We start from the raw sequence: 449,068 nt of genomic DNA, 5'->3' as shown, positions 1-449,068 counted from the left end.
GAGGTCTCAAAAACGCAAATGATAATTTTATACGCTTATGCACTGAATATATTGAAATAATGATTCGATGGATTGACATCCAAATATCCTATAATCAGATAGTTACAAAATATCTTCGGCTTTAGTAGACAAATGGCAACTGACTTATACGCTGGATTTACAAATCCCATTGCAGGCGAAACATTCCGCTGCATTTCATTTTCCAAAGAAGCATTTACGATTGACTGGGTAGTTCAGCCCGAGGGTTATGTTCCGTTTGAACACATTCATATCAATCAGGCCGAAATATTTCACGTCAAAAGCGGCGAAATGCGCATTCTGATTGACGGACAGGAACATATTGTCAAGACCGGCGACTCGATTACCGTCTCAAAAGGCAAGCGACACATCGCTTTCAACAACAAACCCGAAGTGATGAACTGCATCGTAGAATACCGCCCTGGGCTCGACAATTTCAAATTTTTCCAATGCTTTGGTGGGCTGACTTTGGATGAAGATTACAATAAAAAAGGCCAGATTAACATTCCCAAAATGTGTTACTTTACCAAGAAAATGAACGCGCAGTGCATCACCCGACCGACAAGTATTCCCGCACCCGTATTCCAAATGGTGATAAATCTATTTTTTGTGGTGGGAACAGTGTTAGGATGGAATAAACTTTATACAAAATACACTGGCGATTATTGACTTGATTTATAAACGCTATGAATTTAAGACGAATCAATGCAAACAAAAGAAATAGAGACTTTTTGCCCCACAAACATCCAAGATTGGCGACAATGGTTGCAAGAAAATCATCGTTCAAAACAGTCGATTTGGCTTGTTTATCATAAAAAAAAATCTGGCATGCCAAGCATCACTTGGAGCGAAGCCGTCGACCAAGCACTTTGTTTTGGCTGGATAGACAGCACTTCAAAACCCATTGATGATGAGAAGTTTATGCAGTTTTTCTGCAAACGAAAACCCAAAAGTGTTTGGTCAAAAATAAACAAGGAAAAGGTGCTGCGGTTGACAGAGGCAGGACTCATGACGCAGGCAGGTTTTGAGAGTATTGAAACCGCAAAACTAAACGGTTCTTGGAATATTTTGGATGAGGTGGAAGAACTCACGATACCCCAAGATTTGACCGACGAACTCAAAATGAAACCCGTGGCGGAGGAGTTTTTTTTGAGTTTGAGCAAATCAGTCAGAAAAAGCATCTTACAATGGCTTGTACTTGCCAAACGACCCGAAACCCGCCAAAATAGAATCACCGAAATTGCCGAACTTGCCGCCCAAAAGTTAAAGCCCAAACAGTTTAGATAATAAAACGAATACGGATTCGGGAATGTCTTTAGTAAAATGAGTGATGAGAGGTAAATGGCCATTTTTTGGCAAATTTCCGCACAAACGGAACTGACACCGCCCCAAAACAAGTTACCTTTCTTTTCAACAACTTACTTTTACACATGACTTCACTCGATATCGCAAAACAGTATTACGACAGTTTTAACCGTAAAAATTGGCAAGGAATGTTGGATTTATTGGCCCCTAACGTGCGCCATGAACCCAATCAGGCCGACGAGCCACGTATCGGCATTGAGAAATTTACGGAGTTTTTGCAAGGCATGGACGACGCCTACGAAGAAACCCTGACCGACATGGTTTTCTTCAGTGAGCCCAACAATACACGCGTGGCGGTGGAGTTTGTGGTAAACGGAATTTACAAAAAAGGCGACGAAGGCTTTCCCGTGGCCCACGGACAATCTTACGTGTTGCCTGCGGCGGCATTTTTGGAAATAAAAGAAGGAAAAATCACCCGCGTAACGACCTACTATAACCTCACGATTTGGATAAAATTGGTTTCGTAAGGAAGGGATTCACGCTAAGTTGCTTTGACGCAAAGATTATTCAGAACGGTTTTTTAACCCAAAAATGTCCCAAAATCTTACATTTATAGCCAAACGTGGCCCTGAAATTGCTTCTGTGATTGAGGACTTAGGTAAGCTGCGCATTGCCGTTTTTCACGATTATCCTTATTTGTACGAAGGCACACTCGACTACGAAAAGGAATATTTGCAGATTTATACCAAAGCACCTCGCTCCTTTCTGTTTGCGGTTTATGATGGAACGAAAATGGTAGGAGCTACCACCTGCATTCCCTTGACTGACGAAACTGCCGACGTTCGGTTGCCTTTTGAAAAAGCGGGTTTTGACATCAATACCATCTTTTATTTTGGCGAAAGTATCCTCTTACCCGCCTACCGTGGACTGGGCTTGGGGCATCGCTTCTTTGACGAGCGCGAAGCCCACGCCCGTAGCTTTGGCACTTATAAAATGACCTGTTTTTGTGCGGTAGAGCGCGCAGAAGACCACCCCTCAAAACCGCAGAGCTACCGACCCAACGACGTTTTTTGGACCAAACGCGGCTATCAAAAAGAGCCTGCTTTGCAAAGCACCTTTGAGTGGCCCGACATGGGTCAAACGCAGTCAACACCCAAGAAAATGATTTACTGGTGCCGTCCGTTAAATCCTCAACCTTGATTGTTTTTCTATGAAGAACCTAACCGTTGCCGCTGCGCAATATCCCATTACGGAACATAAAACATTTGAGGATTGGCAAAAACACACGGAGCGATGGGTAGCAGAGGCTGTAGCAAAAAAAGCGCAATTGTTGCTCTTTCCAGAATACGGTTCTATGGAGTTGGTGAGCATTTTCGGTCCTGAAATTCGGGTCGATATTCGTCGGCAAGTGTTGGAATTAGATTCACTGAAGGCAGATTTTTGCGCTGTTTTTGCGGCCTTAGCCCGAAAGTACCAAGTGATAATTGTGGCCCCGAGCCTGCCCGTAGTCGAAGAAAACCGCCCCCACAACCGCGTATTTGTCTTCTCGCCCGACGGATTAGCGGGCTACCAAGACAAGTTTTTTATGACGCGCTTCGAAGACGAAGAATGGGGCATCCAAACTGCGCCCAAAATCCTGACGCTGTTTGAAGCAGATTGGGGAAGTTTCGGCATTCAGGTTTGTTATGATGTTGAATTTGGACTAGGCTCCCACCTTCTGTGCGCGGCGGGCGCTTCTTTGATTCTCGCACCGAGCTGCACCGAAACTCTTCGCGGCGCCACCCGGGTACACGTGGGCGCTCGGGCCCGGGCGTTGGAAAACCAAGCCTATACGGTTGTTTCTCAAACCGTTGACAATGCTCCTTGGTCACCTGCCGTCGACATTAACTTCGGCTACGCCGCGTATTATTGCACCCCCGACCAAAACTTTCCCGAAGAAGGAATCCTCCAAACCATGACGCCCCAAAAGGTGGGCTGGCTGGTTGAAACCCTTGATTTTGACAAGATAGAAACCGTCAGGCGGGAGGGGCAGGTGTTCAATTTTAAAGACCACCAACGTCTTCAAAGCGCATTTTTAGCCGAGAAAGTCACCATTCACAAAGTGAGAGTTTAATACTTTCACTTTGTGAATTATATCGTTTATACTGCCCACAAATAGCGGCAAAAAAATCGAATTTATCACTTTCCCTCTAACCGATTGACCATTAAATAAAAGCCCTCCGCTTCATAAAGTAAGAGCCGTAAAAAGTTGTTAGCTTTGGCTTTAGATTATTCAATCCGTCTAACGGTCAACCCTTTATGAAACGTAGAACATTCCTCAGCTTAGGTGCCACGGCCAGCACCGCTACCCTTGTTGCCAACCCTTCACTTACCCAAGCCATTCGTACCAAACCCACCCGCATCATTGTCTTGGGAGCAGGATTTTCGGGGCTTTCGGCGGCCTTAAAGCTCCACGATGCCAACATGGATTTTGTGGTACTCGAATCCCGCAACCGCGTGGGTGGACGGGTATTTACGCACGTGCTCGACGACGCCAATAACCTCCGCGTAGAACTCGGTGCCGAATGGGTGGGGCGCTCACATGAGGAAGTACAAAAACTCTGCAAACGCTTTGATATTGAACTATTTAATAATCAATTTGAAACCGATTTGCTCTTTCGTGGCAGTTACCAACCCAGCGACCAATGGGAGTACAGCGAAGAATGGAAAAAACGTTTTGAGGAAATTTTGAAAAACTTCAAGAACCTTTCTGACGCCCAACAACGTGAACTTGACAACATGGATTGGTGGCGTTTTTTGGTCAATAATGGCATTCCCGAAAACGATTTGTTTCTTCGCGAGCTGCTCGACAGCACCGATTTTGGCGAAAGTATCCGCCACGTTTCGGGGTTTTCGGCCTTATCGGAATACGCCGAGTCGAGCAAAAAAAATGAAATGGACTTCAAAATGAAAGGCGGAAACGGCACCTTGGCCCGCAAAATCACAGAACACATCGGCAGCGATAAGGTAAAACTCGGCTACCATGTAGAAGCCATCGAACAAAAAAACGGTAAAGTGAAAGTCACCTGTACCAACGGCGAAACCTTTGAAGGCGACCGACTTATCTGCACAATTCCGACCTTTTCGTTGGCAAAAATCAAATTTACGCCCGCGTTGCCCAAAGAAAAAATCAACGCCATCAACGCTTTGCAGTACGCCCGAATCAACAAACATGCGGTGCTGTTTAGCGAGCGTTTTTGGGGACGAGAAGATTTTGACCTCATCACCGACACCTCCGCTCACTATTTTTACCACGCCACCAAAAACCAACCCGCCAAATCAGGGGCGCTTATTTCGTACAGCATCGGCGAAAAAGCCGATGTTTTTGGCTGGAATGACGACCACCTGCGCAAACAAATGGTGTTGGAAAGCCTCCGCCCGCTGGCCCGCGCCGAAGATTATTTTCGCAAAGAAGTCAATTATTATTGGGGCAGCGACCGCTATTCCAAAGGAAGTTATGCCGTGTATGGCAAAGGTCAGTGGTTTAGTATCCGACCAATATTGGCCGCCAAATTCATCAATATCCATTTTGCAGGTGAGCACGTCGCTGATTGGCAGGGATTTATGGAAGGCGCCGTAGCCACGGGAGCCGAAGCCGCCGAGGCTGCATTGGCTTAATTTTTAGGTATTTTTTTTTCACTCCTCCCCGCCCGTTGCGTTTTATTGAATCCAACAAGCGGGGAGAATTTTTAATTAGGGAACAGACAAAAATTCAAAAAAATCATTCATAGCAAGCATAAATAAACAAACGTTCATTTATATTTGTGTTTAAATGAGAACACGGGACGAAAATAAAGAGCAGCTTGTTCGCCAAAAAGCCTTAGAATTAATTGTAAATCAAGGCCTTGAAGGGTTTAGTATGCAAAAACTCGCAAAAGCGGCGGCGGTTTCCCCAGCTACGCTTTACATTTATTACAAAGACAAAGAAGACCTGATTACCCAAATAGGAATTGAAATCGGCAAAAAATTTAGCGCGACAATTTTGCAAAATTTTGATCCCACACTGCCCTTTGCCGAGGGGCTTCGTATTCAGTGGCGCAACCGCGCAAAGTACGCCATTGAAAATCGACTGGAAACTGAATTTTATCAACAAATGCGAAGTTCTTCTTTCAGAGATAAAGTGATGGGAAGTTTTATGGGCGAATTCAAAACGGCGATGGGACAGTTTGTCCATAATTCGGTGCAACGGGGAGAACTTAGCCCCATGCCCATCGAAGTGTTTTGGTCAGTTGCTTACGCGCCGCTTTATAATTTGATTCAATTTCACAATGAAGGCCACAGTTTGGGGGGTAAACGTTTTGAATTTTCTGAAGAGACCATGAACCAGACTTTTGAATTGGTGCTTAAAGCGTTGAAGCCCTAAAAATTTAACCAAAAATTAATGCCTTTTTTCCCAAAAAACGGAAACGTTTTGGTGTTATCAAAAAAGTTTTTGAATGTACAAAAACGCTGATTCATGCAACAACTCCTTCAAATTCTAGTCTTCAAAACAACCGTCAAAACCCCGCAAGACCGGGCAACTTTAGCACCTTTTATGGCTACCTTGGAACAGATAAACCGCTGGACGGTCGATTGCGAAGATTGTGATTGTGTGCTTCGTGTAGAAGCCGACGGCGTTTCCCCACGGAAAATCATTGAATTGGCGCAGCAAGCTGGATTTGAATGTGTTGAGTTGAGGGATTAATCGCCCTTCCTTTTATACCCTTTTCATTTATTTATAACAGCCGTTAAATATTACTCGCTTTTTTATAAAAACACCCATGAAGCAAGCAAACGTTACCCCATTCACCTCCTATCAAAAATCGGTGATTGCCCTGTTAGCCATAACCCAATTTACGATTGTTCTTGATTTTATGGTCATGTCGCCCTTGGGCGATTTGCTCATGAAATCGTTGGTCATCACTCCTTCACAGTTTGGTTTGGTCGTCTCAAGTTATGCCTTCAGCGCAGGTATTTCGGGACTGCTAACGGCAGGCTTTGCCGATAAATTTGACCGCAAACGACTGCTTTTATTTTTTTACATCGGCTTTATCATCGGTACGCTTTTTTGCGGTTTGGCACCCACCTACGAAGCCCTCGTAGCAGCGCGCATTTTCACGGGTATTTTTGGGGGGGTTATCGGCTCCATCAGCATGGCCATCATTACCGACATATTTTCGCTCGAACAGCGCGGTCGGGTGATGGGATTCGTCCAGATGGGTTTTGGGGCCAGTCAAGTATTGGGCATTCCCATCAGCCTCTATCTAGCCACGCTTTGGGGCTGGCAATCGCCATTTTTGTTGATTGTCGGGTTCAGTATAGTTTTGGCCCTCATTATCATGCAGGTGTTGAAGCCCATTACCCAGCACCTCGAACTCAAAACCGAGCGTAAGGCACTTGCCCACTTAGTTCACACCATTACCCAAAGGCATTATCAAACGGCGTTTTTAGCCACGGCGCTGCTTTCCATCGGCGGTTTTATGATGATGCCCTTCGGAAGCGCGTATGCCGTCAACAACTTGGAAGTCAGCCAACAGCAATTACCCATTATTTTTATGGTTTCGGGCATCAGTTCGCTCATTGTTATGCCCATGATTGGGCGACTGAGCGATAAATTCAGCAAATTTAAACTCTTCGCGTTTGCTTCCGTTTGGATGGTCGTGATGGTGCTGATTTATACCAATCTACCCGTGGTTCCGTTGTGGGTGATTATTATTTTCAACGTATTGATGATGATGGGAATCATGAGCCGGATGGTGCCCGCCACCACGCTCACCAGCGCCATACCAAAGATGCAAGACCGGGGAGCGTTTATGAGCATCAACTCCTCGCTGCAACAAATTGCGGGTGGAATCGCCTCGTTTGTGGCGGGTTTGATTGTGGTCCAAAAAGACAATTTCAGTCCACTGCAAAACTACGATGTGTTAGGAATTGTGGTATCAGTCGTTTCTCTTTCTTGCATTTATATGGTTTATCGGGTAAACAAATTGGCCAAGAAGACCGCGACCTCAGCCCCCAAAGAGCAACCCGTCTGAGGCGATTTTTGCTTCAAACAAGGCACTATTACATTTTTTGGCATCGAAGGTTTGATTTTTAATGACAAAAGGGAAATAATTTTGTAGAATTGCGGTTACCAATTTGGTCAACATTTTTTTAAACAACCCAATATTCACTATTCTCATCAAAACCATGGCAGCAATCAAAAGAATTTCTAATGCCGTTTGGAAAGGTACCGGACTGGAAGGCAGCGGAACCCTTAGTTCAACAAGTGGCGTTCTGAACGAAACTCCTTATTCATTTGCGGCCCGCTTTGTAAGCGAAGACGGCAAAGCAGGCACCAACCCCGAAGAACTCATCGGTGCTGCCCACGCGGGTTGCTTTTCAATGGCCCTCAGCTTTCAATTGACGGGTGCGGGCTTCCCTCCTACCCAATTGGCGACCAAAGCCACCGTTGAAATGGAAAAAGGCGATGCTGGTTTTCGGGTATCGGCCATCAAACTTGCCGTAGAAGGAACCGTTCCGGGCATATCAGAAGAAAAATTCCTTGAATTGGCGGGCGTTGCCAAAGCCAACTGTCCTATTTCACAGGCGTTAGCGGCGGTGCCCATCACCTTAGACGCAAAGTTGGTGTAATTTCAAAGTATTGAATCCACAAAAAGGGTGGTCTCAGAATTTTGAGGCCACCCTTTTTTATCAAAATGAGGGAATTCTAAACGTTTTTTTTGACTTTTCAGAAAACGAGGTTGTGAGCAACCTCCAAGCAGGTTTTAAGAAACCTGCTTCACGCGTGTCTGCGGTTTCTCAAACACCGCATGAGCAATAATGTTAGGCAGATGTCGTGGCGATTCTCAAAACCAACGTTATTGCTCCGGCAACAGTTTCCCCGGATTCATCAGATTTTGGGGGTCGATGGCATGCTTGATGGCCCGCATCATATCGAGTGAGTCGCCGTGTTCAAGGGCCATGTATTGTAATTTTCCCACGCCGATACCATGCTCCCCCGTGCAAGTGCCGCCCATCGCCAACGCCCGACGTACCAAGCGTTCATTCAGGGCTTTGGCCCGCTCAAACTCCTCTTTATCATCGGGATTTATAAGAATCGTGAGGTGAAAATTACCATCGCCCACGTGCCCAAGAATGGGGGCCATGATGCCCGTTTTTTCAATGTCGTGCTGGGTATCTACGATGCACTTTGCGAGTTGAGAAATGGGCACGCATACGTCTGTCGACATCAGTTTTGCGCCGGGCCGCAACGCCATGGCAGAGGGTGCCGCGTCGGTTCGGGCGCGCCACAATCGCTTGCGTCGGGCTTCGTCTTTTTCCCACACAAAGTCCGCGGCTCCAAAAGAATGGGCATATTCTTCTACTTTTTGGATTTGGCCTTCTACTTCCGCCACCGCGCCGTGAAACTCCAGAAACAGCGTCGGAACCTCCTCATAATCAAGCGATGAATACCGATTAATGGCCCGCATCATGGCGGCATCCAACAGTTCAATTTTGGCAATGGGCACACCTTTCTGGATCGTTTTGATGGCCGTGGCTACCGCCGCTTCAACCGTCGGGAATGCACAAACCGCCGCGTAGATGGTTTCAGGCTCGCTGTGCAGTTTTAAAATAAGCTCCGTAATGACGCCCAACGTACCCTCAGCTCCGACCAAAAGACGCGTCAAATCGTAGCCCGCCGACGATTTTTTTGCTTTACTGCCCGTTTTGATGATTTTGCCATCGGGAAGCACGGCCGTTAGCGCCAATACGTTATCTTTCATGGTTCCGTAGCGAACGGCATTCGTGCCCGACGCCCGCGTGCTTGCCATTCCGCCCAAGGTCGCGTTTACCCCCGGCCCAATGGGAAAAAAGAATCCCGTGCCTTCGAGCAACTCATCCAGTTGATTGCGCCTTACACCCGCCTGCACGAGTACGTACATATCATCTTTATTGACTTCCAGTACTTGGTTCATTCCCCGCAGGTCGATGCAAATACCGCCTCTCAACGCCAATACGTGGCCCTCAATAGAAGTTCCCGCACCAAACGGAACAATCGGAACGCCATACTTAGCACAGATAGACACAATACCAGATACCTCTTCGGTGGTGTTGGGAAACACCACGACATCTGGTGGCATACATTCATGGTAGCTGTATCCTGCGCCGTGCGCTTCACGAACGTCCGCATTGACACTGAGTCGCTCGCCTAGAAGCGCGGTGAGTTCTTGCAAAAAAGGAGGGTTATTCACGTAAAAAACTTAAAAGAATTATTTATCAAACTGAAGTTTTGCCAATAAATCGTTGGTAACACCTTCGGTATACATGCCATAACCACTCACCAAAAGCCCTTTAATTTGGTGATTTTCGGACGAGATGGCGTACAAAACCGCCTCATCTGCAGGATCGGTTGGGCCTTCGAATCGAAAAAATTCATCAATTTTAAACTCGTCGGTAAACACTTTAAATTGCCCTTTACGGCATTCCAGACAATCTTCTTTCAGGTTGAAATCTTCTACATAGCCTTCTTGACGAAGGGCTTCCATGGTCTCAGAAAGTGTATCGTAGGCTTGCATGTTGCGTATATTTTAAGGATGCGTTAAATCTTGGTATTCAGGATGTTCCTCAATATATTTTTTAAAAAAAGGGCAATAGATTTTTACAGGCCATTGTTCTTTTCTAATGGTATCAAGGACAAACACGGCCAATTGAGCCGCCAATCCCCTGCCACGCAATGCGTGCGGAACGAAGGTATGAAGAATGTAAATCGTTCCTTGTTTCCATTGATATTCCACAAAGGCCATTTCTCCGTCAACTTCTGCTTCAAAACGATGACGTTCAACGTTATTGATGATATTCATGCGGTACTTTTTAGGCTTTCACTAACTCTACGACCGTAATTTCGGGTAGAATACCCACCCGCCCAGGATAACCAATGTATCCAAACCCGCGATTTACGTACAAATGCTGGTCGCCTTCGGTGTACAACCCGCCCCATTGCTTATAACGATATTGCACCGGGCTCCACTGAAAACCACCGATTTCGACGCCAAACTGCATCCCATGGGTGTGCCCCGCAAAGGCCACGTCAATGTCTTTATACGTCGGTGTTACCTGTCCGTTCCAATGGCTTGGGTCATGTGAAAGTAATAATTTTACGGGAAAATCTTCGGTATTTTCGTAGGCATTTTTGAGGTTACCATATTTGGCAAAACCACCCATACCCCAGTTTTGAATACCCAAAAGGCCGATTTGCTCATTGCCAACTTTGATGGCCCGGTGCTCGTCCAAAAGCAAATCCCAGCCCATCAGGCGGTGAGCTTCCTTCAAATCCTGTAGGTTTCGGTGCTTGGCTTCGGCGCTTGTCCATTGGTAATAATCACCATAATCGTGGTTTCCCAAGACCGAAAATGTCCCCAAGGGTGCTTTGATTTTTTTGAAAATATCAATGTAATCCTTCACTTCATCGGCGGTATTGTTGACCAAATCGCCAGTGAAAAAAAACAAATCGGGTTTCTCGGCCATGAGCATTTCAACACCCCCTTTTACGGCCGTTTTATTGAAAAAACTGCCCGAGTGAATATCCGAAAGCTGACCTATTTTGATACCTTCAAACGCCTTAGGAAGGTTTTTGACGGGAATGCGTACCCGACGAATGCGGTAATCATGCGCTCCCGAAATAATGCCATAGGTAAACCCTGCCATTGTTGTGCCCGCAACGGCCAGGGCCGTTTTCATCAAAAATTCCGAACGAGGAATCGCATCGGCTTGAGGGGCCGACGTAGGCGATTGGACATTGGGGGAACCGTTGGTAAAGAAGCTCGTCACCCATTTTCCAAACCGAATGACATCGTCAATCAAAAGAATAAACAGGGCGAAGAATTTGGCAAAATAGGGAATCAATAAAGCGGTCCAGATGAATTGACGCGTCATACGACTGAGGGAATCGGGCGGCACCAAAAATTGGGTCACAACCCAAACCACTAAACTGACGGCAGGAATGGCCCAATAAATGCCGTGAATGAGGCGGCGTGTGTCAGCAGAACTGTCGCGGGTGAGGGTTCTGACGGCTTGGAAAACGTAATAATCCAACAAAAAGAAAATGCCAATGGTGATAAGGATGGCTGGAAGTCGATTCATAATATCTGTGAGAATGGGTTTCAGTTTGTAACAAAATACCGACCTAAAAAGTGTACCATGGAAGTAGATTTGTGGGAAACGGCATTTTTTTAGGATGAAGTCACTATTTTTGGCCATCATCTATTTTTTACCCCCTTATGATTGATATTCAATTGTTAGATACAACGTTGTCAACCCAAACTTGTTTTGATTATGTTTTGTCCGACGAAGCAGGCGGAATTGTAACGTTTGTGGGTACGGTACGCAATCACACCAAAGGCAAGCGTGTATTGCGTTTAGAATTTGAAGCTTATGCCCCGATGGCGGTCAAAGAAATGACAAAAATTGCGGAAGAAGCCGTTCGTCGTTGGCCAGTGTTAAAGATTTCCATTCACCACCGCGTGGGCGTATTAGACATCGGCGAAATCCCAGTTGTTATTGCCGTTGCCTGCGCCCACCGAAACGCCGCTTTTGAAGCTTGTCAGTTTGCAATAGATACCCTCAAGGAGACCGTTCCCATCTGGAAAAAAGAGTTTTTTGAGGACGGAGAAGTCTGGGTTGCGGCGCATCCTTAAAAGCTCAAATGATGAACCGCAAAACAGAAAAATTGTAAACTGCAAAATGGCAAAGTGATAAAAACCTGCAAAACGGCAAAGTGATAAACCGCAAAACAGAAAAATCATAAACCACAAAATGTAAAAATGTAAATGTAATCCCACACCTATGAGCACCAAAGACGTAATGATATGGCGGTCAAATCGCGCAGGCACCCATTATGTGGCCGACACCGTTGTGGTGGAAGAGCCTGTGGAAATTCGCATCCGATTTCGGGATTCCAATGATAAATGGGGCGAACGTCCGCTTTCGATTACCATGCGCACCCCAGGCGATGACCAAGCGTTGGCGGTGGGTTTTATGTTTACAGAAGGAATGTTGCTGGAAAATCAGTTAGACAAAGTAACGATTGGACTCGAAAATACCGTCACCGTTCACTTTAAACCCGACGTGCGGCCTGAGTTGGAAAAACTTCAACGCAATTTTTACGCTACTTCCAGCTGCGGGGTTTGCGGAAAATCATCACTAGATTCCTTGGGATACACCTACGAGAATCTGCAATGGGCGGAGAATCTTCCGTCTTTGTCAACCGAATTGATTGCGTCGTTGCCCCAAAAACTCACTGAATATCAATCACTTTTTGACGAAACGGGCGGCATTCATGCCGCTGGACTATTTGATTGGGAAGGTAATCTTATGCTTTCGGCCGAAGACGTTGGGCGGCACAATGCCGTGGATAAAATAGCAGGGAAAGCCTTGATAAATCAATCACTTCCTTTCAATCAACATATTTTAGTGCTGAGCGGGCGCGCTTGTTTTGAGCTATTACATAAGGCATTGGCGCTAAATATCCCTGTGGTGGTGGCAGTAGGTGCGCCTTCTAGCTTGGCCATCGAAACCGCCGAGCGTTTCGGCCAAACCCTCATCGGTTTTGCCCGAGATGGGCGTTTTAATGTGTATTCGGGGCCTGAGCGCCTAGAATTACAGAATGAAACCAGGGCTATAATTTAAGTTTATTATACTTTTTCGTTCACAATTGGCAAGACAATGACGACTTCTGTAAACTCCCCTTCTTTAGAAGTGATGTTTATTTTCCCTTTGTGAATTTCAATAATATCTTTACTCATAAACAATCCTAAACCTGTCCCAGCAGAGGTTGGTTTTGTGGTAAAAAATGGATTAAAAAGTCTCTCCAAATCCCTTGGTGGAATCCCTTTACCATTATCCCTTATTTTAAAAAAAAGTTCACTTTCATTCAGCTCTGTTGATATTCTAATTTCTGGCACAAAACCCTTTACAGTTTTATATTTTTCATCAAGTATATAAAGTGAGTTATCAACAATATTTGAAATGGCTTGAGAGAATTCTGAAGGTAAAACTTCCGTAAAAATTTCTTGGCTTTTCAAATCAAATATTAATTCAACTTCAAATTGTTGATTTGCATTTTTGAATTTTTGACAAACCTCATTCACACATTTTATTACTGTGTCGTTCAAATTTATTTTTACGTACTCACTTGATTTTTCTTTAAGTAAATTCTGCATATCTTTTACAATTCTAGCAGTACTTTTGCCATGATCATTGATTTTAACCATACTATTTTCAATTAAATTTAACAAATCAATAGAGTCTGTTTTTATTTCTTCTTCAACACTAGTTATTTCTTTTTCAAAAATCCCTTTAAGTTCATGAGTTAGTAAAATCGAAGATTCTGAAAAATTATTTATATAATTAAGAGGATTTAAAATTCGATCGACAATACCTTTGGTCAATTGCCCCACCGAAGCAAACTTTTCCTGTCGTATCAATTCTTCTTGGGTCAGGTAAAGGTTATGAAGTGCCATCTCTAATTCATTTTTTTGCGTATTTATCAGGCTATTTTTTTCATTCAACAATAGATTCGCTTTGTTTATACGGAAATAAAATATAACCATTGCCGAAAGCAGAAGAGCCGCCGAGATAGAGATAATGACAAAAATATTTCGTTGGCTTTTCTGTTTTACTACTTCTCCTGCTTGTTTAATTATTTCAATATTTTTTTGTTCTACCTGATAATCAGCCTCCAATTGAGTAAGTTGGTTTTTGGAATCGGCCGTAAAAAGGCTATCCTTAATTGTGTAATATTTATTTAAATAATCTATTTGAGGTTCAAAATCTTTCATTTTACCGTACATATCCGACAGGTTATGATAATTTTCCATCACAATATATGGGATACCTGCTTCTGCCGAGATAGAAATACTTTTATCAAAAGATGCTTTAGCCAATGAATAACTTCCGTTTTGAGCATAAGTGGCTGCAATGTTATTGTATAGAGAAGCCAGCGTTATTGGATTTGGTTTATTTTTTTCAAAATAATTTTTGACGCGATAAAAACAATCAAGAGCTTCCTTTGTCTTATTTTGATGTTTATAGTTGAGTCCGATATTAGAAAGAATTGAAGTAGCTCTATCTTCATCTTTTAAACTTATGGCAATTTTATACGCTTTTTGATGAAACTCCAACGCTTTAGCATATTGCCCCATTCTATCATTTAATATACCTCTTGAATCTAACAAATCAGCCAATTGTTCAGAATCTTTAAGCCTTTCTACCAACTCTTGAGCTTTATCTTGATATTCATTTACTCTTTTAAAATCATTAAACTGACCATACACATTTGCAATTTGCATAAAAGTATTTGCAAGTTCTGAAACACTTTTATGGTCTTCATACAACCTTGCGGCTTTTAATAAATATTCTAAAGATTTGTTATAATCCCCTTTTATCAAATAACAATATCCAATCGTATAATTGTAATCCGCAACCAAATATTTCTTATTATGTGTTTCTGACAGTGCTAAGGCATTTTTGAAATATTCAATTGCTTTTCCAGCATTATTATCCATATAATAATACCCTATTTCAGCATACATCGCAATCCTATTCGTATCTACTTTTTCAACGCTAAGTTGTTTTAGAAGACTATCCACTTGATTTCTTTGTGCAACTCCAACGTTCCACACAAGCGTTAAGATTAAGCTCAGTAATAGTCTCTTCATTTTTAGGGTTTTTTATAACAGAGCAATCTTACAAAGAAATTCTGTTATCTCTGTAGTATTTACAATAAATAACCCAAATTATTACATTCTTGCAATATTTCTTTCCAATTATTTCAAATTCAGTACTTTGTCTTATGGGCAGGGTTTTTCTCATAAAAATTAAATCACTGTAAATCAACACTTTAATATTGAACCTAAATTGGTTGCTTGTCATTAAAATAGCTAGATGAATTACAAAATCTAAGTTTTGGCTATAATAAATCCTAAAAGTACCCGTGTTATTTGGGGGTTACGAGCACTCTGTCATTTTTATGAGAAAGCCCTGATCTTATGGGTAATAAGTAAAAACGATTAATGTCTATACACTCCCGTTTCACCCCCGTCTGATTTCTGCTTCACCCCCGTTTCTCTACGCTTCGCCCCCGTTTGGGTTTTTCGACCGACTTGTTTGTGTGAATTTTGAAATGAAAACAACCACAAACAAGTCATGAAAACAACTATTCATTCTCTTTTGATGGCCCTCAGCCTATTAACAGCCCTTTTTCTTCCTTACACTTCGTCCGCACAGTCATCTGCTACGCAAACCGTACGCGGCAAGATTACCGATGCTGCCTCAAAAGCGCCCGTAGTGGGCGCTACGGTGGTGGTAGTGGGAAGCACTCCCCTCAACGGCACAACCACCGATGCCGACGGCAATTTTCGTTTGTCGGGCGTATCAACTGGCCGCATCGCGCTGAAAATCACCTTCATTGGTTACGAAGACATCTTTGCCAAAGACATCATCGTGAACGCGGGCAAAGAAGTCGTTTTGGATTTCCCCATGACGGAGAGTTTTACGAAACTCAACGAAGTAACCGTAAGCTATAAACGCAGCGAAGACAACAAAGTGGCCAACAACGAAATGGCCACCGTGAGTGCGCGTCCGTTTAGTCCTGCCGAAACCCTCAAATACGCAGGTAGCCTCGGCGACCCCTCGCGTATGGCGGCCAATTTTGCGGGCGTAAGCGGTGCCAACGACGCCCGCAACGACATTGTGGTGCGCGGAAATTCCCCCGCGTCGCTGCTCTGGCGGCTCGACGGCGTCAACATCCCCAACCCCAATCACTTCGGCTCGTTGGGGACTTCGGGCGGGCCGGTTTCGATGCTGAATACCAATTTGTTGGCAAAATCCGATTTTCTAACGGGGGCGTTTCCCGCCGAATACGCCAACGCGCTCGGCTCAGTCTTTGATTTACGCCTACGCAAAGGCAACGACGAAAAACACGAATTTCTTACCCAAATCGGCTTCAACGGCGTGGAGGTCGGCGCCGAAGGGCCTTACAGCAAAAAATCAAAGGCGTCGTATTTGGTCAATTATCGTTACTCACTTTTTGGGTTAATGTCCAACATTGGATTTGAAATAGCAGGAACCCCTTATTACCAAGATTTTACGTTCAAAACCGATATTCCGGTTGAAAAAAAAGGAAACCTAAGTTTTTGGACCATCGGCGGTAAAAGCAACGTCACGTTTTTGGGCAAAGACGTAGATACTGAAAAAGGCGACGCCTACGGCGACGAAAACAACAACACCCGCGTCAATTTCGAATCAGGCGTAGCGGCGCTGTCGTACGAACACCGTTTTTCGGACAAAACCTACGGTAAAATCACGCTTTCAGGTTCGCGCTCCACCCAGAATTTCAAGGGAGATACCGTACTTTATAAGGCGGGCGTCAAAGAAGTTTTGCAAGAAATTCAGAACGAAGAAGCGCTGTTTACCAACGAAAAGCTCTCTGTTAATGCCTCTGTAAACCATAAAATCAACGCCAAAAATAAACTATCGGGTGGTTTCATCGTCGATTTGAATCGCTTTGATTTGCTCAACCGAGCACTTTATCCAGCGGTAATTTCGCGAAGAAATACCCAAGGAGAGACCATGCTCTCTCAGGCATATATCCAGTGGAAACACCGTTTCAGCCAAAATCTAACCTTAAATGCGGGTTTGACAGGTTTGCACTATGAACTCAACAACAAAAACGCCGTGGAGCCGCGTCTGGGTTTGAGTTATGTGCTCAATGAGCGTAGCACGCTGAATTTGGCCTACGGCCTACACAGCAACCTCCAGCCACTCCTGCTGTATTTTTACCAATCTCCTAACTCAAATGGGGGGTATAGCCTATCCAACAAGGACTTAGGTTTTACGCGGAGCCATCATATTGTATTGGGATACGAACGAAATCTCTCCGAAAACATTCGTTTAAAAGTAGAAACCTATTATCAATCACTGTTTAATGTGCCAGTGCAAAGTACGCCCGGCTTTTATTCGGTATTGGTGGAAGGGGCTGATTTTGCGCCCATTGACCAAGGCAATTTGGTCAACAAAGGCACGGGACGTAACTACGGCGTCGAAATCACCCTCGAAAAATACTTTTCCAACAACTATTATTTCTTGCTGACGGGGTCGTTGTTTGATTCAAAATACAAAGGCAGTGATGGTATCGAGCGCAATACCCCTTTCAACGGCCACTTCGTACTGAATGCGCTGGCAGGAAAGGAAATTCCGTTGGGACAAAACAGCTCGTTAAGCATCAATTGGAAACTCACCACCGCTGGAGGTCGCTACGTTCGCCCCATCAATTTAGGCGCTTCGGCCGACGCCCAAACGACGATTTATGATGATGAGAGCGCGTTTTTACAACAACAAAACGGCTACTTCCGTACCGACCTTAAAATTGGCTACAAACTCAACCGCAAGCACGCTACGCACGAAATTGCCATTGATTTACAGAACTTTACCAATAGTCAAAACATATTCCAACAAGCCTATAATCCCCGTACCAATCGGATTGGCACGGCCTATCAGCAAGGCTTCCTTCCGATTCCCTTTTATCGTTTGACATTTTAACACTTTAAACTTGACTTTCCAAGACTTGAAGTCTTGGAAAGTCTTCTAAAAAAGTAGAAAAGCTACAACCAACCCAACCATGAGCGCTAAAAAAACAATTGCCGTCGTAGGCGCCACGGGGCGCTTGGCACAACCCGTGATTCGACAACTACTGTGGCACGGCTATCAGGTACGGGCCGTTGTGAGAAATATTGAGAACGCAAAAAAAATACTGCCCGATTCGGTCGCATTCGTGCAAGGAGATGTTGCGGACACAACCAGCCTTATGCAGGCTTTTAAAGGAGTTGATTACGTCTACATCAACCTCAATGCCGATGATGTGCAACCCAATCAAGCGTTTTATGCCGAGCGAGAAGGCATTCAAAACATCGTAAAAGCCTGCCAACTCAATGGTATTCAGCAGATTCTAAAAATAAGTGCTTTGGGCGCGTATCCGTTTATTGAGCACCACAAAGATATTTTACAGAATAAAATTCGGCGGCAGGGGCATCGTTTTATTGAGCAATCAAACATCCCATTCACCATTTTTCATCCCACGTGGTTTTTGGACAGCCTATTCTGGGCCATTAAAAAAAACAATTTTCAATGGATAGGCAAGCCCGTCGATTTTTACTGGATCAACTCCGAGGATTATGCCGTACAAGTCATAGAAGCCATCGGAAATCCACAGGCATTTGATACGCATTACGCCGTGCAAGGAACAGAAAAAATGAATTACAAACAGGTCTTTGAACGGCTGAAAACTTCCTTCAACCCACGACTAAAAATGCAGGTACTACCCCTTTGGATGGTCAAAATAATGGGAATTTTCTCACCTAAAATGAGCCACTTGGCTGAGTTATTTGGCTTTTATGAACAAACCAACGAGGCATTTTACGCGCAAAAAACCTGGGTAGACCTGGGCAAACCGCGTACTTCTCCCGAAGAATTTGCCCAGCAATTCGGGGAAGAGAAAAGTTTGTATCTTTGATAAAAAAATAGCCGTTTATGGAACCTGTCGTACTCAACGACCGCAAAGCAAGGCTCATTGGTATCCCGCTGCTCAGCCTATTCATTCCCCTTATCACCCACAGCGACGTTTTTTTAGCGGTTGATGTGAATGGAATATTTCATTGGCTCAGCACCTGCTTTCTCAACACTTTTTTGCTTTGGGAAGGCAATCGTTACATTTTTATTAAATCGCGGCAGTTTTTTCCACAATACAACCAGACCACCCAACGTCTTGTCTATCAAACCCTTGCGAGTATCGCATATACGCTTTTGACCACCATTGTTGTTGATTATTTTTTTTGTAATCAATTACTTGGCTGGGAGGAGCGAACGCCATTTTTAATCGGTTTCAGAATCAGCCTCATTCCCACCTTGGTAGTGACGCTCATTTACGAAAGCGTATTTTTCTTTCAGGCGTGGCAGAAAAATGTTAAAAAAACGGAATCCCTCGCCCGCGAGAATGTTCAATCCCAGCTCGAAGCGCTCAAAAATCAGCTAGACCCCCATTTCCTTTTCAACAGCATGAATACGTTGGCCGCGCTCATCGATGACGAAAACGCCCCCGCCCAAAAATACCTCGACCAACTCTCGGATGTCTACCGGTATGTGCTGGTAAGTAGGGAGAAGTCAACGGTCACGCTGGAAGAGGAAATGGCTTTTTTGGATGCGTACATTTACCTCAACAAAACACGTTTTCGGGAAAATCTGCTGGTAGAAGCGCAAGTTGACGAGGCCGCCTACCAAAAACAAGTGGCGCCATTGAGCCTTCAGATGTTGCTGGAAAACGCCATCAAACACAACATCATTTCAAAAGAGAATCCACTCACTATTAAGATTTTACAGGAGAATAATTATCTAAGTGTTGCCAACAATTTACAGGAGAAAAAGACATTTGAAAAATCAACCAAAGTAGGACTGCAAAACATCATCAACCGGTATCGTTTGCTCACCGACCAACAGGTTGAGATTCATAAAAGTGAATGGAATTTTACCGTACGTATCCCCTTGCTTCCATGAAGGCCCTAATTATCGAAGACGAATACCCTGCTGCCGAACGCCTTACCAAAATGATTCAAAAAACCGACAGCAGCATTGAGGTGCTGGAGGTATTGGAAAGTATTGAGGCCGCCAAACGATGGTTTTCCAGCCATGAGGCGCCCGATTTGATTTTCTCCGACATTCAGCTCTCCGACGGCTTAAGTTTTGTGATATTTGACGAAATACCCATCAATAGCCCCATTATCTTCACCACCTCGTACGACGAATATGCCATCAAGGCCTTCAAAGTCAAGAGTATTGATTATTTGCTTAAACCTATAAAACCGCAGGAACTCAGCGCCGCCATTGAAAAATACCGCGCGCTCACGGGCGCAAACGCTCTCCATGACTACGGCCAAAAAATTCAGTCCTTACTCGATATTATTCCGTCGGCAGGCCGAAAGTACAAAAACCGTTTTTTGGTCAAACAACACGATCAATTTGTCCCGATTCACCGACACGAAATCGCTTATTTTTTTACGGCCAACGAAATGGTTTGTTTGATTTGTAATGACAATCGGCAATTTTTGATTGATTACACCCTCGAAGAACTGGAAAAAATGCTCGACCCCAGTCATTTTTTCCGCCTCAATCGACAATTCATTGCGGCCCTTTCGGCCGTCAAAAAAATTCATGCTTACTTCAACGGAAAGCTCAAACTCGACCTTCATCCCGAGCCCTTGCACGAAATCCTCGTCAGTCGCGAGAAAGCATCCTCATTTAAAGACTGGATAGAGGGCTAGAAAATAAATATTAGGCTTGAGCCTTTTGATATTTATTTTGATATTTATATGGAGTAATACCATACACTTTCTGAAACATTTTGTTGAACTTAATGGGATGGGCATAACCAATACGGTGAGAGACCGTACTTGCTGTTTGCCCTTCGCGTAATAAACTAGCGGCATATTCCATTTTGTGTTCCATGTAAACCTGATAAAAAGGTTTCCCAAAACGTTCTTTAAATAGTTTATTAAACTGGGCAATACTTATCCCTGCTTCTGCTGCAATCGCCTCCAATTTCGGGGGTATTTTTTCAACTCCTTCCACAATATATTTCCGATAGGCATCTTCTGCCACACATAAATCGGTCACAATCAATATATTATTCAATTGCTCTGTATGTAAATTTGGTAAGGTGTCCATGACGGTCTCCGTCTGAGGTCCTGTCACTGTAAACGCAATTTGGTGACTTAACAGGTAGGGCAAAATGATGTTTATATCATTAACGTTCAGTGAAATACTGATTTGGGGAGAAATGTATAGCTGATTGTGGCTTTTGGGGATCATATTTTCAAATTTTAAATGGAGAAGACACGTCTTAGCCTTTGTTTTAACTTGTCTTAGCCTTTGTTTTAACTTTTGGGGCCGAATTAGGTGTGTAAGAAGTACACAAGTGTAATCACAAAATTACACAATCTATTGATTTTCATTAAAATCAGGATATATTCGGTGGGGTAATGGATATAAGTTTACTTCGTACATCAAATATCTGCTATTTATTAATGAGTACACATTACGGTTCAAAGAGTACCCGTTTAGCTTTTTGAGATACTATGTTAATTATTCTAACTGATTTACTCCACGCAAATAACCGCAGCTAAACAAATTATAAAGCCCTCATAATTTACCGAATACATCCTTTACCATACCGATTATGTATAAATCAAAGGTTTTTGATTCACAGACAAAGTTACTATAGGTATATATTTTAGTCTTACCAATAAAACATCTAAAAGTTTACAGGTGGACTTACGCAATATCCTAATCGTCAATAACGATCCGATTTACGCGCTACAATTAAAAGAATTATTGTCTGGCCTTGGTTATACCGTAGTTGGTCATGTGAATACCTATCAAAAAATCCTTGATTTTATCAGTATCAACTATGTAGACTTATTAATCATCGATATTATGTTGGATAATGCCCCTATCGGTTTGGAACTCACCGAAGCATTAACTCTCCAAAACCTCCCTATTATTTTATTGACCAACCAAGACTCAAGTGAAGTATACCAAAAAGTGGCCACTTTTAGTCATATTTTGTACCTAGTAAAACCTTTTCACATCCACACACTCGATAGTATTATACGGATGTTGGCACAACACCCCACCCAAGAGCCTCAATTCATTCAAGGGAATTCACGCGGCGACTTCATTGCCATCAAAGACATCCTTTTTTTAGAAGTAGAACATACCTATACTTTTATACAAACAACAGCTCGTAGGTATGCTTTCAAAAAATCATTGACCCAACTCAAGTCGCTACTCCCAACGAATCGTTTTCTGCAAGTACATCGTAGTTTTTTGGTCAACAAAAAATTCATCGGAAAAATAGACATTGAAAAGAACATCGTTGAAATTGGCGGCTACACACTACCGCTAAGTCGCCGTATGAAACACGAACTCCTATCAAAAGGTGCGATTAAAAATTTACTAACTTAAATACTCTCTTCGTATTAGCCCGCAACTTTGCCTTACCCTACCAAATTTACTGAAGCTATATCTACGCCACATACTTCACAATCAGCCGTTTGGCAATCGGCAATAAAGTTTCCTGCACGGGATAGTCGGCGGGAGATTCGATGAGATAGGTAGCGGGGTTGGGCAGTTCACGTCGTTTTTTGATGAGTGTTAGCTTGAGGTTTTCAAAGGTTGTTGAAATACTTTTTCGAACGGTTTCGAGGTAGGTTGTTTGCACGCCCCTTTGTTCGCGGTGCTCAAAAAGCCGAATTTGGTAGTGATAAATGTCCGTTTCATGGCGGCGGGCACGGTACAGAAAAAGATACCCTTCTTTCAAATGCAGAGGCACAAGCCCCACGGGGGCAAACGTCAACTGGGCTTCAATATCGGCATACTGACTTCGCCCCTCTGTCAGCGTTTGCTGAAAAAGTGGCAGAGAATACTCTAAAATGCTGTCAATTTCGGAGAGTTGCTGACTTTCCTGAAATTTTTCATAAACAAATCGTTTTTTTTTGAAATCTACCCCAGTCACCTTTTTGGGAAAAGAAGCAACGATTTCGCTTTTCATATTTTTAAGTTGAGAGGCGGTTTCAAAGTGGGTCTGGACATCAGGCAAGTCTGGGAAAAGCCTTGCCTGACTAAAATTACCCTTAACATCCTGTAAATAAGCCAATAATAAGTACTTTTTATACTCAAAATCAATCCATCCTTCGGTAAGCCAATCTGTCGTTAAGGTTGCCATATACGTTCTTTTTAATATTGGTAAATCAGTAACAAGTTGTTAGTACTAAACCAAAAGCCCTGAGAAGAGTGTATTTTTCTAAATACTCAGTACTACAATCTAGCTATTCAAATCAAAATCCAATTTAGTAAAAAAACGAATACTGCCAAATAAACCACAACAAAAAGTTAGATACTGCCAATGATTATTCCGAACATGACAGACTTTACCCCTCAAAACCCCAAAAAACTGCAAAAATGGCAGAGAATTGTACTAATTAGTTGCTGGCATAGAAAATGATACCTTTGCCCTCGAAAAACTTATTAATAAGTTCCATAAATTTTAAACCAATTAAAACCCCTGATAACTATGTCAGCAGTTGCAGAAAAAGTAAATGTTAAGCCGTTGGCAGATCGCGTGCTAGTACAAGCCGCCCCTGCCGAAGAGAAAACCGCTTTTGGTATCATTATCCCCGACACTGCAAAGGAGAAGCCTCAACGTGGTACGGTAGTAGCAGTAGGTCCCGGCAAAAAAGATGAGCCCCTTTCCGTTAAAGTAGGCGATACAATTCTTTACGGCAAATATGCAGGTACTGAAATTACCGTAGAAGGTCAAGAATACCTTATTATGCGCGAATCTGACATTTTTGCGATTATCTAAGTTAGACGTTAATAGTTATCTGTTTGCATTGATTAACAAAATTTGGTTAATCTCCAGATAACTCATTACAGTTAACTAATAACAAATCAACCATTAACAATTAACTTATTTACAAGACATGGCTAAGAAAATATTTTTCGATATCGAAGCACGTGACAAAATTAAAAAAGGCGTAGACACTCTTGCCAACGCCGTTAAGGTAACGCTTGGACCTAAAGGCCGTAACGTTATCATTGACAAAAAATTCGGTTCACCTGCCATCACCAAAGATGGTGTAACGGTAGCGAAAGAAATTGAATTGAAAGATGCAATGGAAAACATGGGTGCTCAACTCGTGAAAGAAGTTGCTTCTAAAACGGCTGATGCTGCTGGTGACGGTACTACTACCGCTACTGTATTGGCACAAGCTATCTACACTATCGGTTCTAAAAACGTAGCTGCTGGCGCAAATCCAATGGATTTGAAACGCGGTATCGACAAAGCGGTTTTGGCCGTAACTGCCAATCTTGCTGAACAAGCTGAAAGCGTAGGCGATGATTTCAACAAAATCGCTCAGGTGGCTACTATCTCTGCCAACCATGACGAAGAAATCGGTAAAATGATTGCCGACGCCATGAAAAAAGTAGGTACTGAAGGCGTAATTACGGTAGAAGAAGCACGCGGAACCGAAACCGAAGTTAAAACGGTAGAAGGTATGCAGTTTGACCGTGGTTATCTTTCTCCATACTTCGTGACCAACGCGGAGAAAATGGAAGCCGAAATGGAGAAACCTTTCATCTTGATTTCTGAAAAGAAAGTTTCTTCAATGAAAGAATTGCTTCCTGTATTGGAAGGCGTAGCACAAACAGGTCGTCCGTTATTGATCATCGCTGAAGATGTTGACGGCGAAGCGTTGGCTACTTTGGTTGTGAACAAAATCCGTGGTGCATTGAAAGTATGTGCCGTGAAAGCCCCAGGCTTCGGCGACCGTCGTAAGGCTATGTTGGAAGACATCGCTATTCTGACGGGTGGTACAGTAATCGCCGAAGAGCGCGGTTTCAAATTAGAAAACGCTGATCTTCAGTACTTGGGTCACTGCGAAAAAATCATCATTGACAAAGATAACACAACGATTGTGAACGGTTCCGGCGATGCTGAGCAAATCAAAGCGCGCGTTAACCAAATCAAATCACAAATCGAAAATACAACTTCAGATTACGACCGCGAGAAATTGCAAGAGCGTCTGGCTAAATTGTCAGGCGGGGTAGCGATTCTTTACATCGGTGCGGCTACGGAAGTTGAAATGAAAGAGAAAAAAGACCGCGTTGATGACGCCCTCCACGCAACCCGCGCTGCCATCGAAGAAGGTATCGTAACGGGTGGTGGTGTAGCCCTTATCCGTGCCATCGATGCATTGGATAACCTGCAAGGTATCAACGAAGACGAAACTACGGGTATCAACATCATCCGTCAGGCGTTGGAATCACCACTTCGTACCATCGTGGCAAACGCCGGTGGTGAAGCTTCAGTGGTTATCAACAAAGTGAAAGAAATCAAAGGTGGATTTGGCTACAACGCTAAAAATGACACCTACGAAGACCTTTTCGCAGCAGGTATCATTGACCCCAAGAAAGTAACTCGTTTGGCTTTGGAAAACGCAGCCTCAATCGCAGGTCTGTTGTTGACAACCGAATGTGTTATCGCTGACGAACCAGAAGAAAATGCTGGTGCGGGCGCAGGTGGCCACGGACACGGCGGCGGTATGGGCGGCATGATGTAATCAATCATCATTTCCCGATGCAGTTTTACACAAAAGCCCTCATTCAACTTGAGGGCTTTTGTTTTTTCAATCACCTGCAACAACTCCTGTCGTTATATAAGTAAGACTTTAGGAGGGTATTTTACCCAATACTTAACAGCCAACTTCAAACGCTATTGTGATACACTCATACCTTAAAAGAGTGGCATGATTTTTTCTGATAATAGATATGAAAATCAATTCAAAGGTTTGCAGTTTTGCACTTTTTGGGAGAAGCGCCCATTTTAAAAAAGTAATGCTTACCTTTGTCATCTTTTATAACATTAGTCTTTCACCAATCTTATTACAACAAATTGAGCGTTATTCCACTCTATTCAGAGCCACCAAACTCCCCGACCGTCCATCTATATTTCTTCCTTCCTAGAGATATTCATTCATTTTAACTTATCGCGGGAAGCATCTCCTTTCTTTACAAGAAATTTTCATATATTTAATTTTCCAAACTTTACTGTCAAATTGACAGCCTGCCCTATGAATCTCGACCCAAACGAATTATATACACGATTAATGTTAGCCGAGTCTGATTTAGACAGTCTTGAAATCTTACCACTTGGCAGCCCTGACGGCGACGATGAACCCATCGAAATGCCAGAGGAATTGCCAATTTTACCCCTGCGCAACACAGTATTGTTTCCCGGAATGGTCATTCCTGTCACCGTTGGGCGGCAGAAATCTATTCGATTAGTAAAGAAAGCCTACAAAGGCGACCGCATCATTGGCGTCATTGCACAGCAAAACCAAGACAAAGCCGAGCCTACCAGCAGCGATTTGTTTGGCATCGGCACCATGGGCTACATCATCAAGATGATTACCTTGCCCGATGGAAACACCACCATTATTTTGCAAGGACGTCAACGTTTTCGCGTCAAAGATTACGTCCGCGAAGACCCCTATATGATTGCGAAAGTAAGCGCCATTGAAGATTTTTTCCCCAATCAAAACAAGAAAGAATCCAAAGCACTTATTCAAACACTGCGCGATTCGGCCCATAAAATCTTAAGACTCAACCCCGATATTCCGCAAGAGGCCCGCATTGCACTCGACAACATCGAAAGTCCCACGTTTTTGACGCATTTTCTGTCTTCCAATCTCAATGCCGAGGTGTCAGACAAGCAGGATTTGCTCGAAAAACCAACGATTCCGGAGCAAGCCACCAAATTGCTGGAATTGATGATGCGCGAAATCCAGATGCTTGAACTCAAACGCGACATTCAGTCGAAGGCGAGCTCTGACATTGACCAACAACAGCGTGATTATTTCTTACGGCAACAAATAAAAGTATTACAAGACGAGCTTGGTATGGAAACACCCGAGCGAGAGTTGGAAGATATTCGCCTCCGGGCCGCCAAGAAAAAATGGCCCGAATCGGTCAAAAAACATTTTGAGAAAGAATCTCAGAAACTACAGCGTATCAACCCAATGGCTCCCGACTACCCGGTCACACTCAATTACTTAGAGTTGATGGTAGACTTGCCGTGGGGAGAATTTACGAAGGATAATTTTGACCTTAAACGCGCCCAAAAGGTACTCGATGCCGACCACTTTGGACTCGAAAAAGTAAAAGAGCGCATCATCGAATACCTCGCCGTTCTGAAGTTAAAGAACAGCCTAAAAGCACCCATTCTGTGCCTTTATGGCCCTCCCGGGGTTGGGAAGACCTCCCTCGGAAAATCTGTGGCTAAAGCACTCGGACGCAAGTATATTCGGATGGCGTTGGGTGGTTTGCACGACGAAGCCGAAATTCGCGGACACCGTAAAACCTACATCGGTGCCATGCCCGGAAAGGTCATCCAAAACATCAAAAAATCGGGTTCATCCAATCCCGTTTTTATTCTCGACGAGATTGACAAAGTGGGTTCAGATTTTAGAGGTGACCCAGCATCGGCGTTGCTCGAAGTGCTTGACCCTGAACAAAACAATGCCTTCTCTGACAACTACTTAGAAGTTGAATACGACCTTTCGAAGGTGTTGTTTATAGCCACGGCCAACTCGCTCGAAACCATTCACCCCGCCCTGCGCGACCGCATGGAAATCATCGAGTTGACGGGTTATACGGTAGAAGAAAAATTGCAAATTGCCAAGAAATATCTTGTACCGAAACAACGCAAAGACCACGGCTTAGAAACCAAGGCATTTAGCGTGGAAGACAAAGCCATCATCAAAATTATCGAGCATTATACCCGCGAATCAGGGGTTCGGAATTTGGAGCAAAAAATCGGCGCGTTGGTTCGTAAAGTGGCAAAATCCATTGCTTTGGAAGAAGAATATCCCAAACCCATCAAATCAGAGCACATAGAAAAGCTGCTGGGTGCCGAGATTTTTGACAAGGATTTGTACCAAGACAATGACACCGCTGGTGTGGTAACAGGCTTGGCGTGGACATCTGTGGGCGGCGAAATTCTCTTTATTGAATCTAGCCTAAGTCGTGGCAAGGGTGGGTTGACCCTTTCAGGGCAACTGGGCGATGTAATGAAAGAGTCGGCTATCACGGCCCTTTCCTACCTCAAAGCACATTCCGATGCCTTAGACATTGATTACCGGGTATTTAACCACTACGATTTGCACATTCACATTCCAGCAGGGGCAGTGCCGAAAGACGGGCCTTCGGCGGGGATTACGATGCTGACGTCGATTGCTTCCATTTTCACCCAGCGTCGGGTGAAACCTCAACTCGCCATGACGGGGGAGATTACGCTACGTGGCAAGGTGTTGCCCGTGGGTGGAATCAAAGAAAAGATTTTGGCGGCGGCGCGCGCAGGAGTGACCGAAATCATCATGTGCCACAAAAACCGTAAGGATGTGGAAGAAATCAATGGGAATTACGTAAAAACGCTAAAATTCCACTACGTTGAAAACGTGGATGAAGTGCTCGCCATTGCCTTATTGCCCGAGAAGGTCAAGAAATCTACCCCCTTTATTTTTCCTGACGACACCCAAAAGCAACCAGTGCACGAAGCCGTGAATTGAAATATTTAGAGGAAGAGTAACATACTAAAAGAGGTCGTGACTGTTTAGCCACGACCTCTTTTAGTATGTTATGGACTAGTCTCCGACCCTAACTCGTTATACTAAATAAGCTTCAACGGGGCTTTCGGCATGAATACGTGAGTTGTCAAGAAATTGCTCAAGCCGATTCATGGCAATGGTCAATTCATCAACACTCGGCAAAGTTACAATACGAAAATGGTCGGGTTTTATGTAGTTAAAACCCGTTCCTGCCACAACCAACACTTTTTGTTCTACTAGTAATTGATACACAAAGTCTTCGTCATTCTTGAAGTCAAATTTGCGCAGGTCAATTTTGGGGAAAACATACAAGGCCCCTTTGGGCTTCACGCAGCTAATACCCGGAATAGCCGTGAGTCGATTGTAAATCAGTTCCATCTGCTTGTACAAGCGGCCCGTAGGCAACACCAAATCTTTGATGCTTTGGTAGCCGCCCAAGGCGGTTTGAATGGCGTATTGGGTAGGAACGTTGGCGCATAAACGCATACTTGCCAAAAAAGTCAATCCTTCAATGTAAGATTTTGCTTTGTGTTTTGCACCGCTTAAAATCAACCAACCACCGCGAAAGCCTGCTGAACGATAATTTTTGGAAAGCCCGCCAAACGTAACGCAAAGAGTATCCTGCACCATGGTGGCAACAGGATAATGAACCGCTCCGTCGTAAAGAATTTTATCGTAAATCTCGTCCGAAAAAAGTATCAGGCGGTGGCGTTCAGCGATTTCTGCGATTCGGCGTACTACATCCTTTTCGTAGACCGCTCCTGTTGGATTATTGGGGTTTATCATCACAATCCCTTTGGTGCGCGGGGTAATTTTGCTTTCCAAATCATCTAAATCAGGATTCCAATCACTTTGTTCATCACAAATATAATGAACAGGTTTTCCACCACTCAAGGCCACCGAAGTAGTCCAAAGGGGATAATCGGGCGAAGGAACCAGAATTTCATCGCCTTCGTTTAGCAAAGCCTGCATCGACATCACAATCAACTCACTGACCCCGTTGCCGATGTACACATCATTGATATCAACGCCTTTGATTCCCTGTGTTTGCGTATAATGCATCACCGCTTTCCGCGCCGCAAACAAACCCCGTGAATCTACATATCCCTGCGCATTGCGAATGTTGAGGATAATATCGTGAATAATTTCGTCGGGCGCGTCAAAGCCAAACGGGGCCGGATTGCCGATATTAAGATTAATAATCTTATACCCTTGACTTTCAAGCTCAAGGGCTTTTTCGTACACCGGGCCTCGAATATCATACCGCAGATGCTCAAGGCGTTTACTTTTCAGGATTTGCATAATCAGTAGTAGTCAGGAATCAGTAGCGAGTAGTGCATTGTACTCACTACCTCGAATTATCGTCGCCGATTGTTCTTGTTGCTTCTAAACTTATCGCGGTCACGGTCGCGATCTCGGTTGCGATTGTTATTAGGATTATTGTTGTTGTTGTTATTATTACGGTTGTTGCCCGTGTTGCCACTTCGTTCGCGGTTGGGGTTATTGCTGTTGAAACTTCCGCGATTATTTTGGAGATTTCGTTGGTAACGCTCCACGTTGGTTCCTTTGTCGCGCGGGGCAGATTCTACCAATCCGTTTTGGCGCAGATACGCCAACTCCTCTTTCAAACGCCCGCCAGAGACCTCATCCAACTGCGTAAATACGATATTATCGTCGGGGTTGTCTTTGTTCCAAGTGTTATAAAACGTCCGCATCTGACGAATCAGGTACGAAATAAAAGCCAGTTTTTCTTCTTTATCCTCGCAGTCGATCGCTTTTTGTACGAGCAAAAGCAAATTTTTTCCGTACTGTTTATACCGAATATTCGACTGGTTGTAGGGTACACGCAGGGGTTTTTTGCCCACCGCTTCGGGCGAAGGCGGGGCAAAAGGACTATCTACATCTAACTTAAAATTGGTCATGATGTACAGATCATCCCACAGTTTTTGGGAATAATCCTGACCATCACGCATATTAGGGTGAATTTGCCGCATTAATTCGACCAAGATGTGGGCATAAAGATTACGCTTTTCGCGGTCTTGCAGGTCGACGAGATAGTCAGCTAATTTTTGGACGTTGCTTCCGTATTCTTTCAATGGAGTCAATATTTAATAACAAAGCAAAGTTACGAAAAATCAAGATACTTTGGCAAAATGAGTCGCTCGTCGTAATTTTGAAACTTCGTTTTTTTTCAATTAATAAAAAAAGCGTTTAAAAACCAACGGATAACCAATCACTCCTTCCAATGAGTAAAAAAGTAGATGTCAGTATTGCGTTTTATGGAAAGCCTTATCAGGCAATTGTTACCATTAAAACATTAATGAAGTACAGTGGTCAGCACATTGACAAAATTTATCTTTCTCGCGAACGTCTCCAACCGCACAACGACTACATCGGCATCTTCAAAATTATTGATTATTTCCGTAACTCCGACGTAAAGTTAGTCATTCAACATCCTCATTATTTCTTAGGACTTGGGGTATCTGATTATGAGCGCGCCAAAACCGACATGCGTTATCGCCAAAGCATCATGTACCAGTACCCGCTCGAGATGACCGACAAGAAGTACCTCTGCGTCATGCACAACGATATGTTATTTTATGGTGACATGATTGGTGATATGCTGAAAGAATTTGAAAAAGGGCCCGAAAACCTCACCGGGGTAGGCTCCATCGGACAGTGTTGGAGTTGCCCAGCTGGGCCAGATTGGGGCAATAAATGTAATTCTAAAAAGTTTGAAGAATACGTTCCGACGCAGGAAGAGGCCATTGCCCTGGCCGAAAAATACCCGACCCCCCGCCAAGACATCCAATTGAGAGTACTCAAAGCAGGGCGCGTTCATATCCTGCCCGAATGTCGGCTCAACGAATATTGCGCCATGATTGACGTCGATAAATACCGCAAGGAAACCCTCCCTCAGGGAGACATCGGCTGCTACGGCGGCGGATGGCGCGGCGTTGATACGGCCACGGTTTGGTCGCACGATATGTACAGTCGTGGCTATACGTTCCAGCATTTAACCCTCGAAGATTATACTCGTCACGCCGCATTTGATACAACAGGCAGTGGCACAAAGGCCAATTCTAGCTCAGAAACCTACTGGAATGCCGAGAAAAATGCCGAGAAATACATCGTCGAGAACTACGGCCCGATTAATTTCAGCCCTTACCTCACATTGGCCAACACCTACGATGCTTTTAAACGCAAAGCGTGGCTGGGTCTGATTCATTCGGTGGGCTTTGCCAAAAAATTGGTAGGAAAGCAGTAGTTTGTTTCATAATAGCGCACGCAAAGACGCAGGACAGTCAGGCTTTTTTTGGGCCGCTTCCCGTCTTTGCGTGATTTTTTTATATTTTTAGGTTTCCTAACCTTCTCCCGCCCCATGGCCCTTAATTACATCTGGATTGGATTTTTTCTTATTTCTTTTACAGTTGCTTTGATTAAATTCATTTTTTCAGGCGATACTGAAATCTTCAAGTTGATTGTCGAAGGCATGTTTGATTCTGCTAAGGTCGCCGTGATGGACATTGCGCTACCTTTGGCTGGAGTGATGACCTTCTTTTTAGGATTGCTTAATATCGGAGAAAAGGCGGGTGCTATCAATTTTCTTGCCCGAATCATTGGCCCATTTTTCCATCAGCTTTTTCCAGAAGTACCTAAAAACCACCCTGCTAACGGCCAGATGATTATGAATTTTTCGGCCAATATGCTGGGGCTTGACAATGCCGCAACGCCTTTTGGTTTGCGCGCCATGCAAAGTCTTCAAGACCTAAACCCTACCAAAGAGACCGCCAGTAATGCCCAAATCATGTTTTTGGTCTTACACACGTCGGGATTGACCATTATTCCGCTGGGTGTGATGGCCCAACGCTCCATCTTGGGTGCGCAAGACCCGTCCGACATTTTAATTCCGTGTCTGATTGCTACCTACATCGCCACAGTCGCCAGCATCATTATCACTGGATTTTGGCAGCGTATCAACCTTTTCAATCGAATCTTTATTGGCTGGATAGGCTCGATAACCGCGATATTAGGGCTGCTTTTGTGGTATTTATCTACGCAAACGAAAGAACAGCTCGAAATCATTTCAAAAGTGGGCGGTAATTTGATTTTGTTACTCATCGTGGTAACATTCTTGCTCGGAGGGCTCCGCAAAAAAATAGACTTGTTTGGCACTTTTGTTGATGGCGCTAAAGCTGGTTTTGAAACATCGGTCAAAATCATTCCTTACCTTGTCGGAATGTTGGTGGCCATCAGTACTTTCCGAAATGCGGGCGTAATGAACTACTTGGTAGAAGGCTTAAAATACCTGATTGCGTTGACTGGCATGAACACCGATTTTTCTGATTCATTGCCCGTAGCATTGATGCGCCCCATCAGTGGCAGTGCATCGAGGGCGCTGATGATCGACAGCATGAAGCAGTTTGGTGCAGACTCATTCGTGGGACGATTGTCGTGTATGTTTCAAAGCTCTGCCGATACCACTTTCTACATTGTTGCGCTGTATTTTGGCTCAGTAGGCATCAAGAAAACCCGCTATGCCATTGTTGCGGGACTAATTGCCGACTTTATAGGAGTAACTGCGGCAATTTTGCTCGCCTATTTGTTTTTTCACTGATTTACATCAAATACGAAGGTAAACTTAACGTTGATTTCTTCCTTGATAGACGTTCCCAAAAGCGAAGGAATGAGAATATTGTATTCTTTGAGATTAACAGGAAATGCCCCTTCTACTTTCATTTTATTTCCCTTGAGAGAGGTCTGAGCATTAACACTGATTTTTTTGCTGACCCCATGAAAAGATAAATTGCCAACAATGGTCATTTTACCCGCGTTTGCCACGATAGAATCTCCCGTAAAACTAACCCTCGGAAATAGCAATGCTTCTATTTTTTCCATTGCATTGGAGTCACGATTGGAATTCCGGCTGTCAAAACTAACCACTTTTGCCGAAGCCGCAACCGTCATAATCTCCTGTTTGTCAGGATTATAATTTATTACGCATACCACTGAGTTCGATTTGGCCGTCCAGTTGTGCAATGGATGAAAACCCTCATAACTTACCGAGGACTGGCTGGGAAGCGCAAATAATTTTACGTTTGAAAAAGTCGTTTTTTCTCCAAAGTACCAGAAAAAACCAATTAAAATAGCAATGAGCTTCATACACTTTTACTTAAATTTTAGACTTACTACACTCACAGTCATTGCCGCAAATGTGGTATATGCGGCGGCCCGATGGTAGGGTTTTAGGGAAGGATTATCGGATATTTTACGGGCCAATACGTTGGTAGCAATCATGCCCGAAAGATGTAAAATGGCCAAACCACGGTGAAGCTTCACGCCACTGAATCCCTTTCGACGTACCATTGGTGGAGGCGCCGTAAGTGAAAGCAGCGCCGCCGTAGTGTAGGTGATATTGATTCCCAAAGCCATATTTTCATGGGAATTTTTGAGTGAGGAAGAATAATTGCGGTACAACTTGGCCCCCAGAAACCCCTGCCCCACCATGCCTGCCAATGTCGTAAGCCCCACAAATCGGTGAATTTTCAGCATATTTCGCCTGATTTTGAGCTCACTCTGCCTGTTTTGAATGGTCAGTGGTCGCCAATTTCGGACTAACCCTCTACTTCCCCACACTGCTCGTTGTGTGAAGAGCATTTTGGAAGGTAGTAAATCTGGTAATTGATTTACGCCAATATCGGCTAGAAGGGTGTCTGTTTGGGTTAGTTGTGCCCAGCAAAAACTATAAGTGCCCAAGGTGAGCCAAAGCCCAAAAACGATAATTTTCATCAATGACGTTTAGGTATATATTTCTATCTACCATTTACGAAAAAGATGGATATTTAGATTTGAGGGCTATTTTTTTATTGATAAAGATGAAGAGTTGTTGTCAACTATCGTTAATATAACCACTAAGAGAAGATTGGGTGATGAGGTAACGGTAACTTCCATAACCTCATCACTTTGTATTTTAGCAGGCAATTTTTCCGACGCGCGTAGCGTGGCGTCCACCTTCAAATTCGGTATTCAAAAATATAGTAACGCACTCAAACGCCGTTTCTTCGGCAATAAACCGTGCGGGTAGACAGATGATGTTTGCATCATTGTGCTGACGAGCCAGCGCCGCCAGCGGTGTATCCCATACCAATGCCGCCCGAATTCCTTGGTGTTTATTGGCCGTAATGGCCACGCCTTGTCCGCTTCCGCAGACCAATACCCCCGCGTCAAATTCTCCTTTTTCGACCGCCAAAGCCACTGGATGCGCAAAATCGGCATAGTCGGCTGAGTCGGCGCTGTAAGTTCCAAAGTCTTTTACTTCATACCCTTGCTCTTTCAGCCACGCTGCCAGCGGTTCTTTTAAGGAAAATCCGGCGTGGTCGCCACCAATTGCAATTTTTTTAGCCATAACCTGAACTAGAATTAAAATTATTTTCGTTATTGTTTCCCGTTACCGCAAAGGTACAAAACCTTGGGTAACCGACTTGAATAATTTCACAACCCGTCTCCGTGTTTTTGGGTTTTCTGTTTAGGAACTACAAAAATTGAAAGACCCTTTAAAAAAGTTAAAGCCATGTCAGAAACTGAATTATTGAACGAAGAAGATCGCATTCGCGAAGCATTTGAAGACAAAAACTGGAATGAAATAAAAACCGCCGATTCATGGGTAATTTTCAAAGTCTTGGCCGAATTTGTAGAAGGATTTGATAAGTTAGCAAAAATCGGCCCGTGTGTCTCCATTTTCGGTTCTGCCCGTACCAAACCCGACCATGAGTATTACAAAATCGCCGAAGAAATCGCCGCCAAACTCGTACGTCACGGCTACGGGGTTATCACGGGCGGCGGCCCCGGGATTATGGAAGCAGGAAGCAAGGGGGCTTTTGAACAGGGCGGAAAATCGGTAGGTTTAAATATCATTCTCCCCTTTGAACAGCACAGTAACCTGTACATTGACCCCGACAAAAACATCAACTTCGATTTCTTTTTTGTCAGAAAAGTAATGTTTGTCAAATACTCTCAGGGTTTTGTGGTCATGCCGGGTGGATTTGGCACCTTGGATGAGCTTTTTGAAGCACTAACGCTCATTCAAACCAAAAAAATCGGCCGTTTCCCCATCGTGATGGTCGGAAAAGCCTATTGGTCGGGGCTGCTTGACTGGATTAAAACCACCATGCTCGAAACCGAACGCAACATCAATCCTGAAGACCTCAAACTGTTTAGTCTGGTCGACACCGCCGAGGAAGCCGTGCGCGTTATTGATGAGTTTTACGCTAAATATTTGCTGAAACCCAACTTTTAGCCGTTGCTTCAAAACCCGTATTTTGACCCTTGAAAACACCTGCAAAGGTTGTTTTCAGGGGTTTGTTTTTTTCTGCCCTTTGTAACCGTTATTATTGTAAAACAAACCCAAACACTTCCCCAGAAGTGTTGATTACCCAACGATTTAAACGCAACTGCCATGGGAAAACTTCATCCTTCCATCCACCAATCGCATCAAGAATTCATTCAAAAACAACACCTATTTTTTGTCAGTACGGCACCACTCAACCCCGACGGACACATCAATCTGTCGCCCAAGGGTTTGGATTGTTTTCGGGTTCTGTCTGAAAATAAAGTGGCCTACATGGATTTAATCAGCAGCGGTAATGAAACCTCTGCCCACACGCTCGAAAACGGTCGCATTACGTTTATGTTTTGTTCTTTTGATGCCAATCCACTCATTTTGAGGCTATATGGCAAAGGATTTACCGTTTTACCTTCCTCAGAAGATTGGGCAACTTACGCCCCCCATTTTACCATTTACCCAAGTACGCGCCAGATCATTGTGGCCGATATTAACTTGGTACAAACCTCGTGCGGGTTTGGCGTACCCGTATTTGAGTACAAAGGAGAGCGAAGCATTCATTTTGATTGGGCCGAGAAAAAAGGGGAAAGCGGCTTGGCCGAATACATACAAAAAAATAATTTAACCAGCCTCGACGGCCTTCCCTCTAATCTCGGCTTGGCCCAAAAATAAGTCGTCAATCAAATACTACGATGAAAAAGGTACGATTCCAGCTTTTGCTATTAACCTTGTCTTTAGGGATCATGGCCCTTTTTACCCATACCGTTCCCAAGAAAAAACAAGCCCTCAAGCGCTACCTGTACGTGGCGACGCCAGGCATACGAAATTACCTCGAATACGGCGGACATGGTTTAGTGGTCTTTGATATTGACAATAATTATCGGTTTGTCAAACGCATTCCTACGGCGGGACTGGATGCAGAAGGCAAGCCCATAAACGTTAAAGGAATTTGTGCGAGTTTGGCCACCAACAGCATCTATATCAGCACAATCACCACCTTGCAATGCATAGATTTAACGACCGAAAAAGTAAAATGGGAACGTAAATACGACGAAGGCTGCGACCGCATGGCCATCTCTCCGGACGGCAAAACGATTTATCTGCCCACGTTTGAAAAAGATTATTGGGCGGTGGTAGATGCCGCCACGGGCGATGTAAAACAGAAGATTGTGCTCAATTCAGGCGCCCACAACACCGTTTTCGGATTGAACGGGAAAGAGGTGTATTTGGCGGGCTTACGCTCGCCTTACTTGACAGTGGTAAATGCCCAAAAACCCACCGAAACCCGTCAAGTTGGCCCATTTAGCGCGTCTATTCGTCCTTTTACGGTCAATGGAAAACAAACGTTGTGTTTTGTGAACGTCAACGATTTGCTGGGTTTTGAAATCGGCGACCTCAAAACGGGCAAAATGCTGCACCGCGTTGAAGTCAGCGGGGTGCAGAAAGGGCCCGTCAAACGCCACGGATGCCCCAGCCACGGCGTCGGCCTTACACCCGACGAAAAAGAAGTTTGGGTCGTGGACGGTGCCAACCAGAAAGTCCACTTTTTTGATGCAACGGTTATGCCTTCCCGCCAAATCGGGAGCTTGTCGCTGCGTGACCAACCGGGCTGGATTACGTTCAGTCTGGACGGAAAACACGCCTACCCTTCCACTGGAGAAATCATCGACGTAGCTACCCACAAAATCATCACAACGCTCCAAGGAGAGAACGGACAGGGAGTGCACAGCGAAAAAATGATTGAAGTGCACTTCAACGGTCAAAAACCCGTACAGTTAGGCGACCAATTTGGTTTGGGGCGTGTACGTTAGTTAATCATTCAGGCTCATCAAATACAGTTGTTCCACTTTGGCCCGCGCCCAAGGCGTTTTTCGGAGAAATGCTAAGCTAGATTTAATACTTGGGTCGTATTGAAAACAACGAATATTGACGTACTCACTCATGGTTTCCCACCCATAATGAGCAACCAGGTGATTCAGCATCATTTCAAGGGTGATGCCATGAAGGGGATTATTGGCTTGCGGATTTTGCATGGAACAAAGATAGAAACGGAGCACCCACATCGGTACACTGGCCTCCGTTTTTTTTCATTTTTCAATCGTTAACGCACCATATTTTACAAAAGCATAACGGGAGCTTCATCTTGAAGACACGCAAAACGCGTTGTTTTACGGGCAAAAAGAACGCTATGAAATCAACATTAAAGCATAACTTTACCTCCTCAAATGAGCATTGGAAACGCAAATGGAGCTGGCGCCAAAACCACGCAGTAGTCCGCCCCAAACCCAAAAGTGACACGTACGACACGCAGGAGTTTCGCAACACTCCCTTTCCTGACGGGGTTACTTTTTAGGAAAAATACAGTAAAAATACCCTCAAGGTGTTTTCTATCATTGATTCTAACCATTTTTATGAAACGTTTTATTTTACCAGTCCTTATCGCTGTCTTTGTCAGTCTACAAAGCCATAGCCAAATTACGTACACCTCCGCCAATGCACACTCGCACAATGATTATGCACAGGCCAATCCTTTTTTTGGTGCTTACAACCTCCAATGCGGCGCCATCGAAGCCGATGTTTTCCTCAAAGACGGTGAACTGATGGTGGCACATCATCCCGATGAAATCAAGCCTGAGCGCACCTTTCATGCCTTGTATTTGCAGCCGCTCGCCGCGCAGCATCGGGAAGGAAAAATATATTCCTTACAATTATTGATTGACCTCAAAACCACCGCTGGCCCAACCCTAGAAACGTTGGTCAATCACCTAAACCGTTTCCCTTACGTTTTTGGTGACAACAAATCCGTTAAAGTGGTCATCAGCGGCAACATGCCTTCACCCAGTGATTTTGGAAAATACCCCTCTTGGGTTTCGTTTGATGGGCGATTTGAAGAAACTTATTCTGACGCCGCCTTGGCCCGCGTGCCTTTGTTCAGCGCCCCGTTCAGTACCGTTTCTCGTTGGACAGGGGTTGGTTTATTTCCCAAAGAAGACCGCGAAAAGTTGGTTGAGTTGGTGAATCGTGCCCATCAAAAAGGAAAAAAAATACGTTTCTGGGGAACGCCTGACAATGAGGCCGTTTGGAAAGAACTGATGGCGGTAGGCGTTGATTGGATTGGAACCGATGCACCGCAGACGCTGACAAATTATTTTAAAAGTACAAAACCTGCCGACAGTCAATACACCAATACAGTTCCCGCTTACACGCCTTACCAACCCTCCTATAAAAGTGACGGCATCAATAAAACGCCCAAAAACATCATTTTTTTGATTGGCGATGGCATGGGTCTTGCCCAAATGCACACTGGATTGATTGCCAATCACGGACAGCTCCACATGGCGTTGTTTAAACATCTTGGTTTAATGCAAACCCAACCTGCCGAATCGTTCATTACCGACTCGGCGGCGGCGGGCACCGCATTGGCCACGGGATACAAAACCAAAAACGGCACCATAGGCATGGATGCCACCTTGGTAGCGCGGCCTTCGCTGACCGTAACCGCTAAACAAAAAGGAAAGAAATGTGCCGTTATTTCGTCGGGGCCCATCACCGATGCAACCCCTGCGGTCTTTTATGCCCATCAGCCCAAGCGCAGTATGCAGGAAGAAATAGCCGCCGATTTCCTGAAAGAGCCTTTGGATATTTTGGCGGGTGGCGGGAGCAAGTACTTTTTTGAGCGCAAAGACAAAGCCAATTTGGGAGATTCGCTCAAAACGCGTCAGTATGATGTCATCCGCAAATACGCCGAAATAGCTAACCAGAATAAAGCTGAAAAATTCGTCGTTTTGGACGACCAAGCCACATTGTCAATTGAAAAAGGGCGTGGCAATTTTCTGCCATTAACGGTAAAAGAAAGCATCAGCCACTTCCAGAAAACGGCAAAAAAGGGCTTTTTCATCATGGCTGAAGGAGCACAAATCGACTACGCCGGTCACGCCAACAATACGGGTTATGTAGCCAATGAGGTGCTGGATTTTGACCAGGCGGTAGGTGAAGCGCTACGTTTTGCCGATGAAGACGGCCAAACGCTCGTCATTGTCACCGCCGACCACGAAACGGGGGCCATGAGTATTACGGGCGGTAGTGAGTCAGAAGGAATGATTAAAGGAAATTTTGGTTCTAAAGGCCACTCTGCCATCATGGTTCCAGTGTATGCCTACGGCCCGCAATCCCAGCAATTTGGTGGAATTTATCAGAATACCGAACTTTCCAACCGCATTCGTCAATTGCTGGAAGAATCAAAATAAAGTTAAGTAGTTAGCGAAACAACTTCGCATCTGCCCAAAAAGTGCCGAAAGGAACCAACGAAGCAAAAAAAGCCAGCACCGATTTTTTTATCGGCCAGCTGTATTCGACGGCGGCCATCACAACGTACAGAATATACAACACAAACAGCACTCCGTGGGCCATGCCAGTGATTTTTACGGCCATTGGCTGGCCCGCCATGTATTTTAAAGGCATGGCAATGAAAAGAAGTACTAGAAAAGAAATACCTTCTAAAAAGCCGATGATTCGAAGACGTCCAATGGTGTTTTTAAGCAAATGCATCATTATGGTGGGCTATTTTTTGACTTGATTCAGTAGTTTTACGAGATAATGGGTACTGTTTTTCACTCCTTCATAAGCATAGGGAATCGCTTCTTTGAGACTCATGGGCCGGGGCAAAATAGAAGTGGCGTACGAAATTCCCAGATGCGTTAGGTCGGCAGGTGACACCATCAACGCCCCGCATAGCGCCGCTACAGGAATGCCGCGCTTTTGAGCAGCCCCAGCAATTCCTGCGATGAGTTTTCCCTGCAATGTTTGTTCATCAATTTTTCCTTCACCCGTCAACACCAAATCGGTATCGGTCAAATGTGATTCAAAATGGGTCTGTTCCATTACGATTTTAACCCCTTCTTTCAGGACGGCATTTAGGAAAAATAACGCTCCAAACCCCAAACCACCCGCCGCTCCCGTACCAGCAACGTGGGCTATATCTACCTCGAAATCACGCTTTACGACCCATGCCAAATGCTGCAATCCGAGTTCTAGTTGCGCTACCATCACCGCATCTGCCCCCTTTTGAGGCGCATATACGTGCGCCGCGCCGTCTGGGCCAAAAAGCGGTGCCGTCACATCACAGGCGACTTCAACCGTTATTTCAGGTAAATGCTGGGGCTGTTTTATTTGTTGGATTTTGACTAAACTTTCGCCATTGGGAGGCAAAGCAATGCCATTGGCGTCCAAAAACTCCCACCCTAAAGCCGCTGCCATGCCAATGCCTCCGTCGGTAGTAGCGCTGCCACCAATGCCGAGAATTATATGACGCGCCCCATTTTCTGAAGCCTCCAGAATAAGTTGACCAGAACCAAATGTTGTAGTTTTGAGGGGATTACGTTCGTCGGCGTGAAGTAAGCGCAACCCCGAAGCAGTGGCCATTTCAATGTAAGCCGTTTGGCCATCGGCAGCAAGTCCGTAATCTGCTTCAATACGGCGACCCAACGGATCAGAGACAAAAGCAGTGTGCATTTTGCCCCCCGCATTAAGCGTCAGAATTTCGGCGGTTCCTTCTCCCCCGTCCGCCATAGGAAGCATCACGATTTCAGCTTCGGGAATCACTTCACGAATGCCATCACTCATGGCCTGACATACCTCATAAGCCGTCAAGGAACCACGGAATTTGTCGGGTGCGAGTAAGAATTTCATAGTGGATGGGAAATAAGCAGAAGTGAGAAGTTAGTAGCGAGACATTACCCCTACTCACTCCTGAATTCTCACTCCTCACTTCTAAAATAATATACTTTCGTCGTCGGTTACTTTGGGACGTAAATAGGTATTTATCGTGTCAATTTTTACACCCCCGCATCCGATGTTTACATCCATTCCGTCGGGTTTATTGAATCGGTCGCGGCGATACGGAGAGCGGTCATTGCCCGCCAAATCAGGGTCGGCGTACACTTTTTGCATGTATAATCCCCACGCAGGCATGGCTATCCGCGCCCCCTGCCCAAGTGCCATTGAGGTAAAGTGAACGTGGTTATCTTCTCCACCTACCCAAACGCCCGTGACCAAATTAGGAGTAACCCCCATAAACCAGCCATCAGTATAATCGGAAGTCGTTCCCGTTTTGGCAGCAATCTCGTTATTATCGGCCAGTTTGTACTGCGTCCGCAGGCGTTGCGCCGTTCCCCAAGGATCTTCCACGGCACCACGCATTACAAACAACATTTGGTAGGCAATGCTTGGGCTAATTACTTCTTTTTCGTTTGGTGGAAACTCCGCCAACAAGCGTCCGTCTTTATCTTCAATGCGGGTTACAAAACGTGGGTCAACGTGTTTGCCGCTGTTGGCAAAAGTGCAATACGCATTCACCATTTCGTACACCGATACGTCAGGCGTTCCCAAACAAATCGTTACATCATTTTCGGGCAACGGGCTCGTAATCCCCAGTTTATGAGCATATTCCACCACTTTCTTGGGGCCGACTCTACTCATCAAATACGCACTGATGGAGTTAACCGATTTTGCCAGTGCCTGCCGCAATGTCAGCATTTGCCCCGAAAAAGACCCTGTTGAGTTCCTGGGACACCAATCTCCAATACAAACCTGATGGTCCATAATGGTTTCGCAGGGAGTGACGTAGTTTCCGTCAATGGCGGAGCAATACACAAATGGTTTAAAAGTGGAGCCTGGTTGGCGCTTGCCCTGATATACTTGGTCGTACTTAAAGTGCTTATAATTGATTCCACCAACCCATGCTTTCACGTCGCCGTTGCGCGGATCCATCGAGACCATTCCGATGCGCAAAAACTTGTTGTAGTACTTAATAGAATCCAACGGACTCATAATAGTATCCCGATCGCCGCGCCAAGAAAACACCTTCATTTTGATGGGTTTGCGCAATTCTGCCCAAATTTTCTCTTCATCATCGCCAAAACTGCGTTTCAGTTCACGATAGCGCCAACTGCGTTTTACCGCCCTTCTCTCAAAATTGGGGTCAGGCACATAGCCTCCGTTTGTGCCTTTCACCACCCACGGATTCATTTTAAGTTCTTTGAAATGATTGAAAAACTTAGCCTGCTGGTCTTTCATGTGTTGCTCGGCGGCCTGCTCGGCATAGTCCTGCATCCGGGAGTCAATGGTTGTATATATACGTAGTCCATCGGTGTACAAATCATACTCCGTCCCATTTTCTTGATTATACTGGGCAAGCCACGTCTTCATCCAATCGCGCAATACTTCTCTGAAATAAGGAGCAGGACCAGTGTTGTGGTTTTCAATGTTAAAATTCAGGCCAAGGGGTTTCAGTTTATTCACATAAAATGCTTCCTGCGTCAGAAAACCGTATTTCACCATTTGGCCCATTACCACATTCCTGCGCTCTAATGCTCTTTCTTTAAATACACGCGGGTTGTAGCGGGAAGGGTTTTGCAACATACCTACCAATAACGCGGCCTCGGTCAAATTCAAATTCCAGGGCTCTTTCCGAAAATACGTCCTTGACGCCGTCTTAATCCCGTCGGCATTGTTACCAAATGAAACGGTGTTGAGGTACATCGTCATGATTTCCTGTTTGGTATAATTTCGCTCCAGCCTTACCGACAAAATCCATTCTTTGGTTTTTGCAATGACGGTTTTGATGAGGGGAAGATCTCCCAAAGCTCCTTTATATTTGTCACTCCGGGTTTGAAACAGGTTCTTGGCCAATTGTTGGGTCAGCGTACTTCCACCGCCCGTGGTTCCCTGCTCGCTTGAAGCAACGCCTTTCAAAACCCGAAACATCGAGCGGGGGTCAATGCCTGAGTGTTTTACAAAACGAGCATCTTCGGTCGCAATCAGCGCTTTAACGATGTTAGGCGAAAGCTGGTCAAACTCAACTGGTGTACGATTTTCAATAAAATACTTAGAAAGAGTCTGCCCATCGGCCGAAAGAATTTCGGAAGCAACCTGACTTTCAGGGTTTTCGATGGCTTTCAAATCGGGCATTCCGCCAAAAAGCCAAAAGAAATTAAAATAAACGGCGCTTATGTATAATACAGCCCCTCCAATCACAACACTGGCCAATTGCCAAAACAAAATAATGGATTTGCGATACTTTCCTTTCAAAAATGCCATATTGAAGTAATTCGTTAATCGTTATCGGTCAACTTTTGTCCCATTTTTCAAAAATTGAAGTACAAATTTTTCCAATTGAAATGAAGTTCAGGTTGTGTTTTCAACTTCAAAATGGACAGGTGGATAACTATTGCTTTAAACGCAATAATAAGGATTTTTTCAGGAACATCGGGTAACCTGATAGACTTATTAGCCATTTTTCTTGATAGATGTGGATTGTTGGGCTTCCAAAACCTCCCGAACACGAGGCAGCAACGGACTGGTTGGAAAATCTTTAATAAAGCTATTCAGCGCTTTGAGGTAGGCTTCGCGCCCTTGAAGTTTGCCGAGCAAATAAATTCGAAGCAATGCATATTTATCTTCAATTTTACTTCCTGAATAAGTCACAATCGCCATTTCCAATTGGGCATAAGCTTCTGAAAAATTGGCGTTTTGGTATAATCCCAGTATTTTCTCATAATCTTTTATTGCTTCCAATTCTAAATTGCCCGTAGCGGCAATACTCCCGTTGGCCTTGGTCAATAACCGGGTGTAGGAAGAGTTGGGAAACTCCGCCAACAGCTTGGTTTTCCAACTGTCCTGATTATTTTTTTGGTCGGTCAAAAAGAGTAAATAGTAAATTTCGGGTTTATAATTTGTCGCAGGAAAACGTTCTAAAGTGGTCATAAACGTCTTGACAGCGTTTTCGGGCTCAATTAAACTAAACTTATAAATTTTCCCTAATTTATAATAAGCATCTTCCATGCGTTGATTGGAGGCGTCAAGTTCCTGCTTTTTCAGGGGAATATTGCGGTACAACGCATCCTTTTTTGCTTTCCACTCGGGCGAGTCTTTGGTTAATTTTGTAATATCTCCCCCACCCACTGTTACAGGGTTTTGTCCGTTTGCCACAGGTGTAATATTGTCCGTTTGGGTCAATAACGTAGCCACTTTTGAGCTTCGCCGCCAATCATCCTCCAACGTCCGATTTCCCCAACGCTGCTTAAATTCCAATTTTCCCTGATTCAATGCCACGGGGTCGTACAAAACAAAGCGGTCGGCAGGGTCTCCGTTGAAATTCAACGCATTGGCATTCAGCGTTCTGGCCTGCTCCACCAGCTTTTGAGCTTCTTTTACTTTTCGTTCTTGTTCTTCAATTTCTTTTTCGATTACACCATCCAAAAACTTATCCAAAGTCGCGGGATTCATCTGCGAAAGCCGCTGCAAACTGTCTTCAGTCCGAATCGTGGTGAGCTGTTTTACAAACTCGTCCAACACATCTTTTCGCTCCGTAATCTTTTGAAATTGGGGGGACGTATGGGGCAAAAGTGCCAATGAGCTGTCAAAATAGGCTTTGGCTAATTCATAATTCTGGAGTTTGTCGTAGTATACCTTTGCCATTTCGAGGTAGGTATAGGGCACTTGGGTAGTATTGGTGGTGGTTTGACGAATGGACTCCTCAAAAAAACGAATGGCCTGAGGGTAGTTTTTCTTACGCGTTTCAATCACACCCATTGAGTAGTAGAGGCGGTCGCGCAGGTCGCTGTTTTTACGGTCATTGAGCATCCGCTTAAATCCGCCTTCGGTCGATACATCGTTGGAAGTAAGGGCTTCGTTTTGCAAGGAATTCATGCTTGCAAAAAAACTCAAATCGTACGAAGGTCGATTGCGAAATACTTCTTTGTAATGCACATTGGCGGCCTGCGGTTTTTCCAGAAAATCGTACATCTGAGCGGCGGAAAAATGAATGCGCGCCGTTTCTTCGCCTTTGGGCAACAAATCAAAGGTTTCTTCCAAAATCGCCAACGCCAAAATATATTCCTGCTTTTGTTGGTGAAGGTAGGCCTTGACCAAATAGTAATCGCGCGTATTTTTATCGTTTAAGGGCTGGCTACGCAAAAATTCCGCCACGCTGAGCGCACTGTTATAATCCTTGGTTTCGACGTAGGCCCGCATCAACCAAATCAGGCCCTCGTGTTTATCTTCTTCGTCGCGCCCTTTGGCGTTGACGTAGCGGAGCGTTTCGATGCCGTCCGTAAATTGGCCCTTGTACAAACGTGCCTTACCAATCAGTACGTAAGCATTGTCTACCCATTTGCTGTTTTGGTGGCGGTCGGGCACCAACGACGCTTTTTTGATGACATCTTGCAGCAAATCACCCACAGGTTGCGCTTCGAGCGAATCAAGTACGGGAAGAATCGGGAGAATTTGATTGTAGTCTTCCTTACGATTTCGGCACATGGCAATCTCCGCTTCGCGCATTTTGTCGCGGGCAATGACGTAGGCATTAAATTTAGCGTTGAGGTTATGATACCCCACACTCAGTCTTCCAGTACTGTACTGCGAGCAGCCCGTCACAAACGACGTAATTCCCAACAGCAGAAGCAGTTGGAGCTTTGTAGAATAGGTTAGAAGTTGGTTGACTCGCATTAAACGACTCGCTTTCAGGCGTTTGCTTACAAATTATGTGGAAAATTCCCGTAAAAATAACGTTTTAGTTGTATGAAAAGTATGCAAGCATGATGCCAAACGTATTTTTATCGGGTGCATTTACACTCAAAAAACAACATTAATGGGCACAATAGCAAAGTCCCGCCCTTTTTTTAATCATTAGATTTGCGGCGAAGAGACCAACCAACGCCTTATGTGCTTATCTGTTTGAGGCCAATAAAGGGCCTAAGCCACCGAAAAGAGCATCTTTTTCGATTATATATTTTATCTTAATTTATAATATTTTACAGATATATAGTCTATTTAATATTAATTATTTAGACTATTATTTATTATTTAGAGCTTAAAAGGCGTTTCGTTCTACATTCAAACCAAACAATAATTAATTTTGTGCGTTGAATTTATTAACCAACAAACAACGGTTATATAATGGTAGAGAACCCTATCAATCCCGACAAAGTAGCTGAAAACCCCGGACTCATGGCGTATGCCCACTCGGTAGGCGGCGCAGTCATTAAGCCCGAAGATATGGGCAAAGTCAAAGGCAAGGCAGTGTTGGCCATGCGTCAACAAACCGAAAGGCAGCTCGGACAGATTTACCAACAAATGGCAACGCTGGCCCAACAAGCCAAGGAGTTGCGTCAGCGCGTAGATGTATCGGAACGGATTTATGCCGCCCACATGAATTTTGAGCCAGTGCTGAACGAGGTTTATTATGTGTATGAAAAAGAAGACGGCAGCGACGTGCTTTCCATGATTGCACCGGGCGAATGGGGCCGTTCGTATAAATACAGTCGCTATATTGCTAAAGTTACGATGCTTGCCGACCACACATGGCACGTCGAATACAATGAAAATCAATCATAATCAATTGATTACAAAGAATACACAGCTCCTAAAGTTATCAATAAATTAAAATCTCCGTTAGCTATTCTCATGGTTAATCTGGGGTACGCAAAAGGAAGACTTTACTTTCTTTTACGTATCCCAGATTTCAGCAAGTTTCCGAAATTTCCGTAAACAATTGAGTGATAAATACTCTGAGTCGCCAATAGGGTTTACAAACCCCAACCCATAAAAATCCTCTCCTGAGTGCATTCGGTGAGAGGATTTTTTGTGTAAAAACTTTAAATATTGCAACATAATGGCCTCATAATTGCGTATTATCAATAAAAAAGTCAAAAATAATTGTCATAGCGGCTAAACTTTTTTATTTTCAACAAGCGTTTGTCATCATAGACAAACCATGAACCAAATCCCCCACCTGTGATTAGACGATTACGCTTCTTTCCTATACATTGTTGTACGTTAGTCTGTTTCGTACTCTTATGGTCACTTAAAGGCGTCAGTCAGACAACTTACACCATTTCTGGCCGCATCACCGATGCCCAAACTGGTGACCCTGTGCCCTTCGCAGGGGTGGCAATCAAAGGAAAAACTGCGGGAGTTACCACCAATTTTGAAGGATTTTATACGCTAAAAACCACCCAAATAGGCGATTCATTGATGGTTTCGTCGATGAGTTATCGACCCAAAACCAAAGCCATTCGCAAAGATTCGATTTCACAAGTTATCAATTTTCAGCTCGAATCTTCCGAAATCAAACTTCAGGAAGTAAAGATTTACGCGGGCGAAAATCCTGCGTATAACATTCTACGGCAAGTAGTCAAACAAAAGCCCGCGCACAATCCCAACCGCCTCAATGCCTACGAATACGAAAGCTACAATAAGATTGAAGTGGACGTAGATAACCTTTCGCAGCGTTTTAAAAAGCGCAAAGCCATTCGAAAGATTACGGAAGCGGTAGATAAATTTGAAAAGATTGCGGGCGAAGATGGTCGGCCCGTGATTCCGATTTATCTGTCCGAATCCATTTCCAATTATTACTTTCGAGAAGACCCGCGCAAAAAGAAAGAACAAATTCTTAAAACCAAGATTTCGGGCATCGCCGTCACCGACGGAAGCCTGATTTCTCAGCTCATTGGGTCGTCGTTTCAGCAGTATAATTTTTATCAAAACTGGCTGAGTGTGGTCGAAAAAGATTTTCATTCTCCGATTGCCGACGGCTGGAAAAACACCTACGAATACTTTTTGGTCGATACTACTTTTGTGGGTGGGTATTGGTGTTATCAGATTGATTATGAACCAAAACGCCCCCAAGACCTTGCTTTCAACGGCACCATTTGGATTGATACCCTCTCGCACGCACTCGTGCAGGTGGACGCCAGCGTGGGCAAACGCGCCAACATCAACTTTATTGAACGCATCAAAATCCAGCAAGAATACGAACAAATCGGCGACAGCACTTGGATGCCCATCAAATCTCGGGTGCTGATTGACGTAGCCGAATTGACTGACTCTACGGCGGGAATGTTGGTAAAATTTTATACTTCCAATCGAAACGTGACGGTCAACAAACCCCGTCCTCCCAAGTTTTATGACTATCCGCTGGAACTTTCGGAAGACTATAAAGAATATCCTGAAGACTACTGGGACAAAGTTCGTCATGAACCGCTGACGGCAGGCGAGCAAACGGCCTATCAGCTCATTGACTCCGTTAAGCAGGTTCCAGTGGTACGTACCTACGTAGAAGTCCTCAATATGGCCGTCAATGGATATAAACGAATTCCGAAGGTCAACATTGACGTCGGGCCTTTTTTGTATTTATACGCCAACAACGTGGTGGAAGGAAACCGTATCCGCATCGGTGGCAAAACCAACCCCGATTTCAGTCGCAAATGGATATTGAGCGGACACGCGGCCTACGGCACTTTGGACCAAAAATGGAAGTATAATTTTAGCGTTGACTACATCTTTAGCCGCAAACCCTGGACCATCGGCGGCATCAGTCATAGTTATGATTTAGAGCGCATCGGGCTTTCGTCGGAGGCCATCGGCAACAACGCCCTATTTGGCGCCATGACCCGCTGGGGTTCGTACCGTCGCGGGTATTTTGAAGGGGTCAGTTCTGCTTACGTCAAACGCGAGCTTTTCAGAGGATTGACCCAAACCGTGGGGTTGCGTCATCGTTCGTTTGAGCCCATGTACGCCTTTGCCTACCGAACCACCCCCGGCATGGGCGACCGTTCACCCACCCAAAGCAATTACCAAAACTCGGAGTTATTTTTTGAAACCCGTTGGGGCAAAGATGAGGTGTTTATCTACAACGAAAACGAACGACTCACCCTCGGCACGCAGCGGTGGCCACTGGTGATTTTTCGCTATCAAATGGGGCTTCGTAACCTCATGAACAGTGATTTTAGTTACCACCGACTATCCCTAAATGTAAAACAAAGTTTTCGGGTGGGAATATGGGGCCGTTCCAATTATAACGTTACGTTAGGATATATTCCTTCAACGCTCCCCTACCCTATGCTCTATACGCCGCTGGGCAACGAATCCCTTTTTTACGTCGAAAATGCCTTCAACCTCATGAATTACTTTGAATTTGTGAGCGATAAGTACATCCAACTGCGGTATGAGCATAATTTTGAAGGGTTGCTTTTCAACCGAATTCCTGCCATCAAACGCTTAAAATGGCGTTTTTTAGCCAATGCCAAGGTACTTTACGGAAGCGTACGGTCCGCCAATATGAGTCTCCTAGCTCCCACAGATGCGCAGGGGCGACCCGTGCTGGGTTTCAGTACATTGGGCAAAGAACCCTACGTTGAAGTAGGCTACGCCATCGACAATATTTTTAAAGTACTGCGGGTTGACGCCATTCACCGCCTGACCTACCGCCAAAATCCGGGCATCACACCCTTTGCCGTTAAGTTTTCATTCTGGTTCAATATCTAAATTGCGCTTAGATACTCAATCATTTTTAAACGCAATTTATCGTCAGGCAATCGACCGAACCCCGCCCCCATGTTATCCACGACATGCTTAGGATTTGAAGTACCAGGAATAACGCAATTGACGGCCTCGTTGGCCAAAATATACTTCAAAAAATACTGACCCCAGCTCTGAATATCATTTTCAGCCGCCCACTCGGGCAGTTTCTTCCCCTTGACCGCGTTGAACAACGAACCCGATTCAAACGGCTCATTGATTATCACCGCTACCCCTTTTTCACGGGCTTCATTTAGCAACCTTTTCTCGGCATTTCGCTCCCGAATAGAAAAATTGAACTGCACAAAGTCAATCTTCTCCGACTTCAAAACTCGCTCCAGTGTTTCGTGGGCAGAAGCCGTGTAGTGCGTAATACCAATGTACCGAATTTTGCCTTCGTCTTTCCACTTGTACAATGTTTGCAAGTGGGTTTTGTAATCAACCAAATTATGAACCTGCATCAAATCAAGGGTTTTTCGACGCATTTTGGCCATTGAGTCATTCATTTCCCGAATCCCCGCTTCCTTTCCCGTTGTCCACACTTTAGTGGCATAAAAGAGATTGGGGTTAATGGCGGGTGGCGCGGCAAGCTCTCCTATGACCGCTTCGGCACGTCCGTACATCGGTGACGAGTCAATCAACCTGCCCCCTTTTTCAATCATCAGGGTCAGGACTTCGGTGAGTTGGCGGCGTTCTTCTTCCGACAGTCCGACGTCAAACTGCTGCCAAGTACCCAATCCCACGATGGGCAGCGGTTCGCCCGACGATGGTATTTTTCGTTTAATCATGTTTTGTTCTTCGCTTGAAAACTGAAAAGAAGGCAACAACCACATTCCAGCGCCAAAAACACCGAGGGTATTGAGCGCAGCACGTCTTGATTTGATTACAGAATCCATCGTATTGCTTTTATTAATGATTGTTCTGCACTTTTATCGCTCTAAATTCGCACTTTACCGCGACTATTTCAAGCCCCAAGCCTTCTCTGTCACTTCGGACTAAAAAAACAACAGTTCAGGGATATGTCCATTTGTTGTCTCAAGTGGAATTAAGATTTTTGGGAAGAAAACACAATTACACCACATGAAACCACTACGCCACTTAACGCTTGCCAACTTGTTGATGGGGTTGGTCTTCGTCACGGCCCACGCCCAAAAACCAATTCAAAAACTCATTGATACCGAAAAACAATTTGCGGCTTTTACGTCAACGCATTCAATCAAAGAAGGTTTCCTCATGTTTCTTGATAGCATAGGTGTGGTGTTTAATCGAGGAAAAGTGCTCAACGGGATAGACTTTTACCAAAAAGCTCCTGCCAAATCTCCCGTCTTGTTTTGGGAGCCTTCGTTTTCGGTCATCAGCGCCTCTGGCGATTTAGGCTTGAATACTGGGCCGTATACCGTCAGGGCAACACCCAAAGATTCGGTCATTGCACGCGGCAATTTTTCTTCGATTTGGAAGAAAAATAACGCTGGTGAATTTAAACTTTTGATAGATTTGGGGAATTCATATACCGAAACGCACGCGCCAGTTTCGACCATAAACGAAATCACCCTCCAACAATCCTTTGCGAATGCTAACTACGACGAAATAATGACTCTGGAAGAAGCTATCAATCAGGCGATTGCAACCAAAGGATGGCGTAGTCTTTCGCCCTATCTACATCCTTCTGCGCATTTCAATTTGCCCGCAAAAAGCCCCGTTATTACGCAAAAACGGGTGTTCGAAGAACTTTCAGAATTGTCGAATCAAGCCACATTAAAGGCACTAAATGGCGGAATCTCAAAAGCTGGGGATTTTGCCTACGTGTATGGAAGCATAACCCATTCCGCCAAAACGACCAGCTATTTGCGGGTATGGATAAAGGATAAAAATGACTGGAAATTGATTCTGTTAACCCTAGATTAAATTACATTTCTCGCGGAAGAACAACTTTTTCAATGACAAAACTCAACGATAAATGGCTCAGAATCATCGGCGTACCTATCATTACGCTGGTGGCATTGGTGATTTACCACGAAGGAAATGCTTTTCACCGAATTGACCTTCATTCAGAAATCATCCATTCAGTCTTTGCCATCATCGTACTTTGGGAATTAAATCGAATGGTCATTATCACGTCCAGAAATAAGTATCCGGGCATCAAACTTACCCGTACCCGAATCGCCTTTTTGTTGTTTTGGACGTTCATCATTACCATCGGCATTCGATTTACATTCTCGTTGTTTTACAGTACAACTAAGTTTTGGGGATATCATTTTACACCGCAACGGTATATTTTCAACATTATTTTTGGTCTGGTAATGCTATTGCCGATTTTAGCCATTTACGAGGCAATTTATTTGTACAAACAATGGTGGAAAACCTATTATGAAGCGGAGCGCCTCAAAAAAGAAAACCTGCAAACGCAGTTGGATTCGCTCAAATCCCAAATTCAGCCCCATTTTTTGTTTAACAACCTGAGTACCCTGTCGTCGTTGGTGGCCGAAGACCCCAAAAAAGCGGAGCGATTTATCGAAGAATTGTCGTCGGTGTATCGGTATTTATTGCAAAACAACGACCAACCGCTCACCACGCTCGAAAACGAATTAAACTTTATTGATGCCTATTTTCATTTGCTCCAAACGCGCTTCGGCAACGGACTCCGATTGATAAAAGACATACCTGCCGCCAAGCTGTCTTATTTGATTCCACCGCTTACGTTACAATTATTGGTCGAAAATGCCGTAAAACACAATGCAATTTTGAGTCACCAACCCCTAAAAATCACCATTTACGCCGACGACGCTAATGACTTATTTGTGGTCAACAACTTACAGGTCAAATCCAAAAGTCTGCCTTCTGATAAAACGGGGTTAGCCAATATTTCATCTAAGTATAGTCTGCTCGGCCAACCCCACGTGGTTGTTCGCCAAACGGAACATATTTTTCAGGTAAAAGTCCCACTCATCAACCCTTCAAACCCCTCTGTGTCGTACGGAGGTGCATAACATGAACATTTTAATTGTAGAAGACGAAGAACTAACCGCCAGAAAATTGCAGCGACTGGTGCTGGAGGTTGAGCCTACCGCCGTTATTTTGGGCATTCTGACCAGTATCGAAGATACCGTAGCGTGGCTTCAAGACCATCCCGCGCCCGATTTACTCCTGCTAGATATTGAATTGGCCGACGGGCAAAGTTTTGAAATTTTCAATCACGTAACCGTCCAAAGTCCCGTTATCTTTACTACCGCCTACGACGAGTTTGCTCTTAAAGCCTTCAAGGTCAACAGCATAGACTACTTACTCAAACCCATCAAGGCCGAAGAGTTGAGTAGGGCATTAAACAAATTGAATTATCTCAAAGAAACTTTTTTGAAGGAGCCGAGCGAAATCCAGCTTTCCATCAAAAAACTGCTTTCTAACATGGCTCCCGCGCCAGCCCCCGTGTATCGGGAGCGGTTTTTGATTAAACAAGGCCAGAAAATGTTCTCCCTGACCACCAAAGAAATTGCTTATTTCTACACCCGAAACAAAATGAGCTTTGCCAAATCGTTTGAAGGACGCGATTACTTGGTGGATTATACGTTGGATGAAATTTTCGGAGAACTGAATCCTCGTCATTTTTTTCGGTTAAATCGTCAAATCATTGCTTCTGCCAATGCCATCGAAAAAGTACATTTGTACTTCAACAGCAAACTTAAAATCCAATTGACGCCCGCATTTGACGAAGAAGCGATTGTGGGGCGGGAAAAAGCCAGCGACTTTAAAACTTGGCTCGGCGAATAGTAAAAAACACAGCCGAAGCGAATGCCTCGGCTGTGTCGACTCAATCATTGATTATTCAAACCCACCAATAATATATACTCTAAAATGAGTTTGGTATCAGGAATTAAGTTTAAGATCGAATAGTTTGTTGATATTGACCACTTTACTCTCTCCAATCCAGCGACACCATTTACTCAGATTATTCTTCTTTAAGCACTGCACTACGGCAGCTTTATTGTTAATTAACTGCCTGCAAACGAGCCAGTTTAGAAAACGATTGCTCTTTGTACTTACCCGTCAGCGTAAGCGAAACAATCGAACCAGCCTTTGGAGCAGCTACGCCAAACTCAGCCCAAGTTTTGGTCACCAAGGCCCGACCGTTGGCATCGGTTGTCAAGTCAGCAATTTTAACCCCGGCACGTGTTGTAAGCGACAACGCTAGGCCAGTTACTGGAATAGAATCTATTCCTTTTTTATAGTCAAGAATATTTGTTTTGTCCAATTCAAGAATGCGAACACTTACGGTAGCAGTACCCGTTGCTTTTGAGGTAACGGTCGGCTCAGTGGTAAAACCGCCGCCATCTCCGATGGCATTATCAAACACCAACAGAACGGGTGCAACCACGCGGTCTACAAATGGATCATCCACTTTACAAGAGGCTGCGGCAAAGGCCACGGCAACAAAAAGGAATATTTTTGCAGTCTTCATAATTTCATTAGGTTTTAGTGTTGGTTGATTAAGTGCAAAAGCAACAATGGTAAATTGAGCCAATTATATTTTTAGGCTTTTGAAAACTTCATGATTGATTTTCCAATCAAGTTGGGAACTACCCCAATACCCATAAAAAGGAGTCCAGTCATAATGAGTGTAGGTAAATCGGCAAAAAATGTACCTGCTGATAAAATTCCAAGAATCAGTAATGTTGAAAATGGCAATGAAAATGCCAGAACCAATACGGCCAATTCGGCATCAAACGTGCGGCGTTCTTTGGGTAAGCCCGAAGCTTCTTCGCGCAAATTGAACGCTGAAATGTGGGCAAAAGGCCAAAAACTGGCTGAACTCAAAGGAATTGCTACCGCCAACAGCACCATGGTGGGTTCTTTTATTCCCAGTACGGCAATCACTGCGGCACTGAACAACATAGTAATACCCGCTCTAAACATCAACATAGAGCTAATCAATCTTTTCTTTTTTTGTTTCAACTGAACCGCCAATCCGATGAATATCAGTACCAATGGCGTCATCATGGCACTGGTTTTGTCAAACATATCGGCAATAATGACGGGCAATGATTTAAAACTCACACCAAAGCTCAACAAAATAAGGGCCGAAGCAATGATGATGTTGATGGGTTCTTTGGCCAAATTGAGCAAAAGAGCCTTGATTTTGTCGCTGATATTTGTCTCTTCTGTTTTGGCATTTTTAAGAAACATATTCAAGGCAATCACGTACAAAAATATCAAGACAAAGAACTTATTTCCAACATCGCCCAACGCCGCCATTGCCACGCTTTCCTGACCCAAAAACTCCGCAATGAACGGGAAGCAAGACAAACCCGGGGCCAACGAGGGAAGCAACATGATGAGCGTACGACCAGTAGAGCTGTTTTTTTCGACGCCAAAAAACGTCAAAGCAACGGGGGTAATAAAATACATAAAAAAGTTAAAAACCAAGGTCAATGCGGGAACGATAATCAGCTTAGAATCAACGTTTACCTTCATTAACGCAATAAAAATGGTGGAAGGAAGGGCTACGGAAAGCACCATTTCCTTGATTCCGTCGGTTTGTTGTTTGTTTTTAAATTTGGAACGCAAAATCAAACCCAAAACAATCAATAACAATAACGTAAATGCTTTTTGTAGAGCGTCACTCATAATTTCAGGGAGTAGTGAGGAATCAGTAGTGGGGAGTCAGTAGCGAGAATGAAATCATTTCCTACTGACTCCTGCCTAATCACTCCTAATTAACTAATAGCTTCTAATGCGCTGACGAACTGCTTAATTTCGTCCATTGTACCCATACTTACACGGCACCAGGGTTTTCCCTGAATCTCATAACCGCGCACCATGATTCCTTTGGCCATCATTTTTTGGAGCATTTCTTTGCCCGGCATGTTGATGGGGAATATCACAAAGTTGGTGTAAGAAGTTACGTACTTATACCCCATACGGTCGAGATTTTTGCAGAGGTACGTTTTTACTTCGTGGTTGAGCTTACGGGTTGTATCCTGAAACTCATTGTCGTCCATACTTGCTACGGCCGCGGCAATCGAGGTTTGGGTAATACCCATCCCGCCACGCGTGATTTTCTGAATCTGATCAAGCGTTGAAGGCAAAGCAGCCACGTATCCTACGCGCAAACCTGCCATACCCATGATTTTCGAGAAAGTACGGGCAATGATGACGTTTTTCTTCTGGCTAAGCAAGGATACCATGCTTTGGGTATCGGCACCCACGGCTAGTTCAAGATAAGCTTCGTCCACAAAAATGGGTACTCTGTCGGCTACACGTGAACAAAAATCCAACAATTCTTTGCCCGATGTGATGCTTCCCATTGGGTTGTTAGGATTACAGATATAAACAAGCTTGGTGTCTTTGTCGATCGCCGCCTCCATGGCTTTCAGGTCATGCGACCAGTCGCCTTTGCAAGGAACGGCTTTCCAAGAAGCACCCGTAGCTTCGGCTACTTTTACCAACGACATATAGGTTGGGTCGGCCGAAACGACGTTTCCACCTTTAGCAAACAATACAAGGGCTACTTTCTCCAACAAATCGGATGACCCAGGGCCCATCATGATGTGGTCAGGAGTTACGCCTTCTTTCTTCGCGATTTTGTCTACGAGGTTTTCCAGCTCTTTCCACGAATAACGGCTACCCGTTGCCACCGATTCAGATACAGCTTTGCGAGCGCTCATTGGCGGGCCGTAAGGGTTTTCATTGGCATTGATACGAATCATGGTGGGAGGAGTCTTTGGAGGATTTTCCAAGAATGTCTCCCGCAATAAAGGACTGTGAAAAATGTTACCATTTGCATCTACGCGAGAAGGAACGTTGGCAAATGCACCGATAGCGGGCATGGCGGCAATCCCTCCGAGGGTCATAAAACCTGATTTTAAAAGACTGCGGCGGTCAATTTTCTGGCTCATTGGTTTGAATGTTTGTGTGTATTTGTTAAAGATTAAATGTCAATGTGAAATTACGATTATTTCTCTGCCCACCAAAGCTTCGTTTTCATGTTGTCGGCACCGCCATTGAGGGCAATTCCTTTGTCTAAACTTGCCTTGTTGAGGGAGTACTCACTTCCAGGATACGGTAAACGGGTAGGTAATACGCCATCGTTTTCAAATACGGCGCGTGGGTCTTTGGCAGGCAATACCGGAAAACCCGTACGACGGTACTCCGTCCATGCCTCAATACCGACACCATAAAGCGCTAACCATTTCTGATCCAACACTTTCTCGCGGGTTACTTCGCCCACCGTCGCAAAATAGGTTGCGGGTACAGTGAGTCCAAATTGCTCAAAAGAAGCAGTAATTCCCGCCTCAAAATAACCTTTGGCAGTCCCTGTGGTGATGTCGCCGTCAAGCACTGCTTCGGCCAAAATAAGGTTCACTTCCGAAGCCGTCATGAGTACGCTTGGAGCATCAATGCGGGTAAAGGCCGTTCCAACTCCTGAGCTTGTTGCGAGATAAGTAGTAGCAATGGCGTCGGGTAAACCGTTTGAATGTCCTACGTATTTGCCACCTACAGGTGTTGCGTATACCGTGATGCGGGTATCGTTTAGGCTGTTCATTTTATCGGCCAAGGTGCTGCTAATGTTCCAGTCAGTACGGCTTTCTTGTATCAACACTTGGTGCCATTCGTTGTTGCTTGGCAAAACAGAAGTACTGCGCAAAACCGTATTGTCGGCATTGGCCGTAATGATGGGAAATTTAACGGGGTCGCTAAGAATCTCCCGCATAATGGCCCGCGACTCTGCTGGTTTTTTGGCCGCCTGACGGTTGGCCAAACGTAATCTCAGTGAATTAGCAAAACGCTTCCAACGCATGATGTTACCGTTGTGAACAATGTCGCCAAGGATAGCAGGACCAGCGGGGTTCAATTTTTCGTTGGCAATTTTTAAGTCATTCAACAGACCTTCATACACTTTTTCCTGTGAGTCGTAGGCAGGTGAATAGTTAGGTTCAGCCGACGTTCCTTTCAATGCATCATTGTAAGGAATCGCGCCCCACATATCGGTCATGACCGAAAACAACCACGAACGCATCACGAGCGCCACGCCTTCATAATTGGCATTTGGAGCCGTTCCTTCGGGCCCAGTTTCGGTAATGATACGCTGATAATTTACCAAACCATCATTAAAGAATCCCTGCCAGTTATTGTTTTGCATAGCGGGAGAAATACCGTAGTTATCTCCTTCATTTGAATAAATATTGCGCGACAAATACTGCATCCAGAGCATGGCTCCGTCGAGATTAAGGCGCTCAAAACGCGTTCTTCCTCCCCAATAACGGTCAATCGAGCGCTCAAGGGCATAAGGCAACAGGTACTGGGCGCTGATTTTGGTGGGGTTGTTGGGGTCCACGTTCATCTCGTCGAACTCACTCGTACACGAGGTTGCCGTAAGAATCAATGCCAAAGAAAGTAGTATGTATTTTTTCATAGTATAAGTCTTTTTGATTAAACCTTGATGAACGTTAAGGCAAGGCCCGTAAGGCCCTGCCTTAACGGATGCTAGAATCCAAAAGTCAAGTTAAATCCTAAACTCCGTGAGTTGGGCAACTCTCCATAAGCAAAGCCCTGACGGTTTCCACCGAAACGGTCTACTTCTGGATCAATGTGGGTGTGGTTGCTGAACAAAATCGCCAGGTTGCGACCTACCACCGAGAACTTCACGGTACGAATCATGTATTTTTTCAACAATGCTTCAGGAATGCTGTATCCTAGCGTCATTTCGCGCAGTTTCACGTAGCTTCCGTCGTAGATAACGGCTTCGTGATAGCGGCGTGGGTTGTTATAACCATACAATTGGTTGGCAGCTACGATGATGTCGTTTGGCGCATAAACAGCCGAACCATCAGCGTTTGTGCTTACCACTTTCACGCCTTTTCCGATGATACCCTCTTCACGACCCACGGCCGTTTCTTCGTACTGACCCGTCCAACGGGCGGTTCCAGTGCCTTCGTCGAAGAAGTCACCGCCAATGCGTACATCGACCAAAGCTGAGAGTGAAACGCCTTTGTAAGTGAAGGTGTTGCTCAAACCACCCGTCCATTTTGGCTGAATATTACCCAAAATACGTGGCGTAGTGGAAACAACTGGCAAGCCGTTGCTGTAGATAATCTGACCATCGGGGCTGCGTTCAAATCCAATACCGAATAGAGTTCCATAAGCCTCTCCTACACGTGCCTCGGAGTTAAGACCGCGTTGCTGGTGCAAAATCAAAGTGGTTAGTCCGTCGGCCAAGGCAATTACTTTGTTTCGGTTACGGGCGTAATTGACCGCAACATCCCAAGTGAAGCCGTTGGCTGCTTTGAAAGGAGTACCGCTCAATACAATTTCTAATCCTTTGTTTTCTATTTCTCCTGCATTAAGAATACGGTTGTTGTATCCACTTGCTTTTGAAATTTCTACCCCAAGGATTTGATTGCGTGAAGTTTGGTTGTAGTAAGTAAGGTCTAAGCCAACTTTGCCGCGCAAAAAGCGCAAATCCATCCCAAATTCAATACCTGTCGTAATTTCAGGCTTCAGGCCCGAGTTTGGAATGGTGACATTTTCGTAATACTGTGGGGTAGAGCCGTTCCACGCACCACCCGAACGATACACCTGATTCAGCTGGTAAGGACGGGCGTCGTTTCCAACTTGCGCCCAGCTAGCACGTACTTTACCGAAAGTCAAGATAGAACTCTGAATGTTAAGCAAATCGGTAAAAACCGCACTTACCGAAGCCGAAGGATAGAAATAAGAACGAGCATCGGCTGGAAGCGTACTTGACCAGTCATTGCGGGCCGTCAAGTCTAGGAATAATGCGTTGCGCCAGCCCACTTGAAAAGTGCCAAAAAGTGACTGCATTTCGGTTTTTTCAATCCGGCTTTCTACCGTATTAAGGCTTGGTACAGAGTTTGAAAGGTTGTATAGACCATCAACCACTAACTCCCCTACCCGAGTAAAGTTACGCTTGTAGTAATTTTGACGAAGAATTCCTCCGAATTGTGACGTAATTGAAATGTCTTTTGCAACCGTTTTATTAAACGTCAAGATAGCGTCTGAGTTGGTTTCTTGCGCCCGCAATACTTCTTCTGAATATTGACCCGGTGTACGGTTTCCGTTACGAACGCGCTCAAAGTTGATAATATTGATACGCGTATCCGACCAGAAATCCGTTCCCGAACGGGCCATCAGGCTCAAAAAGGGCGTAATTTTATAGTTTAAGGCAATGTTACCTACCAAACGGTCCTTCACGTTGCCTAATGGCAACTTATCGTTTACGAAGAAAGGGTTGGTAAAGAAGGTGTGCTGCCAGTTTGGCGGATCGCTATCTGGCAAACGGCCAGGAAGTGCGCGCTGAATGTGCGTAGCCGTATAACCTTCGTAGTCTTTGTGTTGCTCCCACGATACGTGGCGGTGCGACCAAATAAACTGCTGACCTTCTTGATACCCACGGTTTTTAGAACCCGATTTGATGTATTCAGCTGAAAGCGTTACGTTAAGTTTAGGGGTAAAGTTGTAGCCCGTATTGAGTTTGAAGTTATTGCGGTAAAAATCGTTGCTACGCATAATCCCTTCTTGGCCCATACGACCAATTGAAAGGCGAAAATTACCTTTATCGTTTCCGCCCGAAAGCGCGACGTTGTTGGTACGCGTCTGACCTGTTTCCCAGTATTCTTCCCAGTTGTTGGGCTGAGGAGTAAGTGGTGCCACTTGAGTACCAGACCACCAATGACGAACCAACCGGCCGTCTAAAGGTGCGCCCCAGCTTTCGTCCGTTCCATCTGTACCAAACAAAGGAGCTGTAGGACCGTAAGCCGCGCGGTACTGAGGGATTGCATCGCCCGTGATGGCACCCGACCAACCGTCTGAATACCAAGTGCGGTAGCCATTTCCACCGCCGTACATATCCTGAAAATCAGGCTTTACCAAAGGGCGTTCGAAGGTAATGTTAGAGTTTACTTCCACGCCAATTCCTTTTGTACCAGCACCGTTTTTGGTAGTAATCAAAATAACCCCGTTGGCCGCCCGTGAGCCGTATAGCGCGGCGGCGTTTGGTCCTTTCAATACGCTGATGTCTTTGATGTTGTCAGGACTTACTTCCGACAGACCACCACCGAATTGCTTTTCGCCGCTGGTCATGGAAGTAGACGTACTTTGATCGATGGGTACCCCGTCAATAACAACCAAAGGCTGGTTATTTCCTGATACCGAAGACGCGCCCCGAATCTGTACCGTTGAGCCGCTACCCGGTCCACCGTTACTCTGAACACGTACCCCAGCCACTCGACCGGCGAGGTTATTCACAATGTTGTTGGAGCGTGCCTCCACAAGCTGAGAACCTTTTACTTCTTGTACCGTGTATCCTAAGGCTTTCTTTTCTTTTTCAATACCAAAAGCAGTCACGACAACTTCCTGAAGGGCTTTTACATCAGGCAGCATTTCGATACTCACGGTAGAGCGAGCGCCCACGGGTACTTCTTGTATTCCATAACCGATAAAACTGAATACCAATACAGCATTGTCATCAGGAACCGCTATTTTGAAAGCACCTGTTCCATCGGTGGCAACACCCGTCCGTGAACCTTTGAGAAGAACGTTTACCCCTGGCAAAACACCTTCATCTTTGGAGGTTACTGTACCTGTGACCATCCGCTGGGCGTATCCTGCCCAGCTTATTGCCAACAGAGCAGAAAATAGTAGAAGTCTTTTCATCTGGTAATAGTTTGGTTGATTAGTGTTAGTAATAATTGCACTTCACGCTACGCACCGACCGTACCGAATTTGCCGGTACAGGCCGCATAAGCACCCACAATCGTTACAGTCGGGCAAGCGTGGCCAAGCAAGAGGACATTCCCTCCTTTATCGTCTAAGAAATCAATAACAGCAAGTTGATGAGCAGTTACGTTCTTTTTAAATATGACAGTTTTTTAAATGTGTTTAGGTTAAGATTTGGCGGCAGCTTTTGAAGGCAGACACCGTTTCGAGCTAAGAGTTATTCTTCTTTAGAGTTCTTTTCTCGGATTAATATTCCTCTACAAGTGCGGCTAAAGAAGAATATCAATAAGTAGTAAATTGTACTTTTTTTGTAATTATGATTCGAAAGTATGTCGTTGATTACAAATTACCAAACGTATACTCCATATTTTTTTGTTTTTCTTTAATTTTATGAGAAAAAAACAATTATTTCTTAGATTATACAAAATATTATTCCAGTTTTTAGACAAAACACCCTACTTAATTAAATTACTCATGAAAATTACTTACTTTTAATTTTTAAAGCAAAATGAATAAATTTTGATTAATTCATTTTATTTAGTTCTATTTTTATGTATTTTTGTTCATAATATTGATTTTTACTGTATTTTTTGTTTATTTATCTATCATAAAAATATCGTCAAAAATTATCTTTTTCCAATTTTTAACGATTATCAATAAGATAAACCAAGCTGAAACAATTACACTTTATCTTTATATCAAATTGCTTATCGTTGCCAAGCGAGAACAATCATTTTCCTCCCTGCAAACAAACCGTTCATCTTATCCATTACTCCTATGTCATCAAATCTCAATCGTCGTGATTGGCTCAAGTCAGGATTACTTGCTTCTGCCGGCTTAACTATCGGACAGGCAAATCCCGTCAACGCCGCCCCTGTTTTTACCCAGGGAATCTTGGATGTTTATGCAGAGCGTGAACTCGAATTGGCGCACGAAGCGATGCTGGCGGCAGCTCCGCAAATCAAAGCCCGACTTTCCTCCAACGAAAATCCGTGGGGGCCTTCTACGGCGGCTATTAAGGCCATTTCCGACACCGCTCCTAAGTCTTTTCTTTATGCAGGACCAGTTACGATGGAATTGCGGAAAGCAATTGCAGAAATGAATGGCGTTTCTCCCGACCAAGTATTGTTGGGTGCCGGCTCTTCCGAACTCCTCATGGCAAGTCTATTGATGGCAGGGGCGAAGGGAAAAGTGATGATGGCCGAAACTTGCTACATCTCGGGCCGCGACGCCCGTGAAGACGGCGCCACCATGCCTACCATAAAAGTCCCGTTGACCAAAGACTACCAATATGATTTGGACGCCATGGACACGCGCTTAAGTGCGGATACAAGTTTGATTTATATCTGTAATCCAAACAACCCTACGGGAGTAATGCTGCCTTCGGCTAAGCTGAGCTCATTCTGTGACGCTGCTTCGCCAAAATCAACTGTATTAGTCGATGAAGCCTACATTGACTATGCCCCCAACCCCGCCACCGACAGTATGGTTGAGCACGTTCGCAAAGGTCAGAATGTTTTAATCCTAAGAACACTGTCAAAACTCCACGGCTTTGCAGGGCTTAGAATCGGCTACGCGCTCGGTCAACCCGCTACCTTGAAAGAATTACGCAAGTATTGTTCGGGAGGCTTTACCGTTTCAACCACATCGGCAGCGGCGGCTATTGCGAGCTTCAAAGACAAGGCATTTCAGGAAATGGTTTTGAAAAATACCGCAGAGTCGAAAAAATTCCTTTATGATACGCTCAAGTCGATGGATTACACATATTTACCTTCATCGGCCAACTTTGTTTTGTTCCCCATCAAAGTGAAAGGGCAGGTATTGCTTCAAAAAATGATGGCTGAAGGGGTAAGTGTGCGCAGTTGGTTTTTTGACCAACAGAACTGGTGCCGCGTTAGTATTGGTACAATGGACGAAATGAAAGCATTTAAAGAGGCATTTGCCAAATCTGTCAGCTAATCCCTCTGCGATGAAATTTATTATTATTTTATACCTGGCGGCTTGTACAAGTGTATTTGCCCAAAGCAACATGCGCGCCATTACGCTGGACGAATACGCCAAAGTCAAAGCACTTCCCCTTAAAAGTGTGGAGAAACATACGTACATCCGCGAAAAAGGCTACGTTTTTGACCGCCCCGAAGGAGCCGACGGACTGTTTGAATTCAATTTAAAAGACGGTATCGACCGAAAAATTTATCTGTATAAAATTTCGGAAGGAGCCGCCATGAACGGGATTGGGACATTAGCCGTTTTTAGCGCCCAAGGTAAGCAAATCAAATTGTACATCCCCAATCAGCTTGCCCCCAAAGAGGTTTGGAATCAATACATGAGCGATTTAAAGGTTGGAAATACCCTGGCAAATGGCTTTGCGGTTTGTGTAGCCTACATGTTGTCTCAACTCAAAACCGAAAATGCTTCTGACTCCACTTCGACCGAAGAGAAAGACCCCAACGATTTTTGTTTTCCCGCCGAAACCTTCGTCAATTTAGCCGATGGGAGCGAAAAGCCTATCTCCTCAATTGCGGAAGGTGATATGTTATCGGGTATTTTTCAAGGAAAAGTAACCCGCGTTGAAACGCACGAAGGCAGTTTTCAACTCACTCGACTGCTCATCAAGCCGCACGGACAAGCATGGGTAAGTGCCAAAGTGCGCGATGGTTTGATTGCACTTGAAGCAACCGCCACACACCCGTTTCTTACCTTAACGGGTCGAAAAAAAATCAGCCAACTCCAAGTTGGTGATTGGGTTTTTGTGAGGGATGCCGTGTCGGGGCGTTTTGTGACGGCCGAAATTAGCGTTATTCAACACGCAGTGCGTACCGTAACTCACGTCTACAATTTACGTACTGAAAGCGGGACGTATGAAACCGAAAGTATCATTGCACTCGATAAAAACTGATTACACTAAACCCTTCTATTATAAATGCAAGCCCCGCCACCGTGCGGGGTTTTTGTTTGCCTTCTGGGAGGGCAATAGCCTCTTCTTACGTATTAAAATACTTTTTCGTTTAATTTCCGTAGGTTTGAGTGTACCATTTTTTTCTAATATTTTGCCGTTTGAAAATCCCAACGGGTTTATCTGTCCGGTTATCTTCATTACCAATAACACTCAACCATGAGAATTGCTTTATTTCTTTGTTTTTTTGCTTTTATTACCACCGTCCACAGTCAACCCTCTGGGTTTCAAAGTCAACTGAAAGTGAAAGGCGCCAACGGCGACCTTGTAGGAATGGTAGGAGTGGTTTTTGATCAAGTGGGGCAAATGTACACTTGGGAAAAAAACGGAAAAGTTTGGGCCATACGCTTCGATGCCAACGGAAACGCCCAAAAATACCTGCTACTCGACATCAACTATGAAGTACTGAGTAACAACGACTTAGGACTCGTTTCGGTCGTTCTCCATCCTGACTTCCTCACCAACGGTTATCTATATTTAATGTATGCCGTCAACCGAACTTATTTATTAACGGGAATGAACGGAAATGATGGCTCCGACCAAACAGGTTCAATCGTTCGCATAACGCGCTACAAAGCCAATATCAACGCCGCCCCGAGCTTTACGGCACTTGTCAACAACAGTCGTGTGGTGCTTCTAGGCACAACTCCTTCCGATGGCATTCCCATCATTTGGAATAACCACGGAGGGGGTTGTATGGTTTTTGGTGAGGACGGCACCCTGATGATTTCGACAGGCGACGGTGCCTTCGCTGGAGTATATGACCGAGGAAACGAAGGCAACTACCAACAAGCCATTGATGCGGGGGTGATTACCCAAGCCCACAATATTGGTGCCTATCGCTCTCAGGTTGACAATTCCCACAACGGAAAAATCTTACGAATTGACCCCGAAACAGGCAACGGCATTCCTTCCAATCCATTGTATAACCCAAGTACCCCACGAGCCGCCATCTCAAGAATGTGGGCAAAAGGATTACGGAATCCTTTCCGGATGACATTGGTCCCCAATTCTGGTAGTCACAATCCAGAAGACGGCGACCCCGGTGTGCTGGTCGTAGGAGATGTGGGTAATTTTTCAAGGGAAGAAATTAATACCGTAACGGCCCCGAACCAAAACTTTGGATGGCCGCTTTATGAAGGACTAGAGCGGATAAATACCCCTTGGAACGACCCTAACTACGCTCCTACCACGCACCGAAAGCCGATTTTGGAATACCGCTCGCTCACAACCGACGCCAATGTGTATCTTAATCAAACGACTAAAGTTCAGATAGGCTCGGCACAGTTTCCCTACACCGGCCCTACTTTTTCGGGAGCCTCCACCATGGGGGGCGTCTTCTACACGGGCACTAAATATCCAGCCGATTACCAAAATGCCTTGTTTATGGCCGATTACGATGGAAAATGGATACGAGTATTAAAACTGAATGCCAACCATGACCCCGTCAGCATTAGCCACTTTATGACCGCTTCCCAAAAAATAGTTCATTTGGCCTATAACGAGGTAGACGAAAGTATCTATTATATTACCGGGGTATCTGAAAGCACCAACCCCTGCGACGAAGTCAGAAAGCTGCATTATAGCTCCTCAAACCTCCCACCCGTAGCCAAGATTGAGACCGATGTCAACAGCGGTTTAGCGCCTTTGCCCGTTGCGTTTACTGCTTTAAAATCCTATGACCCCGAAGGGACTTCCCTTACCTACGAATGGCGCATCAACGACGCGCCCCCCTTCAGCACGGGATTGGCGCCGCATTATTTATTTAATCCTCCCACCAACGGACGACAGAAATACAAAGTAAAATTAACCGTGAGAGATACAAATGGCACGGGACTCAGCAGCAGCGACTCTACCTACATCTATGTCAACAGTACTCCGCCAGTCATCAATAGCATTAGCCTTGATACCATCAGCGGGGTTTCTGCGTCGGTAGACTACCCTTTGACTTTATCGGCAGTGGTTTCTGATGGGCAAAGCCCCACGGATAGCCTCCAGCTGAGTTGGACGGTTGCGTTGGTCCACAACGGGCACGAGCACCGAAACCCCACTCAAGTTGGAAATGCAATCAATACTGTACTCGATGGCACCCCATGTGAGGTCGGAGATGCCACTTATTTCTACCGAATTTATTTAACCGTTACTGATCCCGATGGTTTATCTACTAACTATCATAAAGATATTCCCGTCAACTGTGCGGGCATGCCTCAAATCATTAGCTTCACCGACATTGATGATCAATCAATAAGCCTCAACACAAGCAGCAATGTCTCATTATCGGCTACGACAAGCTCAGGCCTCAGCCCCATCCATTTTTTTAGTAGTTCAGGACCCGCTTACATTATCGGCAACATTTTGACGCTCACGGGAGCGCCTGGCCAAGTGACCGTTAGGGCCGTGCAACACGGAGATGCCAATTATCGACCCGCCATACCTGTGGAGCAAACTTTTGAGGTAAATAGAAGCATTACACCTTATTCCATTCAATTTACGAGCATTGGTACAAAAGCGGCCTCTTCGCCTCCATTCATACTTTCGGCAAGCAGCAGCCCTACCAACGAAACCATCGAGTACCTGCTTATTTCGGGCCCCGCAACCCTTTCTGGCAACACCGTAACGCTCACCGGGCAGGGAGGAACAGTCAGAATAAGAGCCTTTTTTAAAGGAAGTTATTCAAAAAATGGGAAATTTGTTGAACAGACCTTCGAAGTTGTTTGCCCAACGCAGTATGCCCTTAATAGTCCAATCACCAACGGTCAAAGTGTATCTTTAGAAGCTTCTGAGTCGATTACGGCCGTCAATACGATTGCGTCGGGTGCCACAGTGGCCTACCAAGCAGGAAACGCTGTTTATCTCAATGCGGGCTTCAAAGCCGAACAGGGAAGTACATTTCAAGTACAAATTGCGGGATGCAGGCCCATCACTCCTTCTGCTACCAGTTCACAGAAATAAATCATAGCTACTTATAAACACGCAAGCCTGTCAAATGACTTGACAGGCTTGCGTGTATGAATAAAAATGTCCTACTAAAAGAATTTAGCGCGGTTATCAACCACTTTGGCATTTTCACGAACGGCTTCGTTTACTAAGAAACTCGCCTGGAAACTTTTCGATTGTAGATTGGCTTTATACATTGAGTAATCCCCGATGGCAGGCGCTGGAGTGCTAGAAACTTGCTCCATGATAAATACGCCATTTTCGCCCGTAAATACTTTCGTTTTTTTGCCAGGTTTCAATCCAAAACCTTTTCCTAATGCGATTGGGTCAAGGCCCGCACTGGTCAGGAAGCCCGTGGCCAGCGAAATATCATTGGCGTTTTCAACCAAGGCACCTGCGCCGTATTTTTGAGCAATGGCTTCAAGCGTTGGGGCTTGAATACCACTCAATTTTTTAGTGATTTGCTCCGCTTTGATTTGATTACGTACTTTCAGCGTCAATTCGTCACGGAAATCGTTAATTGTTGGGCTGTCTTTGTCTGACTTTCCAGTCAAAATGGCCACAACATATTGCTCATCTGTTTCAAAAACAGGAGATGCCTGATTTTCGTTGGTATCATCGTTGAACGCCCAACGTACAATCTCACGCGCATTTTGCATGGTGTTGATGTTAGTTGCCGACTCTGGAATACGGTTAGCTGTCTGTACAATCAATGACTTCTCTTTCTTCACCGACTCGTCAAAGGCCGCTTTTGATTTTGACTCAATCGAGAACTGGTCTGCTTTAGCATAGATTGCATCTCTCGTGGTTTGGCTAGGAGTCATGGTTTTGCCAATGGCCGCGATTTTGTACAACACATTGGTTTTGGGTTCCGTTACCTTAATAATGTGGAATCCAAAATCGGTTTCTACCAATCGTCCAATCAGGCCAGTACCACTCATTGAGAACACTGCATCGCTAAATGGTTTCACCATGGCTCCTTGACGGAAGTAACCGAGGTCTCCACCGCGCTGGGCTGAGCTTTGGTCAGCGCTATTGGCCGCGGCCAATTGTTCAAAATTAGCTCCTCCTTGCAATTGCTTCAACAAATCAGCGGCTTTTGTACGTGCTTCTGCTTTCGCCGAATCGCTTGTACCTTGGGCACGAATCAAAATGTGACTTGCTTTTGCGGTGTAGGCAGTATCCAATTTTGTACCGCCGTACTTATAGATAAAGTAAGTATTTCCTTCGCGATAAGGACCGTTTACACTTCCAGGAATAAAGCTCTTAACGGCGCCTTTCAATTGATCGGTCATTTCAGAAAGCGACCAATATAATTTTGTAGGAACGTCAGAGTTGATGCGGGCGTAAGTAGAGTCATTGGGAGCAGTAGCTAAACCACGCGCCAATTCCTTAATTCTATTGTATAACTCCGTACTGTCGTCTTTGGTAGGAACAATCGGAAACGTTACGTATTGAATCGTGCGTGAATCGAAGCCTTTGTATTCATCTTTGTGCTTGGCAAGATAATCTTCCAATTGTGTATCCGTCACTTTCACGGTTGTATCAGTTACTGAATAAAACGGTACAAACAAATACTTCAGCGTTGCTTTGGTAGTTTGAGCTTGGTATTCTTTTTCAGCTTCGGCGCGCGTTACGTAAGTTCCTACGCGAAACAGGTTTTCATATTTTTGACGAACACGGTCTTGGGCTAGGCTTTTTTCAAAATTTTGCCACGCCTGTTGTTGCTCAGGAGGCAAATTTTTAAGGTTTTTCAAATAACTGATGACCGATGTTTTGTCAAAAACACCCGTTTGCGGATTGGTGAATGACTGTTGGATGGCGGGACTTACGTTGTTTCCCTGAACCATATCTACCAGTTCATCATTGCTTACTTTTAATCCCAATTCATCGTACTCTTTTTTGTACGCAAAATCAACAATGTATTGATTCCATACCTGTTCCCGCAGTGATTGTTGTTCGGCTTCAGAAGCTGCGCGACCGCTCTGTGCTTCAAAAGCCTGACGGGCTTGGTCTAATTTGAGTTGAAAATCTTTGTAGTCGATGGTTTCTCCTGCAATTTCACCTACTGCTTGACTGTTGCCCCCAAACATACTTTGGGCTCCTAAAATGTCACCTCCAACAATAAAGAGGATTAAACTAACGGCAATGATCAAAACGGCTACACCTGATCGTTCCCTGATTTTGTTGATTAACGCCATAGTTGCGTGCGCGTTATTTGAGTTAAAAGTTAATTGTTATAGTTAAGTTGTCATTTAGGAAATGAATGCTTCCCGAAAATTGACCCGCAAAATAACATCATTTACCTAAACAATCCAACTGCTGATTGATTCTTTGTCAATTTTCATGCCAAGGATTAGGGCACAAACCAGAGCTTTTTGGTCAATGGAATCTGATTCTCGCCCTGTATCCTCAAGAAGTACATGCCCGGGGCCAAAGAAGGGAATTTGAGGGCCATAGGGCCAATCAACTCAGGAACAGACTCCTCATACACCTGTTTCCCCTCGGCGTTGATCAATTGGAGTCGGGCATTTTTAACGTCTTTATATGTTTCAATGGAAAAGACCCCATCACGGCTCGGGTTGGGATACACGCTCAATCCATTGTTTGCAAAATCAAAAACAAAGCTGTACACAAAAGACGGTAAGGAAGCACACGTATTTGATGCATCTAAATCATAAAAAGCAACAACTGTATAATTGCCTGTTTGCGAAGGCTTTAATATATTCTGGGTAGTCACTGTATTCTGCGAACCTCCTTCTTGATTCCATCGAAAATTAATATTGGGCAGATAATCTCCTTCGGCCGCTATCGCAAAAGGCCCAGCTTTGGTTATGACTGGACGGGCAGGCACGGGATTTACTTCTACCGCAACTTCTTTTGAAGGAAGCGATTTGCATCCCCATGTATCAGTCACTCGAGCAGTGTAACGACCAGAAGTTGTTACTGTCAGTTTTTGGGTTGAATATTGCTCATTCCAAACGGTTGACAAAAAAGAATCTGTCGATAATGTCACCTTGCTTCCTTCACAAAAACGCAGTACACCATCGGCTAAAATGGTGGGGGTGGTAGGTAAGGGATTGACCGTGACCGTCAAGGTTTTGGAATAGGCAGAAGCACAATTGTATTGATTGACCGCCCGAACCGCATAATCACCTGGTTGTTTTATGACAATGGTACCCGTTTTTTGTCCACTGTTCCACTCCAATACCGTACTGGTTGAAACAACGCTGTTCTCCTCTACGGCCAACGTTACGCTTTGGTCGGCACAGAAAGTCAATGGTCCCTTGGCCGTCACCGACGGAATCGACGGGACGGGATTAACGGTCGCTTTTACGCTGCCCGAAAAATCAGACCAGCAGCCTTTATCATCCTTGATTTGAACGGAATAGTTTGCCCCATCCCCTACGACAATGCTTTGAGAAGTTGCGCCATTGCTCCATCGGTAACCCGCTGCCTGCGGCGTAGAAAACGAGACATTTCCTCCTTCGCAAAACACCAAATTACCATTGGTAAGTATGGATGGAGTCGATGGTTTTGGTAGCGCACGGCGGGTATTGTCGCCCACGCTGACGGAGCTTGAGTACATAAAATGGCCAAAAGAATCCTTCACTTTTACCCGATAAACGCCGTTGTTAGCCAATATTGTATTGTTTCGTTCGCCGTTACTCCAGCTTACTTCCGTAAAATTTCCCTCCGCAATGAGCTTAACCCGACTATCATCGGTACAAGCTACTTTAATAACCGGCAACAATAAAGGCGCGATGGGATTGGATTGGTTAAAAAAATTGGAATTGAGGCTTTGGTTCCACTGCTGTGCAAGGGTGGTTAGGGCATTGCCCTGCATGTGCACTCCATCGGGCCGGGGAATCTGAATGTTATCAGTTGCGGGTCCTTCAAATACATTAGAAGTAGAATTAATGACGGTGTTCTGGGCATTAATTACCGCCTTGGAAGCATACATATTATAAGAAACTTTCGAAACTACCCAGCTGATGTTTTGACCCGCATCGTTGCGGCTTTGCCCAATTACCTGTTGTAGATTTGAGACTATTTCAGATTCCGAGAGGTTGAATTGTGTATCTGATTCGCCCTGATGCCACAACACCGCCCGCACCCCCGTAAGCGAGGTAAATTGGCGTAATACCACTTTAAACTGTGAATAAGGCAGCTGATTTATATAAACTCCGCCCGTGTAGGGGTTGGAAGCATAGCCAGTCGAGCTTTCGCGCCATGACCTGCTGGTGGTGCCCTCCAAAGCCACATTATAAAATAGCACAGGCACATTGAAACGACTAACCAATAAATCTCCCAATACGCCCCAAGACCACGCAGAGTATCCATACGGGGCAATATAACTATCGGCATTTAAGTGAGAAAAAGTCGGTTCGGGAAGTTCATTGGGGTCAAATGAGGCATTGAGGTAATTAAAACAGCTCACCCGATCGTCGTTGGCGGCAGGTGCTCCGTAGTTTTGGATGCCGCGCGCGTTTGATTGTCCCGCAATCAAAAACACTTCTCCAATCCCAATTCGTTCTACTTCGGTACTGTCCGTTACTTTTCCATTTCTAATAACTCTGACTTTCAATTTATACCAACCGCCTCCGCCCGAAATGGTCCCTGAATAAATGCCTCCTACGGGGGCTTTCTCCACAATTTGCCAGTTGGTCGCCGTTCCCTGTCCCGCCACAAAAGGAACCAAAGCGGCTTCGACTTGATCGGGAATGCTCTCTTGGTACGTACCACTGACCACAAACGTGGCTGAGTTGTTCGATGAACGTTGGAATACAAGACGCGAGGTAGGGAAACTAATTCCTACTTGCGAAAACACGGGAATGATAGCAAAGACAGGAAAAAATGTAGAAAACAGGCAACAACGTACTATACTCTTTTTCAGGCAATTGCGAACTCTTAACATCCTACACCGGGTAGTTATTTTCAAAATAAAAGTTTCAAATTTACGAAATCAGCTTGGGAGTACAAGCTTCATAGGCACAAATACCCCTAAAATGATGTTTGTGTTGCACAAATAAGGGTACGAATTGAAATAACCTGGGGACTAAAACACATAATACCTCCTAAAAAGACGAAGCCTCTCGTTGGGGAGGCTTCGTCTTTTTAGGAAAAGTAGAGATTAGAAATGGGAAAAACCTATCGGGACACGTAGCGCTTACCGTTGGAATATTTAAAATCAACGCTGCCGTCAAAATCGGTTTTGTCGAAAGAAGCACCCGCGTTAAAGTCTGCGTATTTAAAATCGGCATTTCGCTGAAAACGGCTGCCCGCGAAATTTACTTTTTCCTCAAATTCGGCGTATTTGAAGTCAGCATAATCGCGAAAACGTACCTCCTGAAAATCGGCTCGGCGGGAAAAATCAGCGTATTTAAAATTGGCGTAGTCTTCAAATCGGATGTTGGTGTAGAGGGCATCCTGCCGAAATCTGGCGTATTTAAAATTGGCTTGCTCAGCAAATTTGCTACCAGCGAAGTTGGCCACTTTTGAAAAAGTTGAATACTTAAATTCACTGCCGTTTTCAAAAGTACAGTTTTCAAAGACGGCATTTTCACGAAAATCAGCCGAGTACGTAGTGCCGCCGTCACTATTAACTTCAATGTTGAATATTTTGGTGCGGCTGCCATTTTCTTCAAGGCGTTTGTACGCAATTACATCGCCTTTAAACGTGCAATTCCGAAACACCACTGGCACTTCTACCGTTGTTTTTATCTCTTCCCAGCCTTTTTCTTTTTTGATTTTTCGGTTAGAAAGTTCCGTAAAGTCCAAATCTCCAGTAATAACCACTCCGTCGTACTGAACCGACTGGTGTTTGTCAATGGCTTGAAAAATTTCACGGGCTGAGACTTGTTTTTGGGCGTAAAGCGCCGTGGCAGAGAAGGCGGCCAACAAAAATAATGATAAACGTTTCATAGCTGTATAGGCTGTTTTAGGTTGAATAATTGGTTATGAAGGATAGATGCAAAAAAGAAAACCTAGGTTGCACCGCTTTCCATTAATTTTCAAATAAAAGACCGTTTTCCGCAAACCAATATCCCGCAGTACCCGTCGAAAGGGGTTTCCAACGATTTAAATCAAACATACCAGCCCCTTCTGGCGTAGCGGCAATTTTAACCACACTGACAGCTTGCTTTTTTTGGTTCCACGTCAGTTTTTTGCCTTCTTCGCAAGTTTCAGGTTTTCGAGCATCGCCCAATAGAAAATAAGCCGCCTGACTGCCAAATACGCGGACAATGCCTTTCTCATCAATGCAAACGGACGTTTTTTCGTCCACACCAATGCCTTTTGGCTTTTTTATTCCATCGGTTTTCATGCGGGCCAAAAACGCCAGATGCCGCCCGTGTCGACTGCGGTTGCTATAATGCGTATCGGTAATGATATTTTTAAGTACTGGAATATCAATAAATCCACCGTTGAGCAAGGTCATTTTGGAATCAAAAGGATTAGTGAGCGCTTCTACCGAATTGATGCCGTCGTTGAGGGCTGCAAAGCTTACGCCTCCCAAAACGGCACACCCCGCGCTGGTTCCGCCCACGGGCGCTTTTTTGACGTGAATCAGGTAGTTGATGGCGTCTTCTACGGGCGTATCCTGCCAAAATTTCACGTAATTCCCTTGGTCGCCGCCCGCAATAAACAGCAATTCCGCCTGCCGAATCCGTGCGGCAGTGCTGGGATGGAGGGCCAATTCGCGCGAATTAATCAGCAATGTCTCCACCGAATTAACGCCGCCCAATCCATAAATAAAATCGTTGTAACCCGTCGTACCGCTTGCCCTGATTATGACCACATCTCCGCCTTTGGCGCGCTCAATCATCCACCTGAGCGCCTCTTTTACATCGGTACTCCCTCCTCCCAATACATAGCCGTTGATGGTGGGGACTTGTACGTCGGTCGTATCGCCAGTGATGCCAATCGACGCTAAAGCAGCACTTGGGGGAGTCTGCGCCCCCGAAATTTGGACAAAATTTATCCCTAACAAAAGAAAAAAAGCAAATTTCAGCCGCATCAAAAATTGGGTTAGAGTATATAAATTTAGGGTAACTATTGAGCAGTAATGATAAGAAATAAAAGGCTCAAATTGTGGTTAAATTTGTTTAAAACAAGAAAAATCAGACCTTTGGGTCCTCAAATTACTCCTTTGAAACCACGCTCTTTATGCGAATCTTTCGTTCCTCAATTTATATTCTATCAGTATATTTATTGATTATTAGTTGTGTCCGTCAAAAAATAACGACGAACAAAGACAGCGTTCACTTATTATTAGGCAATCCGACCAACGCGCAGGCAAGTGAATCAGCTCCCGATAACTACCTGATTGTGAAACCCCAATATGCTTTGTCTTACAATCGCGCCAAGGGGCACGCCAACTGGGTGGCATGGGAGTTATCGCAAAAATGGCTTGGCAGCAGCGACCGTCAAAATGATTTTCGCCCCGACCCTGTTTTACCCGCTTCTTGGTACAAAGTTACGCCAAATGATTATAGCAATTCAGGATTTGATCGGGGTCACTTATGTCCTTCTGCCGACCGTACCAATTCTGTCGACAACAATTCAAGCACTTTTGTGATGACCAATATGATTCCGCAAGCGCCTGAACTGAACCGCGAAGCGTGGGCGTATCTGGAAGAATATTGCCGCGAACTGGTGGCGCAAAAATACCGCCTTTTTATTGTTTGCGGCACCTACGGCACGGGCGGCGAAGGCAGCAAAGGAACATTAAATAAGCTAGACAACTCCGTCAATGTACCCGCTAGGGTATACAAAGTCATCACGATTTTACCCGAAAACGGAACCGTCAACGACATCAACGCCAATACGCCCGTCATTGCGGTTGATTTTCCCAACAAAACAAGTGCACTACAAAATGCGGGTTGGTTTCGATTTATCACCACGACCGCCGATATTGAGAAAAAAACGGGACTTACTTTTTTTGCCAACGCGCCCAAATCCACGCAAGCGAGCCTCCAAACCAAACGCTTTGACTTCACCAACGCTCCACTTAACGTAGACACCAAATGCCGTCAATACAACGGTCGGCAGCTCTATATCGGCAAGAGCGGCGGGTGTTACTATATCAATTCCAACGGAAATAAATCGTACGTTGAACGCAACCTATGTAACTGTCAATAAGCATATTAGACTCACTCTCCCCAAGCCGTAATCAACAGATTGCGGGGGCCGCCGTTGTCGCGGTGTTCGCAGAGATAAATCCCCTGCCACATTCCCAAGGCCAAGCGCCCGTTTTGGATAGGTAGCAATACTGAACTGCCCAACAAAGCGGCTTTCAGGTGCGCAGGCATATCATCATCGCCTTCATAATTATGCAGGTAATCGGGGTCATTTTCGGGAACTGCTTTATTGAAAAAAGTCTCAAAATCTTGGCGTACGGTCGGGTCGGCATTTTCGTTGAGGGTCAGCGAAGCCGAAGTATGTTGGATAAATACCTGACACATACCAACTTTCAGCTCCCTTAATTGCGGCAGCGCCTGCAACACCTCCGCCGTAATCAAATGAAAACCTCTTTTTCGTGCTTTTAAGCGTAGGGATTGTTGAATGAATTTCATAAAATCTTCACCATTTCAAGCCAAAACAAATACCAACATGATTTAAACTACCAGAGATTATTAATATGATATAAGACCTACAACAACTGTATCAACAATATTTATAGATGCCATTTACGTAGGTCTTTGCGTTATAGCGACAAAATCACATATAGCTAGTTAAACGGCATTTTTTACCTTTTCTCAAATACAAATCTCACTAATAGGCAGGCAACACCTACTTGCCAAAATCTATATTCATTTGCTTCTCTACAAATAGGGATAAAAAAAATCAAAATAGCATATTAATACGTTTTTAAATCCCCAAAAACGCAAAATTTATCAGTAAATACGACCAGAAAAAGACTTTTTGCAAATTATTAATAGCCCAAAAGAAATGAAATCAAGTATTTATTATACCTAATAAAACAACAACAGGATATTTATTGGGTATACTTATACCCAAATATACACCATAAAATATGCCTTCAAAATCAAACTCATCGGAGAGAGTAAAGGGGAAAATTGACGTATTTATTCTAAAGTTCAATATCCTATTTTGTGGAATTGTCCTCTTTATCTCAGGAATTGTAGACTTACAACACAGCTGCGAATACAGCGGTTCTTTCTTATGTATTGCAGGATTGGCCTTGCACCCTACCCCGTGGAAATCCTTAAACGATAAACTTAAATGGAAAACCAGTAGACGTATTCAACTTACGTTGATTACAGGTTTAATCATTTTCAGAATCATCGCTCATCTCATGCATTTGTACCCAAAAAACCGATGATGCCAACAATCCCATCCACAAGCGTATTATTTTCAAGGTAATTCACCAATAAAAAGCATCTAAAATCCTGTAAAATACAGCTTTAGATGCTTTTTAATCAATCAACTTTAAGGTTACTTTCCGATACAAAACTTACTGAAAATATTGGCCAACAAATCGTCGTTGACGATTTGGCCCGTAATTTCTCCTAAATGGTGCAACGCCACGCGAATATCCTGCGCCAAAAAATCGCCCGTGATTCCCATTTCCAATCCATTGAGCGCATCAGTCAGGGCTTGTTGGGTCTTGACCAGATGTTCGTAATGACGTAGGTTCGTTACGACCGTATCAGAGGCGGCATTGGCCAAATAATTTGAAGCCACCAAGGCTTCCTTGAGGGCTTCGATACCTTCGCCTGTTTTGGCGGAGATAGTAACCTCACCCCTATCCCCTCTCCTTTCTGGAAAGGCAGATTTAAAGCCCTCTCCAGTAAGGACGGGGCCGTCCCACGGAGGGTTGGGGGTGGTTAAATCCGCCTTATTCCTCACCCAAATCACCTTTTTTTTCTCCTCCAATCCTTCAGCTAGTGTTTCTACCTCCGCCAGTGTCTCATCACTATCAAACAACATCAACACAATGTCAGCTTGATTCATCGCTCGCTTAGAGCGCTCAATACCAATGGATTCTACAATATCTTCGGTTTCGCGGATGCCTGCTGTGTCGATGATGCGGAACTTGATACCGTTGACATAAAGCACATCCTCTATCACGTCGCGCGTGGTGCCTGCGATGGCCGTTACGATGGCTTTTTCTTCGTTCAACAGGGCGTTGAGCAAGGTAGATTTGCCCACATTGGGTGCCCCGATGATGGCCACGGGCACACCCTCTTTGAGCGCATTGCCGAAATCAAACGACTCAATCAACGGCGCGATGGCCGTTTGCAAACTGATAATCAGTCGTTTGAGGTCGTCACGGTTGGCAAACTCCACATCTTCTTCGCCAAAATCCAGTTCGAGTTCTACCATGGAGGCGAAGTGAATCAATTCTTCACGAAGTGAGGTTAATTTCTTGGAAAAACCGCCCCGCAATTGGTTTAACGCCGTGCGGTGACTCACCGCCGAATCGGCCGCAATGAGGTCGGCAACGGCTTCGGCCTGCACCAAATCAAACTGACCGTTGAGAAATGCCCGCTGGGTAAACTCCCCTGGGCCCGCCAAACGCGCCCCCGAACGAACCAACAGTTTTAGAATCTGGCGAATGATGTAGTCGGAGCCGTGGCAGGATATTTCAACGGTATCTTCTTTGGTAAACGATTTGGGCGACTTAAAAACCGCTACCAGCACTTCATCGACGATGGTTTCACCGTCGCGGATGGTGCCAAAATGTAGCGTATGCGTTTCTACTTTTCGGAGATCTTTTCCCTTAAAAATTTGGTTTACTACCTCAAATGTCCCTTCTCCCGACACGCGTATCACCCCGATGGCACCCACGCCCGAGGCCGTGGCCAAGGCGCAGATAGGTTCTTGTTGTAGCATGTTTAAAACGTACTTAGTCGTTTAAAAATAAACAACAGTTTTTTAGTCGCTCCATTGTACTCGTTGGTGTCCAATGAGTTAAGCAACTCCCAACCTTCTTCGCCCATCTTGTTCAATTGGGTTTCGATGTCTGCCGCGTCCAGTTTTGTACCCCAAAAGCCCCCCGGCTTAAATTCAATTACTTTATATTCAAATTTTGGCATGGCCTTTTCTTTTGATAAAAATGCTTTCTAACTAGGGCAAAGATACGCTTTTAGGCTTTCTTGGCCTAAAAGCGTAGCCCAAAGCTATCCCTGCCGAAAGGCCCGGCATGGTGCCGTAGTTCCCCGGTTGATTGGGTCGAAGATTAAAAAAATCACGTCTGAGCAAGTTCAGGGTTGTTCCATCTAAATTATTTTTCACCCTTAATCCTCTCACTCCCAAGCCCGCATAGATTTCTATCACCATTTTCTTTTGGGTAATCAAAACGTAGCCTAATTTAAAATGCCCCGCCGAAACCAACCGACGCGTATGTATGACGGCTTCCTCAAAATAGGCACAGCCTCCCCACGTATTGCAATCACGGCCTACTGCCTGTAGTTGGTCGGTCAGCACATTTTTATGAAAGTATTCAAGAGCCGCAAAAAAGCCACCGTTGGGTGAAGACATATCGTTGAAATAATACCGAATTTGACTGCGAAAACGCCACGTCTGTCGGTTGGGGTATTGGTCACGTTCGTAAGAATAGACATTGAAAGAATTATGCCCCCACCCTATTTCCTGCTGAACGCTCCAACGTTTGGGCAACGGCACTTCTAGCCCCAAAGTAAAGGTATTGTCGGGATCAATCAACGTACTCGGAATTGTTTTTAGAATAGCTTTCGGCAACGGAATAACCTGCGCATAAAGCGTTGAAATTGAGGCAATTATTCCCACAAAAAGAAATAAACAGCATTTCACAAAAAAGGAATTTTCTTCCCATTTCAGCCCTTTTCTAACTTTATATTTAATCATGGCTCAATGGAAATTTTGCTCAGCAATTCCAATTTTTCTCCTTTTTGGTAACGGTATTGGTAGAAGCCTCCGTCGCCCGTTACGAGCAAAGTTTTAGTGAGTGGAATCACGTCGAAGGATTTAACATCTTTGAGCGTTTCTTTCAGAACGGGCTGTTCTGGTTTTGAAATATCAAACACTTTCAGTCCATTATCTCCCTCACAAACAAACAGTTGTGTTCCATCCACCCCAAGTCCATACGGACTTTCCATCGGTTGGGTATGCACCAAACGGGGATTCTTCAAATCTGACACATCGACCACATCCAATGAACTCAACGACGTAAACTGACGGCAATTTACGCCTCCTCTCAGTGTTACGTAAGCATACTTTTCCTGAACCACCACGGGGTCACAGCTCTGAACGTGGGTATAACGCGAAAGCAGCGAAGGGCTATTTGGTTGTCGATTGTCAAAAATATACATACCGTCGCTGGCCCCGATGAAGAGATTATCTTTGTACGGAAAAATAGTTTCTAACCCAACGTTCAACATTACGTAATTTTTGGCCACAGGGCTGTCGGGCACGCTGATGTCATATACTTGCAATTTATCCGGCAAAACGCAATACAGGGCATTGCCGACAATGGCAAAACGAGCCATCGAACCGCCAACACCCGACTGGCTATTGGGAGAAATATCGGCACTATTATCAGTAGAACAAGCCAAAACTAAACTCCAAATCGCCGCAACAACGGTGGCGTACAGTACCTTTTTCATGGTCGTATCGTTTTTTTAGCGAAAACACTTTGGACGCTTCATTGTCACTTTTTCCCAACCCATCACCATTCCCTTGGTTTGGTCCACACATTCAAAATAAGCGTTGAGATAAGGGGGATAAGATTGCGCAGGAAAAGCATTTTCGATTCGTTTGACCAACCGAACATTGGTGGGGTCGGCAATGTTGAGCACCACAAAATCCCGCCCGTTATCGGCGTACATCAGGTTCCCTTTTACGGCAATGTCCACATTACCAGGAATTTTAATAAACGAAATCTTTTGGGGAGCGGCGGGGTCAGCGTTGTTGAGCAAATGAACGCCTTTGCCCTGCTCATTGATAAAAAGATAGCTCCCTTTTACATAAATCTTCCCCGGCCGACGGAGCGCCTGCGGCGCTTCGGTGGTTACATTTCGCATTTCGTCGGCGCTAAGATAAACGGGTCGGTAGCCCTCTCCCTTAAATTCTGGGGCACCAGGCGGGGCAATGTCATCGCTCACCTCCGAGACACAACCCAGCAACACAAAGAGACTGATAGTCAGAAGAATAAAACTTGACTTCATGGTGTTTATTGGTTAATTCAAGCTGAACAAAAACGTATTTTACCCTATTTTTTCAATCAATCCCGATTGAAGATTGATTCTCCAACTTTCACCCGTTACTACTTTATCTTCTACGTCGCGGTACTCGATGGAGAGATTTTCTTGCTCAAATTTCAACCACGCAAAACCATTGTAGCCCACGCCAATCCGACGGATATTTTTCCTTCTTCGTTGGTCATAAAAAAGAATGGAATCAGTATCTACGCGCGGCGCGTCTATCTCGACCGGCATCCCGCCGTGTCCGATGCAACGACCATGAATGGGCAACCCTCCCACCTTCCGTTCTCGGTAACCAACCAGCCGGTGCTCATGCCCCCACATCCATAACACAGGACGTAAAAACTCACCAAACAGTTGTCTGATTTGCCGCGCTGGACGCGGAAAAGATTTTCTAAAATCCGAAAAGGGGGGATGATGGCTCAAAAAAATGATGCCGCGACGGTCGTCGGGGTTGTCGAGATGCAGTTGATTTTTTAGCCAATTGACTTGTTCTTTCCGTAAATGGCAATCTGGCGGCGAAAGAATCTCGACAAAAGGGCGTTCCACCGAAGTATAGCCTGTATCCAAGCCAATCACTCGCCAATAATCATTTTCAAGGCAGAAAAAGCCCGCTTTCTGTTCTCGAATTACGGAGGCGTCTGACGGGCTCCCTATCAAAGGATTGTTAGAAGTAGCCAACCCGTCTGACGGTTTTAAACCGTCGGACGGGTTCATCTCAAGTTTCAACCCGTCGGACACCGCATTGGCTTCGCGCACGCCCATCGTCGGCAAAAGCATTTTATAAAACGCCGCTCCGTTTGAATACATTTCGTGGTTGCCAGCCAGGGCTAGGCTTCCCCATTTGCCACGGGGCCACGACGCTTTGGGGCTGATAAAATTATCGTGTACTTCCGATGGCGCACCCACAAAATAAATATCCCCTAAGTGAATCGAATAATCTGGTTTATGGAAGGCAACGACCGCGCCCACGCGGTCAGATTCGGGCGTATCAGAAGCCCAATCAGAGAGCAACGCAATCTGGGTCGTTTCGTTTGCGACCTTCATTTTGTAAACCCCCGTGTCGTTGCTGGTGGGGTAATATTGATACGGATGACGGGGGCCAAAACGACTTTTGAGGTAATGATAGGCAAAACCAAAGATATTCAGCCATAAAAAATCGGTCAGCTTTCGCCCCGCCTCGGCCTCCTCAAGGGCACTTTGAAATTGGGCGTTTTGGGTACGCAGGTGGTTTTCCAGCTCAGAATGACCTACATCAACGTACTCTTTTAAATCTCGTTTGGGGGTATCAGGCATCTGACTTGTTTTAAAGTCAGCGAATTAAACAAAAAAATGCTAAAATCAAACCTTTAAAATCGTAAACTCCACCCGCCTATTTTTTTTACGGGTCTCTTCAATTTCATTGCTTGCTACGGGTTTGGTAGAGCCCCATCCTTTCACTTGAAGGCGATTTTCGGCAATGCCTTTGCTTACCAAATACTTTTTCACTTCATTCACTCGGTTTTCAGAGAGCTCCATGTTAAGCTTAAAATCGCCTTGATTGTCAGTATGGCCCTCAATGAGCAGCTCCATATTGGCATATTTGACCATCATTTCGGCAATACGGTCTAAGTCGGGCATGGCTTCGGTCAGCAACTCAAATTTACTTTGCTCAAACATGATTCCATTCGGCGTAATTTTCTTGCCTTCTTTGATAGGAACCAACAAAATATTCCGTTTTATATCGCGAAAACGCTTGTCTTTCGATAAATCTACAATCTCATCCAACGGAAAAAATCCATCCTTCACCGCACTCAAACGATACGACTGCTGAACTGGCAAGATAAGTTTATATTCTCCCGTTTCGGGGTCGTATTCCACTTTAGAAACGTTGGTATTGTCTTTTAATAAATTGGTCAAAATTTCGGTCGTAACTGGTTTTCGGGTATCGGCGTCAATCACGCTGCCCGAAATAATCGCTACCGGTTCTGGACGAATGGCGTTGTAAACCTTAAAACGAAACAAATCCTCCCCGCCCATTGAGTTTTGCATGGAGCTTACATAGGCATATTCTCCCGAAGCAGGAATGCTCAAAAAACCATCCCATTGGGGGGTATTAATGGCGGGCCCCAAGTTTTCGGGCTGACTCCATTTGGTCCACGATTCATCCAAACGGCGCGTCATAAAAATATCCCCACCCCCATAACCCGCATGGCCGTAAGACGTAAAATAGAGCGTTTTGTTATCGGTTGCAATAAAGGGGGCACTTTCTACGTCAGCGGTGTTGATGATTGAACCCATGTTGAGGGGCTTACTCCACGAACCATCGCCTTTGACGAAACTAACGTACAAATCACGGTCGCCGTTGGTATCCTGACGCTTGACCGACATCACCAACACATTTCCTTTGGGCGAAAGTGTAAACTCGGTATTGTTCTTTTTATCAAGGTTATAAATATCCTCAATCTTACATTCAACGGGCATCGTCCAGCCCGTTTTTGTGCGGGTAGATTTAGACAAACCAAACGTCATCGTACCATCTGGACGATACACGTTCATGAGGTACAGCGTTTTTCCGTCGGGCGAAATACTCACAATGGCGTTGTTGTCGGCATTGTTGATAGGCGCACCCATGTTTTGCGCTTCATTCCATTGGTCACCCTGCCGCGTAGAAAACCATACATCCTGGTTTTCAGCACCTCCTACATTTTTTTCGTATTTGCCTCTTGTAAAAAAAATGGTTTTTCCGTCGGGCGAAATGATGGGAGCCACTTCTTGCGCTTTGGTGTTTACACCGATGCCCAAATTCTCTTTGATGATTTCTTTGGGCGCATCTTTGAAAACATTGATTTTTGACTCAAAAGGCTTGTTACTTAACGTCAAACCAATGGCATCTATCTGATTATAGCCTTTGACCCGGGCAGGATTGAGAGACACTTTAACGGAGCTAATCCGCATCGTAGAATCAGGAACGTTTACGACCAAAACCCGACCTACTTCAGAGGCGGCGGCCCCAGAGTTTGTCCACACCGAAACCTCCTTTCCTGCCTCGTCATAAGCATATACCTGCGTAATACAGCCTTGGTTGAAATTTTCGACAATAAGGATTTGGCGTGCTTTTTGTGGCTTCTCAAAAGCCACCTTAATCCACTCTTCTACGTTGGAATCGGCGTTGTAAGGAGACCACGCACAGGCGCTTTCTCCGAAGGGAGGGATAGTATTTGGCGCTCCCAAAGCTTGGACGGCCCTGTACTCTTGCCCGTAGGTTTCTTTACGAAATTCGGATGAAAACCCCACTAACTTGTTGGCCCACTGAACTTCCTGCGCCTGACTCGTGCAAACCGAAGCTAGAACACACCACCACCATCCGATATGTTTGGCCATCATGAAGAGTTGAGAAATAAATTTATGGAGTAATAATGTTGTAAAAATAATCAAAAATCGTTCCGGAAACAGACCCAATCTTCATAAAACCATTCATTTATTGAGCTTTTGGGGATATATTTATCCAATGTTTACTACTTTCTTCCCACATTGCCCAATAACAACAGCCAATCTTCGTCGAGTGTGGGCGGAATAAGCTCTCGAACCCCCTGGGGTTTAAAATACCCGCCAATGAACCGATTATTGGTGCGCGGACTTATCCATAACGCCCTGATATTGCTTCCGTTAATTTTTTCTACGTTCACTTTAATCGTCCTACTAGAAGGCAGATAAATCATGGCCATACGGTTATTGGGTAGTATAGATACCACCCCATAATCATCACTGCCGTACGTGCCGCGTCCTTCTACCAAGAGGTTCGAAGTAGTATCGGGCCGAAAAAGATACCAAGGCAATCCGTTCATTATTTTTTGAAATAAATTCATCTGGGCCACGCCCGGCAAGTCAAGTTTTTGGCGCCAGTCCTCCCCAAAAGCCCACACCGAACTTCCGTAACATTGACCGCTTCCTCCCCCCAAAAGTGACCAATACGCCTGCCGACGTATCATCAGGGCATTGCCCGCATTTTCATCTTCGTACTGCGATTCCCCCAAGATAAACGCTTTTCGCGGCAACTTTTGGGTTTCTTTCAAAGCCACCTCGTAAACGTGCGGCATATCAGAAGTCCACACACCTTGCTTGCCCCGAAAATACGTATAGACCATGCTGAAATCAAGCCACTTTTCGGCAGGAAACACATCGGTACTTGAATGAGAACTTGCCGCGTGATAAGTCATCAACTGGGTGGGCGCGGTTTCTTTGATGCCCTCGGCCATGGCCCGTTGCACTGCCTCCTCGCGTAGCGGATCACGGTCGCCGCCCATAATCCAGAGAATATTGGAATGGTTGCCAAATCGACGACCAAGGTACCGACCAAAATCGCGACACTTGTCGGTTCCGTTGGCGGTCTGTACCTCAAACCAATTCGTACCGCAACAGCCCAGCCAAGCTGGCACAATCGCCACCAACAACTGCATCCGAGCCGCCATTTTTACGATGTCGTCAACGTACGCGAAGTATCTTTCATTCGGAGTAGAAAAATCCCCCTTTCGTGCAAATGGAGCCTCTCCGTAAGCATTCGCTTGATTGGACTCAGGCGGCAACAATTGCACAAAAATAGTATTAAAGTGCTTAGAATGACGGTGTTCTAAATAAAAACGCGCTTCTTCCAATTTCAATTTATGGAACAATGTCCAGCCTGCATCGGCGTTCATCAGGAAAGCCTGACCGTTACGATTTGTCAGGTAACGCCCATCACGGCTGATTTTTAAGGGAAAAGCATTTGGGGTAACGCTAACGGCTGGAACGGGCTTGGATTTTTTGGTAACTCGCCGTTTTTTTTGGGCAAACAGGGAAGGAATCAACAACACTAAAAGCAATACTGTAAATAACGAATGTCTCATGGGGTAACAATAACAGGTTAGGGAGCGCCAAAACTACTAAAAAGCGGCTATTTCTACAAAAGAGCCGCTTTTTAGGCTGCTATTGGACATATTTTTCGAGTTTTTCGCCCCTTCCTATTTCATTTTGCCGCCATTCTTATCGCCCCATCCAAACGAATAACCTCACCATTAAGCATCTGATTTTCAATGATATGCTTGGCGAGTGCCGCGTATTCATGCGGCTTACCTAGCCGAGACGGAAACGGAACCTGCTGCCCCAACGACGCTTTTACCTCATCAGCCATTCCCATTAGCAGCGGCGTTTCAAAAATACCCGGTGCAATGGTCATTATCCGAATTCCCAACTTGGCAAACTCGCGCGCGATGGGCAGCGTCATTGCCACAATTCCACCTTTCGAGGCAGAATACGCCGCTTGCCCGATTTGGCCATCGAAGGCCGCCACCGATGCCGTATTGATGATGATTCCGCGCTCGCCGCTTTCTTCGGGCTCATTGTGCTGCATCACCGCCGCCGCCAAACGAATCACGTTGAAAGTCCCGATGAGATTGATGGAGATGACGTTGGTAAAACGCTCCAGCGAATGGGGGCCGTTTTTGCCCACAACTCGCTCGGCGGGGCCGATTCCTGCGCAGTTGATTACGCCATCCAGTCCGCCAAAAGCATCGATTGCCGTATCAATGGCATTTTGGACGCTTTCGGGGTTGGTCACATCGGTATGAACAAACAGCGCGTTTTCGCCCAGCTCCGCCTCTGTTTGTTCGCCCACTGTGGTGTTTACGTCGGCCAATACCGCGTTACCTCCGTCTTCAACAATCATTTTGGCCGTGGCCGCTCCCAAACCAGAAGCGCCCCCCGTAATCAAAAATGTTTTCTCCTGAATTTTCATTGTTGCTGATGTTAAAACTTCTGGAATACAATTTAGTACAAATCTCTTAACCCATCATGCAAGCGTTTTGTTAAACCTTATAAAGTGGCTTTAAAAATGCCCTACAAAACCTCATACACCTGAATCAATACTTTATCGGGTTTACGCACACCCGTGGCCACAAAAACCGACTGCGTGAGCCAAGCGTAGCGGGGATCGGCGGTTTCAAACACAGGAATGGAACGAAAATAGTACTGCGACGGCAATACTTCTTCACCCGCCGCGAGTCGTTTCATTACCGCCGCAGGGCCTCGTCTAAGTCCCTGATTGACAATTGTTATCAATGCTCCATCGTCGGTTTTCAGCACATAACGCGCGTCTACTTCAGCTACTTCATCGGTTCGAATCAACTGCCAATCGTAGCCTCCTGCCTGAATAGTTCCTTTTATTTTTGCCCCTTCAAACGTCCCCCCTTTGATGGGTATCATCCGACGATTGCCCTTGGGCGTATCTCCCAACACCTGTATTTCTGCCACTTCTACCCGCAGCTCAAAAGCGAATTTCAATTCCATTCTTTATGATTTTTGGTTAAGGGTTTGAATATCAAACCCCGCAATCTGTTTGTAACGATTCATTACTTCTTCCAACTCCGCTTGCGGTATTTGGTCTTCCGAAAAACCGTTGGGAAAACGTTCTTCCATGCGGTCCATGATTTCGTCGGGACCTTTGGCGCGGTTTTGCAACACCACTTTTGCCGTAGCAGGCACGCGCTCATCGTTGTACGCCATTAACGCTTCCGTGGGATTTTGCGTATTTTTCAAACATTCCGCCAAATAATCGGCATCCAAAATCGCCTGCGACGCCCCGTTGGAACCAATCGGGTACATGGGATGGGCGGCATCGCCGAGCAAGGTTACGCGGCCAAACGTCCAGCGTTCCAAGGGATTTCGGTCCGACATCGGAAATTCGTACACGACTTTGGCTCCCGCAATCATGGCGGGTACATCAAGCCAGTCAAAGGTCCAATCTTGGTATTTATTGACCAATCGCAGCTGGTCTGCGGGGCGATTCCAATCCCTTACTTCTAGTTTTTGTTGCTCGTTTGCACGCACATTCGCCACCCAATTGATGAGTTTATTTCCCTCCGCATCAGGCTCAGGATGAATGGGATACGCCACTATTTTTTGGGCATTATGCCCCACCATCACCATCGTTGTCCCGTTCAGAAACGGCTTCATCCGCGTGGTGCCCCGGTACAAGATATTGGAAGAATACACCGGCGGGCCTTCGTTGGGATACAGTTGTTGCCGCACCACCGAATTGATTCCATCCGCTCCAATCAGCAAATCGCCCCGCTCCTGCCCGATGTTTTGTCCCGTTTCTTTGTTTACAAAATGCGCGATGACTTCCCCTTCGTTTTGTTCGAAAGAGGCCAAATGATGGTTGGTCAGGAGTGCCTCACTGCCCAAAACCCGCGTGGCTTCTTCAAAAAGCAATTGTTGCAACCTACCGCGATGGACTGAAAATTGGGGCCATTTATACCCCGCAAACCGCCCGCGTGGCTCGCTCCAAAAAGGCTGTCCAAATTTATTAAAATAGGCCAAATCGGTCGTTTCAATGGCATTTTGGGCAATAATGGATTGCAGGCCAAGGTGGGTAAGCACCCGAACCGAATGCGGCAGCAAATTGATACCAACCCCCAGCGGTTTTACTTCTTTGACCGATTCAAAGACTTTTACTTCCAGCCCGAGCTTGTGTAGGCAAAGGGCGGTGGTCAACCCACCAATGCCCCCGCCAATGATTAGTACTTTCATATTTTTTTTAAACCGAATATTAAATAAAATCACGCAAAGTCACTAAGACGCAGAGATTTAAAAGAAAATGCTGGTGCGCTCGGTTGCTCACAACCGAGCACGAGGGTTGCTCACAACCCAACGCAAAGCGCTTCAAACACTCCAAAATTTATGCTCAAACGCTTAAAAGCTGACAAGTTACTTCAAATCTGGAAATCATATTGCCCTAAAAACAAAAACCGCGTAAGGACTCACCCCACGCGGTTTGACTATTGAATGCCAGAAATTATCTAAACTCGTCGTTAATCATGGCCAATACTCCCGCTCCCGGACACAAATCCTCTTCTTTTAGACTGTTCAGCGGACGCTTATCTGACTTGATGATTTCGTGTAAATCCTTGCTGTCGGGGTCGACGTACACCAATCCCGTCAGGATTTCACCTTCGGCTTTGGCTTGTTGCAAACGACTCATCGCCGCCTGACGGTCGCGCGGATCCCAGCCGTCGGCGAGCTTGTGCAACTGCACCGACGAACCGTCGTGGAGTTCGACGTCTACCGAACTTCCGCTGTCGTACGAGACGGTAATCTCTTCTTTTTCAGGGACGTACCCAATTTCGGCCAACGCCTCAATGTGATCGCGCACGTAATCGTACGACTTGGTAGAACCCACGTTGTTATTGAAAGTCACGCAAGGAGAAAGCACGTCAATGAGCGCAAAGCCATTGTGTGAAAGCGCCGCTTTGATGAGCGGTACGAGCTGGGTTTTGTCGCCCGAAAAGCTGCGCGCCACGAACGTAGCACCCAACTCCAGCGCCATACCCACCAAATCAATGCCTTCAAACGGATTGACGGAACCGCTTTTGCTGACCGAGCCCGCATCGGCTGTGGCCGAATCTTGTCCCTTGGTCAGACCGTAGCAACCGTTGTTCATTACGATGTACAACATGTTGAGGTTACGACGGATGGCGTGCACAAACTGCCCCATCCCAATCGAAGCCGTGTCGCCGTCGCCCGATACACCGAGGTAAATCAGGTCGCGGTTGGCCATGTTGGCCCCCGTAGCCACCGACGGCATCCGCCCGTGGACGGAGTTGAACCCGTGCGAGTTGTTGAGGAAATAGTTTGGTGTTTTGGACGAACACCCGATGCCCGACAGTTTGGCCACGCGGTGCGGTTCAATCGACATCTCGTAGCACGCCTGCACGATGGAGCCACTGATGGAATCATGCCCACAGCCCGCGCAAAGCGTCGAAATCACCCCTTCATAATCTGTTTTAGTGAAGCCTACCGCGTTTTTGGGCAGGTCGGGGTGACGAAATTTTGGTTTTATATACGTCATTACCGTTAAATGTGTTTACTCGTTTAAAAAGTTTTCAATTTCAGTTCGTAAAATCGGAATATACTGTATTACAATTCCACTTTACTTTTAGGCTCGAAGCCTATTGATAGGGTGCGCGCTACTGCGGTGATTTTAGTTCATAATTTGTACTTCTTCCTCCTGCAGCCTCTTTTTGCAACACTTCCTTATTTATTAAATCATTAATATCCCTAATTGCCGTATCTTTTGAGCATTTTGCCATCTTAGCCCATTTCATTGAGGTCAGCTTGCCTTCAAATCCATCCAATAATTTGTTTAAAATCTTCTTTTGTCTTTCATTAATAATGGTTTTTGAATGCGTGTTCCAAAAATCAGCTTTAAACATTACTCGTATCAAAAGGTTATCGGTGGCTTTTAAAGCATTGATCAGGCAGCTTAAAAACCATTTTATCCACTCGGTTATGTCAAGGTCTCCTTTTTGCGTCCTTTCAAGATTTTCGTAGTATTCTTTTCTTTCTAACCTAATTTGAGCGGACATACTATAAAATCTTTGCGTGCTTTTATCCGATTGAGCTAACAACATATCGGTCAGGGCTCTGGTAATTCGACCATTTCCATCTTGAAATGGATGAATTGTTACAAACCAAAGGTGAGCAATTGCCGCTTTTATCACTAAATCAATTTTATTTTCTTCATTAAACCATTCTAAAAATCGGCTCATTTCTATCTCAATCAAATCAGCATCCGGGGCTTGAAAATGAACTTTCTCTCTTCCCGCCGCACCAGATACAACTTGCATTTTGCCCAGGGTATCTTTCCGCCAATCAGCAACCGTTATTTTGAATATTCCACTTCTTCCGGTTGGGAATAATCCTGCGTGCCAATCAAAAAGTCGCTCTTTCGTTAACGGTTTGAAACAATTATGGGTGGCATCAATCATCATATCAACCATTCCGTCAACATATCTATCTGACGTTATTGTACCAGCCAAATTCATCCCCAATCTTTGGGCAATTGAAGAACGAACTTGCTCGGGATTCAACAGTTCTCCTTCAATTTCTGCCGATTTCAATACGTCCGAAGTCAAGGTTTCAAGTAAGGCTTCATCACGTAATTCAAAACCCAGAGATTCCATTTTACCAATTAATCGACCTTGTAGATTTCTCGCTTCACTCAGCAGCGTAATTAAGTCATCACTATGCCAAGTAAAATGTGGCCAATTATATTGTTGATGTATGAACAAACTCATTCGTCTTATAATTTGCAACGAATATACCCCTTAATCGTTGCAAACCAAAGTTATCGTTGCATTTTTTGCGTTGAATAAGCCGATTATTCGTTGCTCGGTCCTGCTTGCACGTAAAGTTTCTCCGCATCAAACAGGGTAATTTACTCTATACTATGCGCCTGTTTCATCTTATTTTAGGCTTGAAGCCTGTTAATAGTTGTCACTCGCGAGACGCGAGCGACTGCGAGAAGGTTATTTGACGTCATATTCTAAATTCCCTTTTGCAAGATTATGAGCCTCACAAAGTACTTGTAGATTATCTAATAATGTTTCACCTCCTTTTGACCAAGGTTGAATATGATCAAAATGAATATTATCACCGGTTACTGTAATGCCACATAATCTACACTTATTTCCATCTCTCATTAAAACTTGCACTTTCAACCTCTCACTTGGTTGTCTTTTGGTTATATGCTTAAAAACAATTTCAGTATTCGGTTTTTTCTCAAAAATATATGCTTCATTTTCAACTTTTTGCTCGCCATCAATATTAATATATTCAACAAAAGCTTCAAGTGCTTTTAACCAAGAACCAAACCGTTTCTCATATGGTCTTGTTGAGTATTTAGAAAGTGGTCGTTTTAATTCTTTATACAGCGGTTGTCGTCCAAGGTGCAGCCAAACTTTTTCTATATTTTCAAATAGGTCTAAATCTGAAATATCCCGTTGAACTTTTATTTGTAACTCTGCTTTTTCTAAAGCTTTACTCCAGTTTCCAAATCGTTTTTGATAGGTCCCAAAACTATATTTTCCATTCTCCTCGTACTCAAGTGTTGTAATTTTCTCTTTACCAAGTTTTAATGCAACCTTTTTGAGATCGTCCAGCAATTCTTGCTCAGATATATTTCTATTGTATGTCTTTAGTTCAAATTTCATTGCCAAACTATCTGTTATCTTGTGATTGCCAATAACGGTTCAAATATTGGAGTTTCAGAAAAAATCAGACAACGCCAAGCCAATCTATTACAGAAGTGAAATTAAATTTAGCTATTCATAGGATTAGAAATCCCTAATTAGTATTGTTCCGGACGCTGGCCGCTGCCAATTTAAATTCGCAACAGACTACGCTACAACTTTATCGCTTCCAAATGCTTGGCAATTCCGTTACGAATCGCATCGGCCGTAATGGGCATTCCGTCGTAGTTTAAGACTTTGATTAGTTTCTTTGGGTTGATTTCCAATTCATTAATCAACAGTGTACGGAACTGCGCGTCGCGGTTTTGCTCAATCACAAATACTTGGTCGTGGGCTTCGATAAACGCCTCCACGGAAGCATGGAACGGAAAGGCCGTGGCGCGCATGGCGTCCAACGTAATCCCTTCTTCTTGTTTCAACAAATCGAGCGCTTCCAAGGCCGCGTAGGTCGTGGTACCGAAGAAAATCATGCCGATGTTGCTTTCGTTTTGGGCCTGATAAAACTCCGGCAACGGTAGGATTTCCTTGGCCGTATCCCATTTCTTAGACAAACGATCCAGCACCTGCGCATTTTTCACGCCGTCTTCGGTGTAGCGCGCATATTCGTCGTGGGAAGTTCCCCGAGTAAAAAATGAGCCCTTGGTGGGGTGCGTGGCCGGGAGCGTCCGGTACGGAATGCCGTCGCCGTCCACGTCCAAGTAACGGCCAAACTGATTGCCCATGGCGCTCAAAGCGTCCAAATCTTCGGCGGTATACACTTTACCCCGGTCGTAGCGACGGGCATCATCCCACTTTAGGGGCGCGGATAAGTGTTCATTCATGCCCAAATCAAGGTCGGTCATGACAATGATGGGCGTTTGGAGGCGTTCGGCCAAGTCGAAGGCATCAGCCATAAAGTCAAAACATTCGGACGGATTGCTCGGAATCAACAGTACGTGTTTGGTATCTCCGTGCGAAGCATAGGCCGCCAACAGCAAATCCGATTGCTGCGTCCGCGTGGGCATCCCCGTAGAAGGCCCGCCGCGCTGCACATCCACCAATACGGCGGGGATTTCGGCAAAATACGCCAGTCCCAAAAACTCATTCATCAGCGAAAGCCCCGGACCGCTGGTAGCCGTAAAGGCCCGGGCGCCGTTCCAGTTGGCTCCCAACACCATACCAAAGGCCGCCAATTCGTCTTCGGCCTGCACGATTGCCACTTTTTTAAGGCCCGTTTCGGGGTCAACGCGCAAACGATTAGAATACTTAGCAAATGCCTCTACCAACGACGTAGAGGGCGTAATGGGATACCAACCCGCTACCGTAGCTCCCGCGTACACGGCCCCGATTCCGCAAGCGGTATTGCCGTCGATGACGATGGCATCACCCACCAAGTCGCGACGCTCCACGCGCAGTCCCAACGGATGCTCGTAGTTTTCTTTGATGTAGGTTACACCCGCCATCATGGCCTGCACGTTGGGCTCAATGAGTTTGGGCTTTTTCTTGAATTCATCGGCAATGATGCCTTTCACCACCTCCAACTCAATGTCCAACAGGGCCGCCAAAGCGCCCACGTAAATCATATTTTTGAACAACTGCCGCTGACGAGCGTCAGAGTAGAGCCGCATACAAATCCCAATCATCGGAATACCGATGTAATTGACGTCTTCGCGGATAAAATCTTTGTGCAGGTTTTTGGTATTGTCGTACAAAAAATACCCGCCCGGTTTTACCGAAACTACGTCTTGTTTCATGCTTTGCGGGTTGACACACAGCATGATATCTACTCCTTCGCGGCGGCCCAAATAGCCCTTTTCGCTAACTCTCACTTCATACCATGTTGGTAATCCCTGAATATTGGAAGGAAAAATATTTTTGGCGGTCATAGGGACGCCCATTCGAAAAATGGACATCGCAAACATATTATTGGCACTGGCCGAACCCGTCCCGTTGACGTTGGCAAACCGTACTACTAAGTCGTTAATTGTGGCTTGTTGTTGCATTGATTGTAAGGTTGAACCTCTCCCCCTACCCCCAATAAGGGGAATTGAACCCTCTCCTAAAAGGAGAGGGCAGGGTGAGGTTAAATAGTTTCTAAAACACTCGTTTGACAGCCTGCTTTGGTTACTGAATACAAATATTTCTGCATATCCCACGCTGACGTAGGGCAACGCTCGGCGCACAAGCCGCAGTGAAGACACACATCTTCATCTTTGACCATCACTCGACCCGTTTTGAGCGTATCTGAAACGTACAAATCTTGGGATAAATTATCGGCGGGAACCAGAAGCCGCGAACGCAAATCTTCTTCTTCGCCATTGACGGTGAACGTGATACACGACGTGGGACACACATCCATGCAGGCATCACATTCAATACATTTATTTTCGGTAAATACCGTTTGAACATCACAGTTGAGGCAACGCTGGGCTTCTTTAAAACCCGTGTCGGGGCTAAAGCCCAATTCCACTTCTTTTTTACGGTCTTTCAGGGTCAACGCTTTGTCGGCGTGCGGCACCTTAAAACGCTCATCGTCGGAGACGGGGCTATCGTAAATCCACTCGTGAATCCCCATTTTCTGACTGATCAGATTGGTATACGGAGATGGACGGTCATGGACAGATTTTTCACTGCAAAACAAATCAATCGAAACCGCCGCCGAATGTCCCTGCGCTACGGCCGTGATGACGTTTTTGGGGCCCATGGCCGAGTCGCCACCGAAGAATACGTTTGGAATTGAGGATTGGAAGGTTTTTTCATCCAATACCGGCAAGCCCCATTCGTTAAACTGCAAGCCCAAATCGCGTTCAATCCACGGAAATGAGTTTTCTTGTCCGATGGCCACCAACACATCATCGGCTTCGATAAATACATCAGGCTCACCCGTTGAGACGAGTTTGCGGCGGCCGTTTTCGTATTTTGCCTCCACTTTCTCAAACATCATTCCTTTGAGTTGGCCTTCTTCCACCACAAACGATTTCGGAACGTGACATTCGAGAATCGGAATATCTTCGTGCAACGCATCCTCGATTTCCCATGGCGATGCTTTCATTTCTTTGAACGGACTGCGCACCACCACTTTTACTTCTTCTCCCCCCAAGCGGCGAGAGGTGCGACAGCAATCCATGGCCGTGTTTCCACCACCTAAAACGATTACTTTTTTGCCGATTTTGGCCGTATGCTCAAACGCCACACTCGCCAACCACTCAATCCCGATATGGACGTGGGCTTTGGCATCCCAACGGCCCGGCAAGTCGGCCAAATCTTTTCCTTTGGGCGCGCCAGTACCCACAAATACGGCATCATACCCTTGGTCCAAAACATCCCGAAGGCTGTTTACGCGGGTATTGAAATGCGTATGGATGCCCAAATCAAGCACAAAACCTACTTCTTCGTTCAACACGCTATCGGGCAAACGAAACGAGGGAATTTGACTGCGCATCATCCCTCCACCCATTGGTTGGTCATCATACAGATGGACTTCATAGCCCAACGGAGCCAAGTCACGGGCCACCGTCAGCGAAGCGGGACCACCACCGATGAGGGCAATTTTTTTACCGTTTGGTATAAAAGGGCCTTGGGGCATAAAGCTCGTTACATCCCCTTTGTTATCAGCCGCAACGCGTTTAAGGCGACAAATCGCCACCGGCTCTTCTTCCACGCGCCCGCGTCGGCAGGCGGGTTCACAAGGGCGGTCGCAGGTACGACCCAAAACACCAGGAAAAACATTGGATTCCCAGTTGACCATGTAGGCCTCGGTGTAGCGTTCGGCCGCAATGAGCCGAATGTACTCGGGTACAGGTGTATGCGCCGGACACGCGTATTGACAGTCCACAACCTTGTGGAAATATTCCGGGTTTTTAATGTCAGTCGGTTTCAAGGAGATACGTTTTGAATAATCAATGTACGCAAGTTAATCAACAATAAACAAAAGTTAAAGAAGATACATAAACGTTTTTGGAGGGAGGAAGGCAAACGATTTGATGGGTATTTTCATTAGTTAATTGTGCTTAATTTGCTATTTTTTGGCAATTACTGTATTTTGTTTGGTATATCAAAGTCCATGTTATCCAAATATTACTTGAAGGTTACGTGATTTTTTCAATGGTATTTTACGGAATTTCAAAACTGTAGGCTACATGAGAAGAAAATGACAAATTTTGCCTTTGTAAAGTAATAGCCCGTAAAAACGAAGTACTGCTTCGTACACCATTTTTAAAACACGCTGTATTCCTTTACAGAAGGCAATCATCTTTTGAACCAATAAACCATACGAATGAACAAGCACGCAATTTCCTTATTTTTAGCATTTTGGGCACTCTCTTTTTCTTATTTTTCTAAGGCCCAATCCTTTCATAACAACAAAATCGTGGCCCACCGAGGAGCTTGGAAAAACACGGGAGCCCCCCAAAACTCCATTGCATCGTTGGAGAATGCCATCAAACTGGGTTGTGTCGGCTCAGAATTTGACGTTAGAATGACCAAAGATGAAGTGTTGGTCATCAATCATGACGCACATTACGAAGGAATGGACATCGAAAAAACCGATTATGCCGAACTTATCAAAAAACCCTTGAAAAACGGTGAGCAGCTTCCGACGCTGGAAGAATACCTGAAAGCGGGTAAAAAACAAACCAAAACCATGCTCGTGACCGAAATCAAACCCTCGCCCGCGGGCAAAGAGCGCGCCATGATTTTGGCCGAAAAAGTGGTCAAAACCGTTGAAAAGTTAAAGGCCCAAAAATGGGTAGTGTACATCAGTTTTGACTACGACATCCTGAAGAAAGTACGGGAATTAGACAAAAACGCCAAGCTGCAATACCTCAACGGAAATATCTCAGCGGCTCAACTTCAAGCCGACAACATCGGTGGGCTAGATTATCACTTCAGCGTTTTGCAAAAAGACGAACAATGGATTGCCAACGCCAAAAAACTAGGCGTTGCCACCAACGCCTGGACCGTCAATGACACCTTGGTAATGGATTATTTTTTGGTGCGGGATATTGACTACTTAACGACCGACGAGCCCGAAAAAGCCTTGGTACGGGGTGCACGTTTTGCCAAAGAAAAACGCAAATTGGTCTGGAGTGACGAATTTAATTATACAGGGTTGCCCGATGCGTCCAAATGGGGTTATGAAGTCGGCGGAAAAGGTTGGGGAAACAATGAGTTGGAATATTACACCAACGCCGATACTTCTAATGCGCTCGTTAAAAACGGCGTTCTTTCCATCACGGCCCGCAAAAACAAATTTGAAAACCGAGACTATACTTCTGCCCGACTCCTAACCAAAGGAAAAGCCGAATGGACTTACGGTCGCATCGAAGTACGGGCAAAATTGCCCAAAGGGCGCGGCACATGGCCTGCCATCTGGATGTTGGGCAGCAACATCGAAACCGCCGGTTGGCCAAAATGTGGTGAAATCGACATCATGGAGCACGTCGGCTATGACCCCGATACGCTCGTGGGCACCATCCACACCCAAGCCTACAACCACGTGAAGGGAACCCAAAAATCAAAGAAGATTTTCATTAAAAATCCCTACACCGAATTTCACGTTTACGCCATTGATTGGACGCCCGAGAAAATGGATTTTCTGTTGGATGGCAACGTCTATTTGAGTATTCCCAACGAACACAAAACCGTCAATGAATGGCCCTTTGATAAGCCCGAGTACTTGTTGCTCAATGTAGCCGTGGGCGGCAATTGGGGCGGTGCAAAGGGCATTGACGAAAGCGTTTTCCCCGCCAAGATGGAAGTAGATTATGTACGAGTGTTTCAATAATCAAAAACGCTCATCCCTCCAAAAACTGAAACGACCTTTAATTAACACAAAATGAATCGAATCCTGCTGAGCGCCGTTGCCGTCCTCCTTACCATTTCCTTTCAAGCTTGTAAAACATTCAAAGGGAGTGAGAAATCCACCATTGAGCAAGCCATGGTCAGGGCCATGCAGTGGCAGGAAGCCAACCCGATTTTCGCGAAAGCACCCACCGACTGGACAAACGGGGCTTATTATGCGGGCGTGATGCGCGCCCACAAATCGACGCGAAATCCTGCATTTTTGACCACTCTGGTTGAAATGGGCAAACGTAACCAATGGAAAACCTACGACCGGTATTTCCACGCCGACGATGTGGCCATTTCCCAATCTTATTTGTACCTGAACTCCATCGGCAACAAAGACGTAAACCTTGTCCCTACCGAAAAGTGGATTCATGAGCACCTCTTTGAGCCGCAGGATTGGAAAGTGAGCAAAGGAAATGCCGAACAAAGAATATTATGGTGGTGGTGCGATGCCTTGTTTATGGCCCCACCCGTGCTTACCCGGTACGCCATCCTGAAAAATGACCAAAAATACCTCGACGAAATGCACCGCTATTATATGGAAACGTATGAGCTGCTCTTTGACAAAGAAGAAAAACTGTTTGCCCGAGATACCCGTTTTGTGATAACAGGTGCCGCTACGGACAAACGGGAAACCAACGGAAACAAAATTTTCTGGTCACGAGGCAACGGATGGGTATTGGGTGGATTGGCCTTGATTTTGGAAGATATGCCCAAGAACTACAAACACCGGGAATTTTACGAAAACCTCTTCAAAACGATGGCGGCGCGGGTCAAAGAACTTCAGCCAAGCGACGGCCTTTGGCGCACGAGTTTACTGTCGCCAGAGTCCTTTGCCCACGGTGAAGCGAGCGGCAGCGGGTTCTTTACTTTTGGGTTGGCGTGGGGCATCAATAATGGGTTGTTGGAAGCAAAAACCTACCAACCCGCCGTCGAAAAATCGTGGAAAGCCCTGAAAGAATGTCAACAGGAAAGCGGGAAAATCGGTTGGGTACAAAACATCGGTTATGACCCAAAACCCGCTGACAAAGACAGTTGGCAGAATTTCGGCACGGGTGCTTTCCTGATGGCGGGCAGCGAAATGCTAAAACTGAAATAAGCGTTTATCGGTATCAGAAAACCCAGTCGCTTTACGACGTTTTCTGATACCGATGAGGTCGCGTTCTGTCAATGAAACAATATAAAATCTTCACAAAGTTTAATTTTTTCCTAATTTTGTTGAATTTTATCTAAAATTCAACCCGTATTTGTAGTGATAAACTCCTCACTCACCGACGAAATCCTCTGGCAGCGCCTCAAAATAGGCGATGAATTGGCTTTCTCTGCCCTGTTTGAGCGGTACTATCGTTCATTAATCAACTACGGAAATTCGTTGAGTTCTTACCCCGAACGGGTGCAAGATTGCGTTCAGGATGTGTTTGTAAACCTTTGGCTTTATCGCAACACGCTGAGCGACAACGTGGTGGTCAAGGCCTACCTTCTCTCAAGCGTCAGGAAGCGCATAGCACGGCTACACGAGCGTGATACTATTTTTCGACAAACCGCGCCCTTGGATGCTGTGCAATTTTCGTTGGATTTTTCCATCGAAGACCAACTGATTGCCGACGAAGAAACCTCGGCCCAGGTTTCGCAACTCAACCGCCTGATAAACGCCTTGCCTCCCCGGCAAAAAGAAGCGCTTTATCTGCGTTATCATCAAGGACTAACGATTGAGCAAATCGGCGAAATGCTCGACATCAATCACCAGTCGGTTTCCAATCTTCTGCACCGTTGTATCCAACACCTCCGCAAAGAATGGAAGGGTGATTTAACGCTCCTTTTTGTGCTCTTTTCGAGAATACTTTAAATTTTTCAAAAAAAAGTACCACGTTAGTGAGTATCGGCCCCAAAGCCTGTCCTCTCTGCATATGAAACACTATTTCAGATGCAGCAGCGCAACCATTATAAAAAGATTGAAGATTTTTTGGCCGATGAATCGTTCCAAAAATGGGTTAGGGAAGGGAAAGAACGTGAAAATTGGGAAGAATGGACGGTAGAAAACCCCCAACGGGCCAAACTTGTGGCCGAAGCTCGGTTGTGGGTATTGGCCACCCGAGTGCCTGAACCAACCTTTTCTTCGGCCGAAATCAGTGCTGCATTACAGGCATCTCGTGACAAAATAAAATCCATTGAAAAAGAACCTACCGTGCATTCGATTCCGCTTTGGCGTCGTGCTGGGTGGCGTAGTATCGCGGCGGTTTTGGTGCTGGGACTTGCGTTAGGATGGTTGTTTAAGCGCCAAACATTGACGCAGGATACACTTACTTACACCGCACTCATCAACCAAGATACCCAAGGACTGATTGAACAGGCCAACAACACCCATAAGCCACAGTTGATTACCCTTTCTGATGGTAGCTCGGTACTGCTTCAGCCCAAAAGCAAGCTCAGCTATCCAAAAAGCTTTGAAGGCGACGAACGCAAAGTGTATTTGTCGGGCGAAGGCTTTTTTGAAATCAGCAAAAATCCGAAGAAACCCTTTTTCGTTTTTGCCAATGAGATTGTCACCAAGGTTATCGGGACGAGTTTTAGGGTGAAAGCCTACACCGACCAACCCAGCGTAGAAGTGGTGGTCAGGACGGGAAAAGTAAACGTCAGCTCCAACCAAGCCATCACGCAGTTGAACAACGAAACGGTGCAGTTGTTGCCCAATCAGGGAGTCCGGTTTGCACGGAAAAAGCTTATTTTCGAAAAAATAACGGATTTAACCCGCGAAAAGCCTGATGCACAATCAGTTACTACCATCGAACAACTGAGTTTTGAATTTTCGGACGTACCCGTTGCCCAAATCCTGAAAACCATTGAACAGGCGTATTTGGTGGAGATTGACTATCCGCAGGAGAAATTGAAAGACTGCTATCTTACGACTTCCCTCAGCGACCAACCTCTGCCCGAAAAACTCAAGATTATTTGTGAGAGTTTGGGCAACACGACCCGTTATGAAATGAACGGCAACCGAATCACTATTTTATCAGAAGGATGTAACTAACCCCGACATTTGCTGCCTATGACCTAAAAATACCCCTGCTTGCCCACAAAAAAGCGTCGAAATGCTGCTACATTTTCGACGCCCGAGCTTCCCCTAACGTGTTCCGTTGACATGCCCTCTGCTAAGGGCACGGGGAGGATTTTGCCAATACCTCCGTAAAAAGTATTAACTAAAAACAAGTCAAAAGTATGAAAAAAACATTGACCAACAAACGATTACTATATCGAATTGTGCAAACGTCACTCCTACAACTCACCTTGGCCATCGTGTTTTCGAGCATTGCAATGGCCACCCCAGTAAAGGGTCAAAGTATGCTTGACCGAAAGGTAAGTGTGAATGTTTCGGATATAGCTTTGGAAAAAGTACTGCTCCAACTCGAAAAGGAGGCACAGGTGAAATTTTCCTTCAATTCGAGAGCCTTACAACTCGACCGTCCGGTAAGCATCAATGCCACCAACGAACCATTGTCGAGCGTGCTCACTCGCCTACTAAAACCCCTAAAAATCAAACATATACAGGTCAGCAATCGCATTGTTTTACGAAAAGAAAACGCCTCTACGACAGGACTTTGGGAAAATGAACCGCCCACAAAATCGTTGGAATATCAACAGACCGAATCAATCGTGACGGGAACTGTAACCGACGAAAATGGGCAGGGATTGCCGGGCGTCAGCGTGCTCATCAAAGGCACCCAACGCGGTACAACCACCGACGCCGTCGGAAAGTACAAACTGGCGCTGTCGGACAATAATGAGGTACTGGTTTTTTCATTTGTGGGCTACCTTTCCCAAGAAATAAAAATCGGCAGCCAAACTACGCTCAATGTCTCTCTAAAACTAGACACCAAAGCCCTCGAAGAAGTGGTGGTCGTTGGGTACGGCGTTCAACGAAAAAAAGACCTGACCGGAGCGGTGTCGACCATCAACAGCGAGATGTTTAAGGAGCGCAAAGAAACCCAAGTGGCACAAGCCCTCCAAGGGGCTATGTCGGGCGTGACGGTGACCCGCAACGGCGCCAACGGTGCCATGGGAGGCGCAACCATAAGAATAAGAGGAGTTACTACGATCGGCGATTCAAACCCATTGGTCATCGTGGATGGCGTCCCCGTGAGCGATGTTAACCAAGTCAACCCCAACGACATTGAAAACCTGTCGGTGTTGAAGGATGCGGCTTCGGCCTCTATTTATGGTTCACGGGCCGCTTCCGGCGTAATTTTGATTACGACCAAACGCGCCAAGACCGATCAGGCATCCATTCAGTACAGCTACGAAAATGGATTTGACACGCCCACGCAGTTGCCCGATTATATGCGTGCGCAGCGTTATATGGAACTGGTCAACGAACTCCGCTGGAACGATGCGGGCAACGGTGCCAACCGCTTTCCCACTTTTAGCCAAGATTTATTGACGGATTATAACCAAAAACACCTTTCTGACCCCGACAGATACCCCGATACGGATTGGATGGCTTTGACTTTGAACAAAATCGCTCCCAGAGAAGCCCACAGTATCAGTGTCATTGGCGGGTCTAAATTTGTTAAGTCCAATGCCTCAGTACGTTATGAGAAAGTAGGCGGTTTTTATGACAACAAAAATTACAATCGGATTTTTGTTCGGTCAAACAACGATTTTACCATCAATAAACTGATTGGCGGAACGGTCGATTTTAACTTCAAAAGAACCAATGCCTTAGACCCTACGGCCAGTGACCCGTTGTACCGTACCCGGATTTCTTCACCTATTTATCCCGCAATCTGGGCCGATGGCCGCATTGCCGACGGAAAAGCGGGCGAAAACGTGTATGCCAAGGTTAAATACGGCGGCACCGATCGCAACACTTACAATCAAGTCGGGGGGCGGTTGGCGCTTGACCTCAAACCCATTGAAGGCTTGAAACTATCGGGAATCATCGCGCCGATATTTGACTTTAATAACCAAAAACGATTCAACAAAAAGGTAGATATTTACGCTGCCAACGACCCCAACCAATACGTCGTATCGTTGATTGGTGGCGGTCTTACCACGCGCTTAGATGAAAACCGTACCACCAATTACAGCATCACCACGCAGCTTTTGGCCAACTACCTCAAAACCATTGGAAATCACGATTTTACGGCATTGGCAGGCTACGAAAATTACTACTTCAAAGGTGAGTCAATGGGCGCTTCTCGTGACCAGTACCTTTTTGATACGTACCCTTATCTGAACCAAGGCCCAGCCGCCTTCCGAGACAATTTCGGGACGGCTTTTGAAACCGCCTACCGCTCTTATTTCGGACGTCTGACGTATAGCTACAAAGACAAATATTTGATTCAGGCCAATGTCCGCCGCGATGGCTCTTCACGATTCAATGCTAACTACCGTTGGGGAACGTTTCCTTCAGTATCGGCGGGTTGGGTGATTAGCGAAGAAGATTTTTTCAAAAGACAGAACCTGGTTTCCTTCCTCAAACTACGGGCTTCGTGGGGTACGCTCGGCAATGAGCGCATCGGAAATTACCCGTCGGTCGGAATCATGAATTTTAGTAATGCCTTATTTTATCAAAACAACCTCGTAACAGCGCAACAAACCGCCGCCCAAGTGCAGTATGCCATTCAGGATATTTCTTGGGAAAAAACAGCTTCTACCGACTTGGGACTTGACGCCTATTTCTTAAAAAACCGCCTACGCCTCACCGCCGATGTGTATTACAAAGAAACCAAAGACATGCTGCTGGCGCTCCAGATTCCGATTTTTGTTGGCTTCGAAAACCCCAACCAAAACACAGGTGTGATGACCACAAAAGGCATTGACCTTGACTTGGGCTGGACCGACAACATCGGTAAGTTGAGGTATTCGGCCTCACTTAATCTCTCTCAATTCCAGTCGGTTATGGGCGATTTGGGCGGTACGGAGTTTATCGGTGACCGAATCAAAAGAAAAGGCAGTCAGTTTGACGAATGGTACGGCTACCGCTCAGAAGGAATTTACCAAACCCAAGAAGATGTCAACAACTCTCCCAAACTCAATACCAACGTAAAAGTGGGCGACATGAAATACACCGACATCAGCGGCCCCAACGGCGTGCCCGACGGGAGAATCTCCCCCGAATACGACCGCGTACTGCTCGGCAGCTCGCAGCCCCAATGGATGTATGGCGGCAACTTCAAGTTGGATTACAACGGTTTTGATTTAGGCGTTACTTTTCAGGGCATTGGTTATCAGAACACATCGCTGCTTTCGTATACCGACTACAACGCCGAAAACTGGGGCGTATTTCCAGTCTATATGGACGGAAGCACTTGGAGTATGAACAATACGGCTGATCAAAATTTGGCCGCCAAATACCCCCGATTTACCGAAACCAACAAAGGGCTGAACCGCGCATTATCCGATTTTTGGTTGTTTAATGGCGGGTATTTTCGTCTAAAAAACATCACGTTGGGCTACACGATTCCCCAGAATATTTCTCGGAAAATCATGTCAAACAACATCCGTTTTTACATCAATGCCACCGATGTTTTCTCGCTCAACAAATATCCTAAAGGCTGGGACCCCGAAGGAATGGGCATTGTTTCGACGGTTTTGGGAGGTTTTACGATTGGTTTTTAATATAATTCTCTGACTCACAATGAAAAATAAGATATACAGCGCAGTCCTAAGCTTACTACTGTTGGCTTCCTGCCAAAATTCACTGGACCTCTATCCACTTGCTGAACCGTCGGCCGAAAAGTGGTATTCCAACGAAACCGAGATTCAGTTGGCACTCAACGACCTCTATCGCATTGATTTTTGGCCATGGGATGAAGACGGAATGAGCATCAATTATCTTTCTGATGATGGCTTTTATCGCCAAACCCTTACACCCATCAAATCGGGGACGGTGACGAGTCAGTGGGCGTTTTCGACCACCCTTTGGCGCAATTCTTACAAGGCCATTGCGCGTGCCAACAGAGCCATTGTGGCCCTAAACAGCGCGGAGACAAAGGCCAAAGTAAACCAAGCTAAATTGGATATTTACTTGGCCGAGGCGCGTTTTCATCGCGCATCACAATATGCCAGGCTGGTCAATAAATTTGGCGATGTAGTTTACAGCGACGATGTTATCAGCATCGAAGATGCGTACACCAAAGGCCGTACCGACAAAAAAACGGTCATCACAAAAATCTACGAAGATTTCGATTTTGCCATTGCCAACTTACCGACCAGTTATGCCGCGTCGGCCGTGAAGCGCGCCACCAAAGGCGTTGCCATGGCCTTAAAAGCACGCTTTGCCCTTTACGAAAAAGACTACAAAGTAGCCAGTGATGCCGCCAAAGCCTGCATGGACTTAAACCAGTACGCATTGCACTCCGACTACAGCAATTTGTTTTTGCAAAGCACCAAAAACGCAAAAGAGATTATCTTTTCGATTCCGCGTTCCTTAGAGTTGAAAGTGAGCACAGGCCCTACCTCCGACATTATTAGTCGTAATTCGGGAGGCTTTGCGGCCGCCAATCCTACCTGGGATTTGTTTTGCGCTTACCTCTGTACCGACGGGAAAACCATCGATAAGTCGCCCCTGTATGACCCCCGCAACCCCTTCAAAAATCGTGACCCGCGTTGCACCGCTACCATCGTTGAGTTTGGGCAGCCGCACTTAGGATTTATTTATGACCCGCACCCCAACGCCCTGCAAGTAACCCGTATCAGTACCAACACCAAAGTCACCAACAACGACAATCGCGCCAACGCGCAATTTGCGTCTTTCAATGGGTTGATTTGGAAAAAAGGCGTTGACGATTCGTGGCTGCTCAATGGTCGTTTGATTGAGCCTGAGCAGATTATCGTCCGTTATGCCGATGTGTTGTTGATGTATGCCGAAGCTAAGATTGAACAAAATCAAATTGACAAATCTGTACTCGACGCCATCAATTCCGTGCGGGCAAGGGCCTACAAAGCAGCACTTTCGGCCACCACTGCTTACCCCGCCATAACCACTACCAACCAAGCCGAGCTACGTCGTGAACTACGCCTAGAGCGCCGTATGGAATTGGCTTTTGAAGGGCTTCGCTACATGGACATTGTCCGTTGGGGCATTGCGGGCAAAGTGCTCAACCGCCCCATTTACGGGATGCTAGACCCCGTAGATTTGCGCACAAAAGTGGTGAATCAAAATCTCTGGTTTTTTGCGGGTACTCCCACCATTGATCAGGACGGTACGCCAGACTTTAGCGAAATGGCAAAAACGGGTCTCATCAAAAATCTAGTACCCACCGCTTGGAACGACCGCCAGTATTTGTGGCCAATCCCAACTTCGGAAATCCAAATCAATCCCAACATGAAGCAAAACGACGGGTATTAGGCTCATTATTTACAGTCAATATCCGTAGGTTAGAACTCAACATTTAACTAAATAAGGAATTCAAAGTTTACAATGAAGACATATAAAACCGCCTTTATTTGGGCAGGAATGGCAATGGGGCTAATGCTGATTTGCTCACCCACCCACGCCCAACCCAAGCCCTCCTACCCTCAATTTAGTGGGATTTACCCCCACCTCGCCTATTACAACAACGAAGGTGAGTGCGGAACTGGCGCTGTTGTGCCTTGGGCTGACCGCCTTTGGGTGATTACCTACGGCCCGCATTTGCCCTTTGGTTCATCGGATAAACTCTACGAAATCACGCCCAGCTTGCAGCGAACCATTCGGCCCGAAAGCACCGGGGGAACGCCCGCCAACCGCATGATTCATACCGAAAGCAATCAGTTGTTTATCGGCCCCTACGCCATCAACGCCCAACGCAACGTGCGCACCATTCCATATAAAGAAGCACCTGGTCGCTACACGGGATTGGCGCGGGGATTGACCGACCCGCAAAGCAAAATTCTGATTGCTACCATGGAGGAAGGATTTTACGAAATGGACGTAAACACCTTAAAAACCAAACTATTGTACCAAGACGGAAACGTCAAGGAAAAGAAAGGTGAGGATACCTCCAACAACCACAATGGACTACTGCTTCCCGGCGCACACGGCAAGGGCGTTTATTCTGGACAGGGAGTAATGGTCTATTCCAACAACGGCGAATCAGGCCCGCAGGCGCTGAAACAATTTGACATTGAAGCGGGCGTATTGGCCGAATGGAACGGCAAAGACTGGAAGGTGGTTCGTCGCAATCAGTTTGTGGAAGTAACGGGCCCGGGGGGCATTTATGGCAATAAAAACCCCGATACTGACCCAATTTGGGCTACGGGCTGGGACCACAAATCGGTTTTATTGGGCGTGCGTGATGGTGGGAAATGGTCTTTTTTCAGACTACCCAAAACCAGCCACAGCTACGACGGTGCCCACGGCTGGAACACCGAATGGCCCCGCATCCGCGACATCGGCACCACCGACAAACCCGATTATCTGATGACCATGCACGGAATGTTTTGGCGTTTCCCCCAAACATTTACGTCCAAAAACACCGCTGGTATTCGTCCGCGCTCGGCTTACTTAAAAGTCATTGGTGACTACGCTCGTTGGAACAATCAACTGGTTTTTGGTTGCGACGACTCCGCCCAAAAAGAGTTTTTGAACAAACGCAAAACCAAAGGAAACATCGAAGGCCCGGGGCAGTCGAATTCCAATCTTTGGTTCACTTCGTTCAATACACCTGACGAATTAGGGCCCAACACCGCGCAGGGAGCCGTTTGGCTTGCCGAAAAAATCGAGGCCAATGCCGTATCAGAACCTTTCTTATTTGCGGGATGGAACAAACGCATGGCTTGGATTCATAACGCAGGTAATCAGAGCGTTAGCTTTAGTTTTGAAACAGATACCGACGGAAAAGGCAATTGGAAATCGTTGCGTACGATCGAAGCGGGAGCAGGTCAGAGCGTTGCCGTGACTTTTAACGCCAATGAAACAGGGGAATGGATTCGGGTAAAGAGCAGCCATGCCACCACCGCAACCGTCAATTTTAACTACAGCGACGGCTCCCGTTTTCAGGTAACAGCCGACAAAATGTTTAACGGATTAACCAACATTCGTTCTGCAAATTACTCGGGAGGACTTATGTACGGTTTGGGTGAAAATCGCCGCGCGATGGGCCTTCTGGCGGGTCAATTCTCAAACGGAAAATTCACAGAAAACGGCTACTACGAATTGGACAGCGCCATGAATTTGGTCAAAAAAGAGGACGCAAAAACGGCACAGTTTATCCGCGACAAGTTTGCCATTCCGAAAGACGTAATTTCAGTTGATGAAGCCTCGGTACTTATCGTTGACGACAGTGGCAGAAGATGGCGTCTGCCCAAAGGCAATGACGCATTCACCAGCAAAACCAACAGCGCTTCGCTTCGCATTTGCCGAGAAGTAGCCACCGAGCGCGATTTGCTGAATGCCCACGGGACATTCTACGAACTGCCCGCCGAAAATGCCGACGGTTTTGCTAAAATCAGGCCCGTAGCTTCTCACTCGCTTAGCGTGCACGATTATGCATCGTACCGTGGCTTATTGGTCATGACAGGCCTCGACAACCAAACGGCTGCCAATGAGCACATTATCGCCTCAAACGACGGAAAAGCCAAAGTATGGGCAGGCACCATCGACGACCTTTGGAAATTAGGAAAACCCACCGGTCAGGGCGGCCCGTGGAAAAACAGTCAAGTAACCGCTCGCACTCCTTCAGATGCGTATTTGATTGGATTTTACGACAAAAAAAGCCTCAAACTTTCGCACAATGCAAATCAGGCAGTTACATTCAGCATTCAGGCAGAAGCCATCGGCCACGGCCCTTGGATGAACTTTAAACAAGTGACGGTAAAGCCCGGCGAAACTTTTGAGTACACTTTCCCTGATGCATTTCAAGCCCGGTGGGTACGTTTTACGGCCGATAAAAATTGCGAAGCTACCGCGTGGTTAACGTATCAATAGTTGAAGTTTTTGTAAAAAAGATAGGTAATGAACAGCATCAATCCCCGGCGGGCTTCCGTCGGGGATTTGTTTTTCTATGCTGTGGCCCGTGACTTACAACTGCCCACCATAGCAAATTGCTTCTTATTGGAGTTTTTTACATTTTTCTAAAAAAATATTTCAGAATGAAGGGTATTTTTTGGCAAACCTTGTACCTGTACTTATAACATATTTTATGATTTGTTTGAGAATAAATAGTAATATGACAAGCAGATAACGAAGCGTTTGCAAAAAATATGAAGAGAAGCTCCCAAAACAACACCGACGAAACAACCCTTTGGATTGCTTTCAAAAAGGGCGACGTGCGGGCTTTTGAGCAGTTGTACAACCGCTATTTTGAGGTATTGGCCAACTACGGCTATCGGTACTGCACTGATAAACAACAGCTCGAAGATGCCATTCAAGACGTTTTTGTGGATCTATGGCGACGCAGGCAACATCTGGCCGACGTGGAAAGCGTGAAATTCTACCTGTTTCGGGCTTTGCGCCATCAGGTAATCCGAAACACCCGAAACGACCTGCTCGAAACGTCCGAAGACATCAACGATTTCCTCGATTTTTTGGTAGCATTTTCTTCAGAACAACAATCCATTGAACAAGAAACCCAGACTACCCAAACGCAGGCCGTTGCCAAGGCCATTTCTCAGCTAAGCCAACGCCAGCAGGAAGCCATCAATCTGCGTTTTTATCACGGCATGAGCCTCGACCAAATGACTCAACTCATGAGCCTCAGCAAGCAGTCGGTCAGCAATCTACTTTTTAAGGCATACAGCGTGTTGCGCCTCACTATCAAAGGAATACACCCAATTTTGCTACTGTTTTTACAAATATCCCACCTTATTAATTAACCACCTTTTTAGTTTTCACTCACATGAACTATGACAATTTTCAACGCAACGATTTCCTGCACAACGACTCGTTTGTGCGGTGGGTATTGTTTCAGGAAGAAGACCCTTTTTGGCAGGCGTTTATGAAGAAACATCCTGCTAAAGCCGACGAAATAACACAGGCCCAACAACTGATTTTGGCCGTACAAAAGGCCGAAGGACAAATTACTCCTGCACTCAATCAAAAAGGAGTTTGGACCAATATCGCAGCCATCATTTCCGAAGGAGAAGAAATAAAAGCACCAACTGGATTGGTACGTCGCTTTTGGCAAACAACGGGTTTTAGGTGGGCAGCGGGTTTGGTCTTGTTGGCAGGAGCAGCGTGGCTTTGGACCACAAAGCAGCCCGACCACCAAGTCAGTTATCAAGATTTAATAGCCGTTGTCGAAGAAAAAAGCCCCCGTCAGGAAGTGACAAACAACGGCCAAACCACCAAAAAAATACGCCTCGAAGATGGTACAATGGTACATTTGGAAAAGGGAAGCCGTCTGAGTTTTCCCGTACATTTTGAAACCAAACGCCGCGAAGTTGTACTGAGCGGAGAAGCGTTTTTTGACGTAGCCGAAAATCCTGCCAAACCGTTTTATGTATATGCCAACGAATTGATTACCAAAGTATTGGGTACAAGTTTTAGGGTATCGGCCGTAGAAAATGGCAAGCAAGTAACGGTAAAAGTAAAAACGGGCAGGGTATCGGTATTTAAACAAAATCGCGTAGATATTGCCGACCCCGAAACCAAGGGATTGCTCTTGCTGCCCAATCAGCAGGCCGTTTTTAACCGAACAAACGAACTGTTAAACCGTAGTTTGGTGGAAGTACCTATACCCATTATAATGCAAAAACCTTTGATAAAAAGGCAATTTGATGAAGTGAAGGTAGCCGAAGTATTTGAAGAACTGGAAAAATTATTTGGCGTTGAAATCCGCTACAATGAAGACGCGCTTTCCGACTGTATTTTAACCACCACCATTAGCGATGATTCTCTTTACGACCAGCTCGAAGTGATTTGTAAGACCATCGGCGCTGCTTACAAAGAGATTGATGCCCAGATCATTATCGAATCAAAAGGATGTCGATGATGTAGATGCCTCGTTCCTCGGAACGGTGCGCCGCTGCGATGACAAAGAACTCTAAACCTGACAACTATGTAAACCCAAAATCCCTTAACCTCCAAAATCAAAAAAAGAGGAAAGATGCTGTCACATCTTTCCCTTGTTGAATCCGCCGGTGTGTACGAAGCACCGCGTTTTCGTGTCTTGCCTTTTCCAAAACAAAAACAATCAAATCTATGTCAAATTTCTTTACCAGAAAAGAGATTTTCTACCTTATGAAAATCACCCTCACCCCGTTGCTGCTCGTTTGTCTGCTGACTACCCTCAGTTTTGCGGAAAATACCTTTGGCCAAGAACGGCTGCAGGAAAAAATTACGCTCAATCTGAAAAACACAGACCTCAAAACGGTACTTAAAAACATTGAGCGAAAAACGAACGTTGTTTTTTCTTACCAAAAGGGCGTACTCGCCTACGACGACAAGCTGACCATTGACATCAAAGACGAAACCTTAGAGTCGGTATTGCAGCGTATTCTCACCCCGCGACAAATCAGCTACCAAGTCATCAAAGCCAACAAGATTGTTTTGATGCGACGTGTTTCGGGCAACCTACCCGAAGAAGCCGAACCCAAACTCGTTCCCACTACCCTCGACCTTAAATTAGACCAAACAATTACAGGCACCGTCACCGACGAAAACGGGGCAGGATTGCCTGGCGTGAGCATTTTGGTGAAAGGTACCCAACGTGGAACAACTACAAACGCTGAGGGGAAATTTAAGGTAGATGTACCAAACAGCGATGCCGTGCTGGTTTTCTCTTACGTGGGATATTTGCCGCAGGAGGTAGTGGTAGGCAATCAATCACAACTTTCAATTTCTTTAAAAGTAGATACCAAAGCTTTAGAGGAAATTATTGTAGTAGGTTATGGAACTCAAAAAAAGCGGGATCTGACGGGGGCTATTTCCAGTATATCCAGCCGGGATATTGCCGAAACCCCCTCTTCCAATTTCCTACAGAACGCTCAGGGTCGTCTGGCCGGAGTGGATATTGTACGCACCAACGGAAATCCGGGCTCTGCTCCTACCATCCGTATTCGCGGAAATCGCTCCATCAACGCCAGCAACAATCCGCTCTATGTCATTGACGGAATCCCGACGGATGTGAGCATCAACGACTTCAACCCCAACGATATTGAGTCCATGGAGGTACTAAAAGATGCCAGTGCCGTAGCCATATACGGATCTCGCGGAGCCAATGGAGTTATTTTGATTACTACTAAAAAAGGTAAAGAGGGGAAGGCCGTCATCAGCTACGAGAGCTACTACGGTATCAAGAAAGCCCAGAAAAACCTGAACCTAATGAACGGTAAGCAATTTGCACAATACTCCAGAGTTTCCCGGGGGATTGATGCCAATGATGCGAGCAAGGACAATACATTCTTCAGCACATTGGAAAGTGATAACTTGAAAAATGGCGTGGAAGCCGACTGGCTGGATCTCATCCTGCGCGACGGGCAACAGCAGCAGCACCAGATTTCGGCCAGCGGGGGTAACCAGAGTACCACCTACTATCTGTCGGGAGCTTTTTATGACGAAAAGGGCATCATGCAGGCCAGCGACTACCGGCGTTACTCGTTTCGGGCCAATATCGAAACCAAACTCTCTGAGCGGCTGCGCGTGGGAGTAAGTTCTACAGTAGCCAGCGATTTGCAGAATGTCATGTCCAACGGCCCCTATACAAATGCCTTGCAGTTTTCTCCTCTGGTGCAGCCTTACGATACCGATGGTAACTTCATCGCCTATCCCAATCCCCGCGAAGGTTTGCTCGCCAGTCCTCTGCTACAGTACCAGCCCGGACAGTACACAGACGAACGCAAAAAGTACCGGATATTCGCCAACATCTTCGCAGAATATACTTTCACCAAAGGGCTTACCTACCGTCTGAATTACGGACCTGATTTTAGTACTTCTCGTCAGGGGCAGTATGGAGGTACCCTGGCCGGAAGCGCCAATACCGCCTCAGTGTCTAACCAGCAAAACTTCGCCTATACCCTCGAAAACGTTCTGTCGTTCAACCGTAAATTCAAAGAGCATTCCCTCAATATAGTAGGGCTTTTCAGCACCCAAACCAACCGTTTCGAATCGTCGGGAGCCTCTGCACGCAACATTCCGATAGAATCTTCCCTTTTTTATAATTTAAACAGTGCCGAAACCGTCACGGGTATCAATAGCTCTCTTACCCAATGGGGACTTGTATCTTACATGGGTCGAATCAATTATAGCTTTAAAGACAAGTACTTACTCACCCTGACCGGACGAGCCGATGGTTCTTCGCGCCTTTCTCAAAAAAACAAGTGGGCCTTTTTTCCTTCTATATCGGCAGGTTGGGTGATTTCTGACGAAGCCTTTATGAGTAATATGAAGGCGCTTTCCTTTCTCAAACTTCGAGCAGGATACGGTTCCGTGGGCAATACCTCCATCTCACCTTATCAGACCCTTGGCGGGCTGGAACGCTCGGTGTATGCTTTTGGCAACGACCCGGCTTTCGGTTATGCCCTGAATGTGATCCCGAATCCTGATCTGCGCTGGGAGATTTCCAGTACCCTTAACTTAGGAATGGACTTTGGCCTATTAAACGACCGCTTAACGGGCTCGCTGGAAGTTTACAAAACCAATACCACCGACCTGCTACTGAACCGATTGATTCCTATTACTTCGGGCTATGAATCTATTTTACAGAACATCGGTGCCACCAGCAATCAGGGCTGGGAACTGTCGTTGAATGGGAATATTTTTCATTCGGCCAATGGGTTGAAGTGGGATGCAAATTTGAATATATTTAGCAATAAAGAAAAAATCGTTGATCTGTTTAACGGAAAGGATGATGTAGGAAACCAATGGTTCATCGGTCAACCCATCAGTGTGTTTTATAATTTCAAACAGCAAGGAATTTGGCAAACCGGCGAAGCCGATGAAGCCAACAAAGCAAAGCAGAAGCCTGGTGATATCAAGATTGCAGATGTGAATGGACGGGATGCGGGCGGCAATCTGACGAATCAGCCCGATGGTGCCATCAATGCCGACGACCGAACCGTACTCGGCTCTACAGTCCCCAAATGGAGTGGCGGATTGACCAATCGAATAAGCTACAAGGGTATTGACCTTTCGTTCCTAGTCTATGCCCGGCAGGGGCAATACATCCGTAGTGACTTCCATTACCTGGGCGGCAACAACTGGCAGGGACGCTACAATGCCATCAATTTTGATTACTGGACTGCCAACAACCCCGTCAATAAAATACCCCGTCCCAATGCCGCAGCAGCCCCCTTGTACTCGGATGCAGTGAGATTTTTTGATGGTTCTTTTATCAAAATCCGGAATATTAGCTTGGGATATACTCTTCCAAAAGCGATCACATCAAAGGCTCGTATTAGCAGCCTCCGCTTTTACGCTACGGCCGACAATGCCCTAATCTTCTCACCCTATAAACTGGTTGACCCCGAAACAGCCAATGGAATCGTAGGAGGCAGCTCTCCAATGACTTCTGCCACCTATGTTTTTGGCATGAACCTTAAATTCTAATCTACTTACTGATATGAAAAAGATCTCTACTATAATCAGCTTATTATTGATAGCAGGAGTACTTATCTCCTGTAACGATCTCCTTGTAGAAAACCCCGTAGGATTGGCCACTGCCGATAGCTACTACTCAACCCCGAAAGGCATTGAGGATGGCCTGAAAGCCACATATACTCCCTTACGGAATTTCTACGGACGCGAGCATTCGTTTTTCCTCACCGTAACCGGCACTGACATGTACACCAATGGTTTTGGGGGAGCTACCAATAACCCAGACTACAATAACTATTCTCCCAATTTCCTGGGCTCCAGTGCCTATGTCAAAACCATTTGGGATAATTTTTATGTGGGTATCAATCAGGCCAATGCCGTAATCGGCCGGGCACCCAAAGTAGCCGGCCTCAACGCTGTTCAACGGAATCGCATTATCGGCGAAGCTCGCTTTCTTCGAGCACTTTATTATTTTCATCTGGTAGAGCAGTATGGTGATATCCACTTTACACTCGAAGAAACACAAGGCGTAGAAACCGAAGCCAAGCGTACATCGGTTGCCACTGTGTATCAGCAGGGTATAATTCCGGATTTACAATTTGCCGTAGCCAATCTACCCGCCAAAGCACAGGCCTACGGACAGGCTACCAAACATGCCGCCGAGGGATTGCTGGCCCGGGTGCAGCTTACCTTAGGCAATTGGGCGGAAGCCGAAAAAATGGCCGCCGCCGTGATTAATAGCAACAACCATTCGTTGGTAAAAAACTACAGCGATCTATGGGACATCACCAAGGAGCTGAATACCGAGGTAATCTGGTCAGTACAATATACCGACAACCCACTGACGAATGGTCCAGGAAACCAAGGACACCTCTATTTTCAGTTTGATTATACGCTCAACCCCGCCATGACCCGTGATGTGGCGAATGGGCGACCTTTTCAACGATTCATGCCCACTAACTATACCCTCAATCTTTTCGATCTGAGTAAGGACAGCCGTTTTGATGGTACTTTCAAAACCGTGTGGATTGCTAATACCAAAGCTACCATCAATGGCAAGACCGTTCAACCTGGCGACACTGCCATCAAGATCGTGATGCGCCCTGTAGCTGATGCGGTACAAAAAGCCGCTCCCTACTGGCTGATTGATTACAACAATAAATGGGTTGGCAGCGTAACTGACCAATTGGAAATAGGTGGCTCAAGCCGTCGTCAGTTTCCTACCCTAAAAAAATACCTCGACCCCCTTCGTGTCAGCGTCAATGCAGAAGACGGGCGGCGTGACTTCATGGTGCTTCGTCTGGCCGAAATGTACCTAATAGCCGGAGAGGCGGCCTTTCGTCAGGGTAACCTGACCAAATCGGCCGAGTACGTCAATGTGGTACGTACGCGCGCCGCTCTCCCTGGCAAAGTAGCCGAGATGCAAATCAAATCGGCTGATCTTAATGAAGATTTTTTTATGGATGAGCGCGGCCGCGAGTTGGCCGGTGAAATGCTCCGTTGGTATGACCTAAAGCGATCTGGCAAATTTTTGGAACGCCTGAAAAAATTCAACCTGGATGCCGCAGCCAATGTAAAGGAAATGCACTTGGTAAGGCCAATTCCACAAACCCAGATTGACCGCGTAACCAATCCGGGCGATTTCCCGCAAAACCCAGGGTATTAAATATATTGGCTTAGGTTAAACTAAAGAAAGTAGAATATTTAAACTCATTTTTGGGATGAAAAAGGCTCTTATTCTGTTCTTAGGACTTTTTTGTTGCGCATCTTTTGGCCAAAACAAGCAAACAAGACCCAATTTTGTAATCATTCTCGCTGATGACTTAGGGTTTAGTGACATTGGGTGTTACGGTGCTGAAATTCAGACGCCTAATCTGGACAAATTGGCAGCCAAAGGCGTGAAATTTACACAATTTTATAACGCCGCCCGTTGTTGTCCCAGTCGAGCGTCACTATTGACGGGTATGTATCCTCACCAAGCAGGTATGGGTACGATGGTCGTCAGTAAAGTAAAAGACCGTAGCCAAGAAAACTCCACGCAAGGCTGGTTGAGCAGGCAGACGGTAACGATGGCTGAAGTGTTAAAAACGGTAGGGTACCAAACCTTCATGTCGGGCAAATGGCATGTGGGCGAAGAACGACCTGATTGGCCTTTGCAGCGTGGTTTTGAGCAATATTTTGGTTTGATTAGCGGGGCCAATAGTTACTATGAATTGCTACCAAATCGTTTGGTGTTGGAAAACAACAAACCTTATAAAATCCCTGACAGTTTCTATTTGACTGATGCTATTTCTGATAAAGCTATTGGTTATATTGAACAAAGTAAAGGGGCTCAAAAACCATTCTTCCTATATGTAGCCTACACCGCACCGCATTGGCCGCTCCACGCTCCTGCGGAAGAAATAGCCAAATATCGGGGCAAATACCTAAAAGGCTGGGACAAATTACGCGAAGAAAGGCTCGAAAAACAGCGAGAATTGGGACTTTTTCCTAAAAACTTCCCTTTATCGCCCAAAGAAGCCGACATCTCAGACTGGGAAAAGACCATAAACAAAGACGAATGGGACTTGAAAATGGCTACTTATGCTGCTATGGTCACCAGAATGGACGCAGGAATTGGGAAAATTATTGAAAAGTTAAAGGCCAATGGGCAGTTTGAAAATACTGTTGTTATGTTTTTGTCCGACAATGGCGCCTGTTCCGAAATCTTAGACAACCGTGCCAAACGAGATTTAGGGGATGAAAGCTACGAAATATCGCTAAGAAAAGAAGCGGGAGAAAAGGGCTCTTACACAACCTACGGCAAAGAATGGGCCGCCTTGGGAAATACGCCATTTCGGCTCTACAAACAGTTTACCCACGAGGGAGGCATCGCAACTCCTATGATTGTGCATTACCCAAAGCTTATCAAAAAACCACTCCAAACCAATCAGATAGGGCACATTATGGACATTATGCCCACTTGTTTGGCGTTGGCCAAGGCCGAATATCCTACCACTTACAACCAAAACGCTATTAAACCTTTAGAAGGGAGTAGTTTAGTGCCCATTTTAGAAGGGAAAACGCGTAAACCTCATTCCTATTTAGCTTGGGAACATTTTGATTGTCGGGCGGTCAGACAAGGAAAATGGAAGATAGTTTGGTCAAAAGATGTAAAGAAATGGGAACTTTATGATGTAGAAAATGACCGAACCGAGCTGACTGATTTGGCCATACAATACCCCAAAAAAGTGGAAGAAATGAAAGTTTTTTACCAAGAATGGAGTGCAAAAGTAGGTGTTAAAAATGGAGACAAGTAGTTTTTACCAACAAAAAGCAGAAAATTCATGTTGAAAACGGGACTATTGTTGAGTAGTACACTTACAGCACTATTGCTTCTATTGAGCAGTGTTTCTTTCCGAAAATCACAACCACCCAATATACTGTTTATTTGTGTGGACGACCTTCGCCCCGATTTGGGGTGCTATGGCAACAACCACATCAAAAGCCCTAACATTGACAAACTGGCCGATGAAGGCTATTTGTTTGATAACCATTATGTTACTGTGCCTACTTGCGGGGCATCTCGGCATAGCCTCCTGACGGGGCAATTGCCCAAAACAACACAACATTTGGGCAATGATGCATCGGCAGTCTTTTTGTCTGGCAAACCTGAAACAGAAATTCCTGAAACGTTTATTCATTTACTGAAACGCAATAATTATTACACAGTTGGTATGGGGAAAATAAGCCATCATCCTGATGGTCATGTGTATGGTTATTTAGATACTCCCAAAGAAGCACCGCTCGAACTGCCCCATAGTTGGAATGAAATGCTTTTGGATGTGGGCAAATGGGGAACGGGTCACAACGCGTTTTTTGGGTATGCCGATGGTACAAATAGAAATGCCCTCAAAGGTAAAGTGAAGCCATACGAATCGGCGGTTGTAGAAGATGAAGGCTACCCCGATGGTCTTACTGCTAAACTCGCCATTCAGAAAATTTCAGAACTTAAAAATAATGACAAGCCTTTCTTTTTAGCAGTTGGTTTCTTTAAGCCCCACTTGCCTTTTAATGCCCCTAAAAAATATTGGGACATGTACGATACAAACAAAATCCCCCTCTCCCCCTCTCCTAATATTCCTGAAAATGTAAACAAAGCAAGTTTGCACCCGAGCGGTGAGTTTAATAGTTATCAATTGGGCGATGAAAAAGTTTCCTTAGACCGGCCTGTATCAGACCAATATGCTCGAAAACTCCGACATGGGTATTTTGCCTGCGTAAGTTATGTAGATGCTCAAATTGGAAAAGTATTACAGGAATTGGAAAAACAGGGCTTGGCCGACAATACAATCGTTGTCTTGTGGGGAGACCATGGATGGCACTTGGGCGATCAGCGGGTTTGGGGCAAACATACTTGTTTTGAAACAGCCCTAAGAAGTGTGTTAATTATCAAACATCCTAAGATGAAGCAAGGTGTAAAGGTGAACGACATCGTAAGTACAGTAGACATTTATCCCACCCTAATGGATTTTTGCGGTATTATTTCGCCAAAGGATATTTCGGGACATAGCCTTAAAGAAAGGCTTATGAAAAAGCAACCTGTTAATGGCAAAAATGTAGCCTACAGTTATTACAACAAAGGAATAACTGTACGAACCCAAAGGTACCGCTTGACGCAATATTTTAGAGATGCCCAACCGACGATTGAACTCTACGACCATATAAACGACCCCAACGAAACCAAAAACATTGCCTCTTCCAATCCATTGATAGTAAACAAGCTAAAACCATTATTAGAAAAAGGAAACACGGGCTTGTATCAGCGTTAGGGGTCAAACTGTTTATTCCACTACGCCGTTGCTCGGCTCTGCCGACTCACGACCCGAGCCATTCTGTCAATCGCGTATAAATTGGCCTTCACGTAAATCGTGAAGGCCACACGACTTTGGATTTCGGGGGTCATATTTTTAGTTACTTTCAATATTCCTTGCTTTCTCCTCCGTGTATATCTGTCAAATCCGTACAATCCGTGTTCTATGGGAGGTTGACCTATACTTTGCACAAATTTTTTACAGTAACTAAAATTCTTAGGAATGAGGTAACAATAAGGTAGTACGGAAGATGCGAGTGACTAACGCGGCTACTTCCTTTCCAACACCACCACATTCTCCACGTGATGTGTATGCGGAAACATATCGACGGGGCGTACGCGCTGCACGGTGTATTTCTCGTCCAACCACGCCAAATCGCGCGCCTGTGTGGCGGAGTTACAGCTTACGTACACGATTTTGGTCGGCTCCATATTCAGCAAGGTCCGCACTACTGGCTCGTCCATACCCGCGCGCGGCGGGTCAGTAATGACGACATCGGGGTGGCCGTTTTGGGCCACAAATTCTTCGTTCAACACGTTTTTCATGTCGCCCGCATAAAAGCGCGTGTTCTCAATGCCATTGATGGCTGAATTTATTTTGGCATCTTCAATGGCCTCAGGAACGTACTCTACCCCTATCACGGCCTTGGCCTGCCGCGCCACAAAATTGGCGATGGTGCCCGTGCCTGTGTACAAGTCATACACGTGCTCATTGCCCGTCAACTGCGCAAAATCCCGCGCGATTTTGTACAATTCATACGCTTGGTCGGAGTTGGTTTGATAAAAAGATTTGGGGCCAACCCTAAACGTCAGGCCTTCCATCTGTTCTTCAATGTACGGTTTACCAGCGTAGAGAATGGCCGTTTGGTCGTAGTAAGAATCGTTGCCTTTGGTATTGATGATGTATTGTAGCGAAGTGATTTGCGGGAAAGTTTCGGCCACGAAAGCCATTGTCACGTCAATATCTTCCTGATTCGGCTCCGCAAACTGCACAATCACCATCACGTCGCCCGTATTTGCAGTTCGGATAATGACATTACGTACAAATCCTACATTGTGTTTTTGGTCATAAAAACGAAACCCTTTCGAAAGCGCAAACGTCCGCAGTTGGTTGCGAATATCGTTGGAAGGGTCGGGTTGAAGAAAGCATTTTTCAATGTCCAAAATACGGTCAAACCGTTTGGGAATGTGAAACCCCAGCGCATTGCGTTCTAGTTCAACACCCTTCGCAATTTCTTCGTTGGTAAACCAACGCAAATTCGAAAAAGTATACTCCAGTTTATTACGGTAAAAAGTGGTCTTCTCAGAGGGGAAAATCGGCTCAATTTCAGGAAGTGGTACCTTGGCGATGCGGTGTAGGTGGTCGCTGACCTGCTGCCACTTAAATTGAAGTTGTTCTTTATAGCCAATGTGCTGCCACTTACAGCCTCCGCAGGTGCCGAAGTATTCACAAAACGGCTCAGTTCGCTTATCCGACAATGAATGCGTTTTGATAACCCGTGCTTCGTAGAACTTTTTTTTCTTAAAACTTAGAATTTCAACATCAACTACATCGCCAGGAGCCACGTTGCCTTCCACAAAAACAACCGCGCCTTCTAGCTTTCCAATGCATTTTCCTTCGGATGCAAAATCTTCAATGAGTAAATTAGATACGACTTGTCTATTTTTTTTGTAATTTTTCATCCAATTTGATTCGTTACGTTATCCATAAATCTTTACATTGATTCCTTTCTACTCATCAAGCAACGCAACGGTGTTTTTTTGCGTAAGAGTTTGAAACAATTCGGCAAAAATACAACGAGAAGTTAAGCCCTAAAACCTTATGAAAAAAATTCTACTTCGCGCATTGTGGATATTGGTGCTTTTTCCGCTCACTTCGTGGGCGTCGCATATTGTGGGAGGCGAAATTGAATTTTATCCAACCAACCGTTCAGCCAACCGTTTTTACATTGGACTTAATTTTTATTTTGACCAAGCCAACGGTCGTACTGGTGCCGAAACATCCACGGTAATTCTGTATTTTTACCGTAAATCAGACAACGCGCCCATGGGTAATATTGAACTTCCACAAACCGCCCGCAAGCTCATTAATTACACCAACCCTACATGTAGCAATGCCAATACTGATTTACGGACATTACTGCTCCGATATTCTTCCGAAATCGTTATTAATACCCAAAATTTCAACGACCCAAAGGGCTATTACATCGTGTGGGAACGCTGTTGCCGTAATAACATCATCACCAACATCACAAATCCAGCCAGCACAGGAGAGACTTTTTACACGGAGTTCCCCGCGTTGGTCCAAGATAATCTTCCCTACGTCAATTCATCTCCCAAGTTCGGTGAGCTAAAAGGGGATTACATCTGCCTGAATCGCCCTTTTGTTTTCGATTTTAGCGGCACCGATGCCGATGGCGACAGCCTCGTTTATTCCCTTTCCAAGCCCTGGGCGGGGTACGCTGGCCCCAACAATCCGGAGCCAATTGCGCGCGGAGCCAGCAGCTACCCCGAAGTAAACTGGGCTCCGGGTATCACCAACCAAAACATGATTCCTGGTCCACGACCGTTAACCATCAACCGCCAAACAGGCGTACTGAGCGTCACCGCCGACCAAGCGGGGCTGTACGTATTTGCGGTGCTGGTAGAAGAATACCGCAAAGGGGTAAAAATTGGTGCAACGCGGCGGGAGTTTCAGCTGAAAGCCGTCGACTGTCCCCTCAACCGAACGCCCGTAGCCCTCTATCGCGAAACGGGCAAAAGAGCCTTTTACAAAGAAGGAGAAACCCTAACCATCAAAAAAGATCAGGCTAAATGCCTAGACATCATGCTGACCGACGGTGACCCTAACCAAAGGCTGTCCATCAAAACCGTAGGTATTAACTTTGACGACAAGTCGGTCGTTGCCAACCCCGTTTCTTTTATTACCACTTCCGCAACTGATACCCTAAAAGCACAGATTTGTTTTGAAAAATGCGTGGAAAGCCGAAATAACCAACCTGTTATTTTGGAGGTGATTGTGAGCGATGACGGCTGTCCGCAACCCCTAACCGATACCTTACGAATTCGGGTTTTTATCGAAGGCTCGACCAACAATAATCCCGACGTAACCACCGATTTGAGCAACAACCGCGCCACCATTCCGCAAGGCACTACCCTTAATTTCAAAGTAACGGGCATTGACCTCGACAATGATGATTTGGTCTTGGAAGCCAAAGGGCGGGATTTTCAGCTAACAGCAGCGGGGATGACCTTTAGCAACGCCACAGGCAAGGGAAGCGTAACGCAGCCTTTTACTTGGACTCCACCTTGTAACGCCACCAATCGAGAGTATATCGTTGACTTTATCGTCACGGATGTGGCCTGTAATAAGCAAGTAAAAGATACCGTCAGTGTACGACTGCAATCCACCGCCAAGCCCAACAACGCCCCCGATGTGTCGACGAGTTTGACGGGCCGACAACCCATTGATGTGCCGCTACCTTCAGTAGATGCCGAAGTCTTAGGATTTGACGTGTTTGGTGATGACCTCGACAAGACCGACCAACTCAAGCTATATGCCCAACCCAAAGGTTTTACGCTTGCCCAGTACGGGATGAAGTTTAGTGATAAAACGGGCGTGCCCCGCTTGGCTTCACGCTTTGAATGGGAGCCTACCTGCGCCCAATACACCGAGCTGTCGGGCAAAGAATTAACCCTCAACTTCATTACGGAAGACAACAGTTGCGGCCCCATAAAAACCGATACGGTAGCGGTAGTGTTACGATTTGGTGACTTGCCCAGCATTGAAAGTCTTGACAAAAACATTCCGAACGTGATTACCCCCAACAACGATGGCAAAAACGATTGTTTCTTTTTGGAAAGTCTTTCCGTCGCCACCTGCGGGCCGCAGTTTTTGCAGGTTGATATTTACAGCCGTTGGGGGAAACTTATTTTCACTTCTACCGACCGCAAATTCAAATGGTGCGCCGAAGGTGTGCCCACGGGACAATATTATTACGGCCTGAAATTTACCGATCGTACCTTCAAAGGAACGATGACCGTCATTAAGTAAGGTTTCAATAAATACTCAGTATCTTGTCAATCAGCAGGTCTGCCGTAAAATCGTGGGTTTCTTCTGGATAAAAATAGTAGCGGTATTTTAGACGCAGAAGGTTGAGTTTAAAGCAAAGAATTTCACCCTGTTCTTTGGGAACCACCCGGTCTTTGCCGCCATAAAAGAGCATCGTAAGCGGTGGGGCTTTGTGATTAACAATAAAGAAAGGGCTTGCTTTTTGGTATTCTTCGGGCGAATCTGAGAAGGTTTTCCCGATTAATTGTTGAATTGGGAGTTCGAGCCCCGCTTCCCGGAGCGGCTCGGAAGTTAGGTCGGTTGGGGCCGCAATGCCCACCACTCCTTTGAGCTTTACACCAGAAAAATTGGAATAGGCATAGTTTAAGGCCAAATGTCCACCCGCGCTCACCCCGCCAATCACAAACCCCTCTTGGGTGATGTTATACTTATCGGCATTTTTCCGCAAATACTCAACCAATAATTGGATGTCTGCCATTTGCTGTTCCAACCGAATGCCTTTACTACTCGTAAGACGATAATTGGCATTGACGATGGTTAAATTTTTGTTTCGACCTTTGAGTCCCATCACGCTGGGAATCAGAAACGACTTATCTCCGGACCCCCACGCGCCTCCGTGCAACAATATCAATACTTCCGAAGGGCGCTCTCCCGTTGTCACAGGGGCATATATATCGCATTTTTGAACTGGATCTGCACCGTAAGCTTGATTGAAATACTCTTTATATCCGGTCACTTCCTCTTCAATGGCTGGAGTAACTTCTGATAATTTACACCCTCCCAAGGCTACAATCAACCAGCCTGCTAATGCTAATGTATACTTACGCATCTTTTTTAGAAATTTAATAAAAACAATACTACCTAATTGGCCTTATTTCTTCAAAAGAAACTTATTTAGTGGTTAAAGATACGATTTTGAATAATTGGTACATATACGATTTTAAACACTGTTTGGATTCATGGACCCCAAAAGTTAGTCATTTATAAAATTAGAGGGTTAAAAACGTTCAATTTTATAAAATCGCGGTAATTTTACGCCCTTTAGCGCTTTTATCAGCAAAAAGATTTTACACCTCATGTTTTCACTTACCGATAAAGTAGCCCTCATAACGGGCGGTGCCAGTGGTATTGGACTGGCAATCAGTCAACTTTTTGCCCAACAAGGCGCCCACGTCCATATTCTTGAACTGAACGAAGCGCTCGCGCAAAGTGTGGCCACTGAACTCCAAAATGAAGGGTTTAAGGCCCAAGCCCACGGGCTGGATGTCTCCAAACAGGCCGATGTTATTGCCACAATTGATGCCATTTCCCAACAACATCCCATTGATATTTTAGTCAATAACGCAGGAATCGCCCACATCGGTAAAGCGCATACCACCACCGAAACTGACTTTGACCGCATCATGGACGTCAATGTAAAAGGCATGTACAATTGCCTTTTTGCTACCATTCCCCATTTCTTGTCCAAAGGGGCCGGCGTTATTTTGAATACCGCCTCAGTAGCAGCATCTGTAGGGATTCCCGATCGTTTTGCGTACTCGACCGGCAAGGGGGCCGTCATTGCCATGACACTCTCGGTGGCCAAAGATTATTTACACAACAATATCCGCTGTAATTGCCTCTCTCCTGCCCGCGTACATACGCCTTTTGTCGATGGCTTTATTGCCAAAAACTACCCCGGACAAGAAGAAGAAATGTTTGAGAAACTGTCTAAAACGCAGCCCATTGGACGAATGGCCAAACCCAAAGAAATTGCCGCGTTGGCCCTTTACCTTTGTTCAGACGAAGCGGGTTTCATTACAGGATGCGATTATTTAATCGACGGTGGATTTGTAAAATTGAATAATTAAAGTGACGGGAAGAGTGGCGTGGAAAATGAGTGATCTATCAACCGATAAAAAACAATTGAAGAGCAAAAAATGGTTAGCGACTTGTTGGAAATCGGTGTGTTTACTCATCATCACGCTGTCGGTACGGGCGCAGGAGGTAAACCTACCGCAGGCTGATTCGTTGTTTTTGAGCGGTCGGCAGGCAGAAGCAAAGGTACTGTACGAAAAACACCTTTCGCAGGTCGTCAACACGACCACTATTCCCATCCCGATTTATTATAAATTGGCTTTCATCAGCGAAAAGCAAAACGACTATGCGCGGGCGCTTTATTATCTAAGCATGATTTATAATAAACAGCCCCGTCAAAACATCTTAAACAAAATCAACGAAATTGCGGCCAATCACAACCTGACGGGTTATGAAGTGGATGATTTCAGTTTTGTTTTCCTTTTCTTTCGTAAGTACTCCCTCTACTTCAATTTATTTTTGTTGATTGTGGCCATTTATGCATTTTGGGCTTTAAATCAAAAAAGAGTCAGGGGGGAGTCCATCCGAAGTCGCCATAAATTTGTGGTGATTGCCTACTTGATTGCCCTGCTTTTGCTGCTCAATCTCCCTGATTCTTACCAGATTGCCATCATCAACAAAGGCCAAACTTACCTGCGGGATGCCCCCTCCTCTGCGGCTCCAGTCACATTGTCGATTGCCCAGGGAAACAAAGTAACGGTCATCGGCGAAACCGACGAATGGCTTCGTATTTGGTGGAACCAACAGCCGCTTTACGTTCGCAAATTAGACGTTTGGCGGGTACGTTGAAGGATTTTTATGCACAAATTTTTGTATATTCTGAGATAAACCTATATTATTGCAATTAAACAAACAAATCAGCAAATTCCATGAAGAGATTGACGCAAGCTTTACCCGTTTTTTTCGCCCTGTTCACGGTAGGCGTTATGGTTGGCTGTAAAGACGAAGGTCCACACACAAATCCTGAAGTTAAATTTGAAGCGACGTTGACCGGTGCTAATGAGGTTCCCCCTGTTACAAGCAGTGCTACAGGAAGGATGGAAGGGATTTACAACAAAGAAACCAAAACCCTTACTTATACCATTACGTATTCTGGCCTTACCCCGACTGCTGGTCACTTCCACAGCGGAAACAGTTGGGAAACTGGTGGCGTTATCCATACTTTTAGCGCAGTAACCACATCACCTATTTCTGGTAGATGGGAGGGATTAAACCAACAACAGGAAAACCTGCTTTTCTCAGGTCTATTTTACGCAAATCTTCACACGGTTGCTAACAAAGGCGGAGAAATTCGCGGTCAGGTAAATATGTCTGACTTTGTAGCCTGGAAGGCAAGCCGTCAATAACATTTCAGAAAAGACTTAAACGACTTTTCACAAAAAAGCTGCCGAGAGGCAGCTTTTTTTATTTCGTCACTTCACCAACTAACAAAAAAATAAGCGGGGCATTTGCCCCGCTTATCCAATGGTTTATCTTCGATTAACGAATTAGTTACCAGCTACTTGTGCACGAATGATATTCAATGCAGCACCTGCTTTAAACCACTCGATTTGTTGCTCGTTGTAGGTATGATTGACCACTACTTCGTCCTTGGTTCCATCGGCGTGGTTGAATACCAACGTCAACGGCTTTCCAGGAGCGAAATCTGTCAATCCTAAAATATCAACGCTGTCATCTTCTTGGATTTTGTCATAATCAGACTTATCAGCAAAAGTCAACCCCAACATTCCTTGTTTTTTCAGGTTGGTTTCGTGGATACGGGCAAACGATTTTACCAATACCGCACGTACTCCCAAGTGACGAGGCTCCATGGCCGCGTGCTCACGTGAAGAGCCTTCGCCGTAGTTTTCATCACCAACCACGATTGAACCGATGCCTGCTGCTTTATAGGCGCGTTGGGTAGCGGGTACTGGGCCATACTCACCCGTCAATTGGTTTTTAACGTTATCCGTTTTCTCGTTAAAGAAGTTTACGGCTCCAATCAGAAGGTTATTTGAAATATTATCTAAGTGACCGCGGTACTTCAACCACGGACCAGCCATCGAAATGTGGTCAGTAGTACACTTTCCTTTGGCCTTAATCAACACTTTCAAACCTTTGAGGTCGGTACCTTCCCAAGCTGCAAACGGGTCAAGCAATTGAAGACGATTCGATGTCGGCGAAACTGCTACTGAAATACCGCTACCGTCTTCGGCAGGGGCTTGGTAGCCAGCATCTTCTACGTCAAAACCACGTGGTGGCAATTCGTCTCCGCTTGGGTCGTCGAGTCTTACTTCTTCTCCCAATTCGTTGATGAGGGTATCAGTCAGGGGGTTAAACGTCAAATCACCCGCAATGGCCAAGGCCGTCACCAATTCAGGCGAACCTACGAATGCCAGGGTATTTGGATTTCCGTCGGCACGTTTGGCGAAGTTACGGTTGAACGAGTGAACGATGGTGTTGCGTTCTTGCTTTTCGGCACCCACCCGCGCCCACATCCCGATGCAGGGACCGCAGGCATTGGCAAATACTTTACCGCCAATTTCGTCAAAAGTGGCCAAGAAGCCATCTCTTTCTACCGTGTAGCGCACTTGCTCAGAGCCGGGAGTGATGGTAAATTCAGCTTTGGTTTTAAGGTGTTTGGCCGCTACCTGACGCGCCAATGAAGCCGAACGAGCAATGTCTTCGTACGAAGAGTTGGTGCATGAACCAATCAAACCTACCTCAATTTTGGTTGGCCAACCGTTGGCCAAAGCCGCTTCTTTCATTTTTGAAATCGGCGTTGCCAAGTCAGGCGTAAAGGGTCCATTCAAATGCGGCTCCAGTTCGCTGAGGTTGATTTCAATAACTTGGTCAAAATATTTTTCGGGTTCAGCGTATACTCCAGCATCTGCCGTAAGGTGTTCTTTCACCGTATTGGCAATGTCGGCTACGGCATCACGCCCCGTTGAACGCAAGTAACGCTCCATCGACTCGTCGTACGCAAAGGTGGAAGTCGTGGCTCCGATTTCAGCACCCATGTTACAGATCGTTCCTTTACCAGTACATGACATCGAAGTAGCTCCTTCGCCAAAATATTCCACAATAGCACCTGTTCCACCTTTAACGGTCAGAATACCCGCTACTTTCAGGATTACGTCTTTTGGCGACGTCCAGCCGCTCAATTTACCCGTTAGTTTTACGCCGATTAATTTAGGAAATTTAAGCTCCCACGGCAAGCCAGCCATTACGTCGCAAGCGTCTGCGCCACCCACTCCAATGGCAATCATTCCCAATCCACCCGCGTTTACGGTGTGTGAGTCGGTTCCGATCATCATACCGCCCGGAAAAGCGTAGTTTTCAAGCACCACTTGGTGAATGATACCCGCTCCGGGTTTCCAGAAGCCAATGCCGTATTTATTGGAAACAGAAGAAAGGAAATCGTATACTTCCTGATTTTCAACCACTGCTTTACTCAAATCTTCCGACGAACCAACCTGGGCCGTAATTAAGTGGTCACAGTGTACGGTTGAAGGAACCGCTACTTTAGGACGACCCGCCTGCATAAACTGCAACAACGCCATTTGAGCCGTTGCATCCTGCATAGCTACGCGGTCGGGACCAAAATCAACGTATGATTTTCCACGCTCATAAACGGTGGTTGCGTCTCCTTGCGTAAGGTGAGCATACAGAATTTTTTCTGTATACGTAAGCGGACGGCCTACCACTTTACGAGCAGCCTCTACTCGTTCGCCGAGCTTAGCATAGAGGCTTTGCATCATATCTAAATCAAATAATGCCATAGTATATGAAATTGATGAGTTAATTTACAGGCATAAAACTACAAACTGTAAAGCAAAATACCCTAAAAATCTTGCTAAATAGTTGTAGAAAACCTTCTACAACCTAAGGAAGCACCTAAGAATCGGGTTTTACTTGTTTTTCAATCGTTGTTCTACCCTGCTGTCTATAATAACCAACATCAATCCATATACAATCGTTTTTTATTGGCAAATTCTCACAAACTTTCGCTCATTGGTTTCACCTTCTTTGCCCACGATTATCCCCAGTATCAATTCTTTAGTGGTTAATTTTACCACCCGCGTTTTGTTTTCCCAAGCCACCCCGCCAAGAACTTGCTCCCCCAACGAAATCTCTTTTCCGTCAAACTTAAAATCTGTCATTAATCGGGCGGGTAATGCTGGCGCTACGCCGTTGGTTCCCGAAAGATTATTTGTCACTTTTAGCTGACCATCACCCGTAAACTCCAATAAATACGAATTTTCAGGGGCTTTTTTCCAAGAAGAATCGGCAATAACGGGACAACAGCCCCCAAAATAACGGAACTCCGTCATCGTCCATTTGCCAGTTAAAATCGGCTGATCAGAAATACATCCCGCCGCCTCTGGGGCCAGTAAGGCATCTGAAGTGGATTGGCAACGAATATTAATCAAAGCCACCAGTCCGAACAAAATTATTTTTTTCATTGTGTCAACGCATTCTGCTTAAATAGTACAGACAGCAAAAGAAAAGGCTGCCAAAACCATGACGCTGACATCAAGCCAAAGGTTGGAATGGTCTATTTATTCCACCAACCACTTATTTTGTACATTGTATTTTGCTTCCAATACAATCTTATAAAACTTTGAAGGAATTTTTGTTATATCTATCACGGCTTTTTCGTTGACGACGGGCACTTCGTCCATGAGCAAATAGCGGTCTTTCTTACCTTGCTCAAATTCGTTGGTGGTGGTTAACCATATTTTTACGGATCCTTCCTTTTCTACCGTTTTCCACGTCAACTCCAACTGATTTCCCTCTCTTTTCAAGGTTGAATTTACGAGCGACAGTTTGCCCGTCAGAGGGGTTCCGTCCACTTCAAATGCCTGTATTTTAGGAATCGAAACGCCCAAATGCCGGGCAATAGATGGCATAATATCCACCACGGCAGGCAGCGTTTCGGCTCCCGTTTTTCCCTGAAAATATGCATTAAGGTCTTTGGCATTGGTCACAATCCAAGTGCTCCGCTCCCGGTCCGACTGTCCTCCGTGGTTTTTGCCGCTTGCGGCGTCGCGTCCGTGGTCGGTGGTGATAAACAGTTGCCATTCTTCCCCAAAATTCTGCTCACGGTACTGAATGGCCTTCCACAAACGCCCCATCTGGTTGTCCATTAGCCGAACGGCGTTGGTAAAACGGTCGCTGTCACCGAATTTATGCCCCATGTCGTCGGTATACTCCAAGTAAACCCACGAAAGGTCAGGAGCTTCGTTTTGGAGGTATAGGGTGGCTTCGTCAACCACTTTTTCGTCAATTTGATGGATGTATTCGGCTTCTTTATCGTGCGGAAAATGAAGCGTATCCAATTCAAATCCGTCAAAGAAATAGTCTAGTTGCAATTGGTTGGTTTGGGGCAACCCTTCCCCAATTAGTTTTGTGCGATTGTCGAGCCAAGTTGAAAAAACGGCTGTTTTCTTGTGAGGATACTGCGCTTCAAAAAACCGAAAAATAGTCCAATAATGATAATTAGGGTCTTTGATGTTATTGTCCCACACGTTGTGTTTGTTTACCCACGTTCCCGTCAACAGGCTATTGTACCCCACCGCCGAGATGGTGGGAGTTTGAGAATAGGTATTTTTTTTGCCGCCTACGTACGCTCGCGTATAGCCTCCCGTTTTGGCAATAGACGTCAGATTTGGCAACTTTGACTTTTCAATGACATCCGCCGCAATTCCATCGACGATAACAAAAATCGCTTTTTTCTTCTCCGTTTGGGCTTGAATTGGCTGCAAAAAACAAATCCCAAATAAGACGAAAAATAACGAGACTAAAACAACTCTCATACTTCTGATTCAGAAAGGGTTATGGTTGGTTCGACCGTCGAACTTTCGGTTGATTCGGCCTTAGCTTCGGCAAAAAGCTTCGCTTTCATTACTTCTTCCAACGTTACGTGAAAGAATTCTTTATGAATATCAAACGATTCTTCGTTCCCCTTTTCGGCGCATTTTACGTAATGCCCATCCTCCAATAGCTCGTACGAATTGACATTATCACGAAGATTGTAGTCTAAAATATTGATTGCCTGCTGCTTCACGCGGGGATTAACAAAGGCAAACATGGATTCAATCCGGCGGTCAAAGGAGCGCACCATGGCGTCGGCACTGCCTCCGTATATCTTGGGGTTTCCGTTATTATGGAAATAAAAAATCCGGGTGTGTTCCAGAAAATCACCCACGATAGAACGCACCGTAATGTTTTCACTCAACCCCTGCCGCCCCGGACGAAGACAACAAATGCCCCGTACAATCAGCCGAATTGGCACTCCTGCCTGTGAGGCTTTGTAAAGTTCTTCAATGGTTGTTTTATCTTCCAACGAATTGATTTTAAAGCAAATACCACTCGCTAAACCGTTGGCGGCATTGGTAGCTTCTTGCTGAATCAACTTGATGATTTGCTTGCGCATGTCGCGCGGAGCGGTGAGTAAATATTGGTAATCATTGGGCAAAGAATGTCCCGTGATGACGTTAAAAAACTCGGTGATGTCGCGGTTGTAGACTTCATCGCAGGTCAGAAGTCCAATATCCGTATATAGCTTGGCCGTTTCTTCGTTGTAATTTCCACTGGCCAAGTGTGAATAACTAATGACGCCCTGTTCTTCGGCCCGTACAATTTGGAGCAGTTTGGTATGGGTTTTGAAACGGCTGATTCCGTAAATAACGAAGCACCCCGCTTTTTGCAGGCGCTGGGCTTCTCGCATGTTATTTTCTTCGTCAAAGCGGGCTTTCACCTCAAAAAGCACCGAGACGTGTTTGCCGTTTTCGGCCGCTTTAAGCAATGCCTCCGTGATGCGTGATTTTTTGGCCAAACGATAAATGGTCAATTTAATCGCCAACACTTTGGGGTCGTCAGCGGCTTCTTCCAAAAGCTCTAATACGGGCTCAAAATTATTGTAAGGGTGGTGCAGAAGTATATCCCCTTCTTTGATGGTTTCAAAAATATCCTCCATCTCTTCGCGAGTTACCCCCAAAGGCGGTACGGGTGCGGGCGGGGTTGGAACCAATTCGGCAAACTCTGGGTGTTTGATTATTTGCCACAAACAAGTAAAATCCAAGAGATGTCGGCAGGTAAAAACGTTATAATCATCTATTTCCCAACGTTTTTTCAATAAATTGAGCAGCCATTCTGAGATATTTGGCTCTACTTCCATACGTACCACTCGCCCCAACCGACGCGTTTTGAGCTTTTGCTTTACTTCGTCCAAAAAGTCAGTTTCAACGTCATCGTTATCATCAATGGAAAAATCACCGTTTCGCACGATTCTGAATAAATGCATGTCCAAAATCTCGACATTACGGTACAGTTTCCGCAACTCATGCCGCATGATTTCTTCAATGGGAATAAATACCGTTTCCCCATTTTTTCGTTCAATCGTGTACAAACGTTTTAAATTGGCGGGAATCTGAACAAATGAAATTTTACGATTTTCTTCATCTTCCTTCACCGATTCGGTAGCCCGAGTTACGACGGCGAAAATCAGGGTTTTGGCCAACAGAATGGGAAAAGTATGCGTATAGTCAAACAGCATGGGCGTAAGCATCGGATAAATCGTACGGTCAAAGTACTTCCCAACTTCTTCCTGCTCAGGCGCTTCCAAATCATCCCACCGTCCTATTTTTAATTTTTGTTCTCCAAAAAGGGGTAATAAATCGTTTTCAAAAACCTCGTCCTGTTCCTGTGTAAACTTGTGAATGGCCGAAAATAGTGCTTTCCGAAACGGTATTTCTCTTAATCCCGAATAATCCACCCGTTCTTTTCCATAGTCAAGATAATTGTACAAACTCCCCACCCTAATGGTAAAAAATTCATCCAGGTTTGAATCTGAAATCGCCAGAAATTTCATCCGCTCAAATACCGTCCGACGGGCACTGCGTGCCTGGTCCAACACCCGGTAATTGAATTGTAGCCAGCTAAGGTCGCGGCTGATAAAATTGCTTTGCTCAATGGTCTGGCTAAGGCGTTCGGCCGAGCGGGCAAAGCGATCTCCATCGTAAGGAACTTCCCCTTCTTTCACTTCTTTACGGTCGCGAATAAAAGAGAACAAAGAAGAAAAACCACTTTTGCGATTATCGTTAGAATGCTGAGAACTAGGCATAAGAAATTCGGAATTTAAAACAATCTATTAACTGAGATAACCAATGGAATATATATTTATTCAATGCGTAAACGTGGTGATTATTGTTCAGAAAGAGCGTTTTCTGCAAAAACAGCTCTCTTTTCATTCATCCCATGGGTCACGTAAAGAAATAAGGTCAAAGGTACTTTATAAAACAATTGAGCCACTCGTCCCGGGGGCAGAGTGGCTCAATTTAACGGTTTGTTAACACTAACAATTAGACGTCCACTCTCGCATATTTAGCATTACGTTCTATAAACTCACGACGAGGGGCTACTTCGTCGCCCATCAGCATTGAGAACAGGTGGTCTGCTTCGGCCGCCGAATCAATGCTCACCTGCTTCAAACTGCGGCGCGTAGGATCCATGGTCGTTTCCCAGAGCTGCTCAGGGTTCATTTCTCCCAAACCTTTATAGCGCTGAATGTATACACTGTCTTCTTTACCTCCGCCAATTTCCATTACGGCTTGTTCGCGTTGGGTTTCCGTCCAGCAGTATCGCTCTTCTTTGCCCTTCTTCACCAGATATAAAGGCGGCTGTGCTATGTACACGTACCCGCTATCAATGAGGTCTTTCATGTACCGGAAGAAAAACGTCAAAATCAACGTACGGATGTGGCTTCCGTCCACGTCAGCATCGGTCATGATGATCACTTTATGGTAGCGGAGCTTGTCCATATTGAGGGCGCGCTCGTCGCCATCTTTGCCAAACACAACTCCCAAAGCGGTAATCATGTTTTTGATTTCGTCGTTTTCGTATATTTTGTATTCCTGCGCTTTTTCTACGTTCAGGATTTTACCGCGAAGCGGTAAGATGGCCTGAAAAGCACGGTTACGGCCTTGTTTGGCCGAGCCTCCTGCCGAGTCCCCTTCCACGAGGTACAATTCGCAGCCCGCAGGGTCAGTTTCGGAGCAGTCAGCCAACTTTCCGGGTAAGCCTGTGCCTCCCAATACCGTTTTGCGTTGCACCATTTCACGGGCTTTGCGGGCGGCAATACGGGCTTTGGCGGCGAGGATTACTTTATCAACGATGGTACGCGCCTCTTTGGGGTTTTCCTGCAAGAAGTTGTCGAGCATTTCGCTCACCACTTGGCTTACCGCCCCTGCCACGTCGGAGTTACCCAACTTGGTTTTGGTTTGTCCTTCAAACTGCGGCTCTTGCACTTTTACCGAGATGACCGCCGTCAGACCTTCGCGGAAGTCATCGCCGCTGATTTCAATTTTCTCTTTGGCCAGTATTCCCGACTTTTCGGCGTAGTTTTTCAGCGTCCTTGTCAGCGCCATACGGAAGCCCGATACGTGGGTACCGCCTTCGATGGTGTTGATGTTGTTGACGTAAGAAACCACATTTTCAGAATACGACGTGTTATAAATCATCGCTACTTCTACTGGCACCGCCCCTTTGTCATTTTCCATGTAAATGGGGGTCGGGATGAGGTGGTCGCGGGTGTTGTCCAGATACGTCACAAATTCAACCAAACCACCCTGCGAATGAAATTCTTCGGAGCGGGGCTGACCGTTTTCGTCAGTATCTCTCAAATCAGTAAGCGTCAGCGTGATTCCTTTGTTCAGGAATGATAGTTCGCGGATGCGGTTGGCAACGGTCTCGTATTTATATTCCGAAACCGTGAAGATGGTATCATCGGGTAAAAAGTGAATAAATGTACCCGTATCTTCGGCGGCACCAATCTCCCGAACGGGATAAAGAGGTTTCCCTATTTTATATTCCTGTTCGAATATTTTTCCTTCGCGGTGAATCTCTACGCGAAGGTATTGAGACAGCGCGTTGACGCAGGACACCCCCACACCGTGCAAACCACCAGACACTTTGTAGGTGTCTTTATCAAATTTACCTCCTGCGTGGAGTACGGTCATAACGACCTCAAGGGCCGACTTTTTCTCCTTGGACATGATTCCCGTCGGGATTCCCCGTCCGTTGTCCTTCACCGTTACGGAATTGTCGGTATTAATCACTACCTCAATCCGATCACAATACCCCGCCAGCGCTTCGTCAATGGAGTTGTCAACAACCTCCCAAATAAGGTGGTGAAGGCCTTTTACGCCGATGTCACCAATGTACATTGCGGGACGCTTCCGCACCGCCTCCAGACCCTCAAGAACTTGAATGTTTTCGGCTGAATAATTACTTTTGTCTACTTGTTCCGGAATTTCAATCGTTTCGTTTGCCATATTTTGGAATTAGTAACGAATAGGGTGCTACCACTGTAAATATTTCAATTTTTTAACGCGTAAAGATACAAGAATCTGGGCAAAAATCCTAAATTTTACTGGTTTAAGGCAACCTATACGTTTGAACTGACTGGTGGTTAATTCCGAACAATAAATAGGGACCCACGGCACGTATAGAACGCACCTCTCCTTGGATGTTTAAACCTGATTTTTCCTGATTGGCATAACGAAAATCGTGGTTGCCTGCGTTTAGAAACACCTGTCCTTTACTGGCGTCAATTTTCCCCAAACGAACGCGGGTCCGGTCCAAATTGCCGCCCAAAATTACGTCTGGATTTCCATTTTTGTCGATGTCTACCACCTCAATACCGTATACAGGAGCGTATTGGGCTTCAATTGGCAAAGGTTTGAAAACGAATTGGCCACGCTCGTTCCACAGGATTCCCGTGCGTAATTCTTGCGCATCAGATTGGCGCGCCGACTTCAACAAATCATCACCCAACATTTCAGACAGGGTGGCGTTGGCGTAAGTCACATAACTAGAATATTTCTTTTTGAGGGCGGGGATTTGGTCCAACAATTCATCACGGCCTGCATATGGGTATTCTTTTCCATTCTCGGTAACCGCTACCAACGGCAACATTCCGCCATTTCCTGAAAAATCGTTAAAGTACAATTTTAGCTGGTCGCCCGACGTAACGTGGTATTGGGTATTGAGGCCCATGTTTCCAATCACAAAATCATCGTCTCCATCGTTGTCTAAATCCGCTTTTGTGAGTGCATAAGACAGCTGAGAAGTGAGCGATTTCGTCGCTTCTTTAGCTTCATTCCATTTTCCGTTTTGATTTAGATACGCCGTGGGTTTCATCCACTCACCCGCAAGGAGTAAATCAGGCTTTTTGTCACCATTTACATCAGCAAAAGCCGCTCCCGTTACCAATGACGAATGTGAAAAAGTACGCACTGCCGAAAAATTCCCTTTGCCATCATTTTGTAGTAAAACCGACTTTTGCGCCTCGGGATACCTGCCGGGTGTGCAATGCGCCCCGATGAACAAATCTTGGTCGCCATCGGCGTCAATATCTGCCGCTACCACGACCGATGCGTTGATGCGTAACTGGCTCAATTCGTCTGACAGTTTTGCTCGTACAAATTTTCCTTTTTGATTAAAATACAAACGAGGTTGCAGGAGCGAATCCACGGGCGTTAAGGCGTAGCCCGCACTGACTACCGCCAAATCTAAATCGGTATCGCCGTCGGCGTCAAAAAATACCGCACTCGCATCCTCAAACGCGGCATCTTTTTGAAAATCTACCTGTGACGAGTTGACAAAACCCGTGGTCGTTTGGACAAACAATCCTCCTGCCTGCCCACGTCCGCCACCGATGTACACATCCTCACGGCCATCGCCGTTTATGTCTCCTTTGGCCATGCAGGGTCCAACTCCCGAAAGCATTTGCGGCAACAACGTCTGAATTTTAAAATCATTGACCAACGGAATCGAATGGGCAAAAAGGGACGACGAAACTGGCGTGAGCAGTGGCCGCTGAGCGGTGAAAGCAGAGAGGCCCGCAGTGGGCAAAATGGCGTCTGCATAATCCGTGATAAGGCGTTGGTTGATTTTAGGGGCTTTGACCGAAAATGATTTTCCATCGGCCCAAGTGACGCTCAATGAATCAATCTCTGTTGTTTTCCCCAGCCCAAAATGCAGCGGCACGTACATCGCCGACTGGAACCCCCGAACAGGCTGAAACTCCTGCGTCTGCGCCAAATTTTTGGAATACACGCGTACTTTTGCGCCGATTTTCAAGGCTTCGTTGGGCGCTTTGAGTAGCACTTGAAGATAGTTTTGCGGACTTTTCTGCTGTCCGTTGTTTTGATAAATAAAGACTTTTTCGCTCACATTGTTTGTCACCAAGTCCAAGTCTCCGTCGTTGTCCAAATCAGCATAAACTGCCCCGTTAGATTGCCCTGGTTGCTCAAACCCCCATTCTTTTATTTTGTTGTCAAAGCCACCCGCCCACGTTCCTTGCTCCGTAAAACCTTTATTTTTGAAGATATAATTAGGCTCATTGATGGGGGGCATTTTGGCAATTACGTCCATCGTTTCAGGATTTTTACCCGTTTGTCCGATTTCAGTCTGTAGGTCTGCCGAGTATTTCAAAAACTCCATGTTGGTATAATCTCGAGCGTATCCATTGGTGATAAAAAGGTCGTTGAATCCGTCATTGTCAAAGTCTGCAAACAGCGCCGACCAACTCCAATCCGTATTGGAAATCCCCGCCAATTGCCCGATTTCAGAAAATCCGACTCCTCCCCCTAACTGAGGGCCAGTATTCAACTGCAACATGTTCCGCATCGTCTGCTGGTGAAAGCCCGCCCGAATAAGGGATTGGTATTTATCGTAATTATCATCTCCCGCTGTGAGTTTGATGCGTTCGTTTTGGGCGGGCAGCATGTCCAGCGTCACAATGTCCATCCATCCGTCGTTGTTGACATCGGCGGCATCGGTGCCCATCGAATAGAGAGAAGTGTGTCCCATTGCTTCCCGAATAGACTCTTTAAAGCCTTTTCCCTGCTGGTTAATGTATAAATAATCGTTCTCGTTGTAGTCGTTAGATACGTATAAATCCAGCCATCCATCGTTGTTTAAATCCGTCACATTCAGCCCTAAACCAAAGCTTAATACGTTGTTAATCAAGCCCATTTCGCGTGATACATCCACGAATTTTTCCGCGTCATTTCTCATCAATTTACTCCCGTAACGGGTATCGGTTTGCTCTCGGTATTGCGCAATCAAATTGCTAAAACCCGCGTATTCTTGCACCGAATGGTTCAACAAAAAGCAGTCTAAATCTCCGTCTTTATCGTAATCAAAAAACGCGGTCTGCGTGGTGTATGAAGGGTCATCGAGACCATATTCAGCCGCTTTTTCAACAAAACTTACCCCATTTTCGACTTTGCCTTGATTGATATACAATAGATTACGACGCAAATTCGGGTCTTCGGCCCCAGAGCGAGAAACGTAAATATCCAGCCAGCCGTCGTTGTTTATGTCAACGACCGACACGCCCGTTTTCCACCCGCTGTGTTTGATTCCTGCGGCTTCGGTAATGTCTTCGAAAGTGATACCTTCGCCTTTTTTCGTCAAATTCAGGTACAATTTATCGGCCACCATATTTCCCGTAAAATACAGGTCAACAAGGCCGTCGTTGTTAAAATCACCCGCCGCCACTCCCCCACCATTATAGAAATAACCGTAGCCTAGTACATTGTTATCGGCGTCTTCTTCCACAAAATTATTGAAGGTCACCCCCGTATCGTCGGCATCTAAGCGGGTAAACAGGGTATCAGAATCGGGACGGCATGATGCCACAATCGACCCCAAGGCAAGCACAAAAAAGCATTTAAAAGTAGACATCTACGTAAATTTCAAGTAGTTACGAAAGTTAAAAAACAAACCTTGGGGAATATTTTATCGGTGCTTGTCACGAATTTTAGCTTATTCAAACAGTTTCAGTAAATCAAATTCTTTGGATGAAAGACCTTTGCTCAATTTCAATAAATCGACCGCGTCGGGTTCTCTATTTTTAAGTTTTTGATTCATAAACTTTTTCAAATAATTCGTCAGGCGGTTGTCTGGGTCGTAAGGTTCTCCCGAGCCCAGATTTTCGGGCCATGTTTCGGCCTGTTCCAGATAGCGTTGTGCTTCTTTGTATTTTTTTCGGTTGGACAATTCGGCGGCGTATCGAATATTGGCCTCACGAAACAACGCATGAGCTCCTGCTGCGCCTTCATTAGGCAAAATATTCAAGGATTGCATCAGCCCAATGCAGTCTTTGTAGCGCTCCAATTTCAGGAGCAACCGCGCCCGTTGTTGCCCCAAAATATACACTTCGTGGTCGGGCAACTCTGATTGTAGATTGGCAGACTTTCCAAGTTTCAAAAACTTGGAAAGTCTTGACTCATTGATATCCAATGCTTTTTTCAATTGCCCGTTGGCGGCGTAGAAATCTGACAGCGCTTTTACGACGCGCCAGTTGTGGGGTTCCAGTTTGTAGGCGTTTTCCAAGGCTCTTTGTACTATAACTCTTTGGTCTTTAAACACTTCGGCTTTTGTTAAATAAAATGGTACATAATCAGAGACCGGAGTTACATCAAAGTCTCTAAAAGTGTACTTCACATCCATAAAATTAAGTGCCCAATTATACAGATTGCGATAATACTCCATTTTCCAATTTGAACTTGATAGGGGAAGTACCGCAGTATCCTCATAACGAAAAGGGAAAACCCCTTTGGGTGACATTTTACCTGCTTCCTGAATCATCCGTCTTGCCTCCTCCCCTTTATTTATTTGGTTTAATAATCCGCTTTTCCATAAAAGCACCATGACTTCTTGTGGTGCCATTTCCAGCACCTTAAGTCCTTCTTCAAACAAACCTAATTTATCATACCAGATGGCGATTTCGAGAAAAGTCTCATGAGGTAATTCACTTCGGATGAGGCTCCGAAACTGCTCTTTATCTTCTTCCGTTTTGGTAATTAAATACTGTTCAAAGCGGGCAAAATGGTTTAGCGGATCTTCATTCAACAATTGTTTACTTAATTTCAATGCTTTTGCATTCTGCCCGGTCTTTCTGGCCGTAACAATCTCTAACTGAAGGGCATCTGCATTATGGCTATTGGCCTCAATCGCCTGTTGAACGTAGAGCGCAGCTTTTAACAAATCATTACTGCGAATAGCCCTGATAGCCGATTGAGTTAAAGCAGGCGAACGGTAAGAGGCATCCATAGCCGCTACTCCTAAGACATCATAAGCCCTGGCATTATCAGCCATAATTCCCCTAAGATAATTTGCTTTAGGATGATACGCATTTACTGAAAGTGCCCTTGAAATAAGCTCAGGGGTCATGGTAGGATGCCCTTTTCTGCACATATAGATTTCTGCTAAATCGGCTAAGGCATCCACATGGTATTTATTTTTTTCCAACACCTTATTGAAATACGTTGCTGCTTCTTCATATTTTCGCTGATTCATCAAATCTTTTCCGCGCATATACAACCCATATTCGGAATTCCAATCAAAATCTTTTGGTGCTTCCAATGGACGGCGAGTGGCAGTTGGTTGTCCATCAGCAATAATTTCATTTCCCAGACGAATCGCAAGTTTCTCGGTATCCCCTGTCCACTTTACCGAATCACGCACCATTTCGAGCGGTTTTAAAGCCATTTTTTTTGCAAAAACAAGCGTATTCCCTTCCAGTACTTTCAATGTATCCTGCACTGTCGAGACTGCGCAATAATCCAGTTTAAGCCAACCATCCTGCACGCGCAGATTCATCGCACCCTGCGGCGTGGCGTGGGTCAGGCCACGGGTATTTTTGACGGGAAACCAGTATTCCGTCCAACTGTCATGCGTGTAGGGCATGAATGACACGTGCTTAAAAGGACTGTACATACTGCCTTCGGAAGCCTGATTGAACAACCGCCCCGATTGTAATTCCACATACTGCCCGTCGGTATCGGTCAGGAGTTTTTCCCAGATCATACCCTGGCGCGAAAGGCCCCAAATCCATATTTTTTTGCCCAATTTCTCGTGGTAAGGCGAATATCGGGCAAAACCCATGTTGTCGTTGTGCCAAAAACCGCCGAAAAAATCGGTGTTCTTTCCCAACACATGATAAGATTTATAAGAACCGAAGTTGTTTTGTTCGTAAAAATTCAGGTTTCTGCCCAACGAATCACGCGGCCACGTGCCCGCCTCACCGTTGTGACCGATGTAATTTGTACCCGGAAAAACAAATTCAAGATTACCAGCGGCTTTGAAACCCGCATTCATCCAATGATAATAACTTGTTTCAAAGGGTGTTGCGTTGTACCAATGCGATTTGGTCGTAAAGTAGGCTTTGTCTTTCGGCAAATTTACTTCTACCATCCAGCGCGTGCGGGCTGACCAATCCCAAGCACCCAAAAAGCAACTGACGCTGCCATCATCATTAGTTCGGGTAAAATAATCGACGGGTGCCGAGACCGTAGCCGCGTGACCAATATCCCCGAAGTTGATTTCTATCCCACCCGACGTCCACGCCCCGCGCATGGCCACGTCTCTGAATTTGACCACGTGGTTGAAATAGATAAAAGGGTAGTTGGTTGATTTCTCATACGCCCCCCAAATCTTCCCACCGATTTCGGGGGTGATGTATACTTTGATGTAGTCGTTTTCCAGTTCAATAAACTTCCATTCTTTCATCACGGGTTGGGAGGTGTAGCCATCATACCTAAAATAAGGATACACCCGCCCTGGCTGGGGCACGGGGTCAGGGTCCGAAAACGGATAAGTGGTAAGGGTTTGCGTTGTTTCACGAACAACCGCATTTTGGGCCTTTGGAGCTTGGATTAATACCAAAAACAGGCCAATAAACAACCCATGTTTTAGGGATAAAAAATGAACCTGACTCATTGGTATCTACGAGGTTATTGGAGAATGCAAGATAAAATTTCGGCTTGGTTTATGCCGTTTTTTTTGAGTAAAATTGTCAAAAAAAGAAAACGCTATGGTTGTTATTGCCACCAAACGCCGCCCAAAAATCCTTAAAATTCCCGCGCATCTCGTCTATGAGGAGCTTGACGGGCAAGTCCTGCCTTATCGTGGCTATTTAGAGGTATTATCAGAAAAAAAAACATTCGAAGAAATTAAGGGCAGCAGTTCATTGCAGGCAGTTCTTGTCTATTTAATTGGTCTTTATATTGGGGTTCGTATCAATCGAAAAAAATATTTAGTAGCCTCCAATGAGTCAGGGCTGCATGTAAATTCGGAGAGTAATCTAGCCAACGATATTGCCGTTTTTGAAAAAGAGAAAATTACGTTGACCGATAAATACTTTGACGTAGCCCCCAAAATTGTCGTTGAGGTCGACATTAAAATAGCTCTGGAAGGAACTGGCCTCACGAGTGACCTAGAGTACATGTTGAACAAATCGCAGAAAATGCTTGATTTTGGTGTCGAAAAAGTCATTTGGATCACCACCCAAACCAAGAAGATTTTTGTCATTACTCCCAATGCGCCTTGGTATTTAGTCAATTACGATGAAAACATTCCGTTATTAGATGATTGCATCCTGAATCTTGCCCAACTGCTCCGGGACGAAGAAATTGAGTATTAAACCAAAAACGGGCGATTTCTCGCCCGTTTCGGTCATTTATCTTCACACAAATCATTAAGGTTTATCCCACCACAAACGGGTCGTTGATTTATCCGCGCCACCCAATTTGGATACGCCAGAATCAACGCCAGCCTTGTTGGTGCTGATCTCGCCCGCTACAAACGGTGCTCTGCGTACAATACTGCCCACTGGCACCTCAGGGTCATCTGAATTTACCCGAGGATACAATTTAGGGAATCCTGAACGACGGTATTCGGCCCAAGCTTCAAAACCGTACGGAAACAATGCCAACCATTTTTGGGTCAATATTTGCTCACGCTGCTTGGCGGCAGTGGCTTCCCATTTTACGGGAATGTCGGTCATGCCGGGGCTTTTTACCACATCATTTAAGGCGACGGGCGTAGAAGTGCCAGCGGTGTAAGCGGCAATCGCAGCAGCGTCGGTGATTCCCCACTGGGTCATCGAAAGCGTAATTCCTTTTTCATACAAATCTTTGGCCGTTCCACCCATGCTCCAGCCATTCAGCGCCCCTTCGGCGCGGAGGAAATGAGCTTCGGAAGCAAACATAATACCCCAAGGCTGCGTAAAACGCGCGGCATCCTGAAAAGCAGGCGCTACGTTTGAATTGGCTCCCGGCGCATTTTCGGGCAAGCCCAATTGCACCTGCGAATACCCATTACGCAATCCTTTGTAGGTATCGCCCGACACAGGACTAAAAAACTTGCTAATCCGTGGGTCTTTGTAGCCTTTCAGCGTACTTTCCATGGCCGCACTCATCCGGAACTCATTCCATGCCGTGATACCACCGAGCGGGTTGGGTGAGTTGGCCGTTACTTTGATGAAAGCATCATCGGCGTTTGTTTCCAATGTACCCGCAGCAACGGCAGCTTCTGCTTCCGTTTTAGCCAAGGCAGGGTCTACTTTTGACATGCGAATGGCCAAACGCAAACGCATGGTGTTGGCAAATTTAATCCAACGATCCACATTGCCGCCATACATTTGGTCGTTGTTCCCCAAAATGGTTTTGCCTTTGGATTTTTGCAGTTCAGTCACCGCCGCTTTGAGCGTAGTCAGGAAGTCTTTGTAGATAAACTCCTGGCTATCATACTCCACAACTTTTTCGCCGCTGCCCACTTTTGAGTACGGAATCGCGCCCCAATAATCGGTCATGGGGAGATACATCTGTACTTTCCAGATGGAAGCCATCGCAAAAATGGCCGCATCTTCGGCCTGCCCGCCAGGCTTGGTCGCATCCAAAACCACCAAAAGCGGCGGAATTTGCTGTCCGTAGAAGTTGTTCCAAGCACCATTCAGCCAGTTGCCCACCATCACGTTTCGGTCAGAAGGGAAGTTGATGGCAACGTTGGCGTAGTATTGCGCGTGCAAATCGGCAAACAAACTTTCCATCAACTGAAAAGGCCCACGGTCGCCAAATACGCCGCGCCACTGTGCCGCCGCAAAGGCATTTCCTACGGCCGACTTATCAATGGAAGTCAGCTTTGTTTTATCGGTATTGAGCGTTTCAAACTTATCAGTACAGGCATAAAACCCAACCGAAGCCGTCAGCAGCATACCAACCGGAATGACAAGTTTTTTGAAAATTTTCATTTTGTCTCTATTTGTAATGTTAAACAATGTTTGATCCCAAAAATTAAACGTCAATGGTTAGAAAGAGAGGTTCAAATTGACACCAAATGTACGCGTTGAAGGCATCGAGAAGGATTCCAAACCAACCGTGGTATTTTGGGCGCCAGCGGTGAGTTCAGGGTCAAAACCTTTTGCTTTGTTTAGGAAGAAAAACAGGTTACGACCCACCAACGAAAGCGAAGCTCCTTGGAAAGGTGTTTTCTGCAACAAACCCGATGGTAAGTTATAGCTCAAGGCTACTTCTCTCAAACGAATGTTGGAGGCACTGTACGTAAACACCTCACCGGCAGGGGTGTTACGTCCGCCTACTTTCAACCAATAACGCTCGGCAGTAGTGGCAATATTGTTGGCAGAGCCGTCTGCTTTTACGCCTGGGAAGGTGTAGCTGTCGCGCCCAGCGAGGGTTTCTTCGGTTACCCCGTCGGCATAAATTACGGCATTGGTAAATGAAGTTACCACGCCACCCATACGAGCGCTGATGAGGAAGTTCAAGGCCAGATTTTTGTAGGTAATCCGGTTGCTCAAACCACCCGTCCAATCAGGGCGTGAGTTTCCTAAATACACGGTCGTACCAGCCGTAATTTGCGGTAAACCATCGGTGCCGACAATCACTTGTCCTGACGCATTCCGAACGTATCCACGGCTGAACACCTGACCCAATGGCTGGCCTTCAATCGCGCGGATGTTGTTCATAAAGTCATTGGTCAAGTTCAATTCTTTCAATTCAGGGGTCAACTCCACCAATTTGTTGACGTTTTTCGCGTAGTTCAAGTCAATGTCCCAACGGAAATCTCCCGCCTGTACGGGCGTAGCGTTGAGGGTAAGTTCCACTCCTTTATTGTTAACCAAACCTGCGTTGATAAACTCCGATGACCAACCCGAAGCTGGAGGAATGGCCACTTGGAACAACTGGTTTTTAGAATCACTGTTGTACCAACCTAAGTCAAACCCGAAACGGTTGTTGAGGAATTTCATCTGCAAACCAAACTCAAGCGCGGTGGTCAACTCAGGTTTCAGATTAGGGAATGGTTTGATTCCGTCGCGAGTGATAAATCCATTGGGACCGCCAGGCAAAAACGAATAGGTTTGATTGAGCAAGTATGGACGGGCGTCGTTGCCCGTTTGGGCAAAGGAGCCCCGAACTTTTGCAAACGAAATGGCCTCAGGCATCGTAATCATGTTTGACAGAATGGCCGAAAATCCAACCCCGGGGAAAAAATACGATTGGCTTTCTTTGGGCAAGGTCGAAGACCAGTCGTTACGGGCCGTCAGGGTTACGGTAAGGGCATTTTTAAACGTTACATCAGCCGTGGCGAAGATACCCTGCTTTTCGGTTTCGTTGATACCGCGTGTGGTTTGGGTATTGCGGGCGTTGGTGGTGATGAACAAGTTCTCGCGGTTCAAACCACCGTTGGATGTGTTCTGATCCAATTGGTTACGGCGCTGAATACTTCCCCCCACGGTGGCATTTACGGCAATGAAATCCGAGAATTTCTTGTCGTACATGGCAAACAAATCATAGTTTTGCTCGCTTACTTCGCGCCAGTTGGTTTGATAATCACCGTTGTCAGCGATGGTATAGGTGTTATTGTACCATTTTCCTTCAAACTTATCCACGTAGCGGTCTATCCCGCCCCGCGCCATGATTTTGAGGGCCGAGGTTAACTTATAGGTCAACGAAGTAAAGCCCGTGATACGGTCGCGATTATCGGCCGCAATGACGCGGTTTTTAATCCAGTAAGGGTTTTGTCCACCGTTTGAGCCCGGATTCCAGAAGTTCTGGCGAAGATTACCAGTTACGGGATCAATGTATTCAAATTGTTGCGCTTGCTCCAACGAAATGTTGCGCGGCATCCGCAGAATATGGCGCTGCAAGTTGGCAAACGCCTCTCCCGTTTGTTGACGATTGTCAATTTTTTCGCTCAGATAGGTGATTTTAGTATCGAGTGAAAGGCGTTCGCCAATTTGATTTGAGATACGCAGGTTGAGGTTGTTACGCTTCAACTTGTTGTTGTCAACAATACCCGTTGCTCCTACGTTTGTGTAAGAAAAATAGGTCTGGGTCTTTTCACTTCCTCCCGAAAACGCGATGGAGTTGGAGATTTGAGAACCCGTCGAGTAGAAATCCTTGTAACTTCCAGGATTGGCATTCATGTTGTACGTTTTGGAAGCATTGGCAGGATCAGGCCCCCAAAGAGCCACCGATTGTCCAGTCATTTTGGGTCCCCAGCTGAATTCACTGGCGCGGTTATAAACACCCGCACTTCCTTGACCGTATTCATCCTGAAACTTTTGCAAAACCATGGCCTGCTCTGCTTGAAAAGAGCTGTTGATGGTTACGCCGAATCCTTTGCGAACGGCTCCTTTTTTAGTACTAATAATCAAGGCACCGTTGGCAGCGCGGCTACCGTAAAGGGCCGTGGCCGAAGCTCCGCTCAGTACGTTGATAGACTCAATATCATCGGGGTTAACGCTGGAAAGTCCGTCCCCTCCGTCGCGACCGCCGTTGGCATTGCCGGGACTGAAGTTTGAGTTGTCCATCGGCACCCCGTCAATCACAATCAGGGCTTGGTTGTTACCAGTGATAGAACGATCACCGCGTAAAACAACCCGCGAAGAACCACCCACGCCCGAAGAAGAACGAACGATGTCGAGGTTGGCTACTCTACCCGCCAGAGAGTTGGCTACGTTTAATTCACGGGCTTTGGAGATATTGGCTACTTGCACCGTTTGGGTAGCATAGCTCAATACTTTCTGATCTTTGGAGATACCCAACGCCGTCACCACCACTTCGCTGAGGGTCCGGGCATCGGTTTCCATTTGAACGTTAATGACTGTTGCCGCACCCAATTCCACTTCCTTGGTCAAATAACCAACCGATGAAAACACCAGTGTTCCAGAAGCAGGAACCGACAATTTAAAGGCACCCTCACCGTCGGAATTTGTTCCGCGATTGGTGCCTTTGAGAAGAACATTCACGCCGGGCAGGGCTTGCCCGGTTTCGTCTTTGATAGTACCTGACAGGGTTCTGTCCTGCGCTATCAATTGCCCTATACCGACCAATGCCGATAAAAGGCTCATAAATAGAGCTTTACGCATACAATAAATTGGATTAGTTTAATTACTCAAACGCAAATTATAGGTAATTTTTAAATTTCCATTAAGTTATATGCACTATTTATTAATTTTTTTTAATATGTCATTTATACACTTAAAATTTGGACATATCAAATGCTTACAATCATGTTTTATCGCGATAACAACTTTTTATAAAATATTGTTTTGCCAAGCTTGCTTCAGGCACCGCAGCCAATTTTGGTGAAAGATGTTTTTTAAATCATCCTCCCCATATCCCCGTTGACGAAGCAAATCTTGGTACAATTGCAGGTCGGCGATGGTATCTAAATCATAAGGCGATTGCTCTCGACCAAACATTCCGTCCAAATCTGTTCCAAATGCAACGTGCAGGCTATTGCCTGTCAACTGGCAGATATGATCCCAATGGTCTACCAGTTTTGACATCGTTACCCCAAACGCTTTTGGGTCTGATTGTCGCTGCAAAAAACCCGGGGCCATCATCCAAGCATCCAACGCACCGCCAATGACCGCACCGCGCTCAGCCAGCCGCAAAATTTGCTCATCGGTAAGCTGTCGCTGATGCGGCACCAACGCCCGGCAATTATGGTGGCTTGCCCAAACAGGGCCTTTAAAAAGGGCTAAAGCTTCATCGAAACCCTTATCGGTGAGGTGGGTAGCATCCAGAATCATTCCCAGTGCATCCATTTCACGCAGCAAATCTTTGCCCGCAGCCGTCAACCCGTCGGTTGTACCCGTCCCCGACGCATACCGACCAGAGCCGTACCAAGCTGGACCAATGGCTCGTAAGCCATAACCGTAGGCTTTTTCCAGATACGAAAGGTTAATGAGCGAATCGGCCCCTTCCAACGAAAGAATAAATCCCACGGGCTTTTTATCGTTGGGGAGTTCGGTATTTTCCCAAAGTACAATGTGCGAATCTAGCTCTGTGGCATTGGTTATCTGAACCATTTCCCCCAAATCAACCATGGCCTGATACCACGCCACCTGCGCCTGGGTCATGGCCCAAGCCTGCGCGGGCGAATACCATCCGTCAAAGGCACTTCCACGTTGGGTAACCCGCGCCAATTGGGTAGCCACCACCAAACCCACGTTGCCCTTTCTCAAGTCAGGCAGCGAAACCGTGCCTTTGCCCCGATCGCGTTTGTCCGAAAGATTTTTTTCAATTTCGCGCTCCCGAAGTTCCTGTACCGTACAGGTATAGTCGCGGTTCCATTCAACGGCATTCATCGCCATGTCTAAGTGGGCATCAATAATCAGCATAAATGGGTAGTGAGTATTAAGTGTTTAGTTAAGTTTAAAGTCTTCATTATTAAGCATTTGCAACGACTCAATCAAGTAACCCCACTGATTTTGAATGGAGGATGGCTTCGTCGGTGTGTTTAAAAAGGCAGGTATATATGCTTTTATCCTGAATCGAATCTAGGACTGTTCGGGTAAAATCTTCCTTTTCGGGGCTTATATTTCTGATGTAGAGGGCAATGATTCTTTCGGGATATTTATTGGCCAACAGCGCATAAATCTCGGGGTCTTTTTGAGAATTATCGCCCAACAACACAAATCTTTGTTTGGGAAAAGCCTCAAAAATCCGCACCACCCGCATCAATTTCCCTTGGTGCTTCGTGGCCCCCGTTTGCAGCAACTCGTACCATCTTTTTATTTTATTGAGCAAAAAAGCTCCTTTTGGCAATCCATTGTGTTTGAAAAATTCATTCAAATCATCGTACAGATTCCACTCACTACTGGATACGTAGAAAAAAGGGTTAGGTAAATCAGGCTCCGTGTGCGCAAATGCGAGGAGTTTGTAAAATCGTACTACATCGGCAAATGTTTTACGGCTGCGGGGGTTTTTGGTAAACATTACCCTTAATTTTTTTCCCGTATCGGCCGAGTGTGAAACCAGTACCGTATCGTCAATGTCGGATATAAATCCGTATTGCGTAGAGTGTGGCACGAAAATTTTACCTTCACCCGTGGCCGTGAGTTGCCCTTGTTCGTTGAGTAAGTGTACTTTTAAAAGGTGCCACCCCGCGTCTACATTGGCCGTCGATTGCCATTCAAATTTAAAAAAACCGTCTTTTTCGGTAGTGGTGTAAAATTTTTGTTTGCCCCATTCTAATTGCACTCGGACTCCCGGAACGGGTGTAACAAAAAATAATTTTATCAAATGGAGTACATTCTTTAAAACATTGGTAGTGTACCTGCGTCGAACTACTTTTTTGCCCGACAGCACATGACCATACAAAATCATATTTTCTTGGTGGCCATATCCGTGATAAACCTTCACAGATACGTCAGAATTATTTACTTTGTGTTCCATCTTCAGCAATTTACTAAATTATAGCAGTTCATCGCAACTTTTATCCACCCATGACAACCCCCGAAAGCTACAAAATATTTTTTATCCTCAACCCCGGTTCTGGGCGCAACACCAGAGATTGGGCGCAGGAAATAACCAACTTTTTTGCCCCCCTGAATCACACGATTGAATTGTATAAACTCACCAAAAGCGCCAATATCGCCAAAATAAAGGATAAAATAGAGCAGTTTTCTCCCCAACGGGTAGTGGCGGTTGGGGGAGATGGCACCATCAAATTAGCGGCCGAATGTATTTTACACACCAACATCTCATTGGGCATTTTGCCCGCAGGCTCCGCCAATGGACTAGCGTACGAATTGGGAATCACCGACAATCCCGCGCAGGCATTGGAGGTGTTGATTACGGGAATCACTAAGACGATTCACACGACGGTCATTAATGGCGAGCTGTGCCTTCACCTCAGTGACATTGGCCTGAACGCCTACGCCATGAAAAAGTTTAAACTTCAGAAGGTACGCGGAATGTGGGGGTATTTGATTGCTTCCCTGAAGGTTTTGTGGCAAAACCCAAAGATGGAAGTTGAACTCCAAATTGACCAAAAAGCCATTAAAATGAAAGCCGCCATGATTGTCATTGCCAACGCGACCAAATACGGTACAGGGGCGCTTATCAACCCAGTCGGTACGTTGGAAGATGAATTATTTGAAGTGGTGGTGATTAAAAAACTAGCGGTACGAGAATTGTTTAAGATGGTCTTTTTTCACGCTTCTTATAATTCTGAAACCGTAGAAATCTTCCAAACTGACGCATTGAGAATGAAGTCCGCCAAAAAAGTCCATTTTCAGGTAGATGGAGAATATTTGGGTAAGGTAAACGAAGTAAAAGCCATTCTTATTCCGAGCGCTTTTAAGATGATTGTGCCAGCACCTGCCGTTGTGTGAGGGCAAACAAAAAGGGCGGGGCAAGCGGAACGCCTCCGCAACCTCGCCCCTATGGAATTAATCTTCGGGAAAGGGGATGAAAACAAATCCCGCAAAATCTCCCTGAATGACGAACAAACAGCAATATTCGTCGGGATTGCGGTAGTTTTCTTTAAACATTTCTACCGCTTCGGGACCGACTAATCCTCGCTGCGTAAACTCATCCAAAAAAGAAGCCCGGTACGACCATTCGTTATCCAGTTCGTTTTGGGCAATCAATAAAATCCCTAAATCAAGGTTGTTTTGTACCGCCACAAAAATGGGATTTTCGGAAAATCCTCTTTTGCGAATCTGGTACGAAGCCTCTTTTAATTGGTCGGAAATTTTAACAAAATCCTGCGATATCAATCCCAAAAGCCGTCGATTGACTTCTGGCGAATTGGCATCGTCCATTAACGTGTTTTCGTTACTGTTATTAATCATAATTTTTCAGAAGTGAGGAGCGAGTAGTGAGAATGGAATTATTCTCACTACTCGCTCCTCATTTTACATTCTTGCGGCCAGCAACAGACTTAAATCTTTGTGGCGCATGTTGAATTTTTTGGCAATAATCGGATTGGTGAGCATACCACCGTGGCAGTAAACACCCTTGCTAAACCAACGATTTGCGTACATCATTTGTTCAATACCACCCGTATTTCCTGCCCGTAGCAGCATGGGCAAGAACACATTACTCAACGCCATGCTCGCCGTATGTGCTACCCGCGACGCGATGTTGGGAACACAATAATGAATTACATCGTGAGCCCGATAAATGGGGTCTTTGTGGGTCGTAATGCGCGAAGTTTCGATGCAGCCGCCCTGGTCAATGGATACGTCAATAATGACCGAATTGGGCTTCATCCTTGACACCATCTCTTCGGTAACGATGCTTGGGCTGTAGCCGTCGTTGGGGCGCAGCGCGCCAATCACCACATCGGCCCGCTGAATGGCCTCCGCCAGCGTATCTGTCTCAATGATTGAGGTATAAATATTTTGACCAATGGCGTATTTGAGGCGCTGAAGGCGGTAAATATGTTGGTCAAAAATCTTAATTTCTGCCCCCAAAGCCAAGGCAGTACGAGCGGCGTATTCGGCCACGGTTCCTGCCCCGATAACGACCACCTTGGTGGGTGGTACGCCCGTAATTCCGCCCATAATAATTCCGCGCCCGTTGTTGGCACTGCTGAGGTATTCGGCCGCAATCAACATGACGGTACTCCCGACAATCTCGCTCAACGACCGAATGACGGGCAATCCGCCTACTTTATCTTCGATGTATTCGTAACTAATGCCAGTGATGTGCTTTTCGTTCAAAAATTCAAAATACGAACGTTCTCGCGTGGGCAAATTGAGGGCTGAAATAATCTTTTGACCGTTTTTGAGGTGCGTAAATTCTTGCTCAACCAAAGGCTCAATTTTCAAAATCAGGTCCGATGTATAAACTTCCTGCGGCGAATACGCAATCTGAGCGCCTGCTTCGCTGTACTCGTGGTCGGGAAATTGAGCGCCTTCTCCCGCTCCTTTTTCTACCACTACCTGATGCCCGTTGCGCACCAAAATAGCAACCGCTTCGGGCGTTAGGGCAATCCGATTTTCCTGCAATGACACCTCCTTTGGCAGTCCGATCAACAAACTTTGTTGACCCACTTTGACGGGTGCCAGTGCTTCCTGTGGGTAAAGAGCGGTTTGTTGAGCCAATTCTCCAAAACCTGTCATTTCTGTAAAAAGTGTTTAATCGTTCGTGTCTGTGTTGTTATCGGTAACTATTATTTCCCGCTTCCCGTTCACGGTTTCTTTGATAGAAATGGTAACAAATCGGTCGGGGAGCAAGTCGGCAATTTTATCGGGCCATTCAATCAAACACAAATTGCCCGAATCGAGGTATTCTTCCAATCCAATGTCGTAGGCTTCGGCGGTGTTTTTTAACCGATAACAGTCGAAATGATAAATAGCCTCTCCGCTCGTGGTAAGGTATTCATTTACAATGGAAAAAGTAGGACTTTGTACGGTATTTACGACCCCTAAATGCTGGCAAATAGCTTTGATGAGCGTGGTTTTTCCCGCCCCCATTTGGCCTTTAAACAACCACACTGGGCTTGTCTGGCAGGCTTGAATGAGCCGCTGCGCCACTTGGCTTATACCCTGTAAATCAAACGGTTCTATCTGAAGCATACGATGATACGACTCGGTTATTTTGTCAAACGAAGGCTAAATAACCCCTTTCGTTTTCAACTCTTTGGACAGTTCTTCCATCAACAGTCGATGTGCTTCTGGATTGGGGTGCCCATCGTGTTGCAATTGGTATTTCTTTGACGGATAAGGAAACAAATTTCTAAAATCAATGACCTTAATGCCCCGCTCTTTCAGCAACCCAAGCATGGGGGAATCTTTTTTCAGCGCATCTGGGTACAAAACCACATAAAAATCGTCATTTTTAAACTGTTTTTTGTATTCTTCTTGCGATTTTTTGATGAGATTGGCGGTAAGTTCATAATCTTTTGGACGGTATGCAAACGGAAAATCCATGGCAAAATGCTGACGGACTTTGCTTTTGAAAACCATCATCCCAAAGCGGTATTTGAGCGGATGAACAAAACGATACACCCCATTGGTTTGCATCGAAGATTCATCAATATCTGGAAAATATCCATCGTACATGCCAATCCAACCCGCCGACGGAATGGCTCGGTTGACGTGGTCTTCAATATAGGTATAAACGGCAAAACCCTGCTTTTGAGTCACTTGTTTGGTCACGTCTTGATGCTGCAAACGGGCCAGCATGTGGCGTGGTGAGTACCCAAAAAAACCGTAATTGTACGCCTGAAAAGCCGAGTTGTTTCTCTGAAAATAATAGGGCATGGTTTCGTTGTCGGCCACCGCGTCGCCGTAGGTGAACGAACATCCAAAAAACAACGCATAGCGATTGCGTTGGGCGTTGAGGCTATCGGCAAAGGGAGTAATGCGCCGCGAAAACGAGTCTACGTGCATCACCACATCTATCACTGGCTTGCCATTCAGCGTTTTGACCCATTTAAAGTTGTGGTTCGGGATGGGTTTTCGACCCAAGAATTCATCAAACGCGTAGCTCGAATCATACGCAGGGCCCGCATATTGGGGCTGGTTGGCGGCGGGGGCTTTTTGGCCCGCATCATGAATCCACCCCACGACGGTTTCTATCCCGTAAATCACAAAAAATACGCTGGTCAATGACAGCAAAATATTTTGAACCACGGGGGGACTTTGCCGAATCAACAAATAAAGACTGACCAATCCGACAGCCCACGCCACCACCCGAAAACCAATGAGCCTTAAATCATAATCAAACCAAATACCGTCGCCGTTGCCAACAAAAAATTCAATGGCAATGACCGAAAGAATCAATAGGATAACAATGGATATGAAATAGCCGAGTCGGGCAAAGAGCGTGGTATTCTTCTGAAAAAAACGCATTCGTCGAAAGCTGTTCTAGTTTTGAGAGGCCAAAGGTAAAACTTTTTGCCCAATTTATCAGGAATTCCACCAACACACACCGCTTGCTATGGCGAGCATTTGTGGAGGCAATCAAGAAGAAGCGGCTACCCGACTCCCTAAAAAAAGAAGCTACCGATACAGTAACTTTTGAAAGATTTACCCTTCATTTTTGGAGAATGCTTTCGTTATTTGCAAATCTGTTTTAGACCCCCTTACGTTACTCAAAACCTGTTATTATGTCTACTCCTTTAAATGTTGGTTTAATTGGCTTCGGGCTATCGGGGCGTTATTTTCACGCACCGTTTTTGAAAGTCAACCCTCATTTCAAATTGACCAAAGTGGTAACGCGCAACGCCGCCTCGGTGCACGAATTCGACCCTTCCATTGAGGTCATCAGCAGCGCCGAAGCCCTTTTGGCCGACGATTCCATCGACGTTGTGTTTGTCTGTACCCCCAACGACCTCCATTTTCCCTACGCCAAGGCCGCTTTGGAAGCGGGCAAACACGTAGTCATTGAAAAACCATTCACCAACACAACCGCCGAAGCCGATGAACTGATTGCGCTGGCCGAACAGAAAAAACGGGTGGTAACCGCCTATCAAAACCGCCGTTGGGATGCTGATTTTTTGACCATCCAAAAACTGCTCAACGACGGAACCTTGGGAGAAGTGATTGAATTTGAAGGACATTTTGACCGTTTTCGCCCCGAAGTAGCGCAGGGTACATGGAAAGAAGTAGCCGCCGCAGGGGCTGGGACGCTGTACAATTTAGGGCCTCACCTGATTGACCAGGCATTGGTGTTGTTTGGCACTCCCCAAAAAGTAACCGCCACCATCAAAATCGTTCGCTCAGGTGGAGAAACCGACGATTATTTTGACATCCGGATGGATTATGCCGACAAAAGCGTCATTCTCAAAGCTAGTTTAATGGTTTTTGAAAATAACTTACGCTATGTCATTCACGGGACAAAGGGGAGTTTTATCAAATACGGGCTTGACATTCAAGAAGATACATTGCGAAAAAACATTCTACCCAACACCGAAAACTGGGGAGAAGAACCAGAAAACCAGTGGGGAACGATTTACACCGAAGCAGGGAAAGCAACGGTTCAAACGCTACCCGGCCACTACACTCCTTTTTATGACAACATCTATGAAGCCATTGCCGAAGGCAAAGATCTGATTGTGAAGCCGCAACACGCTCGTAATACCACCCGCGTGATGGAGTTGGCTATAGAGAGCAGTCGATTGGGAAAAACGATGAATTTTGAAGGATAAATGAGCAGCGTGGTGCAGGTTGTGAGCAACCTGCACCACGCTCCTACAACCTGCACCACGCTCCTACAACCTGCACCACTGTTTTATCAGCCGTTGTCCGAAAACTCAGGATAGAGCATCATGCCACCATCTACGTAGAGGGTTTCTCCCGTGATATAATCAGAATCGTCGGAGGCCAGCCAAATAGCGGCCTTCGCCACGTCTTCGGGTTGGCCAATGCGACGGTACGGAATAAGATTCATTAATTCTTTCATGTTTTGCTCCGACGACCACACACTTTTGTTGATGGGCGTCTGAATAGCCCCTGGACTGATAGCGTTAACGCGGATTTTGAGCGGTGCAAGCTCCTGCGCAATGGATTTCATAAACATCAACACTCCTCCTTTTGAGGCGGCGTAGTTGATGTGGCCCGCCCACGGAATCATGTCGTGTACCGAACTCATGCAGATAATTTTGCCAATCGCTCCCGTGGTGGTTTTTCCTTCCGCTTGAGCCACAAAATGTCGGGCGGCTTCGCGGGCGCACAAAAACTGGCCCGTCAGATTGGTATTTATGACGTTGTTCCATTGGTCAAGGGTCATGTTCAGGAAAGGAGCATCGTCCTGAATTCCGCTGTTGGCCACTAAAATATCCACTTGGCCAAATGCTTCAATGGCCTTTTCAAACATTTTGAGCACGTCGGCTTCTTTGCCCACATTGGCTTTGACCGCGATGGCATCGCCGCCTTCGGCTTTTATTTGTTTGACAACCTCCAAGGCTTTTGCCCGACTGCTGTTGTAATTGACAATCACGTTGGCACCTTCTTTTCCGAAGGCAACGGCAATGGCACGGCCAATTCCCGAACTAGAGCCGGTAATAATGGCGGTTTGATGAGCTAATTTCATGCGAATAATGGAGAAGGAATTGAGTTGTTTGTCAATTTTAATCAATTTTGAGAAAAAGTCATGCCACCACAGTCATTTGTTTTTTTGAAGGAATGAGAAAAACGTATTTTTTGTACGGGCTTGGATTGGGTCTCCTGCTGATTGTGCTCAAACTCATCGAGTACCAGTTTTTGGTGCGAATGCACATTTTTGAAATATACGGGGGATTGATTGCGGTCTTATTCATGGGAATCGGGATTTGGGCGGGGCTTAAATTCACCCACAAAGCCCCCGCTCCCATCATTGTTCAGGTACCGCCCGCGTTTGATGAAAATAAAATCAAGGAATTGGGAATCAGCAAACGGGAGTTGGAAGTGTTGGAATTGATTACGCAGGGATTGACCAATCAAGAAATTGCGGATAAACTGTTTGTATCGCTCAACACCGTCAAAACACATTCTGCACGCTTGTTTGAAAAGTTGGACGTAAACAGCCGCACCAAAGCCATCAACCGCGCCAAAGAATTGGGAATATTAAGGGTAAACTAAAGAATGATTTAAGGCCATTTCTGAAAAATCACCCAAAAGTATGACCGTTCGTTCTTGGCTTCTACCTTACTTTTGCTCAGGGTTTACAACAATCGCCCCGTTTAGCATTCACCTTTTCAAAACTGCCAATTATGCAAAAGACAATTATTCGGTTCGGGCTTATTTCGGGCGCTGTTTCTTCCGTTTTACTGGTTTTATTAACCACCATTGGCCGGGCCATTGGGTTTAAAACCTTCGCGGATTACGGCGTTTGGTTTGGATTTACATCCATTATTCTCTCTTTAACGTTGGTTTATTTCGGCATCAAATCATACCGCGACCAACACAGCGAAGGACGAATTACGTTTGGAAAAGCCTTTCAAATCGGCATTTCAGTGACGGTCATTTCTTGCGTTTGTTACGCAATTACATGGTTGATTTTTTACTTCAATTTCTTTCCTACTTTCATGGAAGATTTTGGGGCCTATCATCTCCAAAAAATGAAAGAAGACGGTAAAAGTGCGGCTGAAATCGCCCAACAAGCCACCGAAATTGCCAAGGCCAACGCCCAGTATCAAAACCCATTTTACAATTTTGCCGTCACCTTCATGGAGCCGTTTCCAGTAGGTTTACTCATGACGCTAGTATCAGCACTGGCGCTGAAAAAGAAGTAAATGAAGATACTTTTACATTGCGTTTCCAGTTTAAAATTCTACGGTTTTTCGGTTTTAATTTTACGTTTCAATCACGCTTTCTGGCCCAATTTCATCAATGGAGCGGCAACCCGCCAATGCCATTGTCAAATCAAAATCTGCGAGATAATTGGCAAGAACTTGTTGTACGCCTTCGCTGCCCCCCAAAGCCAACCCGTACACGTAAGGCCGCCCCAAACAAACGGCAGTAGCGCCGAGCGCCAAAGCCTTAAAAATATCGGCCCCGCCGCGCACGCCACTGTCCAACAGCAAAGGAATTCGACCTTGGACGACTTCGGCGATGCGCGGCAACATATCCATCGTGCCCACGGCCCCGTCCACTTGGCGGCCACCGTGGTTGGAAATGACCAAACCGTTGATACCATGATCCAAGGCTTTGAGGGCGTCGTCGGGATGAAGAATACCTTTGAGCAAAATGGGCAGTTTAGTTATCGAGCGCAGATAGGCCAGGTTTTCCCACGTGAGCGAAGGGCGCGTATAAATATCAATAAATTTTTTGACCGCCTTGCGCGGATTGCCCGATTTGGCATTTTCTAAAAAGCTCCCCGGATAATGTCGGACAACGTTCCACAAAGTGCGTATGGCGTCGTACGTTATCTTGGGTTTGGGCGCAGGTGCTGGGTCTGGCTCTTCCAACAATCGCCGAAAAACGGGGTCGGAAGTATATTGGGCAATGCCCATTCCACGCAGAAAAGGCAGATACGCCAACTCCAAATCTTGGGTGCGCCAGCCCAGAAGGGTCGTATCCAAAGTGACCACAATTGCTTCACAACCAGAACTTTCGGCGCGCCGAACAAAACTCGCCACCAATTCATCCGACTTGCTCCAATACAACTGAAACCACCGCGTTTGGTCGCCCATTGCCGCCGCGCAGACTTCCATAGGTACCGATGCCTGATTGGAAAAAATATAGGGTATGCCCGTGGCAGCGGCGGCTTTGGCTACGGCCAAATCTGCCGCTGGATGCGCCATTTCCAGCACACCAATGGGAGCCAATAATAGGGGATAAGGATGTTTTTTACCGAATAATTCAATGCTCGTATCCCGCGCCGACACATCGCGCAACATACGTGGAATGATGCGCCACCGCTCAAACGCCCGACGATTTTGGCGCATGGTATCCCCGTGGCCCGCTCCCCCCACAATATACGCCGCCGCCTGCGGCGACAAGGCTTTTATCGCTTTGTTTTCCAACCCCTGAGCGTCAACGGGAATAGAAGACACGATTCCTGAGGCTCCTTCAAAGTATATTTTTTTTTGGCGTTCAAAGGCGTTCATAAGGCAGGGTCAATCAGTTGGTATTTTAGGTTCAGGAAAACAAAAAAGGTAATCGGCATTGTACCGATTACCCCCAAATTTGAGATAGAACTATCAATAAGGTATTCCCGCTTTTTTGTAGATAAAGTGCATCAGCCACGCGGGGCCAATCATCAAAAATTGTAAATCTTTAAAAAAAGAAGGCTTTTTCCCTTCCACTTTATGCCCCCAAAATTGACCAATCCAAGCAATCACAAAAATGCCCAACGAAACCTGCCACAGCGTCCAACCTTGATTTTCAACCTGTTGGGCTAGAAAAAGGCACAAACTCGTAAACAGAATCAAACCAACCGCTAAGGTAACCGATAGGCGTATGTAATAAATCGTCACCAATGCCAGTACGAGCATTGCTACATTGAGCGGTAGATTTTCGGCAATCAAAATGGGCAGTTTAATACTATAAAGCAATCCTACCACGCTAAAAAAAATGGCAGGTACACAAATCCAGTGCACCAGTTTATTGGTAGGATTCTGATGGCTTTCGCCGTATTCATTCAGCCAAGCATCAATGGTTCTCATAATTGTAAAAAGGTTGGTTTGATAAAGCGAAATCACAAACAAATCTCCTTAAAATTATATAAATAACCACAAAATGACAAACTAAAGTCTCAACCAACCCTTGTCAATGTGTGAACTATTCGTCTTCTTCCTCTTCTTCCGCCCCAACTAGCGCGTACTCATAATCTCCGTCGATGGCGTATTCGTCGCAGAGTGCGTCCAAATCTGCCAAGAAATCTTCGTATACATCCGTCAGAATTTCAAAGTTGGTGATTTCGAGGTACTCTACCCCGTCCTCATCTTCGATGGTTTCGTAGTCAAAATAAAACTCATCTTCTTCGCTCACGTATTCCTGACAAAGGGCTTCTAGTTGAACCGCAAAATCTTCGGGGTCTTCGACTTGAATGTAGAAATCCGTCAGGTAGGTCCGGTCTTCATCGTAGAAATTGGATTCTTCGCTTTCATCGGAAATATCCTCGCTGAAATCCAAATTTTCTACTGCTTTGACAATCCAAGAATCGTGTCCGTTGTAATCTTCGTGCATGACATAATCGTACGGAATGTAGCAATAACCACCGTCGCCCCATCTTTCGCCCCATGAATTACGGACGATAAACATTTTATCAGGGTCTGAATAACCCACACAAAGCATGGCGTGCCAACCGTGCGTTTCCCGAACCTCGTCCGAAGCTCTGGGCATGATTACACGGCCTTTGTTGCGATTTGCACTATCAAAAGACTTAAAGGTATTGAGCGCAAACGCAATCGGATACCCTTCGGCCAAGGTTTGCCGCCAGAGGTCTAGGTCGGTTTTGATAAATTCGGCCTCCACAATTCTAAAATTAGAACCGTGATTGTAGGAATCCTCATCGGGTTCTTCCGTAATCCGGTCATTGTCGTTGGGCCAATAATCTTCGGAGCAAGCACCGTATTCTTTTAGTCCTTCGATGGCATTGACCATCATTGAGCCATTGTCTTCGTCTTGTTCACCCGCAAAATACCGAGCATTATAATAAATAAACAAGCGACTTACATCCGAAGAATCGCCGAGGGTACGCTTGGCCAAATACTCGTATGCTCCCGCAAAGGAGTTAGCTACGCAACTGTTTCCCACCTGCATTTCGACCGAAGTCATAAATTTTCGCAAGTCGACTTTGGGCGGGAGATTAAGATTTTTTTTGATTTTCTTTTGGGTTACATCGTCTGGCATTTTGCCAATACGATAACCACCTATTCGGTCAGCCATTGCAATAAAAAGTTAAAGGTTTAGGGCACAGGGTTTTTCATATTGCGAATAAAACAAAAAGAGCTGAATCTTTCGAATCAGCCCCCAAATAACTAACAAAAAGGTATATTTTTTCAGTAACTTATCTCAATGAATGATGATTAATCGTTTTTTAATCTCCTCATTGCCAACTTTTACCCGTATCCAATACAAACCGGGAGTAGCCTCTGCTTGATAATACCCAGCACGCCCCTGCAAAGGCCATGAACGGCCTGTGGCGTCAAGCATCTCTACTACAACCTGCTGGCTCTGCGGCGGTAGCGTCAATTGAAACCTGCCATTCGTGGGATTGGGGTAAACATTTACCAAATCAGTCAACGTAGGTTCTACACTAAGCGGTTGTAAAATCGTAACTCCCAAGGTTTGGGAAGTATTACGACAGCCGTCTTTGGTCACTCTTACGGCGTAGTTTCCGTTTTCTCCCGCTTCATACATTGAGCTGGTTTCTCCCATAATTTCTATTCCATCCTTCAACCATTGATACGTTAACCCAGCCCCTTCGTTGGCCTTCAATCTGGCCTTTAGTGGGGCATAAATTGGTCCAGTCACTTCTGGTGTAACGACGGCTTCCACGGCAGGTTTTATTTCAACGACAGGTGATAAAGATGACACAGCGCAGACCGTATCCCGTACCAAAACGCGGTAGGTTCCCGTCGCGGAGGCATCCAAAGTAGACTGGGAGGCATCGGGTAGGATTTGCCCATTGCGCTGCCATTGGTAGGATAAAAATTGGAGAGAATCGGGATTCGCAATCAAAGGCAACTTTTGTCCTTCGCAAAGGGCCGATGCCGTCGATTGAAGCGTGGCAGTAAGATTCTCGTAGCAGGGCCGTGTGATTTTAGTGACGGAGGTGACGTGCGAAAAGTTATCCCAATTGCCCATCGTCGCATCTGGATTCAGGGTAACCAATAGTTGGGCAATCAGGTATTCGCCTTTCTGGTCGTTGGAGGGATACGTACCCGCCAGCATACGAGCCTGCCGGGTGGGGTCTTGTACTGGTAGCTTAACAGGCAACGCCCAAATCAACCGCCCAGTCGTTGAAAATTTTGAAATACGGTACGTGTTGACCACATCCAAACCAGCCAATTTCAAAAAGCTGGCCGCATTTGCATTCTTCTCAGAAATGGTTTCGGTCAAAAGCAGCGCTCCGTCACGGTCAAAACTTAAAATGGCATAAGAAGTAGGCCGTTCTACCGTCCAAGCGAGTTCCCCTTCGGGATTGACCGCGTAGACTTTCTGGGGCGTGGTAAAATAAATCCATCCCTGATTATTTTCGACAAAATGAATGATTTTATCGGAGAAAATTGGGCTTCCACTCGGTGTCAGCAAAAACAGTTTATAATCGTTGTAGTAATGCGTATAACCCAGGATTCTACCGTTGGAATAAACCTTTAATTTGTTCAAATAGGCGGGGCCAGAAAACCGCCATTTTAACTGGCCAGTACTATCAAATTTGATGAGTTCCGGAAGGGCATAGTTTTTACGAAAAAGCAAAAAACCGTTGTCAGGCGTGCTTTGGAAGGCAACGTTATTGAGGTTATAGAAAGGCGGTAATTTAAGGGAAAGCGTCTCGGCTTTTTTTCCTTCCCTATCAAATTTGAGAAGACTTCCCGTCGAATCTTTTACCGTCAACACTACGAGGCGAGATTGTGCATCCTGACCCACAATTTTGGTCGCATAAACGCTTGAATCGGCCAAAACACTCCATTTTTCGCGCCCGGTACTATCTACCAACACGAGATTTTTGGCGGCAGCCAAAAGGAGAGAAAAGTCTGTTTTAGAACGAATTTCTTTCTTAGCAATGTAGGCCGCAGTCTTATCATTCCCCAAAAAAGGCACATCAGATGCCATGGGTTTATACGTAGAATCCTGCCAACGAAACAACTCTGAACGCATCGCATATTTCCACGCTACTTGCCCATTTCTGCCAACACTTACGATGCTGTCGGGGATAAAAGCCCCATTTTCATGCAACGAAATCAGGAATTCTCCGTTGGAATTGGGCGTCAGTGCCCCCACCTTCAGAGGGTTTTCGGCACGTTTAAAAACGGTTTTTACATCGCTGTTGGGGTCATAAATGATTGTGGTATAATAAATTTTATTGGTTTGAGGCTCAGTGATGTTCCCAGTTTCTACAAAATATCCATTGATAAAAGGCTGATAATCAAAATTATTATTCAGTAAGTAGCGGTTATCCTTTTTAAAAGTACTATCCACAAAAATGGTCCGATTCACGACCGTTGTACTGCATTTGAGGACACATTGTCGATACGGAAAACTAAACATGATTGAACCATTGGGCGTTTGATGACTAAAAGGCCACCCAATGGCCAGTTCACCATTCAACGAAGTGCCGACTGGTTTCTCCCACAGTTTATTGGAGATTAATTGCGCCTGTACACACGCGCCCCAACCGCTGAGTGTCCATAAAAACAATAATTTTTTCATTGCTGTTCTCTGATTTATGGCATAATTCCCAAACTTACTTTCAAACCGAAATTGTACGGATTGACGCGCAATAAGCCGTTTGCCGTGGTTTTGCTTAATACGCTGTACGAGGCCGTTGGCTCTACCGTCATCCAAACCCGAGGGGTAAGCAATTTCTGCATGCCTACCGAGATATGCCCCCACACATAAGGTTGCCATTCGGCCATCTCCATCGCTGCTTCGGTACCAAAGCTTACAAAATACCTTTGTCGGCCATTGGCGGCCAATTGGTATTGACGGTCGGCACGAATTCCTGCCAAATGCCATTCTCTCATTTCTTCTGCCTGCTCTGTTTGCCAGCTCACTGTTGGTTGAGGGGTGAGCGTGCTTAGTTTGTATTCGTTGGTACTCAAAGTATATTGCATTCGCTGACGCATCTGCGTATAACTCAGCCCCAAACGCCAAGCTGAACGGTCATGCAATAACGTCAATTCCGTCCCAATGCGCAAACCAGTTCGGCTGCCATTTAAAGGATGTTCTGAGTGAATCTGCTGGATTTGCGCAGTTGCTTCAGGCAACACATACATGCGCTGATAAGTGGCCAAAGGCATCACACTGATTGACCACAGTTTGATTGCAGAAGTAGATTTGACGGGCGATTGTAGCACATTTACCTGTGGGCTTCCCGATATGACCGTCAGTGCTTTCATTTCGTTGCCTTTCAGTAATTCGGGCTGAAACCGATGTGGCATTGCTACCGCGGCAAAAGTTGTCTTTTCGGGCACAGGCAAAGCCTGAATTAGGTTATTTTGTTCTTTTTCAGACTCAGTTAAAATACTTGCAGCGGTTGTTTTTTCAGTAAACGATGCCCGTGCTGGCTTATTTATAGCTATTTTACCATTTTCAACCCCTTGTTTAACAACTAATTGTAATTGACTGGGTATTTTTAGAGATTGAAGTTCGGAAGCACCATTCTGTATTTTTGTTATCCCCTGCGCCCACTTACTGTGCACCGGTGCGTGGCAGATACCGGCACAAAATACTCCTATCAAGGCCCCCGTAATGATTCTGGGCCAAACAGTATTTCGGGGGGCAGTCAGCAACCCTGCCTCAATACGTTGCCAAGCGTGCGGGTTGGGTTCGGACTCAAAATCCTTAAACATTCCCCCCAACAATTCCTTTAACTCATCGTCGTCCTTCATATTGGTCTATAAAGTTATTGCCCAAAGGCCCATTGCTTTCAATTTTTGTTTCAGGATTTCCCGCGCTCTGGCCAACTGCGATTTTGACGTTCCTTCGGCAATGCCGAGCATCTCCGCAATTTCCCGGTGGGTATATCCATCAATATAATACAGGTTGGCCACCAAACGGTAGCCATTAGGCATTTGATTGATCACGTTCAGTACTTCTTCCTGCGTCAATTGAGCATATACATTCGGAGTTTCACTCCAGTCTTCCAAAATGGCCTCATAGTTCACCTGTTCACTCTCATGTTGGTGTTGACGGTAGTAATCAATGGCAGTTCGTACCACAGCCGATTTTACCCAATACGCTACTGATTCGGGATTTTGCAGGGAGCCAATGTTTTGGAAAATCTTCAGGAAAGCTTCCTGAAAAATATCTTCCGCTTCGGCAACAGTTCGCGTATAACGACGACAAATACCCATCATACGCCCTTTATACAAATTGTAAAAGGCGTTTTGGGCCTGACGGTCGTTGCGCTGACAGGCTTTTACTAAATCTATCTCTTTTTGAGATGCGGCCAAAATGGTAAACGTTTATGCTCTATAGCTGATTTGTAACTACATTTTACTTCACTCTTACCCTGATTTTTTGTATTGGTACAGCCATTTGCCGCTTCCATCAAAAAGAGCCACGTAGGTATCTGCGTTTATTTTCACTTCAACCACATATTTTTCGGGGATATTTTTATCGGTCTGCTGCAACTTTCGGCCTTTACTCCATTGCCATCCACTCCATTGACTGTCAAGGTATTGTCGCACAGCAACGGGAACATCATTGGCGCTGATGACCGATGTTTTGAGTACGTATGTGGTGCCCGTTCGGTAATCTGCCAATGCCCGAAAAAGCTCCTGACTGGCATTTTTTCCGCGTGTTGTCCATTGGGCTTCTTTGCCAAACTGTCGTTCTCTCACGCTGTATTCCCATGTCCATCCGGGGGCCTGAGTCGTCATCAAAGCATTGAGTTGAGCGGGGGTCTCATTTTGGGCGGTCACTTCATAGCTTATTTCTTTTTCCAACGGGGCAATCCATTCCAACACTTTGCCATCCGCCGCCAGCAGGATTTCAGTACTTGTAACGGATTTGTTGGTCAGTTGGTAGTTGGTCAATACGATTTTGGCCGTTTGGTCTTCGTACACATACACCACTACGTGCGCCCCGGCAAATTGATTTTGGGCAAAGAACTGACGAATGTGGGCGGGAATCCGCGCATCTTCCCTGATCTGCTCGGTGGTGGTAAGATAAAGGTTGGTTGTGCGACCAGGAGAAGCGGCGGGTACATCGGTTTCCAACACGTTATTGCTGTTAAAACGAAGCTTTCTAATTTGACCGTCTTTCATTTTTACCTCTACCAAAAAGCCCGCCGGTGTTTGCGCATCCCGCTGAATCACCGATGCCGATTCAATAAATCCTTCCTGCGCAATCCGATTGGCCTCGTTCCGAACAGCGACCGGCAGTTGTTGAGGTTTTCCAACCAACCGATTCTCGAAAAGAATTTCGCCGCTATCGTCTATCAACAGTAAATTTCGGTGCATGACCGACGGGAAATCAGCTTGCCATAATTCGCCGTTGGCCATTCGGATAAGATTTACATCAGACATGTTGGGATTGATGGCCCGAACGGATTCCACCACGGCCTGCGGTATCTGAGGCTCTTCAGGGATAATCGTATCTTTATTGACAACCGCGTCGCAAGACCAAAGTCCTCCTAAAATTCCGATTGCTATGTAACGTTTCAATGACATTGTGAAAACTTTTTAAACAATTGACCCGCTGTTTTTGGTACATGGCAGGGTGCTGAATCTATAGACGAAAGTAACCAGTCGTTGGGTTGTCTGCACCGGCAAAAAGGTTGATTATTTTTATAAAAGTCAGCCAAAATCACCAAAACACTATTGAATTTCTCATTTTTCAAGGGTTGCATTCACGAAATTTGTCCGCTCCAAACCATACAACCCTTTTGTTGCATCCCCCGTCTATGCTATTGTGTTCCTCTTTTATTCATTCGAAAAGTACGACATAAGTACTTTTTAAACCATTGAATTTTAATTTATCCAATGAAAAAAACAGCCATTTTATTCTATTTAGTTTGGGGCATCATGACAATGTTGTATGCGCAAAAAAAGAAAATTTACGAATTGGACCTTAACTTCAAAAGTCCCGATTTTATTGGAGAACAGGTACTTCTCAGAACGTACAATCTCACCGCTCCTGTTGTTTTACCCGACGGCAAAATAATTGTTTTCAACGATAATCGATTTGACTATATCAACGAAAAGCCGGCATCGGGAAACGTCTTTCGACTCAATAGGGATGGTAGTTATGATGAAACTTTCCAAGCAACCTTGATCCAGCAGATAGGTCTCTACCCTGTTTTCAAAGTATTTCCGGATGGAAGACTGATAGCTGTTTTAGACAAAGGCAGTTCGGGCGTTATGTTAAAAATAGTCAGCTTCAACAACAAAGGGATAGACACTGTTTATACTAATCAGTTCCCCTATTATGTTGACAACTACGCAATACAATCAGACGGAAAAATCATCCTCTTCAACTGGAAGATGGGATTATTCCGCTTGTTGAGTGATGGAACTCCGGATAATACCTTTCTTTTCCAAAAAGAACCGGGCGATACTTACGAGGGTGAATCAAACAATCGGTATGCAAGCTTGGCATCCGATGATAAAATACAGGTGGGGATTGTCCAAGATAACACCGTTAAAATAAGGATTTATGGCAAGGATGGCCAATTAGAAAAGAAGTTTAACCTTCGACAGAATGGGGCTGATTTTTCTACCGTCGATAGGCAGGTAATGCAGGTATCTTTTTTTCCTGATGGGAAAATTTTTGCCAAAGCCCGGACGTGGGCTTATAACACTAACAGTTATGTCTTTTCCTATTTCATCTTTAGTGCCGACGGCAGTTTGGAGAAAAGCAACCCTTTCCCTACGGCAGAAACAGATGAGTATTCAAATATTATTCTGCTGGCCGATGGCAATATCATTGAGCCCAACCGGAAAATGCCTTACAAAATCATTACGAGTACCAATGAAGCCAAGCCATTGATAAAAGACAGTGCATTGCGGCCTATTTATGGCAGGTATATTCTCACGCCCCTCGCCAATGATCAATTCCTGCTGTCCAATTATGTAGAAGGCCTTGTTTGGATTGACGGTTCAGGAAATGTGCTACAAAAATCAAATGTCCGTCTTGCCCAATCTAAAGTAAATGGCGTTCGAGCACTTTTGAAAAATGACCAAATTTTGGTGGATATTCAGAATGATTTCAATGCTGATCTATATCGACTCAATAAGGATGGAAGTATTGATAGCACAATTGTGTACCCATCAAAAAAACCTACGCTGCCGGCCATCTATACACAGGGCTTTTTCGATACGCTCCAACACTATGGCGGTTCGAGCAACATTGCATTTGCCTATGCTAAAAACAAAGATGTTTATCCTTTGAGTGACGGCTCTTTTATTCTCAATCGGGAAACCGAGCGCAACGGCATTTTTGAATATTTTTCCAATACTTATCGCATCAGGGCCGACGGCAGTATCGACAACCGATTTCTAAGAGACAGCGCAGCAACGGTTCCTTTGCCCAATAATTTATTTTTGGTAAAACAGTGGAATCTTCATCCCAACACTGAAAACGGAAGATTTATCATCAACAATGAAGGCCAAAGGGTAAATCCTCAAAACATTTTTCACCAGATTATATTGATAAACAGTTTTGTTTCTTACTGGCAACTACCGGATGGCAAAATTCTTATTTTACAAAGATTGAACGATAAACCTATTTTTTCCCGTCTTTTGGCCGATGGCACACTGGATACTTCTTTTAAGCATATTTCAACGGATACAGACTACTCCAGTGGTTTAAAAGCGATTCAGGCTAACAATAAACTGTTGATTGTAACCAATCAAAAACTTGGAAGGTTTAATCATGACGGGCTTCCCGACCGTACATTTAAACCTGCTTTGCATGTATCATTCCCCTTGACTATCCATGAACAAAAAGACCAAAAAATCTTGGTTTTTGGAAGGTTCGGCGATGATGGCCATACCGAATTCCTGAGATTAAATGCTGATGGTTCTTTGGATACGACATTTATCCTCTCAAAAGAGATCGATCCGAAACTCATCAGCAGTATTTACCCCGTGTCTGACCAAGAAATTCTCCTAGTCTATAAAGGGCGAATAGTGCGTTTGATGCTCGACTGCGCCTCACTCCAACCGCAAATAAATGCCTCAAAAACACAGGCTTGCGCCAACGAAAGCGTTAAACTAAGTATTGAGCCAGTGCAGGGATTGAATTATCAATGGCATAAAGACAACAAAGAATTAACGTCAGCGGGCTCCAATGTATCTGTAAGTACTTCTGTGGCGGGCAGTTATAAAGTAGTGGCAAAGGATGCGACCTGCGGTACGCTCACTTCCGAGGAAGTCAAGGTCACTTTCAGTCCGCTTCCGGAGGCGCGGCTTGCAAAGATTACGCCTTTGGTGGGGACAAATCCTGCGGCGGGCGTATTTTCCGTAATTTTAGAGGCCAATACAGGAACAGATTTAAGCTACCAATGGCAAAAAGACAATGAAGATATTAAGGAGGCAACGGGCATCAGCTATGAAGCGAAGGATTCGGGCAGTTATGCGGTAAAAGTGTTCAACGGAGGATGCAGTAAACGCTCAGAAGCCTTGTTTATCAATATCACCCCTGCTGTGGTACTGGGAAGCGAACAACAGGAATCAAAAAATGGAATCAGTGTTTTTCCCAACCCCAACAATGGTCTGTTTAGACTGGGTTTGCCCACTGAGCTAACAGAGGGGAAAGTCGAATTATTTGATGTCATGGGTAGGGCCTTGCCGTTCCATCAAAATGCAGACGAGTTTCAAGCCACCCATTTAAACAAAGGAACTTATATACTAAGGGTAAGCAAAGGCTTGAAAACGATGACTACTAAGGTCGTAATTGAATAACGATTGAGGTTTTCGCCATTCATAAACGCATCATCAAACGTTAAAAAAGTGCTCTCTTTCTGTGATTGAAAGAGAGCACTTTCTATTTATCGTGCTGTCCAGCCGCCATCCACGGTAAGCATGGAGCCTACCATGTAAGTGGCGGCATCGCTCGCTAGAAAAATGGCCGCCCCTTGAATCTCACGGAGTAGCCCCCAACGCCCCAAGGCCGTTGCGCCCACCACAAATTTTTTAGACTCTTCCGTATCCGCAATCGGAACATTCATTTCGGTCAAAAATGGCCCCGGACAAATGGCATTGACATTGATATTGAAAGGCGCCAACTCCAACGCAAGCGCCCGGGTCATTTGCACCACCGCGCCCTTGCTCGAAGTATAAGGTGTACGATTGGCCAGCCCCACGATTCCCAACGTACTGGCCATATTGATAATGCTGCCACGCTTGTTTTGTTTCATGTACGGAACCACCGCCCGGCAGCACAACCACGTACCGTTGACGTTGACATCCATTACTTTTTTAAAATCTTCGGGTGTTACTTCGTCAATGGCTCCCCTAATATTGATGCCTGCACTGTTGATTAGAATATCAATACGACCAAAGGCGTCCATCGCCGCTTTGGCCATGGCTTCGGTTTGGGCCAAATCGGTCGTATCAGCGCTGAAAGAGAGGGCTTTGACCCCAAACTCCTGACTAATTTCAAGGGCTGTCTGAGCACCTTCTTCTGCATTTCGGTTGACAATCATCACGTTGGCCCCCGCCGAGGCGAGTCCAGCGGCCATCGCCTGTCCTAGTCCTTTCGAACCTCCAGTAATAATGGCGGCTTTTCCTGTCAGGTCAAATTGTTTGATTCCGGGGAATTTTTCTCTATCCATTTGGGTGCAATTCAGGGGTAATTTTATCGGTTATTTAAGGCCTAATTTTTCTTTACTGTATTTCAAACTTTCCAATATATTATTTTCTTCCACCGCCAGCCTCTCCTCGGGCGTTAGTTGTGATACCCTCGGCAACGCCGAAGCATACTTGTTTTTTTTGACCATCTGAAGCGTTTGGGCAAATTCCGCCCCTGAAATCCCGTCGAACGTGGCCCAATAATCCGAATTCAAACACGGAATCATCAGCGGGTCGCGGGTAATCATTTCTAAACTGAACGTGACATTGGGGTTGTGTTGCTGACAAATGCCTACCAGTTTGGGCAAATCCAATATACCTTTCCCCAGCGGCACTTCCGACAACAAAAACCCTTCGGCGTATTCTTCCACGGCCATGTCTTTGATGTGCGTACTGAAAAGATACGGAGCCAACGCCTGCACTACTTCGGTGGGGTCTTCCAACAAGGCAATGTTGTTGCCAAAATCTAAGGTTGCGCCAATCCATTCGCTGTTGATTTGCTTCAACGCCGTCACCAGTTCCTTCGCCCGCCAATCTTTGTGGTTTTCAACCGCTAATTTGACTTTGTATTTGCGGAGAATCGGCTCGGCCAATTGCAGAGACCCCAACGAGCTTTTCTTAAAATCTTGAAAGGCCGCCGCCGAATGAAACACCTCATAGCGCCGCCCACCCGAACAGACCGTACGCAGGATTTGTGCGCCCGCTTCCCGGGCATTTTTTACTTCATTCTCAAACGTAGCCACATCTTCTGGCTTTTTTGGCAAACCAATGGAGCCTTCTACGTAAAGTCCTAATTTTTCCCTTCGGTCACGGACCTTTTGGGCAAAATCAAGACTCCAATCTTTTACCACCACCTGTATGCCCCCCGCGCCTATTTGATGGCAATGCTCCAGCAAATCAACGGCATTTTGAAATCCTGGGTATTTAGCACTTTGAGCCTTTGAGTTCCATCGGCTCGCGTACGAATGCACCACGATACCCATACGAGTAGAGGCCATTGGCAAAGGAAATTCAGGCAACGAAAGCGCCGTGAAACCCAAAGCAGTCTTTTGTATAAATTGACGTCTTTTCATTGTTATTGGTCACGATTTGTAAATGACGAGGGATTTTAAAACCCTTAACTCTTACTTCTGATTTCTTACCTCCTTTTCCCATCTCAACTTCTCGCTCCTCACTCCTCCTACTTTGTATCCACCAAATACTGATTCAATTCTTTGGCCGTCCAAGGCACTACTCTTCCTTGCGAAGTGTGTCGAGTTTTACCAACAATTCCCTTGCTTACAGGCCCGGCATTGTTGCCCCATTCATTGCGGATATACATCAGTATGGCCATAATGGCCCCATCGTCCATCGTAGAATGCGAAGGCATAACGGGCAGAATATCAGGGACATCGTAAAGTTTTCCTGCCACATCAAGTGGGCCTTCCATGCCGTGCAATACAATAAGTGCCAGCCGTTTTTCATCGCCCAACACCCACGAAGATTCTACCAGCGGTGGCCCAAAACGGCTAAGTCCCGCCCCGTCACTGCCGTGGCAACCCGCGCAGGTAGTGAGATAATGTTGACGCCCCAGCGCAAACTGTTGCTGCTGTTCATCATTCAATAAACTCTGCTGAACTTGGCTCGCCTGAGCTACGTGGCCGGGCCATTCAAACAACGCCGAAGCAGTTTGCAGTCGCGTTTTTTGGAGAGGCTCCCAGTCGGTACGGGCAAACAACGCAGGCGCCGACGAAAGTTGAATGGGTTTAAGTTTGCGGTTTTTACCCTGAATAACCATCGCGGTAAGCATCGTTTTTTGCTGCCACCCAAACGACGCTTTGTCGACATCTAGCATCGCTAAAAGCGCTGTCATCTCCTTGGCATCCCGTTTACGAACAACCGCCGTCGTCAGCATTTCTAAAAATATTTCTTTCTCTGGTTGCGACGTTTGCCATTGGGGTGATTTCAACAATGATGCTAAAAAGGCAAATTCACGGTTGTATAAACTACTCATGACTGCATCGCGCACCAGCGGAAAAGTGATATTTATTGTTAAAATTCTCGCCAACAAGGATTGAGCCGCGTCGGGTTCAAGAACGTACGCAGAAAGGGCCATTTGAAGTACCTGTTCGGGGGCCGCGTTCTCCTCCACCTGCCCGATAATTTGCTGTAATTTCACGCGCACCGCCGCGTCTCTTTTGGCAAAAGGCTCCAATAAACGAAGCGCATTGGCGCTGACAAGGGGATTTTTATCCCCTAATAATGTAAAAAGAAGGTCGGCAGAAGTTGAATGTAGGCCTTCGAGCGTCCATAAAGCATGAAAACGACCTAATTGATTGGCTCCGTTTAGCACCAAATCGGTCAATAACGGAATGCTTTGTTTATCATTTCGCTCAACGAGCAAACGTTGCGCCATGTCTCGTTGCCACCCGTCGGGTTGCGACAGGGCTGCTACCAACTCCGCCGAAGATGCCTTCGATAACTTACGCGGCTTGGTGGGTTTCCAGTCGGCTGGAACGATCCGCCAAATACGCCCCCGATTGATGGGTTGCACCAATTTTCGGGTGAGGGTTTGCTCTTTTAAATAGGGAGTTACGTAGGCCCCGTGCTGAATGAGTCCTCGGTACATATCTGCCACGTACAAGGCTCCGTCGGGTCCAGTCGTCAAAGCTACGGGGCGAAAACGTTCGTCGGTCGAAGCCAGAAATTCTTTGCCCGGGTGCGGGTCGCGGGCCGATACCATAAAACCCGTTTTGTCTACTGCATTGCGTTTGATGAGATTTCCCGCAGGCTCACACACAAATACATTTCCGTTGTATTCTTTTGGGAAAACACCACCCCTGAGCACCAACGGAGAACACGCGGCTGTAAACTCTAGCAATCGTCCCGAAGCGTCTAATGTTCCAGGAATATACCCCCGATTGACGGCGGGATTGGGGCGTATGGGATAAATCCGACGGTCAATCGTAAACCCGTGGTCAATACCAGTAGTAGGTGTGTGGTTTTTATTGCGCGAAAGATAATTGGGCGGCACCAAATCCCCGTGCAACTGCGACCAGTTATAATTATAGTAAAGGCGGCCTTCGTCATCGTGGCTCATGCCCCATTGCCCCCGAAACTCGGTACTATCGCGCCGCCATTTGCCGTCTTCAAGCCGGTACCGTAGGCGCGATTTGGCGTTGTAAATCCAGTTGTCAGTGTTGAGCATCAGCCCATTGTCTGTATGTTCGGGCAAGCCATTGCGGGCGTAGGTTGAATCAAGGAGTATTTTAGATTCCGCTTTTAGGTTTCCGTCCAAATCCTGTGCCAACCAAAGGGCATTATTGGCGGCCACAAGCGCACCGCCTTTGACCAACGCTATGGCCCGGGGCATCACCAATCCATCCAAAAAAACGGTACTGTGGTCCATCGTTCCGTCGCCGTTTTTATCTTCGAGCACCGAAATTCGCCCCACGGGTTTTTCCTCCCCTTCTCCGTCGATGGTGGGCATAAATCCCCTCATTTCGACCACCCAAAGCCGGCCGTCTTCATCAAAAGTAACCACCACGGGTGCCTGAATCATTGGTTCGGCAGCCACTAATTGTATTTTAAATCCTGGTTCGAGCTGAAAGGTCAGTTTCTCTTCGGCAGGCGTTTTGGCGGGAGAAGGCCCGTCCTTTTGGTTGGTTGACAACAGGGCAAATAAACTCAAAGCCCCTGCCAATCCGATACACGCGACTCCGCCGGAACACGCTTTGAATGCCTTGTATAATTTAGCTTTGAAGTTAAAACGAGTCATTAGAAAGGTGTTTTTTTGTAGCTAACCTTGCTATTGACTTTACAAGAATAAATTGAACAATTTTTACTGAATCAATTTTAACAAGTGAAAAGCAATAAGTGTGACGGGGCAAAACGCATGCTTACATTCACCGATGCAAAACGAATAAAAAAAGCCGATTCTTTCGAATCGGCTCCCTACAGAAATCATGTAGTTATTATTACCAACGTTTCTTGAAATCGTTGTCACGGCCACCACCGCCACCGCCATAGCCGCCACGGCTTCCGCCGCCACTGCCACCACGATTGCCGCCGCCGCCAAAACCGCCACCGCCACCAGTGCGTGGACGATCTTCACGGGGACGTGCTTCGTTTACAACGAGCACTTTACCCATAAAATCAAATTCATTCAACTGTGAAATGGCTTGCTTAGCCTCGTCGTCATTAGGCATTTCGACAAAAGCGAAACCCCGGCTCTTACCCGTAAACTTGTCCATGATAATGCGGGCAGAAGATACCTCGCCAAATTCCTCGAATAATTCGCGTAATTCGTCATCGTTCGCCTTGAACGGGACGTTTGCTACATAAATGTTCATTTGTTTGATCAGTAAAAACGTTTGGTGCGCTACGGACGGCCTTCGATCTAAACTCCGTCCGACAGATGACAAGTACGCAGCAATGCGGTCGAGAGAAACAGAGAAACTTCCAATAGCGAGACAAAGGTAAAAACTAATTTTCTCATTTTTTACATCCCTTCCAAGGATTTTACAGAAATTTCTCAGAAAAGCGCAACCCCAAAGTGATTTTTTCCGTACATAGTTTTTGTAAGACTGAGGGAGCTTAGGCTTATAGGGCATGTTTGCCTTTATTATTTGAGGAACGCACACGCGCAAGTCGGGGACAGCAACTGCCGTCCTCGACTTTTTTTGTTTTTAGGGGAAATAAATAATGGATTTTCTGCCATTATTTATTGATTTAAAACCCGCAAACCCGCGTTTTTAAACCCCTCTATTCTGTCTTCTGCCTGCTCATCGGTCACCAATACATTCACCAATTGAAGCGGTGCAAAGGTCAGGTATCGGTTTCGGCCCAACTTCGTAGAATCACACAACAGGTAAGTTATAAGGGCATTGGAGGCCATCGCTTTGGTCATTTCTGCCTCTTTTTCGCTTCCAGCACTCAGGCCGTTTTGGGCTGAAATGCCATCAACCCCCAGAAAGGCTTTGTTGGCACGGTAACGTTGAATGTGCTCAGTAGCAATGACTCCGTGCACTGCCTGACGTTCATTATCCAATTCTCCACCAATCAAATTGATGGAAACTTCTGTATTCATCAGCTCATACACCACGGGCAATGAATTAGTAATGACCTTTATTTTTTTGTTTTTGATGAACGGGCAAAGCCGAAAAACGGTGCTGCCACAATCCATAAAAATCACGTCTCCGTCGTTGATTTCGGCCGCTGCCAAACGGCAGATATGCTCTTTTTTTTCGGCATTGACTCCTGATTTTTGTACAAAACTGACAGGTGGGTTCACCAGACTCAATTTCATGGCTCCGCCGTGAGTACGGTAAATGAGTCCATCGGCCGCCATTTGCCCCAAATCGCGTCGTATCGTAATCTCTGAAGTATCAATCAATTGCGCCAATTCCTTGACCTCTGCCTCTCCTTTTTCTTCAACGATTTTTAAAATGATTTGCTTTCTGCTTTGATAACTCATCTTAACTTATTTATTTTGCTCAAAAATAATCAAATTCATTCAAAAACAATCAAATTAACAGACATGAATAACCCAAACGTTAAAATCATTGAAGAAAAACTGCTTTCAGACAATTGGTATACCCTCAAAAAAATCACCTTTGACTATCGCAATCCTGCTGGAAAATGGGCCCAACAATCACGGGAGGCCTACGACCGCGGCAACGGCGCCGTGATTCTTCTTTACAACCGTGAAAACCAAAGCGTGATTCTTACCCAACAATTCAGAATGCCTACCTACGTCAACGGCAACGCAACGGGAATGTTAATTGAGGCTTGTGCTGGATTGCTCGACAAAGATAACGCCGAAGATTGTATTAGAAGAGAGACCGAAGAAGAAACGGGCTACCGAATTACGCAGGTAAAGAAAATTTTTGAAGCCTACATGTCGCCCGGGTCAGTGACCGAAATTCTTTACTTTTTCGTGGCCGAATACCACAAAGACATGAAAGTCAACGAGGGCGGCGGAGCCGAACATGAGCAGGAAAACATACAGGTGTTGGAGCTTCCTTTCCAGCAGGCGCTCAAAATGATGGAAACGGGCGAAATCAAAGACGGAAAAACAATCATGCTCCTCCAATACGCTAAAATAAACCAACTCCTCTGATGCCTACTCCCCAAATGATATTGATTGCTGGCCCTTACCGCTCTGGTACCAGTGACAATCCTGACCTCATTGAAAAAAATGTTCAGTTGATGACCGAAATCGCGTTGCAGGTGTATCAATTGGGTCATTTGCCTGTTTTGGGCGAATGGTTTGCATTGCCTCTCATCCAAAAAGCAGGCTCTAAACAACTCGGTGATGCGGTTTTCAATGCGATTTTTCACCCAGTAGCGGTTCAGTTAATTGATTTTTGCAGTGCGGTTTTGCGCGTTGGTGGGCCTTCTCAGGGTGCCGACGAGATGGTCAACACTGGTAAAGCAAAAGGAAAAATCATTTACCGAACTTTGTCCGAAATTCCCCGAATTTCTTAAGGCTCCACCACGGGCCGATGATACAACGCCAAACCTGCGATGGGTGTTTCCATGATATGACCCACGACAATGCCTTTTTCGGCAGCGGCGCGGCGCAGAATATCGCTGTAATAAAAAGATACCGAGCCCACAAAATGAGCTTTATACTTTTGATAATCAGGAAGTTTGCAGACGTATTTGGTCAAAAATTCAATAAACGCATCATACACCAATTTGTAAGCAAACGGATGGCTGCGGTTGTCGAATAAAAACTTAGAAAAAGTAGCAAAGTAGCGATTAGGAAACGGTTTTTTGTACGCATTTTCCAGCACAATTTCACGATTCAGCCCGTAGCGCTTGGCGAATTTTTGGGCCAAGTCTTCGGGCATTTCTTTCTGTAAAAACGCCGTTACGAGGGTTTTGCCCAAATATCCGCCGCTGCCTTCATCGCCAAGCCAAAAGCCCAGCGAGGGGATTTTATCGGCAATGTCGCGCCCATTGTACAAACAGTTGTTGGAGCCCGTACCCAAGATACAGGCAATGCCCGCTTCGTGGCCGCAGAGTCCACGCGCCGCGCCGAGCATATCACTATCTACTTCGATGGTTTGGGCTGTTGGAAAAACCGCCTGTAAACCACGTCGAACAATGGCACAAGGCTCTTCTCCTGCGCAACCCGTGCCGTAAAAATGAATTTCGGACACTTCGCCGTTGACCGCAGGAAGTAAGTTTTGGGTCAATTCGGCCGCAATGGATTCAGAAGTTTGGTAATACGGGCTCAACCCTATCGTTTTTGCCTGTTGAATTCCTCCTTGTGGGTTGATGATGCGCCAATCGGTTTTGGTCGCGCCGCTGTCTGCTATTAAAATCATAATTTTTCTATCACTCCCTTTTTTTCGCTGCCATTTTTTGTCATTCCGTAGGAATCTATTTCAATCGGTGTTTTTTTAGGTAGAAACCAATAGTCTTCTTCGTAAAATTATACTGAATAAAGCAAACGATTTGGAACACGGATGACACTGATATTCTAACACGGATTTTCACGGATAAATGAAAAATCTTCGGCAGGAATGGTTTTCATTTTACCTTCTTCTACCAGTTTTAACTCTTCAAACCCCTGCTTAATATTTTTCAACGTTTTTTTTGTGAAGGCGTAAGTTGAGCCTCAAGCGGGGATTCCTGCTTCACTTTCACAAATTTAAGATTACGAACCAACTGCATAAAAAATTCGTATTGTTGGTCAGGTACTTGAATGGTTATTTGACGCATAGCCGTAAGTGTTTCGACAAAGTTAGGTAATTTCGTCTTTTCGTTAGTGATGTATGAACACCGTATTGAACAAAAAAGTCCGTTTTGAGGAATTAAACCTGATTGATTATCAGCAGGCCTGGGACTATCAGGAGAAGCTTTTGGCCGAAAATGTAGGTATCAAAGCCCACAATCGGAATGCCCCCGTTGACCAACAACGCAGCACCACCAATCACCTGCTTTTCTGTCAGCATCCGCATGTCTACACGCTGGGCAAAAGCGGACATCCCGATAATTTATTGGTTGACGCAACCCAATTGGCTGAAATACAGGCCACTTACTATAAAATCAATCGTGGTGGCGATATTACTTACCACGGCCCCGGCCAACTGGTAGGCTATCCGATTCTAGACTTAGAGAATTTCTTTACCGACATTCACCGCTACATGCGTACGCTGGAAGAAGCCATCATTCTGACCTGCGCCGATTACGGACTTTCAGCAGGAAGAATTGATGGGCTGACGGGCGTGTGGCTGGATTTTGAAACGCTGCAAAACCCGCGCAAGATATGCGCAATGGGCGTAAAATGCAGCCGTTGGGTCACGATGCATGGTTTTGCGTTCAATGTCAACACCGATTTATCGTATTTTGGGCACATCGTTCCCTGCGGCATCACCGACAAAGCCGTGACTTCCCTGCAACAAGAACTCGGCCGCGAACTCCCCATGGCTGAAGTAGAAGAAAAAGTAAAAGGGCATTTAGTGGATTTGTTTGCGATGGAGTTAGAAGACTAGTAAATTTTATACCAACAAAGGTCACGGCGGTTAATACAAAAGTTTCGATTGCGGAATATTTCAAAATATACCGCAATCAGCAATAAAACTCGAAAACAAAGTGGCTGATTATCAAAAAGATAGTTCATGGTACTTTTACTTAAAGCAGGTACAAAACTTATCAAACGGTCAGCAGCCACAAAAAAACATCCCCAAGCAAAGTGTATTTTCAACTTCGCTTGGGGATGTTTTCGTCATTGAAAATCATCTTATGCATTTACTGTTTTTATCCAGTTCAATACATATTCGGCTACTTCTTCCCAGCCTTTTTCGCCTGCAATAAAGTGGCTTCTTCCTGCAAACTCCTTAAAATCGGTGGTGCTATTGCTATCCTTGTACGAACCTGCAATCTGCTTTGTAAAGGAGGATGAAAAGATATTGTCTTTTTCTCCTCCAATAAATAACAATGGATTGTGGGGCTTTTTGAAATCAATTTTGGCAAACGATGTAAGAAGCGTATCACGCGCAATTTTTCTGCTTTCGGGTACGGCAATTTTGTCAAACAACAAATCACTTTCTTCCTTGGTGTAATTATTGAAAAAAGCGCGGTGATACCACTCTCTGCTTCCCAAATAAGCTTGATTGCCTTTGAAGAAATTGACCACGGGCAGTACAATTTTGACGGTGGCCCAAGGTGCCAATACGTTTTTTGGAGGCGCTCCGTCGATACTTACTCCCGCAACGGCTTTGTCCATTTCGATCAATTTTTGAACGACCAAGCCGGCCAATGAGTGCCCCACCACGATTGGTTTTTCGGGCAATGTGTCAATCAATTTTACGATGTTCATCACCACATCTTCAAATCCTGTTTGGGTGAGGTCGGGGTGGATATTGCTGCGAAGTTGGGCAGGAGTACCTTCGTGGCCGGGGTTGGCAGGCGTATATACTTTATAGCCCTGCGATTCAAAATACGTTTTCCATTGCGCCCAGCTTGTGTTGTTTACAAAGAGTCCGTGAATAAGTACGATTGTTTTTGTCGATTTCATTGTCGTAAGTGGTTTGTTTTGATGATACAAAGGTGCCACTCACCCACGGCAATAATTTTAACCCAAGTTAAAATCGAACTATTTGCGAGAAAGTCTTTTTCGGATACGGCTCAATGAAGGGCCTTGGATGCCCAAATACGAAGAAATATGGTACAACGGCACGTTGTTGAAAATATCTGGGTGGTCGTGTATCAAATCGAGGTAGCGTTGTTCGGGCGATTTGAACAAAAATCCCTCCAGTCGAGTCATGGTTACATTAAAGGCTTCCTGCGCCAAAAGCCTTCCAAAGGTTTCCCATTGGTGCGATTGTCGATAAAGCGATATTAAATCAATGATATTGATGTAAACGATTGTGGCGTCGGTCAGGGCTTGGGTGTGGTAATCGCAGGGAATTTGATTGATAAAACTCTTGAAAGTGACCAAGAAGCCATGGGAGGAATACAAAAAAACATTTTTCTCCTCACCCGTTTCTTCATTGACGGTATAAGAACGGAAAGTACCCGAGGTGACAAACCCTAAATCCTTACAAATGTTTCGATGAACGTTGTAAAACTCGCCTTTTTTGTACGTTTTATGTTTCCAATACGCGGCCGATAGTTCAAAATCCTCGGCACTCAGGCCAGCAAATTCTTGAAGGGCATATTTCAATTTGTCGATTTCGGTCATTGCTGTTTTTCTTTGTGAATGGGTATCACAAGATAGCAAAATACTTCTAAAATAGTGGCCTGTGGAGACACAAGGCCACTATGATTACTTAAATACAGCTATATTTGAAGGCTACGAGGCAGAGTGCTTAGCACTCACCATGTTGCAAACACTATGATTATTTTGGGTTCGGAGTGGGTTTGGGAAGGCTTCGAAAAACGGAGATTGTTGTTCACAAAAAAACAGCCCTGCCGCGCGCAGGGTCAGTATGTAAACTACACAGAAGCAGTTGTTTGAAGAGGGAGCTTCTGGAGCACTTACCGTGTTGCAAACACTATGATTATTTTGAGTTCGGAGTCTGCCTTTGGAAGACTCCGAACAACGGGAGCTTTGTAAAGTCTAATGAATATCATCTTGCTCCCAACTTTCATAAGAGAATGTGCATTTGAAATAGTGACTTCTGAAGACACAATGCTATGGTGACTACTCAAATACGGCGATATTTAAAGGTTGAGAGTTAGAGTCTTTGGCACTCACCGTGTTGCAAACACTTTGTTTATTTTTGGTTCGGAGTGGCCTTCGGAACACTCCGAACAACGGGGGGCCGGTTACAAAAAAACAGCCCCACCTTGCGGCAGGGCTGTTTTTTGCTTCTTGGGGTTATGCTTAGGTGCTCATCGTTTGCCAAACACTATGATTATTTGGGTTCGGAGTGGCCTTCGGAACACTCCGAACAACGGGGCCTACTTTAAGTCATAATTTCTTTCGCCTGTATAATTATCTTTGAGCTCAACTGTTTGAAGCATTACATGGCCATCTTCAACTTTACGGATTTCATCTCTTAATTCATCTAATTGTAAAGTGGTGTACAAAACAACGAAAACATCTGGGAAAACATCTATATTTTTTTTTATTTTTAAGCATTTTCTGCCCATTAATTTACGGAGCTCATCTACATCAATTTCACATTCAGCTCGAAAACAATATTCTTTGATTTCGGCAACATTGACTTGGCTTATTTCAGCGATAAACTTCATTTCTCTATCAGCAAAGTCCTCTAAACATAAAAAGGCTTTTTCAATTGTTTCAATTGTTTCGGGAATCCCTAAGCCAGATTTATTCCTAAACTCATTAACAGACTCTAAACCTAACTCGGAATTAAATATTAGAGAGCATAATAACTGATGTAGTGACCTATAATCGTATTTTAGCTTTTCTTGTTTTTTGGTCTCATCATAGTCGGCAAGAGATTTAATATAGAGAATATCAATGATTTTAATTTGACCATTTGAAGTTAACATTACATTCTTGTCATGTAAATCGCCATGTATAAGGCCTTGATTATGAATATGTTTAAGCCCTTCAATTATTTTGTTTCCAATAGATAAACATTCTTCCTTATTTATCTTTTTGGAATAAATATTATCTATCGTTTGACCATCAATATATTCCATAAGAATACACTGTACTGGCTCATTTTCATTTGGTATAAATATATTTTCTATTGAGTACACCTCTACTACGTTGGCATGTTTTGCTCTAACCAATGCTTTTGCATGCTGTAAAGCTGTTGATATACCTTGACTGGCCTCTCTGATAGTTTTAATAGCTACTCTGCGGCCTAATTCATCAATTCCAAAATAAATATCTCCAAATCCGCCATTATCTGCGAAAACAATATCGTTGATTATCATTGATTTTAATTAAATATTATCTTTTACTACTATTTTGTGGTTCATTACTCCAACATTCAAAAAAGAAGTTGGAATACTTAAGAAACTATTTATGTTACCATAAAATGAGATAAATAGAAATCAAAAATGTTAATGTGTTGATTAATAGTTTGTTGTGGAAAATTTCCCCCATTTTATAATATTAAAACAATACAAACTATGCAATTTTAATAATTTACGGTTTTGCTTGAAAGATATCACTAAAAATGTAACATCACACATGAAAATAAACTACTTTATGTCACTTTTACATGAAATATTTATCTAAAGGTCATTTCCCATATAAAAAACAGCCCCACCTCGCGGCAGGGCTGTTCTGGTATCTATAAAGTGTGTCAACTGTAAACTGTTGACTGTAAACTAATTACTTCACTTCTTCAAAGTTCACAAACTCACCTTCTTCTTTGCCTGGGTTTGGTTGCTGGCCCGCGTTGGGGTCTTGCGCTCCTGGCTGGGCACCTGCGCCCTCTGCGCCAGCGGCGTAGATTTCTTGCGAGGCGGCGTTCCATGCTTCCGTGATTTTGGTCATGGCGGCATCGATGGCGGCTACGTTGCGGGTGCTGTGCGCGGTACGAAGTTCTTCGAGTGCTCCTTCGATGGCCGATTTGTTGCCTGCCGAAAGTTTGTCACCATATTCTTTCAATTGTTTTTCAGTGCTGAAAATCATCGAATCGGCAGCGTTCACTTTCTCGATTTCTTCACGGGCGGCTTTGTCGGCGGCTTCGTTGGCTTTGGCTTCTTCACGCATACGCTGGATGTCGGCGTCTGACAAACCGCTGGAAGCTTCGATACGAATCTTCTGCTCTTTGCCAGTGCCTTTGTCTTTGGCGGTTACGTTCAGGATACCGTTGGCGTCTACGTCGAAAGTCACTTCAACTTGTGGAATACCGCGCGGTGCGGGTGGAATACCGTCTAAGTGGAAACGGCCGAGGGTACGGTTTTGGGTCGCCATCGGGCGCTCTCCTTGCAATACGTGCAACTCTACTGAAGGTTGGTTGTCGGACGCCGTCGAGAACGTTTCTGATTTCTTGGAAGGAATCGTCGTGTTGGCTTCGATGAGCTTGGTGAATACCCCACCGAGGGTTTCGATACCCAACGACAACGGGATCACGTCGAGCAACAGCACGTCTTTCACTTCACCCGTCAATACACCACCCTGAATCGCAGCACCAATCGCCACGGCTTCGTCGGGGTTAACGCTCTTGGATGGTTTTCTGCCGAAGAATTTTTCTACTTCTTCCTGCACCCGAGGAATACGGGTCGAGCCACCTACTAGGATTACTTCTTCAATTTCCGAAATCTTCAAGCCTGAATTGCTCAATGCGCGCTTGCAGGGTTCCATCATGCGTTGGAACAGACGGTCGGCCAATTGTTCAAACTTCGCCTTGGTCAACGAGCGCACCAAGTGCTTAGGAATACCGTTGACGGGGAAGATATATGGTAAGTTGATTTCTGATTGGGTCGAGCTTGAAAGTTCGATTTTGGCTTTCTCGGCGGCTTCTTTCAAGCGTTGGAGCGCCATGGCGTCCTGACGCAGGTCGATGCCTTCGTCTTTCTTAAATTCGTCGGCCAGCCAGTCGATGATTACTTGGTCAAAGTCATCACCCCCAAGGTGCGTGTCACCGTCGGTCGATTTTACTTCAAATACGCCATCGCCGAGTTCGAGGATAGATACGTCAAACGTACCACCACCTAAGTCAAATACGGCAATTTTAACGTCTTTTCCTTGCTTGTCAAGGCCGTAAGCCAAGGCAGCGGCGGTAGGCTCGTTGATGATACGTTTTACATCCAGACCCGCAATGATACCCGCTTCTTTGGTGGCCTGACGTTCGGCGTCGTTGAAGTACGCAGGTACCGTAATCACGGCTTCGGTTACGGTTTGTCCGAGATAATCTTCGGCGGTTTGCTTCATTTTGGTCAAAATGTGCGCCGAAATTTGCTGCGGAGTATAGAGGTTTTCACCGATACGAACGCGGGGAGTGTTGTTGGCACCCTGCTCAACGGTGTAGGCTACGGTTTTCATTTCGCCGCTTACTTCGTTGAAGCGTTTCCCCATGAATCGTTTGATTGACGAAATGGTGTTGTTAGGATTGGTAATGGCTTGACGCTTGGCAGGAGCACCTACTTTACGTTCGCCGTTACCATTGTCCATAAAAGCGACTACAGAAGGGGTGGTACGCGCGCCCTCGCTGTTTGCGATTACGACGGGTTCGTTACCTTCCATAACAGCCACGCAAGAGTTGGTAGTACCTAAGTCAATTCCAATTATTTTTCCCATGTCTTTGTAAATTATTAAGCGGTTGGCCGCTGTTGTGAATGAATAGGAGATTGAATGTTTACTTTTTCAATCTGTACGGTCATCATTACACAATGAACGTGCCGGCCAAAATTTGGGGCTTAAAAGTGACAATTTGGCAGAAAGTCAAACCGCATTTCCGACGACTTTGGCAATTTTTGGGAAACTCGAACGACCAATCGGCAGAGAATGCTGGGTTGTTTTGGTGTCAAACTATTTTTAAGGCCCGTTCCACTCCTTTCTGAAACAGCCGCCCGATGGGCAGTTCGGTGCCGCCAATCTCGATATGGGAGGAAGTGTAGGTTTTTATTTTGTCGATGGCGACCAGATAAGAGCGGTGAATCCTGACGAAATGGCTTTCAGGTAGTATTTCTTCCAACGAACTGATGGCCTGTTTTACAACCAATGAATTTGAATTGGTGGTGGTGATTTTGACGTAATCTTTCAGACTTTCCACGTACAAAATGTCGTTGGTAAAGACTTTTATCATTTTTCGGTCGGCGCGAAAGTACAAAAAAGCGTCTTTATTGGGCTGATATGCCATTTTTTCGGGGTCGATGCCGCCGTTGCTGTCAGACTTTGTCAGTTTGGCTACGGCCTTTAAAAAACGGTCGAAAGAAATGGGTTTGAGCAGATAATCCGTAACGTCCAAGTCAAAACCATCTACGGCGTACTCGCGGTAGGCGGTAGTGAAGATGATTTTGGGGGGATGCCGCAGGCTGCGTACAAAATCGGTTCCGAGCAGTTGGGGCATTTTGATGTCCAGAAACAGCACGTCAATTTGTTTATCCTGCAACAGGCTAAAAGCTTGGATTGCGTTTTCGCATTTACCCACCAGTTCCAAATTTTCGACCAATCTGACGTATGATTCGAGTACCGCTAAAGCCTCGGGCTCATCGTCGACCAACAGGCAATTCAGTTTCATGGTTGTAGGGGTTTAGGGTGAGTGTGTTCGTTGAGGCTGATTTCAAGCTTTACCAAAAACAATTCTTCTTCGGGCAGTATTTTTAGGGTATAGTGCTGAGGATAAAGCAAATCAAGCCGTTTAATGACGTTTTGAAATGCGGGTTCGGGTGTGATATGGGGCGGTGTGCCGTGGATGATTTTAAACTTCAACCGCCCGCCCGTTACCCATAAATCAATACTTACCCAAGCCTGTTCCAGCGATTTATCTTCTTTAAAAGCGTTTTCCACGAAAGGAAGCAACAACAGGGGCGCAATGTATTTTCCGTCGATTTCGCCCGCGAAGTTGAGCGAGACATCTATGTTGTTTTGCGCATGGGTTTTGGCCAAAAACACGTAGTTGTGAATCATCTCAATTTCTTTTTGGAGCAACACTTCCTCCTTTTGGCTTTCGTAGAGGAGGTAGCTCAGAAAATGGGAAAGATTCAGCACCACTTCAGGCGATTTTATCGACTTTCGGAGCGTCAGTGTGTGGAGGTGACACAGGGTATTGAAGAGAAAATCGGGGTTAATTTGGGTTTTAAGTAACTGTAGTTCGGCCGTTATTTTTTCGGTGGCAAGGCGTTCGCTTTCGGCCTGCATTTGCAGCCAAAGTTGGAGTATTTTGAGTCCGCCTGCAAACATGCCGATGAAAACAAAATAGTAAGCCAGCTGCTGCTGGAAGACCGATTCTTCAAAAATACAGCTACAAAAAGGTCGCGTAGGTTGCCCAACCAAGAGAGGGTGAATGGTACTTTGATAAAGTTCTCTAAAAATCAGGGTAAACAAGGCCATCAAATAAATTAACCCAATGAGCATCGCTACGCCCATAACAAATTTTCGATTGACAAAAAAAGGCAGAACTACGTAGAGGAAAAGGTAAGTATAGAGGAGAAAAACGGGGAATTGGGAAAAAAGTAAACCATTAAAGATTTCTTGCCAAGTGAAATCGTCGCTACCAGGGGAGATGAGTTGGAGCAACAAAATAAATGTAAAAATACTACCCCAAAAAAGGCCATGTCGGAAGAGGCGACTTTGTTGAAATAACGTTTGCATAGACGTTGATTGGTAGCAATGTTACAACAGTTTAGGTAAGGGCTATCTGGAGCCACACGGTAAATTTTTCTTTTTGACAATCCACTTTTAACTCGTACTGCTGTCGGTAAATTAAATCTAATCTTTTTTTGACGTTTTTCAGGCCGATGCCGCCAACATTGTGGTTGTGAGGTTCATTAATGTAGTCATTCTTGCTGTTTACAAGTTCAAAAAACAGGAACTTCTCTTTGACAATCAGATGAAGGTCAATGTATGCTTGGCTAACCTGTTCGGCGGCTCCGTGCTTAAAGGCGTTTTCAACAAAAGGAATCAACAGCAAAGGCGCGATTTTCTGGCCGGCCAAATCACCCAAAAACTGGGTATTGATGGTCAGCCTTGGCCCGTAGCGCAGGCGTTCGAGTGCGATATAGTCTTGGAGAGCGGCTATTTCTTTGGTCAGAAACACTTCTGGGGCATTGCATTCATAAATCATATAGTGGAGTAAGCCCGAGAGTTTGAGTACGATTTCGGGGGCTTTGTTCGACTGTTTTTGCGTGAGCGAATAAAGGTTATTGAGCGTGTTGAATAAAAAATGCGGGTGTACCTGCGATTTGAGGAGTTGCAGTTCAATGGTGCGGGTTTCGCGGGTGAGTTGTTGGTTGGCGCGTTCCTTTTGGTACTGGTAGCGCAGTATTTTAGGAATAGCGGCCACAAAAGCAATCGCGTTGGTCAGCATATAACTATTAACGGTGAAGGCTACACGGTAGGTTGAATGTTCGGGAACGGGCATGGCACGGGTTCGGAAAGGAATAAAGACAAAATAGCGAAAGAGGAAATTACCCAAAAGCCCTAGTAATAGCCAGATAATCAGAAGCATAAGCGCGGTTTTGTAGCGCTTTTTGAAAAACCAAGGAATAATGCCGTACAACAACAAATAGGCAACGGCTATTTGATAAGGCATCCACACCAAGGTATTTTGAATACTTAGCATCAATGGGAAATTATGGTTATAACCGACCCCAATGCAGATGATGGCATTAAAAATAATCCAGAAAGATGCGTGCCTCAGTAACCAATTTTGCCAAGAGTGACTCGGACTATCTTCTAATAAATTCATGGGAATCTATCGCCTTAAGCGTTTGGAGGGCTGAATAAATCAGGGCAAAACCAACGGATATGAAAGGGAATTTAATGAAAAAGCAATGAAACATCAACGATACACTTCAATTATCGCCAAACGACGCTTTTTGGTCGCTAAACGGCATTGACCATCGCTTAAAGTTGTTCGTAATTCTCAACAAGTCTTGTAGCGATAAATATCCCAACTTGGGCGAAAAAGTTGGTGGCAAATTAGGATATTTTGCAATTTAAGGTACTCAATTTTTAAAAAAATCAACTTACCCTGCCATGAAAACGCTCTGCCAAGTAATTGCAACTTTGCTTGTTTTAGGTGTGTCGGCCATTGCCCAGGCCCAGGAATCGCCCAAGTGGGCTGGTATTGAAACACCCACCTTTCAGACCCTCACAACGTCGGTGGAAGGGACCTCCATTATAAAGGTCCACGTCAATAAAGACTTAGCTAGTACCGTGAGAATCATCATGGTTGACCATTCGGGGACGGTGCTGGCCAGCCAAAAAATGAGCAAGTATGAATACCAAAAACTGGTTCGTTTTGATTTGAGTCAATTGCCAGCAGGAAAATACAGCATCGTGGTGTGCGACCGAGAACATACCGCAACGAAGACCTTCCGAAAAGAAGTAACGACCTTGGGTATCCCACTTACGGCCCAGAATTTAGTAGCCGCACATTAATTTTCATCATAGGTTTGGTAGTACAGCAAGGCTTGCTGAATATCTCAGCAAGCCTTCTACTTCATTATATAAAATGTCACTTAATCTTCACTTTGGTGGCGCCATACCCAAACTTTTCCTTTTGGGCATCCTCAAAAAACTTCACGTTTTTGTGTTTGCTCATGCGCCGGTGCAGCTCAGTGCGGAGTATGCCGTTGCCTACGCCGTGGATGAAAGTAATTTCATCCATGCCACTGGCGATGGCTTTTTCGAGTTGTTGCTCAAAAGTTTTTAGCTGAATTTCAACCATTTGCGAATTGCTCAGCGTCATAAAATCGCGGGTAAGCTTTTCGATGTGCAAATCAATCACCGACGCTGGGCGCTCTACTTTTGTTGGAAGCGGCGCATCAGGCTCGTTTTTCTCAAACATCTTTTCTTTCAGCGCCTGCGCGTTCAGCGGTTGCTCAGATTTTTCCTTTTCGTCGCTATCGAGTTGATACAGATACGCGTCTTTGTCGAGGAGCGGAGCTTTGCGTTTATTTTTAAAAAACGTGTTGGCCCGAAACTTCACCCGCTTGCTAAACGGCGCACGCTCGGGGGCAAAACCGACGGTATAATACAGGCAATTGAACACAAACGTGCCCCATTCGTCAAAGTCCTTGATTAACAAATCTTGCACTTTTACGCTGGTTTTGGCTTTCATCACCCCGCCCGAAAGACCGCGTTGGTGGCGCTCGGTGGGCATCGTAAGTGCGTAGGGAAGGTCCCAGTCGGTATTGTTGACCAAATGCAACGCAATTTCGCGGTCGTTGAGCGGTACAAACGCCATAAAAATACCTTTTTCAGCCTTGATGCCCGTCGGTCGTGATTCTGATGACTTTTCGACAGTCGGACTGACTTTTTGTCCGCGAAAAAACTGGCCTTCTACCGCCGACACCACGGCCAGCTCACGTTTGAGCACGGGCAAACGGAACCCCTCTTCAATTTCAATCTCCACCACATCGTTTTGCAAAAAACGCGTAATGATGCCTTCCTCTTTGGAATGGACTAATCTGACTTTATCGCCTATGTTCATTTGGGTATGGTACGTTGTCTAAGTCCGTCATCGTCAATGACGGTAAAGTGAAATTCAAATGTATAAAAACCGTTCTTGTCCAGCTCTAATAAGATTTGAGCGGGAGTTTCTGGCAAAAAATGGGGAAGTCTGAAGGTTGGGAAATTTTCATCTGCGAGCCACTTCATGAAGCTTGTTTCATAGGATAAGTCGGTAAATACAATAAGCCGTCTTTGGCCATTTGAAGCATAAACACATACACCGCTAACAAAGACTCATGCGACAGACGGGGGTAATTTTCAAGAAGCATCTGTTCCGACCAGCCGTCACTTAATCGTTCAAGAATAAATTCAATGGACAGTCTGGTTCCTTTGATGACAGGTTTGCCGTTTAGAATCTGCGGGTCTGCGTGTATGTATTCTTGCCAGTTCATGGGATTGCGGGCTTTTTGCAAATTTATCTAAATTTTAAGAGATTACTGTCATTGCACTACTGACGCAGTCGCAATGTGCCTTCTCCTTCATAGAGAACCACTTCATCCTCTAATAGTTCCCGAATGGTGTCAATGGCGGCCTGCTCGTTTTTAATCCCAAACGATGCCACCAACTGTTGTGGTGTAAGCGGGCTTAAATTCAGCAACCGTAAAATCTCCGCTTTGAGCTTGCCGTTTTCGGGATTGGCGGGTGTTTTTTTCTTTTTGGCCAAACAATTATCACAAATTCCGCAGCGTTCGTCGGTGTGTTCTCCAAAATACTGTTGCAACAACTGCGTGCGGCAGCGGGTAGAATGCTGCACATAATTGGCAACGGCCTCGATGCGCTCAAGGTCGGCCCGGTGTTTTTCTTGAATCGCCAAGGCGTTGATGGGCAGCATATCAGCGTCGTAGCGGGGCGTCAGGAAGCTTAATTGTGGCTTGTCGCGCTGCTTTTCGTACACCAAAACGCCCAAATCATGCAAGTTCTGCAACATTTTCACCACGTCGGGTTCCATGATGTAGTGTTTTTGTCCGATAACGGTTTCGGAAATGTTGACAAACTGCGTGAAAATTTCGCCGCCGTATATTCGTAGCAGCAATTTAATGAAACTATCGTACTGCGGATACTTGAGTTGAAGGTCATACAGCGCGCGGTGGTCGACCACAATGTGAATCTTGGACGAGCTGTTGTACGCGTCGCTCAATTGCAAAAAACCTTCTTCTTCCAGCAATTTGATGGCGTAGTGCGTTTCGGAAGCAGGCAAGCCAAACGTTCCCGTAAAAGTCTGTAAATCAAAGTCAAAATACTCCAGTTCTCCGCCACCCACGGGCACGCGGTAAAAATTGGCCAACGCCTGATACACGCGCCGAACGAGCTCAATAGGCGGGTATTTTTGCTCCACATTGCGCACAAGTTCGTTTAGGTCTTTGGGCGAATACAGCGCCACGGCGTAGGCTTTTTGGCCATCGCGTCCAGCGCGCCCCGCTTCTTGGTAATAAGCTTCGAGGTTGTCGGGTAGGTCGATGTGAATCACCACCCGCACGTCGGGTTTGTCGATGCCCATGCCAAAGGCATTGGTGGCCACCATGACCCGCACGCGGTTACGAATCCAAGCCTCCTGTTTTTCGCCGCGCTGTTTGGTGGTGATGCCCGCGTGGTAAAATTCCGCCCTAATGCCTTGTCGGTTCAGCCAATCCGCCACTTCTTTGGTGCGACGGCGGTTGCGCACGTAAATAATCGCCGAACCGGGCACATTCTGCAAAATCCGGACGAGACGAGAGTCTTTGTTTTCTTCAAAAAAAGCCGAATATGACAGATTGGAACGCGCAAACGTTGCCTGAAAAACGGCAGGTTCGCGCATTTGTAGTTTTTCACAAATATCCACCTTCACAGGCTCGGTGGCCGAGGCGGTCAAGGCGATAATGGGCACGCCCGGAATCAGGGCGTGAAATTCGGCAATTTGCAGGTAAGAAGGTCGAAAGTCGTATCCCCATTGTGAGATACAATGCGCTTCGTCGATGGCGAGCAGGTTGATTTTCATCATCTTGGCCCGCGCCAAAAAAATATCGGCCCGGAGCCGCTCGGGCGAAACGTACAAAAATTTGGTGGTTCCGTGGATGCAGTTGTCGAGCACGATGTCGATTTCGTGCCAGTTCATGCCCGAATAAATGGCGGCGGCCCTGATGTTATGCCGCCGCAGTTGCTCCACCTGATCTTTCATGAGGGCAATCAACGGCGTCACCACAATGCAAACGCCCTCCATGGCCAAGGCAGGAATCTGAAAGCACAGCGACTTGCCGCCGCCCGTAGGCAGCAGGGCCAAGGTATCGCGCTTGGCCAGCACAGACTGAATAATTTCTTCCTGTAAAGGGCGAAATTGGTCGTATCCCCAGTATTGTTTAAGAATCTCGTGAATCATGGACAGGTACTCAAATGAAACGCAAAGGTAATGGTTGGGGAAGTAAATAAAATTTTATAATGTTGCAGATGGGTAAGCCCCTTGGTGATGTTTTCACCATAGCCTTTAGGCTAAGGGGAAAAGGTATAACGGACCAAATGCGAAAGTTGTGGAGCAACTTGGATTAAGCATATAACTGAGTTAGCCGATGTAGGAAGAATTACATGTTTCTTACCCCTCTAAACTGAATGCTTTGATTTTGGCACAGCCCGTCGCACGGTTGACTAATTTAAAAGATTATACCTTAAACGTCAATCGTAGTCCTGATTTCTATAAGTGCTTTTTTAGCTTCCCCCAACTTTTCCGACTGACCCAGTATCAACACGACCGCCCCCGACCCTCTCCTTGTAAGGTAGAAAATAAAAAAGCCAAGCTTGAGACCTGACTTTTTGGTGTGGGAGTTGAGAGATTCGAACGGCAGCGGCACGGTACGCCGCCCAGCGGCCCCGCCCCCGAACCTCTCCTTGTAAGGCAGAAAAAAAAAGCCAAGCTTGAGGCTTGACTTTTTTGTGTGGGAGTTGAGGGATTCGAACCCCCGACCCTCTGCTTGTAAGGCAGATGCTCTGAACCAGCTGAGCTAAACTCCCTTCTTATAATTGAAGGACTACTATTTTATTTTTTGTGTGGGAGTTGAGGGATTCGAACCCCCGACCCTCTGCTTGTAAGGCAGATGCTCTGAACCAGCTGAGCTAAACTCCCCTTTTGAACGCTTTTTGACTCGTTGTCCGCGTTTGGGAGTGCAAATATGGTGGCTTCAAAACACATTTCCAACTATTTTTTTTAGTTTTTTTAAGCTTATTTTCAATCTCCCTGACACTCAGCGCAGTTATGAAACATAAAAAGTAAGCCAGCCTTCAATTAACTACGCATTCGTTCTGACAAATGATTATTTTCGGTAAACGGTCGTGGGCGCTGCTTGGGCTGCCGCATAAATAGTCACATCGGCAATGGTAACGTGTGCTGGCGCATTGACGGCGTACAAAATTGTATCGGCAATATCTTCCGCACGCAAGGGCTCAAACCCTTCATAGACTTTAGCCGCCCGACTTTCATCCCCCTTGAATCGAACAAGCGAAAACTCTGTTTCAACCGCCCCAGGTGCGATGTTTGTTATTTTAATTCCGTGCTGGGTCAAATCAAGACGCATACCTTCGCTAATGGCTTCTACCGCTTTTTTGGAAGCACAGTAGACCGCTCCGTTGGCGTAGGTTTGCTTACCAGCCACCGAACTGATATTTATTATATGACCTTTGCCACGTTCAATCATACCTGAAATCACCGCCTTTGATACGTACAAAAGTCCTTTTACATTTCCATCCATCATCGCGTCCCAATCACTAAAATCACCGCCCTGTATCGGCGACATTCCATGTGCATTACCTGCATTATTGACCAAAATATCAATAGACTGAAAATCAGCAGGAAGAGAAGCAATGGCTTTCATTACGTCGGCACTATCACGGACGTCAAAAAGGAGTGTAGTGGTTTTCACCTGCTTACCCAATGCTTCTGCTAGTTCAGTTAATCGTTCTTGACGGCGACCGCACAAAATCAAGTTAATACCCGCCTTTGCAAAAGCGAAAGCGGTGGCTTTTCCGATGCCCGAGGTGGCACCCGTAATAAGAGCTATACGTGACATGAATATAAGAAGTAGAAGTTGATAAAGGCCAAAAATGGCCACAAACCATTTAAAATACAAATAGAAACCCCTTTTGTTAACACCTCAATCTTCGGTGGAAAGAAGCAAATCAATAAGAGTATTTAAAATATCCTTCGAAAAAGGTGTTTGCAAGTAGGCAATTTTGTGGGAAGATGAGGCTGACTGAATGGTTCTTTCATTCGCATCATTAATCAAAATTATGGGTAAGTGTGTACCTTTTGTCTCTATATAAAACCCCATTTGAGAGTAATGGCATAAAATTAGATTAGGCTCTTCCCTAAAGCTCTCAGCTAAACCTGTTGAGTCATCCGAAGCAAATAAAACCTCGAATCCTGATTCCTTGACCATTTCTTCTATGGCACTAATTTCCTTCAGCTTCTCCTTTACTAAAAGGATTCTAGCATTCAACCTCCTCATTTTTTGGGTAAAGGGTAAAGTGGTAGCTTTTAAGTGCTCTGTATCAGATGTAAAGATACGTCATTGCATTGGATTATTTATATGTTACTACATTTAAATAATGTAAAGGATAAGAAAAGCCCCTATCTTACAGAAGACAGGGGCTTTTTCTAATAAAATGACAATAGACGAAAACAACCTTTTATTTATTAGGCTGAGGTGTATAACGTAAATACGGCTTTACAATATTCAGCCCTTTGGTAAATTTCTTTTGGGCGTCTTCGGTCGAAACCGCAGGCACAACGATTACATCCTCACCGTCTTTCCAGTCGGCGGGCGTAGCTACCTGATAATTGGCGGTTAATTGTAGCGAATCTATTACCCGAAGTATTTCATTAAAATTACGTCCCGTTGAGGCAGGGTAAGTAAGCGTCAGTTTTATTTTTTTATCGGGTCCAATCACAAATACTGAGCGTACAGTTGCTTTCTCACTGGCATTGGGGTGAATCATGTCATACAACGTTGCCACATTGCGGTCGCCATCGGCTATAATCGGAAAGTTTACAACGGTGGAGTTCACTTCGTTGATATCGGGCACCCAACGATTATGAGATTCCAAATCATCTACGCTAACCGCAATAACTTTAACATTGCGCTTTTCGAATTCACCTTTCAGAAGAGCCGTTCTGCCTAATTCTGTAGTACAAACGGGCGTAAAATCAGCAGGGTGCGAAAAAAGAAGCCCCCACGAATCACCAAGCCATTGGTGAAAACTAACGTGACCTTGTGTTGTGTCTGCTTCGAAATCCGGAGCTACATCGCCTAATCTTAGTGACATATTCTTGAATGATTTTTGGTTGAACAATTGTTTTTACTTAATCTCTATGGATTTAATATGTTAACTTACACTTTGGTTGGCATTTAAGGAGCCATACATATTTTATTCAGTACAAAAGGAATACAACGAGTAAATCGAATTTGTTCCACGTTTTTGTTTTTTAAACTAAACTTTAGTTATAAAGCGTTTTTATGACAAGTTTTACGGATATTTTTTAGAAAAATGCGTTGCAACAGGCTATATTGCCCTTTTTTATGCCTTTTAACATTCATTCCAGCCTACCTGTCGTTTGGTTCAGAGCACCATTCTGTGGTGCCAGAAGACACACTAAAACCTCACTTAGGTATATTTTCTAGAATCTTTGACGTGCAAAAAGACTCCATCAAGCGTAGGCCAAAGCTTACTTATACGCTAAATTGGGACGCTAGAAGCTCATTTGTTGACAAAAAACTGGTCAATATCTGGGGTGTAAATACGGGAATTTCTTTTGGAAGGAATCGCAATGAACTTACATTTGGATATTACTGGCTTACATTTAATTCTTTTTTAAGATTGATTGATTTGCGAAAAAATGCCTCCCGGCTCATCAATTTGGGATATTATACCAAAACAGATTTATACTATTTTAATCTGATGTATTGGCCCAATATTATTGAAAACAACCGATGGCGTTTTAGTATTCCCGTAGAGCTGGGCATCGGAGCCACCCAAAGCACCGCCAACAAACTATTGAGCGACCTCTTTATTTGGCGAAGAAAAGACTTCTTTATGCCTGCCCAAATCGGCCTTTATGCCAAATGGAAAGCCACCCGCTGGGTTGGGTTAAGTGTACAAGGAGGGTATCGCTATGCGATTTATCAACAAAATTTACCTACCAATTATAACGGTGCTTATTATAGTTTTGGATTTACGCTGGAAAGTGCTTTGTTTAAAGATACCTTTCATTTGGCAAAGCAATCGTTGAAAAAACGTAAGGCAAAAAAGAACAAACCCAAAGAACAATCCCTTTAAACGAATATGAAAAAAATTGTTACGTTCGGTCAAATCATGATGCGGTTGTCACCGCCGGGATTCACACGCTTTGTACAAGCCCATCAGTTTGATATAACGTATGCCGGTGGCGAAGCCAATGTAGGGATTGCCACCGCCCAGTGGGGCGTAGAGGCGGTGCACGTAACGCGTTTTCCAGATAACGATATGGGGCGCGCGGCCATTATGTATCTTCGCAAATATGGACTCAATACTTCCGAAATTCATTGGGGAGGCGACCGGCTGCCTGTTTATTACGTCGAAAACGGGGCCAATGCCCGGGCAAGTCAGGTAATCTACGACCGCATGAACGACTCTTTTTGTACGCTTGATGAGCGAGAGTTTGACTGGGAGCGTATTCTTAAAGGAGCTGATTGGTTTCATTTTACGGGCATTACGCCCGCTTTGTCTAAAAGCGCGGCACATGCTTGCCTACAAGCCGTTCAAACGGCGCGTAAATTGGGAGTAAAAGTTTCGGCAGATGTAAACTACCGCAAAGGGCTCTGGCAATGGGGCAAAACACCCAAAGAAGTAATGCCCGAATTGGTCGAGTATTGCGACCTGATTGTTTGTGGAAATTCTAATGCCGACGAATTGTTTGATATTTATCCCAAAGCGGGCGACAAAAACAGCTGGGTCTCAACGATGAAACAAGTCATGGAACGTTTTCCAAACCTAAAATTGGCATTGGATACCAAACGACAATCCATCAGCGCTTCGCACAATGAACTGAAAGGGAAGGCTTTTGACGGCCACACCTATTTCAAAACCATCACCCACGACCTCCACCACATCGTAGACCGAATCGGAAGCGGGGATGCCTTCATTGCTGGTTTTTTGTTTGGTTACGATTATTTCAAAAGAGACCTGCAACGCACCCTTGATTTTGCCACTGCCGCCGCCGCACTAAAGCACACCGTAGAAGGCGACTTCAATTTGGTAAGCATAGAAGAGATACAACGATTGGCCACGGGAGATACGTCAGGGAAGTTGTCGAGGTAATGGAAGTTGTAGCTTGGTTATATATAAGTTTTTTCCATAAAAAGGTTTGATGTATATAATATTAAAACTAATTTCGTAGTTAATTAGTAACTAACCCTAGTTAGCCATGAAACTCATCTACGGAGCGCTGTTTTTTTTAAGCATTATTTCGGCTTCAGCCCAAATCAACATCATGCCCTTTGCCGAAGCGGCAAAGAAAGGTTTTACGTATCGGCAGTTGGATAGTATATACCGTGGACAACGCACGTTTTATGAAGGCACGCAAGAAGAATATGTAAAAGAAGAAAATGCGCTTCTGCGTCGAAAAAGCCAAATTGCCCGTAAAATTTTTGGCATTCGGACCGACCCTGCCGCTATTGCATATCATCTTTACACTGGCAAAACGGGTAAGTTTGAATATCTTTTGTACGAAATACGCGGTAGAATTTCGGCTGAATCAGAAAAACAGCTCATTGACTCTCTCAGAATATTACTTGACAATTACCGTTTTGGCGTCAAAATCGTTTCTTCACACGTATCTTCCCATTTCCTGAATCTGGGGCTTATTCGAACGATTCCGAAAGGCGACAGTGTCATTAGCAGCTTGGAAGCCGCACTGTCGACTTCACGCCCCGATACCGTCAAGATTCTGGCCCTGAATCAATTAGAACTCACAAAGGTACCTGACCTTATTTATCGTTTCCCCAATATGAAGGAGCTAAATCTAAGTTTTAATGAGCTAAAAAACGTTTCGATTGATATAAGCCGCCTTCCAAAATTACGACAGATATGGCTCAATAACAATCAATTGACCGATAGCAATTTGCAACTCACCAAAAACAAAACGCTACGGATTTTAAACATACAAGGAAATCAATTTACGAACATTCCTGCGGCCGTTAAAAACTCCCGACGACTCAAAAGCTTGTGGATGGGTTATAACAATCTCACGGCGCTCAACCAAAGGAGTTTTACAAAAATGCGGCATTTGCAAGACATCAATCTATATTCCTGCGGACTTAAATCTATCCCCAAAGGAATTGTAAAACTGCGGCGGTTGGAGGTATTAGACGTTTATTACAATGAACTCTCCACCCTGCCCTCTTCCCTGAGTCGGATGCGGAAATTACAGCAACTAGCCCTTTCTCACAACCAACTCACCCAACTTCCCAACAATCTGGGAAAATTAAAAAATCTACAAACCCTCTATCTGCACCATAATCGGCTCGCCCAACTTCCCAAAAGCATTGGTAAACTTAAATCACTGCAAATTTTGGACATCGGTTACAATCAGTTCAGCACGCTGCCCAACCAAATTGCGTATTTGCAACGTATCGAAGAGATTGATATGAGTTATAACAATCTGAGTGAGGTCCCTGCCCCCATTCCTCACTTGCGTCAGCTAAAAAAGGTTTATTTACGTGAAAACCCTGTTGCTCAGGACCTACAGCTTCGCGAACGCTCTAAGCCTATCGTACAAGTATTGGAAGGGAATGATATTCAAGTTTCATATTGAAGTTTTTTTTTAAAACCAACTTGCAAATGTCATATCAGACCTGCATCTTTGCAGTCCCGTTTGAGAGGTATGGCACACTAACAGTGTTTTATACAATCAAAAAAACGGAACATTGACATAATGGGGGATTAGCTCAGTTGGCTAGAGCGCTTGCATGGCATGCAAGAGGTCATCGGTTCGAATCCGATATTCTCCACCCTGATTATCAACGACTTACAGACCATTCTGTAAGTCGTTTTTGTTTTTGCTCAAACATTTTTGATTTGTTCGAGCAGCTTAGGAAAGATGAAATTTTGATTTTTGTGGCCGTGTATTTATTGATTCTTTGATTTCTATTGTGTTTTTCACCAGCTTCTCTTCAATTCAATAACATATTTTGCAAGGTATATAACCCATTCCTCTGGCTTCTGAGACACTAACTTCTCCTCTACTCGCCTTACATCTTTTAAAACCAGCGCACATATAGGCATGATAAGCATACGCATTTTTGCTATAACATACATATACTCTCGCTTCTTGAACACGGGTTCGGGTAACATGTTCTACACTCAAAAATTATGAATCGTAAAGGTTTTAATCCAACAAAAAATCCCTCAAAGCGACAAAAAAAGCCGCTTTGAGGAGCTCATAACAGCTACAGGAAATTTTTACCAGTTTTTTCTAAGCCACAAATCCCAATCCCATCTGCGCCAGTCCATAGAAGTGCTGAAAAGTGACATCCACTTTTTGCGAAAATACCAAACGGTCGTAGCCGGGTTCGGGAAGGTGCTGGCCGAGAATCTGTTGGATTTCCCATCTTACTTTTTCTTGGGTGGCTTTTTCTTTGTGCCATTCCTGAATCAGGATTTTGTTTTTGGCATCAAACAGTTTTTCCAGCAGGGTCTTGGCGGCGAGTTTGACGCTTTTTTCCTCTTCTTTGGTGAGCTTTTCTTTCTTCAACAAATCAAATAACTCCTGCTCCGCTTCCGTCATTTCATTTTTGGCGGCGCGTTGTTGTTCTTCATTTAAGGTTTCCGCCTGTTTGATGAGTGCCTCGTAGGCTTCCTCAATGGAGAGACTGCCCGAATTGTAATCGTCAATGACCTTTTGGAAATTGGCCAGAAATGACCCTCTCGTTTTATTTTGAGCCAACATCTGTTTGAGCTTGATTTCCAGCAGTTCCCGAAGGTCGGCAAATTGGATATTCTTGTGTTTCTTTTCGGGGAATTCAAGGCGTAATTGCTCAAAATTTAGCCGACTCAAATCAATTTGTTTGGAGTCGTCGATGGTGTATTCCGCTTTGCTTTCGGCCACCAAATCACCTTTGCCGACTACGCTCGAATCCAGTAATTCGTCAATTTTCTTTTTGGCCCGTTCTACAGCCTCGTCACGGTCCACGTTACGGTCTACGACGTCTCTGAGGTATTGGAAAACATCGCGGCCTTTTTTGAGAATGGGATATTCATACACTTCGGGTTTGGCCGAATCGTACAACGACGCGATGGTGTTGACATATAACCCTAACTGTTTGCGATGTTCGTCTTTGGCTAAAATCAGGTTGGCATATTCCTGAAACAGCTCAATTTCTTTAAATCCTTTTTCTCCAAGTGTCAGGATGCGGTCTATATCGGCCCCCAGGTTTTGGCAGTAAGCTTTGGCTTCGTCGATGGATTGTTCCAGCAGTTGCAAAAGTTCCTCAAATTCCTTAGCGGGGTATTCGTCATCGTCATCCGTTTTCGGCAGCTTCCCTTTGGTGCCTTCAGCATAGGCGGCCAACGCAATTTTCAGGTTTCGGAACACACCGAAGTAATCAATCACCAAACCGTTTTTTTTGCCTTCAATTACCCGATTGGCGCGGGCAATGGTCTGCATCAGGGTGTGATTTTGGAGGGGTTTGTCCAGATAAAGGGTGGAAACGGAAGGGGCATCAAAGCCCGTCATCCACATGGCAGTGACGAATACGATTCGATAGGTGTTGTTTTCGTCTTTGAAATAATCTTCAATGTTTCGACCATCATCGTCAGGTTGGTCTATTAATGCACGGTGAGGTTTGATGTTCAGGCCCACATCAGCAAATGCTTTTTCTTCTTCTTTGTCGCCTCCTTCCTGACTGATGACCACCGCCATTCGGGTTTCCAGCATAAAGGCCAATGCCCGTGAATAGCGGTTTTTAAGCTCCTTGTCCCGTTCAACGGCTATTTTTTTACGCAGCAGTTTGATTTCTTCCTTCAGGTGGTATTGTACTTTGTCGTACATTCTGACGGCCGTAAACTTGTCAATGCTGATGACCATGGCCTTCATGGGCTTGCGGTTTCCTTCGTCATCGTCTACGTCCAATCGGTAAGGAAAATGTTGTACGATGTGCTTGGCGATTTCTTCCAGACGGTCGTCGCGGCGGACTACGTTCAACAGCGTGGAATATTCCCGATCCAGTTTCTTCTTCTGGTCTTCGCTCAGGTTTTCGTCTTCCAAAATCGCGGCGGCCTCCCCTACCAATTCGGGGTTGATTTGCTCCACACGCGGCACACTCTTTTTGTAATAAATAGGCACCGTGGCACCATCTTCAATGCTTTGAGCAAAATTGTATTCCGACACGTAGGGGCCAAACCAGTCTTTGGTAAGCTCACTGCGGAGCAGAGGCGTACCCGTAAAGGCGATGTATTGGGCGTTGGGCAGACCGATGCGCATGTTTTCGGCCAGTCCTTTGTATTGGGTGCGGTGGGCTTCGTCCACCATCACAATCCAGTCGTTGCGGTCGGTAAGCTGCTTGAAGGTTTTACCGCTTTCAATGCCAAATTTGAAAATCAACGTAAAGACGTAAGCGCGGTTGGATTGCAGATACTCCCGAAGTTTTTCTTTGTCGGCTGGACGAAAATAGTTTTCCTTTTGGTCTTTGGTTTCAACAATGGTTTCGGTTTCGTTGAAATTTCGGTAAATCTGACTGTCCAAATCCCGACGGTCGGTGATAATCAGAAAGGACCAGTTGCCCGTGACTTTTCGATGAATCTTTTTGGAGAAAAAAATCATCGAATACGATTTGCCTGACCCCTGTGTGTGCCAGAAAACGCCCAACTTCCCTTTGTTGGTGTCTTTGCCTTGCAGTCCCGCAATGGCATTGTTTACGCCTAAATACTGGTGATTTTTGGCAATGATTTTGACCTTGTTTTTGTGATAAAGTACAAAGTTTTCGAAGTAATCAATGAGCGTGTCTTTTTGGCAAAGTCCCTGCCCAAATAGCTTGAGGCTCAGGTGCTCGCCCGTTTGCTCGCTTTCTTTTTCGATTTCCTCTTTGGTGGGTTGGTCGTGAGTGATGGCGGTGTCGGTCAACTTGAGCCAACTGAAAAAATGGTCCCAAGGCGCATTAAAACTGCCAACTCGGGTTTGGATGCCGTTGGAAATGCAGACAAACAGGTTGTACCAAAACAATTGAGGAATGTCGCGGCGATAATCGGTCAGGTTTTTGTCATAGCCCGTTTTTACCTTTTCGGTGGCGTTTTTCAGTTCAATCATCACCAACGGCAGACCGTTAACGTACAGCAGCAAATCGGGACGGCGCGTAATGGTCTGCGTCTGTTGGTATTCGATGCTTAGTTGCGATACCAGCAAAAAATCGTTTTTGTTGTCGGCACTAAAATCAATGATGCGGACGTAATCGTTGACTTCACGCCCCAACGTATTTTTATAGGCAACAGGAACGCCGTTTTTGATAAGTTCGTAGACTTCTTTGTTGGCCAGAATCGGCGTAAGCGTGGCCCGACTTTTGGTGATTTCGCCAATGGCGTACGTGAGCGACGATTCGGGAAGGTGCGGATTCAGCACTTCCAGCTGAGTTTTCAACCGATCTTTCAGAACCACTTCTTTGAGGCTGCTTCGACCCAACAACTGTTTTTCCCAAGCGTTGATGTGCGTGTAGCCCAGTTGATTGACAAAAAAATCAATGTCGGCAACTTCAATGTGTGATTCGTTGAGATAGGCCATTGGGTGTTTTATTGTTGCATTAATAACTGTATCAATCTTTGATTAATAAAGTAGTTGGTTTTGCCGAGTTTTACTTTCGTCAACAGGTTGTTTTCCGCAAAAATCTCTAAATACTTGGCCGCCGTCAGTCTGGTTACCTGACAATCCTGCATCACAAATTCAATTTTGGTGTAGGGATGTTTGAAGAGGTTGTCCAACAGTTCTCTACTGTAAATTTTAGGATGTGATTCCTGACACCACACTTTTGTTTCTTCCAATAATACCCGAATCGCTTTGATTAAATCTATGGTATAAAGAGCGGTGTTTTCAACGGCTTCCAACATAAAACAAATCCAACTTTCCCAGTCGTTATTGTCTCTAACGGCTTGCAGTTTTTGATAATATTGCCCCTTATGGCGTACGATATAACGGCTGAGATACAGCACTGGAACGTCTAACAAATTTTTGAGTACAAGGTATAATAGATTGATAATCCGCCCTGTACGCCCGTTGCCGTCAAAAAAAGGGTGGATGCTTTCAAATTGAAAATGGATAATCGCCATCTTGACCAGAGAATCCCAATCGGCCAATTCATCATTGTTGATAAATTGCTCTAAATTTGACATCAGGCGAATGATCTCGTCATAGTCCTGTGGGGGCATATAGACCACCTCGCCGGTTTGTTGGTTTTTCAGCACCGTACCGGGCAAGCGTCGGATAGCGCCGTTGGTTGGTTCGAGTATATCCAGTATCTGCAATAAGTGTTTGGTACTCAGAAAGCCATACTGTTTTACTAAATCATGGCCCCTTTTGAGCGCGGCCGCGTAGGATTGGACTTCTTTAGCGGCGGCCGAAACCTGCAAATCAAGCGATGCTTTGAAGAGTTCGTCGTGGGTAGTAATGACATTTTCGATGGCCGAACTGTCTTTGGCTTCCTGCAACGATAAGGTGTTTATCAATATATTTTGGTCGGGAATGGTGGCCAAAATCCCTTTGAGCTCGGCCAGGGCTTTGTTGGCCTGCAACGACTTTTTTAATACCGTTTTTGTTTCTACCTCGCCGATATTCGGCAGTTCTTTGATTCGATAACTCATTTTCCTTGTTTATCTCATGTATAAATTTATGGATTTTTTATACATGAACTACCGAACGTGTATAAAAAAAAGCGTTTTTTATACATGAGCGCTCCATTGTTTTGTGAAACAGGCTATGTAAGAGTGGTTGGTTCCCTATGAGTGATGATATTCTCCCTCCGTTTCTGCTGCCATTGGCCACTGTTCCGCGTTTTGCTCCAATACATATTCCTTTGCCTCTGCCAATCCCTCCACACTCAGTTTGCCGCTGATGAGCCTCGGCAATAACAAATCGCGGGTTTGCTGGAGGAGTTGGTTTTTGGATTTTAAAATAAAAATTTCATCAATCATTATTCCTACTAATTTGCTAAAACTTGCAAGTACTTCACTATGGGGAATAAGTAATTTAATGTTTTCAATCTGTTCACCACTAATGTTCGGTTGTGCAGCACCTAAAGCGAAATTATTCACACTGCTTTTGAAATCATCAGTCTTTGTAAATTGATAAATAAAAGCTTGATTAAATGCCACTTTTGACTTATTGAAAAACTTCCCTACCCGTTGATTTAAATAATAGGGTTCGTTTTGAGTATAAAAAAGCGCCACTTTCCCAATTGTTGCCCCTGTCATTGCTACAAGTAAATCACCGTTCTGAATCTCAAATTTTTTAATTCTATCATTAATTTCACCTGAGTATCGGTCACAATTAATCGTATCTACTTCCAAATTGTCAATATTCCTAATTTTAATTATTGGGTAGCCTATTTCGCCAAAATCTTCACTCTTAAAAGCAAAGCCCGATTTAACATTGTATAAACTACCAATACTGCCATTCTCCCACCCCTTCGGCAAGCCATCCACAAACTCCGTATTTTCATAATTGGGAAAGCGAAGACGCACAAACCACTCTTTGTAAATCTCCTCGGCCATTTCTTCCAACAGCTTGATACGCTGCTTGTTGTTTTCAATCAGCTCGTCATAGGCCGAGAGGATGGAGGCGATTTTTTGTTGGATATGAAGCGGGGGGAGAGAGATTTTATAGTTGGGAAAATCTGAAATAGAAATTCTATCAACAGTTGCACCTGAAATTTTTACGGTTTCTATAAAAGCTCTCCAAGTAGGACTTAAAAAATAATGATAGAGGTATTTTTCATTAACTACTGATTTATTCACTCGAATTAAGGCCATTCGTCTCCCCAAACATCCTCTGAACCCTTCAGGTATCAAAGCATATCTATGGAGTGTTGCTTCATAAGAAAACACAATGTCATTTTGTTGAGGAACAACCCTTTTTGTCCATTGAGGAAACTCTTTTTCTGAAATATGCCTAATATTTGAAAAATCAATTCCTCCATTTTCATGTATGTTTTTGATTCCCAAAAAGACAGGACCTTCATCAGATGGCTCAGGAGTAGCATGTGGACCATCATAAAATCCATCCATTATATCTTTAAATTGAAACTCTGTCATTCGGTTCATGCAATAAACTCTTTACCCATTTTAGTAATTAAATTACTTAGTTCAATAGCCCTTTCTGATTTGATAGTGAACTCAGTAAGTAAGTCGTTAAATCTATTTTTAAACTCTCTAACTGAGATTTCGTCTCCTTCCACTTCCACTCCCACATACCGCCCCGCATTCAGCGAATAATCCTGTTCATCAGCGTACTCAGTTTTATCAGCGGCTTTGCACAAGCCTACAATGTCCACATATTTGGCTTCGGGAAAACGGCTTTGCAGCCAATCCATGTTGCTGTGCCAGTAGGTCAGGGTATCGGTAGCGGTTTTCCAGTGTTGGTACAGCTCGTCAAGGGCTTTAGGGAGGTTGTTGAGTTCCAGCTCAGGCCAAGCCCTGTCGTTTTTGATTTTCAGGCTTTTATCGGCTTCGGCCCATAGTTCGCTGAGGGTGTCTTTGTGGGTTTTCAGAAGGGCGTCGGTGGCTTTGAGGGCCGTGAGGTACTCGCGCAGGGTTTTGGCAAAAGCCAATTGGGCGGCGTTTTCTTCGGCTTCGCTCAAAGAACAAAGGGGAAGCGCAGCCACGGGCAACGGTAAGGCGGTAAGTTTTTGAATAAGATCAGCAACGGCTCCTTTGGCTTCCCCAAACAGCCCGCCTTCTTTGGCCGTGCGTTTGGCTTGGCTGTCGGCGGCATATTTTTGGAGGTTGGTCAGGCCCGTTTTCAGTTTGGTTTGCAGCGCTTCAAAAGCTATTGGAACGGCCGCCTGCGCTTCCATGGCCTGCTTGGCGTAGTGGCTGATGAGGGCGAGGTAGCGGTCAGTTTCGCCCCGGTACAGGCGCACGATAGCGGCAAGGTTTTGGATTTGCTCCTCTTTCCATTCGCGGTGTGCGCGGTCTATTTGGTGGTACACATTGCGGGCATCCAAAAACAAAATCGTGTCTTTGCGCTCAGAGTGAGCTTTTTGTTTGTCAAAAAACCAGAGCGTAGCGGGCAGCGTTACCGTAAAAAACATGTTGGAAGGCATCGACACCATGCAGTCCACAATACCGCTGTCCACAATCTTTTTACGGATTTCGTACTCCGAATTGCCTGCATCCGAGGCCGAGTTAGGCATCACAAAGCCCGCGCGTCCTTTTTCGTTGAGCGAGGTCGCAAACAACGATACCCACAGGTAATTAGCATCCGTAATGCTGTCGTCGGTGTTTTTGCCTTTGTTTTTGGGTAAGCCAAACTGATAAAAACGTGGGTCGTTTTTGACGGTACTTTCTTTGACCGATTTTACATTGAACGGCGGGTTGGCCATCACAAAATCAAACTTCCCCAAGCTGTTGTACGGGTCGCTCTCATACGAATTGGTTTCCGTAATTTCGCCCCGTATGTTATTGACCATCAGGTTCATTTTGGCCAGTCGGGCGGTTTCGCCCATGTACTCCTGTCCGTATACGTAGATGTCGCTGAGGTCGTGTTTGGTTTCCTGAATAAACTTGGCACTTTGCACAAACATACCGCCCGAGCCGCAGGCGGGGTCGTAGATTTTGCCCGCAAAGGGCTCAATCACTTCCACAATAAACCGCACCACCGACGTAGGCGTGAAGAATTCACCGCCTTTTTGGCCTTCACTCATGGCAAACTCCCCTAGGAAATATTCGTAGATTTTACCGAACACATCGCCAGTGGCATCTTTCGGAATATCGGAGAAGGTTTTGAGCAATTGCGGCAGAATGTCCGCTTTCTTTTTCTCAATTTCAAAATACGCCTCTTTGGGCAACACATCCTTAAACTTCTCGTCCTGATGCTCCTCAATGCCCTCCATGGCTTTTTGCAGTGCTTTAGCCATGCTTTTATCGCCGGGGAGCGTCAGCAGATAATCATACCGGGCGTAGTCCGGCAGGTAAAACCCGCATTTGGATAAGGCAATGGATTCGATGGAACGTTCGAGTCGGCTGCCTTTCGTGGCCAGATACTCATTCAGAATCTCGGCTTCGTACTGACTGTATTTATTTTCGGAGAATCGCAGAAAAATCAATCCTAACACGGGTACGGCGTAGTCAGCGGCTTTGATTCCGCCATAGGCTCTTAATGAATTGGCCGAAGCCCACAGGTCATTCTCTAATTTCTTGAGTTGTTCGTTGGTCATACTATAAATCTTACGGATACGTATAAAAGGCCGCAAGGTTACGGTATCTAACATAACTTTACAAATAACACCTGCAACCTTTCAGGACCATCTCAGTTCTTCCATTAAGAAAGTACTTTAAAATCTATATCAAAGTTTTTTAGACACTGTAAAAGTTCCATCAATCATGAGACCCATTTCCTGTAAAAAGTATCAAGAATCTGCCAATAAACCTTCATTTCCAAGATATCTCCAGACTGTTGCTATATTACATACCCTCAGATTGCTTCTAAGCCAATAATCATCAGCTTGCGGTGTAACAATCAGATTTTGTTTTGCCTCTAAATCTTCAATGGCTACGGTATTTCCTCGGCTAGTGTTGGGATTGTTGCCATATTTAATTTCAAGCGTCATTTTTACCTGTGTATTTTGGACCAGTACCAAATCAAGTTCTGTTTTATCTTTGGTTCGGTAAAAATAGGGTTCCACATCCGAGCGTAAATTGGCGATAATTTGTTGAATGACGTACCCTTCCCACGACCGCCCCAAACCAATATTTCCCTGCAACCCCTCAAAATTTTGAATACCCATCAGGTGATGAAGCAAGCCTGTATCTGTAAAAAACAATTTGGGAGACTTTACCAAACGTTTGCTGACATTGGCAAAATAGGGTTCTAAGCGTCGAATCAAAAAAGCAGATTCCAGAAAGCCAATGTAAGTCTTAACGGTGGGCTGGGAAATATTGAGCGAGTCCGATAAATCGCTGTAAGTCAGTAATCCTCCCTGCACATTGGTCAACATCCTTAATAAGTTTCGAGTGGTGTCGGGAGTAGCAGGCAATCCTAAAGCAGGTAAGTCTCGTTCGACGTATGTCTGAACAAATCCCCTGAACCATAGTTCGGCCGCTTTATCGTTGGGAGCCAATAGCGCGTCAGGAAATCCACCCCTTAACCAATGCTGTTGGTAAGTAATCTGTACTGTTGAAATTTCCCGATAATGAAGCGGATGCATCTTTAGATAAACAATCCTACCTGCCAACGTTTCTGAACTTTGACGTAAAAGATCAGGAGAAGCCGAACCCAACAGGATAAACCGCCCCGGCTGGCGATGTTGGTCAATCATCGAACGAAGTAACGGAAATAATTCAGGCATTCGTTGGATTTCATCCAATATGACGATTTCGTTTTGGTGTTCCTGAAAGTACAAATCAGGCGCATTTTGTAACTTGACTCGGTCAGCAAAGTACTCCAAATCTAAATAAACACTTGGTTTGTTCAATTGAGCAACCAGTGTTTTTACGAAAGTGGTCTTTCCCACCTGACGAGGCCCCAAAATGGCAACCGATGGTAAGTAAGAGAGCCCTGCCAGCACCTCTCCTACTAAACTTCTATCAATCATATATCATTATTTATTCAGACAATAATAAAAATAATTTTTACTATTGTCTGAATATTGCCAATTTATTTTAGAAATATCGTGTGCATTTATTAAAGCATTGAATTAGCGATATTGCTAAGGGTTTCTGTATCAAAACTTTGGAGATATATTTCAGTTACTCGCTCCGATTCATGTCCCATCAATTCTTTGATTCGGGCGGTAGGTACTTCTTTTCGGTAGAGAGTGGTAGCAAAAGTATGACGGGCCGAGTAAGTGGTCAGGTTCTCGTCAATACCTACCAACTTCGCGATTTCTTTAAGGGGCGTGATTTACCTGCTTCAACACTTTATCTATACGACTGTCAATCTGAGTAGAGGTTTTATGAATCAACGATAGCAACGCCGCCAAACAAATATTCCTACGGCCTTTGGGCTGAAATATAATTTTTTAGTCCACGAATTAGATGTTCAGATAGTGGCACATAGCGGTCTTTCTTCCCCTTACCTTGCACTACTTTTAGTTGCCTGCGGTCAAAGTCTAAATCGGCCAATTTTACACTCCGAACTTCCAAACAACGCAGTCCGCATCCATACAAAAGTCCAATTAAAACCTTGTTTTTGAGCAAAGTACAAAATTTTAGCATCGCCCAAACTTCCTGTTTGATCAGCACAACGGTAGTTTAGAATCTTTTTGTATGGCAGGTAAATGAAGATACTTGTAAGGTAATCCTTCGCTCTTTAAAAGAAATCGAAGACCATAAACTGTATGTTTAAAATAGGTTTGGGATGGGGTTATGCTCAGCTGTTGAAGCATGAAAAGATATTCATGGACCTGTACGCGGTCGAGATCGGTGGGGATTTTGCCATAATGCAGCGCGATGGCCGCAATATGCATGGAATAGTTTTTGAAAGTACTTGGGCTGCGGCCAAGTATCGAAATACTGCGCTCAAAACGGTGGATTAATTCCTGAAAGCCGCGCACTTCTCGGCCGGCACGATTGATGAGCGTATTCTCATGTAGCTCATCAGAATTCTTTTTTTGTCATGCTAAAGTTTAAGTTTAAATTGGACTCAAAATTAAGCCTTTAGGGGAAATATAGCTACCGAAGGTTTTGTTCAACAGCAGTTTGGCAATATGGCGGCTGAAGTGCTTCTATGAAACATTTGTGCAGGGTTCAAATGAAGTACTTTTATTGAACTTTTGTGCTAAGAATCCGCCACATTGCGGACTCTAAAAACCTGATACCCGAAAAATAGAAAAGGGACAAATGGACAATTACAGAAAATATTTTATAAAATATGTAAAGAAAAATTATCCAAATGACTTCGACAATATTCTTGCCGAAACTGACAGACATTACAATATTATTTCGGTAGACACAGCATTTGCAAAAACTTCAAAAAACCCAATTGACAGACGACTTGATTTTAGTTCATACTTTTTAGCACTCATTAAGGCACTTGATGAAAAAGCTGAAACATTTGAAAACATACGAAAAATTTGTCTTCAAATTACGACAGAATATGTTCAACCTAAAAGTAAAATTCAAGAGTTTTTTAAACGACTTTTACCAAGAATAACAAACACTTGGTTTGGACAAATATTAATAAAAGCCTTTCATAAACGAGTAAGTGTAAATACAAACGCAGACGGTTTTATTGCCAACATTATAACAGACAAAAAAGAAACATTTGGACTTGGCTACGGCGTAGACATAATTGAATGTGGTATATGTAAATTGTTTAAGAAACATAACTATTCAAAATACGCCTCCATACTTTGCGAAGTTGACGAAATTACATCGAAACTTGCAGGACTTCAATTATTTAGAACAGGAACAATTGCAAACGGCGCAAAAATGTGTGATTTTAGATTTAAATTACAAGAACAGTAAATTAAGGCAGACGAATGACAGAAGCCCGATTTGCAAACAGCCGTTTTGCAAAAGCGGGGGTTTCATGCTTTTATGAAAGTAAATTGCTAAATTCAAGCTTTGTGCATCTAATGAAGTTTAGTGCTAAAAACCCCCGCTTTTGCCAAGCCGAAAACCATTAGTGGCAATTAAAAAGATAACACAAAACATAAAAAAACAATATGTCGAATAAACTTGAGCAATATTATTATGAAGCAAAGGAAAACAAATGGTATGGCTACTTTGCCGTTTTTTGCCGTTTGACCTTGGCTGTTGCATGGATAATTTCAGGTTTAGTAAAAATTAAAGGAGAACGCTTTGCTGCTGGCTTGTCCCATAATCATCCATTGGGACAATATTTTGATGCTTTACTCAATACAGGCTACTATTATACATTTATTGGGGTTGGGCAAGTCATTGTTGCTATCCTATTACTCATTCCAAGAACTGCACTACTAGGTGCAATCAGCAGTTTCCCTATTATACTGAATATTTGTGTACTGACATATTCAGTTCGGTTTGAAGGCACTCGTGCTGCAACATTTATGTTATTGGCCAATCTATTTTTATTGTGTTGGGACTACAACCGCTTAAAATCTATTCTTCCATTCAAACAGGATAAATTGGATGCTTACTCTACTAAAGAAAAACCGTTGAAAAGCAGATTTCCATTTTTATTTTTTGGAGGAGTTGTGGCAACTCTTGCTTTAGTTGTCTTTTTAAACAATATCATATATGACATTCGACCTGGTAATTCACCAGAGGAATGCTGGAATGGATGTCCAGATAATAATAACCCAAAAGCTTGTGAAGAATTTTGTGATTGTATTCATAACAAAGGCAAACCGATTGGCAAATGTTTAGAAGAGTACGAGAAGGCAAAATAAAGAGAAAATCAGGATAGTTTGAGGACAATAAACTGAATGATAAGATATACAACCAATCGTAATATTATATGAACATGCAAGAACAAATCGAAAAATATATTGGCAGCCAACCTGAACCAAAACGTTCTGAAATAGAAGCGTTGCATCTGCTTATACTTCAAGCTTTATCAAATTGCAAACTATGGTTCTTTGATGGCAAAGACGAGAAAGGAAAAATTGTTTCTAATCCTCAAATAGGATATGGTCTTCAAACAATAAAATATGCTGATGGAAAGACCAAAGAGTTTTATCAAATTGGTGTCAGTGCAAACACGACAGGCATTTCAATTTATATTATGGGCATTGAAGACAAAAAGTATTTGCTCGAAACCTATGGAAAAACAATAGGCAAGGCAAATGTAACAGGCTATTGCATTAAGTTCATAAGGCTAAAAGACATAAATATTGATGTGCTTGAAAAGGCAATACGTGATGGTGTAAAGCAAACAACTTAACTGACCATATTTAAGCAATCGCATGACAACGAACCGCTAACATCGGCTTGGCAATATGGCGGGTTTAATACTTTTATGAAATTCTGAAAGCATTCGGAATGCACGGTTCAACATTAGGAATTCTCATATCCTTTAGTGCAAAAAACTCTACACCATCCCCTACTCGTTAAATACCATTAGAATATTGTATGAAAATATTTATTACTGGAATCACAGGATTATTAGGAAGGCATGTTGCAGAATTATGCTTTCGAGAGGGTCATGAAATTTTTGCTTTAGTTCGCGACAAAAAAATAAACAACTCTAACTTTCCATTTGAATTAGAGATTTGTTACGGAGATTTATCGACCTTAGATTCTATCCCAGAGAAGCTTAATCATTCAGAAATAGTCATCCATTGTGCTGCAAATACAAGTATGCTCTCAATAAAAAACACAAAACAGGAGGAAACGAATATCAATGGAATTAGAAATTTAATTATTGTATCTAAACAAGCTAATATAAAAAAATTTATTCATGTTAGTTCAGCAAACACTATTGCACATGGCGATATATTTTTCCCAGCCGACGAATCAAAAAAATTAGCACTTGCAGATTATAGACTACCATATATAAATACAAAGATTATTGGAGAAGAAATTTTATTAAATGAATTTAAAGTAAACAATTTCCCAGTTATTATTTTAAATCCAACATTTATTCTTGGACCATGCAACCTTAATATAAGTTCTGGTAAATTAATTTTAGCAGCAATAAAAAAACCAATATTACTTTTCCCAAGTGGAGGAAAAAATATAGTGGATGTTAGAGATATTGCACGAGTAATAGTTAATAGTATACACAAAGGAAAAACGGGAAACAACTATTTACTAAGTAATGAAAATTTAACTTATAAAGAGATATTTACACTCGCATGTAAATATGCAAATGTAGTTACCCCCAAATTTAAAATACCCTATTCTCTTGGTGTTGTCATTGGATACATGGGATCATGTTTTGAATTAATCACAAAAAAAACCACAACCATTAATATTAAAACAATGAGATTGTCCTATCAAAACCATTATTACAACGCTGATAAGGCAATAAAAGAACTTTGCTTTACGCCACGCCCTGCAAAAGAAACAATAAAAGACACTGTAAGCTGGTTTAAAAATGAGCACATATCAAATTAAAGCGGTTGAAACCAAAAAGGACATTATTGACTTTTATCAACTTCCATTCAAAATTTACAAGGAAGATGTTAATTGGATTCCCCAGGTTAGGCAAGAAGTTGAAGGCGTATTTCTTAAGAAGAAAAACAAATATTTTACCCATGGTATTTGTGAAAGATGGATATTAAAGAATGATAAAAATGAAACTTTAGGGAGGATTGCTGCATTTATTAACGAAAAAAAAGCTTACACATTTAAACAACCTACTGGTGGAATTGGCTTTTTTGAGTGCATAAATGACTATGAAGTGGCAAGTAGTTTATTTGACCATGCAAAAAACTGGCTGTCTTCTAAGGGAATGGAGGCAATGGATGGTCCCATAAATTTTGGGGAAAACAATAAATTTTGGGGACTTTTAATAGAAAACTTTAATTTCCCTACCTACTATGGACAAAACTACAATCCTCCTTATTATAAAAATTTATTCGAAAAATATGGCTTTAAGGTGTATTATTATCAGCTTATAAACTATCGTCAAATCAATGATCCATTACCTGAGAAATACAAACAAAAAGCAGAAGCAATTATCAATGACACCTCTTTTAGTATAAAAAAAATAGAGATCAAAAAGATAGAAAAATATGCAGAAGATTTCAGAAGTGTTTATAATGCCGCTTGGGTAACACACGATAATTTTAAAGAAATGTCGATGGAATTAGCCATTTCTATTTTTAAAAAAATGAAACCAATTATAGATGAAGACCTAATTTGCTTTGTTTACCACAATAATAAACCAGTAGCATTTTGTTTGGGAATACCTGACATAAATCCAATTTTCAAACGATTAGATGGAAATTTAAATCTATTTGGTAAATTTAAATTTATGGCTTTAAAATTATTTATTAAAATTTCAAGGGCAAATGGGGTTGCTATAGGAGTTCATCCAGAATTTCAGAAAAAAGGCATTGAAGGAGCAATATTTACAGACCTAGCTAAAAGATTGCAAGGTAATTCTAAATATACTGATATGGTTGTTACTTGGGTAGGTGATTTTAATCCTAAGATGCAATATATATTTGAAGATATAGGATTTGTAGTAAAATCAAAAATGGCGACCTACAGGAAAATATTTGATGAAAATGTTCCCTTTGAGCGATGCCCAATTATTGATAAAACGTAACGAATAAATAACAATAGCGGAGGTTCTATGCTTCGCAGACACATTTATACAAGGTTGAAGTTTAGTTCTAAAACTCTTCGCCATCGTAAACCTACAAAAATATGAGAAAAATAATTTCATTTATGCACATATCGCTTGACGGTTTTGTAGCAGGGCCAAACGGAGAAATGAACTGGATTAAAGCTGATGAAGAAATTTTTGATTATGTCGGTAAGCGGATACGCGAAGGCGACACTGCATTATATGGGCGATTAACTTATCAGATGATGGAAAGTTACTGGCCTACCGCAGCAGACAAGCCGACGGCAACCAAACACGACATTGAGCATTCAAAATGGTATAGCAAAGTTAATAAAGTTGTTTTATCAAAAACAATGAAAGACACTGGTTTGACTAACACGAAATTTATTAGCGACAACCTTTCGGACAGCATAAATGAAATAAAAAAATCCCGTCCCGCATCAGGCGAGAGCAAAGAGATTTTGCTTTTTGGTAGCCCCACAGCAACACATTCACTTATGCAACAGAATTTAATTGACGGTTACTGGTTATTTGTTAATCCTATTATTCTTGGGCAAGGTATTCCATTGTTTGTAGACATCAAAGACAAAATAAAACTAAACCTATTGAGTACTCAACAATTTACTTGCGGGGTAACTGAACTGAATTACACAGTGGACAGGCAATAAAAACGAATCGCTAGCTTTGGGTTTGTTGCTATGCTGGCAATTGATTCCTCGTTCGTTATCAGCAGCGGTTCTAAGCAGACGTATTTCCGTTCAACTTTTAATAGAAACCACTAATATTTCAAGCATGTATGACAACAAAGAAAATTCATCATATATCAGGATTGACAATAACACTTTTTGTAGGGCTTCATTTATTTAATCATTCGTTGAGCTTTTGGGGCGCTGAGAGGCACATCGAAATGATGAATACTTTGCGGGTATTTTATCGTAACCTCTTTGTTGAAACAATTTTATTACTTGCCGTATTTACACAAATTATTTCAGGCCTGAATCTTTTCAAAACAAACAGAAAAAAAGCCGTTTCTTATTTTGAAAAACTTCAAATTTGGACAGGACTTTACTTGGCTATATTTTTCATCATTCATTTAAGCGCCGTTTTTGGGGGACGACACTTTCTGCAACTTGACACAAATTTTTATTTCGGAGTAGCAGGCCTGAATTCATTTCCTTTCAACCTCTTTTTTATTCCTTATTATGGATTGGCAATTCTCTCCTTTTTTGGACATATTGCTGCGATTCATAACAAAAAAATGAAAAAGTCTATTTTGGGTTTGACCCCAAACCAACAATCTACAATCATCTTGGCTTTGGGCTGCGTTTTTACAATATTCATATTTTATGGACTAACGAACCATTTTAACGGCGTAACAATCCCGAAAGAATACGAAGTGCTAATCGGAAAATAAAAACAATCAGCCCCATCCCTATTCCTAATACAGCATTACTTTAGGCGTGGGGCCTTCTTCTACCGCATAAAATTCCGAGCCCGAAAGCCACCCAAATTGGAAAGTTCCCTTGGTGATGGGGCGTAGTTTTTCGGTCGTTAAGTCATACAACCAAATGTGCGACTGCCCCGAAAGTGTGGAAGAAAACAACAATTGATTCCCCGAGGGCGACAATCTAGGCCACTGAACCGCGCCTTTGGGCGGCGTCACAAACAGGGTTTTAGTGACGGCATCCTTTGCGGGGTCGTAGTTCACAATCTCCTGCGCCTCTCCCGAAACCGTGCTGTAACGATGCACCAACAATGAGCGGCTATCGGAGGTCCAAGCCATGTCGTAGGGCTGGGACAAGGTGGTGCGTTTATCGGTATTGGTATCGGCATCGTAGAGCCACACATTTCCCGTACGGTTGTAGTCGGTGTAAGCGATTTTCTTACCGTCGGGGGCCAAGGCCGCAAGCCACACATTGGCCGTTGACGGCAGCGTAAACTCACTGAAGGTTTCCTTATTAATGTCGTATATGACGTACTTTCGACGTTGATTTACCGACGTTTCAAACAGAATTTGCTCCCCACTAGCGCCCCAATTTCTAAAAAAAATCGTTGAAGGATACGAAAGCTTTTGGGCTTTTCCCGAAACCAATTGCGTCAACGTCAGCTCTTTAGACTCCTGCGACTGAACCAAGGAATAAGTAGCCGTCGGGGACAAGTAAAAACTGACAGCATTGGTGGTTTGTAACAGTTCTTTGACTGGTTTCAACCGATTGGGAATCACCAAAATAGGCGTACTTAATTCCGACCAGTACTCACCTTTACTGCCTTTTACGGCTACATAATACACTTTATCCACCTGAAGGCCAGTAAGTTCAATATTTTTTTGGTCGGTGGTTTGAATCAATTTTAAATTTGAAGGGCTCCCCTCCGCCATCCACACTTCTGTTTTATCAAAATCCACGGGTTGAGGCCCTGTGGTTCCGACGAAAACGCTTCCGATAGACTGGATAGTCACTTTCTCCTCGGTATAGTTGGCTACCGCGCTCATCAGCAGAGGGTCGTTGGGAGAGGGTTCGGGGGTTTTATTGCACGCAAAGGTCACAACGAGCAACGCCGCAAAAAGGGGTAACGTCTTTTTCATAACAAACTAAAATGGTTATTTCTCTCTATAATGACGGTTTTGCGGCGGCAATAGTTGTATGACGCCCCAGCTATTTTTCGACCGACAAACTCGCCGTAATCTGTTTCACCAACGCCTCGTTTATTTTCGCGTAACTTTCCTGCGTCCAGCCTGCCACGTGGGGAGTCAGTATCACCCGCGACGAATTGCAGAGGTAGTCAAACGATTTTTGTTGTTCGGGCGTCAAGGTCTTCAATTTTTCATTTTCCAGCACGTCCAAACAAGCCCCCCTGATTTTGCCGCTTTCCAACCCTTTGACGATGGTTTCCATGTTGACAATTTCGCCCCGCGCGATGTTGAGCAAAAAAAACGGACGGGCTACGTTTGCCACAAAATCATCATTGATCATGAGTCGGGTTTCGGCGGTTAGCGGTACGTGCAGGCTGATGACATCGGCCTGGGCCATGATTTCTTCCAACGACGACTCTTGCGCGTATTCATCGCCGTAGTTGACCAAATATTTATCGTAGGCCAACACTCGACAACCAAACCCGCTCAATCGTCGGGCGGTGGCACTGCCGTTGAACCCGTAGCCAATGAGGCCCACGGTTTTTCCCATCAGCTCAATTCCGCGATTTCCTTCACGGTCCCAAATTCCCTGCCGCACCTCGCGGTCCGCTTTGACGATATTGGCAAACAATCCCAACAACATCCCCACTAAGTGCTCGGCTACGGCGTCGCGGTTTCCTTCGTTGGCCGCAAAAACCTGAACATTCCGTTGTTGAACGGCCTCCATGTCAATCAAATCCAACCCCGCTCCTGCCCGAGCCACAAAGCGCAAGAGAGGAGCATGCTGCAATACTTCTTCATCAATAACGGTTTTACTCCGAATAATAAGCCCCTCATATTCACCAATATGGCTTAAAATTTGGGGACGTTTGAAAGTAGGTTCATAACGATACAACAGGCCCGCTTGGTCCAACATCGGAAACAGAGAGGGGTGCATTTCGTCAACTATTAAAATTTTCACGACAGTGTCAGTTAGTAATCGGCACAAAAATAGTGCGGTTTATTCGTAAATTGCAGCGTCATTACTAAAACGATTTTATTGATTTTTGGGGTTGACGTGGCAAAAACGGCAAATATTTATTTGTAAAATCCGCCCGTTCCTCTCAAATCTAATTTTTTGATGCATCATGAGCGAATCAAATCTTGATAAACCTGTCATTGGCATAACCATGGGTGACTACAACGGCGTAGGACCTGAAGTCATTCTTAAAGCACTGTATAACAACCAATTAAACCGCATTTGTATCCCTGTCATTTATGGCTCCATGCGCCTTCTGAACCGCTACCGCAACCAGATGGACATGAAGGACTGGAACTTGTTTGGCCTCCAAAAAATTGAGCAGGTAAACCCAAAAGTCACCAACGTCATCACCTGCTGGCCCAATACCGACGAGGATATTCAGCCCGGAAAAGTAACGCCCGAAGCAGGAAAAGGGGCTTTTGAAAGCTTAAAACGGGCCATGGAAGACCTGAAAGCGGGTAAATTAGACGCGTTGGTAACGGCTCCTATCAATAAAAACAACATCCAAAACGACGAGTTTAAATTTCCGGGTCATACCGAATACTTAGCCGAAGCCTTTGACATCAAAGAGCCGCTTATGTTTATGGTGAGCGACGTGCTGCGCGTTGGGGTCGTAACGGGCCACGTGCCGCTGTCGGAAGTAGCGAGCCAAATCACCAAAGAAAAAATTGTCGTCAAACTTCAGGCCATGCTCAAGTCGCTGCGCGGCGATTTTGGCATCCGTAAACCTCGGATTGCCGTGCTAGGGCTAAATCCTCACGCGGGCGAAAACGGGCTTTTGGGTTCGGAAGAAGAGGAAACCATTACACCCGCACTGAAAGAACTGCGCAACAAAGGGCAACTCATTTATGGGCCGTACCCCGCCGATGGTTTTTTTGCCGCCCAAACCTACCGCAAGTTTGATGCAGTATTGGCGATGTACCACGACCAAGGGCTTTCACCGTTCAAAACCATTGCTTTCAGCGAAGGCGTCAACTTTACGGCAGGTTTACCCATCGTTCGCACTTCGCCCGACCACGGCACTGCTTACGACATCGCGGGCAAAAACCAAGCCGACGAAACCTCCATGCGCCAAGCCATTTATACCGCCTGTGACGTAGTGAAGCACCGAAAAGAACAAGCCGAACTCGAAAAAAATGCGTTGAAAAAGAATCCAGTTGTTGAAAAAATGACGTCGCAGGAGGAGAAGTAAGGAGTTGCAAAACTTCTTCATGCGTATTCTTCTGCGATTGAAAAATCATAAAAATTTACTTCTTATTACCGACAGCGCGGGCGGCCCCCTACTCGCTCCTGTTTACTCGCTCTTAAAATTATGCTGAAATCAATGACCGGCTACGGAAAAGCCACCTTCGAATCAGAAAGCATTTCGGTCACGGCCGAAGTGAAGTCCCTGAATTCCAAATTTTTAGATATTTACTGTCGTATTCCGCGTAATTATTCAGAGCGAGAAATCGAAATTCGAAACCTCATCACCCAAGCCCTCGAACGCGGCAAAGTAGAGTTTAACCTCACCGTTACACCCGTAGGACAGGGTGGCTCGGGCACCATCGTCAACCGCGCGCTGGTGAAAGCCTACTACCGCGATTTGCACCAAACCGCCGAGGATTTGGGCTTTGCGCCCGTGCCTACCGACGTGCTCCGCATGGCGCTCATGATGCCCAATACCTATCTGACCGACGCCACCACCGAAGACCAACAAGTCGCGGATTTGGCGTTGATTCAAAAAACGGTACACGAAGCCCTCAAAAAATGTACTGAATTTAGAATGCAAGAAGGCGTCGCGCTCAATAAAGCCTTCAAAGATGGTATTCAGAGAATTACTGATATACTTATCGAAATTGAGGAATTAGACAAATTTCGCATTCCGGGTGTTCGTGAACGGCTCCGCAAAAACGTCCGTGATTTACTCGGCGATGAATCGTTTGACCAAAATCGCTTTGAGCAGGAACTCGTGTATTACATCGAAAAATTTGATATTTCTGAGGAAAAAGTTCGTCTCAAAAACCACCTCACGTATTTTATCGAAACCCTCCAAAGCAAAGAGAGCAACGGCAAAAAACTCAATTTCATCTCTCAGGAAATCGGCCGTGAAGTCAACACCATCGGCTCCAAAGCCAACGACTCTGCCATTCAACATTTGGTGGTGCAAATGAAAGATGAATTGGAGAAAATAAAAGAACAAACGGCCAATATTATTTAAGCAATCCGCAGTAGGGAGTGAGTATTTGTACCCAACTTACTCCTTACTTTTTAGCTTCTTTTTGACCACGTCGGCGGGGTATTTGAGCGCAAGTTCACGAATTTCGTAACTAAAGGCTTCGAACGTTTCGCGCCACAACTGGGCTTCTTCGGGCGTATACGAGTAAAATCCGTGGGCATTTGCCACACCCTTACCACCCGCTTTCACGATGTCGTCAATCAACGCAGGCACTTCGGTACTTGTGCTTAGGGTGGGAAACAAATCTTTCAGCACCGTATGGTAGGCGGGTACCCCCGTCAAATCCATCCAACGAAAAGGCCCGACCAAGGTCATCCAATACCCCCCGTTGTTACGGCAGGCACGGTCTACATCTTCGACCGTGGCGTAGCCATTTTCGACCAGATTAAACGCTTCCCGGTACAGCGCATACATGAGGCGATTGCTAATAAACCCACGAATATCTTTACGTACAAGCGTGGGTTCTTTACCCCATAAATGCGAAAGTTCGTATAACCACTCCCCTTTCGATTCATCGCTCAACTCACCGCAAATCACCTCCAAAAAACGCGTTGTGTGGGAAGGTTCGGCCCAATGCAGCCCCAAAAAACGCTCAGGATGACGTACTTCTTTTTGTAAAATACTGATGGGAATCGCCGACGTATTGCTCGTAATCACGGCCTCTGTCGACACCACAGCCTCTATTTTTTCGTAGACGGATTTCTTGATAGAAAGATTTTCTAGCGTACATTCAATCACCAATTGACAATCCACAAGCGCACCATATTCTTCTGTAATCACCAGTGCTTCAAAAAAATGATCGGGTGCTTGCGTGGTTAGGCCTTCTTCTAACGATTTTTTGAGGTGTTCATGGATGCGTGGGTGCGCCGTGGGCACATCCAGCGGAAGCGGCGCCACGGCCACCACTCGGTGTCCAGCCAATAACAAACAAGTTGTGATGCTGCAGCCCATCAAGCCGAGTCCAACGACTCCTACAGAAAATTGAGAAGGGTTCATAGTTTTTTAAAATTCCAATAAAATTAAGCCTTAAGAGTTCTCAATATAAGTGGTAATATGCTTAAGATAAAAGCGATTGGCCACAAATAAACAATCCCTTTGGCAAATTGCACGACGTCAGATTTGTCATGCTTTCACCAAAGGGATGAGAAGGTATTTGACAGTAGTTTATTTTTGGTTCAAACTTTCTTCCGAACCTGCTGATGCCGGAACTGGAGTTGAACAATCACCGATGACTGCCAGAAAGCTATTGCCAGTGGCTGAAAAACCAGGGGATAATATCACAGAATTGGTGGCCTGATACACCACCTTCGCACCTGAAATCTGGTTGGTTGCCGTAATCTTACCCGCCACTTTCAACACCGTGCCCGAGGTAATAGGCTCCGTCACCGTCAGATTAGGAGGTCCGCTGCTGCCCGCACTCTGACTTTCGTACACGCCCATGTCGGCTATACCTATTCCAATCGGAAAAGGACGTGCATTGCCGTCCAAATCTACATTTGGTGCACCTGCATTATTGCCCGAGTTGATGGCTGGTGAACAAATCTGCAAATGATAATCACCCAACACACCCATGGGGGCTAGTCCTGTAGGATTAGGGTTGACAAACAACGGATTCAGGTTCAAGTTGCCCGTACCCATATAGCCTCCCTCCACTATACTGTTGGTGATGTTGCTGCCAGCGGTGGATTGCAGCGGCGTATTACCCCACAAAATACTGTTCTGAATCGTCGTTGTCGCATTGGAGTTATAAACACCACCCACGTTATTACTGCCATCTTTGTTGGAAGCAATGGTACAATTCATTAATGTAGGCTGACTATGGTTGACATACAGCCCCGCCCCTAGTCCTTTGTTAATGGCAAACAATACATTTTCAAAATACGGTTGGCTTCCGCCCAACACGTACACCCCACCCCCGAAAGTGGCTTCATTACCGAAAATAACGCTTTGGATAATATGGAGATGAGAACTGTCTCGCAGAAGCATCCCGCCGCCGCCGATGGCTCGGTTGTCAGTGACAGTACAATTGATAATAAGCCCTTTACTCTTCTCAATTGCCAAAATACCTCCTCCTGAGGCCTGAACACTAGGGTCTTCCAAGTTATTAGTCTGGTTGCCAGCGAAGAATTCAGCAAAACCTCTTACGACTTGAAATCCGTCGAGTTGGGTGGTGTCATTGGTAGCCTTAAACAAAACGACGTGGTACGTATTATCATCTGGGACGATGGTACCAATCTCGCCGCTGAGGATGGTCAGATTGATTTTCCAGTTGCGTTCTTCAAGGAGGGTTTCGGTACCAACAAATCCGCCGAATACTTTGACGCCCGATGGAATGGAGAAAACATCTTTGCGCAATGTGCCAGGCTTGTAAGTACCCTGCGCCACCCAAACCTGCACCGTACTTGCAGAAGCTTGCAGGGCTGCGGCGGCGGTCAGTCCTTGTTGCAAGGAGGCGAAGGCTTTGCTCCAACTACTACCATCCTGTCCAGGAGCGTTGTTGGCCACATTGACATAAATTATGCTGGTAGAACTGGGTAAAACCGTCACAATAAACTCCGTTGACTTGTCACTTTGGCAAGTTACACCGAGGCGGGTTTGTTCACAACGGGCATAATAAGTGGTAGTTTGCAAGGGACTGACTGGCATAGAAACGGGAGCATCATCAGCTGCTTGGAACCACCGCAACGTGAAACCCGGCCCAGTACATCCAGTGCCCGTCAGGTTAATGGAACTGCCAGCATTAATGGTATCGCCCGCCGCCACGAGGGGCACCGCAGGATGCAAAATATAAATCTTAACCGTATCCAAGCCCCCCTGACACACATTACCCCCGGGGTCGTTGCTCATAGCGCCAAAACTCAGGCTATCCAGCATTTTTCCAGCCGCATTGAGCACAAACTTGGCGTTGGGGCTCGTATCTGGGCCCACAAACGTACCGAAAGCGACATTTTTCTGCCATACCATCTGAGTAGCCACTCCAGAAAGTGTAGCACTCAGATAAATCGTATCCATACTACAAACGGCTTGGTCAGGACCTGCATTGACTATCGACGCGGGGTCGTAAGTGATGATGACCGAATCGACAGCGGCTTTGCAGATGCCATCGGGGTCGTCGGTGGTTAATTTCAGCTTCACACTTCCCGCCGTGATTTCGCCAGGTGTTGGCGTATAGGTGGCGTTAAGTGTAGTATTGTTGGGGGTAAAAATACCCGCACCGCCGCTCCATGTCGCTACCGTAGCCGTACCGCCCTTGCTACCAGCTAAGGTAACGGTCGGACTGCTTGAACATACTGTTTGATCGGCTCCTGCCTCAACCGAGGCGGCTCCGTGTTCAATATAAATCTTAACCGTATCCAAGCCCCCCTGACACACATTGCCCCCAGGGTCGTTGCTCATAGCGCCAAAACTCAGGCTATCCAGCATTTTTCCAGCCGCATTGAGCACAAACTTGGCGTTTGGACTCGTATCTGGGCCCACAAACGTACCGAAAGCGGCATTTTTCTGCCATACCATCTGAGTAGCCACCCCAGAAAGCGTAGCACTCAGATAAATCGTGTCCGAATCGCAAACGGTTTGGTCAGGACCCGCATTGATTATCGACGCGGGGTCGTAAGTGATGATGACCGAATCGACAGCGGCTTTGCAGATGCCATCGGGGTCGTCAGTGGTTAATTTCAGCTTCACACTTCCCGCCGTGATTTCGCCAGGTGTTGGCGTATAGGTGGCGTTAAGCGTAGTATTGTTGGGGGTAAAAATACCCGCACCGCCGCTCCATGTTGCTACCGTAGCCGTCCCGCCCTTGCTGCCAGCTAAGGTAACGGTCGGACTGCTTGAACATACTGTTTGATCGGCTCCTGCCTCAACCGAGGCGGCTCCGTGTTCAATGTAAATCTTAACCGTATCCAAGCCCCCCTGACACACATTGCCCCCAGGGTCGTTGCTCATAGCGCCAAAACTCAGGCTATCCAGCATTTTTCCAGCCGCATTGAGCACAAACTTGGCGTTTGGACTCGTGTCGGGCCCTATGAACGTACCGAAAGCGACGTTCTTCTGCCAAACCATCTGAGTAGCCAAACCCGAAAGCGTCGCGCTCAGATAAATCGTGTCCGAATCGCAGACGGTTTGGTCAGGACCCGCATTGATTATCGACGCGGGGTCGTAAGTGATGATGACCGAATCGACAGCGGCTTTGCAGATGCCATCGGGGTCGTCAGTGGTTAATTTCAGCTTCACACTTCCCGCCGTGATTTCGCCGGGGGTTGGCGTATAGGTGGCGTTAAGCGTAGTATTGTTGGGGGTAAAAATACCCGCACCGCCGCTCCATGTTGCTACCGTAGCCGTACCGCCCTTGCTACCAGCTAAGGTAACGGTCGGACTGCTTGAACATACTGTTTGATCGGGTCCTGCCTCAACCGAGGCGGCTCCGTGTTCAATATAAATCTTAACCGTATCCAAGCCCCCCTGACACACATTGCCCCCAGGGTCGTTGCTCATAGCGCCAAAACTCAGGCTATCCAGCATTTTTCCAGCCGCATTGAGCACAAACTTGGCGTTGGGGCTCGTATCTGGGCCCACAAACGTACCGAAAGCGGCATTTTTCTGCCATACCATCTGAGTAGCCACCCCAGAAAGCGTAGCACTCAGATAAATCGTGTCCGAATCGCAAACGGTTTGGTCAGGACCCGCATTGATTATCGACGCGGGGTCAATGGTTACCGTACCTTTAATAGTATCGGATAAGCAACCATTTGCATTCTTGAGTTGTAGATTATACGCAATAGAAGGCAAGGTGGCACCGCCACTAAGATTGACCGTAATCGAAGAAGGCGCTGCTGCTAAAACTACATCGTTGACCGAAGTAATCCCGGGTCCAGAAATTGAATAACTTATGGGGCTGCCAGTCGTAGCCGTGTAAGGAATGGTGAACGATTTTGTTCCCTGACAAATATTAAGAACAGTACCCGTAGTAAGGGTAATCGGGGTTGTACAGTTTACCTGCGCAAGCGCAAGGTCGGCTTGCAAAAGCCCGTGGCCAGTACGGTAATCAAAGCCCGTTTGGAAGCCCGCAATATCGGGGTCGTCCATGTCTATGGTCGAGTTTTCCATCACGGTTTTGATTTGATCAGGCGTAAGTGGCGATTGCCCATTGCGCGACTGAATCATCAAGGCCGCTACTGCCGCAGCATGGGGACCGGAGGCCGAAGTACCGAAAAAATTACGGAATGTGTCGGTATCTTCGGGGATTTCCCTTCCAAAGAAGGAGGTATTTCCGCCATCAGGTCCCGTAATCTCAGGTTTGTCGTATATGATCGGGACAGGCAAACGGTTTCCGTCATCGTCAAACAGGATGGGCGTACCGCCAAGAGATGAAAACGCTTCAATCACGGGTGGGTTGACCCCATAAGCTGGGGTTCGAAACCACGGTGCGGCACCGACCGATATAGCTCCTGGAGTATTGGGATGCCCAACGAGAGTAGAGGCATTGATGCCCGGCACGGCCGCATTGCCAAAAGTAAGCGGCAATCCATTGGTGTAAATGACAATGCGCAAATTTTGAGGTGCCGGACCCGAAGTATGCCGAATTGCCAGATTTCTGGTTCCTCCGGAAGTATTTATTCGTAGCTGCTCTATCGGATCCAGGCCAATATTATTGACAGGAGGCGACACGACAGGAACTGTACCAGTCGCATCATACCAAAAAATATCCATATCAGTCTGCGCGCCCGCTCCCCCGCTTACCGAAGGGAAAGGCTCATCCCATTGAAGAACGACGGTATAGGTAGCGGCGGCTAACCCCGTTATCTGCAACATGTATACGTCCGGATCTCCAGGTGCCGCAAAGTTATGGGCAGCAACATTCCCCGCAGTTACCCCTGGAAATGTAAAGGAACCGGCTCGAAAGGAATTGGCATAAGCCGCTCTGGCGTGATTGCCTGCAAGTGAAAAATACGTAACTCCAGCAGCTTTGACGGTGTTGACGGCTTGGGCAATGAAACCATTTTGAAAGAACGGCTCGGCAAAATAAAAAACGTCATCGACGATGACCTTACTGCCCGCATCTTTTAGGGCAATGATGTTGTTGGCAAAACCGGCCTGTCCGCCCACAAAAGCAGTAGCAAATGCTTTGGTGGCTCCAGGGGCTACATCGTGTACTATTTCTATCATGGCCCTCCCTTCATCACTGCCACCGCTGGATAATTCTGCCAATACTTCCACGGGGTTTGTAAAGCCGTTGGGATTACCGGGACCGGGCAATTCCCCATTGGTAACCCCTGCGGCAGCCCCTCCCAAGTTATTGTAACTATCAGATAGCACACCGACTTTGACACCTGCCCCATTTACCCCGTAGGTAACGCGCGCCAGATGGCTTTTCATGGCCGTATCTCCCTGAGAGACCACCGCCCCGTGGCCTGGCTTATACTCAGCAGTAGCCTTTCTCATTTCCTCCACATTCTCCAGTTCTTTTAACCGCGAAACAGGTACCGAAATGGTCACCGTAAACTTAGTGGTTACTATAATATCAAAATTTTTGGCTCTTAATTCATTCACCAAAACCTCCGAACCAGTTTTAGCAAGTAACCGTACCACTACATTCCCTTTAGCATCGTACATGATTTGATCAAAGACCATCTGATCTCCTTCCGTTTGAATAGGAATAAACCCTGGGAGCAGTCTTTGCAACTCATAACTAAGCTTACTTGCGGGATTTTGGGCAACACTCGCCAAACTATATAAGCAGAATAATAATAAAAGTAACCTTTTCATATTTTGAGGTTTAGAGTTTAACAATCGTGAAGTGAATAAGCTAAAAATTAGCGCTGGAAAGTAGGGATTATATACCTAAAAACAATAATAGCATTTTTTTTATTAAAATATAACTTAAACAAGGTTTTATTGAACCCATTTGGAATAAAAAATACCGCCAATGCTTCATTTCTGAAGTTGGCGGTGTCTATTGGGGCTAATTTATCTTCTTTTTTGCCTTTAGCGAAGTGTTTTCACCCCGAATCCATTTGCCGTTGGAGGGTGTTCTCACCCCCAATCCATTTTATTATTTCTGCGTAAATTCTTCCAAAATCGTCTGGTATTCCTTCAAAAACACCTTGAATTCCTGCTCCAATTTTGGCAAATCTTCGCCTAACGTGCTCGTATCGTTGGTTTTTAATTTTCCTTCGCCAATGCGGGCAATTTCGGCTACGCGCGCTACACCGATGGTGCCCGCGCTTCCTTTGAGCGTGTGCAGGTTGCTTTTTACCGTTGCTATGTCATGGTCTGCAAATGCCGCCACGGCTTCATTGACCAACTCGGTAGCCTCGGCAACGAAATCTTCAAAAATGGAACTGACCAACTCCATGCCGCCCAGTTGGCGCAATTGTCCGACAATCTCTATATCAACGATGGGCAATTGAAGCTCCTGCGCAATCTCTTTTTGCTTTTTCTGCAAAACTACCCCCTCCTGAAAAGTTTTGCCCGCATCAATGATTTCCTTTACTTTTTGAATCAACACCTGCGCCCGAATCGGCTTAGGCACGTAGTCGTCCATCCCCTGACTCAGAAAGCGCTCGCGGTCTTCTTTCATCGAATAGGCCGTCATGGCCACGACCGTCGGTAGCTTGGTGCCAAACAGCTCGCGTAGGCGCTGGGTGGTTTCGATGCCGTCCATGTCGGGCATCTGAATGTCCATGAATATGGCGTTATAATACGGTCCAGCCGAAGCTAAATTATCATCCACCAACTGAATGGCCTGCTTGCCGCTTTCAGCGGTATCGACCACACACCCCGATTTTTTGAGGATTTCACTCGCTACTTTTCGGTTCACGAAGTTGTCATCCACCAACAAAAGTCGGGGGTGAAAATCGCTAAAGAAATTCTCAAATCTAATCTCCTGATTGTCGGCTTTTTGCTGGGTCGGACTAATCATCGTTTCTTTGGTTTCAAACGTAAACCAAAAAGTACTGCCCCGATCCACGTTTGACTCCACCCCGATTTCGCCCTTCATCAGGCGGCAAAGCTCCTTTGAAATGGCCAATCCCAGCCCCGTTCCGCCAAAGGTTTTGCGCGAGGAAGTATCGACCTGACTGAAGGCATTAAACAGCAGGTTCAAGTTTTCGGTCGAAATCCCAATCCCCGAATCTTGCACTTCAACCTTGATTTTATGGAATTTCCCTTTCGTCCAGACCGACGACACCTTGAGTTTTACCGCGCCGTTTTCCGTAAATTTAATGGCGTTTGAGGTCAAATTAGAGAGAATTTGCAGCAGGCGCGTTTGATCCCCGATGATAAACTGCGGCAGGTTTTCGGCAAAATGATAGCTGAGCGTATTATTTTTATTGCGGGCAGTTTGGGCAAACAACGCCGTCAGTTTTTCAAATATTTCTTCCAAAGCCACGGGGGCTTCATTGAGCGCCATTTTGCCCGCTTCGATTTTCGACAAATCCAGAATATCGTTCAAAATATTGAGCAACGTACCCGACGAGCGGCGCATGGTCAGGATATAATCTTTCTGTTCGGGATTCAGCGGGGTTTCGTTCAGCAAATCAATCATCCCGATGATACCGTTCATGGGCGTTCTGATTTCATGGCTCATGTTGGCCAAAAACCGTTCCTTTACTTTCAAGGAGCGCTCTGCTTCTTCTTTGGCTTTGACGAGTTCTTCTTGATTACGTTTTAATTCGGTGATGTCCCGCGCCAAGGCCGCCACAATGGGTTCTCCTTCTTCGTCGCGCAGGAGAAGCATATTAAACATAAACTGTCGAACGGTGCCGTCTTTGATACGCAACTCAGCCTCAAAATTTCGCAGGCTTTTATCCCGACGAAGCCGCACAAGCGCCGCATGAATACGGCCTTGGTCTACGAAATAATCGGTAATATTTGTTCCCATCGCTTGCTCAATGGTGTAGCCCGTGCGTTTGAGTACGGAGGGACTAACCATCGTGATTTTGCCGCTGCGGTCAGTACGTACGTATATATCCTGAAGATTCACGAAAATCCCCCGGAACTTCTCTTCGCTTTGCTGCATCGAGAGTTCGGCCAATTTGCGCGGGGTAATGTCGCGCGCCACGCCCGATACTTCTTCAATCACTCCTTCTTTGGGCTGAATCGGGTTCAAGCTGAATTCCAGCCACATATCACCTTCGCCGTTGCGGGTTTCTATTTTCATCTCAAATCCCTGAGGATTCCCCTTAAACGCCTGTCGGTAGCGCTCTTCCATCTGCCGACGGTTTTCGGTGGTCATCAATTGCCACCCCAAACGCTCGGTGGTGGTGTTGATGGCGGGCGTGGTACGAAGGTGCTGTTGCAAAAACGCCGAATAATTTTTATTGAATGACGTCAGTTGCAGGGCTTTATTTACCGACCAAATCAGGTAGGCACTGCTGTCAAAAATAGCATTTAGACGCGCCGTTTGGCGGTTCAAATCCGCTTCATTCTGCTTTCTGGCAATCGCCAACGCCACCTGTCCAGAGATAAACTCAAGCATCTCAAGATTTCGCGGGCGGTATTGATTGGGGTTTGAATACGATTTTACGCCAATGATTCCCGTGACCCGGTCGCCGATGCGCAAAGGGACACAGAGCAACACTTTGGGGATTTTTCCGTACATGTAAAGTCCTTGTTTTTCGGCCAGTTCTTCAATGTCTTTTTCGTACAAAAACAAAGGTTTATTGGCTCGAATCGCGTATTCGGTCAGTCCATTACCGATTTTACGTTTGGTAAATCGAACATTTCCTTTGAAATATTCATCCACGTAATACGGAAAATACATAAAGCTTTTGGTGGGGTCGTAGAGCGCAATGAAGAAGTTCCGGGCGTCGATTACTTTACCTAATTCTTCGTGGACCCGGGCGTAAAAATCGTCCAAATCCTGCGTTTTAATCATCCAGTTGGCAATACTGTAGTACAAACTCTGCGAACGCTCGGCCCGTACCCGGCTCGTGGCATCGTGGAGAATACAGCGAAAAGCCGTCGGTTTATCATTTTCGTAGCGGCAGGTCACACTCCCCGTGAGGTAAATCTTTTTGCGTTGTTTGCTCCAGAAAACGGTCTCAAAATCAGGCACTTTGTCCCCTTCTTCCACCCGTTTTAGCAGTTGAAGGGTTGCGTCTGCGGCATCGGGCCACAGCACGTCTTTGAGCGAAAGTGATACGAGCTCGTCTAGCTCATACCCAAGTCGCTCGCGCCACGCCCGATTCACAAACAAAAACCGACCGTCGAGCGACACCAATTGAATCAAGTCGCTGGTGTTGTCAATTAAATCCTGCAACTGTGCATTGGATTTATTGAGCGCATTGGTGACGCGCAGCTTGTTGGTCACATCTTCACCAATCAACGTAAAGTCGGCAACGTCTCCTGATTTTTTATTGATAATCAACGAATTGACCTGTACTCTCCTCAAATTCTTGTTTTTGGCCACCAGCGGAATTTCCCGAAACTCCGCCAATTGCCCACGTTCGAGCGATTCGTTCAAAAAAGCCTGTATTTCGTCTCTTTGTTCAGTTGCCAACAAATCTTCAAAAAAATTGAACCGTTGCAGGTCCTCCACTCCCCATCCCAGCATCCTGATGGTGTACGCATTGGCGTAGCGGATGGTTCCGCCAGGTGTGACGGTTAACCCAAAAAGGTTCAGTTGTTCAAGAAAAGGGTTCGATTCAATAATGATTGGGGTTTCCACAATGCGTTCCGATTTGTGATTTACAATGGGTGATTTTTGTTTGCCAATTTCCGGCCACTATTTTTCGTCATCCAACATTAAGGCAGCAAATTATTAAATTCTAACGTTGTTTGTGCTAGGGCAAGGTCGTTTATAAATAAAATCAATCATTTCTTGAAATTATACCAGACCATTTCAAGATTCAACCCACAGTTAAGCCAAGGGCAGAGAGGCCGCCTTAATACTTTGCGTCTTTGCGTGATTCAATTTAGCCAAAACTAACGTACTTTCGTGCCATAATCGCTTAAACAAGCCAATGGCTTGCCCCCAAAAGCATGAAAGTAAGACCCAAAAAACACTTAGGACAACATTTTTTGCGTGACCTAGACGCCTCAAAACGCATCGCTGATTTGTTGTCAGGACACGGAAAGTACGACACTGTGCTGGAAATTGGCCCCGGAATGGGCGTACTGACGCAGTTTATATTGCCAAAATCAGAATATTCGACCTACGTCATCGAAATAGACCGCGAGTCGGTCGCTTACCTGAAAATCAATTTTCCTGCCCTCGAAGGCCGCATCATTGAAGGCGATTTTTTGCGCATGAATTTGAAAGAATGGATAGAATCCGTAACCCAAAAAGACGCGAACGCAATTGACGGAGAATCGCCCAAATTTGCCATAATCGGCAATTACCCTTACAACATTTCGTCCCAAATCTTGTTTAAAGCACTGGAATACAAAGATTTCGTACCCGAAATTGTCGGTATGTTCCAGAAAGAAGTGGCGATGCGTATTGCTTCGCCCCCTGGGAAAAAAGATTACGGAATTTTGAGCGTGTTGTTGCAGGCCTATTACGACATTGAATATTCATTTTCGGTTCCGCCCGAAGCCTTCGAACCACCTCCAAAGGTGACTTCTGGCGTGATTCGATTGAAACGCAACGCCGTAACGCACTTGGAATGTGACGAAAAGAAGTTTATTCAGGTCGTAAAAGCAGGGTTTAATCAACGACGCAAAACCCTACGAAACGCCCTCAAACCCTTGGGAATTCAGTTTGACCATCCTTTGTTGGACAAACGGGCCGAGCAACTAGGCGTGGCAGAATTTGTATTGCTGACAAACTTAGTCACCACTCATAGCCAACCGACCGCCGACAAAAGCCCGCAGCTTGAGGCTGATAATCTATCGTTTGAAGAAGACCTTTTTTAGTCTAAAATCGTCCGGAGTCAACATTCCGTCTATTTCCCAAACTTACCCCACATCCTGACCATTGACGCGCAATGACGTTTGAGTTGACCAAAGAATACCTTGAGGAAATTGAAAAAGCCGTTGAAGCGCACGACGAAAAGTATCTGCGCGCGGCCATGGAGGAACTGTATCCGGCCGATATCAGCAGTATTTTGTACGAACTTGATACCGAGCAGGCGCATTATCTGTTTAGCTTATTGACGACGGAAATTGGGGCGGAGATTCTGGCCAACATCGACGAAGATGACCGACGACGCTTTCTTCAGGATTTTTCCTCCGTCGAAATCGCCCGTTACATCGAGGTATTTGACTCCGACGACGCCGTGGATTTGCTCAAAGAGCAACCCATTCAAATTCGCGAAGAGGTCATTGGTTTGTTGCAAGACCGCGAGCAAGCGCGTTTTATCATTGACCTGCTCCCCTACGACGAAGACGTGGCGGGGGGATTGATGCAAAAAGAGTTGGTCAAAGCCAACGCCAACTGGACGGTCAATGAGTGCATCGAAGAAATCAGAAAACAAGCCGAAGACGTTGAAAAAGTCTACGCCGTGTACGTGGTAGACGACGAACAAACACTTTTGGGGCTGATTTCACTCAAAAACTTGGTGTTGGCTCGCAAAAACACCAAAATCATCAACATATTCGACGAAGACATTCATTACGTCGAAACCTACCGCCCCGTAGAAGAAGTCACCGAAATCATGCAGCGCTACGACTTGGAAGCCATTCCCGTCGTCAACGTGCAAAAACGCCTGTTGGGGCGAATTACGATTGACGATATTTTGGACGTAGTGACCGAAAAAGCCGAAGAAGACATTCAGGCGATTTCGGGTATTACGGGTGAGGTCGAAGAAGACGACAGCCTTTGGGACCAAGTAAAGGCGCGTTTGCCGTGGCTCATCGTGGGCGTAATCGGCAGCTTGATGGCCGCCACGGTCATTCGCTTTTTTGAAGGAGAATTGACCAAAATTGCCGCGTTGGCCATGTTTATTCCCATCATGGGTTCTACGGGCGGCAACGTAGGCATCCAAACCGCTTCGCTCATCGTACAGGCCCTCGCCGACAAAACGGGTCTGGAAATAAGCTGGAAAGAACGTTTACTAAAAATAGTGGCCATTGCCGCCCTCAATGGTCTGATTATCGGCATTTTGGCGGGGGTCTACGTGCTAATTTTCAGCGAAACCCAGCTTTTCTGGGTGGTGAGTTTATCATTACTGGCCGTGGTGTTGTTAGCTTCTTTCATGGGGACCATTACTCCGCTGATTCTCAACCGCTTTGGCATCAATCCTGCCGTGGCTTCTGGCCCTTTCATCACCACCGCCAACGACCTGGTCGGCATTGGAACTTACTTCATGATTGCACATTTTTTGTTGAAGATATAGATGCATTGAAAGATGAAAATTCAAACACACCAACGCAACGGCGTGAAAATAGCCGAGGTCATTTCAGATACAACCGTGATTGGCAACGCCGAAGAAGGACTCGATTTATTGGGGAATCTGTATTATCAGGATTTTGATAGAATCTTCCTTTACCAACAAAATATCACCCCTGATTTCTTTGATTTAAAAACGGGTATTGCGGGCGAAATACTTCAGAAATTCTCTAATTATCGGGTTCGTTTGGCCATTGTGGGCGATTTCAGCGCGTATCAGAGCAAAAGCATTAAAGACTTTATTTTTGAGAGCAACAAGCACGGACACGTCAATTTTGTTGAATCCAAAGCGGAAGCAATTGAGCGATTATCCAAGTAAGGCGCCTGCCCTGTTTGTGTATATCCAACGCAACAATACTCAAACAAACTGATTTTTATAGCGCCATTTTGGAATACAGACAGTAGAGCCGTCCACGCTTTTTTGCTAACTTGAACGGTCAAAATCCTAAGCTCAACAAATCCCATGAAACAACGCTTTTTAAAGAAACCAATTGGCTTTCTGGCTATCGTGTTTTGGGCAACAGCTACCCAAGCCCAAAGCCCCACCGACTCCGTGGCAATTCAGAACATTATCAATGAAGAAGTGGTGGCTTGGAACAACGGAGATGCCCAAACTTACGCCAAGCATTTTGCCACCGACGGTACATTTACCAATATTTTAGGGACTTTTTTTGTGGGACAAAACGAGTTTCAGGCGCGGCATGACCAGATTTTCAAAGGGATATTCAACAAAACGGTGATGAAACAGGAAACGGTTTCCTTCAAATTCGCCAATCCTGACGCCGTCATTGTCGAAACCCTCACGTGGGTTTCTGGATTTTCAAATCAGGGCCCTCCCCGAGGCGCTTACCTTGACGAAAAGGGGCGTTTACGCACCCGACTTTTGCAAGTGATGATTCGTCAAGGAAATGCGTGGAAAATTGTTGCGTATCATAATGTGGACGTAAAACAGGGAATCCCCGTCCCTGAACCCCGTTAGTAAAATTTAATTTAAAAAATGGATGAAGTCAGCACTTTCAACTTTTGTGTTCTTCTTTATCCCAAAACATAAAAAACACCTGTTGCAAAAAACAGCCAATCAATACTTGTACTCTAAAAATCAGCATTAAAAAATTGCGGATTCTAAAGGTACAAAAGTTCTAAAATGTGGTTATTCGCTCAAAACAAGGAAAATAATCACTTTTGTAAAAACACGAATAATAATACATCGCGGTAAACAGTAAATCTTCATTTACTAATGCCAGCGTGACAATCAATTCTCAGTATTCCATGAACAAGTTGAAAATAGCGACGGCTCAGTTTGAGCATAAAAGCGGCGACAAATCCTATAATTTATCAGTCATTGAAAAGCTATCCCAAAAAGCAGCGGCAAAAGGCGCAAACGTCATTGCTTTTCATGAATGCTCGATTACGGGTTATACGTTTGCACGGCATCTTTCCAAAGAGCAAATGCTTGATTTGGCAGAATTTATTCCTGCCGGGGAAAGCATTTTAAAACTTACCGAAACCGCAAAAGCCCATAACATTGTTGTATTGGCGGGACTTTTTGAAAAAGACGAACATGACCGTCTGTTTAAAGCCTACGTGTGCGTAGACAAAAACGGATTGGTGGCCAAATACCGCAAATTGCACCCGTTCATCAATCCGTATTTAACACCCGGTGACCAGTATTGCGTGTTCGACATTCAGGGCTGGAAATGCGGCATTTTGATTTGTTATGACAACAATATCATCGAAAACGTAAGAGCCACAAAGTTGCTGGGGGCCGATATTATTTTCATGCCTCACGTCACGATGTGTACTCCTTCTACCCGACCAGGCGCAGGTTTTGTAGATCCAAAATTGTGGGAAAATCGCGAGAATGACCCCACTTCGTTAAGGGCGGAATTTGACGGTTTGAAAGGACGTGAGTGGCTCCTGAAATGGCTCCCAGCCCGCGCCTACGACAATGCCATCTACGCCATTTTTTCAAATCCAATCGGCATGGACGACGACCAATTGAAAAACGGTTGTTCGATGATTATTGATCCCTTTGGAGATATTATTGCCGAATGCCGTTCGTTCGACGATAGCTTTGTCTGCGCTACGCTCATTCCCGAAAAATTGACGCAGGCAGGCGGCCACCGCTACATCAAAGCAAGACGGCCCGACTTATACAAAGACATCGTCGGGCAGTCTCACCAACCAGAACAAAAGGTCATTTGGCTGAATACGGATGAGAAATGAAGTAAATACTGTACCGTTAAAAACCATCTGTAAGCCTTGACTTTTCACCACTTTTTATGAAAGCAGCCTTTTCCATACTCTCGCTACTTTTCTGTATTACACTGTCTTTTGCTCAGTCAAGTCCTTCCAAGCCCTTTGTACTCGGCCTGATTGACGAAATAGCGTCGGAGCAACTGGCGGAAAAAAGAATCCTCAACATTTACCTTCCCGAGGGTTACAACAAAAACGACACGCTAAAATACCCCGTTATTTATCTCCTGGATGGCTCGGCCGACGAAGACTTCATCCACGTGGTCGGGTTGGTACAGTTCAATACTTTTTCGTGGATCAACCGCATTCCCAAATCCATCGTGGTGGGCATTGCCAATACCGACCGCAGGCGGGATTTTACGTACCCAACGAGCATTGAATCCGACAAAAAGCGCAACAAAACCGCTGGAAAATCCGAAAAATTCATCGCTTTTCTGGAAAAAGAGTTGCAGCCATACATCGAGCGCACCTATAAAACGACCAACTCAAAAACACTCATCGGGCAATCGCTGGGCGGGCTTTTGGCCACCGAAATTTTACTCAAAAAAACCACTCTTTTTACCAAGTACATCATCATTAGCCCGAGTCTTTGGTGGGACAATGCCTCGTTACTAAAACAATCTTCTCTCCTTTTTGAAGAATCTTTCAAGTCCAAAACGGACGTTTACATCGGGGTTGGGAAGGAAGGACTTGCCCCGAGCGACATCCCGCACGTAATGGAAGTGGACGCAAACCTGCTGGTAGAACGACTCAAAACGACGAAAAGCAAAAACGTCAGTGTTCATTTTGATTATTTGCCGCAGGAAGACCACGCCACCATCACCCACCAAGCCATTTTTAACGCGTTTCGACTGCTGTATCCTTCGGGTAGTGCCAAATAAATACGGTCGCTTATCTCATCTAAACGATAATTCAACGTTCAAAACGTTCTTTTTCTTCGTTACTTTGCCAAAATTGACTTGAACAAAGCCCCATAAAATCAGTATTCCATAAACAGTAAAGACGAAGAGTACATGAAAAAAATACTGCTGGTAGAAGATGAAACAAGCGTAGTAGACTTTATAAAAAAAGGATTGACAGAAGGAAATTATGAAGTATCGGTCGCATTTGACGGAAACACCGCCATCAATATGGCCTTAGAATCTTCGTTCGACCTTTTTATTTTGGACATTATGTTGCCCGACAAAAACGGCCTTGAAGTATGTAAAGAACTGAGAATCAGAAATATCAAATCTCCCGTTCTTTTTCTGTCGGCTTTGGGCACGTCCGAAAACATTGCCCTCGGACTGAACATTGGGGCCGATGATTACCTCGTCAAGCCTTTTAAATTCATTGAGCTGCACGCCCGAATTAACGCGCTTTTGCGACGCTCCTCTCAAAAAGAAGACAGTCAAGAAGAAAAATCCAAAAATGTATACCTCATCGGCGACTTAATGGTCAACGATGATGCCAAAACAGTCGCCAAAAACGGCAACGTCATTTCTTTGACCGCCACCGAATACCGCTTGTTGTTGGTTTTATTAAAAAATAAGGGAAAAGTCCTTTCAAGAATAGATATATTGGAGAGTGCTTGGGATATTAATTTTAATTTGGGCACCAATGTCGTAGATGTTTATATTAATTATCTACGCAAAAAAATTGACCCTGAAAATGAGTTGATTCATACGGTTGTTGGGATGGGGTATATTCTAAAAGAGAAATGAAAACACAAACTAAAATAGCATTATTATTGGGCATACTTTGTATATCCATTGTTATTTTATTCAGTACCATTATTTACTATTTTTTAAATAATTATTCGTACGTTGATTTTTATAAAAGGCTCGAAACTCGGGTGCGCATTTCGGCCAAATATAACTTCAACAGCGACACCCTTGATGCTGCCTATCTAAAATCCATTAAAAATCAGCACCTCGAAAAACTCGAAAAAGAGAAAGAATATATCATTAAAATAACGCCCGAACTTACGCTTGATTCGCTATCTAAAAAACATAAATTACCGAAAACTTTTTTAGAAACATTATTGAAGGAAGGTAAGGCACAAGAAAAAGAGGGAAGCTTTTTTTTCGCGGGCAGTAAAATTCAAAACGGACCCAATCAGCATCTTGTGATTGTATCGGCCGAAAATTACTACGTCACCCACCACCTCATTTTTTTAAGAAATATGCTCTTTGGGAGTATTGTGTTGTTGGTGCTGATTGTGCTATCGCTCTCGGTTTATTTTTCAAAACACATTTTCAAACCCATTAAAGAAATTACGGACAACGTAAAACAAATCAGCACCGAAAATATCCACCTTCGCCTCGAAAACAACAGCGTCAACAACAACGAAATCAGTGAGCTGATAAATACCTTTAACGACCTACTGAGCCGAATTGAAACGGCCTTTGAAACCCAAAAGAATTTTATCAGCAACGCCTCTCACGAGCTAGGCACTCCGCTGACGACCATCATCGGCGAGGCCGATGTAGCCTTGCTCAAAGTTAGAACTCCCCAAGAGTACGAGCAATCCCTGAACAGTATTCTCCAACAGGCCGAACGGCTCGACCAAATCACCAAATCCTTGCTTTTTCTGGCCCAAACGGGCTATAAAGGGAAGACCATCGTCTTTGAAATGCTGCGCATCGACGAAATTATCTGGGAAACGAAGGGGCTGATTGACAAGCTTAATCCCGACAATAAAATCTTTGTTGACCTGAACCTGCTGCCCGAAGACCCCAAAAAGCTAAAAGTAAAAGGCAATAAACAACTGCTGCACCTCGCCTTTGCCAATCTCCTCAACAATGCCTGCAAGTACTCAAACAACAGCCCCGTAACGGTCCATATCGCCTCCAGCAACACGCAGGTTGTCATCATTATTGAAGACCTCGGCATCGGTATTCCCGAAGCTGAAATGGCCTACATCTACGACCCTTTTTTCAGGGCTTCCAACACCAAACTGTACGAAGGCTACGGCATCGGACTCCCGCTGACGCGCAACGTGATTAACCTTCACAAGGGCGAGCTTCTGGTTAGTTCAGCCCTCAATGCGGGCACCAAGGTGCAGATAAAACTCCCGCTGATTCAGTTCCCACCCACCACAGCTTACCCATAAAACGGGCAACTAGGAACTAGCCTTACTTTTGTGGTTGCGACGCCCTTCCTCTTTACCAACTCAATGCCACCTTTCATTGCCTTGTTTGGCCTTGTAGTATCCCATTCCGAACACTTCAGATACCGTTTGATAACTATTTTATGGGATTGACGTAGAAAAGAGGAATGTTTGTCTTTATTAGGGATAAAACGCCTTAAAAAATCAACGGCGTCAAACAGGCAAATGGATAAAATAGGATTGGCTCTCGCCAACAGACTTCACCCATTTGCCCTCTGTTATGCCTCATGCTCAAAAACGACACCGCTTATCAAGATTGAAATGATAACTAAAATAAACCTAAATAAAATATCGAGCTACAAAAGCCAAACGGCTTTGGAAACCGATAAAAAGGTAAACCTTATTTATGGCTTAAACGGAACAGGAAAGAGTACGTTTTCAGATTATTTACACCAACAAGCAGACGAAAAATATAAAAGTTGTTCTGTTGAAGGGTTAGACGATAATCACAAAATACTTGTTTACAATCAGACTTTTATTCAAGAAACCTTTTTTGAAGCAGAAAATTTGAAAGGAATATTTACCCTTTCAAAAGAGAATAAAGAAGCTGAATCAAAAATTGCAAATGCTCATAAGGAAATTGCAAAACTTGAAGTTGAAAAAGTCAAAAAAAAACAAGAACTTGAATTCGAAAAATTGTCTATAAATCAAAAGATAGAAAATGTAAAAAATATTATTTGGAAAATTAAAACAGATTATAGCGGAGGCGATAGAGTTTTAGAGTTTTGTTTGGAAAATTTAAAAGGTTCCAAAGAAAGTTTGTTTAACCACATTGGTGGTTTAAACAAGCCATCTCAAAAACCAACAAAAAGTATTGACGACCTAAAAAATGATTTACAATCAATATCAGGCGACAACGCTCAAAAATATTCAGCTTTATCTCAGATCAGATTTGATACTCAAGACATAGAAACCGAATCCATTTTTAGCAAACAAATCGTAGGAAATGAAAACAGTACGGTTTCACAGCTAATCAAGGTGCTTGGCAATTCTGATTGGGTAAAGCAAGGTTTACAGTATTTACCAAAGGAGCAAATACAAGAAAACGCAACTTGTCCATTTTGTCAAGAAAAAACTATTTCAAACAATCTAATAGAAAGTATCAAAAATTACTTTGACGCTTCCTATGAGGAAGATATAAATTCTTTAAAATCTTTTTTAGACAGGTATTCACAAGCAATTCTAAATATTCCTGATAAGTCTGTTTTTGAAGCAAATCCCAAATTTGAGACACACAAAAAAGATTTTGAGATAAAATTTAGTACATTTATTAAAGTTATTGAAGGCAACAAGAAACTGATTGAAGATAAAATCAAAACGCCAAGCGTCTCTATTACACCCAAAATTTCTACAAAGGCACTTGAAGAAGTAAATGATGTTATTCAAAAAGTCAACGAACTTGTTGATGAACACAACAGAAACATTGACCAAAAAAAAACTGTAAAAACCAAAATTAAAAATACTTTTTGGGAAATAATGCGTTGGGATTATGACCAAACTATAAGCTACTTAAATGCTACCAAAGCGGCATCAAAAATCAAAATAGAAACATTAGAAACCGTTTTAGAAGAAATTTCAACAAAAACCACTTCTCAAAACACAATTATTTCGGATCAACAAAAACAAACTGTAAATATTGAGGAGGCTATAACGAACATCAATAATGGGTTAATTGATTTAGGGATTACAGATTTTGAAATCAAAAAACATTCTGACAATTTTTACAAGATTGTGCGAGGTGAAAACCAAGAAAAAGTTTTTCGATCGTTGAGTGAGGGAGAGAAAATGATTATCAGTTTTCTGTATTTTATTGAATTGTGTAGAGGAAAAAAAGAAGCAACAGAAACTGGGAAAAAGAAAGTAGTTGTTATAGATGATCCGATTTCAAGTTTATCTCATATTTATATCTTTAATGTCGGCAGACTAATTCACAATGAGTTTTTAAGAAGCGATAAATACGAGCAGGTATTTTTGCTTACACATAGTTTGTATTTCTTTTACGAAATGACCGATACAAATAAGGAAAGACGAAAAGAACAGCAAAAACTTTTCCGACTTAGAAAAAACGAAACAGGTAGTGAAATTCTTGAAATGAGTTATGAAGAAATTCAAAATGATTATCATGCTTATTGGTTTATCGTCAAAGACGATAAGCAACCTGCGGCTTTGATTGCAAATTGTATGAGAAACATAATTGAATATTTCTTCAACTTTGTAGAAAAGAGCGACTTGAACAACGTATTTCAAAAAAAAGAAATGCAAATAAATAGGTTTCAATCGTTTAACAGATATGTAAACCGTGAATCACATTCGCTTGGACAAAATATTTTTGATATTAAAGAGTTCAATTACCAAGACTTTAAGGACGCTTTTGCAGAATTATTCAAAGTTACAGGATATGAAGACCACTATAAAAAAATGATAAAATGACAAAAGTACGAAGACATAACAGGCGTTTGGCTCAATGACAGGTAAAATGCTTCATTGAACATTCTACCTCGCATCAACTTTTGTGGTGTATTGACAGTTTTGTGTTCCAAAATCCGCCACTGCACTAAGCGCCAAAACGTTATGGGCAAGTTTATAAAATGTCATAGCTTACACAAACTGACAAGAAGAAAGTGGAGACCAGCGGCCACTCAAAAACGGAACAAAACCGAAAAGCCTTACGAGATAGGAAAAAGCAACACAAGAAATTCATGGAAAAAGTAACACAAGAAGTCTATGCAAAAATAGACAACGATTATTACAAAGGAGAAGGTGATATTAGATGGCAATAAAATTCAATCTTACACTTTATGGAATTAGACGGACTTTACCAAGATATCAACAATAAGGTAGGAAGTATGACCAAAGCAGAATTTGAAAGCATTCGACCATGCTTCAAACGTATGACAACCATGAGAAAGCAGATCTTGGTCGCTGAAGGAGACTTTAACAACAAGCTTTTTTTTGTGGAGAAGGGTCTTGCTTATAACTATAAGACGCTGGATGACGGACAAATCAGAGTCATTACATTTGCGAGGGAAAACGAGTGGATTTCTGATATGGAAAGTTTTATTTCTGGCAATAAAGCTCAATTGACCGTTGAAACATTTGAAGCTAGCTCACTCTGGTTTCTATCAAAAGAAGATTGGGAACTGGCTTGTATTAAGAGTCCAAAAATTTCGGTATACTCACATCTACTTTATTCTCAGTGTACCAAGAATCTGTATTCTCAGGTTTCCGAGTTGGTTTCCAAGGATGCTGAGGCACGATATAGTCAAATATTGACAAATATGCCCGACTTGCTCCAAAGGGTACCACAATATCTCATTGCAGCGTACCTCGGCATTTTGCCATCATCACTTAGCCGCATTAGAAGCAGTAAAAAAGTAATTTATTAGCATAGGCGAATGACTTTCATTTCTTCAAGTAGTTTTTTTGTAGAAAACAAGGGCGAAACCGAATAGCCTTACAAGTAAGAAAAAGCAAAACAAGAAATGCAATGGAAAAAGTAACACAAGAAGTCTATGCAAAAATAGACAACGATTATTACAAAGGGGAAGGTGATATTTGGTGGCAACCAGATTCAATGTTACACCTTCTGAAAACAAGTCTTAACCCTTGCAGAGTTGGCTATTTTAAGAAAGTACTACACAAACTTGCTATAGACCCGCAGGGCAAAACAGCGTTAGAAGTTGGTTCAGGTGGCGGGATACTTACAGAAGAAGTTGCTAAACTGGGGTTCACTACCACTGGGATTGAGCCTGCCGAACAATCATTAAATACAGCCATCAACCACGCACGCCTTAGTGGTTTAACCATTAAATACGACAAAGGATTTAGCGAAAACCTTCCTTATCCTGACCAATCATTTGATTGTGTAGTATGTTGCGATGTGTTGGAACACGTCATGGATTTGCCCAAAACAATTTCAGAAATTTCAAGAGTATTAAAACCAAACGGTGTATTTTATTATGATACGCTGAATAGAACTTTCATTAGCAAATTGGTCGCTATTAAAATTTGGCAGGAATGGAAACGTTGGGCGTTTATGCCACCCAATATTCATAACTGGGATATGTTTATTAAGCCCGAAGAACTAAAAACACTTCTTGCCCAAAATAAACTGGATTGGAAAGAACATAAAGGAACATCACCAAGTGTTTCCATTCCAAAAATGTTGGGTTATTTAAGAAAAAGAGTAAAAGGAGAATGGGGCTACGCTGAACTTGGCAAAAACTTTCAATTGAAAGAAAGCAATGATATGAATATATTTTATATGGGCTATGCTATCAAGCAATGATTGTTCTTTGCCCTGCCAAAACAAGAAAACCTGCCCATAAACGGCATTTGGCAAAAAAGCGGGTTCAGTGGTTAATTGAACATTCTGCCTCGCGTCCATCCCGCTAGCTAGCGGGATGGTGTATTGTGTATTAATAGTGAACTGTTTCGTAATCGCCCCCTTCGGTTAGCCGCTAAACTGTTAGACTACCTCCTCCTGCTCAGACACCGCCCAAAGTGCTTTAAGCCATTGTTGGTGTTTAAGCCAACTAAAGCAAGCAAAGGCCGTTTCTGTGGGTGATACCTTCTACTTACCCAATGCTCCACCGTGGTCTGTGTCCTCACAGACTTACTAAAAGCCTCCCTGAAAACGATTTTTAAGCAGACTTAATAAAGGGTAAGGTCTGTGGAGACACAGACCACGGATTCCTTCCACTTACCCTATGCTGCAAGGCGGTGTTTTGCCTTGTCCCACCGGCTTAGTCGGCAAAATAATTCCTTTCTTATCAATTTCTCCACCGTGGTCTGTGTCTTCACAGACTTACTAAAAGCCTCTCTGAAAACGATTTTAAAGCAGACTTAATAAAGGGTAAGGTCTGTGGAGACACAGACCACGGATTCGGGATTTCTTCTACTTACCCTCTGCCGCAAGGCGGTGTTTTGCCTTGTCCCACTGGCTTAGTCGGCAAAAAAATTCCTTTCTTATCAATTTCTAATCTCATTCTTAGAGGCTCTTAATAACGCCAAAATAGTTTTGTGTCCATAACCTAACGCAAGGCATGGCAACAAAAACTATTTTAATCCCTACCGATTTTTGTGTTGCATCGCTCAACACTTTGAAACTCGCTTTGGCATCGCATATCGACCAACCCACCCGGGTGGTGCTTATTTATGCCGAATACCCCGACAATTCAATTACTGAATTATTATTCTATTCGGCAGAAAATAGAATAAAAGCCCTCGTCACCAATGAGTTTAAAGAAGCCCTCGAAATCATTAAAAATCGCTTTGAAGGTAAGCTATTGGATATTTCAATTGACTTATTGACCATGAACACCAATGGCTATTTGAATAACTACGTAGACGCCAACAAAATTAACGAAATCTACCTTCCTAAAACCTATCACTTAAAACCCGCAAAAAATGGATTTAACCCCTTACCCATCCTGAAAAAAGCCAAGGTTCCCGTCACAGAAATTGACTGGGGCACCGATTACAAGCAAACAGAACAAGAACAATTAATTGCACTTTTTATTTAAAATGAAATGAACAAGAAATTATTTCCTACCACGCCCGCTACCCGCCTGAAACTCTTCTTTACTTTGTTTGATTCCCGCTGGGAAGACCTGACAAGAGACAACTGGGCCAAAACCGTTTATCGGGATTTTAGCGCGGGGCTGATTGTGGCCATGACGGCCATTCCGATGGCGATGGGCTTTGCGATGGCAATGGGAATGCGCCCCGAACACGGCATCATTGCGGGCGCGTTGGCCTGCGTGGTTGGACGTACTTTCGGCGGCTCCAAATACCAAGTCTACGGCCCTACCGCCGCGTTCATTCCCGTCATTGCGGGCTTGATTACCAAATACGGCCCCGCCAATGGTGGCGATTTTGAAACGGCCCACGGGTTTTTGATTTTGGTTTCTATGATTTCTGGCGTTATACTCATCATCATGGGTATTTATGGTTTTGGGCGCTACGCCAAGCTTGTCCCCAATTCCATTATTGTGGGCTTTACCATCGGTATCGCGGTGGCTATTGCACTCACAAACGTGGAAGATATTCTGGGCATCGAATCATTCAAGGATTTAATGGGACAAGACGAAGACATCAAAGGCGGTTTGATTCATAACCTGACTACGGCGTTTGGGAACATCGACAAAATCAACGGTTGGTCGATTTTTTTGGGGCTGATGACCTTCGCTTTAACCAAAACTTTACTCCGAATTTCTGTATTCATTCCCGGGCCAGTCATTGCGATGGGACTGGCTACGCTGCTTTCGGCCACCTTTCTAGCCGATAAAAACATCATTTTGGTCAAAGACCTTTACGGCTCTATCCCCAACAATTTCTTTGTATTTACGCCGCCCATGCTACCCGCACTGAACGGCAGCGTTGTCATTGATATTATCTATTTTGTCTGTGCCATCGTGTTTGTGTCGGGTGTTGAGAGTATTCTTTGCTCCTCGATGGCTGATAAATTGGCCAACAACCAAAGAACGCCCTTTAATCCCGACAAAGAGTTTTTTGGGCAAGGAATGGTGCAAATCCTTACACCGTTGGTTCAGGGTTTCCCTTGTACTGGAGCGCTGGCCCGCACCGCTACGAGCATCAAAGCAGGCGCCCAAACGCCGTTGGCAGGTTACTTTAAAGCAGCTTTAAAATTGGCCATGGCCTACAATTTGGCCCAATATCTCGAACTGATTCCGATGGCTTGTATCGGGGGCATATTGGTTTGGGTGGCAAGCAACATGATCAAACCCTCCGAAATCCGCGAAATCAAGCATCAGGGTAAGTTTGAGTTTGCCATGATGACCTACACGGCCTTTATGGTTCCGCTGACCGACTTCCTGACGGGTGTTCTGTCGGCTTTGATTATCTATTTTGTGGTAAAAGCGGTTTTCAAACGTAAAACAAAAGATACGCCTGGCTCAGAGTTAGAAGCGGAGCCGATGGAGAATTCTCACGCCTCCAACTCTCAAAAATAATTTCAACTCCCGAGTCAGATAACTGCCTCTATCCGCCAAACATTTGGTGGGTAGAGGCAGTTGTTTTTTTAGCGTCGTATTTTCTGTTTAAAATACGAATTGACACTCGGCCACCGCCGACGCGCTACGGCGTAGACTTTGCCGTCGGTCAGCTTGATTTGTTTCGGAAAGATACTTTCCACAAATCGCAGGTTGATGAGGTAACGCTTATGAATTCGGAGAAATTGACGGTGCGGCAGTCGCGGTTCGAGTTGTTCCAAACACTTCGACACCAACAATCTCTGTCCGTCGGTCAAATGGATACAGGAATAATTTCCGTCACCAGTGATGCAAACAACCTTCTCAAAATCAACGTATTGACCCGCCTCAAAGGTAGTTAAAGTAAAGAGAATCATGGTCATTACTCTTTGGTTCTGCTTGATTGATTCAACACGTCATTTTTGGCCGAAACAACCGTTTTTAATTGGTCAATTTCTACCCGTTGCTCCGCAATCATTTCCCGCTGTTCATCAATCAATGCCTTCAACGCTTTAATGGATTCGACCAGCATCGGGTCAAAATCACCGTAGGTAGCCGACAAATATCCATCAGCATGTTGCTGAACTTTGGTCGGGAATATCTCTCTCAACTCTTGTGCAATGAAGCCAAATTGCAGGTCTTTGCCCTTCTTTTCGTCAATCCAACGGTAATTTGCGCCCTTCAATTGCAACACTTTTTGGAGTATTTCGTGACTGTCGAGGTAGGTAATATCTTTTTTCAAACGGCGGTCTGAGGGCGAATCCCAGTTGCCACCGCCCACGGTTTTATAGGCATTGCCCTCTACCTCAAGTCGATAGCTTAACGTTGGCAGTCGTCCCACCCCCAAATTACCCGGTCCCGAAAGAGTCATATTTACCACAGGCGTAGTACCTGCGGCCGTGGTTGTTATGAAATCAATGGCGGCACCCGTGCTGGTCGGGCTCCAGTCGGCGGTGGTTCGCATTTCGATACGCGCTTTGGCGTTGGTAAAATTGTTTCCGTCGTAGCCTCGTGCCCCAAAGCGGGCCAGAATATGGCCATCCAGCGAAGGCCCGGGGGCATTTATATTCCCGCCTGCCGATACGCCAAAAAATGCGGGAGCGTCGCCAAATCGTTTCACGGCAATGCCATCATCGGTCGTCGCCAACACTTCCAGCGGGTAGGTCGGCGTACTGGTATTGATTCCGATATTTCCATTCTCAGCAATGGTCATCCGTTTGAGGGGAATGTCGTTGTTGATGGGCGTGGTATAAAAGTTGATTTCGGCCCCATTTTCGGCACTGGCCCAAGTTTCCTTCGACCGGATTTCCATGCGGGCTCCTTCTTCAAAATAGCTACCATTGTGGCCAAGCCCTTCAAAACGGGCCAAAATTTGGTCGTTGGTCGAGGCCGAAGGGGCGTTTTCCGTACCGCTCGCATGACTTCCGTAGATGTGTGAATTATAGGTATTGCCGTTGCCGTAGGTTCGTACGCCCATACCAGCGTTGCCCGCCACTTCAAAATCAACGAGTGGGTTATCGGTTCCAATTCCCACCCTTCCGTTTTGATTAATGACCATACGCGCCAATTGGTTCGTACTGCCATTTTCCGTGGTTAAAAATAGCAAGCGGGTTCCGTTTTGGGTGGTATTCCAATTTTGGGTAGCCTCAAACCGAATAGCACCTCTTGAGTCCGTAAAGGTGGTTCCGTTGTGTCCCGCCCCTTGAAGGATAAAAATATCGTCACCCGAGGCGACTGCCGTGGGCAGCGCAAGCGTACCATTATGCCGTTTAGCAAAAATATTGGGAGGATTGCTTCCTTGTAAAATGATATTATCACCCGCTGTGCTTTGTTTTGCCTCCATTTGGTTGGGCGTAATCAACACACTCTGAGCCAATAAATTAGAGGCCAAAAAACTAAAGATTGAAATAAAAAATAGCTTTTGCATGATTTTGAGAGTTGAGGTAAAAGATGGAAAAAGAAGCGTCTGTTATCGAAACCGGACAGAAAACTCTCCGCTGGTGATGTTGATGGTTTTTATGGGATTTGTAAATGATTTGGCAATGCCCGAAAATCTCCCCTTAATGACTTCCGCGGTTTTCTCGGTGATTTCGATTTGCCCTGAACCATTGTTAAAATTGGTTCGGTACACCACTTTGTCGGTATCTTCAAAAAAGATAGCGTTTTTGCCGTTGCATTGGTGTACCCCTACGCCCTTAGTGGACTCCAAAGTGATGTACATGGTACGAGGCGTAGCAGTTTTTACATTTTCCAACTCAGTTCCATAGATAGTATTGGACGTATTGCTAAAAACCACCGCATAGGCACCTATTTCATTTTCAATAGTGTATTTATTGCCTTCAATCGTGCACGAAAAAAAGAAAGGACTTACGTTTTCTTTTTTGGAACAAGAAGCCAAGACTGTCAATAATAAGACGAATGATAAATAGCGCTTTTTCATGGTTTCAGTAACGTGTTTAGGGTTGCTTATCAAACATGGAATGAAGTCCGTAAAGATTTTCTGTTGGCAAAATTCAGATTTATATACATACCAAAACATCGTGTAAATAGGGATAATAACACCCGATACGTTTGACTAAACAGTATATTCTAGTGAATCAGAACCGTTAAGTAAATTTTCGGGTCAATTAAAGCCCTCGACCCTCCGATTGTTTGTAGATGCGCGAGTCATTTTCTAATTTTAATTGCCAAAAAGAAGTAAAAAGTGACTTAAAGAAGCCGCAATGATTAAGCTCTGCCTAGTAGATGACCACGAATTATTGCTACGCGGATTGGCCGCTATCATCGAAACACAGCATGATTTTGAGGTGGTTAAAACCTGTACCTCTGGCCAGAATACCATCGACTTTTTGGCCACAAAACCTTGTATTGACATTTTAGTACTAGATGTAAATTTACCCAACTCCGACCCCGAAGATTTGCTGTCGAAAATCAGGGCGACGCACCCACAATTACCCGTCATTTACCTCACCATCTTGCGCGGCTCACGCCTGTTTCATCGACTCCAAAAACTTGGTTTTCAGGGATATTTATTCAAGGATGCTACCTACGAGGAGGTTTTTGAGGCCATTAGAACGGTGGCTGGCGGCGGAACCTACTACGCCAAAAACATTGAGCTTGACTTTTCAAAAGACCAATCCATTCACCAAAATGGATACATCACCAAAAACTCGGGCGTTATTTTGAGCAAACGCGAAAAAGAAATCTTAACCCTCATCTGTCAGGAATACAGCAGCGCCCAAATTGCCGCTAAACTCTTTATCAGTGTAAGTACCGTCGATACGCACCGGCAAAATATCATGATTAAACTGGGGGTGAGCAATACCGTAGGTCTGGTAAAATACGCAATCAGTTATAACTTGATTGACAATTAACAACACTACATACTCCTCTGATTATGAAACAGTTGTCATTTTTTCTTTTGTTTTCTATGGTTTGCCTAAAGCAGGTCTTTGGGCAAGTTACCGAAACATCCATCCGGGCAAAAATTGACAAAACACTGACCTTCTACGAATCGAAAAAGGACTCCATCAAACTGATGGCCGAACAAATTCGGGCCGATGCCCAAAGCATCGGATTAAAAAAAGAAGCCCTTTATTACCATCGTTTTATGGGTTTTTACTACGAATACGACGGCAAAATCGACCTCGCCGTCAAGTCATACTTGACGCTTTTGAAAGAAGCTGAAAAGAATCAATTTTTTGATGAAAAATACCAAGCCATCGGCGACCTTGTCAACGTTTATGTGGGTACGGAGCAAAATGAAAAAGCAAAAATCCTGTTGTTTAAAGGCGTCCTTGAAGGTCAAAAAGAAAAAGCAAATCCAAGACGACTGTCCACTTATTACACCAATCTCGGCGTGATTTACCGCAAAGAATCCAAGTTTGACAGCGCCTTTTATTACTACACGCAGGCCCTTAATATCAAAAAAAACATCAAAGATTCAGTCGGCATTGCCACGGTGTATATCAATCTGGCTACCCTGCTCATCAAACAGGGAAAATACGCACAGGCCAAACCTTACATTGAAAAAAACATTGCTTTTCACAAAGCCATTCACTCCGACGAAGACTTGTGGTATGACTACGGAAATATGTCCGAAATTCACCTCAAATTGAATCAGCGCAAAGAAGCCGAATGGTATGTAAATGAGTGCCTCAGGATTGCGAAAAAAAGCGGTTCAAAGACCAAAGAACACTTTTCCATGAATTCTCTGGCCGACCTACACCGGTATTTTGGCGACTACAAAAAAGCCTATGAGTACTACGCCATTTACGATAGTTTGGGAAAAGAACTGATCAACGCCGAGACCAATAAATCCATTGCGCAACTGAGAGAGCAGTACGAATCCGAGAAAAAAGAGCAGGAAAATAAACTCCTCAATCAGCAATTAAAACAGGAACACCAACAGCGGCTCATCTTCGGCATCAGCTTTTTGGGCTTGCTGCTGTTTTCGGGCGTGATTGGGTATTTTTTGGTCAAGAATCGGCAAAAGAACAAAATGCTGAACGAAAAAAATGAGCTTATTGAGCGTCAAAATACCCGATTGTCGGACCTAAACCGCGAAAAGAATCAGCTCATCAGCATTGTATCTCACGATTTGAGCACGCCGTTTTTGGTGATAAACACGTGGAATTCCATCTTAAAGATGAACGTGGATGCCGCAAATACCAAAGCCCTGGAAGCCGTCAAAATCATCGAAAAAAGTGCCAAACAGGGAATGAACTTGATACAAGACGTACTAAACGTTGAAAAAGCAGAAACCAACAAACACACTCTCCAGCTCGAAACCTTTGATTTGCAGACCCTAACACAGGAGGTACTCGACGAGTTTGAGGAAGCAGCCCACGCCAAAAATATTCAACTGCTTTTTGACCCAGCCCCTCAGCCTTTGCATCTCCTCTCCGACCGACACTTGGTGCAGCGGGTACTTGAAAACCTCCTCTCCAACGCCATTAAATATTCCAATCCAAACGGCCGTGTGTGGGTCAGTGTCGAAAAAAAAGACGATACCATGGTACTGCACGTCAAGGATGAAGGCATTGGCATCGAAAGCGAGCACCTACCCCATTTATTTGAAAAATACAATACGGCCTCAGCCGCCACCACTGGTAAGTCATCTACGGGCTTGGGACTGAGCATTGTAAAACGGATTTTGGACGAAATCGGCGGAATCATTCTTTGCAAAAGCGAACCCGGAAAAGGAACAGAATTTACGGTTCGATTGGCGGTGTAAGTAAAAAATAGGAATAATTTCAAAGCCAAAAAATCAACCTAAATCGCAATTAACTTAACGATTATGACTATGAAACCACTAAAAGCTCCCATCTACTTCTTCCTTCTTGTAGGCATCAGTTCATTTACGATGACGACAGGTAATGTTATCCAAAATAATATGAGTGGAACGATAAATGTCACTTAAAATTATCCCTAAATTGCAATAGATATACCAACCCATTATTCTCAGCACAAATGATACAGTATTTTACGCTGCCCGGCTACGGAAACTCTCCCGCCCAGCATTGGCAAACTCATTTTGAACAACAATTGAGCAATTGTCGACGAATAAATCAGAAAAGATGGACGGGGGTAACCTGCGAAGATTGGACGAGCGAAATTGAAAAAACGCTGAAAGACCTCGACACCTCCGAGACAATCTTGATCACGCACAGCCTTGGCGGGATTGCCTTGGCGCATTGGGCGGCCAAACATCCCCAAAAAATCAAAGGTGCCATGATTGTGGCCCCTCCCGATATCGACAACCCCTACATGGATTTGTCACTGCAAAGTTTTGCACCCATCCCGCTGCTCCCTCTCCCTTTTCCTTCGGTAGTGGTCGCCAGTACCAACGACCTCTGGACCTCCATGGAGCGGTACAAGTTCTTTGCCGAATCTTGGGGTAGTAAACTGGTTTCCATCGGCGACGCAGGCCACATCAACGTCCATTCTGGTTACGGACGCTGGGACGAAGGCTTGGAAATTCTCAAAATGCTCGTTTGATAGGTTTTGTTGGTGAAAAAACACCAATAAAGCGCACAAAACACCACCAAAGGCACAAAAGACCCAATTCTGGTTTCAAACGGATTGGGGTCTTATTTTTTTATCAGCTGATGGGTGGTATCCCTAACTGAGGGTGGAATGCGCTTCATCAAAGACTCCAAAGATTCTATCTTTCGGTACAATACCTGAATTTCTTTGCTCTTTTTCTTATCCTCCAGATAGTCAAAAAGGATGTGGTCAAACGCAAGCAATATAAGAACCAGTGCAAAACAGGAGGGTGATACCCTTATACCGTCAAATTTGTCTTTTAAAAATTTAAGCATTATTGTACGCTCCTTCTCTTTTCTAAGTTGCCACGCATAGAGGCTCCCCAATTTAACAACTTCATTTCCACGGCCTGTGATACAGATTTCGTACTTATGTGCCTCTGCCCTGTCGGCACAAACGACACATATCCTATTCTCAGCCAATCGGTTAAGTACTCTTTTTATTTCTTCTTTATTGCACTGTTGTACGGTTGTCAGTTGTTCAATCAATAGCCCAATATTCAATCTACCGTTATGTTTGGCCACGATTTTAATAATTTGCTCAGCCATTGCAAACTGTGTTTCAGTAAGCGTCGTCATTCTGGAATACCTTAAACTTTACCGACCATTTCTGATTGAAATGGCCCTATCAATGATTTTAGTTAAGTGATATTAGGGGCAATTAATTCAATGTATACCATAAATACAACCGACAGTCTATTTTTTTGGACTTTTTGGAATAATTCAACCAGCCAAAAAAAAGCCCACTTTTAAGGTACTCCTTTTGATTGTTAATGTACCTTTTTTAGTTCAAAAAACAGAAATCAATATAAATACGCTACCTAGTATACGTTAGTTCGTTTACCCATAAAAAATCTAGCGCTACATTACTGGCAAAAACAAATAACCCCAAAGAGCATGAAGGTTTTCCTTTGAGTTTTTAGTGGTTAATAATCTTGTCACGTTTTTTTGTAGATTCACCAATAGCCCCTAATTTGGATAACTTTATGAAACTGCAATTTAAAACTTACTACCCTGCAACAAACAGCCTATAAACCTATCAACAGCCGCAACAACATTACAGAAATCGACGCTTGATTGAGATCCGATTTAAGGGCCTATCTATCTAAATTTCAAACCCTTACTTCCAAATCCCCAACTCGTTCGCTTCATTGGGGATACGCCCGAATCGTGGAGTAGAAAGCGAATCCTGAAAGTGAAATAACGTTAGCTTCCCCTCCCTCCTTTCCACACCAGCCAGCCCGCAAGCCCCAATTCTCCAAGGGCCATTGGCGCACTCAAGACGGCGTCTACCGTGGCTTTGTAATGCTCATAATTTGGCAAAAGAAGCTGCGCCATATTGGCAAAAAGGTAACAAACCGACGCCACAAGCATTAAGATTCCCAGAATTTTGGAAATAAAACCTGACCGGAGCATCAAATAACCCAGTAAAAACAAATGACCGCCAAAAACAATTAACCCCAACGACCACATCGCCAAAAAAGCCCTAAAACTGGTCATCGTCAAGGACACACTTTGCGCCTGGCCCGTTACTTCTGGTAAAATATCCACCAGACTCAACAAAGCAACACCCAACAAAGCGGCGTAGACCAAGCGCAACCACGCCGAAAGCAACGACAATGATTCATTGACCTGCTTCATAAAAATATAAAGTGCCCAAGCCACTACCACATCCAGCATCAGAATGATGACAAACGAAAACAGCACCCAGCGAAACAGGGTCGTCGATTCGTTCAGGTTTTTCAGCGTGGCGGGGCCATCGTTGGCCACGTAGATATTTCCAAATCCGTACCCGTAGGCAAATCCCGCAATGAGGGCCATTGCAATCAGTGAAAGGCCCGCCACGAGGGCCATTTTGGGGTTTGTTTGGTGTATTCTGGTATCCATTTTTTTGCTTTTTTGTGAATGATGGCCCAAAATTACCGCCCGCAAATTCTCTATCCATTGACTTTGGGTAAGAAATGAAATCGGGCCAAACTTCTACCCCACCCGATACCCCAAACTCTGCTTAATGACCTTCAACGAAAAAGTACTGTTGAGCGTGCCGATGTTTTCGATTTTAGAGAGTTTGTTGCGCACAAAACCGTGGTATTCGTCCAGACTTCCCATGTTTATTTTCAACAAAAAATCTACTTGACCCGCCATGTGATAGCATTCCTGCACCTCTTCTAGCTTTTGAATTTCTTTTTCAAAGTTTTCGATAAACGCCTTGTCGTGGTAGCGCATCGACACCTGACAAAAAATCGTGATGGGCTGCCCCAACAGTTCTTTGTCCAGAATGGCCACGTATTGTTTGATAAAACCGAGGTTTTCCAGCCGCTTGATGCGTTCATACACAGGCGACAGCGTCAGGCCGAGCCGAGCGGCCAATTCTTTGGTGGTTAGCTTCGCATCGGCCTGCAAGAGGCGGAGCAGTTTCTTGTCGATGTCGTCGAGTTGTTCCATACCGAAAATTTTTCTTTCTATACTATCTTCTTTTAATACAATTCAATAAAAATAACTTCATTATAAATAATATACCACAATATTAACTGATTTTACGGTACTATTTTACAAATTCTAACGGCCTAACTACTTTTGTGCCGTGAATTACACTTCATCATTCTTCCAAAAATCAGTTACTCAACACCCATTGAACCATGAAGAACGAAACCATTTTAGTCATCGGGGCCAACGGGCAAATCGGCACGGCACTTTTACCACGCCTCCAAACAATGTACGGATTCGGTAACGTCATCGCTACCGATATTCGCCAAACGGGACACGAGGAAGCCATCTTTGAAGTTTTGGATGCCACCAACGTAACGGCACTGGCCGACATCGTTCAGCGGCACGGTGTTACTCAAATTTATCACTTAGCGGCCGTACTCTCGGCCAAAGGCGAAGCAGACCCATTGTGGGCGTGGAACCTCAACATGCAGACTTTACTCAACGTTTTAGAAATAGGCCGAACGTTTAATCTAAACAAGGTTTTTGTACCGAGTTCAATTGCCGCCTTCGGCGAACATGCCCCCAAAGAAGAAACGCCGCAGTCTTCCGTCTTGGACCCCGCCACGGTCTACGGCATTAGCAAAGTAGCCGCCGAAAATTGGTCGGTGTATTACCACAAACGCTACAAATTGGATGTACGCTCGCTGCGTTATCCGGGCGTTATCAGCTACCAATCCATGCCCGGTGGCGGCACCACCGACTACGCCGTGGCCATTTACCACGAAGCCATTCAAGGTCATCATTTTGAATGTTTTTTGGCCGCCGACACCCGTTTGCCCATGATTTACATGGACGACGCGCTCCGCGCCACGCTGGAATTAATGGAAGCCCCCGCCGATAACATCACCATTCGTACGTCTTATAATTTAGCGGGTATGAGCTTTACCCCCGCCGAATTGACGGCCTCTATTCAGCAGCATTTCCCTGATTTTAAGGTAACTTATGCGCCCGATTTTCGGCAAGCCATCGCTGATTCATGGCCCAAAAGCATTGACGATTCGGTTGCGCGGCAAGATTGGGGCTGGAAACCCGCGTTTGATTTACCCAAAATGACGCACGAAATGATTACCCATCTTAACGAATTGTATCACGTAACTGCTTAACACCATGTACGGAAGCATCAAAGAAGACCTTCAAAAAGAATTGGCCGCCATCAAAGAAGCGGGCCTTTATAAAACCGAACGCATCATCGTTACGCCCCAATCTTCCGTGATTGCGGTGCAGGACGGACGCGAAGTACTGAATTTTTGCGCCAATAATTACTTGGGACTTTCCTCTCACCCAGAGGTGATTCAGGCCGCCCACGAGGCACTCAATACCCACGGTTTTGGGATGTCGTCGGTGCGGTTTATTTGTGGCACGCAAGACATCCACAAAGAACTCGAACGCCAAACGGCAGAGTTTGTCGGAGCCGAAGATTGCATTTTGTACGCGGCGGCATTCGACGCCAACGGCGGAGTTTTTGAACCGTTATTGGGCGAAGAAGACGCCATCATTTCCGATGAACTCAACCACGCTTCCATCATCGACGGTATCCGTTTGTGCAAAGCCAAACGTTTTCGGTACAAACACAACGACATGGCCGATTTGGAAGCGCAACTTCAAGCCGCTGCCTCCTGCCGACGGGTATTGATTGTCACCGACGGCGTCTTTTCGATGGACGGCACCATTGCACAGTTGGATAAAATCTGCGATTTGGCCGACCAATACGGTGCCATGGTCATGGTAGACGAATGTCATGCCAGCGGTTTTATGGGCAAAACGGGCCGTGGCACGCCCGAGCACAAAAACGTATTGGGCCGCATCGATATCATCACGGGCACGTACGGAAAAGCCCTTGGCGGCGCGTCGGGTGGGTTTACGGCGGCGCGGAAAGAGATTGTGGAATTGTTACGCCAACGTTCGCGGCCGTATTTATTTTCCAATACATTAGCACCTTCCATTGTAGGCGCTTCGCTCAAAGTGTTGGAATTGCTGCGGGCCTCGACCGCCCTGCGCGACAAGCTCGAAGCCAACACGCGTTACTTCCGCGAGGCCATGACCGCCGTTGGGTTTGATATTTTGCCCGGCGAACATCCGATTGTGCCCATCATGCTTTACGATGCGCCATTGGCTCAAGAGTTTGCCAAACAATTGTTGGAAGAGGGTATTTACGTCATTGGGTTCTTTTATCCCGTCGTGCCCAAAGGCAAAGCCCGCATCCGCGTACAGATTTCGGCGGGGCATGAGCCAGCACACCTTCAACGTGCCGTGGCGGCGTTTACGCAAGTGGGACAAAAATTAGGCGTAATTCCAGTGACCGAAACCGTAGAAAATTAACGTTCACACTGTTCCTATCAACCCCAAGCCGGGCTACCTACGTAGTTCGGCTTTTTTGATAGATAAAAAATAGGATGGATAGTAACGTTGGTTTCTCAAAATCAACGAGAGGGTTGCTCACAACTCCGCGAAATCTCCCAATTAAACATAGCACTTTATTCCCCAAATTTAGGGCTCACAAACTCCCATTCTTTAAGATGCGAGGGCACATGCTCTCGCTGTAAGATGGCGTCAAATTGGCGCAATAATTCAGGATACTGCGCGGCTACATTGGTGGTTTCACTTTCGTCTTTGCTTAAATCGTACAACTCCCAAGGGCCTTTACGATTTTTACGAACGTTGGTTTTTACGGCTTTCCAATTGCCCATCCGAATCGCCAATTGCCCGCCTTTTTCGGGATATTCCCAATAGATAAATTCACGTTTTTTCTGTTTGTCTTTTTGCCCCAACAAGGTCGGTAGAAATGGCACGCCGTCTGTGTCCAACGGTTGTTTATATCCTGCTACTTCGGCCAGCGTTGCCATTACGTCGTACTGCACCGACACGAGGTCAGTCACTTTTCCGGCGGGAATACGTCCCGGCCAACGTGCAATCATCGGCTCCCGGATGCCGCCTTCGTAGACATCCATTTTTAACCCCCGCAGGTTAGAAACACTCCTAAAAAAGGCCGCTTCTACCCCACCGTTGAAGGTAGCACCGTTGTCGCTCGAAAACATAACAAGGGTGTTGTCGTCCAGTTTCAGTTCTTTCAACAACTGCATCAACGCGCCCACTTGCTTGTCCATATGCGTAATCATGGCCGCATACGTAGCGCGTGGATGAGGCGTGGAGGCATAATTTTGTTGTCCCAAATACGGTTTTTCTTCAAATTTTCCGATGTATTCCTCCACCGCCGACGCGGGGGCTTGCAACGAAACGTGCGGAGCCGTAAAAGGCAAATACAGGAAAAAAGGCCTATTTTGGTTTTCACGCACAAAAGCCAATGCCTTTTCGGACATTTTGTCGATGGCGTAGTCGTTGCCACGATAATAGGCAAACGCTTCTTTAGTGGCAGTTTCGGGCGTTAGGCGACGGTGAACATCAATGTAGGTATTGTTTAAAGGAACCGATTTTCCGTTTTCCCATAAGTGCGTAGGATAAAAATTATGGGCCTGTTTTTGGTCTAAATACCCATAAAAATAATCAAACCCCTGTTGGTTGGGGTTGCCAGTGGTATTGGCCATGCCCAAGCCCCATTTGCCGATGCAAGCGGTTTTGTACCCCGATTGCTGCAACATCCGCCCAATGGTAAACGTGCCCGGATACAGCGGCATTTGTCCGCCTTCTAACGAATCGGCAAAGCCGCCCAACTCATAATTGCCACGAATGTATGAATGCCCCGCGTGTTTTCCAGTCAACAATTGGCACCGAGCAGGCGCACACACGGGTGTACTTGTGTAGTGTTGCGTAAACCGAATGCCTTCAGCGGCGATTTTATCAAGGTGCGGCGTGCGGATTTTCTGTTGGCCGTAGCATCCAAGTTCGGCGTAGCCCATGTCGTCGGCATAAATGTAAATAATGTTGGGTTTATTGGCTGGAGGCATAAAACTTACCGACACGTAGCCGACCGCAAGAACAAAAGCAAAAACTAGGGCGCGAAACATAGAGAAATAAATGGGTGAATGAAACCTTTAAAATAAAGGCAATTTACCCCAATTGATACTCACAAAACCTCATTTCTAACTAAACTACTATGGCTCATTTCGACGCTATTCGGGTGGTTTTACCCCATCTTATGATTAAATATTTAGTACTTGAACGTTTTTAGCCTTTACTTTGCACTTTACAATTTTATCCTTAATGATTGCAGTCATTCAACGCGTGTCGGAAGCCTCCGTCACCATAGAAGGCCGAATAAACGGCCAAATTCAACAGGGTTTTTTGGTACTTTTGGGTATTACGCACACCGATACCGACGAAGATACTGAATGGTTGGCCAAGAAAATTGTCGGTATGAGAATCTTCTCCGACGCCGAAGGAAAAATGAACCTTGACCTCAAATCCATTGACGGCAACATACTGCTTATCAGTCAGTTCACACTACACGCGAGTACAAAAAAAGGCAACCGCCCATCGTTTATCGAAGCCGCGCGGCCCGAAGTCGCCGTTCCTTTGTACAACCGAATGATTCAACGCCTTGCGGAAGAACTGGGTCGCCCAATTCAAACAGGTGAATTTGGGGCCGACATGAAAGTATCCCTGCTCAACGACGGCCCCGTCACGATTGTGATTGACTCCAAAAATAGGGTTTAATTATTTCGGAAGATTATCGTACTTTCATCATTTAAAACCCTTCGAGTCTCCCCATTCATTTGAGTAAAAACAGACGGGAATTTTTAAATTTATATTTCCAATTCGTTCTTAATTATGTCTTTTCTTCAACGTCTATTTTCCGGAAACACACACCGAATTTTTAAATGGCTAGCGACCGATATGCACTCCCATTTATTGCCCGGAATTGACGATGGAAGCCCCGATATGCCCACCACGCTCCACTACCTCACCGAATTGGAGGCGCTGGGGTATCAAAAAGTGATAACTACGCCGCACGTAATGCGGGAATTATACCCCAACAAACCCAACAACATCAAGGCCCTCGCCGCTAGGGTAAACGAGGAAATCACCGCCGCAGGTTTGAAAATTAAACTGGAGGCGTCGGCTGAATACATGCTAGACGATGGGTTTGATACCCTGCTGGAAAATGACCAGTTGATTCCCATTGCCAACCGCTACGTGCTGGTTGAAATGTCGTACGTGGCACCGACGCTTAATTACGAAAACACGATTTTTAAAATTCAGGCGCAAGGCCTGATTCCGATTCTGGCCCATCCCGAACGGTATAATTATCTATCCATGAACGACTTTGAGCGAATAAAATCGCTCGGCTGTTTGTTGCAGGTAAACTTGCTTTCATTAGTGGGTTATTACGGAAAACACACCCAAGCGATGGGTCAACAACTTGTTCAGAACAAACAGGCGTCTTTTTTAGGAACGGATTTGCACCACAGCCGTCATTTGGAAGCACTCAAGGGAATCTCTTCGCACAGCAAATTAGTGCGCCTGATTGAAAATACCGAGTGGTTAAATGCGAAACTTTAGGATAACCACTCACGGCAATTATTTTTTACTCACAAAGCGGTTTCCTTTGATGTAAAAACGATACGGCAAATCTGCCCCTTGCGTAATGCCGATGCGCGTCGTGGTTACCACCTCAAAATCAGTCTGTTTTGGGGGAGTAATGTAGAGAGCATCGTCCAAAAGCGAGCTACCATTGTGACCCGCGAGGCTAATTCCCATGGCCTGCACCAGTTTTGCCGGCCCGCTGCAAAGTTCACGTAGCGAAAACGCCATCGACTTGTGCCACTTTCTTTCTGCCCGTCGGAGTTCCATCAATTCAATCCCCTCGGTAGGTTCCAAAGCGCGAATCAACACCGCTTCCCCTTTTCCTTCTTCGGCACTGACGATGTTGACGCAGTGATACATACCATAAATCAGGTACACATACACCGAACCTGCCGGGCCAAACATGGCAGCGTTTCGTACCGTTTTTTTTCGGTAGGCGTGGCAAGCGGGGTCTCCTGTCAGGTAGGCTTCGGTTTCTACGATGATGCCCGCGGTGCGCCCTTCGGGACTTTCGTGTACCAACTCACAGCCCAACAGCTGTTTTGCCAAAGATAATGTTTCGTATTTTTGATAAAATTGAAGGTCCAAACGTTGCATAAATAAATGCCTTTTTAGCGCAAATTTTGCATTTTTTTTATAACAAACCCTTGAATAATTCTGTTTTTAACTTTGCCGAGTAGTCACCGATGTTTATCTTTTTTTGTTAAATTTGACATTCGGTCTCAATAAACAACGAATGCGCTACTCTATTTTTTTGGCCTTTGGTTTGGTAGGTTTGTGTTTGGTGGCACAGGCTCAACGCATCTTTGGAGGGCAGATTGACCGGCGCTATCAGTCTACAAATACTGCCTATGCTTATGAAGTGGGCTGTACTTTCTTTGCCGACCAAGCGGGTTATGAAGCCCTCCCGAATCGTCTCCGTTTTGGCATTTATCGAAAAAAAGACAATGAACTAATTGAAACGTTTTTTGCCGACAAAAGCAAAGACATAAGCGGTACAAAATCAGCCACTGCCTGCAACAAAAGCGAAAAGACAGACTATATATTTGTCCATTACAACCAAAGCTTAATTCTCAAACCCGATAAATATTCTGACCCCGACGGTTACTACATTATTAACAATCCCGTCGGCAACCGAAACCCCACCGAAAACGTCGTATCTTCCAACATTGTACTCTATCATTGGTTTTCACCTCAGTACCTATGGGAATATTTTGATACCCTAGAACCGGGTAAAACCACGCCGCAGTGGACCCCCGATTCATTCAATTATTTTTGTACCAACGAAAACACTAATTTCAGTCTCCAAGTAGGCTCCAATCCGATCAAAACAGGCCTAGGACTCGGAAATTACACCATCCTTCTCCAAAACACCTCTCCACTTACGGGTGATTCAACCGCCAAAGTTCGCTACCGAACCGTGGATTGGAAAGCGGGATTCTCCCAAAATCAAATGTTGCCTGGGGGGAATTTTTACCTGCCGAACATGTTTTGGATCACCGCCCAAGGAATTGCTAATTTATCCATCTCGGCAAAACCTACCAAAGCAGGGGTCTACTCCGTCGGTTTTTTAATCAAACACAGCCGCAACGGTGTTCCGTTGAGCGAAATATACCGCGAATACCAAATCAAAGTGGAAGATTGCCTTACGCCTCCGCCTGCCACCATTCGAATCAGCGAGGTGAATCGCCCCAGCGCCGTGGCTTCTGCCAAGGTCTGCGATGGCAAAGCCGTTCAGCTCAATGCAGGGGCCAGACAGCCTAATATTACTTACGAATGGTTCAAAGACGGGGCCGTGATTGCGGGACAAAAAGATTCTATTTTGGTGGTAAAAGAAGGTGGCGCCTACACCGTAACGTTGACAAAAAAAGGGGCCTGTAACACCAATACCTCGTCGCCTGCCTTCATCACGATTGTGCCCAACCCAAAAGTGTTGATTGAATCTTCCGTGCCAAGCGGCTTGTTGTGCTCTGGTGGCTCTCTAAAACTATCGACCTTGACCTCCGAGCCATCGGTCAAGTTTCAATGGCTTCGCGATAGTGTGGCCATCGCGGGGGCAACTGATTCAACCTTTAAAGTAACGCAGATAGGGCAATACGCCGTAGCCATTACCGACCAAAACGGCTGCCAAGGGCAATCCACTCCGCTAAGTATTAGATTGGATAGCACCGTTAAAGTAAGCATCAACGTGATTCCCGTCAGGTGCAGCAATGACACGAATTTAGTTGCGTTGATTGGCACGCCAGCGGGGGGTAAATTCAGCGGTGATGGTGTGAACAAAAATGCCTTTTCACCCAAAAATGCGGGCGTGGGAGCGCACCCGATTTCTTACCTACTCGACGACCCCAAGGCCTGCCTAACGGGCACCGTCATCGAGACCGCCGTTGTGCTCGCCTCGCCTCCGCTCGAATTGGGTCCCGACCAATTCATTTCATCGGTTGGGGGAGTGCAGTTGAATCAAAATAACGCACTGGACGCCTCCAATGGCTTTAATTTTCAATGGACGCCCGCCTTGGGGCTGTCGTCGTCCGCCGTTGCCAGTCCTTACGCAAACCCTGAGCAAACCACCTCATATCAACTCACCGTCAGCAGTTCCAATGGTTGTACAAGTAAAGATACCATTACGGTCAACATCGTGCAGGGGGTCTATATTCCCGATGCCTTTACTCCCAACGGCGACGGAATCAACGATACTTGGGAGCCCCGAGGATTGGAGGAATTTCCAGCGGCTGAAATCAAGATTTTTGACCGGTGGGGACACGCCATTTACAATTCTACAAAGAACAACAAACAGCCTTTCGACGGTACATTCAACGGGATTTCGTTGCCGTCAGGAAACTACGCGTACCAAATTCGTACCCAATCCGAAGGGCATATCTTTCGGGGGAATTTGTTGATTTTGAGGTGAGTTTTTTGAGGGGGTATTGCAATCTGTGGTCTTTCATATACTTTTTTAACGGTAAGCAAAGACATGCTCAAACTTTTAGACAAAATAAGACCCAGGCCAGGAATGTATATCGGATATCACAGTCCGACTCATCTTGATTCTTTTCTATCAGGTTTTTCTTTCGCGACTAATTTTCAATCCTCGGAAATTGAACAACCCAACTTTGATGACTTCCATGACTGGATGGATTGCCAAAAGACTAAATTATTATGAGTCGACAAGTGGTTGGGCGCATATGATTGAGGACCAACGAGAAGATAAGGAAGAGGCCTTATGGCTATTCTTTGAACTGCTTGACGAGTTTAGAGGCATTTCACATGAGGTAATATATTCAACTGATTATTTACCCCATTACAAACTTGATACCAGTTGGCGCGGCCATAGCAGGCAGAAAAAAGTTCGTGGAACTTTTAAAGCAGTTCCAAAACCGCGACCAGCTACATTAATTATCAGGAAAATGATTTTAGAGGAAAGTTGGTATTCCCTCATTGCATTGAATGAGAAAAATGAAATCTTAGATATTAGAACTTCGCTTGATTTAGGGAATATTTATGAGCGGGGGTTGAGCATTTATGGTATAGAGTTCGATAAGTGGAAATAAAAACGAGTACTAATAGGGTTTTTGCATCCGCTTAAAAGTCGACCTACGACCAACATTGCAAATTTTTGTTTCCAAATTTAGAAACTTTACTTATTTTAGTGACGTTTATCATCTACATTACAAATGAGGTATTTTGAGACAAGGTTTATGGAAGAAGCAAACGAGTTTATAGGTGAGCTTGACCCAAAGACCATCAAAAAAATATTATACAATATTGATCTTGCTGAACAGACGAACGATCCGAAATTGTTCAAGAAACTACAAAATGACATTTGGGAACTTCGGACAAAATTTGCAGGACTTCAAATCAGGTTGCTTGCATTTTGGGACAAGTCAGACAACAAAGCAACACTGGTAATTGCTACCCACGGTTTCATAAAAAAGGTTGATAAAGTGCCAGCGAATGAAATTGTCCGAGCAGAAAAGCTGAGAGATAGGTATTTTCAAAATAAATCAAAAAAGTAATCATATGGCAACGGAAGAAATCAAGACCTATTCACTAACCGAAATGAAGGACAGTTATATCGGCAAAGTTGGGACCACTGACCGTGACGAATACGAATACGAACTTCGCATGGATGTGTTGGGGAAAATGATTAAATCTGCGAGACAAAAACGCCACTTGACACAGGAAGAACTTGGTAAACTCGTTGGGGTGCAGAAGGCTCAAATTTCTAAACTGGAAAGCAGTGCTAACAGTGCGACAATTGATACCGTTTTAAAAGTTTTTAGGGCATTGAAAGCAGAAATTAATTTTAACGTAAAACTCGAAGACGATTTTGTTAAACTCACCTAACAGAAAAACCAAACGCATAACAGCACATTGACAATAGGGAAGTTCCAGGCTTCCCTTTTCATGCCAAATCTGCGTCACCCTACGCCAACAAATCAATAATATCCTCTTTGGTCAGGGATTTTACAAAGCTTTCTTCGGTGGTAATCAGTTCGTTGAAAAGTTTTTGCTTGCTTCGCTGCAAGTCCAGAATTTTTTCTTCTACCGAGTTTTTGGTAATGAATTTGTAGGTAAAAACGGTCCGTTGCTGCCCAATGCGGTGGGCGCGGTCAATGGCCTGCGCCTCAATGGCCGGGTTCCACCACGGGTCCAAAATAAATACGTAATCGGCGGCTGTGAGATTCAAGCCCAAGCCCCCCGCCCGGAGCGAAATGAGGAAGATTTTTATTTCATCATTTTCCTGAAAAAGTTCTACTTGAGCCTGACGGTCGGTCGTGGAGCCATCCAGATACGCGTACCGAATGCCGCGCGTATCCAGATAACGCCGTAAAATGGTAAGATGGCGAATAAATTGACTGAATATCAACACCTTATGGTCTCCTGCCAACAACTCTTCCAACTTTGCTTGAATTTCTTCCAACTTGCCCGATTCGCCCTCATATTCTTCATCAATCATGCGTGGGTGATTGGCAAGTTGTCGCAGCTTCGTCAACCCCTGTAATACTATAATCTGCGACTTGGCAATGCCTTCTTCCTCAATCTGTTCTAAAATATAGTTACGATAATACGACTTGGTCTCTTCGTAGCGCTGCTCCTGCTCCTCCACCATGTCGCAATAATGGACACTCTCCACTTTGGGAGGTAAATCCAAGGCAACCTGCGACTTATGCCGGCGCAACAAAAACGGTTTTATCAGGGCATACAGCTTTTGCGAGCGCTTTTCGTCGTTGTGTTTTTCAATCGGCACCTGAAAATGCGACCTAAAATACGATTGACTACCCAACAAACCGGGGTTCACAAAAGTCATTTGCGTCCACAAATCCATGGTCGTATTTTCGAGTGGCGTTCCCGTTAAAATCAACCGATTGCGGGCATCCAACTGCATCACAGCCTTGGTAATGTGCGACGATGGGTTTTTGATGGCCTGCGATTCATCCAAAATAATGTAATGAAATGGATAGTTTTTCAGCATATCGATGTCAATACGCACGATGCCGTAGGAGGTCAGAATCAAATCGTAATCGTCGAACTGACGAGGATTTTTATCGCGGTAAGTGCCAGTATAGACCAATACCCGCAATTGGGGCGTAAAACGTCGCGCCTCCAGTTGCCAGTTGTACAACAGCGACGTTGGCATCACCAGCAGCGAAGGTCGATTGGCTCCTTTCTCTTTTTGGTACTGCAACAGGGCCAAGGTGGTCACGGTCTTGCCCAAGCCCATGTCGTCGGCCAAACAACCGCCAAAACGATAGCTATTCAAGAAATTAATCCAGTCATACCCCGCTTTTTGATACGGGCGCAAGGTACCCACAAAACCTTCGGGCAACGGATTTTCGTCGATTTCCTTAAAGTCGCGCAGTTGTTCCAATTTACGGCTCATGATTACCTTGGCGAGGCTATCTTCCGCAAATTCCTGAACGAGGGCCAAGTGGTGCTTACGCAACAAAAACTGCTGACTGTCAGGGTCATATTCGGCAAATGCAAACAGTTCGGAATACGCCGTCAGCCACGCTTCTGGGATAATAGCTATCTCACCGTTGGGCAACGTAAATTCCTTTTTACGGGCCAAAATCAGGTTTTTAAGCTTTATAAACGGAATCTCAAACTCTCCGAAACGTACCTTGGCGTAGATGTCAAACCAATCGCGACCTTCTTCAAACGAAATATCAATGGAGGAATACCCCAAAAAGTACTGCTTCCCGTTTTCGGCACTCTGCCGAATCTGAATTCCCGCTTCTTTCAACGTAAAATGGTGGGTTCTGAGCCATTCAAAGGCCTCGCTTCGGGCCATTTTTTTGCGCCCCTGCAACATATCCAACCCCAAACCTTTGAGCAACAGCACCTTGGCTTTTTCGACGCGAATGTCCCGCCTCACTTTATGAAAGAGGTAAGAATCTCCGCTTTTTTCTAAACTCACGTTGGCATTGGCCGCAAAACTATCAAATTTAAACAAGAAATTTCCGTACCGAAACGACAATTCAAGCACTACTTGCGACGTGTCGTCGGTGGCAAGGGTGTCGTCATCATCCGTCGGTTCAAACAACGTGGCCACCTTATTTGAAGTGGACGTCAGCTCCGTCAGATGCAGAATGGGAATCAGCTCGGCGGTCTCGTATTTTATCTCAAACCCATCGGCATACACTTCATAAGCCGCCACCAAAGGCACCACAAATCGCTGGAAATACTGCTCTTCGACCGTGCGAGGAATAATGATTTGGGGTTTGGTCAAAAACGGGCGTATTTTTTTCCCATCCACCGATTGGTCAAAATGGTATAATTTGTCCTGAATCAACAGCCACGCGGGTTCATCACAGACCAGCAACGCATTCTGATTTCGAATATTCAGGCGTTCGCCCGCATATTTTATGTTGGGATAATAATGCGTATTTTCTTCGTTCCGCTTAAAATGAAAATAAACTTTGGCCCGCTCAGGCATCCATTGAATTTTTTTCCAAGCAGGATTTCCGTCGGAGCCCATCACGTACAAATCCTTGGATTTCAGGCGCTCCAGTATATCTACTTTCCACTTTTCAATGTAGCCCGCAATGGCCTCTTGTATCTGTTTGTCACCTTTTTGGGGGTCGTATACTTTCAGAAAAAAATCTAATGCGGGGAGTTTTTTTGGGTTGAATTTTTTAAAAATGGTATCCTGCTGAATCGCATCAATGGCCTTCACCAATTCAAAATCATTTTCATCTAATCCTTTCGAAAATTCAGCCACATTTTTGGAGGAAACAATCTGATTTAGCAGCGTGAGTTCACCTTTTCCATTGACCTGCACTACGTAAGACCCAAACAAATACCCGAGATACTCGTGCTGAAAAAGAGAATAAACAATTGAAAAAGGCTGAGTAGTAGCGACTTTCATACTAAAATTTTACCGAACAAAAGGAAGAGATTTATCCAAAACCTACATCCAAAAAGTAGAGCCACTTTTCGAACGTTTACAAATATACGCCCGGAGTACCTTACAAACAAGTATTGAATCCAACTAAAAGAAAAAAGCGACCGAAGCCGCTTTTTTCTGATATCATCATAGGTTTTTAGCGAGAAAAGTAGTGTGATTGCTTCTCTGACAACGATACAAATGTCGCCTTTTCTTTCTTAAAATAAATATACCCTTTTTTCCACAATTTGTTCTGTTTTAACATTTTGACAATATTTGTGTAAGAATACGCGACAATCAAGCATGAAAACCGAGTACGAGAACATCACCCCCGACAAAGGAAGCTCTTTTAAAGTACTGCGCTGGCGCTCACATGAAGATCGTTTTTTTTGGCACCAACACCCCGAATATGAAATCGTTTATATCCACAAAGGCACAGGAAAGCGGCACATCGGACAGCACCTTTCGCACTTTGAAGAGGGCGCTTTGATGTTTATTGGCCCCAATATTCCGCACCTCAATTTTGGTTATGGTGCCGACAATGAGCACGAAGAAATTGTCATTCAGTTACGCCATGATTTTCTGGGAGAATCTTTTTTGCAAAGTCCCGAACTTCACGCCATCAAACGTCTTTTTGAATTGTCGAAACAGGGCCTCAATTTTCACGGAAAAACCCAACGAAACGTAGCCTCACAAATGTTGCGGATGCCGTCGCTCAATTACTTTGAACGACTCATTCAATTATTACTGATTTTGCAGGAATTGGCTACCACAAAAGAATATAATTTGCTCAAAATAAACGGAATTTCGTACGAGCACAGCCACCGGGAAGAGGCCCGTATCCGACAAATCTATGCGTTTGTCGAAAAAAACTATCGCAGTGAGATTGATTTACAGACCGTTGCCGATTTGGCCAGCCTGACCGTCCCTTCGTTTTGTCGTTATTTCAAAAAAATAACCCAAATGACTTTCACCGATTTTGTGAATGAGTACCGGGTAAAACAAGCGTGTAAGATGTTTACCCAAAACCCGTCGGTTACGGATGTGTGTTATACCAACGGGTTTAATAACCTTTCCCATTTTACGAAAACCTTTAAGTCGGTGACGGGTAAAACACCCAGGGAATACAAGAAGGAATTAGTTTAATGATGCGGGGTGACGCGGGTTGCTCACAACCTGCGTCGAGGTTTCTCAAAACCTCGTTTTTGAATTTCTCAGATTCTTTAATAAACACAAAAGGGCTGTCTCAACGTATGAAACAGCCCTTTTACTGTGCAATTTATTTAGTTCAATTTCGCTACTGCTTCTTTGATTCGGCGACAAGCTTCTACTAGATTCTCATCAGAAGCCGCCGTTGAGATACGAACACACTTCGGAGCGCCAAAACCAGAACCCGCTACGGTGGCGACGTAGGCTTCATTGAGCAACCAAGTGCAAAAATCATCGGAGTCTTTGATGACAGTAGTCCCGTCAGATTTGCCGAAGTATTCGCTAATATCAGGGAAAGCGTAAAAAGCACCCTCGGGCATATTTACTTTGAAGCCTGGAATTTCTTTCAGTAGTCCCACCACCAAATTACGACGACGCTCATAAGCTTCGCACATTTCTTTAGCGGCATCTTTCGGCCCAGAAATTGCGGCCAAAGCGGCGCGCTGAGAGATAGAACCCGTTCCAGAAGTTACCTGTCCTTGGAGTTTTTCTACCCCGTCGGCAATCCATTTAGCGGCACCGATGTAACCGATGCGCCAGCCCGTCATGGCATAACCTTTTGCTACTCCGTTGACGGTAATAACGCGGTCGTGGATTTCGGGAATAGAACCGATGCTGAAATGACCTTGTGGAGTAAAGTTGATGTATTCGTAGATTTCATCGGCCAACACAAATACATTTTCGTGTTTTGCAATAACGGCGGCCAACGCGCGCAATTCAGCTTCAGAATAAACCGAACCCGTCGGGTTGTTGGGAGAAGCAAACATCACGATGCGCGTGCGCTCCGTAATGGCCGCCTCCAATTGGCTAGGCGTTACTTTAAAATTATTTTCAAAGCTTCCGTCAACGACCACCGATTTACCTTCCGCCAATTTAACCATCTCGGAATAGCTCACCCAGTAAGGGGCTAAAATAACCACTTCGTCACCGGGGTTGACCAATACCTGAATCACGTTGGCCAAAGAGTGCTTGGCTCCCGTTGAAACCACAATATTTTCGGCCTTCCAATTGATGTTATTTTCGTTTTTGAACTTATCGGCAATGGCCTTACGCAAATCAGCATAACCAGCCACGGGCGAATAGCCGTGGTAACCTTCGTCAATGGCTTGCTTTGCAGCTTCGCAGATGTGCTTAGGAGTCTTGAAATCGGGCTCACCGACGCTCAAGCTAATCACTTTATGGCCTTGGGCGGCCAATTCACGCGCTTTTTTGGTCATCCCTAAGGTAGAGGATTCTTCCAGCGCAATAATGCGGTCGGCCAACGAACCGGCCGTTTCAACAACAGCAGACATATTTGGTGGTTTAAAAAATTCGCCGCAAAATTACGATTCTGTCCAAAAACTTCCTATTTTTATTTAAAATTTATCAACCCAACCCCATGTCTGTTGCATATTTGCAAACACCACTCGGCATTGCGTACATTGAAGGAGATACCGACGGCATCCAAGTTGTTAGCATAAAAGATGGTACTTCTCTCCCTTCCAACCATCCTATACCAGAAGATTTAGCCCCCGCCATTCAGCAACTGACCGATTATTTCAATGGTAACAGAACAGTTTTTGATTTGCCGCTCAATCCACAAGGCACAGACTTTCAGAAACGGGTTTGGCAAGAATTACTCAAAGTACCCTATGGGCGAACGGTATCTTATTTAGATTTATCCCGCCGTTTGGGCGACGAAAAAGCGATTCGGGCCGTAGCCGCTGCCAATGGCAAAAACCCTATTTGGTTGATTATTCCCTGCCACCGTATTATCGGCACTGACGGTTCGCTCACGGGTTATGCAGGTGGACTTTGGCGCAAAAAATGGCTGATTGAATACGAAAAAGGAGGATTACAAGGAAGCTTATTTTAAGACTATGATTAAAACGTAAAAAAAGCAACGAAGAACATATTTGCTCCTCGCTGCTTCTTCAAACCTACTCCTAACTTTACTCCCTAACTACGCACCTGCACCTGGCATTACCACGGTGTCGATCACATGAATGACGCCGTTGCTTTGGTACACATCTTTGATGGTTACGGTCGACATACCGCCTTTTTCATCCGACAAAATCAATTTCTTCCCTTTCATCATTGCTTTCAACGTACCACCCTGTACCGTTTTGAAAGTGGCTGTACCTCCACCTGCTTTGATGGCCTCCGCAATTGCTTTTGAATCCATTTTTCCAGCCACTACATGATAGGTCAAAATGGTGGTCAATGTTCCTTTGTTCTCAGGCTTTACCAATGTTTCAACGGTTCCTTTGGGCAATTTATCAAACGCTCCGTTGGTGGGAGCAAATACGGTAAATGGACCCGCACTTTGTAAGGTTTCGACCAAACCCGCTGCTTTTACGGCGGCCACAAGGGTAGTGTGGTCTTTTGAGTTCACGGCATTTTCAACGATGTTTTTAGAAGGATACATCGGCGCTCCACCTACTTCTACGGTTTTTTCTTGGGCAAAAGAAGCGTTGATGAATAACGCCGACACGAGCAACATTGCGATTTTTTTCATGATTGTTTTTAAAATAAATTAAGTTTTTACAATTGGTTAGTATGTGTAATTTGACTTACAAACAGACTTACGGGAATCCTCTTTCACTTAGATTCAGCAAGGCCTTTTTTTTTCAAATCTCCCTATATCTAAAATACACAAAATGTTGATTTTCAATACATTAAACAACAAACTCTTTTAGGGATATACCAATGGAGCCCTTCAAACTAGAGCGGAAGGATTGAATAATTGCGAATGACGGTAAAGGGCAACAAGGGAACGCAAGCCCTCAACATTGAAAAAATGGTATTAGAGATTCTACAAATAATGCGGTTATAAATTGCTAATCAGCAATTAACACTCCCTGCAAGAATGAATCTAGCATCTCAAAATAGTTCTAACAGAAACTCGGGGAACAATCATTTCTTTCTTGAAATCAACGCCATGGTTAACCAGAAGAAATGGTTCTTTTAGGTCTAATTTTTTCAAATTTTCGAGGAAAATAACGAGCCGTATTGTATAAAATTACGGTTTGTTCCCTTTTGGCGACCTCTCGTACCCAATTTGTATAAAAAAGTTGACGATTAGCATATTTTTTGGTCACAAGGATGGTATAAAACAATTGTAAAATTAACGTCAACAGAAATATGGAAGGAACTAATTCAGTAATAGGGACTCAGTCGCATCCGCTCTATGTAAACATTCATATTGAAAGTAAAGAGTTAGCGATGATTGTGCAATTTTTATTGCAAAGCAATATCTATTTTAAGGTGGTCTCCCCCTCCTCAAATAGTACGCAATTGGAGAAGAGCAATGACTCACCTTCCAATTCTTTAAAAAAATCAGTAGTTAAACATCCTTTAAGTAAGTACAAAGACATTGAAAAAGTAGACTCTATACTTGACAATCACCTTGCGAATGGAAAAAACCCAGATATGCAGCAAGTATCTCAATCACTGGGGCTTTCAATTTCAGTTTTTAAACGTATTTTCAAGGAGACGTATGGAATGTCATTCTATGAATACTATTTGAGCAAAAAAATGACATATGCTGCAGAACTTCTTTTGAAAGGATTAAGAGGAGGATTAGTGTCAGAAATGATAGGTTATTCCCAACCAATCAAATTCACTAAAATGTTTAAAAAACACTTTGGAATAACACCTAAAAAATACCAATTACAATACAAGAGCGCTAGTGGAATAAGTTTATAGTACCAACAATAAGTAACAAGAAAACCTAAACAAGAAATTAATCTGCAACGAACTACACTCACAGAGAGTAAAAAAACATGTTCTATAGAGAGTACTCATTACACAGACATAATGAGTACTCTCGCAAGCTTCTAAACCGTACTTCCTACCCGCATCCGCTCGACTACTTCTACCACATGTTGTAACGTAAAATCAATTTCTTCTTCGGTGCTGAAACGACCTAGACTAAAGCGCAAAGAAGCGTAGGCTTGATCGTCGGTGAGGCCGAGGATTTTCAATACATACGAAGGCAATACCGAGGCGGAAGTACAAGCAGAACCCGTCGAAACGGCAATGTCTTTCAGACTCAGCAACAGGTTTTCGCCGTCAACGTGTTCAAAACAAATATTGGTCAAATGCGCCAAACGCAACGGCGTATTTCCATTGACAAACGTATGAGGAATATTCGCTAAAATACCTTTTTCTAATCGGTCGCGCAGCAAACCAAGGCGTTGGGTTTCGGCGCCCATTTCCTTTTGAGCGAGTTCACAGGCTTTACCCAAACCCACAATGCTGGGCACATTGAGCGTACCCGAACGGCGACCGCGCTCATGTCCTCCCCCATCCATTTGGGCCATAATTTCAACGCCCTGCCGCACCACCAACGCACCGACGCCTTTGGGCCCGTACAGTTTATGCGCCGACAAACTCAGCAAATCAATGCCTTCTTCGGTCATGTCAATCGGCAGTTTTCCCACCGCCTGCGTGGCATCAGTATGAAATACCGCCCCGCCCGCATGGGCTACCGCTGCAATCTCCCTAACGGGTTGAATGATCCCGATTTCGTTGTTGGCATACATCACTGACACCAAAATCGTATCGGACCGCAAGGCATCATTCACTTGCTTTGGGGTAATAAGCCCATGGGAGTCAGGCATCAAATAGGTTACTTCACCACCCAATTGTTCGATATGATGACAAGTATCCAACACGGCCTTGTGCTCCGTAACAACCGTGATAATGTGCTTACCCTTGTACGAATATTTTTCAAATACCCCCTTGATGGCCAAGTTATTAGCTTCCGTCGCCCCACTCGTAAACACCACTTCTTTTAGATTGGCTCGCAACAGTTTGGCAACCTGTTTCCGGGCCGTCGCTACTGCTTCTTCGGCAGTCCAGCCGTAGAGATGTGTACGACTGGCGGCATTTCCAAAGTGCTCAGTAAACCACGGCAACATCGCCTCCAACACCCGTGGGTCAACGGGCGTAGTGGCATTGTAATCCAAATAAACGGGCAAACGCATTGATATTTCGTTATTTTTTCACGAAAATAACGACAAACACCCAAAAATCAAAAGACCAACTACACGCGTTAAATTTACAATTGGCTGTTTATCTTTGTCGCCCCCCCCAAGCAATGAAAACCATCGTCCTTATTTTACTTTATTTATCGCTTCCCCTATTCATCTTTTGGTGGGGATGGTTTGAGTGGTGGGTAGCCCTTCCGCCTTCGCTGGCGCTGGGTTATTTTTTATTTACTTTTTGTAAATCTTCAGAAATTCACCTTCGCATAACGTTCGGCTCAATAGAAATTACCCTGCTTTTTGCCTGCCTGCTTCTTGCCCTTTTCTGGACTTATTTTTCGGGGGTGGGTGGTTTTCGTCCGCAGCATTTTGACTATTATAAACACAACTTGATTTTCAATAACCTGGTCCGCTACGACTGGCCCGTGCGCTACGCCGATGGCTCGTATTTATGCTATTATCACGCGTATTATTTACCACCTGCTTTACTTGCGGGCTGGGTAGGCGGATTGTCGTATGTTCATTACTTTACTTTTGGTTGGACGTGGCTCGGACTTGGGTTGCTTTTTGCACTTTTGTATCGGCTCAACGGCTGGAAATTGGTGTTTTTGTTTTTGTTTTTCAACAGCCCAGAAGCAATTTTACTCATTTATGACGCCTTCAAATCGTCTAATTTTCTGCACTTTCTAAAAGATTTTTGGCAAAACGATCACACCATCGAACTCATCAAATCTCCCGGTGGGTTGTTGTTCCACAGCCACGTTGATTCCTTCATCGCCACGCCCCAACACGCCCTTCCCGCGTGGCTTTCCACCGCTGTTTTATTGACGCTCTGGAAAGAAAAATCAAAAGCACCGCTTACATCTCTTCCTTTTGTCCTAGTTGTTTTTCTGCTTTACTGGTCACCTTTGGTTGCCGTGGGCTTTTTGGGGCTGACACTTTACTTTTCTTTTGTCCAAAAAACGCTCGTTTTTTCTTCATTCTCCAACGTTTTTCGTCTTTTATTCTTCGTAGCTCTTCTTTCCTACCCTGCCCTGATTTTTTATGCTGGACACGTTCCCCTAAATGAGGTCAACGGTTGGTGGTGGAGTTTTTTAAACACACCAAAAGATGCTGTGTTTTTAGTTGTTTTTATCGTGTTGGAAATCGGCATCTGGGCCGTATTGATCGGGATGGGATATAAAAACCAAACGATTTCCAAACGGGATTTCAACCTGTTGCTATGCTCACTACTCATTTTATTAGGCCTAGCTCTTTATCGTTACGGACACTTCAACGATTTGGCCCGACGGGCAAGTTTACCCGCGTTAATGGTGATTTGTTGGGGTCTCAGTACCCTTTCTGTCAAAAAGCCATTGATGATTTTTACGCTGGGGCTATGTGCGGCATTACCGCTAAAACAACACTTCCGTTGGTTGAGCGCACAACCTTATTCTGCCATTGTTGACAAGAAAATCAAGGAATTTACGCCCTACTCCATTCATTACTTGAGCAAATATCATCCCGACTCATTTGACGTAACGGCCCAGTATTTGGGCAAAGCCGATGCATCGTATTTGCGCTATTTTGCGCCCGATGTTCCGTCAAAGCCCAAAGAGGTAACGCGGGCTTTTTATTATTGGAAATCTACCTTTCAACTCACCGATTACGAAAAAAAGGCGTTGCGTCGCTATAACATCCAACGGTTGTACGTAAAGTTTTTTGATGTGGATTGGGATATTTCTACGCGTCAGGCGGTGCCCAAAGCCGCCATTCGTTTTGTCGAAAATCCACCGTTGGAGGTAATTCCTACGGTATTTATTACTAATCGTACCCTTGAAAAACTTTCTTGGGGCGGCGTAGATGAATTGTCAAAAAAAATTGCTGAGAAAATACAGAACCTCAACCCTTCCCCTCTGCTTAGGCAAGGAGAAGAGAAACAGCCCCTTATCCCTTCGGGAGAAGTACAAATTGACTGTGATTGGTCGTTGGCGACACGGGCTAAATATTTTCGCTTGTTGACCCAATTGAAGAAAAACCTGCCCAACAGCACACGGCTTTCGGCTACTATCCGACTACATCAAATCAAGTTTTACCGCACAACCGGCGTGCCGCCCGTGGAGCGTGGGATGCTGATGTACTACAACATGGACGATTGGAAGAATATCAAGACCGAAAATTCCATCCTTGACCTGAATGTGGCGGGGCGCTACGCCGACTACGTATCCGCCTATCCGTTACCGCTAGACGTGGTACTACCCGTGTTTCGGTGGGCGGTGGTGTACCGCAATGGTCGATTTTTACGATTCGTGAATCACCTCACGCATAGACAGTTACAGGCTTACCCCTTCTTTAAAAAATCACCCTTACCCAATGCCTATAGGGTGCTGCAAAACGGCACTTTTTTGGGGATTCCTGTGCGGCGCGGCGACCTGTTTCGGGTGGAAGAAAGTACCCTTGAAAACCTAAAAATAAGTACCCAAACATTAGCGCAGGAAATTCAAAATAGGAAGGTTACATTTGCGTTGTATCACCTAGATTCCCTAAATCTTACCTACTATGCCGTTCCAACTGCCCGCGTTTTTCTCCCGCAAGGGAAAGGGGTTCAAGACCCCGTTCAGCAACTCTTTCAAACCTTCCGCTAAAATCATCGCCGTTCTGTTGTTGTTGGCCTGCGCGGGTGGACCTGCTGATTTAAACGAATTTACGAGCTATTTTCTACCCGAAAGCAGCGACACTCAACCAGGCGACGGGCGGTATCATTACACCCAACAGTTTCTGTACCTCGACGAGTACAGCGATTCGCTGCGCTTGGCTGAAAACACCAACGCCGAAGCATGGGCCAAATACGCTGGCGTTTCCAACGAGATTGCCTATAATTATTTTTATGCAGAAAGCGCCAACAACACCCTCCCCAACCGACTCATGCTGAAGGGAAACAAAGCCGCCATCGCGTATCTGCAATTCGCCAAAACCGTCGATAAGGCCTATCAGCCCGCTACCTATGCATGGGAGGAAAGGCGCAAGGATTCGTTGGTATTGGTGGAATCGTACGAAAAAGCCAAGCAGAGCGCGCGGGTTGCCACTGATGGATTTTTGAAGGAACGATACGGATTTCAGGCCGTAAAACTAGCGATGATGCTCGACCAACCCGACGCTTGCGTCAAACTGTACGACGAGCTCATCAAGCCCCTCAAAACAAAATCGTTTATCAGCGACTGGGCCTACGCCCGGCGCGCCGGCGCAAGCATGGCCATGGGAGATACGGCCAAGGCTATCTACGAATTCGCCCAAGTATTTGAGCGCTGCCCCTCTCGTCGCCGCGAAGCTGATTTGAGTCTACGCATGAAAGGGGTGATGTTTCAGGAAAAAGCATTGACTTATTGCCAAAACGACGCCGAAAAAGCCGCCGTATACGCGCTGTGTGCCATCCAACCGTTTCAAGATGGTTTACCCTTTCTAAAAAAAATGGTGAAACTGAACCCCAAAAACAATCTTATTGAGCTAATTGCCGCGCGGGAAATCAACAAAACTGAATATTATTCATTGGGCGAAATTCCGTACACCGAAGATACGCTGGCCTTTGAAGCGCACCGCAAAGAATCACCTTCTTATTTTGAGCAACTGCAATCATTTACGGCCGAAAGTGCCGAGAACAAAACCCTCAATAATGCGGCATTTTGGTACACCGCCGCCTCCTATTTGGCGTACGTAAACAAAGACTACAATAAAGCGAGCGATTTCCTGACAAAAGCGCAGGCCCAACCCACGCAAAACAACTACCTAAAGCAGCAAATCGCCCTACAACAGATGCTGCTACTGATTGCCAAACAGGAAACCATCACACCCGAATTTGAAACGCAAGCCATCGGTATGCTGGAAACTTTTGGCGGCTCAGACAATTTCCGTCTGGTCAACGCCTACACACGCGCCTGCGGGCTTCTGGCCAAAATGTACCGAGGCCAACCCCTTGACGACAAAAAATCGGGTGGGTTTCTGTCGAGCTGCGGCAAGAAATCCGAAGAGGTTCCCGCCACGCATTTAGCCAAAGCATTTTTGTTGGAAGCCGCCGCAAGTTGGCAGTCACGTCCACAGAACCAAGATTACTCTCCTATTTTTGCGACCAATAAAGACCGCTACGCCATTGAAGACAGCGCTTCGACAGAGAACATTGAGCAAGTAATCAAATACTTTCAGGTCCCAACTCCAACGGATTTTGATAAACGTTTGATGAAACTATCGGGCGTGGATACGGATTATTTGTACGTAGTACTGGGCCGCAAATACCTCGTCCAGCACCAATATGCCAAAGCTGCTGAGGCATTTGTGAAGGTAACCCACACCCACTGGACCGCCGAAACCTCCGTTTTTCCGACTTACTTTGACGAGAACCCCTTTCATTTGACTCCTGACAACGGCGAAAGCAAAAAACATACGTTTACTCCCGCCACGTTTGCCAAACGCATGACGGAGCTAGAAAGCCAAATGAACAAAGGTGACGCCAAAGCGGCCTACCTGTTGGGTTGCGGTGCTTACAATATCGGGTATTGGGGCAACAGTTGGATACTTTCGCAACGGCAACGGAGCAGCGCGGAATACCAGTACATGTACCCACCCCGCGACTTGTCGGGCGAGGACTACTACGTGGTGACCAAAGCCCGCACGTATTTCGAAAAAGCAATGCAAACCAAAGATGCTGAATTGGCCGCCAAAGCCGCTTTTGGGGCCGCCCTGTGCGAGCAAAGCGCCTTCTTTATCTACCAGGCCAATGAAGGCCGTGATTTGGGCTACGGAGAAGACGAACAAACCGCTTTTCAAAAACGCATGAGCGCCGAAGAGAAAAAGCGACTTGGGAAGTACTTTGCCCTGCTGCGCAGCAAATACGCCACCACGCAATACACCAAAGAAGTATTGGAAGAGTGCAGCCTATACCGCGACTTTGTGGGAGGAGAATAAAAAAAAATATTCTCCTTAACGACTGAAAAACAGTACAGTTACCTTTGCAAAGGCACTTTTTGAGAAAAATAATACGTATTTTTTTACAAAAAAAGTTGCGTTATATAATTCACTTCCCTACCTTTGCAGTCCCAAATCAATAGGGAAAGCGACTGAAACGGTGATGTAGCTCAGTCGGTAGAGCAAAGGACTGAAAATCCTTGTGTCGGCGGTTCGATTCCGTCCATCACCACCTCAAAATCAGGCAGTTACGACCAAAAGTTGTAACTGCTTTTTTTATTGGTACAACATAGGTACAACATTTTATTTTTTACCCTCAGTTGAGATCAGATAATATGAGTTTGTGTAGATACTCTATTTCACTTCTTTTTTCGGGAACGAATCACATTTAATCGTTCCACCAATAGTTTATGTCCTCCGTCAGGCAACGCAACTTCACGCCCCCCAACAATAATATGGTTGTTTTCAATTCGATCCAGGTAATCTAAATTGACAGCAATTGAACGTGATATTTTACAAAAATTCTCCGGCAGATTGTTTAACAGGTGCCCAAAACCAACTGACATAAGCAGTGGTTTCTTCGATTGGAGATTTTTATCCGGATACAATCGCAGAAGTTCTTTCTGTGATAAATAAAACTCTGTATAAGGTCCATTCGCATTTAGATAATGTATCCCTTCATGATTGATCCGCAATAGCCTGTTCGGACCATCAGGCACATAAAGGTGATCGGACATGGCAACCACTTCTGAAATATTTTCCTGATAAAAATTATGCAGGGCCAATTCGATCTGCATGGCCAGCTCTGCCGGCCGGAACGGTTTGTGCAGATAAGCCAAAGGTTTAGTCCTCTTGGCTCGTTTAAATGTTTCAGGTTCTGTTCGTCCCGTAAGGTAAATAATGGGTATAGGTTTAATCCTCACTAACTCATGGGCAGTGACAATTCCGTCCGTTTGGTTTTCGCCAAGGGAAATATCAATCAATGCCAAATCCGGAGATTCTTTTACCATGAGTCGTATCGCCGAGTCATGATCGGTCGCTTTCCCGCAGATTTCGTATCCTGCTTCTGTCAGATTTTCTTCAATCGTTAAGGCCGTCAGAGGCTCATCTTCTACAATCAGAATGCGTAACGGGGAATTCATACAAAAGTGCAGTTTTGGTGAAAGACACGATTTTGTGCTGTTAAATGTTTATTTTTTAAATAATAACCGAAATGTTGTCCCGCCATTTTCAAAACCTGACTCGGCCTTCAACTGCATAGAAAATACCTGCAACAACTTTAATCCGAACGTTTTGGGATTTGGCGGTAAATCAAAACCCGGGCCGTTATCAGTCAACTCCAAATAAATTTGGTTTTTCTTTAATTGACACTTCACCTTAATAATCGGCTCAGGTGAGAAAGGAAATGCATACTTACATGAATTAGTCACAAGTTCGTTGATGAGCAATCCCATAGGAATCGCTGAATCAACATGAAGCCAAATAGAATCCAGAATATATTCAGGCTTCAGATGGGAAAAGCTATAACTGCGTAAAATACTTTCAATCAGTTCCGGAATGAATAAAGCTAAATTGACTTCAATCAAGCGATGACCATCGTACAGCCGATGATGCACCAATGCCATTGCCTCGATCCGGAGCAAGGCTTCGGTTACGGCTTTTTTTGCTTCCTCATCCGTCAGCCGGCTTGACTGCAGGCTGAGTAAATTAGTGACCTGCTGCAAATTATTCTTCACCCGGTGATTTTGTTCTGAAACCAATGCTGCATTTTGTCGGCTGAGGCGCCTGTACTTTTGAAAGAACCAATAAAAAATAATACTGGTGATAACTGCCAGCAGACCTATTCCAATCGTTATCCGGTTAAGGTGTTGTTGGGTTTGCAAATTTTGATTTCGCAGGGCTAATTCTTTTTGCTGAGCTCTCAGTTGTAATTCTTTCTTCTGAGTTTCGTATTCCATTTCAATACGTGTTACTGCTCCTTCCCGGTCGGCACTTAAGGCATCAATGACTACCTCCTGATATTGTTTATAAGACACCAACGCTTCTTTCCACCGACCTGTTTGTTCATAAAGTTGGGTATATAATTTAAAAAAGTCCCGCTGTTGATACCGTCCCTTTAACCCGGACGTATCCTGTATATAACGGGCGGTAGTTAACCATTTTTCCGCCTCACCCGGTTGCTTTAACATGAGATAAGCATGAGCTATGTTCAAAGAATTGACCACAAGTTGAGACGGGTTCTTCTCCTTAATAAATATGGCCTGCGCTTTTTGTGAATAACTAAGGCCGTGTTTGACATCCCTGTACAACAGAGAGAATCCGAATTGTGAATAAACATATCCTAAATCAGGGTGCTCTCTCAGAGATAAGGAGATTTTTTCTGCCTGCTGTAGAAAATACAGCGCGCTATCAAGTAATAATCGAGGCTGCTTTTCAGGATTAAATTGATGCAGTTCAAACGAGTTACGATAGAGGCCGGCCAAACTGAGATAGGCACCCACAATACGCTGTTGGTTTCCTACCGCTCTGAAATTTGCCAATGCTTTACGGATATAGTGCATGGCTTCATCGTATTTTTTGTGTTCTGTCGGGTAGTTCGCCAGAAATATATACACCTTGCCCACATCTTCCGAAGGCCCCAGAGGTTCTCTCATACGCAGGGAACGAATCAACCACCGTTGAGCCGTAACATGCTGTCCAAGGCTGATATACCGTTTGCCTAACCGATAGCACATTTCCGCAATTTCGGATGAATCTCCACTTCGTATTGCCTCCTCGTATCGTTTTTGCGTTTTACGCAGTTGCTCATAGTGAATTTGTCCGGTGGCTCCGGTGGATTCCGTATTCTTCTGCGCACTTATGGGCAGACAGCACAAATTCAGAAAAATAACGGATAAAAAATGAACCTCAACACGCCATCGAAATGAGCGATAAATTCTTAGTAACATTTACATTCAGCCGGTAAAAGATGCAGCAATTTTCTTACAATGAATGGCAAATATTAAGGAAAGATTCCGGTTTCAGCAGTTAAATTCCTTCTTTTTATTTTCTTTTTTTCAGCCTGTTTTTTGAGAAAAATCTTCGTTGTTCCAAAGCGGCAATTCATTTACATTTTTGCCGATTTGGTAAAACAAAGTGAGCCGGCAGCCCTGAAAAGACGTTAATTTAAGCTCTGCCCGCTATCTTTTTTAAATTATAATCTGCCTTCCTTTTATGACTCGTTTTTCCGACTGCCTGCTGCTTCGGCTGTTCTCTTTTTGGCTGATCTGCTTTACCGGTTTCGGTACTTACAGCCAAATTCCGACAAGCGGTTTAATTGCCTATTATCCTTTTACAGGCAATGCGGCTGACTCCAGCGGTCTTAATCGTCATGGAAATGTGACCGGGGCTACCTTAACAACAGATCGTTTCGGCAGAGCCAACCAGGCTTATTTTTTCGACCGGGACGGTGACAAGATTGTCATTAATAACTGGGAACAACTTCTTCAGAATACGCCCCGAAGTATTTCCCTCTGGTTTAAATCTTCTCATCTTAACTCTTCTTCCTATTGTATCAGTTGGGGCATGGATGCTCCCAATCAATTTTCGATTATCGGTAATTGGTACAATAACAGTGAAAACTATTTCGGTTTCTTTGCCAATAACAATGAAACCCATATCAATCCCAATTCATATTTTGATGAGGGATGGCACCATGTTCTCATGACACATGATGGGGCAACAACGAAATTGTATATTGACGGCATTTTAAGGAAAACCAAGAATACCTCCTATGATACCGCCAAAAGCCCATTGATAATTGGCTCTTTTATGGGCGTCTCTTCTTTTTTTCACGGCGCAATCGACGATATCAGGATTTACAGTCGAGGATTGAGCGAGGCCGAAGCACAAGCCGTTTATACCGGCGAAGCTCCAAAAACAGTAGTTGGTTATACCGCTGTGGATGTCAACGTGGGAGAAAGTGGTGATGCCCGTGCCGGGATTTCCATCAATGTTCCGAAAGGGACTTCTATTCAGCCAACGTTACAACTGGTTTACAACAGTCAGGGGGGAAATGGATTACAAGGTCTGGGATGGAGTTTAGACGGTGTTTTTCAATCCATTACCCGTTTGTCCGCTACCATTGCTCAGGACGGCTTTGCCGATCCGGTCGATTTTGATGAAACAGACAGGTTCGCTCTCAACGGTGAACGACTTATGGTCATCAACGGTGTGTACGGAGCCGACGGCGCAGAATACCGAACCGAACAGAACTCCTTTTCTAAAATTATCTCCTACGGCACTACGGGTAAAGGACCCGAAAAATTCAAGGTTTGGACCAAAGACGGCTTGATTTTAGAATTTGCTTATACCGCCGATTCCCGCATTGAAACCTCCGGCAGCAGTTCGGAAGTCATTATGTGGCTGTTGAATCGCATGGAAGATAAAAAGGGGAATTTTTTAACCCTCAGCTACGAAGAAGACAATACAAAAAATGAATTCAGACCCATTCGGATTGATTATACGGGAAATACTTTCACGGGATTACAGCCTTACAATACCGTTAAGTTCATTTATGAAGATCGTCCTGACTTTTACTCCAAACGTCTCAGTGTTATCGAGGCCTACGATCACACGACTCTATTTCGAAAATATGTACTGGACTATGAAGCCACCAGTCTTATTTCACAATTAATCACAATTACGGAGTATGGGACCAATGGCGCAGCCGCCTTTAAGTCCACGAATATTCATTGGACACCGTTACCCCCCGTTGCCGGATTTAATAAACCCGGTTCCGGTACATGGACTACTCCTTCAATGGGGCATACGTTCCACGGGGATTTTAATGCCGACGGCCTGACCGATATTATCGGCCATGACAATGCCACCAATACGTTTGGGCTCATGTGTACCTCAAATGGGAAACGATTTGATACAGCAAAATGGACGATTGATAACCATGATTGGTCAACAGGCTTTCGGGGAGATTTTAATACTGACGGAAAGATTGACTTGGCTCTTCCGACCGCTTCCGGCCTCAAAGTATGCTTATCCAACGGCATCAACGGGTTTTCCTGCAGCTTGTGGAACAATGTTAATGTGACAGGGCAAATTACCGTTGGCGATTTTAATGCCGACGGACGAACAGATGTGACGGGAAAAAATCAAACCACCAATCAATATCAACTGTATATATCTACGGGTACCGGTTTTACGGCTTACCCTTTCCCTGAGTTCCCCACCTTTCGGTCCTATGTCGTAGGAGATTTCACGGGGGATGGAAAAACAGATATCTACGGAATTATTAATGAGGGGGGTACACCGTTAACAGCCTACCGGATGCTGATTGCTGAAAATAACAGCTTTCGCACAGAACTTTGGCCAAGTGGAGCCAATTATTTCTCTCTGAATAATAGAATGCAGGGGGATTACAACGGAGACGGGCGACTGGATCTGGCATACTCGGCCGATATTAATTACGGGAGTTGGAATATCCTTTACTCAGACGGCAAAACGTTTCGTCCGGGGATTTTGCAGGGATCATGGTTTTCACAAGGTCGCGCCAGTCGCGCCTTCACGGTAGATTTAAACGGTGACGGACTCAGCGACCTTGTCGGCCATGATAACAACTATAACTGGACAGCCGCATATTCGAGAGGCTCTACCACGGAACAGATGAGTTTTGCTTCTCCCTCCATTCCGATCAATCAACCGGTTGTTTGGGCGGATTTCGACGGAGACGGCACAACCGATTGGGGACTGAAAACATCGCCGACCCAGTGGAGTATCAATTTCTCCAATATCAATCGACATTTGGTTACACAAATTACGACCGGACACGGCGCTACTTATAAGTTTGAATACTCACCACTGACGGACAAAAACGTTTATACAAGAACGGATACCGCCACTTATCCCAATGCTGATTTTATCGGGAGTGTTTATGTCGTCAAACAGGTAAGTACAGATGACGGTACCGGGCAACGGCAGAAAGTAGCTTACCGTTACAAAGGCGGAACGCTGAACTTACAGGGTCGGGGATTTTTAGGGTACACCATCGGAGAAGTCATTGACTCTACGGCTAAAATCACCACCAGGACTGTCTATGTGCGCGATCCGCGCCTGCGGGCTGCCAGAGTCAAAAGTATGGAGCGACGCACCTTCGATGGAAAGTTACTGCAATCAACCGAGTATGAACCTGCTTTTACCAATCAGGGAAACGGTGTTTATTTCTCCTATTATAAAACCACCACTGAACGAAGTTATGAACTCAACGGTGTGGAAACGGGACGTAAAAAAACGGAGCAAACATTTGATTCCTATGGTAATGCCCTTGAAATCAAAATTACTTATAAAAACGGCTACCAACTTGTTACTTCCAATGAGTATCTGAATGATCCCGGCAACTGGAGATTGGGGCGACTGACTTCAACTGTCGTTAACAAAATCAGGGCGGGAAAACCGACTGTTACCAAAAACTCTTCCTTTGGATACGATACGGACGGCTATCTGATCCGGGAAACCTTATTGCCTTTGCATCCGACGCTTCGCATTCAAACCGACTATACGCTTAATCCCTACGGAAATACCACATCTTCCACCATCAGCGGCCCCAATATTGTGCCCCGTACTGATTTAACAACCTATGATTCGGAGAACCGCTTTGCGCTTTCCACCGCCAATGCGCTTGGACATACGTCTACCTTACTGTATGAGAACGGTTATTTAAAAACTGCCACCGATCCCAACCAACTCAGTGTCTCATACGAACGTGATGCAATGGGGCGTGAAACTAAAGTCATTTATCCGGACGGTACTTTTAAAACCACTCAGTATAAGTTTTGTGAATCCGGGTCGATGTGTCCTGCCGGTGTCGTTCACTTCATTCAGGAAGAAATGGCAGGAAAAGGCATCAGTCGAACCTATATCGACAGTTTAGACCGCATCAAACGAACAGAGAAACAGGGGTTTGACGGGCGGAAAATATGGGTGGATTACCAATACAATAAGTTGGGCCAGAAAACGGGCGAGTCCGATGAATACTACGAAGGAGATACGCCCCAGTGGCATACTACTGAATTTGATATTTTACAAAGATCTACCCGGCAAACGTCACCCGGGAATCGTACTGCCACCAATGAATACACCACACTTGCCTACCGAGGAGAAATTTTATCCGTTACGAAATCCGTCAATTTCGAACAACAGAATGTATGGGAAGCGGAAGATGAGCTGGGGAAAAAGATTTTTACGGTCAATCATTTGGGCGATACGCTTTGGTTTGAATACGACAATGATTTCAATGTCATTGCCACACAGGATCCTAAGGGGAATCGAATTACAGCGACCTATAACATCCGAGGGTTCAAAACCTCCATGTCGGATCCTGACATGGGTACCTATACCTATGAACACAACGCTCTGGGATTATTAACCCGTCAAATCAATCCCGACAACCAGATTGCGGTTTCGGAATATAACGTTTTGGATGAACAGATCAAACGAACCGAACCGGAAGGAGTATCAACGTGGGAATATCATACCGGACAGAAAGCCATCGGCAAACTCAGTAAGGTCTATTTGAACAGCCAACCGCTCGAAGTGCATACGTTTGATGGTTTAGGACGTCCTGCAAGTACCACCTATTATCGGGAAGGTGAAAGTTACACCTATAATTATGCGTATCATGCAACCTTAGGATATTTAGAGGAAGAAAAATATCCCGGCAACAATCTGACGGTTAAGTACCTTTATAATTCTTACGGCTACTTAAATGAAGTACGAAATAAAGCAAACAACACACTGTTCTGGAAGGCGAATGTACTTGACGCGAATAACCGAGTTACCGCCGAACAGTTAGGCAACGGATTAATTACCAATCGTTACTATAATCCTTTGACCGGAGCTTTAGAGCGTATCAGAACGGGGACTTCCGCTCAAAATGAGAAGCATCAGGATTATCGTTACAGCTATTCTGCCTTGGGTAATTTGCTGTCACGGCAGGAATATTTTGAGGGTCAATTAGGCAATCGTTCAGAGACGTTTGAATATGATAAACTCAATCGTTTGACCAAAACGACGGGACCGCTGACAGTTTCACAAACGTATGATGCGCTGGGAAATATTACCTATAAAAGCGATGTAGGGTATTATAAATACGGAGAAAACGGCACGGGACCTCATGTACTGACTTCCATTGACCACCGGGGCATCAATGTAAACAGCACATTAGGAGCCTGTACCTACCCTTTCAATCAGGGAATTCAACTTACTTCTTACAACTACGTAAGTCTTCTTTCCAATCAACAGGGAGATTCCATCAAGTTTACGTATGGGGCCGGACGGGAACGCATTGTTCAAACTGTAATAAAAGGAGGAAAACCCAAATGGCGTAAACACTATGCAGGTGGCAAATTTGAGAAGTTACGCTATTCCTCTCAATATTTTGATGAAGTTTATTATATACAGGCAGGTGGCGCCGTCATTGCTTTTGTAGAAAAAACACTCCGCAGAGAATCGGGCTCCGTTACAAAAACGCATTACATCCATAGCGACCATTTGGGATCCATGAGCATTTTGACGGATCAAAGTGGCAATGTGGAAAGACGTATGAGCCATGATGCGTGGGGACGTGCCAGAGAAGCGACAACTTGGCAACCTTACGCCGCTCCCCCGGAACTACCGGCTTCCCAGCGGGGATTTACCTTCCATGAAATGTTGGATATGGATTGGCTCATATGCATGAATGCGCGCATCTATGACCCTATCAGCGGGCGTTTTTTGACTCCTGATCCAATCATTCAATTCCCCGATGATTTACAATCGTACAATCGATATGCTTATACCGGTAATAACCCGTTATCTTTCGTTGACCCTTCCGGGCATTCATTTTTGGGAGGTATAAAGAAGTTTTTTAAAAAATACATTGGCACTATTGTAGGAATTGCTGTGGCCGTTTTCCTGCCACCACTTTTAGGGGCTGCCTTATATATACAGGCTACAGCTACAATAGCAGCCCATCTTACTCTTGCGGGAGCTTTCGTGACCGGTATAGCATCCGGTTTTGCGGGATCTTTTGTTGGGGCGCTGGCTAATGGCGCAGGGTTTGGCGGGGCAATTCAAGCCGGGCTACAGGGAGGTGTTTGGGGTGGGCTAACTGCAACTGTTACTTTTGGAATAGGAAGCGTATTTGGAAAAGAAGGCCTTCTTAGTAATGCTAAATTTTTAAAGCCCGTTACGCATGGAGTCACTCAGGGTTTATTTTCAAAGGCTCAGGGAGGAGCGTTCAGCGGCGGATTTTGGGCTGGATTTGCCGGGGATATTGCGGGTGGGGCTATGCCTCAGGGAAATATTACGATTGCAAAGACAATCATTTCGGCAACGATAGGAGGGACAGTATCTGACTTAACCGGGGGGGATTTTGGAAATGGAGCTATAAGTGCTTCATTTGTATATTTGTTTAACCATGCTCAACATCAAGAAGGGAATTCCAACACAAGTGACAGTAACAATTCCGATCAAATTGCTAAAGCAACTTCTATCGGCGGTAATTCTTTAGAAATTTATAAAGAATTTTTAGAAGGTATAAATAAGTGGGGAATTACTAATATTGATAAATATGATGGAAAAGCATTAGGAAAGCTAACAAAAGGGATAGGGTACATAGGTTTTGCTTTAAATTTGCCCAGCATCTTTAATGACTTTAAAACTGAACCTTTAAAAGCGACATTCTATATGGGAATTAATGTCGGAACATCATATGTCACAAGAAGCTCAACTGTTGGTATAATTGCCGAAGCTGGAGCAAAAAAAATAAACCTTTATGAAAAAACAATCAATACAGTCCAAAAAGGTTACAATCGTATGTCGCTGTATTTCTCACCAATGCGAGGACCATATCGTGAAGAACCGCTTTTATTGAACAGATCGTATGCAATGAAATAAATGAAGTAATAAAATGAAAATTTCACTAATAGTTATTCTAGTATTTTGGAGTCAAAACTGTTATTCACAATTAACAACCACCTTTCAACATGACAGGCGTGGAAATAGAATATCTGTACTAACTTCCAATCAGTCCTCAGAGGTTCTGAACAGTAAAATTACTGTCTTAAGCCTTCAAAAAAACAGCATTAACTTTGCATTTCCTCTGATCAATCAATCAGGTATTCAATACGTAATCCAAATGCCTCCCTATGTCAGTCAAGATCTGTTGACTACTTATCAAACAAGTATTACCCAATCACTTCCAAATCCGAATGAAACACTTTATCAACTCAGTGTTTCTCATCAATATCCGCAGAGCTGTGTAGTAGCGGCCTATTTGAATATCACCCCTCCTTTTTGCCAAACCGAATTAAATCTGGGCGTTTCTCCCGAAAGTTCTGTATTTGCCAATCAAGCCAAAAACTTTGCCGCCGGCCAGGTCATTACATCCACCGGCAATATCAATAAAGGTGGATACAGTGAATATGAAGCAGGGAAATCTGTAGAATTATTACCGGGCTTTACCGCTGAAAAAGGGAGTGTATTCAAAGCGAACTTAGTTGGATGCAACAATTAAATATCCTCCTCTATGCAAGTCATCTGCCTCGAAGAAGTTGCTTTTTATGCCTTGATTGAACAGGTAGTTTCCCGCTTAAAAGAAACACACGGCGAAGAAAAGGAAAAGTGGATTTCCGATGAGCAGACCATGCAACTACTGAATATCAAATCCAAAACGACCCTGCAAAAACTGCGCGATGAAGGTAAAATTCGCTTTTCTCAACCGCAAAAGAAAATCATTCTTTACGATCGCGATTCCATTGAGGCTTATTTGAATCATAATGCACGCAACCCTTTTTAATGATGGAACAGGATTCTATTGCTTCCGATTATCTGAAACGTTTTAATGAAGGCTACACCATTGCCAAATACATGCCTGAATTGGCCGAGCAACTGACCAAAGCCATTCAGGACCATCCCAATGGAACAGGATTTCAGCAGGGACGTGCCCAATTCATGAGCGAACAACTCAAGGAAAAAGTACCTTCCTGGCTGAAAGGAGAACGCCCCGGCAAACAGGCTGTTTCTCCTGACAAACAGAAAAGCAAAGATATAGAGCCTGAACCTTAATCACGGTCAGGGGATCGGTCTGCTTTTGTTTTTTCAGCTGATGGCGTTTTATCTGCTTTTTCCAGCGCTTTGGTATAATTCAGCGACTTTGAAAAGCGCTCCGACATCGGAGCGGGCGCTTTTTCGTTCGTTTCCTGAACCGGTTCGGTTTTTCCTTCCGATGGCATTTTGTCTTCTTTCGTTTGCCGCTCCCTGACAAATGACAGTTGTTTCATCATCAGCTCCTGCGAAGCGTCTAACGATTTTTCTTCTTTTACCGGCTTATTTGCTTCTTCAGGAGAAAGTTGGCCTTCTTTGGCGGGCCGGTCTCTGAAGTTCTTCAGTTGGGTACGCATCAAATCCTGTGAGCTTTCCAGGTCCTTTTCCTGCCTGCCTAATTGTTCCAGTTCTTTTGAGCTTTTCCCTGCATAAGGATTGGGATACATCTTCTCATTATACGTTTCCCGGATTTGAGCGGCGGTCAGTTCATCCGGCCGGGTCATTTCAATCTCATGTTCCACCCGCTTTTCAAGCGTGGTTGCAATTTGGTCTTTCTCTGTTTTCAATTGCTGCGTATAGTAATCCCGGTTCACCGAAGGTCCTCCCCCCAACATTCCGGGCGGGCGGTACTGCACACGGTAGGCATTGGGCTTTTGTTCGGAGGTCGAAGTTTGCTCCAACTGTTTATCAATCTCCCGGCGACGCTGCAGGCCCTGTGCCATTACGTCATTGAGGTATTCATAGCCTTCGGGAAATGCCGGTGCCCGGTTGTCTTTCTCCTTTTGCTGATCCATACACTAAATAGAATTTTTGCTTGACATTTTTTTTGGTTATGCCAATATAAAGAATCTTTTATCTGATACCCGGGAGATTTCATGAACCGGCGGGAGCAAACCATAAAAACCGTCTTTGGTGGAAACGAAGGTCGGTTCGAAGAGGCGTATGAAGCGGCAGCCCAAGAGGCTATTCAGCAAGCCGTTTCGTGGAAAGATATCGATTTAAGCGCCAAAGTGCTCCCTGATTTGGAAACCCAAACCAAAGACCTGATTGAAGGTTATTTAGGTTATTTACCTCATCCTTCTGCCGGTCTGCGCTATGAACCTTACCTGCGTGCGCTGCTGCTGCGTCATCAACAGGGAGGACTGTCGGAGGAAGAATTCCGACTTCAGGCGGAAGAACACATTAAACTCATCCGTAATGCCGATGTGGCTCCGTATCGCGACCCCATCTATTCCCCTTCGCAGTATGACCACTACCGCGAGACATTTGTGCCTTACGGTCAACGGGTCAAAGACCGCCTGGCGCGTTTTCTGGGTTACGAGCCTCAATTGGAGCACTCACTGGTTATCGAGCTGTGGCTGCGGAATATGCTGTCGATGGATACCATCCAATGGCCCAACTGTCTGACGGTCGTGGATTACAAAGCCCTGACCATCATCCGCTACCGCGAAATACTGCTGACACAGGGGCAAGCGGCCGCTGATGCTTCTCCTTTTTTCAAACAATTTTCTTAAGCTCCCGGAGCCGAATACTTATGCGGCAGTGAACCCTTCTCCTTTTTCGTTGGCCAAAAAGATATATTCATTCACCTCTTTCCCGCTTCGGTAAAACAGTCGCCAAACTATATACGTAAACCTCTTTTTTTAATTATCTAACCCGGTTCCTCAACACCGGTTTTATAGCAGTGCTATCGTTCAAATCAAAAACAACCCGGATGCCTGTTTAAAATCTGCCGGGTGATAACTAATGACAGAATGAATTCATTCGATCTCGATCAACCCCTCATTGAGCTGGTCTCTTCGCAGGAACGCGGGGTGTGGAGCATCCGCCATGCCTTGGAAGGGGTACAGATTTTCGGTGGCATCGGTTCAGGAAAAACCTCCGGTTCGGGACGCATGCTGGCGCTGAAATACTTGACAAACGGATTCGGCGGACTGGTGCTCACCGTCAAACCCGATGAAAAAGAATTGTGGCAGCACTACTGTCGGTTGGCGGGACGGGAAAACGATTTACTCATTCTGGAACCCGGAGGATCGCACCGTTTCAATTTCCTGCAATTCGAAGCCAAACAGTCGTCATCCTCCCTGACGGAAAACCTGGTGGACGTATTAAAAACCGTCATTCGTGCAGGTGAGGAAAAATCCGGCGGTAAGAGCGATGATGCCTTCTGGGAAACCGCCCTTGATATGCTTATTTTCCACGTCATTGATCTATGCCAATTGGCTTACGGCCATGTGTCTGTTCAGCAAATGTACGACATCGTGCAAACCATTCCCAAAAGCGAAGAAGGTTTGCAAACCGACGGCTCTGCCGCAGGGAAACCCAAAGCTTTTCAGCAGGCATTCGAAGCGGCCCGCCTTCAGGTCAACCGGCAGATTGACGATTGGTTTGCCAAACTCCCTTCGCAGAGACAGGCCGCTCTTCAGGACGAAACAGTCTTTGAAACCCAATTACTTCATACGCTGCCCGATGCACGGCTATTGAAGTTTCTGGACCAATTCTTTTTTGATACGTTTATGAATCTCAGTGAAAAAACCCGTTCCATTATCGACTTTACCTTTTCGGGTTTTCTTTTCCGTTTACTGCGTGATCCGGTGTATTCGCTGTTCTGTCGTTATGATTCCACCCTCACCCCCGAAGACAGCCTGCGGGGCAAAATCATTCTGATCCATCTGCCGGTCAAGATCTATCACAAGGTGGGACGTGATTGTCAGATCCTGTTTAAATACCTCTGGCAACGCACCATGGAGAAGCGCCACATTACTCCTTCTTCACGTCCCGTGTTTCTGTGGGCCGATGAGGCTCAAAACTTTCTTCATGAGCATGACGCGGATTATCAGGCCACGGCCCGAAGCAGTCGCATTGCCACGGTGTACATTTCACAGAACCTGCCCAATTATTACGCCTGTATGGGCGGACAAAAAGCGGAGTACCGCGTCAAGAGTTTTCTGGGAACCCTGGGCACCAAAATCTTTCATGCCAATGCCGACATGGAAACCAATAAATACGCTTCCGAACTCATCGGTGATGCGTTCTTTGAAGATAAATCGCACAGCGTAACCGTCGCCCAGAATTTTGCCCAAACAAGGTCTAAATCGCTCAAACTGGAACGCGTGGTGCGCCCGGAAGAACTGGTACGACTTAAAACGGGTGGGCCGATGAATAACTTTCGGGTCGAAGGATATCTGCACCGGCAGGGTGATGCGCTGTTAAAGGGGCTTAACCACACGAAAATGATGTTTAACCAAAATTATCAGTCTTAATTCTTTTTGTTCACTATTCCGTTCAACTATTTATGAAAAAGAACCTGTATTATCGTACCGTCTTTAAACGCTCCAACGTATTCAAAGAAGGGGCACTTGCCTTCTTTATGGCCTTTTGCTCGTGGCCCCGTCTGCTGTTGGAGGTGTTTGTCCGTAAAAATTTCGGAGAGCGTTATTTCTCTTTTTCCACCGCCATGTTCATTGCGGGTATTCTGGCCCTGCTCCCGCTAATCTACAATGAAGTGTTGGGCCGTGTTTACGGCTCCGGTTTGCCGGCCTTTATTTTTCTCTTTGGGAGTTGGTATGGCTATCTGGCGTGGTTCATCTACGCGTGCCTGCAACGACGGGAGGAAATTAAGCGCCTGCCCTCCGTGTTCGACTTCGGTCGTTTCAGTCTGTCAACCGGTGAGATCAGCCCGCGCTTTCGGGAAATTGAGATCGGTGGCGAACGGGTGGATATCCGCACCATTGAAACACTGTTGGAGCCCGGCTTATTTGCCGTGGTCGGCATCAGTCTTTGGGTCTCGGCACAACCCATTGGGATCATCATTTTTATATCCAGCATTTTTTATTCACTCAGTTACATGGCGGCCTATCGGCAGGGCGATCATGCACTCATGGATAAAATTGATGAAATGATCTGTAACGAAGAAATGGTCAATATTTTCGTCGAGGGACAGGACCCAAGCGAAACCCGGGGGGTCAGTTATTACGGACGGCGACCGGCCGATCCCGAGACGCGCCGCCGTCTGGTCGATGCCTTTATGGAAGCCGATGATGTGGTCGAAGCTGTGTAAAAAATCGCTGAAAAAAGCGCCCTGAGCTGTGCTAAGGGAAGATGTCTGATGCTCTCACTTTACCATAACTGCCGATTCACCTTGGCACAGCCCCCCTGCCTCACTCAGGTTTATTTTTGATGTACCAAAGCTAACAAAAACGGAAACATTCTCCGGCAAATTCCAACTGCCTGTACACTTTGGTCTATGATACGGATGATCCAAAGCAGCAATGCCGCCCACGCCAAAGACTATTTTTCCAATGCCCTTTCAAGGGCTGATTATTACATCAATGATCAGGAACTCAACGGAAAAATTCAGGGTCGTCTGGCGCAACGGCTAGGCATTACAGGGCCCGCCACCCGAGGGGCTTTCTTTGACCTGTGCGATAATGTGAACCCGGCTACGGGTGAGCCGCTGACCCCGCGTACCCGAGAGGAGCGCACTACCGGATACGACATCAACTTTCACTGCCCCAAATCGGTTTCCATCCTGCACGGACTGGCGACGGACGATCACCTGCTGGAGGCGTTTCAGGCGAGCATTGACGAAACTATGCGGCACATGGAGGCCGACAGTAAAACGCGGATCCGTAAAGGGGGAAAATACGATGACCGCACCACGGGTGAATGGGTGTGGGCCGATTTTATTCATCAGACGGCCCGCCCCGTAGACGGGGCACTTCCCGACCCGCACCTGCACGCCCACTGCTTTGTGTTTAATGCCACGTGGGATGCACAGGAACAGCAGGTGAAGGCCGGGCAGTTTCGGGACATTAAACGCGACATGCCTTACTACCAGGCCCGCTTCCACAAAACCCTGTCGGATAAACTCACTGACCTGGGCTATCGGGTGCGGCGCACGGATAAATCCTTTGAAGTGGAAGGCGTACCGCAGGGGGTCATTGACCTGTTCTCCAAACGCACGGATGAAATTGGACGGGTAGCCAAAGAAAAAGGCATTACCGATGCCAAAACCCTCGATGCCTTAGGAGCGCGGACCCGGGCCAAAAAGCAACAGGGGGTCAGCATGGAAGAACTGAAAACGGAGTGGAAACGCCAGATCAGGGAATTGGCCCCGCAGCAGCAGGGAGAAGGAAGCCGCACGGTTCGCTTTGCTCCCGCAGACGCGGATCGACCGAAGGAACTCCTCACCCCCGAACTGTGCATTGACCACGCCCTGCGCCACGGCTTCGAGCGGGCCTCCGTTTTGCAGGACCGACGACTGCTGGCTGAAGCCTACCGACACGCCGTGGGCAACACTTCCGTGACCTTAGAGGCGGTAACGAAACGGTTTGAGGCCGACGAACGTATCCTGCACGTGAAGGATAAAAACAAAACCCTTTGTACCATCAAAGAGGTGCTTTCCGAGGAACAGCGGATGGTGCGGCTGGCCCGGCAGGGCCAGGGGGCGCTCAAGCCGCTCTACACCCGTGCGCCGGCCCTGAAACTCGACGGACAGCAGGCCGAAGCCGTGCGCCACGTACTGACGGCCCCACACCGGGTTTCCATCATTCGGGGGGCCGCCGGAACCGGTAAAACCACTCTGATGCAGGAAGCTGTCAAACACATCGAAAGGGTGGGCAAAAAAGTCATGGTGGTTGCTCCCACGGCGCAGGCATCGCGCGGCGTGTTAAAGGAGGAAGGTTTTGAGCGGGCCGAAACCGTAACAAGACTGTTGGCCGATAAAAAAATGCAGCAGGAACTCAACGGACAGGTGTTGTGGGTCGATGAAGCCGGACTGCTGGGCACCCACGATATGACTTCCCTGTTGAAGCTGGCTACCGAGCAGAATGCCCGTTTGATATTGGGCGGTGATACCCGGCAGCATTCAAGTGTGGTGCGGGGGGATGCCCTGCGCATCCTTAATACCGTGGGCGGCATCAAATCGGCAGAGGTCAGCAAGATCTACCGACAAAAAAATGAAGACTACCGCCGGGCGGTGGAGGACCTGTCTCAGGGTAAGGTCCGAGAGGCGTTTGACAAACTCGACGCCATTGGTTTTCTGCACTCCGTTGATCCGTTACATCCCCATGAGGCGTTGGTCAATGAGTACGTGGATACGCTGCGCAGCGGCAAATCTGCCCTGGTGGTTTCACCGACGCACCAACAGGGGGATGAAGTCACTGAGGCCATTCGAACAAAAATGAGGGCGGTGGGTCTGCTGGGCAAAAAGGAAATCCGGTCCGTCAAATATACCAATCTAAACCTGACCGAGGCCGAGAAAAGCGATTGGCGCAATCTGGTGAAAGGACAGGTGATTCAGTTCAACCAGAACGGTTCCGGCTTTCAGCGGGGCAGTTTGTGGACGGTGGCGGAAAGCTCAAAAAAAGGGGTAACCCTTCAGGACGAAAACGGCGGTTCCCTGCCTTTACCTCAAGGGCAATACCATCATTTCGACGTGCTGTCCAAAAGCGAGATCAGTCTCTCCAAGGGGGACAAAGTGCGCATTACCCGCAACGGTTTTGACCGAGAAAAGCACCGCCTGAATAACGGACAGCTGTTGGAAGTAGTGTCGGTGCGAAAAAAAGGTGATGTGGTGCTGCGCAACGAACAAAGCCGTAACACTTATAAACTGGATAAACATTTCGGGCATCTGGCCCACGCCCATTGCATCACCTCCCACGCCTCACAGGGGAAAACCGTCGAAGAGGTATTTATTTATCAGCCCGCAGCGACGTTTCCCGCCACGGATGCCAAACAGTTTTACGTGTCGGTATCAAGGGCCCGCGAGCGGGCGCGTATCTATACCGATGACAAGGAGCAATTACTGGAACATGCGTCGGAACTTGGCGAACGCCAATCCGCCATTGAACTGATCAACCGTAAAAACAAGTCTCAGGAGATGGTTCATCAGCATATTCGCACGGAGTTAAACCGCCCTGATCCTCAAAAACCGAAAGTAAAAGTGAAAACGCCTGAAAAATCGTCCCCTGTAAAATCGCGTGACCATGAACCGGGAATTTAAATTACGCTACGATCAAATGCGCGAAGGCGATCCGGCCAAAACGGAGGAAACCGCGCAACCGAATACTGACAGCGGTCTGTTTCATGCGCCGGGAAATGCCCGTAACCTGTGTCTGGTGTGGCCCGACGGAAAGCGCTTCTTTCTCAATTATGCGTATCTGATTGCCGGAGAGTTGAACCTCGACGGGGAAAAGAACGCCATCCTACTGCATTTTTCATCGCATACCGTTACCCTGGCAGGCTATGGCCTGGAAGCGTTGTTCCGAGAGTTGTTAGATCATTTACCACGGATTATATTCGCTGTCGATGATCGCTATGTAATAGAGGATGACTCCGGATCAAAAGAGATGGCGGTGATTGCAATCACAGTTGAAATAAATAATGGACAAGACTAAATTACGTCACAATTAAAGCCTTAAGATATATCGATGAAACAATTTAAACGCAATTGGTATTACGTTTAAATTTATATAATAGCGATGGATTTTATTGTCTTTCTATAATACTCATTTTCTTTTTTTTTGTTTTTATCGGAAGAAGCCAGATAGGACGAGAAAGTAAGAATATCATTACTGTCTTTTTGTTTCTCAATATAATTCTCCAACAATTCAGAAAATTGATGAGGTTGCGTCCCTTTTAGCAGTGGAATTAGCTTAATCAGCGCGTCAATCGGAATCAGGAGAACGGGTTTAATTTTTACTCTATTTATCCCCTCCAACTCAGTATTAAACCAGTTGTTAACCCAATAAGACAGTCCGGGAACATCATAGGAGCTGTCATGAATAATAATTATCGGGTAAATTTTTATATTACTCGGGTTTTTTAATCCCTTGTCAAACTTCCAATCACTATTAATTATTTTCTTTATTGAGTTTGCCAGTTGCTTAGCTGCTTTTGGCTTATCACCACTTACATATAAACTCTTTCTCAATTCTGAAAGCACTTCATTGGGTTTATAAGATTGCTTGATAGTTGCCTTTAATAAAAAATCTTTCGATTCAAAAAGGAACAAAGTATTTCCGGAACGGAAATAATAATCAGGTGCTCCATTAATAGCCAGATTTTTGTCGCTAAACCTGATATACTTTTGCCCGTATATTTCTTCAATAATATTATGGAGCAAATATTTTTCCGAAAACTCTTCCGTAAACATCTGCCTAAACGAATTTAGTTGTATTTCTCTTATTTTTTTCGTTTCATATTTATAGGAAGAAAGAACATCTCTGATGGAGAAATATAACCCTTTGAATACTTTTTGAATAAGAAAGGCACCGCAAAGAATTTTATAGGTATCAGGAGCCGTTTTATATAGAGGTCTGCTTCTCAGTGTTGGAAAATCGTCAAAAATAGGGTCATATTCAAGGTTGTCTTTTAATACAAACTCTTCAAGGAACTTACGATTTCTCTCCTGATTACTATTGTCTGAAATTTTAAATGCTAAATTTTTATTTCCTTCATGGAAGGGGATAAATGTTAACAAATAGAGTAGATCATTCAAAAAATCAGCAGGATTATCCATTCCATGCCTATTTAGAAAACGAGAAAGCAGTCCACTTGTATCAATTTTGCTATCCTGATGATCCTTAAAAAAAGAAAATAGTTGCTTTGCTCGGTAGATACCGCACAAAATCTGTCCTGCATAATCAAAATTTAGTATATCATGGTAAGCGATAGAATTAGAAATTAGTGCTAAGGCATACCTTTCTCTTTCATTTAGATCCTCTGAAATATCTTCAAGATAGTCGTCCTTTTGCCTGATTTCTTCATTAATAACCGCTAATGATTTCAGGAATTCGAGTCGGCCTGTCTCATAACTAATTTCGAACCCTGGTACAGTATCGTGCATTGTGGCAGCATATTCTGCAATTCTCAAAACCGCAAAATGATTACCTATAATATAGGTAGGATGAAGGCCCGGTGTAATTGGGTATTTAATTTGTCCAAATAATTTTAAGCATAGGCTTGGTGAAATTTTGAAAAAATACTTGATAAAATTTTTATCATCCGAAAATACAAGATCGTTTGGAAATATTGCCAGAAGCTCAGCACAAATATCCAGTATGAAATATTTTGGTAATTGCTGAAGATAGTATTGAAAAGGTGAATGTGGTTTCTCTTTAGGGAACAATTCAGAAAACCCCAATAAAAATTTAAAATCTATTTTTTGAGTCATTTTAATATAACAAGGTATTTCTAAATTTATACCGGTTTATAAAAAGTGCTATGAATCTTATTCCTTTTACCACCGACTTATTTCATCCATCATATCGGGCAATGAGACCGCCGTGACGTTTTTGGAAATCGGAAATTTTTCTGTACCCGGATAAATAACAAACCGCTTGGCCGCCTCTATGTCGTCGCACCCCAAATAAAATCCTTTGGAAACAGACGGAGCCTGAGAGCGTTTTATTTCGATGGCGTAGCGCTGTTGGCTGTTCTTCTCGATGACCAAATCAATTTCTGCGCCCGCAGACGTACGATAAAACCACGGCGTCATTCCCGAAGGCAGCACGGATAACAGGTTTTCAATGACGAACCCTTCCCAACTGGCTCCGACGACGGGGTGCCCCAGCACATCATCCAGCGTCGTCAGGTTAAGCAGGGCATGCGTCAACCCGCTGTCACGAATATACACTTTAGGCGCTCTGACAAGCCGTTTTCCGATATTGCCCGACCACGGGCGAAGGGTACGGATCAGCAATAAATCTTCGAGTAATTCAATATAGCGTTTGGCGGTCGGGGCGGCGATGTCCAGATTGGCCCCCAGCTGCGCAATATTCAGCTGCCCTCCCTGGCTATGGGCCAGCATCGTCCATAAACGCCGCAACGTAACGGCCGGAATACGCGGGCCGAATTGCGGCACATCCCGTTCCAGATAGGTATTGATAAAATTGAGCCGCCATCTCAGACTGCCGGCATCACTTTTTGCCAGAAAACTGTCGGGAAACCCGCCCCGCAGCCACAATTGCTCGCGGGCGGCGGGCGTTGCAGCGATTTCCGAAACGTTAAAGCCGGAAAGGTCCTTATAGGCAATTCGTCCGGCGAGTGATTCCGAGGACTGTTTTAATAAATCCAGAGACGCGGAACCTAAAATTAGAAACTGCCCTGATTTTCGGCCCTGCCTGCGCCGACGGTCGATCACGCCCCGGAGGATGGAAAACAACTCCGGCATCCGTTGGATCTCATCCAAAATAACGAGTTGGTGTTGATGCAGTTCAAAATAATCTTCGGGTTCACTTAACTTTGCCCGATCTTTAGGGCTTTCCAAATCAAGGTAAACGGGTTGGGGACGCATGGTCGCCGCTAACTCCTCCGCCAGGGTCGTTTTGCCCACCTGACGGGGGCCCAAAACGCCGACGGCAGGGAATTCTTCCAGCAACTGCGCTATTTCTGAGGTGGCATTACGTATAATCATCCTTGCAATTATAACACATTGTGTTTGATTTGCAAGGATGATTTTCTAAAATATCCCGTCATACCGGCAAAATTGGCCTTTTTGTGTAAAAAACGGGCTGAGGTCGGCCTCAGCCCGTTTTCAGCTCAGGTTTCCTTGGGTTTGTTCTTACGAACAACGAGGGAAATCGGTTGACCCAGAACGGTTAAGGAAAGGTTCAGGCCTTTTTGGTCACTGTTCTCCCAGGCAGCACCGACTTTGATCCAGTCAGGTTTTTCACTGCCTTCGTTGGCTTTCACGCAATAAACCGTGTGGGTAGGAAATTTTGCAGTGGTTTGATTTTCGTCAGTCATCATCCATTCTCCTTTGTTGTGTGAGATGATGGAAGCGAAATAAGCTCATTAAGGCTGTGACAGCTCCCCGCAGCGAAGCGAAGTCAAAGATGCTTTTTACATGGTAAAAAGCAGGGATAAGCGTCGGGATGGCCGTTGAGCTACGCTTCTCTATTCATCAACACCCCAACAAAGCGGGGCATGGAATGCATGTCTGTATTCAACCCTGCCAATGACCCCTTATCGGTCAATCAACCTTAAAAAATGATGCAGTGATATTCTCTTTGGCAGTTGTCAAAACCGGAACAGGCAGTTTTATTGTCCTGCTCTCTTTTTCAGTTGCCTGACTTAAAATATGGAACAGTATTACAAATTAATAATATATTGCCCTGTCGGTTAATGTTATGCGCAGTCTATAAGGCATATTCTTTTGTCTACATGTAAGCAGGGTAATGGTGGTTGTTTCTTTACAGCAACCGGAGATTTTTTGCAAAAGAACAACGATAATGCGAATAGTAGGATTTACACGGGAAATCAGTGAACCGTTTGAGAAGTCGGCAATCCAAGCGATTACTGATGAGATTGTGATCGGCGGATCAGGGGACCTCGAAAAAACCGTTGAATCATTGCAGGCGGGTGATTCTCTGGTGATTTATAAACTTTTCAGGCTTGGGAACCATCTGTCAATAATCAACAGAAATGTCCGGTTGGTCATTGATAAAGGGATCATTCTTAAAAGTCTGACGGAGGGAATAGATTCCTCGACACCCGACGGAAAACGTCAAATTGAACTCATTACACATCTGGCCCTCCAAACTACGGAAGAATCAGTCAGGAGCCTGACGCAGGGCAGAAAAGCAGCCGTTGAAAAAGGGGTGAAATTGGGGCCCCAAAAGGGTACGCTCTATAAATTTCAGGATATAGCCGAACAGGTATATCAAATGTATCTCACAAAACAGCATACCATGGAAGAAATACGAACCCACTTCGGTATCGGTTCCAGGGGCACCGTCTATAAGATTATTAAACTGTTTGAAAATCCGCCGGGAGACGGGGGGTAAGCTGAACGGTACCCCGATTTTAGCATTTAATTGGGTAAAGGCCATAAAGCCGGCCTCCATAAATGATGAATATTTCGGCATCAGGTGGCTAAGCGTCAGACGTCCGAAGCAAGTTTATACTATACAGGCCTCAAAAATACCGGAATACCGGTATTTTACGTTAAAATGAACAGTACGATATTTGCCTTATCACTTACTGAATACGCCCCTTTTTTCACTGATGTAAGCGGTAAGTGCACAAATTACATTTCACACATTTCTTAAATGAATATACCTATGCAACCGCTTTTGAAAACGTTTAAGCACAATCCGGCTTAGGTCATACCCTCTCTATTCACAACAATTACGCCCGGTTGTGAAGCATTTTATCACCTTCACTTCTTACGACTTTCATACATCAAATTTACATTATTACATATCGGCACTCCAATCCTTGGGATCATTTCATTCATCGCCTGCCAAAAGGATGAGAGCGGTGAAGAGTTAAAACCTTTGCCCCGAAATTCAGCACAGGTAACAATGGAGGGCAAATCCTGGAATCAAATAACATCCGGTGGTTTGACTGTATCAACCAAAACAGATTGCAGTTCCTGTTGGGCGGAATCCATGGACCCTTTGTATAAAAATTTTTTCTTCCTTACGTTCTACCGTTACTATGAAACCGAACCATTTGGAAGAAATTATTTTGAGAATCTTTCTTTTGGAGCCATACCGCTAAGACTCGGCAAATTTGAACTTTTGGGTAAATCGTATGGTGCCTGCCGTCCTGATACAATTCCAATGGCCGTGTTTTTTACAAGTGAGTATGACGCCGGAAAAGACAAATATGAAGTTCTCAAGTCAGAAAAAAATTATATTCTATTAAACAAATTGGATAAAGCCACCGGCTTGGTTGAAGGCGAATTTGCCGCAACATTTATACGTGTCCATAAAGCAAGTGACTCTGCGTATCCGGATACCATTCGCTTTCAGCCCTCTTCCTTCACCGCTTTTGTCGGCGCAAAAGAATAACCTGTTCAGTAATTGCCGAAACCCCGGCAGGCGTTTCGACCGCCCCTAATAATTTGCAAAAAAAGAGGGATACCCCGAAAGGTATCCCTCTTCGGCTTATAATCCGTCATAGGGGGTCTTGGAAGGAAACTTTCGGTCCAACAACTCGATAATGCTGCATGGCAGAAACAGTCGCGGATGCACATAGCCGATTTTGATCCCCTGCGGAATCAGTTCTTTCCCGTCTTTTTTGATGGAACAGATAACGGTGTTACACTCACCCAGAGCACGTACCTCGACTTCATAGTCCGCGTCGGTCAGGGCTTCCTGCACGGTGTCGGTTTTCAGTTGGCCCTGTCCGGCCAAAAAGCCCCATTTGGCAAATGCTTCTTCCCAATGCCAGGAAAACGTTGAGTTACAGTGGTGACAGATCGCTTGAGGCATGTTGCTTCTCCTTTGTGGTGTGGCAGATGATGGAAGCGGACAAAGCTCAGTAAGGCCGTGACAGCTCCCCGCAGCGAAGCGAAGTCAAAGATGTTTTTTATGCAGTAAAAAGCAGGGATAAGCGTCATAACGGTCGTTGAGCTACGCTGATAAATTCATCAACACCGCTGCAAAGAGAGGCATTGCCTGAACGTTTCATCCGGTACTCACGAACGGGCATGGCATGGACGTATTCGACGGCTTCAATAATCCGGATCAAATGTCAGGAAAAATCTCGCAGAAAGATTTTTAGGAGAACCGCGCCGGCTACTTAAATGGATGTCTTAGATTATATTGCTTAATGATGTCGAATATATGGCTACTTTCCTGACGGTTTTGTTCTGTATATTGTTGCTGTAAGTCTGAGTCATTTTTTAAAATACTCAACATAACGGAAGGGGTTGCTTTATAAACTTTCTTATTCGCTGTATTATAAATCATACAGTCATTATCGGCTATTTCATTGGCAACAATTAATCCGACCACACCAAAAACTCTATAAACAGCTCTATCTGAGGCGTCTAAATACCGATCATGCCATGCCAGTAATGTTCCATATTCTGTCAGTTTGCTGTAATAAATGGCAGATTGATAATTTTGAGCATTGTAAAATATATCTTTCCCATCACAAAAACCCCAATACTCCCATCGCAAATAGATTTTATTGCTCGCTGAACGTAATTTCAATCGGGTGGAATCAGAAGTGTATTCCACCACGTAATTATCAATGATGGAGGGACGATTTGCCAGAAATTCATCATAGGTAAGGTATATTCCTTTTCGACGTGTGCTGCACGTGCGGATGTTATCTTCGATACCTAATGAATCAGGATAGCCTGCCTTTTTCAATCCTGTTGATTTCAGGGATTTCGCAATTTTAAGAACGGTTTCACTATAAAAAGCGGGTTTATCTGTACTATCGCGTAAATAGTCATTCATTTTAGTGAAAGCCCGCGTGAACCCATTCTGAATTCTGACAGGATGATAAGCCGTAATATCAAAAAGCCCCTCTTTTATTTCATCTATTTCAGCCGTATAAAACGGAACACGCTGATTTTGACCAGTGTATTTGTAAAAAACAAGGCACATTTTAATTCCGGCATCATTTGATCGCATGTCTACCCATTCCGAAATCTCAAATTCTTTTATTTCCAGCGCCACCGGAGTCAGAGTTTCATTCATGTTAATTGAGATCAGGCAAGCAGTAAAATAGTTATTTAATCCGCCAACCAAGCCGCCTTCCAAAGTTGCAAAAACGTTTTTACTGCCAATGCCCTTTCGGACCATTCCTATACTGTTTGTATCGCTACGGCTGTCAATAATTTCATTTATATAAAATGTGCGATTTTTGATTGAAATCAAAAAATTGGGCTTGTCTGTAGGCAGACGAATAGGATACGTGTCCGCTTGAGAAAAAAGAACAGTAACATTCAACAGGAAAAGGTGTATAAACAAACCCAATTGTTTCATAAACTATGATTTATGAGTTGCATTTGAAATCGAATAATAAAGCCATTATAGGTACAATTATTTATTCAGAGAGATAATAAAGTGTTTATAGTCACGGTCACATCGACAAAAATCTCAACAGGTAGGGTGTCTTGATCTACGGACAATCATACTCCCAAATACCTTGCACAGTAGTACTTTTTATGATTTGAGTGTACTTTATCGGGCGGGCTTTAGCGTCGAATTCGTAAGAAATGGGGCTTTCTTCCGAATCCAATTGTATTTTAACAGGTAAGTTATTCATCCTGTTTCCCAACAATGGGCCAAGTTCAAAACTGCCTCTGGGGAATGCGCTTAATCTGGGTCCTATAACGAATTCAGCCATACGGGCATAATTTTTTTTAGTCAAATCGTAGGTATATTTGTAATGCTTGACCTGGCCATGATCATCGGTTTCAATATTCTCAACTAAGTTTCCATCATTATAGATAAATCTTTTTGAAATCCACACCTTCCCCTTCACACTGAAAACATGCGTGGCTAAACGCCCCTCCGAGTTATAGGTCAAAACATTTTGATTTCCAAAAGGTGGATCATAAACGGAAATGATTCGACCCTGACTGTCTTTTGTAATTACAAAATAAGAAATTTTATCACTGCCCGTTCCTAAACCTATTCTTGATTCTTCATAAACAGTTATGTTTGAAACCTGTTTTTCTTTATTCACATCAGATACCATACGCGTCTTTTCATCAAATTTCACAAGGTATCTTCCGGTGAAATTGGTTATTACTGAAGGAAAACATTCTTCAGGTGTTACATCGGAAGATTTAGAACATCCCCCTAAGAGCAGAAAAATAAATAGGGTTATCCGGCGCATAAGATTTGAGTATAGAGAAGACATGATAATTTTATATTGTGGCAGCAAGGCAGTAAATGGTACATTCAGATCACCAACGCCTTCAGACAGACAGTACTTACCCTCCTGTTTTAACTGCCAGCAAATGTAATATGGGTCCCTCCCCATTAACGTTGTAAGCACTGATTTGGTACAAATAAGAAGTTTCAGGTTTTAGACCTTTATCCTCAAAACTCATATCATTGCCTTCGTATACTTTGATCCCTTCCCTGTATAGCCTGTAACCTTCCGCATCTGCCAAACTCGACCATTGCCATGTAATACCTGAGCTTGTCACTGATTTTACTTTACAGCCCATCACTACACCCGGTGGACTTGGCGGTGTCAGCGTTTTTCCCGACACAGTCAGCGATTTCGGTCCTTCTCCATGATTATTATAAGCACTTACCTGAAATGTGTACAAAGTATTGCCGGTCAACCCTGCAAGCTCAAACGAAGTTGCCTTGGCATCATAATAGGCAAAATTTCCCTCATAGACTTTATATCCGGCAGCCCCTTTTACTGCTGTCCATTCGATCATCAGGTTTGTAATTGTTGCTTTTGAGATCTTTACTCCCGAAACTTGACCGGGAGGTGTCGGTATAAGCGTTATCGGATCTTCCTTCCTCTTGCAGGAAAATATGAACACCAACAATACAATTATAAAAATGCTCTTCATGGATTTGAGGTTTGAGTGCTACAAATCTAATACTCATTATAAAATTTGAGAAAAATAGTTATCAAACGTTGATTTTTGCCTCTTTTAGCATCTTAAATAACTACACTTTGCCTGTGTCAATCATTACTTTGATTGACACATATAAAACACTTATTACATGTGTAATACTGCCGCAAAGCTTTTTTCCGCTATGCAAGGCAAATTCAAACGTATAATAGAAGTAGCACGTTTAGGTCGTTGGGCTACGCTGCCGGGATTTATAAACACCGCTGCAAAGAGAGGCATTGCATGAACGTTTCATCTGTTCCTCACGGAACCGGTAGGGCATGAATGTATTCAACAGCTTTCTGTGCATGAGAAGCAGCGGAGAAAATAAACCGTTTGTCGTCTTTCAATACCTTCAGCCACGATTGAATGTAAGCGGCATGTTGTGCTTCGGGCATCGGTTCAAAACCAAGGTCCGCGCCTAAAAAGCAGGCTCCGAGTTCGGCGACCAGTTCCTCTTTGGCGTACCCTTCATCGCCGTAGTGTTTGCGGCCCATGTCACGGTTGAGACGGGTAGGATGTTTGGTCCAATGCGTCAGTTCATGCGCCAAAACCGCGTAATAATCCGTGGCTTTTTCAAAGCTTTCCAAGGGTGGCATCTGAATACGGTCGGTTACCGGATGATAATACGCCTTCGTACCCGTATAAATATCCGCTTTGGTTTGGGCAAAAAAGGCTTCCAGTGTTTCCATGCGCTGCGGTGCATCGGCAGCAATAACCGTTTCGGGAACGCGGTAATAGTATTCCGGTAGTCCTTCGATCTGGGAGGCATTAAAAACGGTGTAGGTTTTTAAAAATGGAATTTGTCGGGAGTTGATATCACCTTCGGGCGTTTCTTCGTCCCGCACAATCTTATCGGCATAGACGACCTGTTCGCCTTTTTCGCCTTTGCGGACATTGGCTTTCAGGTCAATGGCCTGTTTAAAGGTCATCCAATAAGGCAAAGCGTAACCTTTTTCGGCGGCGGTACCCCACAGCACCAGGGTATTGATCCCCGTGTAAGGAATGTTGTTCCAACGCAGCGGACGCATTACCTGCCCGGCCATGTGTTCACTGTTCCACGGCTTGCGCCACGTCAGATTGCCGCTTTCTAAATCGGCCAGAATCTTATTCGTCACGCGAGCATAAATATCCGATTGATATTGAACATCCGGTTTCATGGCAGGCTCCTTTGAAGGTGAGTGAGATAAATCAAGGTGTGTTTTTTGTTTGTGAGGCATTTGATTTTCTTTCCGGTTGATCGGGATGACGGGGATACAAAACCCGACGTTCAGGCGAAGAAGCCAACTTGAATTTTGGTCGGGCGGGGAATGCGTCAGCAGGCGAAAATTATGGTTGGTGAATTCGGCGCGCCGGGTACATCACCGTCTCGCCTCCCGATGACCGGAAAGACAAAACGACCCGTAAACAAAAACAGGCAATGCCTGAATACGCGCACTTCAACCGGGCATCAGGCCGTCGTCGGCAAACGAGCAATAGTTATACGGCGTAACGATCAGGTGGTCGATCACGGAAATCTCCAACAGCTTTCCGCCCTGCAGCAATTTGCGCGTCAGAGCAATGTCCGCTTCGCTTGGTTTTAGGTTTCCTGAGGGGTGATTGTGAGCCAAAATCAGCGCACTTGCTTTGGTTTTAAGGGCCGTGGCAAAGACAATACGCGGGTCAACGACACAACCGGTTATGCCGCCAGTGGCGATGTCCGAAACGCCCAGGCAGGTGTGACGGCGGTCCAGCAGTAGAATTTTAAACTGTTCGACGAGTTCAATGCGGTTTTCATCCCAGCATTGGCGCAGGATCTCATAGGCTGTCTCGGATTGCGTGATTTGAATACGATCCTGATAAGGGACTTTGTTCCGGTAAACAATTTCCACTTCATTGACGCGGTAGAGCGACTGAGTTTCATTTTTCTGCATATATCCCCCTTCTACAACGACAGATGAAGACGGTGCATGTGCCACGCGTTGACATCTTTGTGCGGGGCATAAAGCGCATTCATGGGTTTATGAATCAAACCCTCCTGCGTTTTGAAAAACTCCGAAAGCAGCTCCGTGGCCTGCTCGCCTGCGCGGTCATTGTCCATCCACGTATAGGCCAAGCGGTAGCCGTAATTATGGATGTAAGGCAGCGCCTGCTTTAAACAGGCGACGGAATTAAGAATGATGGCATCGCCCGAAAGCCCCGGATGATTAGATTGACTGATTACCGAGAGGTAATCCATAAAGCCTTCAAAGAGGTGGATGGCTTTCCTGTCGGGGTTTATGCCGCGAATAAAGCCGATGGCTTTGGGACGGATGCAGCCTTTAAAGAAAGGATTACGCAGCTCGAAACCGCCCTCTTCATTTTCAAACCCGAGGGCAAAAAAGCGTTTCTTGGTATTTTTATTCTGTACGTGAATTTCTTTGAGAGATCGCCGTGCCACTTCCAGCGGGATACCGCGTTTTTTGAGGTAGCTGATAAGCCCTAAATGTTGGATGGGCTTTTTACTTTTCAGGATCAGCGAGGCGTCATGCTGCCTCACCTCTTCTGGGATCGTCGCGATACGGTAAGGACCGACGCCCATGTTGTTGATCCACCGCAGAGCATCGGAAATGGTGTGGTCCTGACGGCAGGCGCGCAGGTATTCGCAGACAAAACGCACCAAATCCCCGCCGATGGCTTCGCCATAGTCGTACCAGCTGTTGGTTTCCAGATAGACCCAAAAACTGGGGGTGCGTTCATCTCTTAATGGCGAGGAATACAGGGCTTTGTTAGCCGTTATACGTTTGGGGTGAATATCCAATCGGCTCAGAATTTCAATCATGGGTATGGCTTTGGCATCGTCTATGTTCATAGCGATCTCCGAAAAAACAGATGGGCGAAAAAAAAAGAAAAACCGGAGCGGTCAGGGTCTCAGACGCTGTTCGATGAACTTTTCTAAGTCAGCGCGGCGGTAGCGAACGGCGCGGCCGATTTTGATGGGTTTGAGGTCGTAGCGTTTGGTGCAGTCCCAAACGGCCAGTGTGCCGGGAGAAACGCAAAGGAAACGGGCCGCACTTTTTCGATCCAGCAAGGGTTCGGGGGGCGGTGTTTTAATAGCCATTCCACACTCCTTTTTTCAGAAGAAAAATCGGTCTATCGAAAACAATTCGTGATCATTTCCGATAAGTCAGCGCTACCTAAAGGTGTTTGCAGAAAGGAGTCAATTCAATCCATCGTTGATTAATAAAAAATAAACTCCATCAATGATTGAGCCATTATTCGGTTATAGATTATGTTGAAATGAGCGAATCACTGACGAAATCTGCGCACCGAACACCTGAGAAATTAATTGATCCGGCATGGACATGAATAAAATCACTTCTTCGTCCCTTCATCGGGAAAGCTGATTTTGATTAGCTATTTTATTGACAGGTACACAAAAATCGTACAAAATGAATAATCCTTCTCTTGCCGTAAGGTTAATGACGATGACCTCCCTTTTTAAGTTGTTTTCTCAAAGTTGCGGCCTGTCGATAAAAGAAGCCCAAATGTTCTTAGGTACTAACGTTGATACCACCAAGTCATGGTGGGCAGGTCGCAGAAATCCACCGGAAGCAGTTTTGGAAAAACTGGTTGATCTTTCGATCACGCAGGATGTCGCAGCTCAGGAACTGTTGCTGGAATTGGAAAAATTAGACAAAAAGAATAAAAAGCAGCACCTCACATTACAGGCCTATGGATTGGATTCTCAGGCACAATCCGCAGGCTGGCCCTCTGCCAACGCATACATGGCCGTTATTCGGAAAGCCGTGGAAAAAATGCCCGCAGAACTTGCAATGCGCCTGGTATTGGTTACTGATAGCAACAAAAACATTCCGGCACCGGAATAACGACAATGCTCATAATCCTGACAACGTCGATTCATCGTACATTATCAATATAATCCGCATATTCCTGCATCATTTTTATACGTTGCGGTAAAAACTGCGCGCGGTCATAAGCTCGATCAACACCACTTTTCGGGACGTGCGCGAGTTGTCTATCGGCAATGTCATGAGGGTAGCCCAATTTTTCTTTTAATATCCCTAAGGCAAGGGATCGAAATCCATGGCCTGTCATTTTGCCGTTATAACCCATTCGCTTGATAGCAATGAGCATCGTGTTTTTGCTCATATACTTTCTTGGGTTATAATAACCGGGAAAGATAAAATCCCGTTTCGTATTCAATTCTTTCAGTTCCCGAAAAATCGCCAGCGACTGCTGTGATAACGGAACGATATGAGGAAGATTCATCTTCATTCGTTCCGCCGGAATAACCCACATTGCTTTTTCAAAGTTTATTTCTTCCCATCTTGCTTCGACCAGTTCACAGGTACGCACGAATGTGAGAAGCAATAATTTAAGTGCCAGAAAGGTCTGACGATTAACACGATTTTCATACCCATTCAGACGGGCTAAAAATTCAGGAAACTCATCGACGGAAATGGAGGCATAATGCCCTCTTTTAAATTTTCTCATCGCAGCTTCCAGACCATAAGTAGGGTCACTTTCGGCTCTTCCGGTTGCAATCGCGTATTTAAATACATGGCTGCATAACCCCTTCATCCTACGAGAGAGATCCGGGGCTGTTTTTTCGATCTTTTGAAGGCAGCTCAGCATCATCAACGGCTTTATATCTGCAAGCGGAAAGCTGGCTAAAGAGGGAAACACGTATTTCTCAAAGCGGTGTTTAATAATATCGGCGTGTTTTGGCTTCCACAAAGGAACCTGTTTCCAATACCATTCCATCGCCATTGATTTAAAATCCAGTTGTTGGCTCAAAGCATTCGTCTGAGCCGCCTGCAAACGTTTTAAGACGGGATCAGTGCCGGTGCTTATTTCTTTTTTTAACTCATCTTTGGCCTTACGGGCATCCGCGATAGAGACGGTGGGGTAGGCACCGATTGAAATTCGTTTTTCCCTGCCGTGAAGTCGATATTTCAACCGCCAGTATTTTGTCCCGCTCGGGGTGACTTCAAGGTACAGCCCCTCTCCGTCCGCCATCTTGTAAGGCTTGATTTTAGGTTTAGCTGCCTGACAGGCCATATTTGATAAAGCCATGATTACACCTCCTGATTTCCGTTGCTGAAAATTTCAGCAAACATCAGCCGTTTCATGCCCCCAATCATGCCCCCAATTTTGGTTACAGTGGGTATATGACGGGAATAGACTGATAAACCGAGTGTAGCTTTAACGTACTGCGAAAATTGACTGATTTTCGTTTCAGTAATAATAAATAATGTCTGTAAAAAAATGATTGGTGCCCGTAGCCGCATCGCCATTTTCTCCCCAAGTGCCTGAATTGATTACGATTTTAACGGATTATTTTTCTGAGTGCCCCCAATTTTGCCCCCAATGACCGGTAATGTCCGTATAACCTATATTATCACCTGCCTATTCTTTCTGCAACAAATCCTTTCTTGCCATGTAGGGATCTCACCAATTCGAGACCGGTTATATACATAATTAAATCAATTGTTTAATTATCCAAAATATAATTTTCATTTCAAACTTAGTGTGCCCCAAAAACAGTGAAAAATCCTGTTTGTATATATTTATCAATAATTTCTCTTATTGATGGATGAATAAAGTTGTAAATTTTGTATTTTGCACTCATGATCACAAAATACAAACCATCGGATTACGAAGTGCTACGCCGTCGCTGTTTCGAATTGAAGCAAGTAGGCTGGAAGCAGAAAGATATTGCTTTTGCCTTGGGATTGACTGCGGGATGGGTCAGCCAAACTTTAAAAAAGTACCGAGAGAAGGGGTTAGATGGTCTTTTGGCTCGCAAACCTACCGGCTCTCCCCCTAAACTGAGCCCGGAACAACTCTCTCAATTAGCCACAGAGTTAAACTTAGGTGCAGTAAACCACGGTTTCCCCAACCATATTTGGACACGTGCCCGCGTTAATGAAGTGATTTTTAAAAAATTTGGTGTCAGCTACGACCTAACCCAAGTAGGGCGGCTGTTGAAGAAGCTTGGATGGAGTTTACAGAAGCCTGTCAAAAAGGCCCGACAGCAGAATGAAGCCAAAGTCAAGCAGTGGCAGGAAGAAACAATTTTAGAATTAAAAAAAAGCCACAAGTGAGAATCGAATCATTGTATATATCGACGAATCAGGCTTTTACCTTCTCCCTCTGGTGAGTCGTACATGGGCACCAAAAGGACAAACGCCTGTCATTGCAGAGAAAGCGGGGAAAGAACACTTGAGTCTTATTGCCGCAGTGACCCCTAACGGCAGACTATACATCAGTGGACAGGACAAGGCATATGACAGTGAGGGAGTAATTAACTTTTTAGAGTACTTGTGTCGCAGATATCGCAGCAAGAACCTGCTGGTGATTTGGGATGGGGCTACCATCCACCGCAGTCTGGCCATCAAAAACTTCCTGGCATATAAAAAAGGAAGAGTGCATCTTGTCACACTGCCGGGCTATAGCCCGGAGTTGAATCCGGTTGAGTTGCTGTGGAGTCAGTTGAAAAGGGATTTCAAGAATAGGGTCTTTATTAGCTTGAAAGATTTGGCTGAAGTGTTAACAGAAAAAATCGAAGAAATTAGAAAAAATACAACATTGCTTATCTCATTTTTCCGCAAGAAGGAGATCGCTTACTTTACAGACTAATTCACCTATCAATAATAAAGCAGTTATAACGTATAAATAAATTTATATTTTGATAGGTTTAACCATGTCATTTATCCGTATATTTAATAGGTTAGCTGGCACATCCAAATTATCAGTTCTATAAATGTTCTTATGACGAATAATAAAAAGTCCCCCACTTCTGCGTTAGAAAAAGTCTTACCCTCTCAATTTATGAGAGAACTCCGACCTGAGTACTATTCTGACACTGAAGACCGGGTTTCATATATATTAGATGCCCTAAGATTAGAGTACTATTTAGAATCAATAACGCAGCGTAACCAAACGCATGATTTTGAGATATTTTGTCGTAAGTTATGCGAGCGAACCATTTGCCCTAATTTACGCTCCCATACCGGCCCGGATGGCGGTGGAGACAGTAAAGTAGACACCGAGACGTATCCTGTTAGTGAAAAGATTTCAATTCTATTTTATGTTGGTGATCAAAAATCATCTGATGAAAGATGGGCTTTCGCAATCAGCGCACAGGAAGATTGGAAATCCAAGGTCAGGGATGATGTTAAAAAAATTTATGAAACCAATCGAGGGTATAAGCGAATAATTTTTGTCACCAGCAGATTTGCAAGAGACAAAGACCGCGCCGACATTGAGGACGACCTTTCCAAACAATACGATATCCCGGTAACGATTCATGATAGGTCTTGGATTGTACAGGAAGTTATTGAGAAAGATCGTAAAGACCTTGCTTTTAATTACCTGGGAATTGGTGAAACTAAAACGGATCCGCTTAGGTTAGGACCAACGGATTATTCACGCACTCAACAACTTGCCGATATAGAAAAATCCATTGAAGATCCGGATGTATTTCGCGGGATGGAGCGGGAACGCGTTACTGAAGCTCTTGTTGCTGCAAAATTATCCAGAAATCTGGAACGACCTCGTTTTGAAACTGATGGCAGATTTCTTCGTGCTATTCGATTGGCCGGAGCTGATGGCACTGATAGGCAAAAACTAAAAGCTAAATATGAACATATCTGGACAGCATTTTGGTGGTTTGATGACTTTCAATTCCTGAAAAACAACTATGATTCTTTTGAAAATCTTGTATTAAAGTCTGAAGATGCTATTGATCTGGAACTGTTGTGCAATCTACTGCAGTTGTTCTTTAATTGCGTTTTCCATGAACATATGTCTCGTGAAGAATGTAGAATTGATGAGCGTATTGAGAGATTAAAACTGGCTTTAGAAAAAATAATTTCTAACAAAAATCGGCCTAATAATAGTCTGGAAGCACAAACTTCTCTTCTTATTATCCAAATGAATCAAGCCATGCAGAATGAGAAAAGAGACGGCTTATCTGATATTTGGAAAGGATTCTCTCAGATTTTCGAAAAAGCCGGTGGCCTGGGCGAATTTAATGTGGATCGACTAATAGGTATGGTAGAGATTGCGGGAGACTTTGCCGGTAATGATCCTGCTTATAATACGCTTATTGAAGAGATGGCGGACTTTGTATCCGGCCGTAAAAGTGAAGCGGAAGGAGCTTTAATACTTCTTAAACGTGCTCAAAAGCTTGATTTTGAGAGTAATTTGGAAATGATACGTTTATTGGGGAAAGCGACTGTACGTTTAGCCAAAAAAGAATACAGAGATGAACTTGTTGAGGCTCTGCAACTCCTGATGTTCGCATATAGAAGTGCCGGCCTATTATGGGCGGCAAGAGCAAGTTGTACATTCCTGACAGCGACCCTTGCTTTGGAAGGCGATGAAAGGAGTAAGTTACCAATTCGCTTTGTTCCCACAATGAAAACTTGGGGTTGGTTGGCTCTGGAGTTACGTCACATTCCTGATCTTCTATTCGCTATTCAGTTATTAAACGGAATTTTGGCTACACTTCCATTAGCAGAAGAATCAAAAACTAAGGTATCAGAAGACATTCGTGAGTTAGACTTGGCCCTTGGCTGTTTATTTTTGAATGCTGATGAAGATGACATACAGAAGTTAGAAACTGCACCGGATGTACTTGAAGCATTAGGGCTATTCAGTGCCAGATCCGCTTTACTTTATATAATGGGATATAATGATATTCTTCGTGCCGACGGTAGTTTTCCTGAATCTGAACCGGATGAAGAAATAAACCGAACATTTTCACTGCTTGCAAGCCAGCCAATAGCAGAAAGTTTACGCGGTCGATTCGTCTTAAATATTGAAGAACCTCACTCACTTGAAACATCTATTCTTGGCATGACCATTGAGATCGAGGTTGAAGGCAGTGAACAATCTATTATTCTTGCACAAGCCATTTTAGGTTCTTTGGAAGCATTCTTCGCCACCACTCTTGAAAAAATTTCTCCTCATACTGAAAGACTAATTCTTCAGCTGATGGAGAATGAACAAATTTCTGCGCCATCGGTTGAAATTGATCCAATGGAAATGAATGGCTATATCTACTGGCCAAGGATGCTTTCATCAACTAATTATGAAGATCAAAGCCGTTTTACCAGTTTCCTAACGGTTATTGCAGGTCACGTTCTTACTGTTTGTTGCATGACTGAAAATACAGAGGCATTACTTGAGAAACTTTATGCTGACGAAGCAGTATATAATCGTATAACGATGATAGCTCATGCGTCGAACAGTTATCACCGAGTTACATCTAAAAATGTTTCTAAAATATCTGACTGGCAGAGCGTTATAAAAAAATCATATAAGCCCTGTATTATACGGCCTGAAATTGAATTTATTACTATTAAGTCAGATGACATAGATAATATAACAGTCAATCCCGGTGGTATGCCACCGAGATTAAAAGATCATCGTGCAATAAGTGTTCGCTCAGTTATTGATATTCATTCCTGGGATCGAGCTGATTGGAAAGGAGCAGGTTATGCACAATTTAATCCCATGCATCCTCCTTATATGGCTCTTTTATTCAAAAATGCTGATGCCGCGAGAAAAATTTTTACGCGTTGGAAAAAGCGTTTCGGCAATCATGATAAAGATGAAGAGATATCATTATCTATCATACGTCAAATGCCACAACATAATAAACATCACTATCGTGTTTTGATAACGTCTAAGTTCCCTCACAAAGATACTTTTAAGCCTATCCAGCTGGTTACTATGGGCAGAAAATCTATGTTAATGGAACCTAAAAATGATATAAACCTGGAAAGGTTTTTGGAATCTTATCACCATTTCAATGCATTTTTTCTATTGCCTGCTATATTAAAGGAAGCTGGCCCTCCTGAATTTCTATTTGATCTTGCAATCTTAAAACACAATCTATCAGTAAAGTTAGCTTCAGAAATTAAGGAAAATGATATTGAATTCATGGCTATGCATATATAGGCCACGTAAGGTTATTGCTTCTTATAATATAGGTGTTTTATAAGTAAGTAGCACTGATAAATTACTTTGCATTAAAGGGTATAAAATTAATATTGAGATGATTTCCGACATTGGCTAAACATCACATCTATTAACTGCAAAGGCTAATGTTTCTTCGTTAAAATAATCAATTGGATTTAGCCACCCGATCTTTAATTGCCTCCAAAGTGTTTCAGCTCTATTTAAATGGAGTGAATAAGTGGGCAGTAAGAAAAGATACAGTCTGCCGCCTAACCCGTACAGCTACTGTATTATTCAATGATTTTTCCTATTTTTCCCTGAAAAAACGTAATGGTTTTTTTCATCTGTTTTGTCTTTACACTCAGTTCGTTCCTTGAGCATGAAAGATTCCTTCAAGTTCGACAAAAGCTACCCCGATGGCTATGAATACATTGGGACATGGGCCCGGACCACCCGTGATATTATCAAACACATGGATGAGGAAGCGACCCGTTATGCAGAAAGTCATCTTCCTGAGCCGGGGATTCCCTTCGATCGGGTTACTCAAACTCGGTTAAATTTTACGTTTGACTCCTTACAGGAGGCGAAGTACGCCTTTTACCGAAGCACCGCCTCCGCCATAGAAAGGGAAATTAAGCGAGTCTGTCCTGACCGGCAAATGGCCCGCTGGATACGGCACAGTGCCAGTTTCGACATAGGAAGCCTGTACATGGAAATGCCGGCTCACAAGCCGGAAGAGAAAACCCAAACCACAATTGATGACAAACCACACGAGGATTTGAGTAACTCCGCTTCCGGTATACCCGAACACCACCCCTCGGATCGAGTAAGAGATCACTATCATATGTCTAAACGATTTACACAATCGCTGCATTATTTCCCTGCCACAGAGAATTCCAACAAAACACATTTGAAAGAAAACCAACCGAAAGCATCGGGTTCCTACGAATACCTTACCGATACCGCGCATACAGCCCGCCACATCCTCCAAAAGACAGATCAGGAGATCGCCCGTTTTTCCATTGGGGAGCCTCCTTTGAGAAACACCCGCCAATCCGCTGTCGTTGGGAGGGTATTTACTTCGTTGGAAAAAGCGAAATCAACCTTTCGGAGCTCTGTTCTGTCGTCTTTGGAAAAGCAAATTAAAGCGACCTGTCCTGATCGTGAAAAAGCGCATGATCTGCGAAACATTATTTATTCGGCTATTTCAGTCTCCTATGAGCCACAACCAAAAGAAATCTCCGGGCACTACCCCTCTAAAACAGAAAACGTATACTCAAAGGATAATGCGACGGAAGGGAAAAGGAGTGCTTCGACGCGTTTTACACAGAAATTGAACTATGATTCTATGAGGAATCATCAGGTCACTCCCTCGAAAGACTCATTGGACAGTAGGAAAGACAGGGATAGGGAGTAATAAAGCAGCCGAAAAAAGTTCATCAACTTCACTTTCGTTCATTAGGTATAAAATCAGCCTTAGTTGAAACATAACCGTAAACTCTTGGAAAAGCTTTGGCAGGGTTCCCACTCCTGCCGACAAGTTCAGATGCTGAACCACGAACCTGGATCATTCCGCCGGTTCTTCTCTTCAATACCCCTATTGTGCAGGCGGTTTTAAGTCGCCCGGCTTAAGGGTTGCTTCATTTATAAAAAACGGCATTTGTCACTCCTGAATGAAGCAAAAGCCATTTATATTCATGCAAATTTTCATAGCAACGACATTATTTTTCAAAGGGAACTGCATGCCAATGGCAAATTGATGTAACCGGCACCCGGAATCTGATAAAACGGTAAGCCATTAATAAATCAGCCATTTTTCCGGGCTATTTTGAAGGAGAAATGCCTCCAAGATCATCCCTGACAAAGACCTGTCTCTACACCCTGCTTTGCCTGTTGGCAGTGCCGGCGATAACGGCCTGTTTACCGGGCGAAGGGGACGTGGCAGCGCGGTACAATGCGATCAACCAGCGTGCGGCGGTGGAGAATGCGGGGATGAGCCTGGTCCAGGCCGCCCAGAATCAAACCGCCTATAACATGGCCTTTGCAACGGTGCGTAAATCACCCTTAGGCGATACCGCTTTAACCACCCTGCCAACCATTCCCGAAGATAGGCGTCCCAAGCCGGTGCATCCCGTCGGTGTGGTAGTTAAACCCTGTGGTGCCTTTGGTACGCTGGCTTACTTTAACCGCCAGCCGCGCGGCCTGCCGCCCCTGGCGGTGATTGGAGGGAGCATGATGCGGGCGATGGCGTTGCGCTTTGGCGGCGAGAATGTAGGCATTCGCACTACCAATGGTGTTACCGAACTGCCCGTGCTCACCCAGACTGTCGCTGACTGCAACAGTGTCGATGCTGATATTCTGCCCGGCTCACCGATCTTTGCAGCGGGCTTTGACTATAACGATACGGCCTTGCCTGACCGCAAGGAGGTGACCTGGCCGACGGTGGCGCGCTATATAACCATACCGTGCCCCAGCGGCTTTGACGGGGTGATCAAGCGCGAGCAGAAATGCCAGTTGCAGTATGATCCGCTCTCCGAGGAGCATGAAGAGGGCGAGATCCTGATCGGCGGCGATAAGACCCCGAACAAAAAAGCCCGCATCAATAAAACCTGGGACTGCGATACGGCCGCCGATGGTCCGGCCACAGCGGATGAGATCACTGCGTTCTGCCGTGATCCGACGGATGTGCTCGCCAAACCGGCAGACAGCCCGCTGGCGATGCAGGCGAAGAATATGCGGGTGTTGCTCGAGGATAATAACCCCAACGGCTTTTATGATTTTAAGTGCCGTGGTTCGGGCGGGGATTGCACGGCAGCGCCGGTGACCAATCCGGAGGTGCCCAAGGGCACCTATTACCGCTGTGAGCAAAGTTCGGCGCAAACGCCTTACTATGTAGTCAATCCACAGCGGCCGTTGCAACTTGATGGGGCGGGCAATGTGGTTGGTGGTGGTGCATCCCAAGACTGCGGCCGGAACTGGACAGGCGATCTCACGGCGCGTTATCAGGTGCGGCGTTGTAACTTATATCGCAACAATGGATCAGGCGAAGAGCTCGTCCGCCAATCCCAGACACTGTATCATATCGCTTATGCAGGGGCGAAATGTTCCACAACGGTGAATACAACTGTGGCCTGTCCCGTGGGCAATGCGGCAGGCCGATTGCCCGTGGTTCGCCGTATGACCATGGTAAAACCGGCCGCTCTCGACTGGCGTCCCGCGATCCCGGGGACCGCAGATTGGAGTACAAGTACAATATCCACCAATGACAGTCGGCAGGAAATCAAGGATATGGCCGATGAAAAAGGATTTATTGTCCCCGATACGACGCGGGCGGAGCTGGATGCCGCCGATACGAACACCGAATGGGCCTTAAAATTGGCCGCAGCCATGGAGCGTCGCGATCCAAGTTCGATGGATAATAAAGTCGTGGCCTGCGATAACACGGGAGAACCCTGTAAAGTGGAATCGTCTTCCGAAATTAGAATTGTGGTCGATCAAACCTCCTCGCGCCCGCTGGCGAGCCTGTTGGGAGGAACCTTTACCCTGCGTAATCTGCAATGTGTAGCGGGCACCGGAACCTGTCATCCATTACTGGGGGATGACCAGCCCAAAACCTGTTCAGGACGTTGTTTGGTGGATGCAAGCAAAGGACCCACGGATATTACCATCAGCGGCGGCAACTATGAGCTTTTGCTGGAAAGTTATCTGGCCGCGGTCACCAAAAATTTGCCGCCCGATGTCACCATCACAGTGGATCGGGTAAGTAACGGCAACTCACTGGCGCTGTTTACCGATACAGGTTCCATTTGTGATCTGGCAGCGGCCAAAACCCCGCGCCTGATGGTGTTCGGTTACGCGCTGACCAATGGCAACAACAATTATACTTCAACGATAAGTTGCCCGGCCTTATCGGGTCAGGCCTATAACCGACCCTATGACCTGCTCAGTGATGCCATCAGCTCATTTGTGGGCAAAGGCGGTCAACTCAGGGTCTATTCCAGCGGTGAGTTTGCTTCCCTGTGGGCCACGGCGGGAATTGCCGGAACGACGGGCAATGAACTGGTCGAAGCGGGCTCCGCTTCTCGGGCATTGGCCGATTGGATCAAAAACCCCATCGGCGGCACTCCTGTTTCTATTGGCAATCCGTGCGATCTCGTAAGATAAAATCGCTGACGCCGCTTTTTATTTCAATGCAGGATCATTGCCCGGCATAAGGTACATACGTGGCATTGGTACTGAAGCCACTTACACTGGCTTTGGTATTCAACAATGTCCCCGTATTTTTTCGGACGCTTTCCAACAAACCATTGAATCCGCCGGAGGTCTTAATGGCTTTAGTCATTCCCTCGGTAGCGATACCCGTCTTATCATCGGTTTTTACGGTAATGGCCACCACATTCTGTCTGACCAGCTTCTTTGTTTCAGGATCCATCACATCAATGGTCCCGAATGAACCGTCTTTGGCAATTACCGTTAAAATAGCTTTGTTGGGATCTTTGGCAGCAAAGTTAGGGGATGCCGCATTGGCAGGCGATTCCGGCGCAATTTGCAGATTATCCGGCACGACAAGCTTATAGGGCTCATTCAGATCCAGCCCGGTGATAATGCTTCCCGAAGGCGTATTAAACTGCAGATCAAAATCGTTCATGATGGTATTGGTAGCCGCGTCATAGGCTCCGAATACTTTCAGTTTATCGTTTTGACCTACGTTGAAAACTACGGCGGCATCAACGGTTTTTGTCGGTTCAATGGGCCCGACAGGCGTAGGGTCGCTGTTTTTGCCGCACCCCTGTGCAAGCATCGTTAAAGCACTGAAGGCATAAAAGCCGGCTTTTTGAATTGTATTCATAGTGTCCTCCCCAAGTGACGCATTGAGTATAGCAAAAAAAGGCTTTGTTTTCAAAGGGTTTGGAAGGGGGCGGACGGAAGCGGTTTTATGAAATAAATCCATGTTTTATAACATATTAATATTGGTTAAATTAAGTCACTGTTTTGCTGATACTAATTCTCAATGCCTGAATTCGGTCCTTTTTACCGGTCGACTCGATACGGGTTTTCATATCCGGCAGCGAATAATAAATAGTAACGTATCTGTTGTCAGAACAGACAACTGGCTGTAAAATTCTTACATCTACCCACAAGTAATATTCCCAGGATTATGAATGTTAGTTTCAGATTATATTGCTAATTTTTTAGTAAAAAAAAATGTTCAACATGTTTTTGGCTATACGGGAGGAGCAATATTAAAACTAATACACTCTTTTATTGATACGGGTAAAATTTCTTATATTCAAAATTATCATGAGCAAGCATCGGCATTTTGTGCGGATGCATACGGGCGTTTAACCGGTAACATTGGGGTTGCAATAGCAACATCCGGTCCGGGAGCGACCAATCTGGTTACAGGGATAGCAAATGCACATTTAGATTCTGTACCTACTCTTTTTATTACCGGGCAGGATTATGCTGCGAATACTCTGAGACAAAACGGAAGCAGACAAAATGGTTTTCAGGATCTTGATATTGTAACTATTGTTAAGCCAATTACAAAATATGCTGCTACTGTATATGATAAAAATCTTATACGGGAAGAGCTGGAAAAAGCCTTTTATTTTGCCTGTAATGGCCGCCCGGGTGCCGTTTTGCTTGACATTCCTATTGATTTACAATTTCAGGAAATTGCCCCTGACGAATTAATAGGGTTCTCTTATCCCCCGCCGCCTTCATTTGATTATAAAGCTATCCCCGATATTATCCAATCTATCCAAAATGCAAAAAGACCAATTGTATTGGCCGGTGGAGGAATTCAACTTGGGCAGGCAGTAGAAGCGCTTGAATATTTTGTTACCATTACCAATATACCGGTAGTAACCACTTTAAATGGTATAGATGCGGTTTCTAATTCCTACAGCTTTTCCGGCTTGCACGGAAATACCTTTTCAAATTTAGCCGTACAAAATGCAGATTTATTAATTGTATTAGGTGCTCGCCTTGGCCAGCGACAGGTTGGAAAAAAACCTGAAGCCTATACAAATGCAAAAGTAATTCATGTGGATATCGACAACAGCGAACTCAATAGAGTTATGTCTGAAGATATTAGTGTTCAATCAGCGATTAAACCATTTCTGGATCAAATCAATATTAAGATAAAGGATGTACAACTTCCTGATTTTAGTGCCTGGCATGTGCAAATTCAAAATTGGGAAGATAAATATTGTGCTACAACACATATGAGTAAAGAAGGACTCGACCCTGTACGTGCTGTAAAGTTACTTTCTGCTATTTTTAATAATGATACAGTAATTACAAATGACGTTGGACAAAATCAAATGTGGGTTACACAAGCCTTTCGTAAAAAAGGAAAGCAAAGACTTCTTAACTCCAGCGGATTGGGAAGTATGGGCTACTCTTTACCGGCTTCCATTGCTGCTACGTTCGCCTGCCCTGATTCGCAAATAATAGCGTTTACAGGAGATGGCGGACTGCAAATGAACCTACAGGAACTTATGCTTGTAGGCCAACGGCAGCTTCCTATAAAATGTATAGTATTTAATAATAACTCTTTAGGCATGATGAGAGAAGTTCAAAAACGTTACTATAATGAAATTTATTACGGTTCATCTACAGAGGACTTTGTCTGTGTTGATTTGGAAAAGCTTGCAGCTACTTATAATCTTGGGTATTTTAGAATAGAAAATGAAGAACAAATTCCTTTGCTTAAAACTATTTTAGAAGATAAGAAACCACATTTAATTGATCTGAGAATCGCCTTTGATTCCCTTCTTTCAAATAGATATGATGAATCTGAAATTTTTTCTGCTGAAAAAATAGTGTAACGAATTGCTCCTGAATTCACGGAGATAACGGCAATTGAATCAAATTTGTTCTTTTATCATTGAAGCGAGCCCTACAGGGACTCGTTTCAATGATTTTAATTTATTTTCGACGGCAAACTATAAGCCAAAGATGTACTTTACTTCCCCAATAATCATCACGACAACTGCCCACCGTTATATCTGTAAACCATGGTGCCAGTTCTTTCTCAATTTCTTCAACACTATCAAATTTTTTAAGAACCTGCCCAACTCTAACACCGTATGGATCCCGGGTAACTTCCATATGTCCATTACCCAAATCTTTCGCATTTTCTAAAATAAAAGTTGAACTCATTGGAACGGAATGAATGAATAAACCGCCTGATTTCATTACACGGGCAATCTCGGTTAGATTATCACTATAATTTTGACCGGGATCAATATAATAACAAGCGCTGCATGCAAGGATATTGTCAAAATAAGCATCAGGATAAGGGATTGTAGAGTTTCGGCCAACCCGCGCTTCCATCACAATGCCATTGTCAGCCATACGCTCAGTAATATAGTCACAAATTTCTTGAGTGACTTCAATTCCGTGAATTTTAAGACCCAGATCTGCTAAAAGTGGAATGTTTCTGCCATCTCCAAATCCAAGATCTAAAATATTTTTACCTATCAGATCTGCTTTGTTTATTTTGTGGTTAGGATAGGATCCAAGAAAACTTCTGATTGCAAATTCGTTTGGGTAAACCTTAACTATATCCTGCTTCTTATAATAAGAACTATAATTCTCATCATTTTCTATTGACATTATATCTTCCCCTACAACTTGTGTGACAATAATTTCCGGCATTACTCAGAAAATACAATTTATATCATAAATTTATTGCTTTAAAAGAGCATATTTAAAAATATCTTTCTCTTAACAATAATATTGTCATCAGTGAATAAAGCGTTTTATTAACATCTTAAGTTCAGGTGATAAATAAGGTGCGATATATTTACGAAGTTTAGAAATTGAATCATATTTCAAACCGGCAATATTAACTACCGGCAGTTCTTTGACTTCAGCAGCTGTTGTATTTCGTGTCAAATTGATATTGAAATGATCTTCCATAACTTTAAATTTATCTTCAAATTTACATTTATCCCTGATCATTTGTTGTGAAGCCAATGAAATGTCTTTTCTCCATACGGGATCTTTTAAAAGTTTTTGTGCAATTTCTCTTGCTTCAGAAGGAGATTCATACATCGGCAAATCAATATATCCCTCCATCAGTTTCTTTAGTTCGTTTGTCCGTGGAGATAACAAGACAGAATTGGAACTTAAGATATCAGGAACTCTCCAACTGAATCCATCAGTAGCACGTGCATTCGGCAAATTCATTGATATCTTACTTTGATTATAAAAATTCTCTGATTGATCGATTGATACACACAAATCAAATACATAGGAATTTAATAATTCGTAGTTATACATCCCTGCTTCACAAATTGTTTCATATCCTTTTATTACCAAACCTAAATCAGACAGGGCTGAGAGTGTAAAAAAACGATCTTTAGTAGTAATCAAAAAGACGGCCAGTGTTTCAATTCGCATATGATCGTGAAAATCAGGAAGGTCAACATTTATTTTTGAGAATACATCGTTTTTAAAGTTATTAAATTCTTTAAAAAAATCATCTTTAAGGGCATTGGATTTCTTTCTTTGAAAATAGTGCACTAACTGATGTGTGTAATTTGGTATTGAACCAAGAAAGGAAATATTAATATTCTGCTCAACTTCTCTTGCATTAAAATCCGTTGCATAACCGAAATCAAAAAATCGATCAGGGTTAATATTGGGGAAGGAACGCAATAATGTATTATATATATTTTCGTTCATTTTAAAAAAATGATATCTGTCAGCATATTTTGAAATCAGATCTTTAAATGCGAAAAAATCCGGACCATCTGCTACATAGAGCGCAATGGGGCAATTCGTTTCCGATACTACCTCTTCAAAAGGGAATGAATTATTAAAAGTAATAATCAGATCGGGATTAAAGTCTTTAATCTTTTTTTGTAATTCAGCCTTATCAATAAAAGGTATAAGTTTGGATGTAATCGGATGCTTAACGAAGTCATTAGTACGAATGTTCAACACCTCGTTACCGCTGCGAGCAAGAGATCGTATAAAACCTTCAACAAAAGAGTCAAGATGCTTTTCGGGTGTCCATGTAACGTTTGAAAAAGCAGAGAATAAAATCTTAGCCATATTATTTATCTCACAATTCATCAGTATAAAATACTACATTGTTAAGTAGTATTGTGAGTAAATGTATAGCGATATTTGCCAAATCATTAAATAGATAATTTTATAAATAGTATTCTATGTAAATTAAAAATTATTTCCCCATATTATTTCCTGAGAAATGGTTTGGTGCATAACGTTTTCAAGTAATCACCATAGGTGCTATTACAATATTTTTCAGATAAGATACATAATTCGTCAAGTGTAATATTATCCATCATATATGCTACTTCTTCGATACAGCCAATTTTCAGTCCCAGGTGCTCTTCGACAATACTCATATAAACCCCTGCATCTACAATTGAATCAAAAACACCGGCATCCATCCATGTCGAACCACGTGACAAAAACTTACAACGCAGGTTGCCTTCCTTAAGATACATATTGTTAATTTCTGTAATCTCAAGCTCCCCCCGATCAGACGGCTTAAGATTTTTTGCTTTTTGGACAACTGTACGATCATAAAAATAGAGTCCGATAGATACCATATCGGATTTAGGATTTAATGGCTTTTCCTCTAAGGAAATGACCCTTTTATGTTCATCATACTCAATGACCCCGAAACGGTGGGGTTCCGTGGATGGAATACCGATAATATATGCACCCTTTATCAGATTCCTGCAATCTGCAAATTCACACCCTATACTTGCCATATGCAGAATGTTATCACCAAGCATGAGACAGACGGCATCGTTACCGATAAAATCTTCGGCAATAATAAAAGCATCAGCCAAACCGCGTGGCTGTTCCTGAACAGCGTAGGTAATGTTGATACCTAAATGGGCACCGGATCCAATTGCAGCTTCAAGAATCGGCGTATCTTTCGGCGTGCTGATAATCAAAATATCTTTAATACCTAAAAGCATCAATGTACTAAGCGGATAATAAATCATCGGCTTATCATAAACAGGCAGTAATTGCTTACAAAAAAAATCTGTCAGCGGACGTAATCGGCTTCCGCTTCCCCCTGCCAGAATAATTCCTTTCCGAATAGACATTCACTCCCCGCTCATCATAATTAACTCTTTTATTATGAAATATTTTATATAAATTGCAAGGCAATTATCTTAATAATTATCATCTACCCCCGCATTATATAATGGTTTTTCTGATATCTTTAATTTGCTCAATGAAAACTTCACTCATTAAAGAAGTATTGAAGTAAAGATGTTCAAGGCATAAAGCCTGAAACGAGGCAAGTTGAATTTTTGATTTTTCACATTGGACCAACTTTTCAGCTTTAAGAATGTAATCTGAATTATTTTGCGCATACGGAGTAAAAGGCAATTCAAATGCTGCCTCTCTTATTTTATTGTACACGGATTCAGCTTGGGCAAAACCTGAAAAACCGGATTTTTCTAATATAGGCTTTATATCTCTTCCCATATAAGAATAATTGTTCCCCATAGACAATATGGGCTTCCCGTAGAAAGATGCTTTTATTGCTGTAAGACCCGTAGCAAGAGGAAAACTGTCTAATACTATATCAATCATCTGAGCGAAAACATCTATATCTACCCATCCAACAAACTTTACCCGATTTAACAAACCTTTGCGTTGGAAAAAATTCGCTATTTTTATATCATCTTCATATCCGGTATATAAATACACTGTATTTTTTGATTGTTGCAAAATTTTCGCAACACATTTTAGAAAAGTTTCCTGTCTGATTTTTTCTATTCTACCAAAGGTTGCAAGAATGATTGTATTGTCATCAGCATACCTTTTACGTTTTATATTTATTTCCGGATTGTTGCCCGGAATAATTTTAATTGCAGATGGTATAACTCTCCAGCGATCTTGCAAAAATATACTTGATTTTTCTGCAATAGTCCCATAGGTAATTAAACCGTCAATTTTAAATTTTGCTATGTCAGGGTGAAGGTATTGTGAAATAAATACTTGAGTCGCAGCAATCTTCATCCCAAAAAGAAAAAACATTAAGCTCGGCAAATGAACCCATACTGCAATATCAATTTGTTCTTTATGAAGAGCATCACGCATTTGTGTACAAGATCTTGGTATAGCGGATTCATTAAAATTAACAATAATTACAGGAGTGCCAATTTCATTAAAACGTGCTTTAACAGAGTTCAGGTTATCGTTTGGGCTAAAAAGAAAAAGATGAGGTTGATAATTTTCACCCTCATTTAAATGTTTACAGATAAAATATATATGTTCATAAGCAGAAGGGTCATCTCCAAGTCCGACAAAAGCTATTTTGGGTACTTTATTTTTCCAATATGGTATAGGTATGGAATATCTTTTTGCTGCATTAAATATTAATTTCGAGAAGTTATTTACCCATAAATTATATGATGCTTCATCCGGTTCTTTTTGTCCTTTAACAAAAAATGATATAAAAAAAAGTTCATTCGCCAAGTCGTCTTGCCCTTGAGATTCAAATCTCTTTGCCGCCGCAACTACTTCACTATGCAATTTATCAATTTGACATTTACTGGAATTAATCTTATATCCCGCAAGGCATTTTTTAAATTTACCATCTCTATATTCAATAAGCCGCTTTGATATTGAATGGAACATGTTTACCCTCAAATATTTTAATTACTCAATATATACTTTATTATAATAAAGTACATAGTATTACTATTAGGAGATTGATCTAAATCAGTAAAAAAGAGAGCAACATTGATATATTAATTAAGATAATAAAACGTGCCGTGTTTTTCCAATATATAAGTTACCGTCGACACCCCTAACCGATATCAGTAACTCTTACTCAGCCTTATTGATAGGTGAATTAGTCTGTAAAGTAAGCGATCTCCTTCTTGCGGAAAAATGAGATAAGCAATGTTGTATTTTTTCTAATTTCCTCGATTTTTTCTGTTAACACTTCAGCCAAATCTTTCAAGCTAACAAAGACCCTATTCTTGAAATCCCTTTTCAACTGACTCCACAGCAACTCAACCGGATTCAACTCCGGGCTATAGCCCGGCAGTGTGACAAGATGCACTCTTCCTTTTTTATATGCCAGGAAGTTTTTGATGGCCAGACTGCGGTGGATGGTAGCCCCATCCCAAATCACAAGCAGGTTCTTGCTGCGATATCTGCGACACAAGTACTCTAAAAAGTTAATTACTCCCTCACTGTCATATGCCTTGTCCTGTCCACTGATGTATAGTCTGCCGTTAGGGGTCACTGCGGCAATAAGACTCAAGTGTTCTTTCCCCGCTTTCTCTGCAATGACAGGCGTTTGTCCTTTTGGTGCCCATGTACGACTCACCAGAGGAAGAAGGTAAAAGCCTGATTCGTCGATATATACAATGACTCGATTCTCACTTGTGGCTTTTTTTTAATTCTAAAATTGTTTCTTCCCGCCACTGCTTGACTTTGGCTTCATTCTGCTGTCGGGCCTTTTTGACAGGCTTCTGCAAACTCCATCCAAGCTTCTTCAACAGCCGCCCTACTTGGGTTAGGTCGTAGCTGACACCAAATTTTTTAACAATCACTTCATTAACGCGGGCACGTGTCCAAATATGGTTGGGGAAACCGTGGTTTACTGCACCTAAGTTTAACTCTGTGGCTAATTGAGAGAGTTGTTCTGGGCTCAGTTTAGGGGGAGAGCCGGTAGGTTTGCGAGCCAAAAGACCATCTAACCCCTTCTCTCGGTGCTTTTTTAAAGTTTGGCTGACCCATCCCGCAGTCAATCCCAAAGCAAAAGCAATATCTTTCTGCTTCCAGCCTACTTGCTTCAATTCGAAACAGCGACGGCGTAGCACTTCGTAATCCGATGGTTTGTATTTTGTGATCATGAGTGCAAAATACAAAATTTACAACTTTATTCATCCATCAATAAAATATAGATTGAATATTCAGATAACACCATGAAGCATTTCAGGTTGCCGGAATAAAGACGCAAACAGGCTTTTGGCTTTACCGCATCCATCAACTTGATTCAGTTGAAAACGCCGCTCTCTGTTTTAATCAGGCCGCACATTCAATAACTGTCTACCGCATGGCTGACTGAAATGCCCGATTTTAATTGTACCGCTGCCGATTACTTCATACTGAAGATGATCAGTTTATTTGTGTAACCGCAGGAATGAAATAATGGCAAACAGGTTTCGGGCAAATGACTTACTCATTCTGAATTTGTCCCGAAAACCATTCAAGTGTTCTCTCAAAGATGATTTTGTTATCATAGATGTCCCGACATTCAGCTTTCAATGATATTGGCGCAAGCTGTTTTCGTACCGTATCTTTTTCGGCTTCATCCTCATGGTCTTCAAACTGAGTTTCAAAAACAATCAAATGGGCATTGGGTAAAACAACTCTTTTTAATTTATCGCCCGTCGATATGGACATATAGGATCTTCGATCCAATTCCAGGCAATCTTCGAGGTTCGTATACTGTTGTTCTGCTTTGGTAAATGTCAGTCGATCAATGATCATCGGGCCCATACCGTTATTCCGTATATAAATGTATATCCGGCTCCGGTGATCCACTACGTCAATTTGACCTAAGGGCTTAAGCGATTTTTCATTATGAACCCGTTGCAGATACAACTGATAAAAGGTGGCCAGTAACGCTAAGGTAGAAATGATGATTGACAACAAGGAGTACCTGCCGTTCAGAAAGTGTTTCGATGGTTACATCATTCCGTAATCCCGCAATAATTTCAACCGTTCTTTGGCCTGAAGTTCATAGATCCGTGGAATAAACGTGTGGTAAATACTGCATTGAGGGTCCTTTCCTTTCACCCGGTAGACGGGACAGCCACTCGTGCAAACGGACTTATATTGGCATAAAGCACAATCCGCAGACTTCATATCTTCGAGGTGAGTGCCCCGCTCGATCATATCGACCAGGTCCATACCCTCTTCAAAAACAGAGAATGAGGGTTGAGCGGTGTCACCAAAATGAACATGGCAGTAATTCAATGTCCCGTCGACATAAATGGCCCCGCCCGAAAATCCCGAAGCGCAGGTCTGAAAACCCGGCTCATTGGTTTTGAGATCACAGAATTGATGCCGGCGGGAAAACTGCCAGCCGGCTTGAATCGCCTCTTCCATAACCGCACAGGATTCCGAAAGGCATCGCTCCAACAGGTTCGCATCAATGTCTTCACCCCTGACGATGGAGTATCGGAACGGAATATCCAGATCAATCAGGTAACGGGTCAATTCGGGCAACCCTTCCAAATTACCGTTGGTTACTACTGTATTGGTGGAAACCGGAATAGCATGAGCCAATAATTTTCTGAGATTGGCATCAATCACGTCGAACGTGCCTGCCCCGGTTCTGAATGTGCGAACCCTGTCATGGTACGATTCCAACCCGTCCAGTGAAACCCCGAAACTGATAGTGTGCTCTTTTGAAAACGTGATAATCTCGTCCGTTAAAATCGTCAGGTTCGTAATAAATGCAATTTCCAGTTCACAGCCTAATTTCTGTAACGTTCGCTTTGTTTCCGGAATGAATTCTTTCCAAGACTTGAATTGACTTAACGGTTCGCCCCCTGCCAGTCTGAATTTTATTTTACGGATATTTCGCTTGGTAACGGTTTCGGCCAGCTTGTGCAGTAACTGCCGTTTTGTCGCTTCCGACATTCCGCCTGTGGAATTCAGCGTGGAAATATAACAGTAGCTGCAACTCAGATTGCACTTGTTGGTGGTGTGAATCCAAAAATTCAGTGATTCCGGCGCGGCGGGTTTCTCAGGTTTGCTGAAATCATCATCAAACCGAATGATTTCGGTTTGTGACAGCATTCCTAAGAAATTTTCCAAGCTGCCGGCCGGAACGGCAAGTTTTATGCCGAGCTCTGCCATAGTAGTCTTGCCGTCAATGGCCGTGAGAATATGGTACTGCACCCGGTTCAGAATTCGCAGTGAATTCGGAAAGGAGCAGTTGACGGCATAGAAATGCTCTGCATCAAGCAGCCGCAGGAGCAGATTCGGTGACTTTATAGGGATCAACATATTCGTAGGTTGAGCGGGCAGGATCGTTTGCACAGTCACAATTGGCGTTGACAGATGTTACTTTCAAAGCACCTTGTCCAAGCCTGTTTTCCAGCAGGGTAAAATCATCAAACAGGATTTCATTTTCAGTTGAGTAATTCATCGTTATTAAAATTATGGTGAAATGATCGTTTGTTTCAGTCGGTTCATCAGGACATTAACCGTACTGGGATGCCATCGCCCGTCCCCGCGAAAGGTCGGAATTTGCCGTTTATTGAGTTCCCTGCAAACGGCACGTACCGAGATGATCCCCCTCGTTTTCAGTCTTTTGAGCGTCGGAGACAATTGTTGGGCAAAATCTTCGGCTGCTTTTTTATTGGCGATGGAAAGCGCGGTGCCGTTTTTGCCCAGGATCACCCCTCGTCTTTTGGCCGCTCCCAGCGCGTCTTTGGTCGTTTCACTGATCCGTCGGCGATTATCTTCCGCCACTGCCGCCAGAATATGAATGGTGAAACGATTGGCGTGCGGGTTATCGGTGACAATGATTTCCACTTTGGATTTAACAATGCCTGCGATCTGTTCAACATCCCGGCCCAATCGGTCAAGCCGGGCAACCATCAATATAGCTTTCATTTGCCGACACAGGTCGAGGGCCTGTAATAATCCAATTCTGTCTTTACGGGTTGATTTGACCTCTGTGACCTCACGGATGACCTCATAGCCGCTGAGTTTGCAGTAATTCAGGACCGCGTTTTGCTGTGCTTCCAGCCCCAGCCCGCTCCTGCCCTGTCGTTGCGTGGAAACACGGTAGTACGCAATCACCTGTTTCATAGGCCGTTACTCTTTGTTCTGTCCGTGAGTAAACCATCGTTTATATTTGAACAGGTTTCGCTTAAAATTCTGTTAGCTGATGAAAAGAAGAAGCTGTAACACAATCACTTAAAATGGAGGAGTCGCTTAAAAAGAGCGGTTTTTGTCTATCGGTTAACGATGGTTTACTCATAGACAAAACTTCCCGCAAAAATATTTTTTGAAGCGGTCAAACCGATCATCATCCAATAAAATCACTCAAAAAGATTCCTTTGGGCAATGGGCTTTCCATGAATCATCAACTCAATGGTCTCTTTTTCACGTTCGTAGAGTGTGCCCAATCGGCGCGGCATACCTAAGTAGGTATCATTGATATTGTAAGACGGCCATTTAAAACCTGGCTGCCACCGGCCTTCGTCATTCCACTGATATTCCGTGCACAAACGCTTTCCGTCTTCTTCCAAGCCACTGTGTGCCGCATACTCTTTAATCACCAACCGCCAATGGGTGTTTCCTATTTTTATCGGCTGACTTATATAGCGGATTTGCTGGCTAATTGCTTCCATATCGTCGCAGAAAAACAGGGAAACTCTACGATATCAAGATTACACCGCCGCTTGAAAAAATATTGGGACATTTCATGCAACAAAATACTGACTCCAGATTCATATTCCCGATCTTGTAAAGTGCTACACCGGCTCTTCGTGAAAAGGATATTCAATGGGCCAGAAAGCGGTATAATAAAAAACTGAAGGTACTGGCTTCTTTATACGACAGACAAAGCGTAAACGATGCGCAGTAAAAAGAAGTTATAATCAAGTTCCGAAACCTGTATGTCCTGATTAAAGAGTACTGCCCACTTTATCTTACACCTTTCCGCATTAAAGAATGTGGGAGTTGATAAACTAAAGCAACGCCAATATCTATCCCATCAGCATTTTTTAATCATTTTACGCATAAAATACGTTTAAAACGATTTTTCTTTCCGAAATTTTACAAAAAAATGAACAAATCACGCTAAAATTATCAAAATTTCGGAAAATCAATTACCTTTGTGTGGTAAACAAGTAAAAATACCATGTTGATATCATTTGCTGTCAAAAACTTCCGGTCAATAAAGGATCGAAAGGAAATATCAATGCTGAAAACCGGCCTATCAGGATTCGCTGGTAATTATGTAAAGTTGACGAAAAAACAGTCGGTCTTGAAATCAGCTGTTATATACGGGTCCAATGCTTCCGGGAAGAGTAATTACTTAAAAGCGATCCATGCCATGGAATATTTAGTAATCCATTCATCTTCCTATAAGCTGGATGAACGCATTGAACCATATGAGCCTTATCTCTTGGACAGCACGTATGCCGAGAGTCCGGTAGAGATGGACATCAGCTTTCTTTACGATAGCCTTCAATACGATTATTCCATTTCTTTTACGTCAAAGAGAATCGAAAGAGAAGAGCTTTTTTGTTACTCTACAAAAAGTAAGTCGCTGCTTTTTTCACGTACGGCTGAAAAAGACATGAAATTTGGGGATTATTATAAAGGTGTAAAGAAAACGATTGAAAAACTTCTCCTGCCAAATCAGCTGTTCCTATCAAAGGCGTCTGATAACAATATAGATGTATTAAAATCGGCCTATTTGTTTTTCCGTGACGGACTTTCTGCTTTTCCGCTTATGGAGGAGTTTATGGAAAGCAGTATGTCTATGTTATATGCAAAAAGACTTGCTGATGATACCTCATCCAGTTTTGCCAGACGTTTCAATGCGCTCATATGTTCTTTGGACACGGGCATTTCATCTGTGACAGCCAAGGAACGTGATTGGCAAGACGACGCACTGGGAAACCTGCCTGAAGTTGTTAAAAATAAAATCAAAGAAGATTATAAATACGAAATTAGAACTCATCACCCTGTTTATAAAAATGGTGTTCAGGTCAGTGTTCGTGCATTTGAAATTGCGAGTGAATCTACAGGAACGCAGAGTTTATTTGCAATTGGCGGAATTTTACTTGATGCATTAGATAAAGGCCGAGTTCTGGTTGTAGATGAGTTTGAGAAGAATTTACACCCGGAAATTACCAAGTATTTTATCCGCATGTTCCATAATCCGGATATTAATCAAAAAAATGCACAATTAATTTTTGCTACGCATGATATTAGCCAGCTTTCAAATGATCATTTCAGGAGAGATCAGGTTTGGTTTACAAATAAGGATGAATATGGAAGTACCGATATCAGACGCTGTTCGGATATTTCAGGGTTACGTTTAGGAACTCCGATTGATAAGTGGTACGCTAGTGGCCGTATTGGCTCAACTCCGCAGATCGATGACCGAAATTTTATTATTGAAATGCAAAAAGGAGTTGAGAATGAAGACTAACCGAGAGCTGATTTTTTGTTCAGGGACTACCGAATATCTTTACGCAAAGTCCATGCAAATGGAACTTCCGCATAATCTAAGAGGAGCAGTTACCGTAGAAGTTACCAATCAGAGGAGCTGTGATCCCTGGTCCCTTGCCAAGGAAGCGGTGCGAAAAAAAAAGCAATCAAACAGGGACAGAAATCCTTACGATAACATATGGCTGTTTTACGGGAACCCAAGTGTAGAAATGCCGGGTATGCTAAAATATCTTGGCGCAAATGATCTGAACGCTGCCTACTGCCCATTGTGTCTGGAGCAGTGGTTCATTCTGCATTTTGAAGAATACGCCACTTCGTTTGTCACAAGGGAATCAGCAGTTGCCCATCTAAAAAAGATTTGGCCGCAGTATAAGAAAAATCAGATAGATGCCTATGAAGAATTAAAGGAACGGCTACCCATGGCCATCAGTCGAGCATCTTTGGTGAATAATCAACTGAAGATTCACGAAACGAAAGCAGTACCAATTTTCACTGTACCGAATCTGCTGGTATTTTTTGATTCTATGCGGCAAGCCGGCTAAGAACAGTGATTTAGATATTAGATACGTTTTCTATAAAAGCGGAAAAAGCCCGAAGGATCCGACCCCTTCAAGGCTTTTTAGTATGTCCAGATTCAGCGTGCAGTATAACTGCAGCATACTACTATGACGGGAATAGGTTTTATTTACGATGCAAAAGTATCAAAAGTTTAAAACAATGCAACTTTTTTACGCTGCTTCAAAATAGATTCCGTATAGCCGAATTGCTGAGTCGAAAATTAATACCGTCCTGATGAAAGTCGGGTTGGTGATTTTTAACTCATAAACAATTCAATAAATGAACAAATTGTTTCCAACAGGCGGCTATACGAGCCGGCTCGGCACAAAAGATGTTGTGCCCACGCCAAAAGTATCGGATTTACTAATGAGTATAGTGTTCACCAACAAAACAAAGGAGGTGAACCATGGCTAATCCTACAATTAAATACTACCCGGTGGGAAATGGTGATATGTCACTGATCACACTCGAAGACGGCACAAGAATATTGGTTGACTGTAAACTCACCGCGAAATCCGATGAAAGTACGGATCCGAAAATTTGCGATGTTAAGAAGGACCTACTAAATTCTCTTCAAAAACGTAGTGGAAATTACTTCGTGGACGTGTTCATTCTTACCCATGGCGATAGAGATCATTGCCATGGTTTCAAAGACAACTTTTATCAAGGCGATCCTGCAAAGTATGGACAGGAAGACCGCGAAGAAAATCGGATCATCATGGACACAATGTGGTTCTCACCAATGATTGCCGAGCAGTACACCAATGATGACGAAGACGCTCATCAATGCGAAGCGGAAAGGCGTCTTGATCTGCATAGGAACAATCATCCGGATAAAGACAAGCCCGGTAACCGCATCAAAATAATCGGATATGACAGCAACAAAGAGTATAAAGACCTAAATCATTTGCGTGCTGTACCAGGAGATGTTGTAACCCGATTTAATGATAAGAATCAAGAAACGTTTTCGATCTTTATCCATGCTCCTTTCAAAATCCACCTCGATTCCCCGGATAAGGATAAAAATTCTGCCAGTATTGTCTTCCAAGCAAGATTTAAAGCATACAGTTGGAAATCAGACTTTTGCTGTTTGGCAATGTTCGGCGGAGATTCAGACCATACCACATGGGCACAGATTTTAGAACGTACGAAACGTTTTAAGAATGATGTCAACCAGCAGGCTTTGAGTTGGGATCTTTTTCTTGCACCCCACCACTGTTCCTGGAGTTTCTTCAATGATACCTCGGAAGATGATGTGCAAGCCACTTCCCTTGAGGCATTGGACTATGCGCGTAACAGAGAGGCAAAGGTGATTGCTTCCAGTAAGAAGATCGTCAATAATGATGATAATCCACCTTACGCTGATGCAAAAAAAGAATATATTAAAAAGTTGTCGAGCGAAGACAAATTTCTGAATACAGCTGTAGAACCGAATGAATCAGCACCGGAGGCGATCGTTTTTGATATTACGGCTAATGGACCGGCTAGAGCGCCTAAAAAGACCACAGGTTCAGCTTGGGCTTCTGCAGGCGGTGCCGGTGCGGCAGGAACGATTATAACTCAGGGATAATATGCTGCATAGTAATTCTTTACAACCCTATGCAGGTGAGTTGTCTGTTGAAATTCAGTCTGCAATACAGGAAATCAGTCAATACTTTGAGATACCAAATCCCAAAGTATTGATTCTTGATAAACGGCGCATTGTTGTACCTGTCACGTACAAAGTATCATTACCAAATATGGGCGCTGTAGATGGCATTAATATCGGTGAGGAAGAGCCTATGCTTATACAACTTTCACTGAATAAGTACCCACACACTGCGCCTTTTATACTAAGTGATAGGAAAGATTTTCCCCGAGCATGGCTTTCGCATTTGTATTTTACAACGGATGACGAGCCGGCCAGGCTATGTCTTGTACGCAATAGTCCCCATGAATGGTTTGCAACCATTAAAATGAGGGATTTTCTGGACGTGGGTGGCCAATGGCTTTATAAGGCAGCTACAGGCCAGCTTGATGAAGACGGAGCTGAATTTGACCCTACCAGACTGGAGGGAAATATTAGCTCAAAGCATATCTATCGGTATGATTTGATTAACGAGGTTGTCTCTGAAAATCAGAGATTTGTCTCTGACCTCCCTGCAGCGTTATTTGTTGGGGGGCAGCTTTTGAAAGCAGGAGATATCTACGCTTACCAAACAAATGCGGCGGTTCCGTTTATCGCATTTGAAATTGTACACAATGCTATTGTGAGACTATCAAAAGAGGAAGATCAAGATCATGGCGCAAACCCGGTGTTTACTTTTGTCTTTTGGGATCCCGATAGTGCGATAGATGACCTGTATCTAACGTCCAGGCCTAAAAACTATGGACAGCTTAAAATGTTCTTCAGCCTGCGCGGAATCGACTTACATCAGGCATTGCTAAAATTTGAAGGACTCGGAGCTATTACCAGACTTGGACTCCCAATTATTTTTGCCATTAAACGTCCTCGTAAAGTAATCGGGTACAAAGGGAATTATGAGTTTATAAATTTTCTAATCATCTCACCAACAGGTGGTATTGGTGCTTTGGATGATAGTGACGAGATATGGCTTCAGAGCCACATTGAACCCTTCAGCAAAAACATAGCCAGCTACCTCTCTGCCAGAAAGCAGACGCCTGCGACACTTTATATTGGTGCCGGGTCGCTGGGCTCTAAGCTTATACTGCATGATGCAAGAAGTGGAAACCTTGAAATCGGAATTTGTGACGACGGCAAAATGTTGCCGCATAACTTAACCCGTCATGAATTATTCGCTGATCAGCTAGGTCAAAACAAAGCGCAAGCTCTTGCAGATATAATCAGGCAATTTTATTCTGCTGATAACACTGCTAAAATTGCAGCGATTAAATCCAGTGCAATTTATCTGGATAGTGAATTTCAGCACTACCAACGCATAGTTGACACAACTGCGAGCGTGCAGGTGATGAACTTCCTGCTATCAAAGCAATTGCCAGCAAACATAAGGTATTACAAAGCAGAAATCGCGGATGAAGGAGCGCTTGGCTTATTTTATGCGGAAGGATACGATCGCAATCCAAGGATGGACGATTTAGTGAACCTCGCGTGTTTCTATGCTACCAAGAATGAGAAACTTCGCACCTGGAGAATGAACGATGCGCAACGGGAAGTTACATCTTTAAACGTGGGCTTGGGTTGCAGTTCAACAACCTCTGTCATGGCTGATGACATCCTGAGTTTTCATGGAGGCATATTCTCACGAATATTGTCGAAAGCAGTAACACAGGACAGTGCCGATATGTCAGGAATAGTAGCAGTTTCAAGTCTGGACGAAACGAAAGGTTTTCCAAGCATTAGCACAGAATACATAGAAGTTTCGGCCTTTGAGGTATTGAACTGTAAAGCCGGTAGCGGATGGGAGGTCCGGCTAACGAGTGGAATCAAAGAAATACTTCTTAACAATTGTAAACAATATGCGCCTAAAGAAACAGGAGGTGTATTGATTGGTATAGCCAATTATAAAACTAAAACGATCCATGTCTTTGACATCATATCTGAGCCGCAAGGCAGCCATGGTACATGTAGCGGATTTGTTCGCGGCACCCTTGGCTTACCGGCTGAAATTGATGCGATCAAAAAAGTGACCGGTGATGTGATTGGGTACATAGGGGAATGGCATACACATCCCATGAATCTGAAAAGGTTAAGTGCCAGGGATGAAGAGACTATTGCTGAACTTGTGGAATTGAACCGTACAGTTCCTATACCGACTTGTGCACTAATAGTGACACCTGATGAACTGCTGGTCTATGTTCAAGAGTAAAAAGATTAGATGTGTATAAAAACAAAAGAATAGGCGTTGCTTTATCCGGAGGGGGATACCGCGCCGCAGCCTTTCATATTGGCGCATTAAAAAAACTCTATGAGCTCAACATCCTTCAACGGATAGACGTACTATCTACTATTTCCGGCGGTTCGATTACCGGCGCTGCATATTGCCTGCATGAGGGTAGCTTTAAAGAATTTGAGGAAAAGATGATTTTGGCACTTAGTACCAAAAACGTAATTGGATACACACTAAGATCATGGCGCTTCCTTCGTGTGGCAATACCCGCATTACTGTTGCTTTTAGCATCAGTGATACTCCCGTTTACAGGATGGGCATATCTCTCATTGGTTCCGTTATCCGTATTACTTTTTCTTCTGGTTAGGTATCAGTTTCAGTTTCTTCCTGTAAGTGCAATCATTGAGAAAGCGTACGATGATATGTTTTTTCAGGGAGCTGTGTTGTCGCAGTTGTGCTCAGTTCCTGAGTTGGCGATAGGCGCAACCAACCTGCAAACGATGCGTCCTTTTACCTTCTCAAAAAGAAAAATGGAGGATTCCGCTTACGCTCGTTATCGACCACCGGTGCTTTTTGATAATACGAATTTCCCTGTAGCCAGGGCAGTTACTGCCTCTTCGTGTGTGCCGTTTGCTTTCACTCCTGTTTTTATAGACAAATTGTATTTTAAAGATCCTGATCAGTATGATAAGGTTGTGCCGGCACTGGTAGATGGAGGAGTTTATGATAATCAGGGAATCCATAAATTGACTCAAAAAAACAGTTCTTATGCCTGCGATATCGTAATAGTAAGCGATGCCGGAAATAAACTGCCCTTTCATGAATCCTACAATAATACGTTTACCCTGTTGCTAAGGACAATGAACGCATTCATGGCACGTATTAAGCACTTTCAGATGATCCGAAATATCTATGAAAATCATCACAGAACAGAAGTGGCTTATCAGTCGCTTGGCTGGGATATCAACAATTGCATTCCCGGCTTTTATAATCATCTGAAAGACAAAAATGTATCCGCTCAGGTACTGAACACACACCGGTTACCGCAACCTTGGATTGACCAACCTGATGCCCATAAAGAGGAGATCATGGCCTATTTAGAAACTAAGTGCAGATTCAATGAAATTTCAGCCAAATCACTATCTAATGAGCGTTTGCAAAGAATCCGAAGAATAAGCACAAATCTAACCTGTTTAAGAAAAGAGGTGATTAAAGATATGATCATTCATGCTGAAAATTTGACAGAACTTCAAATCAGACTCTATTGCCCAACACTTTTCGAGAGCTGATCATAAGGCTCGAATTAGTATTATAATTACAAAGGATCTGTTTTTGGAAGTAATATATCGAGGTTATTCGCTGAAATTTATAGGTTAAGTGCATTTTACCCTGAACACTCTATTGCTTCAACAATCTTTTCTATGGAAATCCTTACAAAACTTTCGAACATGAAAACAATTATTCCTTCAAAATACGAATTTTTTTCCAAAATTTTTCCAACCTATATTGCTTGTTTACCGTTATTGCTACTATTCAAATCAGTTAGTGAATACGCAAAATTTCTGGATGAGTTAAATAATATGGGCGTTGTATTTTTCAATGTGACTATTTATCTGGTTATTTCTTATTTTTTTGTTTCTGTAGTGAGAGGATTTGGTAAATTTTTAGAAACCAATTTTTTTGATAGTGAAAAAAGCTTTCCAACAACGAATTTTTTACTATATCAGAATGATGAGTTTTCGAAAAGATACAAAGAATCAATACGAAATAAAATCAGCACCGATTTTGGTATACAATTATTGTCCGAAACAGACGAAGCAAATGATGTAAATGAAGCAAAAAACACAATTAAAGATGTAGTGGGCTTAATTAGGAATAAGGTAGGCAAGGGTAAGCTACTGCTTAACTATAATATACAATATGGTTTTATAAGAAATCTGATTGGAGGAAGTATATTGGGTTTTATATTTTCCGGTATTAATTTAATAGTTCTTGATAATACCAGTATCTTATATAAGATCACTTTATGGTTAATGGCTTTCTATATATTATTAACAGTAGCATATAAGCCTATTTTGAGATTTTTTTCAAAACTTTATGCCCAAAGATTGTACTCTGAGTTTTTAAGTCTTTAACAGCTTGCATTTTTACAGGTATATGTATTTTTAGGATTCTCATTGATGTTAAATTGTGTCAGGGTTTTTATTTGGATGTCAATATACTCCGAAAACCGGTCGATGATTTTATATCCTTTAGACAGGGATGCTCTGCCTTTTAACTCGAAATCGAAGCCTTCTTATTTCAGGCCGTTAAAACGTTTATGATGGTTTAATAGACAAAACTTCCCGCAAAAAAAATTTTTAAAGACGGCGGAACTGATCTTTATCGGATAAAATCACTCAAAAAGATTCATTTGGGCGATGGGCTTGCCATTAATCAGCAACTCAATGATTTCTTTTTCCCGTTCGTAGAGTTTGCCCAATCGGCGCGGCATACCTAAATAAGTATCATTGATATTGTAAGTCGGCCAATTAGTACCGGGCTGCCATCGGCCTTCATCATTCCACTGATATTCCGTGCAGAGACGCTTACGGTCTTCTTCCAAGTTTCTGTGCGCCGCACGCTCTTTAATCACCAACCGCCATTGGGTGTTTCCTATTTTTATCGGCTGACTTATATAGCGGATTTGCCCTTTAACTGCTTCCATTACTATCTCCTTTTGGGAATGGGTTGCACATATGCAACCTTGGCTCCCGCCGAGGGTGGGGGTAGCAAACGCAGGGGCGGCCAAGTCCGAGGGAAATCACCCGGCCTGCACGAAACACCGTGAAGGAAGGTGGGGGATACGGTCAGGGACGTTTATCGAAGACCCTTGCGGCGCGAGGGGAAAGACCCCTTAGACGAGTTTTGAAAAAGTGTGGAAATCAGTGATTTTATTGCAGTCGCTGAATGAGCAGAGCTAAAACATCAGCGTCACGATTCATAAGTAACAGCATATCTTTACCGGTTAATTTGTTTATGGATATACCCTGCTTGTAAACCTTAGCAGTATTGATAGTATTCAATTTGACGGAGGTAACTTTCTCCGTTCCTTCAAAAATAAGCCGTTTATTAGTTAGATAAAGTTCGCCAACATTAATACGCTTGATTATCGGAAATGTTTCTCTTTGAGTAGGTGAACTGTTTGATTGTAAATCCAGCAGGTCAAAAGACCGATCAAATTCGTAATGGTCGTAATAATTATTACGCCGGGAAGTTGCCCGTTCTTCGTACCATTGAATACCTTTGGCATGTAAGTAACATACTTCAGACTTTTGCAGAGCAGTGGCCACTTCGATGGCTATCAAGGGTTTGTTTTCAATAGCCCAATATCGCTTAAAACGTTCGACTTCCTGCTCTGCTTCAGCACTCAATTGTACGCCTAAATTCTTAACGGTACGATACAGCTGCTGTTCTTCATCGGGAGTAATTCGAGCATTGGCACTTAATTGCTTAATTAACCGATTAAGGTGAGCCCGGCAAACGTCGCCAAAAATGGTTTCAGCCAACTCGGAAGAAATAGAAATTGCCACCTGTAAATCCAACAGCGCAGCTTTGTCTACGGCAGTTATTTGTCCATACACAATGGCCTTCTCTACCCGTTGCCGATAGGCATTTTCTCCGATACGGTTATGGATCATCTCAACTGATTGACAGGGAAGTTGAAGCAATGTCCGCAGATGATTCAGTTCAGCCAAGCCATCACCCAGTAACAGCTGATTGGTTAATTGGTAGTTGAAGTAAACGGCATAAAATTCTTCCAAGTTGAGCATAAATTTGCTCAATGCCAAACCATATCGTTGTTCAATCGCAGCCAGATCGGTCAACTTTATCGTCAGAATTGATTGAGTAGCCAGTAAATTATTCAACTCAATAACAGCGTTTTCTACCGGTTGCTGGCCCAAGAGTCGCTGCATAAAACTCTGTGCAATCAAACGTCTAGTCTCAAAGACTGCTGACATCATATTTTCGATAAGTTTCGTAAATCGGTTTATTCCAGTCACAAACACCCCCATGGTGTGAACAGGCACCTCTTCCTTTAGCATTTGATGGGCTATAACTGCCGTCACAACATACGGTTTGGTAGTAAAGTACCTTACGCAGGAGTGGGTTCTCCTTCTCATAAAGTTTTGCCGCTGTTTTATTACCGGCATCGGCTGCTCGGGTAAGGTCGGATAATGCTTCTGACTTACGGCCTAATCGAAGATAGCACAAAGCTCGCTGATACATCTGCTCATCATTTAAGGAACTTAGACCGTTGTAATGTTCGATAGCGGATTGATATGCTTTGATACGAACGTAACTGATGGCCAATCCTTCATGAAGTCGACGTTGATCGGCCGATTCATTGGTTGTTGCGAAGCGAGACGAATGATTATACAGCCTGATCGCCTTAGCATAACTTCCTTTTTTAAAAGATGCTTCGGCAAGGGATAGATACCCTCGCAGGCTATCTATCCGCAATGTTTCCCTGCGATTAAACTCAGCTTCAGCTTTTTGCTTTTCAACAGCTTCTAATCGCAATTTTTCATTAGCCAGATCAATACGACCTTTATATTGAAAACCTGTCAGTACCGATAAAAGTAAGATCACCCCCCAAAGCCCTGCTTTCAAAGAGGATGTGAAGTAAAATTGCAATTTCTGCTCTAACATACGTCTCCCCCAATCAGAAGCAAAAAAGGCAAATGTTAAAAGAGAAAAGCTGAAACCCAAATGAGTACCCCAAGTGGAAAGAGCTGCTACCATTACTGCGATGGCCAACATGTTCCACAAAAAACTTCCGGGTGATGGAGTGGAATTACCCTTGTTTTCAGGTGATTCTTTAAAGTAATCAGGAAGAACTCGATGACGTGCCGCTATTAAATTTGGTACGTAATTTTTCATGAAAATTGAGAAGAAAAAGCACTGTTATAGTGAAATTATGTTCTCAATATATTGAAAAAAATCAAATCAAATGGTTTATGCTCAGTAATTTTATAAAAAGTCGTACACGAGTTTATTTCTCATTAATCAAACATATTTTCTCCCCCCGTTATGCCGAGCCGGTTTATGCTGATATTCAGCTCTTCCCTCTGACAAAGGTAATTCCGCATGTCCCGACTTATTCCTGCCGAACTCCGCGAAAAAATGCTTGAAAATGCATGGGATATGCTCAAAGGACGGCAGGATGACCATCCGCCGGTGGTTAAATTATTTTCCATTACCGGCAGCGCCACCTGGCTGCTGAGTGAATTGAACCCTATGGAACCTACCGTTGCCTTTGGTTTGTGTGATTTGGGAATGGGCTCACCTGAATTAGGCTATGTGTCTTTGGAAGAGCTTGAAAGTATTCAGCACCCTTGTCTTCCCATTCCATTGATTGTGCGTGACGAACACTTTGAGGCCGATGATCTGATGAGTGTGTATGCGGAAGCGGCACGCCAGCATCAATGGATCACTGAAAATCCGGTGCATTTGCAGCAGGCGCATCAAAAACTGCGGCAATCACTTAAACTGCACTAAACCATCCTGGTTATTTCATTCTCAGAACTTTGCATACATAAATCACGTGTATAGTTGTCACAAATTTTGTCAGGATTTGTGACAAAATTGAATAGTCTGTCATTGGAACACTGAGGACAATTGCTGCTGATTCAACTTAAACATTACAGGAAGCATCATTCATAGACTGCAATTTCATTGAATGTTCCAATTAGAGGCTGCTTTCAAAAGGGTATTATTGAATCCCAAAGCGAACTTAGTAAAAGGATTGAGGCTTTCTTTGAACTGATTCAAACTACCCCGCTTTGGGGTGCTTCCAGAATGACTCTCAATAATGCCTTTAAAAATTTATAACAATAGCATGATAATTTAGGTTAGTCGGTGATGAGTATAAGCCTCAATTTTTTTGATTTAAAGAAATAACGATTTATTATCATGTATTCTACACTAATTGCCTTAAATTTGGTTTAGAAAACGTAAAAATGGCTAATGTTTTTAAAGCACGTACATATTAAGAATTTTAGAGGGCTGGAAGAGATAAGTTTATCTTTTGAAAATGAGTTTACGGTAGGCCGTAAACAAACGCTCATTTTAGGGGAGAATGGGAGCGGGAAAAGTAACTTATTAAAAGCTATTGCTCTTGTCACTGCGGGCAGCAATGCTCTCGGGGATTTACTTGGTAATTCTGATGAATGGATATCATTTGATTCAAACTCTTGTGAAATTGATTCTGTATTAGTAACTAAGCGTAATGAAGAACGCAATATTAAGTTAGTAATTAACCGAGGCGACACCTTAATTTCAATTTTTAAAAGAAATGAAGAGTCATTGAATGAAATTGACCAAGCAATTAAACATGCAAACCGGAATTATTTCGTTATTGGTTATGGCGCTTCAAGAAGATCGAATGTTGGAAATGATTCGATTAGAGAAACCCAAAATATATTGAAGAATGAACGCTCAATAAATGTTGGCACATTATTTAACCCGGAGCAGCCACTAAATTCTTTAAGTTCATGGGCAAAAAATTTGGATTACAGGAGCAAAGGCGGGGACTTGCAAATTATAACCGACATTCTCAATGATTTATTGCCAGGTGTCAGATTTCATTCAATAGATAGAGAAAAAGGTGTGTTGCTTTTTGAAGTAGGTAAAAGTATCGTTCCTTTACATCTGTTAAGCGAAGGATATAAAAATGTATCAACTTGGCTGGGCGATTTGCTATATCGCATAAATGTCAACTTCCCTGATTACAATTCACCATTAAATATCAGGGGTATACTTTTAATTGATGAAATTGATTTGCATTTACACCCAAAGTGGCAGCGGTTTTTGTTTGATTATTTAAGTACTAAATTGCCCAATTTTCAAATTATTGCTACTACACACTCACCGTTAACTGCTCAACAGGCAGATAAAAATGAATTATATTTCTTAGAAAAAGACCCAATGCATGGTAATGTTACATTAAAGGCATTTCAAGGGGTGCCGAAGCAAATGCTTGTTCATCAATTACTCATGTCTCCTTTGTTTGGATTAACAACTGACGAGTCTTTTGAAGTTGAACAAGACAAAAAAGAATACAAAGAATTAAAAGGTAGAAAAAGATTATCCGATTCCGAACAACAGCGAATCGACGAATTAAAAATATCTCTCAGTAATCTTCCCATTATGCAGCGAACAAATACAGCTCTTGAAAATTATCAATTAGAGGCAATTAATGCGGTTCGAAAAGAACTGGCAAGTCGACAATCAAAAAATGATTAAATTATCAAGGGATCGAAACACCAAGACTATTCATAAAAATTTTAAGGGTGAAATTCGAATATCTTTTAATTTGGAACTGCTTCGAGAACATCTGGAAATTTTATCAGGGATAAGAGAAAAACATAACTTTATCTCAAAAAGGTGGTCTGTTGCAAAAAAACAATTATTTGCGGAGACTCATAATAAGTGTGCTTATTGTGAAACTCCAACGAAAGTAGTTGCCCATGGAGATGTGGAGCACTATCGGCCTAAAAGTATTTATTGGTGGTTGGCGTATAGCTATGAAAATTATTTAGTTTCCTGCGCCATTTGTAATGAAATCCATAAAAAAGATCAATTCCCAATAGCAGGTAACCGCTTGTTACCCCCTTTACTGTCAACAGATACAGGTACTGTTGAATTGGAACGGCTGGCAGTTTCGCTGAATCCCGACTCTTTTAATGCACTGGCTGGGCAAGATTATGAAACTTTTTTAAATCTTCATCAAGCGGAGCAACCACTGCTTATTAATCCATATTATGATGATCCCGCAGATTTTTTTGCATTTGAAGTGGATCACATCTTAAGAACTGTTGATATTATTCCTATCAATGAAGGAGTGATGCATGTAGTAAAAACGACGATTGAAGTTTATGGTTTAAACCGGACTGAGGTATCCTTTTTACGCTATGAAGTATTCATAGCCTATGACACACACAGAAGAACCCTTTTGGATAATGGAATTAGTGAAATAACTCGAAATTTAAATGATATGGCCATTCAAAGAATGAAAGCGTCTTCTTCCGCTTTTACAGGAATGGTTATTTATTTTGAAAAAGTGTTCAATCGGATGTAACCCGTTTGTTTAGTATTTCTACTATATCCGCTTCCCAAGCAGCATATGATCCCGGATTTTCCATAAGTTGATTCCATGATTGATTCATAATTGCTGATATAGATAAGTCAAATGACTGAAGTTGATCTTTATAAGAACGAAAGTCGAATTCTTTGCACGATTGAAATACTATGTCAGTCAGTTTATCAATTAACACTTGGGGAAAAATTAAACGATAGTGTTCGGGCTCTTCATAATTAGGAAATGATAAAATACTTTCCCACTCCTTCTGAATTTGATTAGCTTCTTGTACAAGGTCCATTTTTTTTAACATGGCTATTATGGCGCGAGAACGGGCTTCATGAGAAGGATGAGTCTCAGAATCAATATAATAGATATCTTTTGGCCTATCTGAAGCAGATACTTTAAGGTTTGTCCAAGCATAGGCCGGTCCGACTAAATAGGTAGCGATTAAATCACACGTAAATTCAACAAGCCATCCGCGTTGCCAATTCTTTCTGCATATCGGTAAAAGAGTTTGAATTTTTAGTGGACGTCTTTTGTCTTCCGCATCATAAATTTCACGTTGAAAAAAATCCCCAACTATGGTTTTAAAATCTCGTGTGATCAATGGGTAATCTGAATCAAAATAGCAGACTATCACATGCGATAATTCATGTACTAAATCAGGCAAGTTGATAAGATGTCCTTCTTCGCCCAGGGGAACTCCTATTAAATCAGTATCGGGAGTAATCCAAAAATAGTCTCTCGCTGATGAAATGGAAGTAACCATAGGAGCTGAACATTGAAGTCGAAATTCCTGAATCAGCGATTTAACCAAAAAGTAAAAGTAATTTTCTGCTTTTCCATAGCGTTTCAATGCTTGAATTCTATAGTGCTCAATGCTTTTTAACTCTTCGCTGAATCGCTGGTAATCACTGTAGAAGTTATTCGCACTATCCGGGATGTCTAAATTATACCTATTAAGACTTTTTTCAATTTTTATTTTTAAGTCGATTAAGCGTTGTTCTGTAAGGTTTCTAAAAGATATACTTACAGACTTATGTAGATTAGAAGCTGCTATAGAATTTCGCAGTGCGCTAATCCGAATTAAAAGTTCAGTTAGTAATGATTTAACCATTAATACTGACCATTTCTCAATTTTCGATACAAGCCTGCTCGTTCTTCATCAATTCTGAATAATAAGCCGTCCAAATGACTTAATTGTTCATTTGACAATATACCTTCGTTTTCCAATATGCGTTGCATAATTAGAATTTCATTTTTCAATTCACTATTCTCCATTTTTTTATTGTATTCAGCATCTGAACTGAGTTTGACAGTCAGTCCCTTCAAGAAAGCCAAAATTATTTCTCGTGCTTCCAAAATCTCTTCTTCCTCAATTACCTCGTTTGTAATTTTTGACACTCCCTTCTTTTGACTCAGGAAAAGTTGTCTTTTTAAAATTAGTATTCCTGTATTTACCAACTCTGAAATAGTTGCCAAATGATGGTATGTGTTTGCAATTTGTGTTGTATCGCTCATAATTGTATTTGCATTTCTGCCATTTTATGTTCGTCCCAACGTGAGGAATCATTTTCCAATTCATCATCTAAATAAGTAACCTCCTCTTCATCAGAATGCTCAATTTTCTTTGAAACGGCCAAGGGCTGAAGTAGTTCATCTAGTAGCGCAATGGGAACGGGAAGACCGCTGGGGCGATCAGGAGCAGAGAACGCGAGCAAACACTGCGAGAATACGTCTTCTGAAATCTTTAAGAAATCCGCATTCCCTGCTATCTTGGTCAGATGGATAGGTTTAGACGAGCCTTTTGTGGAGAATGGTTGCCCGGTTGGGAAAATGAAAACTTCATCAAATTGACGTCCAAGCATACGATAGCTTCCTGCTGCGGGACGGTCATATCTTTTTTGTTGATTGGTATTACTGCCGATTCTAAATGGTACTCTGCTTGTTTTATGCAAGTCCATTACTGCCCATAGCAGATTTTCATGTTCAATCAGGCGGTCATTTTTCAAATCTTTTATTACTCTCTTTAAAGCCCTTTCTTCTCCTCCATGGCTTATACCGTCCCGTAGCAGAATAATCCCATTAGGATTTACACAGTATTTACGTTCCAGATGCTTTTTTAAATTTGCATACAGTTTGGTATAAATCTTTTCTTCGGAAAGTTTTTCAGCTCTTTGGCTTGTATCGGCTAAATCGACCTCTTGATAATCGAAATAGATTTGTTCACCATTTAGATAGAAAAATACATACCCAGCGTAACGTTCGTGTACATCAATAGCTATATATACGTCATAATTAGGACGTTCAGCTAAGGCATATGGATATTTATGATTAGCTTTTAAATATCCTAAAGATAAATAGAACAGGTAAGACTTAAATAATTTGGCACGCTCGTTATTGACTTGATGATAGTCCCATTTGCCATTTTCATCTTCTGTATACTCATAAAATGACCTTATCATTTCAAAATCTACAAATTGAAATTTGATATTGGGATACAGGCGTTTTTTTAGTAAATGGTGAAATGCTGCCGTTTTTTTATCGTCCCCAAAATTTGGTATAACAATCAATGCATAACCTTCCGTAATTCCTTTACTTTGCAGAGTTTTAACCATTAAATCTACATAGTCAGTTGCAGGTAATGTTACATTACCCGAAATCCTGACTACCTGTCTAAATCCTGAATATGAGGAATTTAAACCTTGAACCTGCTGGATAAAACGCGATTTAAAATTATCAAGGAGCTTCTGAGGCATAGTCATGGAGTCCGGAATCACTAAATACTGGGTATCAAAACCTGATTGATCTAAAATTCCGTTAGACTCAAGGAATGATCTCCTCTTCAAAGGGTAGTCGTATGCTGCAGGAAGCCCCTTTGGGTAAGGGAACAAAATTTTTTGATTATTAAATTTCAATGGCTTTAACGGAAATACAGGCGTTTCTCTCTGTAAAGGTTTTGAAGCAACAAATAACGGTTTTCCCATGAACTTGAGTCTGGAAAAAAATCTTTTCAAGTTGGTCATGATAAGATTAAATCGAAAATCTGTCTCTAAAATCGTTTTACTATGTAAGCCTTTTACTTCACGGTCGCCTGTTTTAAATTGCCTTTTTACCAAAGAAGCAGGTGCAGACATGGGCTTCATATCTTTATTCCCCGGATAGCGATAATATACAACTGCATCCTCTTCCGAGACTAAGTTTTCAACGCTGAATGTATTGCCTGCCGTTTTCTCCTTGACGTATTTGTGCAAACTTTGGCCATTGTCTAATATTTCGTCACCTGATTTTTTTGTTCCAAAGCCGATTACATCAATAGGGAACCAATTATCTCCCATTGTATATAAACATCGAAATCCTTTTTTGCGACCTGCAAGCAACCGTTTTGATATTATAGTTACATTCTGGTAGTTTACTTTTTTAGATAAGTAGGTTTTTTCAACATAACGAGAGGTAACGTCTAAGCATATGTATGCCTTGTTCAGTCCTTCTGCTACGATTCTGAAGCTAAAGCCGGGCATAAGTGCTACGGATAAAGTATCCATACCTTTCAATCCTTTTCTTATAAAGAAACGCCCTGCTAAATCTTCGACTACATTACCCGTATCTTTGATTTGTTTGCGAATTTCAAATTCTAAAAATCGACTTAATAGGGACCACTCCTGATCATTACAGTTTAAGAAATTTACCTTATGAACCTCACTTCTCAATGTGAGTCTGACTACGGAAGGACTCGTATTTACTTTAAAGTTATCGGCTAGACGTCGATTTGCCGGAACTGCAACGTATGGTATACCTGCTGTATCACGAATAATTAAGGCAGGTCCCTTAGTCTCTCGCCCTACTTTTAAAGCAATTTTGTTCAATTGTCGATGATAATCATCCTCTTCCCCTGGAATACAAGGTAAGTCAATGGGGGCTTTTCGATACTGAAACGTATGCTCAGTCAGATTGAGCAATTCGAACAAATTCTCTGTAACCTGATATTGTAAATTCATTTGGATATAACCGTAAAAAGTTGCACAAATGATAAAAATTACAGCGATCACAAGCATCGCTTACTACTCTGGGATATTCTTTCATTGGAATTGAATTCCAACTCCTTCCTCTTTTTATATTGTCTAGGTCACATGCCGTTTGGCTAATATAGTCTACCATGTGACTGTATGTGTCATCATTAAACAGATGCTCTTTAATATAACATCTTAATAAGTTGACTTCCAGCAATCTAATTTGACTTTTTTGATACATCCATGAATCATCTTTTTGAAACTGCTCAACCCTGTGCCTATAAATAACTGTACCGATTATACCAAGCTGCCGGCTATAATCACTCATATCGCTGTCTGAAACTTTCCAGTCAATTACAACTTGTTGAGTTCCATGTTTGAGCAATAAATCAATCTGAGGGTTTACGTCTGCTTCACCAACTTTTAAATGACGATTTTGAATATTTGCTCTTATTCTTTTAGGAAATTTCTCTGTTTTATTATTTGGGGATGCCTCAAGTAACAATTCCAGTAAATTTGTTCCATCTTCAAATCGAATAACAGGAATGTTTCGAATAGCAATCTTTATTCTTTCAACAGCTTTTAAGATATCTTCTTCCTTTACTGACAAATCAAACTCATGGAAATCCAGTATGCAATATTCTTCCCCTGCTTCTTTTTGGTGTATTTCTCTATAACGTTTCTTTTTAGAAAATAAAAATTGACGCCTTGCAAGCTCAATTGCATATTCTTCAACTTTTTTAAAATCCGGAATTTCTTCTAAAGATAATAGTGGCACTACTTGAGTATTTATGACAGTATCAACAACATGCCCTGCCCACATTTCTAAATTCATTGCTTTTTTTAACCATTTTGCCTGTGAGCGAAGATTAATAGGGTGCCCTGTCTCACTTAGCACTTGGCTAAAATAAAATTTTCTCTTACACATTCTAAGCGTAACAATGCTTGTATGAGACCATTTCATTGCAATTGTAAGTTAGGAATTTAAAATCTCGTCCAATCTTTTGAGGTACATTTGAATCGCTTCATCACTTTCAAAAAGCATTTGCCCCTCTTGCTGGCTAATCTCAAAAAAGCTCTGCTTATCTTTTCGGGCAAAAATAGTGGACCTTCCGTTAAATGCGTGACCGCTATTTGATTTTATTATTTCTGCAGATTGCATTATTGCTTTACCAACTTCAAGAAATGAGATTTGAAGTTGTTTCAAAAGCTTGGAAAATAATACAATAGGTATATTTGTAACTAATGCTCTATCTGCCACTATTTTTTGAATCAAATCTACAGGTAGACGAGTTTCTTCAGCAAGTGCTGGAATAGTTTTCTCAAGTAACATTATTCTATTACTCAACAGCTGGCCGAGAGTATATTGATAATTAGTATTAAACCTTGCAAACAAGGCTTCTTCTTTTTCTAAAGATGGAGCCTGCTCAAATTCAGTGGCCATTATTTGTGCGAAAAGAATATCAATATTTTCATTGGATAAATTGGGAGTGAGCCATTTTATCGCCTCTTCAGCAGGAATGTATTTATGCTTATTCATAGATCAATCTCGTTATAACGTTTAATTAACCGCTCTTTAGCTCTAAAGTACTGAACCTTTAATTGATTGTTTTCGATAGAGAGTAATCCTGCTATTTCTTCATAACTGAACCCTTGTGCTCTTAGTAATAACAATTCCTGATCATTCTTAGAGATTTGCTCTAAAGCTAATTTTAAACGAGTTAAAGATTTATTCTCCTTAATATTATCATCATCAATATCAAAAGTTTCAATTTCTCCTTCAGATATATCTTCTAAACTTACCCATTCAGCCTTTTGCAATCTACTATCATGGCGATAACGTTGGCGTAGGAAATTTAAAAATGTTTTGAAAGCAAAACGATCAAAATCGGATTGGCTCTCAAAAGAGTATCTGTCTAATTTTGAAACTAATTGTTCAAGAGTTGAGTAGATTACTTCCCACGCTGAATCTTCGTCAAATTTCCAATTTTTGACCGCAAACCCATAAAATTGTCTGCCGTAGCATTTATAGAGTAACTCAAATGCTTTTCTTGGCTCCTGTTTCAGGAAAGACAATATCGTAATGTATGTTTCGATGTCCTTAAGTTGGTTTCTACAAGTAATAATGCAATCGGGTTACACTTTTTCTTAAATTTAGAAGAAAAATATTTATTTTGATTCTATGTACAAAACACAAGGCAGTCATCTTGTTGATAATCAGGCCACTATTAATAAATGATTCTTTTGGATAAAAGCTTAACCCAAAATATTAAATGCCTTAGGAGAGCAAATCAGTACTCTCAATCAATGCCTCCAACGCATCATTGACATCTTTGTAAATGAAGTTTCACTGATAACCAATGGTCTTTGCAATTAAAATATGACAACAAAATTTTAAAGTAATAGTCTCACAAAAGATCGTCGAACGTATAACGGGCCATTTGTAACCATCCTTTCACCTATCCATTAAGCACCTTATCTAAAGCTTCATCCGTCTGCTGTGTTGTAAAATTAGATTGATACTGCATCGTCGTCACGACGCTGCTATGACGGTATAACTTCTGCAAGATCTGAATCGGTACATCCGTCGCCTGCTGTGCAAAGGAATGACGTGCCAAGTGCATGGTCAATTTTTTATCAATTTCAGCAGCAGGTGCTACCTGTGTCCGCAGACATTTATCCACCGAACTCGTCTTAAAGGCAATGGTTCGCTTAGTGATAAACATATTGTTGAAATCCGCCCCTTTCAGTTCGGGAAAAACCAAGTCATCCTTTTCTACCTGAGAAGCCTTGTATTGCTCAAGGATTCTCAAAGCCTTTTCCGGTATTTTCAGCGAGCCTGATTTATTATTTTTTCCCATTTCATAATGAAGGCGACCGTTCTGAAAATTACTCCACCGCAGTCGAAACACATCACTGACCCGCATACCTGCAAACAGATAAGAGATCATCCATAAATTACGAGCGTGATGGGCCTGTCCTTCCAATGCCACTGTTTCCAAACGTTTGATTTCCTCCGCATTCAGACCAATTTTGGAAGACTCAGGGAATTTAATTTTCATCTTCCCCTTCCCGAACGGATAGAATTTGGCATCTACAGCTCCTTCTTTGATGGCATGGCTGAACACAGAACGTACCATCACAATATGATTCACGGCAGAACGCTCCGAGAGTTTCAGTTTATTTTTTACATGCGCCTGAAATCGTTCTAACAGCGATACCGTAATGTCAGAAAAGGTCACATCTTCTTTGAGAAATTCTTTGAAGTGCTTGATACGGGGCTTATCAGAGGTATATTGATTATACTTCCCCGCTTCTTTCAAGCGCTCAAGATACAAATCAGCCTGGGCATTGAACGTACTGCCGGCCGAGGGCTTGATTCGCTGCTTGACAGAGACGCAAGTAACATGATTTTTTTGGGTTTCCAATTCCAGCGCATGTTCATTCGCTTCGGCCAGTTTTTTCAGGAGAAAGTTATTGAGACGTGCGGAATTGGGATGTGATTTCTTGACGCGTTGTTTTTCTTCATCCCAATCTTCCTCTTTGAGGTAATAACCGAGGTAAATAATAGACGTTTTTCTGTGCCTGGTGATGCGTAAAATAAGCGGAAATTGTCCTTCTTTATTGGGTTTCTGACGGAGAGTTATTTTAACGGAAGCCATGGGTTTGAACAATTCAGGTACAACATAGGTACAACATTTGGTGGTTTTACCTGAAATCTTACGATTTCATCTGAATGCTAAGTTACTAAAAATCAACCATATAAACACAAATCAAACCATATAAAACCATAAATTTCAGAACTGAAAATCCTTGTGTCGGCGGTTCGATTCCGTCCATCACCACAACTAATACAATAAACCCCTTAGTTCTCAATGAGTTAAGGGGTTTATTTTTTAATTTAGGACAGTTTGGGGGACACTTTTAGAAAAATGCTCGAAAGTTGGGACAGTTTGTAAAACCTTGTTTTGCGTTGACACAACTACCCACAATGTAAGGTTTAGTTAGGTTCGCCCCGTAGGAAATAATTATCACTCCGAAAGTGAGGTTTTATAAGGTTTTACCGATACCTACCCCCCCCCTTTATTTTTGCCGGTATTACGCATGAATGGGTTCACGGGTCAACGGCCTGAAAACGCTAAACTTTTTACTCCCCCCTCTCATACGGTCAATTTATTGACTCCAAATCTATGGTTTTCTAATGTTATACCCGCCTGATAAAACAGTTCGTTACTTCTTATCGGTATCTTTAAGGATAGTCTGTTCCTTTAGTTTCGCAATGTCCGCTCTTATATCTTTTAGGTCGGCTAACGTTTGAGCAAGATTTTCGTTCTGTTTTTTTAACTCATTTATTTGTTCCTGCTGTTCTTTTACGGCGTTAACTAACGGTATGACAAAATCAGAGTAGGCAAGTGAATATGTCCCGTCGTCTGCTTTTTTGAGTCCACTGAAAGGTACGCCCAGATCACTCATTACTTTCTCAATATCTTGGGCAATAAAACCATCATACCGCCTTTTAGTTTTGTCAGCTATATAATTATACGAAACTGTCTTTAAGTGGTTAATAAAGGTAAGTCCTAAACGGTTTGTGTAAATAATATTTTCTTTCAAGCGACGGTCTGACGGATTACTCCAAGGAACTGCCCCCTCAATGACTGTAACACTATCATTGCCAATTCGCACTTTATTATTGGCATTTACTCTGGCATTGGCACCAATTGCTGTGGCATTCTTTAAAGTATTGCCCGTCACATCTGCCTGATAGCCGATTAATGTATTGTTAGTTCCATGAATATTTGCATATCCGGACATGTATCCTATGGTTGTATTGAAAGAACCACGCTCGTTTTTAAAAAGGGCACTATCTCCGATAGCTGTGTTTCTATTGCCTATTGAATTTGAACGAAGAGAATATGCTCCATAGGCTGTATTACCCCAACCTATGTCATTCGTAATTAGGGCGTCAGTTCCTGTTGCAGTGTTGTAACTGCCGGTCTTGTTGTTTCCAAGTGTAGCTACGCCGACAGCTATATTATTTTTTCCGGTTGTATTGGATTTAAGAGCATCAATCCCATAGGCAGAGTTATAATGTCCCGTTTTATTATTAAAAAGGGCATGGTCGCCATAGGCTGTATTACCTTCGCCTGTCGTATTGAAGTAAAGGGCATAAGACCCGGTGCCTGTGTTCGCCACCCCTTCTGAATTGTACGTAAGGGCACCATATCCAATTGCAGTATTGAAATTACCTGTTGTATTCTGAGAAAGTGCTGTAGCACCTATTCCGGTATTCATATAACCCGATGTGTTGTCTTTAAGAGAAAAGTATCCATTGGCCGTGTTACATGTACCGGTTGTGTTTTTCATAAGGGCACTATTTCCTATTGCAGTATTTAAACTACCTGCTAACATTGGGCTGCTTAGTGCCAAATTCCCAAGTGCTACATTGGTGGTGTGAAGAAGTGGGCTGTTTGTACTTCCCTGTAAACCTTTGGGAGTTATTGTAATGGAACCTTCGGTATTATTCTGAGTTGAAATTTGTCCTTTGACCAGTGAAGCAGTCAATAGAATAGCAAGAATAGTATTTTTCATATAAAATTATTTATTAACTAATTGATAATCATGTTTTTTAATGTATCTATTTGTTCTCAATACCTTGATTGTTAGCAGATTTTATCTTATCCATTTCAGCCTTTAATTCTTTTAAGTCAGCGACTGTTTGTGCTAACGTTGCCATTTGTACTTCCAATATTTCATTGCGTTGTTTCAATTCTTTGACGGCGTTAACCAACGGCATGACAAAATCAGAGTAGGCCAAAGAATATGTGCCATCATTTGATTTTTTCAACCCACTAAAAGGTAGGCCCAACTCTTTCATTACCTGTTCAACGTCTTGAGCAATGAAACCGTCGTGACGTACGTGAGTTTTATCGGCTATGTAATTGTAAGAGACGGTTTGTAGTCTATTAATGAAGTCAAGCCCTAAACGAGAGGTGTATTGAATACTTTCCTTGAGGCGGCGGTCTGATGGATAGCTATAAGCTACCTGCCCCTCAACGACAGTTACTTCACTATTTCCAAGCCGCACTTTATTAGAAGCATCAACGATTGCACCGCTGCCGATAGCAGTCGCATTACTTAAATTATTGTCACTGCAATTGGCAGCCCCCCCTACAAAAGTGTTGCTGTTACCTTTGAAATTTGAAGCGCCTGCCTGATAGCCGATGGCTGTGTTTAATGTCCCTTCCGTATTAAAAAGAAGGGCATTGGTGCCATTCGCTGTGTTATTATTTCCCGTAGTATTATTATAAAGTGCCTTATATCCGTTTACAGTGTTGTAATCCCCTTCAATGTTGCTGTAAAGGCTCTGATAGCCGTTGGCGGTGTTGTAATAACCTGCAATGTTGCTGAAAAGCGACTGGAAGCCGTTGGCGGTATTGGAAAAACCTGAAGTGTTGCTGTAAAGTGCCTGAAAGCCAATGCCCGTATTGGAACCCCCATCATTAGTGCTATAAAGCGCATACGCTCCATTGGCTGTGTTGGAAGTTGTTCCGGTGGCGTTATAAAGAGCATAAGTCCCTGTTGCTGTGTTGGCACTTCCAGCCATATTATTGAAAAGTGCATATGCTCCGTTAGCCGTGTTTAATCTCCCCGTCCTATTGCGACCAAGCGTACCTAACCCGACTGCCGTATTGTATATACCATAAGTGCCTACACCGATACCATTCCCAATTTTATTATTGATCAATGCAGAGGGACCCAAGGCTACATTGGTAGTGTCAATATCCTCATTGATTTTGTCCAGCACTCCTTTGGGAGTGATTGTAATTGAACCATTACCTAATGATTGAGTGTAGATTTGCCCCTTTACCATAACAGTACTGAGCAGCAGAATAAAAATAGAAAATTTCATACATGTGGCCTTCTTTCTCCCTAAGAAGGGCTGTGTTTTTGAAGTTATTTCATGCTCCGGGAGCAGGAAACATGAATAGCTGCCAATTTAATAGAATTGTGTACTCATACGCTCAAAATGCAAGTTTTTTCTAATTAATCCCTCCATTGAATTGTCTGCCACCATACAGCATACAGACAGTACCGGTCACAAAGATAAGTTACCTGTACGTTCGATAACTTTTCAAATCCTCTGATTTGCCCAATCGCTAAATTTGCCTTACTTTGGCTTATCTTAACGATTTGAATATGCTTCTTAAATCCCTTACACCCACTGAATCCCTCGAAAAAGTTTACCGCTTACAATCCGGCAACCGCGAACAGATTGACCGATTCAAAGTCAACTTCACAACCCTGCTGAATCGCATCAACGAACAAGAAAGTGAGGAAAATGTCAAAGGGCATTTAATGGATTTTCTCAAAGAGGTCTATTACAAAGATTCCTATCTGATATGTGCCTTGTATGGTTTAACAGATGAAGAAATAGCGATAGTAGAGGGGTAGGATTCTTTCTTATGTCATGTTTTACGCCCCTTTTTATGGACACGCAAAATTCACTGTGCCTGTAGGATTCTTTCTAATGTAATGTTTTACCACTCAAAATATCAGGTTTTCAAGGAAAAGACTTGTTAAAATAATCGGCCAATTTCGTTCAATTTTACACGGTTTTTTTATCCCTTTTTCGCTGTTTTTTCACTGTATTTGATGTTTTAGGTGGTTTATGGGCAAAAAAAGGAAGAATGAATTTTGACACGGATTTTTTTCGGTAAAGGCTTGGGTCGGGGTTGAAAGAGTTGTAAAGAATTTACCCCCCCGTACCAATTAAAGACTCTCAATTCTGTGAGGCTGTGTTAATTCATGTTATTTTAACATGATTATGGGTCAAGGGGCTTATGTTTTCCTAAAATGGAACTCAACTGAACCAATAGTTCACGCTGATGTTCCGTCGGCCTAAACACCTCCTCAAAGTCAAACAAAACCGTTTGATTCATGCTTTGATATACCCGCCTTTTAAAATTATTGCGTGGGTTGCTGTCTCTGTTTCTACATTTTTTTTGCTCACAAAATACAGCGTTCCGCCGTCGGTGTTCGATGGGTGTTCCACACACTTTACAAAGGCGTTGATGGGTAGTTGAAACGGGAAGTAAGGAGGGTGAACTTGTTGGACATTCTACCCCTTTATTTGAACGGGTAAAATGTCCTAAGTTTTTATTTTTGGGGTCGGGTAAAACGTCCGAACTTTTTAACAGTTCTCCTACCTTTTCCGCTATTAGTTGACCAACTGTTTCACGGAGTCCTGAACCGTATTTTTGTACAACTTGCTCGAAACGTTCCCGATAGTAATTGCGTTTTTTACGGTCGTTTAAGTCCCGCCAAAAATTAGGATTCATACCCCGTTCATAAATGCGTTGTTCAGGGCGCGTCATTGGCACGGTGTCCAAATTTTCGCCAATGAGTAGCCCGTTATAGGTTTCGCATAATATACCCCCTAAACGCTGCAATTTCGATACGTCCAACAAATCCGCCAACGTCCTCACCTCCACCTCTGCCAAATGTTTCATCTTAGTTGCTTTCACTTCAAATCTAAACACATTGGTATTGAGTCGGCACTGTCTTTTTTTGTCGTAAATTTTTACGAGGTAACTCTGTCGCTGCCATTGTTTTTGATACCCACCACCGCCAAACGTTCGTACATCGGGGAGTTCATACCGATAGTTTAAGACATTATCCAAAAACTTTGAGGGGGAGGTATCAAGTAAAATATTTACGCCAAACTCTACGTTGTGGAGGCTTAGACGGTCAGGCGTGGTGTCCAACAAAGTTGCCACCTCTCCAATGGTTTCCACTAACCGACTGTATGTAAACGCATCGTAATTGTGCGCTCCGTCGTTGGCGAACACGTGCAAGCTACCAGTTACCTCCACAAAACCCGACGAATGAAGCACTACTTCTAAATTTTTCAATTCAGCCGTTTGCTTGCCGTCCCGCTGTTCGCCGGTATCGGGGTTTATCTTACTGAAAAACTCAAAATTGGGATTTTGGCGCAAACGTTCAGCAAAACCATTGTCTCTGTTTCGTATCTTTACATAATCAATCATTTGCCTTTGTCGTGCGGTTTCGCGCTGCGGGTAAATGGTTAATAATCGAACATGATTGAACAAAAAAGGGCGCGGGTTATCCCATGCCCTTTTTTATTTTTTTGTCGGCCTTTTCAAGTCCATGAGTGCAATATTTTATTAATTTTATTATTAAAAATTGCCTCAAAACCTGTCGTTTGCCGCTTCAATTTTTTGCTGTTTTAATTCTTTGAAGAGCTGCTTCAACGTCGGTCTGATAGTACCGTACCCGTGTGCCGATACGGTTAGCGGTGATTTTACCGTGCATCGTCCAATCGTGAAGAGTCGGCAGTGAAATCCCTAAAAAACGGGCTGTTTGTTGTCGGGTAAGAAGTTTAGGAGTGCTTGGAGGCTGTATAGCGGCCTCAATTAGTGGCCGAATGGTGCGCTCGACCGCCGCCGCGATTCTTTCGTCAAATTCATCGGGCGTGAAGGTGGTAGTGATATGCTGTTGCGCCATGTCCTATTGTTGGTTTAAGTGGAACATGATGCAAAACAGCAAAGAGAAGTAAGGGTAATTTTTCCGACGGATAAAAAATGTATAATTAGCGGATAAAAATCGTGCAAATTCAATCAATTTTAACTGTCAAAATCTATACCCTCTAAATCTATGGTATCTTTAGGAGGGTCTTTTTCCGCACTGCCTCCGTTTGCTCTATATTTTTGTATTTCTCGCTCTATGGTTTTCTTTTCAGGTAGATTTTTAAATGATTCGCTCAAAAATGCTGCTAATAGTTCAGGGGTATAGTTTAGGGGTATTTTTCCTTTTGAAGTACTTATTTCACTTAGTTGAGCAAACAAATGATACAACGCACTATTTGAGGCATTCCATTGCAGTTTTGTTCGTTCTACTATATTTTTTGGGGTTTCCTCTACTGCCTCCACGGTTGGCGGTTGTTGTTTCATTTCTATGGGCTTAGTGTTCTGGGTTGGCTCTACCTGTTGCGGTGCAAGTGATTCTGATTTTAAAATTAAACGCAACTCATCATAGTATTTTTGGGCACACATAAAATATTCCCTAAAACTATCCCGCGATGTAGTTCTTTGCAAGTAAAGAAAACATCCATTATTTACTTCGTTCTGTATGCGAGATTGAACATTAAACAAACCAAAAATTTCGAGTTGCTGCCTTTTTTCTCTAAAATCAACACAATGGATAGCTATAAAAATATAATTTTCAACCTCATTCAAAGGTTCTTTTCTTGCTTGTGGTATGTCTTTAATCCACCAATAATCGTCACTCTCGAACCCCTCATTTTTATTGTGGTAATAAGTGATAATTTCCGATATATCATCCATAGACATATTATGGGTATAACCCTTATACATGGTTTGAGCATGGGTTATAGCACGTTCTAAAAAATCATTTTCCATCTTACCAAAAATCGAACAAGTAAAACCCCTACGCAGTCTATCGGTAGGGGTGAATTAATAGTAAAAAAACTTTAGGCCACGTTTTGATTTTTCCATTGTATTTCAATGCCTAACGGTTGCATAAGTACGGCCAATTCACCTAAATATTGGCTCCTACGGTATTCGTATTGCTCAATCACAAAGGCATCTGGTTCGGGACAGTCCACCGCGCGGTCGTTACGGTGTATTTGCAGTGTACCGTTGATTTGCTCAATCAATTCAATCAGTCGCATAATACGGCTGCTGCGGTCGGTCGGTTGTCGTTCCATTACTTATTCCGCCTTGTCTAATAGTTAATCAATTGGTACAACTTATCTACGGTAACTCGCTGTTCAGCATCTACTATTAATTCGTTTACTTCTTCCATAAAATCAGGCTACGTTTTGGAGTCTAACGAGTTCAATATTCATTCCTGAACCCGCCAACAGTGTGCGCAATTCTTCAAGGTGTTCGTCTCTTAGTTCTTGGTATTGCTCCACAATCATGGCGGGGCTGTTGGCCTCTGTGTGTCGTTTTACGGCCTCAATGTCTAATCGTATCAGTTCCATCAAACGGGCTACTTGTTCGCTCCATTCGGCATTTTCAAGTTCTTGCATGGTATATTAAAAATTTAGCTGAATGATTCCTTTTCCATGTTTTATCTTTTTACGCGTATCGCGTTCAAATCTATGTAACCATTCCAAACGGTCAATCTCAAAAAAAGTAAAATTGGGGTGTTCGTTTGGGTAGGTAGGCACGAAATAATTATCTAAGTACCTTTTCCCCTCATATCGCAACTTTCGCAGGGTGTTCAATTCCTTTTCATGCCGCTGTATCTGTTCAAACTTTAAAAAAGTCACCAAATCAATATCGTTAGGGTTTGTTTTTTGCGTGACAAAACTCCCGTCAATCCACTGATAAAACTCGCCATCTATGATTTGGCGTAATCGGTCAAGATAGGCCAAATACTCTTTAAAAATCGTTGGCCGGGTGTTAGAGTTTGGAAACCCTTTTACAAATACCTGTTCAAACGTTTCAAGGTCTGTTGGTATCACTTCATAGGGCATTAAGTACCCGTATTGGTCAAATGTCATACTGTATTTAATTCAAATTTACGGTATTTACTTTTAGTTGGCAATACGAAACGGTTCATCTTTTGAAGGGGTGTTCTTTCTCCATAAGTCCCGCAATTTGTTGGCGTGTTCGCGGGGTGTTATTTTGATATACTTCATAAACGCCTTTTCGGTACGGTGTCCGGTTATCTTCATAATGGAGGTAGAAGGAAAACCCGCCAAATACTGATTTGTAGCAAACGAACGTCGGGCGGTGTGGGTGGTTATCAATTCAAACTTTGGATAGTTTACCGTCTGCCTAACGCCCCCTTTTGTCATGGTTTCGGATACCGTTTCGTTAAACCCCGCCAATTGACCCAACTCTTTGAGGTAGTCGTTCATCTTTTGGTTGCTGATAGGTTTGGGGAGGCTGTTAGGGGTTTTACCTTCGTACCGTTTTAATATTGCCTCTACTTGCCAATGTATCGGAATTACGACCACCTCCCCCGTCTTTTGGGTTTCCATCTCGATAAACTCCCCGTCAATGTTTTCTTTCTTTATCCGGGTAAAGTCTGAAAACCGTAAACCCGTCCAACAACCCACTAAAAACAAGTCCCTCACTTTTTCGAGTCGTGGGTTCATGTTCAAATCAAGTTCAAAAAGGGTATTTAATTCACTCTCATTCAAATAGATTGCATCAGACGGTTCAGATACAGACTTGAACTTTTTAGGGCTGAAATTGGGCATCAAACCGCGCTCCTGTGCCTCCAAGAAGAAAGTTTTAAGGGTTCGGATATGTTTTCCGATGGTATTGGTCGAAAAGTTCTGTTTGACTAGGTACTGCTGAAACTGTGTATAGAAATGATAGTCTATTTGGGCAAAACTAAATTCACGTTTTTTATACTCTTTTTCCTTAAACTCCTTCAATACCCGAAACGCCTGTTTGTAAACGCGCATCGTGGTTTTGGTTATCGGTCGGCCTGTCTTTTCAAAAATACGGGTTTCGTATTCGGTCAGGTAGGAGTCCATAAAACTAAACAAGTCGATGGGTTTAACTGTCTCCCTTTTCGGGGTTATGTTAAGGCTCTGATTCAATAATGCGCGGTACGTCTCCACCGTTGGCGGCTGTTGGTCGTTATCGTTCATGTATTGGCGCAGGAGGTTTTCCGCTAACGTCTCGATATTGGATAGACGGCTATTAAATTCGGGGAAGGTCGGAAACTTCTTGGTTTGTTTGGCGCGTTGGGTTTTCGCATCCCAAAACATCGGGTCAATGGTTTCGCCTGTCATTACTTTTGTCAGACGTGCGCCATTGTAACTAATGAACATCAAAATCGGGGTAGGGCTGTCGGCCTCCTTATCACGGAGGTAGAAGTTTATCTTTGCCATGTCAGTAACGGTTAAAAAATCGAACAGAACAAAGATAATGATTTAAAAATCTTGGGACAGTTTTTGTTTACTTTATTTAATTATTCCTTGTTTTACTTTATTTTGATTTTTTGTAACTATCTGTAAATCATATACTTTTGATAAAGTAACGTAAAAGAAAATTGTATAGGTTCGGGTACGTCCATCACCACAAAACCCGTCTAGGATTCATTCTAGGCGGGTTTTTGCTTATTGCGACAACCATTGCGACAAAATACGGATTGAATAAGGGCAAAAAACATCCTTACAAAGAAGCCAAATTAGTCCACGGAAAACGGGCTTATATTGAGTTCTACGCCTTCTCTGAATCTTTACAATTTCTTATTAGAAAACGTATCTTTTGCCCTGCCAAATTTAAAACCGTGGCAATGATTGAACGTTGGGCAAATAATATCCTACCAGAACTTAACAAGGGTTTAGAAGACAGATTCCATTTTAAAGACTAGACGGATTCAGAACCCGCCCCCGCTGCTCAATCACAAAAGTCCAAGGTTAGACATAAACTAACGGGTGTTTTAGACATGGTTATTAAGGCTAAAAATGCCCAGCTAAGAAGCAAAACAGCGGGAACGTACCAAACAGCCTACAAAAAGTTTACGGACTACCTGACGGCCAACGAAAAACAAAATATTTCCGTTGGCGAATTTACCAACGCCCAAGCCTACCAATACCGTGACTACCTTCTAACCAGCTTAAAGAATAGCAACTGGACCGTAAATAATAACATGATATGGATAAGGTCATTTTTTGAAGGGGCTTTAGAACGTGGCTACATTGACAAAAACCCGATACAAGTAAAAAGCCTGCCTGAAACGGATTCAGACCAGCACGAAGTATTTACAATCGAGCATCAAAACTTGATTGAATCCTACCTAAAAGAAAACGATTTTGAGTTGTACGTTTTTACGCGGGTTTTGTATTATGCCTTCCTTCGGCCTAACGAAATACGCGGCATTACCTTTGCCCACGTCGATATGACAAAAAAAGTAATAAATGTACCGGGAAAGATTGCCAAAAACAGACGTACAGAAACTATACCACTATCCCAAACTTTATACGGTCTTTTACTTGATTTAGGAAAAAAGTTTTTGAGTAACCCCAGCGGCCAACAACTACATAAGTACTTTTTATTTGGCAAGGGCATGACACCTGGAACCATTCCAATGTCGATAAATTACGCCTATGAACGGCATAAATAGGCGTTGATTGCCTGCGGTTTGGACGGCTTTAATTATACGCTGTATTGTTGGAAGCATACGGGCGCGTCACGGGCTTATGAAGTGACAAAGGACATTCTACGGCTATCTAAACTTTTGCGCCACGCATCAACGAAGGAAACAGAAAATTATTTGCGGTCTATTGGGGTAAGGTTAAAGTCTGAATCTTTGGATTATGATTGGTAGAAATGATAACTAGTAGAGTATCGCTGGGATGCAGAAATCATAAGAAAAAATCAAACTAATTATGATAAAAACGCCCCTAAATTTAAATCATCTAAAAACGAATAGGTTAATTTACATATTTAAACTTCTCTTTAGATAACTATTTTTCGTCCTTATGATATATTTTAAGCACTTTTGATTGTTGATACTTATCTCTAATAAAAGCATTTGAATTTTTCCTGATAAGTATTTTATTATTTAAAATATTAATATTTGATGCTCCTGAGTGAATTTTAATTCCATTTATTTCGAGTTTTGTTTCTAAATATGTTGATTTTGAGATCAGTAGGCCTGCATCTTTGGGATTAGCATATCTTGTCTTTGTATCTTCATTGTACAAATAACCCGTATCTAAAATTATCTGATTAGGTTTTTGGTATTTTTTGCAACCTTCAACCAAATTAGTAATATATTTCTTTGATACCTCATGATTGAAGTATACATTTTCAAAAGAATTTAAAACCTGCAATTCGTTTAATTTGTCTATACACTTATAGTTATCAATCTCAAGATTTAGTCTATTTTTAAAACCAACTTTATAAATCTTAGGGTCAAATAATACTATTGATATTTTTGAACTTAACGGAACAAAAATCTGTAATCCAGCAATACTGTAGCCATCACGATATGAGGGCCATTTTTTTAACTCTAAAAACATATTGTATCTAATTACTGGAAAGTCAGAGAATATAAATGGTGTATTTGTATTATTAATTAGAACTTTACAATCTAAGTCAGAAATGGACACTATAATATCGAAAAGGTTAGAAAAAGTCAACTCTATTTCATCTTCTTGTGAAAATTTTGGCATAGACCTCTCTATATCAGTAGTTGGAAAATTTTCAGAAAAGTGATTTCTTATTGAATCAACCATCTTCTTATTCCCTTCAATTGCAACAGGATTTCTTAAGTGAGATATACCTACAAAAGCTAGTAAAATAAGATGCATGGGAGAATCTTTTTTAGGAGCTGATTTAGTTGTTATTATTTCCTTAATTAAATCAGCAAAATATCCTTCAATACTTGCCAGTTCATCTTCAATTTTACCATCTCTCCCATAGAAAAATTTTTTATAGCCTTGATCATCAAGTGTGGCAGTCGGGTAAAAAAGAGAAGACTTTAAGTTGTAAAGACCAATTTGCTTTTCGTTGTCTTGAAAAGAAAAGTTTCTAAGTTGAAACTTTGAAATAAAATGTTGGTTTTTTTTTGTGTGTTCTCTTGCATGTAGTGTATTGTAATTTAGGCTGTTTATTCACTCAAAGATACAAATATGCTTTATACGATTCACAAATAAGCCCCGCCAATTTGGCGGGGCTTATACAATTAAACCACTTGTGTAACGGAAAAGAAAATATTTTAACTGGTACAGCGAACGTCTACCATTTGCCCCCCGACGGTCATTGCTTCAAAGTCCTGACGGATTCCGTTATCAAAACCGTTTTCGTTGAATATCCTTTCTAACGAGTAGTCCAGAGTCAAAACTCTATAAAACAAAAAAATCGGAGTCACTAAAGACTCCGATTCAACCTAAAAGCACAACTTAATTCAGTCAATTTTTTTAGGTTGTGACATAAAAACTACCCTATACATTCAATGTGCTTTAATCGTCATCGTCCTTTTTTATCACCTTAACAAACGCACTGCGACGGGGAGCTGGTAAGGTAAAACTGTCGCCTTTTAGCCCTTTCCAAAGTACTTCATTGAACAGATTATCGTCGTTTTTATCTACCTCTGTAAAATCAAACCCTTCCGAAATAGTGGACCAACGTGAAGCAACTTTATTGGTTTCGTCCAAATTTACGCCCGAAGGAAGGGCTTGGTAAGGGGTAAAATCTGGAACTGAGGTAAAACTGCGAAACATCGGCGTGGCAGCGGCATCGTACTGACTCATGGGCGGCAGGCCTAGAATCAGTTCTATGGTTCGTAACATACCTGATGTAGAATACATGGTGTGGTCCACAAACTTGCGTTTGGTGTAAGGACTCACAACGAGCGCAATGGAGCGGTGCGCGTCTACGTGGTCGGGGCCATTTTGGGCGTCATCTTCCAAAATAAACACGGCTGATTGGCTCCAAATCGGGCTTTTGCTCAAATGCTCCACGAACATTCCAACGGCCAAATCGTTATCAGCAACGCAGGCATAAGGAGTAGGTCGGCCTACGGCCATGCCTTGAGTGTGGTCAGAACCCAGCCGAATAGAGTTGAATGCAGGTACCGCTTTGGCCACTACTAACGAGTCAAAATCACGTTTCCACTGTCCTACACGGGTCGTATCTTTTACTTTTTGATTGTAGTAACCCGTAAAATAGGAGCAAACATGGTCTTTGTCCAACACAGGAATATTTCCTTTTTTATCATCGGCAAAAACACCATAGGTACGGTAGCTCACGCCTTTTCTTTTGCAAAAATCCCAGATAAATCCGTCCTTGTCATTGGCAATTTCGCGCCGCCCCATTCCTTCGGTTACGCCTCCGCGTCGTCCGTAGCCGGTAGGCCAAGTTTTTTCCAAATAATCATTGGCGTGAGCGCCCAGACTCCAATTATGCCCGTCGGCGCTGACTTCAGCATCTACGTAAAAATTGTCGAGCAAAACGTATTCTCGCGCAAGTTTGTGTTGGTTCGGGGTGTATTTTTCACCAAATAGGCAGAGCGTTGTGTCACCATTGCCTTCTTTAATATCTCCAAAAACCTGATCGTAAGTACGGTTTTCCTTCAAAATATAAAACACATGTTTGATGGGCGACTCCCCTCCTTGCGACGGTTCGACCACCTTCATCGGAATCGGATTACCTACTTCCCCATCCGTGGCGAGTTCTTTTTCCTTTTTGTAAGGCGTATTGTCATACACTTTTTGAGAATACAAGGCTAGAGTGGCTTCGTTGGGACTATCAATGATACTGAGTGTGCCCTTCATTAGATTTCCAATGTACTGCCCACGGGTATCTTCCCCTAAATGTGATTCGGAACGAACAGCCTTACTTACCGGTTGGGGGCCTTTGGGATTGGCAAAAGAGGTAAAGCCTTTGCCGTTGGCTACGAAAATTTTATTGCCAATCACCCGTACATTGGTCGGGTACCAGCCTACGGGAATGAATCCTTTTGACACACTTCGCCCTTTGGTGCTTACGTCAAAAACAGCCAAACAATTATTATCCGCATTGGCAATGAAAAGCGTTTTTTCGTCTTTCGACAACGCCACGCCGTTGGTCACTGAGCCTACTGGTGAATTGGGATACAATGCCGCGTCCAGCACTTCAATGACTTTTTGCTGCTTGGTATCAATCACCGACACGCTGTTGTCGCCAGCATTTGCCACATACATTAGTGTGCCTTTCTTATTCAAAATCAACTCGTTAGGATTGTAAGAAACAGCAATTGTACTCGTGATTTTTCGGGTTGGGGTATCAAAAAACGCAATTTTTCGCCCACCCCAAAGGGAAATGTACAAGGTGTTACGGTCGGGCGAAAGAACGCAGGTATAGCCTTCGTGGCCCATATTTTGCTCATAAACAATGGCCTTGGTGTTCAAATCCAAAATGTATAGCGAGTTGTTTTCTTTCGTAACAACGTACAGCAATTGGCGCTCATCGTCTATTTCAATACCCACGGGAGAAATTTTATTCGGCCATTTTTTGCCCAAAATCAAACTGTCCTTGACCACAAGTTTGTTGTCAATAATGGCGTATTTCATGATCCAATTGTCGTTGCCTCCCGAAGCATAGAGCGATTTTTCGTCACGACTGAATTTTAGCCCATAAAACGACTTGGGAATTTCAACGTTGTCCAAGATTTTTTCGGTCTTGGTATCAATCAATTGAATCGTCTGTTTTCCTTGTCCGTTATTAGTGACGGCTATAAGTTTTTGAGATGAAGATACTGCGATGTTTAACGGCAAATCGCCCACTTCCAGCGACCGCCCCGCCGGGGTCAGCGACCAACCATTAGGCAGCATGACCCGGCGACTTTCGAGTTCACGGTCTGATTGAGCAAACGTAGTCAGCGAAAACAGTAGTAAGAAAAGGTTTAGGAATAATTTCATTTTGGATGTGTGTTTATTTCAACGTTTATTTCTCCCACCAAACTTTCGTGTTGCTGTCGTCAGCGCCAACCGATGCTACTGCCGCGGCCAGACCTTCAGGATTAAGCGACTGTAAATAAGTAGGATAAGGAACACGGCTTGGAAATTTATTCTCGGCGGGTATACCGGTGCCGCGCGGCAAAACGGGATAACCTGTACGACGCTTCTCAAACCAAGCTTGGTAGTCCACGAAAAAATAAGCGTAATATTTTTGCAACATGATTTGTTCCAATTGCTTATCAGAAGTCGCCGTGGCATCATAAGCTACTCCTTTTTGGGTCAAAAATGTAGCGGGCATCGTAGCTCCCCACTGCACCATCGAAGAAGTAATCCCTGCTTCGTAGTGTGCTTTGGGCGTTTTACCAGTTGTATATCCTTTGAGGGCGAGTTCGGCTTTGATAAATTCTACCTCAGCATAGGTCATCATAACCCCCAATTGCGGCAATGTTTTGAGCGCATCGGTATAGCTTGAATTTTGTCCTACCACGTATTCAAGGGTGGTAGGGTAGCCGCTCTGAATACCTCTAAAGGTGGGGACACCCCCTACCGTAATTGGAATAGCCCATATCGCTCGGCGCGGGTCTTGAGTGGCGTTCATGGATTCAAGGAAAAATTCAGTAAAATAGGTCCCATCGCGCCAGTCTAGCGTACGAGCATTGTAATAGGGGTTGAAATAAGGAAATGTACCGGGATAACGAAAAATTGCGTCATCGGCCGTGGCTGAGAAAGTAGGGTATTTTGTTGCATCGGCCAGCATAGCAGTAATTTGCTCCTTGATGTTCAATTCGCCATCCCGCTTCAATAATCGCAGCAATAGTCTTAATTTAAGCGAATTAGCAAATTTTTTCCAACGCTGAATTCCCACATTTTTTGTTCCAGTCAATACGTTAGCGTTGTAGACCAAATCGCCGCCAAAGGTTAAAACCTTGGTATCGTCAAACAAACCGTTCGCCGTTTCTAAGTCTTTCAAAATCTGCGTATAAATGTCTTTTTGCTTATCAAAAGAAGGCTTAAAATTACTTTCGGTAGCTTTGATAGCCTGCGAATAGGGCACATCTCCGTATAAATCGGTCAAAATTGAATATGCCCAACATTTGTACACCAGCGCAATCGCCTTGTAGTTATTTTCTTTCAATTCGTCGGCTACTTTATAAATATCCTCAATATCGGTGAGGTTTTGATAAAAACCAGACCAAACTCCCGCTCCTGGACTGACTGCGTATCGGTGTACTCCCTGTCCGCTTGTGCTGGCACGCGGCGCGTGCACTTGCATGAGTTCATGCGTAAAATTTCGCGCTGCCGAAATGGAGCTATTCACAATTCGGTACTGCATCTGACCCAAAATTACGCCGGGATTTACTTTTTCAGGACGATTGGGGTCGGTGTTAATTTCTTCAAAATTGGATGTACAGGCACTGACAAACAGTGCCATCAACAACGCGAAAATATATGGTTTCTGGACGATTTTCATTATTCTATTTTTTGAGTTTACTACAATTCGTGTACTCTTAATCACGAATACTTTTGCCCCTCTCTGGCAGGGAGAGGGGCCGAGGAAAAGTTAAAACTTAAAGGTCAAATTCACGCCCATACTCCGTGCCGACGGAAACTGCGTAAGTTCTACACCGGGAGTAAGCGTACCGCCGTTTAGATTTCCGCCTTCGGGATCGAATCCAGGAAACTTAGTAAAGTTAAACAACTCCCGTCCAAACAAGGCCACGCTCGTTTGGCGAACGCCCACTCTGTTGAGCAATTTTGGCGGCAAATTAAACTCAAAACGAACTTCTCGGATTTTCAAAAACGAAGCATCAAAAATGTTGACTTCAGCATTGCTGATTTGATAATAATTGTCGTAATAAGCACTCGCCGCAACTTTGACAGTGTTGGGTTTAAACGAGCCGTCTGCCTGTAAAACCACACCTTCGCCCACCAAACCACCATCGCGGCCCGGCAGCGTCACGCGGGTTTTGCCAAGGGTATTGTTTTTGTGGTTGGTTTGCGAATACATACTTCCACCCATTTGACCATCCAGCAATACGCTTAATTTCATGCCTTTATACGTAAATTCGTTCATAAAACTGCCTTTCCAGTCGGCAAAAGCATTGCCCCACTTTTTGGCAGTTGGGTCAAGTTGGGCGGGTAAACCGTTGGACGAATAAATGATTTGCCCATCGGGGGACCGCTGAAAACCGCGTCCGTACATATCGCCCATCAAGCCACCCACGCGGGCTTCGATGGTGACGTTGCCGCTGTGGCTATAAATGGTTTGGTTGGTAATACTTGCGGCCAGTTCGCGCACATGACTGCGGTTGCGTGACCAAATGACGGTGGAGTTCCACGTAAAATTGGGATTAACCACTGGTTTCCCTGTCAGTTTGACCTCAATGCCTTGGCTATTGATAAGTCCCGCGTTGATAAGGGCATTTGAGAAACCCGAAGTGGGGTCAAGCGGCACGGCCAAAATCTGGTTGCGGCTATTGTTGTTGTAATAGGCCAAGTCAAAGCCAAGACGATTTTTGAACAATCGCACATCCAAACCTAACTCGTAGCTTGAGGTAATTTCAGGTTTGAGGTTGGCATTGAACAGCGTACTTGGATTGGTAAAACTGTTTCCATAGATACGGTCATAATAGCGCGTCGTTTGGTAAGGCCGGGTGTCATTCCCTACCTGTGCCCAGGAAGCTCTAAATTTAGCAAACGAGATATTATCGGGTAGTTGAAACAATTCGTTCAACAAAAAACTACTACTCACCGAAGGATAGAAGAACGAGTTATTGGCAAAAGGCAATGTACTCGACCAGTCATTACGTCCTGTAACGTCCAAAAAAACTTTCTCATCGTAGGCAAACTGCGCAGCTCCGTAGATACTATTAATGGCCTTTTTGGTTTTCAACGGGTCTGCCACGGCTTGGTCTAAACTGTTGGAAATCTGATAAATACCGGGTTGAGCCAACTGGTCAGCGTACATTCCTGCAAAATCGTAGGTTTGGCGCATGGCATTCCCACCTACCGAAGCCGTGACGCTGATTTTGTTGGTAAAATTATCTTTGTACGTCAGCAAAAAGTCAGTGTTCGATTCATAACTGAAAACGTTCTGTTCTCTGAACATTCCTCGCGGATACTTGGTCATACTGAAGGGGCGTTGCTGAGATCGGTATTCAAACGACATATCTACACCCGTTCTCACCATCAAATCTAATTTTTTTGAGAGCTCATAATTGGCTGAAATTGTACCGATTAGCCCGTGTTTATTCAATTTGTTCAACATCTCGTACATATCCAAATAAGGATTGTCGGGACCCGGATTGAATGGATTGCGTTGTTGTATTCCTTCCAAACCTGGCTGCCAGTAGGGTTTGTACCATTCGGGTTTGACATTAGGCGCGGGGCCAATAATCACAAAATACATCAACGATTGATTGTTATAGCCCGCCGCCGGCAGGTTATCACTGCGCTTATTGGTGTAGTTGGCTTTTCCCATAATTTTGAGCTTGCTCGACAACTGCTGATTGACCGACAAAGCCGCATTGATGCGCTCAAAACCCGTATTGGGAACAATCCACTCGTTTTTGAGGTGCGTAAACGAAAAACGCGCCGAGCCTTTATCGGTACCGCCTTCGAGTGAGAGGCTATTTGAGAAAGTACGGCCCGTTTGGAAATATCCAGAAATGTAGTCTTTATGCGGCACCCAGGGTGTTCGCTCAGTAGGTCTGCCATCTGGCGCATCGGGATTGTATTGAAAGTAAGATTGCCCGTTAAATTTAGGCCCCCACGCCCGACCTGCCGCCGCTGTGGTGCTTGTGTTGATACCATCCGCACTGTTTAAATAAGAATAATACACATCTGTGCGTCCTTCACCGTATTCAAATTGATAATCTGGCCAGCGGTTAACCTGCTCAATGTTAAAATTGGTATTGAACGTCACCCCAATTCCTCGGTCTTTTCGTACCCCTGTTTTGGTAGTAATGATGAGCGCACCACCCGCCGCCCGGCTTCCGTAAAGTGCCGTAGCACCGGGGCCTTTCAACACCGTTACTTTTTCTATATCATCGGGATTTAAGTCAGAAACGGTAGAACCGTAGTCAATTGGGCTATCTGCCGAAAGGTGAGAATTGAATCCTGTACTCGTGATTTTGCTGCTGATGGGTACGCCATCCACGACGATGAGGGCTTGGTTGTTTTCCAAATTGAGCGACGATTCTCCGCGCAGCGTGATCCTCGACGAACCCATTGGTCCACCGCCCACCCCCTGAATATTGAGGCCCGCTACTTTTCCCGAAAGTGTATTTACCCAGTTGTTGGATTTGGCGTCTACCACGGCGTTGGCATTGATGGTTTGTGCCGCAAATCCCAGCGATTTTTCTTCACGTTTGATGCCCAAGGCCGTAACGACCACCTCACTGAGCATTTTTGTGTCTTCCTCCAACACAATATCAATGGTGCTGCGGTTGCCAACTTTTATTTCTTGCAATACAAAACCAATGGCTGAGACGGTAAGTAGCGAAGTGTTGGTAACAGAATTGATTTTGTAAACACCATTTGCATCCGTAGTAGTGCCCGTATTTGTCCCTTTCACGAGGACGTTTACACCTGGAATGGCTTCTCCGGCTACGGAAGTAATCTTACCCGTAACCATGTTGGACTGAGCTAACGTACTCAGTGTAATAAACCAACCCAACAAAAGAAGTAATCCACTTTGAAGTAGATTTTTTTTCATAATTTAACAACGTTTTTAGTGACTTGAAAGAAAGCTGAAGACAACTCACGTCGTAGCCGTTCCAGCGGCTGCGACTTTTTTTATGGGGGGTAACCCATTTGCAAAACTACAATGAAGTTGTAGACTGTATATTATCAGGTTTTTAAGTGTTTGTTATGTTTTTGAAACCCCTTTTTAATAACTTAAAATTTTGATAATGAACAACTTGATTGTTTTCATATCTTATTTATGAAGAAACCTCGGTTATTTTCCAAAACCCTATTCAGGAACGACCCAAAAACTACATTGGCGAGCATTTTGGATAATTTATTCAATCGGGCTGCTGCACCAACTGCCGCTCGTACCAAATCAATGCGCTTTTTATGGTTCGTTCAATCAGCTCCTTCAATTGTATTCCGTGATGATTGGCGAGGGCTGGTAAGTAGCTACGTTGAGGGTCTAAGTTTGGCATTGTATTAATATCAAGTATGTAAACCTCGTCATTGGCTACGCGGACATCTGTTCGCGACATTCCTTTGATTTCCAAAAGTTTATGCAGTTCCAACACCCCTTCAGTCATCATGTCATAAAGATGTTCATCCAATTGGGGCTCAAAATCTTTGTAGGTAGGTCCATAGTTTTGACCTGCTACATAGATAGCTCTACCATCGTTGGGGATAATTTCTAATGGCGGCAGGCATTGAGGGTTTAGTCCATTTTTATTAGGAATTACCGCAACGGTAAACTCACGGCCTTCGATATAAGGCTGAATAATGTAGGATTCTAAGCTGTTTAATTGCTGACTAGGAATGTTATCTTTTTTAAAAAATAGCATGTTACGGTGTAGGCTACCGTAGCGATGCTTGGCAATAAAGGTCGTAGTTGGAGAAAAATCAAGCAGTTCGTTAGGCAATAAAATACGAGGAGTATTTAATCCTACTTGCACACACATATCTGGCAAAAGGGCCTTATCCATGGCCAAAAGTTGGGTCGAATAAGAGCTTGCAGTATGTTTAATCCCATGCCAGTCAAGCCAACGAACCACTTCTACCTGGTCAGCTACACCGTACCCATAGCACACGTTGAAAACAAGGTCAAACTGACGTAAAAAATCAGCAAACTCAGCGGTGAAACCCACAAAATGTGTTACAAAAGTTTGGACATTCTCAGGGGTTGCCTGAATGAGGGAAGCAATGGTGGCAGCATTGATATTTTCGCGCCACGGGGTAAAATCGGAGTCAGAATACAGATAAAGTAGTTTCATCGCAGAAGGCAGGTTTAATTCTGCGAATGTAGCATTTTGACCTCCTATATTATGTTAAGATAGAGTCAATAAATTATTATGTTTTTTACGGAAAAATTTAATCAAAAGTAATTGGTTATCAATAGTATAAATAGCGGTAAGTTGCCGACATAACAGCTTTGAGCCGATGGTTTTAAATAAAGAAAAGGCGTAGGTTCTTACCGTCTTTTGTTCAGGTCTTTGCCCCCATTTCCGATGAAAAACTTAACATAAATACAACATTAGACTATTGTTTTACAAAAAAAATACCTATCTATTTGTAAATTTTTTTATTTGTACATTTTTCTAATTATTCAACCCAAAATGAAATCAAAAATAAAGGCTCAAGCAAGCGAAATTGCAAAAAAAATTGCCGATGTTATGATAGACGAGGCTACTTCCAAAAAGATAAAAAAAGCGGTCAATAAAACCTCTGAAAAGTTGGCGAAGAGGCTTGTAAAAATTAAGCAGAAAGAAGCCAAAGAGAAAGAAAAGGGAGAAAAGAAAGCCGCAAAAAAGGTGTTAGAGGCAGCAAAGAAAGTGGCCAAAGAAAAAAAAGTCAAGAAAGTAGCTAAAGTTTCGAAAAAGAAAGATGAAGCTACCCCTACCCCTATAGCTTAGATAACTTCAATTCGCGTTTATACACAAACGGCAACCATTCTGTAAATGGTTGCCGTTTGTGTATAAACTAACTCTTATTGATGCTGTAAGACTGATTTGCTAGTACCCTTCGTTTTGGTACATTTTTACGGGATCAAGCTTGAACTCATCGAACGGAATGGGATAATAATAATCTTTGAGACCAAAATTAGAAATCTTGGCTGCGCCAAAATCTGCCTGCAACTTGGTGCCCATATAAGTTACCAACTCAGCAGGTGTAAAAAAGCGCAGCAAATCAAACCAACGGTGGTTTTCAAACGCCAGTTCGATGCGGCGCTCGTGCAAAATAGCCATTTTGAGCGTAGGGAACTTAGCTTTGTATGCGGCGGTCTCTTTCACAACTTCATACAGAGGCATCTTCGCCCGTTCGCGCACCTGATTCAGAAAGCTAATGGCGGCCGCATCATTGCCCAAATACAGATTCACTTCGGCCAACATTAAAATCACGTCGGCGTAACGCATTAGAATCCAGTCATTTCCGCCGTATCCGTTGGCTCCTGCCGCAGCGCTTACATCGCGGTATTTGGTAATAAAGTAATCTTTTACGTTGGCCGCATTAGCGTATTTAATGGAAAAATCTTTCCGCAAATCACCCTCTTCGTATTCTTTTACTAAATCAGGGGTTACATTACCGCCCGTTCCAGTGGTGGTACGCAACGAATTGATATTTTCTCCCTGCGCCTGAGTGCTCACAGCAATGTTGGAAGCATAATTAATGTCTCCCTGCTTATACACGATTTGAAAGATAATTTCAGGATTCGTTGATTTTTTGGCAACATCAAACACATCCGTATAAGAAATTTCTTTCAACAGGCCGAAAGTACGCTTATCATACGCAGCAGTCAGGTAGGTCTTTGCCTGATTGAGGTTAGTTGTACGGTTGGCGGCATCCAAAGTGGTGGCCATGGTCAGGTATACCTGCCCCAAAAGTGCCATCCCAGCAACTTTAGAAACTCGTCCTTTATTGGCAACAGGCTGGTGGTCAGGCAATGAACTATTGACCACGTCGGTCAGGTCAGCTACAATCTGCGCGTACACTTTGTCTTTTTTCTCCCGTGCGGTGTTGGCTTTTACTTCATCACTGGAACTCAACGGCTTGGTAACCAGCGGTACATCGCCCCATTTACGTACCAAATGGAAGTAGACCAATGCCCGAATAAACTTGGCTTCTGCTTGATATTGAGCTTTGGTGGTGGCATTTGAAAACGTTACTTTCTCAATCCCGTCCAACACTAAGTTGGTCCGCGTGATGATTTGGTACAACGCCAACCAGTGGGTTTTTAGGTAGGTATTGCTGGGCAGCAACGAGAAATCGTTGAACTGAAACGGCTCCCCCGCGTTGGATTGATTGTCGTTTCTGCCCGTGTTGTCGGAGCGCTCTTCTGAATACAACATGCTGCCTTCGGCAAGGCCGCTGTTGTTGCGCAGGGCTTGATACGCACCGTTAACCGCTAATAAAACGTCATTTTCATTTTTAAAATAATTAGAGGTAGCCACCGAATTGGGGTCAGTTTCTACCAAAAAGTTGTCATTGCACGACATTGCTCCGAGCGTTAGGCAAAGACAAAGGATACTGTTACGTATAGTTTTCATAATTAATTTCGGTTGAATCAAACGTGTGTTAGAAAGTCAATTTTGCGCCGATGTTGTAGGCACGGGCCAATGGATACATACCATAATCTACCCCGGGCGTGAGGTTGGCTCCGCCATTGTAATCCACTTCAGGATTGTAGCCCTTGTACTTCGTTACGGTAAAAGCATTATTGACATTGGCATACACGCGCAGGCCTTCCACTTTCCATTTACCGAGCCATTTTGTCGGCAAATTATAACCCAACGAAAGGTTGGTACAACGGAAGAAGGAGCCGCTTTGCAAATAGAATGTGGACAAACGGGTGCTGTTGCTTTGGGTACCTCCACGAGCTGCTCGGTATACAAGTCCGTTGCCCGGTTCGGCTTCTGAGCGATAACGATTGATTACATCAACATATTGATTACCTGAGGCTTCCATATTATAGACATAATAATCCTGTCCGTCCAATACCTGATTCCCGTATACGCCGTTGAACGCTGCCCCCAAATCAAAATCGCGGTAACTTGCATTGAGCGAAAAGCCGTAGGTAAACTTAGGATAAGGCGTACCAATGACCTGTTTGTCGGCATCATTCACGACACCATCTTTGTTTACATCTTCAAAAATCAAATCACCCGGACGGAGCGGATTGCTTGAAGCCGTCGAACGTGCTGGGCCTTTCAACACGTAACCCGTTGGGAATGACTGCTTAGAAGCGTTGTAGTTGGCATTATCAACCGCAATATTTTCCATGTCTTTTTCACGCACCATGCCAATCACTTTAAATCCATAGAACATTCCGATGGGCTGCCCTTCTTGGGTAATGTGGGTCAGGTAAGAGCGCTCGGCACCGTTGGTAATGATGGTATTGGCGCCTCCCATGTTGAGGACTTTATTGCGGTTGAACGAAATATTCCCGCTTAGATTCAACTTAAAATCTTTGGTCGAAACCAAACGGCTGTCTATCTGCAACTCAACGCCTTTGTTTTGCACTTTCGAATCGCGCAGGTTGGTTAAGATTGTAGACGTTCCCGAAATAGCCGACACAGGTTGATTGAACAACAAATTGTATGAATTACTCAAATAGGCATTGAAAATGAATGAAAGGCGGTTGCGCAATAATCCAACATCAAGTCCTACATTGTATTGTGAAGTCGATTCCCAACCCAAACGTTGATCTTTGATGGGGCCTGCCCAAACGGCCGTGTTGATGGTTCCGTTGCCAAAAACGGTCCCGCTTGGGTTAGCCATGGTTTGCAGATAATTGTAATTTCCGATGTTGTAATTACCCGTCAGACCCCAGCTTGCCCGCAGTTTGAGCGTTGAAGCTTCTCCTAACATATTGTTATAGAACGATTCTTCGGAAATATTCCACCCTGCCGACACGGACGGAAAAGCGCCCCAACGGTTCAACGGTCCAAAACGAGAAGACCCGTCACGACGAAAAGCCGCCGTGATGTAATAGCGACTCGCATAACGGTATTCGGCCCTTGCCAAGTACGACAACAGCGTTTCTTCTACTTTTCCAGTTGCGCCATTCAGGAAAAAATTGGCTGGGTCAGCGCCTTTGGCTGTAATTTCTTGAATCAGGTCATTCTGAAATCCTTGCGCCGACACACTGATTAAGTCACTGTTGTATTTTTGGGCGGTATAACCCGCTAATAAATTAATGCCATGTTCGCCGAATTGCTTGGTGTAGTTGGCCGTAAACTCTCCCAAAAGGTTGGTAGTTGCCAATGTTTGGGCGGTGGCTCGGGCCGCAGCGTAAGATTGCGTAGAATACGGCGGATTGTTGCCACTGCTCAGGCTCGTGGGCAAATAGTACTCGTATTTCTCGTTGTACGTTTGCAAACCGATGTTAGCTTTGGCCGACAATCCTGGCAAGAGTTCATAGGTAAGATTTCCGTTGTAATTAGCCCGCAATCCGCGACGCTTGATGTTGGTTTCCAACGCTAAAGCCACGGGATTTTCTACTGTCTGATACCCAAACGTTGGCTGTTGGGCGGCTACCTGATTTTTCAATAACACGCCGTTGTCGTCGTATGCTCGGAAGGTGGGCGGATAAATCAACGCACCTAATACTACCCCCTGATTAAAACGGCCTTCTTGTACTTCGCGCCCGTTGGTGGAAGTGACAAAAATACTCGCTCCTACTTTGAGTTTTTCGGTCAGGTCACCGTCAACATTAACCCTAAAATTCAGTCGTTCTTGTTTGGTAGCGACGATAATTCCCTGTTGGTTTTGATAACCCAAACTTACCAAATAGCGTCCGCCTTTGTTGCCACCCGAAAACGTCAGATTGTGGCGACTCACGGGTGCATTACGGTACAATTCGTTTTGCCAATCGGTATTGTATTTAGGCGCAATCAACTTCTGATTCGCAAAGTCATAGATGTCGGTTGGAATGCTTACGGCGCTGGCGTTACCTACTTTGGAGACTCGCGTAGCGTTATCATCTGAAAACATAGAGTTGTTCCATGTCTTCCCTGAATTTTCGTACAAATCGCGGTAGGTGTTGTTGCGGGCATCAATCAACAATTGTGCAAACTGCTCTGAATTAAGCAACTTTACTTTCTTTGCCAATTGATGTACACCATATTGATAGTCATATTCCATTTTACCCTTACCCTCTTTGCCGCGTTTGGTGGTGATAATGACGACCCCACCCGAAGCGCGTGAACCATAAATAGCCGCCGAAGCCGCATCTTTCAGAATGTCAATGCTTTCAATGTCGTTGGGGTTGATGAAAACATCATTTCCTGCGGGAAAACCGTCAATAACGTACAACGGGTCTGAGCTGGCATTGATGGAGCCAATTCCGCGCACCCGGATTTTAGTGCTGACATAGGGTGCTCCGCTTACCTGCGACACTTGCACCCCAGCCAGTTTTCCTACCAATGCCTGCCCGAGCGTTGGGGCGGCGAGGTTCAATTCGCGGGCTTTTACGTTTGAGATAGCCCCTGTTACGTCGCTTTTACGCAGGGTTTGATAACCCACCGCTACCACCTCATTGAGCATATTTATGTCTTCTTTGAGTTTAATTGTCAAGGACATTTGACCATTAATTACCACTTCCTGCGGCACAAATCCGACCGACGAAATGACCAGCACAGCTTCCGTAGATACTTCAAGAGAAAACTTTCCTTGCCCGTCAGATACCGTTCCTTTGCGGGTTTGTTTTTCCACAATACTTACGCCCGGCAACGGTTGATTTGCCTCATCGGTAATGGTTCCTGTTACTTTGATTACCTGTTGGAGCTTGGTGGCTGATGCAGGGGATTGATGCAGAAAGGTCAATCCCAAAAACAAAATGCAAAAGCACATCCAACTTTTGGTTGGTGTTTTGTAGATGTTCATCACTAATAAATTAGGTGTTTAATTGGTTTGCCGAAAAGGGCGCCGGCAAATACGCCTTTTGTTATTTTACCGTTACAAAATGTACATTTTGATGGCGCGAAGAAGTAACGGCCATCCCCGTTGAAGAGCCATCGAGAAGCGTAAAACCTTCCAACTCGTCGGATTTATCAATATCTACTACGTTCAATACTTGTTGTTGCCCCGATGCAATGGATTTGTTCAAATCCACAAACGTAAATCGCCATTTACGACCCTCTATTTGGTTTTGAATCAATACCAAAACTCCCTTTGACGGTATCCAATGCAGGTTTTGAACCCAAGCCGAGCAGCTAAACTTTTTGAACAACACACCTGCTTCGCTTGTCCTTTTGGCATTGCGGAGGAGTTCGGGGTCATAGAGACGAACTTCGTTGGATTTTTGGCCATAATCAGCTGTGGCTACGTACCATTTACCTTTGTATTGTACGTACTCAGGACGCGTTCCCTGAATACATACATCGTCTTCAATCACGTTGAGCAAATTTCCGTCCAGTGTTTTGGTACGTTGCAGCCCTTCCCAATCAACGGCATAAATCACCGCTTTCCAGCGCGTTCCTTCTGGATTAAGACGAATACTGTTGCCGATAAAAGTGTGTTTGGAGCCATTATGAGCAATTCCAGTGGGATGATTGATCACATCCTGACCGTTTTGCGTGAGCTTTATTTCTTGGCCCGTATAAACTAATTGATTGGAGTTGAGGGTATAAGTACGGATTATTCCCATTTCACGGTCGCCGTAGAGATAAACCTTACCTTGTTGATAGCTAACTCCCTGGCAAGCCCCTAAAGAGTCAATGGTGGTTGATGCAACGATTTTTACTTCCATGTCTGCCGCTCCGAAAAACAAAACAGCCATGGCGCTAACGATGGTGATTACTATTTTCACTAATTAAGTGCGGTTATACTACGCAGCAAAATTGGGTATTTAGTGTTATCCGAAGGTTAACCTGGTTTTGCCAAATCGTTAAATGTATAAACAGTCATTGGGTTGTGTACGCCCAAATTAACCACTACACAGCTCAAATGGTGTTAAGGTAGATTTAAAACCTGATTAAGTGCACCTTGTTAATCAGGGAATTAATGAGATACGTTTGGGCAATTGGAATGGCTCACAATGTGTTCACAGAACCTTAACCTCCTATCTTTTATCATCAGGAGTCCGTTATCATGAGCAAGTTTTATGTTATTTGAAAAAAGCCTCTTTTATGGCATCTGTATCGTTATAAGAGGTAATACGGGTAAGTTTGTTGTTTTCGTCAACCTCCCAAATGTGTACCCAACGTTGATGATAGGTCTTACCTGTATTTTTTACCGTGGCAGTTTCTTGCCCTATAACGACTACCTTGTTTTGGTTGACAAAAAACTCCTCAGGCGAAAACATACGAATGTCTAAATTGCTTCCCATGCTTTGAAGCATTGTGCCTACTTGTTGTTTTCCCTGATACATTCCACCGTAAGGGACCATTTCGGGATAAAGAGCCTCCCAAACGAAATTATCTGATAAATTACCAAAGAAGGTATCCATATCGCCTTTACCAAAAGCCGTATAATTGTTTTGAACAAGTTGAATATTTTTTGTGGTATTCATATTTTTTATCAGAAGAAGCCGAACCCAACAGGATGAACCGCCTCGATTAGCGATTTTGGTCAAACATCGAACAAAGTAACAGAAATAACTCGGGCATCCGTTGAATTTCACCCAAAATGACTATTTCAAATCAGACGCATTTTGTAACTTGACTCGGTCGGCAAAAATACTCCAAATCTAAATAAACACTTGGTCTGCTTAGCAACCAGTGTTTTGACAAGCGTGGTCTTCCAACCTGACAAGGCCCCAAAATGCCACTCAATAATATGTAAGAGAGTCCCGCCAGTACTTCTAAACTTTCCTCAACCATATCCAATAAATTAACCAGACAAATGTAAAATAAAATTGTCTGGTTAATTCCAAGGTACCCAAACGAAAAAGTTCGGTTTTCGAAAATGAATTGTAAATCAGTAAATGCAAAAGCGTGAACAAAATCTTTTGTATTTCTAATCTAAAGTCAATAAGCCTAATTGCATTCCACTTCGCAATTTAAAGGTGTTTTAGGTTGAAAAATCGCTCAACATTTCGACTGTCTTTGACATCAACTTGACCCATACGCAGCGCACCTATTACCGAATGGGTGGGCTCAATCAGAATGATTTTTACATCAAATCGGTAGTTTACAAATAAGTTTGTCTCCAAAGGCGTTGTTAATTTAGCCATTATCTGAACTTTATCAGTTTGAGGCCGAACCACCGACTCAATCACACTAGGGCTATCGCTCACGCCTACGTTGAGATAGTTGGCCCGAATGGTGTTTAAAGTCCACGCATTGAGTTGATCACGAAGGTAAACCAACACCACCCCTTTATCGGCGATTGCAGCGTAGTTTTGTGGACTATAAGTCCGAAAACTATTGTAAGTGAACAGTTTAGTAGTAGCATCATAATTTGGAGTGCCTAGTGCATTAAACTGCTGATTGGCGTAAATATAACTCCGGGCATTCACCGTACCCGAATCTCCCTTGGGGCCTTGCGAACCAGTGTCGCCCTTAGGCCCTTGTGCACCCGTATCTCCTTTCGGCCCAGGTACTCCTTCGGTATTACAAGCTGTAAGGCCAATGAGGCCCACTAGAAATAACATTGCAATTGTTTTCATGGAAAGCTGTATATTTTAATAGTACAAAATTTTAAGTCTCTCCGAATCAACATTTTGCTAAATGACTGTTCGTAAAAGACAGCGCAAAATTAGTACTGCTGCCAACGGCCCAGAATTGCTTACAGCATGAATTGCTGTTTTTATACCTTGAAGTGTCGATTATCAATCAGAAATCGGAAAAGTCTTTGACAGAAGATTGCCACTGAAAAAAGTGCTGAAGAAAAAAAAAGATAGATTTATAAAAGGGTCGTTGCTTTATATTATTTTAATTCACCCAAGGCATAATTCTCTGATTTTAAACCCAATAAATAAAAATCAAGTTAAAACTCAATCTTCTACTTCCAGAATCCCACCCTTGAGATGAAAAATTTGTTTCTCCTGAAACGCCTCCGTCCGACAATAATCTTTGGCCGCTACGCGAGAGCGGGTTCCATTGGTGCAAACGACGATGAGGGTTTGATAAGGCAATAATTCGGTGCGGCGTTCTCGAATATCTGCAAGGGGGATATTGGTACCGCCAATGCTAAATTCCTCAAACTCCCAAGGCTCCCGCACATCCACAATGATAGCATCTGGTTGGGCAGCCATGGCTTCAGCTTCTTGGAGCGATATATCTTGGTAAATATTCAAAATGCTTATTTCCTGTTATGCTGTTTCATCCACTGAACAGTCTCCGTAAGAATTTCTGGGTTAAAATGGCGGCGGGCATATTGCATGTATTGCCCAGATTGTTGCAATTGAGCCGCTTCAACAAAAGACTTTACTTTAATAAAATGCTGATCGGTGCCTTTCAATTGCTTAAACGTTCCCAACTCAGGACTCACTTCATTTACAATTCGGGCAATACTCTGCGCCGATTCTGGGCTGATAGCTTCACTATCAAATTCTCCGCACAGGGACAAAGTAGGCACTGACGCCTGCGCCAATGCCTGCGTGAGGTTTTGCTGCTGAAGCTCGGTAAAAAACGCCGACGAACGCCCAAAAAAAGTGCCTCTATGGTAGGAAAGTGGATTTTCTTTAGATGTAAGTATTGCCTCAAAATCAGGCTCTTGAAGCAACTCAGTCGGTGTTTTTGCCTGTACCAACCATTCATACAACAAAGGTATCATCATCCGGGTATTGGCTTCGATGGATTGGTACGACTCCTGATACAATAACGGCTTTTGGCGGTATACATCAATCATGTGCTCAAACCACGGTTTCACCACGGTTCCGTACGTGATGATACCCATCGGTTTAGAACCCGATTGGGCCACCAACAGTGACGCCAACGCTCCACCCAATGAGTGCCCAAACAAAAAATATCGGGTGCTGTCAACAAAAGAAAGTTTCTTAAAAGCCGCAAACGCGTTCTGAAAAGCGGCCTTTTCTTCTTCATAACTCAGCCGAACGCACTCTTTTGTACCAGCACTTTCTCCTACTCCTGGTTTTTCAATCCTAAAAACAACGTACCCGGCACTCACCCAACCATCCACTAATTGTTTGACAGGAGCAAGTGTGTCTTCGGCAAAATGAACTGAACCGCACTCATGCCCTTGAATGTAAAATATAGCAGGTAAGCGATTGCTTCCCAATGGCTTATGAACAATAGAACGCAAATAGCCCCGTTGATAAGGAACCTCTCCGTAAATTACCTCTCCTTTTGAAAACTCCTTGGGTGCCGCAACCACATTCCCAACGGCTCGGACTTTCTTTCTATTTCGAATGTAAGTAATTGAAATTGGTTCCTGCTCGTACAATTCCTGCTCCAACTTTCGAAAATCGAACATGTACAACGAATCCGTTTCATTGATAGAGACCAGAATATCGCCCGCCTGAATGCCCAAGCGCGCGGCAGTAAATTCTGGCATGACACTCTTCACTAAAATCCCGTGGCTATCGGGTAAATGCTGCATGCTCATCAACGAATCACTCGCCTCTACATAGCTGATGCCCAAACTCCCTTTGTGGCGAAGGTGTTGTGCCGAAGTGACGAAAGGCGAAAAAAGAAGGATAAAAAAGGCAAAAGCAACGGAAAAACGCATCGAATTGTGAAGTTAAATGTTGACTGCCAAAAGTTAATCGTTCGGGCAATGAACAGATTATCTTTTAACTCCTCTACAAAGGTCGTGCCTGAAAAGTAATTTCAGAAAGTAAGCCTACGGCGTTGAAACGTAAAATCACTTTTTGAGCGGCTGATTTTTGGGTAATATCAGTACAATGAATTCCTTTTTCCAAGAAATAGACGTAGAATTTTTGATCCCGTGACCCCAACTGCTGAATATCTGGGCGGCCCAGCATGTACCCTACATCATCGATATGTTTCCCCAAAAGCTCACTCTGTATTTTCACAAATTCTTTTTCAAGCCCTTTTCTGACGTCGCCGCATCCACCTCGGTCACTTCGCCATTTTATTAAATCTAAATTTCCAACTTTATCTGGTGCGGAAGAACAGGAAAAAACGAAAGAAAGCAGGAGAAACGAAAGGGTATTTACGCTTAAATAACGGTTATTTTTTATCATAAAAATCAAAATCAGACGATACAATTTTTCTAAATACTTTCTTGGTACAAGACCTGAATCAGTACCTGCCCTACCGCTTTGAGGGTGTTGGGGTCAATGTTGCGCATATCATCTTCGTGCGTGTGCCAGTCATCAAAGAAGGTTTTTTGAGGATTATTGAGCTGGAGATGAATAATATCAACCATCGGAATTTTGGCGGTTTCGTTCACTGGCAAGTGGTCGTCCGTAATTGCGGCGCCGTCTTGTTCCACAAAGTAAGAACTATACCCCAATTGGCTGGCGGTATTCCAAATCATTCGCGTGACTTCGTTGGCGTATTGATTCGAGAAAGCTTCTTTCGGAAACGTCGCTCCTTTGGCACCGACCATGTCCAACAAAACCCCAAAATATGCCGAATAGCCTGGAACGTGCTTATTGGCGGCCCAATATTGAGAGCCCAAGCAAAAACCCGTAAATTTATCCTTGGCAACGGCTGAATTTCCACCGTCTTCTACATCAAAAAAAATCAAATCAACACCAACACCCGGTTTTTGGGCGGCTTGTTGAAGAGTGCGGGCTAGTTCAAGCAACACTCCTACTCCACTTGCTCCGTCGTTGGCGCCATCTATTGCCCCCGTTTTGTTGGTAGGGTCTTCGTCGGCAACGGGTCTGCTATCCCAGTGTGACGCCAACAGAATACGTTTTGTGGCTTGTGGATTAATACTACCTATAATATTGCGGGCGTTGAGTTTGCGGCCGTCGTAGTGGGTTGCCGTAAAAGTCTGTTCCGTTACTGTACAGCCAAGGCGTTTCAATTCGGCCACGAGGTAGTCTCCACAACGGGTATGGGCGGCTGAATTGGGAACCCGAGGGCCAAATTTGACTTGTTTTTCCACATAAGCGTAAGCCGAATCTCCACTAAATAAAGGTGCCTTTACCATAGTTGTTGCGGTTTCGCTGGTGGTCGTTTGCTCAGAAGAGGATTGTTTAGAATTACAACACAATAACGTCAAAACCAGAAGCATTAGGGCTACTCCCTTGCTAAATTCCTGCATAAAAAAATTGTTTTGGGTTTCAAAAATGACAGGCATTCTATTTTTAGACTTTGCCTCTTTAATTGAACACCAAATGTAAGGAAGAACTGCTAATCTATTCAGAAAAACGTCGATGATTGATTACCCGAAATAGGATTTATCTAAAAAAGAGAACAAAATTGCTTCCAATTTGAGCATTTTACTGCTTCACTATTTTAATTCCTTTCAGCAATGTTTCGTTCTCAAAAACCTGCAATATATACGTACCACTTGCCAACTGAGTATCTGACAAATTGATATAAGCGACTTTATCGACGACGGTTATCTGACGTTTAGCCATCATTATTTCCTGACCCGACAAAGCAATCAACTTAAAACTCAAAGCATTAATATCCAGCAAATCAGGCAATTTCACATTACAGACATTTGAAAAAGGATTCGGATATACTTGCCAGTCCGTCAAAGGTTGCGTTGTTTTAATCGTAAAACGAATCGTGGCGGCGCTCACCTGCAATGAATCGTTAAAAGCCGAAGCTTCTAACGTATAACTCCCCGCAATCGGGGGAAAACCTGTTGTTTCATCAAACAAAGCAAAAGGAAAGCGCTCGGCGGTGATTTCCCGTTGATAAGGGCCCGTCAATTTCAGCAATACCCTCTTGGCAGGAACTTCGCAATTGGCATAGATGGTAATTTTGTCTGGAATAGTCGCTTCCTGAAGTACGTCACCGTTGCTCAATGGCCCGATAAACCGCCGTTCGCCAATTTTTCCCGCCTGAATCAACTCAAAACTGATATTTGCGTAGCGCACTTCGATTTTAAAGGTAACATTGGTGGCCGTTTCGTCATCGTCAATGGCCCTGACCGTGACCGTGTAAGTGCCTGCCTGTAAGGCCACTCCCGATATTTCATTGTTACGAAACGACAGCCAAGCGGGTAAGTTGGGCGCTTCGATTCGGTCAACGTAGCCATTGGTATCATAAAACAATGAATCAGGAACACGGTAAGTAAACTTTTGCGTAGCAAACATCTGCACATTCGGTAACGTATAGCGGGCAAGAGGGGGAGAATTTTGGGCACCTTGCACGTCTACTTTTATCACAAACGGTATTTCGACCGAATCGCCGCCGTTATCATACGCCCGAATTCCAACCCGATACGTTGCCAATTCTGGGGGTGTTCCCCGCAGTTCCGTCCCGTTAAACGTAAGCCACGCGGGCAGTTTGGCCGCTCCTACCCTGACAATCTCTCCGTCGGGGTCGCTGAAAAGGTTGGGCGAAATCTTAAAACGAAACGCTTTACCACGCGCAATCACTTTTTCGGGCAATTGCTGTTTGGCCACGGGAGGGATGTTAAGCACTTTTATTTTAAACGACGTTTCCACAAACGCGCTGTCGTCATCGTATGCTCGAAGGCTGACGGTAAATGTGCCCTGCTCCTGCGGATACGCCGAAAACTCTTTGGAGCTATAAGTCATCCACGGGCGTAGCCCGCTGGCCTGTATCCGTACAATGACACCATCGGGATCGTCAAAATGGTCGGGCAGGAATTGATAAAACACCAATTTTTGGAGTGATGTCTCAAAGTCTGGCACGGGACGTTTAACGATAGGTTTAACGTTTATGTTGGTCACTTTGAGATTAAAACTCATCAACACCGTGGCTCCTTCATCGTCGGTGGCGCGGAGGGTTATTTTGTAGTCACCGATTACATCTGGCACATTTCCCGACAGAACCCCGTTGTTCAAATTTAGCCACTGGGGTTTTTCAAGGGCTTCTATTTTGACAATATCCCCGTCGGGGTCAGCAAATACATCCTTGGGCAAGGTATAACTGTACGCTTTGCGGGGTTTACTTGCCCGCTCGGTGACCTGATTTTCAATAACAGGCGGCAGATTCACGCTGAGGGGCTTCCAGTACTCTTCCGACAAAATATCCTCAACCAATTCAATGTGAACGGGTTGCGGATTTGACCCAACTTTTTCAACCCATCTCTTCTCTACATTTTTCATGGTAGAATCAAGGGCTTCGGTCAAAGTGTAAGAAATAGAATGTTGCGGTTTGATTTCCGACAACGGCGTATTGAGCCATCGGCCCGCCATCTCCTGAATCAAACGCATCGCCCCTGGCTCGGGCCCCGCCGTCACCAGCGTTACAATCTTGGAGCCATGCTCAAAACACTCATTAAACTGGCGCCTCAACAAGTCGGTCGGTGTTTGCGGTGTGTAAAACACTTCGTTTGCCGTCCATTTATTAGCGGGTCGATTAGAGCGTATCACGTCCGTTACCCAACGGTGATTGTAATAGGGGTCATTGTGTACCTTGGTTCCGTCCGTTTTTGCGTCGAGCGTTTTGAAGGAGTAAGCAATCATCATGGCCGAAAAATCGGCCGTTACGGCACCGTATTCGTTGACAATTTTATACTGTGGGTTTACTTGCTTAATGCCGTTAATTGTGCCGTCGATATAATTTTGAAGTTGCGAATGCGAAAATAGGTACCAATCTTTTCCCGATTTTTTTCGATAGGTCGGATAAGGATTGTACGCCGTTCCTGGCGGCATTAATGTTTTAAATGAGGCATATTTTGTTCCCCAATGGTAGTTGAGTTTATTGATGCGTTTGTAGCGTTTTTCGGCCCATACCCTAAACGAATCCAAGGATGAATCGGAATAATCAAAACCCGCAAGGTATTGTTTGCCGCCTTCAAAATTGGTCTCATGTGGATACCCAAGCTCTTGGGTCGATAAGTTACCGAAGGAAACGTACAAAATTTTACCCTGATTTTGGTAGGCGTTGTAGCGTTGACACACTTCTTTGATAAAATTTTGGGATTTGGCAACCGTAGGTTGATGCGAAAAACTAAAGCAAGTTCGGCCATAAACCCCCGAAAGAGGCCGTCCCAAATCATCCTTCATGGTTTCTTTGGCCGTCCAATAACCATCCAACCGGTAATAAAGTCGGCCCACAATGATGCGTAACGCTATTTTAGCATTGGTCTTTGCAATGTATTCAATCTGACGGTCGTACTGACGCCAATCGGGCGGAGAAGTATTGTCTTTGTAAACTTCATCCCACTGAATGGTGAGGGCAACTAAATTGCAACCATTGGCAATCGACGCCTCAATGACATCCATCCCTGCTTCTGGGCGCGGGTCAAGGTTAAGCAATTGCAAACCCACGTATCGCTGGGTATCAGTATTCTGCGCTTTCAAGGCTAGTGGCAGCACCAAAAATCCCAAAAAAAGGAGTGCCGTCAGCGTTTTTGTTTTATTGTAAACAATCGTCAATATCAAACTCAACATTGTATGGTTATTGCTTTATCAGTTTAAACGCCTGCCACGAAGAATCCTCCTTCTGCAATTTTAAAAAATAAACACCAGCAGGCAGTTTGAAGTCGGTTAAGTTAATACTTAAAAGTTGATTAACGATAGAGGTAGCATTGTCCAGAATCGGCTGAGTTTGCCCCAGCACATTCACCAACTGAATCTTTTGAATCGACACATTATCAGGAAGTTTTACATTCAAAAATTGATAACAGGGATTGGGAAACAATGCCCAGTCGGCCAACGAAATCGGCAGTTTTGTCAGCGGGTCGGTGGCAATGATCTGAAAACGATAGGTAGCCGAAGAAATCAGCTCTTTTTGAAAATAAGCATTCCCCTTGACTTGGTACGTTCCGACCACCGTCGGAAAGCCGCCATCGCCCCTAAAAAGCGAAAAAGGAGAACTTTCTGATTGGGCTTTTTGAACGTGTGCTCCCGATAATTGCAGCTCAAATTCATCAAAAACGGCGTCGCAAGTAGCATAGATATTCAACAAAGGAGGCAGGTCGGACGAGGACAGAACCTCTTCATTTTGAAGCCTTTTGATTAAAAAACGCTCCCCCACTCGGCCAGCCTGAATCAAATCAAACGAAACGACGGGATAGCTAATCGTAATCTTAAAGGAGGTTTGGGCCACGGCCTCTTCGTCGTCGTAGGCGCGTACGGTGATGGTATATTCGCCCACGGCATCGGCAAGCCCCCGAATTTCTCGGCGTCGAAACTGCGCCCAAGAGGGTAATCCAGTGACTTCTAAACGCGTAATAAAACCATCAAAATCAACAAAAGTACTGTCAGAAAAAGTGAATGTAAAGGGTTGTTTATACACTCCTTTTACATTTTGAATAGGTTTTTGAACAATCGGAATTTGGTTCGTACGGCCAACATTATTAACGATTATGGTAAAATTAGTTTCAACCGAAGCACCGTCATCGTCGGTAGCACGCAGGAGCATGGTAAAGCTCCCTGTTTGGGGAGGAGTGCCCGCAAAAACGTTGTTTCTGAACGTCAGCCAAGCGGGTAAGTTGTTGATAACAACGGTATCTATGATTCCGTCACTATCGGCAAAAACTTCTGAACTCAAGCGATAGGAAAACGCACTATTGACCTTAGCAATTTTTGTGGGTAACGAATTTCTGACGACAGGCACCTGATTGATAGACCCTTGGAGAGAATCGACCAATAAATCTTCCACCATCCGAATAGCCACTGGCTTTCGGTTGGACTCATGCCCCGCCCGGTTCAGCCATTCTCCATACACCCCGCCGCTATAATAACCAAACTCCACTACCCGCGAAAGCGTATAATCCATGTAAGCCACTGGTGATACCTCAGCATACGGTTTTTTGAGCCATTTAGGAACGCTGGCTTGAATAATGGGCCGTACAACGTCCAGCGCCGCCTGGGTAGCAATGACCACACTGACCCAATGCGCACCGTGTTCAAAATTTTCATCAATTTGGCGAGTAATCAATTCTGGGTTATGTTTGGGATCAGGATATACCTCATTCAGTACCCATTGGCCCGGCAAAACGTTACTCCTTAAAAGATCGGTTGAAAAGCGGTGATCATACTGCAAATCGTCGTTGATTTTGACCCCATCGGTCGAACGATTCAAATCACGGAAAGCCAGTGTGCCGTTAAACACGCTGATTTGGTCAAAGACCGAACCAAAATCTGTGATAACGCGGTAAGAGCTGTTTACACTTTTGATGGTTTGGGTGGTTTGTTCCACAAACTGTTTGAAGATGGCATGACGAAAAACGTACCAATCTCGGCCTGATTGCCCCCAAAAGACCTGTTCGCGGTATTTAAGTGATACGGGAGGTGTCACTTCTTCAAAACTTTTGTACTCCGTTTGCCAAAAAACATTCAGGCGCTCAATTTTTTTGTACCTGCGGCTTAGCCAAATCCGAAACTCCTGCTGCATCACGGGTGAATAATCAAAAACCGTCGGATAATTATAGCCTTCAGGCGCGTTTTCGTGAAAATACCCGGTCTCTTGCGTGGGAGTCGTCGAAACCGATACCCACGAAATTATCCCTTGTTGTTGCAGATTGTTGTAACGTTGGCAAACTTCTTTGATAAACGCCCGTGCTTTTTCTACCGAAGGGCGATGGGCATAACTAAAATAGGTAGCGCTGTAGCCCGAAATCAAGGCCTGTCCTTGCTGGTCACGTTGGCGGTGTTCGTTGTCCCAAAACCCCTGAATCCGACTCACATGCCGCCCTACCAAGATTCGAAGGGCTATTTTTACCCCCAATTTTTGGGCCAGATTAATTTGGTTATCATACTTACGCCAGTCAGCCTGTGAGGTAGCGGTTGTGTATACCTGATCCCAGTAGATGGTTAAATGAACAGCATTACACCCTGCTTTGACCCCGCCCTCCAGCAAATCTAAGTCTACATCCAACGACCGGTTGGTATTCAAAAGCAACACAGCCAAATACCGCTGTTGATCATTGGCAAAAGTAAGGGAGGAATACAATAGCGAAGCAATCCAAAAACCCCACAAATATCTACGCTTCAACTGCCTCATTTAGATTAAGTTAAGGTTATTAAAAACGTAAAAAGTCAGCAGTTGTGCAATATTGATGTAATTGCGTAACTGCTAACTTTTTATAATTCCCCCTAAATAAATTATTTTGATTTCTTCCCTGAAATACGGAAGGCAAATGTTAAAGCACGACCTACAGTATCCTTTAAGCTTGTAATGTCTTCAAAATTAAGATTACCCCCACCTACAGTTCCACTTTTAACCCCAGCACTGTACATATCAAATACACCTGATGCTGTCTCACTTGGTTTTAACTCAATGCTACTGTAAACATCTTTACTGGTCTCGGTTTGTCCATTCGTATATTTTGCAGTTTCTACATAAGTAAGGGTAATTATATTCGAAGCACTTTTGGAAACATCAACAATAGCCGTTAACTCGCCCTGATTGTTCTTAAACGGAAAAATATAACTTTGTGACTCTTCGACAGGTGAGTCGACATATTTATAAGCAACCGTAACTTTATCCACGGTGTAACTCCCAATGACCTGCTCGGCGGGTTCTGGTTCTGGCTCAGATTTTGAACATCCTGCCAACATGGCTGAAGTAATAAATAGTGCAGCGTAAAGATATTTTTTCATATCACTAAAGTTTGTAGAATGGTTTTCTGTATTAATACAACGAAACAAAGTATAAAATTAGTCAAATATAAGCAAATAAAAACACCCAAAAACGGTTATTTTCCCCATTGAAAGGCCTTAGCAAGGCATTTAGAATAGGCTTTGTTCTATTATTGCCAATAATCGTATTGGGCATAGCGCGCCGCTTCGTCGGCTACATCTTTGCCCAACAATTTACTAACTACGTAATAAGACATGTCTATTCCTGCCGATACGCCCGCAGAGAGAATGACGTGGCCATTGTCAACGTACCGAACTCCTTCCAATACCTCAATAGCTGGTGAAATGGCCCGTAAGGCATCCAACGCTTTGAAATGGGTCGTGGCTTTCAGTCCTTCCAACAGCCCCGCTTTCCCCAAAATCAAGGCCCCCGTGCAGACCGAAAGAACCAATTCAACGTGAGCAGCGTGCTTTTTTACCCACTCCAACACCACTGGATTGTCCATTTCTCGGCGACTTCCAAAAGCAATTCCTTCGGGAGAAAAACCGCCTCCACCCGGAATAAGAACCAGGTCAGGTTTGGGACAAGTATCCAACAAATAATCGGGGATAACGGTCAGTCCGTTGCGGGCGACCACGGGAGATTTCTCAGCAACTGTGTACACGTGAAAGAGTTTTTCGGTAAACGTCCGTAATCCAGTTACGCTGAAAACCTCATAAGGGCCCGCAAAATCGAGCACTTCTACCTCATCGAATAAGAAAATGGCTACATTTCGGGTCATGGGAACGTATGGGTTTTGTTAGAAATGGTCAGAGAAATGAACTAACGCAAATTACCAGCTTTGGCCGAAGCTCTTCGGCCAAATGTTATCAAAACTACTCCTGTCAAAACCACCGCCGAAGCGACCAGCGAGCGGGTGCTTAATTTTTCGTTTACCACTAGCCACCCCAAAATCATGGCCACCACTGGATTGACATACGCGTAGGTAGCGGTCAAAGAAGGTGCCGCATGGTGCAACAACCAAACGTAAGCCGAATACCCCACAAAAGAACCCATCACAATCAGATAAAGCAAGGCCATGTAGGTTTGATGGGTCATGTTATCGAAGGTTTTAAAGCCGTTTGGCTCCAAAAACAAGCTCATAACCAAGGAGAAAACACCCCCTCCCAACATCTGAATCGCGGTAGTTTGCATTTGGGGAGGCATGTCTAAATACGGGGATTGTAACGACCCCCACGCCCAAGTAATTGACCCGATAAAAACCAAAAAAGCGGGGAATAAGGGAATTTCACGTTGGGCGAGGTTCTCTCCCGGATTTAGTAAAATATACATTCCAATCAGGCCGACACCCAAGCCGACCACCGTCAGCCACGAAGGTTTTTGTTTTCCAAAGAAGTAATAATCCAAACCCACCATCCAGCCCGGCAGCGTGGCTACCAGCAGCGCCACCAACCCCGTTGGCATAAATCCAATGGCGTAGGCAACGGCGCAGTTTCCGACACCGCTCAAAAGCATTCCAATCCAAGCTGCTGAAAGCCATTGCTTTACAGTCGGAACAGAATACCCACGAAGCAGCGTAAACAAAAAGAAAATGACACCTCCCACCAGAAACCGAATGGCATTGGTCAGCAACGGCGGTAGCACTTCAATAGCATAGCGAACCCCCAAAAAGGTCGAACCCCATACGACATACACAATGACCAGATTGGCCCAAAGTTTTACAGAAGAGGATTGTTGCATTGTATCATGTTAGCCCGAGCGAGGTTGTTTATTTCCAAAAACGTCTACCCTATTTTTACGCATTTTTCATCCCAATGACGGCCAACATCCGCCCCGTTTGGCCATTTTCCAAACGATAGGAGAAATAATCGTCATTATGGATAATGGTTGAATAGGGTGATATTTCAATCCGCTCCGAAGGAATTCCAAAATTTTCTAACTGCGCGGCATTGGCGCGTTTTAAGTCCACCAAATACTTTCCCCTAGCCGTATCAAACCGTTTGAATTTATCAGCAAACTGCTCCGCTACTTCTTCTCCCACTTCAAAAGCATTTTCATCGATGCACGTACCCACGTAGGCAAAGCAATCACCCGGGGCAGTGCCGTATTCGGCGTGCATGGTTTCGAGGGTTTTGTACACCAATTGAGACACCGTGCCCCGCCATCCAGCATGAACCGCCCCAACAACCCGACGATGAGCGTCATAAATCAGCACGGGGGTACAATCGGCCACGGTGACCCCAAGCACAACTTCTGGCACATCTGTGACGAGCGCATCAAAGCCGTCGGTTCGGCCCGGTTCGGTCACTATTTGAATGCTGTCTCCGTGTACTTGATGAGAGGAGGCAAGTCTGGCTTCCGAAATTTCCAACTTTTCAAAAAAAAGTCGTCGATTTTCTAGCACATTCTCGGGCGCATCTTTGGTATTTATACCCAAGTTAAGCGACGAAAAAGGAGCCGCGCTTACCCCACCGTGGCGCCTGCTCTCTGCTGCAATAAGATTCGAAAAACGTTGAAATATGGTAGGAGAGTGAAATAATTGCATCATTTATAGTGATTTACGCATCCCAGCTTCCGGGATCTTCCCGCCATTTAGATAGTGTTTCCAATTGGCTTGACTCGATATAGTCTAATTTGAGGGCTTCGGTCAGTAAGCAATCATAGTTGCTCAACGACACCAATTCGACGCCTTTTTGCTTGAAATTTTCATCGGCAATGGAAAAACCATAGGTAAAAATCGAAATCATTCCCAACACCTCCACGCCGGCTTCGCGCAGTACATCTACTACTTTGAGGGAGCTTCCGCCCGTAGAAATGAGGTCTTCGAGCACTACTACTTTTTGACCCGCCAAGACCCGACCTTCGATTTGGTTGCCCATCCCGTGCTTTTTGGGTTCGGGACGCACATAAGCATACGGCAAATGTAACACATCGGCCACCAAAGCACCCTGCGCAATACCCGCAGTAGCTACTCCCGCAATAAGCTCAACGGCTGGAAAATGGCTTTTGATGGCTCCTGCCAAGGCGTTTTTGATGAAAGTCCGCACTTCAGGAAACGAAAGCGCCAGACGATTGTCACAATAAATGGGTGAATTCCAGCCTGAGCTCCATTTGAAGGGCTGCGCGGGGCGAAGTTGAATCGCTTCTATGTTTAATAAATACGCCGCAACTTGGCGGGCTACTTCCGGTCGATTCACGGCTACAGTGGTTTGCATGAACGGTGTAAAGATGATTTTAATCCTGCAAAACTACGCATAAAAAAAGAATGGTTGGGGATGCCAGCCATTCTTTTAAAAGCGCAAGGAATAAAATTTCTCCGTTAATGGCTCACCATCACGGCCATTTCGGCGTGATTGACCACATCTTCGGCCACACTGCCGTAAATAAAATGTTGGATTCCCGTGCGGCCGTGGGTATACATTACGATAATGTCGGCCTCCACTTTTCTGGCATAATTTAAGATGCCTTTCTCAATGGTATTGGCTTCGACAATCTCAAATTGATAAGAACTGTAACCCAGTTCAAGGGCCCATTTCCCAACTTTTTCGCGCAATGCCACTTCATCAAAAATTTTGGTGCCGTTGTCGACATACACAAAATGAGGATTGATGTTTGATTTATCCAACAATTTTGTGGAGGTTTTCACAAACTGCTCATTTTCAAAATCAACGGCAAATACAACATTATTAAACTCACTCACGGGTGATTTTACGACCAACACTGGACAGGTTGCTTTTCGTACCACATGCTCTGCATTAGACCCTTTCGTCCATTCTTTCCAACCGCTCGCCCCCGTCGAACCCATCACTACCAAATCTGCTTCTTGGTGCAAAACGGCCTCGGCCAGCGTTTCGTTTTCTCTTACTACTTTCAGTTTAAAACTAACACCCGCGTAGGCCGGTCTATCAATCATGTCTTTGAGCCGGTCTTTTGATTCTTGGGTCAGAAAACGGTAATAATCCTCCTTGCCGTCATAAAAATCATTATCAATCATGGTATATTCTACCGTCGGAAAAATCAAACGTTTGAGCAACACAATGGTTGAATTGTGCTTTTTAGCAACCTCAACGGCCACGTCTAGGGCATATTCAGAAACATCGCTTAAATCGGTAGGTACAAGAATCGTTTTCATTGGATGAATGGATTTGTTGGTTATCTTCCGCAATTTCCGTCCATTAGCTATTTTAAAATATGATTATTGGCAGTTATGTTTGATGATTTATGTCACTCTACAAACAATTATTCAATTGGCAAGGCGTTAGGAGAGGTACATTTTGAGCTTTGATTTTTACCGCATAAGCTCCTTCTTATTTTTTCAATCAAAACATCTTATCAACTATCTTATGGCAAATATTCTTTGGGCAGATGATGAAATAGATTTATTAAAACCACATATTTTGTTTCTAACCGGCAAAGGCTACACCATCACCCCCGTCAATAGTGGTTCTGATGCCCTCGATAAAGTAGAAAACGAACGATTTGATGTCGTTTTTCTGGACGAAAATATGCCCGGACTTTCAGGCCTCGAAACCCTCGCGCAGATAAAACAATTACGCCCCAATCTTCCCGTGGTCATGATTACCAAAAGCGAAGAGGAGCGTATAATGGAAGAAGCCATCGGCTCCCGCATCGCCGACTATCTCATCAAGCCACTCAATCCTAATCAAATCCTCCTTTCGGTCAAAAAAATTCTGGATAACAAGCGGTTGGTCAGCGAAAAAACCAACATCAGCTACATGCAGGAGTTTCGACAATTGGCCATGCAATACCAGGACCGCATCGGCCATGCGGAGTGGGTTGAATTGTATAAAAAGCTGATTTACTGGGAATTGGAACTCGAAAACACGCAAGACAAAAGCATGGAGGAGATTCTGTCGACCCAGAAAGAAGAAGCCAACAACAATTTTTGCAAGTTTGTCCTCGACAATTATGAAGACTGGCTCAATGACCCCAACGCCGACAAGCCGATTTTGTCGCATCAACTGATGAAACGCAAAGTATTTCCGTTGATGAAGCAGACGGAGCCTTTGTTTTTTATTCTGATTGATAATCTACGTTACGACCAGTGGAAAGTAGTTGAGCCGCTGTTAACAGAGTTTTTTACGGTCGAAGAAGAATCTTCGTATTATTCAATTCTGCCAACAACTACCGGTTTTGCCCGTAACTCGATTTTTGCGGGAATTATGCCTAGCGAAATCGAGAAGCAATACCCTAATTGGTGGGTAAACGACGAAAATACCCCCGATGGCGAAGAAGGGCTCAATAAACACGAAGAAGATTTGTTGCGCAAACAGTTTGAGCGCAACCGAATGCAGGTGAAGTTTTCGTACAACAAAATCATCAATCAAAATCAGGGGAAGACCCTCATCGACAACCTTCCCAACCTCTGGAAAAACCACCTGAACGTGGTCGTCTTTAACTTCGTGGACATGCTCTCACACGCCCGCACCGACATGATGATGATCAAGGAGTTAGCCCCCGATGAGGCCGCGTATCGCTCCATCACCAAGTCTTGGTTTCAGCACTCCCCCATCATGGATTTTCTGCAACGAATTGCGGAGAAAAAAGGGCGCATCATCATCACCACCGACCACGGCATGACGCGGGTGAAAAAACCCGTCAAAATCGTAGGCTACCGCGAAACCAATACCAACTTGCGTTACAAACAGGGGAAAAATCTCGGCTTCGACGACAACAACCACATCTACGTGTGCCGTCGCCCTGAGCGCTTATTTTTACCCAAACTCAATGTTTCGACAGCCTACGTTTTCACCCTCGGCGATTACTTTTTTGCGTATCCCAACAACTTCAATCAGTACGTCAACATGTACCGCGATACCTTCCAGCACGGCGGGGTTTCGATTGAAGAAATGATTATACCGTTCGTGTTTTTGAAGCCTAAATAAAGGTAGAACAACGTTTTAAGGTGCGTGGGGTAGGTTTCTCAAAACCTACCCCACACTACGTGCAGGCGGTTTCTCAAAACCGCCGTTTTATCCAAATATCTCAGAATTCCACCCGATAATTCACGACTGGCAAAATCCCGAGCTGGTACTGCTGAACCACTTTACGTTGAAGAATATCGTAGTAACTGAAGGCTTCATTTTTGGTACTCGTCACGTTCTGAATATCAATGGACCACGTCCGGGTGTAGTTATTTTTATTGCGTTTCCAGAAAATGCGCAGGTCGGGACGGAAATAATCCCTTAGCTTAATCGTGTACAATTCCGTGGCTTTGTACACCGTTTGGGCCGCGCTTTTTGAGGCCGCCAAATCAATCGGAGAATCGCGGTAGCCCCCTAGCCACAAAACCCGTAAATTAACGCCAAACGTACGGTTAGGACGATGATGAAACTCTTTTCCACCCGCCAAACTGAACGTGTGATTTCCGTTGAAACGCGTATTTCTATCGACTCCATCTTGCCCTTTATACCTCGAATTATACAAAGAACCCGTGATGAGCGCGTAAAAATTATTTTGCAGCAATTGTTGATAAGTTACTTCGATACCGTAATTTTTACCAGTCCCCGTGTTAGCCAATTCTCCATCCGTAAAACCTTCCAACAGATTCAAAGTCGAGAAAGCGGGAATGACCCGGTAGCTCACAATCGACGGATTTTTTGCCACCGGCACATTGTACAAGGATTGATAATACACTTCTACTTTCAGCGAAGAAAGCAGCGAAAGGCTTTGCTCATAGCCTGCTACAAAATGTTGTGCTTTGGTAAAACCTAAACGAACATTGGGAAATACTTCGTCGCGGGTGGCTGAATTTTTGAGGGCCAAATACGTCTGCGGCAATTGCAATTGACTGTGTAGGCCGTACGACAAACTAAAAGCAGTGCGTTTGTTGGCGGTATAACGCAGGGAGGCACGAGGCTCCAGCGAATTGGTTTGATTGTAGGTATATTCAAGCCAATGAAGTCCCAGCTGCATCGTCAATCGTGGGGCAATTCGCCCCGTAAGGTTGATGTACGGCTGAATAATCAGTCCCTTCATTCCCCCCTTTGCAATCCCCCGATTGCTGATATTAACCGAATCTTGTTGATAGGTCAGGTACACGCCTTCCTGTAGCTGCCACTGCGCATTGAGTTTATGAGAGAGGGTCGTCGAAAACGAATAACGCGTTTTTTTAAAGGCGTCCAGCTGAACAAAAAAGCGATTATAGGTACTTTTTGAAAGTACATAACCTTCGCGGCGCGTGTCCAAGGCCGAAGCCGCCAACACCGTGCGTAAGTTAGAATTGCGGCCTACTTTCAGTTGATGCGTCAAGCCGATGGCGCCCATTCGGTTTTTAAATTCAATGTCAAATCCGTCTTTTTCAACTTCCCACAGCAACGTATCGCGCTCGGCCTTAAACATATTACTACTCACGCCTCCCATGCCAAACACGGTAAAATGGCCCGCTTTGCGGGTAGGGAACGACAGATTGAACGAAAGGTCCTGAAAACGAATATCTTCACCACCAAATTTGACGCCCATCGCAGCCAACAGTCCCGTGAATGAATAACGATAATTGACCAGATACGATGATTTATTTTTGCGGGAAATGGGCCCCTCAGCCGATAAGTCAATGCCAATCAAACCCGCCTGCGTCGTAAATTCATGCTTTTGGTCATTGCCTTTGCGCAAATGTACGTCCATCACCCCGCCCAAGACATTGCCGTATTGAGCAGGAAAAGCACCCGTCAAAAAATCGGCGCGCTCCATGAGTTGCGCACTCAAAATATTGGTTCCACCGCCCGATTGCGTCGGGCGGTCGCTAAACGTTCCCGCATTGCTGAGGTGATTGGGGTTAACAATCTCAATGCCTTCCAATCGCCACTGCGTTCCAGTCGGAGAATTGCCGCGAATGACCAAATTATTGGCTTGGTCGTTGGCCGCCACTACGCCCGGAAACGACGTAGCGAGGCGGGCGGGGTCAAAAAAAGTAGCCGCATAACGTAACGTTTGTTCAATAGTAATGCTCTGTATGCTACTTTGCGAAACAGGACGGGCGGTACGCACAACCGCCTCGGCGAGTTGTTGAGGGCTTTCTTTGAGAGAAACGGTTAATACTTTTTCCTTTCCCGCCTCCAATAAAACCTCAGGAATAATGGTCGTTTCGAAACCAACACTGCTTATTTGGACCGAATACCGACCAATAGGAATCGCCGTAAATCGAAAACTACCGTCGGCCTCCGTGATGGTTCCTTTGTCGGTGCCCGTCAACGTAACGCTCGCCCTGGCAAGCGGCTGATTATTGTCCATGTCCAATACCACGCCCCGCAACGTTTGGGTAAGGGTTGTTTGTCCAAAAAGTGAACCAGAAAAGCAAAAAACGGTCACCAGAAGAAAGAAGCTGACTGTTAAAGAAAAATTCAAATGAGCAGTGGATATATGTTTCATCAATATACTTACGTTGTTTAATGCCAAATGTAAACTTACTATTAAGGAATTTAGTTATCAATCAAAGTCAAAACAATGAGCCTCAAAACAACCGAAGCCAAGCTTTACTACGCCCTGTACGATTTTTTCGAAGCAGAAGGGTTTCGATTGTTGATGGACAAAAAACAATTCCGCAAAAATACACCCGCGGGTTTCACAAACATCATTTTTTCGGTTTCTGAATACGAAAAAGAAAATGATGCGTGGATAGAAGTTCACATTGGATGCCGTAATGATCAGGTAGAACAAATAGCGCAGCAGTTTTTAAATGCCAATTTGGTCGATTTTCGTTCTGATGTCAATACCATTATCATCTCCACGGGCAAATACAACGACGTCAATTACTTCCGTTATAAAATTCAAAATGACGAAGATTTGACCGACGCCTGCGAGTCAATCAAGGAGTTTATGCAGCTTTCGGGCTTTGGCTTTCTTGCTTCCATTACGCACGTGGGCGACATTGACCGCATCCTGAACCTTATGCCCCAAAAGTCGTCGAAATACCTCTATAATCAGGTGCATCGCTGTTTTAAAGGAGCGGTGGCCGCCAAACTTAACAACAGCCCGCAGTTTGACCGACTCATTGAAATATACCGAAGCTATCTCGCCAAATTTGGCAATGACGTTGAACGCGCCAATTACGACCGCCTCATTGCTTATTTGCAGTATTATGGCAATAATTAATCCCCTCCTTTCATCTTTCTAAATTACTGACAAAAGTCAGTTTTCTACGTTGACAATACTCATATATTAACGACAGTCCCCGACGCAATTTTGGGCAAATACAAATACCCATTGTATGTCGCAATCCATTTCACCTACTGTCGAAGTCGCCTGCTATCATTGCGGAGCCGACTGTGAAGAAACCGTCATTGTCCACGATGACAAACCCTTTTGCTGCGAAGGCTGCAAATTGGTCTATGAATTATTGCAGGAAAACGAACTGTGCAGTTACTACGATTTTACAAAAAATCCGGGGGTTTCACCCGATAAAAACTACTACAAAGGCAAATACGCTTACTTAGACCTTCCAGAAGTGCATCAGCGCATCATTCAATTTACGGATGGCCGCCAAACGCACATCAACTGGTACCTGCCCCAGATGCACTGTAGTTCGTGCGTGTATTTGCTCGAAAACCTCCACCGGTTGCAGGAAGGCGTTATTTCGGCGGTGGTAAATTTTCCAGAAAAACGGGTGCGGATTATTGTTGATGAAGAAAAAATCAAACTGAGTCAACTGGCTGAACTGTTGACCTACATCGGATACGAACCCTATATCAGTCTTCAGGACGTTGAATCTGACCAATCCCCCAAAACCAACCGAACGCGTTTATACAAAATCGGTATTTCGGGATTTGCCTTCGGCAACGTCATGATGATGAGCTTCCCTGATTATTTTGGATTGGGCGACACCCAAACCGACCAGAAGCTACAATCTCTGTTCAGTATTTTTAGCGTGGTGCTGGCGTTGCCAGTCTTTTTTTATGCCGCTTCGGATTTTTTTGTGTCGGCTTGGAAAGCCATTCGGAAACGTTATTTGAACATTGACGCCCCCATTGCGTTGGCTATTTTGGTCACGTTTGTGCGCAGTTTGTACGAAATAGGCACCCAAACGGGCGTCGGTTATCTCGATTCCATGACGGGCATTGTGTTTTTTATGCTGCTTGGGCGGTTTTTTCAAGACAAAACTTACTCAGTTATTTCGTTTGACCGCGACTATAAATCCTATTTCCCCGTGGCCGTAACGTTGTTGGGCAAAGAGCAAGAAGCAACTACTAATCACCAATCACAAGTCACCAATCACCAAATACTCATCACTGATTTACAACCCGGCGACCACATTTTGATTCGCAATAAAGAACTGATTCCCGCCGATGCGCGGCTGGTGAGCGAGCGGGCTATGATTGACTACAGCTTTGTATCGGGAGAATCAGAACCCGTAGAAAAAACGCGGAATGAAATTATCTACGCAGGTGGACGTCAGGTGGGCGGCGCCATTGAGTTGGAAGTCACCAAGCGGGTTTCGCAAAGTTATCTGACGCAGCTTTGGAACAAAGATTCATTCACCCAAAACAACCAAAAGCAGGACCGCGATTTGGTGGCGCAAATCAACCGTTATTTTACGTGGACGGTCTTGGGACTGGGCCTGGCGGGATTGGTCTTTTGGATGTGGGCGGGCGATTTGCCGCGCGGCATCAACGCCATCACCACCATCCTGATTGTGGCTTGTCCGTGCGCTTTACTGCTCTCCGATACTTTTACCAACGGCAATATTTTGGGGATGTTTGGCAAGCATAAATTTTACCTCAAAAATGCCAAAGTCATTGAAAGTTTATCCGAAATTGACACCGTTGTTTTTGACAAAACAGGCACCTTAACCTTGCCCGACGCGGGTCAAATCCAATTTAAAGGCACGCCGCTTACGCGTATTCAGCGGCGCATTGTGCGTACGATGTGTGAGCAATCTTCTCACCCCCTGAGCCGACTTATCTCTAAATTGTTGGCAGCCGTTCCCAAAGAAACCACCCTAACGGGCTTTCAGGAAGTTGAAGGCAAGGGAATCATGGCCAACTTAGGCGAAAACTGCCCCATAAAATTAGGCTCAGCCGCTTTTGTCGGGCTTTCAGAAGCCCCCTCAACAGCATCCAATGCCCACAGCAGGGTCTATTTTTCTTTTGGGGAACAACAAGTCGGCTATTTTGAAATTCATAGTTACTACCGCGATAACCTATCCGATACGCTCCAGGCCCTTAAGCATAAAAACTATCAAACGTATCTTTTATCGGGCGACAAACCGACGGATGTAGCCTTGTTGGGCCATCTATTTGGAGATGCTACGCACTTGCATTTCAACCAAAAGCCCGAAGATAAGCTCACATTTATTGAACAATTGCAACAAAAGGGCCGCAAAGTGCTGATGGTCGGCGATGGTCTCAACGACGCGGGAGCTTTGGTCCAAAGTAACGTGGGCATCGCCGTTTCTGACAATATCAACAATTTTTCGCCCGCCTGCGATGGCATTTTGGAAGGCAACCATTTGTCGTTTTTGCCCCAATACGTACGCCTCGCCAAAGCGGGTCGAAGCATCGTGGTTCAGAGTTTTATTATCTCAGTAGTGTACAACATCATCGGGCTTAGTTTTGCGTTGACGGGCACATTAGCCCCCGTTGTTGCGGCCATTCTGATGCCAGCAAGCTCGATTTCCATCGTGCTGTACACCACCATTGCCAGTAGAGTTGCCACCGCAAGGGCGCTTTAACATGTATATTACCAAACTCGAATCGCCACGGCATTGATGAGTCCATTGACTACAAAGGCAAGCAAAAACGAAATCGCTATGGAGAATTCTCGGAGGAAAAAGGCCTGTAAAAACAGGAACGTGGTAAACCCTACCAGTCCAATCATAATGCCCCTGATGATTGTGATGGTAGCGTTGCTTCCTTGAAGATAGTGTGTAAAAATGGCCAAAATAGAAGTAATGATGGGAAATGGAGTCAGAATACCGCTCCACGTAGGTCCCAACCCCTTGGCCAGGGCAGTAATGGCCAGTACAAAAAGGGTGGCTACCAACATTCGGAAGGGAATATCGAATTTAGGCGTTTTGGCTCGTTCGAGCGGGGGAATTCCCGCGACGGGGAGCGGAAAATAGCGCAGCGCAGCCACAATGCTCAGGACGGCGACCCCGTAGATACTCCAAAGCCTCAAATGAAGTGAGTCCAGCAAGAGTGCAGTTGCGACAAACGCCCCGTAAGAAATAAAAAGCGTTGGCAACCAAGTAAGAGACTTTGAAAGAAACGCGTAGCAATAACAAAAACCAACCAACGACACAACTCCCGTCAGAATACCAGGAATGGCCCGTATTCCGAAGGCCGTCCCCTGTTCCACAATAAAAAACACCAAAATCGGCCCAGCCACCCATGGCATACTTCCGATAATCCCTCCAATTTTATTGCCCCATTTGCGGCTCACGAGGGTAATCATTCCAATGACCATCGGCATCATGGCCAATTTAAAATAAAGCGTATTCATCCAGAAACTATAAATATCAACAAAGGTACACAGAGAAAGCACTCAAAGTCACGCTAACGTTTTTTTGTGGGGAAAGGTGCCCTGCGGTGCGTTAAAGGCTTATTTCATATTTAGGTACTGTACAATAATTGCCTTCTTTTTTTAGGAGAGGCCATCGTCCATCAATTCGTCAATCATCCGAAAAAGCTGATAAAAGTCAGTTTCAACCCCTGATATCCCTCATCTTTATTCGGAAGCGCTGCGGCTACTTTTGGGCAACCCGCTCGGAAGTGTAGCGCATCATTTACACCCCGACAAACGCAAAATTTAACACCTATGAGTGCTCTTATCCTTCTCCTTTCAGTCAGTCTGCTCGTGGCAGTCGGGTTTTTAATCGCCTTTGTGTGGTCGGTCCGTAAGGGTCAATTCGACGATGATTACACGCCCTCCGTTCGAATTTTATTCGACGACAATGAAAAAAATTCATCTCCTCAATCATAAACTCCTCAAATCTAAAGTATGGAACCAATTTCCAAAACGACCGCTACTGTTGAAATGGAAGAGTTCACCTACGATAACGTCATTGTACGGAACTTTGCCATTGCCTCTATCGTGTTTGGGATAGTCGGCATGTTGGTAGGTGTGCTTATTGCTTTTCAGTTAGCATTCCCTGCCCTCAATTTTGACATTTCGTATACTACCTTTGGTAGATTACGACCATTACACACCAACGCCGTGATTTTCGCCTTTGTCGGCAACGGTTTTTTTATGGGGCTTTATTACTCCGCGCCCCGGATTCTCCGCACCCCCATGTGGAGCCCTTTACTAAGTCAAATCAATTTTTGGGGATGGCAGTTAATCATCGTCGCGGCCGCCATCACTTTACCACTTGGTCTAACCACTGGCAAAGAATACGCTGAGTTGGAATGGCCCATCGACATTGCCATTGCTTTGGTTTGGGTAGCGGGGTTGGTTAACTTAATAATGACGATGGTAAAACGTCGGGTACAGCATATCTACGCAGCCATCTGGTTTTACTTGGCTTCTTTCGTAACGGTTGCCATGCTTCACGTGGTCAACAGTGTAGAATTGCCTATTTCCTTGACAAAAAGTTATTCGTGGTACGCAGGTGTACAGGATGCATTGGTGCAGTGGTGGTACGGACACAACGCCGTGGCCTTTTTCTTAACTACGCCTTATTTGGGTCTGATGTATTATTTCTTGCCCAAAGCCTCCAATCGCCCTATCTATTCCTATCGTCTTTCGATTGTTCACTTCTGGTCATTGATATTTTTGTACATCTGGGCTGGTCCTCACCACTTACTATACACCTCATTGCCCGACTGGGCACAATCGTTGGGAGTGGTTTTCTCCATCATGCTGATTGCTCCTTCATGGGGCGGGATGATCAACGGACTCTTCACCCTGCGCGGTGCTTGGGATAAAGTGCGGGAAGATATTGTGCTGAAATTCATGGTTGTGGCCGTAACCGCCTACGGTATGGCCACTTTTGAAGGCCCTATGCTTTCACTGAAAAACGTAAACGCCATTGCCCACTATACCGACTGGATAGTTGCCCACGTACACGTTGGTGCCTTGGGTTGGAACGGTTTTATGACCTTTGCCATCATGTATTGGTTATTCCCCCGCATTTACGGACGGCCTTTATTTTCTCAAAAATTGGCTAATTTCCACTTCTGGATTGGCACGTTAGGCATTATATTCTACGCAGTACCGATGTACTGGGCGGGCTGGACACAGTCGTCGATGTGGAAAGAATTTACGGAAGAAGGTTTCTTAAAATACCCTAACTTTCTCGAAACCGTTACCCAACTTGTGCCTTTCTACGTGTTGCGCGGTTTTGGTGGTACACTTTACTTGGTAGGTTTCTTGGTAGGTGCTTACAACCTCATGATGACGGCCCTCAACGGCAAACTCATCAGAACCGAAACCGCCCGTTCTGCATCTTTGGCTTCCATCTGGAACCCACCAGCCAACGAATACTGGCACAGCCGTATTTTTGAACGTAAGCCCGTGTTACTGACCGTTATTGCCTTAGTTGCTGTAATTATTGGAGGCGTGATTGAGTTGGTTCCGACCTTCATGGTTGAATCCAACGTTCCGACCATCGAAAGTGTGAAACCCTATACCCCGCTAGAATTACACGGCCGCGACATCTACGTTCGTGAGGGTTGCTATACCTGTCACTCACAGATGATTCGTCCGTTCAGGAGCGAAACCGAGCGCTACGGCGAATACTCAAAAGCGGGTGAGTTTGTGTACGACCACCCATTCCAATGGGGCTCAAAACGAACAGGGCCTGATTTGCACCGCGTGGGTGCCAAATATCCAGATTCGTGGCACTTCAACCACATGGAAGACCCCACCAGCATGTCGCCAGGCTCCATTATGCCTAAATACCCTTGGTTGTTGGAAGATGAGCTTGATTTGAGCACTACCTCGGCCAAAATCAGCGCTATGCAAACGTTGGGCGTTCCTTACGAAGAAGGCTACGAGGAAAAAGCCACCGCTGATGCCCAAGAACAAGCCAAGCAAATTGCGGAAAATCTCAAAAAAGACGGTATCAAAGCCAAGTCTGACCGAGAAATAATCGCCCTGATTGCTTACCTGCAACGAATGGGTACCGACATCAAAGCCGCTCAATAATGATAAAAAATAGCAGTGAGTAAATGCACATTACTCACTGCTATAAACCCAATAGTCTATAAAAAATGAAATTCAGAAACTACCTCCAGGCAATCGACGGAGTGGCCATCTATCCGCTCATTGGGCTGCTCATTTTTACCGGTCTATTCATCGGTTTGGTTTGGTACCTCTTTCGTATGGACAAACAGACCATCCAAAAAATGAGTAATCTTCCGCTGGAAGACGGCACCGTCCGAAACATCCTCTCTACCCTTCTGCTCCTTTTTGTGACTTCAGGCGCTTTTGCGCAGGCAGAAGCTCCCAAAGCAGGAAACAAAGAATTGGTGACGTACCTTATCTTGATGATTTTGCTGTTGGTCATCGCGGCCGTGGTTGCAGTATTGGTACAGGTGTTGTTGTTGCTGAAAAAAATCTCGGCAAAAACGCAAACCTCCGAACAAGCAGCCGAAGACCTACGTGGCGATAAAGCACCGCTGTTCAGCGCACGTTGGTGGCAACGTTGGACGGGCTTCGGGGTTCAGCTCGAAGATGAACAACGTATCCTTATCACCGGTCACGACTACGACGGAATCCACGAACTCGACAACCGTATGCCACCTTGGCTGGCATTCATGTTTCAAGGTACCATCTTGTTCGCCTTTGTATATTTGATTTATTATCACCTAACTGGTGCGGGAGATTTGCCGATGGCCGAACTTGAAAAAGAAACGCTCGTCATCGAAGCTAAAAAAGCCGCCTTCCTTGAAAAAGCCTCGGCCAAAATCAACGAAAATACTGTGGCGCTTCTTACTGATGCCAAAACTATTGAAGAAGGCAAAGCCATTTTTATCGCCAATTGCGCCGCCTGCCACGCGGCCGACGGTGGAGGTACAGTAGGCCCGAACCTTACCGACGAATACTGGCTACACGGTGGCGGCATCAAAAATGTGTTCAAAACTGTCAAATACGGCGTACCCGAAAAAGGGATGATTTCGTGGGAAAAGCAGTTAAATCCGCTCAAAATGCAACAGGTTTCCAGTTACATTATTTCGTTGAAAGGAACAAAACCCGCTAGTCCCAAAGCTCCGCAAGGAGAAGTTTATACCGAAACAGCAGCGAAAGCAGATAGCACCGTTGCCTTGAAATAACATTGAACGTCAGCATGTCGGTTGAATTCTGACATGCTGACACCCCATTCCACTTTGACATTCTCAACCATGAATCCCCTCGATACACACCCCGATTTTGATGAATCGTTTCGCGATAATTTCGCGGCTGTAGACAACACTACTGGCAAACGAAACTGGTTTTTTCCGCAAAAACCAACGGGAAAATGGCATAATCGCCGCGTGTGGTTCACGATATTCCAACTCAGCGTTATGTTTGGGCTGCCTTTTATTAAGGTCAACGGGCAGCCTTTATTTCTCTTCAATATCTTAGAGCGTAAATTTATCATCTTCGGGATTTTCATCGGGCCACAAGATTATTGGCTCTTTGGGCTCATGATGATTTCATTTTTTGTGTTTATCGTTTTCTTTACCACCGTCTTCGGGCGAGTATGGTGCGGATGGGCGTGTCCGCAAACGGTATTCATGGAAATGGTTTTTCGTAAAATTGAGTACGTCATCGAAGGGGACTGGAAAGCACAGCGGGCCTTGGAGAAAGCCCCCTGGAACAACGAAAAAATCGTCAAAAGAACCCTCAAAGTGGTGGTTTTCATGACTGTTTCGTTTCTGATTGCCAATCTTTTATTGAGCTATTTTGTCGGCGTTGACCGCTTGTGGCGCATTGTTTCGGAGCCTATCACTGAGCACTTGACGCTGTTTTTGGGAATTTGCGCGTTCACGCTGATTTTCTTCTTCAACTTTGCTTGGCTACGTGACCAAGCCTGTACCGTAGTTTGTCCTTATGGACGTTTACAGGGTGTTTTGTTGGATAAAAACTCGGTTGTTATTGCGTACGATTACAAACGCGGCGAACCGCGCGAAAAACTGCACAAAGGCAAAGAGCGCACCGCTGGCGACTGCATCAACTGCTTTCAGTGCGTGAATGTGTGTCCTACGGGAATCGACATCCGCAACGGGACCCAAATGGAATGTGTCAATTGCACTGCTTGTATCGACGCCTGCGACAACATCATGGAGAAAGTAAATCTGCCCAAAGGCTTGATTCGCTTCGACTCCGAAAACAACATTGCGAGTGGCAAAAGCAAGTTAATAACGACCAGAACCATTGCATACGCCGTTGTTTTAACGGCATTATGGGTGGCCTTGGGCTACGCTATTCTGACCCGCGACGACACCGAAACCACCATGCTTCGGGTGCCCGGCTCTCGCTACATCGAGAATCCAGACGGCAGCATCAGTAATTTATACACCTTCAAACTTTTCAATAAAACCAATCACGCCATCAACCCCGAAATGCGGATTCTTTTTCCGAAAGGCAGTCTGAAATTTGCGGGGATTCCCAGTTTGCACCTCGACGGAGCAGGGATGGTAGAAGGGTCGGTGTTTATAACCATTCCCAAAACCGAAATTGCCAATCGCAGAACGGAAGTCAAATTGGCCATTTATGCGGGCAGTGAAAAACTGGAAGAATTTAAAACAACATTTATTGCACCGGAAGAATAGCGATTGGTGGCTGGTGAACAGTGGGCGGTTTATCTGTCTATTACCAGCCACCAACCACTCTCCACAAACCATATAAAATTATGAAAATCTCTTGGGGTACTGGCATTTGGGTTCTGTATGGCTCGTTTGTCCTGTTGATATTGACGATGGTGGGCATGAGTGTAGTCCAAAAAATAGACTTGGTGACGGATAAGTATTACGAAGAAGAAATTCAGTACCAAGGTAAAATTGATAAAATCAACAACGCCAAAAGTTTGGCGGCTCCGCTGGTTTGGGAAGTAACAGAAGCAGGCGTTAAAGTCAACTATCCCAAAGAGTTACAAAACATAACTGGTGTTGTAAACTTCTATTGTCCTTCCGACAACAGTAAAGATTTCAGCGTAAAAATTCAGCCCGATTTAGGAAATACCCAGTACATTCCAACCCAAAACGCGGCAGCGGGGCGTTACAGAATCCAATTCGACTGGAAATCAGGAGAAATGGGATATTGGAATGAAGGAATCGTAAATTTATAGTAAAAAAAACACCATGTTTTACCTCGCATTTACTTTAGGTCTGATGAGCAGTCTCCACTGTGTGGGGATGTGCGGGCCTATTGCGTTGGCGTTGCCGGTTCACCACCGGTCAACGTTCGGAAAAATGCTGGGGATTTTGATGTATAACGCAGGTCGTGCCATTACCTACAGTTTGCTTGGGGTGTTGTTTGGATTTGTGGGTAGTGCGTTGGATTTTGGAGGATTGCAGCGCGGGCTCTCCATCGGAACGGGCCTTTTTTTACTGGGAACGGTCGCCTATTCGTCGCATTGGCTCGACCAACTTTCGGCCCCTCTACCCTTACAAAAGGGAGTTCAATGGGTAAAGAAAAGGCTGAGTTCGCTACTTTCTCGTCGAAGTTTCCCTGCATTGTTTCTGCTTGGTACGCTCAATGGTTTGCTACCTTGCGGGCTGGTGTACATGGCACTTATTAGTTCCGTTGCCCTGGGCAATCCGTGGGAGGGGGGACTATTTATGGCCCTTTTTGGGGTGGGCACGATTCCCGCCATGAGTGCCGTGGCGTTTGTCAAAACGTTTATCTCAACCAAATTCCGTAACCAAGCCCGCCGCTTCATGCCCGCTTTTGTGGCCGCCGTGGCAATACTTCTAATCGTACGTGGTTTTCAATTTTCTGAAAATCCGTTGGCGGAAAAAACATCCCGCACAATCCCCGTTTGTCACGGCGAATAATGTTCAGTGACTTTTGTTACATTTCTGGGTTGCACTTCAACCCTATGCTTCATAGCGCAAGCCTTCATTAGTTCAGGTATCAAGATAACCCTACTCATTAACTCCTATTAATTAAGGCATTACGACTAATTACTTCTTCTTTTCATAAACAATCGAGGCTATTTTTCTCTTCAGATTCTCACGACAGTTTTTAACTATACATGACGATTATCATATTTTACTCGGCCAAAGAAGTTGATTTTTGATAAAGTTACCTTTCAGTATTCACCATGAACAGTCAGCTCTTACAAAAATATAATGTCCCAGGCCCGCGCTATACGAGTTATCCCACGGTGCCTTATTGGGATAAAACGCCCGTAACAGACGAGCGTTGGAAAAACCTCGTAAACGACACTTTTGAAGTAAGCAACGCCACCCAAGGCATCAGTCTTTATATCCATTTGCCATTTTGCGAGCGTCTTTGCACCTATTGCGGCTGCAATACCCGTATCACGGTCAATCACAAAGTAGAGCACCCTTATATTAAGGCTTTGTTGAAAGAATGGCAACTTTACACTGACTTCTTACCCAATCGTCCCCAACTGCGGGAAATTCACTTAGGCGGAGGCACTCCTACTTTTTTTAGCCCCGAAAACCTAAAAAGACTCATTAATGGTTTGCTCGAAAAGGCCGATGTTCACCCCGATGCTGAATTTGGGTTTGAGGCTCACCCCGCCAATACAACCGATGAGCACCTAACAGCACTTTACGAAGTTGGCTTTCGACGCATAAGCATTGGTGTTCAAGACTTTAACCCGATTGTTTTAGAGCTTATCAACCGTCCGCAAACCTATGAACAGGTGCAACACCTGACCGAAAAAGCACGCGAAATCGGTTACACTTCGGTCAATTATGATTTAGTGTATGGGTTGCCCCAACAACAAATCAGTACCGTGGCTAAGACCATCAGTGAAGTGATTCAACTGCGCCCCGACCGGATTGCGCTTTATAGCTACGCGCACGTGCCTTGGGTAAAACCCGGGCAGCGTAAGTTTACGGAAGAAGATTTGCCTGATGCCGCCAAAAAACTGGCGATTTACGACAATTGTCGGGAAGCTTTAGAAACGGCTGGTTATACCGACATCGGTATGGATCATTTTGCCTTACCAACCGATGGTCTCTACGAAGCCGTTCAACAAAAACACCTACATCGAAATTTTATGGGTTATACCACGACCCAAACCAATTTACTGATTGGACTGGGCGTATCAGCTATCAGCGATTGTTGGTGGGGCTATGCACAAAATGAAAAGACTGTTGAGAAGTATTACGAACGACTGAAATCCAACGAACTTCCTTTGTTTAGAGGCCACGTACTGACTCGCGAAGACCTGATACTCCGCCGTCATATCCAACGATTGATGTGCAATTTTGAAACGTCTTGGTACGATTCTAAAGAACAGTGTAAAGAACTCTATGATGCCCTTGCTCGATTAGAAGAACCAGAAAAAGATGAGTTGGTCATCATCGAGCCGTATCATCTTACCGTTACCAAAAAAGGGAGAAATTTTATACGCAACATCAGTATGGCATTCGATGCTCGCCTTTGGAATGACATTCCACAGACAGCAATTTTCAGTCAGGTGTTTTAAAACTACGACTGAGCTTTTTGGGATGGTTTTGTGCGAAAAAATTTCAAACATTTGAATATCAATAAAATAGCCAATAAAATATTGGCTATTTTATATACCTATACAATTAACACTTGCAAAAATCACAATAACCACCGTATTTGGTATGTTAGAAGTATTTATTCAGCAAACCCAAGCGATGAGAAGACACGTCGAAATGTTACATGCACTCTTTAAAAGTGCAACAGAGGGGATTATTGTGGTAGATTCATGGGGAGAAATTCAGTTGGTAAATCCAAAAGCACAGGCGCTATTTGGGTATGATGAAGGAGAATTGCTCGGCAAGAAAATTGAGACCCTTATTCCTCAACGGTACGCAAAAAAGCACGTTGATCACCGCATGAATTACGCCCAACAACCCAAAGCCAGAAGTATGGGCGGAAATTTTGATTTAAAGGCCAAACGCAAAGATGATAGCGAGTTTCCAGTAGAAGTGAGCTTGAGTCCGTTTAGTACCAGCGACGGCGACTACATCGTCAGTTTTATCATTGATATTTCGGAACGAAAAAAACAAGAAGTTGCCCTGCTTGAAGCCCATCACGAAATCCAAAACCTCAATGCCGACTTAGAAGAACGGGTCGAACTACGTACCCGCGAACTGGCCCGGGCTATGAAAGAACTGGAACAATCAAAGCAAGAAGTGATGCGGGCCCTTGAAAAAGAACGTCAACTAAACGAGATGAAAACGAAATTCGTGACCATTGCCTCACACGAGTTTCGCACGCCTTTGGCCACCATCTTGTCATCAGCGTCGTTGATTGGGCGTTATGTCCACAGTGAAGAAGATGAGAAACGTCAAAAACACGTTCAACGCATAAAATCGACGGTCAATAATCTGACCGAAATCTTGAACGATTTCTTATCATTGGGTAAACTAGAAGAAGGTCAAATTCGCAACGTGCCTGTGGTGTTTAACCTTTCTGATTTTTGCAAAGAAATGGTGGATGAACTTCGTTCGGTCTGTAAAGAAAATCAGCAGGTGCAGTACGTACACACTGGCGATTCGGAGGTGTGTGTCGACCGGCATTTGCTCAAAAACGTGCTCATCAACCTTATTTCCAACGCCGCAAAGTATTCGGGAGAAGGAAAAGACATTTTTTTAAGCACCGAAAAAGTTGATTCAACATTAAATATTGTTATTCGGGACCAAGGAATCGGTATTCCTGAGCAAGATATTCCCTATGTGTTTGACCGATTTTTCAGGGCGCAAAATTCAGGAACCATTCAAGGCACTGGGCTAGGGCTCAACATCGTATACAAATATGTTCAGCTGATGAATGGAGATATTCACCTTGACAGTAAGCTCAATGAAGGCACCCGTGTTTCCCTTGTACTCCCCACATAATAGTAAATGAAAACAATCCTGTTGATAGAAGACAATCCCGATATGCGGGATAACACAACCGAAATTCTAGAGTTGGCCCACTACAATGTGGTAACGGCAGAAAACGGCAAACAAGGCATTAAATTGGCGCAAGAAAGCAGTCCAGACCTCATCATCTGCGATATTATGATGCCCGAACTAGACGGATATGGTGTGCTTCATTTACTCAGCAAAGAACCTTCTACGGCTAGTATTCCCTTTATTTTTCTAACCGCAAAGGCCGAAAAAAATGACTATCGTAAGGGAATGACCCTGGGGGCCGACGATTACCTCACCAAACCCTACGACGATGTGGAGCTTTTGAGTGCCGTTGAAACGCGCCTGCGGAAAAACAACTTGCTCAAAACCGAATATTCACGGACAGAAGAAGGTCTTTATCAATTTTTGAACGAAGCCAAGTCTTTTGAATCCCTCAAAAAACTTTCGGAAAATAAGAAAACGAAGCTCTTTAAGAAACGGGAGATTATTTATTCGGAAGGCAATTATCCCAACGCGGTTTATTTTTTAAAAAGCGGTAAAGTAAAGAATTTCAAAACCAACGAATTTGGGAAAGAATACATCATTGAGCTGCACAAGCCCGGTGATTTTTTTGGGTATTTGGATTTACTAGAAAACGTCGCCTATCAAGACTCTGCGGTTACGCTTCAAGACAGTGAAGTGGTGATTATCCCCAAAGATGAGTTTAATTCATTGTTGTACAACAACCGTGATGTAGCCTCAAAATTCATAAAAATCCTTTCCAATGAAGTACGGGAGCGTGAAGAGCGCCTGCTCAAATTGGCCTATAACTCGGTGCGCAAACGCGTGGCCGAATCGCTCATTATGTTGGCAAACCGCTATCAGGAAGACAAAACCAAGCATTTTGCGATTGCAATCACCCGCGAAGATTTGGCAAGTATTGTAGGAACTGCTACTGAGACGGTGATTCGCACGCTGTCGGATTTCAAAGAAGAATCACTCATCGAAATGAAAGGTAGTCTCATCACAGTGCTGGATTATGAAAAACTGGCCCGAATGAGAAACTGAAACGAATGACAATTTACTAATAACTAACGTCGGCGAGGTTTGAACCGGGGCGCGCAGCCCTCGCCGACGTTGCATTTCTACCCCAACGCATCCACCTCCAACACTGCTTGCTCCCAGTTCTCGGTTGATTTATTTATTTTTTGCTTGATGTCGGCATATTGGCGGTTGAGTTCAGCCAACTTGGTCGGATTACTGTAAACAGTTTCATCCGCCAATTTCGCTTCTATTTCCGTCTTACGCTTCTCTAATTCATCAATCTCTTTTTCGAGCTGATTCACTTTATTTTGAAGCTGTTTGAGCGCCTGCCCGTTTGAACTCCCATTTTTCGACGGCGCAGCGGGTGTTGCTGGGGCGGTTTTTATGGCATTCATTGATGCCAAGCTCGTCATAACAGCCTCTTTTCCTTTGGCCGTTTCTTCTTCTCCACGCTCTTCCTGCCACCATTCGTATTCTTGATACGTGCCCGGGTATTCTTTTACTTCGCGATTGTCGATGTACCAAATTTTACTCGCGATGGCTTCCACAAAAAACCGGTCGTGAGAAACCACCACAAAAGAGCCTTCATACTGGCGCAGCGCCTGAATCAGAATATTGACCGATTGCATGTCTAAGTGGTTGGTAGGCTCATCGAGCAACAAGAAATTGGCTTCAGATACCAGTACTTTCGCCAAAGCCACCCGCGATTTTTCCCCTCCAGAAAGAACCTTTATTTTTTTAAAAACATCCTCGCCCGTAAACAGAAAACATCCCAAAATGGTGCGGCATTCCGTTTCACTCTTGGTTGGGTTGGCATATTTAAGTTCTTCCAGAATCGTATGCTCAATGTTCAGTGATTCCAACTGGTGCTGAGCGTAAAAAGTAAAAAGTACGTTATGACCTAAACGCCGCTCACCTTCAATAGGCTCAGTACCCGCAATCACCCGCAGGAGCGTCGATTTTCCTTTTCCGTTAGCTCCGATGAGGGCGATTTTGTCACCCCGCTCCATCGAAATGTTGGTATTTTTGAGGATTTCTTTTTCTCCGTATGCTTTCGAAACGTTTTCGAGTTGCAGCACATGGCGCCCGGGTTGGGTGGTAAACTGAAATCGAAAATGTACTTTTGCATTTTCGTCGACCACTGCCTCTACCCTATCCATTCTATCAAGCATTTTGGCGCGGCTTTGGGCTTGTTTTGCTTTGGTTGCTTTGGCCTTAAAACGCTCAATGAAACGCTCCGTTTGGCGAATTTTAGCCTGCTGGTTTTCATAAGCTCCCTTTTGAATCTCGTTACGAAGGGCTTTTTCTTCGATGTAAAAAGAATAATTGCCGCCGTAATAATTCAATTTTTGGTTGCTCACTTCCACCATTGTATCGCAGACGTTATCCAAAAACTCACGGTCGTGAGAAACCACAATCACGGCATTTTCATAACTCTGAACGTATTTTTCTACCCACTGAATCGATGGTAAATCCAAGTGGTTGGTAGGCTCATCAAGCATCAGCAGCGAAGGCTTTTGGAGCAGCAATTTCGCCAACATTACCCGCATACGCCACCCTCCCGAAAACAGCCGCAGTGGTTTTTGCAAATCGGCCGTAGAAAAACCGAGCCCTTCCAAAATTTCTTCCGCTTTTGATTGGATAGAATAGCCATCCAAAGCTTCAAATTCTTCCTGAATGCGGGCAAGTCGGTCCACCAATTTGTCTTGGTAATTGACCTCCATTTCATGAATGACCGCATCCATCTGCCGTTGGAGTTCGTTGGCACGCTCAAAAGCCTGCATCGCCACCGACAAAATAGAATCGTCACTTTGGTACGAAAGCAAATCCTGATTCAAAAACCCGATGGTACAACCGCCTGATTTTGAAATATGTCCAGCATCGGGCTGATAACTTCCCACAATTAAATGCAATAAAGTAGACTTGCCCGTTCCGTTCAAACCAATAAGGCCAATTTTGTCTTTGGGCTTGATGTGGAGCGAAGCGTTTTCGTATAACGCCCGGTCGCCGAGATAATACGATAAGTTAGTTATTGAAATCATGCCGCAAAGTTAGTGTATTTTTGCCTCCTTGCCCGACTAGTTCAAGCGGAATCAAAGCTATTCTTTCTAAAAATGAATAATTACGACCCAAAAAGCACGAACATTTAACGTTAAAAACCGTCTTTAAACCAAATGAAAAGACTTTGGCGTCAAATAAAGCAATTCCGTTTATCGCCTTTCGTTAAAACCATTCAATGAAATAGGAAAGCCCTGTAAGACAAGCCGAGATTTTATATCTTTGTCGATTAAGCAAGCCTCGAATGCAATTTTCAATACCTCAACATAAGGTGACGCCTTCTCTGCTACGCAATTATACTGCGTTGGTGGTACAGAACAATCCCGACATTTTGCACCGTTTCCACATTCGGTGGCCGTTGTGGCTGTTCAATACTCCTTTGCACGTTAAACACCAAACGGCTTCAGAGGTGTACACGTTTATCCTGACCGATACAGCCACCCAAACCGAAGCCTTCGGGATTTTTCATTTATTCATTCAACAGCAAGCAGGAATCAGCCCATCGCAAGCCTCATTTGGGTCGTTTGAAATTGCGGAACGCATCAGCCATACCGAATTTTCGGAGTGGCTAACGGGGATTGAAGGTTTTGCCAAAGAGCGAGGAATCAACAGTCTGCGCATCAAGCATTACCCTACGGGTTATAATCCCTCACGCAGTACTTTTGTGCGAAGGGGGCTTTTAAGGCGCGGTTTTGAACTGACACAGAGCATAGAAAATCAGTTCATTCCAGTCACCCAAACCAACTTTGACGAAGGCCTCCACGCCTCTGAGCGCCGCCGTTTACGCAAATGCCTGCGGGCGGGGTTTCGTTTTGAGGAATGGCTCAACCCGCCAGCGCGTGAGGTCTACACGTTTATTCAGCACAATCGTCAATTATTGGGGTATTCGCTTTCGTTCAGTTTTGAGCAATTGCAAATGTGGCTCAGTGTTTTTTCCCAACATTTCCGTGTGTTTTGCGTCAAAGATGGCGATACATTGGCCTCACTTTCGGTCACGGTGCGCGTAGGAGAATCTGTTTTGTACAATTTCTGTCCCGCCGACAACCTGACGTATCGTACGTTCAGTCCCGCCGTGTTGCTCAATAAAGGACTGTACGGTGAATGCCAACAAAAAGGAATCTCACTCTTGGATCTGGGAATCTCCGTCAATGAAGCGGGTGAACTAAAACCCAGTTTGAAGCGATTTAAGGAGAATTTGGGCGCAAAAAACTGCGACAAATACGTTTTTTATAAAACTTTGCTCTAAAAAAAACGTCAGCAGCGCTCAAAGCGCTGCCGACGTTGCGACTGACAATAGTTATCTCTATTTCGCTGCCACTTTTCCCCACGTGTCTTTTAATCCAACGGTACGATTAAAAACCAAATGGTCAGCTGTACTGTCTGTATCAAGGCAAAAATACCCTTTACGCATGAATTGAAACTTCGTTCCTACCACGGCTTCTTTCAATGCAGGTTCGGCATAGCCCGTAATGATCTGCAACGAATTGGGGTTAATGTGGTCTTTAAAATCCCCTTCGGCCGTAGAAAGGTCTTCGACGCTGAAAAGTCGGTCGTATTCCCGAATCTCGATGGGCAAGGCTTCGTTGACCGAAACCCAATGCAATGTACCTTTTACGTTGATGCCCGAGGTATCGCTACCGCTTTTGCTGTTTTCGATGTATGAGCAATGCAATTCGGTCACATTTCCTGCTTCATCTTTGACGAAATCGTCACACTTGATGATATAAGCGCTTTTGAGGCGAACCATCTGCCCCGGAGCCAAACGAAAGTATTTTTTAGGAGCTACTTCCATAAAGTCATCCCGCTCCACGTAAATCTCCCGACCGAAAGGAATCTCACGTATACCGCCGTTGGGGTCTTCAGGATTGTTTTCGCTGTGGCAAATCTCCACCTGACCTTCGGGAAAATTGGTGATAATCACCTTGAGCGGGTCAAGCACAACCATTCGGCGCTCGGCCACTTTGTTGAGATGTTCACGGATACAAAATTCCAGCAAACTCACATCAATCAGATTGTCGCGACGGGCTACCCCAATGCGGTCACAAAACTCACGAATAGACTCGGGGGTATATCCTCGACGACGCAAGCCCGAAATCGTGGGCATTCGTGGATCATCCCAGCCTGTTACGTGTTGTTCGTTGACCAATTGAAGAAGTTTACGCTTGCTCATTACGGTATACGTAAGGTTCAGGCGCGCAAACTCATATTGTTTTGAGGGAAATATTTCTAGTTTTTCGATGCACCAATCGTACAAATCGCGGTGAGGAATAAATTCTAATGTACAAATAGAATGCGTGATTTTTTCGATTGAATCTGATTGCCCGTGGGCAAAATCGTACATCGGATAAATGCACCATTTGTCGCCCGTGCGGTGGTGATGCGCAAATTTGATGCGGTAAATTACGGGATCGCGCATGATCATATTCGGGGCCGCCATGTCGATTTTGGCCCGAAGTGTACGGGTTCCTTCGGCAAACTCACCGTTTTTCATGCGTACAAACAACGCTTCGTTTTCCTCAGGCGTGCGGTCACGGTAAGGGCTATTGGTTCCAGGCTCGGTGGGAGTTCCTTTCTGCGCCGCCATTTGTTCCGACGTAGATTCGTCCACGTACGCCAGTCCTTTACGGATAAGCAACAACGCATACTCGTACAAAGAATCGAAATAATCAGAGGCATAAAATTCATTAACCCACTGAAAACCTAGCCATTGTACATCATTCTTGATGGAGTCTACGTATTCGGTATCTTCCGTCACAGGGTTGGTGTCGTCAAAACGAAGGTTTGTTCCTCCGCCGTATTTTTGAGCAACGCCAAAATTAAGGCAAATTGACTTGGCGTGGCCAATATGTAAATAACCGTTTGGCTCGGGTGGAAAGCGCGTTAAAACTCGCCCTCCGTGCTTACCGTTACGGAGGTCTTCCTCGATGATTTGCTCGATGAAGTTAAGTGATTTTTCTTCGGTAGGTTCTTTGTTGATTTCACTCATGTGGCTCTGGTGACTGGTGGTAATTCGCAAAAGTAGTATAATTCGTTCTCATCAAGGAGGAGTCGGCAGGGAAAAATAAGAGAAAATACCTAAGTTTGCCTACTTTTTTAAACCTATGATATTTTCTGGAATGAACAATACCCTCAAATTCGCCATTTACATCGTTGTTTTCAGTCTTATTTGGTTGGTTGGAGAAAAATTACTCGGTTATCAAAATACAATTGTTGACTGGCTTCCCTTCACAAGTTTGCTTTGGTTAATCCTGATTGGAGTGTTTTATATTGTATTTCTTCGCAGCACGCGTCAACAGGCTACAAAGGTAGTCTATAAAACAAATGTCAAGTCGTTAGTCACACTAAGTATCTATTGGCTACTCGCTTTTGGATTAGTAAAATGGGTTTATTTTTTATTTGTTAATCCTGATTATTTTAATGACCTCATTATTCGTGGTCGGGAATGGCTTACGCTGACCGCCACCTCGGAAGAAAACTTTGAAAACGCCACCCGTATGATGGATGATTTTCTTCAATTGCCTGTTTATTTGGGCATTACTACCACCGTACAACTTATTTTTTGCTTAATTTACGCCTTTTTATTCCCTGCTTTTGTCAAGAACAAATAGAGTCCTGCCCATTATTTTTTTGAATAAACGTTCTGATTATCACGTCTTTTCTTCTGAAAGTGCAACTATTTTAAAACTATTTTCGGAAGAACGCCGTTTATAATGCAGTTGAAAACGATACTTACCCAAGGGCTTTGGTACCACGCCCAACGGTCGAGAGGGTGTTGCAGACAAACTTTCTGACGACTCCTCGGCGCGCTCGTACATACAACGCTACAACTTACTAACATATTGGAATGAGCAATCAACGGGTGGCGGTCTTCCGAAAGACCCACTTCAATGCTGCGCATCGACTCAACAATCCGGCTTGGTCGGAGGAGGAAAACGCACGCATTTTTGGAAAATGCAATTTGCCGAACTACCACGGTCATAATTATGAGCTGATTGTGCGGGTGACGGGGGAGGTAGACCCGAATACCGGCTACGTCGTGGATTTGAAATGGCTGAACGATTTGATAGAACTCAATGTTTTGCAAAAGTTCGACCACAAAAATCTGAATCTTGACACTGAAGAGTTTAAACACCTGAATCCCAGTGCCGAGAACATTGCAATTGTGATTTACAACATCCTGCGTGGGCATTTACAATCCACTTTTGATTTGAAAATAAGACTATATGAAACCGAACGAAACTTTGTGGAATACCCCGCGTGAGGCTGCCGATTTCGTTGATTTAAACATTGACGAATGGGGCGACGACCACAGCCTGAGTGCCTACGATACCCCCATGCGCGAAGATGCTTTTGAGCTGAGCGATGTTGAAAAAGTAGCCAAAATTGAGCAGCATTTTAAAGAAATCATGGAGACGTTGGGTCTTGACCTAACCGATGACAGCCTGAAAGGAACACCCCATCGGGTGGCTAAAATGTACGTAAAAGAGATTTTTAGTGGCCTTAACCCTAAAAATAAGCCCAAAGCCACCCTTTTTGAAAATAAATACAATTACAACGAAATGCTCGTGGAGAAAGACATCAGTTTTTACTCCAACTGCGAGCACCACTTTGTACCCATTTTTGGCAAAGCGCACGTAGCCTATATTTCAAGCGGAAAAGTGATTGGACTTTCAAAACTGAACCGCATTGTTCAGTATTTTGCCAAACGCCCTCAGGTGCAGGAGCGTTTGACGGTTCAAATCGGCAAGGAATTGCAACAAATTCTCCAAACCGAAGATGTAGCCGTGGTAATGGATGCCAAGCACTTGTGCGTCGCCTCGCGCGGCATACAAGATGATACGAGCACCACAATCACCTCTTTTTACGGCGGCAAGTTTAAGGAAGACGCCACCAAAAATGAATTTTTGAAGTATTTATAATCTCCAAATCATTCCACTCCCATCAGAGTCAAGGCAGCGCGGGCTTTATTGTCCACGCTGTTTTTGTATTCATGCTTCGGATAATTAAGGGCTTGCTTGAAATGATAAATGGCCTTGGCAGTATTACCTTTTGCCTGATACATGTAGCCCAATTGCAAGGCCGAAGTCGCGCCAAAATACAAACTCTGCGCTTGACTGAGCGCAATGGCGCGTTCATAATGCACGATGGAAGAGTCAGGACGATTTTGACGTTGAAGAATCCGCCCCCAACGGTAATGAAACTCGGCTTTATCGTATAAGTTTGGAAAGAAAGTCTCCTGATGTGCTTTCAAAGCAAGAGCTGCTTCTGGCAAATACCCACCATCAAACGCCAAACGGGCTTTCATTAAGGCTTTCTGTTGTCCCGAAACCTCTTTCTTTCGGAAGCTTTTGGCGAATTTTTCTGCAAATTTATCGGCTTCCACGTAACTCGTTCCAACGCTCAGTACGCGCTCCAAATAGGGCATTGCTACAGCTTCTTCCCCTTCCAGCCAATGGCTCAGAAACAATTTCAGGTGCGTATCTTTCAGGTAATTTTGGCCTTTATACTGCGCCAGAAATCGTTTCAAGTACGTACGTGCTTCGTCGTATTGGCCTTTTTGAAGCAAAATTTCTCCTTTCAGGTATTCCAAAAAAGGAAACGCCAGATAGTCACTACCAACGGGCCGCTGATTGAGTAATTTTAGCGCCTGTTCTCCCCGTCCGTCTTTCATTGAGATTGTTGTTCCGAAAAAATGGAGCAGTAAATTATCCTCTTCACCACTGACAAACTCCAGAAGTGCCGCGTTTTGCGACTCAGCGTAAGTGAGGATATATGCGTGCAACAGTAACTCCACCAGTCTTGCTTCGGCGCCAAACAATTTGTCTTTTTGAATAATGGTCTTGATTTCGCGCATTCCCTGTGGAATATTGCCGCGCAAGCCCAGCAGTTTTGTGACCCATTGATAGTTTTGCGGAGCCGAACCTATCAATACGTGAAGCATCCCCAACGATTTGTAGGTCGAAATAAAATCGGGATATTTTTTGGCATTTTCTTCCAGCAGTCGATACGCCTTGATAATATCCCAACACGCGCTGACTTCTTTGCCGAATTTCAATTTGATAAACGCCCAATGCAGACGAATTTCGGCCTGATACAGTCGCTGATAAGGCGAATTGGCGGGCAAATCTTCCAAAAATGCCAAGCGTTTGTCTTGATTAGGAGCCAATTGTTCAAACAAACGTTTCTCATCGCTTACCAACAACGTGACCATGTCGGCGTAATCTTCCACATACACGGCAAAGGCTTTTCGCGGCCCAGTATTTTTTTCTTTTTGCAGCAGCGCCCTTACCGAAGTGACTTTCAACTTAAACACATCAGCGTACGCCTCTTGAAGCGTGGGCGTAATTTGGTACGGATTACTTTGGCCAAAGGAAAGAAAACGGGAAAAGAAGAAACCAAGAAAAAAGGCAAAAAGGCCCGTGAATAAAACTCCCTTTTTCACAACTTAAAGCCTTCTTTTTGAAGCAGTTGTTCAAGTGAAAATTGATATTCACCCAGCAAACTAACATTTTTTTCCCAAGTCGAAATGATGCCATCTTGCCCTGCCCGCGATACAAACTGTTGTTTTGTCCCTGAAAAAAACCAAATGACCTCCCGAACGCCGAAATCCAACAATTTTTTGGTTTTAATGCCGTAATAATCCATTTCTGAAATCCCGAAATCAGTCGTATCGGCCTGTATATCCACTTCTATGACCGCTAAGGGCGGAATTTCGAAGTATTTATCCTTAAAGGCATGATTTTGCAAAGCTGCCTTTTCGTAAATCACAATATCAGAGGAAACGTTGCTACGTTTTTTGAGATGAAAGCCCACTTCGTTAGTGATAACGAAATAGGCATCTTCATCTAAATTTTTCAACAAATATTTCATCAAAACGCCAATAATTATTGCTTGGGTGTCGCTTTCGCCCATGATTTCTTCCTTCGTTTTCAGTTGATTTAATACATCTTTATAACCCCGATAGTACATGGGTTTTCCGTCGTATTCTTCATAAATCAACGATTTCGGGATTTCATGCTTGGCAAATTTGGTCCGAATGCGTTTGCGTTTGGTGGAGACTGCTACCATGTCAATTCCTGTTTTTCTAAATCAAAGATAGACAAATTAACCACTACCCTAGCTCCTCAATAAGACATTTCTTTTGCTGAAACAGGAAGCTATCTCCTTGCTGTTTTCCCATCAGCGAAGCGCCCAGCGGCGATTGTGGCGACACCGCGATGACTTTTGTTCCCGCCATATCAAGCAGCCCCACGCTCACGGCCACAAAAAAATAACCAACCGTGGTTTTGACCAACGTACCCAATCCTACGCGCTGAAACTGAAACAACGGGTCGATGCGGTCCAGCACGGCGCGCTCCTGACGAATCTGGTCGTACAACTGGGCATGGCGGTCTCGTTCATTTTGGGCCATGGCCCGGGCGGTTTCGTACTTATCTCCCGCGCTGCTTTTGGTTTCTTCGTTGGCTGAGCTTTGAGCAGATTGCATGGCATCCAATGCGTCCTGCATTCGAGCGTCCAAATGCGCCTTTAAACGTTCCAGAATGGCTAATTTCATAATTGGTGTTATTCGTTTGACGATGAAATAACAAGAACAAAGAATACATTTCCTTGTACCGTTCTCCATCATGTCCGGCCTCCGCTGTATTACAATCGGTGATTAATAATCTGGTCGTACATCCCTGCGAAGGCCGACTGTTTTACTCCTTCCGAAGAAAGAAAATCGTGCGGGAAGCCCAGTTCTATTTTGCTGAGTTCGTTCAACCGATGCATCATTTCGCCGGGAATGGTCGAATCAAGGCTTTTCAGCGAATCTTGAAGTTGCTCCACACGACGAGCACCAATGACGGGCATCACGTTAGAAACCCGTTGTCTGGCCCAATTGATGGCTACCTGTGTGGGCGTAACGCCCAACTCATCGGCGATTTCTACCACGGCTTGGGCAATATCCTGACTACGTTCGTTGCGTCGGAGGCTGTTTTCGGGTACGCGGCCGCCTTCTCCGCGTAAGTATTTGCCCGTAAGCGCCCCGCCCCCAATCACCCCCCAAGGCGTTACGGCCATGTCGAGGGCTTTGGCCATGGGCAATAAATCGCGCTCTGCGCCCCGTTGCAGCAACGAATACTCAATCTGCAAAGCCGCAAATTGACTCCAGCCACGCAGTTCGGCAAGCATGTTGGCCCGCGAAATCACCCACGCCGGCGTGTCAGAAATACCGATGTAATGCACTTTCCCACTGCACACCAAGTCGTCCAATCCGCGCATGACTTCCTCTACGGGTGTGGTAAAATCCCACATGTGAACCCAAAACAGGTCGATATAATCGGTATTGAGGCGTTTTAAGCTTTCGTTGAGCGAACGAACCATATTTTTGCGATGGTTTCCCGCGTAGTTGGGGTCACCGTCGCGGTCCATGAGGGTATATTTGGTAGCGAGCACAAAATGGTCGCGGTCGGAAGCGATAAAATCCCCTAAAAATTTTTCCGAAGTTCCTTCGGTGTAGCGATTGGCTGTATCTATAAAATTACCGCCAGCATTGGCATACATGTCAAAAATTTTCTTACTTTCATGCTTATCAGCGCCCCATCCCCATTCGGTTCCGAAGGTCATGGTGCCAAGGCAAATTTCTGAAACACGAAGGCCTGATTTTCCCAATAATTTGAATTTCATAGTGATGAAGTTTGTTAGGTGAATAAAGCACACGCGTTGTTGGATGAGACGTTACTCTTTCAAAAGCTGACCGATAAAATCGGCTTTTCTTTCCCGCAAATCTGCGTTTTTGCTCAAAATTACGGATAAAACTCGGTTAATTATGTGTTTTCACAATTCGTTAACAGCCACCGTTGCAGAAGTAGAGAAACGTTTCGAAGCTACTTCAGAAGTTAAGCAAGCTGATTTTCAGCCTGTCTACCACGGAAATGGTTTTGATTACCCTACTTGGCCCGTGATTACCACGCAAGCCCCGAAAACCCTCCAACTGTTTCGTTGGGGATTGGTGCCGCGTTGGGTAAAAACCAAAGAAGAAGCCGAAGAAATACGGGCCAATACGCTCAATGCTAAGGTCGAAACGCTGGCTCAAAAACCGTCTTTTAAATACGCCCTTCGAGAATCTCAGCGTTGTCTTGTACCTTCTTCTGGATTTTTTGAATGGCAGACTGTGGGCAAACAAAAATACCCTTACCACATTCGGCTGCGCAATCAACCGCTTTTTGCCATGGCGGGAATCTGGGAAAGTTGGCACAATCCCGACTTCGCCGATGATGTTTGGAACACCTTCAGCATTATCACAACGGAAGCCAATCCCATGATGGCGCGTATTCACAATACCAAGCAGCGAATGCCTTTGCTTTTATTGCCCGGCAGTGAATCTCTTTGGTTGCAATCTGATCTGGACAGCTCGGCCCTGAAAGAAATAGCCCGTCCGCTGGACGATAGTCTGATGGAATCTTTTACAATCGGTCGGTTGATTAGCAATCGTAAAACTGATTCAAATGTACCAGAAGTAAGCAAGCCGCACCTTTATCCTGAATTATCCCAACAACAATTGTCGCTATTTTAGCGTTTTATAAAGCAACAATTGCGAATAACCATCGCTGAATTAACCTAAACAGTAACCATTCTCATGCTAAGAAAAATATGCCTTTGGGCCTGTGTTTGCGGATTGTGCTGGGGGCTTTCTTCCTGTTTTCGTTCGTGGCGCAAAAATGAACGTGACCTTCGCAAGCATTACGCAAACAAACCCGTTCGACCTACTTATTATACCATTCAAAACGACAGTCTTCGGCTGTTTGTCGCCACCACAGGTGCCGATACGCTGCCGCCGCTGTTGCTCATCCACGGAGCACCGGGGGCGTGGTACGGATACCTCAACATGGTGGATGACAGCATTTTGCAGAGCAAATACCATATCATTGCCGTTGACCGACTGGGGTATAATCATTCAAAACACCGTAAAAAACGCATCGTGACGTCCATTGATTTGCAGGCCCGGGCGGCCGCGTTGGCCTTGTCGCTCAATCATTCCCGTCAAAAAGGAGTGTTGCTTGGTCGCTCTTACGGAGCACCCATTGCGGCCAAAATTGCGATACTCAATCCCCAGCGATTCAATAAATTGGTGATGCTGGCCCCCGCCATCGACCCCACCAAAGAAAAATTCTGGTGGTTTTCTAAGCCCGCCAAATGGTGGGTAGTTAGGATGTGGCTGCCGCATCGTATAAATCTGGCGTCGTTTGAAAAATTTGCCCACGCTAAGGAATTAGAAAAACTAGCAGACGAATGGCCAAAGCTCCAAGTACCCACGACCGTGGTGCAAGGAGGCAAAGATTGGATTGTAGACCCGACAAATCTTGATTTTGCCCGCATGAAACTGGCCAAAAAAGAAGCTCAATTTATCTTTTTGCCCAATGCGGGTCATTTGATTTCGTATTCTCATCCAGATTTGGTTCGCGAATTGGTCATCACACCTTTTCAACACCCATCAGCCTCTACGACCTCCGTACAGGTGGGGACGAATGAAGACCATAAATAAGTAGGTATCTTTGAGGGGACGCCCATTTGTTGTAACTTTCCACCTCAAACAATCCTGCTTTTTACTTTATGAAACGGTCATTTTATCTGTCCCTTTTTGTTGCCACTGTGTTTTTGGCAGTTTTTGCCGCATTTACTACCGTACCAAAACCTGAAAATGCAAAAAAAAGCATCATTACGGGCGCCGACCAAACCTCCGTGTACCTTCCCTATCTGAAAGGAAAACGCATTGGAATGCTGGTCAATCAAACTTCAATCATTGGCAAAAAACACTGTGTCGATAGCCTGTACAAATTAGGAGTCAAAATCACCAAGATTTTTGGGCCTGAACACGGCTTTCGGGGCAATGCGAGCAATGGTGCCAAAGTAGATGATAGCGTAGACCCCGCCACGGGCATTCCTGTGATTTCGCTCTACGGCAAAAACCGCAAACCTTCCAAAGAACACTTGGCCGACGTCGATTTGATGATTTTTGACGTGCAGGACGTAGGCGCTCGTTTTTATACCTACATCAATACGCTGTCGTACGTCATGGAGGCCTGTGCCGAAAACGACAAAGAATTACTCATTTTGGACCGCCCCAACCCGAACGGATTTATCGTGGATGGCCCCATTTTGGAGCCGCACCTGAAATCAGGCATCGGAATTTTTCCCATTCCCATCAGCCACGGTCTGACCATCGGAGAATTTGCCCAAATGATTAACGGTGAAGGTTGGTTGCCCAACGGGCTGAAATGCCAATTAAAAATCATCAAAGTAGCCAATTATACGCATGACCTGCCGTACGTCCTCCCCGTACCGCCTTCGCCCAATTTAAATACACAGCAATCCATTCTATTGTACCCCAGTGTTTGTTTGTTTGAAGGCACCATTTTGAGTCAGGGACGCGGCACCTACATGCCTTTCACGGTACTAGGAGCACCCTTATTGAAAGGGAAATACGCGTTTTCGTTCAAACCAGTCAGTCTTAAAGGCATGAGCGAAACTCCCCTGCATCAGGATACTGACTGTTATGGATTGGATTTGCGGAAGTATGACACCGCTACTTTCTTGAAAACCAAGAAATTAAACTTACAATGGCTCATGGAGCTGTACGCAGCGTATCCCCTCAAAGAGAAGTTTTTTGACATGAGTCAAAGCAAACAAATGGGGAATTTTGATAAACTGGCGGGGACAGAAAACTTAAAGCAGCAAATTATTGCGGGTAAATCAGAAGAAGAGATTCGTAAAAGTTGGGAACCTGGTCTGGGAGACTTCAAAATCAAGCGAAAGAAATATTTGCTGTACCCTTAAAAAATAAACATCCCTCGCAGCTACACAAACCCCTAAGGTAGCGCGAGGGATGTTTTATCATAGGTTAAGTTGTGGTTGAAACAACTATGCAAAAATATGCAATCTTTTTGTTTTAATGCAACTTTTTTTTGCATTTTTTTGCAAGATATTTTTAGAAATCACTCTCAATGAATTTTTAAGTATTTATTGAAGTATATTTTAACTGACCTATGATAAAAGAAGAACGCCAACGGCTCATTATTGAGAAGCTCAATCGTGACCAAAAAATCAACTTAGTGGAGTTGAGTCAACTGCTGCACGTTTCGTACGACAGCATCAGACGAGACGTTATTGAACTGGAAGACAAGGGGTTACTGAAAAAAGTACACGGTGGGGCAGTGGCTAATTCCTATTTATCTTTTAAAACCACGCAAGGATTCGGCATCGACAATCAGGAAGTATTGCATCTGACCCGAAAAGCCCAAAAACTGTTTGAAAATCATCAAACGATATTGATGGACGGCGGCACCACGAATTTCCACATTGCCGAACAATTCCCCAAAAACCTGGAACTGACCGTCATTACCAACAGCCTGCCACTTGCCATTGTGCTGAATGAACATCCCAAAATTGAAACAATCCTCTTGGGAGGCACCTACCACAAACGCTACCAAATCACGGTAGGCACCCAAGCCATGCGCCAACTTGAACACCTGCGGGTTGACCTTTACCTCATGGGTTTCAATGGGTTAGACCCAAATGTCGGGGTTACGCTGCGCAACTATGAAGAATCGGTCTTAAAACAAAAAATGGCAAAATCAGCTAAAAAAGTAGCGATTTGTGCCATTACTGAAAAAATTCATACCATAGAAACCTACAAGGTATGCGACCTGCATGAGATTGGTTTTTTGGTGACGAGTCTAAAGCCCTCCGACCCGTCGTTGAACGATTTTCGTAACAAAGGGATTGAAATTATCTAAACCTTGCAAAAGTTTGCAAAGCTTTGCAAGGTTTAAACATCACCGCCTGAAAGAGTATTACCCACCTTCTTCTTCTGCGCTTAGTTTTTGGACGAGTATTTTGTCGATACGGCTTTTGTCCATGTCGACAATCTCGAACCGATAGTCCTGCCACGTGAAGTGCTCACCCGTATCGGGAATGTCCTTAAAAATATGCAAGGCAAAGCCTCCAAGGGTGTTGAAGCCCGTCAATTCTTTTTTCTGCTGTATCGTAATGTCAAAATGATTGATAAAATCTTCCCACGGAAGCTGGGCATCCACCAGAAAACTACCGTCTTCGCGCTCTACGATGTCGTAGTTAAACTCATCGGTTTCTGACAAATCCCCCACCAACGCGTCCAAAATGTCGTTGAGCGTGGCAATGCCGAGCATGGCACCGTATTCATCGACAATGATACCAAAGTGCACCCGGCTCACTTTAAACTTCTCTAAGGCCTGATAGGCTTTGTTGTTTTCGGGAATATACAGCGGCTCACGGGCCAGCGACTCCAGTCGGGTGAGTTGCTCATCCAAATCACCGCCGAGCAAGTCTTTCACATAAATCAGCCCAACGATATTGTCAATCCCATCGTTGCAAAGAGGATAAATGGAGTGTTTGGATTCCATGATTCGGGCCTTATTTTCTTCGGGGTCATCGGCCGAGTCCAACCACGTAACCTCCTGACGGTTGGTCATCAACGACGTGATTTTCCGGTCGCCCAGATGGAAGACATTTTCCACGATTTCCTGCTCAATCTCATCAATGACCCCGCCCGTGGTGCCTTCCTGAATGATGGTCTTGATTTCTTCTTCCGTAATGGCTTGGTTTTGCGGCGTAATCCGCAGAATTTTCATAAACAAATCGCTGGATTTGGCCAACAACCAAATAAACGGCGACGTAAGATTGGAGAGCCAATTCATGGGCGTAGCCATAAACTTGGCAATGCCTTCTGGATTGGACATACCGATGCGCTTGGGCACGAGTTCTCCCAAAACCAACGACAGGTAGGTCACAAACAAAACAACGCCACCTACGGCGATGGAATGCGCATAAGGCTTCAATAATTCGTACTGCTCAACGTAGGCCTGAAAATCGGTCGTGATGCGTTCACCGCTGAATACCCCGTTCAGGATTCCAATGAGGGTGATGCCGATTTGGACGGTCGAGAGAAAGCGATTGGGGGAGTTTGCCAGTTCGAGTGCATGTTTGGCCTGCCGGTCACCGTTTCGTGCCGCAGTTTCCAATTTAGACTTTCGCGAGGAGACCAGCGCGATTTCTGACATGGAGAAAATACCGTTGATAAGAACGAGTAGAACGATAACAAATAGTTCCACGTATGGGGGATGGTTGGTACAATTGCAAAATTATCAAAAGTATTTGCTATCCAAAACAAACCCATTTGCTAATTTTGTCGGCATTAAAGCCCCACTACTCCTATGATTATATTTATCAAAGACCGTCCGGTCCGAATTTTAAGCGAAAAAGCGGCTCAGGGGCTCTCCAATCGGGCTACTTTTGACCGAATCATTGACGCTCACCTCGAAATGCTGAAGGTGGCGAGTTTAAAGGGGCATTTACTCATTCTGAACGCCACACCGATTACGGCCGAAAAATTGTTTCATTTTTTGAACAATTACGACCTGCCCGAGCTACAATCCATTTATTTGGTGCCCAAAGACCGCGAAGCCGTGGAAAAAAGATTGAAAAAAATCTACACCATCATCAAAGCGGCGGGCGGCATTGTGACCAAAGACAACAAAATGCTGATGATGTTTCGGCGGGGCGTGTGGGATTTGCCCAAGGGCAAACTCGACGACAATGAAAAATCAAAAAAAGCAGCCCTCCGCGAAGTAGAAGAAGAAACGGGCGTAAAAGCCGAGCTTATCGAAAAAACCTGTACCACTTGGCACACTTATACCCAAAACAATCAACTGATTCTGAAACGGACCAAATGGTATTGGATGCGCTGCGTGGACGACTCCAAAATGGCTCCCCAGCACGACGAAGGCATTGAACAATTGGCGTGGATGAGCGAGCCCGAAGCCCGCAAAGCGCTCGTCAACTCCTTCAGCTCCATCCGCTACGTGGTGGACTGCTTTATGGGGCAGGAAGTGGATGTGGATTAGTGCGGGAATGAGGAACAGTACGGGCGGCTCCGCGAAAAATGGTAAACCGCGAAATGTAAATCGGAGGCAGGTGTGCCTGAAAAAGTTCTGACTCTTGAACATACCAGCAAGCTTATTCTCTCACCAGAATGGGCTTGCTGTTTTTTTATGAACTTAACCTTTTCTACGCCTCACGCAGCTTTTCGTTTTCTTTCAACAATATAACGTTCATCTTCTCCAACATTCGGCATTTTTCGGCGTATTCTTCCGCCATAACCCGCCACTTCTCTGTATCTGTATCTGTATCTGTATCTGTATCTGTATCTGTATCTGTATCTGTATCTGACACCAAATAGGAAAGTTTGATACGCAAGATTTTGGTCAGTGCCTGCACCTGCTCAATAGAAGGAAAGGATTTGCCATTTTCCCAATTATTGTAGGTGGGTTGGCTGATGTTTTTTTTCCCTTGGCTGCTCAACTCCATAGCCACCCATTCCTGCGTGAAGCCCAATTCATTACGACGTTTGCGTAGTTTGTCTCCAATATTCATACTTTTCAGTTTGTGGATTTGTCAAGTGATATTATAGGGTTCCTACATTTCTATGGTCGTTAGAAAAAAGGTTTCGCCAAAATCAAAGAGTTTTCCACTACGTATGAATACAAATTGTGCTGTATCACGTATTCAATCTCAAGTAACGTAAATAATCCTAAAACATATTTATTATTTTTCAAATATTTATCAAACGGTAGTTGTAACACTATTACATGATTTTTTTGAATTATTTTATCAGGATTTCTGATAATTTTATAAAAAATCCTGATAAGATGATGAACAAAGTTCGATTAGGTTTGTAGTGCCTAAACAGCATACACATGGACAAAGCTATTTTACTGTTTGTATGATTAACTTAACTAGCCATTCCTTTACCGAGCGCGAAAACCTATTGGGCGTAGCCTGGACATACCTACGCAACCTACAGCCATCCGTTACATTGACCACCCTGCGCAACACCCTCGAACAGCACCCCGATTACCCCAGCCTGTTGAGTTTGGGGGATACCCTCGACCGTTATCACATCGAAAACGCCGCCCTGCGCATTGACGCCGAGCAGTTGGCGTTGTTGCAAGTACCGTATATAGCGCACTTGCGTACCCACGGGGGCACATTTGTCCTTGTAGAAAGGGCTACCGACGAAACTTTCATCTACCGTAACGAAAAAGGAAAACGCATCACCGAAACCCGTGAAGATTTTCTCAAAAAATGGTCGGGGGTGGTGTTTATTGCCGAACCTACCGAAGCCTCGGGAGAAAAAGACTACGCCGCCAAACGCCGTCAGGAACAACTTGAAAGCCTCCGTTGGCCGCTGATTATCGCGGGTTTTGCGCTGCTGACCATTGCGGGCATATTCCAAAGCCCCAATCTATCCAGCGGGTTACTGTTGGGACTCAAAGCCATAGGGGTACTACTCACGGCCTTGCTGCTTTCGGTGCAGTATGGCAAACCCAATGATTTTACCGACTCCCTCTGCCACCTCAACAACCACACCGACTGCAACCACATCCTTACCTCTCCCGCCGCCAAAATCACACCTTGGTTGGGCTGGAGCGAAGTCGGATTCTTTTACTTTATGGGTGGGTGGATAAGCCTCACCCTAAATCCCTCTCCAAATGGAGAGGGGTTCAATATCCTCATCATTCTTTCAATGTTGGCTTTGCCTTATACTTTCTGGTCTATCTGGTATCAGTGGCGCGTAGCTAAGCAGTGGTGCCCGTTGTGTGTGGCGGTGCAGGTGGTGATTTGGGCAGAGTGTCTAAGTAGCCTCTTAACTCTCAAAGGGGAAATAAATATGTTCTCCCTTTGGGGTCGGACCCTCGCAGGGCTAGGGGGCTTGGCTGTTGCGTTTGTACTCCCCATCCTCTTCTGGCTGATCATCAAACCACTGCTTCAAAAATCGCAGGAGGCGGAGCGTTGGCGAGGTGAATTGCGGCGGTTTAAGAACAATCCGGCTATTTTCAATGCACTTTTAGCAAAACAAAAACAAATGCCGCCCGTACCGGCTGACTTACAACCGATTATTTTAGGGAATCCCGCTGCGGAGCATACCATTACGATGGTGACCAATCCTTACTGCGGGCCGTGCGCCAATGCACATCTACAATTGGAAGAGGTATTGGCCGAAAACACCCAAGTAAAAGCACAGATAGTGTTTACTGTATGCCATGACTCCGATGGCAGAAAGACAAAAGTAGCCAAACACATGATGGCATTAGGATCTACTCACGAAAAGTTAGAGGACGGGATTGCCGCTTGGTATGCTCAAGCAAAAAAAGACTATGATACTTGGGCTAAGGCCTATCCTGCTGATACTAGCAACATACCCGAAAACGTAATAGCCGCTCACTGCGAGTGGACCCAAAAAGCTGATATACAAGCTACACCTACGTTTTTTGTAAATGGATATGAAGTACCGCAAGTCTTTGGATTGGTACAAAGTGCGAATATGCTTACCCATTTGGAGCAAAAAATAGCCTAGCCATGAAAACCGCCCTGTTTATCCTATTGCCCTATCCGAGCCACTATTTTGTTGGCTTCGGTAAAGCGCGTCAACTAAAAGCGCAAGGGTATGAGGTGGTATTTACGGGTCTCAGTTCACACCAAACGCTGATTGAGCGCGAGGGATTTGTATTTAAGCCTTTGCGTTATGCCAGTGCTTATAAACACTTGTCTTTTAGGGCATTGATTGCCTTGTTGATCCAGACGTTGCTCAACAAGCCTTTTAGCATACAGCGATACCGAACTTTTTGGGAAGAAGTAAGAGCAATACAAGTATTAGCCGACGAATTACAACCTGAAATACTGCTGATAGATAGCCACTTAGGACATTATGCGCTCTATTTATGGCAGGTTGAATGTACTAAGATGATACTCAATACCAAACTTTCTTCTTATCCAGAGATAGGTATTCCACCTTTGACAGAAGGCTGGCTTGCCAACCGTAACGGATGGGCTATTGTTCGTGCTTGGACAGGGTGGCAGGTACATTTCTTGAAAAGAAAGTGGAAACAATGGCTCGAAAAAATAGCTTTTTTGGGCAAAGATGACCATTGGTTGTTAGAAAAATTGGCTAAAAAAACAGGAAAAAAATATTTAGATTGGTTTGATGACAACCACTGTTTTTATCCTGCCGTGAAAGCCCTGCCCAAGCTCATTACCTATCCCGAAGCATTGGAATATCCGTGGAAAAAGCCCAAAGCAGGAGAGTATTACGAGGCTATCTCTTTTGAGCGAAACGAAAGCCACCTTTTGGGTGAAAGTTACTGCCAATTGATGGCTCAATTACACCTATCGAAACTCCAAAACCCGGCTATTAAGATAGTTTATGCCAATTTTGGAACTACTGGTTTGAATAATAACGCAACGGGATTACAAGCATTGGATAAACTAATAACCGTGATACAGGAAATGCCCAATATACGCTTGATTGTATCCACAAACTTTATCAAAAATAGAAATGCCAATAACGTTTACTGCTTAGAAAATGTGCCACAGTTAGACCTATTACAGCATTGTGATTTGATGGTGAGCCACGGCGGTCTCAACAGTATTTGTGAATGTTTGCAGGCAGGAGTGCCCATGTTATTATGCCCTTTAAACCATAAAGCAGACCATTTTGGTAATACCGAAAGGGTAGTCTATCATGGTTTAGGATTAAAAGGAAATCTCACCACCGAAACAACCCAATCCATCAAAATAAAGATAGAAACGGTATTATACAACCCAACATACCGAAATCGCCTACACTGTTTTCTAAACAGTGCTCCAACCTACGACTTGGCCAAGTAAAATCAAATAAATTTCCAACTAAAAAAAATTAAAAACATGAAAAAGGTATTGATGCGATTTTCTGAGAATGTATTGACCAGAAGTCAAATGAAAGCGGTAAAAGGAGGGGAGGAGTATGGTGGGGGAACCTGCCCCGGTACATATTATACAACCAAACAAAAATGTGAATTAGGGTGCCCTACCAGATGCTTATGCTCAGCAACAGCCCCTAATAGTGATCAACACGTTTGTAGCTAATTTTCATTATTTTAGGGGTAATATTACATCTAATTTTACCTCTAAAATCTAATATTTTCACTATGCTTAAAGATATTGTTTTTTCAAAAACACATTTATTAATTTGGTTATTTTCTATTCCATTTATAAAAATATTTTCACAGAATACATTTATAAATGGTGAAATAAAAAACCCCGTAGATTCTACTGTATCTTTTATTATTCTACGAAACGGACTTGTTGGAGAGCGGGAACTGATTGATATTCGTATAGATAAGTCCAATAAATTTAATTTAAAGTTGAATTTAGATGATATAGCATATATACATTTTCAACATGGCAATACTTCAGGGATTGTATTTCGCAATTGGATAATAGAACCAAAAGATAGTGTTACTTTGTCTTTTAATGCTGAAAATTTCATTGAAACTTTACGCTTTAAAGGTGTAAACTCTATGAAATATAACTACTATACAGAAGATTTGAGAAAATGGGACAGTTGGACCAGTGAGTACATGAAAAGAATAAAACAACCCATAGAAGACCAATATCATTTCATTGATTCTATCGAAAATGGCAAGTTGAAATTGTTACAATCATACTCAAAACATCTTAGCCATTTATTCTTCAAAGTAAGATATGCCGATATAAAAGGAGATGTCAATGAATCTCGATTTTTACCTCTTATTTCAGAAAATAAAAATAGCTATTCTCTTTGGTCACTGCCAAATAATCTTAAGGCTTTTTTGTACATGATGCCTGATCAAAATGACACAACGGCAAAGTCACTTTTTTATGTGGCATACTTGGATGCACTTTCAACCCTACTCTACAAAGATGTAAAAACGTTATTCGGGAATAAATCTATGTCAAATCTTATAGATTTTCAACGCAGTATTTATACGCCTAAGGTAGCAGAGTATCAATTTGCCTATCAACTCTTTGACAAGTTTCGAACTGAAGGGTCAAATGAAAAAAATAACAAACTCTATGAAAACTATGCAAATACATATCCTGCTAGTTCTTTTATTCCTTTCTTAAATGGAAGACAAATTAAGTCAACAAGTATCCGTCACGGACAAAAAGCATTTGACTTAGGAGGTGACTCCATTTCGAAGCTGGTAAAATATCATGGCAAAGTAGTTGTGCTGGACTTTTGGGCAAGTTGGTGTAGTTCATGTATTACTGATGTAAAGTATATCAAAAAAATAAAAGAAGATTTGAATATGGACAACAATGTTGTTTTTTTAAGTATTTCATTAGATGAAAAAGAAGAAGATTGGATAAAAGCAATTAATAAGTGGGACATCATGGGGACTCATATTAGATTAAAAGGTGGATTTAAAAGCTCTGTCTCTAAAGATTACGGAATTATGGGACTGCCAAGTTATTTTATTATTGATAAAAACGGTTTGTTTTTTGATGTGAACCCTCCAAGACCAAGATATAATGATGGACAGGACTTACTAAAAGTAATACAAAAAGCGATAGACTAGCTGCATAAAAATGATAACTTTGTTATAATAAGATATAAAAAGGTTATTTTAAAAATAGGACACTAATCGTCTTTCATGGCAAATAATTAAAAAGAAATTTCACCACCGAAACAACCCGATCCATCAAAATAAAAATGGTACTATACAACCCCACTTACCAAAATCGGTTACACTATTTTCTAAACAGTTTTCCAACCTACGACTTGGCCAAGTAAAATCAAATAAATTTCTAACTAAAAAAGTTAAAAAGATGAAACAGGTATTAATCCGGTTTTCTGAGCATGTATTGTCTAGAAGTCAAATGAAGAGTATTAGAGGAGGTTATGGCGGTATGGCGGCCTCCTGTTCAGACGATTGTGGTGGTGGTGATAATAAGGGTATTGAGTGCAAAAAAGGTTCTAAATGTAGCGCAGAAAATAGTTGTTGTGTGTCTTATGACTCTAATAACAATGAGTTAGAACGCAACTGTTGTCCTCCTATTAGCTAATATACTAACGATAAAAAATCGCTCATGAAAAAAATAATGCTCCAATTGGCAAATCTACAGCTTAGTAGAAGTCAAATGAAAGAAATTAGAGGTGGGTATGACAGTGGCGGAATAGTTGCAGGTAGTTGCGAAGCAAAATGTAAAGATGGAAAAAATGTTGTAAAATGTGGCCCATGTGCAGAAGGGGTAAGATGCTATGCACAAGACCATGATGATAGAGGCGGGATCCCTCTTAGAGACGGCGGTTGTAGATGTGGATCCGACTCATGGAGTGTCTGTCCTCAATCTCCACTTTAAGAATTAATCATCACCAAATTTGCAAGTAGATTAAAAATAATTTACTTGCAAATTTGGTATTCAACTCTAATTTTTTAGTACTATGAAAGGTTACATAATTTGTATTATTTTACTGTTTTTTCAGGTTCATTCCTTCTGCCAAACGAATGATAGTAGGATGATACAGATGAAAACAATTAAAGATATTGGTAATCAGAAGGTGTTTCGTGGTTGTAAAGAGATTACAAACTATTCGTTTTTGAAAGGTATTTCTGATACTTTAAAAACATTTAAGGTGTATCGTATTACTCACAATTTAAAGCAGGGTATTTACCAAAGTTATCTTGAAAATAAAATCGATTCAATAGAGTATAAAAATCTTGTTGAAAAATATAATATTAAAAAGTTAGAGATAAGTCCTTATATTATTAAATGTCATACACATATTCTGTCTGGCTTAATTAATGAAAATAAACAGAAAGTTATAATTTGTGATAACAACAACAATTATGATTTTTCTGATGACCCTCTATTGTTATATAATGTAGATATTTTGAATAACAAATTTTCCTTAGACTCGTGTAGGACTTCAACTCTTCAATTTGAATATTTTTTGAATAATAAAATACACGAAAAGCAAATAAATGTTAAGATTTTGCCAATAAATCCTTCATTTTCTCATTCTGACCCTATAGATACGTTATTGTATTTGTCGTATGTTATCTGTGAGCATAAAATAGGAAGTTTTACGTATAAAAATAGCCAATATGAACTTCAAATACCTCACAACTGGGGCTTTGCTGCAAGTTACGAAAATGCTATATTGTTATTAGCTGACAACAATAATTTTAAAACAATTTATCGTAAAATAGACCCTGAAATTACTATCGGAAGAGAGTTTAATTTAGATGAAAATATTTATTTAAAAGTAAACTCCATCTCGATGTTTGGGGACTCATTGAATTTGTCAATTTATTCTGTAAACAATAACCATGAAGGAATTTACCCTGGAGATTTTATAAAACCTTTAGATTTTTATGATGTTTTCAAAGAAAATGTAAAAGTGCCAGATATTGACAAATATACTGTACTTGATTTTTGGGGAACATGGTGTGCGCCTTGTGTTGCAGGGCTTCCAAAACTCAAAGTTTTTTACCAGAAATACAAAACTCAAATTGAATTAATAAGCATTGCACATGATAAAGATATTGAAAAAGTCAAGAAATTCATTGAAGAAAAAGAAATGAATTGGGTTCATAAATTTGAAAATAACGCTAAAAAGAACCCCGAAAAATTAGTAGAAAAGCTAAAAGTAGAATGTTTCCCTACCTTTATATTATTGGATAAATCGGGAAAAATTCTTTCTCGCGGATGCGGAGAACAACAGCTAAAAGAAATAGAGAAAATACTAAACTAAAAACTGTTTTGATTAAAGATTTCAAAGACAAACAACTTCACATGAAACCTTTTTTACTAATTCCCATTCTCCTGATTCCAACATTCCTTTGGGCCCAGAGCAACGTATATAGAGTTGAAGGAAAATTAGGGAGTGTTAACCTAACAGACAAAGCTTATGTAATTTATGGAATTGGAAACAAAGGATATACAGATTCTGCCCAAGTTAATAATGGGAAATTTATTGTGACAGGAATCATTGATCAACCACACTATGCGTGGCTATCTGATGGTAAAAAATCTATCCGTTTCTATTTAGAACCTGGCACTATTTCTGTAACGAGTCCTGACTCTATTGAAAATGCGGTGGTGGTCTCACCCATGAACATCGACAATCAGAAGCTTAAAATGATGCTTAAACCGACAGTCGACCAATTGGCTCTGTTAGAAAAGGAATATCAGGTAGCTACACCCGAACAGAAAAAGGTGAAAGGGTTTAATGAGGCTTTCGAGAAGCAGCAAGATGTCGTTTATAATAAGCAGGAAAAAATTAAAGCACAGTTTATTCGAGAGAATTTAACATCTATGCTGAGTCTATATGTTTTAGATCAATATACAGATTGGAATGCTCCCGATTTTTCTGAATTGGAACCGATGTTCAGCTCACTGGCCGAGGCCATTAAAAACAGTAAACTGGGCAAAGCGTACGCAAAAAAACTGGCTCTTATTCAAGCCACATCGGTGGGTTCATTGGCTCCTGATTTTACCCAACCGGATACTTCGGGGAAAGCCGTGTCCTTGAGCAGCTTTCGTGGAAAATACGTATTGGTCGATTTTTGGGCGAGTTGGTGTGGACCCTGCCGGGCCGAAAATCCGAATATTGTCAGGAACTTTCATCAATACAAAGACAAAAATTTTACGGTTTTAGGTGTTTCATTAGATAGACCTAACGGGAAAGAAGCCTGGCTAAAAGCCATCCACAAAGACCACCTTGACTGGACTCATGTTTCGGAGTTGAAACAATGGAATGCCGATATAGTAAAGCAATATGCCATTCAGGTTGTTCCTCAAAACTTCCTGATCGGGCCTGATGGTAAAATCCTTGCGAAAAATATACGGGGAGAAAATTTGGACAAAAAACTAGCTGAAATTTTTAATAGTAAACCTTAATTAGGAAATGGTGGCTAAGTATTACGGGAGCTACTCAGTGCAGGGCGCACTCAGATTGGTAAAGATGAAATTTTTCTTTTTTTTATTTTCAATATCTTTTTGTGCAAAAAGCCAACTTATAAAGATTCCCTTAAACACAAAACATGGGTTACAGGATTTAGACAAAGGAATAAAACAATTATATCTAAGAGCAGATATTAGAAATTACACTGGCATCCCTTTAAATGTCTCAGAGTATATCATTAAAAGACATTCTATTCAACCAGAACAAATGCATCTTGATGATTTCAATAATAATAAAATAAATAAAGAAGAATATGAAAGGTTAATAAAAAAAATAGAAACCCCTGAGTTTTCTCAAAGAAAAATCAATCATTTTATCGATTTATTAATTGGGGTAAATAAAGATGGAAAAAAATTATTAATCTTTGACAAAGACAGAGATTTTAATTTTCAAAATGATAGCATTATCTACTTAAACAAAGACAAAAGTTATAAAACTTCAATAAACTTCGAAGCCCAGTTAAACAAAAATATAACAAGAAAAACCTTATCCGTAGAGCTCATTTTTTCAGACAATGTAGTCAAATACAGTTCTTTACTTGAAAATAAATTTTTAGTACTAATAAGTTTAGATGAGCACAAATATGGTCATTTTATTTTCAATAATCATAAAATATTTTTTGAATTAAACAATACATTTCCAATAGCTAAATATACAAAATCTAACACACAGATTAATTTTTCATCTCATCCCGATAAGACATCCTATGAGATTGGAGATACAGTAAAAATAGAATCTAAATATTTTAAAATTTCAAATATATCTACCAATGGTGATACTCTCCTAATAGATACAACACTAAACGTCAACACAAATGTCACAGGATTTAGGCAGGGGTGGAAAATGCCTGATATTGTATTAAATGATATACATGGCAATACGAGTCAAATATCTTATCATAAAAACAATTACACTTTAATTGACTTTTGGGCTAGTTGGTGCAGACCTTGTAGAGCAAATACACCTAATATAAAAAAATTAAAAACGGAATACAAAACAAAAGGGCTTGTAATCTATGGTATTTCTTTTGACACAAAGAAAGAGACATGGTTAAATGCAATAAAAAAAGACAAACTTGACTGGGTGAATTTGTCAGATTTAAAGGGTTGGGATAGTCCTATTTCGGAAGTTCTTCGAATTAATGCCATCCCACTGTACTTATTAGTTGATAATGATGGGAAAATTTTACTAAGAGAATCCGACTTTAAAGTTTTTAATGAAAAAATCATTCATATTATCAAATAGTTACTTTCTAAATCATTATTCGATACGCAGGAACTCCTTCACGGTGCACCGAAACTTTCAACTTACGTGCCTGCGTATGGTAACCAAATTTTTAAAGGCTTATGAAACCCTTTCCCTTTTATAAGCAACACGATGCCATGGATTGCGGACCTACCTGCTTACGCATGGTGGCCAAGTACTACGGGCGGAGCTATTCGGCGCAGGAGTTGCGGGAACGTACGCAGATTGGCAAAGATGGGGTCAATTTATTGGGGATTTCAGAAGCCGCCGAGAGCATTGGGTTTCATACAGTTGCGGTTAAAATTCCGTTTGAAAAACTCATTCAGGAAAACGCCTTCCCGTGTATTGTCCATTGGGGTCAGAATCATTTCGTGGTGGTTTGTAGGGTTGGTGTAAAGCCTTTTTCCTTTTTATATAGACGAATAAAGCAGCAACTTTCTGAAATTAAGGTTCAAGTCGCCGATCCCGCCCGTGGCCTAATTACCTACACCCGTGAGGAGTTTGAAAAACACTGGGCTACAACGATTGTTAACGGCCAGAAAATGGGTGTGGCGTTACTTTTAGAGCCTACTCCAGCTTTTGATGCAGAAAACCTAAATCAAGACGCTCCCAATAAGGTACTGGGAGTGCGCCGTATTGGGAGCTACATGTACCAACACCGCCGTTTGGTAGGGCAGTTGGGCATGGGGCTATTGGTGGCGAGTTTGTTGCAGCTTATTTTTCCTTTTTTGACGCAGTCGGTGGTGGATGTGGGCATCCAAACCCGCAACCCTTCGTTTATTTTATTGGTCTTATTGGCGCAGTTGGCCCTGACCGTAGGACGCACCTCGGTAGAGTTTATACGTTCATGGTTGTTGATGCACCTCAGTACGCGGCTCAATCTGTCGCTGCTCTCCGATTTTCTCATCAAACTCACCCGTTTGCCGCTGTCTTTCTTCGATACCAAACAGTTTGGCGATATAATGCAAAGGATTGGAGATCATCACCGTATTGAGCAGTTTCTTACGGGTCAAACCCTCAATACCCTTTTCTCGTTGTTCAATTTACTGGTGTTCGGGGCGGTATTGGCCTTTTATAATCTCACTATTTTTGGGGTTTTGATGCTGTCTGCTTTGCTCTACGCGGGTTGGGTAGTGCTTTTTTTGAAATTTCGCCGAAAATTGGATTATCAGCGTTTCAGCGTCTCCGCCAAGAGTAACAGCACCTTGGTGCAACTCATTCAGGGAATGCACGAAATCCGTTTGGCGGGTGCGGAGACTCCCATGCGCTGGCAGTGGGAACAACTGCAAACCCAATCGTTCAAACTCGGCATGAAAGGCTTGACCGTATCGCAGTGGCAGCAGGCGGGAGCGTTGTTTATCAACGAAGGCAAAAGCATTTTTATCACTTTTCTGTCGGCCCAAGCAGTCATCAACGGGCAGATTACCCTGGGTGGGATGCTGGCGGTGCAGTACATCATCGGGCAAGTCAACGCGCCACTCCAACAACTCATCGGCCTCGTGCAGTCGGGTCAGGATGCCAAAATCAGTTTGGAACGATTGAATGAAATCTACGAACTGGAAGACGAAGAGACGGGGCAGGGCTTAGTGGAACTGCCCACCTCCCACACCCTTTCTATGCAATCACTGTCATTTACGTACAGAGGAGCGGGCAACGATCCCGTACTGAACGACATCCACCTGACTATTCCGCAGGGAAAAACCACCGCCATTGTGGGCATGAGTGGTAGCGGCAAAACCACCCTGTTGAAATTATTGCTGCGCTTCTACGACCCTACCCAAGGCAAAATCCTCATCGGCGGCGTGGGGTTAAACAACATCAGTCACAAATACTGGCGCAAACAATGCGGTGTAGTGATGCAGGATGGATTTATTTTTTCAGACACCATTGCCCGCAACATCGCCGTGGGTGTAGAAATCATTGACCGCCAAAAACTCTATCAGGCCGCCCAAGTCGCCAATATTCTCGACTTTATCGAATCATTACCGCTGGGTTTTCATACCAAAATCGGCGCCGAAGGTATGGGGGTCAGTCAGGGGCAAAAGCAGCGTTTACTCATTGCCCGAGCGGTTTATAAAGACCCGCAATACATTTTTTTCGACGAAGCTACCAACGCACTTGATGCCCACAATGAAGCCGTGATTGTAGAAAACCTGAACGCGTTTTTCAAAAACAGAACAGTCATCGTGGTAGCGCACCGACTGAGCACCGTAAAAAATGCCGACCAGATTGTGGTGCTCGACAAAGGCAGAATAACGGAGATTGGGACGCATTCGACCTTAACCTCACAGCAGGGCGATTACTATCAGTTGGTAAAGAATCAATTGGAGCTGTGAGTCATTGAAGGGAAAGGGGTTGGATTTCTACGAAATGACAAAATAATAGAAATGACAAAGGAGGAAAATCACTTATTCACCGACCGCCCCGAAGGTGCCGCGCTGTTTGAAGAACTTCGCAGTGAAGAAATTCAAGAAGTGCTTGGCCACACTCCCCCGTGGGCTGTTCGGTGGGGCAATACACTTTTTCTCGTGATTTTGGTTGGAATCATAGGTTTAAGTTGGTTCATTCACTACCCCGAGCTAGTCATCGCCCCGTTTCGGCTCACGTCCGATGACGTACCCAAACCAGTAGTAGCCAAAACCAACGGTCGCTTGGTCAAAGTGTGGATTAAAGATAATCAGCACGTGCAGCGGGGGCAGTTGTTGGCCTATTTGGAAAGCACCGCTTCGCACCGCGAAGTATTGACGCTGGAGAAACAACTGGAAACCTTGGCCCAGTGGGTACAAGCACAACGTTTTGAAGCCCTTGCTTCTTTCCACCCCGGAGACTTTCGTCAACTGGGGGAGTTACAGGCCGACTATCAAACATTTATGCAACAGTTTTCCGAGACCGCTACGCTTTTTGCCAATGGCTACCTCCTCCAAAAAACCAATTTCTTACACGCCGAACTGACCGATTTACAACAAAACCGTGAGCAATTGGCGGAGCAGCTTGACATTCAAAAAAAGGAACTTGCTTTGGCCGAAAAAGAGTTTAAAATGCACCAGACACTTTTTGCGGGGAAAGTAATTGCCCCCGTAGAATACAACCGTGAAGAACGAAATTACTTGGCTAAACAATTGCCCCTGAAGCAACTAGAAATGAGCCTCACTGGCAATCGAACCGCACAAACCCAAAAACAAAAGGAATTGGCTGAACTCAGCAAACAGGCCAACGACCAAAAAGCACAATTTGCCCAAGCACTCAGCACATTACGGGCGGCAATTGGAGCATGGAAAGCCCGTTTTTTGCTCATCGCACCCAAAGATGGTCTCGTGTCTTTTGCGGCGCTTTGGCAGGAAGACCAGAATGTTAAAAATGATGAGATTCTGTTTCACATTGGAGCTTCGCAGAAAAACTATTTTGGGGAGGCGCACATCCCTCAAACCAATACAGGGAAAGTCAAGCCCGGACAGCGGGTATTGGTGAAGTTTCAGAGCTATCCGTATGAGCAATTCGGAATCGTCGAAGGAAAAGTTCAACATATTGCCAGCATACCCTCCTCCGACAGTACTTTCAGGGCCATCATCTCTTTGCCCAAAGGGTTACAGACCTCTTCGCACAAAACGCTTCCGTTCAAAAATGGATTAAATGCCTCAGCCGAAATCGTCACCGAAGAGTTACGTGTGGCAGAACGGATGTTTTATGAAGTAAAAAGGCTCATCAACAGGCGATAGCTTCAAATAAACACAATATCCGTAATCAATTCATAACCAAAGGAGTCATTGAGAGATTGGATGAGTTTGCATTTGGCAATCACCAAATTAATGGGCCGATAGAGCCAAGATCCATTTTAGCCCCGTTGTTGAGTAGGTTTTCGTAAACTGTGCTTAATGTAGAAGCAACAATCATTACGAAAGAAATCTGCAATGAACAGCAAACTCAAGACCTTGTGTTCGGTTATCATTTTTGTCGTTTTATCAGGATTACAAATAAGTGCTTTGGCACAGGGCCCGGGTCCAGGACCAAGAATACCCCTCCCTCCCATACCGATAAAAGGCGATACGACCCATACCTTGTCCAAACACTTCACGCTCGCTTCTGCCGCCGCAAAAGCACCAGATGCCAAGGGGTTTATTCAACGTTGGCTGGTGCTGGAACCAGTAAAGAAAGATATTGTCAGAAATAATATATTCACCGACAACTACCTCAAAACAACATTTTCTACCGATAATTTTTCAGGCGATTACACCACCGTTCCCAAAAATGGCGAAACGGTAAAAGTGGGAAATCAGGAACTGAAGTGGTATGCGCTGGACAGCAAGGCGTTCAACTTTAATTTATACCATTTTACCTACGCCCTTAACAAACCCAAATACGGCATACTTGTCTGGCTTGTGACGGTCATCGATTGCCCCGAAGAAATCAAAAACGTCAGGATGGCTGCTGGATGCAATTCCGGAAGCATGTGGTGGCTGAATGGTCAGGAAGCCTTGCTGCTTTCCGGCGACAGGGATATGATTGCCGATAATGGCACCTCTGCACGGTTAACGCTAAAAAAGGGAAAGAACATCGTCCGAGGGGCGGTAATAAACGGACCGGGGATGGCTAATTTCTGTGTTCGTTTTTTAGATGAAAAAGGAACACCCGTAAAAAACCTCAGCATCAGTTACGAATAATAGAAAGTAGTCTGTTTAAGCTAATTACAACAAGTTAGTACATGAAAAGAGTCAACATACCCGGCCTGACAACCTTATTCGCTTTATTAATAACACAAACCGTAACTGCACAGGTCGGAAGACCCTTTATCCATGACCCCTCAACCATCGCTGAATGTGACGGCAAGTATTACACATTCGGCACGGGCGGTGGCGGATTAATTTCCAACGATGGTTGGACATGGCATGGTGGCGGGGTAAGACCGGGTGGCGGTGCGGCTCCGGATGTCATCAAAATCGGGGAGCGTTACCTTGTCATCTATGGCGCAACCGGCGGTTCACCCAACCACAAAGGAGCGATTCTGACCATGTGGAACAAGACATTGGACCCAAAGTCTCCTGATTTTAAATATTCTGAACCGATTGTCGTAGCAACGTCGGATGGCTACGAAGAAAACGACGCCATTGACCCCGGCGTGATGCTGGATCCGACGACCGGACGCCTGTGGCTCACCTACGGTACCTATTTCGGTTACACCCGTCTGATAGAATTAGACCCCAAAACGGGAAAACTCAAGGCAGGCAATAAACCCGTCGATGTAGCCATCGTATGTGAAGCCAGCACGTTAGTCTACCGCGACGGTTGGTACTACCTGCTTGCCACGCATGGCAGTTGTTGCGACGGAGCCAACTCTACCTACAATGTGGTGGTGGGTCGTTCAAAAAAAATAACCGGCCCTTACCTCGACAATGTTGGAAGAAGTATGTTGGAAGGTGGCGGTAAAATGGTGGTGGCTACCCGTGGAGGATTAATAGGCCCAGGGCATTTTGGACACATCATTTTGGAGCAAGGCGTTGAAAAAATGTCCCTCCATTACGAAGCTGATTTAGCGCAGGGGGGGCGAAGCGTATTAGGCATTCTCCCCGTGGTTTGGAAAGATGGATGGCCTGTGGCAGGAGAAAAGTTTAAAGAAGGCACCTATGAAATCGAATCCGTACGCAGAGGCTATGGCTTAGAGTTGGCCGTTGATTTTACCAGAATGCCAAATGCACCACGAGGATTTAACCAGCCTAATAATGAACCCATAAAACCCGTTCCAGCGCAGCAATTAGCCGACGTAATGAAAAACTGGCCCGCAGGTAACATTAACTTGAGGATAGGCGACTACATGTCCCGTCCCCATCAACAATGGACGATCACCGATGCGCCTGATACGACAGGGTATCTGGGCGGACCTTATTATAAAATTGTATTGGCAGGTACAGAGCGGGCATTGGCGGCCACGGCCGATGCAGAAGTAATAACAGTACCAGCATTTACGGGCGCGCCCGAACAGCTATGGCGCATCGATCAATTGACGGATGGTACTTATAGAATTATGCCGAAGGTAGTTCTTAATTCAGGAAAAAAGTTAGCGCTGGTATCTTCAGGCGACAGCACACCGACATTGGCAGAATTTGATTTTAACAGCGATAATTCTAAATGGAATTTTAGGCCTCACTGAGGTTCGTTTTATCATTCAGCAACAGCGGGTTGGAAACATCCTGCTGTTTTTTATATTTGAGGTAGTTTGTGGCGTAGATACTTCGTTTGGGAGGTATATACGCCAAAAGTAGCGTATATACAGATGTT

At 44.3% G+C, this 449,068-nt stretch carries 360 protein-coding genes and 4 tRNA genes; 170 read left to right on the top strand and 194 right to left on the bottom strand.

Translation table 11 applies throughout. The features are described from left to right. The first annotated feature begins 132 nt into the window (after nucleotides 1–132). The 10 genes from DVG78_RS03130 (at nucleotide 133) to DVG78_RS03080 (ending at nucleotide 7,974) form a co-directional block, all read left to right on the top strand. Complete coding sequence (locus tag DVG78_RS03130; RefSeq protein ID WP_114459584.1) at nucleotides 133–687, top strand: cupin domain-containing protein; 555 nt, start codon at nucleotides 133–135, stop codon at nucleotides 685–687. A 36-nt stretch (nucleotides 688–723) separates the two neighbouring features. Next, on the top strand, nucleotides 724–1,305 hold the full coding sequence (locus DVG78_RS03125; RefSeq protein ID WP_114459583.1) for a YdeI/OmpD-associated family protein: 582 nt from the start codon (nucleotides 724–726) through the stop codon (nucleotides 1,303–1,305). Between the two features lie 143 nt (nucleotides 1,306–1,448). Next, nucleotides 1,449–1,850 (top strand): nuclear transport factor 2 family protein, encoded by a 402-nt coding sequence (locus DVG78_RS03120; RefSeq protein WP_114459582.1) that lies wholly within the window; start codon nucleotides 1,449–1,451, stop codon nucleotides 1,848–1,850. Nucleotides 1,851–1,914: 64 nt separating this feature from the next. Further along, on the top strand, nucleotides 1,915–2,523 hold the full coding sequence (locus DVG78_RS03115) for a GNAT family N-acetyltransferase (protein WP_114459581.1): 609 nt from the start codon (nucleotides 1,915–1,917) through the stop codon (nucleotides 2,521–2,523). A 10-nt stretch (nucleotides 2,524–2,533) separates the two neighbouring features. Continuing rightward, nucleotides 2,534–3,436 carry a carbon-nitrogen hydrolase family protein gene (locus DVG78_RS03110; protein ID WP_114459580.1) on the top strand — a complete coding sequence of 301 codons (903 nt, stop codon included), beginning with the start codon at nucleotides 2,534–2,536 and terminating at the stop codon, nucleotides 3,434–3,436. Nucleotides 3,437–3,621: 185 nt separating this feature from the next. Then, nucleotides 3,622–4,980: a flavin monoamine oxidase family protein gene (locus DVG78_RS03105; protein ID WP_114459579.1), complete on the top strand. Its 1,359-nt coding sequence runs from the start codon at nucleotides 3,622–3,624 to the stop codon at nucleotides 4,978–4,980. Nucleotides 4,981–5,134: 154 nt separating this feature from the next. Next, entirely contained in the window at nucleotides 5,135–5,725 is a 591-nt protein-coding gene (locus tag DVG78_RS03100) for a TetR/AcrR family transcriptional regulator (protein ID WP_114459578.1), read from the top strand. A 93-nt stretch (nucleotides 5,726–5,818) separates the two neighbouring features. After that, a complete protein-coding gene (locus DVG78_RS03095) occupies nucleotides 5,819–6,046 on the top strand; it encodes a hypothetical protein (protein ID WP_114459577.1) in 228 nt (75 codons plus the stop codon). A 76-nt stretch (nucleotides 6,047–6,122) separates the two neighbouring features. Next, nucleotides 6,123–7,376 carry an MFS transporter gene (locus tag DVG78_RS03090; RefSeq protein WP_114459576.1) on the top strand — a complete coding sequence of 418 codons (1,254 nt, stop codon included), beginning with the start codon at nucleotides 6,123–6,125 and terminating at the stop codon, nucleotides 7,374–7,376. A gap of 154 nt (nucleotides 7,377–7,530) precedes the next feature. Next, nucleotides 7,531–7,974 carry an OsmC family protein gene (locus DVG78_RS03080; RefSeq protein ID WP_114459574.1) on the top strand — a complete coding sequence of 148 codons (444 nt, stop codon included), beginning with the start codon at nucleotides 7,531–7,533 and terminating at the stop codon, nucleotides 7,972–7,974. Nucleotides 7,975–8,201: 227 nt separating this feature from the next. Here DVG78_RS03080 and DVG78_RS03070 read toward each other — a convergent pair whose 3' ends face one another. Genes DVG78_RS03070 through DVG78_RS03055 form a run of 4 tightly spaced genes read right to left on the bottom strand, consistent with a single transcriptional unit; the run spans nucleotide 8,202 to nucleotide 11,463 of the window. Then, complete coding sequence (locus DVG78_RS03070; protein WP_229598114.1) at nucleotides 8,202–9,557, bottom strand: FAD-binding oxidoreductase; 1,356 nt, start codon at nucleotides 9,555–9,557, stop codon at nucleotides 8,202–8,204. Between the two features lie 36 nt (nucleotides 9,558–9,593). After that, nucleotides 9,594–9,899, bottom strand: coding sequence for a phosphoribosylpyrophosphate synthetase (locus DVG78_RS03065; RefSeq protein WP_114459571.1), 306 nt, complete (start codon nucleotides 9,897–9,899; stop codon nucleotides 9,594–9,596). A 12-nt stretch (nucleotides 9,900–9,911) separates the two neighbouring features. Continuing rightward, on the bottom strand, nucleotides 9,912–10,184 hold the full coding sequence (locus DVG78_RS03060; protein WP_114459570.1) for a GNAT family N-acetyltransferase: 273 nt from the start codon (nucleotides 10,182–10,184) through the stop codon (nucleotides 9,912–9,914). Nucleotides 10,185–10,194: 10 nt separating this feature from the next. Further along, complete coding sequence (locus DVG78_RS03055) at nucleotides 10,195–11,463, bottom strand: metallophosphoesterase (RefSeq protein WP_114459569.1); 1,269 nt, start codon at nucleotides 11,461–11,463, stop codon at nucleotides 10,195–10,197. Nucleotides 11,464–11,600: 137 nt separating this feature from the next. On the opposite strand from DVG78_RS03055, the gene DVG78_RS03050 reads away from it, so the two are divergent. Together DVG78_RS03050 and fdhD are read left to right on the top strand one after the other, a co-directional pair. Next, nucleotides 11,601–12,017, top strand: a complete 417-nt coding sequence (locus DVG78_RS03050) for a molybdenum cofactor biosynthesis protein MoaE (RefSeq protein ID WP_114459568.1) — start codon at nucleotides 11,601–11,603, stop codon at nucleotides 12,015–12,017. Between the two features lie 148 nt (nucleotides 12,018–12,165). Next, nucleotides 12,166–13,008 (top strand): formate dehydrogenase accessory sulfurtransferase FdhD, encoded by an 843-nt coding sequence (fdhD, locus tag DVG78_RS03045; RefSeq protein WP_114459567.1) that lies wholly within the window; start codon nucleotides 12,166–12,168, stop codon nucleotides 13,006–13,008. A gap of 5 nt (nucleotides 13,009–13,013) precedes the next feature. Here the strand turns inward: fdhD and DVG78_RS03040 are convergent, their stop codons facing one another. Continuing rightward, nucleotides 13,014–15,038 carry a tetratricopeptide repeat protein gene (locus tag DVG78_RS03040; protein ID WP_114459566.1) on the bottom strand — a complete coding sequence of 675 codons (2,025 nt, stop codon included), beginning with the start codon at nucleotides 15,036–15,038 and terminating at the stop codon, nucleotides 13,014–13,016. Between the two features lie 487 nt (nucleotides 15,039–15,525). On the opposite strand from DVG78_RS03040, the gene DVG78_RS03035 reads away from it, so the two are divergent. From DVG78_RS03035 to DVG78_RS03020, 4 genes are all read left to right on the top strand, one after another. Next, the gene (locus DVG78_RS03035) at nucleotides 15,526–17,919 is read left to right on the top strand and encodes a TonB-dependent receptor (RefSeq protein ID WP_229598113.1); all 2,394 of its coding nucleotides are present in this window, start codon (nucleotides 15,526–15,528) and stop codon (nucleotides 17,917–17,919) included. Nucleotides 17,920–17,998: 79 nt separating this feature from the next. Further along, nucleotides 17,999–18,889, top strand: a complete 891-nt coding sequence (locus DVG78_RS03030) for an SDR family oxidoreductase (protein WP_114459565.1) — start codon at nucleotides 17,999–18,001, stop codon at nucleotides 18,887–18,889. Between the two features lie 17 nt (nucleotides 18,890–18,906). Then, nucleotides 18,907–19,926 (top strand): sensor histidine kinase, encoded by a 1,020-nt coding sequence (locus DVG78_RS03025; protein ID WP_114459564.1) that lies wholly within the window; start codon nucleotides 18,907–18,909, stop codon nucleotides 19,924–19,926. Next, a complete protein-coding gene (locus DVG78_RS03020; protein WP_114459563.1) occupies nucleotides 19,923–20,690 on the top strand; it encodes a LytR/AlgR family response regulator transcription factor in 768 nt (255 codons plus the stop codon). Before DVG78_RS03025 ends, DVG78_RS03020 begins: the two co-directional genes overlap by 4 nt. Before the next feature lie 10 nt (nucleotides 20,691–20,700). Here the strand turns inward: DVG78_RS03020 and DVG78_RS03015 are convergent, their stop codons facing one another. Continuing rightward, nucleotides 20,701–21,237 (bottom strand): helix-turn-helix domain-containing protein, encoded by a 537-nt coding sequence (locus tag DVG78_RS03015; RefSeq protein WP_114459562.1) that lies wholly within the window; start codon nucleotides 21,235–21,237, stop codon nucleotides 20,701–20,703. A gap of 456 nt (nucleotides 21,238–21,693) precedes the next feature. On the opposite strand from DVG78_RS03015, the gene DVG78_RS03010 reads away from it, so the two are divergent. Then, nucleotides 21,694–22,392 (top strand): LytR/AlgR family response regulator transcription factor, encoded by a 699-nt coding sequence (locus DVG78_RS03010; RefSeq protein WP_114459561.1) that lies wholly within the window; start codon nucleotides 21,694–21,696, stop codon nucleotides 22,390–22,392. Between the two features lie 61 nt (nucleotides 22,393–22,453). On the opposite strand, the gene DVG78_RS03005 is transcribed toward DVG78_RS03010, so the two are convergent. Continuing rightward, nucleotides 22,454–23,152, bottom strand: coding sequence for a hypothetical protein (locus DVG78_RS03005; protein WP_114459560.1), 699 nt, complete (start codon nucleotides 23,150–23,152; stop codon nucleotides 22,454–22,456). Between the two features lie 348 nt (nucleotides 23,153–23,500). On the opposite strand from DVG78_RS03005, the gene DVG78_RS03000 reads away from it, so the two are divergent. The 3 genes from DVG78_RS03000 (at nucleotide 23,501) to lon (ending at nucleotide 28,556) form a co-directional block, all read left to right on the top strand. Beyond that, on the top strand, nucleotides 23,501–23,791 hold the full coding sequence (locus tag DVG78_RS03000) for a co-chaperone GroES (RefSeq protein ID WP_114065966.1): 291 nt from the start codon (nucleotides 23,501–23,503) through the stop codon (nucleotides 23,789–23,791). 118 nt (nucleotides 23,792–23,909) lie between these two features. After that, complete coding sequence (gene groL, locus DVG78_RS02995; RefSeq protein WP_114065967.1) at nucleotides 23,910–25,550, top strand: chaperonin GroEL; 1,641 nt, start codon at nucleotides 23,910–23,912, stop codon at nucleotides 25,548–25,550. Nucleotides 25,551–26,060: 510 nt separating this feature from the next. Continuing rightward, nucleotides 26,061–28,556: an endopeptidase La gene (lon, locus tag DVG78_RS02990; protein WP_114459559.1), complete on the top strand. Its 2,496-nt coding sequence runs from the start codon at nucleotides 26,061–26,063 to the stop codon at nucleotides 28,554–28,556. 96 nt (nucleotides 28,557–28,652) lie between these two features. Here the strand turns inward: lon and DVG78_RS02985 are convergent, their stop codons facing one another. Together DVG78_RS02985 and DVG78_RS02980 are read right to left on the bottom strand one after the other, a co-directional pair. Then, complete coding sequence (locus DVG78_RS02985; RefSeq protein ID WP_114459558.1) at nucleotides 28,653–29,897, bottom strand: pyridoxal phosphate-dependent aminotransferase; 1,245 nt, start codon at nucleotides 29,895–29,897, stop codon at nucleotides 28,653–28,655. Between the two features lie 56 nt (nucleotides 29,898–29,953). After that, nucleotides 29,954–30,700 (bottom strand): DUF4290 domain-containing protein, encoded by a 747-nt coding sequence (locus DVG78_RS02980; RefSeq protein WP_229598112.1) that lies wholly within the window; start codon nucleotides 30,698–30,700, stop codon nucleotides 29,954–29,956. A 140-nt stretch (nucleotides 30,701–30,840) separates the two neighbouring features. Between DVG78_RS02980 and DVG78_RS02975 the strand changes: the two genes are divergently transcribed. Then, complete coding sequence (locus tag DVG78_RS02975) at nucleotides 30,841–31,863, top strand: hypothetical protein (RefSeq protein ID WP_114459556.1); 1,023 nt, start codon at nucleotides 30,841–30,843, stop codon at nucleotides 31,861–31,863. 114 nt (nucleotides 31,864–31,977) lie between these two features. Then, nucleotides 31,978–33,213 (top strand): spore maturation protein, encoded by a 1,236-nt coding sequence (locus DVG78_RS02970; protein WP_114459555.1) that lies wholly within the window; start codon nucleotides 31,978–31,980, stop codon nucleotides 33,211–33,213. Here the strand turns inward: DVG78_RS02970 and DVG78_RS02965 are convergent. The 3 genes from DVG78_RS02965 to rpiB form a co-directional block, all read right to left on the bottom strand. After that, a complete protein-coding gene (locus tag DVG78_RS02965; protein ID WP_114459554.1) occupies nucleotides 33,207–33,758 on the bottom strand; it encodes a YceI family protein in 552 nt (183 codons plus the stop codon). The genes DVG78_RS02970 and DVG78_RS02965 overlap by 7 nt on opposite strands. Nucleotides 33,759–33,764: 6 nt before the next feature. Continuing rightward, the gene (locus tag DVG78_RS02960) at nucleotides 33,765–34,385 is read right to left on the bottom strand and encodes a hypothetical protein (RefSeq protein WP_114459625.1); all 621 of its coding nucleotides are present in this window, start codon (nucleotides 34,383–34,385) and stop codon (nucleotides 33,765–33,767) included. 181 nt (nucleotides 34,386–34,566) lie between these two features. After that, the gene (rpiB, locus tag DVG78_RS02955) at nucleotides 34,567–35,001 is read right to left on the bottom strand and encodes a ribose 5-phosphate isomerase B (protein ID WP_114459553.1); all 435 of its coding nucleotides are present in this window, start codon (nucleotides 34,999–35,001) and stop codon (nucleotides 34,567–34,569) included. A gap of 165 nt (nucleotides 35,002–35,166) precedes the next feature. Between rpiB and DVG78_RS02950 the strand changes: the two genes are divergently transcribed. The 3 genes from DVG78_RS02950 to DVG78_RS02940 all read left to right on the top strand — a co-directional run bounded on the left by DVG78_RS02950 (nucleotide 35,167) and on the right by DVG78_RS02940 (nucleotide 37,748). Then, nucleotides 35,167–35,892: an LOG family protein gene (locus DVG78_RS02950; RefSeq protein ID WP_114459552.1), complete on the top strand. Its 726-nt coding sequence runs from the start codon at nucleotides 35,167–35,169 to the stop codon at nucleotides 35,890–35,892. A gap of 159 nt (nucleotides 35,893–36,051) precedes the next feature. Continuing rightward, entirely contained in the window at nucleotides 36,052–36,609 is a 558-nt protein-coding gene (locus tag DVG78_RS02945) for a pyridoxamine 5'-phosphate oxidase family protein (protein ID WP_114459551.1), read from the top strand. A gap of 56 nt (nucleotides 36,610–36,665) precedes the next feature. Next, nucleotides 36,666–37,748, top strand: coding sequence for a YncE family protein (locus DVG78_RS02940; protein WP_310589105.1), 1,083 nt, complete (start codon nucleotides 36,666–36,668; stop codon nucleotides 37,746–37,748). Here DVG78_RS02940 and DVG78_RS02935 read toward each other — a convergent pair whose 3' ends face one another. Further along, complete coding sequence (locus tag DVG78_RS02935) at nucleotides 37,749–37,970, bottom strand: VF530 family protein (RefSeq protein ID WP_114065979.1); 222 nt, start codon at nucleotides 37,968–37,970, stop codon at nucleotides 37,749–37,751. It abuts the gene before it with no gap. A 155-nt stretch (nucleotides 37,971–38,125) separates the two neighbouring features. Between DVG78_RS02935 and DVG78_RS29990 the strand changes: the two genes are divergently transcribed. Together DVG78_RS29990 and DVG78_RS02925 are read left to right on the top strand one after the other, a co-directional pair. Beyond that, entirely contained in the window at nucleotides 38,126–38,290 is a 165-nt protein-coding gene (locus tag DVG78_RS29990) for a hypothetical protein (protein ID WP_158549953.1), read from the top strand. A gap of 58 nt (nucleotides 38,291–38,348) precedes the next feature. Next, the gene (locus DVG78_RS02925; protein ID WP_114459548.1) at nucleotides 38,349–40,184 is read left to right on the top strand and encodes an alkaline phosphatase; all 1,836 of its coding nucleotides are present in this window, start codon (nucleotides 38,349–38,351) and stop codon (nucleotides 40,182–40,184) included. Between the two features lie 10 nt (nucleotides 40,185–40,194). Here DVG78_RS02925 and DVG78_RS02920 read toward each other — a convergent pair whose 3' ends face one another. The 4 genes from DVG78_RS02920 to porW form a co-directional block, all read right to left on the bottom strand. Next, nucleotides 40,195–40,488 carry a DUF3817 domain-containing protein gene (locus tag DVG78_RS02920; protein ID WP_114459547.1) on the bottom strand — a complete coding sequence of 98 codons (294 nt, stop codon included), beginning with the start codon at nucleotides 40,486–40,488 and terminating at the stop codon, nucleotides 40,195–40,197. A gap of 9 nt (nucleotides 40,489–40,497) precedes the next feature. Continuing rightward, the gene (locus DVG78_RS02915) at nucleotides 40,498–41,625 is read right to left on the bottom strand and encodes a glycerate kinase (protein WP_114459546.1); all 1,128 of its coding nucleotides are present in this window, start codon (nucleotides 41,623–41,625) and stop codon (nucleotides 40,498–40,500) included. An 81-nt stretch (nucleotides 41,626–41,706) separates the two neighbouring features. Beyond that, the gene (locus DVG78_RS02910) at nucleotides 41,707–44,034 is read right to left on the bottom strand and encodes a penicillin-binding protein 1A (protein ID WP_114459545.1); all 2,328 of its coding nucleotides are present in this window, start codon (nucleotides 44,032–44,034) and stop codon (nucleotides 41,707–41,709) included. Between the two features lie 189 nt (nucleotides 44,035–44,223). Beyond that, on the bottom strand, nucleotides 44,224–46,443 hold the full coding sequence (gene porW / locus DVG78_RS02905; protein WP_114459544.1) for a type IX secretion system periplasmic lipoprotein PorW/SprE: 2,220 nt from the start codon (nucleotides 46,441–46,443) through the stop codon (nucleotides 44,224–44,226). Between the two features lie 450 nt (nucleotides 46,444–46,893). Here porW and DVG78_RS02900 point away from each other — a divergent pair, with 450 nt between their 5' ends. After that, nucleotides 46,894–47,331: a DUF2452 domain-containing protein gene (locus tag DVG78_RS02900; RefSeq protein ID WP_114459543.1), complete on the top strand. Its 438-nt coding sequence runs from the start codon at nucleotides 46,894–46,896 to the stop codon at nucleotides 47,329–47,331. A 399-nt stretch (nucleotides 47,332–47,730) separates the two neighbouring features. Further along, nucleotides 47,731–50,262 carry a DUF5686 and carboxypeptidase-like regulatory domain-containing protein gene (locus tag DVG78_RS02895; protein WP_229598111.1) on the top strand — a complete coding sequence of 844 codons (2,532 nt, stop codon included), beginning with the start codon at nucleotides 47,731–47,733 and terminating at the stop codon, nucleotides 50,260–50,262. Here DVG78_RS02895 and DVG78_RS02890 read toward each other — a convergent pair. After that, nucleotides 50,259–51,191, bottom strand: coding sequence for an aldo/keto reductase (locus DVG78_RS02890; RefSeq protein WP_114459542.1), 933 nt, complete (start codon nucleotides 51,189–51,191; stop codon nucleotides 50,259–50,261). The genes DVG78_RS02895 and DVG78_RS02890 overlap by 4 nt on opposite strands. A gap of 184 nt (nucleotides 51,192–51,375) precedes the next feature. Between DVG78_RS02890 and DVG78_RS02885 the strand changes: the two genes are divergently transcribed. From DVG78_RS02885 to DVG78_RS02875, 3 genes are read left to right on the top strand one after another with little or no spacing between them, the layout of a single operon-like run. Further along, nucleotides 51,376–52,200 (top strand): nuclear transport factor 2 family protein, encoded by an 825-nt coding sequence (locus DVG78_RS02885; RefSeq protein ID WP_114459541.1) that lies wholly within the window; start codon nucleotides 51,376–51,378, stop codon nucleotides 52,198–52,200. A gap of 32 nt (nucleotides 52,201–52,232) precedes the next feature. Then, nucleotides 52,233–53,282: a sensor histidine kinase gene (locus DVG78_RS02880; protein ID WP_114459540.1), complete on the top strand. Its 1,050-nt coding sequence runs from the start codon at nucleotides 52,233–52,235 to the stop codon at nucleotides 53,280–53,282. Between the two features lies 1 nt (nucleotide 53,283). Beyond that, the gene (locus tag DVG78_RS02875; RefSeq protein WP_114459539.1) at nucleotides 53,284–54,060 is read left to right on the top strand and encodes a LytR/AlgR family response regulator transcription factor; all 777 of its coding nucleotides are present in this window, start codon (nucleotides 53,284–53,286) and stop codon (nucleotides 54,058–54,060) included. 217 nt (nucleotides 54,061–54,277) lie between these two features. Here DVG78_RS02875 and DVG78_RS02870 read toward each other — a convergent pair whose 3' ends face one another. The 5 genes from DVG78_RS02870 to DVG78_RS02850 form a co-directional block, all read right to left on the bottom strand. Continuing rightward, entirely contained in the window at nucleotides 54,278–54,748 is a 471-nt protein-coding gene (locus DVG78_RS02870) for a hypothetical protein (protein ID WP_114459623.1), read from the bottom strand. Between the two features lie 71 nt (nucleotides 54,749–54,819). After that, nucleotides 54,820–55,914, bottom strand: a complete 1,095-nt coding sequence (locus DVG78_RS02865; protein ID WP_114459538.1) for an AEC family transporter — start codon at nucleotides 55,912–55,914, stop codon at nucleotides 54,820–54,822. Nucleotides 55,915–56,003: 89 nt separating this feature from the next. Beyond that, nucleotides 56,004–57,185 carry a pyridoxal phosphate-dependent aminotransferase gene (locus tag DVG78_RS02860; protein WP_114459537.1) on the bottom strand — a complete coding sequence of 394 codons (1,182 nt, stop codon included), beginning with the start codon at nucleotides 57,183–57,185 and terminating at the stop codon, nucleotides 56,004–56,006. 56 nt (nucleotides 57,186–57,241) lie between these two features. Then, nucleotides 57,242–58,702, bottom strand: coding sequence for a SusD/RagB family nutrient-binding outer membrane lipoprotein (locus DVG78_RS02855; RefSeq protein ID WP_114459536.1), 1,461 nt, complete (start codon nucleotides 58,700–58,702; stop codon nucleotides 57,242–57,244). A gap of 71 nt (nucleotides 58,703–58,773) precedes the next feature. After that, complete coding sequence (locus DVG78_RS02850) at nucleotides 58,774–61,962, bottom strand: SusC/RagA family TonB-linked outer membrane protein (RefSeq protein WP_199563183.1); 3,189 nt, start codon at nucleotides 61,960–61,962, stop codon at nucleotides 58,774–58,776. Nucleotides 61,963–61,997: 35 nt separating this feature from the next. Here DVG78_RS02850 and DVG78_RS30500 point away from each other — a divergent pair, with 35 nt between their 5' ends. From DVG78_RS30500 to DVG78_RS02835, 4 genes are all read left to right on the top strand, one after another. Further along, entirely contained in the window at nucleotides 61,998–62,120 is a 123-nt protein-coding gene (locus DVG78_RS30500) for a hypothetical protein (RefSeq protein ID WP_262510935.1), read from the top strand. A 682-nt stretch (nucleotides 62,121–62,802) separates the two neighbouring features. Beyond that, nucleotides 62,803–63,984 carry a pyridoxal phosphate-dependent aminotransferase gene (locus DVG78_RS02845; protein WP_114459535.1) on the top strand — a complete coding sequence of 394 codons (1,182 nt, stop codon included), beginning with the start codon at nucleotides 62,803–62,805 and terminating at the stop codon, nucleotides 63,982–63,984. Nucleotides 63,985–63,994: 10 nt separating this feature from the next. Continuing rightward, complete coding sequence (locus DVG78_RS02840) at nucleotides 63,995–64,924, top strand: Hint domain-containing protein (protein WP_114459534.1); 930 nt, start codon at nucleotides 63,995–63,997, stop codon at nucleotides 64,922–64,924. Between the two features lie 216 nt (nucleotides 64,925–65,140). After that, the gene (locus DVG78_RS02835; RefSeq protein WP_114459533.1) at nucleotides 65,141–67,933 is read left to right on the top strand and encodes a PQQ-dependent sugar dehydrogenase; all 2,793 of its coding nucleotides are present in this window, start codon (nucleotides 65,141–65,143) and stop codon (nucleotides 67,931–67,933) included. Nucleotides 67,934–68,007: 74 nt separating this feature from the next. Here the strand turns inward: DVG78_RS02835 and DVG78_RS02830 are convergent, their stop codons facing one another. From DVG78_RS02830 to DVG78_RS02815, 4 genes are all read right to left on the bottom strand, one after another. Continuing rightward, nucleotides 68,008–70,119 (bottom strand): peptidylprolyl isomerase, encoded by a 2,112-nt coding sequence (locus DVG78_RS02830; protein WP_114459532.1) that lies wholly within the window; start codon nucleotides 70,117–70,119, stop codon nucleotides 68,008–68,010. A gap of 155 nt (nucleotides 70,120–70,274) precedes the next feature. Continuing rightward, nucleotides 70,275–72,749 (bottom strand): sialate O-acetylesterase, encoded by a 2,475-nt coding sequence (locus DVG78_RS02825; protein ID WP_158549952.1) that lies wholly within the window; start codon nucleotides 72,747–72,749, stop codon nucleotides 70,275–70,277. Nucleotides 72,750–73,069: 320 nt separating this feature from the next. Beyond that, nucleotides 73,070–73,843 (bottom strand): pentapeptide repeat-containing protein, encoded by a 774-nt coding sequence (locus tag DVG78_RS02820; protein WP_114459530.1) that lies wholly within the window; start codon nucleotides 73,841–73,843, stop codon nucleotides 73,070–73,072. An 82-nt stretch (nucleotides 73,844–73,925) separates the two neighbouring features. Continuing rightward, nucleotides 73,926–74,936 carry a cyanophycinase gene (locus tag DVG78_RS02815; RefSeq protein WP_114459529.1) on the bottom strand — a complete coding sequence of 337 codons (1,011 nt, stop codon included), beginning with the start codon at nucleotides 74,934–74,936 and terminating at the stop codon, nucleotides 73,926–73,928. 149 nt (nucleotides 74,937–75,085) lie between these two features. Here DVG78_RS02815 and DVG78_RS02810 point away from each other — a divergent pair, with 149 nt between their 5' ends. After that, complete coding sequence (locus DVG78_RS02810; RefSeq protein ID WP_114459528.1) at nucleotides 75,086–76,060, top strand: DNA/RNA non-specific endonuclease; 975 nt, start codon at nucleotides 75,086–75,088, stop codon at nucleotides 76,058–76,060. Between the two features lie 11 nt (nucleotides 76,061–76,071). On the opposite strand, the gene DVG78_RS02805 is transcribed toward DVG78_RS02810, so the two are convergent. The 17 genes from DVG78_RS02805 to DVG78_RS02725 all read right to left on the bottom strand — a co-directional run bounded on the left by DVG78_RS02805 (nucleotide 76,072) and on the right by DVG78_RS02725 (nucleotide 96,030). Next, nucleotides 76,072–76,494, bottom strand: a complete 423-nt coding sequence (locus tag DVG78_RS02805) for a secondary thiamine-phosphate synthase enzyme YjbQ (RefSeq protein ID WP_114459527.1) — start codon at nucleotides 76,492–76,494, stop codon at nucleotides 76,072–76,074. A gap of 883 nt (nucleotides 76,495–77,377) precedes the next feature. Then, entirely contained in the window at nucleotides 77,378–78,778 is a 1,401-nt protein-coding gene (gene mnmE / locus DVG78_RS02800) for a tRNA uridine-5-carboxymethylaminomethyl(34) synthesis GTPase MnmE (RefSeq protein WP_114459526.1), read from the bottom strand. A 2-nt stretch (nucleotides 78,779–78,780) separates the two neighbouring features. Further along, entirely contained in the window at nucleotides 78,781–78,981 is a 201-nt protein-coding gene (locus DVG78_RS02795) for a DUF4177 domain-containing protein (RefSeq protein WP_114459525.1), read from the bottom strand. Nucleotides 78,982–79,012: 31 nt separating this feature from the next. Next, on the bottom strand, nucleotides 79,013–79,771 hold the full coding sequence (locus tag DVG78_RS02790) for a DUF3575 domain-containing protein (RefSeq protein ID WP_114459524.1): 759 nt from the start codon (nucleotides 79,769–79,771) through the stop codon (nucleotides 79,013–79,015). Continuing rightward, nucleotides 79,768–80,529, bottom strand: a complete 762-nt coding sequence (locus DVG78_RS02785; protein WP_114459523.1) for an LVIVD repeat-containing protein — start codon at nucleotides 80,527–80,529, stop codon at nucleotides 79,768–79,770. The genes DVG78_RS02790 and DVG78_RS02785 overlap by 4 nt, the downstream gene beginning before the upstream one ends. Before the next feature lie 15 nt (nucleotides 80,530–80,544). Beyond that, the gene (locus DVG78_RS02780; RefSeq protein WP_114459522.1) at nucleotides 80,545–81,090 is read right to left on the bottom strand and encodes an LVIVD repeat-containing protein; all 546 of its coding nucleotides are present in this window, start codon (nucleotides 81,088–81,090) and stop codon (nucleotides 80,545–80,547) included. Nucleotides 81,091–81,129: 39 nt separating this feature from the next. Further along, nucleotides 81,130–82,422, bottom strand: coding sequence for a metallophosphoesterase family protein (locus DVG78_RS02775; RefSeq protein ID WP_114459521.1), 1,293 nt, complete (start codon nucleotides 82,420–82,422; stop codon nucleotides 81,130–81,132). A 45-nt stretch (nucleotides 82,423–82,467) separates the two neighbouring features. Continuing rightward, a complete protein-coding gene (locus tag DVG78_RS02770; protein ID WP_114459520.1) occupies nucleotides 82,468–84,492 on the bottom strand; it encodes an OmpA family protein in 2,025 nt (674 codons plus the stop codon). Nucleotides 84,493–84,623: 131 nt separating this feature from the next. After that, complete coding sequence (locus tag DVG78_RS02765) at nucleotides 84,624–85,991, bottom strand: glycoside hydrolase family 140 protein (RefSeq protein ID WP_114459519.1); 1,368 nt, start codon at nucleotides 85,989–85,991, stop codon at nucleotides 84,624–84,626. Nucleotides 85,992–86,110: 119 nt separating this feature from the next. Then, complete coding sequence (locus tag DVG78_RS02760; RefSeq protein ID WP_114459518.1) at nucleotides 86,111–86,878, bottom strand: 3-hydroxyacyl-CoA dehydrogenase; 768 nt, start codon at nucleotides 86,876–86,878, stop codon at nucleotides 86,111–86,113. A 101-nt stretch (nucleotides 86,879–86,979) separates the two neighbouring features. Further along, nucleotides 86,980–87,429 (bottom strand): DUF3237 domain-containing protein, encoded by a 450-nt coding sequence (locus tag DVG78_RS02755; RefSeq protein ID WP_114459517.1) that lies wholly within the window; start codon nucleotides 87,427–87,429, stop codon nucleotides 86,980–86,982. 3 nt (nucleotides 87,430–87,432) lie between these two features. Next, nucleotides 87,433–88,671, bottom strand: coding sequence for a flavin-dependent oxidoreductase (locus DVG78_RS02750; RefSeq protein WP_114459621.1), 1,239 nt, complete (start codon nucleotides 88,669–88,671; stop codon nucleotides 87,433–87,435). 265 nt (nucleotides 88,672–88,936) lie between these two features. Then, nucleotides 88,937–89,989, bottom strand: coding sequence for a 2-oxoacid:ferredoxin oxidoreductase subunit beta (locus DVG78_RS02745; protein ID WP_114459516.1), 1,053 nt, complete (start codon nucleotides 89,987–89,989; stop codon nucleotides 88,937–88,939). A gap of 118 nt (nucleotides 89,990–90,107) precedes the next feature. Further along, a complete protein-coding gene (locus DVG78_RS02740; RefSeq protein ID WP_114459515.1) occupies nucleotides 90,108–91,217 on the bottom strand; it encodes a Fic family protein in 1,110 nt (369 codons plus the stop codon). 231 nt (nucleotides 91,218–91,448) lie between these two features. Further along, entirely contained in the window at nucleotides 91,449–92,132 is a 684-nt protein-coding gene (locus tag DVG78_RS02735) for a homing endonuclease associated repeat-containing protein (protein ID WP_114459514.1), read from the bottom strand. Between the two features lie 191 nt (nucleotides 92,133–92,323). Further along, on the bottom strand, nucleotides 92,324–94,153 hold the full coding sequence (locus tag DVG78_RS02730; protein ID WP_114459513.1) for a 2-oxoacid:acceptor oxidoreductase subunit alpha: 1,830 nt from the start codon (nucleotides 94,151–94,153) through the stop codon (nucleotides 92,324–92,326). Between the two features lie 80 nt (nucleotides 94,154–94,233). Further along, complete coding sequence (locus DVG78_RS02725) at nucleotides 94,234–96,030, bottom strand: FAD-dependent oxidoreductase (protein WP_114459512.1); 1,797 nt, start codon at nucleotides 96,028–96,030, stop codon at nucleotides 94,234–94,236. A 396-nt stretch (nucleotides 96,031–96,426) separates the two neighbouring features. Here DVG78_RS02725 and DVG78_RS30495 point away from each other — a divergent pair, with 396 nt between their 5' ends. From DVG78_RS30495 to DVG78_RS02660, 13 genes are all read left to right on the top strand, one after another. Further along, nucleotides 96,427–97,935 carry a family 16 glycosylhydrolase gene (locus DVG78_RS30495; RefSeq protein ID WP_114459511.1) on the top strand — a complete coding sequence of 503 codons (1,509 nt, stop codon included), beginning with the start codon at nucleotides 96,427–96,429 and terminating at the stop codon, nucleotides 97,933–97,935. A 51-nt stretch (nucleotides 97,936–97,986) separates the two neighbouring features. Beyond that, nucleotides 97,987–99,096: a glycoside hydrolase family 88/105 protein gene (locus DVG78_RS02715; RefSeq protein ID WP_114459510.1), complete on the top strand. Its 1,110-nt coding sequence runs from the start codon at nucleotides 97,987–97,989 to the stop codon at nucleotides 99,094–99,096. Nucleotides 99,097–99,249: 153 nt separating this feature from the next. After that, on the top strand, nucleotides 99,250–99,843 hold the full coding sequence (locus tag DVG78_RS02710; RefSeq protein WP_114459509.1) for an RNA polymerase sigma factor: 594 nt from the start codon (nucleotides 99,250–99,252) through the stop codon (nucleotides 99,841–99,843). Between the two features lie 78 nt (nucleotides 99,844–99,921). Continuing rightward, nucleotides 99,922–101,025, top strand: coding sequence for a FecR family protein (locus tag DVG78_RS02705; RefSeq protein WP_114459508.1), 1,104 nt, complete (start codon nucleotides 99,922–99,924; stop codon nucleotides 101,023–101,025). 188 nt (nucleotides 101,026–101,213) lie between these two features. Then, entirely contained in the window at nucleotides 101,214–104,615 is a 3,402-nt protein-coding gene (locus DVG78_RS02700; protein WP_114459507.1) for a SusC/RagA family TonB-linked outer membrane protein, read from the top strand. Nucleotides 104,616–104,634: 19 nt separating this feature from the next. After that, on the top strand, nucleotides 104,635–106,347 hold the full coding sequence (locus DVG78_RS02695) for a RagB/SusD family nutrient uptake outer membrane protein (protein ID WP_114459506.1): 1,713 nt from the start codon (nucleotides 104,635–104,637) through the stop codon (nucleotides 106,345–106,347). Between the two features lie 72 nt (nucleotides 106,348–106,419). Next, nucleotides 106,420–108,906, top strand: coding sequence for a hypothetical protein (locus tag DVG78_RS02690; RefSeq protein WP_114459505.1), 2,487 nt, complete (start codon nucleotides 106,420–106,422; stop codon nucleotides 108,904–108,906). Between the two features lie 275 nt (nucleotides 108,907–109,181). After that, complete coding sequence (locus tag DVG78_RS02685) at nucleotides 109,182–109,793, top strand: RNA polymerase sigma factor (RefSeq protein ID WP_114459504.1); 612 nt, start codon at nucleotides 109,182–109,184, stop codon at nucleotides 109,791–109,793. Between the two features lie 23 nt (nucleotides 109,794–109,816). Next, the gene (locus DVG78_RS02680) at nucleotides 109,817–110,911 is read left to right on the top strand and encodes a FecR family protein (protein ID WP_114459503.1); all 1,095 of its coding nucleotides are present in this window, start codon (nucleotides 109,817–109,819) and stop codon (nucleotides 110,909–110,911) included. A 209-nt stretch (nucleotides 110,912–111,120) separates the two neighbouring features. Then, the gene (locus DVG78_RS02675; RefSeq protein WP_229598110.1) at nucleotides 111,121–114,465 is read left to right on the top strand and encodes a SusC/RagA family TonB-linked outer membrane protein; all 3,345 of its coding nucleotides are present in this window, start codon (nucleotides 111,121–111,123) and stop codon (nucleotides 114,463–114,465) included. A gap of 13 nt (nucleotides 114,466–114,478) precedes the next feature. Beyond that, nucleotides 114,479–116,119 carry a RagB/SusD family nutrient uptake outer membrane protein gene (locus tag DVG78_RS02670; RefSeq protein WP_114459502.1) on the top strand — a complete coding sequence of 547 codons (1,641 nt, stop codon included), beginning with the start codon at nucleotides 114,479–114,481 and terminating at the stop codon, nucleotides 116,117–116,119. Nucleotides 116,120–116,174: 55 nt separating this feature from the next. Beyond that, nucleotides 116,175–117,752 carry an arylsulfatase gene (locus tag DVG78_RS02665; RefSeq protein ID WP_114459501.1) on the top strand — a complete coding sequence of 526 codons (1,578 nt, stop codon included), beginning with the start codon at nucleotides 116,175–116,177 and terminating at the stop codon, nucleotides 117,750–117,752. Between the two features lie 27 nt (nucleotides 117,753–117,779). Continuing rightward, nucleotides 117,780–119,264 (top strand): sulfatase, encoded by a 1,485-nt coding sequence (locus DVG78_RS02660; RefSeq protein ID WP_114459500.1) that lies wholly within the window; start codon nucleotides 117,780–117,782, stop codon nucleotides 119,262–119,264. Nucleotides 119,265–119,575: 311 nt separating this feature from the next. Here the strand turns inward: DVG78_RS02660 and rlmD are convergent, their stop codons facing one another. Further along, nucleotides 119,576–120,988, bottom strand: coding sequence for a 23S rRNA (uracil(1939)-C(5))-methyltransferase RlmD (gene rlmD / locus DVG78_RS02655; RefSeq protein ID WP_114459499.1), 1,413 nt, complete (start codon nucleotides 120,986–120,988; stop codon nucleotides 119,576–119,578). A gap of 139 nt (nucleotides 120,989–121,127) precedes the next feature. Between rlmD and DVG78_RS02650 the strand changes: the two genes are divergently transcribed. After that, complete coding sequence (locus DVG78_RS02650) at nucleotides 121,128–123,359, top strand: T9SS type B sorting domain-containing protein (RefSeq protein ID WP_114459498.1); 2,232 nt, start codon at nucleotides 121,128–121,130, stop codon at nucleotides 123,357–123,359. A gap of 4 nt (nucleotides 123,360–123,363) precedes the next feature. On the opposite strand, the gene DVG78_RS02645 is transcribed toward DVG78_RS02650, so the two are convergent. Further along, nucleotides 123,364–124,206, bottom strand: a complete 843-nt coding sequence (locus DVG78_RS02645) for an alpha/beta hydrolase (protein WP_114459497.1) — start codon at nucleotides 124,204–124,206, stop codon at nucleotides 123,364–123,366. Between the two features lie 247 nt (nucleotides 124,207–124,453). Between DVG78_RS02645 and DVG78_RS02640 the strand changes: the two genes are divergently transcribed. The 3 genes from DVG78_RS02640 to DVG78_RS02630 all read left to right on the top strand — a co-directional run bounded on the left by DVG78_RS02640 (nucleotide 124,454) and on the right by DVG78_RS02630 (nucleotide 126,580). Further along, nucleotides 124,454–125,227 carry an SDR family NAD(P)-dependent oxidoreductase gene (locus DVG78_RS02640; RefSeq protein ID WP_114459496.1) on the top strand — a complete coding sequence of 258 codons (774 nt, stop codon included), beginning with the start codon at nucleotides 124,454–124,456 and terminating at the stop codon, nucleotides 125,225–125,227. Nucleotides 125,228–125,252: 25 nt separating this feature from the next. Then, entirely contained in the window at nucleotides 125,253–126,023 is a 771-nt protein-coding gene (locus DVG78_RS02635; RefSeq protein ID WP_147276969.1) for an SH3 domain-containing protein, read from the top strand. A gap of 80 nt (nucleotides 126,024–126,103) precedes the next feature. Continuing rightward, a complete protein-coding gene (locus tag DVG78_RS02630; protein WP_114459494.1) occupies nucleotides 126,104–126,580 on the top strand; it encodes a CHRD domain-containing protein in 477 nt (158 codons plus the stop codon). 141 nt (nucleotides 126,581–126,721) lie between these two features. Here the strand turns inward: DVG78_RS02630 and DVG78_RS02625 are convergent, their stop codons facing one another. From DVG78_RS02625 to DVG78_RS02595, 7 genes are all read right to left on the bottom strand, one after another. Continuing rightward, the gene (locus tag DVG78_RS02625; protein WP_114459493.1) at nucleotides 126,722–128,995 is read right to left on the bottom strand and encodes an aconitate hydratase; all 2,274 of its coding nucleotides are present in this window, start codon (nucleotides 128,993–128,995) and stop codon (nucleotides 126,722–126,724) included. A 201-nt stretch (nucleotides 128,996–129,196) separates the two neighbouring features. Further along, nucleotides 129,197–129,679, bottom strand: coding sequence for a hypothetical protein (locus DVG78_RS02620; protein WP_114459492.1), 483 nt, complete (start codon nucleotides 129,677–129,679; stop codon nucleotides 129,197–129,199). Nucleotides 129,680–129,775: 96 nt separating this feature from the next. Continuing rightward, nucleotides 129,776–131,032: an alkaline phosphatase family protein gene (locus tag DVG78_RS02615; RefSeq protein ID WP_114459491.1), complete on the bottom strand. Its 1,257-nt coding sequence runs from the start codon at nucleotides 131,030–131,032 to the stop codon at nucleotides 129,776–129,778. Beyond that, nucleotides 131,029–133,341 carry a polyphosphate kinase 1 gene (gene ppk1 / locus DVG78_RS02610; RefSeq protein WP_114459490.1) on the bottom strand — a complete coding sequence of 771 codons (2,313 nt, stop codon included), beginning with the start codon at nucleotides 133,339–133,341 and terminating at the stop codon, nucleotides 131,029–131,031. Before ppk1 ends, DVG78_RS02615 begins: the two co-directional genes overlap by 4 nt. A 238-nt stretch (nucleotides 133,342–133,579) precedes the next feature. Then, nucleotides 133,580–135,550, bottom strand: coding sequence for a DNA topoisomerase (ATP-hydrolyzing) subunit B (gene gyrB, locus DVG78_RS02605; protein ID WP_114459489.1), 1,971 nt, complete (start codon nucleotides 135,548–135,550; stop codon nucleotides 133,580–133,582). 103 nt (nucleotides 135,551–135,653) lie between these two features. After that, nucleotides 135,654–138,971: a VCBS repeat-containing protein gene (locus DVG78_RS02600; RefSeq protein WP_114459488.1), complete on the bottom strand. Its 3,318-nt coding sequence runs from the start codon at nucleotides 138,969–138,971 to the stop codon at nucleotides 135,654–135,656. Nucleotides 138,972–139,052: 81 nt separating this feature from the next. After that, nucleotides 139,053–142,010, bottom strand: coding sequence for a DUF5107 domain-containing protein (locus DVG78_RS02595; RefSeq protein ID WP_114459487.1), 2,958 nt, complete (start codon nucleotides 142,008–142,010; stop codon nucleotides 139,053–139,055). Nucleotides 142,011–142,104: 94 nt separating this feature from the next. On the opposite strand from DVG78_RS02595, the gene DVG78_RS02590 reads away from it, so the two are divergent. Next, complete coding sequence (locus DVG78_RS02590) at nucleotides 142,105–142,713, top strand: Uma2 family endonuclease (RefSeq protein ID WP_114459619.1); 609 nt, start codon at nucleotides 142,105–142,107, stop codon at nucleotides 142,711–142,713. Between the two features lie 54 nt (nucleotides 142,714–142,767). On the opposite strand, the gene DVG78_RS02585 is transcribed toward DVG78_RS02590, so the two are convergent. The 4 genes from DVG78_RS02585 to DVG78_RS02570 all read right to left on the bottom strand — a co-directional run bounded on the left by DVG78_RS02585 (nucleotide 142,768) and on the right by DVG78_RS02570 (nucleotide 149,776). Next, nucleotides 142,768–144,321 carry a SusD/RagB family nutrient-binding outer membrane lipoprotein gene (locus DVG78_RS02585; protein WP_114459618.1) on the bottom strand — a complete coding sequence of 518 codons (1,554 nt, stop codon included), beginning with the start codon at nucleotides 144,319–144,321 and terminating at the stop codon, nucleotides 142,768–142,770. Nucleotides 144,322–144,378: 57 nt separating this feature from the next. Continuing rightward, nucleotides 144,379–147,459 carry a SusC/RagA family TonB-linked outer membrane protein gene (locus DVG78_RS02580; RefSeq protein ID WP_114459486.1) on the bottom strand — a complete coding sequence of 1,027 codons (3,081 nt, stop codon included), beginning with the start codon at nucleotides 147,457–147,459 and terminating at the stop codon, nucleotides 144,379–144,381. A 168-nt stretch (nucleotides 147,460–147,627) separates the two neighbouring features. Beyond that, complete coding sequence (locus DVG78_RS02575) at nucleotides 147,628–148,719, bottom strand: dipeptidase (RefSeq protein WP_114459485.1); 1,092 nt, start codon at nucleotides 148,717–148,719, stop codon at nucleotides 147,628–147,630. A 67-nt stretch (nucleotides 148,720–148,786) separates the two neighbouring features. Continuing rightward, nucleotides 148,787–149,776: an App1 family protein phosphatidate phosphatase gene (locus DVG78_RS02570; RefSeq protein ID WP_114459484.1), complete on the bottom strand. Its 990-nt coding sequence runs from the start codon at nucleotides 149,774–149,776 to the stop codon at nucleotides 148,787–148,789. Nucleotides 149,777–149,826: 50 nt separating this feature from the next. Here DVG78_RS02570 and DVG78_RS02565 point away from each other — a divergent pair, with 50 nt between their 5' ends. Next, nucleotides 149,827–150,717, top strand: coding sequence for a diacylglycerol/lipid kinase family protein (locus tag DVG78_RS02565; RefSeq protein ID WP_114459483.1), 891 nt, complete (start codon nucleotides 149,827–149,829; stop codon nucleotides 150,715–150,717). A gap of 57 nt (nucleotides 150,718–150,774) precedes the next feature. Here the strand turns inward: DVG78_RS02565 and DVG78_RS02560 are convergent, their stop codons facing one another. From DVG78_RS02560 to DVG78_RS02545, 4 genes are all read right to left on the bottom strand, one after another. Continuing rightward, nucleotides 150,775–151,179 (bottom strand): hypothetical protein, encoded by a 405-nt coding sequence (locus DVG78_RS02560; protein WP_114066057.1) that lies wholly within the window; start codon nucleotides 151,177–151,179, stop codon nucleotides 150,775–150,777. Between the two features lie 63 nt (nucleotides 151,180–151,242). Beyond that, a complete protein-coding gene (locus DVG78_RS02555; RefSeq protein WP_114459482.1) occupies nucleotides 151,243–152,454 on the bottom strand; it encodes an alanine dehydrogenase in 1,212 nt (403 codons plus the stop codon). A gap of 15 nt (nucleotides 152,455–152,469) precedes the next feature. After that, a complete protein-coding gene (gene tsaE, locus DVG78_RS02550; RefSeq protein WP_114459481.1) occupies nucleotides 152,470–152,910 on the bottom strand; it encodes a tRNA (adenosine(37)-N6)-threonylcarbamoyltransferase complex ATPase subunit type 1 TsaE in 441 nt (146 codons plus the stop codon). 36 nt (nucleotides 152,911–152,946) lie between these two features. Next, nucleotides 152,947–154,188, bottom strand: coding sequence for an SGNH/GDSL hydrolase family protein (locus tag DVG78_RS02545; protein WP_114459480.1), 1,242 nt, complete (start codon nucleotides 154,186–154,188; stop codon nucleotides 152,947–152,949). A 257-nt stretch (nucleotides 154,189–154,445) separates the two neighbouring features. Here DVG78_RS02545 and DVG78_RS02540 point away from each other — a divergent pair, with 257 nt between their 5' ends. After that, complete coding sequence (locus DVG78_RS02540; protein WP_199563182.1) at nucleotides 154,446–155,486, top strand: oxidoreductase; 1,041 nt, start codon at nucleotides 154,446–154,448, stop codon at nucleotides 155,484–155,486. An 86-nt stretch (nucleotides 155,487–155,572) separates the two neighbouring features. Here the strand turns inward: DVG78_RS02540 and DVG78_RS02535 are convergent, their stop codons facing one another. Further along, entirely contained in the window at nucleotides 155,573–156,370 is a 798-nt protein-coding gene (locus DVG78_RS02535; RefSeq protein WP_114459617.1) for an SDR family oxidoreductase, read from the bottom strand. A gap of 92 nt (nucleotides 156,371–156,462) precedes the next feature. Between DVG78_RS02535 and DVG78_RS02530 the strand changes: the two genes are divergently transcribed. Next, nucleotides 156,463–156,897: a response regulator transcription factor gene (locus DVG78_RS02530; protein ID WP_114459616.1), complete on the top strand. Its 435-nt coding sequence runs from the start codon at nucleotides 156,463–156,465 to the stop codon at nucleotides 156,895–156,897. A gap of 131 nt (nucleotides 156,898–157,028) precedes the next feature. Beyond that, nucleotides 157,029–157,550, top strand: coding sequence for a DUF4199 domain-containing protein (locus tag DVG78_RS02525; RefSeq protein WP_114459478.1), 522 nt, complete (start codon nucleotides 157,029–157,031; stop codon nucleotides 157,548–157,550). Between the two features lie 60 nt (nucleotides 157,551–157,610). Here DVG78_RS02525 and DVG78_RS02520 read toward each other — a convergent pair whose 3' ends face one another. The 7 genes from DVG78_RS02520 to DVG78_RS02495 all read right to left on the bottom strand — a co-directional run bounded on the left by DVG78_RS02520 (nucleotide 157,611) and on the right by DVG78_RS02495 (nucleotide 166,103). Beyond that, the gene (locus DVG78_RS02520; protein WP_114459477.1) at nucleotides 157,611–158,867 is read right to left on the bottom strand and encodes a lactate 2-monooxygenase; all 1,257 of its coding nucleotides are present in this window, start codon (nucleotides 158,865–158,867) and stop codon (nucleotides 157,611–157,613) included. A 93-nt stretch (nucleotides 158,868–158,960) separates the two neighbouring features. Then, the gene (locus DVG78_RS02515; RefSeq protein WP_114459615.1) at nucleotides 158,961–159,425 is read right to left on the bottom strand and encodes an Mpo1 family 2-hydroxy fatty acid dioxygenase; all 465 of its coding nucleotides are present in this window, start codon (nucleotides 159,423–159,425) and stop codon (nucleotides 158,961–158,963) included. Between the two features lie 115 nt (nucleotides 159,426–159,540). Next, on the bottom strand, nucleotides 159,541–160,650 hold the full coding sequence (locus DVG78_RS02510; RefSeq protein ID WP_114459476.1) for a C1 family peptidase: 1,110 nt from the start codon (nucleotides 160,648–160,650) through the stop codon (nucleotides 159,541–159,543). A gap of 126 nt (nucleotides 160,651–160,776) precedes the next feature. Next, the gene (locus DVG78_RS02505) at nucleotides 160,777–163,137 is read right to left on the bottom strand and encodes a T9SS type A sorting domain-containing protein (protein WP_158549951.1); all 2,361 of its coding nucleotides are present in this window, start codon (nucleotides 163,135–163,137) and stop codon (nucleotides 160,777–160,779) included. 14 nt (nucleotides 163,138–163,151) lie between these two features. Continuing rightward, nucleotides 163,152–164,318 (bottom strand): hypothetical protein, encoded by a 1,167-nt coding sequence (locus tag DVG78_RS29985; protein ID WP_158549950.1) that lies wholly within the window; start codon nucleotides 164,316–164,318, stop codon nucleotides 163,152–163,154. 6 nt (nucleotides 164,319–164,324) lie between these two features. After that, nucleotides 164,325–164,882 (bottom strand): RNA polymerase sigma factor, encoded by a 558-nt coding sequence (locus DVG78_RS02500; RefSeq protein WP_229598109.1) that lies wholly within the window; start codon nucleotides 164,880–164,882, stop codon nucleotides 164,325–164,327. A gap of 54 nt (nucleotides 164,883–164,936) precedes the next feature. Then, entirely contained in the window at nucleotides 164,937–166,103 is a 1,167-nt protein-coding gene (locus tag DVG78_RS02495) for a hypothetical protein (RefSeq protein ID WP_114459474.1), read from the bottom strand. 312 nt (nucleotides 166,104–166,415) lie between these two features. Between DVG78_RS02495 and DVG78_RS02490 the strand changes: the two genes are divergently transcribed. After that, nucleotides 166,416–169,337, top strand: a complete 2,922-nt coding sequence (locus tag DVG78_RS02490) for a T9SS type A sorting domain-containing protein (RefSeq protein ID WP_114459473.1) — start codon at nucleotides 166,416–166,418, stop codon at nucleotides 169,335–169,337. Nucleotides 169,338–169,423: 86 nt separating this feature from the next. Here DVG78_RS02490 and DVG78_RS02485 read toward each other — a convergent pair whose 3' ends face one another. From DVG78_RS02485 to DVG78_RS02465, 5 genes are all read right to left on the bottom strand, one after another. Then, on the bottom strand, nucleotides 169,424–170,209 hold the full coding sequence (locus DVG78_RS02485; protein WP_114459472.1) for an SDR family NAD(P)-dependent oxidoreductase: 786 nt from the start codon (nucleotides 170,207–170,209) through the stop codon (nucleotides 169,424–169,426). Between the two features lie 30 nt (nucleotides 170,210–170,239). Then, nucleotides 170,240–171,298 carry a sugar phosphate isomerase/epimerase family protein gene (locus tag DVG78_RS02480; protein WP_114459471.1) on the bottom strand — a complete coding sequence of 353 codons (1,059 nt, stop codon included), beginning with the start codon at nucleotides 171,296–171,298 and terminating at the stop codon, nucleotides 170,240–170,242. A gap of 107 nt (nucleotides 171,299–171,405) precedes the next feature. Continuing rightward, entirely contained in the window at nucleotides 171,406–173,982 is a 2,577-nt protein-coding gene (locus tag DVG78_RS02475; RefSeq protein ID WP_114459470.1) for a DUF7133 domain-containing protein, read from the bottom strand. A 199-nt stretch (nucleotides 173,983–174,181) separates the two neighbouring features. Beyond that, complete coding sequence (rbp, locus tag DVG78_RS30305) at nucleotides 174,182–174,817, bottom strand: RNA-binding regulator (protein WP_229598108.1); 636 nt, start codon at nucleotides 174,815–174,817, stop codon at nucleotides 174,182–174,184. A 110-nt stretch (nucleotides 174,818–174,927) separates the two neighbouring features. Then, complete coding sequence (locus DVG78_RS02465; RefSeq protein ID WP_114459468.1) at nucleotides 174,928–175,680, bottom strand: DeoR/GlpR family DNA-binding transcription regulator; 753 nt, start codon at nucleotides 175,678–175,680, stop codon at nucleotides 174,928–174,930. 63 nt (nucleotides 175,681–175,743) lie between these two features. On the opposite strand from DVG78_RS02465, the gene nudK reads away from it, so the two are divergent. Together nudK and DVG78_RS02455 are read left to right on the top strand one after the other, a co-directional pair. Continuing rightward, complete coding sequence (gene nudK / locus DVG78_RS02460; protein WP_114459613.1) at nucleotides 175,744–176,325, top strand: GDP-mannose pyrophosphatase NudK; 582 nt, start codon at nucleotides 175,744–175,746, stop codon at nucleotides 176,323–176,325. Further along, complete coding sequence (locus tag DVG78_RS02455) at nucleotides 176,325–176,693, top strand: DUF4406 domain-containing protein (protein ID WP_114459467.1); 369 nt, start codon at nucleotides 176,325–176,327, stop codon at nucleotides 176,691–176,693. Before nudK ends, DVG78_RS02455 begins: the two co-directional genes overlap by 1 nt. Here the strand turns inward: DVG78_RS02455 and DVG78_RS02450 are convergent. Together DVG78_RS02450 and DVG78_RS29980 are read right to left on the bottom strand one after the other, a co-directional pair. After that, nucleotides 176,690–177,541: an N-acetylglucosamine kinase gene (locus DVG78_RS02450; RefSeq protein ID WP_114459466.1), complete on the bottom strand. Its 852-nt coding sequence runs from the start codon at nucleotides 177,539–177,541 to the stop codon at nucleotides 176,690–176,692. The genes DVG78_RS02455 and DVG78_RS02450 overlap by 4 nt on opposite strands. Before the next feature lie 259 nt (nucleotides 177,542–177,800). After that, nucleotides 177,801–177,938: a hypothetical protein gene (locus DVG78_RS29980; RefSeq protein WP_158549949.1), complete on the bottom strand. Its 138-nt coding sequence runs from the start codon at nucleotides 177,936–177,938 to the stop codon at nucleotides 177,801–177,803. A gap of 53 nt (nucleotides 177,939–177,991) precedes the next feature. Here DVG78_RS29980 and lipB point away from each other — a divergent pair, with 53 nt between their 5' ends. Beyond that, on the top strand, nucleotides 177,992–178,711 hold the full coding sequence (gene lipB / locus DVG78_RS02445) for a lipoyl(octanoyl) transferase LipB (protein WP_114459465.1): 720 nt from the start codon (nucleotides 177,992–177,994) through the stop codon (nucleotides 178,709–178,711). 248 nt (nucleotides 178,712–178,959) lie between these two features. Here the strand turns inward: lipB and DVG78_RS02435 are convergent, their stop codons facing one another. From DVG78_RS02435 to DVG78_RS02405, 7 genes are all read right to left on the bottom strand, one after another. Then, nucleotides 178,960–179,736 carry an alpha/beta hydrolase gene (locus DVG78_RS02435; RefSeq protein WP_114459463.1) on the bottom strand — a complete coding sequence of 259 codons (777 nt, stop codon included), beginning with the start codon at nucleotides 179,734–179,736 and terminating at the stop codon, nucleotides 178,960–178,962. Between the two features lie 78 nt (nucleotides 179,737–179,814). Then, nucleotides 179,815–180,402 carry a Crp/Fnr family transcriptional regulator gene (locus DVG78_RS02430; RefSeq protein ID WP_114459462.1) on the bottom strand — a complete coding sequence of 196 codons (588 nt, stop codon included), beginning with the start codon at nucleotides 180,400–180,402 and terminating at the stop codon, nucleotides 179,815–179,817. Nucleotides 180,403–181,124: 722 nt separating this feature from the next. Next, nucleotides 181,125–182,075, bottom strand: a complete 951-nt coding sequence (locus DVG78_RS02425; protein ID WP_114459461.1) for a protein kinase domain-containing protein — start codon at nucleotides 182,073–182,075, stop codon at nucleotides 181,125–181,127. A 403-nt stretch (nucleotides 182,076–182,478) separates the two neighbouring features. Beyond that, entirely contained in the window at nucleotides 182,479–184,392 is a 1,914-nt protein-coding gene (dnaK, locus tag DVG78_RS02420) for a molecular chaperone DnaK (protein ID WP_114459460.1), read from the bottom strand. A 226-nt stretch (nucleotides 184,393–184,618) separates the two neighbouring features. Beyond that, the gene (locus tag DVG78_RS02415; RefSeq protein ID WP_114459459.1) at nucleotides 184,619–185,335 is read right to left on the bottom strand and encodes a LytR/AlgR family response regulator transcription factor; all 717 of its coding nucleotides are present in this window, start codon (nucleotides 185,333–185,335) and stop codon (nucleotides 184,619–184,621) included. Next, nucleotides 185,332–186,408 (bottom strand): sensor histidine kinase, encoded by a 1,077-nt coding sequence (locus tag DVG78_RS02410; RefSeq protein ID WP_114459458.1) that lies wholly within the window; start codon nucleotides 186,406–186,408, stop codon nucleotides 185,332–185,334. The genes DVG78_RS02415 and DVG78_RS02410 overlap by 4 nt, the downstream gene beginning before the upstream one ends. Before the next feature lie 31 nt (nucleotides 186,409–186,439). After that, the gene (locus tag DVG78_RS02405; RefSeq protein WP_114459457.1) at nucleotides 186,440–187,504 is read right to left on the bottom strand and encodes a sensor histidine kinase; all 1,065 of its coding nucleotides are present in this window, start codon (nucleotides 187,502–187,504) and stop codon (nucleotides 186,440–186,442) included. Between the two features lie 290 nt (nucleotides 187,505–187,794). On the opposite strand from DVG78_RS02405, the gene DVG78_RS02400 reads away from it, so the two are divergent. Further along, nucleotides 187,795–188,199, top strand: coding sequence for a T9SS type A sorting domain-containing protein (locus DVG78_RS02400; RefSeq protein WP_114459456.1), 405 nt, complete (start codon nucleotides 187,795–187,797; stop codon nucleotides 188,197–188,199). 76 nt (nucleotides 188,200–188,275) lie between these two features. Here DVG78_RS02400 and DVG78_RS02395 read toward each other — a convergent pair whose 3' ends face one another. The 8 genes from DVG78_RS02395 to DVG78_RS02360 form a co-directional block, all read right to left on the bottom strand. Next, nucleotides 188,276–189,253: a Smr/MutS family protein gene (locus DVG78_RS02395; RefSeq protein ID WP_114459455.1), complete on the bottom strand. Its 978-nt coding sequence runs from the start codon at nucleotides 189,251–189,253 to the stop codon at nucleotides 188,276–188,278. A 163-nt stretch (nucleotides 189,254–189,416) separates the two neighbouring features. Further along, entirely contained in the window at nucleotides 189,417–189,665 is a 249-nt protein-coding gene (locus DVG78_RS02390; protein ID WP_114459612.1) for a DUF433 domain-containing protein, read from the bottom strand. A 56-nt stretch (nucleotides 189,666–189,721) separates the two neighbouring features. Next, entirely contained in the window at nucleotides 189,722–191,626 is a 1,905-nt protein-coding gene (locus tag DVG78_RS02385) for a RecQ family ATP-dependent DNA helicase (protein WP_114459454.1), read from the bottom strand. 551 nt (nucleotides 191,627–192,177) lie between these two features. Continuing rightward, nucleotides 192,178–192,252: transfer RNA gene (locus tag DVG78_RS02380), tRNA-Val, on the bottom strand. Nucleotides 192,253–192,289: 37 nt separating this feature from the next. After that, nucleotides 192,290–192,364, bottom strand: a tRNA-Val gene (locus tag DVG78_RS02375). Nucleotides 192,365–192,551: 187 nt separating this feature from the next. Continuing rightward, on the bottom strand, nucleotides 192,552–193,304 hold the full coding sequence (locus tag DVG78_RS02370; RefSeq protein ID WP_114459453.1) for an SDR family NAD(P)-dependent oxidoreductase: 753 nt from the start codon (nucleotides 193,302–193,304) through the stop codon (nucleotides 192,552–192,554). 84 nt (nucleotides 193,305–193,388) lie between these two features. Beyond that, nucleotides 193,389–193,733, bottom strand: coding sequence for an ANTAR domain-containing protein (locus DVG78_RS02365; protein WP_147276967.1), 345 nt, complete (start codon nucleotides 193,731–193,733; stop codon nucleotides 193,389–193,391). A gap of 190 nt (nucleotides 193,734–193,923) precedes the next feature. Continuing rightward, a complete protein-coding gene (locus DVG78_RS02360) occupies nucleotides 193,924–194,559 on the bottom strand; it encodes a peroxiredoxin (protein WP_114459451.1) in 636 nt (211 codons plus the stop codon). A 552-nt stretch (nucleotides 194,560–195,111) separates the two neighbouring features. Here DVG78_RS02360 and DVG78_RS30180 point away from each other — a divergent pair. The 4 genes from DVG78_RS30180 to DVG78_RS02340 all read left to right on the top strand — a co-directional run bounded on the left by DVG78_RS30180 (nucleotide 195,112) and on the right by DVG78_RS02340 (nucleotide 198,281). Beyond that, nucleotides 195,112–195,570: a hypothetical protein gene (locus DVG78_RS30180; protein ID WP_199563181.1), complete on the top strand. Its 459-nt coding sequence runs from the start codon at nucleotides 195,112–195,114 to the stop codon at nucleotides 195,568–195,570. A gap of 6 nt (nucleotides 195,571–195,576) precedes the next feature. Continuing rightward, entirely contained in the window at nucleotides 195,577–196,590 is a 1,014-nt protein-coding gene (locus tag DVG78_RS02350) for a sugar kinase (protein WP_114459450.1), read from the top strand. Between the two features lie 106 nt (nucleotides 196,591–196,696). Beyond that, a complete protein-coding gene (locus DVG78_RS02345) occupies nucleotides 196,697–198,085 on the top strand; it encodes a leucine-rich repeat domain-containing protein (RefSeq protein ID WP_114459449.1) in 1,389 nt (462 codons plus the stop codon). Nucleotides 198,086–198,207: 122 nt separating this feature from the next. Then, nucleotides 198,208–198,281, top strand: a tRNA-Ala gene (locus DVG78_RS02340). Nucleotides 198,282–198,745: 464 nt separating this feature from the next. Here the strand turns inward: DVG78_RS02340 and DVG78_RS02330 are convergent. From DVG78_RS02330 to DVG78_RS30600, 7 genes are all read right to left on the bottom strand, one after another. Continuing rightward, a complete protein-coding gene (locus DVG78_RS02330; RefSeq protein WP_114459447.1) occupies nucleotides 198,746–202,042 on the bottom strand; it encodes a type I restriction endonuclease subunit R in 3,297 nt (1,098 codons plus the stop codon). 8 nt (nucleotides 202,043–202,050) lie between these two features. Continuing rightward, on the bottom strand, nucleotides 202,051–203,115 hold the full coding sequence (locus DVG78_RS02325; RefSeq protein ID WP_114459446.1) for a Fic family protein: 1,065 nt from the start codon (nucleotides 203,113–203,115) through the stop codon (nucleotides 202,051–202,053). Nucleotides 203,116–203,250: 135 nt separating this feature from the next. Beyond that, nucleotides 203,251–204,564, bottom strand: coding sequence for a restriction endonuclease subunit S (locus DVG78_RS02320; protein WP_158549948.1), 1,314 nt, complete (start codon nucleotides 204,562–204,564; stop codon nucleotides 203,251–203,253). Between the two features lie 5 nt (nucleotides 204,565–204,569). After that, nucleotides 204,570–206,741, bottom strand: a complete 2,172-nt coding sequence (locus tag DVG78_RS02315; protein ID WP_114459444.1) for a type I restriction-modification system subunit M — start codon at nucleotides 206,739–206,741, stop codon at nucleotides 204,570–204,572. 138 nt (nucleotides 206,742–206,879) lie between these two features. Beyond that, nucleotides 206,880–208,064 carry an ATP-binding protein gene (locus tag DVG78_RS02310; protein ID WP_114459443.1) on the bottom strand — a complete coding sequence of 395 codons (1,185 nt, stop codon included), beginning with the start codon at nucleotides 208,062–208,064 and terminating at the stop codon, nucleotides 206,880–206,882. An 89-nt stretch (nucleotides 208,065–208,153) separates the two neighbouring features. Beyond that, nucleotides 208,154–208,345: a tyrosine-type recombinase/integrase gene (locus DVG78_RS30605; RefSeq protein WP_199563180.1), complete on the bottom strand. Its 192-nt coding sequence runs from the start codon at nucleotides 208,343–208,345 to the stop codon at nucleotides 208,154–208,156. A gap of 116 nt (nucleotides 208,346–208,461) precedes the next feature. Further along, nucleotides 208,462–208,713 carry a tyrosine-type recombinase/integrase gene (locus tag DVG78_RS30600; protein ID WP_114459441.1) on the bottom strand — a complete coding sequence of 84 codons (252 nt, stop codon included), beginning with the start codon at nucleotides 208,711–208,713 and terminating at the stop codon, nucleotides 208,462–208,464. 95 nt (nucleotides 208,714–208,808) lie between these two features. Between DVG78_RS30600 and DVG78_RS02295 the strand changes: the two genes are divergently transcribed. The 8 genes from DVG78_RS02295 to DVG78_RS02260 all read left to right on the top strand — a co-directional run bounded on the left by DVG78_RS02295 (nucleotide 208,809) and on the right by DVG78_RS02260 (nucleotide 215,105). After that, entirely contained in the window at nucleotides 208,809–209,006 is a 198-nt protein-coding gene (locus DVG78_RS02295; protein ID WP_114459440.1) for a hypothetical protein, read from the top strand. Nucleotides 209,007–209,310: 304 nt separating this feature from the next. Further along, nucleotides 209,311–209,937 (top strand): L-2-amino-thiazoline-4-carboxylic acid hydrolase, encoded by a 627-nt coding sequence (locus tag DVG78_RS02290; protein ID WP_114459439.1) that lies wholly within the window; start codon nucleotides 209,311–209,313, stop codon nucleotides 209,935–209,937. Nucleotides 209,938–210,137: 200 nt separating this feature from the next. Further along, nucleotides 210,138–210,842 (top strand): DoxX family protein, encoded by a 705-nt coding sequence (locus DVG78_RS02285; RefSeq protein ID WP_114459438.1) that lies wholly within the window; start codon nucleotides 210,138–210,140, stop codon nucleotides 210,840–210,842. A 68-nt stretch (nucleotides 210,843–210,910) separates the two neighbouring features. Beyond that, nucleotides 210,911–211,336: a DUF1801 domain-containing protein gene (locus tag DVG78_RS02280; protein WP_114459437.1), complete on the top strand. Its 426-nt coding sequence runs from the start codon at nucleotides 210,911–210,913 to the stop codon at nucleotides 211,334–211,336. Between the two features lie 188 nt (nucleotides 211,337–211,524). Then, on the top strand, nucleotides 211,525–212,511 hold the full coding sequence (locus DVG78_RS02275; protein ID WP_114459436.1) for an NAD-dependent epimerase/dehydratase family protein: 987 nt from the start codon (nucleotides 211,525–211,527) through the stop codon (nucleotides 212,509–212,511). Beyond that, nucleotides 212,492–213,670: a hypothetical protein gene (locus tag DVG78_RS02270; protein WP_114459435.1), complete on the top strand. Its 1,179-nt coding sequence runs from the start codon at nucleotides 212,492–212,494 to the stop codon at nucleotides 213,668–213,670. The genes DVG78_RS02275 and DVG78_RS02270 overlap by 20 nt, the downstream gene beginning before the upstream one ends. Nucleotides 213,671–213,771: 101 nt before the next feature. After that, complete coding sequence (locus tag DVG78_RS02265) at nucleotides 213,772–214,359, top strand: dihydrofolate reductase family protein (RefSeq protein ID WP_114459434.1); 588 nt, start codon at nucleotides 213,772–213,774, stop codon at nucleotides 214,357–214,359. A gap of 128 nt (nucleotides 214,360–214,487) precedes the next feature. After that, complete coding sequence (locus tag DVG78_RS02260; RefSeq protein WP_114459433.1) at nucleotides 214,488–215,105, top strand: succinate dehydrogenase/fumarate reductase transmembrane subunit; 618 nt, start codon at nucleotides 214,488–214,490, stop codon at nucleotides 215,103–215,105. A 24-nt stretch (nucleotides 215,106–215,129) separates the two neighbouring features. Here DVG78_RS02260 and DVG78_RS02255 read toward each other — a convergent pair whose 3' ends face one another. Both DVG78_RS02255 and DVG78_RS02250 read right to left on the bottom strand, forming a co-directional pair. Then, a complete protein-coding gene (locus DVG78_RS02255) occupies nucleotides 215,130–216,275 on the bottom strand; it encodes a TolB family protein (protein WP_114459432.1) in 1,146 nt (381 codons plus the stop codon). A 70-nt stretch (nucleotides 216,276–216,345) separates the two neighbouring features. Continuing rightward, nucleotides 216,346–217,284 (bottom strand): NAD(P)-dependent oxidoreductase, encoded by a 939-nt coding sequence (locus tag DVG78_RS02250; protein WP_114459431.1) that lies wholly within the window; start codon nucleotides 217,282–217,284, stop codon nucleotides 216,346–216,348. A 166-nt stretch (nucleotides 217,285–217,450) separates the two neighbouring features. Between DVG78_RS02250 and pdxA the strand changes: the two genes are divergently transcribed. Both pdxA and DVG78_RS02240 read left to right on the top strand, forming a co-directional pair. Beyond that, nucleotides 217,451–218,536 (top strand): 4-hydroxythreonine-4-phosphate dehydrogenase PdxA, encoded by a 1,086-nt coding sequence (gene pdxA / locus DVG78_RS02245; RefSeq protein ID WP_114459430.1) that lies wholly within the window; start codon nucleotides 217,451–217,453, stop codon nucleotides 218,534–218,536. A 120-nt stretch (nucleotides 218,537–218,656) separates the two neighbouring features. Beyond that, the gene (locus DVG78_RS02240; protein WP_114459429.1) at nucleotides 218,657–219,544 is read left to right on the top strand and encodes a YicC/YloC family endoribonuclease; all 888 of its coding nucleotides are present in this window, start codon (nucleotides 218,657–218,659) and stop codon (nucleotides 219,542–219,544) included. A gap of 36 nt (nucleotides 219,545–219,580) precedes the next feature. Here the strand turns inward: DVG78_RS02240 and DVG78_RS02235 are convergent, their stop codons facing one another. The 3 genes from DVG78_RS02235 to DVG78_RS02225 form a co-directional block, all read right to left on the bottom strand. After that, a complete protein-coding gene (locus DVG78_RS02235) occupies nucleotides 219,581–220,558 on the bottom strand; it encodes a 3-hydroxyacyl-CoA dehydrogenase family protein (RefSeq protein WP_114459428.1) in 978 nt (325 codons plus the stop codon). A 168-nt stretch (nucleotides 220,559–220,726) separates the two neighbouring features. Further along, nucleotides 220,727–226,327, bottom strand: a complete 5,601-nt coding sequence (locus tag DVG78_RS02230) for a 3-coathanger stack domain-containing protein (protein WP_147276962.1) — start codon at nucleotides 226,325–226,327, stop codon at nucleotides 220,727–220,729. Nucleotides 226,328–226,613: 286 nt separating this feature from the next. Continuing rightward, the gene (locus DVG78_RS02225; RefSeq protein WP_114459426.1) at nucleotides 226,614–230,231 is read right to left on the bottom strand and encodes a PAS domain S-box protein; all 3,618 of its coding nucleotides are present in this window, start codon (nucleotides 230,229–230,231) and stop codon (nucleotides 226,614–226,616) included. A 314-nt stretch (nucleotides 230,232–230,545) separates the two neighbouring features. Here DVG78_RS02225 and rsmA point away from each other — a divergent pair, with 314 nt between their 5' ends. The 13 genes from rsmA (at nucleotide 230,546) to DVG78_RS02160 (ending at nucleotide 245,276) form a co-directional block, all read left to right on the top strand. Then, complete coding sequence (gene rsmA / locus DVG78_RS02220) at nucleotides 230,546–231,421, top strand: 16S rRNA (adenine(1518)-N(6)/adenine(1519)-N(6))-dimethyltransferase RsmA (protein ID WP_229598106.1); 876 nt, start codon at nucleotides 230,546–230,548, stop codon at nucleotides 231,419–231,421. Between the two features lie 71 nt (nucleotides 231,422–231,492). Beyond that, the gene (gene mgtE, locus DVG78_RS02215; RefSeq protein ID WP_114459425.1) at nucleotides 231,493–232,842 is read left to right on the top strand and encodes a magnesium transporter; all 1,350 of its coding nucleotides are present in this window, start codon (nucleotides 231,493–231,495) and stop codon (nucleotides 232,840–232,842) included. A gap of 12 nt (nucleotides 232,843–232,854) precedes the next feature. Further along, nucleotides 232,855–233,214 (top strand): DUF4180 domain-containing protein, encoded by a 360-nt coding sequence (locus tag DVG78_RS02210; RefSeq protein WP_114459424.1) that lies wholly within the window; start codon nucleotides 232,855–232,857, stop codon nucleotides 233,212–233,214. Nucleotides 233,215–233,358: 144 nt separating this feature from the next. Next, complete coding sequence (locus DVG78_RS02205) at nucleotides 233,359–233,874, top strand: SgcJ/EcaC family oxidoreductase (protein WP_114459423.1); 516 nt, start codon at nucleotides 233,359–233,361, stop codon at nucleotides 233,872–233,874. Nucleotides 233,875–234,164: 290 nt separating this feature from the next. Beyond that, the gene (locus DVG78_RS02200; protein WP_114459422.1) at nucleotides 234,165–235,121 is read left to right on the top strand and encodes a nitrilase family protein; all 957 of its coding nucleotides are present in this window, start codon (nucleotides 234,165–234,167) and stop codon (nucleotides 235,119–235,121) included. A gap of 56 nt (nucleotides 235,122–235,177) precedes the next feature. After that, a complete protein-coding gene (locus DVG78_RS02195) occupies nucleotides 235,178–236,032 on the top strand; it encodes an alpha/beta hydrolase (protein WP_114459421.1) in 855 nt (284 codons plus the stop codon). A 132-nt stretch (nucleotides 236,033–236,164) separates the two neighbouring features. Further along, nucleotides 236,165–236,854, top strand: coding sequence for a response regulator transcription factor (locus DVG78_RS02190; protein ID WP_114459420.1), 690 nt, complete (start codon nucleotides 236,165–236,167; stop codon nucleotides 236,852–236,854). After that, complete coding sequence (locus tag DVG78_RS02185; protein WP_114459419.1) at nucleotides 236,851–238,245, top strand: sensor histidine kinase; 1,395 nt, start codon at nucleotides 236,851–236,853, stop codon at nucleotides 238,243–238,245. Before DVG78_RS02190 ends, DVG78_RS02185 begins: the two co-directional genes overlap by 4 nt. A 222-nt stretch (nucleotides 238,246–238,467) precedes the next feature. Then, on the top strand, nucleotides 238,468–240,732 hold the full coding sequence (locus DVG78_RS02180) for an AAA family ATPase (protein ID WP_199563179.1): 2,265 nt from the start codon (nucleotides 238,468–238,470) through the stop codon (nucleotides 240,730–240,732). Nucleotides 240,733–241,100: 368 nt separating this feature from the next. Continuing rightward, on the top strand, nucleotides 241,101–241,688 hold the full coding sequence (locus DVG78_RS02175; RefSeq protein WP_114459418.1) for a Crp/Fnr family transcriptional regulator: 588 nt from the start codon (nucleotides 241,101–241,103) through the stop codon (nucleotides 241,686–241,688). 101 nt (nucleotides 241,689–241,789) lie between these two features. After that, nucleotides 241,790–242,590 carry a bifunctional 2-polyprenyl-6-hydroxyphenol methylase/3-demethylubiquinol 3-O-methyltransferase UbiG gene (ubiG, locus tag DVG78_RS02170; protein WP_114459417.1) on the top strand — a complete coding sequence of 267 codons (801 nt, stop codon included), beginning with the start codon at nucleotides 241,790–241,792 and terminating at the stop codon, nucleotides 242,588–242,590. A gap of 757 nt (nucleotides 242,591–243,347) precedes the next feature. Next, nucleotides 243,348–243,827 carry a hypothetical protein gene (locus DVG78_RS02165; protein WP_114459416.1) on the top strand — a complete coding sequence of 160 codons (480 nt, stop codon included), beginning with the start codon at nucleotides 243,348–243,350 and terminating at the stop codon, nucleotides 243,825–243,827. 6 nt (nucleotides 243,828–243,833) lie between these two features. After that, nucleotides 243,834–245,276, top strand: coding sequence for a SulP family inorganic anion transporter (locus tag DVG78_RS02160; protein WP_114459415.1), 1,443 nt, complete (start codon nucleotides 243,834–243,836; stop codon nucleotides 245,274–245,276). Nucleotides 245,277–245,344: 68 nt separating this feature from the next. Here DVG78_RS02160 and DVG78_RS02155 read toward each other — a convergent pair whose 3' ends face one another. Genes DVG78_RS02155 through DVG78_RS02145 form a run of 3 tightly spaced genes read right to left on the bottom strand, consistent with a single transcriptional unit; the run spans nucleotide 245,345 to nucleotide 247,734 of the window. Further along, on the bottom strand, nucleotides 245,345–245,671 hold the full coding sequence (locus tag DVG78_RS02155) for a LytR/AlgR family response regulator transcription factor (protein WP_158549947.1): 327 nt from the start codon (nucleotides 245,669–245,671) through the stop codon (nucleotides 245,345–245,347). A 5-nt stretch (nucleotides 245,672–245,676) separates the two neighbouring features. Continuing rightward, a complete protein-coding gene (locus DVG78_RS02150) occupies nucleotides 245,677–247,221 on the bottom strand; it encodes a tail fiber domain-containing protein (RefSeq protein WP_114459413.1) in 1,545 nt (514 codons plus the stop codon). A 42-nt stretch (nucleotides 247,222–247,263) separates the two neighbouring features. Next, nucleotides 247,264–247,734: a hypothetical protein gene (locus DVG78_RS02145; RefSeq protein WP_147276961.1), complete on the bottom strand. Its 471-nt coding sequence runs from the start codon at nucleotides 247,732–247,734 to the stop codon at nucleotides 247,264–247,266. 283 nt (nucleotides 247,735–248,017) lie between these two features. On the opposite strand from DVG78_RS02145, the gene DVG78_RS02140 reads away from it, so the two are divergent. From DVG78_RS02140 to DVG78_RS02130, 3 genes are all read left to right on the top strand, one after another. Next, the gene (locus DVG78_RS02140; RefSeq protein WP_114459411.1) at nucleotides 248,018–248,668 is read left to right on the top strand and encodes a response regulator transcription factor; all 651 of its coding nucleotides are present in this window, start codon (nucleotides 248,018–248,020) and stop codon (nucleotides 248,666–248,668) included. 23 nt (nucleotides 248,669–248,691) lie between these two features. Further along, nucleotides 248,692–250,530 (top strand): tetratricopeptide repeat-containing sensor histidine kinase, encoded by a 1,839-nt coding sequence (locus DVG78_RS02135; RefSeq protein WP_114459410.1) that lies wholly within the window; start codon nucleotides 248,692–248,694, stop codon nucleotides 250,528–250,530. Between the two features lie 236 nt (nucleotides 250,531–250,766). Then, entirely contained in the window at nucleotides 250,767–251,294 is a 528-nt protein-coding gene (locus DVG78_RS02130) for an RBBP9/YdeN family alpha/beta hydrolase (protein WP_114459409.1), read from the top strand. A gap of 92 nt (nucleotides 251,295–251,386) precedes the next feature. Here DVG78_RS02130 and DVG78_RS02125 read toward each other — a convergent pair whose 3' ends face one another. The 3 genes from DVG78_RS02125 to DVG78_RS02115 form a co-directional block, all read right to left on the bottom strand. Beyond that, a complete protein-coding gene (locus DVG78_RS02125) occupies nucleotides 251,387–251,920 on the bottom strand; it encodes a hypothetical protein (protein WP_114459408.1) in 534 nt (177 codons plus the stop codon). Between the two features lie 627 nt (nucleotides 251,921–252,547). After that, nucleotides 252,548–253,228, bottom strand: a complete 681-nt coding sequence (locus tag DVG78_RS02120; RefSeq protein ID WP_147276959.1) for a DUF4386 domain-containing protein — start codon at nucleotides 253,226–253,228, stop codon at nucleotides 252,548–252,550. 93 nt (nucleotides 253,229–253,321) lie between these two features. Continuing rightward, the gene (locus tag DVG78_RS02115; protein WP_114459406.1) at nucleotides 253,322–253,786 is read right to left on the bottom strand and encodes an Lrp/AsnC family transcriptional regulator; all 465 of its coding nucleotides are present in this window, start codon (nucleotides 253,784–253,786) and stop codon (nucleotides 253,322–253,324) included. A gap of 194 nt (nucleotides 253,787–253,980) precedes the next feature. Between DVG78_RS02115 and DVG78_RS02110 the strand changes: the two genes are divergently transcribed. Both DVG78_RS02110 and kbl read left to right on the top strand, forming a co-directional pair. Beyond that, nucleotides 253,981–254,934, top strand: a complete 954-nt coding sequence (locus tag DVG78_RS02110) for an NAD-dependent epimerase/dehydratase family protein (RefSeq protein WP_114459405.1) — start codon at nucleotides 253,981–253,983, stop codon at nucleotides 254,932–254,934. 4 nt (nucleotides 254,935–254,938) lie between these two features. Beyond that, on the top strand, nucleotides 254,939–256,150 hold the full coding sequence (kbl, locus tag DVG78_RS02105; protein ID WP_114459404.1) for a glycine C-acetyltransferase: 1,212 nt from the start codon (nucleotides 254,939–254,941) through the stop codon (nucleotides 256,148–256,150). 155 nt (nucleotides 256,151–256,305) lie between these two features. Here the strand turns inward: kbl and DVG78_RS02100 are convergent, their stop codons facing one another. Further along, a complete protein-coding gene (locus DVG78_RS02100; protein WP_114459403.1) occupies nucleotides 256,306–257,793 on the bottom strand; it encodes an arylsulfatase in 1,488 nt (495 codons plus the stop codon). A 196-nt stretch (nucleotides 257,794–257,989) separates the two neighbouring features. Here DVG78_RS02100 and dtd point away from each other — a divergent pair, with 196 nt between their 5' ends. Then, nucleotides 257,990–258,442 (top strand): D-aminoacyl-tRNA deacylase, encoded by a 453-nt coding sequence (gene dtd, locus DVG78_RS02095; RefSeq protein ID WP_114459402.1) that lies wholly within the window; start codon nucleotides 257,990–257,992, stop codon nucleotides 258,440–258,442. 180 nt (nucleotides 258,443–258,622) lie between these two features. Next, nucleotides 258,623–259,288 (top strand): tyrosine-protein phosphatase, encoded by a 666-nt coding sequence (locus DVG78_RS02090; protein WP_147276957.1) that lies wholly within the window; start codon nucleotides 258,623–258,625, stop codon nucleotides 259,286–259,288. A gap of 18 nt (nucleotides 259,289–259,306) precedes the next feature. On the opposite strand, the gene DVG78_RS02085 is transcribed toward DVG78_RS02090, so the two are convergent. Then, the gene (locus DVG78_RS02085) at nucleotides 259,307–259,909 is read right to left on the bottom strand and encodes a DNA-3-methyladenine glycosylase (protein WP_114459400.1); all 603 of its coding nucleotides are present in this window, start codon (nucleotides 259,907–259,909) and stop codon (nucleotides 259,307–259,309) included. Nucleotides 259,910–260,048: 139 nt separating this feature from the next. Here DVG78_RS02085 and DVG78_RS02080 point away from each other — a divergent pair, with 139 nt between their 5' ends. The 4 genes from DVG78_RS02080 (at nucleotide 260,049) to DVG78_RS02065 (ending at nucleotide 263,656) form a co-directional block, all read left to right on the top strand. Continuing rightward, complete coding sequence (locus tag DVG78_RS02080) at nucleotides 260,049–262,220, top strand: T9SS type B sorting domain-containing protein (protein ID WP_114459399.1); 2,172 nt, start codon at nucleotides 260,049–260,051, stop codon at nucleotides 262,218–262,220. A gap of 214 nt (nucleotides 262,221–262,434) precedes the next feature. After that, a complete protein-coding gene (locus DVG78_RS02075) occupies nucleotides 262,435–262,860 on the top strand; it encodes a hypothetical protein (RefSeq protein WP_158549946.1) in 426 nt (141 codons plus the stop codon). Between the two features lie 147 nt (nucleotides 262,861–263,007). Next, complete coding sequence (locus DVG78_RS02070) at nucleotides 263,008–263,325, top strand: type II toxin-antitoxin system RelE/ParE family toxin (protein WP_229598105.1); 318 nt, start codon at nucleotides 263,008–263,010, stop codon at nucleotides 263,323–263,325. A 4-nt stretch (nucleotides 263,326–263,329) separates the two neighbouring features. Continuing rightward, nucleotides 263,330–263,656: a helix-turn-helix domain-containing protein gene (locus DVG78_RS02065; protein ID WP_114459396.1), complete on the top strand. Its 327-nt coding sequence runs from the start codon at nucleotides 263,330–263,332 to the stop codon at nucleotides 263,654–263,656. A 79-nt stretch (nucleotides 263,657–263,735) separates the two neighbouring features. Here the strand turns inward: DVG78_RS02065 and DVG78_RS02060 are convergent, their stop codons facing one another. Next, entirely contained in the window at nucleotides 263,736–266,681 is a 2,946-nt protein-coding gene (locus tag DVG78_RS02060) for a DEAD/DEAH box helicase (RefSeq protein WP_114459395.1), read from the bottom strand. Between the two features lie 321 nt (nucleotides 266,682–267,002). On the opposite strand from DVG78_RS02060, the gene DVG78_RS02055 reads away from it, so the two are divergent. After that, nucleotides 267,003–267,845 carry an AraC family transcriptional regulator gene (locus DVG78_RS02055; RefSeq protein WP_114459394.1) on the top strand — a complete coding sequence of 281 codons (843 nt, stop codon included), beginning with the start codon at nucleotides 267,003–267,005 and terminating at the stop codon, nucleotides 267,843–267,845. Between the two features lie 137 nt (nucleotides 267,846–267,982). Here DVG78_RS02055 and DVG78_RS02050 read toward each other — a convergent pair whose 3' ends face one another. Next, nucleotides 267,983–269,200: a pyridoxal phosphate-dependent aminotransferase gene (locus DVG78_RS02050; protein WP_114459393.1), complete on the bottom strand. Its 1,218-nt coding sequence runs from the start codon at nucleotides 269,198–269,200 to the stop codon at nucleotides 267,983–267,985. An 86-nt stretch (nucleotides 269,201–269,286) separates the two neighbouring features. On the opposite strand from DVG78_RS02050, the gene DVG78_RS02045 reads away from it, so the two are divergent. Further along, nucleotides 269,287–269,763: a methylated-DNA--[protein]-cysteine S-methyltransferase gene (locus DVG78_RS02045; protein ID WP_114459392.1), complete on the top strand. Its 477-nt coding sequence runs from the start codon at nucleotides 269,287–269,289 to the stop codon at nucleotides 269,761–269,763. A gap of 87 nt (nucleotides 269,764–269,850) precedes the next feature. On the opposite strand, the gene DVG78_RS02040 is transcribed toward DVG78_RS02045, so the two are convergent. Then, nucleotides 269,851–270,405, bottom strand: coding sequence for a fasciclin domain-containing protein (locus DVG78_RS02040; RefSeq protein WP_114459391.1), 555 nt, complete (start codon nucleotides 270,403–270,405; stop codon nucleotides 269,851–269,853). A 626-nt stretch (nucleotides 270,406–271,031) separates the two neighbouring features. Here DVG78_RS02040 and DVG78_RS02035 point away from each other — a divergent pair. Next, on the top strand, nucleotides 271,032–271,595 hold the full coding sequence (locus DVG78_RS02035) for a helix-turn-helix transcriptional regulator (protein WP_114459390.1): 564 nt from the start codon (nucleotides 271,032–271,034) through the stop codon (nucleotides 271,593–271,595). Nucleotides 271,596–271,726: 131 nt separating this feature from the next. On the opposite strand, the gene DVG78_RS02030 is transcribed toward DVG78_RS02035, so the two are convergent. Beyond that, a complete protein-coding gene (locus DVG78_RS02030; RefSeq protein ID WP_114459389.1) occupies nucleotides 271,727–272,878 on the bottom strand; it encodes a cysteine desulfurase family protein in 1,152 nt (383 codons plus the stop codon). Between the two features lie 113 nt (nucleotides 272,879–272,991). On the opposite strand from DVG78_RS02030, the gene DVG78_RS02025 reads away from it, so the two are divergent. The 3 genes from DVG78_RS02025 to DVG78_RS02015 all read left to right on the top strand — a co-directional run bounded on the left by DVG78_RS02025 (nucleotide 272,992) and on the right by DVG78_RS02015 (nucleotide 278,045). Beyond that, nucleotides 272,992–275,502, top strand: a complete 2,511-nt coding sequence (locus DVG78_RS02025; protein ID WP_114459388.1) for a hypothetical protein — start codon at nucleotides 272,992–272,994, stop codon at nucleotides 275,500–275,502. After that, nucleotides 275,417–277,813: a hypothetical protein gene (locus DVG78_RS02020; RefSeq protein ID WP_147276955.1), complete on the top strand. Its 2,397-nt coding sequence runs from the start codon at nucleotides 275,417–275,419 to the stop codon at nucleotides 277,811–277,813. Before DVG78_RS02025 ends, DVG78_RS02020 begins: the two co-directional genes overlap by 86 nt. A 159-nt stretch (nucleotides 277,814–277,972) precedes the next feature. Then, a tRNA-Phe gene (locus DVG78_RS02015) sits at nucleotides 277,973–278,045 on the top strand. Nucleotides 278,046–278,172: 127 nt separating this feature from the next. Here the strand turns inward: DVG78_RS02015 and DVG78_RS02010 are convergent. After that, nucleotides 278,173–278,955 (bottom strand): response regulator, encoded by a 783-nt coding sequence (locus DVG78_RS02010; protein WP_114459386.1) that lies wholly within the window; start codon nucleotides 278,953–278,955, stop codon nucleotides 278,173–278,175. Between the two features lie 48 nt (nucleotides 278,956–279,003). Beyond that, nucleotides 279,004–280,761 carry a sensor histidine kinase gene (locus DVG78_RS02005; RefSeq protein ID WP_114459385.1) on the bottom strand — a complete coding sequence of 586 codons (1,758 nt, stop codon included), beginning with the start codon at nucleotides 280,759–280,761 and terminating at the stop codon, nucleotides 279,004–279,006. 265 nt (nucleotides 280,762–281,026) lie between these two features. On the opposite strand from DVG78_RS02005, the gene DVG78_RS02000 reads away from it, so the two are divergent. From DVG78_RS02000 to DVG78_RS01985, 4 genes are read left to right on the top strand one after another with little or no spacing between them, the layout of a single operon-like run. Next, complete coding sequence (locus DVG78_RS02000; protein ID WP_114459384.1) at nucleotides 281,027–287,740, top strand: LamG-like jellyroll fold domain-containing protein; 6,714 nt, start codon at nucleotides 281,027–281,029, stop codon at nucleotides 287,738–287,740. Between the two features lie 13 nt (nucleotides 287,741–287,753). After that, a complete protein-coding gene (locus tag DVG78_RS29865; RefSeq protein ID WP_147276953.1) occupies nucleotides 287,754–288,359 on the top strand; it encodes a 3-coathanger stack domain-containing protein in 606 nt (201 codons plus the stop codon). Nucleotides 288,360–288,371: 12 nt separating this feature from the next. After that, on the top strand, nucleotides 288,372–288,641 hold the full coding sequence (locus DVG78_RS01990) for a helix-turn-helix domain-containing protein (RefSeq protein ID WP_114459382.1): 270 nt from the start codon (nucleotides 288,372–288,374) through the stop codon (nucleotides 288,639–288,641). Further along, on the top strand, nucleotides 288,641–288,910 hold the full coding sequence (locus tag DVG78_RS01985; protein ID WP_147276951.1) for a hypothetical protein: 270 nt from the start codon (nucleotides 288,641–288,643) through the stop codon (nucleotides 288,908–288,910). Before DVG78_RS01990 ends, DVG78_RS01985 begins: the two co-directional genes overlap by 1 nt. Here DVG78_RS01985 and DVG78_RS01980 read toward each other — a convergent pair. Next, complete coding sequence (locus DVG78_RS01980) at nucleotides 288,907–289,683, bottom strand: hypothetical protein (RefSeq protein WP_114459380.1); 777 nt, start codon at nucleotides 289,681–289,683, stop codon at nucleotides 288,907–288,909. The two genes, DVG78_RS01985 and DVG78_RS01980, sit on opposite strands and share 4 nt — an antisense overlap. An 81-nt stretch (nucleotides 289,684–289,764) precedes the next feature. Between DVG78_RS01980 and DVG78_RS01975 the strand changes: the two genes are divergently transcribed. From DVG78_RS01975 to DVG78_RS01955, 5 genes are all read left to right on the top strand, one after another. Further along, nucleotides 289,765–290,403, top strand: coding sequence for a hypothetical protein (locus DVG78_RS01975; RefSeq protein ID WP_114459379.1), 639 nt, complete (start codon nucleotides 289,765–289,767; stop codon nucleotides 290,401–290,403). Between the two features lie 240 nt (nucleotides 290,404–290,643). After that, nucleotides 290,644–292,152 (top strand): type IV secretory system conjugative DNA transfer family protein, encoded by a 1,509-nt coding sequence (locus DVG78_RS01970; RefSeq protein WP_114459378.1) that lies wholly within the window; start codon nucleotides 290,644–290,646, stop codon nucleotides 292,150–292,152. A gap of 32 nt (nucleotides 292,153–292,184) precedes the next feature. Further along, complete coding sequence (locus tag DVG78_RS01965; RefSeq protein WP_114459377.1) at nucleotides 292,185–292,949, top strand: hypothetical protein; 765 nt, start codon at nucleotides 292,185–292,187, stop codon at nucleotides 292,947–292,949. Between the two features lie 186 nt (nucleotides 292,950–293,135). Continuing rightward, nucleotides 293,136–295,895, top strand: a complete 2,760-nt coding sequence (gene mobF / locus DVG78_RS01960) for a MobF family relaxase (RefSeq protein WP_229598104.1) — start codon at nucleotides 293,136–293,138, stop codon at nucleotides 295,893–295,895. Beyond that, on the top strand, nucleotides 295,879–296,289 hold the full coding sequence (locus DVG78_RS01955; RefSeq protein ID WP_114459375.1) for a hypothetical protein: 411 nt from the start codon (nucleotides 295,879–295,881) through the stop codon (nucleotides 296,287–296,289). The genes mobF and DVG78_RS01955 overlap by 17 nt, the downstream gene beginning before the upstream one ends. Before the next feature lie 71 nt (nucleotides 296,290–296,360). On the opposite strand, the gene DVG78_RS01950 is transcribed toward DVG78_RS01955, so the two are convergent. From DVG78_RS01950 to DVG78_RS01940, 3 genes are all read right to left on the bottom strand, one after another. Then, complete coding sequence (locus tag DVG78_RS01950; RefSeq protein WP_114459374.1) at nucleotides 296,361–298,067, bottom strand: hypothetical protein; 1,707 nt, start codon at nucleotides 298,065–298,067, stop codon at nucleotides 296,361–296,363. 66 nt (nucleotides 298,068–298,133) lie between these two features. Continuing rightward, a complete protein-coding gene (locus DVG78_RS01945) occupies nucleotides 298,134–299,309 on the bottom strand; it encodes an ATP-binding protein (protein WP_114459373.1) in 1,176 nt (391 codons plus the stop codon). Between the two features lie 125 nt (nucleotides 299,310–299,434). Then, a complete protein-coding gene (locus DVG78_RS01940; protein ID WP_199563178.1) occupies nucleotides 299,435–299,644 on the bottom strand; it encodes a hypothetical protein in 210 nt (69 codons plus the stop codon). Between the two features lie 482 nt (nucleotides 299,645–300,126). Between DVG78_RS01940 and DVG78_RS01935 the strand changes: the two genes are divergently transcribed. Both DVG78_RS01935 and DVG78_RS01930 read left to right on the top strand, forming a co-directional pair. Next, the gene (locus tag DVG78_RS01935) at nucleotides 300,127–300,681 is read left to right on the top strand and encodes a recombinase family protein (RefSeq protein ID WP_114459609.1); all 555 of its coding nucleotides are present in this window, start codon (nucleotides 300,127–300,129) and stop codon (nucleotides 300,679–300,681) included. A 519-nt stretch (nucleotides 300,682–301,200) separates the two neighbouring features. Further along, nucleotides 301,201–301,692 carry a hypothetical protein gene (locus DVG78_RS01930; RefSeq protein ID WP_114459372.1) on the top strand — a complete coding sequence of 164 codons (492 nt, stop codon included), beginning with the start codon at nucleotides 301,201–301,203 and terminating at the stop codon, nucleotides 301,690–301,692. A 96-nt stretch (nucleotides 301,693–301,788) separates the two neighbouring features. Here the strand turns inward: DVG78_RS01930 and DVG78_RS01925 are convergent, their stop codons facing one another. The 9 genes from DVG78_RS01925 to DVG78_RS01890 all read right to left on the bottom strand — a co-directional run bounded on the left by DVG78_RS01925 (nucleotide 301,789) and on the right by DVG78_RS01890 (nucleotide 308,304). Further along, nucleotides 301,789–302,115 carry a hypothetical protein gene (locus DVG78_RS01925; RefSeq protein WP_114459371.1) on the bottom strand — a complete coding sequence of 109 codons (327 nt, stop codon included), beginning with the start codon at nucleotides 302,113–302,115 and terminating at the stop codon, nucleotides 301,789–301,791. Nucleotides 302,116–302,239: 124 nt separating this feature from the next. After that, a complete protein-coding gene (locus tag DVG78_RS30490; RefSeq protein ID WP_262511867.1) occupies nucleotides 302,240–302,374 on the bottom strand; it encodes a hypothetical protein in 135 nt (44 codons plus the stop codon). A 47-nt stretch (nucleotides 302,375–302,421) separates the two neighbouring features. Next, complete coding sequence (locus DVG78_RS01920) at nucleotides 302,422–303,624, bottom strand: DUF6563 family protein (RefSeq protein WP_114459370.1); 1,203 nt, start codon at nucleotides 303,622–303,624, stop codon at nucleotides 302,422–302,424. Nucleotides 303,625–303,760: 136 nt separating this feature from the next. Further along, entirely contained in the window at nucleotides 303,761–304,483 is a 723-nt protein-coding gene (locus DVG78_RS01915; RefSeq protein ID WP_114459369.1) for a hypothetical protein, read from the bottom strand. A gap of 97 nt (nucleotides 304,484–304,580) precedes the next feature. Then, a complete protein-coding gene (locus tag DVG78_RS01910; protein ID WP_114459368.1) occupies nucleotides 304,581–305,180 on the bottom strand; it encodes a fibronectin type III domain-containing protein in 600 nt (199 codons plus the stop codon). Between the two features lie 308 nt (nucleotides 305,181–305,488). Beyond that, a complete protein-coding gene (locus DVG78_RS01905; protein WP_199563177.1) occupies nucleotides 305,489–306,445 on the bottom strand; it encodes an ArdC family protein in 957 nt (318 codons plus the stop codon). Between the two features lie 219 nt (nucleotides 306,446–306,664). Continuing rightward, entirely contained in the window at nucleotides 306,665–307,138 is a 474-nt protein-coding gene (locus tag DVG78_RS01900) for a JAB domain-containing protein (RefSeq protein ID WP_114459366.1), read from the bottom strand. An 11-nt stretch (nucleotides 307,139–307,149) separates the two neighbouring features. Further along, entirely contained in the window at nucleotides 307,150–308,055 is a 906-nt protein-coding gene (locus DVG78_RS01895) for a DUF8464 domain-containing protein (RefSeq protein ID WP_114459365.1), read from the bottom strand. A 51-nt stretch (nucleotides 308,056–308,106) separates the two neighbouring features. Then, the gene (locus DVG78_RS01890; protein WP_114459364.1) at nucleotides 308,107–308,304 is read right to left on the bottom strand and encodes a helix-turn-helix domain-containing protein; all 198 of its coding nucleotides are present in this window, start codon (nucleotides 308,302–308,304) and stop codon (nucleotides 308,107–308,109) included. Nucleotides 308,305–308,635: 331 nt separating this feature from the next. On the opposite strand from DVG78_RS01890, the gene DVG78_RS01885 reads away from it, so the two are divergent. Then, nucleotides 308,636–309,073: a hypothetical protein gene (locus DVG78_RS01885; RefSeq protein ID WP_114459363.1), complete on the top strand. Its 438-nt coding sequence runs from the start codon at nucleotides 308,636–308,638 to the stop codon at nucleotides 309,071–309,073. Between the two features lie 31 nt (nucleotides 309,074–309,104). Here DVG78_RS01885 and DVG78_RS01880 read toward each other — a convergent pair whose 3' ends face one another. Further along, nucleotides 309,105–310,283 carry a tyrosine-type recombinase/integrase gene (locus DVG78_RS01880; RefSeq protein WP_114459362.1) on the bottom strand — a complete coding sequence of 393 codons (1,179 nt, stop codon included), beginning with the start codon at nucleotides 310,281–310,283 and terminating at the stop codon, nucleotides 309,105–309,107. Between the two features lie 539 nt (nucleotides 310,284–310,822). Here DVG78_RS01880 and DVG78_RS30295 point away from each other — a divergent pair. The 5 genes from DVG78_RS30295 (at nucleotide 310,823) to DVG78_RS01855 (ending at nucleotide 319,343) form a co-directional block, all read left to right on the top strand. Further along, nucleotides 310,823–311,314 carry a helix-turn-helix domain-containing protein gene (locus DVG78_RS30295; protein WP_229598103.1) on the top strand — a complete coding sequence of 164 codons (492 nt, stop codon included), beginning with the start codon at nucleotides 310,823–310,825 and terminating at the stop codon, nucleotides 311,312–311,314. A gap of 7 nt (nucleotides 311,315–311,321) precedes the next feature. Beyond that, nucleotides 311,322–311,849 carry an IS630 family transposase gene (locus DVG78_RS30290; RefSeq protein ID WP_310589109.1) on the top strand — a complete coding sequence of 176 codons (528 nt, stop codon included), beginning with the start codon at nucleotides 311,322–311,324 and terminating at the stop codon, nucleotides 311,847–311,849. 192 nt (nucleotides 311,850–312,041) lie between these two features. Beyond that, on the top strand, nucleotides 312,042–315,179 hold the full coding sequence (locus DVG78_RS01865; protein ID WP_199563176.1) for a hypothetical protein: 3,138 nt from the start codon (nucleotides 312,042–312,044) through the stop codon (nucleotides 315,177–315,179). 379 nt (nucleotides 315,180–315,558) lie between these two features. Beyond that, the gene (locus DVG78_RS01860; RefSeq protein ID WP_114459359.1) at nucleotides 315,559–316,596 is read left to right on the top strand and encodes a hypothetical protein; all 1,038 of its coding nucleotides are present in this window, start codon (nucleotides 315,559–315,561) and stop codon (nucleotides 316,594–316,596) included. A 617-nt stretch (nucleotides 316,597–317,213) separates the two neighbouring features. After that, nucleotides 317,214–319,343 (top strand): hypothetical protein, encoded by a 2,130-nt coding sequence (locus tag DVG78_RS01855; RefSeq protein ID WP_147276949.1) that lies wholly within the window; start codon nucleotides 317,214–317,216, stop codon nucleotides 319,341–319,343. 34 nt (nucleotides 319,344–319,377) lie between these two features. On the opposite strand, the gene DVG78_RS01850 is transcribed toward DVG78_RS01855, so the two are convergent. Then, the gene (locus DVG78_RS01850) at nucleotides 319,378–320,028 is read right to left on the bottom strand and encodes a hypothetical protein (protein WP_147276947.1); all 651 of its coding nucleotides are present in this window, start codon (nucleotides 320,026–320,028) and stop codon (nucleotides 319,378–319,380) included. 313 nt (nucleotides 320,029–320,341) lie between these two features. On the opposite strand from DVG78_RS01850, the gene DVG78_RS01845 reads away from it, so the two are divergent. Beyond that, complete coding sequence (locus DVG78_RS01845; protein WP_114459356.1) at nucleotides 320,342–322,015, top strand: thiamine pyrophosphate-binding protein; 1,674 nt, start codon at nucleotides 320,342–320,344, stop codon at nucleotides 322,013–322,015. 100 nt (nucleotides 322,016–322,115) lie between these two features. Here the strand turns inward: DVG78_RS01845 and DVG78_RS01840 are convergent, their stop codons facing one another. The 11 genes from DVG78_RS01840 to DVG78_RS01800 all read right to left on the bottom strand — a co-directional run bounded on the left by DVG78_RS01840 (nucleotide 322,116) and on the right by DVG78_RS01800 (nucleotide 331,582). Further along, nucleotides 322,116–322,847 (bottom strand): class I SAM-dependent methyltransferase, encoded by a 732-nt coding sequence (locus tag DVG78_RS01840; protein ID WP_114459355.1) that lies wholly within the window; start codon nucleotides 322,845–322,847, stop codon nucleotides 322,116–322,118. Between the two features lie 87 nt (nucleotides 322,848–322,934). After that, nucleotides 322,935–324,251, bottom strand: a complete 1,317-nt coding sequence (locus DVG78_RS01835) for a glycosyltransferase (protein WP_147276945.1) — start codon at nucleotides 324,249–324,251, stop codon at nucleotides 322,935–322,937. Between the two features lie 143 nt (nucleotides 324,252–324,394). Beyond that, on the bottom strand, nucleotides 324,395–325,285 hold the full coding sequence (gene rfbA, locus DVG78_RS01830) for a glucose-1-phosphate thymidylyltransferase RfbA (RefSeq protein ID WP_114459353.1): 891 nt from the start codon (nucleotides 325,283–325,285) through the stop codon (nucleotides 324,395–324,397). Nucleotides 325,286–325,379: 94 nt separating this feature from the next. After that, nucleotides 325,380–326,831, bottom strand: coding sequence for a glycosyltransferase family protein (locus tag DVG78_RS01825; RefSeq protein WP_114459352.1), 1,452 nt, complete (start codon nucleotides 326,829–326,831; stop codon nucleotides 325,380–325,382). Nucleotides 326,832–327,048: 217 nt separating this feature from the next. Beyond that, complete coding sequence (locus DVG78_RS30285) at nucleotides 327,049–327,564, bottom strand: IS630 family transposase (protein ID WP_310589108.1); 516 nt, start codon at nucleotides 327,562–327,564, stop codon at nucleotides 327,049–327,051. A 19-nt stretch (nucleotides 327,565–327,583) separates the two neighbouring features. After that, a complete protein-coding gene (locus DVG78_RS30280) occupies nucleotides 327,584–328,075 on the bottom strand; it encodes a winged helix-turn-helix domain-containing protein (RefSeq protein WP_229598100.1) in 492 nt (163 codons plus the stop codon). A 310-nt stretch (nucleotides 328,076–328,385) separates the two neighbouring features. Next, nucleotides 328,386–328,700 (bottom strand): hypothetical protein, encoded by a 315-nt coding sequence (locus tag DVG78_RS01815; protein WP_229598099.1) that lies wholly within the window; start codon nucleotides 328,698–328,700, stop codon nucleotides 328,386–328,388. Between the two features lie 198 nt (nucleotides 328,701–328,898). Further along, nucleotides 328,899–330,017 carry a radical SAM protein gene (locus DVG78_RS01810; RefSeq protein ID WP_229598098.1) on the bottom strand — a complete coding sequence of 373 codons (1,119 nt, stop codon included), beginning with the start codon at nucleotides 330,015–330,017 and terminating at the stop codon, nucleotides 328,899–328,901. Nucleotides 330,018–330,180: 163 nt separating this feature from the next. Further along, complete coding sequence (locus DVG78_RS29860; RefSeq protein WP_147276943.1) at nucleotides 330,181–330,369, bottom strand: hypothetical protein; 189 nt, start codon at nucleotides 330,367–330,369, stop codon at nucleotides 330,181–330,183. An 11-nt stretch (nucleotides 330,370–330,380) separates the two neighbouring features. Then, nucleotides 330,381–331,037: a recombinase family protein gene (locus tag DVG78_RS01805; RefSeq protein WP_114459351.1), complete on the bottom strand. Its 657-nt coding sequence runs from the start codon at nucleotides 331,035–331,037 to the stop codon at nucleotides 330,381–330,383. A 233-nt stretch (nucleotides 331,038–331,270) separates the two neighbouring features. Beyond that, entirely contained in the window at nucleotides 331,271–331,582 is a 312-nt protein-coding gene (locus DVG78_RS01800) for a hypothetical protein (RefSeq protein WP_114459350.1), read from the bottom strand. Nucleotides 331,583–332,094: 512 nt separating this feature from the next. On the opposite strand from DVG78_RS01800, the gene DVG78_RS01795 reads away from it, so the two are divergent. From DVG78_RS01795 to DVG78_RS01770, 6 genes are all read left to right on the top strand, one after another. After that, a complete protein-coding gene (locus DVG78_RS01795) occupies nucleotides 332,095–333,396 on the top strand; it encodes an AAA family ATPase (protein WP_114459349.1) in 1,302 nt (433 codons plus the stop codon). Then, entirely contained in the window at nucleotides 333,386–333,958 is a 573-nt protein-coding gene (locus tag DVG78_RS01790; protein ID WP_158549945.1) for an RloB family protein, read from the top strand. The genes DVG78_RS01795 and DVG78_RS01790 overlap by 11 nt, the downstream gene beginning before the upstream one ends. Nucleotides 333,959–334,380: 422 nt before the next feature. Beyond that, entirely contained in the window at nucleotides 334,381–335,544 is a 1,164-nt protein-coding gene (mblB, locus tag DVG78_RS01785) for an anti-phage 6A-MBL system MBL-fold protein (RefSeq protein ID WP_114459347.1), read from the top strand. 1 nt (nucleotide 335,545) lies between these two features. Continuing rightward, a complete protein-coding gene (gene cap2-3, locus DVG78_RS01780; protein WP_114459346.1) occupies nucleotides 335,546–337,801 on the top strand; it encodes an anti-phage 6A-MBL system cap2_3 protein in 2,256 nt (751 codons plus the stop codon). 11 nt (nucleotides 337,802–337,812) lie between these two features. Further along, complete coding sequence (locus tag DVG78_RS01775) at nucleotides 337,813–339,111, top strand: patatin-like phospholipase family protein (RefSeq protein ID WP_114459345.1); 1,299 nt, start codon at nucleotides 337,813–337,815, stop codon at nucleotides 339,109–339,111. A 159-nt stretch (nucleotides 339,112–339,270) separates the two neighbouring features. Then, nucleotides 339,271–339,957, top strand: a complete 687-nt coding sequence (locus DVG78_RS01770) for a hypothetical protein (RefSeq protein ID WP_147276941.1) — start codon at nucleotides 339,271–339,273, stop codon at nucleotides 339,955–339,957. A gap of 260 nt (nucleotides 339,958–340,217) precedes the next feature. Here the strand turns inward: DVG78_RS01770 and DVG78_RS01760 are convergent, their stop codons facing one another. The 3 genes from DVG78_RS01760 to DVG78_RS01750 all read right to left on the bottom strand — a co-directional run bounded on the left by DVG78_RS01760 (nucleotide 340,218) and on the right by DVG78_RS01750 (nucleotide 342,745). Further along, nucleotides 340,218–340,529, bottom strand: coding sequence for a hypothetical protein (locus tag DVG78_RS01760; protein WP_114459343.1), 312 nt, complete (start codon nucleotides 340,527–340,529; stop codon nucleotides 340,218–340,220). Between the two features lie 226 nt (nucleotides 340,530–340,755). Next, nucleotides 340,756–341,826: a hypothetical protein gene (locus tag DVG78_RS01755; RefSeq protein ID WP_147276939.1), complete on the bottom strand. Its 1,071-nt coding sequence runs from the start codon at nucleotides 341,824–341,826 to the stop codon at nucleotides 340,756–340,758. Further along, nucleotides 341,807–342,745, bottom strand: a complete 939-nt coding sequence (locus DVG78_RS01750) for a DUF3761 domain-containing protein (RefSeq protein WP_114459341.1) — start codon at nucleotides 342,743–342,745, stop codon at nucleotides 341,807–341,809. Before DVG78_RS01750 ends, DVG78_RS01755 begins: the two co-directional genes overlap by 20 nt. A 207-nt stretch (nucleotides 342,746–342,952) precedes the next feature. Here DVG78_RS01750 and DVG78_RS01745 point away from each other — a divergent pair, with 207 nt between their 5' ends. The 3 genes from DVG78_RS01745 to DVG78_RS01735 all read left to right on the top strand — a co-directional run bounded on the left by DVG78_RS01745 (nucleotide 342,953) and on the right by DVG78_RS01735 (nucleotide 345,944). Further along, complete coding sequence (locus DVG78_RS01745; RefSeq protein WP_114459340.1) at nucleotides 342,953–343,363, top strand: DUF2958 domain-containing protein; 411 nt, start codon at nucleotides 342,953–342,955, stop codon at nucleotides 343,361–343,363. A 468-nt stretch (nucleotides 343,364–343,831) separates the two neighbouring features. Further along, nucleotides 343,832–345,109 (top strand): AAA family ATPase, encoded by a 1,278-nt coding sequence (locus DVG78_RS01740; RefSeq protein ID WP_114459339.1) that lies wholly within the window; start codon nucleotides 343,832–343,834, stop codon nucleotides 345,107–345,109. After that, complete coding sequence (locus tag DVG78_RS01735; RefSeq protein ID WP_114459338.1) at nucleotides 345,102–345,944, top strand: HNH endonuclease family protein; 843 nt, start codon at nucleotides 345,102–345,104, stop codon at nucleotides 345,942–345,944. The genes DVG78_RS01740 and DVG78_RS01735 overlap by 8 nt, the downstream gene beginning before the upstream one ends. Here DVG78_RS01735 and DVG78_RS01730 read toward each other — a convergent pair. From DVG78_RS01730 to DVG78_RS01690, 9 genes are all read right to left on the bottom strand, one after another. After that, on the bottom strand, nucleotides 345,931–347,064 hold the full coding sequence (locus DVG78_RS01730) for a hypothetical protein (protein WP_114459337.1): 1,134 nt from the start codon (nucleotides 347,062–347,064) through the stop codon (nucleotides 345,931–345,933). The two genes, DVG78_RS01735 and DVG78_RS01730, sit on opposite strands and share 14 nt — an antisense overlap. Next, nucleotides 347,064–347,468, bottom strand: a complete 405-nt coding sequence (locus tag DVG78_RS01725) for a hypothetical protein (RefSeq protein ID WP_114459336.1) — start codon at nucleotides 347,466–347,468, stop codon at nucleotides 347,064–347,066. Before DVG78_RS01725 ends, DVG78_RS01730 begins: the two co-directional genes overlap by 1 nt. After that, nucleotides 347,465–349,945 (bottom strand): argonaute/piwi family protein, encoded by a 2,481-nt coding sequence (locus tag DVG78_RS01720; protein ID WP_114459335.1) that lies wholly within the window; start codon nucleotides 349,943–349,945, stop codon nucleotides 347,465–347,467. The genes DVG78_RS01725 and DVG78_RS01720 overlap by 4 nt, the downstream gene beginning before the upstream one ends. Beyond that, nucleotides 349,890–350,921 carry a PD-(D/E)XK nuclease family protein gene (locus DVG78_RS01715; protein ID WP_114459334.1) on the bottom strand — a complete coding sequence of 344 codons (1,032 nt, stop codon included), beginning with the start codon at nucleotides 350,919–350,921 and terminating at the stop codon, nucleotides 349,890–349,892. The genes DVG78_RS01720 and DVG78_RS01715 overlap by 56 nt, the downstream gene beginning before the upstream one ends. 12 nt (nucleotides 350,922–350,933) lie before the next feature. Beyond that, entirely contained in the window at nucleotides 350,934–351,497 is a 564-nt protein-coding gene (locus DVG78_RS01710; protein WP_114459333.1) for a hypothetical protein, read from the bottom strand. Next, the gene (locus tag DVG78_RS01705; protein WP_158549944.1) at nucleotides 351,494–352,033 is read right to left on the bottom strand and encodes an RNA polymerase sigma factor; all 540 of its coding nucleotides are present in this window, start codon (nucleotides 352,031–352,033) and stop codon (nucleotides 351,494–351,496) included. The genes DVG78_RS01710 and DVG78_RS01705 overlap by 4 nt, the downstream gene beginning before the upstream one ends. 383 nt (nucleotides 352,034–352,416) lie before the next feature. Next, nucleotides 352,417–353,619, bottom strand: coding sequence for a site-specific integrase (locus DVG78_RS01700; protein ID WP_114459331.1), 1,203 nt, complete (start codon nucleotides 353,617–353,619; stop codon nucleotides 352,417–352,419). Between the two features lie 568 nt (nucleotides 353,620–354,187). Further along, nucleotides 354,188–355,546, bottom strand: coding sequence for a tail fiber domain-containing protein (locus DVG78_RS01695; RefSeq protein WP_114459330.1), 1,359 nt, complete (start codon nucleotides 355,544–355,546; stop codon nucleotides 354,188–354,190). 46 nt (nucleotides 355,547–355,592) lie between these two features. Further along, the gene (locus DVG78_RS01690; RefSeq protein WP_114459329.1) at nucleotides 355,593–356,867 is read right to left on the bottom strand and encodes a tail fiber domain-containing protein; all 1,275 of its coding nucleotides are present in this window, start codon (nucleotides 356,865–356,867) and stop codon (nucleotides 355,593–355,595) included. A 287-nt stretch (nucleotides 356,868–357,154) separates the two neighbouring features. Here DVG78_RS01690 and DVG78_RS01685 point away from each other — a divergent pair, with 287 nt between their 5' ends. After that, nucleotides 357,155–357,409: a DUF7149 domain-containing protein gene (locus DVG78_RS01685; protein ID WP_114459328.1), complete on the top strand. Its 255-nt coding sequence runs from the start codon at nucleotides 357,155–357,157 to the stop codon at nucleotides 357,407–357,409. Nucleotides 357,410–357,780: 371 nt separating this feature from the next. On the opposite strand, the gene DVG78_RS01680 is transcribed toward DVG78_RS01685, so the two are convergent. The 7 genes from DVG78_RS01680 to DVG78_RS01650 form a co-directional block, all read right to left on the bottom strand. Beyond that, nucleotides 357,781–359,067 carry a hypothetical protein gene (locus DVG78_RS01680; protein ID WP_147276938.1) on the bottom strand — a complete coding sequence of 429 codons (1,287 nt, stop codon included), beginning with the start codon at nucleotides 359,065–359,067 and terminating at the stop codon, nucleotides 357,781–357,783. A 121-nt stretch (nucleotides 359,068–359,188) separates the two neighbouring features. Then, nucleotides 359,189–359,482 carry a helix-turn-helix domain-containing protein gene (locus DVG78_RS01675; protein WP_114459326.1) on the bottom strand — a complete coding sequence of 98 codons (294 nt, stop codon included), beginning with the start codon at nucleotides 359,480–359,482 and terminating at the stop codon, nucleotides 359,189–359,191. Nucleotides 359,483–359,601: 119 nt separating this feature from the next. Continuing rightward, nucleotides 359,602–360,396, bottom strand: coding sequence for a hypothetical protein (locus DVG78_RS01670; protein WP_114459325.1), 795 nt, complete (start codon nucleotides 360,394–360,396; stop codon nucleotides 359,602–359,604). A gap of 71 nt (nucleotides 360,397–360,467) precedes the next feature. Continuing rightward, entirely contained in the window at nucleotides 360,468–360,704 is a 237-nt protein-coding gene (locus DVG78_RS01665; protein WP_114459324.1) for a hypothetical protein, read from the bottom strand. A gap of 102 nt (nucleotides 360,705–360,806) precedes the next feature. Beyond that, nucleotides 360,807–361,031, bottom strand: coding sequence for a hypothetical protein (locus tag DVG78_RS01660; protein WP_114459323.1), 225 nt, complete (start codon nucleotides 361,029–361,031; stop codon nucleotides 360,807–360,809). A gap of 6 nt (nucleotides 361,032–361,037) precedes the next feature. Next, entirely contained in the window at nucleotides 361,038–361,508 is a 471-nt protein-coding gene (locus tag DVG78_RS01655; protein ID WP_114459322.1) for a DUF6932 family protein, read from the bottom strand. A gap of 33 nt (nucleotides 361,509–361,541) precedes the next feature. After that, nucleotides 361,542–362,855: a site-specific integrase gene (locus tag DVG78_RS01650; protein WP_114459321.1), complete on the bottom strand. Its 1,314-nt coding sequence runs from the start codon at nucleotides 362,853–362,855 to the stop codon at nucleotides 361,542–361,544. Nucleotides 362,856–363,415: 560 nt separating this feature from the next. Here DVG78_RS01650 and DVG78_RS01640 point away from each other — a divergent pair. Next, complete coding sequence (locus tag DVG78_RS01640) at nucleotides 363,416–364,093, top strand: tyrosine-type recombinase/integrase (protein WP_114459319.1); 678 nt, start codon at nucleotides 363,416–363,418, stop codon at nucleotides 364,091–364,093. A gap of 343 nt (nucleotides 364,094–364,436) precedes the next feature. On the opposite strand, the gene DVG78_RS01635 is transcribed toward DVG78_RS01640, so the two are convergent. From DVG78_RS01635 to DVG78_RS01615, 5 genes are all read right to left on the bottom strand, one after another. Beyond that, nucleotides 364,437–365,525, bottom strand: coding sequence for a DUF4238 domain-containing protein (locus DVG78_RS01635; RefSeq protein ID WP_229598116.1), 1,089 nt, complete (start codon nucleotides 365,523–365,525; stop codon nucleotides 364,437–364,439). Nucleotides 365,526–365,936: 411 nt separating this feature from the next. Then, nucleotides 365,937–368,375: a bifunctional YncE family protein/alkaline phosphatase family protein gene (locus DVG78_RS01630; protein WP_114459317.1), complete on the bottom strand. Its 2,439-nt coding sequence runs from the start codon at nucleotides 368,373–368,375 to the stop codon at nucleotides 365,937–365,939. A gap of 25 nt (nucleotides 368,376–368,400) precedes the next feature. Then, on the bottom strand, nucleotides 368,401–369,885 hold the full coding sequence (locus tag DVG78_RS01625) for a SusD/RagB family nutrient-binding outer membrane lipoprotein (protein ID WP_114459316.1): 1,485 nt from the start codon (nucleotides 369,883–369,885) through the stop codon (nucleotides 368,401–368,403). Between the two features lie 90 nt (nucleotides 369,886–369,975). Continuing rightward, nucleotides 369,976–373,131 carry a SusC/RagA family TonB-linked outer membrane protein gene (locus DVG78_RS01620; RefSeq protein ID WP_114459315.1) on the bottom strand — a complete coding sequence of 1,052 codons (3,156 nt, stop codon included), beginning with the start codon at nucleotides 373,129–373,131 and terminating at the stop codon, nucleotides 369,976–369,978. Nucleotides 373,132–373,441: 310 nt separating this feature from the next. Continuing rightward, the gene (locus DVG78_RS01615; RefSeq protein ID WP_114459314.1) at nucleotides 373,442–374,374 is read right to left on the bottom strand and encodes an ATP-grasp domain-containing protein; all 933 of its coding nucleotides are present in this window, start codon (nucleotides 374,372–374,374) and stop codon (nucleotides 373,442–373,444) included. A gap of 342 nt (nucleotides 374,375–374,716) precedes the next feature. On the opposite strand from DVG78_RS01615, the gene DVG78_RS01610 reads away from it, so the two are divergent. Continuing rightward, nucleotides 374,717–375,013, top strand: coding sequence for a hypothetical protein (locus DVG78_RS01610; RefSeq protein ID WP_114459313.1), 297 nt, complete (start codon nucleotides 374,717–374,719; stop codon nucleotides 375,011–375,013). Between the two features lie 99 nt (nucleotides 375,014–375,112). On the opposite strand, the gene DVG78_RS01605 is transcribed toward DVG78_RS01610, so the two are convergent. The 17 genes from DVG78_RS01605 to DVG78_RS01525 all read right to left on the bottom strand — a co-directional run bounded on the left by DVG78_RS01605 (nucleotide 375,113) and on the right by DVG78_RS01525 (nucleotide 396,788). After that, nucleotides 375,113–376,645: a RagB/SusD family nutrient uptake outer membrane protein gene (locus DVG78_RS01605; protein ID WP_114459312.1), complete on the bottom strand. Its 1,533-nt coding sequence runs from the start codon at nucleotides 376,643–376,645 to the stop codon at nucleotides 375,113–375,115. Between the two features lie 28 nt (nucleotides 376,646–376,673). Continuing rightward, nucleotides 376,674–379,982, bottom strand: a complete 3,309-nt coding sequence (locus DVG78_RS01600; protein WP_114459311.1) for a SusC/RagA family TonB-linked outer membrane protein — start codon at nucleotides 379,980–379,982, stop codon at nucleotides 376,674–376,676. 61 nt (nucleotides 379,983–380,043) lie between these two features. Continuing rightward, the gene (locus DVG78_RS01595) at nucleotides 380,044–380,907 is read right to left on the bottom strand and encodes a hypothetical protein (RefSeq protein ID WP_114459310.1); all 864 of its coding nucleotides are present in this window, start codon (nucleotides 380,905–380,907) and stop codon (nucleotides 380,044–380,046) included. A 297-nt stretch (nucleotides 380,908–381,204) separates the two neighbouring features. Next, a complete protein-coding gene (locus tag DVG78_RS01590; RefSeq protein WP_114459309.1) occupies nucleotides 381,205–381,609 on the bottom strand; it encodes a nuclear transport factor 2 family protein in 405 nt (134 codons plus the stop codon). Between the two features lie 489 nt (nucleotides 381,610–382,098). Next, nucleotides 382,099–382,707 carry a collagen-like triple helix repeat-containing protein gene (locus DVG78_RS01585; RefSeq protein WP_114459308.1) on the bottom strand — a complete coding sequence of 203 codons (609 nt, stop codon included), beginning with the start codon at nucleotides 382,705–382,707 and terminating at the stop codon, nucleotides 382,099–382,101. A gap of 327 nt (nucleotides 382,708–383,034) precedes the next feature. Further along, nucleotides 383,035–383,337 carry a rhodanese-like domain-containing protein gene (locus DVG78_RS01580; protein ID WP_114459307.1) on the bottom strand — a complete coding sequence of 101 codons (303 nt, stop codon included), beginning with the start codon at nucleotides 383,335–383,337 and terminating at the stop codon, nucleotides 383,035–383,037. Nucleotides 383,338–383,342: 5 nt separating this feature from the next. Next, nucleotides 383,343–384,731, bottom strand: a complete 1,389-nt coding sequence (locus DVG78_RS01575) for a serine aminopeptidase domain-containing protein (protein WP_114459306.1) — start codon at nucleotides 384,729–384,731, stop codon at nucleotides 383,343–383,345. Nucleotides 384,732–384,804: 73 nt separating this feature from the next. Continuing rightward, nucleotides 384,805–385,209: a hypothetical protein gene (locus DVG78_RS01570; RefSeq protein WP_229598097.1), complete on the bottom strand. Its 405-nt coding sequence runs from the start codon at nucleotides 385,207–385,209 to the stop codon at nucleotides 384,805–384,807. Between the two features lie 29 nt (nucleotides 385,210–385,238). Next, a complete protein-coding gene (locus tag DVG78_RS01565; protein WP_114459605.1) occupies nucleotides 385,239–386,243 on the bottom strand; it encodes a M28 family peptidase in 1,005 nt (334 codons plus the stop codon). Nucleotides 386,244–386,421: 178 nt separating this feature from the next. Continuing rightward, nucleotides 386,422–389,520: a putative Ig domain-containing protein gene (locus DVG78_RS01560; RefSeq protein ID WP_114459305.1), complete on the bottom strand. Its 3,099-nt coding sequence runs from the start codon at nucleotides 389,518–389,520 to the stop codon at nucleotides 386,422–386,424. A gap of 7 nt (nucleotides 389,521–389,527) precedes the next feature. Beyond that, nucleotides 389,528–392,077, bottom strand: a complete 2,550-nt coding sequence (locus tag DVG78_RS01555; RefSeq protein WP_114459304.1) for a putative Ig domain-containing protein — start codon at nucleotides 392,075–392,077, stop codon at nucleotides 389,528–389,530. A 101-nt stretch (nucleotides 392,078–392,178) separates the two neighbouring features. After that, nucleotides 392,179–392,676 carry a hypothetical protein gene (locus DVG78_RS01550; protein WP_114459303.1) on the bottom strand — a complete coding sequence of 166 codons (498 nt, stop codon included), beginning with the start codon at nucleotides 392,674–392,676 and terminating at the stop codon, nucleotides 392,179–392,181. A 149-nt stretch (nucleotides 392,677–392,825) separates the two neighbouring features. Continuing rightward, a complete protein-coding gene (locus DVG78_RS01545; protein ID WP_114459302.1) occupies nucleotides 392,826–393,437 on the bottom strand; it encodes a DJ-1/PfpI family protein in 612 nt (203 codons plus the stop codon). A gap of 41 nt (nucleotides 393,438–393,478) precedes the next feature. Next, the gene (locus DVG78_RS01540) at nucleotides 393,479–394,396 is read right to left on the bottom strand and encodes an EamA family transporter (RefSeq protein ID WP_114459301.1); all 918 of its coding nucleotides are present in this window, start codon (nucleotides 394,394–394,396) and stop codon (nucleotides 393,479–393,481) included. Between the two features lie 55 nt (nucleotides 394,397–394,451). Next, the gene (pgeF, locus tag DVG78_RS01535; RefSeq protein ID WP_114459300.1) at nucleotides 394,452–395,201 is read right to left on the bottom strand and encodes a peptidoglycan editing factor PgeF; all 750 of its coding nucleotides are present in this window, start codon (nucleotides 395,199–395,201) and stop codon (nucleotides 394,452–394,454) included. A gap of 13 nt (nucleotides 395,202–395,214) precedes the next feature. After that, the gene (pyrE, locus tag DVG78_RS01530; RefSeq protein ID WP_199563175.1) at nucleotides 395,215–395,871 is read right to left on the bottom strand and encodes an orotate phosphoribosyltransferase; all 657 of its coding nucleotides are present in this window, start codon (nucleotides 395,869–395,871) and stop codon (nucleotides 395,215–395,217) included. Nucleotides 395,872–395,975: 104 nt separating this feature from the next. Continuing rightward, the gene (locus tag DVG78_RS01525; protein WP_114459299.1) at nucleotides 395,976–396,788 is read right to left on the bottom strand and encodes a universal stress protein; all 813 of its coding nucleotides are present in this window, start codon (nucleotides 396,786–396,788) and stop codon (nucleotides 395,976–395,978) included. Nucleotides 396,789–396,999: 211 nt separating this feature from the next. On the opposite strand from DVG78_RS01525, the gene porX reads away from it, so the two are divergent. Continuing rightward, a complete protein-coding gene (gene porX / locus DVG78_RS01520) occupies nucleotides 397,000–398,562 on the top strand; it encodes a T9SS response regulator signal transducer PorX (RefSeq protein WP_114459298.1) in 1,563 nt (520 codons plus the stop codon). A 100-nt stretch (nucleotides 398,563–398,662) separates the two neighbouring features. Here porX and DVG78_RS01515 read toward each other — a convergent pair whose 3' ends face one another. Next, entirely contained in the window at nucleotides 398,663–401,044 is a 2,382-nt protein-coding gene (locus DVG78_RS01515) for a TonB-dependent receptor (RefSeq protein ID WP_114459297.1), read from the bottom strand. Nucleotides 401,045–401,119: 75 nt separating this feature from the next. Between DVG78_RS01515 and DVG78_RS01510 the strand changes: the two genes are divergently transcribed. Both DVG78_RS01510 and DVG78_RS01505 read left to right on the top strand, forming a co-directional pair. Continuing rightward, nucleotides 401,120–401,767, top strand: a complete 648-nt coding sequence (locus DVG78_RS01510; RefSeq protein WP_114459296.1) for a hypothetical protein — start codon at nucleotides 401,120–401,122, stop codon at nucleotides 401,765–401,767. Nucleotides 401,768–401,882: 115 nt separating this feature from the next. Then, nucleotides 401,883–404,342, top strand: a complete 2,460-nt coding sequence (locus DVG78_RS01505) for a heavy metal translocating P-type ATPase (protein ID WP_114459295.1) — start codon at nucleotides 401,883–401,885, stop codon at nucleotides 404,340–404,342. A gap of 8 nt (nucleotides 404,343–404,350) precedes the next feature. Here the strand turns inward: DVG78_RS01505 and DVG78_RS01500 are convergent, their stop codons facing one another. After that, a complete protein-coding gene (locus tag DVG78_RS01500; protein WP_114459294.1) occupies nucleotides 404,351–405,112 on the bottom strand; it encodes a hypothetical protein in 762 nt (253 codons plus the stop codon). Nucleotides 405,113–405,427: 315 nt separating this feature from the next. On the opposite strand from DVG78_RS01500, the gene ccoS reads away from it, so the two are divergent. The 9 genes from ccoS to DVG78_RS01455 all read left to right on the top strand — a co-directional run bounded on the left by ccoS (nucleotide 405,428) and on the right by DVG78_RS01455 (nucleotide 415,671). After that, the gene (gene ccoS / locus DVG78_RS01495; protein WP_114070035.1) at nucleotides 405,428–405,592 is read left to right on the top strand and encodes a cbb3-type cytochrome oxidase assembly protein CcoS; all 165 of its coding nucleotides are present in this window, start codon (nucleotides 405,428–405,430) and stop codon (nucleotides 405,590–405,592) included. An 18-nt stretch (nucleotides 405,593–405,610) separates the two neighbouring features. Beyond that, complete coding sequence (gene ccoN, locus DVG78_RS01490) at nucleotides 405,611–407,758, top strand: cytochrome-c oxidase, cbb3-type subunit I (protein ID WP_114459293.1); 2,148 nt, start codon at nucleotides 405,611–405,613, stop codon at nucleotides 407,756–407,758. Nucleotides 407,759–407,823: 65 nt separating this feature from the next. Then, on the top strand, nucleotides 407,824–408,885 hold the full coding sequence (locus tag DVG78_RS01485; RefSeq protein ID WP_114459292.1) for a cbb3-type cytochrome c oxidase N-terminal domain-containing protein: 1,062 nt from the start codon (nucleotides 407,824–407,826) through the stop codon (nucleotides 408,883–408,885). A gap of 69 nt (nucleotides 408,886–408,954) precedes the next feature. Continuing rightward, nucleotides 408,955–410,367, top strand: a complete 1,413-nt coding sequence (gene ccoG / locus DVG78_RS01480) for a cytochrome c oxidase accessory protein CcoG (RefSeq protein WP_114459291.1) — start codon at nucleotides 408,955–408,957, stop codon at nucleotides 410,365–410,367. A gap of 80 nt (nucleotides 410,368–410,447) precedes the next feature. Next, nucleotides 410,448–410,882: a FixH family protein gene (locus DVG78_RS01475; RefSeq protein ID WP_114459290.1), complete on the top strand. Its 435-nt coding sequence runs from the start codon at nucleotides 410,448–410,450 to the stop codon at nucleotides 410,880–410,882. A gap of 13 nt (nucleotides 410,883–410,895) precedes the next feature. Further along, complete coding sequence (locus DVG78_RS01470; RefSeq protein WP_114459289.1) at nucleotides 410,896–411,591, top strand: sulfite exporter TauE/SafE family protein; 696 nt, start codon at nucleotides 410,896–410,898, stop codon at nucleotides 411,589–411,591. 269 nt (nucleotides 411,592–411,860) lie between these two features. Continuing rightward, the gene (gene hemN / locus DVG78_RS01465) at nucleotides 411,861–413,222 is read left to right on the top strand and encodes an oxygen-independent coproporphyrinogen III oxidase (RefSeq protein ID WP_114459288.1); all 1,362 of its coding nucleotides are present in this window, start codon (nucleotides 411,861–411,863) and stop codon (nucleotides 413,220–413,222) included. A 145-nt stretch (nucleotides 413,223–413,367) separates the two neighbouring features. Further along, nucleotides 413,368–414,606 (top strand): sensor histidine kinase, encoded by a 1,239-nt coding sequence (locus DVG78_RS01460; RefSeq protein WP_114459287.1) that lies wholly within the window; start codon nucleotides 413,368–413,370, stop codon nucleotides 414,604–414,606. 6 nt (nucleotides 414,607–414,612) lie between these two features. Further along, nucleotides 414,613–415,671 (top strand): response regulator, encoded by a 1,059-nt coding sequence (locus tag DVG78_RS01455; protein ID WP_114459286.1) that lies wholly within the window; start codon nucleotides 414,613–414,615, stop codon nucleotides 415,669–415,671. A 77-nt stretch (nucleotides 415,672–415,748) separates the two neighbouring features. On the opposite strand, the gene DVG78_RS01450 is transcribed toward DVG78_RS01455, so the two are convergent. Then, on the bottom strand, nucleotides 415,749–417,689 hold the full coding sequence (locus DVG78_RS01450) for an ABC-F family ATP-binding cassette domain-containing protein (protein WP_114459285.1): 1,941 nt from the start codon (nucleotides 417,687–417,689) through the stop codon (nucleotides 415,749–415,751). Between the two features lie 260 nt (nucleotides 417,690–417,949). On the opposite strand from DVG78_RS01450, the gene DVG78_RS01445 reads away from it, so the two are divergent. Continuing rightward, on the top strand, nucleotides 417,950–418,951 hold the full coding sequence (locus tag DVG78_RS01445; protein ID WP_114459284.1) for a GNAT family N-acetyltransferase: 1,002 nt from the start codon (nucleotides 417,950–417,952) through the stop codon (nucleotides 418,949–418,951). A 57-nt stretch (nucleotides 418,952–419,008) separates the two neighbouring features. On the opposite strand, the gene DVG78_RS01440 is transcribed toward DVG78_RS01445, so the two are convergent. Next, nucleotides 419,009–420,691 (bottom strand): glutamine--tRNA ligase/YqeY domain fusion protein, encoded by a 1,683-nt coding sequence (locus tag DVG78_RS01440; RefSeq protein WP_114459283.1) that lies wholly within the window; start codon nucleotides 420,689–420,691, stop codon nucleotides 419,009–419,011. Nucleotides 420,692–420,806: 115 nt separating this feature from the next. On the opposite strand from DVG78_RS01440, the gene DVG78_RS01435 reads away from it, so the two are divergent. The 3 genes from DVG78_RS01435 to folE all read left to right on the top strand — a co-directional run bounded on the left by DVG78_RS01435 (nucleotide 420,807) and on the right by folE (nucleotide 422,624). Next, nucleotides 420,807–421,313, top strand: coding sequence for a DUF4199 family protein (locus DVG78_RS01435; RefSeq protein ID WP_114459282.1), 507 nt, complete (start codon nucleotides 420,807–420,809; stop codon nucleotides 421,311–421,313). A gap of 236 nt (nucleotides 421,314–421,549) precedes the next feature. Next, complete coding sequence (locus tag DVG78_RS01430; RefSeq protein ID WP_114459281.1) at nucleotides 421,550–421,966, top strand: 6-pyruvoyl trahydropterin synthase family protein; 417 nt, start codon at nucleotides 421,550–421,552, stop codon at nucleotides 421,964–421,966. After that, nucleotides 421,929–422,624 (top strand): GTP cyclohydrolase I FolE, encoded by a 696-nt coding sequence (gene folE, locus DVG78_RS01425; protein ID WP_114459280.1) that lies wholly within the window; start codon nucleotides 421,929–421,931, stop codon nucleotides 422,622–422,624. Before DVG78_RS01430 ends, folE begins: the two co-directional genes overlap by 38 nt. Nucleotides 422,625–422,632: 8 nt before the next feature. Here folE and DVG78_RS01420 read toward each other — a convergent pair whose 3' ends face one another. The 4 genes from DVG78_RS01420 to DVG78_RS01405 form a co-directional block, all read right to left on the bottom strand. Continuing rightward, complete coding sequence (locus tag DVG78_RS01420) at nucleotides 422,633–424,147, bottom strand: tetratricopeptide repeat protein (protein ID WP_114459279.1); 1,515 nt, start codon at nucleotides 424,145–424,147, stop codon at nucleotides 422,633–422,635. Beyond that, nucleotides 424,144–424,773 carry a Uma2 family endonuclease gene (locus tag DVG78_RS01415; RefSeq protein WP_114459278.1) on the bottom strand — a complete coding sequence of 210 codons (630 nt, stop codon included), beginning with the start codon at nucleotides 424,771–424,773 and terminating at the stop codon, nucleotides 424,144–424,146. Before DVG78_RS01415 ends, DVG78_RS01420 begins: the two co-directional genes overlap by 4 nt. A gap of 43 nt (nucleotides 424,774–424,816) precedes the next feature. After that, on the bottom strand, nucleotides 424,817–425,260 hold the full coding sequence (locus tag DVG78_RS01410; protein ID WP_114459277.1) for a GreA/GreB family elongation factor: 444 nt from the start codon (nucleotides 425,258–425,260) through the stop codon (nucleotides 424,817–424,819). 89 nt (nucleotides 425,261–425,349) lie between these two features. Continuing rightward, entirely contained in the window at nucleotides 425,350–426,372 is a 1,023-nt protein-coding gene (locus tag DVG78_RS01405; protein ID WP_114459276.1) for an aldo/keto reductase, read from the bottom strand. Between the two features lie 142 nt (nucleotides 426,373–426,514). Here DVG78_RS01405 and DVG78_RS01400 point away from each other — a divergent pair, with 142 nt between their 5' ends. The 4 genes from DVG78_RS01400 (at nucleotide 426,515) to DVG78_RS01385 (ending at nucleotide 430,481) form a co-directional block, all read left to right on the top strand. Beyond that, the gene (locus tag DVG78_RS01400; protein WP_114459275.1) at nucleotides 426,515–427,261 is read left to right on the top strand and encodes an SOS response-associated peptidase; all 747 of its coding nucleotides are present in this window, start codon (nucleotides 426,515–426,517) and stop codon (nucleotides 427,259–427,261) included. Nucleotides 427,262–427,324: 63 nt separating this feature from the next. After that, entirely contained in the window at nucleotides 427,325–428,230 is a 906-nt protein-coding gene (locus DVG78_RS01395) for an alpha/beta fold hydrolase (RefSeq protein ID WP_114459274.1), read from the top strand. A gap of 68 nt (nucleotides 428,231–428,298) precedes the next feature. Continuing rightward, the gene (locus tag DVG78_RS01390) at nucleotides 428,299–429,522 is read left to right on the top strand and encodes an exo-beta-N-acetylmuramidase NamZ family protein (RefSeq protein WP_114459273.1); all 1,224 of its coding nucleotides are present in this window, start codon (nucleotides 428,299–428,301) and stop codon (nucleotides 429,520–429,522) included. A gap of 209 nt (nucleotides 429,523–429,731) precedes the next feature. Beyond that, on the top strand, nucleotides 429,732–430,481 hold the full coding sequence (locus DVG78_RS01385; RefSeq protein ID WP_114459272.1) for a DeoR/GlpR family DNA-binding transcription regulator: 750 nt from the start codon (nucleotides 429,732–429,734) through the stop codon (nucleotides 430,479–430,481). Between the two features lie 57 nt (nucleotides 430,482–430,538). On the opposite strand, the gene DVG78_RS01380 is transcribed toward DVG78_RS01385, so the two are convergent. Further along, a complete protein-coding gene (locus DVG78_RS01380; protein WP_114459271.1) occupies nucleotides 430,539–431,834 on the bottom strand; it encodes a hemolysin family protein in 1,296 nt (431 codons plus the stop codon). Between the two features lie 102 nt (nucleotides 431,835–431,936). On the opposite strand from DVG78_RS01380, the gene DVG78_RS01375 reads away from it, so the two are divergent. Next, on the top strand, nucleotides 431,937–432,626 hold the full coding sequence (locus DVG78_RS01375) for an NUDIX hydrolase (protein WP_114070007.1): 690 nt from the start codon (nucleotides 431,937–431,939) through the stop codon (nucleotides 432,624–432,626). A gap of 163 nt (nucleotides 432,627–432,789) precedes the next feature. On the opposite strand, the gene DVG78_RS01370 is transcribed toward DVG78_RS01375, so the two are convergent. Beyond that, on the bottom strand, nucleotides 432,790–433,155 hold the full coding sequence (locus DVG78_RS01370) for a helix-turn-helix domain-containing protein (protein ID WP_114459270.1): 366 nt from the start codon (nucleotides 433,153–433,155) through the stop codon (nucleotides 432,790–432,792). A gap of 349 nt (nucleotides 433,156–433,504) precedes the next feature. Between DVG78_RS01370 and DVG78_RS01365 the strand changes: the two genes are divergently transcribed. The 11 genes from DVG78_RS01365 to DVG78_RS01310 all read left to right on the top strand — a co-directional run bounded on the left by DVG78_RS01365 (nucleotide 433,505) and on the right by DVG78_RS01310 (nucleotide 448,940). After that, entirely contained in the window at nucleotides 433,505–435,139 is a 1,635-nt protein-coding gene (locus tag DVG78_RS01365; RefSeq protein ID WP_114459269.1) for a vitamin K epoxide reductase family protein, read from the top strand. 2 nt (nucleotides 435,140–435,141) lie between these two features. Then, nucleotides 435,142–436,449 carry a glycosyltransferase gene (locus DVG78_RS01360; RefSeq protein ID WP_114459268.1) on the top strand — a complete coding sequence of 436 codons (1,308 nt, stop codon included), beginning with the start codon at nucleotides 435,142–435,144 and terminating at the stop codon, nucleotides 436,447–436,449. 299 nt (nucleotides 436,450–436,748) lie between these two features. After that, nucleotides 436,749–438,161 carry a TlpA family protein disulfide reductase gene (locus DVG78_RS01355; RefSeq protein ID WP_114459267.1) on the top strand — a complete coding sequence of 471 codons (1,413 nt, stop codon included), beginning with the start codon at nucleotides 436,749–436,751 and terminating at the stop codon, nucleotides 438,159–438,161. 82 nt (nucleotides 438,162–438,243) lie between these two features. Beyond that, nucleotides 438,244–438,648, top strand: a complete 405-nt coding sequence (locus tag DVG78_RS30595; protein WP_310586816.1) for a TIGR04149 family rSAM-modified RiPP — start codon at nucleotides 438,244–438,246, stop codon at nucleotides 438,646–438,648. A gap of 463 nt (nucleotides 438,649–439,111) precedes the next feature. Continuing rightward, entirely contained in the window at nucleotides 439,112–440,341 is a 1,230-nt protein-coding gene (locus DVG78_RS01345) for a TlpA family protein disulfide reductase (RefSeq protein ID WP_158549943.1), read from the top strand. Further along, nucleotides 440,296–441,489, top strand: coding sequence for a TlpA disulfide reductase family protein (locus tag DVG78_RS01340; RefSeq protein WP_229598096.1), 1,194 nt, complete (start codon nucleotides 440,296–440,298; stop codon nucleotides 441,487–441,489). Before DVG78_RS01345 ends, DVG78_RS01340 begins: the two co-directional genes overlap by 46 nt. A 7-nt stretch (nucleotides 441,490–441,496) precedes the next feature. Continuing rightward, nucleotides 441,497–442,798 (top strand): TlpA family protein disulfide reductase, encoded by a 1,302-nt coding sequence (locus DVG78_RS01335; RefSeq protein WP_114459264.1) that lies wholly within the window; start codon nucleotides 441,497–441,499, stop codon nucleotides 442,796–442,798. Between the two features lie 101 nt (nucleotides 442,799–442,899). Continuing rightward, a complete protein-coding gene (locus DVG78_RS01330; protein WP_114459263.1) occupies nucleotides 442,900–445,134 on the top strand; it encodes a peptidase domain-containing ABC transporter in 2,235 nt (744 codons plus the stop codon). 51 nt (nucleotides 445,135–445,185) lie between these two features. Beyond that, nucleotides 445,186–446,514 carry an HlyD family secretion protein gene (locus DVG78_RS01325; protein ID WP_114459262.1) on the top strand — a complete coding sequence of 443 codons (1,329 nt, stop codon included), beginning with the start codon at nucleotides 445,186–445,188 and terminating at the stop codon, nucleotides 446,512–446,514. A gap of 192 nt (nucleotides 446,515–446,706) precedes the next feature. After that, nucleotides 446,707–447,456: an acetylxylan esterase gene (locus tag DVG78_RS01315; RefSeq protein ID WP_114459261.1), complete on the top strand. Its 750-nt coding sequence runs from the start codon at nucleotides 446,707–446,709 to the stop codon at nucleotides 447,454–447,456. Between the two features lie 41 nt (nucleotides 447,457–447,497). Further along, nucleotides 447,498–448,940, top strand: a complete 1,443-nt coding sequence (locus DVG78_RS01310) for a family 43 glycosylhydrolase (protein WP_114459260.1) — start codon at nucleotides 447,498–447,500, stop codon at nucleotides 448,938–448,940. Nucleotides 448,941–449,068: the final 128 nt, after the last annotated feature.

Origin of the sequence: Runella aurantiaca, assembly GCF_003339505.1 — a bacterium.
In the GTDB taxonomy this organism is placed as follows: Bacteria; Bacteroidota; Bacteroidia; order Cytophagales; family Spirosomataceae; genus Runella; species Runella aurantiaca.
The sequence above is the reverse complement of the archived record's forward strand: the minus strand, read 5'-3'. Positions and strand labels throughout refer to the sequence as shown.

Bases quoted from the DNA above. Each gene is read 5' to 3' on its own strand.
- DVG78_RS01835 (WP_147276945.1), bottom strand. From the start codon at position 324,251: ATGGCTAAGATTTTATTCTCTGCTTTTTCAAACGTTACATGGACACCC.
- DVG78_RS02885 (WP_114459541.1), top strand. From the start codon at position 51,376: ATGAAACCACTACGCCACTTAACGCTTGCCAACTTGTTGATGGGGTTG.
- DVG78_RS02915 (WP_114459546.1), bottom strand. From the start codon at position 41,625: ATGAAATTCTTACTCGCACCCGACAAATTCCGTGGTTCCTTGACGGCT.
- DVG78_RS01555 (WP_114459304.1), bottom strand. From the start codon at position 392,077: ATGAGGCAGTTGAAGCGTAGATATTTGTGGGGTTTTTGGATTGCTTCG.
- DVG78_RS02295 (WP_114459440.1), top strand. From the start codon at position 208,809: ATGTTTAAAATAGGTTTGGGATGGGGTTATGCTCAGCTGTTGAAGCAT.
- DVG78_RS02845 (WP_114459535.1), top strand. From the start codon at position 62,803: ATGTCATCAAATCTCAATCGTCGTGATTGGCTCAAGTCAGGATTACTT.
- DVG78_RS02145 (WP_147276961.1), bottom strand. From the start codon at position 247,734: ATGAAAAAGCGCTATTTATCATTCGTCTTATTATTGACAGTCTTGGCT.
- DVG78_RS01590 (WP_114459309.1), bottom strand. From the start codon at position 381,609: ATGAATACCACAAAAAATATTCAACTTGTTCAAAACAATTATACGGCT.
- DVG78_RS02775 (WP_114459521.1), bottom strand. From the start codon at position 82,422: ATGCCTGATACCCCCAAACGAGATTTAAAAGAGTACGTTGATGTAGGT.
- DVG78_RS02450 (WP_114459466.1), bottom strand. From the start codon at position 177,541: ATGATTTTAATAGCAGACAGCGGCGCGACCAAAACCGATTGGCGCATC.
- DVG78_RS03020 (WP_114459563.1), top strand. From the start codon at position 19,923: ATGAAGGCCCTAATTATCGAAGACGAATACCCTGCTGCCGAACGCCTT.
- DVG78_RS02735 (WP_114459514.1), bottom strand. From the start codon at position 92,132: ATGAAATTTGAACTAAAGACATACAATAGAAATATATCTGAGCAAGAA.
- DVG78_RS02715 (WP_114459510.1), top strand. From the start codon at position 97,987: ATGAATCGAATCCTGCTGAGCGCCGTTGCCGTCCTCCTTACCATTTCC.
- DVG78_RS02370 (WP_114459453.1), bottom strand. From the start codon at position 193,304: ATGTCACGTATAGCTCTTATTACGGGTGCCACCTCGGGCATCGGAAAA.
- rbp (WP_229598108.1), bottom strand. From the start codon at position 174,817: ATGCCCTATAAGCCTAAGCTCCCTCAGTCTTACAAAAACTATGTACGG.
- DVG78_RS03065 (WP_114459571.1), bottom strand. From the start codon at position 9,899: ATGCAAGCCTACGATACACTTTCTGAGACCATGGAAGCCCTTCGTCAA.
- DVG78_RS02200 (WP_114459422.1), top strand. From the start codon at position 234,165: ATGAACAAGTTGAAAATAGCGACGGCTCAGTTTGAGCATAAAAGCGGC.
- DVG78_RS01475 (WP_114459290.1), top strand. From the start codon at position 410,448: ATGAAAATCTCTTGGGGTACTGGCATTTGGGTTCTGTATGGCTCGTTT.
- DVG78_RS02405 (WP_114459457.1), bottom strand. From the start codon at position 187,504: ATGAATTTATTAGAAGATAGTCCGAGTCACTCTTGGCAAAATTGGTTA.
- DVG78_RS01760 (WP_114459343.1), bottom strand. From the start codon at position 340,529: ATGGAAGCAGTTAAAGGGCAAATCCGCTATATAAGTCAGCCGATAAAA.
- DVG78_RS02675 (WP_229598110.1), top strand. From the start codon at position 111,121: ATGTCAAATTTCTTTACCAGAAAAGAGATTTTCTACCTTATGAAAATC.
- DVG78_RS01825 (WP_114459352.1), bottom strand. From the start codon at position 326,831: ATGTTCCATTCAATATCAAAGCGGCTTATTGAATATAGAGATGGTAAA.
- DVG78_RS02185 (WP_114459419.1), top strand. From the start codon at position 236,851: ATGAAAACACAAACTAAAATAGCATTATTATTGGGCATACTTTGTATA.
- DVG78_RS01340 (WP_229598096.1), top strand. From the start codon at position 440,296: ATGCGGAGAACAACAGCTAAAAGAAATAGAGAAAATACTAAACTAAAA.
- DVG78_RS03035 (WP_229598113.1), top strand. From the start codon at position 15,526: ATGAAAACAACTATTCATTCTCTTTTGATGGCCCTCAGCCTATTAACA.
- DVG78_RS01770 (WP_147276941.1), top strand. From the start codon at position 339,271: ATGAAAACAATTATTCCTTCAAAATACGAATTTTTTTCCAAAATTTTT.
- DVG78_RS02975 (WP_114459556.1), top strand. From the start codon at position 30,841: ATGAGTAAAAAAGTAGATGTCAGTATTGCGTTTTATGGAAAGCCTTAT.
- DVG78_RS01460 (WP_114459287.1), top strand. From the start codon at position 413,368: ATGTTAGAAGTATTTATTCAGCAAACCCAAGCGATGAGAAGACACGTC.
- DVG78_RS02515 (WP_114459615.1), bottom strand. From the start codon at position 159,425: ATGAGAACCATTGATGCTTGGCTGAATGAATACGGCGAAAGCCATCAG.
- DVG78_RS02860 (WP_114459537.1), bottom strand. From the start codon at position 57,185: ATGAGCCAGAAAATTGACCGCCGCAGTCTTTTAAAATCAGGTTTTATG.
- DVG78_RS01855 (WP_147276949.1), top strand. From the start codon at position 317,214: ATGGCCTTTGCAACGGTGCGTAAATCACCCTTAGGCGATACCGCTTTA.
- mblB (WP_114459347.1), top strand. From the start codon at position 334,381: ATGGCTAATCCTACAATTAAATACTACCCGGTGGGAAATGGTGATATG.
- DVG78_RS01400 (WP_114459275.1), top strand. From the start codon at position 426,515: ATGTGTTTTCACAATTCGTTAACAGCCACCGTTGCAGAAGTAGAGAAA.
- DVG78_RS02870 (WP_114459623.1), bottom strand. From the start codon at position 54,748: ATGAAGACTGCAAAAATATTCCTTTTTGTTGCCGTGGCCTTTGCCGCA.
- DVG78_RS01630 (WP_114459317.1), bottom strand. From the start codon at position 368,375: ATGAAATTATTCCTAAACCTTTTCTTACTACTGTTTTCGCTGACTACG.
- lon (WP_114459559.1), top strand. From the start codon at position 26,061: ATGAATCTCGACCCAAACGAATTATATACACGATTAATGTTAGCCGAG.
- DVG78_RS02650 (WP_114459498.1), top strand. From the start codon at position 121,128: ATGAAAAAAATTCTACTTCGCGCATTGTGGATATTGGTGCTTTTTCCG.
- DVG78_RS01900 (WP_114459366.1), bottom strand. From the start codon at position 307,138: ATGCAGAAAAATGAAACTCAGTCGCTCTACCGCGTCAATGAAGTGGAA.
- DVG78_RS01325 (WP_114459262.1), top strand. From the start codon at position 445,186: ATGACAAAGGAGGAAAATCACTTATTCACCGACCGCCCCGAAGGTGCC.
- DVG78_RS02235 (WP_114459428.1), bottom strand. From the start codon at position 220,558: ATGAACCCTTCTCAATTTTCTGTAGGAGTCGTTGGACTCGGCTTGATG.
- DVG78_RS01430 (WP_114459281.1), top strand. From the start codon at position 421,550: ATGAGCAATCAACGGGTGGCGGTCTTCCGAAAGACCCACTTCAATGCT.
- DVG78_RS02050 (WP_114459393.1), bottom strand. From the start codon at position 269,200: ATGTCTGCTGTTGTTGAAACGGCCGGTTCGTTGGCCGACCGCATTATT.
- DVG78_RS02390 (WP_114459612.1), bottom strand. From the start codon at position 189,665: ATGAACTGGCAAGAATACATACACGCAGACCCGCAGATTCTAAACGGC.
- DVG78_RS02055 (WP_114459394.1), top strand. From the start codon at position 267,003: ATGAAAACCGAGTACGAGAACATCACCCCCGACAAAGGAAGCTCTTTT.
- mnmE (WP_114459526.1), bottom strand. From the start codon at position 78,778: ATGCTACAACAAGAACCTATCTGCGCCTTGGCCACGGCCTCGGGCGTG.
- DVG78_RS01410 (WP_114459277.1), bottom strand. From the start codon at position 425,260: ATGAAATTAGCCATTCTGGAACGTTTAAAGGCGCATTTGGACGCTCGA.
- DVG78_RS01395 (WP_114459274.1), top strand. From the start codon at position 427,325: ATGCTAAGAAAAATATGCCTTTGGGCCTGTGTTTGCGGATTGTGCTGG.
- DVG78_RS03120 (WP_114459582.1), top strand. From the start codon at position 1,449: ATGACTTCACTCGATATCGCAAAACAGTATTACGACAGTTTTAACCGT.
- DVG78_RS02555 (WP_114459482.1), bottom strand. From the start codon at position 152,454: ATGACAGGTTTTGGAGAATTGGCTCAACAAACCGCTCTTTACCCACAG.
- DVG78_RS02080 (WP_114459399.1), top strand. From the start codon at position 260,049: ATGCGCTACTCTATTTTTTTGGCCTTTGGTTTGGTAGGTTTGTGTTTG.
- DVG78_RS02070 (WP_229598105.1), top strand. From the start codon at position 263,008: ATGGAAGAAGCAAACGAGTTTATAGGTGAGCTTGACCCAAAGACCATC.
- DVG78_RS02090 (WP_147276957.1), top strand. From the start codon at position 258,623: ATGCACTCCCATTTATTGCCCGGAATTGACGATGGAAGCCCCGATATG.
- DVG78_RS03015 (WP_114459562.1), bottom strand. From the start codon at position 21,237: ATGATCCCCAAAAGCCACAATCAGCTATACATTTCTCCCCAAATCAGT.
- DVG78_RS01795 (WP_114459349.1), top strand. From the start codon at position 332,095: ATGTTGATATCATTTGCTGTCAAAAACTTCCGGTCAATAAAGGATCGA.
- DVG78_RS01910 (WP_114459368.1), bottom strand. From the start codon at position 305,180: ATGAAGAGCATTTTTATAATTGTATTGTTGGTGTTCATATTTTCCTGC.
- DVG78_RS01940 (WP_199563178.1), bottom strand. From the start codon at position 299,644: ATGATGACTGACGAAAATCAAACCACTGCAAAATTTCCTACCCACACG.
- DVG78_RS01525 (WP_114459299.1), bottom strand. From the start codon at position 396,788: ATGAAAACGATTCTTGTACCTACCGATTTAAGCGATGTTTCTGAATAT.
- DVG78_RS01565 (WP_114459605.1), bottom strand. From the start codon at position 386,243: ATGCAGGAATTTAGCAAGGGAGTAGCCCTAATGCTTCTGGTTTTGACG.
- DVG78_RS02760 (WP_114459518.1), bottom strand. From the start codon at position 86,878: ATGAAAATTCAGGAGAAAACATTTTTGATTACGGGGGGCGCTTCTGGT.
- DVG78_RS01800 (WP_114459350.1), bottom strand. From the start codon at position 331,582: ATGGAAGCAATTAGCCAGCAAATCCGCTATATAAGTCAGCCGATAAAA.
- DVG78_RS02520 (WP_114459477.1), bottom strand. From the start codon at position 158,867: ATGAACGCCTTTGAACGCCAAAAAAAAATATACTTTGAAGGAGCCTCA.
- DVG78_RS02740 (WP_114459515.1), bottom strand. From the start codon at position 91,217: ATGAGTTTGTTCATACATCAACAATATAATTGGCCACATTTTACTTGG.
- DVG78_RS02275 (WP_114459436.1), top strand. From the start codon at position 211,525: ATGAAAATATTTATTACTGGAATCACAGGATTATTAGGAAGGCATGTT.
- DVG78_RS02900 (WP_114459543.1), top strand. From the start codon at position 46,894: ATGGTAGAGAACCCTATCAATCCCGACAAAGTAGCTGAAAACCCCGGA.
- DVG78_RS01905 (WP_199563177.1), bottom strand. From the start codon at position 306,445: ATGCCTCACAAACAAAAAACACACCTTGATTTATCTCACTCACCTTCA.
- DVG78_RS02045 (WP_114459392.1), top strand. From the start codon at position 269,287: ATGTCTGTTGCATATTTGCAAACACCACTCGGCATTGCGTACATTGAA.
- DVG78_RS02545 (WP_114459480.1), bottom strand. From the start codon at position 154,188: ATGCGTTTTTTTCAGAAGAATACCACGCTCTTTGCCCGACTCGGCTAT.
- DVG78_RS02385 (WP_114459454.1), bottom strand. From the start codon at position 191,626: ATGATTCACGAGATTCTTAAACAATACTGGGGATACGACCAATTTCGC.
- DVG78_RS01755 (WP_147276939.1), bottom strand. From the start codon at position 341,826: ATGATGTCAGCAGTCTTTGAGACTAGACGTTTGATTGCACAGAGTTTT.
- DVG78_RS01740 (WP_114459339.1), top strand. From the start codon at position 343,832: ATGTTTTTAAAGCACGTACATATTAAGAATTTTAGAGGGCTGGAAGAG.
- DVG78_RS01965 (WP_114459377.1), top strand. From the start codon at position 292,185: ATGAAAAAGAACCTGTATTATCGTACCGTCTTTAAACGCTCCAACGTA.
- DVG78_RS02410 (WP_114459458.1), bottom strand. From the start codon at position 186,408: ATGCAAACGTTATTTCAACAAAGTCGCCTCTTCCGACATGGCCTTTTT.
- DVG78_RS02790 (WP_114459524.1), bottom strand. From the start codon at position 79,771: ATGATTAAATATAAAGTTAGAAAAGGGCTGAAATGGGAAGAAAATTCC.
- DVG78_RS01735 (WP_114459338.1), top strand. From the start codon at position 345,102: ATGATTAAATTATCAAGGGATCGAAACACCAAGACTATTCATAAAAAT.
- DVG78_RS02810 (WP_114459528.1), top strand. From the start codon at position 75,086: ATGCGAATCTTTCGTTCCTCAATTTATATTCTATCAGTATATTTATTG.
- porW (WP_114459544.1), bottom strand. From the start codon at position 46,443: ATGCGAGTCAACCAACTTCTAACCTATTCTACAAAGCTCCAACTGCTT.
- DVG78_RS02805 (WP_114459527.1), bottom strand. From the start codon at position 76,494: ATGAAATTCATTCAACAATCCCTACGCTTAAAAGCACGAAAAAGAGGT.
- DVG78_RS02455 (WP_114459467.1), top strand. From the start codon at position 176,325: ATGCCTACTCCCCAAATGATATTGATTGCTGGCCCTTACCGCTCTGGT.
- DVG78_RS01445 (WP_114459284.1), top strand. From the start codon at position 417,950: ATGCAATTTTCAATACCTCAACATAAGGTGACGCCTTCTCTGCTACGC.
- ccoG (WP_114459291.1), top strand. From the start codon at position 408,955: ATGAATCCCCTCGATACACACCCCGATTTTGATGAATCGTTTCGCGAT.
- DVG78_RS02150 (WP_114459413.1), bottom strand. From the start codon at position 247,221: ATGCAAAAGCTATTTTTTATTTCAATCTTTAGTTTTTTGGCCTCTAAT.
- DVG78_RS02970 (WP_114459555.1), top strand. From the start codon at position 31,978: ATGGCCCTTAATTACATCTGGATTGGATTTTTTCTTATTTCTTTTACA.
- DVG78_RS02985 (WP_114459558.1), bottom strand. From the start codon at position 29,897: ATGCAAATCCTGAAAAGTAAACGCCTTGAGCATCTGCGGTATGATATT.
- DVG78_RS01790 (WP_158549945.1), top strand. From the start codon at position 333,386: ATGAAGACTAACCGAGAGCTGATTTTTTGTTCAGGGACTACCGAATAT.
- DVG78_RS02695 (WP_114459506.1), top strand. From the start codon at position 104,635: ATGAAAAATAAGATATACAGCGCAGTCCTAAGCTTACTACTGTTGGCT.
- DVG78_RS02025 (WP_114459388.1), top strand. From the start codon at position 272,992: ATGAAAACCATCGTCCTTATTTTACTTTATTTATCGCTTCCCCTATTC.
- DVG78_RS01345 (WP_158549943.1), top strand. From the start codon at position 439,112: ATGAAAACAATTAAAGATATTGGTAATCAGAAGGTGTTTCGTGGTTGT.
- DVG78_RS01500 (WP_114459294.1), bottom strand. From the start codon at position 405,112: ATGAATACGCTTTATTTTAAATTGGCCATGATGCCGATGGTCATTGGA.
- DVG78_RS29990 (WP_158549953.1), top strand. From the start codon at position 38,126: ATGAAATCAACATTAAAGCATAACTTTACCTCCTCAAATGAGCATTGG.
- DVG78_RS01915 (WP_114459369.1), bottom strand. From the start codon at position 304,483: ATGCGCCGGATAACCCTATTTATTTTTCTGCTCTTAGGGGGATGTTCT.
- DVG78_RS01710 (WP_114459333.1), bottom strand. From the start codon at position 351,497: ATGAATAAGCATAAATACATTCCTGCTGAAGAGGCGATAAAATGGCTC.
- DVG78_RS03080 (WP_114459574.1), top strand. From the start codon at position 7,531: ATGGCAGCAATCAAAAGAATTTCTAATGCCGTTTGGAAAGGTACCGGA.
- DVG78_RS02265 (WP_114459434.1), top strand. From the start codon at position 213,772: ATGAGAAAAATAATTTCATTTATGCACATATCGCTTGACGGTTTTGTA.
- rlmD (WP_114459499.1), bottom strand. From the start codon at position 120,988: ATGAAAAATTACAAAAAAAATAGACAAGTCGTATCTAATTTACTCATT.
- rsmA (WP_229598106.1), top strand. From the start codon at position 230,546: ATGAAAGTAAGACCCAAAAAACACTTAGGACAACATTTTTTGCGTGAC.
- DVG78_RS02595 (WP_114459487.1), bottom strand. From the start codon at position 142,010: ATGAGTCAGGTTCATTTTTTATCCCTAAAACATGGGTTGTTTATTGGC.
- DVG78_RS01375 (WP_114070007.1), top strand. From the start codon at position 431,937: ATGATTATATTTATCAAAGACCGTCCGGTCCGAATTTTAAGCGAAAAA.
- DVG78_RS02630 (WP_114459494.1), top strand. From the start codon at position 126,104: ATGAAGAGATTGACGCAAGCTTTACCCGTTTTTTTCGCCCTGTTCACG.
- DVG78_RS01515 (WP_114459297.1), bottom strand. From the start codon at position 401,044: ATGAAACATATATCCACTGCTCATTTGAATTTTTCTTTAACAGTCAGC.
- DVG78_RS02180 (WP_199563179.1), top strand. From the start codon at position 238,468: ATGGATAAAATAGGATTGGCTCTCGCCAACAGACTTCACCCATTTGCC.
- DVG78_RS02875 (WP_114459539.1), top strand. From the start codon at position 53,284: ATGAACATTTTAATTGTAGAAGACGAAGAACTAACCGCCAGAAAATTG.
- DVG78_RS03100 (WP_114459578.1), top strand. From the start codon at position 5,135: ATGAGAACACGGGACGAAAATAAAGAGCAGCTTGTTCGCCAAAAAGCC.
- DVG78_RS01920 (WP_114459370.1), bottom strand. From the start codon at position 303,624: ATGAAACAATTGGGTTTGTTTATACACCTTTTCCTGTTGAATGTTACT.
- DVG78_RS01640 (WP_114459319.1), top strand. From the start codon at position 363,416: ATGGTTATTAAGGCTAAAAATGCCCAGCTAAGAAGCAAAACAGCGGGA.
- DVG78_RS01725 (WP_114459336.1), bottom strand. From the start codon at position 347,468: ATGAGCGATACAACACAAATTGCAAACACATACCATCATTTGGCAACT.
- kbl (WP_114459404.1), top strand. From the start codon at position 254,939: ATGTACGGAAGCATCAAAGAAGACCTTCAAAAAGAATTGGCCGCCATC.
- DVG78_RS01540 (WP_114459301.1), bottom strand. From the start codon at position 394,396: ATGCAACAATCCTCTTCTGTAAAACTTTGGGCCAATCTGGTCATTGTG.
- DVG78_RS01615 (WP_114459314.1), bottom strand. From the start codon at position 374,374: ATGAAACTACTTTATCTGTATTCTGACTCCGATTTTACCCCGTGGCGC.
- DVG78_RS01930 (WP_114459372.1), top strand. From the start codon at position 301,201: ATGGAGGGCAAATCCTGGAATCAAATAACATCCGGTGGTTTGACTGTA.
- DVG78_RS01560 (WP_114459305.1), bottom strand. From the start codon at position 389,520: ATGTTGAGTTTGATATTGACGATTGTTTACAATAAAACAAAAACGCTG.
- DVG78_RS02115 (WP_114459406.1), bottom strand. From the start codon at position 253,786: ATGGAACAACTCGACGACATCGACAAGAAACTGCTCCGCCTCTTGCAG.
- DVG78_RS02565 (WP_114459483.1), top strand. From the start codon at position 149,827: ATGACAACCCCCGAAAGCTACAAAATATTTTTTATCCTCAACCCCGGT.
- DVG78_RS01360 (WP_114459268.1), top strand. From the start codon at position 435,142: ATGAAAACCGCCCTGTTTATCCTATTGCCCTATCCGAGCCACTATTTT.
- DVG78_RS02120 (WP_147276959.1), bottom strand. From the start codon at position 253,228: ATGGATACCAGAATACACCAAACAAACCCCAAAATGGCCCTCGTGGCG.
- DVG78_RS02310 (WP_114459443.1), bottom strand. From the start codon at position 208,064: ATGATTGATAGAAGTTTAGTAGGAGAGGTGCTGGCAGGGCTCTCTTAC.
- DVG78_RS02910 (WP_114459545.1), bottom strand. From the start codon at position 44,034: ATGGCATTTTTGAAAGGAAAGTATCGCAAATCCATTATTTTGTTTTGG.
- DVG78_RS02400 (WP_114459456.1), top strand. From the start codon at position 187,795: ATGAAAACGCTCTGCCAAGTAATTGCAACTTTGCTTGTTTTAGGTGTG.
- DVG78_RS01330 (WP_114459263.1), top strand. From the start codon at position 442,900: ATGAAACCCTTTCCCTTTTATAAGCAACACGATGCCATGGATTGCGGA.
- DVG78_RS02625 (WP_114459493.1), bottom strand. From the start codon at position 128,995: ATGGCATTATTTGATTTAGATATGATGCAAAGCCTCTATGCTAAGCTC.
- DVG78_RS02425 (WP_114459461.1), bottom strand. From the start codon at position 182,075: ATGATAATCAACGATATTGTTTTCGCAGATAATGGCGGATTTGGAGAT.
- DVG78_RS02600 (WP_114459488.1), bottom strand. From the start codon at position 138,971: ATGTCTACTTTTAAATGCTTTTTTGTGCTTGCCTTGGGGTCGATTGTG.
- cap2-3 (WP_114459346.1), top strand. From the start codon at position 335,546: ATGCTGCATAGTAATTCTTTACAACCCTATGCAGGTGAGTTGTCTGTT.
- groL (WP_114065967.1), top strand. From the start codon at position 23,910: ATGGCTAAGAAAATATTTTTCGATATCGAAGCACGTGACAAAATTAAA.
- DVG78_RS01510 (WP_114459296.1), top strand. From the start codon at position 401,120: ATGAGCCTCAAAACAACCGAAGCCAAGCTTTACTACGCCCTGTACGAT.
- DVG78_RS02490 (WP_114459473.1), top strand. From the start codon at position 166,416: ATGAAAAAAACAGCCATTTTATTCTATTTAGTTTGGGGCATCATGACA.
- DVG78_RS01970 (WP_114459378.1), top strand. From the start codon at position 290,644: ATGAATTCATTCGATCTCGATCAACCCCTCATTGAGCTGGTCTCTTCG.
- DVG78_RS02165 (WP_114459416.1), top strand. From the start codon at position 243,348: ATGGCAACAAAAACTATTTTAATCCCTACCGATTTTTGTGTTGCATCG.
- DVG78_RS02210 (WP_114459424.1), top strand. From the start codon at position 232,855: ATGAAAATTCAAACACACCAACGCAACGGCGTGAAAATAGCCGAGGTC.
- DVG78_RS03000 (WP_114065966.1), top strand. From the start codon at position 23,501: ATGTCAGCAGTTGCAGAAAAAGTAAATGTTAAGCCGTTGGCAGATCGC.
- DVG78_RS01585 (WP_114459308.1), bottom strand. From the start codon at position 382,707: ATGAAAACAATTGCAATGTTATTTCTAGTGGGCCTCATTGGCCTTACA.
- DVG78_RS02535 (WP_114459617.1), bottom strand. From the start codon at position 156,370: ATGAAATTAGCTCATCAAACCGCCATTATTACCGGCTCTAGTTCGGGA.
- DVG78_RS03130 (WP_114459584.1), top strand. From the start codon at position 133: ATGGCAACTGACTTATACGCTGGATTTACAAATCCCATTGCAGGCGAA.
- DVG78_RS02205 (WP_114459423.1), top strand. From the start codon at position 233,359: ATGAAACAACGCTTTTTAAAGAAACCAATTGGCTTTCTGGCTATCGTG.
- DVG78_RS02060 (WP_114459395.1), bottom strand. From the start codon at position 266,681: ATGAAAGTCGCTACTACTCAGCCTTTTTCAATTGTTTATTCTCTTTTT.
- DVG78_RS03090 (WP_114459576.1), top strand. From the start codon at position 6,123: ATGAAGCAAGCAAACGTTACCCCATTCACCTCCTATCAAAAATCGGTG.
- DVG78_RS02890 (WP_114459542.1), bottom strand. From the start codon at position 51,191: ATGGATTCTGTAATCAAATCAAGACGTGCTGCGCTCAATACCCTCGGT.
- DVG78_RS02925 (WP_114459548.1), top strand. From the start codon at position 38,349: ATGAAACGTTTTATTTTACCAGTCCTTATCGCTGTCTTTGTCAGTCTA.
- DVG78_RS01845 (WP_114459356.1), top strand. From the start codon at position 320,342: ATGTTAGTTTCAGATTATATTGCTAATTTTTTAGTAAAAAAAAATGTT.
- DVG78_RS01405 (WP_114459276.1), bottom strand. From the start codon at position 426,372: ATGAAATTCAAATTATTGGGAAAATCAGGCCTTCGTGTTTCAGAAATT.
- DVG78_RS03055 (WP_114459569.1), bottom strand. From the start codon at position 11,463: ATGAATCGACTTCCAGCCATCCTTATCACCATTGGCATTTTCTTTTTG.
- DVG78_RS01470 (WP_114459289.1), top strand. From the start codon at position 410,896: ATGTTTTACCTCGCATTTACTTTAGGTCTGATGAGCAGTCTCCACTGT.
- DVG78_RS29985 (WP_158549950.1), bottom strand. From the start codon at position 164,318: ATGAAGGACGACGATGAGTTAAAGGAATTGTTGGGGGGAATGTTTAAG.
- DVG78_RS02815 (WP_114459529.1), bottom strand. From the start codon at position 74,936: ATGCGGCTGAAATTTGCTTTTTTTCTTTTGTTAGGGATAAATTTTGTC.
- DVG78_RS01650 (WP_114459321.1), bottom strand. From the start codon at position 362,855: ATGGCAAAGATAAACTTCTACCTCCGTGATAAGGAGGCCGACAGCCCT.
- DVG78_RS02745 (WP_114459516.1), bottom strand. From the start codon at position 89,989: ATGACGTATATAAAACCAAAATTTCGTCACCCCGACCTGCCCAAAAAC.
- DVG78_RS01880 (WP_114459362.1), bottom strand. From the start codon at position 310,283: ATGGCTTTATCAAATATGGCCTGTCAGGCAGCTAAACCTAAAATCAAG.
- DVG78_RS01660 (WP_114459323.1), bottom strand. From the start codon at position 361,031: ATGCAAGAACTTGAAAATGCCGAATGGAGCGAACAAGTAGCCCGTTTG.
- DVG78_RS02950 (WP_114459552.1), top strand. From the start codon at position 35,167: ATGTCAGAAACTGAATTATTGAACGAAGAAGATCGCATTCGCGAAGCA.
- DVG78_RS02010 (WP_114459386.1), bottom strand. From the start codon at position 278,955: ATGAATTCCCCGTTACGCATTCTGATTGTAGAAGATGAGCCTCTGACG.
- DVG78_RS02635 (WP_147276969.1), top strand. From the start codon at position 125,253: ATGAGTGATCTATCAACCGATAAAAAACAATTGAAGAGCAAAAAATGG.
- DVG78_RS01885 (WP_114459363.1), top strand. From the start codon at position 308,636: ATGAATAATCCTTCTCTTGCCGTAAGGTTAATGACGATGACCTCCCTT.
- gyrB (WP_114459489.1), bottom strand. From the start codon at position 135,550: ATGGCAAACGAAACGATTGAAATTCCGGAACAAGTAGACAAAAGTAAT.
- DVG78_RS02770 (WP_114459520.1), bottom strand. From the start codon at position 84,492: ATGATGGCCAAACATATCGGATGGTGGTGGTGTGTTCTAGCTTCGGTT.
- DVG78_RS02665 (WP_114459501.1), top strand. From the start codon at position 116,175: ATGAAAAAGGCTCTTATTCTGTTCTTAGGACTTTTTTGTTGCGCATCT.
- DVG78_RS02160 (WP_114459415.1), top strand. From the start codon at position 243,834: ATGAACAAGAAATTATTTCCTACCACGCCCGCTACCCGCCTGAAACTC.
- DVG78_RS02755 (WP_114459517.1), bottom strand. From the start codon at position 87,429: ATGGAATTGAAATTCGCTTTTGAGCTGCGGGTAGAAGTGGCAGAAATA.
- DVG78_RS02495 (WP_114459474.1), bottom strand. From the start codon at position 166,103: ATGTCATTGAAACGTTACATAGCAATCGGAATTTTAGGAGGACTTTGG.
- DVG78_RS02765 (WP_114459519.1), bottom strand. From the start codon at position 85,991: ATGAGACATTCGTTATTTACAGTATTGCTTTTAGTGTTGTTGATTCCT.
- DVG78_RS02590 (WP_114459619.1), top strand. From the start codon at position 142,105: ATGGTTGTTATTGCCACCAAACGCCGCCCAAAAATCCTTAAAATTCCC.
- DVG78_RS01925 (WP_114459371.1), bottom strand. From the start codon at position 302,115: ATGCCTCAAGCGATCTGTCACCACTGTAACTCAACGTTTTCCTGGCAT.
- DVG78_RS01950 (WP_114459374.1), bottom strand. From the start codon at position 298,067: ATGACTCAAAAAATAGATTTTAAATTTTTATTGGGGTTTTCTGAATTG.
- DVG78_RS02030 (WP_114459389.1), bottom strand. From the start codon at position 272,878: ATGCGTTTGCCCGTTTATTTGGATTACAATGCCACTACGCCCGTTGAC.
- DVG78_RS01655 (WP_114459322.1), bottom strand. From the start codon at position 361,508: ATGACATTTGACCAATACGGGTACTTAATGCCCTATGAAGTGATACCA.
- DVG78_RS01750 (WP_114459341.1), bottom strand. From the start codon at position 342,745: ATGAAAAATTACGTACCAAATTTAATAGCGGCACGTCATCGAGTTCTT.
- DVG78_RS01365 (WP_114459269.1), top strand. From the start codon at position 433,505: ATGATTAACTTAACTAGCCATTCCTTTACCGAGCGCGAAAACCTATTG.
- ccoS (WP_114070035.1), top strand. From the start codon at position 405,428: ATGAGTGCTCTTATCCTTCTCCTTTCAGTCAGTCTGCTCGTGGCAGTC.
- DVG78_RS01550 (WP_114459303.1), bottom strand. From the start codon at position 392,676: ATGAAAAAATATCTTTACGCTGCACTATTTATTACTTCAGCCATGTTG.
- DVG78_RS02475 (WP_114459470.1), bottom strand. From the start codon at position 173,982: ATGACTCGTTTTAACTTCAAAGCTAAATTATACAAGGCATTCAAAGCG.
- DVG78_RS02100 (WP_114459403.1), bottom strand. From the start codon at position 257,793: ATGTTTCGCGCCCTAGTTTTTGCTTTTGTTCTTGCGGTCGGCTACGTG.
- DVG78_RS02290 (WP_114459439.1), top strand. From the start codon at position 209,311: ATGGACAATTACAGAAAATATTTTATAAAATATGTAAAGAAAAATTAT.
- DVG78_RS01980 (WP_114459380.1), bottom strand. From the start codon at position 289,683: ATGGATCAGCAAAAGGAGAAAGACAACCGGGCACCGGCATTTCCCGAA.
- DVG78_RS02040 (WP_114459391.1), bottom strand. From the start codon at position 270,405: ATGAAAAAAATCGCAATGTTGCTCGTGTCGGCGTTATTCATCAACGCT.
- DVG78_RS29865 (WP_147276953.1), top strand. From the start codon at position 287,754: ATGAAAATTTCACTAATAGTTATTCTAGTATTTTGGAGTCAAAACTGT.
- DVG78_RS02280 (WP_114459437.1), top strand. From the start codon at position 210,911: ATGAACATGCAAGAACAAATCGAAAAATATATTGGCAGCCAACCTGAA.
- DVG78_RS02315 (WP_114459444.1), bottom strand. From the start codon at position 206,741: ATGTTAGATACCGTAACCTTGCGGCCTTTTATACGTATCCGTAAGATT.
- DVG78_RS01975 (WP_114459379.1), top strand. From the start codon at position 289,765: ATGAACCGGCGGGAGCAAACCATAAAAACCGTCTTTGGTGGAAACGAA.
- DVG78_RS02065 (WP_114459396.1), top strand. From the start codon at position 263,330: ATGGCAACGGAAGAAATCAAGACCTATTCACTAACCGAAATGAAGGAC.
- DVG78_RS01315 (WP_114459261.1), top strand. From the start codon at position 446,707: ATGAACAGCAAACTCAAGACCTTGTGTTCGGTTATCATTTTTGTCGTT.
- DVG78_RS03095 (WP_114459577.1), top strand. From the start codon at position 5,819: ATGCAACAACTCCTTCAAATTCTAGTCTTCAAAACAACCGTCAAAACC.
- DVG78_RS01890 (WP_114459364.1), bottom strand. From the start codon at position 308,304: ATGGCTATTAAAACACCGCCCCCCGAACCCTTGCTGGATCGAAAAAGT.
- mobF (WP_229598104.1), top strand. From the start codon at position 293,136: ATGATACGGATGATCCAAAGCAGCAATGCCGCCCACGCCAAAGACTAT.
- DVG78_RS03115 (WP_114459581.1), top strand. From the start codon at position 1,915: ATGTCCCAAAATCTTACATTTATAGCCAAACGTGGCCCTGAAATTGCT.
- DVG78_RS02820 (WP_114459530.1), bottom strand. From the start codon at position 73,843: ATGAAACGTTTATCATTATTTTTGTTGGCCGCCTTCTCTGCCACGGCG.
- DVG78_RS01440 (WP_114459283.1), bottom strand. From the start codon at position 420,691: ATGAGTGAAATCAACAAAGAACCTACCGAAGAAAAATCACTTAACTTC.
- DVG78_RS02395 (WP_114459455.1), bottom strand. From the start codon at position 189,253: ATGAACATAGGCGATAAAGTCAGATTAGTCCATTCCAAAGAGGAAGGC.
- DVG78_RS01625 (WP_114459316.1), bottom strand. From the start codon at position 369,885: ATGAAAATCGTCCAGAAACCATATATTTTCGCGTTGTTGATGGCACTG.
- DVG78_RS01955 (WP_114459375.1), top strand. From the start codon at position 295,879: ATGAACCGGGAATTTAAATTACGCTACGATCAAATGCGCGAAGGCGAT.
- DVG78_RS01805 (WP_114459351.1), bottom strand. From the start codon at position 331,037: ATGAAACAGGTGATTGCGTACTACCGTGTTTCCACGCAACGACAGGGC.
- DVG78_RS02325 (WP_114459446.1), bottom strand. From the start codon at position 203,115: ATGAGTTATCGAATCAAAGAACTGCCGAATATCGGCGAGGTAGAAACA.
- DVG78_RS01670 (WP_114459325.1), bottom strand. From the start codon at position 360,396: ATGGAAAATGATTTTTTAGAACGTGCTATAACCCATGCTCAAACCATG.
- DVG78_RS02175 (WP_114459418.1), top strand. From the start codon at position 241,101: ATGGAATTAGACGGACTTTACCAAGATATCAACAATAAGGTAGGAAGT.
- DVG78_RS02880 (WP_114459540.1), top strand. From the start codon at position 52,233: ATGACAAAACTCAACGATAAATGGCTCAGAATCATCGGCGTACCTATC.
- DVG78_RS02700 (WP_114459507.1), top strand. From the start codon at position 101,214: ATGAAAAAAACATTGACCAACAAACGATTACTATATCGAATTGTGCAA.
- dnaK (WP_114459460.1), bottom strand. From the start codon at position 184,392: ATGGGAAAAATAATTGGAATTGACTTAGGTACTACCAACTCTTGCGTG.
- pyrE (WP_199563175.1), bottom strand. From the start codon at position 395,871: ATGCAAACCACTGTAGCCGTGAATCGACCGGAAGTAGCCCGCCAAGTT.
- DVG78_RS01715 (WP_114459334.1), bottom strand. From the start codon at position 350,921: ATGAAATGGTCTCATACAAGCATTGTTACGCTTAGAATGTGTAAGAGA.
- DVG78_RS02430 (WP_114459462.1), bottom strand. From the start codon at position 180,402: ATGACCGAAATCGACAAATTGAAATATGCCCTTCAAGAATTTGCTGGC.
- DVG78_RS29980 (WP_158549949.1), bottom strand. From the start codon at position 177,938: ATGCGTCAAATAACCATTCAAGTACCTGACCAACAATACGAATTTTTT.
- rpiB (WP_114459553.1), bottom strand. From the start codon at position 35,001: ATGGCTAAAAAAATTGCAATTGGTGGCGACCACGCCGGATTTTCCTTA.
- DVG78_RS01450 (WP_114459285.1), bottom strand. From the start codon at position 417,689: ATGATTTCAATAACTAACTTATCGTATTATCTCGGCGACCGGGCGTTA.
- DVG78_RS02510 (WP_114459476.1), bottom strand. From the start codon at position 160,650: ATGGCTGACCGAATAGGTGGTTATCGTATTGGCAAAATGCCAGACGAT.
- DVG78_RS02140 (WP_114459411.1), top strand. From the start codon at position 248,018: ATGATTAAGCTCTGCCTAGTAGATGACCACGAATTATTGCTACGCGGA.
- DVG78_RS02195 (WP_114459421.1), top strand. From the start codon at position 235,178: ATGAAAGCAGCCTTTTCCATACTCTCGCTACTTTTCTGTATTACACTG.
- DVG78_RS02835 (WP_114459533.1), top strand. From the start codon at position 65,141: ATGAGAATTGCTTTATTTCTTTGTTTTTTTGCTTTTATTACCACCGTC.
- DVG78_RS02330 (WP_114459447.1), bottom strand. From the start codon at position 202,042: ATGGCCTATCTCAACGAATCACACATTGAAGTTGCCGACATTGATTTT.
- DVG78_RS03105 (WP_114459579.1), top strand. From the start codon at position 3,622: ATGAAACGTAGAACATTCCTCAGCTTAGGTGCCACGGCCAGCACCGCT.
- DVG78_RS02570 (WP_114459484.1), bottom strand. From the start codon at position 149,776: ATGGAACACAAAGTAAATAATTCTGACGTATCTGTGAAGGTTTATCAC.
- DVG78_RS02260 (WP_114459433.1), top strand. From the start codon at position 214,488: ATGACAACAAAGAAAATTCATCATATATCAGGATTGACAATAACACTT.
- DVG78_RS02945 (WP_114459551.1), top strand. From the start codon at position 36,052: ATGGGAAAACTTCATCCTTCCATCCACCAATCGCATCAAGAATTCATT.
- DVG78_RS01455 (WP_114459286.1), top strand. From the start codon at position 414,613: ATGAAAACAATCCTGTTGATAGAAGACAATCCCGATATGCGGGATAAC.
- DVG78_RS01415 (WP_114459278.1), bottom strand. From the start codon at position 424,773: ATGGTAGCAGTCTCCACCAAACGCAAACGCATTCGGACCAAATTTGCC.
- DVG78_RS02350 (WP_114459450.1), top strand. From the start codon at position 195,577: ATGAAAAAAATTGTTACGTTCGGTCAAATCATGATGCGGTTGTCACCG.
- DVG78_RS01985 (WP_147276951.1), top strand. From the start codon at position 288,641: ATGATGGAACAGGATTCTATTGCTTCCGATTATCTGAAACGTTTTAAT.
- DVG78_RS02230 (WP_147276962.1), bottom strand. From the start codon at position 226,327: ATGAAAAGGTTACTTTTATTATTATTCTGCTTATATAGTTTGGCGAGT.
- DVG78_RS02560 (WP_114066057.1), bottom strand. From the start codon at position 151,179: ATGATTAATAACAGTAACGAAAACACGTTAATGGACGATGCCAATTCG.
- DVG78_RS02685 (WP_114459504.1), top strand. From the start codon at position 109,182: ATGAAGAGAAGCTCCCAAAACAACACCGACGAAACAACCCTTTGGATT.
- DVG78_RS01685 (WP_114459328.1), top strand. From the start codon at position 357,155: ATGCTTCTTAAATCCCTTACACCCACTGAATCCCTCGAAAAAGTTTAC.
- DVG78_RS01370 (WP_114459270.1), bottom strand. From the start codon at position 433,155: ATGAATATTGGAGACAAACTACGCAAACGTCGTAATGAATTGGGCTTC.
- DVG78_RS02285 (WP_114459438.1), top strand. From the start codon at position 210,138: ATGTCGAATAAACTTGAGCAATATTATTATGAAGCAAAGGAAAACAAA.
- DVG78_RS02135 (WP_114459410.1), top strand. From the start codon at position 248,692: ATGAAACAGTTGTCATTTTTTCTTTTGTTTTCTATGGTTTGCCTAAAG.
- DVG78_RS29860 (WP_147276943.1), bottom strand. From the start codon at position 330,369: ATGAATTACTCAACTGAAAATGAAATCCTGTTTGATGATTTTACCCTG.
- DVG78_RS02795 (WP_114459525.1), bottom strand. From the start codon at position 78,981: ATGCCAAAATTTGAATATAAAGTAATTGAATTTAAGCCGGGGGGCTTT.
- DVG78_RS02155 (WP_158549947.1), bottom strand. From the start codon at position 245,671: ATGATTCTCTTTACTTTAACTACCTTTGAGGCGGGTCAATACGTTGAT.
- DVG78_RS01690 (WP_114459329.1), bottom strand. From the start codon at position 356,867: ATGAAATTTTCTATTTTTATTCTGCTGCTCAGTACTGTTATGGTAAAG.
- DVG78_RS02190 (WP_114459420.1), top strand. From the start codon at position 236,165: ATGAAAAAAATACTGCTGGTAGAAGATGAAACAAGCGTAGTAGACTTT.
- fdhD (WP_114459567.1), top strand. From the start codon at position 12,166: ATGAGCACCAAAGACGTAATGATATGGCGGTCAAATCGCGCAGGCACC.
- DVG78_RS02345 (WP_114459449.1), top strand. From the start codon at position 196,697: ATGAAACTCATCTACGGAGCGCTGTTTTTTTTAAGCATTATTTCGGCT.
- DVG78_RS01575 (WP_114459306.1), bottom strand. From the start codon at position 384,731: ATGCGTTTTTCCGTTGCTTTTGCCTTTTTTATCCTTCTTTTTTCGCCT.
- DVG78_RS02125 (WP_114459408.1), bottom strand. From the start codon at position 251,920: ATGACGACGCTTACTGAAACACAGTTTGCAATGGCTGAGCAAATTATT.
- DVG78_RS02000 (WP_114459384.1), top strand. From the start codon at position 281,027: ATGACTCGTTTTTCCGACTGCCTGCTGCTTCGGCTGTTCTCTTTTTGG.
- DVG78_RS02620 (WP_114459492.1), bottom strand. From the start codon at position 129,679: ATGAAAAAAATAATTTTGTTCGGACTGGTGGCTTTGATTAATATTCGT.
- ccoN (WP_114459293.1), top strand. From the start codon at position 405,611: ATGGAACCAATTTCCAAAACGACCGCTACTGTTGAAATGGAAGAGTTC.
- DVG78_RS02360 (WP_114459451.1), bottom strand. From the start codon at position 194,559: ATGTCACTAAGATTAGGCGATGTAGCTCCGGATTTCGAAGCAGACACA.
- DVG78_RS03025 (WP_114459564.1), top strand. From the start codon at position 18,907: ATGGAACCTGTCGTACTCAACGACCGCAAAGCAAGGCTCATTGGTATC.
- DVG78_RS02110 (WP_114459405.1), top strand. From the start codon at position 253,981: ATGAAGAACGAAACCATTTTAGTCATCGGGGCCAACGGGCAAATCGGC.
- DVG78_RS02525 (WP_114459478.1), top strand. From the start codon at position 157,029: ATGCAAAAGACAATTATTCGGTTCGGGCTTATTTCGGGCGCTGTTTCT.
- DVG78_RS01850 (WP_147276947.1), bottom strand. From the start codon at position 320,028: ATGAATACAATTCAAAAAGCCGGCTTTTATGCCTTCAGTGCTTTAACG.
- DVG78_RS01600 (WP_114459311.1), bottom strand. From the start codon at position 379,982: ATGAACATCTACAAAACACCAACCAAAAGTTGGATGTGCTTTTGCATT.
- DVG78_RS02035 (WP_114459390.1), top strand. From the start codon at position 271,032: ATGGAAGGAACTAATTCAGTAATAGGGACTCAGTCGCATCCGCTCTAT.
- DVG78_RS30495 (WP_114459511.1), top strand. From the start codon at position 96,427: ATGAACAAGCACGCAATTTCCTTATTTTTAGCATTTTGGGCACTCTCT.
- DVG78_RS01385 (WP_114459272.1), top strand. From the start codon at position 429,732: ATGATAAAAGAAGAACGCCAACGGCTCATTATTGAGAAGCTCAATCGT.
- hemN (WP_114459288.1), top strand. From the start codon at position 411,861: ATGAACAGTCAGCTCTTACAAAAATATAATGTCCCAGGCCCGCGCTAT.
- DVG78_RS01695 (WP_114459330.1), bottom strand. From the start codon at position 355,546: ATGAAAAATACTATTCTTGCTATTCTATTGACTGCTTCACTGGTCAAA.
- nudK (WP_114459613.1), top strand. From the start codon at position 175,744: ATGAATAACCCAAACGTTAAAATCATTGAAGAAAAACTGCTTTCAGAC.
- DVG78_RS02005 (WP_114459385.1), bottom strand. From the start codon at position 280,761: ATGTTACTAAGAATTTATCGCTCATTTCGATGGCGTGTTGAGGTTCAT.
- DVG78_RS02920 (WP_114459547.1), bottom strand. From the start codon at position 40,488: ATGATGCATTTGCTTAAAAACACCATTGGACGTCTTCGAATCATCGGC.
- DVG78_RS02660 (WP_114459500.1), top strand. From the start codon at position 117,780: ATGTTGAAAACGGGACTATTGTTGAGTAGTACACTTACAGCACTATTG.
- DVG78_RS01700 (WP_114459331.1), bottom strand. From the start codon at position 353,619: ATGGCTTCCGTTAAAATAACTCTCCGTCAGAAACCCAATAAAGAAGGA.
- DVG78_RS01990 (WP_114459382.1), top strand. From the start codon at position 288,372: ATGCAAGTCATCTGCCTCGAAGAAGTTGCTTTTTATGCCTTGATTGAA.
- DVG78_RS01840 (WP_114459355.1), bottom strand. From the start codon at position 322,847: ATGCCGGAAATTATTGTCACACAAGTTGTAGGGGAAGATATAATGTCA.
- DVG78_RS02255 (WP_114459432.1), bottom strand. From the start codon at position 216,275: ATGAAAAAGACGTTACCCCTTTTTGCGGCGTTGCTCGTTGTGACCTTT.
- DVG78_RS03110 (WP_114459580.1), top strand. From the start codon at position 2,534: ATGAAGAACCTAACCGTTGCCGCTGCGCAATATCCCATTACGGAACAT.
- DVG78_RS02865 (WP_114459538.1), bottom strand. From the start codon at position 55,914: ATGAGTGACGCTCTACAAAAAGCATTTACGTTATTGTTATTGATTGTT.
- DVG78_RS02415 (WP_114459459.1), bottom strand. From the start codon at position 185,335: ATGAAACTGAATTGCCTGTTGGTCGACGATGAGCCCGAGGCTTTAGCG.
- DVG78_RS02680 (WP_114459503.1), top strand. From the start codon at position 109,817: ATGAACTATGACAATTTTCAACGCAACGATTTCCTGCACAACGACTCG.
- DVG78_RS02480 (WP_114459471.1), bottom strand. From the start codon at position 171,298: ATGAAAAGACGTCAATTTATACAAAAGACTGCTTTGGGTTTCACGGCG.
- DVG78_RS01665 (WP_114459324.1), bottom strand. From the start codon at position 360,704: ATGGAACGACAACCGACCGACCGCAGCAGCCGTATTATGCGACTGATT.
- DVG78_RS01310 (WP_114459260.1), top strand. From the start codon at position 447,498: ATGAAAAGAGTCAACATACCCGGCCTGACAACCTTATTCGCTTTATTA.
- DVG78_RS02850 (WP_199563183.1), bottom strand. From the start codon at position 61,962: ATGAAAAGACTTCTACTATTTTCTGCTCTGTTGGCAATAAGCTGGGCA.
- DVG78_RS02075 (WP_158549946.1), top strand. From the start codon at position 262,435: ATGACTGGATGGATTGCCAAAAGACTAAATTATTATGAGTCGACAAGT.
- DVG78_RS02020 (WP_147276955.1), top strand. From the start codon at position 275,417: ATGCCGTTCCAACTGCCCGCGTTTTTCTCCCGCAAGGGAAAGGGGTTC.
- DVG78_RS02580 (WP_114459486.1), bottom strand. From the start codon at position 147,459: ATGCGTAAAGCTCTATTTATGAGCCTTTTATCGGCATTGGTCGGTATA.
- DVG78_RS02830 (WP_114459532.1), bottom strand. From the start codon at position 70,119: ATGGCGTTAATCAACAAAATCAGGGAACGATCAGGTGTAGCCGTTTTG.
- DVG78_RS02320 (WP_158549948.1), bottom strand. From the start codon at position 204,564: ATGACAGAGTTTCAATTTAAAGATATAATGGATGGATTTTATGATGGT.
- lipB (WP_114459465.1), top strand. From the start codon at position 177,992: ATGAACACCGTATTGAACAAAAAAGTCCGTTTTGAGGAATTAAACCTG.
- mgtE (WP_114459425.1), top strand. From the start codon at position 231,493: ATGACGTTTGAGTTGACCAAAGAATACCTTGAGGAAATTGAAAAAGCC.
- rfbA (WP_114459353.1), bottom strand. From the start codon at position 325,285: ATGTCTATTCGGAAAGGAATTATTCTGGCAGGGGGAAGCGGAAGCCGA.
- dtd (WP_114459402.1), top strand. From the start codon at position 257,990: ATGATTGCAGTCATTCAACGCGTGTCGGAAGCCTCCGTCACCATAGAA.
- DVG78_RS02505 (WP_158549951.1), bottom strand. From the start codon at position 163,137: ATGAAAAAATTATTGTTTTTATGGACACTCAGCGGTTGGGGCGCGTGT.
- DVG78_RS01505 (WP_114459295.1), top strand. From the start codon at position 401,883: ATGTCGCAATCCATTTCACCTACTGTCGAAGTCGCCTGCTATCATTGC.
- DVG78_RS02585 (WP_114459618.1), bottom strand. From the start codon at position 144,321: ATGAAAATTTTCAAAAAACTTGTCATTCCGGTTGGTATGCTGCTGACG.
- DVG78_RS01860 (WP_114459359.1), top strand. From the start codon at position 315,559: ATGAAAGATTCCTTCAAGTTCGACAAAAGCTACCCCGATGGCTATGAA.
- DVG78_RS02540 (WP_199563182.1), top strand. From the start codon at position 154,446: ATGTCTACTCCTTTAAATGTTGGTTTAATTGGCTTCGGGCTATCGGGG.
- DVG78_RS01865 (WP_199563176.1), top strand. From the start codon at position 312,042: ATGAGAGAACTCCGACCTGAGTACTATTCTGACACTGAAGACCGGGTT.
- DVG78_RS01945 (WP_114459373.1), bottom strand. From the start codon at position 299,309: ATGATTATACGTAATGCCACCTCAGAAATAGCGCAGTTGCTGGAAGAA.
- DVG78_RS01730 (WP_114459337.1), bottom strand. From the start codon at position 347,064: ATGGTTAAATCATTACTAACTGAACTTTTAATTCGGATTAGCGCACTG.
- DVG78_RS02270 (WP_114459435.1), top strand. From the start codon at position 212,492: ATGAGCACATATCAAATTAAAGCGGTTGAAACCAAAAAGGACATTATT.
- DVG78_RS02465 (WP_114459468.1), bottom strand. From the start codon at position 175,680: ATGAGTTATCAAAGCAGAAAGCAAATCATTTTAAAAATCGTTGAAGAA.
- DVG78_RS02730 (WP_114459513.1), bottom strand. From the start codon at position 94,153: ATGCAACAACAAGCCACAATTAACGACTTAGTAGTACGGTTTGCCAAC.
- DVG78_RS02640 (WP_114459496.1), top strand. From the start codon at position 124,454: ATGTTTTCACTTACCGATAAAGTAGCCCTCATAACGGGCGGTGCCAGT.
- DVG78_RS02085 (WP_114459400.1), bottom strand. From the start codon at position 259,909: ATGCAACGTTTGGACCTTCAATTTTATCAAAAATACGAAACATTATCT.
- DVG78_RS01815 (WP_229598099.1), bottom strand. From the start codon at position 328,700: ATGATCATTGATCGACTGACATTTACCAAAGCAGAACAACAGTATACG.
- ppk1 (WP_114459490.1), bottom strand. From the start codon at position 133,341: ATGCCTAGTTCTCAGCATTCTAACGATAATCGCAAAAGTGGTTTTTCT.
- DVG78_RS01620 (WP_114459315.1), bottom strand. From the start codon at position 373,131: ATGAAAAAAAATCTACTTCAAAGTGGATTACTTCTTTTGTTGGGTTGG.
- DVG78_RS01435 (WP_114459282.1), top strand. From the start codon at position 420,807: ATGATATTTTCTGGAATGAACAATACCCTCAAATTCGCCATTTACATC.
- DVG78_RS02615 (WP_114459491.1), bottom strand. From the start codon at position 131,032: ATGAGAGTTGTTTTAGTCTCGTTATTTTTCGTCTTATTTGGGATTTGT.
- DVG78_RS02435 (WP_114459463.1), bottom strand. From the start codon at position 179,736: ATGAAATCGACAAAAACAATCGTACTTATTCACGGACTCTTTGTAAAC.
- DVG78_RS01610 (WP_114459313.1), top strand. From the start codon at position 374,717: ATGAAATCAAAAATAAAGGCTCAAGCAAGCGAAATTGCAAAAAAAATT.
- DVG78_RS02780 (WP_114459522.1), bottom strand. From the start codon at position 81,090: ATGAAGTCAAGTTTTATTCTTCTGACTATCAGTCTCTTTGTGTTGCTG.
- DVG78_RS02965 (WP_114459554.1), bottom strand. From the start codon at position 33,758: ATGAAGCTCATTGCTATTTTAATTGGTTTTTTCTGGTACTTTGGAGAA.
- DVG78_RS02705 (WP_114459508.1), top strand. From the start codon at position 99,922: ATGCAGCAGCGCAACCATTATAAAAAGATTGAAGATTTTTTGGCCGAT.
- DVG78_RS02645 (WP_114459497.1), bottom strand. From the start codon at position 124,206: ATGCGTAAGTATACATTAGCATTAGCAGGCTGGTTGATTGTAGCCTTG.
- tsaE (WP_114459481.1), bottom strand. From the start codon at position 152,910: ATGCTTCAGATAGAACCGTTTGATTTACAGGGTATAAGCCAAGTGGCG.
- DVG78_RS02855 (WP_114459536.1), bottom strand. From the start codon at position 58,702: ATGAAAAAATACATACTACTTTCTTTGGCATTGATTCTTACGGCAACC.
- DVG78_RS01485 (WP_114459292.1), top strand. From the start codon at position 407,824: ATGAAATTCAGAAACTACCTCCAGGCAATCGACGGAGTGGCCATCTAT.
- DVG78_RS01895 (WP_114459365.1), bottom strand. From the start codon at position 308,055: ATGAACATAGACGATGCCAAAGCCATACCCATGATTGAAATTCTGAGC.
- DVG78_RS02575 (WP_114459485.1), bottom strand. From the start codon at position 148,719: ATGCTGATTATTGATGCCCACTTAGACATGGCGATGAATGCCGTTGAA.
- DVG78_RS03050 (WP_114459568.1), top strand. From the start codon at position 11,601: ATGATTGATATTCAATTGTTAGATACAACGTTGTCAACCCAAACTTGT.
- DVG78_RS01570 (WP_229598097.1), bottom strand. From the start codon at position 385,209: ATGATAAAAAATAACCGTTATTTAAGCGTAAATACCCTTTCGTTTCTC.
- DVG78_RS01605 (WP_114459312.1), bottom strand. From the start codon at position 376,645: ATGAAAACTATACGTAACAGTATCCTTTGTCTTTGCCTAACGCTCGGA.
- DVG78_RS02240 (WP_114459429.1), top strand. From the start codon at position 218,657: ATGCTGAAATCAATGACCGGCTACGGAAAAGCCACCTTCGAATCAGAA.
- DVG78_RS02530 (WP_114459616.1), top strand. From the start codon at position 156,463: ATGAGAAAAACGTATTTTTTGTACGGGCTTGGATTGGGTCTCCTGCTG.
- porX (WP_114459298.1), top strand. From the start codon at position 397,000: ATGGCAAATATTCTTTGGGCAGATGATGAAATAGATTTATTAAAACCA.
- DVG78_RS02130 (WP_114459409.1), top strand. From the start codon at position 250,767: ATGATACAGTATTTTACGCTGCCCGGCTACGGAAACTCTCCCGCCCAG.
- DVG78_RS03060 (WP_114459570.1), bottom strand. From the start codon at position 10,184: ATGAATATCATCAATAACGTTGAACGTCATCGTTTTGAAGCAGAAGTT.
- DVG78_RS02485 (WP_114459472.1), bottom strand. From the start codon at position 170,209: ATGGATAGAGAAAAATTCCCCGGAATCAAACAATTTGACCTGACAGGA.
- DVG78_RS02670 (WP_114459502.1), top strand. From the start codon at position 114,479: ATGAAAAAGATCTCTACTATAATCAGCTTATTATTGATAGCAGGAGTA.
- pdxA (WP_114459430.1), top strand. From the start codon at position 217,451: ATGAGCGAATCAAATCTTGATAAACCTGTCATTGGCATAACCATGGGT.
- DVG78_RS01745 (WP_114459340.1), top strand. From the start codon at position 342,953: ATGTCCCGACTTATTCCTGCCGAACTCCGCGAAAAAATGCTTGAAAAT.
- folE (WP_114459280.1), top strand. From the start codon at position 421,929: ATGAAACCGAACGAAACTTTGTGGAATACCCCGCGTGAGGCTGCCGAT.
- DVG78_RS02935 (WP_114065979.1), bottom strand. From the start codon at position 37,970: ATGCAAAATCCGCAAGCCAATAATCCCCTTCATGGCATCACCCTTGAA.
- DVG78_RS01390 (WP_114459273.1), top strand. From the start codon at position 428,299: ATGAAACGGTCATTTTATCTGTCCCTTTTTGTTGCCACTGTGTTTTTG.
- DVG78_RS02785 (WP_114459523.1), bottom strand. From the start codon at position 80,529: ATGAAAAAGGTACTGTACGCCACCGTTGTTGCGGCGATTTGGAGTTTA.
- DVG78_RS03125 (WP_114459583.1), top strand. From the start codon at position 724: ATGCAAACAAAAGAAATAGAGACTTTTTGCCCCACAAACATCCAAGAT.
- DVG78_RS01935 (WP_114459609.1), top strand. From the start codon at position 300,127: ATGCGAATAGTAGGATTTACACGGGAAATCAGTGAACCGTTTGAGAAG.
- DVG78_RS01810 (WP_229598098.1), bottom strand. From the start codon at position 330,017: ATGCTGTCACAAACCGAAATCATTCGGTTTGATGATGATTTCAGCAAA.
- DVG78_RS01675 (WP_114459326.1), bottom strand. From the start codon at position 359,482: ATGGCGCAACAGCATATCACTACCACCTTCACGCCCGATGAATTTGAC.
- pgeF (WP_114459300.1), bottom strand. From the start codon at position 395,201: ATGCAATTATTTCACTCTCCTACCATATTTCAACGTTTTTCGAATCTT.
- DVG78_RS02750 (WP_114459621.1), bottom strand. From the start codon at position 88,671: ATGAAAGTACTAATCATTGGCGGGGGCATTGGTGGGTTGACCACCGCC.
- DVG78_RS03040 (WP_114459566.1), bottom strand. From the start codon at position 15,038: ATGAAGAGACTATTACTGAGCTTAATCTTAACGCTTGTGTGGAACGTT.
- DVG78_RS02840 (WP_114459534.1), top strand. From the start codon at position 63,995: ATGAAATTTATTATTATTTTATACCTGGCGGCTTGTACAAGTGTATTT.
- DVG78_RS02960 (WP_114459625.1), bottom strand. From the start codon at position 34,385: ATGAAAATTATCGTTTTTGGGCTTTGGCTCACCTTGGGCACTTATAGT.
- DVG78_RS01545 (WP_114459302.1), bottom strand. From the start codon at position 393,437: ATGACCCGAAATGTAGCCATTTTCTTATTCGATGAGGTAGAAGTGCTC.
- ubiG (WP_114459417.1), top strand. From the start codon at position 241,790: ATGGAAAAAGTAACACAAGAAGTCTATGCAAAAATAGACAACGATTAT.
- DVG78_RS02690 (WP_114459505.1), top strand. From the start codon at position 106,420: ATGAAGACATATAAAACCGCCTTTATTTGGGCAGGAATGGCAATGGGG.
- DVG78_RS01355 (WP_114459267.1), top strand. From the start codon at position 436,749: ATGCTTAAAGATATTGTTTTTTCAAAAACACATTTATTAATTTGGTTA.
- DVG78_RS01720 (WP_114459335.1), bottom strand. From the start codon at position 349,945: ATGAATTTACAATATCAGGTTACAGAGAATTTGTTCGAATTGCTCAAT.
- DVG78_RS03030 (WP_114459565.1), top strand. From the start codon at position 17,999: ATGAGCGCTAAAAAAACAATTGCCGTCGTAGGCGCCACGGGGCGCTTG.
- DVG78_RS01335 (WP_114459264.1), top strand. From the start codon at position 441,497: ATGGTGGCTAAGTATTACGGGAGCTACTCAGTGCAGGGCGCACTCAGA.
- DVG78_RS03005 (WP_114459560.1), bottom strand. From the start codon at position 23,152: ATGGCAACCTTAACGACAGATTGGCTTACCGAAGGATGGATTGATTTT.